The organism is Bradyrhizobium sp. SMVTL-02 (genome assembly GCF_051853005.1).
Lineage (GTDB): Bacteria > Pseudomonadota > Alphaproteobacteria > Rhizobiales > Xanthobacteraceae > Bradyrhizobium.
On record NZ_CP182469.1, the window covers coordinates 7454118 to 7907529 of the forward strand.

Sequence of the window (453412 nt, forward strand, 5' to 3'; positions counted from 1 at the left end):
CTGGTGGCCGGTGGTTTCGCAGTCTCGAGGGGGACGACGCTGTTCATGGCTGGTTGGGTCGCGCGTTGGTCCGAACTTGTCAAGATGAGGGCGGTTTCGCTAGGGTCGCACCCAAGCGGGGGGGAGGGACGATGACGCTCGCGGAATGGTGCGTGTTCGGGGCGCTGCTGCTCTATTTGTCCACGATCGTCTCGATCAAATGGATCCGGTTTCGCCGCTTCGACAATTCACGGCCGCGCGATCCCGCCTTCTATGAGGACGCCATCGCGCAGCGCGCCCTCGGCGCCCACCAGAACGGCATCGAGACCTGGCCTTTCTTCGCTTTCGCCGTGCTGCTCGCCGAATTCAGGGACTCGCCGCAGCGGCTGATCGACGAACTCGCCGCGCTGTTCCTGATCGTGCGGATCGCCTATGTGCTGACCTATCTCGGCAATCGCCCGACGCTGCGCTCGATCCTCTGGAGCATCGGCTTTGCGATCAATCTCGGGATTTTCTTCATGCCGATGCTGAAGCGGTTCCTGCCGGTGTGAGGCGGCTTCACGCCGAAAGATGGCGCTCCCGCGTGGCGATGAGATCGCGGATCCATGCCGGGATCGGCACCGGCCGATGGGTCTCCTGATTGGTGTAGACCCACACGATCTCGCCGGTGACCAGCGCATCCGCGCCACCTTTGCGGAAAATGGCGAGTTCGAACACGAGGCTCGAATTGCCGATCCGCGCCACCCGCGCGCCGACGTCGAGCTCCCAGTCGAACCGGACCGGCGCCTTGTATTCGATCAGCGACTTCACGACGTGGAAATCGATGCCGGTCGCCTTTGCATCCGCGTACTGGTCGTAGCCCAGCGCGCGGAAATATTCAGTGATGGTGGTGTCGAAATAGGTCAGGTAGTGCGCGTTGAAGACGACGCCCTGACCGTCGATCTCGGAATAGCGCACCCGGAACGGATGAAAGAACCAGAAGTTTTCGCGCGACATGGAATCCCCCGACCGAGATATTTCAGGCTCGTCATTGCGAGGAGCCCTTGCGACGGAGCAATCCAGACTGCCGCCGCCGAGACATTCTGGATTGCTTCGCTGCGCTCGCAATGACGGAGCAAGGCGCTCGGCCGTCTTGCCCATTAGCGCCGCGAAATGCAGATGCGCCCTCAAAAACACGTCGTCCGTTCGGCGGCGATGTAACCGAACAGGAGGCCGAGGCCGAACAGCAGCACGAGGGCGGCGGCGCCGAATTCGATGCCGCGCATGAACAGCGCGCCGCCGCCGTCGCGGCCGGCGCTGAGGCGGGCGGCGACGTCCTTGGCGGAGACGGCGATAACCGCGATGGCGGCGACCGTGATCGCGGTGCCGAGCCCCATCAGGAAGGTGGCGGCGATGCCGGCCCAGAACAGGCCCTGGGCGAGCGCGAACACCAGCACCAGGATCGCACCCGAGCAGGGGCGGATGCCGACGGTGAGGATCGCCGCAAGGCCGCGCCGCCAGCCGCCGGGGCCGGCGAGCTCGCTCGGGGTGGGCCCGTGGGAATGGCCGCAATGCTCGTCATGGACCTGATCGTGCCCGTGATGGTCATGGGCATGTGCATGATCATGGTGATGATGATCATGCTCATGATCATCATGCGCATCTCGATGATGGTGATGGCCGTGATCACGGTCATGCGGCACGCCCGCCATCGCCGGCACCGGCTGGGCCGCCTGCAGCGCGCGGAGGAAGGTGCGGCCCTTGACCCAGACGAGGCGCAGGCCGAACAGCGCGATCAGGGCGTAGCTAGCGATCTCGATCACCCCTTCCGCCTTGCACATGGTCCTGGCGGTCGCATTCAGGATCCAGGCCGAGATGCCGACAATGAGGATCGCCACCAGCGACTGCATCAGCGCCGAGGCAAAGGACAGCGCAATGCCGCGCCGCGCGGTCTCGCGGTTGGCGACGAGATACGAGGCGATCACCGCCTTGCCGTGGCCGGGACCGGCGGCATGGAAGATTCCATAGGCAAACGAGATGAACAGCAGCGTCCACACCGCCGAGCCGTCGGACTTCGCCGCGCGGATGGTCGACGACATCTGACGATAGAATTCCGACTGCTTTGCCAGGAGCCAGCCAATGAGGCCGCTGGCCTCGGGTTCGGCAGCCTGCGCCGGCCGCGCCGCGCCGAAGGGGTTTTGCGCGAGAAGATCGTGAAGCGCGGCATCGGCCGCGGCCATGACCAGCAGGACGCCAGCGCAGGCGATCAGCCCGCCGGTGAGCGCGAAGAGATGCTGCTTCAAGGGCAATCCACCGTGATCTTGTTGGCGAACATCATGCCGAAATTGCTGTTCTCGCCGTTCAGGAAGGTCTGCTCATTGAGCTTCTGGGCGGTGGCCGAGCCGTCGGTCGGACGGTCGAGCTTCATCTGGCAGCCCGAGGGCGCGCCGACCAGCTTGACCGGATTGTCCTTGGCCATCTGGAAGTCGATGAAGAAGGAGCGGTCGAACACTTCGAGCACCAGCTGCTTCGGCTTGACCGGGCTCTTCAGCGGCAGCGTGAAGTGCAGGGTCAGGACCGTGTCCTTGTAGTCGAGGAAATAGTCGACCGGCTCCTGGAAGCGCTCCTTCTTGCCGTCGGCCTTGGCGAAGGTGAAATAGGCGTATTCCTTCAGCGACTCGACATTGGTCTGTGCCAGCGGCCCGAGCTCCTCGCGCGTATAATCGCCCTTGGTCTTGCTCTCGAGCCCCTGCACCGCATACGCCGAGAACATGTCGTCGAAGGTCCAGGCGTGGCGCACGCCGGTGATGCTGCCGTCGGCGGCGTAGAGCAGCTCGCTGGTCGCCGTGATCCAGACGTGCGGGTGCGCATTCGCCGCACCCGCCACGAGCGTCATCGCGGCGGCGAGCAGCCATACGAACAGGGCCCGCATGCTCATCAGGCCGCCTTGGCGTCGTCGAGCAGGCCGCGGCGGCGGAGCAGCGCGTCGGGCTCCGGCGGACGGCCGCGGAAGGCCTCGTAGGCGGCCTCCGGATCGACCGATCCGCCGCTCGAGTAGATGTCGTCATGCAGGCGTTTGGCCACCGCCGGATCGAAGATGTCGCCAGCCTCCTCGAACGCGCCGAAGGCGTCGGCATCCATCACCTCGGACCACATGTAGCTGTAATAGCCGGCGGCATAGTGGTCGCCGGTGAAGATGTGACCGAACTGCGTGGGCCGGTGACGCAGCGCGATCTCCTCGGGCATGCCGATCTTCTCCAGCTCGCGTCTCTCGAATGCCCGGACATCCTGCGCGGCGGCGGCCGGCTGGGTGTGGAACTCGAGATCGATCAGCGCCGAGGAGACGAACTCGACCGTGGCGAAGCCCTGGTTGAATTTTCGCGCGGCCAGGAAGCGCTGCAGCAGGTCGTCGGGCAGCGGCTCGCCGGTCTGGTAGTGACGGGCGAACCTCTGCAGCACCTCGGGCCGCTCCTGCCAGTGCTCGTAGAGCTGGGACGGCAGCTCGACGAAGTCGGTGAACACCGAGGTTCCCGACAGCGAGGGATAGGTCACGTTGGAGAGCATGCCGTGCAGGCCGTGGCCGAACTCGTGGAACAGGGTGCGGGCGTCGTCAGGCGACAGCAGCGAGGGCTCGCCGTCGGCGCCCCTGGCGAAATTGCAGATGTTGAGAATGAGCGGCGCGACGTCGCCGTCGAGCTTCTGCTGGTCGCGCAGCGAGGTCATCCAGGCGCCCGAGCGCTTCGACGGCCGGGCGAAGTAGTCGCCGTAGAACAGCGCCTTGTGCTTGCCGTCGGACCCCTTCACCTCCCAGACCCGGACGTCGGGGTGCCAGACCGGAACGTCCTTGCGCTCCTCGAAGGTGACGCCGAACAGGCGCGTGGCGCAGTCGAAGGCGGCGGCGATCATGTGGTCGAGCGCGAGATACGGCTTGATCGCGGAATCGTCGAAATTGGCGCGCTGCAGGCGCAACTTCTCGGCATAGAAGCGCCAGTCCCAGGGAGCGAGCTTGAAATTGCCGCCCTCTTCCGTGATCAGCGCCTGCATCTCGTCGCGGTCGGCGAGCGCCCGGGCGCGGGCCGGTTTCCAGACCCGCTCCAAAAGGCTCCGCACCGCTTCCGGCGTCTTGGCCATGGAGTCCTCGAGCCGGTAGGCGGCGTAGGTCGGGTAGCCCAGGAGGTGGGCGCTCTCCTCGCGCAGCTTCAATATCTCGACGATGGTCGCGTTGTTGTCGTTGGCATTGCCGTTGTCGCCGCGGGCGATGAAGGCCTTGTAGACCTTCTCGCGCAGGTCGCGCCTGGCCGAGCTCTTCAGGAACGTCTCGACCGAGGAGCGCGACAGCGTGACGATGGCCTTGCCGGCCATGCCGCGCTCTTCCGCCGCAGCCTTGGCGGCGGCGACAAAGCTCTCGGGCAGGCCCTGGCGATCGCCCTCGCCAAGCTCCATGAACCACTCCTGCTCGTCGCCGAGCAGATGATGGCTGAAGCCGGTGCCGAGCTGGGCCAGCCTCTCGTTGATCTCGGCCATGCGGACCTTGGCCTCTTCGGAGAGGCCGGCGCCGGCGCGGTGGAAGCGGGTGTAAGTGCGCTCCAGCAGACGGAGCTGCTCGGGCGAAAGACCGAGCGAGGTGCGGTTCTCGTGCAGCTGGGCGATGCGACCAAACAGCACGGCATTCATCATGATTGGATTCCAGTGCCGCGCCATCCGCAAGGAGACCTCCTTGTCGATCTCCAGGATGGCCGGATTGGAATGCGCCGAGACGAGGTCGTAGAACACCGCCGCGACCTTGCTCAGCAGCTTGCCGGAGCGCTCCAGCGCCGTGATGGTGTTGGCGAAGTCGGGCGCGGCAGGATCGTTGGTGATCGCCGCGATCTCGGCGGCATGATCGGCGAAGGCCTGCTCGAAGGCCGGGAGGAAGTGCTCCGGCTTGATTTCGTCGAAGGGTGGGGTCGCAAACGGCGTCACCCAGGCCTTCAGCAGCGGATTGATCCCGGAGTCCGTGGTTTGGCGGGGTGCTGACATCGCAAGTCTCGATTTTTGTGGCTCGATTGTTGCGGCCAGCTATAGCACGCGATGGGGCTTTTTTGGGCCATTTGGCCTTGCTCCCGGCCAGCTTTTCGGGGAGATTGCGGCCCTCGAAGACCAGGGATCCCCGAGCTCATGAACGCGCCTGCTTCCTCGTCCCGCCAGATCGTCTGGCCCAGCGTCATCACCGTCATCAGCGCCGCCATCCTGATCGGTGCGGAAGTGTTCGGCGCGGCCTTTGCCGGCGGCTGGGCCCTCGCGATCCTGTTCGGGCTCGGCGATCAGGGCGCGCACATCCTCCAGGCCGTGCTGTTCACGCTCGGCGTGCTCGTGATGACCGCCTTCATCCGCGCCGCTCAACGCGTCGAGCCCTTCACGAAGCGCGGCTGACGCTTCATGCGCGTGAGCAACTCGCGCAGCGCAGCGAAAACTTAACGCTCGTTCATCTTCGGCGTCGCTCGCGCAACAGCGCGCAAGCAGACGTTAGGCAATTCTGCTCTCAGCCTAAAAAAATTCTTGCGAAGCAGAGTCAAAACGCTTATGTGCGGACTTGCCCAATTTCGCACGTGCCTGTGGTCGTGTGTCAGTCGGTAGGTATCCGGACAAGAGGCCGGACAGCCGCCAAGGGGTGAGGAAGCCGAGGGGCTCTTCGGAAGTGCGGAAGTCGAAGACTGAAAGGTCGAGTGACGGAGGCAAACCCGGAGTGTCCAGCATCTCTCTCAAAGAGATGCCATGTCGAAGGTGACTTCGCTCTTTGCAACCGTGACTGGCAGCCGGAGGCGAACCGGCGCACCCCGCTCTCAACGGGGGACGCGACTTAAAGCAACGACGGATCGGGCTTTTTTGGTCTCTACCGGCAGTCCAAACGCCGGCGCGGGCTACTGAAAAGGCTTGTCCTTCATTGCCAGGTGAGCGGGCGGGAAACTCTCCCAACCAATCCACGGCAGCACAGTCTGGTTTGAGTTTTTTGGCCTCAGCGCGCCTCCATCGCGCGATGCGGCTGAAGCACTCTCATCAGACGTCACGTTGATACGGATCCCGTCGCTGGGACCGCCGGAGAGTGCCATGACCGAACGTATCCAGGAATTCCTGCGCAACCGCCGCAACGAAGGCCTCGACACAGAGCCGTGCCTCGTCGTCGACCTCGAGGTCGTGCGCGACAATTACCAGAGCTTCGCCAAGGCGCTGCCCGACAGCCGCGTGTTCTATGCCGTCAAGGCAAACCCGGCGCCGGAAGTGCTGGCCCTGCTCGCGTCGATGGGCTCCTGCTTCGACACCGCGACCGTCGCCGAGATCGAGATGGCGCTGGCCGCCGGTGCGACGCCCGACCGCATCTCCTTCGGCAACACGATCAAGAAGGAGCGCGACATCGCGCGCGCCTTCGCGCTCGGCATCCGGCTGTTCGCGGTCGATTGCGCCGCCGAGGTCGAGAAGGTCGCGCGTGCCGCTCCCGGCGCGAAGGTGTTCTGCCGCATCCTCTATGACTGCGCCGGCGCCGAGTGGCCGCTGTCGCGCAAGTTCGGCTGCGACCCGGAGATGGCGGTCGAGGTGCTCGACCTCGCCAAGCGTCTGGGCCTCGAGCCCTGCGGCATCTCCTTCCACGTCGGCTCGCAGCAGCGCAAGGTGAAGGCATGGGACCGTGCGCTGGCGATGGCCTCGCAGGTGTTCCGCGACTGCGCCGAGCGCGGCATCAACCTCACCATGGTCAACATGGGCGGCGGCTTCCCGACCAAGTACCTGAAGGACGTGCCGCCGGTCATCACCTACGGCCGTTCGATCTTCCGCGCGCTGCGCAAGCACTTCGGCAACCAGATTCCGGAGACCATCATCGAGCCGGGCCGCGGCATGGTGGGCAACGCCGGCGTCATCGAATCCGAGGTCGTGCTCATCTCGAAGAAGAGCGACGAGGACGAGGTGCGCTGGGTCTACCTCGACATCGGCAAGTTCGGCGGTCTCGCCGAGACGATGGACGAGTCGATCCGTTACGCCATCCGCACCCTTCACGACGGCGCGGACATGACGCCGTGCGTGCTCGCAGGTCCGACCTGCGACAGCGCCGACGTGCTGTACGAGAAGAACCCGTATCCGCTCCCCGTCACGCTCGAGATCGGCGACAAGGTGCTGATCGAGGGCACCGGGGCCTATACGTCGACCTACTCGTCAGTGGCGTTCAACGGCATCCCGCCGCTGAAGACATATCACATCTGATCCGCCTCACTGTCTGAGGCCTGACGAACGAACCCGGGAGCCGGCTTGCCGGCTCCTCCCTGACATCTCGATTTTCTGACGACGCCTTGAGGCGGCGTGCTGAACGCACGCCGGTTCAAGCGGGGACTGACGCGCCATGACTGCTTTTCGGAAGCCACAAGTCGCCCTCACCTCGAAAGCCGCTCCGTTCGCGATCCGTGCGGAACGTGCTGTGGACGTCGCCGCCCGTGAAGCGCTGCTGGATGCCTGCTTTGGCGAGAACCGCCATGACCGCACCTGCCAGCGCCTGCGCGACGGACGCGCACCTGCCGCAGGCCTTGCCCTATCGGCCGTGCGCGAGGGGACACTCGTGGGAACCGTGCGGCTGTGGCACGTCAGCGCCGGAGGCAGGCCCGCCCTGGTCCTTGGACCGCTGGCGGTCGACCCTGCCTGCCGCGAGCTCGGGATCGGCGCCGCGCTGATGCATCAAGCGCTGGCCGCCGCCCGGGCGCGCGGGCATGAAGCCGTGATCCTGCTCGGCGATGCGCCCTACTACGCCCGCTTCGGCTTCTCGGCCGAGAAGACCGGCACCCTGGTGCTGCCCGGCCCGTTCGAGCGCGACCGCCTGCTGGCGATCGAGTTCGCCGAAGGTGCGCTCGATGGCGCCGAGGGGATGATCGTCCCGACCGGCGCGACCCTGTCCAAACGGAGGCTAGTTCGTCCCCTCCAGGCGCACGCGGCCTGAGACCTCGCCACGACGGTGACGAGCGAGGCCGCGTTGAGCGGCTTCGCCCGGTAGCGCGTGCGTCAGGCTCACTTGCTTTGGGGTTGCGCAGGCCCGCAAATTGCCCCTAAACCCCACGAAATTCTCCTTCAGTCGAGGCCCAGACCGATGTCCCGTCGCCTGATCTCCACCGGCTCCCCGCTCGAGAAGACCGTCGGCTACAGCCGCGCCGTGATCGACGGCGATTTCGCCTTCGTCGCGGGAACCACCGGTTATGACTACACCACGATGACCATGCCGGGCGATGTCACGAGCCAGTCACGCAACTGCTTCAAGACCATCGAAGGCGCCCTGAAGGAGGGCGGATTCGAGATGGCCGATATCGTCCGTGCGACCTACTACGTCACCGATGCGAGCTACATCGATGCCCACTTCGCCGTCTGCGGCGAGGTCCTGGGCGACGTCAGGCCGGCTGCGACGTTGCTGGTCGTCACCGCTCTCGCCAAGCCCGAGATGAAGGTCGAGATCGAAGTCACCGCCAAGCGCCGCAGCGTCTGACAAGCGCCGCAGCGCCTGATCCACCCTCAACAATTGTCCGCCAGCACGTTCCGGAGAAACCATCCCATGAGCCCTCCCTCGCAGATCTACGCGAAGATCACCGGCCCCATCGTCATGGTCGGCTTCGGCTCCATCGGCAAAGGCACGCTGCCGCTGATCGAGCGGCATCTCGACTACGACAAGTCGCGCATCACCGTGCTCGATCCCAAGGACGAGGGCCGCAAGGCGCTTTGCGAGAAGCACAACGTCCGCTTCATCCAGAAAGGCCTGACCAAGGACAATTATCGCGAGGTGCTGACCCCGCTGCTCACGGAAGGCGGCGGCCAGGGCTTTTGCGTCAACCTCTCGGTCGACACCGGCTCGACCGACATCATGGAGCTCTGCAACGAGCTCGGCGCGCTCTATATCGACACCGTCAACGAGCCCTGGCTGGGATTCTATTTCGATGCGTCGAAGGGCCCGGAAGCGCGCTCCAACTACGCACTGCGCGAGGTGACGCTGGCCGCCAAGCGGGCGCGTCCCGCGGGCTCGACCACGGCCGTCTCCTGCTGCGGCGCCAATCCCGGCATGGTCTCCTTCTTCGTCAAGCAGGCGCTGCTCAATGTCGCCGCCGATCTGAAGCTCAATGCCCCGCGGCCCAAGACCAAGGCGGAATGGGCGGACCTGATGCGGCAGGCCGGCGTCAAGGGCATCCACATCGCCGAACGCGACACCCAGCGCTCGAAGAAGCCGAAGGATCCGGATGTCTTCGTCAACACCTGGTCGGTGGAAGGTTTCCTGTCGGAGGGCATGCAGCCGTCCGAGCTCGGCTGGGGCACCCATGAGAAATGGATGCCCGAGAATGCGCATACCCACGAAGCCGGCTGCGGCGCGGCCATCTATCTGATGCAGCCCGGCGCCAACACGCGCGTGCGTACCTGGTGCCCGACCCGTGGTGCGCAGTACGGCTTCCTCGTCACGCACAACGAGTCGATCTCGATCTCCGATTACTTCACGGTGCGGGACCCATCGGGCAAGGCCGTCTACCGGCCGACCTGCCACTACGCCTATCACCCGGCCGACGATGCCGTGCTGTCGCTGCATGAACTGTTCGGCCGCGCCGGGAAGATGCAGGAGAAGCACCACATCCTCGAAGAGGACGAAATCGTCGACGGTATCGACGAACTCGGCGTGCTGCTGTTTGGCCACGACAACAATGCCTATTGGTACGGCTCGCAGCTCTCCATCGAAGAAACCCGAGCGCTCGCGCCCTACCAGAACGCCACTGCCCTGCAGGTGACCTCCGCCGTGCTCGGCGGCATGGTGTGGGCGCTGGAAAACCCGAACGAAGGCATCGTCGAAGCCGACGAGATGGATTTCGATCGCCTGCTGGAAATCCAGCTGCCCTATCTCGGCCCGGTCAAGGGGTTCTACACCGACTGGACGCCGCTGACGGATCGTCCGGGACTGTTCCCGGAGGATATCGATACGTCTGATCCGTGGCAGTTCAAGAACATTCTGGTGCGGTAAGGGGCGCGCGAGGCGTTCCGTCAGTCATTACCGAGTGACACCGCCCCACACTCCACTGTCATGCCCCGGCTTGCCTTCGCGGCGATGACACCGGGTGCGCGGCCAGAAGCGCGGCCGATCGCCTATTTCTTCTCAATCGGCGGCGCGATCTTCTCCGCTGGAGCCGGGGGCAGCGCCGGCTTGGTCGCCGCACCTTGCGTCTGCGGCTCGGGCCGCGCCGGCTCGGGGGCGGGCGTGGTCGGCCGATCGCCGCCGGGCTTGGCTTCCGCGGGCGTCTTACTCTGCTCGTTGGACGGCGTGCCCTGGAGCGGCTGCGTCGCCTGCGCCAGCTCCGACCGGCTTTCGGCGCGGATTTGCGCCAGCGACATCACCGACACCACGACGCCAGCTGCGAACAGCGAGGCGGCAATTGTCAGGTCGAGGTTCAATCTGCGCTTGTCATTTGGGCCGGGCATGTCGATCACCGCCTTTATCCGCGGGATCAACGAAACTGGAGCGCGCCGGTTCCGAGACCGAATGCCGGGAACCAGCCACACGCGCCCAAACGCCGCTCTCACTCCGTCGTGCTGACTTCCCAGGTGGCGTGGCGCACGCCCGGCAGATGCTGCAAATCGGTCGCCACAGCGTTCAGCTCGTTCGGATCGACCGCGGTCGCAACCAGCCTTGCGACGATCTCCAGATTGTCTTCGCCGATCTCGGCGACCTCGATATCGGCGACCGGGTATTTCGCGGTCTCCAGCTTGTCGACCAGGCGGTCGCGCATATCAGGCAGGGCGTCGGTCGCGACCGCCAGCTTGAAGAAGTAGGTCGCCTCGAGCGCCTTCACGTTCAGCGGGATGCGGTTGATGGCGTTGACCAGCGGGCGCAGCATGGTGTTGCCGGCGAGGACGAACACGGTCAGCACCGCGGCCTGGGCGACGAGGTCGGCCCCGGCGCAGGAGCCGACCGCGGCGGAGGCCCACAGCGTCGCCGCGGTGTTGAGACCGCGGACGTCCATGCCCTGCTTCATGATGACGCCGGCCCCTAAGAAGCCGATGCCGGAGACGACATAGGAGATCACCCGCACCGCGCCATCGGCGCCGGTCAGATGCATGGCGAGATCGACGAAGGCGGCCGCGCCCACCGCGACCAGCACGTTGGTGCGCAGGCCCGCGGTGCGCTGGCGATATTGCCGCTCGGCGCCGATCAGCGTGCCCAGCACAAAGGCCGTGGTCAGGCTGACCAGCGTGTCGGCGAAATCAGCAAGCTGGAAGGTCGTCAGAAACCGCATGGTCCCCTATACGGCGGGAACGTTGACAGATTAAAGCTCCAGCAGGCCGCCATCCCCATTTTCGTCAGCGAACGCCAGCAGCGTGCCCTTGGCATTCCAGGCGAGCGCGGCCACCGGCGGGGTGCCATTGCGGCGGACCAGGATCTCCGCGCCGTCTTCAAGACGCACCATCAGCACGGTGCCGTCGCTGTAACCGGCGGCGAGGATGTCGTTCTTGGGATGGCAGGCGACGACCGAGACACGCGCCTGCAGCGGCGCGAGCATCGCGGGCTCCTTGCCCATCGGGCCGTCCTTGCTGGCGAACGGCCAGATGATGACGGTGTCGGCGCCCGAGGTCGCCAGCCCCTTGCCGCCCGCGCTCCAGGACATCGAGCGGACCCGGCTGGGATAACCGGTCATGCGCATGTGCCTGTTGTCAGCGAGCCGCCAGCCATGCAGCGCCGGCTCGTGCATCGCAGTAACCAGGAATTTGTTGTCGGGGCTGAAGGTGACCGCGTGGTGCGAGCCGGCCCAGGGCAGAAATTCAGCCGAACCCTCCATGTTCGGAAACCACAGCGTCGCGCCGTTGTAATGAGCGATCGCGAGCCGCAGGCCCTTTGGCGCAAACGCGAGACCGCCGACGGTCGAGGGCACGTCGAGCGACTTCTCCTCGTTCTTGCCGCTCTTGACGGTCGCGGTCTTGCCGGCTGACCAGGCGAAGGCGCCGTCGGCGTGCAGCGCCACCGCGTCGATCCAGCGCCGCTTGGGGTCCGTGGCGAGCAGCGTCACCTCGCCCTTGGCATCGAGCGAGACCACCTTGCCGTCGTCGCCACCCATCACGACGCGCTTGCCGTCGGAAGCGGTCGAGAGAATGCCGCCGCTATGCACGGCAACCGGGGTGATCTCGCCCCCGCTATCGACGAACTTGACGTTCTCCTCGCCCCCGACGAAGGCGGCGCGAGGCCCGAGAAAATGCACGGACGTAACCGTCATGCCGAGTGCGACCGGTTTGACGCGGTCGGTGACGGAGACGATCGAGGCGGAATCGGGGGGCGGCGAAAACTCTTTCATCACGAGACGATGCAGCTCTCGAAACCCTTGCGGATCGCCTCTTCCGGCAGTTCGCGGCCGATGAAGACGAGGCGGCTCTCGCGCGGCTCGCCCTCCTTCCACTTCCGCTGGTGGTTGCCCTCCAGCATCATGTGGACGCCCTGGAAGACGTAACGGTCGTCGTCGTCGTGGAAAGCGAGGATGCCCTTGGAGCGCAGGATCTTGCCGCCCTCGACCTGCACCAGGTTCTGCAGCCAGGGCATGAACATGTTGGGATCGAGCGGCTTGTCGGTCTTCAGCGACAGCGACTGCATGTCCTCGTCGTGATAGTGCTTCAGTCCGTGACCGTGATCATGGTGGTGATGGTCGTGGCCCTGATGATGGTGATGATCATGGTCGTGATCATGATCGTCGGCCTCGAGGAAATTCGGCTCGATGTCGAGGATGCGGTCGAGGTCGAACGCGCCGCGATCGAGTACGTCGGCCAGCGCCACCGAGCAGCGCTCGGTGCGGTGGAGTTTCGCATAGGGATTGATACCGCGGATGCGGGCCTCGACCTCGGCAAGCTCGGGCTTGGTCACGAGATCGGTCTTGTTCAGGACGATGACGTCGGCAAAGGCGATCTGGTTCTTGGCCTCGGGCGCGTCCTTGAGCCGATCGGACAGCCATTTGGCGTCGGCGACGGTGACGACCGCGTCGAGGCGCGCGTTCTTCTGCACGTCCTCGTCGACGAAGAAGGTCTGGGCGACCGGCGCGGGATCGGCAAGGCCGGTGGTCTCGACGATGATGGCGTCGAACTTGCCCTTGCGCTTCATCAAGCCGTCCATGATGCGGACGAGGTCGCCGCGCACGGTGCAGCAGATGCAGCCGTTGTTCATCTCGAACACTTCCTCATCGGCGCCGATGATGAGGTCATTGTCGATGCCGATTTCGCCGAATTCGTTGACGATGACGGCGTATTTCTTGCCGTGGTTCTCCGACAGGATGCGGTTGAGCAGCGTGGTCTTGCCGGCGCCGAGATAGCCGGTCAGGACGGTCACGGGAATTTTCTGAGAGGTCGCTTCAGACATAACAACTCCAGACTTTAAGGCTTTGTCCGCGCGACGCGAGGCGGGGTGGCCCCTGCCTTAATGGTCAAGCGCGCTGGTCAGGGCCTTTATATTGTGCCTGACCATGTCAATGTAAGTGGGTGCAGGGCCCTTTTCGCCGGTCAAACCGTCCGAAATCAGGGTCCCGCCGACCTTTGCGCCGGTCTCGGCGGCAATCCGGCGGATCAGGCGGTCATCGCTGATATTCTCCAGGAACACGGCCGGGATTTTCTGGGCCTTGATCTGGCCGATGATGGCCGCAATGTCCCGCGCGCTGGGCTCGGTTTCCGTGGAGACGCCCAGGGGGGCGATGAACTGAATGCCATATTCGGCGGCGAAATAGCCGAAGGCGTCGTGGGTGGAGATCACCTTGCGCCGCTCTGCCGGGATTTTGCCGATGGTCTCGCGGACCTCGCGGTCGAGCCTGTCGAGCTTTTCCAGATAGGCCTTGGCCTGGGCGCCGAAGAAGTCCGCATCGTCGGGAGCAGCTGTGGCCAGTGCGTTGGCGATGTCGGTCACGTAGATCCTGGCATTGGGCACCGACTGCCAGGCATGGGGATCAGCCGCCGAGCCGAGTTTCAGCGGCGCAATGCCGGCACTCGCGGTGACCACCTGCGCCTTGCTGCTTGCCGACTGTACGAGGCGCGGCAGCCAGCCCTCCAGCCCGAGTCCGTTGACGATGACGAGCTTCGCTTCCGCGACCCGCTTCGCGTCGGCTGGCGCGGGCGTGTAGACGTGGACGTCGCTGTCGGCCCCGACCAGCGTCGTCAGGTTGATGCGGTCGCCACCGACATTGCGAACGAAGTCGCCGAGGATCGAGAAGCTCGCAACCACATTGAGCCGCTCCGCGGCGTGCAGCGGCGAGGCGATCAGCAGGAGCGCGCAAAGCAGGATATGCCGCATCGTCAGGCTTCCAGATGCCGGCCGGGAAACAGCTGCCGGACGATGCCGCCGACGCGGCCGAACAGCACGGAGACGACGTAGAGCACGGCCGCGACGAGAATGATCGCGGGACCCGAGGGCACCCGGGTCTGGAACGAGAGAACGAGGCCGGCATAGCCGGAGACGGCAGCGGCCACCACGGCGATGCAGATCATCGCGGTGAGATCGCGCGACCAGAACCTGGCGATGCCCGCGGGCAGGATCATCAGGCCCACCGCGAGCAGCGTGCCCAGCGCCTGAAATCCGTTGACGAGGTTGATGACGACCAGCGCCAGGAAGGCGAGATGCGCGGGGCCACCGGCCCGGCTCACGGTGCGCAGGAACAGCGGATCGACACTCTCGATCACCAGCGGGCGGTAGATCACCGCGAGCACCAGCAGCGTCACCGTGGCGTTGAAGGCGACCACCAGCAGCGTCTGGTCGTCCATCGCGAGGATGTTGCCGAACAAGACATGGAGCAGGTCGATATTGGTGCCCTTGATCGAGACGATGGTGACGCCGAGCGCGAGCGAGGCCAGATAGAAGGTCGCGAGCGAAGCATCCTCCTTCAGCCCGGTCGAGCGCGCGACCACGCCGGCGAGGATCGCCACCGCAAAGCCGGCGATCAGGCCGCCGGCCGTCATTGCGAACAGGTTGAGACCGGAGAGCAGGAAGCCGATTGCGGCGCCGGGCAGGATCGCATGCGCCATGGCGTCGCCGACGAGGCTCATCCGCCGCAGCATCAGGAACACGCCGATCGGCGCGCCCGCCAGCGACAGTGCGATCACGGCGGCCAGCGCCCGCCGCATGAACTCGAATTCGGTGAACGGGCCGATCAGCGCGTCATAGACCATCTGATATCAGGCCGCCCGCGAACTGATATGATCGGCCGCGCAGGCCGCGGCGGTATCGTCGAAGGCCTCGCACATCCGCATCGCGACCATCAGATTCTCCGGCGTCAGCACCTCCGCGGTCGGTCCCCAGGCCACGGGACCGCGCGCCAGCACCAGCGTCTGGCTGAAATGGTTGCGTACCATCTCCATGTCGTGCAGCGCGGCCAGCACCGTGCGGCCCTCGCCGTGCCAATGCTTGACCAGCGCGAGCAGGTCGGCCGTGGTCTTGCTGTCGATGGCATTGAAGGGCTCGTCGAGCACGATCAGGCTCGCATCCTGGAGCAGCACGCGCGCGAACAGCACGCGCTGCATCTGCCCGCCGGAGAGCGTGCCGATCGGGCGGTTCTCGAAGCCATTGAGGCCGACGGACGCGATCGCACGCAGGATCCTGTCCCGCGCTGCCTTGCCGATGCCGCCGAACAGGCCGGCCTCGCGCCACAGCCCGGTGCCGACGAAATCGAACACCGAGATCGGGAAGCTGCGGTCGATCTCCGCGCTCTGCGGCAGATAAGCGATGTCGCGGGCATCGAGCCCGCCGAGATGAATGCTGCCCTCGAGCGGCCTCAGGATGCCGACGATGCCGCGCAGCAGGGTCGACTTGCCGGCGCCGTTCGGGCCGATCACGGCAACCAGCGCGCCCGGGGCGACATCGCCGCTGAGATGATGCACGGCGGGATGCCGGTCATAGCCGAGCGTGACGTTGTGGAAATGCAGCGCCGACATCCTCACCTCATCGCCAGGAAGACCACGCCCCACAGCACGGCACAAACGGCGAGCGCAGCCGCGAGGCGGCCCGCCATGGTCATGCGCAGGATCGACCAGGGCGCCGCCTGGGCCGGATGCGGCGAGGCCGCATCATGGACATGGGCGTGGGTATGGTCGTGCCCATGCGCATGCGCATGGTCGTGGGAATGGCCGTGGGCATGGTCGTGCTGGTGGGCGTGGGACGCGGCGGGAACCATGCCAGAACGTTATAATATAACATTACCCCTGTCCACGCCGGGCTCAGGGCTTCCCGATCACCATGGCGATGGCGGCAGCCACGAACGGGAACGGCACCGAGACGGCGCAGCGGAACCAGACGAAGCGGGCCGGCATGAACGGGATTTCCCACAAGATCACCCGCTGGAAGGCAAACAGCGCCCAGGCGACGACATAGGCGACCACCTGGGGTACCCCGCCGCCGGACTTCAGCGCGACCGTGCCGATCGAGAAGCCGATCACGGGGCCGCCGGGGGTGGCGGCGCCGGCGACCACGGCGGTGGCAATCCCGAGCCAGCCACTGTCGGGGCCAAGCCAGCCGGTGATCACCTCCTGCGGAATGATCGCAGCGATGTAGCCGGAGCCGATCACGCCAAGCGCAATCCGCGGCACGATGTTGATGAAGTCCATCGAACCTTCGCGCAAGGAGGCCTTGAACACCGGTGGGCCACGGCGGAAGGCGATCAGCCCGACGCCGAGCACCGAACCCCACAGCAGGATGTCGATCAGAAGCGCTGCGCTCAACTCTCGTCGTCCTTCACGAGCGGCTTCGGATAGAGCCGGACATAGACGAAGCGGCCGAGGGCGCCTGCGAGCACCGGCAGCGGCAAGGAGATCAGGATCCGCCACAGCGTGAAATCGGTGCCCATGATCGGAATTTCCCAGGCGACCGCCCGGCCATAGCCGATCAGCGTCCAACTCACCACCATGGCGATGGTGGCGCCGAAATCGGCGCCCACCGCGAGCAGCGCGCTCGCCACCGGATAGGCGGTGAAGGGGCCGCCGGGCAGGATCGCGCCGAAGGCGGTGCCGATCAGAAGGCCCATCAGGCCGGATTTCGGCCCGAGCGAGCGCGAGACCTTTTCATGCGGCAGGATCTCGGAGATGAAGGCCCCGAGCAGGCAGCCGGCCAGCACACGCGGCAGGATGCCGCCGAAAAGGGACAGATCGTGGGTGAGGATGTCGAGAACACCGTCGGTGCCGTCGCGCCGCCAGACCAGCGCCGCGCTCACCGCCACCAGGGCCGCGATGATGATCGTCGACCAGCCGATCGGCTTGCGCACGCGCCCCGGCCGCGGCTCGGACTCCGCGTCCTCGGCAGGCGCCGGATTGTTCGGGGAAGGTTCTGACAACGGCTCGGTCGTATCGGGGGTGATGCCCCTCCTGATTAAGGGCGGCATCGAGGTGATGCAAACGGAACGATGACAGACCCGTGCGCGAGCCGCGCAAAGCAATTCCGCACAGCAAAAAAGGCGGCCGCGCGAGCGACCGCCCTTGTTGTCATTCCGGGCGCGCGAAGCTCCTCGCGGACTGACGTCCGATGGATTCCGGGCTCGGCGCTGATGCGCCGCCCCGGAATGACGGAGTAAAGCTTACGCCTTCTGGAACAGCGACTCGACGTATTCCCAGTTCACGAGGTTCTCGACGAACGCCTTGAGATAGTCGGGACGGCGGTTGCGGTAGTCGATGTAGTAGGAGTGCTCCCAGACGTCGCAGCCGAGGATCGGGGTGGCGCCATGCACCAGCGGATTCTCGCCGTTCGGGGTCTTGGAGATCTCCAGCTTGCCGTTCTTGACCTGGAGCCAGCACCAGCCGGAGCCGAACTGGCCGACGCCGGCGGCCTGGAAGTCGGTCTTGAACTTCTCGAAGCCGCCGAGGTCCTCGTTGATCTTCTTCTCGAGCTTGCCCGGCAGCTTGGTGCCGCCGCCATTGGGCTTCATCCAGCTCCAGAAGTGGATGTGGTTATAGTGCTGGCCGGCATTGTTGAACACCGCGGGGTTCTTGCCGAACGAGCCCTTGACGATCTCCTCAAGGGACTTGCCTTCCCATTCGGTCCCCTTGAGCGCGTTGTTGCCGTTGGTGACGTAGGCCTGATGATGCTTGTCGTGGTGATATTCCAGCGTCTCCTTCGACATGTACTGGCCAAGGGCGTCATAGGCGTAAGGGAGTGGGGGCAGCGTAAAGGTCATGGGTTCTTGTCCGCAACTGGTGGGGAACGAGTTCTAACGGTCACCCCTTATAGAAGGTTCCGCCGCCATTAAATACCTCTGAATTTGCGAAAAGGCGTGATGGGGCGGCCTCGCCCGGATGCACAAATCCGTCGCAACGGGCCGCGGTCGATCGAACCTGCGGTTCGCCATAAAATATCATTGCCTTTGAAGCGCTTAAGACAGAACAAACGCGCCACGAAGCGGAGCTGAAGGACGACGCCATGAGCATCGAGATCGACATTTTGAACGGCGACGCCTCATGGCCGATTGCGGAGCCGTTGCATCAGGCGGTCTGGGGACCGCACATGGTCGCGGGCAAGCCCTGGGCACACGTCAAGTGGGACAACGCCCATCTGCGCGTGCTGCTCGAGACGCCCGAGGACGGCCTCGTCTGCCACGTCGGTGTCTACTTCCGCACCGTCACCTGGAATGGACAGAAGGTCCACGTCGGCGGCATCGGCGGTGTCTGCACACGGGAGGACAGGCGCGGGCGCGGCTACGCGACGATCGCGATCGACGCGGCTGTGCATACCATGCGCGCCAACGAGGCGGTCCGCTTCGGGCTCCTGTTCTGCGAGCCGCACAATTTCGCGTTCTACGAGGCACGCAAATGGCAACCGTTCAAGGGTGATGTCTTTTGCGAGCAGCCGGAGGGGCGGATTCGCTTCGACTACATGGCGCCCTACGTCTTCGACATCGTACGGGCCCCGACGCGAGGCACCATCGACCTATGCGGCCTGCCCTGGTGAGCCCTGCGTGAGACGGGGGCTGGCGCAGGCCTCGCGCGCCTATAAGATGTCGCTCATCATCCAATATTCCGCACCGTGGCACATGACGATCGACGCTCCCATAGACGCCGTGCCGCCCCCAGCCCCGGTCGCCTCCCCCATCGCGAGCCTGCTGACCGCGCCGATCCTGCCGACGCTGCTGCGGCTCGCCGTCCCCAACATGATCGCGATGGTCGGCAGCACGGTGGTTGCGATTGCCGAGACCTCCTACATCGGCCGGCTCGGCACCGTTCCGCTGGCTGCGATCGCGCTGGTGTTTCCGTTCGCGATGCTGACGCAGATGATGAGCGCGGGCGCGATGGGCGGCGGCGTCTCGTCGGCGATCAGCCGGGCGCTCGGCGCCGGCAATTGCGAGGGCGCCGCGACGCTGGCGCTGCATGCCGCCATCATCGGCCTGTGCGGTGGACTGTTCTTCACGGTAACGATGCTGGTGTTCGGTCGCTCGTTCTTCATGCTGCTCGGCGGGCGAGAGCGCGTGCTCGAAGAAGCCAGCGGCTATTCACAGGTGCTGTTCTCCGGCGCGGTCGCGATCTGGCTCGTCAACACGCTGGCCTCGGTGATCCGGGGCACCGGCGACATGCGGCTGCCTTCGATGATTCTGATCGGAGCGAGCGTGCTCCAGATCGCGCTCGGCGGCACGCTGGGGCTCGGCCTGTTCGGCGCGCCGCAATTCGGCATGCCCGGCGTTGCGAGCGGCCAGTTGATCGCGTTCGGCTGCGCCATGATCTTCTTGCTCTGGTATCTCCTCTCCGGCCGCAGCCGGCTGCAATTCGACTTCCGCGCCTTCCATTTCGAGCGCGCGATGTTCCTGGACATCCTTAAAGTGGGCGCGGTCGCCTGCCTGTCGCCGCTCCAGACCGTGCTCACCATCCTGATCTTCACGAAGATCCTCGCGACTTTCGGCACCGAGATGCTGGCCGGCTACGGCATCGGCTCGCGGCTGGAGTTTCTGCTGATCCCGATCACCTTCGCCTTCGGCATCGCCTCGGTGCCGATGGTCGGCATGGCGATGGGCGCCGGACATGTCGCGCGCGCGCGGCGCGTGGCGTGGACGGCAGCGGCGGCCTCGGGGCTTGCGGTCGGCACGATCGGCCTCGTCGTCGCGTTCGATCCTGCGCTGTGGGTGTCGCTGTTCACGCGCGATCCCGGCGTCACGACGGCGGCGCACAGCTATTTCCACTGGGCAGGTCCAGCCTTCGTGTTCTTCGGCATGGGCGTATCGCTGTATTTCTCCTCTCAGGGCGCCGCACGGGTCGGTGGCCCGGTGCTGGCCTCCACCGCGCGGCTGCTGATCGTCGCGATCGGCGGTATCGGCCTCATGACGGCGCAGGCGCCGGCTTGGACGTTGTTCGCGCTGGTTGGCGGCGCCATGGCCGTGTTCGGGCTGCTGACCGCGGCCTCGGTCGCGTTCGTGCGCTGGGGCAAATGAGCGCAGGCAAATCACGCGCAGGAAAGTGATTCAATCAGGCGTTGCACTATCCGGCCGGACTGCTATGGAGGCGCCTCCATTTTTCAGGGCCGCTCCATGTTCAGCAGATTCGCCATCCTCTCCGTCATCCTGACTGCGCTGCTTGGCGCGACAGCCGCGCACGCGCAGAGCGCCGACGGGACCTGGCTCACCCAGGCCGGCGATGCCCGCGTCAGGATCAGCAAGTGCGGGGGCGGCATCTGCGGCCACATCGTCTGGCTACGCGAGCCCATGGACACCGCGACCGGCCAGCCCGCAACCGACAGCAAGAACCCCAATCCCGCGCTCGCCAAGCGCCCGATGATCGGCCTGCCGCTGTTCAGCGCCATGCAGCCCTCAGGTCCGAACAAATGGTCCGGCCAGATCTACAATGCCGATGACGGCAGCACCTATGCCAGCAGCGTCACGGTGACGGGCGCGGATTCGCTGCGGGTCGAAGGCTGCGTCGGCGCACTTTGCGGCGGCGAGACCTGGACGCGGGCGGGGCGGTAGTCCGGCCTCACGCCCTCATCGCCTTCAGCGCCGTCGCCGCCGAGGCGTAACCTCCCCGCGCGCCGTCGATGAAATGGACGTGGTCGCTGCGCAGCGCGGACGGCGTGAAGCAGGTCATCATCGCGGCATCCTGCCGATAAAGGCCGTAGCGCACGATGCCGTCGCGCGCGGCGGCCGCGAGACGATCGCTCAGCGCGCGCTCGAGCTGCGGCGTGCAGTCGAGAATCATGCGCAGGCCATCATCATATTTGCGGAAGTCAGAGTTATCGACGACCTGCCGTTTGTAGAGGCTGGGCACGAAACCGCCGATCCTGATGTCGAAGCGCATGATCAGATAGGCGAACAGCGTATAGGCCAGCACGCTGGCTCTGCGCGCGAGCAGCGGACCGCCACGTTTGGTGCGCGCCTCAAAGTCCAGCCCCTGCGGCGGCCATTTCAGCGGCGGCCCCTGCGGCGGCACCGGGCGGCCGCCCTCCGGGCTGCGCTCGACGAGATGGATGATGTCCTCGATCACCTTGCGGAAGGCATGCGGATCGGCGTCGCGCGCGGGCATCACCAGCACCGACAGGATCAGGCCGCGCGCGGACGGCATCACCTCGAACCGGCAGGAGAGACCCGAGAGATCCGGCTGCGTGCCTGAGGGCGCTTCCGTCACGGCGAACTCGCCGCGCTTCATCGCGGCATCGGCCCAGGCGAGCCCGCCGCCGGAGAACATCGCATAGGACAGGTTCGGCGACGGGCCGAAACGCGCGACGCGCACGTCGAGCCCCTGCGTCCGGATGGCGCTCACCGGCACCAGCGCGATGCGCATCTTCAGATCGAGACCCTCCCGCACCCAGGTTGCGGTCGCGGCCAGCGCCTCGCGCGCAGCATCGAGATCCGAAGGCGCGACCGCAAAGCTCGCGCCGTCGCCGCCGAATACGAACGGAAATTCCCGCCCCTCCAGCGCATTGGTCACCGCCGCGATCACGGCCGCGCCGGCCATGTTGACCGCCTTGTAGCGCTGCGCCGCGATCGCCTTTGTGGAATCGACGATGTCGGCGACACCGATGCTCCAATCGTCCGGCAGCGGCACGTAGAGCGCGGGATCCATCAGGCTGGTGAAGCCGCGGAAGACGGGAATGCCGCCGTAGAAGGATTCGCCTGATGTCATCGGGTGATGCCGGATGGTTGGGACGCGTCCGAAATCAGATACGTGGCAGGGTCGATCGGGGTTCGCTTCCCGATCATTGGCCGAAATGGAGCCGGACAACAAGCCGCTCCGCGCCGCAATGCCGCAGTTCGTCATTGATCGGCATCAAACAGCCGTCCGTAAATGACGTTTACGGTCGATCCATCTGTAACGGTCGCGCGCGGGGACGATCAGGGTGTCCGATTTCGGCAGCAAGGATCCGGTACGTCGGCGCACGGGGCTCGACGCAATCAGTGCGGTGAAAATGCCGGAGATGCTCACCGCCGCCGTCGATGCCTGGGCCGAGGCGCATCAACTGTCGCGCTCGGATGCCATCTGCAAGCTGGTCGAGCTCGGCCTTAAGATCGCGCCCGCCGCGCCGGCATCAGCACACTCGGTCGCATCGGAGGCCACCCGGATCGAGGAGCTGGCGGTGCACGAGATCGCGCGCCTGCTCGATCCGGCATTGCCCGACGACGAACGCGAGCGCCGCATCCGCCGCCTCACCGAGGGGCCGCCGGAATTCTCACACGAGCGGATTGACCTGCCAAGGCAGCATCGGACCTGAAGCGTTTAGTGCACCTTCTCGTCCTGGCGCTTGCGCAGCGTGGATGCAGGCACGTCGTGGCAACCGACCAGACGCACGAATTGCTGCGGGTACATTTCGTAGCCATGATCGCCGGAATTCTGATGCGACATCGGCGGACAGCGGATGTCATCCGGCTTCGTGCACGATGGCTCGGTCGGAGCCTGACTTGAAGCGGTCATGTTTGAAATGGCCATCGACTGCTCCCCTGCGGTTAGGGCAGATCGATTGACGTAACCCAATCGATTGCGAGGCATCTTACGACCAAATCCGGCTTGCTGTCATTGCGCCGGATCAACTCAATTATGGCAGCCCGGTTCCCATTACGCCGTGTTGCCCGCATCGATCGTGAACACGGTACCGGTGACATTGCGGCCGCCCTCGCCGAGCAGGTATTCGACCATACGCGCGACGTCGTCCGTCTGCGGCAGACGGCGCAGCGCGCTGCGGCCGGCGATGCGCTTGCGGCCTTCGTCCGACAGATTGTGTGTCAGCTCGGTGTCGATGAAACCGGGCGCGATCGCATTCACGGTGATGCCGAGCTTGCCGACCTCGCGTGCGAGCGAACGGGTGAAGCCGGTCGCGGCCGCCTTGGTCGCCCCATAGACGGAGAGGCCGTTATAGCCGGTGGTCGCGATGATCGAAGAGATATTGATGATGCGACCGGCGCCATCAGCCATCATCTGGCGCACTACATATTTGGTCAGGATGATCGGCGACAGCACGTTGAGCTGCACCAGCGCCTCGATCTCGGAATTGTGCATGGTGGCGAGCAGGCCTTCGGTGCCAAGGCCGGCATTGTTGACGAGACCGTAGATCGGACCGAATTCATCGCGCACGAGCTTTGCGAAAGCCGGGATCGCGTCGATCACGGCGAGATCGCAGGCGCGGAAATGCAGGTGGCCGTCGGATTCGGCAATCGCAGCCTTGAGCTCGTCGCTCTCGCGCCGCGCGGCCGCGATCACGTTGAAGCCGGCGCCGACCAGGCGCCTGCCGATCGCGAGCCCGATGCCGCGGCTGCCGCCGGTGACGAGAACATTATGCATCGGTGCGCGCCAGTTTTCCGGCCGGGGTGACGTCGAGCGCCTCGACGAAGCGGATCACCGCCGGCACCTTGTGGGACGCAAGCTGGGCGCGGCACTGCTCCAGGATCTGATCGCGGATCTCCTTCACCCGCGCCTGATCGGTGCCCTCAGCGAGGATCACGTCGGCGACGACGATGCCGCCGGTAATCGGGCTCTTGCGCGATTTCGCCCGGGACATCCGCACATCAGGATGACGATTGATCACCGCTTCGATCTCCTCGGGGTGGACCTTCAGTCCGCCGATATTGATGATGCCGCCGCGTCGGCCGACAAAATAATAGCGGTCGCCGCGCAGCTCGACAATGTCGCCGCTGTCGACGAACCCGTCGGAATCGGTGAGCGGGGCGGTATTGCGGCCGATGTATGCATGCGCCGTGCGGGTCGAGCGGAGGCGCAGCGAGCCGTCCACGACCTTCATCTCGACGCCATTGCGCGTGCCGAGATAATTGGCCGGAAAGCCTTCGAGCCCGTCATTGACGGCGAAGCCGACGCCGGCCTCGGTCGAAGCATAGGCGTGGCCGACGGAGGCATCCGGGAACGTAGCCTTCAAGCCGTCGAGCACGGCCTGATCCGCGATCTCGCCGGACAGACGAACGTAGCGCGGGGCAAATTGCGCAGCCGAACCGCTCATCAGGAGCTTGCGCCAATGCGACGGGGTCCCCGAGATGTGCGAGACGCCGCGCGCATTCAGCCGCGCGATATGATCGGCGAGCGCCTCATGCGGATCGGACAGCACCAAGGAGCCGCCGGAGAGGACGGCGCGGAGGAAGATTTGTAGGCCGCCATAGCGGCGGATGTCGTAGAACGTGGCCCAAACCGGCGCAGGTCTGCGCGCGGGGCCTTCGGCGACGATGGCGCCGGTCAGCGCTTCCAGCGTATGGCCCGCGATCTTCGGCACGCCTGACGTGCCGGAGGTGAGCATCAGCCATTCGGTGGCACGCTCCGTCTGCGCGGGCGTAGTGGCTTGAATCGGCAATTGTGCGGTGATGACCAGCGGCACGCTGGTCTCGGCCCAGCGATCGGGCTCGTCGGTGACGACGGCATCGATCCCGGCATCGGCGATCAGCGCTTCGAGATACGACGGATTGAGATCGGGCGGACAGAGCAGCATGCGGCTGGCAATACCGTCGAGCTCGATCATGGCAAGGCCCGACCGGAGCTGGTCGGACAGCTTGAGCAGCACGGCGCGGCCCGACAATTCGTGCAGGCGGCCGCCGAGAACCGTGTGCGACAGGATGTCGGTCAGCGACACGACATCGTGCGCATCGGAGATGGTGCGGTCCTTCAGCTCCGCGTCGAGATGGTCGCGGAGCGCGAAGATCTCACGCGGGGACATTTTCGTAGGCCCGCACGAAATCGCCCACCGTGGCGGGGAACGCTGCGTCCTCGGAAATGGTGAAAGGGTCGACGCCGATCTCGTCCTCGAGACGCGCGACCAGGATGGCGAAGGCGAGCGAGTCGAAACCCGTCTCGTGCAGGGACAGATCGTCCGAGAGCGCGGGAAGCGTGACGTGCTGCTCCTTGGCGATCTGCTGGATCGCCTCGATGACCTTGGACTTTACCGACATGGCTGGCTCGCTTTTGTTATGGCTCGTCCGTGTTGCGGCGGCTCTTGATCACCGCCTCCCCATGGCCGTCTGTTTACCCGACAGAAGTAAATGGCTTCTTGGACAATTCAGATAAAATTGGACCTATCTCCCGATTTTGGTTGCGCTACAGCCGGATTGCGCCCTCCGAGATTGCCGCATACGCCTCCCCGTCCAGCGCGACGTAGGCACCGGATTTCGGCTCGAGCATGAACAGTGGATCGGAGATCGCGCCCGGGTCGAAGCCCTCGCGGGCGAGCTCACCCTTCTTCTGCTTGAAGGTTTCGGTGGCTTCGAGCTCGCACGAGATGCGGATGAAGACCGGACGGGCGTAAGTCGGCAGGCGCTGGGCGAGATGGGCAGGCAGTGCGGCGATGTCGAAGCCCTCGTTCACGACGATCGCGCTCATGCCGGCGCGGCCGTCGGTACCGGGGACACGGACGCCGTAGGTGGTGGCATCGGCCACGCCGGTGAAATCGCGCACGGCATCGTTCACCTCCGAGGTCGCGACGTTCTCGCCCTTCCAGCGGAAGGTGTCGCCGATGCGATCGACGAAATGGAAGAAGCCCTTGTCGTCGAGCCGCATCAGATCGCCGGTGCGGAACCAGGCATCACCCTTGGCGAAGACGTCGCGCAAAATCTTCTTCTCGGTCTCACCGGCATCGGTGTAACCCTCGAAGCGGCCGCCGCCCTGATCCGCGGTGCCGATGCGGCCGATGGCTTCGCCTGCCTCGCCACGGGCGCAGGCGAGGCAGAAGCCGTCTTCATTACGCAGCGGCGCGCCGCTGTCGGGATCGAGCTTGACGAGGCTGGCCGGAAAGCGATGCGCAAGCAGCGGCGGAATGCGGCCGATCGCACCGGCCTGGCCCTCGACGTTGAACAGCGAGAAATTGCCCTCGGTCGCCGCATAGAATTCGAGGATGCGGGGAATGGCGAAACGCGCCCGAAAATCTTCCCAGATGTCGCCGCGCAGGCCGTTGCCGCAGACGAGCCGCAGCCGGTGCCGGTTCTCGTATTCCGACGGCGGCGCCTTGAGCAGATAGCGGCAGAGCTCGCCGATATACTGGAACAACGTGCAGTCGTGCCGCACGATGTCCAGCCAGAAATTCGAGGCCGAAAATTTTTCGGCGATCACCACCGAGCCGCCGGCAGCGAGCATGCTGCAGGGCGCGACGATGCCGCCGACCGAGTGAAACAGCGGCAGGCAGTCGTAGAGGCGGTCCTGCGGCGTGGCGCCGGTAAGACCGGCGAACCAGAAACCCCAATTGAGGATGCGGCGATGGCTGATGCTGGCCGCCTTGGGCAGGCCGGTGGTGCCGGAGGTGTAGATCAGCAGCGCGCGGTCATCGATGGTGACGCCGCCATGCTCCTCCGCCAGAAGCGGACCGTCGGCGAGCGCGGCAAGCGCGACATCGATGGCGCGCTCGCTGCGGGCATCGCCATGGGTCCAGATCTTCGCATTCGTCTTCAGATGCGGCTTCGCGCTCTCCAGCGTCGGCGTCAGATCGCGCGCGACGATGATGTGCAGGGGCCTTGCGACATCGAGGCAATGCGCGAGCGATTGGCCGACCAGTTTTGTATTGATCAGCGCGACCACGCCGCCAACGCGGCTGATGCCGAGCCACGCCGCGACATAGTCGATGCCGTTCGGCATGATCAGTGCGACGGTGTCGCCCTTGGCCACGCCGACGGAGCGCGTCCAGCGCGCATAGCGGTTGATCCGGTTCGACAGGCTCTCATAATCGAGGCTTGCGTCATCCGTAACCAGCGCGATGCAGTCAGGCTGACGCCGCGCCCAATCGTCGACGACATCGGCAAACAGCCGGCCCGGAAGCGTCTCGATCCGCGCCGTGAGCTCGATGGCCTTCAGCCAGATCCTGGATGCCGAGGGCGCGCGCACGGCTTTCGCTTGCTCGATGACGCCGGTGGTCATGCCATTCATTCTTTCGGAACGTGTCTGCTCGTTTGGGCAGCTTAGCTGGCGCGCCCTGCCCAGGTGTTAAGAGACAAGGTAAAAGCCGGTTAGTGCGCGATTAACTCTAGTCATCCTTTACCAAGCCGGCGAGAACGGCGTGCGAGCGCACGACCTTTGCAATATCTCATCACGTACGGAAGCTCCCTCTCCCCTTGTGGGAGAGGTGCAGCGAGAGCGGGGATGCAGATCATGATCACCAGACGACATTTCCTTCCAACCTCTGCCTTTGCCGCAGCCACGCTCGTCGCGCCGCGTGCGTTTGCGCTCGGCAACCCCTCTTATCCCTCGCGCAGCGTGAAATGGGTGGTGCCCTATGCGCCGGGCGGCGCGACGGACGTGCTGTCGCGGCTGGTCTGCCAGCGCCTGTCCGAACGGCTCGGCCAGACTTTTGTAGTCGAGAACAAGCCCGGCGCCGGCAGCAATATCGGGACGCAGGCCGTGATCGCCTCGGCCCCCGACGGGTACACGCTGCTGCTGACCTCGACCGCGAACGCGATCAATGCCTCGTTCGATCCGGCGCTGCCGTATGATTTCGCCAAGGGCATCGCGCCGGTGGCAGGCCTCGCGCGGATCCCGCTGGTGCTGGTCGTCAACAACGATCTGCCGGTGAAGAGCATTGCCGACTTCATCGCCTACGCCAAAGCCAATCCGGGCAAGATGTCGATCGCCTCCTCCGGCATCGGCACCTCGCTGCATCTGTCCGGCGAGTTGTTCAAGTCGCTCGCGGGCGTGCAGTTCACCCATGTGCCCTATCGCGGGTCGGCGCCGGGCCTGACCGACGTGATGAGCGGCCAGATCCACGGAATGTTCGACAACGTCACCTCGTCCTTCGAGCTGGTGCGCGCGGGCAAGCTGCGGGCGCTCGGCGTCACCACGCGTGAGCGCTCGGAGATCCTCCCCGACGTGCCGCCGATCGCGGACACGCTTGCCGGCTATGAGACGAGCTCGTTCTACGGCGTCGGTGCGCCCCACGACACACCGCTCGAAATCGTCGACCTTCTCAACGGCGAGATCGACACCGCCCTGTCCGACGCCGAGATCAAGGCCCGCGTCGCCGAACTCGGCGCGATCCCGCTGCACGGCAACGCCGGCGCGTTCGGCGGCATGCTGACGGCGGAGACCGAGCGCTGGCGCAAGGTGGTCGAGTTGTCGGGGATCAGGAAGGAATAATGACCCAGCCTCGCCGCGGCTAGGCGATCCCGGGCAAACGGGTTATTCTTTGCTACTCTGCGTTGTTCGAAGTTTGAAGGGAGGCGACCCGTGGCTCTCGATCCCTCGGAATTTCCCGTCCAGGCCGCGCCGTTCGAGCAGCCACTGACGAATTTCGCCGCCCGCGTGAATGGTGGGCAGGCCAGGGTGATCGCGATCGGCTCGTCGACCACGGCGGGCGAAGGCGGTATCGCTCCCTATCCGCAGCGGCTGCTTGCGGCCCTCCGGATCAAGTTTCCAAATGTCGCAATCGAGGTGATCAATCGCGGGGTCGGCGGCGAAGACGCGCCTTTGGAGTTGAAGCGGTTCAATCACGACGTCTTCGACCTGAGTCCCGATCTCGTCATCTGGCAGGTCGGCACCAATTCGGTGTGGCAAGCCGACGGTCCCTCGTTCGCGGACACCACGAGGGCCATCCGTGACGGTGTCGACCAATTGCTCGGTGCCGCGCGGATGGACGTGATCCTGATGGACCTGCAATATGTGCCTGCAGTGCTGACACCGGCCAAGCGCGAGAAGGCGGAGGCCATGGTCGAGGCGATCGGCCGGATCGCGCATGAGAAGGGCGTCAACGCCTTCCGCCGCTTCGCGCTGATGAAGGCCTGGTACGAGGTCGCGCAGATCTCGTTCGACCGCCTGGTGGACCCGGGCGATGATACCAGGCTGCACGCCAGCGACTGGACCACGGACAAGATGACCTGGCAATTGGCCGACGCGATCGCCGCCGCGACCAGCAAGGCGCCTCACGGCACCTGAAGCGCGATCCGCAAAAAGGAAGCGCTAAAGCGCGATGAGATTTGGGTGAATCGTCATCGCGCTTCAGATTATTGTTTGCCCATGATCTTTCCGGAAAACCGCTTCGCACTTTTCCGGATCATGCTTCAGCCGCTTCTCCAGCGGCGCGGACGCGGCGGCGGTGCGTTGAGCGGATAAAGCGGATTGAGATCGCAGGTGGCGGCACGGCCCGCGGCCGTGCCGCGGCACTGCGACAGCGATGCGAAGGAGCAATCGTACCATTCCCCGCCGCCGCTGTTCGCGCCTGAATAGACGTGCATGCAGACGGGAAAACGTGGGTCAAAAGTCTGCGCGTGCGACGGCGCGGCTGCGAGCACTGCACCGACGATCAAGACCTGGCCGAACGAGACACGCATGAAGAACGCTCCTGCGCTCCGGATTGCTCAGTACACCTTCTTGTGACGCCTGCGCGGAGGCGGCGGCGGTTCGTCGAAGGCGTAATAGGGATTGAGGTCGCATGTCGCGGAGCGGCCCGACGCCGTAGCGCGGCACTGCGGCAGCGAGGTGAAGGAGCAATCGAAATAATCGCCGCCGCCACCGCCGAAGCCGCCCGGCATGTAGACGTGCATGCACACCGGATAGCGCGGATCATAGGTCTGCGCGGCGGCCTCCGCCGCAGCAAACAGCGTGGCAATCGCGGTAAGGGTCAGGAGCGGCAAACGCATGGAGACATCCTCGAATCGGTGGCGTCGGCAGATCCGATGCCGGCGGCCTCCTATGGCATAACACCGCGCCGGAGGCGACTGTTCCTGGGGGCATATGCCGGCAGGGCCTCTCGCGACGCCGCCGTCATGGCCGGGCCCTGCCATGACGACCAACGAAGCCGCGCGAAGCTAGCCGAGCCCCCGCAGCACCAGCCGGTTCAGCCTCGCCGCAAACGCCGCCGGATCTTCCGGCAACTCGCCGTCCAGGATCTGCGCCTGCTCGAGCAGCAGCAGGCTGAGATCGTCGACGACTTTGGAGCCGGCCTGGGCCCTGGTGATCGCGCCCACCATCGGATGGCGCAGATTGATCTCGAGCACCGGCTTGGTGCGCATGCCGCGGTTCTGCTGCGACAGGATGCGCTCGAGCTCGCGGCTCGGGCCCTGGCTGTCCGCGACGAGGCAGGAGGCCGAGCTGGTGAGGCGCGTCGAAGCCTTGACGTCGCTGACGCGCTCGCCGAGCGCGGCCTTGATCACGGCGATGGTGGCCGCTTCATCGGCAACGGGCTCGTCCTTCTTCGCCTCGTCCTTGTCGTCGAGGCGCGGGATCAGGTCGAGATTGAGATCGCCCTGGCTCAGCGACTTCAGCGGCTTGCCCTCGAACTCGGTCGGCATCGAAGTCCAGAAGGCGTCGACGGGATCCGACAGCAGCAGCACCTCGATGCCGCGGGCGGTCGCGGCCTCGAGCCGTGGGTTGGACTTGAGGCGCTCGATGCTGTCGCCGACGAGATAATAGATCTCGGTCTGGTTCGGCTTGAAATCGGCGACGACCTGTTTCAGCGACCGCTTCTCGCCCGACGTGGTGGTGAAGCGCGACAGCGCCAGCAGCTTTTCGCGACGCTCGAAATCCTCGTAGATGCCTTCCTTCATCACCGCGCCGAAGGCGTCCCAGATCTTGGCGAAGTTCTCGGCATCCTTGTCGGCGAGGCTTTCCAGCTCGGACACGACGCGGGTCGCCACGGCTTTGCGGATCTGCGCCAGCTGCGGATTGTTCTGGAGCATCTCGCGCGAGATGTTGAGCGGCAGATCCTCGCTGTCGACGACGCCACGGATGAAGCGCAGGTACCCCGGCAAGAGATCGGCATCATCGGTGATGAAGACGCGGCGGACATAGAGCTTGACGCGGCCCTTGCGGTTCGGCTCGAACAGGTCGAACGGCTTGGTCGACGGCGCAAACAACAGCACCGCGTAGGAGTAGCGGCCCTCGGCACGGTAGTGCAGCGTCATCGCGGGATCGTCGAAGGCCGAGGCGATCTGCTGATAGGCCTTCTTGTAATCCTCCGCCGTGAGCTCGGATTTCGCGCGCTGCCACAGCGCGCTCGCCGAGTTGATCTGCCGCGGCTCGCCCTCTTCGGGGACCAGCTCGATGGGGAAGAGGATGTTGTCGGAATAGGCGCCGACGATGCGCTCGATCTCGTAGGTCTGCAGGTATTTCTTGGCGTCGTCCTTGAGGTGCAGGACGATCTCGGTGCCGCGCACGACGCGCGCGGCGTCCTCCTCGCTGGCGCGTGCGATCTCGAAGCCGGAGCCGCCGGACGACGTCCAGGTCCAGACGTCGCTCTCGCCCGCGCGGCGGCTGATGACGAGGATCCTGTCGGCGACCATGAAAGCGGAATAGAAGCCGACGCCGAACTGGCCAATCAGGCCGAGACCGTCCTTGGCCTCCTTCAGCTTCGACACGAAGGCCTTGGTGCCGGAACGGGCGATGGTGCCGAGATGGTCGATCAGCTCCTGCCGCTCCATGCCGATGCCGTTGTCGGCGATCGTGAGCGTTCCGGCCGCCTTGTTCGGGATGATGCGGATCTTGAGCGCGTCGCCCTCGCCCAGCAGCGCCGGGCTGGCGATCGCCTCGTAGCGCAGCTTGTCGCAGGCATCCGAGGCGTTGGAGACGAGCTCGCGCAGGAAGATGTCGGTCTCCGAATAGACGGAATGCACCATGAGGTGCAGAAGCTCGGAAACCTCGGCCTGGAATGGCTGCGTGTGCACAGCCGTATCTGACGTCGTCATGCGTTTACCCGGTCAATCAAAGGAAAGCCCGGATATAGCGCGATGAGAGGGCGGATCAAGAGGACGTGAAGCGGTTACCCCCGCCGGCGGCGGAAGCGACGCTGCCCATGGACGATGGGCGATCAGGTCACGCAGCGGCCGGGCTGGAGCAGCTTGGCGACCTCGGTCAGGGAGCTGACCATCGGCTCGCAGGCAATCGTCGGCTTGTTGCTGCGGCCCTGCTTCTTCTGGTCCTGGTTCAGCAACGCCGGCGGCTTGGCGTTGCCGGTCTCGATCACCGCCGGGACCCGCAGCAGCACCGAGGTATCGGCCAGGTCGTTCAGCCGCATCGACACAGTGCGGGTGGCAACCGCTGCCTGCTTGATGTCGCCGAGCCGGTCGGTCTTGCCGGCCCGATTGACGTTGTGGCTCGGCTTGTCAGACTTGTCGGCGACCGCCTGCCAGCGGTCGGCCAGATCGTGACCGGAGGCGAACTGCACGGCGCCAAGCGTTGCGGCAATCGCGGCGGCGCTCAAAAATACCTTTTGAAACTGTAACTTTTGAAACTGTGACATGGCTGTCAATCCCTCGCCCCATGGCGATCAAGGGAAGAACGCAAGCCAAGGACCGGGGGTTCTCGACGGTCACGATCACTTAACCGTGTGCGAAAAGCTCGGGGGCCCATGCAAAAAAATCCGCAATAGTCTGGAACGACTCCGGCGGTCAGGAGTCGTCTCTGCAGCCGGCTATTCCCCCCTGCCCCATAAGCCGGCGACGTAGGGCGCGACTGTGGTGATGCCAGTCGCGCCTTACTTTTTCTGCGGAAATTTCCAATTGTTTCGTCACCGCCCCACCATCCGCCCCACCAGTCGTATGTACTCTCAGGAAGTCGTGGGGTTGCCTCATTGGCTGTGCGGGGAAAAGGCGGCGAATGGACGAACCAGAATCGGATTTTCGAGGACGCCGGTATGGGGAACGGGGGTTTTCGCGCAGGAGCCGAAGGATGCTCAGCCAGCTCGGAAATTCAATCGCCAATCGTCAGTTAAGCAAGCCGAACCCATCCGAAAGGAGCGGTTTGCTAGCCATCGTCTTCAACGCGGATTCCAAGGCTCGCTCTCGAGCAGTTCGTAGAGGGACCTCACGAGCACCAATCGGCGACGTCCGACACTCCTGGTATGGAGTTGTCCTGCCCCAATCAATTCGTAAATTTTGGTGCGACCCAAGCCAGTTGCTTCGCAAGCGTCGTCTATCGTACAGGTCAAGCGCTGGGCGAAGGGTATTTTGCTTCTGTCTGAATCCTTGGACGCGGCGGGCCTCTCTTCGATTTGTTCTTCGCCATTTCTCTGTCCCTGGTCGCGTCGCATGGGTCTGGCCTATCAAATTTATGGCGATAAAAGTTGCTTGTGCTACCCAAAACCGTCAATGCGAGCACACGAGGGCGGTCGGTTGCGCTAGCGCACGCCGACGCGGACCAGAAAGCGACCGGATATCAGTTTCGGGGCGAGATTATTTGTTCTTTTTTGGCGCGCCCTCGTCAAATCGTCGAGGCTGAAATTCCTTGTATCGCTGACTCCTGAATTTCCATGGAGCTGCATGCAAAGAAGCTTTTATTGCAAGGGAGCCTTCGCTTGGCGGTATGACAAGCAGGGTCGCTAGCTGGGTCTAACCTGTGGCATTGCCAGAATGCCAGCCTCGCCGTAAGCGATCCCCGCACCGCTACTGGCCAGCCTCGCGGGAGCTATCGCCAAATTTTGGTGACGGCGGGGCTGGTCAGGCGGCGGCGGTTATGGGCTGACGGTCGGTCGACTGGCGATGACCTCGATCCCATCGTTGAATGTCACACCAAGAACGAGTTTTGGCAACTGGTTGTGGCCATCGCGACGGCACCAGCTTTTCTGTGCGCCCTCGACCAGTTTGAAGACCATGGCGAGCGCGGTGCCGTTCGACAGACAACCCTTCGATCGGATGGTGCGTGGCGCTCGGCGGCGAAGGTGCTTTCGATGGGGTTGGTAACCGGTATGAGATGTCTCGGTGCCGATGTTCCGCTGCGATATTCAAGATCGTAGCGTATGGTGCGACCATCGAGACAGAGGCACCGTGAGCACGAAGGTGCGGGCAGGCCGATGCATACGATGAGCCGCGAGCTCGAGTTAGTAGCTGGCCGCCTCTGCGACTCGCCCGGTTGCGCTGAGAGCGCGAATCCGTAGTTGTCGTGTCGCCCGTAGCTCCCGTCATGTGTGTTCTGATTGGCAGGAGGTGCGAATGCGACGGGTGATTGGCATCGACGTCCACCGAACTTACGGGGAGGTGGTGGTTTGGGAGGATGGCAGGCTCCGACATGCGGGCCGCATTGATATGACGCGGACTGCGTTGGAGGGATTTGGCAAGACCCTGCTGGCCAGTGATGAGGTGGTGGTCGAAGCGACCGCCAACAGCATGGCGGTGTCGGCGGGTTCTGACGCCGTTCGTTGCACGGGTGATTATCGCCAATCCGCTGCAGGTGAAGGCGATCGCCCAGGCTCACGTCAAGACCGACAAGATCGATGCCGACACGCTCGCCAGTCTGCAGGCGGCCGGGTACCTGCCGCAGATCTGGACGCCTGACACGGAGACGGAACGCAAGCGTGGGCTGGTGGCGCGGCGCTACCAGGTCGTGCGGCATCGCACGCGGCTCAAGAACGAGGTGCATTCGATCCTGCACGCGCACCTGATCCCGAAGTGCCCGCATGCCGATCTTTTCAACTTCCGCGGCCGGTCGTGGTTGGCCGCTCAACCGTTGCCGGACGATGAGCGCGCGGCGATCGATCGGCACGTCCGTGAGCTTGACCGGCTGGCGGAAGATCTGGCCCTGCTCGACCGCGAGATCGCGCAGGACGCCATCGACGATTCCGCGGTCAACAGATTGATGACGATCACCGGCGTCAACTTGGCGGTCGCCGCCGGCATCATGGCGGCGATCGGCGACATCAGCCGGTTCAACAGCCCGCAGAAGCTGGTGAGCTATTTCGGGCTGAACCCGCGGGTGCGGCAGTCCGGACTGGGCGCCGCCCATCACGGCCGCATCAGCAAGATCGGCCGCAGTCACGCGCGCGCCATGCTGGTCGAGGCGGCCTGGGCAGCGGCCAAGGCGCCCGGTCCGCTGCATGCGTTTTTCGTGCGCATCCGCGCCCAGCGCGGCCATCAGATCGCCGCGGTGGCGTGGCCCGGAAGCTCACCGTGCTTTGCTGGCATTTATTGACGAAGGGCGAGGATTACCTGTGGGCGCGCCCGGCACTGGTCGCCATCAAGACCGCGCGCGATGCAGCTTCAAGCCGGACATCCGCAACAGAAAGGCAGCCGGCGTGGGCCAGCGTATGCCTACAACATCAAGGCATTGCGCGACCGCGAGATGTTGATTGCCGCCCAGGCAGAGCAAAGCTACGAGCGCTTGGTGACGCAATGGAAACCACGTCGGCCAAAACTCGGCGCGCGGGCGCCTCAGCTCGGCAGGACAAAATAGGGCAGCCTGGTGGCGCTAGGAGCCGAGGCGCCACGCTTCACCACGAGGTCGCCCGCGCCCGCCGAGGATAATCCCGCGTGACGGCAAGTACCAGCCAGGAATGCAGTCCCGTTCCACGCCAGCATGCCGGCGTGCTCGGGCCGGTCAAGGCCAAACCTTGCGGTGGCCGCAAACGCGGCCAGCCTTGACCGCCCCTGCGCGCGGCGGCTGCGAGATCGGTGGCCGGGACGGAAGAATGGCATGCGGCGCAGCCGAACAAAAGAATGGACGTACGCGATTTCTGCAATCGTCATCTCGGTCATGAAAAATCGCTTGTCCATCTCATCCGTCGTCCGCAAGTGTTTCCAGTGCTCGGCCGGGAAGTCGTAGAAGGCAAGCAGCATGTCTCGATCCTTGCTCAGGCAGTCGGCCGCCTTCTCGTATTTCAGCGCGTAGCTCTCGATGAAAGCGTCGAACGCCAACTCGGCGGCGACCTTCGTTTCAGCCATCCAGATCTCCTGCAACGCGCTTGGCTTTCGGCTGCTGGCTCTTCGGCAGCTTGGTGAGCACGTTTGCAGTCTTGTGCACCCAGCAGCGCTGCTCGCGCGTTTTCGGCCAGACCTCGCCGGCGGGTTTCCAGAAGCCGAGTGCGCCATATGACGAGCCGCGGCGGCACGTCGAGCCCGCGCCGCTTCAGATCGAGCGGCAGATCGCGCCAGTCGTGCGCGCTCTCGCGGGCACCATCGTTGAAGCCGACCAGTTCCTTGCGGCCTTCCCGCGTCGCACCGATCAGCACGAGGATGCACTGCTTTTCGTCCTCGAGCCGCGCCTCCAGATGGATGCCATCGGCCCAGATGTAAACGTAGCGCTTCGCCGACAGATCGCGCTTCTGCCACGCGGAGTGCTCGTCGAGCCAGCCATCCGTCAGGCGACCGATTGCGGAGGCCGACAACCCGGCAGCATCCTTGCCGAGCAGCGCAGCCAGCGCCTCCGAGAAGTCGCCAGTCGAGACACCCTTCAGGTAAAGGATCGGCAGCAGCGTCTCGATCGACTTCGAACGGCGCATGTAGGGTGGCAGGATCGACGGAGAGAACCGGATGCGGTCGGGATCGGTGGCGTCCGCCTCGCTATCACGCACGCGTGGCTGGCGGACAGCGACCGGACCGATACCAGTCATCACCTCGCGTTCCGGCAGGTGACCGTGGCGGACGACGCGCTGGTGGCCGTCCGCGGTCTTCAAATCGGCATGCTTGCCGAGAAAGTCCTCGACCTCGGCCTCGACCGCCTGGGCCAGAAGGGCACGTGCCCCGTTGCGCAAGACTTCTGTGAGTTGATCGGCGACGTTTCCTGGCTGAATCAGCTTGATGATGTTATCTTTGGACACGGCATATCGCTCCTTCGGTGGAGAAGTGGAGACGTCAAGCACCCCCACGATATGCCGCCTTTCCGATTCCCTCCGTCACCAACTTTCGGCGATAGCTCCCTTGCGGCAGCCGACTTGAGGCGGGGCCTGTAGCTCAATGGTTAGAGCCGGCCGCTCATAACGGTCTGGTTGCAGGTTCGAGTCCTGCCGGGCCCACCAAGAACATCAATATATATTATCTTACTCGCTCTTCGTTGCCCCCAGCGCGACCACCGCACCAGAAACCGCACCAGATACGTCCACTTTTCGTTCGTGAAGGTGACTTGGCGCTCAACTTCCACGGCTACATCAGAGGCTTCGTGGGTATCGTTCACCTTTGTAAATGACGCCGCATCGCGCATGTCCGAGCGCGAGCTTCAGAGGCAAACGGCGCTCGGCCTGCGCAGATTCGACGGCTTCCTTGCCCGAATGGGCATGCCCGCACCGATCCGCGCGCAGGCCTGGGCGACGCCGCTGGAGATGATGTGTGACCTGAGGCCCCCGGAGATCGCGACCATGACACGCGAGACGGCGTTCGCCCGTATGCGGGAGGCAGGCTGCCGCGCGGGCGCCGATCCGCCTCCCAGATTTGAACCGCTCTTGCCGTCCAATGATGCCGCGCGGTCACCCTGCAATCAACGGATGCTGCTGCCCCCGATACGCCTCGGCGCGGCGCGGTACCTCGGGCGACTCGATAGCTAGCCTCACGGCCTTGCCATGCCAGAGTTACGACCAGGGAATGCGCGGCCCTCGAACAGGGACTATCCAGTGGCTGGGCTGAAGATCACTATGCCCTCGGGTCAGGCAGCCGAAGGAATGGATATTCCGGCGCAGCGTGATGTTGTTCTGCTGCATGTGATGACGTTCCATATCCCCGAAGGAATCGTCCGGGCGGTGCTTGCCCGTGCGGTAGAAGTCGGCGAAGTCTTCGAGGTGCGATGGATGCCAATCGATACCGTTTCCGCAGAAGATCAGGCAGCCCGATCCGGGCGACGCGGCCTGAACCGCTTCAAGCTTTTCCTCGAACTCCAACGTGTAGCGCATGAAGGCAGCCCGGGCTGAGAAAGACCGCCCAAAAAGCTGCGCGCCCATCCATCTTTTTTGGACGATGAGGTTCGTGCCCGGCGTAAAGTGTTCGCGGCGCTCCTCGTATTTCTCCCAGTTTTCGTCGCTGTCATCGGTCTGCGGCTGGACCGTCTTCACTTCGGCATGGGCCGCTTTCCCCATATCGAGGCCGAGGCGGAAGTCGATACGCCCTTCAAGCCCCGCCTGCCGTGGCTCGTACTCAAGCTTCACGATCGAATCGTCTTTGATGAACAGGCCCGCGACCGTCAATTCGTTGACCCGTTCGATGATGGCGAGGACCCGTTGCGGGGACGGCTTTGCCCTCCACGCGGCAACGGCGTCCTCAAACTGGCCCCACAGGCGCGAGCCGCCCTCGATCTGCGCGTCGGGCCCCGTGATGGTTTCCCGGTACGCCTCCGTGATCGCGGCAACATGGGCTTCGATTTCCGCTTCAATGGACATTGGGATATTCTGCGCCGGATGGCGGCCGATTCCAATGGGCGGCGCCGCCGCAACGTGCCGATGGACCGAGCATGCTCAAATCCATTTCATCGATACACGAGCCCGACATCCGTTTCCGCAATCTGGCGGATGCGAGCGGGACCCGCCCGATGTCGGTGGCGGATCTGCATGCGATGGTCGAGCCGATCCAGCTATCGGAATGCAGTGCCGGACGAGATACGGCGTGAGTTCGACACCGCGCGGAATGCCTTCGTCTATTCGTGGTTTGTATACGAGTTCACCGCGCTCGCTGAACTTGGCGGCTACACCGTCTTGGAATTGGCGCTTCGCCGGCGCCTTGACCCAGCGGCTCTGCCCAATGCCTCGAAGAGCCCCGGCTTAGGCCGGCTCCTGCAAGCAGCGATCGAGAAGGGGTATCTTCAGCGCGCCGACTTTGAAGTGCCCTCGCCGTCCGGAAGCGGCGCCATGGCGTGCCAGCTCGATTTCATACCCATGCTGCGCAATACCAATGTTGATCGCGGCATGTTGACGAATGATTCCAGCGTCATCATCGAACAGAACGTTGAGCTGAGGCTGGATGCCGAGTGCCTTGACCATTGCGCGCATCAGAAAGGGCAAAAAGGTAAGTCGAGCGACGTCCTGCTTCTTCTTGTTCAGAGAGGCTCGGAGCTCCTCGATTGCCGTTACGTCCACCTCTTCGACGATCGTGATATGGGGAATACGCGAATTGGAGAGCGTCATTCTTTCGGCGATCTTCCGCCGAAGCCCTACGACCTTTATCTCCTTGATTTCAGTCCGCTCCAGACGACGATCGTCATCAGAACCACGCGATGCATGTCGTTGGACGTCTTTGTAAAGGATGCGCCCGCCGGGACCTGAGCCCGAAACTAGTCCTAGATCGATGCCGAGATCGCGGGCATGCTGGCGGACCGAAGGCGCCGCCAGCGGCCGACCGTTCGCCACCACCAGCCCTGATGGACCATCGCCGACGGGAATCACACGAAGCTGCTGCAACGGCTTGGTCGGGTCTTTATGAGCTCGGTGGCTTTCAGGCGACGAATTCGTCGCCGCTATTGCGATGGTCTGAGACGCCGGTGGCATGTCTATCCCAGAAGCGAACTGCGTCTGGGTCCCCAAGCGAATGAGGTCCGAACCGACCGCAATCTTATCGCCTATGCCCGCCCCGACCCACTGAACGATACCACCGTATGGAGAGGGTATCTCGACCGTAGCCTTGTCGGTCATGACCGCGGCAAGAACATCGTCCTCGCGGACAACGTCTCCGACTTTAACATGCAATTCAACGAGCTCGGCTTCGGCAATGCCCTCACCCACGTCAGGGAGTTTGACTGTGAGCTCAGTCATCACCTCTCTCCCACCGTTGACAGGAGGGCCTCTCCCACACGTGCCGGCCCCGGAAAATACGTCCACTCGTGCGCATGAGGATAGGGCGTGTCATAACCTGTCACACGCGCTATTGGTGCTTCAAGATGGTAGAAGCAGGCCTCCTGGACGATTGAGGCAATCTCGGCTCCAAAGCCGGAGGTCAACGTTGCTTCATGAACTACCACACACCGTCCCGTTTTGCGGACAGATATTTCCACGGCTTCGAGGTCGAGAGGCATGAGCGTACGCAAGTCGAGGACCTCGGCGTCGACGCCTGTTTCCTCAGCGGCCGCGAGAGCAACATGCACCATTGTCCCGTAGGCGAGAACGGTGACTGCGGCGCCTATTCGTCGAACTGCGGCTTTGCCGAGCGGAACTGTATAGTGGCCGTCCGGCACCTCGCCGAATTCGTGTTTCGCCCAGGAGGTTACAGGTCGTTCATGATGGCCATCGAACGGGCCGTTGTAGAGCCGCTTGGGCTCGAGGAAGATCACAGGATCTGGATCTTCAATCGCCGCCATCAAGAGACCCTTGGCATCATAGGGATTGGAAGGAACAACAGTTTTAAGCCCGGCCACATGCGTGAAGAGCGCTTCCGGGCTCTGGCTGTGGGTCTGGGCTCCAAAAATTCCGCCACCCGTTGGCATGCGTATCACAAGTGGGCAGGTGAAATCGCCCGCCGAACGGTGCCGCAGTCGAGCTGCTTCAGAAACGATCTGATCATATGCAGGATACATGTAATCAGCGAATTGAATTTCTATGCATGGACGCAACCCGTACGCGGCCATGCCGACTGCCGTACCGACAATACCGAGTTCGCTGATTGGAGCGTCGAAACAGCGATTCTTGCCATATTTCTTCTGCAGCCCTTGGGTGCAACGGAAGACGCCGCCGAAATAGCCGACGTCCTCTCCGTAGACGATCACATTTTCATCTTTAGCCATCGCGAGGTCGAGACCGCTACGGATCGCCTCGATCATCGTCATCTGCGGCATACATCACACCCCGAGCTGCTGACGTTGGCGGCGCAGGTGCGGCGGCAGTTCTGCAAAGACGTCTTCGAAAATGTCTCGAGCTGATGGCTTTTCACCCGAATGCAAAGTGCCAAACTGTTCAGCTGCTTTTTGATCGGCAATGACTGTCTGAAGAATCTCGGTCTCGGCTTGCTTGTGACGCAGCTCTGACCTGTGAATGCGTGTTCTGTGGCCGCCCCCCAGAGGATCAAAATATTGATGCCGCTGTATTGGCGGCCGGTCGCGGCGCTTTTCGGCATGGCCAAGGACACGTTCGCGGCGGTGCCCCAAGGCTGCACCCATGGCACTCGGCCGGCCTCAAGTTCGCCGATGATCTTGTTGGTGATTTCATCATAAAGGCTTGCCCGGTCCTCACCGATACGCGCCCGAGGATAGTGTCTGGACATCGCGGGTCTCCGCGACGGCGCCGCGAGCCTCTCTCGCAGCCTGTAACCCGTCACGGCAGACCCATTCAGCTCTCTTACTCTCAGCCTCTTTCGCGGAAACGACGGCGCGTGACACCCCGCCGCTCGCTCGCAAGAGAGAATGCGACAATCTATGGAGCGACCGACCTCACGTCCCATTTCTTCATAGGATGTGGCCTTGACTGCCTAGGGCCGCAGGCCCCGACCAGGAGTGCGCGAACGCGCATCGCCTCGCCCCACTGAAATGGCACCCGGAGAGCGTGAGCATAGCGACCCGAAGGGGCACGCGGGTCCGAGTGCAGCGACGAGACCGGTTAACAGCGGCACCCGGGAACGGGGCAGTGATAGCGATCGCCGAAGGCGAGCCCCTTTCCCGAGTGCCCCCGGCGAGGAGCTCTGCCGTGTTGCGCGAGGGATCGAAGCCGCAGGCCGAGACGCAAAGCGGCTCGGTTCACGAGAGCCCGGTGCGGCGGAGCCGCACGCGCCCAAGCGAACAGCCGGAAAGGCCAAAGCGGGCAGTTCGCGGTCTCACCTAGATCTCTCGTCGTTGCGAATCCCAGCCTTGTGTTAGCAGGCGGAACGAATGACGGACCTAAGGATTCGTCGTATCAGGAGCTACATCAATGCTAATGACGCGTGAACGAAGGCAAGCGATACGGACGCTGCGCGGATGGGCTATCCAGGTGCTCCAGGAAGCGGGCGCCATCCGCGAGTGCGAAGAACACGGCTGGATGCAAGATCGCGCCGATCCGCACGCGCGTGAGCGGGCCTTTGATATCGCCCGTGGAGACCCGCCTGCAGGCGTCTCCCCTGATGCAGCGGCGGCCGAGGTCCACGACGTGCTGAACTCGATCGGTGATACCTGCCCGGAATGCCCCGCAGACTAGAAGGGCTGGTGCCGAGCCTCAACGCCAGCCCGGCTTTCCCAATTCAACGGCCGCCCAGCTTCTTCTCCACTCGCTTGCGCGCATTGCCGACCTTTTTGACGGCCCTTTTCACGGCTGATGCCGACTTTTTGGTCTTCTTTGCCTCGTACTGCACTTCATAGTCCTGCCCGCCGGCCACCCGCGCCCGGTCTTGGTTTCGTCCGCGCGCCGTCTTCGTCTTCTTCCTTACCGCCATGGGTGCCTCCTGTTGCGACATCCAAGCAACGCGAATGGGATTCTGAGGTTCCGGAACGATTCGAACTGTGCCAATTTGAATCGGCTGTAGCGTGGAGTTCTTCAGTGGCGTTTCAGCGTAAAAAGCCCGAGGCGATGGGCCTCAAGGCGCCCCTGCCCGGCTTCATCGAGCCCGCCCTGGCATCCTCGATCGACAAGGTGCCGTCAGGGGCTCGCTGGATTCACGAAATCAAATTCGACGGCTACCGTGTTCAGGTCCACCTGGCCAACGAAGCGGCGACGATCTTCACCCGCCGCGGCCACGATTGGACGCACCGCTTCAAGAAGGTTGCCCATGACGCCTGGCAGATCAAGGCGACCTCGGCCGTGGTGGACGGCGAAATCGTGGTACCGGCCGTCGACGGCACGACCGATTTCTCGGTCCTGCAGAACGAGCTCAAGGGCAAGTCAACAAGCATCGTGCTCGTGGCGTTCGATCTGCTCTATCTGAATGGCCGTGATATCCGGAAGCTACCGCTCTTTCAGCGCAAGGCCGAGCTCAAGAATATCCTGAACGGCACCGACATCCAGTTCAGTGAAAGTTTCGAGATCGACGGCCGCGAGATGTTCGCGCACGCCTGCAAGCTCGGCCTCGAAGGCGTCGTCTCGAAGGTGCGGGACAGTACCTATCCCAAGGGACGCACGAACGACTGGGTCAAGAAGACCTGCGTGCAGCGGGAGACGCTGACCATTGCTGGTTTCGCACTCGATGGCACGAAGTGGGATGGCCTCTATGTCGGCCGGCGCAAGGGCGACGATCTGGTCTACGCCGGCAAGGTCGACCATGGCTTCGACAAGGTCTCGGCAGCCGATCTGCAGAAGCGGCTTAAACCCCTGATCCGGAAGACGCAGCCGTACACGAAGCGGATCGCCCATAGGGGCATCTGGGTCGAACCAAAGCTGCTCGCCGAGATCGAGTATCGCGCGAAATCAGCGGAGGGAAAGGTCCGGCACCCGTTCTTCCGGGGCCTGCGGGAGGACCTGTGATGGATGCATTCGATCGCTTCTGGCAGTGGGCCGACAAGCCCCTGGATAGCCTGCTCACAATTCCCGCCGAACTGCACCGCGCCGTCATGGAGCTCGCTCCGGAGGATCGGCGCGACCGCGCCAAGCTCAACGATGCGGCGGCGGGTACGAGGTATGATTACCCGTGAAGCCCGAACACTCTAGGACGTCGTTTTCGTCGGAAAGCGGCGCCTGCTTTTCGCGACCTGGAGGGGCATCGTCCCGACTGAACTTTGCCCGCTCCAATTCCGTAGCGAGTGTTTTGAAGTGCTCCGCCAACCGGGTGAACAGCTCACGCTTCTTCGGTTCGGTCGCCAGGTCGCGGATCATTTCGCATTCCGCAGTCTGGACCTGAAGTTTTTCGAGATACTCTTGGATGTCTTTCATCGGACATCACCTCGGCGGCTGCAAGCCGGGCGACGACAGCCATTTGTCGATGCGGGAGGCCGTCTCGATTTGCTCGATCTTTTGAAGCAACTCCTGCCTGGCTGCGCCGGGCGGAAGTGTCTCCGCCCGTTTTTCGATGCGTATCTTTTCTGCTGCGAGCCGTTCTGCGAATGTGTGAGGTGTCGACCGTCGTCGCTGCATGACGCTTCTCCGCGTTCAGAGGGGCGGGAGCGCAACCGGTCTCTCGGTCACCGATAGGAGCCAAGTGTCTGGCGGTGATGTCTAAGTAGACACCCGCTTGGTTCCAGTGTCGAGTCAAATCGGAACCGCCGTAGCTTTCGAGGCGGCAATTTAACCCCGCGCGCGCCGCAGCGCAGTTTCCAATCGGGCCTTCTCCTTATCCCACCGAGCTTCTTCGGCCCGCGACCTCTTGTCGAGAGCCTCGACCTCGGCCTGGATGGCCGCGGACCGTTTCGCGTGCTCCTGCACGGCTTTGTCCAACGCAGCCTGCGCCTTGTTGACCGCCTGCTGACGGCGTTCACGCTCTTTCTCCCTGGCGGCCTCCTCCTTCGCCCGTTCAGCATCGCGGCGCGTCTGCTCCCGCTCGCAGGCCAGAGCGGCCTTCCGCTCCGCAGCCTTGTCGACCTTGCGAGCGGAAGGCTTCTTCGCCTTCGGGCCTTTCGGCTTGCGGGCGGTTTTCCTTGATGCGCCGCCTCCCAGATCGGTGGGCAGCTCAGCATGCTCCTTGAAAGACCGCTCGGTCCCAACCGGGCGCTTGAGAACAACGCCAGGTTTCGCCATGGTCACGGCGATAACATCCGGATCCTGGCTCTCCTTCGCAGCGTCTTGGTGGAAGAGATTGCTGTCTGCGCCCCACGCTTCCAGAGCCGCCTTCATAGATGGCGCGGCGATCGCCAGATCGAAGAAGCCCAGCGAAGTCTGATAGGTCTTCAGTTTTCTGGCCATCGGTCTGATCAGCCCTTCCATTCGAGAGTCAGCGTCGCGCACTCTGGGAGTTGCCGGGGCGTCTGACGGAACATGACATGGCTTTGAGCGTTCCCTCATTCTTGAAGGACGTCCATGCATTACGCAACGCGCTCTGAAGGATTGGCCCTTGAATGAGCCGGACGTCGACCCTGCCCAAGCGCTTACAGCCGATGCTCGCTACGCTCACAGACGCGCCGTTCGACGACCCCAGCTGGATTTTCGAGGATAAGTACGATGGCTTCCGGATGGTCGCGGAAATCCGGCGGGGCAAGGTTGCGCTCTACAGCCGCAACGGCAAGATCATCAGCCGCAGCTATATGGAGGTCGCCAAAGCGCTGGAGGGCCTGAAGGGCGACGCCGTGATCGACGGCGAGCTCGTCGCGATCGGAAAGGACGGCGTCTCGCATTTCCAGCTGCTTCAAAACGCGCTGCGCCATGAAGCGAAGCTCCTGTATTGCGCCTTCGATCTCATGTTTCAGGACGCAGTTGACTTGCGCAAACGGCCTCTTCTCGAGCGCAAGGAGCGGCTGAAAGCGATCCTGCCGAGCCACCGGCTGATCGCCTTCAGCCGTCACCGCAAAACAAGCGGCACGAAATTCTTCGCCGAGGCCGAGCGGAAGGGGCTGGAAGGCATCATGGCGAAGCGCGCCGACAGCGCGTATGCGTCCGGAAGCCGGACGGCGGATTGGCTGAAGATCAAGACAGCAAAGCGGCAGGAAGTGGTGATCGCGGGTTTCACAGCGCCCAGGCGCACCAGGCCGTTCTTCGGCGCCCTGGTCCTCGCCGTACGGGAAGACAACACATGGCGCTATATCGGACATGTCGGCACGGGCTTCACCCACAAGGTGCTGGGAGACCTGCACGCCAAGCTCGTAAAGCTGACGACCCCGAAATCACCCTTCCCTGCCAAAGTGAAGGACGAGGCCGCCACGACCTGGGTCAGGCCCTCGCTCGTTGCCGAGGTCAAGTTCGCGGAGTGGACGAGTAAGGGCGAACTGCGCCAGCCCGTCTACCTCGGGCTCAGGTCCGACAAGCGGGCTAAGGATGTCGTGCGCGAGCCAGAACGTCCGCGCAAATAGCGCTTCCCTCCGAGCGTAACCCGGCAAACGGAACGATTGACGCGCTCGCCTCCTCCTGAGTGAATTCCTTCCCCGATGGCACTCAGTCGCCTCCCAGGTCGTGGATTTTCGGTCGCATACCGTCAGGCGTGACTTCGATCGTCGCAAGCGTGATCGGCAGCCTGAAGCGCCGCGGTCCCGCGCTTCCGGGATTCAGGTAGAGAACGCCACCGACCGTGTCGATCTTCGGCACGTGGGAATGCCCGGAGACAATGACGTCGATGCCGGCGCCAAGATCGACCTGCAGTGTCTTTAGGTCGTGCAGAACGTAGATCGACTTTCCCGCCAGGCGCACGAGTTTCGTGTCGGGGTATTCGCGGGCCCACTCGCCACTGTCCACGTTTCCACGGATGGCCGTGACAGGCGCGATCCGGCGAAGCGCGTCTACGATCTCGGGGCGCCCGATGTCGCCGGCATTAATGATGTGATCGACACCCGCCAGGCCTCGTTCCGCCTCGGGCCTCAACAGACCATGCGTGTCCGAATGATTCCAATCCTGAAGATCATTTCCCGGCGCTCTCAACCGCGATCGCCAAAAGACGATCGAGAAGCTCTACCTGTCCGGACAGCATCTTGGTCCGCGCGAAATCGACATTGAACCATTCCGCGCGGTCGACTTCGGGAAAGCTCTGCCGTCGACCGCTTCGGGGCGGCCATTCGATATCGAAGGTATTGCTGGAAAGCGTCGCCGGGTCAAAATGGCCTTCTCCGGCGAATGCGATAACGCGCTTCCCTCCTCGCTGTCGGACCTCCCCCAGCGGCTGGAGTGGACCAATCGAAGCGCTCGCACCGAGTTCTTCGGCAAACTCGCGCCGCGCGACCTGCTCCGGAGCATCATTGGCATCGATTTCGCCCTTTGGAATGGACCAGGCGCCATCATCCTTCTTACGCCAGAACGGACCGCCGGGATGAACGAGCAGAACCTCGAGCCCGCGAGCGCCCTTGCGGTAGGCGAGAATGCCCGCGCTCAACATCGATCTCCTTGAAGTCTTTTTCAGCGCAGCCATATCGCTCCCTGCCGCGGACGACGAAGTAACGGCCGTCTGGCATCACTGGTTGCTTCGGGACACGCTAGGCTGACTTCCGCTGCGGCTTTGCCGCCGGCTTCTTCGCCGCGGCCTCTTTCGCCGGCTTCTTGCCTGCGATCGGCATCAGCATTTCCTTCTGCCCGGCCGCCGCCTTGCGTGGCTTTTTGCCTAGCTTCCTGGGTGCCTCGGTCGCGGCCGCCCCTTCACTTCCGATGCTCTTGCGTAGCGCGTCCATCAGGTCGACGACGTTCTCGCCGCGGGGACGCGCCTTCGCGGTGATGGGTTTGCCGGCGCGCTTCTGGTTGATGAGATCGATGAGAGCGGTTTCGTACTGGTCTTCGAACTTGTCCGGCTCGAAGTGGCCCGCCTTCTGATTGACGATGTGCTTGGCGAGATCAAGCATGTCCTTGGTGACTTTGACATCCTGGATATCGTCGAAATATTCCTCCGCGGAGCGGACTTCGTAGGGGTAGCGCAGCAAGGTCCCCATCAGCCCCTTGTCGAGCGGCTCCAGCGCGATGATGTGCTCGCGATTGGTCAGCACCACGCGACCGATTGCGACCTTGTTCATTTCGCGGATGGTTTCGCGGATAACGGCGAAGGCGTCGTGCCCGACTTTGCCATCCGGAGTCAGGTAGTAAGGGCGGATCAGATAGCGGGGATCAATCTCGCTGCGGTCGACGAACTCGTCGATCTCGATCGTTCGCGTCGATTCCAGCGCGACGTTCTCGAGTTCCTCCTTCGTCACCTCGATGAATGTGTCGGTGTCGACCTTATAGCCCTTGACGATGTCTTCGTTGTCGACCTCCTCACCGGTATCAGCGTCCACCTTGGCGTACTTGATGCGGTGGCCGGTCTTCCGGTTGAGCTGGTTGAAGGAGACCTTTTCGGATTCCGACGTGGCCGGATAGAGCGCTACCGGACAGGTGACGAGGGAAAGACGCAGGAAGCCTTTCCAGTTAGCGCGGGGGGCCATCGCGGGGGAACTCCATTACTAATGCCGGATTCAAGACGAACGACCTGGCTTGGTTCCGACATCGCGCTCCCTTCCAAGGGATGATTTTTTCACGAATGAGGGTCCGAGCGGACTCGACATTTGTTCTTGTTATGTTCTAATTCGGAATGACCGATCGACCCGCGAGCTGGCGTATGCCGACCCCGAAACAGATGGAAAAACTGGCCGCTGAAGCTGCCCGTAGACCGGGCCCTTCCACGGCGGCTTCGGATGCGCCACTCCCGGCGGAATATTGGGAATCGGTCCTGAAAGACCCTCGCGCCGACGGGACCGGAGCCCAGAAGCGGCAGCGACTTCTTTCCGAGATTCAACGCCATGTTCTGCGCATCTCATGCCGTCGCTGCGAGAGGACCGTGGAAATCCAGAAGGCCGATGCAGTCCGATTGTATGGCGAGAACGCGGTCTGGAAGGACGTGGCGCAGCGGTTGCTCGACAACACCTGCCAACAGCGCACCGGCAGGCATGAAGAAGACGGGTGCTGGCCGGCGTTCGAGACGCCGTAACTGCTCCGGATTGCCGATCCGATCTCTTAGCGCCTGGATATCCGGATGGCCCCGAAGTATCACCCCACGCCCCTATCGGGCGGCGATCGCAAGGCTCTGGCGAAAGAGCTCGGCAAGGCACGTGCGATGGCCAACATGCTTGCTGCCCAATCGGCGGAGATGCGGGCAAAGGGCGAGGCCATGATCCAGCAAGCTGACAGGCTGCTTTGCGAAAGCTGGAACGAGCGGATGTGGAGCGACGGCGAACCGATCGATCCATCGCCCAGCATCGACCAGGCCGTGAACGGAGGCTTCCCTTGGCTCGAGATCAGGTGCGCTCGCTGCAAGACGCCGAGCGACGTGGACCTTGCGGCTATGAAGCACCCGCCAACCACCTTCGTGCATGATCTCGCCAGCCGGCTGCGCTGCCGCAAATGCGCCAAGGCAGGCCGGCGTCCGTCTGCGACTCTGCTACAATTGGCCTGGCAGCCTCGCCACCCCAAAACCGAATCCTGACCGATGTGCTGGTGTGGACGGCCTCTCATCCCCACGGTTCTATGGCGCTGTCAGCGTCACAGCTAGATGAGAGGAAAGTCTGATGAATCTTCCTGTTCGCATCGGTATGGACACTTCCAAGTCGGTTTTCCAGCTTCATGGTGTTGATGAGAACGAGGTGGTGGTGGTCCGCCGCCAGTTCCGGCGAGCCGAGATGATCCGCTACTTCGAGCGGCTTCCACCGGTTCTCGTCGCCATCGAGTCCTGCGGCAGCTCGCATCATTGGGCGCGCCTGCTGCAGTCGTTCGGTCACCAGGTGAAGCTGATCCCACCTCAGTACGTGAAGGCTTACGTGAAGCGCGGCAAGAACGACGCGGCCGATGCCGAAGCGCTGTGCGAGGCGGTCACCCGGCCGAATATGCGGTTTGTACCGGTCAAATCAAAGGAATGCCAAGCGGCCTGCATGTTAATGACTGTGCGGGAACGCCTGGTCAGCGTGAAGTCGCAGCTTTCCAATGCTTTCAGGAGCTATGCGGCTGAGTTTGGCATCGTCGGCCCCGCCGGTCGGCAGAATGTCGCGCAACTTATCAAGTGGGTGCTCGATGATGATAGCTTACCGGAAATGGCAAAGGATCTCTTCCGACTCCAAGCAGAGGAATATGCCGCGGTCGAAGCCCGCCTGGCAAAGATCGAAGCCAAGCTGATGAGGTGGCACCGCGACGATGATGTCAGCAGGCGGATCGCGACGATTCCCGGCGTCGGTCCGATTGGGTCGTCCATGCTAAGCATGAAGGCGCCGCCGCCGGAGACGTTCAGGTCAGGCCGCGACTTTGCCGCTTGGCTCGGACTGACACCCAAGGATCATTCGACGGGCGGCCGGCAAAGATATGGCGGAATCACAAAGGCCGGAGACTCAATGCTCCGATCGACGTTGATCGTCGGCGCGACCGCGCTGCTAAGGCACATTCGAAAGGGCCGTCATAAGCCGACACCCTGGCTTGCATCGCTACTGGAGCGAAAGCCGCCGAAATTGGTGGCGGTGGCCTTGGCTAACAAGTTCGCCCGTATCGCTTGGCGATTGATGATATCGGGCGGAGTATACAACCGACCGGTAGCCGCCATGCCCGTCTGATCTGAAATCGGTACCGCGAGCGAGGTTGCTCGGCGGATAGCCCACGAACTTGCAGGACGCAGTAGATGGAAGGACCGATCGGTCGATACGCGCGAGCTTCCGTAGATTACACTGGCATCATCAAGGTCGCCTATGTGCTTGGAGCGTGCGTAGCGAACACCATCTTGGCCAGCGGACTTTGTCCGCGCAAACAGGCCGGACATCTGATAGCAAGCGATCAGGTCAAAAGTCTGCTACCATCCTGACAAGTGGGGGGCCGTCCACATCTGCAATCTTTATTCGATCACGACCAACCAAGCTGCCATCAGCGCGCTGTTCCGGGTCGTGAACCGATACGTTGGAAATCTGGCGCCGATGCCAGGGGTTTTTCCTGACTACAAGGCACCGATCGTGCGCAACGGGGTCGAGGGCCGCGAGCTCGCTACGGCGCGATGGGGAATGCCATCGTCATCAAAGGCGCTGATGGACGCCACGAAGAAACGAGCGGAAAAGCTGCAGGCCAAAGGCAAGGCAGTGGATTTCAAGGAATTGCTGCGCATGGAGCCGGACGGCGGCACAACCAACATCCGCAACGTGAAGAGCAAACACTGGACGCGATGGCTCGGAGTTGAAAATCGCTGCGTGGTGCCGTTCAACTCGTTCAGCGAATTCAACAAGGCCGAGGGCGGTGATATCTGGTTCGCGCTCGACGAGACCCGACCCCTCGCCTGCTTCGCCGGCATCTGGACCAACTGGACGTCTGTCCGGAAGGTCAAGGAAGGTGAGACCACCAACGACCTCTTTGCATTCCTCACGACGGATCCTAACGTCGAAGTCGAGGCCATTCACCCGAAGGCCATGCCGGTGATCCTGACGACGCCGGACGAAGTCGAGTCCTGGATGACGGCCCCTGCGGACGAGGCCTTGAAATTGCAAAGGCCCCTTCCGGATGGAAGCCTCCGGATCGTCGCTCGCGGCGTCAAGGAAGATCTAACGGGGCAAACGGCAGTGATAGCGACTCCGGCATACTTAATGACGGCGGGACCCTTTCCCGAATGCCCCCGGCGAGGAGCTCCTTAGCCCTCCGCGCGAGGGATCGAAGCCCAAGGCCGAGACGTGCGCGGCTCGGTTCACGACAGCCCCGTGCGGCGGTAGTAGCACGCGCAGTGGCGAGAAGCAGCAACGAGGCCAGATCCGGGATGAGTAGTTCTTCGGGTCTCTTCTTGAGGGCAGAGATCCGGATCTGAAGCATTGAAGGACGCTTCTTCGGCTTCTTCGAGATAGAGCGCGACCTCGCTAGGCGCGGGGCCGCTCCATTACATTCGACCCCAACTGAGCGGCGTCGAGAAGCATGCCGCTTTGATCGGAAGCGGAAGTGAACAGAGCGGAGAATGCGTCGCTACCGGCCATGAGCGGACATTGGGTGTGGTCCAGCGAGGTTGCAAACAGAGGCGGTCCTCGTTAGGAGCAACAAGGCGAATATGGCTGAGAGCAGAGTTGGCTCCGCGGCTATAATGCAAAGCAATGCTGCATCTTCTTCGGCCAAATTGGAGGTTTGCTTGACCCGCTCGCAGTCGAAGTTCTCAGCCGCCTTCAACGCCGCCTTCTCGTCCGGCCGCTATATGAAAGCGACCCCGCAGATCAATGGACTAAGCGTGACGTCCGTCATGCTGCAGATGTTCTTTCGGGAGCAACAGTTGGCCAAGGGAACCGGCTGGTTTTGGCGTCTGGGGAAGAGCATCGCTCTCGTAACTGCCTGGCACAATCTGTCAGGCCTGCACCATAGCGCGCGTACGCCGCTGAGCCAGCATGGCGGCGTGCCGGACCGCGTTCGCTTCCGCTACGTCACACAGAACCCTCAGACCTTCCAGGAGGGCGAGATCCCCCTCTATCTCGATGAGGATCGCACCAATCCGCGCTGGTTCGTCCATCCGGTCTGTGGGAATTATTTCGATATGGCGTTCATTGTCATCAGCATCACGAATGGCGACGTGAAGTGCATCAATGATGGTGTGCCGGTGATTGAAAATTACGGCCAGCCGGGCGGGGATGTCTTCGCCGTTGGCTTTGCTCAAGGCATTAGCGCGTTGAACGTGCTTTCAGTCTGGAAACGCGGCTCGATCGCCTCTGATCCGGATGTTCCTGTGGACGGATATCCGAAATTTCTCGTGGACATAGCCGGACGTGGCGGATTGTCGGGAGCCCCGATATTCCGCATAAGGCAAGGCACCATTATCGAGCCGACGCCCACCGGACAGACGATTGGCTTTGGTGAGAAGACGGAATTTGTCGGTCTCTACAGTGGTCGTGCTGCCGATCAATTGCCGGCGAGCTTCCGAACCGGCGAAAGTTCTGATCTGGGATTCGTCTGGCGCGCGGATGTCGTGCTGGAGATGCTCAACGCTGGCGTCCTCGACGAACAACCAGAGGTCGGTAAGGGGGTCGTCGAGATGAGGGAAATCTGGGGGCCTAGGGAAGCGGCTATCGCCTGACGTCGTGCGGGCACAGCTGCACCCGTCGCGGCCGAACGACGTCCGCATTCTTACTCTTATGCTGCTGCTTGCGGCAACGATCGTTACCCAAAGGGCGGAGACGCTTTTGCGGCTCCGCTCGCAGGCCTATGCCTGCGAGTAGAGCGTGACCGGCCATCGGCCGGTGCCGCTATGACGACCACGGCTACGATTGGTTCTCCGCGTCCTCATCGGCGACGGACTCGAATTCCTCGTGGATGTCGCGAGCCCGCCTCGGAAAAAAAGCCCTCATCTCTCCGTCTTCCAGCGGGACCTTTTTCAGATTGAAGGTCCCATGGAGCTCGCGCATTTCATAGAACCGCACGGGACGCGCCCTGTTATCCAAGGCAGCGACGACGGCATATTTCACCGCCTCCGTGCAACGCATTCCGAAGATGATTTCTTCGAGCTCGAGCGGAGAGTTTTGCAAACCGCGCTCTCCGATGAGACGCCATTCCTGCTCGTACCGCCAACTTGCCGCCTTTCGCAACAGGACTGCCTCGTCGACCTGAAGACCAGCGCCCTTATCGCCATCGAGCATCGCCAGGACCTTGCTGGCATCGACAAGCCGCTTGCCGCCGTACTTGACCCTGTGGAGATCGGGTTGCGCATCTGATGGTACCGAATAGCCAATGCAGACACCGCGATGCTGGTCGCCATAGTGGCTCCACATCAGCGGGCAGGTCACGCGTTGGGCCAGAGATACAATGCCCTTGTCATATTGCAGCAGCAATTCTTTTTCGAGCTGGCGGCCAAGCAGATATTGAAGAGGATCCGCCATCTCGTAACTTGGGTCGCCGGCGTTATAGTTGACTTCAGAAATGACTTGATCTGCCTGCGACCGGCTCAGTCGGCTGATGTGATCCAGGGTCTTAGGACCTTTATATCGGATGGTTTTGGCGGCAGCCTTCATCTCGCCGCCCACGCGCCGCTCGACGAACTTGCGCAATGCACGCTCAAGGTCTGGAGCGGGAAGATCAGTGTTAAGCGAGGGCCGGGTATCGAGCGGATCGTTGAACGTGGTTGGATCGGCATAGAACAGATTGTCGGCAATGATGATATCCAGCGTGAGATTATTGAACACGCGGTATTTGAACAGCCGCCTCGGAATGCTCGGTTTCCTTGCCATTGCTTGCTCTAGCCCAACCGTCTGGAGGTTTGTGTTACGAATCAATGACGGACTATAAGTCGCTTCTACACCGGCCCTTTGAGAAGCCTCCGCCGAAATCGACATTCATGGTCAGGGGACATCTTATTGTAGCCCTTCGGACTAGGCGGGCGCTGGCATCGGATCGCACTACTCTCCATCGTTGGCACTCACCCGTCTGAACGTCAGGGTAGGGCCAGCGCGCGTCGTTGAAGTCGCTGTCATCTTGGTTGCCAAAAACGAAGGGGAAGTTAGGATCGAGTTCAACCTGTGGGAGTGGCGATGGCCGAAGGCGACGATAAGGACTGGCCCAATTGGGCAAAAAGCATAAAGAGTTGGCTCGCGGTCGCCACGGGTTTGATTGTAGCGGTCGGCCTCCTGCTGGCTGCTCTCGGTAAAGGCAAGGAGGCCTGGTGCAGCTTGGTCAGTTGCGATCAGCCGAAACCGGGTCCAGTCGCTCCGGCACCGCCGAAAGCTAATTGCCCGGCAAGTCTACCTGCGTATGACTCGCCGGAGATGGGCGGTGGCCACAACCAAGAAGAAATCTGTGGCCCAAACCGCAAAACTTACGAACAGCAGTATCCCGGCTGTGCGGTTTCAATGGCGGTTTCTGAAAGCAGCAACAAGGACTTTCTCGGCCACGTCACTTACAAGTATCATTGCACTTATGCGATTAGACCAAAGTGACCAAGAAGAACCTCGGAACCAAATGACCATCAGCAAACTCAGGTCCTCGAAGGACTACTTCGACCAGGTCCTTAAGCCGAACTATTTAGCGTTCGCCAATTCGCCAAGTACGTTTCAGCTCGTCTACAATACCGCCGCTCCGCTTTTCCATATGCATGAATGGGTATTTAATTTGGATAAGGCCAAAGCGGAGGCCGCTCTTGGCGTCACGTTTCAGAAAAAGTCAGACGTGTGGAGTGAAGTGCGGAACGCAGTTCCGAATGCAGGCTTCATTCGGGATATTGCGAACTCCTCGAAGCATGTGGCGCTGACGCATTCTTCGACTTCGATGACCCATAGCGCCAACACCTTCATCGTAGATTCCACATTGAGCGGAGGCGCGACCCTAAGTGGAACGTTGAGATTGAGCACTCCGAACGTGGTCGCCATTGAGGGCGAGCCTGCGATATCGTTCGACGCTTGCGCAGCCGGCGTTTATAACTTTTGGGAAGGACTGGTGCGTCAGCTCTAGGCGCATTCTGTCGTGATGATGCAGCTCACTTCGGGGCGTGTAGTCCTGAAAAAACGCAGGTTCGTGACCGTTTGCTCGGGATGCATCTCCCTCACAAGGCACGCAATGAATTTTGAACGATAGAAACAACGGTATCGCCCGGCATTCGGCCGCTGGTTGGCAATCGTTCCGCTAAGGTTAGCACCGCCCGCCACACGTCGGTCCTATCCATTAAGTTGCACGCTTCTTCGGCGCGCTCTGCGAAGAGCCTTGTTGCCTCTGATCCGTTCAAGCCGATCCGTTGACAAGTCTCAATGACGTTTTGACGGTCATCGCTGCACCCCTAATCATGCCAAACCAAGCCGAAGGAAGCGCCTGTAAATTTTCCTTGTGCCGCTGCTCCGGCAGTAAGCTCCAAAAGCCGCAGGCTCGCCCACTCCAATGGATCGATGCGCATAAAAGAAAATAGCTTGCGCCAATCGTCCACCGTCCACCGGACGCCTTCCCTGATGCCTTCGCGCTCACCAAACTCCTTAAGCCCGGGCATACCAAGCGGTAGTTCGAACACGGAGCAGTGTGGAGTGCCTTCGTCCATTTCTATCCAACGGATGGCGTTTTCATTGGTGATGCCGACGCGGCCTATCGATAGAACGCGGGCAACGGCATGACCTGACTCATGGACGGCAGTAATTCTCCTTACGCTCCCATCGAAATCCATTTGCTCTCCTCCGATGACCAATCGCTGTAGCATCGCCTTTCCGCTGAAAGCAGACATGCAGTGCGCCCCCGAAATAGGGGCTAAACTCCTACGTATCGCGGCGCTTGCCGACTTGCGTAAATTCCAGCATTGCTGTATATTACAGCAATGCTGGAGATTGATGCATGACCGAGTATTCGACGAGCGATCTGTCCCGGAAATCAGGCGACATCATCGCCGAAGCCTTGCGACGGCCCGTTACTATTACCCAGCGGAACAAGCCGCGCCTGGTGCTGCTCAGCATCGAGGACTACCGCAGGCTCACGGCCAGAGCCGACACCCGGATGTCCGGCCGGCTTGAAACGATGCCTGACGAGTTGTTCGAAGACGTCAAGCGTGCGGTCGATGCCTACGAGCGGGACGGTGATGACACGTGAGCCAGGACGAGCTTCGCACCGGATGTGTCATCCGCTTTCCCTATCTCTGGGTACGTGAGGCCGAGCGCGGGGAGACCGAAGGCCGCAAGCATCGTCCGGTGGCTGTGGGTGTGCGAATTGCCCGACCGAAGGGCGAGGATGTCCTGGTGCTGTTTCCAATCACCAGCCAACCGCCCTCTTCCGATCGTTTCGCCGCCGAAATTCCAGAAATGGAAAAGCGTCGCGCAGGGCTTGATGCCACGCTGCGGCTCTGGATCATTCTTGATGAGTACAATCAGGATGTCATCGGCCAGTCGTTCTATCTTGAACCGGAGCCGCTGCTTGGCCATTTCAGCAAGGCGTTTTTTCTGCCCTTGATGAGGGAATTTATCTCCCGCCGCGCCAAAACACGGGGCGTCAACCGACAGCGTTAGATGAACGAGCCCACCAAGAGAGGCGTTCTCTCACTAGAGCAGCAAGACACGGCATCGCTGATGCGGCAAATGCTCGGCAAGGGTATCGCCGATCGCTACGTCGATTTTTGCCGCGTGGCTTCGGGCGCGATCCCGCTTCGCGTATCCGTTCCGGTAGCTGGCCACGCCATACGGGAGCTCGATTCAGTCCTGCGGCAGACGCTGGCAGGGCCAATAGGTGTCGCTCTTGAGGCGACGACCGAGGACAAAGCGCGGCTGAAGGCGGCCAGGAAGCAACTGCGCGCGCTCGGCTTCAAGGATGACGCCGTCAACCGCGCCGTTGAAAAATTGCAGCCGCGCCGCAGCCACAAGGAGGAGATTCAGGCGATCGTCACGCGTCTCGGGCTCGGCGCAGACGGCGATATTGCCCGGGCATGGATCTCGATTGCACAGGCCCATGGTGAGGCTCATCGCCGCGATTTTTATCGGTCTCTGGTCGTCGATGAAGAGTTTCGACTCGAATGGCAGCAGCCATTCGACACGGTCGTCCGCGGGCTGATGATCGCGCTGCAGGGAAGATATGCCGCTTTCATGCAACGCGTTGACCAGCTCGTCGCGATGGCAGATCGCGCAGCGGCGGTGGAGAGCTTCGTCAAAGAAATACCCAGTGCGTTGCCGCTGCTGTGGCATTTCTTCAACCAGCTCCAGACCGCGGACTGGCTCCCTCACTTGGCGGCCGAGAATCTCTTGGTGGGGCCGACATTGCCGGCCGACGACGACGCGGGTGATGGGCTGCTGCTGCGGCAGTGGCCTGCAGGCCGCTACCTAGTGCGCATGGCGGGCTCGGAAGACCCCGGGGTGCGGAGCCAGGTCGTTCAGGCGCTGCGTGATGTCAGCACCTCACAGCACGTCGATGTGCAGCAGCTGGGCGTTGAAGTGTTGGCGGCATTGCCTGCGGATGATGCGGTGCCATTGGTGGACCTAGCCGAGGCGTGGCTATCGCGCGATGCCCGGTTCGTCATGGCGCAAGCGCCACATGACCTGTTGCGACGGCTGGCGCTAGCTGGCCATGGAGCTGCGGCGCTGCGCGTCGCGCGCGTGCTGTTTCAGGTCTTCGACAACGGCGGGCACCTTGCGACGCTGTTCGGCCAGCACATGTACGAGCACTTCCTGCCGGACACGGTGAAGGCGTTGGCTCCCGCGTGCGGCGTTGAAGCCGTGGGTCTGTTGTGCAGCCTTCTAGACCAGGCGATGCGAATTAGCGGCAAGTTCAGCGAATATCCACCGTCTGACTACACCTATTACCTGTCGGGGCAGATCTCCGAGCACGGTGTCAAGCATGACGTCATTGACGCCCTAGTCGGCGGAATTATCCAGGCGGCAAAGCTTGCGATCGAGACCGCCCCTTCGTGCACGCAGCAGGTGATCCTGGAAATCACTAGCTATCCCGCGAAGATATTCGTGCGGTTGGCGCTTCGCATTCTGTCGCTTTATGCCGATCGCGCACCCGAACTGGCCGAGCGCTACCTCACCGACGCCGATTTGATCGAAGCAAGCTGGTCCAGCACAGAATATGCCGCGCTGGCACAAGCGTGGTTTCCTTCGCTGCCACCGGCGATGCAGCAGCGTGTGCTGGCATGTGTAGACAGCGTTCCGGATAAGTACATCGGAGGATGGAAGCAGCGATTTGAGGCCCAGAGCAAGAGGCCGGTCACAGCCGAAGACGAGCGGTTGTTTCGGCTTTCGGCGGTGCGTGACATTCTGTGGGGCTGGCGCTCGGTGCTGCCCGAGGACCGGCAAGCGCAAGTGACGGCGGCCGTCAAGGAGCTTGGCGATCCTGACGCGTGGCGGCGGGGATTTGACGAGCCGGAGGCGCCACCGCCGGAGGCTCCCGATTTTCAGGCAGCGCCCATCGATGAGATCATCGCCTTCCTCCAGGCATGGCGTCCGTCACCAGAAGAAAAGCGTCAGACCATGACCGCACTGGCGCAGGGGCTGCGGCTGGCTGCTGGCGAAAATCCTGCGCTCTATTCAGCAAACGCGCCGCGCTTCGCCGGGCTTCCATTGCTTTATGTTCGCAGAGTGCTGGAAGGCTTGGAGAACGCATCCAATAACCGGAAGTCCCTGGACTGGGATGGCGCAGTGTCGCTGGTCGCAAACGTCATCCAGCCAACGGAGCACGTGCCAAGCGGCATTGAAGGCGACGATGTGGATACCTCGTGGTGCGTGAAAGCCGCAGCCGCGCTCCTCGCATCGGGATTACGGCAAGGCGCAAAGGGCATCCCGTTCGCGCATGCAGAGCTGGTCACACGGCTGGTATCCGCGTTTTATCGCCAGGCGCCGCGCCTGCCGGAGACCACGTCATTCGAGGAGAGCTATCGGAGTTCGCCGTTTTTCGCAGCGCAAGGCACAGCGCGCGGCATGGCGGTCGAGCTCGTCGTCCTCGTGCTGTTCTGGCTCAGCAAGGACGATAGCGGTCCGATCGGACAGGCGCCGCGAGCAGCGCTTGAGAAACTTCCGGCATTGCGAGCGATCCTGGAAGCCGAATTGGCCGACGACACGCCGACGGGCCGCGTTCCCCGCGCTGTGATCGGACGCTATCTGAACTGGCTGTTCTTTTTTGACGAGGCCTGGGTCCGTCGACACATCACTGAACTATTGCCTGGGAGCGATCTGTCGCTGCGTGATGCGACCTGGATCTCGCATCTCGCCAACGATAGCGGCCCCATCAAGGATCTGGCTGCGGATATGCGCGATTGTTACGTCGCCGAAATCGGCCGCCTCAGCGCCGATGACGGCCCGGACGATCGCACCCATGTCGAAGAACGTTTAGCGCATTACCTCGTCGTCCTTTACATCTGGTCGGCGTTGCCAGAGGAGGTGTTCCAATTGTTCTGGGACACCGCACCGGCTGGCGCACGAAAAAGCGCGATGTGGTTTCTTGGGACACAGCTTGGACAGCCGCCGGATCAATTTCCCGAGCCATTCCGGGCGCGCGCGTATTCTTACTGGGACCGAAGACTCGCGGCCGCCAAGGCATCGTCAAACCCGGACTACTTTCGCGAGGAGATCGGGACAATCGGACAGTTCTTCGTCCATGGCAAGATCAATGGTCCGTGGCTGATGGACCAGGTGCTGGCGATGGCGGCAAGCGGGTTTGCGCCTTCGGAGCCCTATAGCGTGCTGCGGCATCTGGCGAAGCTCTCTGCCGATCATCCAGTAAATGCTGTCGAGGTCCTCGCCGCTCTTGCCAAGAACTCTCGCTTCGATCGGTGGGTCTATATGACCCAGCAGGCGGAAGTACGTCTGATCTTGCAGAACGGGATCGCGAGCGGCTCCAGCAAGGGACGTTCGTTGGCTGCGGAGACGATCAGCTACATGGCGTCCTTGGGCGATAGCAGTTATCTGGACCTGCTCCCGAAACCGGAGTGATGGGATCGTCGGAGCGAAAGCCGGCAGACCGCCAGCACTGCATGGAGCGGATGAAGAAGGCGCACGGCCGGAATCGGGCGTGCGCCGAGGCGCATCGCCTCAACGGAGGATGGCACCCGCAGGAGCGTGAGCATAGCGACGCCGAAGGCGGCACGCGGGACCGAGTGCAGCGACGAGACCGGTTAAGAGGGTACCCGGGACAGGGGCAGTGATAGCGACGCCGGCATGCTCCATGACGGCGGGACCATGCCTCGAGTACCCCCGGCGAGGAGCTCGGTATCTTTGCGCGAGGGATCGAAGCCGAAAGGCCGAGACGCTACGCGGCTCGGTTAACGAGAGCCTGCTGCGGCATCAGCCGCACGCGCACTACGTCAAGCGGCGCAAAACATACGGCACTCCCGAACGCGATTTAATGTCTCGCCATCGTCCGATGCAGTTTAACCAGCCGAAACGGCAGGTGAAGAAACGTACTGTTATCCGCGATCCAGCGCTTTTGTTTTGCGTTGAGCTTATCGCTTGATGATTTGACTTCGACGAACTCAAAGGATCGGTCACGATAAAGGAACAGATCGGGCCATCCGAGATAATGCCCCCAATAGTCGTTAACCGCGCAGAATCGTCAGAAGCACCTGCGGCCGCAACAGTTCGACAAGGCGCCGCGCCCGATCGACGTCTTTGCTGCGGTGAGCCCAAAGATATTGTCGAAAGTCTTCGCTATAGGAACGCCAGTGATCGAATAGCCACAAGAGATCTTCGGTGTCCTCAATATGATGTGCGATCTCGGCAAAATGCTTGTTGATGGCGCGCTTGCGGCGCTCAGCATAGCCTTCGCTACCGAAATCGTCGGGCAAAAACGAGTTGACAAGACCAGATTTAACTCCTGCATCAACCGCATTTTTCTCTGCAAACCCAACCATTTTCAGGAGCGGATCGTTGAAATCTTGAATGAGTGACCACATCATGACGCCAAAGAGAGCATGGAAGGGCTGGCTTTCCAGAGGCATCACCCACCAACCCATTTTTTCGAAGTGCTCAGTCGCAAAGGCCTCAGGCGACACGGCCCCGTCCGGGGTAGCAATCACCGCTCCTCTCTGCGGCGCTATTACGTAGGGCGCTTTGAGGTTTGTGACCTCCACGCGGTAGCGTTCCAGCACCTCCGCTTGGGACGGCTCGCTGAAGACATATTTCGGACTTGTTGCGTGAAGATCCTTAATGGATTGCAGGACTTCGCTTTCGATCTGGTCTCGGGCGGCTGCCCGTTCATCATCACTTGCGTCCGGATGGGCGTCATTCCAGTCTGCCTCGCGTCGCCAGGTTTCGAACCAAAGCTCACGCCAGTAGTACCGTTTGACCTTGGAAGTGCTACCATAGCCTTCGTCGTGGGGCGCTGGCTCAGCAGGTAGACCGCGGCACTCCCGACAGATGTTCGGCCGAAAACCCAATGTGACACGCATTCGCTTCTGTGTTTTGAGTTCACTTCCCCTATCAAGTTGATGCGACAGGAACCGCGTTCCGAATTCGCGGTCGCATTCGCACATCATGATCGCTTTGCAGGTAATGCAACGATATTTTCGGATCAGTTCATATGCATTGAGACATTCGACCGTCGCGTGGGTACAAGTGGCCCCTCGCGTTGCCGGCGGTGGTTTTCCTTGTCGTGGAGAATCATCCTCCTGAACGATTGTCATCCTGCTTTCCGATCTAGCTTAGCCCCGACCAAACGCCAATATCCGCGCCTTGAATGTGGTAACTAGTCAAAAAATCACCACTTGTTGGCTCGCCAAAAGAGACATTATTTGCGCAGTAGCCACGGAAAATAATCAAGGATGCGCGTTGGCGTCGTCGGAGCAGGCGGACGGCCTACCGTTCGCGCGGATGCAGGCGCGATAGCGCCAGGGCTCGACATAGCTTCCTTTCCAGATTCCGCGGCCGGCGCGCTCGGCGTCATGCTGGGCCGCGTCATATCGTCCCCTGGAGTATTGCGGCCAGTCCAATGCCAACCCGTTTCGGACGAGCCATTCGCCGAGGTCTGAGCCGCTGACCGAACAGGTCGCAACGGTGCGCCCATATTGATCCAGGTTGAGAGGAACGCAGTTGACCGGACGCCGGCCGATGTAGCTGTCGAGATCATTCGCCGCCTCCGCGCCGCAACGGTACTGCAAGCTGTCATCGCCACGGCAGAGCTGGCTGCTTTCCGGCGCGTCAACGCCCCATAGCCGAATACGCGTGCCGTGAATTTCCAGCGTGTCGCCATCGACGACGCTGGCTTGACCTAGGAAATCGTCGGCCATGGCGCCGCCCGACAGGAGAACGAAAAGCAAAAATATTCCGATGCATTCGATCATGAGGTTTGCAGTCAGCGCAGATTTCGCGGATTGAATTTGGGCCAGTTTGTGAGCGGCTTGAGCGACGGCAGATTCTCGGGCAACTCCGGAAAATGAAACTCCGTTTCTCGCAGCCAGCGTCCCTCGAAGCGTGCCCAGAACAGGATCGCATCCATCTGCCAGGTAAACTCGTGGACTCTCCAGACGCCACCATTCTCGATGACTTCACCGGTCGAGTTGAAAGGAAGGCTATTGAGCTTGCAAAGGGCGTCGATCTCGTCCCAGTGCTCCCGGATATAGCGATCCTCCAGCGCGACATGGTACGGCCGGTCGGCACGCCAACGCGGCCCGCCACCGCGCGGATAAAAGCCTTGGCGCGGCATCATGAATTTCGGGATTCGCGCGATCGCCTTGCCGATGCGGCGCGCTTCATCTGACGACAGCTTGCTGACACCGAAGCTGTAGCGCTGCGTATCGTCACGGCAATAGACCCATGCGAGGGTCACGCCATTGGCGTCCTTGACCACGTAGCATTCGGAATTCTCCCGGACGACGGTCCAGGCGGCTTGAAATGGCGGCTTGTCTCCATTGGAACAAAGTAAGAACAATGGGCCGGTCGGGTCAATCGGGAACCGCGGCCAGCCCCCCGGATGCAAGGTCCGAGATTCGCTAGGCAGGGCGACGGTATGACCTCCGATATCAGTGAACACTTCCAGGGTATTTGGCGCCGGGCCTTGAACGCGCCATCGCTCGCTACCCTGACGCCCGAGTTGATCGAGAATTGGGCTCGGGAGCGCGGACTTGTTGTAACCGGCATCGAGGAACGCGAAGTCGGAGCTTTTGCCAAGATCCCGGCAATCATACTGACCGTCGGCGACGCAAAGGCATGTTTCCTGAAAACTCCGGCGGAGGGTGATCCGAATTGGTCGTCTCGGCGCGCGCTAGCGGACGCCGATGCCGCGCTGTGGGAGAAGATGGAGTGGTTTTCGCCGCTGTGGATTTCCAAGCGCGACGTCGCCAAAATTCTTGCCACTGCAAGACATAGTTCGCGGCAGCAGGCTCTGCAGTGGTTTCACTATCACACCTCAACGTTGTACACGCTTCCGTTTCAGGCAATTTGCATCGCGCAAATTTTGCCCCAAGCCCGGAGCCTCAGTGAATTATGTCCCTTGGCGCGGGAAGCGTACCTCGCCTTTTATAATGGCTATCGTGCATCGAGCATTGCAGCACTCATTCCGGCGATCGAAGGCAGCCTAAGCCGGATCGCTTCGCCTTCGGAACAGGATGTTTCGATCCCGACGAAAGTCGACCGAGTAGTCGACCGCGCCATCGCGACAGCCGCAAAGCTTCACTTTGAGAAAATGTGGGTGCCCGCGGATTATCTCAGCAAAGACTATTTGTTTGGCCAGGACGAGCGCGTCTTTGCGTTTGAGACGTTCCGCCGCTGGCTGCACAATTCCTTTTTCAGGAAGACTGACGAATATGATGGCAGCACATGGTTGAACCGCCACATGTTCGCACACGGCACACATTCCCTTTGGCAACAGTCATCCAATTTCGAGCGCCTGGTCGTTGTCTTGGCGACCTTGGCGCTGATTGAGTCTTGGCATGACGATACGCACAATGTGTCGCTGATTTTTCCTATGATGGATGAGGACAGCAAGCTGCTTTGGCAGCAAGCCTTGGCGCGCGGGTTTGGGCAGATGGGGCTAAAGCGGCGTGAGCAGCGACGATTCCAAAAACATGGGCGCCTGGTTCCGGTGATGCCGACGGATGACGGCGGTCTTTTGCGAAGAGCGCTGCTAGCGGATGACTCCATCAACGAACTGGTTCGACCGCTGCGCGATGCCGGCTGGAGTGTTGAAGTTGGAGAACCAGACGAAAAGGCGTTGTACGTAACAGTCGTGGCCAGCGCTGGCGACGAGCGCATGACGATCGCACTTCTGTCCGGTTGCGCGACCGATAATGCTGTGTACCGGAAGTTGGCGGAAACCTGTGCTGCGATCTTGTACCGTGGCGCGCCCTACAATCAGCAGCAATTCGCTCACGGTATCGATGTTCATGTCGGGCCGGCGGCGGCGTGGCTGCCGCCCGTACCACGCAAAGGTAAGCGCCGCTTTCGATCGTATCCAATCTGGCGCCGCTTGCAGCGGCTCAGGGGGCAGGTTGCGTTTGCCGCCAGGGCGATCAAATACGATATTCGGCGCCCACGGCAGCGTTCCGCACAACAACTTTAGACTCGGGAAGAACGCGAAGGTTCACCAGTTTGTGCAACCTCTACAGCATCACCACCAATCAGGCGGCGATCGCCGCTTTGTTCAGGCGCATGAATCGCTATGTCGGCAATCTGGCGCCGATGCCTGGTGTATTTCCGGATTATCCGGCCCCGGTGATCCGGAACGCCGGCGATGCTGGCGAGATGGTGATGATGCGCTGGGGCATGCCACCCCCACCCAGGACGGGCGGCCCACCCGTCACCAACATTCGCAATACGTCGTCACCGCATTGGCGGGGGTGGCTGAAGCCGGAGAACCGCTGCCTCGTACCCGCAAATAGTTTTGCCGAGTATGCTCCCGAACCAAATCCGGAGACAAAGAAGAAAGACGTCGTGTGGTTTGCGCTCGGCGACGACCGCCCGCTTTTTTGCTTCGCCGGTATCTGGACCGAATTTAGAGGCGATCGCGGCACGAAGTCCAAACCAATTCCGGGCCCCCATCTGGTTTACGGTTTCCTGACCACATCCCCGAATGCAGTAGTCGAGCCAATCCATCCGAAGGCGATGCCCGTGATACTGACCCCCGAGGAGGAGCGCGACGTCTGGATGCGCGCATCATGGGACGAAGCAAAGGCCCTGCAGCGCCCGCTTGCCGATGACGTTTTGAAGGTGGTCATGCGTGGCGCCGACAAGGAGGACACGAAAGCGGTGTGATCAATCATGGACAGGTCTATTTACCCACTGACACACGATCGGCCCTACACATTCGGCGAGCTGCGCGCGGCCGAGACAATGCTGCTCGCGGAACGGCAAGCTGACCAGGCTCTTTCATCACGACTGAGGTTGCAGGACCGCAAACAGATCGATTGGGCAAAGACCCGGAACGAGGAATGGTCACCGTTGAAATTGCTCGCGGATGGCTTGGGTCTCGTCGACGAAGACACATTCCGTTGGACCCCGGCCGGCGCGGCCGACTTCGTGATCGCATCGGGCGCGAGAACTCTGAAGGTTCAATGCACGATGGCCTACGACGAACGCTCGGAAGGACAGTATCGAGCCGGGCATCTCTACCGGAAGGAGCAGGAATTCGGCGCGACGAACGGATTCTATTTCGGAGGCGGCCGGATTTCTGAACCTACTGTCCGGGACGTTGCGGAAGATCTTGTCACATGGCGAGCTGGCATTGTGTCGGCGGTCAAATCCAAAATGACGAATGTTTCGTACGAGGGCCAAGGACTCGATCTTCTCGTCTTCGCGAGGGGATGCGCGTTCGATCTGATCGACTTTTCTCTGGAGGAAGTTGTCAGACCAGCCCTGAAACAACTCGGACCAGAATACTGGGGTCGCATCTTCGCGAACGTCTATGTCGTCGACGATCACGCGTTCGCTCATATTGCGAAGCTTTGAAACGCAATCGATCGCTCAATGTAACGACGGAACACGTAGAGAGAACGTCAGCCCGCGAACTCCGGATCCCGCCCTGTGATAGCCGGCCGGAACCTTTAACAGGGATAAGGGATTCGTCCTGACAGGAGCGGCCCTCGATGCTGACGACCAACGAACGGCGTCCGGTCCAGACGTTGGGTGGATGGGCGATCGCAGTGCTGGAAGAGGCTGGCGCTATCCGCGAGTGCGAACATCATGGCTGGATGCAGGACCGTGCAGCCCCGCACGCGCGGCAGCGCGCATACGAAACGGCTCGCCTGGATCCACCGCCCGGCCTCTCACCTGACGACGCGGCCTCTGCCATTACCGACGTTCTGGACTCGATTGGGGATACTTGCCCCGAATGCCCGTGAGGTTTGCCGGATCCAGCTGGCTTTTCACCAACTCCTCACGACCTCCGCGCTGGACTTACTACCGAGCTTCTGCTCGGCGACGATTGCGCGTGTATCATCAATCCACACGTCGACAGCCTGAAGCAGATCGCGTTGCAGCGCTCGCGACAATTCTCCGATCGTGGCCTGTAGTGCGTTTGCGCTGGCCTGCTCAAACTCGGCGCGACCAAAGCGCTCCCGCTGCCAGTTGGAAACGTAATCGAGTACGACCGCCGTGCCCGCGCCAGCAAACCAGCCGACCAAGCTCCCGCCACCTGGTTCTATAATGGTGCCACCAATAGTGCCGTAAATTTCGAGCTGGAGACTGGCAACAACGCGGGCAGCCACCGAGGGAAAAATTTGAGCGACCGCGCGCTCGATTGACGGACCAAAGGTTTTCGCGACAAGTGTAGAAACCGCCATACCCTGGAAGGCGGTCGCGAATGCGACACTATCGGCCGAATAGCGGGGGGCTTTCCACTTTTGCGCGTCCCAGTCCACCGAGACATCCAGCTTCTTAAGCGGATCGACCACTTCGAGATGCCGGGTGTATTGGCCCAAGAACAACTGAACGCGGTCATCGATCGTGGTTAGCGTTTCGAGATAGCGAGCGTGTGCCCTGGCGAGAATCTGCGAGACCCCGGCCTCAATGACTGGATTGCGCAATTCAGGCTTGAGGACGTACTGCTCGTAATTCCGGATCAGATAAGATTCCAACGCGTTCTGGACCGATTCCGAAACAGTCTGGACATTGCTGAAGGAGAGTCCCTCCATGCCGCCCACGAGGCTTTCTTTCAGGAACACCAAGGAGCGTCCCCACTGAAAATACCAATCCGCGTAACGCGTGATACATGCTTCTCCGTCCGAAAAAGCTGTCTTTAGGAGCTCATCGACCTCGCGCTGCGTTTCGGTTTTGATCTTGTCCCGCTCAGTGTCGAGATAGATGAGCGTAGCGCTGACGAAACGATTTAGCTCGGTCTCGTCCACAAGCATCCTGTGCAGGCGACCGTTGACGTCTCGATAGACAAACTCTTTTGGCGTCGTGAAGGCTCGAAGCTGGTGCGTGTTCAGAGCGGTGCGATCCGGATGAACGGACGCACGATGCAGGATGCGCTGTCCGGCGGAATCGAGCAGCCCTAACGGCACCCAGAGCACGGCCGCGCCGACCAGAACCGCAGTCCCGACGGTGATGGGAGTTAGAATGCGAAATGAACGGCCAAGACGGCGCAGGCGCAGAAGCCTGAGCGGCGAGAGTAGCAATTGTTTCCAGCCACGACCGGATGGACTCTGGTGGGATTCCTGGATCAGATCTTTACCCGGTTGCGGTTCGGCCGCACCGGAGGACACCTGCTGTGTGGCCGCACACTGATCCATCCTCGAAATCTCCTTGATCGAGTAGAGCCAGCCATCCAAGATAAACGATACGCGATTCCCGCCGCGCAAACAATCAAAGCGAATCGTGGGGAGTTGAGAACGCGAATGGCGCGCGCGGTAGATCCGCTAAGTCTTGGGAAAGGATCGGCTTTTCGATCAGAAAGAAAATGCGCTTCGTCCGGATTGCGAGCAGCGCGTCATCCAGTTCCGCACTCGAAGCGCTTTCCCCCCGCTCGGCTTGGCAATGCGATCAGGCTGATTTGCGGTGCTGCCGCGCCGGCGATTTCTTGGCGGCTGCTTGTTTCGGTTAGCCGCGCCTAAGTAGCGTTCCGACTACTACGCCGAATCTGAAGTTACATGTTGATCTGTGCCATCGCGCGCCGTTAGGAAGACCCGCATGGACGAGACATTCGATGCAGACGGCGACGTTCCATTCTCCAGCTTCGATCCGGATGCAAAAGCGTGGTTTGCAAGCCTCCTGTTTTGGCGACCCTCGCGCTTATCCGATGAGGAGATGCAGCTTCACTTCGGTCGTTGGGATGGACGATGGAGCGACCAGACCAAACGCGCGGTGCAACGCCTTGAAGCCAAGGGCCTCGATCTGAATGAAAACTGGGCGCTGTGCGCTCAATACTGGATTTGCCCGGCGTGCCGCCGCCACAAGGACGATATCTTCCGGCTCTCAAAACGGGGAATCCTGCTTGCCAAATTGGAGCTGCACCACGACCATATGCGTGATTGCGTCTGGCCCCGCGTACGGGAGCTGTTTGGCAACGACTGGCTTGAGACGAGCCCCAAATCGTCCATCACCATTCTCGACTACATCCGTGAATTGACATCACGCTTCGGCGTGAGCCTCGTCTGTTCCGAGTGCAACTCAGCCGACGGCAAGGTTAAGACGCGCTTTCGGGATGAGATCGACTCACGCTTCAGTTTCACCGCGCAAGAAATCGGCACATTTGTTCTCCCGGCTTCCAGCAAGGATCATGAAATCGATTATAAAACGGCTTACTCCGCCTGGGAAGCGGAACGGGGGAACTTTCAGGCTCGCCTATCTCTGCTCGACAAGCTTCTTGGCCACCTCGTCCATGGTCGCTTGGCGCGTGACCAACAAGGCATGGCAGGCGCCAGACTTATGAACGGCGCCTTCGACGCCTATTCTCTTCTCATGCGGACGTTCGAACGGGCTACAAGGAACACAGAACGAGCGCAGATGATCTGGACTCTTTGTAACGAATTCCTAGCGCGCTCGACGCGCCGCGATTCCGCAACGCTTGTACCGATTGATCAGGCGGCCCGCCCGGCGGTCGCACCGACAGACGCAGAATACGCTGCCTATGTTGATCCTGTTTCATCGAAACACTGGTTGGCCATTTCATCCGACTGGACTTGCCCGATCTGCGAGCGGAGCAAACGGCAGCTCATGCGAAAGAGCAAGAGCGGAAAGTGGTCGGGGGGCGTTCGATCGCTTTACGAATGTACGCTGGAGCGCGATGATCTGATTATCGCCAACCGGCAAAGCCTGTTTCCGGACTTCCGGAACGATATCTTCGTGCGGGACATCTCACAGATTTCCGTGTGCGCAGACTGCGCGGGCATCAGCACCACGCTCATGCAGAAGGACCAATCAATTCGGGATCCCTATCTCGGTTGCGGGGACCGCCGCGCTTCCATTCTCAGAAGCCAACCCCACCGCACACACGAGATCGATTTTGAAGCGGTACGACAACGCGCGATCGCGAATGAGTCCTATGCGGCTGCGATGGGAGCTTTCCACGCCTTTCGTGCCCTTGTACGCGATTTTGCCGGCAGGTTCGAACGCGGGCGTCGTTGGGGCAACACGGAGAAAGAGCTCCTTGACGAATTTGCCGACGATCTCCGCGTCCTTCACCGCATCGAGAATGCCGCGGAATCCATGGATCTTGTCAAATGGCTTCTGGCGCAGGCTACCGGCAGCGATAGCGATGACGAGAGCACAATAGACGTCCTCGGCTAATCCAGTTCACTTTGAAGCCGCTCACGCTCATTGCCCGCTCCGCCCTCGACTTGCGGACTGGCGGCTTAAGGCCCGTTTGGCTGGATCACTTGAATTCGACGAAAGTCACGCTTATTCAATGTGTTAATAGCCTTGCCGCTGGGAACTGGTCTACAATAAGATCGACTGATGCTGCAAACGCTTTGATTGGAAGGGGTCGATGTTGCTACCGTGCCGAGCGTTGATTTATGTATTAATTCGACCCGACCAAAGGCGTTAAATGTCCGGTGCTCCTCATGCTGCCAGTATCACTGTTCGCGAAACGCTTGAACTCCTCGACGGCGCCTTCGCGGAGATGGCTTCAGGTGTCGCTGAAGATCGCTACGCATTGTGGCTGGGGTCCGGAATATCGCTGGGACGCATCCCGGGCCTGAAGCTGCTCATCCGGAATGCGCTCGAACATCTGCAAGGCCAGATCGTGGTGGCCGACGCAAACTGCCGTTTCCGGGCTGCCATCATCGAGATACTGAGCACGGCCGCCGGCCTCACCGCTGCCGAGTACGGCACAATCGACGTGCATCAACCGGTTACGAACTGGCCCAACATCGACGCGATCGTTCAACGATTGGCTTCAAATTATGCGCGCTTCCTCGAGATCGGCGTCGCGGGCGAGCCCGACGACTACATTCTCTGGACAGGCGCCGACCTTCCCAATGCCTTTGCAAATCCGGCTTCCGAGCCGGACACTGAGCACCTCTGCATCGGCCTCCTCGTCCTTGAGGGAATCGCCTCAAGGATCGCCAGCGCAAACTGGGATGGCCTTATCGAGAAAGCCGTCGGCGAACTGTCTCCCGGATCTGATGCCCTCGTGGTGTGTGTCACTGGTGCGGACCTTCGTCAGCCGCAGCGGCAAGCCTTCCTATATAAGTTTCACGGCTGTGCCATCCGTGCCCGCGACGACGAAGCAAACTTCCGTCATCGCATCATCGCGCGTTTGTCTCAGATCAATGCCTGGCGCGACGATCAAGAGAACGCTCCAATGGTGGCACGTCTTGTGGATCTTGCAGTGAGTCACGAGACGTTGATGATCGGGCTTTCTGCGCAAGATTCTAACATTCAAACGGTCTTCACGGCTGCAGAAAACCGGATGGGATGGCCTTGGCCGTCGCGTCCTCCCGCCTATGCGTTCTCCGAAGACAGGCTTGGGGTCGATCAGCGAGCGCTGCTTAAGAACGTGTACCGGGGGAGTTTTACGCCGGCCAATCGGGATGCCATCTACCAGTCCGCATTGATCCGCGCTTACGCCAAGCCGCTGCTCACCGCGCTCGTGCTTCATGTTCTCTGCGCGAAGCTCTGCCGCCTGGTCGACCTCGCTCCGGGAGCGCTTGGAATCCCGGGCAGCGTAGCGATCAAGGAAGGTTTGAAGCATTTGCGCAACGCGCTTGGATCTCATCCCGACGCCGGGGCCGTCACGTTCATTAGGATGATCGTAGCGCACGCCAATCGCCTCATGGCACTCTACCACACAGGCGAGGCTACAGCCCCTGACCTGCCCTATTTGCCGATTACGTCGAGGCCGATTCAAGCGATGGCCACCGATCCCATGATTGCCACCGCCGGACTACGCGAATTTGCGGTTGGTCTTTCACTTCTCGGTCTTGGGCAACGCGATGGCAATTGGGCTTTGCAGCCGGCGGCCCTGCCTGCCCCAGAGCAGGGCGCCTTGCGCATCATCACTCCGACGAATAATCTAAAGCTGGTCTTCGCATCGAACGCGCAGGCGGCGATACGGCTGGGTGTAAACGGTCACGTTGGCCCGGACGACGACGTGATTGTCGTACATAGCCAGCAAGTGCTTCCGGCGATGCCGCGATCTCCTCGCGCGACGCGGGGCAGGCTCGGGCGCCCTGGCCGGCGCGATGTAAGCGTGACCGAGTTACTGGATAGCGCAGCGAACGCCAACGAACTCTTCGACGGGTTCCGAAAGGCAGCGGGCATATGATAGCAGCGACGACACCTGTCGACGCGATTTCTGCCTTCTTAGAGCAGGCCGGATATCGACGCCTGCCCAGTCCGCTTGAAATCGCCGGAATGAAATTTGCGGTTACGGCTGCGCTGGTCGGAACTGGGACGCAACCCGATCTGATCATTGTTGCGGATACTGTCTCGGATCCCGAAGAGCGCACGCGGAGCAAGCTGGAAGCCATCGCGCGGGCGCTCGACACCGTCAAATCGCGACGGCCCCTGACGGCGGTATTGGCGGGACCTCGCCCGTCGGCGTCCGCGCTGGATGCCATTTCCAAGATATGCCGTGTTTTGCCTGTGGGTAGCAGCGAGCCAGCGGAAGCCGACGCTACAATAAGGAATTGGCTCGCCGTCCTGACACCCCTCAACATTCCGCAAGGTGTCGACACGATCGCCGAACCTATGCTTGAGCTCCAACGTGCGGTTGCTAACGACGACGCCCTTCTCACCGAACTCGTGGCTGCTTCCGCTGGAGGGAAAGACGCTGTCGAGGCCCTCCTGCATCAAAAGATTGCCGCGACCATCGCCGACAGCGAGGCCGCCCCATGACCAGCAGGCGGCTCACCTCGATATCGCTCACGGATTTTCGAAGCATCCGTGGAACCGTCTACACGTCCCTGGATGCCCCGGTTGTCCTGATTCACGGCCCCAACGGAGCAGGAAAAACCAGCGTGCTGTCGGGCATCGAGCTGGCTCTTACCGGCGGCATTCCGTCGTTGGCACGCGTCGAGCCGGAGTATCTGAAACACCTAGTTCACAAACAAGCCAAGCGCGCGACGGTCAAACTCGAGACAACCGGATTCGATGCCTCTCCTGTTTCGCTGGAGGTCGACGAAAAGGAAATTCGAGGAAAGCCGACCCTCGACAGCCAGCTCGCTGGCTTCTTCAGTGAGCGATGCTATCTGGCACAATCGGCTCTAGGACGATTGCTCGAGATCTATCAGCATAAGGATGCTCGAAGGTCGGACTCACCCCTTACTCAGTTTGTGAAGGATTTGCTTGGGCTCGATCGTCTGGATGGTTTGATCGATGGCTTACATACCGCCGGGAATATCAGTCGCCTCCGCGGACCTGTGCCTGAGTTTCAAGGGCTGCGAACCGATATTGAGGCCTTGGAGAAGAAACTTCACGAATTGACTTCGGAGGGGGCACAGCTACAAACCTCGCTCCGGGACGCAGGAGATACGCTCCGCAAGCGTGCCGGGGAGGTACTCCAGTCATCGATCGAGCTTGCCAATTTGGCAGAGATCATCGCTGATTTGCGAAAGGCACCGGAAGAAGCTCGCCTATCGTCGCTCGCCCGCATTCGCCGCGACATCGATGCCGCTCTTGCCGATTGGCAATCCATCGCTAACAACCCGATCACGGAAGACCGCGAGAAAAGCGAAAAGGATGCCCACAGCGCGCAAACACAATTGAACGAATGGCAAGCTGGTCCCGGCGCGACCATCGCAAACCTCATTGCGGAGGTTGCGACGATATTTCCCGAGGCCAAGCTCCCTGCATCGACGAACCCAGATCTGGCCCGGACAACGGCACTGCGGACCGCAGAAAAGGAGCTCGCTCGATGCACGAGCGTGCTGAGCGAGGATCAGAGTTCTACCGCGCGCATTGCCGTGATCGCGCAAGAGCTCGAGCGCGGTGCGGCGCGGGTTCGTTTGCTCGATCAGCAAATTCAACGCATCAGCGCGGACACCGCACAACTTGCGCAAAGCCTGGCCGAGATCCTTCCGCACATCCATAGTGACGATTGCCCCGTCTGCGGACGCGATTTTAGCGAGGTGTCCCGAGCACCGTTGAGTGACCATGTCTCAGCCCGGATCGCATCATTGACGGAGAACGCAGGCCGTCTTGAGGCGCTTTCGAAGGAGAAGGCGAGCGCTGCGGGTGCCAGCGCCCCTCTGGAGCGTGAACGGGCACAGCTCACTGCGCGTCTGATTTCTGACGATACCCGTAACGAACTCAAGAACCGGCAAGCCCGACTGGGTGAATTGGTCGCGCAGCTCACCAATATTGAAGCGGAGACCACGCGCGGTATGAATTTGCTTGCGCAAGTCAACGCGACCGCTTCGCGGCTCGATCAATTGAGGAGCCGAGATCAACGGCTCACCAACCTGCAGCAAACAGTAACGACTATCGCGAAGGACCTTGGAATAACGGTTGATCCTGCTGTTGCGATCGGCAGCGCTCTTGCAACGATGAATGATGAACGATCCAAAGAGGAAGCACGATTAATTGCGTCCCAGTCCGCTCGCAAAGCCGTGCTAGAGTTGGCGCTCGAATACCAGCGCTCACGCGACCATCTCGCCCGCTTCAACCAAGATACAGAGGAGAAGCGAAAGAGGCTCGCAAAGCTCGTCAAAGCAAAGGAAAGCGCAGAGCAAGTCATACACGGCGCGCGCGGATTGGCTCAGAAAGCTTCCGAGGTTCGAACCAATATCGTCAGGCGCGTCTTCAATGATTCCCTCAACTCGATATGGCGCGACCTCTTCGTGCGCCTTGCGCCGGAAGAAACGTTCGTGCCCGCCTTTGCGCTACCGCCGGGTCCTGGCCCAGTCGAGGCGACGCTGGAGACAGTCTACCGATCTGGTGGAAAGGGCGGCAATCCGCGGGCGATGCTCAGCGCCGGCAATCTCAATACCGCAGCACTCACGCTTTTCTTGTCCCTTCACCTGGCGGCAAAGCTTCAGTTGCCATGGCTCATTATCGATGATCCGGTCCAGAGCATGGACGAGCTTCACATCGCCCAATTCGCCGTACTCCTTCGTACTCTTTCGAAGGCACACGATCGGCAAATCATTCTAGCCGTTCATGAACGGGCTCTGTTCGATTATCTGGCACTCGAACTGAGCCCGGCTTTTCCGAATGATCGCCTCGTCACATTGGAGCTCGGGCGGAGCGCCGATGGGACCACGACTCACAAGTGGCAAACGCACATCTACGAACCCGATAATGCGATCGCAGCCTGATTTCATGACCCCGCACACAGCCAAGCGCTCCGCTTGGCGCCTACTGAAACAACCCTACTCTGCCGCACTCCGTTGCGCGGACAGTATCGGTACTTGGCGCAAGCCGTCCCAAAACGGCGGCCGCACTGTCATGGTCTGATACTGCTCGTCGGTCCGGCCGAGCCGTAATTGCGGCCGTCCGGCGCGAATGCCATGTACAGCCTTGTCGGGCAACCTTCGTGCTTGCCCCAGCCGCGAAGAGTGGCCACGTTTTCTACGGAAAGAAAACGCTTCACTTCCGCGGCCTCAGCCAAGAGGTCATGCGCCTTCCTGACCTCCTTCAACAAGAACTTCGCCATCTTTCGCTTCTCTTCCGATGGAAGCGTTGCCAGATGCTCTGCATATTTCTCACCGAAGTCGACCAATCGCAGGCGCGTCTTGCAGATGCTGAGGCGATCCTGGATTGGTTTTGCCTTGGGCTCCAGCATGATATGACCCATCACCGGACCATATACGTTGCTTTCCCGAACGACGACCTCCCGTTCCTCGCCATAGCGATCTTTTGAAACGGTACGGCGCTCGCTTTCGGTCCGCAGTCGCTGGTCTGCTCGAATATGATGCCAAAGATCGAAATCGATCACGATTGGGATGCGTCGCGCGAGGATTTCGCGTACCCGGTCGATCTCCTTTACGGCCTCCGTGTTGTGTTCGATTACCGCGATGGCTTCGCCCACTTGCCCTAAGTGAGAAAGTAGAAACGCTTGGGTTCGCCTCTCCTCTTGCTCACGACGGAATGCGGCATAGGCCGTCGAGTGGCCTTCCAGATTGAACGAAGCAAAACACTCTGGTCCGATGATCCTGATCGTTTGCTCATCCGGAAACCATGCAATCATTCCAGCCTTGTAAAACTTGGGATGGCGTGGCGAACAGATCGGGCAGGGAGACCATTTGTTACGGTTCAATTCACCGCAATGCGACGACGGCAGATGAATCTCGTCCAGGTAAACAACCGGCCCATCCTTGGGTGGCGGCGTGTGGGTGTGGCCTCTCCATAGATACGGAGTACCATAGGCTTTTACGTAAGCTTTGATTTCCGCGACGATGTCATCGCCGGGCCGCGCAGGAAAGATTGCCTTGATCTCCCAGGCCGAAGCCGGGATGTCGATCTCTTCCGACATTCGAACTCCTTTGCATTGTACGCGGTCCTCCCTGAGTGGCTTCGACTTGGTTGCCGATTTGTTCTAACGTACGTCGGCCGGACACTGAGTCGCAACCGGCGACCGAGCCTATCCCAGCTGTTCACAACTACGTTGTGCGCAGACGGGGTTTGTTTTGCCATTCGAAGCGAACCGGCCAGATTGCGCCGGCAAGTTTTCGTCGGCGAGAGCTTCTGCTCTATCAGGCCGCCGATATGGGACGAAGAATTCGTCACTCGTCCCGTGCCATTCATCAGCACGATTGAACTCGCCATGATTCCATTCGAACGATTAAGACTTTACTAAAGGTGTGTACACATCAGCGCGAGGGGCACACACGGACCGTATCGGTCTCTCGACGCATAACTTTTTGGATGCAGGCGATGAGCATTGATGACTACATGAAACAGATGTTGGCCGACAACGCAGCCCTGCAGCGCGCCGCCGGCGTTGCTGCCCCGCTGGACCAGCATCGGAGTCTTCTTGATGCAATCAACATGCAGGACCACCTTTCGGAGATTGACCGCGTAAGCCGCCAGATCGCCGGGTTGGGAGCCATTGACCGGGCACTAGTGGATGCTGCCAAAGGTGCTGCTCTCATCGACACTGCCCGGCTTATAGGAACCCCTAATCTGGATATCGCCGGAATAGGCGCTCTCGCTGCCGGTGCTGGCGACCATCTCAAGCTGCTCGCGGGCCCTCTGGACGATCTGCGCAAATTTAGCGCCGCGGGTGACCATGCATCCGTGCACGCGGATATCCTGAGTATGAAAGGCGCCTATGCCGGATATGCCGACCGTTTCCGCATGCCGTTCCATGACGAGATGGACAGGCTCACGAAGGCCGCGCTCGCAGCAGACCCCTTAGCTGCTCACCTTGCGGATGCAGCAGCAGGCGGCGATCTCGCGACCGCAATGAAGTCCATGCATTCGCCATGGCTCTTAATGATCGCGTCGCGCAGTCCGCGCGAGCATTCGCCGAGATACAGGCGATCGGTCACGGCTTGAGAACTTTCGCGCCCTTCGACACAGCGCTTTCAGATGCGCTACGTCGCTCGCTCGGCGATTGGCGTGACGTACCCACGTTCCCTCCGTCGATCTTCGACAACGCGGTAGCGCGCTCGGAATTCTATGTCGCGCGCGGCTTTAATCCGGACCTGACCGAGTTCACCGCCGAAGCTTTCGACGAAACCATCGCCCTCGCAGGCCTTGATGCTGGAGAATGTTCCAACGCCGCAGACGATGAAGAGACAGGTCTTGTTCGCACCAATCGCGCCCATGACCGACTGCAGCGCTTTGAACGACGGCTGCGCGCGTTCATTGACCGGATGATGACCGCAGAATTCGGCGTGGATTGGATCAAGCACCAAACGCCGCCGGGCATGCTTGATAGTTGGAAGAACGCAAAGCAAGCGGCCCTAGCACGGGGCGGCGAAGACGAGCCATTGATAGCTTATGCGGATTTCACGGACTACATCAAAATCATCGAACGTAACGACAACTGGAAGCGGGTCTTCGCGCCGATCTTCAATCGCCGCGAAAGCGTGCAAGAATCATTCTTCCGCTTGTTTCCCATTCGGATTTCAGTTGCCCACGCGCGCATCATTACCCTAGATGATGAAATGTACTTGAGAGTCGAATTGCATCGTATCGGCAAAGCCATCGGAGACTAACGGCAACAGCCTTCGGCGAGGGATACATTGCGCTACTACATTCATGTCAGCAACCATGGCTTCGAGCCAAACCAGGTTCTCGGGGTGTGGGAGATTGGTGACACCATGGCCAAGCGCATCGACGTTACGGACTCGGATCACAACCGATTTCCGGCCATGCTGGGTAGAACGGCCCTCGAAACCCTACGATTCAGCAATCCCGGTACCACGTTTGATGAACTCGAACTTGAACCGGGCGAATACTATCCCGGCATGGCGCGGCCGATCTTGGGCGAAAGCCAAGGACGAAACCGCGATCATAGTGTTGAGGCGCTGGGCCATCGCGCAAGCGCAAGCGGACAGCTTCACGCTCTCATCCAGCAACTCGAACAGATATGCCGCGTTGTTCACCCGAGGGGAGAGACGAACTTCAAGGCTTACGGGCACGAGATCCGGAACGTGCTCATCCTCGCCTGCACGGAATTGGAATCACAATGGAAGGCAATTCTCGGAGCCCACAATGCGCGCGCCGACAATACGACGCACTACGTCAAACTTTGCGCGGCAATGAAATTGACCGAGTATGCGGTCGAGTTTCCGTACTACCCTTGGATGCCTGAACGCCGTCCTTTTGCCGGCTGGCAACACGGAACGAAGGATCTGCCATGGTATGGCGCATATAATGACGTAAAGCACAATCGAGACAGCAATTTCCCTCAAGCCTCGCTTGATAATGCGTTCGAAGCCTTAACCGCCTTCTTTATCATGCTGTGTGCGCAGTATGGCTGGGACTTTGCGCTCACGGGCGATGCGGCAGCGCGGGCATTCTTCCGACTAAAGGCCTCCCCGCAGTGGTCGCCCTCGGAATATTACGTTCCCGCATACGGCGGGATGTTGCGGGAGCGAATATACAGTTTTCCGCCTTAGCGCCTCTGATTGAAACGCGCTTTTATTACCTGCGCGGCAGTCGAGGTCCGAGCTTGCCGCGTGCAGAGCAGCCTCGCTGAGAACTACGGCCAGGCCAGCTAGGACATGTCCGGCATGGTTTCTGGCGTGAACGGGACTTTCACGGCAAACCCGCCGTCTTCGCGGTCGCCATAAACAATGACGCCCCCCTCGACGACGATCTCGTCCGCCAGATCCCCCAGCGCCTCGAACGCACCGCGATCTGTCCACGATCCGTAATGCGCGGCGATCGCGGCACAGGCCTCTTTCAGCTTCTCAAAGTATGGGGCGAACCAATGTCCTTCGAGTGCGGCCTTGGTCTTGGGCAGATCCTCAAGCGTCAAGCCTAGCCCCACCATGTTCCCCAAATGATAAGCCGCAAACTTCATCAGCTCCCCGTAGGCGCCATACACCTCGCCCGTGATCCGGCCATGGTCCCCGTGCAAGCGATAGGCTTTGATGAGATCATTCGCGCGCTGCCGGGTCTCGTTAAGAGCGGTGATGAACGTCTCCTCATAATCTTCGGTCGGACGGCGCCCAAAGGGTGCGCAAATTTGCGTCACCGCATATTCATCCCAGCACGCCTTGATGATGTCCCAGCGGTAGCGCTCATGCACCCCGACCTTGGTTTGCAAAAGCATGCCCGGGAAGGCTGCGTTGAAACGCTCCGTTACTTCGACATGTGCGCATTCGTGTGCGAGCATATGAAGCGCTTGGCCATAGAGTTCGTGTGTCTCGTCTTCAAGCGCAAGCAGGACGCCTGCATGAAAAACCATATGGCTTTTGACGCGGCCGTCACGCATGACGGAAGGCGTCATGGCTACTCCGTACACGATACCCTCGGATGGCGTCAGTCTATGGGACGTTTCATAGCCGCGATCGAGGTCAAGCAGCGCATGGGCGTAATCGAACGCCACCGTGACCCCATCCAACGCGCTGAGATCGATGTGGCGACTAAGCTCCCGTACATAGGTCGCGAGCATATTGCCAAAGGCGCGGGCATGATCCTCGGTGTCGAACCCCCGCAAGCTTATGGAAATATTCTTGGGCGCGCTCGGCGGCGGCAGATCCGCCTCAGGCGCTCCAGGCTGCTCTTTCTCCGGCAGGATCGAATCGTTCATAAGAGCGTCATAGCGCGGTAGACTTGCGCGAGGTGGTCAGCCCTTTGAAATCCCTTAGTGGCGGTGAACTGCTTCATACCCGGATTCCGCGCCCGCGAGTTCGGTCGGCACGGCCGATTGATGTTGCGAATGTACCCGTTTCCCGGCGGCACGGTCATGCGTTCCATTGAGCGTCCTGCTCGTCATCGTCGCGCTTAGCGGACTCTACCTGCTTGCGCATTTGCGTGTGCGCGACCGTCGCCCAGCGCCGTAAAGCCCCGATCGGGTGCTCGAACAGCGACCGCAGCGGCTCTTCGTAAAGCGCAAAATAGGTGGTTAGTGATCCGGACCAGCCGAACGTGTGCATATTCTGCATGACGTAGCGCCGCACGTCGTCGCGATCACCGAATTCGTTCAGGAGTCGCATCATCAGCGGATGGAAGCTTCGTTCGGCACCTGGCGCACGCGAGTTCAGGACCGGCAACGTGCTCGCAAGGAACGCAGGTCCCCCCTCGGGATTGGCGTGCGCCCACGAGAACAGGATATCCTCGGGCACATGCAAGACCGCCGGCTGCTTGGTATCGGCGAACGAAAAGCCATCCCCGATTGCGTGTTCTATGCGCCATGCCGTGGCTCGGTCCCGGATAATCGCGTTACCGAACACCGGCCATACGATGGAGGAGAAGTTTTTGAACATGATGGGCAGCAACGGCTTGATCATCTTGGCCGCGTCCCCGTCCGGGCTAGCCGCAAGGTAGTTCGCCAGCTTCCCGGCTGCCACGCGGGCATCGGCATCGTCCCGCCCCTTCTTGAGGAGCCAGGCCACCACGTGCTCGAAGTGATGCGCGCTCATCTGCGAGCCGCGGCGCTTCGGCCGCTTACCAACATGCTCAACCGCCAGCATGATCTGGGGCCGCAATTCCTCAAGCCGGTCGCGGTTGCCGTGGACGAACATGCCCATGACGTCGAGCGCCACCGAATAGGCCACGCTGTCCATGTTCAGAAGCTGGTTGAACAATGGCGCTGCGGAGGCTGCGTCGAGCTTGGCGAACACCCCGCCCATGCCCCAATGCGACATCGCGCTCGTCGGCAGCGTGCCCGATTTCAGGCCCACGCATACCAGCCGCACATCATCTGCCGTAATGCCCAGCAACAGACACAAGAATGGCAGCGTGGGCGCGAAGATGGTCGAGGCGATAGCCTCATTCTTGTAGGCGGCGACCGCAGCGGGGTGCTGCGCTGCGAGGCCCGAATAGTACCCGGTGACCAGCCCATAGTTCCGGTTGCCTTCGGCGGTTGCGGTATAGGCCCGCTTGATCGGCTCTTCCCAAGACAGGGGGGCATCCGCAAGCTCGGCGATGGCCTTGCCAAAGGCGACCGACATGCGCTGCTCATCTCGAGACAAAGCCTCGAGCGAGGCCCGCAACGTCTCCGGTTGCCCAAGCGCCTCCTTGGCCAAGGCGCGCACGGTGTCGGCCTGGTACTTTTCCCGCTCGTGAAACTCGAGCTTCGCGTCGGCGGGATAATCCCAGGGCATCTCGGTGACGAGCAGGCGGATGCGGCTGGCGATATCTTGCGGGGAGAGATCGGCGATGAGCTTGCGGACTCGCGCCTCTTCGTCGTCCTTGAGTCCCTCCAAGTCGAACTGAAGCACATCTCCCAGCACGTTCAGGGCGGCGGGCCAGTACGGATGAACCGCTTGAACCTGGGCCACCCACTTCTCGACGTGGTCGATCAAGCCGCCGTCCACATAGGAGCGAAATTCGTGCGCGATGCCGTTGCGCGCATGCGCACCGAGAGCATCGTCGCGCAAGCCGATCGCGACCAGCCGATCGACGCAGGCAATCACGTAGTCCCAGGCGTCCTTCCAGTATTTCGGTTGCCAGGGAACCAGTTGGGGACGGCTGCCATGCGTTTCGGGACCCATGAAGCTCGCATGCGATTGCATGCTCGACGCTTCCAGCAGCGCATCGATCACAATCGGCATTTCCTGGGGGTCATCCCTTTGCAATAACTCATCCAGCAGGCGCAGGCGGGGCGCGGCCGACGCAACCGTATTGCCGCCGAATACCGGGAACAATGCCTTGAACTGACCAACGGAGTTGTTGGCCCACTGCTCGTTCTCGGCGACGGCAAGCTTGAGCAACAATAGCGCGGCACGCTCGAATGTCGTGTCGATAAAAGCGATCTTTTCAAGCGCACGAACAAGGCCGCGCCGCAGGTCGCCGCGAACACCTATGAGTTCCTTGATCGAGAGCGGGTTCAGTATGTGTTCGAGCAGCGTGACGACCGCGTCGGCATCAATCTCCGCCAAGGCGCTGACGACGTCGCCCGCTCCTTCCTGACCAAGCGCATCCAGCGAAGCAAACGGGCCCTCAAAACGCATCAGGTGGCGCGCGACCTGCGGCGCAACAGCGCCGGTGTTCAGCAGGGCAAGCTGCCATGCGGCATTCTGCCGAAGCCGCTCCGGAAGATTGCCAGCGAGGATGTTGTCCCACGTCGCCTGTCCCCATTGACGCCATTGCCGCTCGGCAAGTGCCAGTGCGAGCGGCTTGGGTTGCAGGCTGACAAGGCGCCCGTGCTGCTGCACCACCCCGCGCCGCTGCAGATCGGCGAATGCGGCACGGAGATCGTCGACAGACCGGCCACGCGTAAACCCTGCTGCCTGCGCAAGATCGTTCAACTCGCCGGCGGTGCCGAGAAGCCGGAACGCACCCAGGAGCATTCCCGCATCCTTCAGCAATGCCGGGTCGGTCGGCCTTCGGCCAAGGAGAATCCGATCGATAAGCTCGTCATCCGTGGCCGCCGCGATAGGCATGTCGCTGAGCCACGCCTGGCCGAGCAAGGTTGCCATCTGCGGAAAGCCGCGTGCAAACTTCAGGAGCCGGCGATGATCTTCACTCGGCAACTCAGGGGCAATCTGCTTGATCATCCCTTCCACGACGGCATCGCTCGCCGGCTCGACCATTAGCAACTCATCGTCACCCTGAACCGACGGGGGAACGTCGTGGTCGATGGTGATGAGCGACACGCGACTGCCAGAACGCTTCACCATGGCGACAAGATCGTGGTGGGATTCAAGCGGACAGCGATCAACGACCACGATCGCACGGAAACCGGAGTCCACAAGGCTCTGCACGATACCCTTGATCGCCACCGGTCCGGCCTCGGATTCCACCGAGTATAGAACAAGGTCCGATAGCTGAACGCCGGACGCTTCTTCCTCGTCGGTCGGTCCGAGAGCTTCATGTGTCAGTCGCGACTTGCCGACGCCGGACAGACCGACGACGCGCGCGACGCCACGCGGTTTACCGACCAACGCACGAAGCTTCTCCCGGAAAGGAGGCAACCGCGGGTCGGGGATCCAGGGCGTGCCGTCGAAGCGACCTGCCCAGTGCGTCCAGTCCTTGAACGGCCCGACCAGGCCGGGTTGCGTCTGTTCGAGCACCCAGGCCGCAACGGGCGGCAGAATGTTGACCCATGATGCGAGTTGGTCGGCATCGCGGAACTGAACCTGATCAGGCCTGACCTTGAGGCCCGCTTTTGCGAGGGCTTTGCGAATGCTTTCGGCGCGCGCCTTGACAAGCTTGTTCTCGTACGAGTGACCGCACGCCATGATGTATGTGCCGCCCTTCTCCAAGGCGTCGCGCACCATCGACTTGACCTCGCCACCCGGCGTCACCACGTCGGCGCCGGCTTCCGCCGGCGAAATCGGCCCGGCTTTCAACTGGAACTGCGAGATGCGACTCGGCAAGAACGTCGTTCGTTCGGGTCCGTTCTGCCACTCGATGCGCGCATCCTCGCCGCCGTCGGCCGCGGTGATGTTGGCGGCGACGTGGATGCCATCCATCGGCAGGTTGCCGCTCAGCGCCTCACCGTCCAGAAGTCGGCGCATCAGCAGCATGAACTTTCTTGGGCTGAGCGCCGCAATGTGCTTGCCGGTGACCTCGAACGGTCCCGTGCTGTCCGACTCCATCGGCGCGACTTTACCGTCGGACAGCGTGATGATGGCAGACGGATTGGCGTCGAGCAGGCGCAGGATATTCGCCGTTGCCGTCGTGGGCTTGATGGTGCCGGATTCGTATTTCGTGAAGGCGCGCGGGCCACCACCAAGGAGTTCGCCGGCTTCAACCTGCGACAAGCCGATTTTCTCTCGGATGCGACGGATGTCGCCCGGTGTCAGTTCGGCCGGCTTACTGTCGGTCATTCCAGCACCATAATGGTCTCTTTGATTGTAAAATGTACCATTATGGTCACTTAACGGATTAATTCGGTCAAAACAAGCTAAGCTTATAACATTTTGACATTACTCACTTTTTATGTTTCGCCCTCTGAATCGATTGTTCGAATCGATGGGCTAGCTGTCCAACCGCCCGAGATAACGAGCCGCACCGATGCGCCTCAGTGTAACGAGCCTCTGTCGATCGCATTGCGATCGCATCGGCTCGTTCGACGCTGGAAGCGGCTCTGTCCGAGACGCGCGGTCCGCTCGCGTCCGGCAGTTGGCCACCCCGCACGCGCGCAAAAGGCGTCTCTTGCGTCATGGTGCCGATCTCCGCGGGCATGAGGTCATACACTGTCTGCGGCGCCGTGGCCCACATGCGCACCCGGATCGCAACCGCATACCCATCCGCACAAGGAAACCGCCCAGCTCGAGCATCCACAAAGCGGCTCGCCAGCTAATGCGCTGTCCTTATGCGAGAGCGCTGACATACTATGGGCGATGCGCAAGACAATCGCCGATTTGACTCGCGGGATCTACGACCATGGCGCCCATGCGGATCTCGCCGATCGTGGGTATCGTCGCTACCATCCCTTTTCATTTGATTTTGACTCAACGCCCTTGAACCTCGCCGAAGCCCAGGAGCATTGGGACGAGCTGGTCAAACAAAACCATCGAGAGAACCGGGCCCAAGCCGTCAAGCGGCTCGAGCAGCGATACGGCTCGACAGACATCGAAAGCGTCGTCAAAAATGTGACGGACCTTGGCTCGAAATCGATGTCTCTGCTCGCCTATCACAATCAGTTCCACGAGCAGGCCCGCCGGTCTTTTGTCGCCGGCCTTTATTACCCGGCCTTGGTCGCCGCTTGCGCACTCGGGGAGCGCATCCTGAATCATCTCGTGCTGGATCTGCGTGACAGCTTCAAATCCTCCGAGCATTACCGCAAGGTGTATCGCAAGGAGTCTTTCGACAATTGGATGTTCGTCATCACCGTTCTGACGGACTGGAAGGTTTTGATCGATGGTGTCGGCTCGGAATTTCTGATGCTCGGCGAGCTTAGGAACCGATCCATCCATTTCGATCCGGACACTTACCATTCCTTGCGCGAAGATGCGCTTGCGGCGCTCCAACGACTGAATGCCATTATCGCTAAGCAGTTCGGTTACTTCGGCCTCCAGCCATGGTACATCGACAACACACCCGGCGCGCAGTTCGTGAAGCGAGCCTTTGAGGACGTCCCGTTCGTGCGTGCCCCGCGGGTCACTTCAAATTCCTCCGGGTATGGTCAGTCAAATTCCTCCACCCGCGAGGCAGGACATGGTGATTGTTAGTTTGCCTTTGTTTTCCGGGCAAGAGTTTCAGCGGCCTCTTTGAGCCGATAGCTGCGTCCGTCGAACTCAAGCAGATGGCAATGATGCATCAGGCGATCGAGGATCGTCGTGCTCATGGTGTTGTCCCCCAGGTATGTCCCCCAGTCCTGCACGACGCGATTGGAGGTAACGATGACGCTGCGGCGCAGTTTGTAGCGCTGATGGATCAGGGTCTGCAGCAATGCGCCGGCGTCGTCAGGGATGGCGCGTGCGAGGAACAGATCGTCCAGCACGAGGAGATCGCAGTCGATGATGGTTCGCAGCCGGACCTCGCGTTGTGCCGGGGAGTTCATGGCGTAGCGGTGGAAGAAGTCGTCGGTCTCAAGATACTGGACCTTGTGGCTTTGCAGGATCGCCTGATAGGCAATCGCCTTGGCGATGTAGGACTTCCCGGTGCCAGGTTTGCCGACAAGCAGCGCGTTTTCGCCGGCGGCAATGAACGCCAGGGTGTGGAGCTGGAAGCAAGTCTGGCGCGGCAATCTGGGATTGAAGGTCCAGTCGAACTCGGCGAGCGTCAGTTTTTCGTCGAGCCCGGATTGCTGGTATCGTCGCTCGATAAGGCGGGACTGACGACGGTCCAGTTCGTCCTGCAGGATCAGGGAGAAGGTCTCGAGGAATGGCTGGTTGGCGCCCTGCGCCTGCAGCACGCGCGTCTGCAGCGTGTCGCGAACGCCCGACAGGCGCAGCTGTCGCAGGCAACGCTCAATTTCCGGCATGGTCATCATGTGGTTTGGTCTCCAGTGTGAGGTGAGAAGCCGCGGGAGCGCTCGTGGCGCCGGAGCTGGCCGGGGTTGCGCAGGCGCCACGAGCGCGGGTTGCAGGGGTGCGGTCGCCGTGAGCCTCGGCCTGCCGGCCATTGTCGCCGGCATCGTGCCGCACGGCACGGCTGAAGAGATCGCCGTATTCGGCTGGAGCGCGGATCAGCGGATGATCCTGGGTGAGCGACGATGCCGGCTGTGGCGTCGCTCCAACCTGCGCGATCGCCTGTTCGAACAACCGCTCGACGGTCGCACGCACGTGCTTGTAGCGGTAGATGCGGTTCTCGACGGCGTGCGCGCAGGCTTGCTCGACCAGCCGTGCCGGATACTTCCGGCCCAGCCCGACAATGCCCCACATCGCGCGCTGTCCGGGGCGCCCCTCGGTGTCGAACACTTGCTGGCACAGCGCCCTGGTCTGCGGCCCGATGCGCTCGGCGCTCGCCAGCAGCACGGCGGTTTGCCGCGACGGATTGAACGGCCGTTCGCTGGTCGGCAGGACGACAGAACCGGAGTGCGTCATCCGGGGATGAACACGCAGCAGCGCATGGGTGTGGCGATCACGGATCTCGATCGTGGAGGCGTAGATCCGCACCACGACCTGACTGCCGATGGGCGCAGGCCGCGCGGCGTAATAGCTGCTATCAACACGCACGGTGGTATCGTCGCAGACGGTCCGAACGACCTCGGTGAAGATGCGGAAGGCAGCCACTGGCAACGGCCGCAGGTGTGGCTTCTCCTCCTGGAACATCGCCTCGACCTGACGACGCGTGCTGCCGTGGATGCGCTTGGAGGCCCAATTCTCCTCCCAGTGCCTCAAGAACTCGTTCTGGGCTTCCAGTGTCTCGAAGCGCCGTCCGGCCAGCGCGGTGCCCTGGGTATGTTGAATCGCACTCTCGACGCATCCTTTCCGATTGGGATCGGCCACACGCGCGGGATCGGCGACCACGGCGTAATGAGCCAGCATCGCGCTGTAAATCGGGTTGAGCTCGGGCTCGTACAAATCCGGCTTGAGGACGCCTTCCTTCAGATTGTCGAGCACGACATAGCTGGGGACCCCGCCAAAATACCGGAACGCCTCTTCGTGGAGCTGCGCCCAGACGTGTTGGCTGGACTTCCAGACCACCCGCCGGAAGCTGCGCCGCGAGTAGCGCAGCGTCATCACGAACAGGCGGGGACGGCGGTACCGGCCGCTCCTGGGATCAATCGTCAGAGCGCCCTCGCCATAGTCGACCTGGGCCTCCTCGCCGGGCAGGAACTCAAGTCGATCAAACTGCTCGGGATCGCTGTGTCGCAACGTGCGCACAAACCGCTTGACGCTCTGGTAGCTGGACGGAAAGCCAAAATGATCGACAAGGTCCTGGTAAATCGCCTGCGCATTCCGCTTCAGGCGGACCTGTTCTTCGATCCACGTCCGATGCGGTTCGCAAGCCGAACGGGCCAGGCTGCTGGTGACCGTCGCTCCTGATGCCCCAGAAGCCGGTGGTCGGGGTGGAGGAATTTGGCCGTCCACGCTCACCGGGCCGGTGGTCGCTTCCCCGGGGGAATTTGCCTCCGCACCGGCCCGCAGCGCCCGGTAACGCCGGATCGTCTTGCGATCGATCCCCGTCAGCCTGTGGATCTCGCGCTGGCTGGCGTTGCGATCGAGTAGCGTAAATACCGTGCTTTGCAGGTGTGGCTTCAAGACGTTCAACTCCCCGGCCCCTTGCTGGCTAAAGGGACCGAAAATAAACGTCCTGCCTGACCGGCTACCGCTGTTCAGCGGCGCTGACGGTGAACATCAGGTGGGGGAGTTTCAAGTGACCATACCCGGGGGATTTTGACCGACCCACGGGGGTGCGTGCTTATATCATTCCCCGGAGCGGATTTATCGGGCCTTTATACGGCATGGATCTCAGCCAGGGTGGCTGGCATCATCTTGACTATGCTGACTATGGCGACGGCGAGCTTAGCGACGAGGACTTTGCAACGCGCTATCGGGAGCGCGATCCTGAGAAAGTCGTCTCCCGCGCCATGATCGAGAAAGCGCAGCTGGAAGCCAAGCCCGAAGGCGGCGCTTGATCTCGCTGGTCTCGCTCGCCGCCTTTGGCAGATCGGTGATCTAGCTGGTTCTCGTCTCAACCCTTGGCAGCGAAGCGTGATATTCATCAACGCTGTCGAGGTCGATCATGGTCTTGCCTCCCATCTTGTAAGCCCTAATCCTATCATGGGCTATCAGCTCATAAGCCTTAGTCTTTCCGAATTTGCCATAACGACAACCGTCCTTGAACTCGACGAGACGACGTCTCTTGTTGTCATCATTGTCGACCATGGTTCCCGCATGTGCTTCGATGATCTCTGCCAAAATCCGATCAAGCCCCGCCGAGGAAGACAGACATTTCCAAGGCGCAAGCTTCATGGCGCGGGCTTGCCAGGAAGGCAGTCCTTTTGTGATCGCTGATTAGATTTCTGCTGACTCGTTTCGACGCCATCTGCGCTCAGCCCAACTACCAAGGATGCGTTGATCTATATTGCCAACAAGGTCAGCCAAAGAGTTTCCGACGCCGCCGCGGGCTGTAGCGCGCTGTAGGGTACAAATCGGACGAACCGACAGGTCGGAGTTCAGTCAGAGTTCGATTCCGGTCGTGGCGGTTGTGCAGACAGAACGGCACGGGCCGTGTCTGCTCCCGAAGGAGCTTGCTGTTTCATTTTTGCGAGCTAATGCCGCGCGTCATCTTGCTGGTATTTCCGCTGGTATCGGCAGCCATCTGCGGATAAAATGACCTTAAATTCAGATGGTTAGGGGAATAGGCGACTGCCGGCCAGGGGCACCAGCCTTCGTTGCCTCGCAGCTACGGCCGGGCGAGCCGAACTTCCGCACCATCGAAGCGAAGCGGCGAGAGCTGTCCCGCCGAAGCCTTGGCGAAGGCGGACTGTCTCAGCAAAGCTGATCTCCCCCTCCACTAGCAATCGTCACATCCGCACTGTATAAGCCGGCAGCTTCTTCTCACTCGAAGGAGCTCACATGAACGACCTGCACGCATGGCTTTCCGAACAGCACCACGGCCTGCGAACCTTCCGGAGATTCCAGCAAAAGCTCGAGACGCTCGGCCGGGACGATCCCGCCCAGCGCGGCCTCTGCGGCCTGTTGAGCAGCCTCGTCGGCAGCTATGTCGAGGCCTATGATGAGGCCCCGCTGCCGGTCGAGGTCGCCGACAGCGCCTATCATCGCCTGCTGACGCTGGTCGCGAGCATCGATCTGAATGGCGACGCCGACCGCAGGCTCGCCGACATCAACCGCGTGGCGGAGAGTCAGCTCTGGCAGTGAGACGACGCTGGCGCCGGCTTGATTACGACAGGCGCGCGTAAGTCGTGTTCATCGTGTAGTCCTTGCCTGGACCCGACGCCACATGACGAACGACGAACGTTCCATCCGGCAGGAACATGTAGACCGACCGATACTCGTCGCGCCTGCAGAGATGGCGCGCATGTCCGCTCAGCTCTCCTCCGGAGGACGCGGACAGTGAAATCTCATGAAACAGCCGCGCTGGATTTTCCTTGAAGAAGACCTTAAATCCTCCGTCGCTGTTGCTGAAGACGTATTCGCGCTCGGCCTGCAACGTGGTGCCGTTCGCGAGCTTCAGTTGTCCCTGCTCGCGATAGGCCAGCCGCTCCCCGTCGAGTGGCGTGAAGATCGCGACACCCTGCATCGTGGCCTGGCCTTCGATGACCCGCTTGAAGGACCACGAGCCAACCAGCTTTTTCGTTACTTTCGAGGCTTCACCCCAGCGATCGATCGTGGCTTCGTTCATATCCTCAGGCCCGCGCGTTAACCAACCGGTCCAGACTTGCAGGAGCCGCAGCCGGGAGTTCGACTTCAGCGAACCGATACCTATATCCTACCGCAACGGATGGTGATGCAGCGAGCAGCCTTGATGGCCAGAAGACGCACGACGGAAGCGGACGCCGACGACCTCCCCCGCTACTTCGTCTGGGTCCGGGGCCTCGAAGGCCCGGAGCCACAGAAATGGATGGCGATGGATTTCGGCATCGGCGACTGGAAGCGGCCATTGGTGCTGGCCTATTTGGAGTTGCCGGAAGGCGAACGGCATCTGCCGCTGTCGACGCTGGCGCGGCGTTATCCGCCGCCGCGGGTGGATGTTACGTAGAAAGCGCCGGTTCGGGCGGCCGGTGGTAAGGCGGACGCCGCAGCCAAATCGCCCCGCTGGCTATGGGTGTCGCGCGCCGACGCCGAGATGCCGACTACATCCGCGGCCATTCCACCACTCTGTATCATGCCGCCTCGACCTGCCGCATGGGCACCGATGATCCGGCCGTCGTCGATCCCAAGCGGGCAGCTAATCGTCGTCATCAGACCCAAACAACCTGATCTGCGGGAAGCCGCCGCGCGACCGACCCGCATAGTCGCGTGCATCAGAATCCTGGCGGATGTTGCGCGCCACGTCGTCCCAATCGGTGCGGTCGCGCATGCTGCGCGGATCGCGGGAGTCGTAGCGGTGACGTTCCGCCCAACGCTCGCGGCGATCCGTCCGGCGCCGTTCGGACGCAGCACGCCTCACGTCCGAATCCCTGGCCTTGGCATAGGCGTTGTCAGGTGAGGAGGAAGGCTCGGTGGAAGCCTGCTGCTCGACGGGTCTTGCAGCGCGCGAAGCCGGAGCCGGCTTCGGGGGCTCAACCGCAGTCGCCTGCGAAGGCTGCGGCGCTGATGGTTCAGCGTTCGCCTGAGTGGTCTGCGTGTCGGACTTTGCGGCTTCAGGCTTTGCTTCGGCCTGCGCCGGCGCAGCGATGATCGTGCCGAAGGCCTGCGACCCCGTGAGATATTGCACGCGCTCCGATGGTGCATTGGTCTGGGACGAGGTGCCGGCCGCTTCGGCGCGCTGCGCCACCCTGCTGGTGTCCGCGACCTGCTTAGGCGCGATCGGATTCATGATGTTGCCGGCAACGATGCCGCCGCCGAGACCAATGCCAATGGCTGCGATGATCGTTCCGGCACCGACGAAATAAGCTGTCGAGGCGCGCATTGATCCACTCCCTCTTTTGGAGCGGGCAACGCGTGGGGATTGCCAGATGTTCCTGATACCGGCAGGTTCCTGAAAAGGGAAACCGCCTCAGATCTGCTGCGCGACCTTCTCGAGCCCGATGAGACGGGCGAGCTTGCGCACTTCTTCCTTCTGGTCGTCGCGCAGCTGGAACAGCAGCGGCATCGCGGCCGACTTCAACTGCTGCACCTCGTCGCAATTCGGATCGATCTGCGCGCTGGGCGGCGCATTCGGATTCGACAGCTTGTTCGCCTGGATCCTGCGCGCGACGTTGCGCAGCGCGGTCTCGACCGAAGGCCAGTAATATTCCTGCGACGACGACAGCTTCAGGCGATCCTTGATGCCCGAGATCTGAACGTCGGAAAGCAGCGAATAGGATTTCTGCGGCTTGGCGACGACCTTCGGCTTGGCCGGGACCTCGACGGCGGGAACATCCGCCGCCGGCGGCGCCTCATGCGCATTGGCTTTCGGCATCGGGAAATCGGACGGCGTCGCGGCGGCAAACGCCTGACGCAGCGGCTCGGTCAGAACCGGCGCCTGCGCGAGCTTGTCGGCGGGCACCTGGACCGGCTCGATCGCGGCCGAGGCCAGAGCGAGCGTCGGAACCAGGCGATCGGCCTTGGCGGCGCGATTGGTCGTGAGCGGCTTCGACGGCAGCGCTTCGGTGATCATCTCGGCGCTGACGCTGGGCACGCTGTCCCGGCCGAGGATGGCGGTGGTGGCGGCGCCAAGCACGAGGAAACAGGTCAGCACGACGATGGTGATGGCTTTGGACAAACGTCCCTCCGCGCCCACAACTTCAAGTCCACGTGATCACTGCCCGGAAACTGGGCGATAATTAAGGCCTAACCGTGCCATCGCGGCGGCAATCGCGCGGGCTGCCGCGACATCGCCGAAAAACTCCAGGAAATCAAGCCGCTACCGCCAGATCGTAGGCGTCCTGGATGTCGGCGACGATCTCGGAAGCCTCCCACACGGCGCGCGGCTCGACCGATTGCAGCGTGACCGTCCAGTTGCCGCCGCGGCGGGTGCGGGGAACGCTGACGATGTCGAAGCGCACATTGCGGCACAGCGGGTGGCGGGCCAGGGCGTGGGCGACGCGGACGCGGATCTCGTCCAGCGATGCCGCCGTCTTGGTGTCGAGAAAATCGAAGTCCATCGCCTGTCCCTCTCGGTCCTGATTGGCGGCCTCGAGAGGGATTCTTGGCGGGGCTTGGTTAATCCACCGTTAAAAGCAGGGGTTTTGAGGATGCGGGATTAACTGTGACCGATGCGATCGCGGCCTCTCGCCGCAAGCGGCAGGGCTATCGCATTTGAAAGCTTTTCCCGCGGCCATCCTTCGAGACGCCCGCTTCAGGCGGGCTCCCCAGGATGGGGACGGAGTTGCGCGGCAGCAGTTTCAACGGGCACTGACGCTGATTAGCCTCATCCTGAGGAGGCGCACGAGCGCCGTCTCGAAGGACGAGGCGTGCGCGCAGGCCGCCGCAACGAGGCATATGCGATAGCCCTGCCGCAAGCGGGAGAGGCTAACAAGCCTACCGCCCGCCTGCCTCGCGGTATTCCGCGATCGTCCGCGCGACGAGATCATGAACCGCGAGCACATCGGTGACGCCCGACGTCGAGTGCCCGCCGCTCCAGATGTCGCGCCAGCGCTTGGGCCGGCTCTCGCGCGCAGTGACGTCAATATCCTCTGCGATGTCGATCGCGCCGCGTGCAGGCAGGTCGTCGGGGTCGAGACCCGCAGCGACGATCGACGGCTTCAGCATGCTGGTCTGAAGCCCCGTGAACGCGGTGGTGAGCAGGATGTCGTCGGCACTGCTCTCGACCAGCATTCGCTTGTGACGGTCATCCGCCATGCTCTCGCGTGTCGCGATGAATTTCGTGCCCATGTAACCGAGATCACAGCCGAGCACTTCGGCGGCATGCAGCGCGCAGCCATCGCTGATGCCGCCCGCGAGCACGACGATGCCATCATAGAATTCGCGCACCGCGCGGACGAAGGCGAGCGGGTTGAGCCAGCCGGTCTGCCCGCCCGCGCCCGCTGTGAGCAACACGAGCCCGTCTGCCCCCGCTTCCGCCGCGCGTTCGGCATGGCGGATCGAGGCGACGTCTGCGAACACCAGCGCGCCGGCGTCATGCAGCGGCGTCAAGACCGGCGACGGCGAGCCGACCGAGGTGATGACGATCTCCGGCCTGTGCCGCAGCAGCACCGCGAGATCCTGCTCCAGCCGCGCATTCGAGCGGTGCACGATCAGGTTCGGGCAGAGCGGCGCTGCCTTGCGGCCGGTCTGATCTTCGCACTGGCGCAGCCGCGCTTCGATGTCGCTCAGCCACGCGTCGAGTTGTTCCGTGTTGCGGCAATTCGCAGTCGGGAAGCTGCCGATCACCCCGCTTCGGCAGGCCGCGACCATGAGCTCGACGCCCGACACCAGAAACATCGGCGCGGCGACCAGCGGCAGAGTGAGACGATCGCCGAAACGTTGCAGTCGGTCTGACCTCACGCATGCCTCCTTACGCGGGGTTTGTCGTTTCCTCCCGCATTCCCTGTGCTAGCGTTACCGCAAACATTGGCACGTCAGAAGCCAATGACAAAGCAACGAGGAAACATATGTCCGATCCGCTCCACGCATCGTCGCCGACTTGTGCGCAGACGCTACGGGCACTCTCGCGCTATCCCGACCGCACCGCTTTCGCCTGGCCCGGGGGGTCGCTGAGCTACCGGGGCACGATCGACCTGATCGGACGCATCCAGGGCGTGTTCATGCGGCTCGGCCTGCAGCCCGGCGCGCGCGTCGCCTTCCTCACCGCGAACCGCGCCGACACCTGGTGCGCCGGCGTCGCCGCGCAATTGTCGCGGCTCTGCGTCACCTGGCTGCATCCGCTGGGATCGCCGAGTGACCAGCTCTTCCAGCTCGAGGACTCCGAAGCCGAGGTGCTGGTAGTCGATGCGGCCGCCTTCCGCGATCGCGGCGGCGAGCTCGCTGCGAGCGCGGACCGGCTCAAGGCGGTCTTCACCATGGGGCCGGCCGGCTATGGTGTTGACCTGTTGCAGGCGATCGAGATCGATGGCCATTTCAGCCCGCAATGTCTCGCCGGCCCTGACGATCTCTCCACGCTGAACTACACTGGCGGCACGACCGGCAAATCCAAGGGCGCGCTGCGCTACCATCGCGAGAATGTCGGGGCCGCCGCCGCGATCCTCGCCGACTTCGAGATCCCGGAGGGGGCGCGCTACCTCACGGTCGCGCCCATCAGCCACGTCGCCGGCACCAAGGTGCTGCCGACCCTGATGCGCGGCGGCACCGTGCACATGCTGAAGAGTTTCGATCCCGAGGCCGTGCTGGCGACGATCGCGCGCGAGCGCATCACCTTCACGCTGTTCGTGCCGACCATGATCTACGTGCTGCTCGATCATCCCGCGCTGGGCAGGACCGACCTGTCCTCACTCGAGCTCGTGCTCTACGGCGCCTCCGCTATGTCGCCGAGCCGGCTGGTCGAAGGGATCGAACGCATCGGGCCGGTGTTCTCGCAGCTCTACGGGCAGACCGAATGCTATCCGATCTCGGTGCTGCGCAAGAGGGATCACGATCGCCGGATGCCGGAGCTGTTCCTGTCCTGTGGCTTCCCGATCGCGGCCTGCGAGGTCAAGCTCCTCGACGACGACGACCAGGAGGTGAAAACGGGCGAGGCCGGCGAGATCTGCGTGCGTGCCCCGCATGCGATGGCGGAGTACTGGAAGCGGCCGGAGATCACCGCCGAGACGCTGAAGAACGGCTGGGTCCACACCGGCGACATCGCGCGCAGGGATGAGCGCGGCTACATGTTCATTCTCGACCGCAAGAAGGACATGATCGTCTCCGGCGGCTTCAACATCTTCCCGCGCGAGGTCGAGGACGTGCTGTCGCAGCATGCCGACGTCGCGATGGTCGCGGTCGTCGGTATCCCCGACGAGAAATGGGGCGAAGCCGTTACCGCTGTCGTCGTACCGCGCGAGGGCGCAAAGCCCGATCCGGACGAACTGATCAACCTCGTCAAGACGCGAAAGGGCTCGGCCCATGCGCCGAAGCAGATCCAGTTCGTCAAGCAGCTGCCGATGACCGGCGTCGGCAAGGTCGACAAGAAGGTACTGCGTGCGGGGTTCTGGAGCGGACGGGACAGGATGGTGGGGTAAATACCCCGGAGTTCTACGGTGTCGTTGTGGCTCCGGCACCACAATGCGCGACGGAGTGCGCGTGCACGGTTGCCGCGCGATTGCCGGCGAATCAACGAATCAACTAGATCGCTGAACGGGGCTGGGAAGCGGAGTATCAAATGAGAGTCGCTTCCTTGGAAAGTGCAGTCGCCGCGGTCACGTTGATCACGGCTATCATCGTGGTGCTGTGGGAGATCAAGATCTTCTACGGAATGTGAACTGGCAGGACGCTGGCGTCGAACAAGAGGCCTCCGGACAAGAAGAGGTTCGCGACCTGGGCATCCCTTCCGCGGCGGCGGAAGCTGCCGGTCAATTGGCTCCCGGCCCGAGCCCGGCGGAAGCCGTCATGCTCACCGCTTCTCGATCACCAGACTCTGCACCGCGCGGCCGAAATAGCCTTGCCTGTCTGCAAGCCGCGACATCGCAAGACCCGCGCCGTCAGGGCCGATCCATGAGTCGCCGTCGAGCAGGATCCACTCACCGACGGGCTGGCGCGCAAGGCTCACGGTGAGATCGGCGTTGATGAAGGTCCAGGCGCGGAAGTCGAGTGTCGAGGCGGTGCCGTTGGAGAAGTCGGCGGCGACCACCGCGCGCATGGCCTGGGAGATCGCCTCGCCCTCGATCAGCGGATGGTCGACCCGAAACCAGATCGCACCGGCACCGGCCTGGCCAAAGCGGCCGCGCGCCGCGCGCATCGAGACCGACCGCACGAACGGACTGGTGGCGGCGTGACCGTCTTCGACGAGCGAGTTCTCCGGCGATGGCAGCGAGACCGGCAGATCCTTGACATCGTCGGGCAGCGCCTGCGCCTGGCGCCTGATCTTGAGCACGGTGGCGCCGACCACCTGCACGCCGTCGGCGAGCAGCTTGATCTCGCAGAGCTGGATCTTGCGGCCCTCGCGCAGCACTTCGGTCGCAATCGTCAGCGGCGCCACCGGGACCGGGCGCATCAGATCGATGGTGACGCGCGCGATGTCCATCGCAACAGGCGTCGGGATGCGCTCGGCCGCCCATGTCACCAGCGATGCCGGCGCCGAGCCGTGCTGCATGCGGCGGTCCCAGGGACCGGCAGCGTCCGGGCTGGTGACGACACTGTTGCCATCGACGCGGTAGATCGGGGTCATTGCGACAGCCATCACAACGGCGGATCGACCGCTTCGTCGTATTCCTTCTTGAAGCGCGCGATCAGCTCGGCGGCGGGCACGATGCCCTCGACGCTGCCGATTCCCTGGCCCGAGCCCCAGATCTCCTTCCAGGCTTTCGGCTTGGCGCGCTCGCCGGAGGCGTCGGTGCCGAAGTTCATCTTGGAGGGATCTGACGTCGGCAGATTCTCCGGATCCATGCCGGCGGCGAGGATCGAGGGCTTCAGATAATTGCCGTGCACGCCGGTGAAGAGGTTGGAATAGACGATGTCGTCGGCGCTCGAGCCCGCGATCATCTCCTTGTACTTCTCGACCGCATTGGCCTCCTTGGTCGCGATGAAGGCCGAGCCGATATAGGCGAAGTCGGCCCCCAAGATCCGCGCGGCGCGGATCGCCTTGCCGTTGCCGATGGCGCCCGACAGCGCGATCGGGCCGTCGAACCACTTTCGCGTCTCGGCAACGAACGCCAGCGGCGAGATCGTGCCGGCATGGCCGCCGGCGCCGGCCGCGACCAGGATCAAACCGTCGGCACCCTTCTCGATCGCCTTGTGCGCGAATTTCTGGTTGATCACGTCGTGGAAGACGATGCCGCCCCAGCCGTGCACGGCCTGGTTCAGCTCCTCGCGCGCGCCGAGCGAGGAGATGATCATCGGCACCTTGTACTTGGCGCAGAGCTGCATGTCGTGATCGAGCCGGTTGTTCGATTTGTGCACGATCTGGTTGACCGCGAATGGCGCCGACGGCTTGTCGGGATGCGCGCGGTCATAGGCCGCGAGCTCTTCGGTGATCCGCGCCAGCCATTCGTCGAGCAGCTCCGGCGGCCGCGCATTCAGCGCCGGGAACGAGCCGACCACACCCGCCTTGCACTGCGCGATCACGAGATCCGGCACCGAGATGATGAAGAGCGGCGAGCCGATCACGGGGATCGACAGGCGTCCCTTGAACAAGGCAGGCATGGACATTGCGGAACGATCCTCTTCTGGCGGTCAAAATTGAAGCTGGAAGCCATACCAACAAGGCAATCTTTCCACTGTCAAGTATTGCGTCTTGTCGCCGCAGCGGATGCCGTTACCGCAATTCCAAGCAGCGGAATTCGTACCCATCCGTCTCCTCCGTGTCATTGCGAGCGCAGCGAAGCAATCTTTGCTGCGCAATTTTGTCGCGAGCTCCTCGCAATGAGAGGCGAGAGTGGTGGATAGCCAACAGCTACCCAATCAAATCCGGATTGATCAGCCGCTCGAACGAGAACATCTCGTCCCACTTCTCCTGCGTCAACAGCTTGCGCTCGACCACCACGATCTGGTGCAGCGACTTGCCGCTCTTGTAGCCCTCGCGCGCGATCTCGGCGCATTGCTTGTAGCCGAGCAGCGGCTTCAGCACCGTGACGATGCCGAGCGAGTTCAGCACCATGTTGCGGGTGTGATCCTCGTTGGCGGTGATGCCGACGACGCAGTTCTCGCGCAGGCTGTTGACCGCCCGCTCCATGGTGCGGATCGAGAAGAACAGCGCGAACGAGATCACCGGCTCCATCACGTTGAGCTGGAGCTGGCCGGCGCTTGCCGCCAGCGTCACGGTGGTGTCGAGGCCGATGACGAGGAAGCTGGTCTGGTTGACGACCTCGGGAATGACGGGATTGACCTTGCCCGGCATGATCGAGGAGCCCGGCTGAAGCTGCGGCAGGTTGATCTCGTTGAAGCCGGCGCGCGGGCCGGAGGCCAGCAGGCGGATGTCGTTGCAGATCTTGGTCAGCTTGCTCGCGGTGCGCTTCAGCACGCCCGATAGCTGAACATAGGCGCCGGTGTCCGAGGTCGCCTCGACGAGATCGCCGGCAAGGATGAAGTCGATGCCGGTGAGCGCGCTCAGATGCCGGACCGCGAGCTTGGGATAGCCGACCGCCGCGGTGACGGAGGTGCCGATCGCGGTAGCGCCGAGATTGATCTCGCGCAGCAGCGCCCGCGCCTCGGAGATGCGGTCGACCTCCTCGCCGATCGTGGTGCCCCATCCCCGGAATTCGGCGCCGAGCGACATCGGCACCGCGTCCTGGAGATGCGTGCGGCCCATCTTCAGCACGCGGTCGAACTCACGGCCCTTGGCGAAGAAGGCCTCCTGCAGCTGCCTCAGCGCCGTCATGTAGCTCTCGAGCCGCAGGATCAGCGCGAGCCGAAAGGCGGTCGGATAGGTGTCATTGGTGGACTGGCCGTAATTGACGTGATCGTTGGGGCTGACATGCTGATAATCGCCCTTGGCAAAGTCGAGCGCTTCCAGCGCGAGGTTGGCGATCACCTCGTTGGCGTTCATGTTGGTCGAGGTGCCGGCGCCGCCCTGGATGAAGTCGGTGACGAACTGGTCCATCATGTCGCCCGCGATGACGCGGTCGCAGCCCAGGATGATCGCGTCAGCCACCTTCGCGTCGATCGCACCGAGCTCGCGGTTGGCCATCGCGGCGGCCTTCTTCACGTAACCGAGCGCCTTCACGAAGTAAGGCTCCTGGTTCATGGGAATGCCGGTGATGTGGAAGTTCTCCTTCCCCCGGATGGTCTGGACGCCGTAGTAGATGTCGTCGGCGATCTCACGCTGTCCGAGGAAATCCTGCTCCGTACGGCTCATGGGCGCTCCTTGTTGCACGCGCGAGGCCATCACGTCAGTTCTGGCACAGCGCACTGGTCACGAAAGTATCGGTGCGGCAATCGTCCGGTTTGCGCTGCCTGCCCGGGATGAGAACCTTGGCCGAGCATTTCTCGGCGGAGTCGGCGTTGAGGCTCTTGCCTTCCCTGTAACCCTTGCCCTGGCAGAGCTGGTCGGCGGCCTGCTTGCAGTCGGGCCCGCCGTTCGACGAGACCGGGCAGACCACGCGCCCCGACACCATGGTCGACGGCTTGGCCAGCCGCGACAGGTCATTCATGGTTTCGCCGGGGCTTTTGACCGGCGGCAGGATCGAGGGCAGCTCGTCGAACAGCTTGCCCATTTCGTCGATCAGCCCGGGGTTTTCCTCGCGCGCCTGCAGCGCTGGTGTCGATGGCGGTGGCGCGGCCTGCGGCCCCGGCTCCTGGACGCCGAGCGACGGCGGCCCGGATTGCGGCCATCCGGCCTCGCCGGCATTGAGCAGGATCAGCGCCACTGCCGATATCAGCGTCCCAAGCCGCACGACCGGATTGCCGGATCGAACCATCATGCCGGCAACCGTAGCCGAAGCCGGCGCGCGGGCAAAGGTTAGATCAGCTTGACCGCCACGACAAAGCCGAGCACCAGCACGACGGCGCCGATCGTCACCCACAATCCGAGATGCTCCTCGAGCTTGTGCCGGATCCAGTCGCCATAGCGGTTGAGCAGGATCGCCACGATGAAGAAGCGTCCGCCGCGCGCGACGATCGAGCACAGGGTGAAGAGAATGAGATTATAGCCGGCAAAGCCCGAGGTGATGGTGACGAGCTTGTAGGGGATCGGCGTCAGCCCCTTGAGCAGGATGATCACAGCGCCCCACTCGGCATAGGAGGCACGGAAGGCTTCGACCTTGTCGCCGAGGCCGTAGACCTGGATCAGCCAGTGACCGACCGAGTCGAACAGCAGCGCGCCGATGGCGTAGCCCAGCAGGCCGCCGAGCACCGATGTGATCGTGCAGACCATCGCATAGATCCAGGCGCGCTGCGGGCGCGCCAGCGACATCGGGATCAGCATCACATCCGGCGGGACCGGAAAGAAGGAGCTTTCTGCGAAAGCCACGGCTCCCATGATCCAGAGCGCGTAGGGCTTGTGGGCGGCGTCGATGCACCAGTCGTAGATACGTTTCAGCATGGCGCCGCGATGAAGCACCATGGGACGGATTTGTCCATCGCGAGTTTTATGAAGGTTTTAGTGGCGCTTGCGCGCCGTGCGGCTCTCGAGCGCGACAATTGGCCGCCTGGCGGCCACGCGTGGTGACCTAGCTTTGGGCAGTTTCATTGTCGATTTCGGCAACTTCTCGGCAATGCCGAGCATGTCTTCCCGCCGCGTCATCTCGCGCCAGACGTCCTCGGGGCGCACGCCGGCCGAGGCCCACAGCACCGTGAGATTGTAGAGCAGGTCGGCGCTTTCCCGGATCACGGCCTCGCTGTCGCCGTTGACCGCATCGATCACGACTTCGATGGCCTCTTCGGCCAGCTTCTTCGCCATTTTGGAGGGGCCGCGCTGAAACAGCCGGGCCGTACGCGATGTTGCCGGATCAAGATCCCTGGCCGCGAGCACAGCCAGATATAGCCGCTCAAGCGAATCACTCATGGAACTCGAAACTACTCTAAACCAATGGCGAGCGCGTTAACGCCCGGCGATAAAAGCAAAAAACAGGCCGGCGCGACAAGCGCGACGGCCTGTTTTGGTCAACCTTTGGTAGCCGGGAGGCCGGCAAGCCTAGTAGCAGTTCGTGAAGTAGCCCTGGCCACAAAGTTCCGATGGCGCGGTGCCGCCGTAGCGCTGATACTGGTAGTTCGGGCCCGGGCCGTAATAGGGGCCGTAGGCCGGGGCACTGTAATAGGCGGGACCGCCGTAATAGCCGTACCCCGGACCGTAGTCATAGGCGTACGCGTCACGGGTCGCAGCGATGGCGAGACCGGTGCCGATGGCTGCGAAGGCCGCGGCGGCGGCAGCACCGCCACCACCGCCATGCCAGTGGCGGCCGCCTGCGTAAGATGCCGTCGGAGCGACCGCGGTCAGCGCCAGCACCGCAGCCGTCGCGAGGACGGCTTTACGGCACGTAAGGCTGGAAAATCTGTCGAACATGTCCTGGACCCTCCTTGGGACCTTGAATGGTGTTTCGAGACAGGCTCATGTCTGCCAAACACCAGCGTCCCATGTTGGGTTCCCCCAACCCCAACACAAGCTGAACGGGGTTGCGTGATCGTGACGCAACCGCCGCTCATCCGCCGTTCATGTTGGCGCGCGCACGGTCATCGCCGGCCGGCGCTGCGAGCGTCACACAACAATGCGGGACCGGCGCAGTTGATGTCAGGATTCAAGACGATCGTCCTTCGCGGCCTGCTGGCGCTTGCTATCTCGCTCGCCACGTTGACGGCACGCGAGGTCGCAGCGGCCGAGAGCGCCGCCCCCTCCACGGCGATCCACTTCACCTTCGACCGTCCCGTCGATGCCAGCATGGCGCCATTCTTCCTTGCCGCGAAAGACGGCAAGTTCGGCGCCGAGCATCTCAACGTGTCCTTCAACACCACGCCCGGGTCGTCGGAGGCGCTTGCGCGCGTGGCGAAGGGAGACAGTGAACTCGCGCTGGTCGACATCAACGAGCTGATCCGCTTTCGCGACAAGGACGATGCGGCGCCGATCAAGGCGGTGTTCGTGCTGTTCAACCGCGCGCCCTACGCGATCGTCGCGCGCAGCAGCCGCGGCATCCACATCCTGCCCGACCTCGACGGCAAGACCGTCGGCGTCGCCGACGGCGATCTGTCGATGCGGCTGTGGCCGGCGCTGGCGCAGCAGAACAACATCAACACCTCGCGCCTGAAATTCCACAACATCAGTGCCGCGGTGCGCGAGCCGATCCTGTCCGCAGGACAGGTCGATGCCGTCACCGGCTTCAGCCATCTGTCGGCGGTGAACCTGCGCGACCGCGGAGTGCCCGCTGGCGATCTCGTCGTGCTGCGTTATGCCGACTATGGTTGTGAAGCCTATGGCTTCGCCGTGGTGGCCAACCCCGCCTTCGCCGCGGCGAAGCCGGACGCCGTGAACGGCTTCGTCCGCGCACTGATCGCCGGCATCAACGCAACGGTCAAGGAGCCGGCACGCGCGGCGGACGAGGCTGCAAGCCGCATCGAGGATGGCGACCGCGAGCTCGAGCTGGAGCGCCTGCGTACCGTGCTCGTCGACAACATCCTGACCGACGAGGTCAGGCGCAACGGCCTCGGCGGCATCGATCCGGCGCGCCTGGAGCGCTCGATCGACCAGATCGCCCAGGACTTCAAATTCCGCAAACGGCCGGCGGCGAGCGAGATCTTCGATGACCGGTTCCTGCCGCCGGTCGAGAGCCGGCTCATCAATTGAGCAAAACGGAAAGCTTCCGCTGTATCTCGCGCGTTATCCCGGCTTAGAATAAGGGCCCATCAGCTGCTCGAGTTGTCAGTCCGCATGTCCATGCTCCGCCTCTATTCCCGCGTTCTCGAGCTGCTCGGCAAGGAGGCACGGCTGGGCTGGCTGCTGGCGGTCGCCAACCTCCTGCTTGCGGCCTCGCAATTCGCCGAGCCCGTGCTGTTCGGCCGGATCGTCGACGTGCTCTCCGGCAGAACTGTCGCCGGCTCGAACTCGGCCTGGCCGTTCCTGTCCGCCTGGGTGGCGTTCGGATTGTTCACCATCGGCTGTAGCGCGCTGGTCGCCCTTCAGGCCGACCGGCTCTCGCACCGCCAGCGCCAGGCGGTGCTGACGGACTATTTCGAGCACATCCTGCAACTGCCGCTGACCTTCCACTCCGGCACCCATTCGGGCCGGCTGATGAAGGTGATGCTCAACGGCACCGATGCGCTGTGGCGGCTGTGGCTCGGCTTCTTCCGCGAGCACTTTGCCGCGATCCTCTCGGTCGTGGTGCTGCTGCCGCTATCGCTGTACCTGAACTGGCGGCTCGCGATCCTGCTGTTCGTGCTCTGCATCGTCTTCACGGCGCTGACCACGTTCGTGGTGCGCAAGACCTTCGGCATGCAGATGGAGGTCGAGGAGCGCTACAGCGAGCTGTCCGCCCGCGCCTCCGACGCGCTCGGCAACGTCGCATTGGTGCAGAGCTTTGTGCGCGTCGAATCCGAAGTGAAGGGGCTGCGCTCAGTCGCCGACGAGCTGCTGGCCGCGCAGATGCCGGTGCTGTCCTGGTGGGCGCTCGTCACGGTGATCACGCGGGCCTCCACCACGATCACGGTGCTCGCGATCTTCACCCTCGGCATCGCCCTGCACGACCAGGGACTCACCTCGGTCGGCGAGATCGTGATGTTCGTGAGCTTCGCGACGATGCTGATCCAGAGGCTCGAGCAGGTCGTGAGCTTCATCAACAACGTCTTCATGGAAGCGCCGCGCCTGCGCGAATTCTTTGGCGTGCTCGACGCGGTGCCCGCGGTGCACGACCGGCCCGACGCGATCGATGCCGGCCGGCTGTCCGGCCTCGTCGAGTTCAACGACGTCACCTTCTCCTATGACGGCAAGCGGCCGGCGATCGAGGACCTCACCTTCACCGCACTGCCCGGCCAGACCATCGCGCTGGTCGGCCCGACCGGCGCCGGCAAATCCACCGCGATCGCGCTCTTGCACCGCGCCTTCGATCCGCAATCCGGCTTCATCAAGATCGACGGCATGGACGTCCGCGGCGTCACGTTGACCTCGCTGCGGCGGAACATCGGCGTCGTGTTCCAGGAAGCGCTGCTGTTCAACCGCTCGATCGAGGAGAACTTGCGCGTCGGCAAGCCGGACGCGACCGAGGCCGAGATGCGGAAGGCCGCCGAGCGCGCGCAGGCGCTCGACTTCATCGAGCGCAGCGGCGGCTTTACGACCAATGCCGGCGAACGCGGCCGCATGCTCTCCGGCGGCGAGCGCCAGCGCCTGTCGATCGCCCGCGCCCTGCTGAAGGACCCGCCGATCCTGATCCTGGACGAGGCGACCTCCGCGCTCGACGCCGTCACCGAGGTCAAGGTGAACGCCGCTCTCGACGAAGTGATGAAGGGCCGCACCACCTTCGTGATCGCCCATCGCCTCTCAACCATCCGCAAAGCCACGCGGATCCTGGTGTTCGAGAATGGACGCGTGATCGAAACCGGAACTTTCGATGAACTCGTGGCCAAAGGCGGCCATTTTGCGGAGATGGCCAAGGCCCAGTTCATGGTTCAGGAACATGCGCGGGCCAGCGTGACGGCCGCCGAGGCTGCCGCGACGGCTGCCAAATCCCCCTAGCAAGTCCCGAGAGGACCGTCGAAATTCGGCCTACTTCCTTGCGGAATACCCACCTGAAGCCCCTATTCTCGACGCACGAGCCGGTATAGGTTTGCGACGCCGCAAGCGGCGGCGCCGGATTTCAGAACCCGAAACTCAGATCACGAGAACCGCCCGTATCAGGCGGATCTCCAAGGACCGGAATCGGATAGTGCACGCCTTTCGCCCGCTGCTTCGCAAATCCCTGTTCAACCTGTTCGCCGCGATCCTCGGTTGCGGCGCGCTGCTCGTCCCGCATGCGGCGAGCGCCGAAGCGCTGCTGCTGATCGAGGCGGACAGCGGCAAGGTTCTGCAGGCGGACAATGCGACCATTCCCTGGTATCCGGCCTCCGTCACCAAGATCATGACAGCCTATGTGACGCTAAAGGCGGTGAAGGACGGTAGGCTCACACTCGACACGCTGCTCACGGTGTCGCCGACGGCCGCCTCGCAATCGCCGTCGAAGATGGGGTTCCGCCCCGGAACGCAGGTCACCGTCGACAACGCCCTGAAGATGATGATGGTGAAGTCGGCGAACGACATGGCCGTGGTGCTCGCCGAAGGCGTCGGCGGCTCGATCGACGGCTTCTCGGCCATGATGAACGACACCGCGCAGAAGCTCGGCATGACGCAGACGAGCTACGTCAATCCGAACGGTCTGCCCGCCGACGGGCAGATCACCTCGGCCCGCGACCTCGGCATTCTCGCCCGCTCGTTCCTGCGCGACCTGCCCGAGTACGAATACTTCGTGCACATCCCGGCGATCCGCTTCGGCAAGCGCGTCACCGGCAATTTCAACAAGCTGATCGGCCGCTATCCCGGCGCCGACGGTTTCAAGACCGGCTTCATCTGCGCCTCGGGCTATAATCTCGTGGCCTCGGCGACGCGCAACGGACGGCGCCTGATCGCGGTGGTGCTGGGTGCGAACTCCGGCACCGCGCGCGCGGTGAAGGCGGCGCAGCTGCTCGAGCGCGGCTTCAGCCAGGACGGCCTCACCTGGCTCCGCCCGTCGCTTGGCACCGTCGACAGGCTGGTGCCGGTCGATGCCTCGCCACCGAACCTGCGCGACGAGATGTGCGGCGGTCATCGCAAGCGGCCGGCGAGCGACGACGACGACGCGCTGATCGCTGCCAATGGCGGCACGTCCGGGTCGGCCTCCGCGACCGGCGGTGAAGCCCAGGTGACCTTCTTCACGGCCGGCCTCCAGCCGCCTTTGATGAAGGCCTCCGAGCTGATGGCCTCGGCGCCGGCGGCGGCCGAGCCCGTGCTGGTCTATACCGGCCCGACCCGCACCGGCCCGGCTCTGATCGCGGCGGTCGCGGCCGATGCCGACCAGCAGGCGACGCCAAAGCCGCATGGCAAGAAGTCGCGCGTCGCCAAGAAGCCCGATGCAGCAGACAAACCCGCCGACAAGCCGAAGGACGCCAAGACGGCGGCGGCAAAGCCGGATGCCAAACCGGCCGACGGCAAGAGCGCAGCCAAGCCGGCTGGGACCAAGCATGCCGCAGCAAAGCCCGATGCAGCGGCAAAGCCCGCCGCGAGCGGCGACCAGGCCGCAAAGCCCGCCAAGCCCAAGGCCGCAACCAAGCCTCCCGCCAAGCCGGCCAACAACAGTTAACGCGCCCGGCGAGGCTGAAACAGCGGCCCGCGCTTCGCACCTGCGGCAAGCGGGTTTGCGACGATTCCAGTAGCCACTCCCCGACCCTTGCCCTAAGCCTCGACGGCTTGCCACCCGTTCCGGCAGGCTCGATACTGGCGGCAATGAGGCAAGCCCGAGACACAACGGGCTCTGGTAAATCGAGGGGAGTTTTCCATGGAGCGCATCTGGCTTAAGCAATATCCGCCCGGCGTGCCCGCCGACATCGAGCCGACGCAATACGCATCGCTGGTCGACCTGCTGGAGGAGAGCTTCACCAAGTTCGCCGACCGCAAGGCGTTCATCTGCATGGACAAGTCGATCAGTTATCGCGACCTCGACCAGATGTCGGTTGCGCTCGCCGCGTACTTGCAGGGACGCGGGCTGCAGCGCGGCGCGCGCGTCGCCATCATGATGCCGAACGTGCTGCAATATCCGGTCGCCACCGCCGCGGTGCTGCGCGCAGGCTTCGCCGTCGTCAACGTCAACCCGCTCTACACCCTGCGCGAACTCGAACATCAGCTCAAGGATTCCGGCGCCGAAGCCATCATCGTGCTGGAGAATTTTGCGCACACGGTCGAGCAGGTGATTGCCAGGACGCCGGTGAAGCACGTCGTCGTCGCCAGCATGGGCGACCTGCTCGGCTTCAAGGGCGTGATCGTCAATCTCGTCGTCCGCCGCGTCAAGAAGATGGTGCCGGCCTGGTCGCTGCCCGGCTCGGTGCCGTTCAACGACGCGCTGTCATCCGGCCGCGGCATGACGTTCAACAAGCCAAAACTGTCGCCGGGCGACGTCGCCTTCCTGCAATATACCGGCGGCACCACTGGCGTCTCCAAGGGCGCGACCCTGCTCCACCGCAACATCGTCGCCAACGTGCTGCAGAACGACGCCTGGCTGCAGCCGGCGCTCGCCGCACCGCCGCATGTCGAGCAGTTGATGATCGTCTGCGCGCTGCCGCTCTATCACATCTTCGCGCTGACGGCCTGCTACCTGCTCGCGGTGCGCGCCGGCGGCTGCAATCTCCTGATCCCGAACCCGCGCGACATCGCCGGCTTCGTCAAGGAGCTGGCGAAATACCAGGTCAACAGCTTCCCGGCCGTCAACACGCTTTACAACGGCCTGATGCACCATCCCGATTTCAAGAAGCTCGACTTCTCCAAGCTGAAGATCTCCAACGGCGGCGGCATGGCGGTGCAGCGCCCTGTCGCGGAGCAGTGGAAAGCGATGACGGGCTGCTTCATCGCCGAAGGCTACGGCCTGTCGGAGACCTCGCCGACGCTGACCTGCAACCCCGCGACCACGACCGAGTTCTCGGGATCGATCGGCATCCCCGTGCCCTCGACCTGGATCTCGATCCGCGACGATGACGGCAACGAAGTGCCGCTCGGCCAGGCCGGCGAGATCTGCGCCAAGGGCCCGCAGGTGATGTCGGGCTACTGGAACAGGCCGGAAGAGACCGCCAAGGTGATGACGGCGGACGGATATTTCCGCACCGGCGACATCGGCATCATGGACGAGAAGGGCTACATCAAGATCGTCGATCGCAAGAAGGACATGATCCTGGTCTCCGGCTTCAACGTCTATCCCAACGAGGTCGAGGAGGTGATCGCGAGCCATCCGGGCGTGCTCGAATGCGCCGTGATCGGCATCCCCGATTCCAAGTCGGGCGAGGCGGTGAAGGCCTTCGTGGTGAAGAAGGACCCGAACCTCACGGCGGAAGCCGTGATCAAGTTCTGTCACGAGCAGCTCACCGGCTACAAGGTGCCCAAGCACATCGAATTCCGCAACGACCTGCCGAAGACAAACGTCGGCAAGATCCTGCGCCGGCAGCTTCGGGACGAGAAAAAGGCGGAGGCGGCGTAAGGCAGCGTTGCTCGCCGTCCCGAACGGGCGCGCACCGGCGCGCCCGTTCGTCATAGCGAGCGCAGCGAAGCAATGACCAGAAATAAGCACCACGGCCTCATCACAGCGCGGTGAAGCCGTTTCCCTCCGGCGGTAAAATGCTCTAGAACAGCCCCCAGCCCCTTTCCATGGAGAAACGACGATGGCGATCCAGACCGGCGACAAGCTGCCCGAGGCGAAATTCCGCGTAATGACGGCCGACGGCCCGCAGGTCAAGACCACCGACGATATCTTCAAGGGCAAGAAGGTGGCGCTGTTCGCCGTGCCCGGCGCCTATACCGGCACCTGCCACAAGATGCATCTGCCGAGCATCTTCCTGAACGCCTACGCCATCAAGGACAAGGGTGTCGACACCATCGCCATCGTCTCCGTCAACGACGCTTTCGTCATGAACGCCTGGAAGCGTGACACCGACCAGCGCGACGAAGCTGTCTTCCTCGCCGACGGCAACGCCGACTTCACCAAGGCGATCGGCATGGAGCTCGATGCCTCCGCCAACGGCCTCGGCATCCGCTCCAAGCGCTATTCGATGCTGGTCGAGGACGGCGTGGTGAAGAAGCTCAACCTCGAAGCCATGCCCGGCAAGGTCGAGGTCTCCGGCGGTGATACGCTGTTGGGGCAGCTGTAAGGCGGCCACCGCCTGCAGCCATTCACTCGGCCCCGTCCCGCCTGGTGCGCAATTGCGCACAAAGCCGGGATGACAACGGGGATTGGGGGCGCGCGATGACGGCACAAGCGAATGCGCCGCGCGGCCTACTCCGCCACACGGTGCTGCAACCGCGCCTTCGCGATCCCGTCGCGCGCCAGCTGATCGGCACGCTCGTTCTCGGGGTGACCGGCGTGGCCCTTGACCCAGTGCCAGCGCACCTCGTGCTGCTTCAAGGCGGCGTCGAGGCGCTGCCATAGCTCGACATTCTTCACCGGCTTCTTGTCGGCGGTGCGCCAGCCGTTGCGCTTCCAGCCGAAGATCCAGCCGGTGATGCCCTGCCGGACATACTGGCTGTCGGTGTAGAGATCGACCGTGCACGGCTTTTTCAACGCCTCGAGCGCTGAGATCGCCGCCATCAGCTCCATCTGGTTGTTGGTGGTGTGACGTTCACCGCCGTTCAGCTCTTTTTCCTTGTCGCCGAACTTCAGGATCGCGCCCCAGCCGCCGGGCCCCGGATTTCCCGAGCAGGCCCCATCCGTATAGATCGTGACGACCGGCTTTTCGCTCACGCGACCAATCCTGACGGCATCAGCCCGTAATCGCGCACGCTCGATACGCTCTGATGGAAGCGCAGCTTGCGGACATATTCCAAGGGATCCTTCGGCTTGACCAGCGCGCCGGGCGGCACGTTGAGCCAGTCCACCAGCCGCGTCAGCAGGAAGCGGATCGCAGCACCGCGCGCCAGCAGCGGCAGCGCCGTCTCTTCCGCCTCGGAGAGCTTGCGCACGCGGCCATAGGCATTGAGGAAGGCGCGCGCCTTGGTCACGTTGAAGGAGTGATCCGGCTCGAAGCACCAGGCGTTGAGGCAGATCGCGACGTCATAGGCCAGCATGTCGTTGCAGGCGAAGGTGAAGTCGATGATGCCGGAGAGCTTGTCGCCGAGGAAGAAGGCGTTGTCGTTGAAGAGGTCGGCGTGGATCACACCCTCGGGCAGGTTGGTCGGCCAGATCCCGCTCGCGAGATGATCGAGCTCGGCGGCGAGAAAGGCGCGCAGGCCGGGCTGCACCTCGTCGGCCCGGCTTGCCGCCGCGTCGAACAGCGGCCGCCAGCCCGCAACCGACAGCGCATTGGCACGCCGAACCGCGAAATTGGCGCCGGCCAGATGCATCCGCGCCAACCCATCGCCGACCCCGGCGCAATGGGTCGCGTTCGGCTTGCGCGGCCAGACGCCCTCGAGAAAGGTGATGATCGCGGCGGGCCGGCCCGACAATTCGCGCAGCGCCTCGCCGTCCCGTCCCTTCACCGGCAGCGGGCAATTGACGCCATGCTCGGCCAGATGCGTCATCAGCGCGAGGAAGAACGGCAGATCGTTCTTCGCCACGCGTTTCTCGTAGAGCGTGAGGATGAACGACCCCTGGCTGGTGTGCAGCAGGAAGTTGGAATTCTCGACGCCCTCGGCAATGCCCTTGTAGGATAGCAGTTCGCCGAGATCGTATTGCTTCAGGAAATCCGCAAGCTCGTCGGCGGCGACGTCGGTGTAGACCGCCATATGGGTCTACTCGGCGGCAGCTTCGGGGCGCACCTGACGCGGAAGCGGGAAGAACTCGTTCTCCTCCGCGGCCGAGACCGTCTCCACATGCAGGGTGTAGCGCTCGGCGAACGCGTCCATGATCTCCTCGACGATCACTTCCGGCGCGGAAGCGCCCGCGGTGATGCCGAGGCTCGTGATGTTGCCGAACTTGCCCCAGTCGATGTCGGCGGCGCGCTGCGCCAGCACCGCGATCCTGCAGCCCTCGCGCTCGGCGACCTCACGCAGGCGCTGCGAGTTCGACGAATTGGGAGCACCGACGACGATGAGCGCGTCCACCACCGGCGCCACCTTCTTCACCGCGAGCTGGCGGTTGGTGGTGGCGTAGCAGATGTCTTCCTTGTGCGGGCCGTTGATGTTCGGGAAGCGCTCCTTGAGCAGCGCGACGATCTCCGCGGTATCGTCGATCGACAGCGTGGTCTGGGTCACGAAGGCGAGGTTATCGGGGTCCTTCGGCCTGATGGTCTTGGCGTCCTCGGCGGTCTCGATCAGCGTCACGGCGCCGGGCGGAAGCTGGCCGAGCGTGCCGACCACCTCCGGATGATGGGAATGGCCGATCAGGAAGATCTCGCGGCCGCGCTTGAAGTGGATCGCGGCCTCGCGGTGCACCTTGGTCACCAGCGGGCAGGTCGCGTCCAGCGAAAACAGATTGCGGGACTGGGCGTCGGCCGGAACCGATTTCGGCACGCCATGGGCCGAGAACACCACCGGTGCGGTGGTATTCTCCGGGATTTCGGCCAGTTCCTCGACGAAGATGGCGCCCTTCTTCTTCAACCCATCGACGACGTACTTGTTGTGCACAATCTCGTGGCGAACATAGACGGGCGCGCCGTACTTATCGAGCGCCCGTTCCACGGTGTCGATCGCCCGGACCACCCCCGCACAGAAGCCGCGGGGAGAACAAAGCACGATCTTGAGGTCTGGTTTGGCTGACATTGGGCGATCTCGGGACCGAATCACCTCGCCAAATGGGGCGGGAAGCGGTCGGATGGATGAATAGGGCTTAGGTACGGGCTTACGGGACTGCAGAGGGAATTGGGCCCCCTTTCGGGCGCTGTCAAGGCACTATCTATAGCAGAACCATTGCGTGGCCAGCCCCTCCGGGCTTATATAGCGCGAATTCCCTGTCATCGCTGATGACCACCGGTTTCGCCTCCAGAGGGGTGGGCGAAGCACAAAGGAGATTTGCCATGAGCAACGCACCTCTGATGCCCAAGGCGACCGCCGTCTGGCTGCTCGATAACACCGCGCTGACCTTCGACCAGGTCGCCGATTTCACCAAGATGCACCCCCTCGAGGTGCGCGCCATCGCCGACGGCGACGCCGCCCAGGGCATCAAGGGCATGGATCCCCTCTCCAACGGCCAGCTGACCCGCGAAGAGATCGAGCGGGGTGAGAAGAACCCGGATTACCGGCTTCGCCTCCAGGAGAGCAAGGTGGTGCTGCCGCCGCAGCCCAAGCGCAAGGGCCCGCGCTACACCCCGGTCTCACGCCGCCACGAGCGTCCGAGCGCGATCCTCTGGCTGCTGCGCAGCCATCCCGAACTCAAGGACGCCCAGATCATGCGCCTGGTCGGCACCACCAAGAGCACCATCGCCAGCGTGCGCGACCGCACCCACTGGAACACCTCCCAGCTGACCCCGATCGATCCCGTCACCCTTGGCCTCTGCTCGCAGATCGAGCTCGATTTCGAAGTGCAGCGCGCGGCGAAGGAAAAGCCGATCGACGCGGCCTATGGCGGCGCCACCCTGCTGCCGGCCTCCGAGACCACCCGCAAGGACGAATACGAGCCGGCGGAAAAGTCCAGCGACGACCTCAACGTCGACGCCGTGTTCGCCAAGCTGAAGACGCTCGGCGGCAAGAAGCAGGACGAAGAAGAGTAAGGCTCCGCTCTTCGTTCGCGATCGAACAAAATCAAAATGCGGCAGGAAAACCTGCCGCATTTTTGTTTGGTCGGCAATGCATCCGGGCTACGGACCGAACTGCGCCTACGGCCGCACCGGATTGTTCAGCATGTATTCGCCGAGGTCGCGCTGACGGCGGTCGGCGCGCGCGGCGGCAGCGTTGCGCTGGACGTCGCGGTCCTTGCGGCAGGCCACGTATTCCGGCGAGCCCTGGGCGTAGCCGCGGCTCTGGCACACCGCGTCGTCATCGTCGCCGCCCATCGCCACCGGCGTCTGGTAGCGCGCCGAGCAGGCGGAGAGAGCGATGGCGAGCAGGGAGATGGCCCCGTACTGCGCGAGCTTGGCTAACATTGTCGGTCCTGTCTCATTCGTCATTGCCGGGCTTGACCCGGCAATCCATCGAAATCAAGGCAATTGATTGCTCATTGATGGATGGCTGGGTCAAGCCCGGGCATGACGATCGAAGAGCAAGACCTCACACCCTTCCCTTCAGCGCCTCGCCGATCTCGTCCAGCACCTTGGGATCCTCGATCGTCGCCGGCATGGTCCACGCCTCGCCGTCGGCGATCTTCTTGATGGTGCCGCGCAGGATCTTGCCGGAGCGCGTCTTGGGCAGTCGGCCCACGGTGATGGCGAGCTTGAAGGCGGCGACCGGACCGAGCTTGTCGCGCACCAGCGCGATGATCTCCTTCTCGATCTCGGCAGGGGCGCGCTTCACGCCGGCCTTGAGCACCAGGAAGCCGCAGGGCACCTCGCCCTTGATCGCGTCCTTGACGCCGAGCACGGCGCATTCGGCGACATCGGGATGCGAGGCCAGGATCTCCTCCATGCCGCCGGTCGACAGGCGGTGGCCGGCGACATTGATGATGTCGTCGGTGCGGCCCATGACGAAGACATAGCCGTCCTCGTCCTTGTAGCCGGCGTCGGAAGTTTTGTAGTAGCCGGGGAATTCGCTCAAATAAGCTTCCTTGAAGCGCGCGTCCTGATTCCACAGCGTCGGCAGGCAGCCCGGCGGCATCGGCAGTTTTATCACGATCGAGCCCATGGTGTTCGCAGGCACCGGCTTCGCTGCCTCATCCACCACGTCGACCTGGTAGCCCGGCATCGGCACCGTCGGCGAGCCGTGCTTCACCGACAGCATTCCGAGGCCCACCGGATTGCCGGCGATGCACCATCCGGTCTCGGTCTGCCACCAATGGTCGATGACGGGCACCTTCAGCTGCTGCTCCGCCCATTCCACCGTCGGCGGATCGGCGCGCTCGCCGGCGAGGAACAGCGTGCGGAATTTGGACAGGTCATATTGCCTGATGAACTTCCCGTCCGGATCCTCTTTCCGGATCGCCCGGAACGCGGTGGGCGCGGTGAACAAGGCGACCGCCTTGTGCTCGCTGATGACCCGCCAGAACGCGCCGGCATCGGGCGTGCCGACCGGCTTGCCCTCGTACATGATCGAGGTCGCGCCATGCAGCAGCGGGCCATAGATGATGTAGCTGTGGCCAACCACCCAGCCGATGTCGGAGCCGCACCACCAGACTTCGCCCGGCTTGACGCCATAGAGGTTGAACATCGACCATTTCACCGCAACGAGATGGCCACCATTGTCGCGCACGACGCCCTTGGGAATGCCCGTCGTGCCCGAGGTGTAGAGGATATAGAGCGGATCGGTCGCGGCCACGGGAACGCAAGGGGCCTTCTTGCCGTCGTTGATCGCCTTGCGGCGCAGGCTCGCCCAATCATAGTCGCGGCCGGGCGTGAGATCGCAGGTGAACTGCGGACGCTGCAGCACGATGCAGGCCTTCGGCTTGCTGCCGGCAAGCTTGATCGCCTCGTCGAGCAGCGGCTTGTACTGCACGATGCGGCCGGGCTCGATGCCGCAGCTCGCCGACAGGATCAGCTTGGGCTGCGCATCGTCGATGCGGGTGGCGAGCTCCTTCGCGGCAAAGCCGCCGAACACCACGGAGTGCACCGCGCCGATGCGTGCGCAGGCGAGCATGGCGACCACCGCCTCCGGCACCATCGGCATGTAGAGGATGACGCGGTCGCCCTTGGCGACGCCGAAATCCTGCATGATGGCGCCAAGCGCCTGCACCTCGCCGAGCAGCTCGGCATAGGTCAGTTTGGTGATCGAGTTCGTGAGCGGCGAATCGTGGATCAGCGCGACCTGGTCGGCGCGGTCGCGTTCGACATGGCGGTCGAGCGCGTTGTAGCAGGTGTTGACGACGCCGCCGGCGAACCAGCGGCCATAGGGTCCCTGCGAGGCATCGAAGATCTTTTTCGGCGGCTCGATCCAGTCGATCTCCCTGGCCGCCTCGCCCCAGAAGCCCTCGGGATCGGCCAGCGAGCGCGCATGGACCTCATGATAACGACTCTTTCCCTGGACGTTCATTCCCGCGCTCCCGTTCCCTTTATGGCCTGGCCCTGACCCTTGTGGCAGGACAGGCGTCCCGCCATGACCAGGATCAATCGCCGGCCTTGTTTGGGGGCTATTTTCCCGGGAACGGGCCGCGGTTCAAGCCGAAAAGGATGGTGTCCTTCCCCTCTCCCCGCTTGCGGGGAGAGGGTCGGGGTGAGGGGAAGTCTCCCCGGAGACGGCAGCAGTTGGACTCGCGGAGACTCGAACCCCGCCTCAGCTCTCGATCGCGTTCAGCTTCCGCAGCCGCTCCTGCATGACCTTCTTCAGATCGTAGCCGGGACGACGGAAGCTTGCACCGCGCGTGACGAGGAAATCGCGCTGGGACTTGCGCAGGCCCTCCGCAGAGCGCTTGCTCGCGGATTTCAGCACGCGCTCGTAGGCCTCGGCGATCTGGCGGTCGAGCACGCCGAGGTGCGGATCGGCGCAGATCACCTTCTCGACCTCGCGCTTGGCGGAGGCGCAGTCGAACGATGGGTCGCTGGCAGCGGCGTTCAGCACACGGGCCGGCTCGCCGCCGAATTTTGCGATCTCGGCGATCATCGCGCGGCGGCCGTTGAGCGCGTTCTCATTGGCGGGATCGAGCCGCAACGTCGCCTCGTAGTCGGCCAGCGCCTTCTTGCGCTCGCCCATCTTCTTGTAGAGCACGGCGCGGTTGTTGTAGGTCTTGGCAAAATCCGGATCGAGTTTCAGCGCGTCATTGTAGTCCGACAGCGCAGCACCGAGCTCGCCCTTGAACTGGTAGGAGTCGCCGCGGTTGGTCAGGAAGTTCACCCGCTGCTCGAGACGGATCGCCTGATCGTAATCGGCGATCGCCTTGTCGTACTCCTTCATGGCGGCATAGGTGAGACCGCGATTGTCGAAATACTCCGGCACCTTCGGATCGAGCCGGATCGCCTCGCTGTCGTCTGCGATCGCCTTGTCGAGCTCGCCGAGCTTCTTGTAGGCGGCGCCACGATTGGTGTAACTGCGCGCCCGGTTCGGATTGAGCCGCAGCGCCTCACTGAGGTCAGCGACGGCCTTGTCGTAGTCACCGCGCAGATAGAAAGTCGCGCCGCGGTCCGACCAGGCCTGGGCGGAGTCCGGCTTCAGCTTGATGGCCTGATCGTAGTCTGCAATGGCGCGGTCGAAGCGATGCTGGTTGGTGTAGACGACGCCGCGCAGCTCGTAGGATTCCGCATCCTGTGGATCGATCTCGATCGCCTTGGTCAGATCTGCCGCCGCCCGGTTGAGGTCACCGCCGGCCTCACGCAAGAGGTCGCCGCGCACGCGCCAGGCCCTTGCGTTCTTGCCGTCGAGCGCGATGGCGCGGTCTAGATCGCTCAGCGCCTGCGACTGGCCTCCGGAGGTTCGCGCATTGGCTTCGGCGCGAGCGACGAGGGCCATGGAGCGTTCAGACGCCGGATTTGCCGTCTGGTCGATGATGGCGCCGCACGCGGAGATCAGTTCCGCGGTAGCAGCCTTGCTGCCCGGCACGCAATCCGTGCCGGCAGAAGCCGGACCGATCAGGGTCAGGCCCATAGCCGCACCGAGGAAGAAGGCGCGGAGCCAGATATTGTCAAACGGGGGCATTTGCGCGGAAGAATGCGTGCCGCACATCGTGAAGGCTCCGTGACATCAGGTTTTCACCATTGTCGCGGCGGGTGAGGATTGGGTTCAATTCACGCCGTAAGGGGCGCACGAGCGCCTGCGCTCCCTCGTCCGCTTGCGGGGAGAGGGCTGGGGTGAGGGGGGCTCTCCCCAAACGAGGTGGCAGCTGGATTCGCGGAGACTCCCCTCACCCGGAATTCGCGCTTCGCTCGCATTCCGGCCTCTCCCCGCACGCGGGCAGAGGCGAAGATCCTCAATACCCGTCCACCCCGTTGATCTGTTGCAGCCTGTCCTGCATCGCCTTCTTCAGATCATAGCCCGGCCGGCCGTATCCGGTGTTCCTGCGCGCGATGAAATCGTCCTGCTCGCGCTGGATCTTCCGCGCCTCCGCCGGGCTCTGGGCCTCGCGGACGGCGCGCAGATGCGAGCCATAGATCTCGCGGTCGAGATCGGCGAGCTCGCGGTTGCCGCAGATCGCCTTCTCCACGGCGCGGCCTGCGCGCGCGCAGTTGAAGCTGGGCCTGCCCGCGACCGCCATCTGCGCGCCGATGCGCTCGAGCTCTCGCGCCATCGCCTTGTGATTGGCCTTGGCCTTCTCGTGGTTCGGATCGATCTTGAGCGCGGCGCCGAAGTCCTGCACCGCCCTCGGCCTGTCGCCCTTCTTCAGCCAGAGTTCGCCGCGCGCGTTGAAGATGTCGGCGAGCGTGGGGTCGAGCAGAAGAGCGCGGCTGTCGTCGGCAATCGCACGTTCGATCTGGTCGTGCCGCGCATGGAGCGCGCCGCGCGCGATCAGCGCTCTGACCAGGTCCGCCTTCGCCGCCTTCTCGTTGTCGATCACGGCGGCGCAGGCGGAATTCGCCTTGTCGATGTCGTCGGCCGCGGTGGCCGCGAGGCAAGCCGCGATATCGACCTGCGTGACAGCCGCCGGCTCGCCGCCGGTCGCGGCATGGACCGCGCCGATCGGAAGCGCCGAGAGCGCTGCGGCAGCCGACCATTGGACGAGTTTTTGAAAACGCATGCTTGTTGCAGTCGGAAGTCTTGCTTCACTCTTGCCTTGGGACTCTTGCCTTGGGGCCGCGTTATCCATCATACGGCCGGATTGGTGCTAGCTTGTGGCACCAAATCGGTCTCGGGGACTATCGTGTCGACATTCGAATGGATCATCGCCCTGCTGCTTGGCGCCGTTGCCTTATCGGCGCTGGCGCGGCGGATCAAGGTCCCCTACCCGACCTTTCTCGCCATCGGCGGCGCCCTGATCGCTTTCGTTCCGAACAGTCCGAGCTGGGCGCTGGAGCCGGACCTCGCATTGGCGCTTTTTGTCGCACCGGTCCTGCTCGATGCCGCTTTCGACACCTCGCTGCGCGACCTGCGCCACAACTGGGTTCCGGTCTCCACCCTGGTCGTCGCCGCCGTCGGCCTGACCACGGCGGGCGTCGCCTTCGTCGCGCACCGGTTGACGCCCGACATGCCATGGGCCGCCGCGGTTGCGCTCGGCGCCATCGTGGCGCCGCCGGATGCGGCTGCCGCGGTCGCGATCCTGAGCCAGGTGAAGCTGCCCCATCGCATGGTGAAGGTGCTGGAGGGCGAAAGCCTGCTCAACGATGCGAGCGCGCTCCTGATCTACCGCATCGCGGTCGGCGCGGTCGCAACCGAGCATCTGACATGGAGCCAGGTCGCGCCGACCATGGCCCTGGCGCTGGTCGGCAGCGTCATCGCCGGCCTGCTCGCAGCCCGCCTCATTGCGCCCGTCATGGAGCGCGTGACGGAAGCCCCGAGCGCGATCATCGTTCAGTTCGCCACCACCTTCATGATCTGGATCGGTGCCGAGCATCTCGGCCTGTCCGGCATCCTCACCATCGTGATCTACGCCATTTCCCTCGCGCGCACAGCGCCGGCGCGCATCCCGGCCCGCCTGCGAGTACCGTCCTATGCGGTGTGGGAGACGATGGTGTTCGTGCTCAACGTGCTGGCCTTCATGCTGATCGGCATGCAGATGCGGCCGATCTGGACACGGCTCGATGCCGACGTGCGCTGGGAATATTGCGTGGCTGCGGCCTGGATCCTGCTCACGGTGGTCCTGGTCCGGCTGTTCTGGGTGACGTTCTATCGCACGACGTTGCGCGTGCTGATGCGCACAACCTGTACCATCCCAGGGATCCGAAGCAGGTGGCCTCGCCGAAAGGCGGCCTCATCATCTCCTGGTGCGGCATGCGCGGCCTCGTCACGCTCGCCACCGCGTTCGCGCTGCCGGAGAATTTTCCCTATCGCGACTTCATCGTCTTCATCGCCTTTGCCGTTGTGCTGGGGTCGCTCATCATCCAGGGTCTGACGCTGCGGCCGCTGATCCTCACCCTCGACCTCAAGGACGACGATCCCGTCGGCATCGAGGTCGCGCGCGGTCGCGCGGTCGCCTATCGCGCGGCGCTCGATGCAATCGAGAGCGATCCGTCGGAGGAAGCGGAAATCCTGCGGCTCGAATATCGAGCCATCCTGATGCAGACCGAGACCGATCCGAACGGCGGCATCGCCAACGGCGAATTGCCCGCCGATCCCCTGCGCCGCCGCGCCATCGAGGCCGCGCGCAAATCCATCTTCGACCTTCGTGCCACCGAGGTGATCGGCGACGACGCGTTCCACCGGCTCGAGGAGGAGCTCGACCGCGCAGAACTGAGCGCTGGCGGTTAACCTCCGCTGTCGTCCCGGACAAGCGCGCCTAAAGCGCGCGCAGATCCGGGACCCATGGCCCACGAAATCATGCTTGTCGAAGACTCGGAGTTGCCAGCGAGCGATACAACTACCTCTTGCGATTATGGGTCCCGGATCTGCGCTTACGCTTGTCCGGGACGACACCGGACGGTGCACGGGGGGACTTTGAACCAAACACCGTCTCTCCAGACTCATCCCTGATGACAACCCTGATCGACGACCGTCGTGTACGCGCGCGTGATGCGTCGCCTGCACGATATTTTTATTTCCACATGGCCCTGGCCTGCGCGGCGACGGCCTTTCTCGGTTTCGCACCGACCTATTGGATGCCGCTCGTCCACCGGACATTCTCCGCAAGCCCGGTGATTCATTTCCACGGATTGTTGTTCTTCACATGGTCTCTCTATTTCGTGCTCCAGACCTGGCTCGCGGGCTCGGGCCGCGTGGTCAATCACCGCTCGGTCGGCATCGTCGGCGTGTCGATCGCGACCGCAATGACGATCTTCGGCTTCCTCGCCTCGGTGACGTCAATGAAGCACGCGGCCGCGCTCGGACAGACCGACGCGGGCATCTCGTTCTCGATCGTGCCGATGAGCGGGATTGCGTTCTTCGCAATCGTCTTCGTGCTCGCCGTCATGAACACACGCAAGCCCGAGATTCACAAGCGCCTGATGCTGCTCGCCGCAGTCTCGATCCTCGACGCCGCGATCGCGCGCTGGTTCCTCACCTTCCTCGCGCCTCCTGGACCGCCCGGCCCGCCGCCGGTGCCCGTGACGATCGCGCCGGCCGTGGTTGCGTCGCTCCTGCTCGTCGTCGCCATGGTGCGCGACTGGCGCGCGGAGGGCCGGGTTCATCCGGTCTACATTTACGGCACGCTCGCGCTGCTGGCGGTGAAGGTGCTGAACTGGCCGATCAGCGAGACAACCGCGTGGCACGCCTTTGCCGGCGGGGTTCTGGCGCTGGCGCAGTAACTCTGTAGCGGCAACGCCAAAGTGACCCCGTCACCCTGAGGTGGCCGCTTCTTCAGCAGCCCTCGAAGGGCGACGGCCCGGCTACATCGGGGCCGTTCATCCTTCGAGGCTCCCCGCGCGCGACGCTCTGCACCGCGCGCTTCGCACCTCAGGATGACGGAGTTGGTTGAAGTGCGTTATGCCCCCGCCTTGCAGGTAATCCCGCCGTCCACCACCAGCTCGATCCCCGTCACGTATTTCGACTCGTCCGACGCCAAAAACAGCGCGGCGTTGGCGACGTCGAAGGCGTCGCCCATGTGGCCCATCGGCACCTGGGCGTCGCGCGCGCGCCACATCGCTTCGACATCGCCCTTGGCGTAGCTGGCCGCAAGGCCCGCGGAGTGTTCGACCATCGGCGTCTTCATCAGGCCGGGCAGGATCGCGTTGACGCGCACATGATGGCGCGCGAACTCGATCGCCGTGGTGCGCGTCATCTGGTTCATCGCCGCCTTGGAGGTGCCGTAGGTGACGTAGGAGATGCCCATGTGGCGGATCGAGGCGATCGAGGAGATGTTGATGATTGAGCCGCCGCCCTGCTTCACCATCACGGGAATGACGTGCTTCATGGCGAAATAGGCACTCTTGAGGTTGACGCTGAAGACGCGGTCCCAGCTTTCCTCGGTGACCTCGACCACGCTGCCCATCTCGGCGATGCCGACATTGTTGTCGAGCACGTCGATGCGGCCATAGGCCTTCAGGCACGCCGCGACCATGGCCTCGATCTCGGCAGGACGCGAGACGTCGGCCGTGAACGCCGTCGCCTTGCCGCCTTCGCCGGTGATGATCTTCGCGGTCTCCTCGGCAGCAGTGCCGTCGCGGTCGACGCAAAACACCTGCGCGCCCTCGCGCGCAAAGGTCACCGCGGTCGCCTTGCCGTTGCCCCAGCCCGGTCCGATCGAGCCGGCCCCCACCACCATCGCAACCTTGCCCTTGAGCCGATCCATCGCGTGTCTCCCTTATTTCTATCGTTGTTCGCAGATGCTCATTCTGGTGACGTTAGCACCGATCGGATGCCCGACAATCTCCGACAACGTCCGGCACGCCCCCTCATGACAAAGCCGCCATTCCCCGGCCGCGCCGGAATTGCCGAGCACCACTTCCGGCATCGGCGCGCGGTTCGGTTGCCATTGAAACCAGCCATCGACCAGCCGCGCCTCGGCCGGCGGCTCCATGCCGGGGCCGGTGCCCTTGACCCGGGCCTGCACCAGTTCGAGGCCGGCGGGCGTCAGGCACCAGTCCTCCTGCCACTCGACCTTCGCGATCGAATGCGTCCATGCGAGCGTGAACGCGGACAGCGCCAGCGCCTTTACACCGCCGGCTGTTGCCAGGCAGAGGTTCACACCGCCTCGACCGGCGCCGGCGGCCGCTGCCGCCATTGCCACAGCGCGAGCGCGGCGGACAGCACGAAGCCCACGGTGTCGCTGACGGCGAAGTCGCCGAGCAGGCAGAACGCGGCGCCGAGCGCGACGAGGCGTTCGAGCAGCGTCAGCCGCGTGAACAGGAAACCGATCGCGACCATGCCGAACAGGCCGATCGCCACCAGCGCCTTGACGGTCGCGAGCGCCACCGCGCCGTAGAAGCCGAGCTTTGCCGCCATGGGATCGCCGGCTTGCAGCATCAACGCCGGCGAATAGACGAAGATGAAGGGTATGACGTAACCGGCGAGCGCGATGCGCATCGCCTCCCAGCCGATCTTGTCCGGATTCTCCTTTGCGATCGGCGCCGCCGCTAGGGCGGCGAGCGCCACCGGCGGCGAGAGGTCGGCCATGATGCCGTAGTAGAACGCGAACATGTGGCTCGCGATCAAGGGCACGCCGAGCTTGGCGAGGGCCGGCGCGGCAAGCGCGGCGGTGATGATGTAAGTCGGGATGGTCGGGATGCCGGTGCCGAGCAGGATCGACAGCAGCATGGTCATGACCAGCGCCAGGAACAGGCTCTTCTCGCCAAGCCCGATCACCCAGCTGCCGAAGATGGTGCCGACGCCGGTCTGCGACATCATGCCGATGATGACGCCGACGATGGCGCAGGCCATGCCGACGGTGATGGCGGATTTTGCGCTCTCGGCCAGCGCATCGCGGCACTCACGCAAGGCCTTGAAGCCGCCGCGGATGAAGGCGGTGATCACAATCAGGCCAACGACGACGCTCGCCACCGGCACGATCTGGAGGCCGTCACGCGACAGCGCGGCAACGACCAGCGCGAGGCCGATCCAGAAGACATATCGTACCACCATCGAGGAGGCGCCCGTCGTGATGGCGGTGCCCAGGATCAGCGTCACCGTGAGCGCGAGGCCCATGCTGCCCGCATAGAGCGGCGTGAAGCCTTCGAACAGCATGTAGACGAGCGCTGCGAGCGGCAGCACGAGATACCAGCGCGTCACCAGCGCTTTCCAGGCGCTCGGGATCTCCGAGCGCTTCATGCCGACGAGACCATGCTTGCCGGCTTCCAGATGCACCATCCAGAACGCGGAGGCGAAATAGAGGATCGCGGGAATCGCGGCGGCCTTGACGATCTCCGAATATTGGACGCCGAGCGTCTCCGCCATGATGAAGGCGACCGCGCCCATCACCGGCGGCATGATCTGGCCGCCCATCGAGGCGGTGGCTTCGACGCCGGCGGCGAAGGCGCGGCGATAGCCGAACTTGATCATCAGGGGAATGGTGAACTGGCCGACGGTGACGACGTTGGCGACACCCGAGCCGGAGATCGTGCCCATCATGCCCGAAGCGAACACCGCGACCTTGGCCGGTCCGCCGCGGGTGCGGCCGAACAGGCCGAGCGAGACGTCGGTGAAGAGCTGGATCATGCCGGCGCGCTCCAGGAACGAGCCGAACAGGATGAACAGGAAGATGTAGGTCGCCGAGACGTAGATCGGCACGCCGTAGAAGCCTTCAGTGCCGAACGACAGATGCGTGACGATTTGATCGAAATCATAGCCGCGATGGTTCAGCGGCGACGGAAGGTATTGCCCGAAGAACCAGTAGAGCAGGCAGGCGCCGCACATCAGCGGCAGCGCCGCGCCCATCAGGCGCCGCGTCCCCTCGAAGATCAGCACGGCGAGCAGCGTGCCCACCGCAAGGTCGAGCTTCGTCGGATCGCCGTCACGCGCGATCAGATCGGCGTAGAAGATCCATTGGTAGAGACCGCAGAAGAAGCCGGCGGCGCCGATCACCCATCCCAGCGCGCGGCCGAAATTGCTCTTCGCCGTGAAATTGGCGATCAGGCCGAAGGTGAGCAGAACGAGGAAGCCGACATGGACGCCGCGCACCACTTGGCTCGGCAGATAGTTGAAGGCCGCGACGTAGAGCTGGAAGGTCGCAAAGGCGATGCCGATCCAGTAGGCGAGCGTGCCCCACCAGCCCGGGCCAAAACCTTCCGGAAATCCGTGCTCGAAATTGTCGAACTCGACCTTGATGGGCTCTTGAGTGCCCTCAGCCTGCAACATCGATATGTCCCCGCGCCCTGAATACGTCATGCCCGGGCTTTACCCGGGCATCCATCGACAGACGACTCTTTGAGGATGGATGGCCGGTCAAGCCTGGCCATGACACCTTTATTGCTTGATCAGCCCTTTTTCCTTGTAATAGCGGATCGCGCCAGGATGCAGCGGAACCGGACTGCCGATGGCGGCCGTCTCGAGCTTGATCTCCTTGCCGGCCGCGTGCGCATTCTGCAGTTCCGGCAGCGACTCGTAGACCAGTTTGGTCATCTGATAGGCGAGGTCGTCGGAGACGGCGGAGCTGGTCACGAGATAATTGACCACGGCCGCGGTCGGCACGTCCTTGTCCTGCCCGGTATAGGTGTTGGCGGGAATGGTCGCAGAGATGAAGGGCGGGCCGATCTTGTCGACGGTCTCCTTCGGCACCGACACTACCGTGATCGGGCTCGAGGTCGAGAGATCCTTCAGCGAGGCGACGCCGAGGCCGGCCGATTGCAGCGTCGCACCCAGCTGGCGGTTCTTCATGAGGTCGACCGATTCGGCAAACGGAAGGTATTCGACCTTGCCGAGATCCTTGTAGCTCATGCCGGCGGCGGCCAGGATGGCGCGGGAGTTCAGCTCGGTGCCGGACTTCGGCGCGCCGACCGACAGGCTCTTGCCCTTGAGGTCCGCGAGCGTCTTGATGCCGCTCTCTGCCGTGGCGACGATCTGGATGTAGTTCGGATAGATCGCGCCGATGGTCCGGAGCTTGTCGAGCTTGGTCTTGAAGCCCGCCTCCTCCTCGCCGTCCCAGGCCGCTTTCAGCGAGTCACCGAGCGTGAACGCCAGCTCGCCGCGGCCCTGCTGCAGCAGGATCAAATTCTCGACCGACGCCTTGGTGGCCTGCACCTGGGTCTTCACGTTCGGAATCTTGTCGCCGTAGATCTTCCCGATCGCGACCCCGAGCGGATAGTAGACCCCGGAGGTGCCGCCGGTCAGCACATTGATGAAGGATTGCGCCTGCGCGCAAGGTGCCGACGCCGCCAGAGCAAGAGCCGCGGCCACGCCGAAGAACGTCCGTTTCATGATTTCCGTACTCCCCAAACCGGCGGCGAAATTGGCCGGACGTGGGATGCGGGTCAACCCATCCGAAAGGCAAAACAGGACTGCGGTAAACAGTCGTTCCGGCTGGACTTTGGGGAACCGGGCGGGTGCGGCGAGGTGGCGCAGCCGCCCGCAGCACATCCTCGAGACGCCCGCTTAACGGCGGGCCGCCCTCAGGATGAGGACGGAGTGCGTGGCAACAATTTCCACAAGCAAAGTTGCCGCCCAGCCTCCTGCCGAGGAGACCGCGGTGCGGTCGTCTCGAGGCGCACGCACAGGCCCCCGCAAGCGGAGAGGGAGTGCACCGTCAAACGGTTACTGGAACGTCATGTCCAGGCACTTGGAGATGTCGGAGCCGAGCCCGGAGGAGATGATGATGCAGCCGCGCACTTTCTGCGCGGTGACGTCGGCGGCCCAAACCGAGTAGCCGCCGGGACCGAAAAAGGAGTTGGTGTTCGGCGGCTCGGTCTCGGTGGCGTCGAAATCGTACTTGCCGTCGGTCTCGAAGATGCGCGGCTTCTTGGTGCAGCCGCCGTCGGTCTGGACGTTGATGACCTCCTTGTTGTCCCGGGTCAGCGCCAGCGAAACCTGGCAGCGGAAATATTCCGAGGTCCTGGTGTTGAAGAGATAGGTGTAGGACTTGCAGGTCGCCGTGTTGAGCTTGCCCGGAGCAAGGCCGCGGCTGCAGGAAATCCGCTGGTTGTGGCTGAGCTGGTAGTCGTCGGCCTGGGCAGGCGGCGCCAGCGCCGTCAGCGACAATGCAGCAGCCCAGCAAAGTTTGATCACATGGCGCATCCGAATCATCCCCACCAATATTTTTGTCGAATTGCGTTCTAGACGGAAAGCGGAACATAGTCGCGAGGGGACGAAGGGAAAATCACAAACCGCTGGGCGAGACGTGATGCGCCGCGGCGCTTTCGCGAATTGACCCGGAAATACCGTTCGTGATTTGTTCAAAAGGACATCCCGAGGATGGAAGCATGGCATTTTCACTGAAGACATTTGCAATCGCAGCCGCGCTCGCGGCACTCGCAGCTCCCGCATGGGCGCAATCTCAGCCGACGCCCTGGGAGCTCAAGCCCGACACGGGCTACGCCTATGACAAGGACGGCAAGACCTATTCCTACAAGATGGGCACCAGCAATGCCGGCGAGCTCTTGAAGGGCGCCAAGAAGGTGCCCAGGGGCACGCTGTTCTTCATCGGCCACAACGGCCAGCTCTACATGCGCAGCGGCCCGTATCTGGAAGGCGACGGCAAGTTCAAGTTCGGGCCGGATCAGTAGGAGCCGCCGTCACGGTGCGCTCCCTCGCCCGTTCTCTCTCCACGCATGAGATTGTCGAGGCACCTGTAACCCTCACCCGGACTGCATCTGACGATGCAATCCGGACTCTCCCCGCAAGTGGGGAGAGGTGAAGAAAGCGGCAGCGCCTAAAACGCCGCCGCCAATTCCCTGGCGCCGGGTTTGCTGCTGTTCGAGTCCATCCGATCATCGGTCACCGCAAGCAGCTTCGCCACCGTGTTGTGGCGGATTGCGACCGGGTTGCGCTCGTAGCCGCCGCGCTGGAAGAAGTTCGAGGTCGGCACCTGCTCGCGCATGGCCTGCGGCATAGTCACCATGTCGAGACCGGTGCCGTCGCCGGTGAGGTTCATCATCTCGAGCTCGGCCGCGGTGAGCGGGCGCGTGTAGCCCTTGGCGCGTGCGAACAGCACCGAGGTGAGCAGCTTGTGGGTCTGCAGCATCGGCCCGACGTCGACGTCCAGCACCATGGCGTGCATGGCCCAGCCCTGCGCGGTGTTGCCGATCTTCTCGTGCTCCGACCAGGTGTCGGGCACCGACTTGGCATGCGCCACCATCTTCTTGAGCACCGCGAGCTTGTACTCGAGCGCCTGGCGCGCAGGCCCCGACGTCCGCGCCACCTTGTCGGAGAGCGCACGGATGAATTCGTGACCCTGCTCGGCGAGCAGCTCGACACTGTTGGTGGTGAGCAGCTGGTTGTAGCCGATAGCCGTCGAGATCGCGCGCTTGCCGCCATGCTCGATGCCGGCCTGCACGTCGTAGCTGCCGGTGCCGCCGGTCTCGAATGAATAGACCCGCACCGCCTGCTCGCGCGTCAACCCGGAGGCCAGCGCATAGCGCGCATAGGCGCGCTTGAACTCGACCTCGCTGGATGGCCGCTGCGGCGTGAACTGGTAGAGATCCTGCGCCGCGCGCAGCAAGTCCGCAACGACGGGAATCGGCTTCTTGGTCGGTCGATCCGGCGTTTCCTCCGGCTCCGGGTCCACCGGACGCTTCGGCCCGGTATAAACAGGCGGATGCTCCAGCACGTAATCGTCGAGCGTGATCTGCTGCCCGCTGCGCCGCTTGGCGTTGCGGCCTTTCCGCTTCTCGGAGATCTGGCTCCAATAGGCCCCGGCCTCCTCGTCGAAGGCCGCGCGCGCGGCCTGATATTCCTGCAGCTTGCGGCGATATTCGAGCACGGCGGGCGAGGCGCCACCTTGCGCGAAGAACTGCGACAGCAGCTGGGCCCTGGCGTTGCTGATGGAAGGCGGCAGCGCGTCGGCCTCGCCACGCGCGGCGGGCGCGAGCAGAACGAGCGCGAATGGAACCGCAATCAGGCTTTTTCGAATCGATTGATGCATGCTGCCCTCTTAGCAGGCATCCGGTAACCGTCACGTTAACGTGCCGTTTACCATCGTCACTTCCAGGCGAACACCGGCTGTTCCAGCTCGGCCACGCGGGTCTGCCGCCCCGCCAGCACCTCGCGGAACTGGTAGATCAGCGCCGCCGTCGGCGCGTGGATCAGGCTCGCCTGGTGGTGGAAGCGGATCACCCGGCGGCTGCTTTCGGGGATCGCGACGAAGTCGAAGGCGTCATCGCGCTCGATCGTCGCGAGCGCGATGCGGTGTACCGAGGCGACCTCATCGGGGTTCGGTTGGATCGCAGCGCTGCCTGCGGCCCAGACCACGACCGGGGTGATCAAATAGCCGGAGCGGGTCGGATAGTCATCGAGCGTGCCGAGCACGTCAGTGCCGGTGAGGCGAAGGCCGAGCTCCTCGTCGAGCTCGCGCAGCGCCGCCTCGACCGGCGTCTCGCCGGCATCGCAGCGCCCGCCGGGCAGCGCCCATTGGCCGCGATGGGCGCGCAAGCGCGACGTGCGCAGCGTGAGCAGGAACGCGGTGTCGTCGCCCTCGCCCGCCGCGGTCAGTGCGACCGCCACCGCGGCGCGCTTCAGCGCCGGCGCCGCATCGTCTTCCGGCAACCGCGTGAAGGCCGCGCAGGCAGCCGCGATATTCCGCCGTGTGGCATCGTCGAACGGTCTCATCATGCTTGACTACACCACGTCCGGCCCCGATGAAATGAGAACGAAAGCTCGCACGGGAATGGACGACGAGATGACCAACAAGGCCGCCGCCGCAAGGCTCAAATCAGAGGGCTGGAGCATCCTGGAGACCACGGGCTTCATGCACCTGATCGGCCCGTTGTGGGAGCGCAGGGTCGACGGCCAATACGAATTCGCACTCGCCACCGAAGACAAGCACCACAACCGCCGCGGCATGGTCCAGGGCGGCGTCATGATGACCTTCGCCGACCGCACCTGCGGCATGACCGCCCGCTACACGTCCGGCAAGGAATTCATGGCGACGGTGCAGCTCGACACCCATTTCGTCGAAGCCGGCCAGATCGGCGACATCCTGATCTCCCGCCCGCGCGTGGTGCGCTCGACCCGCAGCCTGATCTTCATGAGCACCGAGGTGACGGTGGACGACCGCTGCATCGTGATGGCGAATGGCGTGTTCAAGATTCTTAAGGGGCCGAGGTAGAGAGGTTGCCACTATCGCAGCCACATACTCCCGTCATCCGGTGAAGGCCGGGACGACGCCGAGGAGATACCGCGCCGCCTCCAACCTCGTCATTGCGAGCGCCAGAAATCTCTCCGCGGATGCATCTCTGGATTGCTTCGCTGCGCTCGCAATGACGGCGGTGGCTGGCTATGCTGCCCTCCATCAAAATATCAAGGACTCGCCCATGCAATACCGCCAGCTCGGCCGCACCGGCCTGAAAGTCTCGCCGATTTGTCTCGGCACCATGATGTTCGGCGGGCCGACCGATGAAGCCGCATCGAAGCGGATCATCGACAAGGCGCGCGGCGCGGGCATCAACTTCATCGACACCGCGGACGCCTATTCGAAGGGCGCATCCGAAGAGGTCGTGGGACGCGCGATCGCCGGCAACCGTCACGCCTGGGTGCTCGCGACGAAACTTGCCAACCTTATGGGTGACGATCCCAACCGCGGCGGCCTGTCGCGGCGCTGGGTGTTGCAGGCCGCTGATGAAAGTCTCAAGCGGCTCGGCACCGACCACATCGACATCTATTATCTGCACAAGGAAGACCATGCGACGCCGCTGGAGGAGACGGTGCGCGCGATGGGCGATTTGATCCGATCAGGCAAGGTGCGTTATTTCGGCGTCTCGAACTATCGCGCCTGGCGCGTCGCCGAGATCTGCAACATCTGCGACCGGCTCGGCATCGACCAGCCCGCGGTGAGCCAGCCCTATTACAACGCCATGAACCGCATGCCCGAGGTCGAGCACTTCCCGGCCTGCGCCTATTACGGCCTCGGCATCGTGCCCTACAGCCCGCTGGCGCGCGGCGTGCTCACCGGCAAGTACAAGCCGGATGCGGCCCCGGACAAGGAGACGCGCGCCGGCCGCAACGACACCCGCATGATGCAGACGGAGTGGCGGCCGGAATCGCTGCAGCTCGCGCAGGAGATCAAGGCCCACGCCGAGACAAAAGGCATCACCGCCGGCGAGTTCGCTGTCGCCTGGGTGCTGAACTCGGCGTTCGTGACCTCCATCATCGCCGGCCCCCGCACCGAGCAGCAGTGGGACGACTATGTCCGCGCACTCGACTATCGCTTCACCGCGGAGGACGAGGCGCTGATCGACCGACTGGTCGTGCCGGGCCATCCCTCGACGCCGGGCTACAACGACCCGGCCTATCCGATCGAGGGCCGCCGCGCGCGAACGAGCTAACAGCAGGAGACGACGATGCCGCATGAAGATCGCTACGGTCTTCCGCTCTCAACCGCATCCGACGATGCGGCATCCGCTTATCGCGAGGGCATCGACCTCATGCTCTCGGGCTGGACCGGTACGGCAGAGACGCTGGAGCGCGCGATTGCGGCTGATCCGGGCTTCGCGCTGGCTCACATTGCCCCTGGCCGTGTGCACGCTTTCTACCAGCAGGGCGATCTGGCGCGGCAGAAGGCGGCGACGGCGCGCGAGCTCGTTGGCGGGCGCGGCACCGAGCGTGAGCGCTCGCGTGTGGAGACGTTGGCGCTCGCGATCGAAGGCCGACTGCCCGAGGCGATCGCGACGATGTTGAAGCATGTCGAGAGCTGGCCGCGCGATGCCGTGGTGCTGTCGCTGCCGCTCGGTGCCTTCGGCCTGTTCGCCTTCTCCGGCATGGCCGATCATGACCGCGCGCGGCATGAGCTGTGCGAGCGGGTCGCACGGCACTATGGCGAGGACTGGTGGTTCCTCACCATGTCCGGCTGGGCGATGACGGAGAACGGCGACGTCGCGCGCGGGCGCGCCGTCACCGAGCGCGGCTTCAACCTCCGCCGCGCCAACGCCCACGCCGCGCATGCGGTGCTCCATGCGATGTTCGAGGACGGTTCGATCGAGGAGGCCGATCGTCTCGTCGACGACTGGATCTCCTCTTACGACCGCGCCGGCATCCTGCACGGCCATATCCTGTGGCACCAGGCGCTTGGCGCACTCGAGCATGGCGATGCGGCACGCGCGCTCAGGATCTATGCCGACGTGCTCCAGCCTTCGGCCACGCAGGCGCCCCCGCTCAACGTCGTCACCGACGGCGCCTCGCTGCTCTGGCGCCTGTCCGCCTACGGCCACGCCGTGCCCAAGGCGCTGTGGCTCGAGGCCGACACCGCCGCGCAAAAACTGTTTCCGAAATCGAGCCTGTCGTTCGCCGACGTCCACATGGCGCTGTTCGCTGCGGCAACGCAAAACAATGAGGCGCTGGCGGCGCGGCTTGCCGTGATCGAGCAGCGGCTCGCCGACGGCAAGCTGCCCGCCGGTCCCGTGGTCCCCACGATCTGCCGCGCACTGGCCGCCTTTGCCGACGAGGACTATGCGGCCTGCGTGCAAATGCTCGCGCCCGTCCTCGGCGAGGTCGTGCGCATCGGCGGCAGCCACGCCCAGCGCGAGCTGATCGAGGATACTTTCATCGTCGCGTTGATGCGCAGCGGCGACCTCTCTCGCGCGCGCACCCTGCTCGACGCCCGCCTGCACCGCCGCCCCTCCCTGCGCGACATGCGCTGGCAGGCCGCGATGGCTTAGCTCCGCCACGAAAAAAACACCGGCCTGACCATCGTCACGGCAGACGAGGTGATCGCATCTTTCGCGCCGAAGTGATGGCAACAATGCCATCAAGGCGGATGATGCGACAATAAATCTCACGACGCGCGATCATCATGACGCGCCAGACATCGCACGCTGCGTCGTTTCGACGCCCGCACTGGCCGGAACGCAGCCGGCACCTACGTGTTGTCACACGACATTCAACTGGAGTGACGACATGAAGTATCTCATTGCCGTGATCGCCGTCGGTGCTGCGGCGCTGGCCGGCGGATCGGCGGCGAAGGCAGGCAACACCACGAGCGCGAGGCCGAACGCGCCGACCGACATCAGCGCGCAGCACCGGCACCATCATGGCTACCGCCATCATCACTGGCGCCATCACCACCACGGTTATTATCGCCCGCACTACCGGAGCTATGGCTATTACCCACGCCACCACGGCTATTATGGCGGCGGACCGTACGGCTATTACGGCGGCGGCCCAAGCGTCACGTTCGGCTTTGGCGGCAGCCGCTGGTAAATTGGCCGGCACGGACCAACGAAAGGCCCGCGAGTCCGCGGGCCTTTTTCATCCGCGCAACATGATCTCCGCCGTCGCCAGCCCGCTCGCCAGCGCGGCCTCGACCGTACCCATGTCCCGGCCGCGATAGAGCGCTTCGCCCGAGAACAGCACGGCACCATCGGCGCGCGCGAGAATCGCCTGCGCCTCGCGCGTGCGCGGCGTCGCCCAGGAATAGGCGCCGCGGGCGAAGGGATCATGCGTCCAGTTGGTCGCCGCCGCCGCAACGAGCTCGCGCGCGACCTCCTCGCGGGGCTGGCCGAAGATCGTGGCGAGTGAGTCCAGTCCAGCGTCGACCAGTCCTTGCGAATCGAGATGCGACAGCTCCGCCGTCCGCGGGCCGCCGAACCAGCCGGTGAGCACGGGATGCGCGTCCGGATAGCGCGTCCACCACACCGGAATGACCTGGTCCGACAGCAGGAAGGTCATGTCGGCGAGGTCGGGCTTGAGCTCGCGCCACCATGGCCGCGCGAAGCGCAGCAGGATTTTGATCACGCTGCCGAAGCCGATGTCTTCGGCGGCAACGGCCTTCGTCCGCGCAGCCGCGGGCAGAGCGATGTCTGGCAATAACGGCAGCGGCACGGTGACGATCACGCGATCGCAGCCGTGCGCATCGCCCCTTGGCGCAACGGACGACGAGGGCGCCGCCCTCTTCGATGATGGCCGTCACCACGCAGCCGAAGCGGATCGCGGCGCCATGCCCGCGGCACTCTTCCGCAAGGAATTCGGTCAGCGCGCCATAGCCGCCGACGATCCGCGCCTGGGTGTGGTGCCCGCCGTCCATCCATTCCTCGCGCAGCGCCAGGATGGAGGCGCGCGCCGGATCGGCCGCATCGTAACCTTCGACCATGCGCTCGATGGAATGGCGCAGCCGCTCGTATTTTGGTCCGGCAAAGTACCGCCGCAGGAAATCGGCGACGGTGAGATCATCCTTCAACGCCCCGAGCACGGCTTGCAGCTCCGCCTCGTACTGATCGTGGCGCTCCTCGCGCGAGAGCCCGATGCCGTCAAAGCTCCATTGCGTGCCCGCGATCTCCCGAAGAGCCAGCCCCGCCTCGCGCAGCAGGGCGCGCGTGACCGGCGCCTCGCCATGGATGAATTCGGCGCCGCCATCGGCGGGATAGCAAAACTCCGCTGCCGGCAGCGGATGAATGCGACCACCGCAGCGCTCGCGCGCCTCCAGAATGGTCACCCTCTTGCCGGCGCGCGCGAGTTCACGCGCCGCCATCAGGCCGGCCGCCCCCGCGCCGACGATGACAATGTGCTCTGGCATATCGGGCATGACGGCGCTTTACCCGGCCGCGCATTGCGGATCGTTCTTGATCTGATAGCGCAGCAGCAGGACGCCACCGCCAAGCTCCCGCACGCTCTCAAGCGTCATGGCGGCAAGCGGCGCGCGCTTGTCGCTGTCCGCTTCCGTCGAGTCGAAAACGAACGGTGCGCCCTTGGTGCCGTCGATCGCGGGACTGAGGATCAGATTGAATTCGTCGAGCAGGCCGGCGCGCAGGAAGGCGCCATTGGCGACGCCGCCGCCCTCCACCAGCAGCCGCTTCACCCCCAGCTCGTGATTGAGGATGTCGAGCGCCAGCGCCAGGTCAATTTCGGACTTGCCGGCGAAGATGTAGGACACGCCGTCGCCGCGCAACCCTCCGAGATGCGAATCCGGCACGCTCTCGGCCAGCACCACCACGATCGGATCGCCGCCGATGTCCGAACGGCCCCAGCCGATCTTGCCTTGCGCATCGAGTACGACGCCGTAAGTCTTCGCGTCGCGCCGCGCGAACCAGTTCTGACGCGGAAACGTCTCGCCCGACATTTCGGGATAGGGCTTGCCTTTGGCGAACTCCGAGCCCGTGACGCGGCCGATCACCCAGGCATCGCCGCCGAGTTCCTCGTGGATCTTCTCGAACCAGTCCGTGCCGGCGCCCTTCGGACGCCAGCGGCTGGGATGCGTGCGGCCGTCGAGGCTCGAATGCATCAGGCAAATGACATACGGCTTCATGCAAATCTCCGGATGAGGCTCACGCCGCCGTTCCGCCCCCGCCGTCGGCCTTGGCGCGATCGTTGACGATCACCGCGAGCGGATTGAGCTTGGGCGGCGCAACGAGCTGCAGCGTGTTGGTGTCGTGATGATTGAACGGCGCGCCGCGCACGAACAACTCGGTCTGGATCAGATAGGTCCAGCTTCCGTCGTCGTTGAAGATGATGTCGCAGCGGTAGGAATCGGTGCGGAAGGCCTGTTCCAGGAAATCGGTCGAGCAGATCCCGTAAGTGGTATCGCCGCGCTTGGCGGTGACGGAGATCTTGCGGTCATCCGGCGCTGCCTTGCCCGAGGCCAGCAGCACCTGCCCGCGCGGGATCGCCAGCGTCTGCATGATCAGACCGGTCGCAGGCTCCCACAGCCAGTAGCCGACCTGGTCGTGGAAGGTGATGTCTTCTTCCGGCGTGTTGATGTGAATGTGATAGCGCAAGCCATAGAAAAGCTGCGGGCCGTTGGCCTGCGGATCGATCGCGTCCATCCTGATGCGCTCGATGAAGGTGCGCCGCTCCGGCCCCTCCGCCTTCGGATTGATGTCGATGCCCTTGTCCGCCTGCCACGTGCCGGCAAGTCGGCGAAGCGGGCCGAGATTGGCGAGGGCGTCGGGCGAGACGTCCTCCGGCTCGGTGAAGATGTCGGCGGGAATGGGCAGCATGGGAACCTCGCGTCGTTGCGGGAGGCAGCAATAGCACAAGGCCAGCGCAAAACTACCGGGAGGGAACCGGAAGCCGTGCCGGACGTTGTCGGCCGTCGAGTCCTCGAAACCCGGGCTCGGTTGGGCAACGATGCCCATGTCACGCGTCGCGGGGAGTCCGGTGCTGTCTGAGAAAGCCGCTCGACAGTCAACTGACCTGAGCTTCCTTGCCGACGGCGGCGAGCTGGGCGCGATGATGCGCGCCCTGGACTGGTCGGACTCGCCACTCGGCCCCCCTCATCGTTGGTCCCAGGCCCTGAAGACGACGGTCGGCATGCTGCTGGCGGCGCGAGCCCAGATCGTTCTGTTCTGGGGGCCCGATTTTGTCGCGCTCTACAATGACGCCTATGCGCCGGGCATCGGCGCCAATCATCCCCGCGCCCTCGGCCGCCCGGCGATCGAGAATTGGGGAGAGCTGTGGGACGATCTCGAACCGCTGCTGGCGGGCGTCCGCCGAACGCGGACGACATTCGCCGCAAAGGACCGCCCCTTCTACGTCGAGCGTCACGGCTACGGCGAGACGAGTTACTGGGACGTCTCTTATTCGGCCATCCCGGATGACGATGGCTCGGTCGGCGGCGTCCTCTGCATCGTCTCCGAGACGACCGAGCGTGTTCTCGGCGAGACCCAGCTGCGGGCCAGCGAAGCGCGCTATAGGGAGCTGAACGCCACGCTCGAACAGCGCGTGGCCGAGCGCACCGCCGAGCGGCATTTGCTTGCCACGATCGTGGAAACCACCGACGGGCAGATTCAGGCCCTCGATCTCGACTACCGCTGGCTCGCCATCAACGCGTCCTGCGCCGATGCCTATCAGCGCATCTTCGGCAAGCGGCCGAAGGTCGGCGATTCCCTGCACGAATTCCTCGCCGACCGGCCGGAGCATCTTGCTGCGGCCACGGCGATCTGGAGCCGCGCGCTGAGCGGCGAAGCCTTCACCACGATCGAGGAATTCGGCGATCCCCGCTTCGACCGCCGCGTCTACGAGATGAAGTTCGAGGCGCTGCGCGCGCCGGACGGCACACGTATCGGAGCGTTCCTGACCGGGATGGACGTGACCGATCGCCTGGAGGAGCAGGCGCGTCTCGCACAGGCGGAGGAGGCGCTTCGTCATGCCCAGAAGATGGAGGCCATGGGCCAGCTCACCGGCGGCGTCGCGCACGACTTCAACAATCTTCTCACACCGATCGTCGGGCTGCTCGACCTGTTCCAACGCAAGGGCATCGGCGGCGAGCGCGAGCACCGCCTGATCGCCGGCGCAGCGCAGGCAGCCGAGCGTGCCAAGACGCTGGTGCAACGCCTTCTCGCCTTCGCGCGCCGGCAACCCCTTCAGGCCGTCCCGGTCAACATCAGCCGGCTCGTTGCCGAGATGGGCGACCTGATCTCGAGCACGACCGGACCGCAAATACAGGTGACGGTGGATGCGCCCGCAGGACTTCCCGAGGCGATGGCCGATCCCAACCAGATCGAGATGGCGATCCTGAACCTCAGCGTGAATGCACGGGATGCCATGCCGGACGGCGGCAAGTTGCGCATCTCGGCCAAGGCCCGCACGGTTGAGCGCGCGCACACATCGGGACTGACGCCGGGAACCTATGTCTGCATCTCGGTCGCCGATACCGGCGTCGGCATGGACGAGGAGACACTGGCTCACGCCGTCGAGCCGTTCTTCTCGACCAAGGGCGTCGGACAAGGCACCGGTCTCGGACTTTCGATGGTCCACGGCCTCGCGTCCCAGCTCGGCGGCGCGCTCACGATCAGGAGTGCCGTGGGAGCCGGGACGACGGTGGAGTTATGGCTGCCGGTGAGCCAGATAACCGCGGGCGCGATCGACAGCGTCCCTCGGCCGAAACTGCAGCCGCTCCCCGCCGGCACCGCGCTTCTCGTGGACGACGAACCGCTGGTGCGCATGAGCACCGCCGAAATGCTGAGCGAGCTCGGTTACACGGTCGTCGAGGCAAGCTCGGCGGAAGACGCCCTTCAGCGCGTGAGGAAGGGCCTTCGGCCGAACCTGCTCATCACCGACCATCTCATGCCGGGCATGAGCGGAACCGACCTCGGCCGTATCCTGCGCAACCAATATCCCGAACTCCAGCTCCTCGTCGTCTCAGGCTACGCCAACAGCGAAGGCATCGCGCCGGACCTGTCGCGGCTGACGAAGCCATTCCGCAGCGACGAGCTGGCGGCGAGCCTTGCGAACCTCACCAAGGTGGCGCAGTAGGCCGCCAGGCGCGACCAGCGCCATTGGAGATCACGAGCCAATGGCCTGCATCAGCGAAAGAGGCACGCAAGGGCCGCAATCGCGCGCCTTCAGCCCGCCTTCGTTCCCGTGACGGCCACAAGCGCCTCGACGAGACGATCGAGATCGGCCTCGTCGGTGTAGAGCGCCGGCGTCACGCGAATGCATTGGCCCTTCGCGACGCCCGCCCGGCGAACCGTCAGGACCTTATGCGTGTCCCTGAGCTTCGCACGATGGCGTCGCGCGGGCGGTCGCGGGAATGAGGGCGGTTGATCGCCGCCCTCAGACGGAGACCGCGCTCAAGCCGCTTGCGACATTGATTTCGCACGCTTCTCGAGCAGGCCGATCGTCGACACCAGATTGTCGCGTCGCGCGCGAAGATTGGCCGCGAGCAGCGGATAGGTCGGCTGCTTCACGTCGAACACCCCGGCTCTCGCTTCTTCCTCGAGAATGTCGGTGTTCAAGAGCCGAACACGCCACCACAAATCCGCGATCAATGCATCGAGCTGGAGTTCACCAGCACCAGAACGGGACACTTCCTGCATGGCTTGCCTCAACCTGAAACGGCCACCTCTGTTGGGGCCTGGATTGGTCCTGACTGAGCAAGCGGAGTGCCAGGAATGGGCGGGCCGAGATCCGGGTCAGGAGCGAGCTGCGCGATGGTCCGGTTGCCCGCATGAACCGTTGAACGCAAGCCAGGCGCAGCTCGCGGCCGTCGTTCGGCTGCGATGAGGATTGGGGAGATTCAGCGGGCAGGCTGGATGTTGCGCCAGTCAGAAAGGCTACGAACTCGTATATTGTTGAAATTGCTGCATAAATTTAAATTGCGGGGAGCATCGGCTAGCTTCGTCCTCCCAACGGGTTTCCGCCGAGTTTACGATGGACGCAGCTGCGCAACGGGCGCGCTCCGAGCTGCCCATCGCCAAAGCCACGCAGGATTCGAGACCAGACTTCGAGACTGGCGTAGGCCCCGAGGGCGGCTCGCTGGCGGACCGCACTGATTCGGATAATGATCGTTGCCGGTCGTCTTGGCTTCTTCGGCGACCACGCCCATCTCGTCAAATCCCCAATGCTTCGCAGCCTTTCTGACGCAACTGGTTTACCGCGGGTAAGCTTTGTGCAATGAACGATGTCACCGCTCGAACGAACGCCGATGCCTTGACCGAGAGACGCCTCGCTCACACAAAGACTCGAGAAAGCCCGCCACGCACCGATGTCGGGACGATCATCCTCCATTGGGCGACCGCGCTCGCGTTCGTCGTAAGCCTCGTTACCGGCATACGCATCGCAGCGGACGCGCTGCACGCCCCCTTCTCGAAATGGCTCGCTCCGGTCCTGCCGCAGGGCGAAATCTTTTCCTGGCATTTCCTCGCGGGGCTGGCCCTCTTTTTCTGCGGGGCGGCCTACGTCGCCTACCTCGCGCGCAGCGGCCTCCTCGAGCGTAACAGCCCCAGGAAGACGCGGATCCTCGCGTTGCGCGCCCCGGCTCGCCTCAAGTGGGGAGCCGTCAACGTCATCCTGCATTGGTTCGTCTATGCGCTCGTGATCTTCCTCACGGTGACGGGCGTCATGATGTATCTCGGCTATGGCGGCTGGTGGGCTTATCTCCACTCGACGGCCGCCTTCGTCGCGCTCGTCTACATCTTCGCGCATGTCGCCGCGCATTATCTCCATGGCGGCTGGCAGCAGATTTTCCGCGTGTTTCGGCCGACGCCGCTCGCGATCACGAAGGCCGTGCGGCCGAGGCCTCTTCTCGTCGCCGCTGCAATCGGGGTAGCCGTCGCGTGCGGCGTCGCCGGGCTCGACTGGGCGACGCGCGATACGCTCGTCATCGCGCGGGTAAGCGCCGCGCCCAAGCTCGACGGTGCCATGGGAGATCCCGCCTGGTCGCGCGCGCTCCCCGTCTTCATTCGCACGCAGCAAGGTGCCAATCTCGGCGGATCGGGCGAATCGCTCGTGGAGGTGCGCGCCCTGCACGACGGGCAGAAGCTCTATTTTGCCTTCCGCTGGGAGGACCCCACGCGCTCCCTCCGCCGCATTCCGATCATCAAGCAAGAGGATGGCTGGCACGCCCTCGACGAACGTGCGGGTCTGCAAGACGCCTCCGACTTCTACGAAGATAAACTGGCGGTCATTTTCTCGGATAATCCATCGCTCGGCGGCGCAGGCGCGACGGATCTCGGCGCCAACCCGCTGCCCGGCAAACCGATGCCGATCAACGGCCGGGGCTTCCACTTCACGACGGATGGCAGCTACATAGACATGTGGCAGTGGAAGGCGTCGCGCGGGGGCATGCTCCGACGCGTCGACAGCCAATATATCGGCCCGCCCTACGCCCCGACCCTGGACGAGCAGAATTACAATGCCCGCTATCAGGGCGGCTATTGGAATAAGCCTGGCCGCACCCTTTATTCGTATAACTTCAAGTTCATCCACCGGGACGACAAAGGGCCCGTCACGGTTCTGCGGCTGCCCAAGGACTTGAAGGCGCAAGTCGCAGCCCTCGGCAAGTTCGATCTCAATCCCGACAGCAGCGACGACGAGAACGGCCGCTGGTACATGTTCGACTGGGAGAGCGAACCCTACACGCCAGAGGCCGACGCGAGGATTCCCCTCGGCACGATCCTGCCTGGCGTGATCATTGCCGGCGACAACGAAGGAGAGCGAGCCAATGTCTCCGGGGTTTCAAAATGGAACAACGGACATTGGACGCTCGAGCTGACGCGCAACATGAAAAGCGATGGCAGATATGACAAAGCCTTCGTGCCAGGCAAAGATCTTTACATGTGGGTCGCTGTCTTCGACCATACACAGACGCGGCATGCGAGCCATAACCGCCCGGTGCGTGTCGTGTCGGAAAATTAGGGCTCTCGGCGACGTGCGCGACCGGAGGCCACTCCCAAAGGCCTCGCGATGAACAGGCACTGTCGGCTCGTCATCAACGGCAAGCTCGTGGAAGCCCGCGCCGGCGAAAGCCTGATCGACGCGGCGCTCGGCGGCTCGATTCTCGTTCCACACGACTGCAGATCTGGACAATGTCAGAGCTGCCGGGTGACGGTCGTTTCGGGCTCGGTCGATGACGGCGGCTCGGGCCATGGCCGCACTGTGCTCGCCTGCCAGGCAGCGGTCGCAGGCGACGCCGAGATCGAATTCGAAGAATTGCCGCTACCTGAGAAGCGGGCGGCCGCCGTCACCGAGATCAACCAGCTCTCGTCGGAGATCGCCGAAGTCGTGCTGACGACTTCGGCGCCGCTCGAGTTTCGGCCGGGCCAATATGTGCGCGTCAAGTTTTCCGGCTATCCTGCGCGCGAGTTCAGTCCGACATTCAGGCTCGATGGTTCCTTCAAGCAAGTCGAGCTTGTCTTCCACATCCGGTGCCTGCCTGACGGCACCGTGTCGGGGCAGCTCGGCAAAGCCATCAGGCCCGGCCATAAAGCGCATGTGCAAGGCCCCTTCGGACAAGCCTACCTACGACAGGGGCAGGGGCCGCTGGTGCTGGTCGCCGGCGGAGCTGGCTGGGCCCCGATCTGGGCGCTCGCCCGCTCGGCGCGCTCGACCCAGCGCAACCGCGAGATGGCGGTCGTCGCCGGCAGCCGGGATGCCGACAATCTCTATATGCTTCCCTCGTTGCAGTGGCTGATCGACGACGGAGTCCGCGACGTCATTGCGACGACGGAGGTCGGGTCTACCCTGCCGATCAGGCCCGGGCGCCCATCGCACTACCTGCCCCTGCTTGGGCTGGAGGATACGGTCTACGTCGCCGGCCCGGTCGGTCTCGTCGAGATCGTGAAGAACAAGGCGCGCTCGGCCAATGCGCAATGCTACGCCGATCCTTTCCTGCCGAGCTCTCAAACCCCGTCGCTGATGGACAAAGTCACCCGTCTATGGCGAAGCGGGGAGCAGCCTCATCGCCCCGGTCTGTGAGCCGATGCCGAGTTCGGCAGCGTGGGCGGCCGCCGAGTCTCGGCGCCTCACGGCTTGACGGGCAGACTGCCGAGGCTGGTGATGACGTCGGCTGCTTTCTGCGCATCGGCAAAGCGCAGAAAGGCCAGGGCGTCCGGATCCTGCAACGTATTTAGATAGATCAGCGCCAGCACCACGCTCGAGGGATAATCCGCGTCCGTCGGGTAGTGGCCGTCCACGCGAAGCACCGTGAGCCCCTGTTCCAACGGCCGCGAGAAAGGACCGAAGCCGATCGCGCCTTGAACTTCGCGAACCGTCTCGATCGCTTCCTGCGTGGTCGTCGCTATCTTCGATTTCTCGGTGATCTCGAGATCATGCCAGCCGGGCATGCTGGCCCGTAGCACGGTGAGAGTGCTGTCCTGGTCCTCGCGCCGCACGACGCGGATGCGCATATCGGCGCCGCCCAGCTCCTTCCAATTGGCAAGGCGGCCCGAATAGATCGCAACGAGCTGAGCGCTTGTGACGGCACTCACTCCGCAGCCGGGATGGACGATGAAAGCCGAGGGCAGGCGGGCGATCGCCTTGTAGACGATGCCGGAAGCCACCTCGGCGTCGGTCAGGCGGCGTGCGACGCGCCCCAAGATCGCCTTGCCGGACCCCACGGCCGCGATGCCTCCGCCAGAACCGATGCTCGGCGGGACCTCGATCTGTGCCGATCCCTCCTGCTGCATGAAGCTCGCGGCGATGGCGCGCAGGACATCGATGCCGTCTCCGGTCCCGACGATGTCGAGCTTGCGTGTTTCGGCGGCAGCGGCATTCACCACCGCAAGGCAAAGGCCCAATAGGGCTGCCATTATCCTCGAAAATGCCATTGCAGACCCCTTCGAACCAAGAGGTGCACAATCTGGCAAAGAAACCTAAACCTTCTGTTGTCGCAACGCCGTGCCTTTTGGAATCATCAGTGTGGCGAACAGAAAGTGAAAGCACACAATCTGATGGTTTCGAAAAACCAATTGGTAATTAACTAGCCACAAATAGACGACAAATAGACGATTTAGAGGGTGTCACTCGCCTAAGTTCGGCGCCTTGAAGACAGCTCAGTGGGGGCCTCAGTGAGCGACATTGATCGGCCCCCGCAAGTTCAGGGTGCTGACAGGTGGTGGCGACCGACACCGATATGGCGAAGACATCGAAGACGCCGTCCCGCTGGCGTCGTTGGGCTGTTCCGTCCGGAGTTCGTTTCCCCTCGTCTATCGCCATGCGCCTCGTTGCCGTCGTGCTCGCGACCGGCGTGCTCGGGCTCGGCCTCATCGGTGGCTTGACGGCGCTACGCCTGCAGCAGCAACTGGGGCATCAGGCTGCGGCACTGGGCGAACTCTCGGAAGACCAGCTTGCTCATCGCCTCGACGGCGAGGCGCAGTTGGCGCGAGCGCGAATCGAGGTCCTCGGCGCGGAAACCGCGTCGCGCCTGCGCCAGATCGCTCAGCGCGCCGATATTGCAAAGGCGGTCGCCTCGAACAACGATGTGACGATCCGCGAGTTGCTCAGCGTCGTTGCTTCGACCTCCAGCTTCGAAAGGCTGATCGCCTTCGACGAAACCGGCCGCGTGATCGGTGCCAACACGCCACTCGACCTCCTCGCTCTGAACGGGGCGATCGAGGGGACCGACCTCTCCGTCAATCTCAGGTCGATCCTCAAGCACAATAGCCGCTCGCACCCGCGAGGTGAGGAAGGCACCTATGAGCTCAAATCGGCTGAACTGTCTGCGCTTGGCCTGCCGGAGCGCCCCACTATAGCGCACACCGCAATCGAGCCCGTGTTCGACGACTTCGGCGACCTCATCGGCGCGCTCGTCGCCATCCGACCGCTCGGGCGCACGGAGCGGACTCTCGAGAACTTCACTTCGCTAGCCAATGCCGGCGTGGTCATCATCATGGGTGACGACAAGATCGTGTCTTCTGCGGGGCCTGAAGGGGTGAAATTCAGCAGCGCCAGGACGCGTTTGGGCGGACTGCAGCGCTCGGATGACGGCAACTACGTCGCGCGCTGTGTCGAATACGAGGCTACGCTCAAGGTGTGTACGTTCGCGAGCGCAACGCTCGTGACGACGACACGCGATCAGATGTTCCAGATCGGCGCCGCACATACCCGCTCGCTGATGTGGCAGTTCCTGGCATCCGCGGCGCTGGCGCTCGGTGCCTTGGTCGTCGCGCTGTTGGTTGCCGTAAGGCACTTCACGAAAGGACTTTCGGAGCTCGCCAAGACCGCCCAGGAAATCGCGGGAGGCAATCTCGACGTTCCGTTCCGCGCAACGGGCATCGGCGAGGTTCGCGGCCTCGGCCTCGCATTCGAGCGAATGCTGACGCACTTGCGCGCCAGCACGCGAAGAATTCGCCAGCTCGCTTTCTACGATACAGTGAGCCGCATTCCCAATCGGGAGAAGATGCGCATCGATGCGCCGGCGCTCATCGACGCTGAACAAGGCGGGGCGCTGTTGTTCCTCGACCTCGATGGCTTCAAATCCATCAACGACACTTTCGGGCACAAGGCTGGCGACGAGCTGCTCAAGTTGGTGGCCGAGCGCTTGAGCAATTTGCTGGCGTCCAAGGTCGCTGCCGGCAAAAGTCTGCTCGCCCGGGTCGGAGGCGACGAGTTCGTCGCCATCATCGCCGGGGTGAAGACGGTCGAGGCCGCGAGCCTCTGTGCCCGCGAGATGATCGAGACGCTGCAGGTTTCCTTCAAGCTCCAGAGCAACCATGCGACCATCGGCGCCAGCATCGGCGTTGCGATCTGGCCCACCCACGGCACCACCTATGACGATCTCCTGATCCGCGCCGACCTTGCGATGTACGTCGCGAAGAGCTCGGGACGCAACACCCACGCGTTCTTCACTCCGGATCTCGCCGAGGTCGCGCGTGCCCGGCATGCGCTCGAAACCGATCTCGCCCTCGCGATCCGCAATGAAGAGCTCGTCGTCCATTACCAGCCCAAGGTGTCCTGCGTGAATGGCCGCATCGTGGGCGTCGAGGCGCTGGCGCGCTGGCATCATCCGAAGGAGGGCAACATTCCTCCTCAGCGCTTCATCAAAATCGCGGAAGAGATCGGTCTCATCATGGAGATCGACCGCTTCGTGCTCAGGCGCGCGCTCGCCGAGATCGGGGGCTTGATCCGGGCCGGCTCAAACCTCGTGCTTGCCGTAAATGTCGCGGCGACGGAAATCGAGGACCCGCTGTTCATCAAGGATATCGTCACGACCGTTCGCGAGGCCGACTTCCCGCCGCGATACCTCGAGATCGAGGTCACGGAGTCGGTAGCGATGCGCAATCCTGATGTCGTGCGCGAGAGAATAAGCCTCCTCAGGCAATTGGGAATACGCTTCGCAATGGACGATTTCGGAGCCGGCTATTCGAATCTTTCGACCATGGCGAGGCTCCCCTTCGACGCCGTGAAGCTCGATCGCACGCTCGTCGCGGGTGTCGCGGAAGACCGCGAGAAGCAGACGATCCTTCGTCTTGCGCTCGGACTTGCGAACGAATTGGGGTTCGAAACGGTGGTCGAAGGCATCGAAACGGCCGAAGACCTTCGGTTCGCGGCCGAAAACGGCGCGACCATGGCGCAAGGTTATATTTTCTCTCCGCCGGTATCGCTCGATGAGTTCACCGTCCTGCTCCAGCCGACCCTTTTGGCTTCGACGGTCGAAGTGGCGCCCAGGCGACACGGAGCGGAGCGGCAGGCTGCCATCCGCTGAGCCGTCGGCTTTCCGGTCCTCGGCGACGCATGCGCATGAACGTTCGCGTGTCAGCCGAACTGGTAGGGAAGCAGGCGTTCGCCAAAAGCTTCGCCTCGCCAGATCAATTGCAGGCCCGTGACGATTTCCGCCGGGGAGGCCATTCGAGGGCGGGCGAACCGTCATCGTGGCAGCACCTCTGGGCCGGCTACCGCTCTTCGCGCGCGCGGGCTCGATCGTTCCGATTGAAGACGGCAGGGGGCTGAAAGCAATCGTGTTCGGCGCGCCCGATCGCGGTGGTTCCGGTCTTGTCTATGTCGACAATGGCGAGACGTCGGATTGGCGCAAGACGGGCAGGACGATCGAATTCCGCCTGCGCCGCGACGATACTGGCCCCGTGCTCGATGTCAGCTGAGCAGAGCTCTCGGCACCAATCCGCGTCCGCGGCGTCGGCGTGCCGAATCTGCGCCTTGCCGGCACAGTCGAGTGAGCCGCGTTTGGCGCACCTGTAGCGAGGTCTGAGGGACGTTGGCGGGCTCAAGGCAAGGGCTCTGTCCGCAGTTCGTGGAGTTGACCTGCCCTTATTGGCGACATCTTGAAAGAACTGAAACCGCACGGCGCAGGATCGCCCTCAAGCGCCTGCAGCAGCCGCCGACTTGGACACGGCCGGCTTTCGACCAGGCTCAATAAGGCAACCCCGAGTTCCTGGCCGCTCACCAGGTGAGTACACATTCGGGATAGGCAACTCCGGTCGATGACGTACCGAGGAGAGCTCGCTCAGCGCGACCCTGCGCTGGCTCCTCTACGTTCCTGTTATTTGCCATTCCTAGCGGGTCAGCGCGACCTGCTTGAATGCAATCACGAGAGCTTTTTCGAGTTTTCCCTGCATCCCCGAGAGAATGCCGTACGCCTCCGACCGAGGCATGGTCGGCTTGTAATGCCGGTGCTCAATCAGGGCGGCGAAGATGTCGGCAATGGTCAACATTCTCACGATATCGGCGATGCTCTCGGCAGAGAGCGCGTCCGGATATCCGCTGCCATCGAGATATTCATGATGATGCCGGACTGCATCCAGGATCTCGGCCGAAATTCCAGTCTGAGCTTTCAGAAACTCGTACCCCGCCACAGGATGCGTCTCGACAAGCGCCCGCTCCTCGGCATCCAGACGTCCGGGCTTGTCCAGGATCGCCAAGGGGATCTTCGCCTTGCCGATGTCGTGAAACATGGCGGCCGAGTACAGCCGCTCAAGATCGGTTCTCTTCAGCCCTAGGCTAAGGCCGAAGTCGATGGCTACGCCGGTAACGAGGAGGCAGTGCTGGTAAGTCCCCTCGTGATGGCGCCGCACGGCGGTGAGCCATTCAGCGAGGCCGCGCTCGGTGATCCGTTCGGCGATCCCCCTGCCAGCTTCTATGGTCGCCATCACGTCTATTGGCTCGCCGAAAGACGCCGCAGCAAACATCGATCCGATCGCAGCAGCCGCGACCTCCACCGCATTGTCTTCCTGCGTCGCGCCAGTTGGTGAAGCAGCCTCTGAGTTTCCTCGATTGGCCAATGCCGCGAAGAGTTTGGCCGGATTAATTTTTCCCGTCACGGCGAGCGTAGCTCCAAGGGCATAGGCCTGTGAGATGCAGGCGTGAGAGGGCTGCTCGATCAGGAATATGCGCTTGGAAACTTTGGCCGTCCGCGCACTTCTCCTCTTCAGAGCGGCGATGTTTTCGATCACACGCAGATCGGCCCGCACAACCAATGCGTCAGGCAACTCCGAGAGCTTCGAGTCGACATCCAGTCGCTCCCCTGCGATCTGAAATCTTCGATCGAGCAGGCTGCAAAGCTCAGACAGCTTCGCGGCATTATCAGCCAGAACATGCACAAACATGAGAGCCGCCTCCGAGACGCTGACCGGCGTCTTCACGCCCAAAACGATCCCTGATCCTCAGGCGGTTCGTTCAACCACACCAGTGCCTCGCGCAATCTCAGGAACATCACTCGCTCCTCAGAGGGAGACGATCGGCCTCCTCCGGAGAGATAGAGGATGAAGCCCTTGCTGTCGTGATGAAAGAGGGCCTCTTTGGCTTCGCAAGTTGCAAGAGACGGAACGTCGATGAAAGACACCGTTCGCGAGGAGACTAGCTGCATGGGTTGCTACCGGTCATTCAAGGCTGGATAGGATTCCACTCACCGCGCACGAGCGAGATGATCATCCTTGCTGGCCCCTTTCTTCCTCGTCTTGCCGGTGACGAAGTGGACACCGACATGTGCTCCATTGATCCAAACCAACTCGCATCGGCGAAATGCCAGCCCGGTGGAGGATAGAACGAGGAAGAACTCCTGAGCCTTGAGCGCGTCGGTAGAGCCCTCCACCTCGAGCTTGGCGCCCGTGTCCGAAATATCGAGCAGCGCGCAGCTTCGGCGCCACGTTCCATCCACGCCCATGATATTGACCAGGTGCTTATGTTCAAAGTGAACGCGGGCTGCCTTTCGATTGTTCCACCACATCGCACCCCCCGGAGTAACGGTACGTTCAAATGAGCAGTTCTCGATGGACATGCGCAGCTCGCTGCGCGCAGCCGCGATTAGCTGGCCATCCGTTCGGACTGGAGCTGCAACTGGCTCGTCGTCCGCTCGGCAATCGGCCGAGCAACAATCGGATGCAGGCGTTCGCGAGATCGGAAATGAAGATCGCTTGGCGCAGATACACTGTTGAGTGAATCTCTATTGAGATGAGCGAGGCCATGTGCGTCAGAATATTGAATGGAGAGCAGTGTGAGTGCCGTGGCCTAGCTGGGGATTGGCGAGGACGACTGAATTTCAGGACAGTAGACATATGGTTCTCAATAGGTTTGGGCTTCACGGCCAGAGGAGCAAAATGGATAACAACAAACCGACGGGACGCGCGGACTGGATCTCGCTGGTGAGCCCGGCTTCGACCAGGAGGAGTGCAGCTAAAACCGCACTGTAGAATGCCCCGTGTTCCCTGACATAATTCTCACGTAGTAGTTGTTAACGTTGTTCTAAGTCTCCTGGCAGTCCAGGGTGTTATGATACCAACTGACGCCAGAAAAATGAGATGGACGTTCGGCAGCACCGGGCCAAGCGCTACACGGCGAACACCTGGTTGGCCGCTTCGTCCACGACCGAGCTGCTCGGCGACGGGCCACTCGCGAGCAGCTGCCCAAGCGGGTGGACTACCTTTTGCGCTACACGCGAGACTTTCCGCTTGCCGTGGTCGAGGCTAAGGCCTGCTACAAATCCGCAATGGATGCCGTGCAACAGGCGCGCAGCTACGCAGAAATGCTCGATCTCAAGTACGCCTATGAAGGGTGGGACCCTGCCAACGCCCCCCTTTGGGTAGAGTTCTGCGAATAAGTGGGGACGGAGCCAGCCCTCCCTCTCCTGCGCCTGCTTTGTCAAAGTTATAAATCCCATGGACAAACAGGAACAGATAGCAACCAATCGGCGTCCCACCACCGCCATCGGTGGGACAATACCTCGATTTTATGTTGCTGTTTCAGGTGCTTGCTTTTGGAATGGTGCCCAGGGAGGGAATCATACGCAGTCACCGACAGGAGGAACCGCTCTTTGTGCTCAGTATGATGGTCTGATGCGTGGGACCATGGCAGAGGTTGGCTACTCCCGACCCGCACTGGATCGCGGGGAGCCCCGCCTGGCTGGCGATGTGCTGCGATGATCAGCCGAGAGCCTTGAAATCGTATGAGATGCGTCCAGCAGGCAGGTAGAACAGAGCGATAACCGCGCCGCCCCTGACCTCGGGATAGTGCCTGCTGCCCGGATCGGGTGCCGTCCAGCCCGGTCCCTGCCATCCCTGTAATCCCTTCAACTCCGCCCCCTTGTTCAGGGGCACGACGAGGTTGAGCTCGCCATAGGGATGGCCGTGATACTGGCCGCGCAGCACGTCGTGGTCATCTTCGTCCTTGGAGCGGCGCGGATCAGCGCTGTTCACGTAGACAGCGGTGATGCTGAACTGGAAGGTCTCAGCTGTCGGCTCCAGGATGCGACTGCGCCGGTATTGGGCCGTCCACCTCCGGGTTTGCCGCCCACCCCTCCTCGACCCCGATCTCGATCAGGCGGGCGAGATGGCGATGGAGCGCACTATCTTCCCCATATGTTGTGTTGAGCCAGCGCTCCATCTCCGCGCCGGGTGTCGTGTCCTTGACTTCCCGGAGAAACGGAATGCTACGCTGATGAGTTCTTCCCGGCTTCCCATGGTGATCTCCTCTTCGACTAAGTTTTACACTTCGAATCCCTGAAACGTGGCGAACGCATCAGTATCCGGCTCGTGGCATCAATGTTTCCCGTCCCTCGATCTTGGCCGACGGAAATGCAGTACACCAAGGAGGGATTAGTTCGGCCAAGCTGAGCCAAGGATGATCGAGCAGAAGTTCTGACGGACATAGTTCATGTCCTTCAGCGACAGGACGTCGGCCTTCACGTTTCCGAACGTCGTCAGCGGCTTCTTGATAATTCCGTTGGCGAAGTGATCGATGATGTTTTCCTTGAAATTCGGCTCGCGCGGATGATGAATGCAGACATGGTCGCGCTGTTCATGCGTGAAGTCGTGATAGGCGATGCCGAGCACGTCCATCTCCACACCAGCGGTCACCAGCGCGATGGTCGGGCGCATATGCTCGGGGATTCCGGGCGTGGTGTGGAGCGCGATGGCAGTCCAGACATCCTCGATGTCACGCTCGGGCACGCCGTAGCTTTTCATGAATTTGCGGGCGGCATTGGCGCCGTCGACCTCGAAGCGCAGATCGGGGCTCGAATATTTCTCGGTGAGGCCCATGTCGTGGAACATGGCGCCTAGGTAAAGCAGCTCCGGGTCGTATTTCAGGCCGCGGCGGTCGCCCGTGAGCGCGCCCCACAGGAAGACACGGCGACTATGGTTGTAGAGCAGGTCGTCTTCGGTATCGCGCACGAGCTGCGTGGCTGCGCGCGCGATGGCGCTGTCGGGCACGCGAATGCCGGCGATGATTTCGGACATGGAGCAATCTCCTTGGTTGGATAACGGCTGGCTGCTTGTCCGGATTAGGCAACAGAGCTCTGCTCCGGACAACAAGCGGGAGGCTACGGATCAGGACAGCCGTACGTCGTTTCCTGACAAAGGGCCGCTCGGAGCTTCAGCGCAGTAGGAGCCCGCAGTTTCGTCCTCGGATAGCTCGCGAACTATTCCGGTTCTGCTCGCCGGAAGCTGGCGCGGTATTGGACAGGGGTCACGCCGAGACGGGTGCTGAAGACAATCCTCATCCGATCTGCAGATCCGAAGCCGCAATCGAAGGCAATGGCCTTCAGCGGTCGGTCGCTTGCTTCCAGCATCATGCGCGCGGCATCAATACGGGCGCGCTCGATGAATTCGTGCGGTGTGGTCCCGGTCACCTGCCTGAAATGCCGAGCCAGGTTCCGGGGGCTCATGCCGGCCACAGCGGCAAGCGACTCCAACGTGTGGCGATCCCCAATATTGGCCATGACATGGTCCTGGATGCGTGCGATTGGCGATTCCGGATCGGCAGGTGCCGTGAGATAGGGACTGAACTGCGATTGTCCGCCCTGGCGCTGGGCAACGACAACCAGCCGCTTGGCGACCTTGAGCGCCGTTTCCGCGCCGTGCCGCTGCCCGACGAGCGCCAAGCCCAAATCTATCCCCGCAGTCACACCAGCCGCGGTGATCAACCGTCCATCGCGGACATAGATCAGATCCGGTTCGACTTTTGCCTTCGGAAACCTTGCCGCCAGCGCCTGTGCATCCTGCCAATGGGTCGTGACTCGCCGATCGTCGAGGAGGCCGGCATAGCCGAGCACAAAAGCCCCTGTGCAGATCGATCCATAGACGCTGGAGCGCCACGGCAGCTCCTTGACCCACTGAAGCAGGCAGGGTTCGGGCTCCACTTTCGGTGGCGTCGGAGTGCCGGCCACCAGAACGATGTCGAAGCCGCCCGCCGCCTCCTCGAAGGTCAGGTCGGCGACCATGCGTATGCCGTTCGACGCGCGCAGCGGATTGCGGTGAGCAGCAACCAATACCGTTTCATAGCGGTCCGCGCTGCCGAGAAACGCGTTCGCCTCACTGAACACATCCATCGGCCCAGCCACGTCTAGCGCCTGGACCCCCTCACAGACGACGATTGCGACAGCTTGTACCGGCACCTCTCTGTCTCTCCAGTCTAGCGCCCCATTATGCAACTAGTTCCGGAGACTGCAAAAGTCTTGGCACGACCAGCGAAGCAACAACGAAACGTCTACCGGTTGGCTCGTTGGCGCAGCCGCCAACCAGTAGCCCCTGCAGCTCCTCAATTGAGCATCACGGCCACAGGCGAGCTCGTCGCGCAATCTTCGTGATCACGGCCCCTTGTCTGGCGTCGTCAAGGGCCCGTTCTTGGAATCGACGACGAAGATTGCCAGTAGGCTGGCAGGCTCCTTGTCGCTGGCGTTCTCGCTGATGGTGTGATGTGAGCCGGGCATTTCGTAAAACCCTTCGCCTGCGTGATAGACCTTGGCGGGGTCATTGCCAACTTGGCTGCGGATGGCCCCGGATAACACATAGGCGTAGATAAATGCCGAGGCTGCGTGGTGATGAGCCAGCGATTTGCCTCCGGGAGGATAGTTCACCGTCACAGCAACTATTTTCTTTCCTTCGACATTCGGGAGTGCGTGCTCGAACGCGACTTTCACCTCCTCCCGCTCCTGCGCGATCGCGGGTGAAGCTCCCAAGGCGATCGCTAACGCTATCAGCGGCACGAAGGCCGCTCGCATTGCTCTCCTCACTAGTTTTGCTGTCGTATCTCGAGGGTTTGACAGCGCGCCAATCCGATAGGAAAATCCACTGATCGACATCATAGCACTCCACTTCTAACGAGCTCGCGCAAACTAGCTGGAACCAAGATGCAGGGCCGATGGCCGGCGGCGGGAAAACCGACGTGCAGGTCCCGCGCGAGGGCGGGTAAAAGCCCGGCGATCATGGACCCCTCGGTGCCGATGGCAGAAGCGCCGAGAGTTAGCCAGATGAGGGAGGCTAGCGAGCCGACGCCGGTAGCTTGCGCGCGATCGGGGTCGAGCTCCTGGAGCACAAGATAGGTTCTAGTCATGATTGTGAGCCTGGTGCTGGGAATCCGGGAAAGGAGAAGCAGCGATCAGGTCGCAGGCGTTGGGACTCTTGAACCCCGGCATGAAACGTTCGCAAACGGCGGCGTTGACGGTGCCATACGTGGTCGCTGGCTTGTGCGCAAAACCGGCGAAATACTCCTGAATGAAGCCTTCTTTGAAATTGGTGCGCGGGTACTTGGCGACGATTTCCTCGCGCAGCTCCGCGGGAAATTGCTCGAACCCCACTCCAATGACATCGAGAAGGACACCGGAATTGAGGAGCGCTACTTCAGGACCCATGTACTTCGGGATGCCGGGAGTGGTATGCAGCGCGATTGCTTCCCAGACGGTCTGCACCTGATCTTCAGCGATGTTGTGGGTGTTAAGAAACTGTCGGGCCGCATTTGCGCCATCGACCTCGAAGCGCTCGTCTGAGCTCGAGAACTTCTTGATCAGGCCGAGATCGTGAAATGCGGCAGCGACGTAAAGGAGTTCACGGTCGAAGCGCAGATTCCTCTGACGACCCTGCTCAGCCGCGAACAGGTAGACGCGGATCGAGTGATTGAAGAGCAGATCGGTGGAATGTTCGCGCAGGATGTCTGTCGCCTCTTTCGCGAGCAGGGAATCGGGAACGACGAGAGCATTGGAGAGATTTTGGGTTGTCATGGTTGCGTCCTTTCAAGAGTTACTGTGAGGCTTGGTTGTGCGTTGCGCGCGCAACTGCGAAATTGTGCTGATCAACTCGCTCCGACGTCGAGCACGATCTTTCCTTTCGGCTGAGGCCGCACGCGTTCCAGCATCAAATGAGCCTCGCGCGCATCCGCGAGGGGTAAGACTGCCCCTACCTTTGTTCGTAGTTTTCCACCATCGATGAAGCGAGCGATCTCTGTCAGGTATTGGCTCGTGACGTTGACCAGAAAGAAGGCGGCTTCAACACCGTAGCGCTTTGCAAGATCCTGATCCGGGCAGGACACTGCCGAGATCAGCTTGCCGCCGCGACGAAGGACCCGGAACGAGCGGCTTTGTGTTTCGCCGCCGACCAGATCAATCACAGCGTCCGCGTTCTGAACTTCTTCCTCGAAGCGCTGCGTCCGGTAGTCGATCACCGTGTTTGCGCCGAGGTTGCCCGCGACGGAAATATCGCCCATCGATGCGGTCGCCACGGTTTGCAAACCCGCGTGACGGGCCAGTTGAACTGCATAGGATCCGACATTGCCGGCCGCACCGTGAATGACCACCGTTTGACCCGCTTTGAGTTGGGCGTGATCAAACAACGCCTGCCATGCCGTCACGGCGACGACAGGAACGGACGCGGCTTCGAGATGGCTTAGCGAGCTTGGCTTGCTCGAGACCATTCCTGCGGAAGCCACAGCGTACTCGGCGTACGCACCGATAAACTGCGGATTCGTAACACCATAAACCTGATCTCCCACACGTAGTTCGGAAACGCCCGGCCCCATCGCGACGATTTCACCGGACAGATCCGAGCCCAAAGTGAGGGGAAGCGGTTGCGGCAAAGCGCTCTTGCCGGATCTGATCCAGCCGTCCCATGGGCCAACTCCAGCGGCCGCAACTTTGACCAGGACCTCGCCAGGACCTGGCTCGGGTCGCGGCAAGCGCTCGAACTTCATGACCTCTGGCGACCCAAACTCGTGCACGCGCCAGGCCATCATTGTTGAATGAGTTCGCTCTTCGTTTGCTTGAGGAACAATGCTGCTCGCGGTCATCACATCCTCCTTGCGCTCAGCGCGTCATGATTGCCGTCGACCGTTCGGGGCGATTGATGGGGACGGGCTTATCCGTATGTCGCAACGAGTCGTGCCCCGGACAACGAGCACGATCCCGCGGATCAGGACAGCCGTACGTCGTTTCCTGACAAGGCCCCTCCGAACGTTCCCGGAGCGGTTTCGCCGTCGGATGCGATCTAATCCGATTCCACCCAGCCGAAGCTGCCGCGATGTTGGACAAGGGTAGCGCCGGGGGGCTCACCCTCAGCTGGTCCCGATCCGAAGGCGTGATCGGAAGCTGCGGGCTTCAGCCGCCGGTCCCTTTTTCCAGCATCATACATGCGGCATCGAAGCGCGCGGCGGATCGGATGAGGGAGCCATCAATGCCGTTGGCAGTCTGCGCTGCGAAAGCATCAAGGGCGATAAGCATCTTCGGGAGGTGGTCAACCTCCCATCAAGGCGCACAACGACAGGATCGCCGAAACGTCGTATGGCCGGATGGAGAGTCAGCTGGAGCGCGACCGGATAACCGATGAGGACGATGCTTAGGGCGTCATCGCACTTTCGATTTCCGAATATCGAGTACCCTTATTCAGGAAACACTCACGATTTTTCCCATCGCGGCTTCGGATTACTGGTCAATTGCCATCGTCTTGCGTGGAGACGGCAATGCGCAGCGTGGCGCCGCGGTCCGGCCTCTCACGCAATGACCTCCCACCAAATCGTAGTTCAGCGTGGAAAAGCGTGGAAATGGTGCCCAGGGGCGGAATCGAACCACCGACACTGCGATTTTCAGTCGCATGCTCTACCAACTGAGCTACCTGGGCGTGCTCCAAGAGAGGGGCCAAAGCCCATCGAGCGGGCGGTTTATAGTGGGCCGGGAGCTGCCTGTCCACCCACGCTTCGCCTTTGGCTTCGCGGGGCATGGCCCGGCTGTGCACAAGGTGGGAGAGCCTCGCCGCGGCTGGCGCGCGGCGCCTTGGCCATTCGCCTAAATGATTGAAATCATAAGACTATTCATCATCCACTTCGTCGTCGCGGCCGGGAATGACGTAGGAGCCTTTTAGCCAGCGGTTCAGATCGACGTCGCGGCAGCGCGAGGAGCAGAACGGGCGGGTGGCCTGCGCCTGCGGCTTGCCGCAGATCGGGCAGGTTTTGAGCGGCCCGGCGGGCTTTTTGACCTGGTCGTCCATGAGATGCGCAGCTTGCACGGGGTGAGGGAGTTCAAGCGCCTGTCGGCGAGCGGGTTCCTTGGCGCAGCGGCACATGCGCCACCGCCCGGATCCGGCCGGGCCATTCTACTGTGCATGGGGTTGTTTTCGAGGTTTTTGTCGGCGCGACCCGGCGGTCAAACCGCAGTGGAGTTGAGCCAGCCGAAGCGGATCGGAAAGCCCTCGCCGCCGAGCAGCGTCGTGGTCTCGTAGAGCGGCAGGCCGACCACGTTGGTGTAGGAGCCCACCATCTTCACCACGAAGGAGCCGGCGATGCCCTGCACGGCGTAGCCGCCGGCTTTGCCGCGCCATTCGCCGGAGCCGATATAGGCTTGGATGTCGTCCTCCGACAGCCGCTTGAAGCGGACGCGGGTCTCGACCAGGCGCTGGCGGAAGGCCTCGCGCGGCGTGACGAGGCAGATCGCGGTGTAGACGCGGTGGTTGCGGCCCGACAGTAGCCGCAGGCACTGCGCGGCCTCGTCGACGAGATTGGCCTTGGGCAGGATGCGGCGGCCGACCGCCACCACCGTGTCGGCGGAGAGGATGAAGGCGCCGCGTAGCTCGTCATCGAGCTGCACCGATTTGAGCGCCGCATCGGCCTTGGCCCGCGCGAGGCGATTGGCGCAGGCGCGCGGCAGCTCGCCCCGCCTCGGCGTCTCGTCGACGTCGGCCGGCCGGAGCGCGTCCGGCTCGATGCCGGCCTGGTTGAGCAGCGACAGGCGTCGCGGCGAACCGGAGGCAAGTACGAATTTGGGGCGGCCGAGCATCAGGTGATTTGGGGGATGAGGCAGGGGATGAATTGCGCGCGGAACCTATCGGAAGGGGGCTGATTTCACAACCCGGGAACCCGGACTTTGCTGATTCGAGGTGTGTCCGACATGCGTGTGCCCTCAGTCTGTGACGCGGGTGTTACGCCCGCCGTGCGCTACCCGCTCGCCGCGCCGACCTTGGCGAACCGCCGGCGAATGCGCAGCAGGAGCTGGTCGCAGACCTCGCGGTAGGCGGCGAGCTTCTGGTCGCGGCTGCCCTCGATGGTGGTGGGATCCTGCGTCGGCCAGTATTCGACGTCGGCGGCGAGCGTGCGGGTCAGCTCCAGCGCCTTGTGGTGCGCTTCCGGCGAGAGCGTGATGATGAGGTCGAAATTCAGGCCCTCCCAATCCTCCAGCTCCTCGAAGGTCTGGGGCTTGTGGCCAGAGATGTCCTGACCGAGCTCGCCCATCACGGCGACCGCGAACGGATCGAGCTCGCCCTTCCTGGCGCCGGCGGACTTCACGTAGAGGCCCTGCGGAAACATGTGCTGCAGAAGGCTCTCGGCCATCGGCGAGCGCACGCTGTTCATCGCGCAGGCGAACAGCACCGATTGCGGATCGCGTGCGCGTGGGGGCGCAGCCATCGCTTACGCTCTTTTGTTTTTGCGCATGATCCGATCCGAAAACCGGTTCCCACTTTCCGGGATCATGCGCGCTTATCCTTTCCAATGAAGGACAGTAATGAGCGTGAACAGCCGGCGCGAGGTCTCGAAGTCGACCCGCACCTTGCCCTTCAGCCGCTCCTGCAGCGTGCGCGATCCCTCGTCATGGATGCCGCGGCGGCCCATGTCGATGGCCTCGATCTTGTCCGGGGTCGCGGTGCGGATCGCCTGGTAGTAGCTGTCGCAGATCATGAAATAGTCCTTCACGATCCGCCGGAACGGCGTCAGCGAGAGCAGATGCGCGACCACTGGCGTGCCGTCCTCGCTGCGGATGTCGAACATCAAGCGGTTGCCGGTGATGCCGATATGCAGCGTGAACGGCCCCTTCCCGTCGGCGCCATCGGGCGCGAACAGGTTCTGCTCGATCAGGTCGTAGATCGCGATCGCGCGCTCGTGCTCGATGTCCGGCCCGGAGCGGCCGATCGAGTCCTCGTCGAGGGTGACCGCGACGATGCGATTGCTGGACTCGTCCTGTTCGGGCGGCTTTGTCATGGCAGATTGAGGCGCAATCCAATCGAGCGCGAGTGGGCATCCAGCCCCTCCGCCTTGCCGAGCGTCATCGCGGCGGGTCCCAGCGCGCGGAGCTGATCCGGCCCGCATTTCAGGATCGAGGTGCGCTTCATGAAGTCGTGCACCGACAGGCCCGAGGAGAATCGCGCCGAGCGCGCCGTCGGCAGCACGTGGTTGGAGCCGCCGACATAGTCGCCGATCGCCTCCGGCGTATGTGCCCCGAGGAACACCGCGCCGGCGTTGCGGATCCTTGCGGCGAGCGCATCGGGATCGACGGTCATGATCTCGAGATGCTCGGCCGCGATCGCATCGGCGAGCGGAATGCAGTCGGCCAGATTCTTCACGATGATGATGGCGCCGAAATCGGCCCACGAGCTGCCAGCGATCGGCGCGCGCGGCAGCGTCTTCAGCTGCGCCTCGACGGCCTTTTCGACATCGGCGGCAAGCCGCGCAGAATCGGTGATCAGGATCGATTGCGCGCTGGCATCGTGCTCGGCCTGCGCCAGCAAATCGGCGGCGATCCAGTCGGCATTGCCGGTGTCGTCGGCAATCACCAGCACCTCGGAGGGACCGGCGATCATGTCGATGCCGACCTTGCCGAACACCAGCCGCTTTGCGGCGGCGACATAGGCATTACCAGGGCCGACGATCTTGGCGACCGGCGCGATCGTCGCGGTGCCGTGCGCGAGCGCGGCGACAGCCTGCGCGCCGCCGACGCGGTAGATCTCGGTGACGCCGCCGAGATGCGCGGCGGCCAGCACCAGCGGGTTGAGCTTGCCGTCGGGCGAGGGCACCACCATCACGAGGCGCGAGACGCCGGCGACCTTGGCGGGCACCGCGTTCATCAGCACCGAGGACGGATAGGCCGCGGTGCCGCCGGGCACGTAGAGGCCGGCGGATTCGATCGCGGTGTAGCGCCAGCCGAGCTCGACGCCGAGCGGATCGGTGAAGCGCTCGTTCTTCGGCAGCTGGCGGCTGTGGTAGGTCTCGATGCGGTCGCGCGCGAGCCTGAGCGCATCGAGCGTCGCGGCATCGCAAGCCTTCACCGCAGCATCGATCTCGGCGGCCGTGACACGCAGGCCGGATACATCCAGCTTCAGCCGGTCGAATTTTGCGGTGGCCTCGAGCAGGGCCGCATCGCCACGGCTCGCCACATCGTCGACGATGGCGCGCGCGGCAGCCTCCACGTCGGCCGAAACCTCGCGCTTGGCGGCGAGGAAGGCCGCGAATCGCTGGTCGAAATCGGCGCTGCTGCGGTCGAGACGGACGGGCATGTGCGGCTTGGCTTCCGGCTGGTCTTTGGGCGGATTGGCTCACCCGGGCCCCTGCTCAATGGCGCGGCGGCTCCCGGCCGTCAACCCTTGAGAGGTGTCGTCTCGGCGGCGGCCCAGACGACACCTGAGCAGGTTTGGCTGGTATACCGCAAAGCGCCACCTCACCCCTCCCCTTCGACCTCCACGCCCGTTCCCAGATCGTCCGCCCCCAGATCCGTCAGCTCGCATTCCAGGCATTCGACGTCGAGGCGGATGGCGCCGCCCTGGGCGAACAGCAGGAGGGCGCTGCCGCCGGGCTCCTCGGCGCGGCCGTCCTGGGGGTGAAACTCGATACCGACGAGATCCAGGACCTTGTCCAGCGCGCCCATGTCGATGTTGCGCGCTTTGCAGGCGAGCACGCGGTCGAAGCGGAGCGCGGCGACCAGCCGGCGCGGCTCGGTCGCGCCGTCCAGCGTTTGCTCCCAGTCCAGCCGGCTCATGCCGACCACCAGTCGCTTCTCGCCCTGCCGCCAGATGATGTCAGAGGCCTGCACGCGGGCATCCTGGACATGGGCCGAGATCACGGCGAGATCGTCGGCATCGAGCGCGATCATTTTGAGCTGGGGAGACATCGCCGGCGCTTCTCCTTCGGGGCGGACGGGGCTCAACGCGCGCAGGCGCCGAAATTTCCTCACAACTAACGGGCCGGCCGGCGAGACGTCATTGATATCCTCCATTTCCAGCACCTTCCGGGGATCCCCTTCCCGGGCAACATGGATCATGGCGCGGCCCATCTGCTCGGTCGAGGTGACGGGCTGCTTATAGGAGAAGGTGGCCCGAAGCGCCGGGTGAGCGGTTCTAGCCACGAAAACAGATGTGGATCGTCGCTCGCGGAGACAGACCACTCACCCGTCTCGCCGCTCCGCGGCGAGCCACCCTCTCACAAGGGCCCACAAGGGGAGAGGGTAAGATCAGCTCACTCCCTGAAGAACGCCAGGAGGTCGGCGTTGATGGTTTCGGCGTGCGTGGTCGGCATGCCGTGGGGGAATCCTTTGTAGGTTTTCAGGATGCCTTTCTTGAGCAGCTTGGCCGAGAGCGGCGCCGAATCGGCGTAAGGGACGATCTGGTCGTCGTCGCCATGCATCACCAGCACGGGGACGTTGATCTTCTTCAGGTCCTCGGTGAAGTCGGTCTGCGAGAACGCGACGATGCCGTCGTAATGCGCTTTCGCGCCGCCCATCATGCCCTGGCGCCACCAGTTCTCGATCACCGCTTCCAGTGGTTTTGCGCCGGGGCGGTTGTAGCCGTAGAACGGGCCCGCCGCGATGTCGCGATAAAATGCCGAGCGTCCGGCGGCGAGCTGGGTCTGGAAATCGTCGAACACGCTCTTAGGCAGGCCACCGGGATTGGCCGCGGTCTGCACCATCAGCGGCGGCACCGCCGACAGGATCGCGGCCTTCGCGACGCGGCTCTCGCCGTGGCGCGCGATGTAGTGCACGACCTCGCCGCCCCCGGTGGAATGGCCGACATGGATGGCGCTCTTGAGGTCGAGATGCGAGGTGAGCGCGGCGAGATCGTCGGCATAATGGTCCATGTCGTGACCGTCGGCGACCTGCGCCGAGCGGCCGTGACCGCGGCGGTCATGGGCGATGACGCGATAACCGCGCGTGACGAAGTACATCATCTGCGCGTCCCAGTCGTCCGACGACAGCGGCCAGCCATGGCTGAACACGATCGGCTGGCCCGAGCCCCAGTCCTTGTAGAAGATCTCGACGCCGTCCTTGGTGGTGATGGTGGGCATGAATGGCTCCTTCCGTGAGAATCAATCCGGGGCTCGAAAATTGCGAGCCGGCGAAGCGGAGATGGGTGTGCGATATCACGAGGTCGATGCCGCGCACCGACCTGAAACGTGCGTTCAAGCAAACGTCATCGGCCTGTAGCGGCGCCAGGCGCCGATCGTGAGCACGACGAAAAACACCAGCACGATGCCCTGCACCACGGCGAACACGGGGCCGGAGGGCGGCGCCGGCGGCACGGCGGGCGCGAGCGCCGCGAGCGCCGGCACCTTCAGGAACGACTGGATCACCAGCACGAAGACGTTGAAATAGAGCGAGATCATCGCGGTCACGATGTAGACCGGACGCCAGACGCCTTTGAGCTTCATGCCGTAGAGCGCGACGCAGGCGATCGCAAGCAGCACCAGCGAGATGATGCCGATGATGTGCGAGGGCAGCAGCTCTTTGAACGGAAACAGGAAGCCGGTCGCGCTGGTGAGAATCGTGAACAGCAGGAAGATCGCGGTGAGGCCTGGCATCGGCTTCGAGCCGAGCAGGCCGAACATCACAACAAGGCCCGCGACAATGCCGATCAGGCTGATGATGACATGGACTAACGTGAAGGCGGGCAGGCTCAACCCAAGGACCATGACATCTCTCCTACGCTCTGCATTGAGTTCGGGAGAATGGTATTACGCTCCTCATGAGATTGCCACCTGCGTTGACGCCACACGCATGTGCAAAGCCATGCGTCATCGTGCGAATCGACAAACGCATGGCTGAATTTTTTTGTCGCAAACGACGGCAGGCTTTCGACGAGAGTTGAACCGATCCCTCAGACGTCCTTGGTGTCGAAGATCAGCAAATCGGCGCCACCGCTGGCGAATTTCGGCACGTCGGCGCCGGTCGCCTTGCCTTCCGGACTGGCGAATGCGGCCTGAATGTCAGCCACACTGTCGAAGGTGAGAATGGCGACGAGATGGATTCCGGAAGGACCTGCGGGAGATGCGACCGGTCCCTTGCTGACGGCGTATTTCTTCAGTCCGGGAAGTTTTTTCGCGAGCGGAATGTGGGTCTCGGCATAGTACTTGTCGAAGGCGGCAGCATCCTTGGGTGTTTTGTAGAGCACGACGATTTCAGCCATTGAGTCCTCCCGTTGAATCTTTTGTTCGCTCGTTCAGCTTTCGGTCCTCATGGTGAGGAGGCGCGTTAGCGCCGTCTCGAACCATGGAAGGCCGTCTCATGGTTCCGGGCCTTCATCCTTCGAGACGCCGCTTCGCGGCTCCTCAGGATGAGGCGATAGTCTGCAGGATGTGGCGCAATGGCAAGCCGGATTCGGCTTGCCATTGCCTTGTCTTGTCCTTGACCTTTAGTTTGAGCACGATCTCAACCGCTCCACACTTTTCGCTAATGCGCCCCTTCGGGTCCGGATCGTGCTTTAAAGCGCCGGTTTTGCGGCGTCGCCGAGATAGCCGTGCAGGGAGGCCACGACCTGCGCGCCCTCGCCGATGGCGCCGCCGACGCGCTTGACCGAGCCGGAGCGGACGTCCCCGACGGCGTAGACGCCGGGCACCGAGGTCTCGAGCGGGGCCACCAGCTTACCCTGGTTCAGCTCGGACTGCGCGCCCGTCACGACAAAGCCGCCGCGATCGAGCGTCACGCCGCAGCCGTGAAGCCAGCTCGTGGCAGGATCGGCGCCGACGAATAGAAAGAGATTGCGGATATCGGCGGAGTCCTCGTCATCCGACAGCCGGCTCTTCCAGCAGATGCGCCGCAGCAGCGAGGTCTCGTCGCCTTCGAGCGCGGTGATCTCGGTGTTGAACATCAATTCGATGTTCGGCGTCGCTTCGATGCGCTCGATGAGATAGCGCGACATGCTGGCGCCCAGGCCGCCGCCGCGGATGATCATCAGCACCTTCTTTGCGTGGCCCGACAGGAACACCGCGGCCTGCCCCGCCGAGTTGCCGGCGCCGACCAGCGCCACCTCCTCACCGGCGCAGACCCGCGCCTCCACCGGCGAGGCCCAGTACCAGACGCCGCGGCCCTCGAACTTGTCGAGATTCGCGATCTCGGGCCGGCGATAGCGCGCGCCGCTCGCGACCACCACCGCGCGCGAGCGCAAGGTGTCGCCGCAATCCAGCGCCAGCGCGAAGGTGCCGTTGGCGCGTGAGCAATCCAGCGAGCTCACCGACATTGGAATCATGATGTCGGCGCCGAACTTCTGTGCCTGGGTGAAGGCGCGGCCCGCCAGCGCCTGGCCGGAGATGCCGGTCGGGAAACCCAGATAATTCTCGATGCGCGCGCTGGCGCCGGCCTGGCCGCCAAAGGCGCGGGTGTCGACCACGGCAACCGAGAGGCCTTCGGAGGCCGCGTAGACCGCCGTCGCCAGCCCCGCTGGCCCGCAGCCGACGATGGCGACGTCGTAGATGCGGTTGTCCTTGGCCCCGCCGATCATGCCGATGGCGCGGCCGAGCTCGGTCTCGCTGGGATTGCGCAGCACCGTGCCGCCGGCCGTGACGACGAGCGGCCAATCCTCCGGCTTCGGCGAATAGCGCGCGATCAGTTCGGCGGCGTCATGCTCGCTGCTGGGATCGAGCAAATGATGCGGCTGGCCGTTGCGGGTGAGGAAGCCCTGCAGGCGCACCACTCCGGCGGAGTTCGACGGGCCGATCAGCACGGGGCCGCCGATACCGCCCTGGATCAGATTGACCCGGCGCAGGATCAGCGCGCGCATGATGCGCTCGCCAAGTTCGGCTTCAGCCACCAGCAGCGCGCGCAGCCGGTCCGGCGGGACCAGCAGCACCTCGACATCGCCCTCGGCGCGGCCGTCGACCAGCGCCGGCCGGCCCGAGAGCTGGCCGAGCTCGGCCAGAAACTGCCCCGGCCCCTGATCGATCACCGGGGTGACGTGACCCAGGCCGTCGCGCTGGGTGATGGCGACGTGGCCCGCCAGCACCACGAACATGCCCGGCCCGGGCTTGCCGGTCTCGAACAGCAGCTCGCCGTCCTTATAGTGCCGAAGCTCGCCGAAATGGCGCAGGCGCTCGATCTCGACTTGCGTCAATGTCGGAAACGTCTGCTCGGGACGTGTGAACTGCGCCATCAGCGCCTCCCGGTCGGTTCGTTGCACCTCGTCCTGCGCCATCGTCATTCCCGCTCATTCCAAAATCTAGCTGCCAGTCTTCAATCGCCGGTCTTGCCGGCGGCCCCCGCATTTGGGGAACCATTGTCGTTGTGCGAGGGCTCCCCGATTGCGGCGCGTTCGCGCGCTTGCAGCTTCCGCCGCTTCAGGTTTTCGCGCAGCGCCGATTTCAGCCGGTCGTCCCGGGATCCCCGGCCCTGTTGCGTCCGGCTCGTGCTCTTGTCGTTCGTCCGATCAGTCATCGAAGGTCCATCGCCACGATCGGCCATAACATGCCCAACGAACATGGCAGCTCAAGAGGCCGGTGCGATCCGATCGTGCGAAACTCGAAATGGATCGACTCCGGGCCTTGGGCCAACTGGCCAGTTGGGCGGGCATATCGGAGCCCGAATAGGCGGAAAGTCCGTCGTTTCGAGCGAAAATGGGCATTTTGGCCACGATATCGGGCCGATTTTCTCGTTTTGACGGGTCTTGCAAGCTTGCACAGGAGGGGGGCTTGTGGCAGATATCGGCCCGCTTGGTAGGCCCTGTGGCGGCCGATTCTGATCCCAGCACATGCTGCCGTAGCTCAGTGGTAGAGCACTCCATTGGTAATGGAGAGGTCGACAGTTCAATCCTGTCTGGCAGCACCATTCTCTTCGTTCAATCAGACATGAGACAGCATTCTCGGGGCATCTCACGCCCGAGTTTTGCGGTTTTCCTTGCCCCTCTTCCTTGGAGAGCAACTGTGCTGGAAGTAGCCCGGTGACCGGCCGGCCTCAAGGCTGGCGCTGGCGCGCCCCCGCCTGCGGCGGCTGACGGCCTTGCCCCCGTCCGCTCACCGGTCTTTTGGCTTTGCAAGCGCTCGGTCGAGGACCGAGCGCGGTGGGCACGCTCGCTCAGCTCAGCGCGTAGCGGCCAGGATCCCATTTTTGGCGTCGTGCGATCATGGTGTTGAGGATGATGATCAGCTTGCGCATGCAGGCGATGATGGCAAGCTTCGGCTCTTTTCCCATGGCAATCAGGCGCTGATAGTAGGCCTTCAGGACGGGATTGTTGAGCGTGGGCTGCGCCAACACAGGGCATGTAGATGGCGTTGAGGAGCTGCAGAGTGGTGAAGGCGCGCCTAAGTTTGATTGATTTTAGGATGCGCTTGGTAAGCCAAAGCGAACATGCTGCGCCGGGATTGGTTCAGAAGGCGCATGCCCACATCTTGAAGGGGCGCAGGGAAGGCCGGATGCCGGCTGGCGCCCACGGTCCGCTGTACGGAAGCACACGCAGGAAACTGCACAGCGGCATACAGGTGAAGCCCAACACACCCTCGTGCCGCCGCCAACCGCAGATTGATCCTTACGAGGAGGAAGCCTACGGCTATGGGCGTTGAAGCGGCGGAACAGGCCGTGAGGTCTAAGCAGCCGATGTCGAACGCAAGATCATCTCAGCTACAGCGCGCTACTATGCTGAATACGAGCGACCCCGATTAGCGCATCCCGAGTAACAAGACGGGCGAGTTGTTCTTCCGTTAGATGCTCTGTCCCTTCAGGTCGCATTGGCAACACGAAATATCGCGTCTCGCCACTTGTATCCCACACGCGGATATCTGTGGCGTCGGGCAACTGGAGCCCCATCTCTGCCAGGAGAGTGCGAGCTTCTCGGACCACGCGCGCGCGATATGGCGGTGCCTTGTACCAATCTGGCGGCAACCCCAGCAACGGCCACGCCGTACAAGAACACTGTGTGCAAACAATTACGTTGTGCGTTGTGGCCGTGTTCTCGACCGCTACCATCTGCCGACCTTCTGGTCCGTCTATCCCAAGTTCTTTAGCAGCAGCGGTCGCATTGGAGAGAAGACGCTCCCGAAAATCAGGATCAACCCATGCTCTCGCCACAACCCGCGCACCGTTATCAGGTGAAAGCTCTTCCAAGGCACGATGCGCCAGCGCTTCGGCTTCGCCGGCCTCTATCAGTCCGCGATCAACGAGTGCGTCACGCAGGGCAAAAGCTCGTCGTTCAGGTGTCGCTGCAGGTTGATTTGGATGCGGTGCACTCATTGCGCCTCCAGGTAGCTCTCAAACAGTTCGACGAGTACCGTCTGTGCAGGGTCGCCCTCGTTCCAGAGATGCGTCGCCGCGAATTCAACGGCATAACTGTGCTCGCGACGTTTGACGGTCGAATGGGCCCGAAGTTCAGGATAGTAGGCGAGCGGATAAACAAGCCGGATCACGCCTTGCTTGCCGCGAACATAAGTGGGGCAACGTGTATGTCCCGGGGTTGCCTCTGCGATAACGCGCACAGCGTCGCCCGGTGAGAAGCGTGCCTCGGGTGCTTCAGAATCTTCGGTTTGCAAGACTTGAAGCGCCGCGACGGGATCGGACAACGGCACGCGACCGCCGGCACGGTGCTCAAGATCATCAAGAGAAACCGTTCCCTTCTCAACGAGCAGGGTGGTGACGCCCGTGAGCATCCGCTCGTAATACCGGGCGGCGAGATACCAAGATGGGGTCATCCTCTCGACGGCATGTCGGTAGGTATCAGGCTTGTAGGCGCGGAGCTTGGTGATCGCGAGCATGTTGAGGGCCCACGCTAACCCTTCCCAATGATGGTGAAAGGCAGGCTCGTTCGCTTCGCGCGAGACCTCGCCAAAGCCGGACTTTCCACCAAGGTCATGCGGCCCGTTCATGCGATGACATCTTCTCACGAAGCCGTAAAATCGGCAACGCAAGCTGGTGCCATGGCGAGTGCTTGTTTTGATTGGGTCAGGTCAGCTGACGGACGGCACTACGCCACATCGCTCATCTCCCCGCCTTTGTGTACCGACCCGCAAGAAATTTAGGTGAACTTGAAAAAATGCAAACATCCTCAAAGTCGGCAGTCGCGCGTCCCCCAGTCATTCACGCCCTCAAAGGACCCGCGCCCATGGCAGCGGAATATCCGTTAGCCACCGCTGTCAAACCGCGTGATGTTCGGCGCGGGCGGATTGGGATATCTCTTGAGCGTTGCCTTGTACTCATCGACAGTTTTGAGCGCCGGTCCCGATACCCAGCCAAACATTGCCGCTACATTGAGATCCTCATGTGGGTCCATTTCAATGTTGAAGATCTTCGGATATCCCGCCATCGGAGCGCTGGCGGAGAACATGCCGGGCAGCCGCTGAGGTCCAATGCCGGTCGGATGAATGTCAGTGAAATAAATGCGCCACTGCTTCCAACGCGTAGCAACAAGTTCTCCACCGATAAAGCTCAACATGCTTTCGCGATGACCTGTGGTCGTGTTGCCGAGTAAGACTTCGGTTTGATCGACGCCGTCAATCGCCCGGTCTGTTGGCATCTTGCCCCCGACGATATGGGCGAACGTCGGCAGGAAGTCCATGATCGAGAACATCGCGTATGTGGTCGTGCCCGGCTTGACCTTGCCGGGCCAACGGATGATCGCCGACGTCCGTATCGCGCCCTCTGTCACTTCGCCAAGTTCGCCGCGAAACGGACCAGAATTACCCATGTCCGGCGTCCCTTGGTTGCCGTGTTCGCGTGCCGTTTGCCCTTGCGGCCCATTGTCGGAGGCGAAGACGACGATGGTGTTATCGTCAATGCCCAGTTGCTTCAGCGTGTCGAGTATCTGGCCGACGTGATAATCTCCCTCCATTATCTTGTCGCCGTAATTTCCAATCCGCGACTTGCCCTTGAACTGCTGCGAGGGCAGGTTCGGGAAGTGCCCCATCGAGAACGGGAGGTAGAGGAGGAAGGGCTTCCCAGCGGCCCTTTGACGCCGCATGAAGTCAATTGATTTCTCCACCAACTCATGATCGATGTTAGCACGCACGTCCTCCGTAAATGGCTTCACCTTCTGCAACGGCCCGGCTGGCTTCGCCTCAACGATCTGCGGCCCAGTCTTTAGCAGTGTCTCATAAGGCTCATTGATCGAGTGCGTTAGGGCGATGGTCGTCGTATAGGTCGCCGCATCCCAGCTAATGTCCGGCGGGATACCATAAAATTCATCAAAACCGTGCGCGGTCGGCAAACTGTGAGGTGCGCTTCCAAGGTGCCATTTCCCGAAAATCGCTGTGGCATAGCCAACACTCTTGAACAAATCGCCCATGGTGAAGGCGTTAGCAGGAAACGTATAGGGACTTCCCTCGATGGCAATTAGCGACAGACCGTTGCGGATCGAGTATTGTCCGGTCATAAGCGCGGCACGGGAGGGCGTGCATGCTGGCTCCACTAAGAATTGGGTGAGACGCATTCCCTCCTGAGCCAGTGCATCGAGGCGCGGCGTCGCAGCCCCGCGCAACTCGCCGCCGCCATATGACCCAAGATCGCCATAGCCGACGTTATCGGCGAGAATAAAAACAACGTTGGGCTGATTGCTTGTTTGCGCAAAGGCAGTCGCCGAGCCCATCAAAGCAAGCAGCGTCACCGCTGAAGCGTAGCGCCTAAACGCTGTGATTTTCATGGTGATAGCTCCATAAGCTGTACCCGGCTGAAGGGTAGCCGCCGCATTTAACCCGCTCAAGCGCAAGGGACCTTGCCACGCCAAGGCGTCAGGCCACAGTAAGGCCGTACAGCGCGCCGGAGCGGCAGGGCTACAGGAGCCCGCGCCAGCGCTCAGGCGGCCACGCTGCGCGGCACGACGGGCAGCCAAGGGCGGTTAGCAATGACCCGGGGGTCGCGTAATCCGGCCGAGCGCGCACAGGGCCTATTAGGGCCCGGCGCGTACCCGGCGGACCTTTCCTTTCCCAACAATTATCGAAAGATGCCTTCATTTTCAGGGGTTTACGCCAACCTTCCCCAACCCGAAAAATCAGTAGACGCAAGGACCACACGGTTTTGCCGTACGCTGTTGCGCCGTCCGTCAGCACACCGCCAGAACCTCACGAGGTTCATCTCGCCCTGGTCCCGCCTCGTGTGCCCGACGCAAACGCGTCCACCGCACCCCGATCCACGTTCGTTACGACGTACGATCGCCCCTTTCCGGGGACCGGGATGGCGCGATAATGCCGCCAATCCGAATATCGGAAAAAGGATTGACGGATTTTTGGTCGGGGCAGGTGTTTTGCCCGACGGGCAAATTGGCCTGCATGGAGAACACAAGCCCGACGACACGTCCCAACGACCTGATGCCCAGACTCCGACCTGCAGGGCCGCGAGGTAAGGTTAATTATTCCTTTCGATTGTCGATAGAATTCTATCCATTATCGTCTTCTCATTCATGACGAACCAGAGGCTCCGATAGTGTTTGCGTTTTGCCTGATCGTGACTGGGACTGTGCTGCTTCTGTCCGGCCTGGTTGCCTTCGGCTTTCATAGAAACTCGCTGCACTCGATGGCGTTGCTCTAGCCGTTACCTGCCTCCCTGAACGTCCGGATCTCTCGGGCCGAGACGCGAGCATACGCGGCAGGATTGCCGCTGCCTTCAGGGGCTTGCAGCGAAGCCGCGAGTTGCGGCTCATCGACGCGCCTGAACTGCGGCCTACTCCTTACCGACGTTCGAACTGCCTAGCCCAAGGCCTGCCCCCGGTCGCGGGGCCATGTGGTGGCGAGCCCTTCGGGAAGATGCAGTCGCACTGTCCGATTGCCCTCCAAATTCATGGTGATAGTCTTACCTTTCGCGGTCTGTCCGGGAGGACACAATGGGATGGTTTGACGGGCTGTTTGGAAGGACGTCGGCGCCTACGACCCCACTCTTTGCGAGATTCGGGCGGAAATCACGGGCCCCGACTGATCCTGATCTTCTGAGGATTGCCAAAGACCGAAAAGGGCATGTCTCGAAGAGAGCCGTGAGAGACGAATATAATCGGCTGCTCCTGGAGAAGTACGCGCACGATAAGTCGTGACGTCCAGTTCGCAGCATGGCGGAGTGAAGCGAATCCCGTCGAGGTCTAGCCCGTGACGAAGCATGATCGCGTTCGCAAGCGCTCTACCCATCATCCTGCGCACGGTCAATGGCCGTAGCGCATCTGCTGCTCGGCGAAGCGATCGTCGGCTCGGCGCAGCCTTCGGCACAGCTCGCGATTGATGTTTTGCAGAACGATCACATAGGCGTGGATGTCGGCCTTGTAGCAGGCATAGAGCTTTCGGGCCGTCAGTTCGTACAGCACGGTCGGGCTCTCCGCGACCACCGTGGCCGAGCGATTTTGCATTTCGATCAGCGTCATCTCGCCGAAGAAATCACCAGGCTCCAGACGGGAGATCGGGACGACGCTCCCGGAGACGACGCGTTTGCTCACCGCCAGCCGACCGGACTTGACGATGAACATCGAGCGTCCCGGCTCGCCTTCGGCCACGACGGTTGCTCCGGCGTCGTAGCGGCACTCGACCAGCATCGAGATCAGCAGGTCGAGGCTTGGATCCGACAGACCGCCGAAGAACGGCGTCGCCAGCAGGAACGCTTTCAGATCGGGGCCCGTGACAGTCATCGCGCAAGGATACGCCCCCCCGCCATCTGCGGCAAGCAGAGCACCAATCCGCCATCAGTTCCGCCCGACGCGCTGCCCCGCAATGCCCTCGCCGCGGAGCGCCCGTCGCTTTCGCCACACCTGCAGATCAATCATGACTTTTGTAGTCGCCGCGAGGACGAGCGCACAGAGCGCCGCCTTCGAGATCGTCTCCATCGTCCCCTCGATCAGCAGGCAATGAGCCACGGTGCCTGCGACGATGACGACCGCGAGCGGCATGTGAAGGAAGCGCCAGGTTCGCGGCCGCAATCCCAGGCGCCGACGCAGCAAAGCCAGCAGCGCAACGATGAAGATCGCCCACATGGCGGTCACGCCAAAGGGAGAGAACGGCGTCGGCGATGTGTAGGAAAGGGCATCGATCATGTCGGGCGGGCTGGTGATCCAGAGGCCGGCGACATGGATCACGATCGCCAGGGCAAGCGCGCCGCCGATCCAGTGATGGGCGCGCCGTCCGCGATAGGCGGACAATCCCGGCAGGTAGCCGCCGATCAGCAGGGGCTGAACCAGCACGAGGCCGAGGGCGACGATGCCGGCAAATCCGGCGAGGATGTAGACCGGCCCGCGCCATGCGAGCTGCTCGCTTGCCGCAGCAAGCACGATCGGCACGCCGATGACCAAGGCGAGAGTGGCCCAGATCAGGATCGCCCGGACCGTACTCCACCTCATCGATTGCAATTCGATCAGGCCGGCTGCAGAACGAAATGCGCCTCGAGGCTGGTCTCTTTCGCGCTCCGCATCACGGGGCGCAGGAAGACGGTCTTGAACTCACCGCTGTCATAGGCGAGATGGCCATGCGGCTGGCCGAAGATCGGAATGATCTGCGGCATCTCGAGCCGGAACTTGCCATCCTTGTCGGTGAGCGTGGCGCCGTGACTCTGCGGCTCGTGCTCCTGGCCTTCGACCGTGTGCGCCCAGATCTGGATGCGCTGTCCGGCCAGCGGGGCGCCGTCGCCGGCGCGGCGGACGGTGCCGCTCATCCAGAAGCCGCCCTTGCCGATCCGGTCCACGATCGCCGCGCCCTTGCGGTAGTTGTTCGCTCCGCCCGACATCGACTCGGTCGGCGCGAGGCCGTCCGCGCGGGCCGGCAGCAGGAGCCCGGAGAGCCCGCTTGCGAAAACCCCGGTTGCAAGGACGGAGCCGCCGGCGGCGAGGAGGGTGCGGCGGCTGAAGACGACCACGGCCATGTCAGTTCCTCCTGGCGCCCGGGCAATGACTTTGCCGAGGATACAACAACAGGCGCAAAACGCCCAGCTGGGACAAAGGGCGCAACAGGTCGCAATAACAGTGTTGTGAACGGAGGGGCGAACTGCTCGGACAGCTTCGTAGGAGGGCGGAGCGAAACCCATCGAGGCCTTGCCTCGAAACATGATGGGTTTCGCAACGCTCTGCTCGTCCGCGTGCTATTCAGCCACGCTTGCCCTGTTGTCGTTCAAGGCGGAGCCTTTGTGCTCTCATGCGTTTTATCTCTTCATTGAGAGCGTCGGTTTTTTCATCGATGCGTGAATTCGCTGATTTCGGCTCGTCGCGTTGACGTATCTTTTCGAGTGCTTTCTCAACCGAGAGCTTGGTCGTATCGGCCATGATACCTCTCCAGGAAGGAATCGAAGCAAACCAATGCGGGAAGTGAAAATGAAGACCAGTTTCGAACGTTGACGTAAGTCAAGCCTGCGCTGGAGGTCCGCTGGGTCAAAAACGCCATCTGGGCGTTCGTCGGCCACCCACGACAGTTTCGAATGGCATCGTTTGCGCCGGTGTCCAATCGGCGCTGCAACGGCTAACATTTGGGCCGGACGGTATTACATGACAAGGCCCGGCGCGTTGCGCCCCTCACCGGACCTCTCGCATGATCCCCCTCTCCGTGCTCGACCTCGCTCCCATCCGTCAGGGCGGCGATGCGTCGCAGGCGTTTCGCAATTCGCTCGACCTTGCCCGGCATGCGGAGAAATGGGGCTTCAAGCGGTTCTGGCTGGCCGAGCATCACAACATGACGGGCATCGCGAGCGCGGCGACGTCGGTGGTGATCGGGCACGTCGCGGGCGGGACGAAGACGATCCGCGTCGGATCCGGCGGGATCATGCTGCCGAACCATTCGCCGCTGGTCATCGCCGAGCAGTTCGGCACGCTTGAGTCGCTCTATCCCGGACGGATCGATCTCGGGCTCGGGCGCGCGCCGGGCACGGACCAGTTCACCGCGCGGGCGCTGCGGCGCGACCTCGCCACCACGTCCGAGAATTTTCCGCATGACGTGTTGGAATTGCAGGCGTTGCTCGGCGACGTGCAGCCGAACCAGCCGATCCGCGCCGTGCCCGGCATGGGGACGAAGGTGCCGCTGTGGATCCTGGGCTCGAGCACCTTTGGGGCGCAGCTTGCGGCCATGCTCGGCCTGCCCTTCGCGTTCGCCTCGCATTTCGCGCCGCAGATGATGATGCCGGCGTTGCGCGAATATCGGGCGCGCTTCGAGCCCTCGGCGCAGCTCGACAAGCCTTATGCGATGGTCGGCGTCAACGTGTTCGCCGCCGACAGCGACGTGGAAGCGCAGCGCATGTTCTCGTCGCTGCAGCAGCAGTTCATCAACCTGCGCCGCGGCACGCCCGGTCCGCTGCCGCCGCCGGTGGACGACATGGATGCGCTGTGGTCGCCGGCCGAGAAGGCCATGGTCGGCCAGTCGCTGTCCTGCTCCGCGGTCGGCTCGCCCGGCGCCGTCGAAGAGAAACTGAAGGCGCTGATCCTCGAGACCGGCGCGGACGAATTGATGACGACGGGGCAGATCTACGACCACGCCGCGCGGCTGCGCTCGTTCGAGATCGCGGCCGCGGTGCGGGATAGGTTGGCGAAGCAGCCGGCGGGGTGAGCGGGATCGCGCTCCGAGGGAGATGTGCTCCCTCCCCGCAAGCGGGGCGAGGGAGCGCACTGGCAATGAGGCTGGAGCTCGCTTCAAACCCAGCACTGTCAATGGCTGACTTCGCACACGTTTTTATGGCACAACGGCCGCCATCATCGACCGACCAACGAGGCCACGCATGCCCGCGCCAAAGCCGCCTGCCTTCGAGACCCTGAGCCTGCATGCGGGCCAGCATCCGGATCCCACAACCGGTGCCCGCGCGGTGCCGATCTACCAGACCACGTCCTACGTGTTCCAGGATTCCGACCACGCCGCCGCGCTGTTCAACCTGGAGCGCGCCGGCCACATCTATACGCGCATCTCCAATCCGACCACCGGCGTGCTGGAGGAGCGGCTCGCGGCGCTGGAAGGCGGCGTCGGCGCGATCTGCACGGCGAGCGGCCAGGCAGCGATGCATCTGGCCATCGCGACGCTGCTCAATGCCGGCGACCACATCGTGGCGTCGAGCTCGCTCTATGGCGGCACCATCAACCTCTTGGCACACACGCTGCCGCGCTTCGGCATCACCACCACGTTCGTGAAACCGCGCGACCTCGATGCGTTTCGCCGCGCCATCAAGCCGAACACGAAGCTCGTGATCGGCGAGACCATCGGCAATCCCGGCCTCGAGGTGCTCGATATCCCGAAGGTCGCGGCGATCGCGCATGAGGCAAAGATTCCGCTGCTGATCGACAACACCTTTGCCACGCCCTATCTCAGCCGCCCGATCGAGCTTGGCGCCGACATCGTCATGCATTCGGCGACCAAATGGATCGGCGGCCACGGCATCGCGATCGGCGGCGCCATCGTCGACGGCGGGCGGTTCGACTGGCGCGACTCCGGCAAATTCGGCGTGCTGACCGAGCCCTATGGCGGTTATCACGGCATCGTCTTCGACGAGCAGTTCGGCACCGCCGCCTTCATCATGCGCGCGCGCACCGAGGGCCTGCGCGATTTCGGCGCCTGCCTGTCTCCGACCAACGCGTTCCAGCTGTTGCAGGGCGTGGAGACGCTGGGCGTGCGCATGGACCGGCACATGCAGAACACGCACCTGGTGCTGGAGGCGCTGAAGTCCAATAAAGCCGTCGACTGGGTGCTGCATCCCTCGCTCGAGGACCATGCGGACCATCAGCTCGCCCGGACGCTGCTGCCACGCGGCGCCGGCTCGATCGTGTCCTTCGGTATCAAGGGCGGCCGGCCCGCGGGACGCAAGTTCATCGAGTCCCTGCGCATGATCAGTCATCTCGCCAATGTCGGCGATGCCAAGACGCTGGTGATCCACCCCGCCTCGACCACGCATCAGCAGATGGACGCCGAGCAGCTCAAGGCCGCCGGCATCGGCGAAGAGCTGGTGCGGCTCTCGGTGGGCATCGAGACCGCCTCCGACATCATCGACGACCTCAACCAAGCGCTGCGCATCTCGCAAAAGGTTTGACACCATGAAACTCTCCGTCAACGGCGCCGAGGTATTTGCCGCAACCGGCGGCCGCGACTTCAACAAATCCCTGCCCGCGGTGGTCTTCATCCACGGCGCCGGCTTCGACCATTCGACCTGGGCGCTGCATACGCGCTGGTTCGCGCATCACGGCTTTGCCGTGCTGGCGCCCGACCTGCCCGGCCACGGCCGTTCGGCAGGACCGTCGCTCTCGACGATCCCGGAGATGGCCGACTGGACCGCAGCGCTGCTCGCTGCGGCGGGAGCTGCGAAGGCGCATCTGATCGGCCATTCCATGGGATCGCTGATCTCGCTGGAGACGGCGGCGCGGCATCCCGACAAGGTGTCAGCGCTCAGCCTGATCGGCACCGCCGCGACCATGACGGTCGGCCCGGATCTGTTGAAGGCCGCCGAAGCCAATTCGCAGGACGCCAACGACATGGTCGCGATCTGGGGCCTCGGCTTCAACGCGGAACTCGGCGGCAGCCTCGCGCCGGGCCTGTGGATGCATGGCGGCGCGCAGGCCGTGCTGAAGGCTTGCGAGCCGGGCGTGCTGTTCAGGGATTTGTCGGCCTGCAACTCCTATACGAATGCGCTCACCGCCGCGGCGAGCGTGAAGGTGCCGACGACGCTGATCCTGGGCGAGCGGGACATGATGACACCTGCCAAGGCCGGCAAGGCGCTTGCGGCCGCGATCCCGCATGCGAAGACCGTCGTGGTGCCCGGCGCCGGCCACATGATCATGGCCGAGCGCCCCGATGAGTTGCTGGCGGCCCTGAGGAACTGAGCGGATCGATCTCCTGTCTTGCGCGTTGCGGTCAGACATCCCTCTCAACCAGAAGGGGAACTCGACCATGCCAAGACAGGAAATCATCCGCAAAGCCAGGCAGCACAAGCGTGCCGGCAAGTCGGCCAGCACGCAAGCCGGCGAATTCGTCAAGGACGAGATCGACAAGATCAGGAAGGGCAAGCACGGCGCGCGCTCGACCAAGCAGGCCATCGCCATCGGCCTGTCCGAGGCACGGCGCGCCGGCGTCGATCTGCCGCCGCCGCGCAAGGGACGCGCCAAGAAGTCGACGCGCCGTGGCGCCAAATACGCTTACGAGGTCGGCCAGGGCAAACGCACGCCGAAGCGTCGGCCGAGAGTATCGCGCGCCGTCGAGAACGTCCTGAAAAAGGAGCCACGCTCGACGGCATCGCGCGGCGCGCTGTCGAAACAGGCCAAGCAGGCGGCAAGCCGTCGAACCGCAGCGTCCCGCTCAGCCGCCGCGCGGAAAGCGAGCCACACCAAGGGCGCCAGGGTCCGCTCCGCCGCCGCAAAGAAGGCGGCGCGCACCAGGGCGCGCCGCCGGAACTGATCCAACCGTCGGCCAGTTCGAGACGATCGCATCAGAGACGACCTCCCCGCGGCGCATCCTTCGAGACACCCGCCTTGGAGGGCGGGGTGCTGGCGGCAGTTCGCACGATGCGGATGCCGCGTAGCCTCGTCCTGAGGCGCGTCAGCGCCGTCTCGAAGGACGAGGCGCGCGCACAGACCGCCGGCGCGAAGTAATATGCGTTGGCACGGTTCAGGAACCCGGCGTCCACTTCCAGACGATGTCGGAGACGGTGACCGGCTTCGGGATCAGGCCGAGCTTGGCGAAACGATCAGCGACCGCCTGCTGGCTTGCGACAATCTCGGCATCCAGCGGTACGACGCGGAAGTTGGAGCGATCCACGAAACGCCTGACGGCCTCGATGTCGACGCCGGTCGCGTCCGCCTGCGCTTTGGCGACGTCCTCGTGGTGCTGGTTGGCCCAGACGCCTTCGGACGCGAAAGTCGTGTTGAGCTTCGCGACCAGCGCCGGATATTTTTCGACGAAATCCGTATTGGCGATGTAGAACGCATTCGGCTTGTGCACGTCCTTGTCGAAGGCGATGACGCGGGCGTTCTCCTTCAATTCGGCGAGCGCCAGATAGGGATCCCAGATCGACCAGGCGTCGACCGAGCCCTTGACGAAGGCCGCCGTCGCATCGGCCGGCGCCAGCGGCGCCGGCGTGATGTCCGACCAGGACAGGCCGGCCTTTTCGAGCGCAGCGACGAGCAAATTATGCGCGCTCGAGCCCTTGCCGAAGGCGACGCGCTTGCCCTTGAGATCGGCGAGCGTCTTGATGGCCGAGTCCTTCGGCACGATGATCGCCTGGGTGTTGCCTTCGGATTTCACTGCGGCGACGTAGCGGATCCTGGCGCCGCCGGCCTGCGCGAAGATCGGCGGGGAGTCCCCGACATAGCCGAAATCGACGCTGCCGACATTGATGGCTTCCAGCAGCGGCGGACCGAACTGGAAATCGACCCACTTGATCTCGATGCCCAGCGGCTTGAACGCATTTTCCAGTGTCTGGCGCTGACGGACCGCCGGAAAGAAGCCGCCCTTCTGCGTGCCGATGCGGATTTCCGCAGGCTTGTCCTCGGCGCGCGCGGGCGCGGCCAGGCTGGTCGCGAGCAGGAGCGTCGTTGCCAGAATGTGTCGTCGGGTGATCATAACGCGGTCCTTTCGGTGGGATCAGTTGGCGAAGAATTGCGAGTTCGCGCGACGGCTACGCTCGGAGAACACGGCACGGGCGGCGCGCTCGGCCTCGCGCGCCGACCGGAACTGGCGGCCTTCGAGACTGTCGAACAGTCGCTCGGAGGAAAAGAAGCGGAAGCCGCGCTCATCTCTCGTGATGATGCCGGCGGCGCGGTCCTGGATCTCGATGATGTAGGCGTTGGACTGGGTCTGGGACATGACTGCTCGTTCGCCGAGGTTCGGCGTTCCTGTCGTGGGATTTTCGGTGTTGGGAGCTGCTAGGAGACGGTCAGCAACAACAACAGGCGCCCGTTGCCGCCGAGAAACAGCGCCGCCTCATGCATGCTTGCATGTCGTTCGATTTGCGCTGGTGATCGGTTGTCATGGTGCGGCTTCAGGCTCGTCGAGCAGTTTCGATGTTGCAAATATCGAGCGATTGACACGATTGGTCAATGAAATGGCTATCCATATTTGCGACCGGCGCGCTTGAGCGCTTCTCCCGCCGCAAGTGCCGGCAGACGGATTCATCTCGCGATGAGTTCAACGCGCGCGAGCGGCAAGCATGATATGCTTCGAGCAACCAGAAGGCCGATGATTGGGGAGGTTCCAGGCATGGCGGATGCTCTGAAGGGGCGCACGGCGCTCGTGACCGGCGGATCGCGCGGAATTGGCGCGGCCGTCTGTCGTGCGCTGGCCGAAGCAGGTGCGGCCGTGGCGATCAACTGCCGTGAGACAATGGGCCAGGCCGAGCAGCTGGCCGGCGAGATCGGCAAGCAGGGTGGCCGCGCTATCGTCGTCGCCGCCGACGTCTCGCAAGCCGACGCCGTGACCGGGATGGTCGAGCGCGTCACGGCCGGACTCGGGCCGGTCGACATTCTCGTCAACAATGCCGGCATCGCCATCACGCGCGGCATCGACGATCTCACCGAGGACGATTTCGACCGCACCATCCTGGTCAATCTGAAATCCGCGTTCCTGTGCACGCAGGCGGTGCTGCCGTCCATGCGCGCGCGGACATGGGGCCGCATCGTCAACATCTCCTCGGGCGCGGCGCGCGGTGCCGGCTCGATCGGGCCGCACTACAATGCATCCAAGGCCGGCATGGAGGGCCTGACCCGCGGCTATGCAGCACGGCTGGTGAAGGAGGGCATCACCGTCAATGCGGTCGCGCCGTCGCTGATCGAGACCGACATGATGAGCGGCCAGCCCGGCCTCGTCAGCCGCATCCCGCTCGGCCGCTTCGGCACCGCGGATGAGGTGGCGAAGGCCGTGATGCTGCTGGTCGACAATGCCTACATGACCGGGCAGACCATCGCGCTGAGTGGCGGGATGGCGTTTAATTAGAGGGCGGCGCCTCACCACATCGTCACGGCGGCCCGCTCCGGCCAGATGCGATCATACTCCGCGCCGCCGACCGTGTTCTGGCTCATCTCGGCGAGGATCTGGCCGGGCGTCGGCAGGGTCTTCGGATCGACGCGTTTGTCGGGATTCCAGAGGTCGGAGCGGACGATGGCGCGGGCGCACTGGAAGTAGATTTCCTCCACGTTCATCACCATCACGCTGCGCGGCGCCTTGCCCTCGACCTTGAACGAGGCCAGCAGCTCCGGATCGATCGACAGATGCGCGCGGCCGTTGGCGCGCACGGCGTTGCCGGAGCCGGGGATCAGGAACATCAGCGACACCCGGGGATCGCGCACGATATTGCGCAGCGAATCGATTCGGTTGTTGCCGCGGCGGTCCGGCAGCATCAGCGTCTTGGGATCATGGATGCGGACGAAGCCGGGCAGATCGCCGCGTGGCGAGCAGTCGATGCCCTCGGGCCCGATGGTCGCGAGCGCGGCGAACGGCGCCTTTTCGATGAAGACGCGGTAGAGCGGCGTGACGTGGTCGGCGACTTTCACGATCGAGGCGTCAGTGGTGACGCCGTAGATGGCTTCAAGCTGTTGGACCGTTTCGATCACCGTCATTGCACTCTCCTTCCCGTGCCGGCTATTCGTGCCAGCCTTCATTCCTGATCACGCGCACCAGCTGGCGACTGTGATGGTCGGCACCACCGGCATTGAGGATGGTGACGTCGGCTTGCGCCGCCGCATCGTCCACGCTGCGCGACAGCCGCTCCGTGATGTTGCCGTCGCTGTGCCGGGCGCGCGCCGCGAGCCGCTGGGCCAACACCTCCGGCGGCGCCGTGATCGCGACCACCACGACATTGGCATAAGCCCGGCGCAGCGCGCCGATCACAGTGCGCGAGACGTTCGCGACGACCGCACGGCCGGCGCGGATGTCATCGTTGATCTCGAGCGGCAGGGCGTAGGAATGGCCGTGCGCCTCCCAGTGCACTGCGAAATCGCCGTGCTCGCGCGCGCGGCGGAATTCGTCGGGGCTCACCGCGATATTGTCTTCATCGGCCGAGGAGGCGCGCGTCACGACACGGCGCGGAAAGACGATGTCATCATCGTCGCTGCAGGCCACTTGCGCCAGCCGCAGCAAGGTATCCTTGCCGGCACCGCTGGGACCGACCACGAGCACGAGCCGGCCGGGGCCGATCGCACCCGCCTCGCCCTCGGCCATGGTCGCGGTCTCCCTCATGCGACGCGGTATCCTTCGCGCCAGACGCTGCGGACCACCGGAACGCGGCCGGCAACGTGCACGCGGATCAGATCGGCGCGCTTGCCGGTTGCGACTTCGCCGCGATCGGTGAGGCCAACCGCCTCGGCCGGTGCCTTGGTCACGGTGCGAACCGCCGCCGGAAGGCTGATCGCGGGCACGTGCTCCGGCAGTTGCAGCGCGGCCATCAGGAGGCTGGACGGGATGTAGTCCGACGACAGGATGTCGAGCAGGCCTTCGCGGGCGAGATCGACCGCGGCGATGTTGCCGGAATGCGAGCCGCCGCGAACAACGTTCGGCGCGCCCATCAGAATGTCGATGCCGGCTTGGTGCAGGCCGCGCGCGGCCTCCAGCGTGGTCGGGAACTCCGCCACCGACACGCGGTCGCGCACGGCATCCGCGACGTTCTCCTCGGTGGTGTCGTCGTGGCTCGCCAGCGGGATCCTGTACTCATGCGCCAGCGCAACGATCTCGCGCATGTTGGCGGCGGCGTAGAGCCTCTGATATTCGAAGCGCTTTGCGAACAGCTCGTCGAGCTCGGCGTCGGTCTTGCCGCCGCCCTTGCCGCGATAATAGTCGCGCAGCTTGATCTCGTCGCGGAACTGGCGCTGGCCAGGGGTGTGGTCCATCAGCGACATCAGCTTGACGTCGGGTCGGTCGACCAGTTCCTTCGCTTCCTCGACCACGCTCGGCATCGGGATCTCGCAGCGCAGGTGCAGGAAGTGGTCGGCGCGCAGCAGGCTGGCCTCGCGCGCAGTGGTGATCGCGGCGGCGAGCACGCCGGCGCGGCCATCGACCTCCTCCGCCCCGTCCTCGCGCCAGACCCGGAGCGAGTCGAACACGGTGGTGATGCCCGAGGTCGCAAGCTGGCCGTCATAGGAGATGACGGCGGCGACCGGATTCCAGAACACCTTTGGCCGCGGCACGTAATGCGCTTCGAGATGATCGGTGTGCAGCTCGATCAGGCCGGGCATGATGAGGTCGCCGCCGGCATCCTCGGCGCCCGCGGGCGCCCTGCTCTCACCGATCTCGGCGATGCGTCCGTCGGCAAGCGCGAGCCAGCCCTGCTCGATCACCCGGTCCGCCAGCACGATCCTGGCGTTGGCGATCACTGTGTCCTTTGGCTTCATTTCCATGTCCTTCAGGCGGCGGCAAAGCTGGTGACGTCGACGATGCGGTCGGCAATCAAATGACGGATTTCGTCGTCATGGACAATGGCCACCATGGCGACGCCCTGTCGTTTCTTCTCGGCGACGAGTTCGACCACCACGGCGCGGTTGGCGGCATCGAGCGATGCGGTCGGCTCATCCAGCAGCAGGATCGGCAGGTCGGAGATGAAGCCGCGCGCGATGTTCACGCGCTGCTGCTCGCCGCCGGAGAAGGTGGCGGGCGGAAGCTGCCAAAGTCTTTCGGGAATGTTGAGGCGATGCAGCAGCTCGCCGGCGCGCGCCTGCGCATCGGCTCGCGCCAAGCCATCGACGATCAGCGGCTCGGCAACGACGTCCATGGTCGCAACGCGCGGCACGGCCCGCAGGAACTGGCTGACATAGCCGATGGTGGAGCGGCGGATGTTGAGCACCTGCCGCGGCTCGGCGGTGGCGAGATCGACCACCGCGCCGCGATGGCGGATACCGATGCGGCCGCTGTCGCAGCGGTAGTTGCCAAAGATCATCTTCAGGATCGACGATTTGCCGGCACCGGAAGGTCCGGAGAGCACGACGCATTCGCCGGGATTGACCTGGAAGGTCACGCCCCTGACGACCGGCAATTCGATGCCGCCTTGCAGGTGCATCGTAAAGGTCTTGCCGGCGTCAGTGATGTCGATCATGGCGGTCATTGAAAAACTCATATTGTAAAGTTCATGGCGGCAGGATCGAGGAGACTAGGAGCTGGGTATAGGGCTCACGGGGATCGTCGAGCACCTGGTCGGTGAGACCGGTCTCGATGACGCGGCCACCCTTCATCACCATCACGCGATGTGACAAGAGGCGTGCGACCGCGAGATCGTGGGTGACGATGACGACGGCGAGGTGTAGCTCGGCAACGAGGCTGCGCAGGAGGTCGAGCAGGCGGGCCTGCACCGATACGTCAAGTCCGCCGGTCGGCTCGTCCATGAACACCAGCCGCGGCTCGGTGACGAGGTTGCGAGCGATCTGGAGGCGCTGGCGCATGCCGCCGGAATAGGTGCGCGGCGCATCGTCGATGCGCGCCGTGTCGATCTCGACGCGGGTGAGCCAGTCCGACGCGGTGTCGCGGATGCGGCCGTAGTGATTCCAGCCCACCGCCATCAGCCGCTCGCCGACATTGGCGCCGGCCGACACCGCCATGCGCAGGCCCTGCGCCGGATCCTGGTGCACAAAGCCCCAGTCGGTGCGGAACAGGAAGCGGCGCTCGGCCTCGCCGAGGGTGGCGAGATCGCGGGTGGCGCCGTCGCGCATCCGGTAGGACACATGGCCCGAGCTCGGGGCGAGCTGGCCCGACAGCATCTGCAGCAGGGTCGACTTTCCCGAGCCGGATTCGCCGACAATCGCCAGCACCTCGCCCGGATAGAGCGAGAACGACACGTCGCGGCAGGCGGCGATGCGGCCGAACGACTTGCTGAGCGACTCCGCAACCAGCAGCGGCTGGTCGTTTTCAAGCACGTCGAGATCACCCATGTGCGCCCGCCTTCTCCTTGTAGGGAGCAGCACTCAGGCTGCCGTGATGGCCGGCGGCCTGGCGGCCCTCGCAATAGTCGGTGTCCGAGCAGACGAACATGCGGCCGCCCTTGTCGTCGGTCACGATCTCGTCGAGATAGGAGTTCTCCGCGCCGCACAGCGCGCAGGGCGCGTTGAAGCGGTAGGGCTCGAACGGGTGATCCTCGAAATCGAGCGAGACCACCTGGGTGTAGGGCGGGATCGCGTAGATGCGCTTCTCGCGGCCGGCACCGAACAATTGCAAGGCCGGGCAATTGTCCATCTTGGGATTGTCGAATTTCGGCGTCGGCGACGGGTCCATCACGTAGCGCGCGTTGACCTTGACTGGATAGGCGTAGGCGGTGGCGATATGGCCGAAGCGGGCGATGTCCTCGTAGAGCTTCACGTGCATCAGGCCGTACTCGGCGAGCGCATGCAGGCGCCGCGTCTCGGTCTCGCGCGGCTCGAGGAAACGCAGGGGTTCCGGGATCGGCACCTGATAGACCAGCACCTGGTTCGCGTGCAGCGCCGTCTCCGGGATGCGGTGACGGGTCTGGATCACCGTCGCCTCGTCCGTCGCCGTCGTCGTCGCAACGCCGGCGGTCTTGGCGAAGAACTTGCGGATCGAGATCGCATTCGTGGTGTCGTCAGAACCCTGATCGATCACCTTCAGCACGTCCTGGGGTCCGAGGATCGCGGCGGTCACCTGCACGCCGCCGGTGCCCCAGCCATAGGGCATCGGCATTTCGCGGCTGGCGAACGGCACCTGATAGCCGGGGATCGCGATGGCTTTCAGGATCGCGCGGCGGATCATCCGCTTGGTCTGCTCGTCCAGATAGGCGAAGTTGTAGGCGGGCGCGTTCATTCCGCGGCCTCCTTCATGGCGTCGGGCGCATTGGCATCGGCGAACTCCTGGCGCAGCTTGCGCAGCAGGCCAAGCTCGGACTGGAAGTCGACGTAATGCGGCAGCTTCAGGTGTTCGACGAAGCCGGTCGCCTGGACGTTGTCGGAATGCGACATCACGAATTCCTCGTCTTGCGCGGGGGCGAGCGCCTCCTCGCCGAGCTCGCGAGCACGCAGCGCGCGATCGACCAGCGCCATCGACATGGTCTTGCGTTCGCTCTGGCCGAAGGCGAGGCCGTAGCCGCGGGTGAAGCACGGCGCTTCCTTCGCAGAACCCTTGAACTGGTTGACCATCTGGCACTCGGTGAGCTCGATCGCGCCGAGCGGCACGGCGAAGCCGACGTCTTCCGCGAGAAATTCGACCTCGACCTCGCCGAAGCGGATCTCGCCGACAAAGGGGTGATTGCGGCCGTAGCCGCGCTGCGTGGAATAGCCCATCGCCAGCAGAAAGCCTTCGTCGCCGCGCGCGAGGTTTTGCAGGCGCAGGTCGCGCTCGGCCGGAAAATTCAGCGGCTCGCGGGTGAGATCACCGACATTGGCGCCGTCCTCGGCTTGCGGCGAGGATTCGATCAGCCCATCGCGGCCGAGAATGTCGGTGACGCGCGGCGTCGCCGCAGCGGAAGCTTCGGCCGTCGCCGGCGTCTCCGGCACAAAACCTTCAGCGAGCGACGGGTCGAGCAGGCGGTGTGTATAGTCGAAGGTCGGACCTAAGATCTGGCCGCCGGGAATGTCCTTGAAGGTCGCCGACACGCGCCGCTGCACCCGCATCGCGCCGGTGTCGACCGGCTCGCTGGCGCCGAAACGCGGCAGCGTGGCGCGGAAGGCGCGGACCAGGAAGATCGCCTCGATCAAATCCCCGCGCGCCTGCTTGATGGCGAGCGCCGCGAGCTCGCGGTCATAGAGCGAGCCTTCGCTCGTGACGCGGTCGACTGCGAGCCCAAGCTGCTCCGAGATCTGATCGAGGGAGATTTCCGTAACGCTTTGATCGCCGCGCCGCTTATGCGCGAGCAGGCGATGGGCGTTCTCGATGGCGCGTTCGCCGCCTTTGACTGCGACATACATGCTTCAGCTTCCCTTGCTCACGACGCGCGTGGTGCGGGGGATCGCGACCACGGCGTCATCGGCGACCAGCACGACGTCGATGCCGCGCGGAAACAGTGCTTCGTTCATATGCAGGCGCTCGAACAGGTCGAAAGGCTTGATCGACGCCTGCAGCGTCGCGAAGCCATCGATGCCGGGACCGCGCAGCTCGAAGTTGCAGCCGGAATTGAGGCTGTCGACCTGAATGATCACCGTGGTCGAACGATCAGGATACTCGCCGGTGCCGAGCGCGAAGCGCTCGAGCGAGGGCAGCGCACCGCCATCGCTGATGAGCGCGAATGAAGCCACCGATGAATCCTGCACGACCGGCGCGCCGGTGTGGAATTTCAGCCACTTGGTCACGTCGGAACTCTCCGCCATCCGCGCGTCGAGCCAGAGCGGCGTATCGTGGTCGAACAGCGTCAGCGCGATCGCGGCGGTACCGCGCATCATCACGCCGGGCGCGCCCGCCATCGGCACGATGCGCTGAACGGAGCCCGGCCGCGCCATCGCATCCATGACCGAACGAAAGGTCGATTGCGCCGACAAGACCTTGTCGGCGAAGCCCGGCGGCAATTCCGCAATCGTGGTCATGACCTCACCCCTCACCGCGCACCATGGTGTAGAAATCGACCTTCGTCGCGGCGGTCTCTTCCGCCGCCCGCGTCCGCCTGACCATCAGCTGCTCGCGCAACGGCGCGATAACGTCGCGCTCGACCAGCCCGCCGAAATCGCGGGACTGCACCAGCGCATCGCACAGTGCGATCAGCCGCGCCTTCTCACCGTCGCGCCCCAGCGCGTAGCCGAAGCCGACCTCGCCGCTCGCGAGCCGCACCGCCGCGCGCGACACCGTGGCTTCGCCGAGGTTGAACGGTGCGCCGTCGCCGCCGACCCGGCCGCGCAGCATCACGAGGCCGTTCTCCGGCGCACGCAGATTCTGATGAGCCGGCAGGGCGAGATCGCGCAGGCGAGCGGCGATCTCGCCCGCCTCCGCGTGCGCCAGCACGGCCATCGCGGCCTTGCGCTGGGCTTGCTGGTTATTGTGCTGGGTCACCTGATCCATCGAACTTTTGAGAACTTGCCGAATCCAAGTTGTCTATGATAATAGACAACTTCATACGGGCGCGCCATGACTGTTTCGTGACACAGATGTGATTTTCGGGCTAGGCTCACCGACGACATGAGCATGCAGGACACAGCCTCGTCGGGCGTCGCGCTGTGGCGCCTCGTTGCCGACGGCATCGAGCGCGGCATCGCCGACGGCCGCTTCGCGGCCGGCGACAAGTTGCCGGGCGAGATGGAGATCGCCGAAACCTACCGCGTGAACCGCCACACGGTACGACGCGCGCTGGCCGCGCTTGCCGAGCGTGGGCTGGTGCGTGCCGAGCGCGGCAGCGGAACCTATGTCGAGGCGCAGAAGCTCGCCTATCCGTTGCGCTCGCGAACACGCTTCTCCGAGATCGTCGGCGCCGATGGCCGCGAACCGCATGGCCGGCTGATCGAGGCGACCGATGACGTCGCGACGCGCGAGCTGGCGCGGGAGCTGGGACTGAAGACCGGCGCGCCGCTGGTGCGGATCGAGGCGATCCGGCTTGCCGACCGCACGCCGATCTGTGTCTCCACCACCTGGCTGTCGGCGGAACTGTTTCCGGGCGCAGGCGAAGTGTTCGCCGCAACGCGCTCGATGACGAAGCTGCTCGAGCATTTTGGCGTCCGCGATTATCGCCGCGGCGCAACCCGGATCACCGCCGGCATCGTCGACGCCACCGACGCCGCGCGGCTCGACCTACCGCTGGGGCGGCCGATCCTGGTCGTCGACGCCACCGACCACGATCTCGCCGGCAAGCCGCTGGTGACGAAGCATTCGCGGTTTGCCGCGGAGCGGGTGGAGTTCCTGGTGGAGAACGGGTGAGTTGCCTGTTCTCCCTCTCCCCGTTCTTACGGGCCGCGACGAGCTTCGCTCGCGCTGAGAGGGTTGGGGTGAGGGGCCGCTTCCGCAATGACGGTGAGAGACGGACTCGCTGAGGGTCCCCCTCACCCGGAATTTGCTTCGCAAATTCCGGCCTCTCCCCGCAGGCGGGGAGAGGCGAAAACCTCAGGCCACCGCCCGCCTTCCGATGATTGCAAACCGCAGCTTGCCCGAGATGAAATCGATCGCGGCGACCGCGACCAGGATCATCAGGATCAGGAACGACACTCTCTGCCATTCCAGCACGCGGATCTGCTCGGCGAGTTGGAGGCCGATGCCGCCGGCACCGACGATACCGATGATAGTGGCCGAACGCGTGTTGGATTCGATGAAATAGAGCACCTGGCCGGCGATCACGGGCAGAACCTGCGGCAGCAGGCCGAAGCGGATCTCGTGCAGCGCGCTCCCGCCGGAGGCGCGAATGCCCTCGACCTGCTTCTGGTCGGCGCCCTCGATCGCCTCCGAGAACAGTTTTCCGAATGCGCCGAAATCCGACACGGCGATGGCGAGCACGCCGGCGAACGGGCCGAGGCCGACGACGTTGATCCACACCAGCGCCCAGATCAGCGTGTCGACGCCTCGGATCGAATCCAAAAAACGGCGAACAGGAAAGCGCAGGATCTGTGAGGGTATGACGTTGCGCGCCGCCAGCAGGCTCACCGGAAGCGCGAACACCGCCGCCAGCGTGGTGCCCAGGAGCGCGATCGAGAGCGTCTCACCCAGCGCCTTCAGATAGACCGGCAGCGAGGAGCCGGGATCCGGCGGGATCATCATCAGGCTGATCCAGCCGAGCTGGCTGAGGCCGGTGAAGAAACGCGACGGCGAGAAATCGAGATCGACGAGGCCGTAAGTGAGGATCGCGAATGCCGCAACGATCATCGCAGGTGTTGCGAGCCGCGCCGATGCCGGCCTTTCGAACACGTCGGGATAACGCGCGCGAATCTCGCGCGTATCAACCTCCTGCGGCGTCACGTCCGCGCCTCCTTGCCGAACAGGCGGCCGCGCAGCCAGCCGGTGGTGATGTCGATGATGAAGACGGTGATGATGATGGTGAGCAGGATGGCACTGACGTCCGAATAGTAGAACTTGCGGATCGCGACGACGAGCTCCTGGCCGATGCCGCCGGCACCAACAAAGCCCATGACTGAGGCTTCGCGGACATTGATCTCGAAGCGCAGCAGCGCATAGCTGGCATAACCCGCGGTCACCTGCGGCAGAATCGCAAAGCGCATGCAGGAGAGCCAGCTCGCACCGGTCGAGCGGATGCCTTCGACCGGCTTCATGTCGGCATTCTCGACGATCTCCGAGAACAGTTTTCCCAGGGCGCCCGTGGAGTGGATTGCAATCGCCAGCACGCCCGCCATTGGCCCCAGGCCGAAGGCAATCACGAAGACCAGCGCGAAGACGATTCCGGGGACGGTGCGGGCAAATTCGAGCAGGCGCCGCACCGTGAAGCGGAGCCAGGACGCGGGCGAGGTGTTTTCAGCCGCGAAGAAGTTGAGGGCGAAGGCGAAGGTCGCGCCGATCAGCGTGCCGACATAGGAGATCAGCAGCGTCTCACCCAGCATCTTCAGCCATTTGCGCCAGCCCCACAGCCATTCGCCGAGATCGGTCCAGACCCGTTGGCCGCTGTCGAGCGTGAGGATGCGGTCGAAATAGCTGACGAAGTTGCCGAAATAGGTGAACAGCGTGCGCAAATTCACTTCGGCGCCGATCGCGGCGAGAACCAGCGCTGCGGCAAAGACCGCAGCGCCCAACAGCAGACGAAGCCGCCGGCGCGAGACCGCCTGGCGATAGGCGGCATTCAGCGCGGCAAGCTGCTGCTCGGGAAGGATGGAAACCGCTACGGTCATTGGGTCATTGCGCGTGGTCGTTCACAAAGAGAAAGAGCCGGGTCCATCGACCCGGCTCAAGTGGCTCGTCCCGAAAGCTCAGGACGCCTTCTTCTTACGCAGCGCATCGACGAACTTGATCAGCTCGATCGTGCCGTCCCAATCCTTGGTGGTGGCGGGATGAAAACCCTTCTTCTGGCCATCCTGGAGGCGGTCGAAGGCCGCCTTGTCCTTGGCCGGCGCGTCGAAGAACGCCTTCGCGATCGCCGCCTTGGCCTCCTCCGGGAGGTCGGAGTTGTAGGCGTAGGGGCCGTTGATGATGGGCGCCGACTTGTGGATGATGCGGAAATCGTCCTTCTTCATCGGCGAGCCGTCGGCGTTCTTCAGCATGCCCTTGGTCAGCATCTGCGCCAGCGTCGAATCGTCGTCGCTGGTCCACTGGTTGGCGGCAACATCGACCGTGCCCTGCGCCAGCGCCAGCATCGCGTTCTCATGGCTGCCGGTGAAGACGACCTTGCCGAAATAGCTGTCGGCGTCCGCGATGCCCATCTTGTCGAGCTCGAAGCGCGGCACGTTGTTGCCGGAGGTCGAGTTCGGGTCGACCAGGCCGAGGTTCTTGCCCTTGAGCTGGTCGATGCTCTTGTAGGGGCTGTTCGCCTTGACGAAAAACACCGAGTAATAGCCGGTCGAGCCGTCGGCGTTGATGTCGTTGGCGAAGGCGTCGGTCTTGACGCCGGTCAGGCGGGCGCGCGCGAACGACGCCGAGCCGTAGCTGGCGATATGAATGTTACCGGCGCGCTGGCCCTCGATGACGGCGGCGTAGTCGTTGGCGATGCGCAGCGTGACCTTCACGCCCAGCTCCTTGGAGAGATAGTTCATGAACGGCGCCCAGCGCTCGGTCACGCCCGAGGCGTTTTCCGCCGGAATGACCGCGAAGGTCAGCTCGGGATATTTTGCTTTCCAGTCCTGGGCGGAGGCAGAAGCGGTGAAGGCAAGCGCGGCGGCGCCGGCAAGGATTAATCTGCGAGTGATCATGATACCCTCTTCATCGGTTGGGGTCGGTTGACTCAAAACTGGCAACTGAACAGGTGCGACGCGGCTCAGGCCGCCGCGGCGGTTCCCAGCGCCGGCACGCCCTCGGGCGTCGGGACCGGCATGCCACCCATGACGTCGGCGGCTTCGAGATCGTAGAGCTCACGCGCGACATGATCAGTCAGCGCGGACGGCGCGCCGTGGAACACCACGCGGCCGGCGGCCATGCCGATCAGGCGGTCACAATAGGTGCGGGCGAGATCGAGCGAATGCAGGTTGCAGAGCACGGTGATGCCGAAGTGCTTGTTGATGCGCAAAAGCGCATCCATCACGATCTTGGTGTTGCGCGGATCGAGCGAGGCGATCGGCTCGTCGGCGAGGATGATGTCGGGCTGCTGCACCAGCGCGCGCGCGATGGCGACGCGCTGCTGTTGACCTCCGGAGAGCTGATCGGCGCGCTGGGCCGCCAGCGAAGCAATGTCGAATTGTTCGAGCGCCGACATCGCCAGCGCCTTGTCCTGCTCAGGCCAGATCTGCGACAGCGAGCGCCAGGCGGGCATGGTGGCGAGACGCCCCATCAGGACGTTGGTGAGGACGTCGAGCCGACCGACCAGGTTGAACTGCTGGAAGATCATCGCCGCGCGGGCGCGCCATTGCCGCAGCTCGCTGCCGCGCAGCGCGGTGACGTCGGTGCCGTCGAACAGGATGCGCCCTTGCGTCGGCGTCACCAGGCGGTTGATGGTCCGGAGCAGCGTCGACTTGCCGGCACCGGATCGTCCGATCACACCGACGAAACCGCCGGGGGAGATTTGAAACGAAGCGTCGTCCACCGCGGCTTTTGCGCCAAAGCGGCACGTCAGACCTTCAACCACCAGCATGCAGGGGCTCCAGAGTAGCTGGAAGCCACCGCTAACGCCGGCGCTTGACACTCGTGTGACACGCGCATTGCGATGCGGCGATCCTGCACACCTCATCCCCTGTCATCGCTGCGTCATGATATTGTCATCAAGTCCCTCGAAGAGGATTGCCTACCCTCGAACGTTCGGACGCAACATGGTCGGCAAGGTGCTTTCAGTCCGACCGACCATCGATGCTTCCGCCAAGTTGTACGAGACCCGGCTCGGCGCGCGGCGGTTCTCGGAAGAGATCGCCGACCGGCTCGCAAGGCTCGCCTGGTGGGACTGGGATCACGACAAGTTGCGTGAAGCCCTGCCCCATTTCCGCAAGCTCGGCATTGAAGATTTCCTCGCCGCGTATGAAGCACGAGCAAACTCCCCTCGCAGCAGCAAGAAAAGCGCAATCGCGTGACAGACATTTTCCTTGAAGGCGGCCGGGCCCTGATCGGCACCGAGATCGTCGAAGCCTCTCTGAGCGTGTCCGGAACTGATATCGCGGAGATCGACGGCTCGCGCGGCCGGACGCGGCTCGGGATCGATGCGCGCAACCTGCTGGTGCTGCCTGGCATCGTCGATCTGCACGGCGATGCCTTCGAGCGGCAGATGATGCCGCGTGCCGGGGTCGATTTCCCGATCGACGTCGCGCTCGCCGACAGCGACCGCCAGGCGATCAGCAACGGCATCACCACCGTGTTCCACGCCACGACCTGCTCGTGGGAGCCGGGCCTGCGCAGCGCCGACAACGCGCGCGGACTGATGGAGGCGATCGAGCGGCAGCGTCCGCAATTCGCGGCCGACACCCGCTTCCATCTGCGCCACGAGACCTACAATCTCGACGCGGAGGCAGAGATCAGTCAGTGGCTCATAGAGGGTCGCGTCGACCTGTTCGCCTTCAACGACCACATGGACGGCACCGTGGCCGACTTGGCCAAGCCGCGCAAGCGCAACCGCATGGTTGAGCGCACGGGGCTGTCGAGCGAGGCGTTCGACCGGCTGGTCGAGCGCGTGGTCACACGCGCCGCCGAGGTGCCGGCTTCGGTATCGAGGCTCGCCGCCGCAGCCCGGGGAGCGGAGGTGCGCATGCTCTCGCATGACGATGCGAGCCCGGCGATGCGCCGGGAGTTTCGCGAGCTGGGCGCCGACATCGCGGAATTCCCGATCAACGAAGAGACGGCGCGCGCAGCGGCAAGCCATGGCGATGCCATCGTCTACGGCGCGCCGAACGTCGTCCGCGGCGGCAGCCACACCGGCTGGACCAAGGCATCCGACATGATCGCCAAGGGGCTCTGCTCGGTGCTGGCGTCCGACTATTACTATCCCGCGCAGCTGCTCGCAGCCTTCCGCCTCGCCGCCGATCGCGTGCTGCCGCTGACGCAGGCCTGGGATCTGGTCTCGGCCGGCCCCGCACGCGCGACCGGCCTCGCCGATCGCGGCGAGATCGCGGAGGGACGCCGCGCCGATATTCTGCTCGTCGACGACAGCGTGCCGCTACGGCCGCGGATCATCGCGGTGATATCGGGTGGAAAGCTCGTGCATCTCACCGATGCGACGCGGCTGCTCAGCGCTGCGCCGCGCGAGGCTATCGTCGCGGCCTAAATTGGTTATGCTGAGGTGATGACAGGTTTTCCCCGCTACGCGATCTATTTTGCCGCAGGCGCCGACAGCGCCCTCTCCCGGTTCGGCGCCGAATTGCTCGGCTACGACGCCCACACCGGTGACGAGCTGCCGTTTCCGCAGCAAGCACTGCATGTCGTACCGGACTGGCGGGACGTCAGCGCCGATCCCCGCAAATACGGCTTTCACGCCACGCTGAAGGCGCCGATGGCGCTGGCGTCGGGCAAGACCGAGGCCGGGCTGATGGCCGCCTGCGCCGCCTTCGCGGGCAAGGCGCGGCCCGTTCCGGTGATCCGCCCCGTCGTCGATGCCATCAGCGGGTTCATCGCCGTGATTCCGACCGAGCCGGTCGAAGCGCTCCAAGAGCTCGCCGCCGATTGCGTCCGCAATTTCGACGCCTACCGTGCGCCGCTGACGGCGGAAGAACGCGCGCGGCGCAAGCCCGAAAAGCTCAGCGAGCGGCAGCGCGAATATCTCGCTCGCTGGGGCTATCCTTACGTGATGGAAGAATTCCGCTTCCACATGACGCTGACGGGGCGGCTGGATGCGGAGCGGCGCGGGCCGATCCTGGCGATGCTGCGGGACCGGTTTGCGGCGCTGAGGCTCGATGCGCTTGAGATCAATCGCATCACGCTGTTCAGGCAGGATGGCGCCAAGGCGCGCTTTCGCATCGTCGGCGAGTGGGCTCTGGCGCGGTAGACATCAGCGCCAGCTCGCAAGATTGAACAGGAGCGCCACGGCGCCGACCAGAACCAGGCTGGCCGCCCAGACTGCATCCAGGTTGAACCAGCTCCGCGAGACGAACTTCAATCCCAGATAGCGGTAGACCAGCCACGCCAGACATCCGCCGGCACCGACCATGGCGGTCACGTGCACCAGGGACACCAGCACCGCCATCCCGAGATTTGCCTTCATCAGCGTGCCCGCGGCCTCATGGCCCGCATCGAGATCGAAAGCCTGGCAGAGCCCGAGATAGATCGGCACGAGCATCAGGGCGGCGCCGTGAGCAATGGCGACGGCAAACGACCAGAGCGCCAATTGCGTTGGCGGAATTCGTGCCAGCGCGCGCGGATGACGCCGGTCGATCAGCCGATAGACGCCGAAGCCGATGACGAGAAGGCTCGCACAGAGCTGGATCGGACGCTGCCACGCGGCCAGCACGAGCAGGAACGCGAATGGCAGCAGCACGAGAAGTGTGGCCAAGAGATGCCCGGCCCCCAGGGCCCACAACGCGCGGAAGAGCGCGCGAGGGCTCTTGTCCAGGAGTCCAGCCGAAACCGCGAGCGGCCATCCCATTCCCGGATTGACCCCGTGGTAGAGACCGCTCGCAACGAGCGCGAGCCACAGCCAGCCAAGCGCCGGGCTCGCATGCGTCCCATCTAGACCGACGGGTAGCAAAAGGAGTCGGTCGAACAATCGCCGCCCTCGAGCCTGATCTGGTGCGCACGATATCCGTCGGGGAAGCTCACGAAATAGTCCCTGTCGAGCTCGAGGCCGCCGTTGCGACCGACATTGGCCATGACCTCCACGCCCGGAACCCCGTCGGGATAGAACTGATCGTCCCAGGTGGAATAGAGCGAATTGGTCCAGTACACGCGCCGGCCGTCGCGGCTGATCTCGACCATCTGCGGCCCCGCTGCAAAGGCCTTGCCGTTCGGATGGGGCGTGCGGCGTGCGATGCCGCCAATGTGGACGGAGCCCGCAAGCTTCGGCTTTCTGGGATCGCTGACGTCGTACTGGCGCATCTCACCCGTGCCCCAACACGAGACATAGAGAAACCGGTCATCCATCGACAGGTCGATGTCCGTCACGAGCGGCGGCACGGCGCCAAATCCCTGCAGCAGCGGCGGCAGCTTCTCCTTGGGCGCGGGTTCGGGAGGGATCGTCGCCGTCTTCTCGGCATGGAATTTTCCACCCTCGCGCCACCAGGTCCAGATCGATGCTTCGAGGTTGGTGGTGTCGACCACGACGCCGACGAAGCCGTATTCGCGAACCGGATCGTGCGCGGGCCGCACCTCCAGCGCCATCTGATGGTTGGCGCCGAGGTCGATGGTCTGGACGTTGCGACGGGCGCGAAGGTCCCAGAAGTGGAGACGATGGCCGTATTTATTCGCAAGCAGATCTTCCGGGACGATCCCGTTCTCGAACTGCGGTGGCAACGCCCATTCGCTCGTCACCATGTAGTCGCGCGGCAGATTCCACCAGAAATCATAATGCAGTGTCTGCGGACCTCGGTCGATCTCCCATCGTCCAAGCACCTCGAACGTCTCGCAATCCATGATGAAGACGCCTGGAGGTCCGTTGGTGCCATCCTTGCCGCCGCCGCCCAGCGTGCTCACATAAATGCCGTCCGGCCCGCAATGGATGGTGTGTGGCCGCGAGTAACCGGTCTTCTTGAAGACCTCCTCCGGTTCGATGATCTTGTGGATCTTGGCCTTGGTCGGATCGGGCTTGGTATCGATGATGTAGATCCGCGACGAGCGCAGCCCGGGGATGATGAGATAGCGCCGCTCGATGAAGGCGTGTCCGGCGAGCGGCGACAGGGCGGAAGAGCAGGCATTCCAGCCGAAATGATGAAACTCATCGCCCCTGTTGGGCATCGTCACGGTGTGAACGATCTGGCTATAGCTCGGCGATCCCGGCTTGACGTCGATGACCGCGAGAGCATCCGGCTTCGAGAAATCCGGACTGAGCAGCAAGGTGTAGGCAAAGTTCTCCGCAGGCGCTTCCATCGCAAGCTTGGGCGATGCGTGAAAGGTGGGATCCGGCCTCATCGTCATGGCACTGCCTCCCTGTTCTGTCGGTTCGCTCCAACCCGGCTCGGGATAACGGCATAATGAAGAGGTGTTTACGCGATGTCTTGGGATGCTCCGCAGAGCCGGTTGGCGAACCTAGAATATGTCATCGCCGGCCCGGGGGAAACCGGCCGAACCGCGCTAATTCGACGCCTTCGGCCGAGAATGGGGCAGTTGCCTGCTCGCTTGCCCGGGACGACGTTGTGGGGGGAAATTGGCTCAACTGGTTCCGTGATTGCGAGCGAAGCGAAGCAATCCAGGCCTTCTCCGCAGATTCGGTCTGGATTTTGCTTCGTCGCAAGGGCTCCTCGCAATGACGGCAGAGGGGCTTACTTGCCCCACCGCAGCGCCAGTGCATCGCGCTCCTTGGCGAGCTCCAGCAGTCCCGCGCGCGTCGCCGGATGCAATGGCTGCAAGGGATGCCGCACGGCCTCGGACTTGATCACGCCGCCGGCCTGCATCATCACCTTGCAGGCGATCAGGCCGCATTGGCGATTCTCGTAGTTGATCAGCGGCAGCCAGCGCTCGTAGGCGGCTTTCGCCTTTTCGCGGTCGCCGGCGAAATAGGGATCGATGATTTGGCGGATGCCGTCCGGATAGCCGCCGCCGGTCATCGCGCCGGTGGCGCCGGCGTCGAGATCGGCGAGTAGCGTGATCGCCTCCTCGCCGTCCCAAGGGCCCTCGATGTCCTTGCCGCCGGCCTCGATCAGGTTGCGGAGCTTTGCGGCCGCGCCCGGAACCTCGATCTTGAAATAGCGGATGTTGGAGAATTCGCACGACAGCCGGGCCAGCAGCTCGACCGACAGCGGCGTGCCGGCGACCGGCGCGTCCTGGATCATGATGGGAATGTTGATCGCGCCCGAGAGCACCTTGAAGAACTCGACGATGCCCTTCTCGGGGACGCGGAAGGTCGCGCCATGATAGGGCGGCATCACCATCACCATGGCGGCGCCAGCGGCTTCGGCCTGCTTGCTGCGCGCGGCGCAGACGGCCGAGCTGAAATGGGTCGTGGTCACGATCACGGGAACCCGGCCCGCGACATGCTCCAGCACCGTATGCATCACGGTTTCGCGCTCGGCATCGGTGAGCACGAACTGCTCGGAGAAGTTGGCGAGGATGCAGATTCCATGCGAGCCGGCGTCGATCATGAAGTCGATGCAGCGACGCTGGCCTTGGAGGTCGAGCTCGCCGCGCTCGTCGAAGATGGTGGGCGCGACCGGGAACACGCCGCGATAGGGGCGCTGGGCCTTGTGTGAGGTGACCGGCATCGAACTCTCCATCCTCAGGTGTCTTGCGTCTGTCCTCGCGAAAGCGGCGCGGCGGCACAGATGTAGCCGCCGCGCGGACCGGCGGCAATGCCCGCGCGACGCTGGGATGGAGGACGAGCGAAGTTACGCGGTCTTCACCGTGCCAAGGAAGCCCTCGACCGCGACGCGGAGCCGATCGGCGTCGGCCGACATCTTCTTCACGGATGCCGAGAGCACCGTGCCGGCATTGCCGGTCTCCTGGTTGAGCCTGGCGACGCTGCCGATGGTATCGGTGACCTCGCGGGTGCCTTGCGCGGCCTGCTGGAAATTGCGCGAGATCTCGGTGGTGGCGGCGCGCTGCTGCTCGACGGCGGCGGCGATCGCCGTCATCTTCTCGTCGATGCCGCTGATGGCGCCGCCGATGGAGCGGATAGCGGTCACCGCCTGGCCGGTCGCGCCCTGGATCTCCTCGACCTGGCGGGAGATCTCTTCGGTCGCCGTTGCGGTCTGCGCCGCGAGGCTCTTGACCTCGCCGGCGACCACGGCGAAGCCGCGGCCGGCCTCGCCCGCGCGCGCGGCCTCGATGGTGGCATTCAGCGCCAGCAGGTTGGTCTGGCCGGCGATGGCGTGGATCATCTTCACGACTTCGCTGATGCGGCTCGCGGTCTGGTCGAGGATCTCGACCGTCGCGTTGGTCTGCTCGGCCTGCGCCACGGCCTCGCGGGCTTCGCGGGCGCTCGACTGCACCTGCGCGGAGATCTCGCCGACGGAGGCGGAGAGCTCCTCGGTCGCGGCCGCGATGGTCTCCAGATTGTTGGTGGCCTGCTCGGCGGCGGAGGACACCGCCGCGGTCTGGCTGCTCGATTCCGCAACGAGCGAGCGCACGCCGGTTGCGGTCGCATCGAGCTCCTTCGTCGACGCCACAACGCTGTGAATGACGGCCTGCACGGTATCGTCGAAGCTGCGGCACGCCGCATCCACCGTGCCGGAGCGGGCAAGCTGCAGTGCCTGCTGCGATTCGCGCTCCTGGCCAAGACGCTCCGCGGTCGCCGCGCTTTCGCGCAGGCTTTCGAGCGCCGCCGCCATGGTGCCGAACTCGTCGGGATATTTGGACTGCGGAACCGGTGTCGCATAATCGCGCGCGCCGATCCGCGCGATGGCGTCAAGAATGGCGCGCACCGGGCGCATCAGGCGGCTGCGCACCACATAGACGCCGGCCAGGGTCACGGCGAGCGCCAGCAGGAACGCGAGCGATTGCACCACGAGATTGGTGAGGGCCTTGGCCTGGATCGTCTCCGCGCGCGCGATCGACTGGTCAAGGGCCTTGTTAGCGATGGCGACGATGGGCGCGAACGGGGACTGGCACAGCGCATTCCATTCCGAGGCAGACATCGCGGGCTTGCCGCTGCCATCGAAATTCTTCGTGAGGTCCCCGATCTGCTTGAGCACGCCATCGGTCTTGGCCTTCGCGTCCGACGCGGCCGTCACCAATTCAGCCGTCACATCGGGCGCGGCCAGTAGCTCCGCCATGCCTGCCCAGCCGGATGTGATGGTGCCATCCCACTGCGCCAACGACCTCTTCTGGGCGTCGTCGAGCGGCTTGCTGCTGTTGACGTTGGAGCGAACCGAGGAGCAATGGATGCCATAGCGGTCGCGCACCTGCCAGGCGAAGCGGCGGACCTGGATCATGCGCGCGATGTAGGGATCGTTCATCCAGGCGCGGTTCGACACCGCCGCGGAGGCGAGGTTCGCGGTGTCGATGACCTTGGTGACGGCATCGTACCAGGAATTGGTGCGCTCGATCTTGCGCTCGGCGCGCGGACGCTTGGCTTCGTCGTAGAACAGCTGGAACTGCGGCGCGGCGTCGTTCCAGCGCTGCTTCAGCGTGCTGGCGAGCTCATCGCGGCGCGCGAAATCGACGGTCGCGAGCGCGGCGCTGATGCCGTCATAGCCGGCCTCCTCGGCCTTTTCGGCTTCGACGAGTTTTGCCTTGGGATCGTCCTCGCCAAGGATGGCACTCTGGGCGTCGCCGCGATTCTGGCGAAGCGCGAGGACGCCATGGAAGATCGCCTTGTCCGCGGCAGCGAGGCGGGCCGTCTCCAGGCTCTCGCTATAGCGGCCGAAGGCGCCGACCATCTGGATCGCGGTGCAGGTCAGCGCACCGCTAGCCAAGATGGCCATCAGCACCAGCAGGAGCGTGCTTACCGATTTCTTAAGAAGTGCCATGAGCGAGGCGGGCCTATTCGTCGATAGAGGCCACCTTGCATCGCGACATGCCAATGTTTCGTTAAGGTTATCGTCAAACACCCGCTTTCCGACCTGCCGCGCCTCCGCCCGCCAGGTTCCATTACGCGACCTTCGTGAAATCCGGCGGGCGGCGCTCGGCGAAGGCCGTGAAAGCCTCGCGTGCCTCGGCCGTGCGCAGGCGCTGCGCAAACTGCTCGCCCTCGGCCTGCATCTGTGCGACCAGTGCTTCGCCGTTCCGCATCAGCTTCTTGGTGGCGGTGAGCGCGCCGGCCGGCTGGCGGGCGAGCCGCTGCGCCAGCGCGAGCGCCTCTGCATCGAGCCTGTCGAGCGGAACCACGCGGTTGGCGAGACCCCATTCCAGCGCGGCCCTGGCCGGCACGGTCTCGCCGAGCGCGAACATCTCATAGGCGCGCGCATGGCCGATGCGCGCCGGCATCAAGAGGCTGGATGCCGCTTCCGGCACGAGGGCGAGGCTGACGAAGGGCGTCGACAATTGCGCGTTGTCGGCGAGCACAACGAGGTCGCAATGCAGCAGCATCGTGGTGCCGACGCCGACGGCGCGGCCCTGCACCGCCGCGACCAGCGGACGGGTGCAGCGCGCCAGCGACTGGATGAAGCGGACGACGTTGCGGCTTCCTTCCGACTTGCCGGATGCGACGGCCGCGAACTCGCCGACATCGTTGCCGGCAGTGAACATGTCGCCCTCGCCGCGGATCAGGATCACGCGGGCGGACGGATCGAACTCGGCCGCTTCGATGGTGTCGGCGAGCTTGCCATACATCGCATCGGTCAGCGCGTTCTTCTTGTCGGGACGCGCCAGCGTCAGGGTGAGAATTCCGCCGTTGTTCTCAACTCGCACATGCTCGGTCATTGCTCTCTCCTTATTCCTCTGGGTCTCTTGGAAACTTGTCCTGAATGCTCGTCAGCCAGCGCGCGACGATGTCGATCTCCGCGGCTGTAAATCCATCCGTCAGCGCCGCGTTGATCCTGGCCGCGTCGGTCTTCGCCTGCGCCAGCACGGCACGTCCCTTCGGCGTCAGCCACACGCGGAAGGCGCGCCCATCCTCGCGATCGGGCCGGCGCTCGACCAGCCTCGCCGCAGCGCTGCGATCGACAAGCCCGGAGATGCCGGCCGGTCCCATGTCGAGCGCCGCGCCCGCTTCGCCCATCAGCACGCCGTCCTGCTTGCCGAGGATGAACAGCAGCCCGGCCTGCGCCGGCGTGACCTCATTTTGCGGTTGCGCCGCCATCCAGCGCTGCAAACGCCGCTGTGCGACGTTGAGCAGATAGATCAGCCGGTGATGCCTTGCCTCGGGCGATTTATTTCGCATGCGAAATATATATAGCCGAGCGCCGGCCGGTTGTCAAAACCTGCCGGAGCTAACTGCCCGACGGCCCGCGACAGCCGTCGAGCAGAATTGCGGCGCATGCCTTCGCCCGCCTCTCGATCTCCTTCCGCGAGGGCAGTGTCAGCCCGGCGTAGATCGCCGCGCGCTGCGGCGCCGAGACCATCATGCCGATCATCATTCCGGCGGCTTCATCGACGTCATCAAGTGCGATGCGCTTCCTCTTGACTTGATCGCGGAGCCAGCCCGCGAGCGCCGCCGCGGTACGGGAGATGCCATCCCTGTAGAAGTTCGCGGCAAGCTCTGGAAACGTGGCTGACTGTTGCAGCACCATACGCTGCAGCGCCACGACCTCTGGATCGAGCGCGAGATCGGCACAGGCGACAAGCACGGCAGCCAGGCTGGTTTCGATGTTGGCCTGATTGTTGGCCTGAAGATTGACGTCGGAGAGCAACCGGTCGAGCCGGTCCGCGCACATCGCCTCGAACAGCGCCGCCTTGCCCGGAAAAAGCCGATAGAGAGTCTTGGTGGAGATGCCGGCGCCGCGCGCCAGCTCGTCGGTGCTGGTTGCTGCGTAGCCGTCGACGGCGAAGGCGTGCCGTGCCGCCTCGATGACGATGCGCCTCGTCTCGTCGTCGCTGCGTACCGGCGGCCGCCCGCGGGGGCGGCCTTCTGAGGACGGTTTTGCCTGAGCCATGTTTTTAGATGATGCCTGTCATTCCATTGACTCTCCCCAAGCTAGTCCTATTTTGGAAACCGTCAAGTTTCCTAATTCAGGGAGCCGGCCATGACCGTGCACACCAACCCGTCCAAGACTGAAACCATCGTGGTGCCGACCAGCCCGCCCGAAGGCATCCTGCCCGCAGCGCCGGTACCCGCCCCGCGCCGAAAGCTGAACCTTCGCAAGCTGTTGCTGGCGGGCGTGGCCGCTGCCGCCCTCGCCGGCGCGAGCTGGTACGGCTACGAGTACTGGACCGTCGGGCGTTTTCTCGTCTCCACCGATGACGCTTATGTGAAGGCCGACAACACCACCATCGCGCCGAAGGTCAGCGGTTATCTCGACCGCGTCCTGGTCGGCGATAACGAGCATGTGAAGGCCGGCCAGGTGCTGGCGCGGATCGACGATCGCGACTTCCGCGTCGCGCTCGACCAGGCCAGGGCCGACGTCGCCGCCGCGAACGCGACGGTGACGAGCAAGCAGGCCCAGCTCGAGGTTCAGGAAGCGGTGATTGCCGCCGCGAAGGCGACCATCGATGTCGACACCGCCGCGAAGACCTTCGCGCAGCAAGAGAACAAGCGCTACACGGATCTCGCCAAGACCGGCTATGGCAGCGTGCAGAATGCGCAGCAGGCGCAGGCGCGCGATGCCGGCGCCGACGCCGCGATCGCGCGCGACAACGCCAACCTCATCTCCGCACAGAAGCAGATCGACCTCCTCAAGGCCGAGATCGTGCAGGCCAGGGCCGCCGCCGCGCGCGCAGCCGCGGTCCAGCAGCAGGCGGAGCTCAATCTCGGCTACACCACGATCGTCTCGCCGATCGACGGCGTCGTCGGCAACCGCACCTTGCGCGTCGGCCAATATGTGCAGGCGGGCACGCAGCTGATGTCGATCGTGCCGGCCACGGGCACCTATGTGGTCGCCAATTTCAAGGAGACCCAGCTCACCCATGTCCGCGCCGGACAGAGCGTCGAGATCGAGGTCGACACGTTCCCGGGCCAGCGCGTGCACGGCCACGTCGATTCCATCGCGCCGGCCAGCGGCCAGGAATTCGCGCTGCTGCCGCCCGACAACGCCACCGGCAATTTCACCAAGATCGTGCAGCGCATTCCCGTGAAGATCGCGCTGGACGCCGAGACCGCGCCTGCGATCGCGCTGCGGCCCGGCATGTCCGTGATCCCGACGATCGCAACCCGCTCAGCGCCGACCGCCCAGGCGGCAGCGACCAAAGCGAAACCCGTCTCCGGAGGGTCGTACCATGTCAAACAGCCTCTCAATACCGACGCCGGCACAAGCAATTCCGGCCGCGACGCCTGAGCGCGTCGCTGCCGACTCCAATCGGGCCAGCGCCACGATCTGGATCGCCGTGTTCGCCGCGATGATCGGCGCCTTCATGGCGATCCTGAACATCCAGATCACCAACGCCTCGCTGCTCAACATCGAGGGGGGCATCGGCACCGGCGCCGACAACGGATCCTGGATCTCGACGTCCTATCTGATCGGCGAGATCATCGTCATTCCGTTGACCGACTATCTGTCGCGGGTGTTCTCGTTCCGCAACATCATCCTGAGTTTCGCGAGCCTGTTCGCGGCCTTCTCCGTCGCCTGCGCCTTCACCCACGATTTGCCGTCGATGATCGCGATGCGCGGCCTCCAGGGCTTCTTCGGCGGCGTGCTGATTCCGATGGCGTTCACGCTGGTCTTCACCAAGCTGCCGAAGGGCCAGCAGCCGATCGGCCTTGCCATGTTCTCGCTCGCCGTGACCTTCGCGCCCGCGATCGGGCCGACCATCGGCGGCTATCTCACCGAGAATTACGGCTGGCAGACCATCTTCTATGTCAACGTGATGCCCACCGCCATCATGGTGACCATCCTCTTCTTCACCCTGGAGCGCCAGCCGATGAATCTCGGTCTGCTGCGCGAAGGCGACTGGTTCGGCATCGCGACCATGGCGATTGGCCTTGCCTCGCTTCAGGCCGTGCTCGAAGAAGGCAACAAGGACGACTGGTTCGGATCGCCCTTCATCGTGCGGCTCGCGATCATCGCCGCGATCAGCCTGTCGCTGTTCATCTATATCGAGCTCGTGGTCGAGAAGCCGCTGCTGCGCCTGCGGCTGCTGACGCAGTGGAATTTTGGAGTCGGGACCATTGCCGCGGTGTTCCTGGGCTTCGCGCTGTTCGGCTCGGTCTATCTGTTGCCCGCCTATCTCGGCCAGGTGCAGGGCTACAATGCCGAGCAGATCGGCAACGTGCTGGCCTGGACCGGCCTGCCGCAACTCCTCTTGATTCCTTTGGTGCCGAAGCTGATGCAGCGTTTCGATGCCCGCTACATTGCGACGGCCGGCCTGCTGCTGTTCGCCGCGAGCTCGTTCATGAACATCATGATGTCGCTCGACTACTCAGGCGATCAGTTCTTCATCCCCAACGTCGTGCGTGCGGTGGGCCAGGCCTTGACGCTCGCGCCGCTCTCGGCGCTGAGCCTCGGCAGCGTCGCGCCGCAGGATGCGCCCGCCGCCTCCGGCATCTCCAACATGATGCGCAACCTCGGCGGCGCCATCGGCACCGCGGTGCTCGCCACCATCGTCACCAAGCGCGAGCAGTTCCACTCCAACATCATCGGCCATTCCGTCACGCTCGGCCGCGAGGAGGTCCGTGATCGCATCGCTCAGATGACGAATTACTTCATGGGCCACGGTGTCCCCGATCCCAATGCCGCACGCGAGCAGGCCATCATCGCGCTTGGCAAGACGGTGAAGCGCCAGGCGCTGGTGATGGGCTATTCCGACACCTTTGCCGTGATCGGCGTGGTGCTGGTGCTCGCCGCGATCGCCGTGATGCTGACGCGGCGGGTGAAGGGGGCGGGTGGAGGTGGTGCGCACTAACGTCCCTCCTTCAATTGTTATATGTCGCGGCCGTCCGCGCCTGGCGGCCGCGTTGTTTTACTGATTATTCAATCATAGATCGCGCGTTAGCCGTTATGAATAGCATGAGTGGCGAGAACGAGCTTGCCCAACTCGTGATTCATAGTGACGACGATACGCCGGACCTGTTTGTGAAGGATCTGCTTCGTCAGTCCTTGGCAAATCGGAGCGGGAGGCGGCCGTGCTGATCACTCAAGTCGAACAGAAGCAAAAGGCGGTTTGCGGACCTTACCCTCACTGCGCGCAGAAATAGCTCGACGTCTCCTTTACCGACCCCGCCTTGTAGTGCGGCCAGGCCGGCCAGCGGCACAGTGGCAGGGCGCGGACGACAGGAAACGCGGGCGCTTCGACCTTCTGCTCGGTCACTTCGAGGTCGCCCGGCGCCTGGTCCTTCTCGACCCAGTCGACCAGCACGCTGAGCATGTCGACATTGGCGGGCGCGCCCGACCCGACATGATCGACGCCGGGCGCGGTGTAGAGCCGCGCGAACTGCGCCGTCGTCGCCGTCCCCATCAAGCGCTCGACGTTCTCGAAATAGCGGATGCCGGCATAGGGGCTTTGCGCATAGTCGGCCATGTGCTCGAGGATGATCAGCTTGCCCTTGCGCTCGCGGAAACGGCTGAGATCGGGATCAGTCGAATCCATCAGCCTGGAGACTTCGAGCAGCCGTGCCTTGTGGTCCTCGGGTTTGTAGGTGGTGACGTCGAGCTTGGGATCGCGCGCGAACACATATTGAATGCCGCCGGCGCCGTAGATCCAGGCAATGCCGTTGTTCGGCGCGGGCGGCTGCGCCGGCGGCGCGGTGCCCAGCCACCAGGCGACCCAGCCGCCGGTCGGGCCGATTGCCGGCGTGTCCTCGCCCGAGACGCCCCACCCCGGATAGTCATCGAGGCCGTTGGCGAGCACGAAGGGGAATTTATAGGTCGCGTGCAGCGTGTTGATCGCCTTGATCTGGGGATCGGTCAGGCACTGATCGCCGCTCTTGCCGGGCTCGCAGCGCAGCGTCTCGATCTTGAACGCCGCCTTGCAGCCGACGGGATCCTGCACCAGCGCGTCGTCGGAGCCGTCGGCCTTGTCGCACGCCGCGCGCACGGCCTCGCCAACGAGCTTGACCTGCGCCGGGTTGATCCAGCCCTCTCCCATGGTCACGAGGCCCGACCGCATGCCGGCGTGCTGCAGGCCGACCCAGTTGATGACGGGGACGCGGGCGAAGATGCCGTCGAAATCGTCGGGGTAGCGCTGCGCCATGGTGAGGCCTTCGCGGCCACCCTCGGACGAGCCCATGAAATACATCTTTTCGGGCTTCCTGCCGTAGGCGCGCTCCATCAGGGTCACGGCCGCGTCGCGCACCTTCTTGTAGGCGCGGTGGGCAAAATTCTCGAAGGCTTCGTCATTCAACGCGAAGACCTGAGGCAGCTCGCCAGGCTTGGTCTCGTGACCTGAATCGGTGCCGTAGGTGGCGAAGCCGCGCGCGAGCGGCGATGGCTTGTCGAACGGATAGGCCGGCGGCAGCGCAAGGCCGGTGATCAGCATGCCGTTGAAGCCGCCGCCGCCATATTGCACCGAGCGGCCGTTCCATTCGATGGGCAGGTTGACCTGGAATTTGATCGGCGGCGCATTGGGGTCGACCGGGTCGATATGGCCGAGCACCTTGCAGAAGCCGGGATTGGCAGGGGTGACGCGCCCCGACGGCGTCGGGCCGCGCTCGGCAACGGCGAGCGGCGACGGCGACTGCAACGCCGCGGCATCGATCTTCATGGCGTCGGTGCCGCCGACCAGCCCCTTGCAGACCGTCTCGGCATCCTCCGCCAACGACAGCGCCGACGCGCCGCTCGCGCTGATTGCGGCTGCGGTGCCCACGAGCCATGCACACAACTTCGCTCTGTTTCGCGTCATCGTTTCCACCCGGCTTGTTCCGTTGGTTCGAAAGTTGGCCGCATTCAATGCAACCTTCGCCCGTCCGTCAATCGCTGATGCCTGCTTTCCGTCAGAACGAGCCCAGCGCGCTACCGAGGGCAATCACCGCCACCAGCGCCAGGAGGGACGTCACGATGCCGACCATGACGATGTCGAAATAGCTATCGCGATGTGTCAGGCCGCAGATCGCGAGCAGGCTGACCACCGCGCCGTTGTGCGGCAGGATGTCGAGTGTCCCGGCGCCGATCACCGCCACGCGATGCATCAGCGCAACGTCGATGCCGGTCCGCGCGGCCAGTTCGACATAGGTCGGGCCGAGAGCCTCGAGGGCGATGGTCAGGCCGCCCGATGCCGATCCGGTCAGCGCAGCCAGGATGTTGGTCGCGACGGCGAGCGAGACCAGCGGTCCGCCCTGGATCGCCAGCACCCAGTCGCGCACGATCGTGAACGCCGGCAGCGAGGCGACGACCGCGCCGAATCCGACGAGGCTGGCGACGCTGAACGCCGGCAGGACCGATGCATTGGCCCCGGCGTCCATGGTCCGGCGCAATGCCGGCAGACGCGCCCAGTTCAGCGCGATGGTCGTGACGATGGCCGCAGCCAGCGCAACCGCAACCGACCACACGCCCGCGACGGCCGCGAGCCTCGTGTCACCAAAGCGTTGCTCGGCGAGATAGCTGACATCGAGCCGCGGCAGCACCACGAGCGACATCAAAAGATTCACGGTGACGACGACGACGAGCGGCGCGATGGCGTTCAGCACGGGCGGTGGCCGCTCGCTGCGATGACCGTGCTGGAGTTCCGCCGGATCGAACTCGCGCGCGGTCGTCGCGCGTTCGCGCACGAGCTCGTCCGCGGCGGCGCGCTCGGCCGAATCCTCGACGTCATCGCCATAGCCCTCCCCGGCACGGCGCGCTGCAGCTTCGGCGCGATGCAGCCACCATAACCCCGTGCCGAGCATGATGAGCGAGGCAACGATGCCGAGGCCCGGCGCGGCAAAGGGCGTCGTGCCGAAGAACGGCATCGGGATCGCATTCTGGATCGACGGCGTGCCCGGCAGGGCCGACATCGTGAAGGTCGACGTTCCCAGCACGATGGCGGCCGGGATCAGGCGACGCGGGATCGAAGCCGCGCGAAACAGCGAGCGTGCCATGGGAACGATGACGAAGAACGCGACGAACAGGCTGACGCCGCCATAGGTGACCAGCGCGCCGGCGAGCACGACCGCCAGAATCACGCGGTGCTCGCCGAGCCGCTCCGCCATGAAGTCGGCAACCGACGTCACCGCGCCGCTGTCATCCATCAACTTGCCGAAGACGGCGCCAAGCAGAAAGATCGGAAAGAACTGCGCCAGAAATCCCGCCGCGTTCACCATGAAAACCTGGGTCAGGTTCGCGAGCAGCGGCTCACCGCCGAACAGCGCGGCAACGAGGGCCGCGAACGGCGCGAGCAGCAGGACGCTCCAGCCACGGAAGGCGAACAGGACGAGCAGGCCGAGCCCGACGAGGAGGCCGAGGAGACCCATGCCTCAGCACTCCGCCAGCAGGACGTCGAGATCGGCCGTCGATCGCCGCCCGATATCGGCGCCGTGCTCGGCGAGGAAGGCGTCTGCCGCCATACGCCCCTCGGCGCGCAGCATCGAGACGAACTCCCACTCCGCGTTGAGCTTCGACGAGGCGCCGAACTTCGCCAGCATGTCGCTCTTGATCCGGTGCATCCGCATCTTCGCCCAGCGCGCGCCCTCGCCGCTGCCGGGATCCGCCGCCTGTCGCAGCAGCGCGATCATGCGCAGCTCCTTCATCAGCGGCGAGTTGAACGAGATTTCATTCAGCCTGTTGAGGATTTCAGCCGCCGTCCGCGGCTGCTCCGGCCGCTCGGTCGGATTGATCTGGACGAGGATGGTGTCGTGCGCGTCGCTCTCGCGAACCAGCGGCGTGATCGTCGGGTTGCCGGCGTAACCGCCGTCCCAATAGGGCTCGCCGTCGATCTCGATGGCACGGAACATGGTCGGCAGGCAGGCCGATGCCAGCAGCACATCCGCCGTGATCTCCGCGTTGCGGAAGATCCGGCCGCGCCCGGTGCGCACCCGCGTCGCCGTGATGAACAGCTGGATCGGCGAGCGCACCAGGCGTTCGAAATCGATGCTCTCGGCGAGGACCGCGCGCAGCGGATTGTAGCCGGTCGGATTGAGATCGTAGGGCGACAGCACACGCGACATCAGGTCGGTGAGGATGTAGAAGGGCGACGTATCGAGGGTCCAGCGCCCCATCAAGCGGTCGAGCGGCGAGCGTTGCAGCAGGCTGAAGGCCGCGGCCTTCGACACACGACGCCAGTATCGGTCGAGCGCCTCACGTGCGCCCTCGGCGCCGCCCGCCGTCCAGCCGTCCGCCAGCACCGCCGCATTCATCGCGCCCGCGGAGGTTCCGGAGATCGCGGCGATGCTGAGCCAGTTTTCCTCCAGCAGGCGATCAAGCACGCCCCAGGAGAAGGCGCCGTGCGAACCGCCGCCCTGCAGCGCGAGATCAATCAGTACGGCGTCCCGTTCCATGGCGGACACTCACGCAGCTGAGGCTCAAATTGGACATGATTGGAACACGTCGAATTCGGCCACAGTGTGGGAGCAGTCGCCGCAAGATGCAACCGGAACGAGGGGATCTTTAGTGCTCGAATACCAGCCGTGCGCCGATGGTGCCTTCGAGCGCGCGGATCTGCGCCAGCAGCTCGCCCGAATCCTGGCCGCCGAGATCGGCGTCGAGCACGACGTAGCCGAGGTCGCCGGCGGTCTCCAGATACTGCGCGGCGATGTTGATGTCGCGCTGGAGGAAGACCTCGTTCAGCCGCCGCAACATGCCGGGCACGTTGCGATGGACGTGGCTGAAGCGCGCGCCGGAGGGACGCAGGTGCAGCTGCACTTCCGGGAAGTTCACCGCGCCCATGGTCGAACCCGTGATGAAATAGTCGACCAGTTTCCGCGCGACTTCCCCACCGATGCGCTCTTGCGCCTCCTCGGTCGAGCCGCCGACGTGCGGGGTGAGGATGACGTTGTTGAGGCCCTGCACCGGGCTCTTGAATCGCTCGGAATTCGAGGACGGCTCGACCGGGAATACATCGATCGCGGCGCCGGCGATGTGACCGTCGCGCAACGCAGCCGCGAGCGCGTCGAGATCGACCACGGTGCCGCGGCTGTTGTTGATCAGGAACGAGCCCGGCTTCATCGCCCGCAGCTCCTTCTCGCCGATCATGCCTGATGTCTCCGGCGTCTCCGGCACGTGCAGGCTGACGACGTCGCTCTGCGCCAAGAGCTCTTCGAGCTTCTCGACCGGCTCGGTGTTGCCGTGCCGGAGCTTGTCGGTGCGATCGTAGAAGATCACGCGCATACCCATGGCTTCAGCGAGCGTCGAGAGCTGCGAGCCGATATTGCCGTAGCCGACGATGCCGAGGGTGCGGCCGCGCACCTCGCGGCTTCCGGCCGCAGATTTGTCCCAGCCGCCTCCGTGGGCCGACACCGAGCGCGGAAAGATCTGCCGCAGCAGCATCACGATCTCGCCGATCACGAGCTCGGCAACGCTGCGGGTGTTGGAGAACGGCGCGTTGAACACGGGGATACCGCGCTTGCGCGCCGCCAGCAGATCGACCTGGTTGGTTCCGACGCTGAAGCAGCCGACCGCGAGAAGCTGATCGGCGGCCGCGAGCACGTCGTCCGTGATCTGGGTACGCGAGCGGATGCCGAGCAGCGACACGCCCTTGAGCGCCCGGCGCAGGTCCTCGCCGTCCAGCGCCTTGGTCAGCCGCTCGACATTGGTGAAACCCGCGCTCCTGAACAGGTCCACAGCGCTGTCATTGACGCCTTCGAGCAGCAGCGCCTTCGCGCTGCGCTCAGGGCTTTGGCCTGGGGCTGGCATAGTATCTCCTGAAATGGCGGCTTTGCCGCAGCTCATAGACCGCGGACGGTGCCCGGCACAATAGGGATTGGATACGGGGAGAAGATGGGGGACCAGAGATGTGCTTGGCATCCCACCAGCGCCACCTCAGAGTGACAGTGATAGACCATCGCTCTGGTGCGAGGCAGCCAGTCGCATCAAATCACATAAAACCCGTGCGTCCCATCCAGCCGGAGTTGCTCGACGAGGCCGTACTCCCAGTCGAGATAGGCCTGCATCGCGGCTTGCGCGACGTCAGTGCCCTCATAGGGGCGGCGGTAGCGGTGGGCAGGATCCGGCTTCGGCAGCACCAGTGGCGGGCCGACGTCCAGCGCGCCGTCATAGCCGCCCTCGCGCACATAGACTTCCCAGCCCATCTGCGCGAGCCAAGACGCCGTCATGTCGGCGCGCACGCTCTTGTCGTCGGTGAGCACAATACGCGCGCCCCGCACCGGCGCGGCCATGTCGGTCTCCTGGACCAGCTGGCCGCCCGGATAATGACGGAAGCCCGGGAGATGACCGGCCGCATATTCCTCGGCATCGCGCACGTCGAAGCGGAAGAGCGTGCGGTCGGACTGCGCGACAAGCGCCGCCATCTCGCCCGCACCGATGTGGCGGACGCCGGCGCGATAGGCGACGTCGCGGGCTTTGGCCGGGCCGCCCTCGAAGGACCCGATCGCGCCGCGCCTGTCAGCGCCGTGATTGAGCGCGTGCCGCGCCAGCGTCCAGCCGATCGTGCCGTTGCGCAGCGCCCGCACCTTGTTCGGCACGCCGGCATTGATCAACGACTGCGTACCGATGATCGAGCGCGTACGGCCGGCGCAATTGACGATGATGGTGGTGTCGGGATCGGGCGCGGCCTGCCCCGCCCGCAGCACCAGCTCCGCGCCGGGCACGCTGACCGAGCCCGGGATGTTCATGGTCGCATATTCGTCGAAGCGGCGGACGTCGAGGATGGCGATGTTGGCCTTCTCCGCGATCAGCTTGGCCACCTCGTCGGCGCTGAACGATGGCGTGTGACGGCGGGCCTCGACCAGCTCGCCGAATGCCTTCGAATAGGAATTGACGTCCTCGAACACCTGGTAGCCCGCCTCGCGCCAGGCCTTCAGCCCACCCTCGAGCGCGCTGATGTTGGTGTAGCCGAGCGCGGCAAGGCGTTCCGCGCCGGTCGCAACCAGTCCCTCGCCGTCATCATAGAGCACGATTGCCACGTCCTTGCGCGGCAGCCGCACCTCGGCCTCGACAGCGATCCGGTCCGCGGCCATGTTGGCGGCGAACAGCGGATGGCCGGTGGCAAAGGCGGCCTCATATCTGAGATCGAGCAGCGCAATTTCTTCACGCAGGAGCAGCGCGCGGCGGATATCGGCGGGGGTGACGGTCGGGATCGTCATCAGACATGCAGCCTTGGAAGTTTGAACGGGTCGCTTTTGGCCGATTGCAGACCGCTTGACCAGCCCGGTAAGGGCATGCCCCCCCGCCCTGCGGCGTGCGATCCCGCGGAGCTGCGGAAAGAAGCATGTTGTCCGCAGGGGCTGGGCGGGTAAAGTTCCGATTCGTGCGTTGGGGGGGCAGCATGCGAATCATGAAATTTCTGGTGGTGTTTCTGGTGCTTCCGGGTGCAGCCATCGCCGCGCTGACCAACGCGGAGCGCAAGTCCCAATTCGAGCGGGCGATGGCTTCAATCGTCGCAGCGACGACGCCGACCGTGTTCGGCTTTGTCCGGGACACGCTGATCAAGGACTATATCGCCTGCAAACCCAACAAGGGGCAGGCCGTGGAGCTCGTCGGCGCGCGCTATTTCCGGTCCTGTGAACACGAGGACGCATCGATCGCCGGCGAGCGCTCGCTGGAATCGTGCCAGTTGCGCTATGGCAAGCCATGCGCCCTGCTGGCGGTGAACGAAGAGATCGTCGTGGAAGGCGAGCTGACGGCGCGGGACATGCCGCGCCTGCACTATGCGGGCAAGTATGACCTGTCCCAGATCCCGATCATCCGGCGGGTGACGCGGCAGCGCGCCGACGTACAGAACTACGACAAGGCCATGGAGCCCAAGGCCATGGCGATACACCCCTGGGGCAAGTTGTTCATCTCGGCCGGGGATCCAACCCTGCAGGACGCACAGAGCTCCGCACTCGCAAAGTGCAATAGCGATCCCGCGCGGAACGGCAGGGATGGCGGCTGCTTTGTCTACGCCGTCAACAACGACGTCGTTATCGGTGAACGGCGCATGCAGCCGAAGTGACCTGACGACGCCGGATGACGCCAGACGATCGAGGTACCGGCCCCTCACTCGCCCGGAACGAGGCGCGCGAGCGGCGCCCGCGCCGGCCGCCGCAGCTTGCGGCGCGACAGGTAAAGCAAAATGCCGGTGACCGAGAACAGCGGCATCAAGCCCGCGGCAATCATGAACGCGAGCTTGCCCGGCCACCCCAGGATCGCGCCGCGATGGATGTCGTAGATGGCCGCGATGGTCTTCTCGCCGAAGGTCTTGTCGAGATAGCGCTCCGCGGAAACCAACTTGCCGGTGATGGCGTCGATACGAAACTCGTCGCGCGTGGCCTCGAGCGTCATGTCTTTCGCCCACGACCGGATCCGTATCACGGTGCCGGGGCTGGGCGGAAGCGTCAGCAGCGCCCGGGAGAAGCGGCCGCCCTCCTCGCGTTGGAACGTCGTCCATGCCCGGTCGAAGCTCATTTGAGCCGGCCCGGAGTTGACAGTTGCGCGCGGAGCCTTCGCGGACATCCTGGGCTGCATCTTCGCAGCGCCGACCTCGGGGCGCGACAGCAACCACACGACGCCGTCCTTGTACCAGTCGAACGAGTACCACAGGCCCGTGAGCGTCATGACAAGATAGACCGGAAGAACCCAGGTACCGATGACTGCATGCAGCGAGCGATGCAGCCCGCGCCCGCCGAGACCGAGATTGGGCTTGAGCCACATCTTCACGCTGCTCGCGCGGCGCGGCCAGCGCAATACGAGGCCCGAGAGCAGCATGACGATGAGGCCGAGCGCGACGACGCCGGTGACCTGGCGTCCCCAGCCTTTGGCGTCGCCGGGGATGAGCAGCCAGCGATGCAGCCTGCGAACGGTCGCGAAGAATTCTTCCCCGCGCGGCGCACCCAGCACGCGCGCGTCATATGGGTCGACATAGAGCGACGTCGGCCGAGCGCCCTGCTCGTCGCGGGCGAAGCGGACCCGCACGGCGGCGGCCGGATCGCTCGACAGCATCACGGCCGAGACGTGGCCGACGTCCTGCCCCGGCTTCAGCCGCCCGACAAGCTCATCCGGCATCAGTGCCGGCATCTCGCGCGGCGCGACCTGCATGATGCCGGCGTTGAGATGATCGACGATCTCGTCCTCAAAGCTCATGACCGCGCCAGTCAGCGCGATCAAGGCAAGCAGCAGCGCGAGCGCCAGGCCCGCGATGGAATGGACCTGGAGCAGAGCGGCCTTGATGGTGCGGCCCAGCCGCGCTCCCATGGCTAGAAGCTCACCGTCGCCGACAGCGAGAAGCGCCGGGCATCGGCCATAGCGACGGCTAAAGCGCTCCCGGTGGTGGACGTATAGTAGACCTTGTCGAACAGGTTCTTGACGTTGAACTGATAGGTCACAGGCAGGTTGTCGATCTCCGTGTCGTAGGTCGCAAAGACGTCAGCGACGGTATAGGCCGGCAGAAAGAATGAGTTGGCGGAATCGGCCGGCCGGTCACCGACATAGTGCGCGCCGCCGCCGAGCCGCAGTCGTCCGGGCAACCGCTCGCCGAAATCGTACACGAGATAGAGCGAGGCCGTGTTCATCGCGGCGTTGAACAGCTTGGCGTTGCCGACATCTGGATCGTTGATCAGGCGCGCATCGGTATAGCCGTAACTTCCGATCATGCTCCAATCGCCGGTCAGCTTGCCGGTCACGTCCAACTCGACTCCGCGCGACCGGGCTGCGCCGGACGTTCGCGCCGAAACCGTGCCGTTGCCGAGATCGTCCCTGACCAGCACATTCTTCTTCTGGATGTCGTAGAACGCCAAGTTACCCGACAGCCGCTTGTTGACGTCGAATTTGAAGCCGGTTTCCCACTGGGTGCCTTCCTCGGGCGGGAGATTCCCCGTGACCACGAAGCCTATGGTGGTGCCCGCGAACGGCGCAATGGTCGAGGTCGGCTTCAGCGATTGCGTGTAGCTCACGTAATACGAGAGCTGGTCGTTCAGCTTGAAGATGACGCCGCCGAGCGGCAGCACCTTGTCGCCCGCCAGATTCGTGTTCGTCATGAACTTCGGCCGGCCTTTTCCGGCGAGCTGCTCGTATTCCATCCAGCGCACGCCGCCGACCACGGACAGCCAGTTGTTCACATGGAACGTGTCCTGGGCGAAGAAGCCGCGGGTGCCGAGCTTGTCGGTCTGCTCGCTGTCGACTGCGGAAATGGTCGTGCCCGGCATGACCAGCCCGTAGATCGGGTTGTAGAAGTTGAAGCTCGGGGTGGCCTGGCGGATCAGGTCGTGGCGATCAATGGTGCGATACAGCGCCTCGCCGCCGAACAGGATCTCGTTGCGGAAGCCGCCCACCCAGACGTCACCCTGGAGATAGGAGGTGCCGTAGCTGGCGTTGCTTAGCGAATTCCGGGTGCCGTCGTTGCTGCGGGTCTCGACGCCGGTCCTGGCATTGACGTTGGTGATGCGAAGCTGATTGGCGCTGTAGGTCTCGGTGTTGTAGCTGTAGGCTGCCGTGACCTTCCAATTGTCGTCGAGCTTCTGCTCGACCGAGCCCTGTATCAGGTCGGAGGTGCCCCACATGTTGTTGAACGGCTCGTCGAGCCGGCGCGTCTTTGGAATCGCCAGCGGTGCGCCGTTGACGAAAGCCGTGCCGCGGTCGAAGGGATAGATGAATTCGCGATGCTCATAGGTCAGCTGGACCGTCGTGGCGTCGCTGTACCAGGCCAGCGACGGGTTCACCAGCATTTCCCTGTGACGGCCGACATTCCGCCAATAGTCCTCGCCGACCCCGTAGCCGATGAAGCGATAGGCAAGACCGCCGTTGCCGATCGGACCGGTGATATCGAGCGTGCCATCGGCCCCGTTGCGGTTGTTCGCGTAAGTCGAGCCGAGCAGCGTGACCGAGCCATGCTGATAGAGCTCCGGACGCTTGCTGATGGTGTTGACGATGCCGCCGGGGTCCATGATGCCGTAGAGCAGCGAGGCCGGCCCTTTCAGCACCTCGACGCTTTCGACAGCGGCATTGAGGCTGCGCCCCTGCACCAGCGGCATGCCGTTGCGCATGATCGAGCCGTCGCGATTGTCGCCGAAGCCGCGGCGAATGACGGCGTCCTGCGTGCCGGCGAGCGTGTTGGTCTGGGTGATGCCCGAGATGTTGATCAGGGCATCGTCGATGTTGCGCGGGAGCTGATCCTTCAACACCTGCTCCGGCACGATGTTGACGGACTGCGACGTGTCGAGCGGTGAAGCGCCGCTGCGCAGCGTCGTCGCGCTCGGCATCGCGCGGTACCCCAGCTTTGCGGCCTGTTGCGCCGCGGCTTCGGCGGCGGCGCGCTCCGAGCGCGTCGGCACCGCAGGCGCGGCCGTGGCGCTGCGGCTGCGCTGGCGCGCGGCGGCCGGCGTGTGGCGCGAAGCCCCCTCCGATGCGCGTGCCGTTTTCGGCCGCGACGCCGGGGCTTCCACCGTTACCGGCGGCAGAGCCGATTGCGCCTGCGCACTCGTCGTGTTGGTGGGAGTTTCGATGAGCAGCACCGCTGCACCGATGAGAAGACCTGCACGGCTCTTGCCGGCACGGGTTCGATGGCCGCTGTCGCGCTGGCCATCCACGAAGGCACGCACTTTCATTCCACTTCAAGTCAAGAACGTTGAAGTGTGCGCGTGTAACAGTTGCCGGGATCGAGGAGAACCGTAGCGGAGCTTGAATCGCTCTAGTGTTGAATCGTTCTAAGCGCAGAGCAGCGCCGAATTGCGATCTCCGATTGATGGCACGTTTGATCGCGACACGCTGCGCGAGAGTTCGCAGTGGGCAGGTCGCAATGCTGCGCGATCTCACGCGATGGCGGGAGCGACCAACTCGTCGAGCTTGCGTTTGAACGCGCTGCCGCCGGACAGGGCGCGGAGCGGCGGACGCACGCGCAGCCAGCCGGCATCACCCGTCTGCGCCGCGAGGATCGCCTTCAATGTCGGGACCAGGGACGGCGTCTTCACCACGACATCGATCGCGGCCTGCATGCGCTCTTCGACGTCCTTGCCGTCAACCATGCCCTTGACCAGCTCGGGCACGACATTGGCCATGCCGCAGATGGTGCCGGCGCCGCCCGCGGCGATCGCGCGGGTGATGTCGGCTTCGTTGCCGACCGTGATGGCGAGCTCTGGCGCGGCGGCGCGGAACGCCTGGAACTGCTTGAAGTCGCCACTGGAGTCCTTGAGGCCCGCGATCACCTTGCCGTAGCGCTTGCGCAGGCTTGCGGCGACCGTTGTCGGGATCGCGACACCCGAGACCTGCGGGATGTGATAGAGCGAAGCGCGCAGCCGATCGTCGGCGACGCCGTCGATGACCGCGGCAAAGGCATCCTCGATACCCTCGGGCGTGACGTTGCGATCGAAGTAAGGCGGCAACAGCAACACGTGGCGCAGGCCGAGGCCGAGCACGGCACGCGTCAGCGCGATGCTGTCGGTGATGGCGGGAAAGCCGCCGCCGATTCCGATGCGCTCCGCAGCGACGCCGCTCTCGAGCAGCGCCTCGATGGTCGCGATGCGTTCGGCGGCATTGAACGAAGTGCCCTCACCGGTGGTGCCGAACAGCACGACGCCCTCGACGCCTTTGCTGAAGAGTTGCTTGGCATGCGCGGCGAGCTTTGCGGAGTCCACGCTGCCGTCCGTCGCCAGCGGCGTCGCCGACGCCACCCAGAACCCGCGAATCGCCTCCGTCATCACACTACCCTCTGATTGCTGCAGCCGGCTAAGCCTATGAACGCTAACCATCTTTCTCAGCCAGACGGAGCCATGTTTTTGCTTTACTTTTTACCTTGTACCTTACATACAAGGCGGACGCAAACCCTTTCCACCATCGCGGCGCGCATGAGTCGCAGCCGAATCCTTAAGGAGGTCTCGCATGAACATGGTGACCCCTGTTGGACGACCCGATCAGTTGCTGGGCGCGTTGCGCGACAGGCTCGGCGCAGCCGCCGTGCTTGTTGGTGCGGACGTGCCGGCGCGCAATTGCAATGACTGGAGCGCGAGCCTGCCGCAGACGCCGCGCGCGGTGATCCGACCGCTCGATGCGCAGGGCGTTGCCGATGCGGTTCTGGCCTGCCGGCAGGCGCGCCTGCCGTTCGTGCCGCAGGGCGGATTGACCGGGCTGTGCCGCGGCGCCTCGCCCGAAGCCGGCTGGGTCGCGATCTCGCTGGAGCGCATGACCGGCATCGAGGAGATCGATCGCGCGACGATGACGATGACGGTGAAGGCGGGCACGCCGCTGGAGACGATCCAGAAGGCCGCCGACGAGGCCGGCTTGTTCTTTCCGCTCGATCTCGGCTCGCGCGGCTCCTGCGCCATCGGCGGCAATCTCTCCACCAATGCGGGCGGCAACCGCGTGATCCGCTACGGCATGACGCGCGAGCTGGTGCTCGGCCTCGAAGTGGTGCTGCCTGACGGCACCATCATCACCAATCTCAACAAGCTGATGAAGAACAATGCCGGTTACGATCTGAAGCATCTCTTCATCGGCTCGGAAGGCACGCTCGGCATCATCACCCGCGTCGTGCTGAAGCTGTTCCCGAAGCCGCGCTCGACCATGGCAGCGCTCTGCGCGCTGAAGGACTATGCCGCGGTGATCGCGCTGCTCGATGCCGCGCGTTCGGGTCTCGGTCCGCTGCTGTCGGCGTTCGAGGTGATGTGGCCGGATTATTGGGACGTGATCACGACCCGCGCCGGCGTAAAACCGCCGGTCGCGGCAGGCCATGGCCTCTACGTGCTGGTCGAGGCGCAAGGCACCGACGAGAGCATCGATGCGCCGCGCTTCCAGAGCTGGCTCGAGGAGCTGATGGAGCGCGGGCTGCTGCCCGATGCCGCCGTGGCGCAGTCGCTGGCACAGACGCAAGCCTTCTGGCGCGTGCGCGACATCTGCGCCGAGTTCGGCCAGGTGCTGGGCCCGCACATCTCCTACGACATCGGCCTTGCGGTGGCACGGATGGACGAATTCGTCACGCGCTGCAAGGCCGCGTTGGCTGGCGGTATCGAGGGCTGCGAGAGCGTCTATTACGGCCATATCGGCGACGGCAATCTGCATCTGGTCTCCTGGGTCAGCGGCCTCACGGTCGAGCAGCAGCCGAAAGAGGACATGGACGCGATCATCTATGGTCTCGTCCGCGAGATGGGCGGCAGCGTTTCCGCCGAGCACGGCATCGGCACCTTGAAGAAGAAGTGGCTGGGCCATGCCAGGAGCGAGGCCGAGATCGCGCTGATGCGGACGCTGAAGGCCGCGCTCGATCCCGATCATCTGCTCAATCCCGGCAAGGTGATCTGAGCGGGAAGGCGCATGCGATCGCTCAAGCTCGATACACCGAAATCGCTGTCGCAGCGCGTGATGCAGCGGCTGCGCCAGGCCATCGTCGACGGCGAGTTCGCGCTGGGTGCAGCGATCTCGGAAGAGAGGGTGGCAAATTCCTTCGGCGTTAGCCGCACGCCGGTGCGCGAGGCGATGGGCCAGTTGCAGGCGCAGGGGCTCGTGGTGATCCGCCCGCAGGTCGGCAGCTTCGTTTTCACGCCGAGCGCCGACGACATCACCGCGCTCTGCACCTTCCGCATCGCGCTGGAGCCCAAGGCGGCCGCGCTCGCCTTTCACCATGATCGGGAGGGAGCGATCGCCGCGATGAGCGACGCGATCGCGGCGATGGAGCCTGCCGTCGCGGCCAGGGACAATATCGCCTATGGCCGCGCCGATGCCGCGTTCCACGAGGCGCTGTTCGCTTATTGCGGCAACAATTACCTCGTCGAATCCTACCAGCTCGTCTCCGGCCGGGTCGCCGCGCTCCGCACCAACCTGACCTCGCCGATCGATGTCAGGACCCGCACCTCATTCGACGAGCATCGCAAGCTGCTGGAGCTGTTCGCGCGTGGCGAGTTCGCCGCTTTCGAACAGCTGATGACGACGCACATCACCAATTCGGGCGTGGTCTATGCGAAGGCCTTGAAAGTGGACGCGCTGAAGGCGGATTGAGCGCGACTACCGCGCGTCCCTCGATCCCGGCCGGTCCAGAAAGTCCAGCGCGGTGTTGATCTGCTCGAGCTGGTGCTCGATCCTGTCGCGGTCCTCGACGACCCGCGCCTTCTCGAGTTCCTCCACGAGCTTCTGCTTTCGCGCCAGCAAGTTCTCTATGACCGTGCTCACAAGCCCCCCATCGCCCCGAAGCGAGCGTCGGGGCAGAAATCCGGCCAGCGGCGCTGGCGGAATTGTCGAGGCGCGCGCGAGCGGGGGCTCGCGCGGGCGCCAAGGTCAGAATGTTCGCGCGGGCGGTTGGTTCCTGCAAGTGAACCACAATGCCGGCGGATGTGATCGTTGCGCCACTCGATGCGTCAAGACGATACCTGCAGGTTGCATCGACGCGACAAATGCAGGAGATGGCGACCGGGAAGACCGCCAGCAGCGCACATTGTGCGCCATTGGGGGAACCCTAATCAGCGAAGGGGGCATGGCGGCCGGTTGAATTCGCAGGCGTGGAGTCCTATGCGTAGGCGCCATGGACACCCCGATCATCACCGCCGAAAAGCTCCTGATGGCCAAGGCCCGCCCGCGCAAGGCCGCGCCGTTCCTCCCGATGAGCCGCGCCGAGATGGATGCGCTCGGCTGGGATGCCTGCGACATCGTGCTGGTGACCGGGGACGCCTATGTCGACCATCCCAGCTTCGGCATGGCCATCATCGGCCGCCTGCTCGAGGCGCAAGGATTCAGGGTCGGCATCATCGCGCAGCCGGACTGGCATTCGGCCGAGCCGTTTAGGGCGTTAGGCAAGCCAAAGGTGTTCTTCGGCGTCACCGGCGGCAACATGGATTCCATGGTGAACCGCTACACCGCGGACCGGCGCATCCGCAGCGACGATGCCTATACAGCGGGCGGTGAAGGCGGCAAGCGGCCGGACCGCTGCACCATCGTCTACGCCCAGCGCTGCCGCGAGGCGTTCAAGGATGTCCCGATCGTGCTCGGCGGCATCGAGGCCTCGCTGCGCCGGATCGCGCATTACGACTACTGGTCCGACAAGGTGCGCCGCTCGGTGCTGGCCGACGCCAAGGCGGACTTGCTACTCTACGGCAATGCCGAGCGCGCCGTGGTCGAGGTGGCGCAGCGGCTCGCCGCCGGCGAAGCGCCGCGCGAGCTCGACGACATCAGGGGCGTCGCGCTGTTCCGGCGCGTGCCCGAACACTACGTTGAACTCCACGCGGACGATCTCGATTCCGCCGACGAGGGCGCAACGCGCCAGAAGGGCGCGACCGTGATCCGGCTGCCAGCACTGGAGCAGGTCGAGCAGGACCGCGAGGCCTATGCCCGCGCCTCACGCGTGCTGCATCGTGAGAGCAATCCCGGCAATGCGCGGCCGCTGGTGCAGCGTCATGGCGACCGCGACCTCTGGCTCAACCCGCCGCCGATCCCGCTCACCACCGAGGAGATGGACGCGGTCTACGACCTGCCCTACGCCCGCGCGCCGCATCCCTCCTATGGCGAGGCGCGAATCCCCGCCTGGGAGATGATCAAGTTTTCGGTGACGATCATGCGCGGCTGCTTTGGCGGCTGCACCTTCTGCTCGATCACCGAGCACGAGGGCCGCATCATCCAGAACCGCTCCGAGGGCTCGATCCTGCGCGAGATCGAACGCATCCGCGACAAGACCCCGGGCTTCACCGGCGTGATCTCAGATATCGGCGGCCCCACCGCCAACATGTACCGGATGGCCTGCAAGGACCCGAAGGTCGAGGCGGCGTGCCGCCGGCCGTCCTGCGTTTTCCCGGAGATCTGCCCGAACCTCAACACCTCGCATGACGACCTGATCCGGCTCTATCGCAAGGTGCGCGAGACCCGTGGCATCAAGAAGGTGATGGTCGCCTCGGGCGTGCGCTACGACCTCGCGGTCGAGAGCCCCGAATACATCAAGGAGCTCGTCACCCATCACGTCGGCGGCTACCTCAAGATTGCACCCGAGCACACCGAGCGCGGTCCGCTCGACAAGATGATGAAGCCGGGCATCGGCGCTTACGACAAGTTCAAGCGGATGTTCGATGAAGCAGCCGAGCGGGCCGGCAAGAAATATTACCTGATCCCCTATTTCATCGCGGCGCATCCGGGCACGACGGACGAGGACATGATGAACCTCGCGCTGTGGCTGAAGAAGAACCGCTACCGCGCCGATCAGGTGCAGACCTTCCTGCCCTCGCCGATGGCGACCGCGACCGCGATGTACCACACCGGCGTCAATCCGCTGCGCGGCGTGCGCCACGGCGGCAGCGACAAGGTCGATGCGATCAAGGGCCTGCGCCAGCGCCGCCTGCACAAGGCATTTTTGCGCTATCACGACCCCGACAACTGGCCGGTGCTGCGCGAGGCCTTGATCGAGATGGGCCGCCGCGACCTGATCGGCTCGCAGCCCCACCAGCTCGTCCCCGCGCAGCAGCCGCCCGGCACCGGCAAGGCCGCCGGCACCAAGCGCCCCGTTCGGCCCGGCGGCAAGACGCAGCGGTTCACGACCAAGGGCCTCCGGGTGATGAAGTAGCGGGCCAGAGCGCGATGCTCTCGTGCCTCCCAAACAAAGATGTTCGAAAACAACCCCATGCACAGTAGCCGGCCCTAGTGGGATCAATGGTTTAGATGTCCTGCGAAGACGTTTGACCCGTCGGGCAAACAATCGTTGCGCCGTCGGGCAAAACAGGCGCAGAATGGCATGATCGGGCACGTGGGATAGAGCGAGCCCGGTCTCCGCCCGCATCGATATCCTCGAGCTTCGCACCGCGTCCCGCGCGCAGACTGTTGCGCGCCCGTTCGACCTGTTGGGGGATGCTTCCCGGCAATCCGCACCTTGCGGCCTACCCAGCGACTCCGGATGCGCCAGGGCGTGCACTCATCAATCGATCAGCCCCTGAAGCAGGCCATGGCGTTCTAGCTTCGAGACCGGACATGGCCGGTTCGTTTCTGGAAGTCAGCGACATTGCCGAGTCGAGGCTATCAAATGAACCGCGAGCGTAGGGCGGCGCCGCAGGGCGCGCGGCGCGCTGATATCTGGTAAGCTTTTCCGGCCGGTTAAGCATCGGGAGAGGGTTGTGACGCGACGCGAGTTCATCGCACTCGTCAGCAGCGCGGCGGCAATCCGACCGCTCGGCGCGCGTGCAGAGCGCCCGCCAGAACGTGTCCTCTATTTCACCTACTCGGCCGGCTATCGGCACGACGTCATACCACTTTCCGAAGCAATCCTGACGCAGCTTGGAAGGAATTCCGGTGGCTTCGAAGTCATCGCAACGGAAGACTTGTCTGAATTTTCCACCGGAAACCTCGAGCGGTACGCCGCTGTGATGTTCTACACAAGTGGCGAAATTCCGATGAGCGGCGCCCAAAAGATAGCACTTCTCAACTTTGTGCGCTCGGGACGTGGCTTTCTCGGCGTTCACTCGGCCACGGACACATTCTACACTTGGCCAGACTATCTCGATCTGATCGGCGGCTACTTCAACGGTCATCCCTGGCATCAGGGTGTGACCATCGAGGTGGCTGCAGATCCACTGGTGGCGTTTCTGGGGAATTCGTTGCAGTTGAACGATGAAATCTACCAGATCAGCGACTTCGACTATCGCGGATCACGCGTGCTCCTGCGCCTCGACCAAAGTTCGGTGGACCTCAATAAGGCCGGTGTGCATCAACGCTTCTATGGTTGGCCGCTCGCCTGGAAACGATTTTACGGCGAGGGGCGAGTGTTCTATTCGGCGCTTGGCCACGAGGCGTCGGTCTGGCAGGACCCGCGCTGCCAGAAAATCCTCACTAACGCTATCCTCTGGTCTACGAGAAGGTCGGCGTAGTGCAACCGGATTGCTCCTTTCCTACGGGCAAATATTGTGGCGGCCATCGACAATGCCGCTCGCCTTGATCGAAACTGGCTGTCGCCCGGCCTGTCGGATTCTCGGAAGTACCGACGCTGCAAAGGACTGCCCCCTCAATGCCGGTTGTCACTTCGGGTGTGGGTCAAAGGCTGCCTTGGCCAGCTTGCACGGCCCTGTTCGGGTCACTTCAGGAAGCAGACCTCGCGCCGCTCTGAGCCAGGGTCAGCCGCGGGCCAGCTTCGCACATTCCGGGAAGGCGAGAGACAACTACATCAACAAGAAATCAAGAAAATGCAAATGCTTCCGTACGAAGGCAGGACGAAGATGGGCCCCGTCGGAAAATTTCGGGTCGCGTGCTCCGAAAAAGGCTGAGCACGTTTCACCGTTCCCGCAGACGTCGGGAAAGACATCCAGGATCTTCGCTCCGGTGCGTTCCGCGACGGCACGCAATTCGGCGTCATGCTGAGCATTCACCGTTCGCAAATCGGCGACCGGGACGGAGTTCTCAACATTCGGATCGGCGCGAATGCCGGTGATACCCCGCGTGACCATACGTTGAGGGTTGAGTCCGGTAGAAGACTGCGGCGCACCCAATACGAGGTAAACTGTCGCATTCAGTTTCAGTTCGCGAACATAATCTTCGAGGTTGGCATAGAAAGCACGCCTTCCTTCCTCTCCGCCATCCAGAGGAATAGACTTACCCTCTCGTTCGACGAAGGCATTTTTCCTGGGCCAGTAATGAGGACTGAGAACGACCGTTTGGACCTTCTCTCTTTGTACCAATTCTGACAATCGGTTCGCGACTTTAGCGCAATTTGCGAATTCATCGCGAGCGATCACACCAGGCACCAGCGGGCAGGCTGGGCCTGTCACGAAATAAGCACGGACCGCCAAGCGCCCTTCGTCTGCGAGTTGCTGCAGACGAGGGCCATAGTGAAACACCATACTGTTGCCCGCCAGCGCGACCTTGCGAGCGCCTTGGCCGATTTGAGCCACCATGGAATGTCCGCGACTGTCGTACTCAAGAACGGTCATGCCGTTCGTAGGCGCGTAGATCGCCTCAAGAGTGGCGGCGTTTAGTTTTTCCAGATCGAGGCTGTTGCGAAAACGTTGCGGCACACCGCCAATGGCCCATACCGCCAAGCCACAAGCACCGACCATGGCGACGCAGGCTGCGACAATATGAGTGGGCCGCGAGCGGTTAGAACTAAGGCGAACAGGGCGTTCAATAAAACGGTACGTGGCCCAAGCCAACAGCAAGCTCGCGATCACAATTCCGAAGGCCATAAATAAGGTCGGGGGCTTCCCTCGGATAACATAAGAAAAGGCGATCAGTGGCCAGTGCCACAGGTATAGGGGATAGCTGATGAGCCCTATGGACACCGCGACGCGATTTGAAAGAATGGCTTTGTTGATAACGGCATTTGATCCGGCCAGAATGACCGCAACCGCACCCGCCACGGGCAGCAAAGCGAGCCAGCCGGGAAAGCGCATCTCCGATGCAAACAATCTCGCGGATATCAAGACGGCTGCCATGCCCGCCAATGAAATTACGTGCTTAAGGCCCCCTTTGAGGTTGATGTCCGGGCGCCAAGCCAGTGCTGCGCCGGCGAGTAGTTCCCAGAAGCGCGAGATCGGCAGGTAGAAGTCGCTCGACGTGTCAGTGAGCGAGACCGCGATATTGACCGCAAAGGAGGCCACCAGCAGCGCAACTATCAAACGCCCAATCGCGGCCTTTAGCTTGAAGGCGATCCAAAGCAGCGGTGGCCAGAGGATATAGAACTGCTCCTCGATACCCAAAGACCAAAGATGCAGTAGTGGCTTTGAAGTAGCGGCACTGTCAAAGTATCCGCTCTCCCTCCAGAGCGCGAAGTTAGACAGGAAGGCGGCCCCGAAAAAGACTTGCTTGCCGAGCTGAGCAAGTTGCGAGGGCATCAACACGACGAAACCATATGCCAACACCGCGGCGAGGCAAACAGCGAGCGCGGGAAAGATGCGCCTGATGCGGCGCCGATAAAAGCTCGCTAAGGAGAACCGGCGCTGCTCTATTTCACTGAACAGGATTCTCGAGATGAGATATCCGGAGATGACGAAAAACACGTCTACGCCAACAAAGCCGCCGGGCAGCCACGCTTCATCAGGGAACGCGTGGAAGATCACCACCGAAAGCACAGCCACCGCCCTCAATCCGTCGATATCGGGGCGATAATTGTGGGGGAGAGTAGTTGTATCGATCGGTGCAGTCATTTGGCGATTTTGCGTGGTTGATCAGGCTTAGCCAATGTTTCGGGTCAAAACCGGCTGTGCCGGCCAGTCCTGTCGTGCGTCCGCTCTGCTCGGAAGAGCAAACCTAACGGCGAGTTGCTTCGAAGGGCACCTTCGGGCCAGCAGGCGACATCGCAAAATGAAAAAGGCGCGTCACCAGGGCATCGCTTACTGCTTGATCAACGCCAGCAAGGCTCGGTTTGAGCGCTGAGCGACGCAGTTGCTGCGCGAATAAATCAAATCGTGCGATGTGTGAGCTGACTCGGATCGGGTGAGCCAAATCGCTGAGCCTCTTCGCGTGAAGATGTGCGGTCCGCCAGACATCTAGGACAGCACTATTGTCGTAATCGTGGCGCCCCAGTCACGGTTTTGAAAGAACAAAGTGGCAGCGGGGGTCTTGCCGAGTTTCCGATAGACGCTCGGTTGCTCGCGCTACACTGCGTCAAGTCAACGCAGCCGGAATGTTCGGCCAGGAAAAGAAGGCAGCAAGAAATAGGGGGCGGCGATGCAACGCCTTCGATTTGGCTCGGAATTCACGTTTCTCGACTGAAGTTTTACCTGTGTGGTGGGTCGGTCGCAGCTCTGCTCGTGCTTCCTGTTCAAATCGCTCGCGCCGATGAAGGCGGCGTCGGCTTCTGGATACCCGGGTTCTTCGGCAGCCTTGCCGCTGTCCCGGCGCAGGCGCCAGGGTGGTCGGTAAGCACGATTTATTATCACACCTCGGTTTCCGCCGGCGCCGATGTGGCGCGTGCACGCGAGATCACGATTGGTCGCATTCCCGCGAATCTGACGGCCACCGTGAGCGCGAACGTCAAGGCCAATGTGGATCTTGGCCTCGTTGCCGGGACCTACACCTTCGCGACCCCTGTGCTGGGCGCTCAGGCTTCTGCGAGCCTGCTGGGAGGCTACGGTTCCAACTCTACATCGCTGGCGGGTCGGCAGGCGCGTTGACGACACCGGCAGGCGCGATCCCCTTCTCTCGCTTCGACACCATCGATAGCTCACTCCCGGCGTTTGGCGATTTGCTGCCAATGTTCCAGCTGAAGTGGAATGCCGGGGTCGACAACTACATGACCTACATCACCGGGGACATCCCGGTCGGCGCCTATCAGTCGGACCGTCTCGCAATATAGGGCTCGGGCACTGGGCGATCGACGTCGGCGGCGGCTACACTTATTTCGACCAAAAGACCGGGCGCGAAGCTTCGACCGTGCTCGGATTCACCTACAACTTCGTCAATCCTGCGACCCACTATCAGAACGGCGTCGACATGCACCTCGACTGGGGCGCTTCGCAATTCCTGACCAAGCAGTGGCAGGTCGGTGTCGTGGGTCACCTCTATCAGCAACTCGGCTGCGACAGCGGCTCCGGCGATCGCGTCGGCTGCTTCCGGTCGCGCGTGGCCAGTGTCGGCCCGCAGCTCGGCTACATCTTCCCGATCAATGACGAACTGCAGGGCTATCTCAACCTGAAGGCTTACGGCGAATTCGCCAACGAAAATCGGCCCGCGGGTTGGAATGTCTGGCTGACGTTCAATCTTGCGCCTGCGGCGGCACCGCCCCCCGCGCCAACAAGACCAATGTTCACGAAATAAAGGCGCGACTGCCAGACCCGCGGACAGAAGCTTTCTCAATGTATTGCCCCTTGCAAAGCTTATGAAGACTGACGCGACTTAGCTCGATCACGCGGCATCCTCCTACGTCCCACCAGCGCGGTTTCCTCCCCTGGAGGCTTTCGGACGCCGGCCGCAGAATACGCGGCGCCGTCCCTCAAGCGGCCGGCATCCGAAGCCCTCCACATGCCGTGGCCCGCTCACATCGCCAGTTCAGGTCACCTACGGCAAGCAGAGCTCCAGGCGCTTTGAGCTAGGTCAGGCACGGCCAATAGCCGACATAAATCGATCCCCAAAGAGGTTCGTCACTTGGGTCCTCAGCCAATCTGTAGGTGCTGCAGCGACATATCGAGCATTCTACACGCCCGCAGATGCCGCGGATTGATGATCCGACGAGATACATGTTCCCGGGGCGCGGTCGGCCCAAGGCTACTTTTCCGAACAGCTGGAATTGTTGTCTGATCCCCTCTACACTCGACCGACACGTGGAGCGGTCATGGCGCAGGAGGGGGCATCCCGAGGACGCAGGTTGGCGGCGATCATGGTTGCCGACGTAGCCGGCTATTCGCGGCTCATGCACAATGACGAAGAGGCTACGCACGCGCGCCTGACCGCGCTTCTGACAGATGTCATCGAGCCGGCCATCGCGGAACACGGAGGCCGCATCGTCAAATACACCGGCGACGGCTTCCTCGCCGAGTTCCCGAGCGCGGTCGAAGCAGTTCGAGCAGCCGAGCATTTCCAGGCTGGCATTGGAAATCTCGCAGCCCAAGAGGCGGAAGAGGACCGTATTGTCTTCCGCGTCGGCATCAATATCGGCGACGTCATCGTCGAGGCGAACGATATCTTCGGCGACGGCGTCAACATCGCGGCCCGGCTCGAGGGGATCGCCGAGCCGGGTGGTATTTGCATTTCCGCATCAGCCCATGATCAGGTCAGCGGCAAGATCGATGTCGAATTCAACGATCTGGGCGAGCACAGCCTCAAGAACATTGCGCGGCCCGTACGCGCCTATTCCGTGAAACGCAAAGGGCCCGACTTGATCGGGCACGGCTCAGCGTCGCATCAGCCCGTCGCGCCACGCCTGTCCATCGTCGTGCTTCCTTTCACCAATTTCGGCGGCAATCCCGAGCAGGACTATTTTGTCGACGGCATCACCGAAAGCCTGACGACCGATCTGTCGCGCATCCCGGGCGCCTTCGTCATCGCACGCAATACTGCGTTCACCTTCAAGAACAAGCCGGTGGACGCTCGCGTAGTCGGCCGCGAGCTCGGCGTGCGCTATGTCATGGAAGGCAGCGTGCAGGGCAGCGGCGATCGCGTCCGCGTGAACGCTCAGCTCATCGATGCGGCGACCGGCGCGCACCTCTGGGCCGAGCGATTCGACAAGCGGCGCGCCGATGTATTCGACATGCAGGACGAGATCACCACACGGCTTGCCCGGATCGTCGGTGTCGAGCTTGTCGCGGCTGAAAGCCGGCGGGCCGAGCGCGAGCGGCCGGGGAGCATGGACGCGGTCGACCTCGCAATGAGGGGTTGGGCGATTCTCAACCAGCCCCTGTCGTTGCGCGGCCACCGTGCGGCATGCAATCTTTTTGAAGAGGCGCTCCGGCGGGACGATCGCAATGTCGAGGCTTTGATCGGCCTTGCCACCTATCATTCTGATGAAGTTCGTACGTTTGCTTCGACAAACCGTGACGAACAGCTGCGTATCGCCGAGACGGCGATCACCAAGGCGTTGAATCTCGCTCCGCGCAACGCCTCGGCACGTCTTGTCTATGGCAATGTACTGCATGTCTCAGGAGCGACGGAGCGGTCCCTGCGCGAATTCGAATTTGCCATCACGCTCGATCGTAACCTGGCCTGGGCCCACGCCAATGCGGGCTTCGCGAAGGTGTTGCTCGGGCGTGCAGAGGAGGCGGAAGCGGACCTCATGAACGCAATCCGGCTGAGCCCGCGCGATCCCGGCTTGGATCGCTGGCACGCCCTGCTCGGAATTGCAGACTTGTTTCTTGGGCGACTGCAACCGGCGCTGAACCGATTGCGCAAGTCGGTCGAAATGAACCCGAACGTCGCCTTGGTGCATTTTTTCCTGGCCGCCACGACGGGTCTGAGCGGGCTCACCGACGAGGCGAGCGCGGCGCGGGAAGCCGGCCTCCGGCTCGACCCGAACTTTACCGTGGCCCGATTTCGCAACGAGCGGCGCAGTCAGAACCCTACATTTTTGGCCCAGCGGGAGCGGATCTATGAAGGTCTGCGCTTAGCTGGCGTGCCGAACGGAGAATAAACGTCCTCCACGGCTGGTAGAATCTATGTCGGCTCCGGCCGTTTTCACACAGCCAGGGTCAAGGGCCGACCTGGGCAGCTCCACGATGCTATTCTGCTCAGCCTTCGAAAGCGGAGATTGCGAGGCGAGGAGCGCAAGTCAACTAAGCGCCAATAGCGAAGTGACCATCTAGGGAATACCGCCTCCCGTGCTGAACCTTTCCCCATTGCGAATCGACCTATCATTGTCAGATGGGATGACGTGCGGTGCGAGGTGAGCCCGTGGTCGGATCGAGATTGCCTCTGATCAGCATGTTCGTCGTGCTAGCCGCGGCCCTGTCGTTTGTCCTGAGAGCACCGGCTTGGCTTCTCCTGATCCTTGGGTCGGCGGCACTCGCGCTGCTCTATACAGTTGCAAGGCTATGCTCGCGGTACGACCGGCTCGACCCTCGTTTTGGCAGTTGTATCGCACCAATTTCCCAACCCAGAGATCACCCGTGAAACGTCGCGAGGCGATTGTTGTCTTAGCGAGTATGCTTACTGCTGGTACGGCGTTTGGGCAGAAAGCTACGAGCAAGCGCGTCATTGGCGTTTTGATGGGAGCCACAAACGACGCGGAGGCAGCAGCCCGCGGATCGATTTTTGAAGATGCACTACGTAGACTAGGATGGCGCTCCGGCGAGAACGTCACGATTGAATATCGTTTTGCGGCGGGCGATCCCAAGCTTGTGCGCTCTCATGCGATGGAGCTTGTTGGCATGAAGCCGGACGTGATCCTCGGCGATGGGACGTCCGCAACTGCGGGCCTGCGAGAAGCGACTGGCACAATTCCCATCATCTTTGTTCAGGTTACCGACCCCGTAGGGACCGGGCTTGTTGCAAGTTTGGCCGAGCCGGGTGGCAACGTCACCGGATTTAGCAATTACGAATTCAGCATGGGTGGCAAGTGGCTCGACATCATTCGGCAGATAAATCCGGGAGTGAAAAGGGTAGGCGTGCTTTACAATCCTCAGGTTGGTCCATTTGGAAAGCTGTACGTGCAAGCAATCAATGAAGCGGGAATGGCGGCAAACGTCAGAATTGAGGCAGCCCAGGCAACAGATACAAATGGCATGGAGGCATTCGTCGATTCCCTTTCTCCGGAATACGAAGCCCTGATCGTTTTGCCCGACATTTTCACCGTGACGCATCAGAAAGCGATCATCACGAAGGTCGCGCAGCGCCGCTTGTTAACCATGTATCCCTTCCCGTACTTCGTGAACGCTGGCGGCCTCGTCGCTTATGGAGTCGACCAGCGCGATTTGTTTCGTCGGTCTGCATCATATGTCGACAGGGTTCTCAGGGGAGAAAGCCCTTCTGCACTTCCAGTTCAGCGGCCTGTAACATTCAGGCTTGCCGTAAATCGAACGGCCGCAAGCGCCCAGGGAATATCGCTTCCCGCGACCTTGCTCGCTGTCGCCGACGACATCGTCGAATGAATTTTGGCTGGTCGCCAACCGCGAAACGTGGGCACATCCATTAGTCAGCAGGCAGCCAAGATTTCCGGTAAGGATCTGCATCAAACCTTTCTTGGAGCGAATGAGCCGCGCGGAGCGATGTCTCAGTTGGGTCCATCGCGTCCGTTCGCTCCGGCCAAAGGCCTCCGGCTTACCCCTCACGGCCGACATCGAGGCGTCAGGCGGAGTTCGCCCACGATGCGGACGACAAACGCGGCCCACGAGCAGAATTTCCGATTGAACAAGCCGGAGGCCTTTAACATTGCGCGCATCGGCGTTGTTGGGCGATGACACCGATCTCATCTCTGTCTGATCTGCCGCTCCAGGCGCAGCGTATGCTCGCGCAGCGAATCGTAGATCGGTGCATTGCCCAGCAGCATGGGCAGCAGCATCGCCATGAAGCAGGCGCCCAGCATCGGCAGCAGCATGGTCACGCTACCGGTCATTTCGGCCACCAGAACGATGCCGGTCACCGGCGCGCGCACGACGCCGGTGAAGAGAGCGGCCATGCCCACCAATGCAAATGCTTCCGGCTGGATCGAGAGCGCCGGGAAGGCGACGCGGCAAGCCTCTCCAAATAGCAGCCCGGACTGGGCTCCCAGCACGAGCAAGGGTGCGAACAGGCCGCCGGGCGTGCCGGCCGCGTATGAGAGAGCGCCGAGCCCGAACCGGATCAGGAATGCGACCCCCAGGATCGCCGCATTCTCATGGCCGATCAAGGCGCGCTGCGTGATCTGATCTCCGCCACCGACCAGTTCGGGCGAGAACCAGGCCAATAGGCCGACGCTTGCGCCGATCAACCCGGCGCGGAGCTCGATCGGCAGCCGTCCAAACCGGTCGCGAACTGCGATGGTCGCGAGCAGGGCGCGATTGTAGGCGACGGCCAGCAGACCCGCGATGCCACCCAGAACCAGGAACAGCGGGGCGGATTCAGCCCCGGGATAGCTCAGCGGCGCGACCTCGAAGTCGGGTGCGACCCCGAGCAGCAGCCGTGCGACCGGGATCGCCGTTGCCAGCGCTGCAAGGGCAGCGACGGCAACACGGTGCTCGAACCTCTGCACCAGTTCCTCCAGCACAAACACGAGCCCGGCAATCGGCGCATTGAAGGCCGTCGCAAGGCCCGCGCCGGCGCCAGCGGCGAGCAGCACCCGGGCATCCGCCCAACGGAGTCGGCCGAGGCGCGCGGCGAAAACCGCGATACCGGCGCCCATCTGGACGGTCGGCCCCTCACGCCCAAGCGCGAGCCCGGAGCCGATCGCCAGTATTCCGCCGAGGAATTTCACCGGCACCAGACCAAACGGAGCCGGTGGGATCTCTTCGCGCAGGACAGCTTCGACATGCGGAATGCCGCTGCCCGAAGCGTGTGGCGAGAATTGCCGCACCATCCACGCGGCAACCAGGGTTGCTACGGCGCACCCGCCGACGACGGTGAAGAACCCCCAGATTGCGTGGCCATGGGCCCAGGCGATCATCGCATCGCGCAGACCATCCGCACGCACGAGCAAAAGCCGGAAGATCGCCCCGACACATCCAGTCGCAGCTCCTACGATGAGAGCCATCGCCGCGAGCCCCAACAGGCTGCGACGTTCATCCGCGACTTGCCGCTCGTCGTCAGGGTTATGGTCCACAGCTGGTCGATGATCCCGGGGCCTTTGGAAGCACAATCTTTGCCGAAATCACCGGCGAATGTCCCGAAAAATGTTCGTGCCCAACTTTCCTCCGCCGACCTATCGCAAACATTTGCGATCATGCTTACCTTGCCCTCATGAAAAAGATCGGATTCCTCTCCTTCGGGCACTGGACGCCCTCGCCGCAATCGCAGACCCGCTCTGCGGCGGATACGCTGCTGCAATCCATCGAGCTTGCGGTCGCGGCCGAGCAGCTCGGCGCGGACGGCGCCTATTTCCGCGTGCATCATTTCGCGCGGCAGCTGGCCTCGCCCTTCCCGCTGCTCGCGGCCGTCGGTGCCAAGACGAGCAGGATCGAGATCGGCACGGCCGTGATCGACATGCGCTACGAGAATCCGCTCTACATGGTGGAGGATGCCGGCAGCGCCGACCTCATCGCCGGCGGCAGGCTGCAGCTCGGCATAAGCCGCGGCTCGCCCGAGCAGGTTATCGACGGCTGGCGCTATTTCGGCTACCGGCCGGCCGAGGGCCAGAGCGACGCCGACATGGGCCGCCGCCACGCCGAGGTCTTTCTCGACCTCTTGCGCGGCGAAGGTTTTGCCGAGCCCAATCCGCAGCCGATGTTTCCCAACCCGCCGGGCCTCTTGCGCATCGAGCCGCATGCGCCAGGCCTGCGCGAACGGATCTGGTGGGGCGCCGGCTCGAATGCCACGGCGGTGTGGGCGGCGAAGCTCGGCATGAACCTGCAAAGCTCGACGCTGAAGAACGACGAGACCGGCGAAGCCTTTCACGTGCAGCAGGCCGCGCAGATCCGTAGCTTTCGCGCCGCCTGGAAGGAGGCCGGCCACAGCCGCGAGCCCCGCGTGTCCGTCAGCCGCAGCATCTTTGCGCTGATGGACGATCGCGACCGTGCCTATTTCGGCGGGGAGCGCGGAGGCGAGGACCAGATCGGCTTCATCGACCCGCGCACGCGCGCGATCTTCGGCCGCAGCTATGCGGCCGAGCCGGATGTGCTGATCGAGCAGCTGCGGCAGGACGAGGCCATTGCCGAGGCGGATACGCTGCTGCTGACGATCCCGAACCAGCTCGGCGTCGCCTATTGCGCGCATGCGATCGAGGCGATCCTGACGCATGTCGCGCCGGCGCTGGGATGGCGATGACGCGCGGCAATCGCTGCACGACCTGAGGTGACGTCGACTTCGGCCGCCACCTTGACGATGATGGGTCGGATCAACAGCGCTTGTTACAAGGCACGATCCGCCTCGATACGTCAGGAATGGGTCAGCGTCGGCAGCGCCCTGTCCCTCACGCCGTGCCAGCCGACTTGCCCGGCAGCTTTCGTGTGCCGCCCGGTTCAGCCGCGGCTCAGGCTGTGGCTGATGCGCGTCACGATGCGGTCCCATTGCCGCTTCTCCGCCGCGGGATAGTTGATCAGCACGCAATGCACGTAGCGGCGCGAGAAGTTGCAGCGGTCATACCAGATCGCGCCGCGCTTGACGCTGGAGACCACGAAGAACCCGGGCGTGATCCGTTTATAGATGATGCCAGGCGGCGGGTTCTTCCTGGCCAGGAACTCGGCCGGCGAGAGGCCTTGATCGGGAACGGCCTGCACCGTCAGATCGGCGCGGCCGTCCGACGTGCGAAACCGCTCGCCGTAGCCATCAGGCTTCCCGGCCGGCTCGCTGAAGATCGACACTGGAATGTCGACCGCCGTTCCGGATTCCGCAATCCGGTAGGTGGTCCAGCTCTCCGCCCGGGCGACGGACGATGCCGCACAGAGTGCAACGATCACGGCAACTGCGATCTTCATGTCGGCCTCATCAATTGCGCGGCGCCAATTGCAACTCCATCAGGGCGATCCTCTGCAGGGTGGCGGGGTCACGTTCACCCGAACCCGCCGTGCGCAGGATGGACTCGGCGAGTGCATTGACATGCGCGGAATGCACGGGCTCCGGCAGGGTCGCAACCGCAGCTTCAAGCGCGGTGGTCATCGCCTCGATCACCTCGGGAGAGAATTCGGTGCCGGCAAAGTTCTTCATCGTGCGGACCCGCTCCAGGTACGAGCCGCCTGCTCAACGCCGGGAAAAAATGGAAGTTCCTTTCGGGCCGGCGTGCGATGACCCGTCTCGCATCGACGCCTTCGGGCTGCGACGAAACACTGCACCGGCCGTCCGGACCGATTCCGCAGTGTGCAGCTCGGCGACGTTCCGGTAGCTAGTGAGGCGCCACGGCCGATAAAGATGGGCACTCCGGGTTCGTGCCATGCTGCTGTTGCCGAGCAAGCGTTCCGATCGCGGTCGCGCCTGGTGAGCAGCCATGCGACGACGTCTCCCGCGCAGAAAAGGCAGGTTCTGGGGTGTCCAGTTTTGGACTGAAATGGCGCGCCATTCAGAATAAAAAGGCGAACTCATATACACTTGAAATTCCTCGTCATTTTGCAGAGCACCAAATGACGATGGTCGTCGGCACCGATCTTCCTCCCCGAACGCGCGCCTCACAACTCCCGCGCCATGACGGCTGCGGAATGCTAATATCGTCGAGGCCGCAAGACCGGAGATTCGCCGAGGCGATTGAAACGCGGTCAAGAAGATGCGCTCGAAGAGGCGCGCTCCAAGAACAATGCCCGACCGTCATTGCGGCTCGTCGGCCGGGAAATGGAGGACGCTATGGCATGGCGTGACGACAAGGCCCGGGCAACTCTGATCCGCGAGGCAGCAGGAAGCGTGCAGCCGGGCAAGGCTCCCCAAAGCTTTGCCGAGCTCCTGTTCGCCTTCACCAATGTCGAGGATCTCGCCAGTCACGATGCCTCCTCGCTTGCCTTCCTGGCGGAGCAGGCCTGGGAGCATGTGCAGCGGCGCACGGCGGGCCGTGCCGATATCCGCGTCCTCAATCCGCTGATGCCGGACGGGCGCGAGATCTCCGTACTCGAAATCCTCAACGACAACATGCCTTTCCTGTTCGATTCCACCATGGCGGAGCTCACCGAGCAGGGCATCGAAGTCAGCCTCGTCGCTCACCCCATCATCGCGGTGGAGCGCGATGACCAGGGCAGGCTCCTGCGCTTCTACGGCGAGGCACTGCCGGAAGGGGCAAAGGGCGCGCGCGAGAGCCTGATTCACCTCCACATCACCCGCCTCGACGCCGACGCGGACCGCGAGAGGCTGATTGACGGCCTCACGAGGACATTGAGCGACGTGCGTGCCTGCGTCGCGGACTGGCGCGCCATGCGCGACCGCGTCGAGGGCGCGGTCAAGACGTTCTCGTCCAGTCCGCCGCCACTGCCGATCGACGAGGTCGCCGAGGCCAACCAGTTCCTGCAATGGCTGTGCGCTGACAATTTCACCTTTCTCGGCGTGCGCGAATATCGCTTCTCGCCCGGCCGCGATGCGTCGGACGACATCACGACCGCCGAGGGCCTCGGCATCCTCCGCGATCCCGATGTGAAGGTCCTGCGCCGCGGCAGCGAAATGGTGGTGATGACGCCGGAGATTCGCGAGTTCATGCGCGAGCCGACCCTGCTCATCGTCATCAAGGCCAATGTGAGCAGCCGCGTCCATCGCCGCATCCGGATGGATTATGTCGGCATCAAGCTCTATACGCCCGACGGCCGGCTCGAGGGTGAATTGCGAGTGGTCGGCCTGTTCACCTCGGGTGCCTATACGCGCTCGGCACGACAGATCCCCTATGTTCGCCACAAGGTATCGCGGGTGCTCCAGCGCGCCGGCTTCGACCCGAACAGCCATTCCGGCAAGGCTCTCCAGCATATTCTCGAGGAATATCCGCGCGACGAACTATTCCAGATCGACGTCGATGCCCTCTTCGACTTCGTCATGGAGATCCTGATCCTCTACGAGCGCCCCCGCGTCCGGGCGCTGGCGCGGGTCGACAGGTTCGATCGCTTCGTTTCCATCCTCGTTTTCATTCCGCGCGACAAATACGACACCGACGTGCGCATGCGCGTCGGCGCCTTCCTGGCGCAGAGCTACAAGGGGACGCTGTCGGCCTCCTACGTGTCCTTCCCCGAAGGAGCATTGGCGCGCGTCCACTACATCATCGGACGCTATGGAGGTAAGACTCCCGCCGTCGAGCGCGCCACTCTGGAAGCCGGGATCAGCGCCATTGCCGCGACCTGGGCCGACAAGTTGAAGGCCGCGCTGGCTGCGTCGACCGATGGCATGCGGGCGCGCATGCTCGCAAATCGCTACGCCCAGGCCTTCAGCGGCGGCTATACCGAGGCTTCCACGGCAGAACAGGCGGTCGCCGATATCGCCACCATCGAGAAGCTCACGCCAGCCCGCCCGGTGACGATTTCGGTTCACCGCTTCGCGGAGGATGATCCCAGACGCTTCGGCCTCAGGGTGTTTTCGGATGCCGCACCGCTGTCGCTGTCCTACCGCGTGCCGGTGATCGAAAATCACGGCCTGCGCGTGGTCAACGAACGCACCTATCAGATCGTGCCCGGCAACAGGCCCGAGCCGGTCTGGCTGCACGACATGACGATCGAGACCAGCGACGGCCAGCCGATCGAGATCAGCCGGGACTTCAGCCATCGCCTGGAGGCCTCGATGATGGCGGTGATCACCGATCGCGCCGAATCCGACGGGTACAATGCCTTGATCCTGCGCACGGCCCTGGGCTGGCGCGAAATCTCGACCATCCGGGCGCTGTCGCGCTATTTGCACCAGATCCGCGCACCATTCACCCAGGACTATATGTGGGAGACCTTGCGCAAGAACGCCGCGATCACGGCCAACCTCGTCGCGCTATTCCAGGCCCGCCGCGATCCGCGCCTCGTCCTGACCGATCGGGAACGTTCGGCGCGCGAGATGACTCTCCTTGCCGAGATCGAGGAGCAGCTCAAATCCGTCGCCTCGCTCGATGAAGACCGCATTCTGCGCCGTTTCACCAATCTGGTGCAGTCGACCATCCGCACCAATCTGTGGCAGGTCGGCCCGGACGGACATCCGCGCCCGGTCATCTCGTTCAAGTTCGACGCGCGCCGGATCGACGATTTGCCGGCGCCGCGACCGCTCTACGAAATTTTCGTCTATTCACCGCGTGTCGAAGGCATTCACCTGCGCTTCGGCAAGGTCGCGCGCGGTGGCTTGCGCTGGTCCGATCGACCGCAGGATTTCCGCACCGAGATCCTCGGCCTCGTGAAAGCGCAGCAGGTCAAGAACGCCGTGATCGTGCCGGTCGGCGCCAAGGGCGGCTTCGTGCCCAAGCGACTGCCGCCGCCCTCCGATCGCGAGGCGTGGCTCGCGGAGGGCACCGAAGCCTATCGCATCTTCGTGCGCTCGCTGCTCGAACTCACCGACAATCTCGACGGCGACATCGTGGTGCCGCCCGACTTGACCGTGCGAAATGACGGCGACGACCCCTATCTGGTCGTCGCCGCCGACAAGGGCACCGCCACCTTCTCCGACGTCGCCAACGCGATCTCGGCCGAGAAGAACCATTGGCTCGGCGATGCCTTCGCATCCGGCGGCAGCCAGGGCTACGACCACAAGAAGATGGGGATCACGGCGCGCGGCGCCTGGGAGGCGGTCAAGCGCCACTTCCGCGAGCTCGGCACCGACATTCAGACCATGCCTTTCACCGTGGTCGGCGTCGGCGACATGTCCGGCGACGTCTTCGGCAACGGCATGCTGCTCTCGCCGGCCACGAAGCTCGTTGCGGCGTTCGATCACCGCGACATCTTCATCGATCCCTCCCCCGACCCAACAACCAGCTTCACCGAGCGCAAGCGCCTGTTCGACCTGCCGCGATCGAGCTGGCAGGACTACGACAAATCGCTGATCTCGCAGGGCGGCGGCGTGTTCTCGCGCGTGCTCAAGGCGATCCCGCTCTCGCCGGAGGTACGCGCCCTGCTCGATCTCGACAAGGACCAGGCCACGCCCTTCGAGGTGATGACCGCGATCCTGAAAGCGCGCACGGACCTGCTGTGGTTCGGCGGCATCGGCACCTATATCCGCTCCTCCTCGGAAAGCGACGATCAGGCCGGCGACCGCGCCAACGATCCGATCCGCATCACCGGGACCGACGTTCGCGCCAGGGTGATCGGCGAAGGCGCCAATCTCGGCGTCACCCAGCGCGGGCGCATCGAAGCGGCGCAGAAGGGCGTCAAGCTCAACACCGACGCGATCGACAATTCGGCCGGCGTGAACACGTCCGACCTCGAGGTCAACATCAAGATCGCATTGGCGCGCCCAGAGCGCGAGGGACGCCTCAGCCCGGCTGACCGCAACACCCTGCTTGCCGCGATGACCGGTGAAGTCGGTGCGCTGGTCCTGCGCAACAACTATCTGCAGACGCTGGCGCTCTCGCTCGCCGAACGCAAGGGCATGGCCGAGACCGGCTTCCTCATGCGCCTGATGCAGTCGCTCGAGCAGCGCGGCCTGCTCAGCCGCGCCGTCGAATTCCTGCCTGACGACGCCGCGATCGCCGAGCGCACGCGACGCGGCCAAGCCTTGACACGGCCCGAGCTTGCGGTGCTGCTCGCCTACGCCAAGCTGACGCTCTACAGTGACCTGCTCGAAACCGGCGTGCCTGATGATCCTTATCTCGCCCGCAGACTGTCCCTGTATTTTCCGCGCGAGATTGTCGACAAATTCCCGGCCGCGGTCGAGCTCCATCGCCTCCGACGCGAGATCATCGCGACCAGTCTCGTCAACGCCGTGATCAACCGCGGGGGCCCCGCCTGCATCGTACGCCTGACCGACGAAACCGACGCCAATATCTCGACCATCGTCATGGCCCAGGTGGCGGTGGACGCGATCTACGAGCTCAGGCGGCTCAATGACGGAATCGACGCGCTCGACACCCTCATCGACGGACAGTTGCAGCTCGGCCTCTACGCGGCGATCCAGGATCTCCTGCTCTCCCGCATGGTCTGGTATGTGCGCAATGTCGATTTCAAGGACGGTCTCAGTGCAGTGATCGCCCGGTTTGGCCCTGCCGTCCGCGAGGTCGCAGCCTCGCTCGACAGCGCCCTGCCACCGGACTTGCAGGCCGCGCGCAGCAAGCGCCGGCAGGACCTGATCGATGCCGGCGTCCCGACCGGACTGGCCGGCGACCTGGCCGACCTCGACGCCCTGGTCTCGGCCCCTGATATCGTGACGGTCGCCGAGCGCACCGGCCGCAGCATCGGTGATGCCGCCGCGACGTTCTTTGCCGCCGAGGCCAATTTCCGTCTCGACCGCATCATCGCCGCTGCGCGCAGCGTGCCGGCCAGCGATCATTTCGAGCGCCTCGCCATCGACCGCGCTGTCGACCTGATCGCGGCTGCCGAAAGACGCCTGGCCGCGGACATGCTGACCATCGGCCAATCCGGTCAGCAGGCTGCGGAGACCTGGCTTGCAGCTCATCCCGAGGCGGCGCGCATCCGCCGTACGGTCGAGGAGATTGCCGCCGGCGGCCTGACGCTCGCCAAGCTGATGGTGGCGGCGAACCTGCTGGGGGACCTGGTCAAAGCCTGAGCGCGTGCGAGGCAGCGATGCCAGACGTGCAATACTCGCGCAGGACGGAGGAAGCCAATGATCCACGCCACTTGCCATACCGCTGACAATGTCCGCTGCATCGAGTTCGATGCCACGCCGTGGTTCAGCGAGGCCGATGCTCCGAGCATCATCGATTTGGCCCAACGAGGATGGACCAGCGCGGCGATTGCAGAGTCGCTCGAGCATCGACGAGGATACGAAGGCTTGCACGACCTCGTCGAATATGCGGTGAAGCGACTGCAATCGGAATCCCTGGAGGACCCGACCTGGGAAACCTTCGAATGCGTCGTCGATGGACCCGAGGCCATCGCCTGGCTCAGGCAGAACCGGCCCAACGTCGCGGCAAGGATCCCGTAAGCCAGAGAAAGAGCAGCAAGGGCCGCCATTGACTGGCGGCGTCGCAAGCGAAGCGGAAATGGCGCGCCGGTCAGACCAAAACTGCGAACGCGTATGTGATTGAAGTGGCGATCTAAAATCTGGCTGGTTGCGCGTACGCCTAAACCACTGTTGCGCAAAAGAGGCGTCCCGGTGTCCGCTTCGCGCCCGCCAGAGGTCAACCCGACGCAACCATGCACCGCAGAGCAATTTAACTCCCAGCGGCCCCTCTTGATTTGAGAATGCAAAGATGTGGAGGACAACATGCCGAACGGGTATTGGATCGGGCGCATCGATGTGATCAAACCCGAATATACCAAAGCCTACGGCCCCGCCCTCGCGGCGGTGCTCCGCAAATACCACGCGAAATTCTTGGTGCGGGGCGGCACCTTCGAGGCGGTGGAGGGCAAGGCGCGCGACCGCAACATCGTGATCGAGTTCAAGGACTACGAAACCGCGCTCGCCTGCTACCGCTCACCTGAATACACCAAGGCGAGGGCACTGCGCGCGGGCGCCGTGGACATCGATATCATCGTGATCGAAGGCTACGACGGCCCGCAGCCCACGGATTGAGCCCCTCTTTGGCGGCGCGCACCACGCACTGAATTTGCCTCGTAGGTCGTTCGCACCGCCGAATGTCTCCTTCTAGCCCATCGCTTCAGTAAGGGCGCAGCAACTCAGTAAGGGCGCAGCAACGAGATGTCCGGAGCTGGCGGTAAACCGGCAGCGCCCGATCGCTGGTCAAACGGCGCTTGTGACCCAAACCGGAAGTTTGCTGGCTCCAAGCACCGTTGCTTATTTGACCGCTTCAAGAGGTCGGTATTCCGCACCGGACCATGCGTCGAGTGATGTAAGGCGTTTACACGTTGATCTCGCCGGCGGCCCGCACAATCGCGGCAATGGCTGCGTTGGCTGCCGGCGACGAGGTTCTCCCTCGTAAGCGCACGATGCCGGTGCTCGACGGCGGCGACAGCCAGCCCTGCACGACAAGCCGAACGAGCGCGCCGGACTCCAGTTCCTCTCGCACCGCCGCGTCCGTCGCGCCCAGAACGGTATCGGTGGTGAGCGCGACAGTCTTGAGCATGCCGTAGTTGTCGCACTCGAGCGCAATGATGGCATCCTGGCCCTCAGGCAGGCCCAGCAAAGCGGCCAGTTCGACCGTTGAGGGGCTCAGCAGCTTAGGTACCGCAAGACCGTACGCCCAGACTTCCCGCAGCGTGTGCTCGCGCCCAGCCAGCGGATGGCCTGCCCGCACATACAGGTTACCCGGTTGTCCCCCGATCTGCTGGATGTCCAGCGCGGCCTCCCTGGGCATGTCGCTCACATCGGCGGCGAAGAACTCGATGTTCTCGGTACGCAGGCTCTCCAGCAACTGCATTGAGTTGCCGACCTCCATGCGCAGTGCCAATTGCGGGTGCTGTCGGCGCAGCGCCACAAGCGCGCGCGGCATCAGGGTGGCCGTCAACAGCGGCCCTACACCGAAGGCCGCGTCGCCGAGCTGGCTACCACGGTAAAGATCCACGTCGCGCTGTAGACAACGTGCCTCGAACAGCAGCTTGCGCGCCCGCTCGATGACGAATTCGCCGGCCGGGGTGGGACGGACATCACCGACGTCGCGGTCGAAGAGGCGGATACGCAAGTCGCTCTCGATAGCCTGGATGCTGCGGCTGAAGGCGGGCTGACTCAGGTGGACGGCTTCGGCGGCGCGGGCGAAGTGCAGAGTGTCGGCAAGGGCGACGACGTGGTTCAGGCGGCGCAAATCCATTGTGTTGCATGCCATGCATCAAGACAATGAAAACTATGCATTGGACGCATTATGAGGGCAATCCTAAAGTCGCGCTCAAGAGAAAAACATCAGAGCGATAGGAGACGCCTAACGTGAGCTCGCAACTGCAATACGTCCTGATCGGCACCCTCATCCTGGGCTTTGCCGCCATGGAGTTTGTCAGCCGGCGGTATCAAACCACCGTGCAAGAAAACGCGACAGCCAACGACACGTGGCTCGAGGTGCTGATGTTCGTCAGCCTGCTCGCCATCACCCAGCCGATCGCACTGCTGGGCAGCAACGCGCTGTGCAACTGGCTGATGCCCGCGCAGCACAATGCCTGGGCCGACCTGCCGTGGTGGGCCATGGCCGGCCTGCTGCTGATCGGCGATGACCTCACGCAGTACCTCTGGCACCGCGCCTCGCACTCGCCGCTGCTATGGCCGCTGCACCGGGCGCATCACAGCGCGGCCTATATGAGCGTGCGCATTACCTTCCGCAACAACTTCTTCTACTACCTGATGATGCCGGGCCTGTGGATCAGCGGCGTTGCGGTCTACCTTGGTTTCGGCCCGGTCTACGCGGCGTATCTGGTGGTCAAGCTGGCGGTCATCCTGGGCGCGCACTGCGCCTGGGCGTGGGACGCGCCGCTGTACCGCATCCGCGTGCTACATCCGCTGATGTGGGTGCTGGAGCGCACCATCTCCACACCGGCCACGCACCAGGCGCACCACGCGCTCACCAACGCGGATGGCATCGGCCACTACAAGGGCAACTTCGGCAACCTGCTATTCTTCTGGGACGTGCTGTTCGGCACCGCGCATATCACACGCAAATATCCGGCCAAGGTCGGCCTGCAGGACGACATCCTGTTTGGCCCGGAGCGCTGGACGACGCAGATGTTCTACCCGCTGGTCCACTCCAAGCGCGAGCATTCGGCGCTGCGCTCCGGCGGCTATGGCTTCACCGAAGCCGACCTACGAACCGAAGCTAAACAGGAGACTGGGCGATGATCGTCTGTTCTTGCAATGTGTTCAGCGACCATCAGGTGCGGTCAGTGGTCGCAAAAGAGGAGCGACGGCCCCGTATGAGCGAGGTGTATGCCTGCCTCGGATGCTGCGCCCAGTGCGGCCGCTGTACTCACGCTATCAAGCGGATCATGGATGAAAGGCCCGGCCCCGTTCATGCGAACGCAAGCATGCACTAACTCGGCATTGATAAGGTCACGCGCTCGCCCTCGAAACGCGAAAAACCAAACGAAAGGGAACATCATGAACGTGCCTTTCAATTCCCGTTCGATCGACATTCCCACTGAATTTCAGTCCTGCTTTGACAAGCAGCGTGCGGCTTATCTGGCGGCGCCGGAGCCATCCCACGATCAGCGCATGGCCGACTTGAAAGCGCTGGCGCAGCTCCTGAAAGACAACAAGGATGAGCTGGTCGCAGCGATAAACGCTGACTACGGCAACCGGTCCGAATTCGAGACCCTGTTTGCCGAATACTTCGTTGTCCTCGAAACAATCGCCGACTCCGCCAAAAATTTGAAGAAGTGGATGAAGCCGCAGCGCAGACGCGTCGACTTCATGACCTATCCGCTCGCGCGAAATCGTGTCATCCCGCAGCCGCTCGGCGTTGTCGGGGTCATCGTTCCCTGGAATTTTCCGCTCAATCTCAGCTTTTGCCCGCTCGCAGCGATCCTGGCGGCCGGCAATCGAGCGATGGTCAAGATGTCGGAAAATTCAAAAGCGCTCGCCCAGGTTCTGATGCGCATTTCCCCAAAGTATTTTCCGAGAGAGAAGCTTGCCTTTTTCGACGATGGGGGCGGACGAGGTCCGGGATTCTCGTCATTGCCCTTCGACCATCTGCTTTTCACGGGATCCGGTGCCACCGGGCGCTCGGTCATGGCCAACGCGGCCCGCAACCTCACGCCTGTCACGCTGGAACTGGGCGGCAAGGCACCTGCGATTGTTGGGCCTGACTTCTCGGTCAAAACAGCGGCGGAGCGCATTCTCTGGGTGAAGATGTTCAATGCCGGTCAGATCTGTACGAATGTCGACTACATGTTTCTTCCCAAAGGAAGTGAGGACGAGTTCGTCCGCCATTGCCGCAAACTGTTTGCCGACCGCTTCCCGGACATCAATGGGCAGGACTACACGTCGATCATCGACGAACGGTCTTTCACGCGGCTGCAGGCGACGCTGGAGGATGCCCGTACAAAGGGCGCGGTCCTGGTCAATCTTGCGGAACAGCAGATTCCGGACGCGAAGCGTCGCAAATTTGCACCGCATCTCGTGCTAAATCCGACGGAAGACATGATTGTCATGCAGCGCGAGATCTTTGGCCCGATCTTGCCGATCAAGACGTATGCAGATCGGCGGGAGGTCGCCGACTATATCAATAGTCACGACCGCCCGTTGGCAATCTATCCATTCACTCACAATGCCGAGCTGCGCGACTTCTACATCTCGCGGGTCATGTCGGGTGGCGTATCGGTCAATGAAGCTCTCCTGCACGTCGGCCAGCACGACCTGCCATTCGGTGGAGTCGGGGCGAGCGGCATGGGCCATTACCACGCGCGCGAGGGGTTCAACACTTTTTCAAAATTGCGCCCGGTCTTCTACCAGGGCCCTCTCTCGCCGATTCAAATGCTATTTCAGCCGCCCTACGCCGGCCGCCCAATGAGCGTCCTGCAGACGATGATCAAGTGGAAGACGTGACGCGGTCGCTCGATCCTCCTAACCATAACGCTGCGGCCTGGATTCATTCTCATTCGCGCGGAGACCATCATGAAGGGTAAAGTCGTTGTCATCACCGGCGCGCTGGGCGCGCTTGGCAAGGTGGTCGCCGCGGAAGCACATTCGCGGGGCGCGCGCGTCGCGGGCATCGATCATGCGACGCCGCAGTTCGCGGCAACCGAGCGGATCGAACTCGGCGGCGTTGACTTGACCGACGCCGCCCAGGCGAAAAAGGCGATCGATGCCGCGGCGGCGCATTTCGGCGCAATCGATGCGCTGATCAATATTGCCGGCGGGTTTACCTTCGAGACCATTGCCGACGGCGATGCCAAAGCCTGGCAGCGCATGTACGCTCTCAATGTCGAGACGGCGCTGAACGCTACCCGCGCCGCGATCCCGCATCTTCTCAATTCGCGCGCGGCCCGCATCGTCAATATCGGCGCGATGGGCGCACTGCAGGCCGGCTCCGGCATGGGTCCTTATGCGGCGTCGAAGGCGGGCGTGCACAAGCTGGCGGAGTCACTTGCTGCCGAGTTGAAAGGCAAGATCACAGTGAACGCGGTGCTGCCCTCGATCATCGATACCGCGGCAAACCGCGCCAGCATGCCGAAGGCCGATCCCGCCAAATGGGTCGCGCCGAGGGAACTCGCCGATGTTATCCTTTTCCTGGCAAGCGATGCCGCCAGTGCCGTCACCGGCGCGCTGCTGCCGGTCAACGGACGGGTCTGACGCGCGCTTACGCCGCTACCAGACGCTCCGCTTGCCGGCCAGCGCGGTGGCTTCGCATTCCATAGGTGCCGGAAAAACCGATGCCGACCCCGAAGACCAGACATTCGCCATGGCTCAGGACCGCTGTGGCCCCTGAGACTTACAGTCTGGCGGAATGTCCGGTTTGCGCCAACAGCTGCCCTTCCCGCGAGGTCGCAGCTTGACCGGTGGCGGAAGTCGGGCTCCGCTGCATCTGATCGTCTCCCATTCCGGCCGCTCAGTCCTCGTCCACTCCGGGTCCCCTACGCGGGCGTGCGACCTATTCCTCCACCATCAGTGCCGGTTCGAGCTGCTGCTTCCGGCCGGCAAGCCCGCAATCGCGAGGCAGCGTGCCCAATGCCGGCCGGTTTCCAGCTGCGCGTTGGGTATGCGTGCAAGATATCTCTCCACTGTCAACGTCGGCTCGAGCTGTAGCACCATGGCGAGTGTTTCGCGTGCCTCGTCCAATCGCCCCTGCGAGACCAGGGCGATGGTCAGGGCTCGCCACGTCGAGAGGTGCATGCGATTGAGCGCAAGCGATGACCGTGCAAGCCTTTCGGCACTTTCATATTGATGCGCGGAAAGCGCTGCCGTTGCGCTAAGGGACTCGAAATAGTAGCGCTGCGGATCGAGTGGAGAGAGCTCCATCGCGCGCCGCGTCGCTTCTGCTGCGGCTTGCCCGTCGCCCTTGAACGCGTTGACGGTGCCAAGATAAAGCCAACCGAGGGCATGGCTCGGGTTGGTTTCCACGGCCTGGTTGCAACGCTTCAACGCGGTGTCCAGGTCTTTCAACAAATGACAATAGACAAAACCTTCAGTCGCCAGCGCGAGTGCGTCCGACGGATCGCGGTCGAGAGCGGCGTGGGTGGTGCTCAAGGCTTCGGAAGCCTCACGCGTGCGGTCCTCGGACCAACCGCGCGTTACTCGCAGGATGTACCAATTGCCGAGCCAAGCGCGGGGGGCCGCGATTCGGGCGTGGCGATTGATCAGCTCGTCAAGGATCTTGCGTGTTTGTAGAAATTCGTCCTTGCTTGAGCGGTGCATCAACTTGATGCCACCAAGCAGGAGCGAATAGCTCTCGAGCGTCGGCAGGGGTTGGGTTAGGATATGTTCGACTTCAGCGTCGAACACGGCGAAGTGCACCGCCTGGGCGATGCGGTTAGCGAATTCGCTTTCGGGCATTAGCAGATCCCCGATGTCGCCGCTCAGCCGGTCGGTCCACAATACCTGGTTGTCGCGCGCCGAAGAGAGCTCAGCAGATACCATGAGCTTGCCTGCATCAGCGACATAGGCGCCACTAAGAACATAGGCAGCACCGAGATGAGCTGAGACCTGGCTGACATCGCTGGCGCGGCCGCGAAACACCGCGGTCGACAAACGCGAAATCACCTTCAGGTTAGCAGACTTTGACAGCCGCCAAATCACGCTATCGGCGATCAGGTTGCCGACATCAAAAAACCCAGGGGCGTCGGTCCTCGCGGAGAAGGGTACCACGGCGATACTGGGCTGCATGGCACTCCGATAGTCGCGGCGCGCGGTGATATTTGGATGCGGACCTGCCGGACCGACCCTAAATGCCCGAACCGGCTTGTCAAAGTGCTTGAGGATGCAATCGCCGAGGTCTTCGCAGGACGCATCAACCCCATGTGTCAGCTCGTCGCGCGCCGCGGCACTGCCGATGGTCTCGCCAGGTCTCGCGAGACTGGCCAGGGCAGTCGCAAGTTGTTCGTGCGCTGAGGCACTCGCAATCGTCTCTCCAGGGCCGGCCAATGTCGCCAGTCGGGCCGCAAGGTTCACACCCGTCCCGTAGATATCGATACCATCGCTCCACGCCATCGCGGCGTTAACGCCGGCGCGAAGGTGAAAATGCTGATTTTCCGCTAGGCCGGTGTTTTGCGCGGTAACTGCGCGGTGCATCTCGGCGGCGGCGTTGACTGCGTCCGGCACTGTCGCGAAACGCGCCAACAAACCGTCACCCAAGCTTTTCACAAGCGTGCCGTGATGCCGCGGCAATATTTCGGAGGTAGCCATTCGGACGAAGTCTGCCCAACGACGAACGGTGAAGGCCTCGCGCTCCCGCATCAGGCGCACCGATTCAACGAGGTCGACTAAGAGCACCACCGTTTGCTGCAGGACGAGGCCCGCGCCCGCGTCCCAGAGGTTGGATCGTTCGGGACGAGCGGCCCGCTCTTCTCCCTTATCTACCGCATCGTCGATCATGTTGATCCGGCATCGCGATAACGACTGAGGCATCCTAGTTGGTGTATGAGGGCAAGCCAAGGGTTTGGGGTGGAGGACAGGCGCCATCATCCTCTCCGAGTAGATGAAGGTAATTCAAACCGATTGTTCGAATTCTTGGATTTTATGCGAGGCGGCGAGGTCGCGGGGTCCGCCATTGCGCCGCGCTCACGGGCACAGCGGACCTCATAGCGCCTTGGCTACCGCGCGGTTGTTTCCCGGAGTGGCGCAAGGGCACGCTGCGGCGCCGACAATTCCTGCGCGATCGAAGCGTGAACGTCAGGCAGCCCTCATCCACCATGTAGCAAGCGAGACGCCGACCTTGGCTGGCGGGCATGCACTTCGTCCACAAAGTCATCCCGGAGCGTTGGTGGCTCGGGAGCTTACCAAGGACCATACGGATATCCGTAATATGCAGGCGCATAGCCGCCGTACCCGGGCACAGCATAGGCGCCGCAGTTGTAATACTCCCCGTAACCGGGCTCAGGGCAGCCACGATCATAATACCATGGCGCGTACCCGTCGTAGTATCCGTAGCCAGGTCCCCACGCATATGCAGACGAAGCGAGACCACCGATCACGGCTCCCGCGATCAGTCCGCCGGCCAGAGCGGGGCCAAATCCGCCACGCCAGCCGCCGCCGTGCCAACCACCTCGTGCGAATCCACCATGGAAACCGGTGCCATGAAAACCACCACCGCCGAACCCGCCGCGTGCAGAAGTCCCCGTCGACGCGAGGGCGATGGCTGCAATGGCCACGAACAAAATAAGAGCTTTTCTGATCATCGAAACCTCCCTGAGTTCAGGGGACACTTCAATGTAAGCGCCACGAACGAGCACTTCAATCTCAAGCCTGTGACGCGCGGATTCCCACGCGTCGGGCTCGTGAGCGCTTTGGGCCCAGCTGACAATCTCAACGAAGGATGGGAAAAAGCGATTAAGTCAGCCGCACTGCACTTTCCGGCTCAGCGAAAGCACTGCCCGTTTCAGCAGGTGCGGACTTTGTCGGACGCATCACACAGTTCAGACGCATCATCACTCCCGCGACGGAGCTCGAAGTCTGGAGGGCGAGCAGCTGCTGCTCTTCTTTCGTGATCAGCTTCGAGCTTCGTGGCGCCGCGCTGATCTTCATCGGCGTGGCCTGCGGCACGCGCGGCACGGACGTTCGGCCGGGCTTTTAATCGAACAGCTTCACCACTCCGGCCGACACGGCACGTTGAGGCTCGCGATCCTGCCCTTCACGGAACGGCCGTCTTGACCCGCTGTTCACCGATGTAGCGTCTGGACGCCCATGCTCGTAACCGTCGTGCTGCTGCGCGTGTTGCGGCTTCTTGGATCGCCGGAAGGCCTCACAATTGCTCCAAATGACCTGCTTCGGTTCTTATGGTGCGCTGACCGCACAGCCTCAGGAAGTGCTTGGACGCTGTGAAGGAAGTGCCTCCGTCCAATAGCCCTGAAGCGACAAACTCCAGGCTCCCGGCAGGCCGTTCAAGGGCGTGTAACCAGCAATGGCTGCACGTTTGCACCGCCTGCCATGACGGGATTCGACGGCTCGAAATGCTCCCGCAGTTCTCGCTTCCGGACAAGCGAGCGCGCTTCGAGAAACGCATCCTTCAGACTTACGGCTTGCCGAAGCGCGACGTTAAAAAACGCGTCGCCGAAATAGGTCCACTTGGCCTTATCCTGACAGCCGAACGACGGATGATTGGCATCGGCCGCGGTGATGACCAGCACATCGGGAGTGGCGACACGTGGGATAAAGACACCGGAATAGCAAGCCGAAATGACCACTACCTTGTGTCGCACGCCCGTCTTGGCGAGCATGTCAGCGAGACGAGACGGCGTAAGCGTTTGCGTGAGCCGCCCCGCCTTGATGGCAAGGCCGTCGGGAGAGCCATGCGAAGTGAGAATCAAAAAGAGAACATCTTTCTCAGCATCCAGAGGATTGGCTGCAGCCTGCAACGATCTGGCCAGGGCTTCGATAGTTGCACTGCCGCCGTTCTTCGAATTGTACTGCACGTCGATCGCGCTAGTCTCGAAACGGCCGGCTACGACCTGAGCTGCGCCAGCGGCCTCGGCCCTAAACACGCCTTGATCCCCGAAAAGTCCAAAGGAGACCACGCCAACCTTTCGAGCATGCTCACTAGCACGTACCGGCGCAACCAACAGTCCGACGGTCAAAACTAAGGCGGCGAGCAGCGCGCAGAGCCGCCTGATCCAAGACCCGGGGGGCATCCAAAAACCTCGTTTCGAGATCGCCGCAACGGAGTTTGCGGCGCCTGCTGAATTATACTCGCAACCATTGGCTAGTGGGTGCATTGTTCCGCCATCACCGGCTGAGGCTATGCCGTAGACCCCGGTGGCTGAGAGACCAAGCGCGCTCCCGCCTGCAAGGCAAAGGGAGCTGCCAATGCCAGACCACTCCCACATTTTTCGCGTCCATAGTCACGCCGCCGAAATCGCGGAGCAAAACGCGTTTATGCGCGACCTCGTCGGAAGGGCGATGGAGATCCTTTGGCTCTCCCGCCCCCGATACTTTCCCACGCCGTAAGACGCAGGAAACCTTCCCCGCAGAAGACCCGCTGGAGCGCCCTGATATTCAGAACCTCATCCACAGCGAGCTACAGCCGCCTAAAGAGTAAGGCTCCAAAAGGCCGAAGTTGCCGGGCCAGCTAAGGCTGGTCCTGGGTGCTGTCCTAATTAGGACACCGGCAAGGGCAGATTAGGACACCAACGAAAAACCCGGCGCGGGGGCCGGGCTGATCGCAAATAAGAAGTATAAGTCGCAATGGTGGGACCTAACCAAAGGTTAACGACTTCTGTCTGTTCACATTTTGACACTCGGACACTCTGCGGTTGATGGAATCCGCCCACTTAACCTCGGTCAAGGGCAGAAGGGTGGACGAGCAAAAGAAGCCTGAGACGGAGATTGCTGCTGTCAGCCCAGTCCAACCCGCCTGAAAACCAAGTGTGGAGCTGCTCACCCGCGCCGAAGGGCGGCCACGTTCTGTGTCACAACAGTGCCGAGCTGCGGTTCAGCTGGCGCGGCAAGCCCGACAGATGACCGTGGCCCATGATGCCGGACCGGCTGGCTAGGCAATTGGGCTTCTGTCTCGGTCAAACTCACCCCTCCCCAGAGATGATTTTGATAAGCACCAAAGTAACATTTTTGCTCTTAAGGGGACGGCCTACTCAGCGGCGTCTTGAACAGTGCGAATCATCTCCGCTCGCCGAGCCAGATCATCGTAGCTCTTCGCTACTCTCCGAAGGACCTCCTTGGTCGGTCGATGCTCGGCACTGTCTGCCTTCGCTCGGAACTCTTCCGCCCGATGGTGGAAGTACTGTGGTGTGAAGATGCGCTCGATGCCCATGACGCCAATCGCCGTTTGTCGTTCATGTCGATTAATGGACCTATAGTCCAAGTGTTCCTCCGCACACCCAGTTAGAAGGCATTATCTTGCGGCGTCGCTTCGGGGAACTCTCGCAGCTCCTGGAGATGATGGCTGCCAAGCCCACGGCGGCTGGCCCCCCGGCCCGCGCAAAGTGGGTCAGGCTTAGAGTCGGCCCCTCTGCCCACGAACCCGCGGCGAGACAAGCAGCTGTCTGCTATCTCGAGCGTCATCGGCGGGGTGTGGCTTCGCCGATCGTCTATCTTGATGGTGCGACCCTGCGCTCTTCGATGGCGACTTCCACCTTGGTGGCGAGCCTCAATAGGGTCGAGGAGAGATCAGCAAACAACTCCTTCTTCGAGTGGTCGGATGCGTGGCGTCTGCTGATAAGCGCGCACTCCTCCGCTTCGGTGAGGAGTTTTTCGAGGTGGGTTTGCATGTCGTGCATGGCTGTACCCCTGCGACACTAACGTGGTGGAACGCCAGCGTGTCGCGGAACTGACGTCCCTCATCTTCAATGGGCCGCCGGGTTGGTCGTTCCTAAAGCGAATAAGGGGCTCCGCCGCGTGGGAATTCAGATCCCCTTGCCCCTCTAGAGACTCGCATTTCGGCTCTCCGCGCATAGATGCCGATTATACGCAGCTCCTTCGAATTTTGCCTGCCTACGGCAGCTAAAGCGGTGCCAGACGGCCCGGAGTGGCTCCACGAAGTCAAGATGGACGGATACCGCGTCAGGATTGATCGTGACGGCGATCGGTCCGGCTGTTCTCGCGCAATGGCTACGACTGGACCGCCCGCTTTCCATGGATCATTTCGGCAATACCGACGAATCGAAACACGCTATAACGTGCAGAGCGGCGTCACCCGCCCTGGCGTGATCGATTGGCCTGACATTCGCGTTCGGTGAGCGGTGCGGTCAATACCAGCGACGTCGCTTTATCATCGAACCAATGACCAATTCGGCCGCTTATCCCCTTGGCGAGTTGACGAGCAACGTCCAAGCCTGCCCCCACGCCAGTCCCCTTCGACCCGTTGTCCGAAACCGCACAATGAAGGAGACCCGCCTCATGCGTCAGCTCGATGCTAATCCTGCCCTCTTTCCCCACGCACCGGGCAGCCGCATTTGCCACAAGCTCGTTGACAACCAGTTCCAATAACCAGCAACGATTTGATTGAAGCAGGAAGGGATCGCCTGACGTCCCTGAGTGTACCTTTATTGCGTCCAGTCCCAAGCGTTCGGCTTCGGCGCCGAAGCTGCGCAGGTATTCCGCTGCATCGATCAATCCAATGCTGTCTGTCATCTGCTCGCACTTCGATTTGCAATACTCACTGAACGGGGGTGTCCCCCGCGCCCCTCGCAATCGGAAATACGGTCAACGAGCGGACGCCCTGCACGCCATGAACCAGCATACCTTCGATATCGGCGGTCGCAGGCGGGCCGGTACGCCATGATGCGTGGTGCCCGGACCGGAACTCGGCGCGGTGAAAGGCGTGATGAAGGTTCACAAGGATGTCGACCGGATCGAGCAGGACGAGCAAATGCGGAGCAAGACAGGCGACCGCATTCACCCGAGGATCGTCTTCGCTCAGCAGCACCGATCCGGTCTCGGCGACAGCGAACGATGCGCGCACGATTGCGATATGAACGTCCGGCAGTTCTGCGGCCGAGTTGACCTGCTCAATGTCTTGGGTCCCTGTAATCTCTGGCACGAGTGAGCACACGGCCTTTGCTCCCGCGATCTTGTTGCGCACCGGTCGAAGCACATCCCCGGTGATGGGTGCTTCCAGGAAACTTCCTCCCATCCGTTCCAGACTCTGCTTGAAGACGGCAAGCAGCGCGCAGGACCAGACTTCATCGAATATTGGAACATCAGGAAGCGGCCGATCGAGCTTTGGCCGCTCGAGTCGGATCGTGGACAAGATCTCTTCGCGGCTGCTCATTCCTTCTCTCCGGTTCGCGTGATACACCTGTGGAAGATCGGCCTGGGCGCGTGCGGTACCTGCCGACGAATGGCATCGGTAAGGCCATTCAGGGTATGTCCAACTATCCCGTAGGTGCGCTTCACGCCGGCATTTGCCACCACTTCCGCAAATTGATCTGCGACGGTTCTCATGAGAAGCTTCCTGTCGGCTCGAATGAGCTGAGCGATGGCAGTCACTTGCATCGACGGTCGCGCAACCTGAGCTTTCGCCGTTGCGACCTGAAAATCCATCGCGCTGACGTACTGATTGCTAAGCGATCGCTTAGGTTCTGGTCGACCTCGATCGGCTTGAAGTGGGTCAATACCGTCTCGCGAACATCCAGGGCTCGAACATAGGCCCGTCATCGGCGAGTACGTTGTGCTCATTGCGAGTCTGCGGCGGGTTCGAGCGCGCCGTTGCATGTTCGGGACAGCGACGAGCACATTTGCCTGTATCGGCAGAACTTGCCACGAGCAGTGCCGAATCATTTATCGGAAGGCGAGGGGTTTCGCTCGAGCCGCCGGTCGCGTTCTGCGCGCCTACACGGCCGAGCAAAGATCGGAGAAGATGACTTCTATGTCTCCTAAAGATGAGCGCGATCCGGACGTCGCCCCTCCGGCGGGGTGCCGATCATCGACAATGCCGTCGCCTGCGCGGCACGAGCACTTGACCTGCCAATAAAAGAAACTATACCGTATAGTGTCTTTTATCAGGAGCGGTGGAATGCGTTGCCTAACCGTGCGATGGCACTGGATATCCTTGTCGAGCAGCCCGATCGCCGAACCGCAATGGGCGCGCCCCGATTATCGGTCTCGTCTGTTGCCCGGAGCTGTGACATGCCCGTGAAAAGTTTGATCGCAGCCACGATATCGCTGATGTTGACCGCCTCCGCGATCGCTCAAGCTTTGCCGCCACCCCCGCCCCCGCCTGAGATGCCACCGGACGGACCGATTCTGGAGATGGTCGCGGGCATGGTTATTCAAAAATACAAATCTTCAAGCTGCGAGGACCTGAAGGCGAAGAAGGGCGAGCCGCCAGCAGAGATCGTTGGAGCAGCAGTCGCATTCTTACGGGATCACCCTTCGGTGAAAGTCAAGTTCATCAACAAGGTTGCGGCGCCGGTCGCAAATAGGATGTTCGATTGCGGCATGATTCCCTGAACGGCTCTCGTCGCAATGCTCAAAGTAGCCGAACCTTCAACCAACGCGCTGCTGCGTCATGCCGAGACAGCCAGTATGTCTTTAGAGCGGCGCGAAATCGATCAATCGTCGACGAAGGAGAATGGTTTTCGCTGTCGCTCCGCAAGCCTATCACTTGTTGTCGTGTTCGAAGAAGCTCCACTGCTCAGCGGCCGCGAAGTTAAGATCGGTCATGGCGAACCTGCGGCGCGATCGTCATTAGGCGACGGCGTTGCGGGCAATCGCTACTTGCAGCGACCAAGGCGGTGATCCAATGCGGCAATACGGGTCAGATCCCCACCTGCCGGAGCCTCAGAACTATTTGTTGCCGCCCATGAGCGTTCCCAAGGAGATTGGCTGGAAACCAGGGGAGACACCAACTCTCGCCGGAGGACTGAAAATTCAGGCGATGGCAACAGGGCTGATGCATCCGCGCATCATCTATCCTCTGCCGAGCGGCGACATCCTCGTTGTCGAAGGCAACAGCCCCGGTACCACACCTTTCCGGCCCAAGGACTTTATCCAAGGTAAGGTCAAGGCGCGGGCCGGAGCCGCCGGCAAGGGCGGCAACCGCATCACCCTGCTCCGCGATGCGCACGGCGACGGAAAGCCTGAAGAGCAAACGGTTCTCGTCGAGCATCACCACTCACCCTATGGCGTCGCTTATGTAGACGACACGCTCTATGTGGCCAACACAGACGCGATCATGGCATTCAAGTAGACGCTCGGACAGACCAAGATCACGGAGCCAGGTTCGAAGCTTTCCGACCTTCCAGCCGGACCGATCGACCACCACTGGACAAAAGCGATGGCGGCCAGTCCCGATGGATCCAAGCTCTATGTCGGCGTTGGGTCCAACAGCAACATCACCGAATACGGTCTCGACGCCGAAGAGCGTCGGGCCGCGATCTACCAGGTCGACCGACAGACCGGTGCCAAGCGCATTTTTGCGTCGGGCACGCGCAATCCGACCAATCTGGCGGTCGATCCCGAGACGGGCCGGCTGTTCGCCGTTGTGAACGAAAGGGACGAGATCGGCCCGGATCTTGTCCCGGACTATCTCACCATGGTGCAGGAAGGCGCCTTCTATGGCTGGCCTTGCAGCTACTGGGGCCAGCATGTTGACGTCCGAGTCCATCCGCAGAGTACGGGGCCGACCCGTGGGCGTAGCGCTTGACCGGACCGGGGCGCTGCTGGTTGCTGACGATACCGGCAACGCGGTGTGGCGCGTCAGCGCGGACCATTCGGCCCGTTAGTCCAGAGGTTTGTCTCCGCGGTGTACCTGTCCGACTATGCCGGCGCGTACTCCTTGCGCGCTGGAAATCGGTGCACGCCGTCGTCCCACGACCGGCAAATGGGAGTGTGGCCGGAATGGACGATCGGGTCACGTGCCGACGCTCGCAAGGGCAGGAGCCTCATCCGGCGGGCATCGAAGGTTCGATTGCCTTCGCCGCCGAGCTCAAAGGAAATACGACATGCGTAAAACAAGTCTCTGATAGTCCTCATGGCGGCGGTGCCGGCCAGCGCCTCGGTTAGCGCCGCCATCGCGCAAGGCGCGGGCGGCGCCGCAGCTGGCGGCGGCGTCTCGCATGTTGAGCGCGGCGGACAAGGCGCATCGAGCCATCCCAGCATGCGCACGACGGCATCACGGAGCGGCAACGTCCCGCGGCGCTAAAGACGTGAACGCGCGCCTCGGTCCGTTCCCTTCCAGACGTGCGCGCGCGAGCGGCCCCCGCGAGACCCGTCCTTGCGCCGGAGCCGCATGTGTTTCCACAGAATGATGTGCCGGAAATTATCGATGCCGTCGGGGGGCGTCCACCCCATGATAAACCCGGCGGCGTGATGCGACTAAAGCAATGTCTGCTTTGCGCCTATAGCTACGACTTGGTTCGCAGCGCAATATGCCGCGATTGGCCAGAAGCGGACTTGGGTATTTGGGACACGCGGCATGCCGGCTTGAGCCCCTCCGCGGTTCCTGACCTTAAGGTGATGGAGCCCGCGCCAAATCCAACGCAGCTTCCACGCCACCTTCCATGATCTGCCGCGCTTTGGCAGCGTCAGGCACTACTCGCGCAAACTGCAAGGTGCCCACCATGAGGCCGAAGATGGCCGTCGCCCGCCGGTGCTTTTTGACGGAATCTCCGCCGGGAAGCAGTGCGGCCAGGGCCATGACGTAGCTATGCAGTGCTTTCTCGTAATCTCGCCTGGTGGACAGGGGTTGACGGGCGATTTCCGGAAGCAACGCCGCGGAGGGACACCCGTCCGCGGCGCCTGCAAGGTGGGCGCGGTTCAGATATCGGCGGATCGTGCCTTCGAGATCGATGCCCTTAAGCTGATCTTGCTCAAGGCAAAGCTGCTGCTCACCCAGCGCGCTGCCCAGCGCTTCGCGAACAAGCGCGTCCTTGGACTCGAAGTGCGGAGAGAAGGCTCCTTTGGTGAGGCCGGCTTCGCCCATAATCCCCGCAATTCCCGTGGCGGAAATGCCGTCCCGGCGCATGCACTTCGATGCCACGTCGACAATATGCCGTCGTGTCTCCGCCTTGTGACCCTTCTCGAAGCGCATTTTCTCGCAACTCCACCAATACCCGGCAGCCACTATGGATCATGGCGCTAGATCGCGATTGAACCGGTACCGAAAACGCCTTCGATCTTGCGTGCAAGGGCTAGAAGCGTCCGGTCGCTACCTAGCGAAGCATCAAGCTCCAGGCCAATTGGCAGTCCGGCGCGAGAAAGGGCGACGGGAAGACTGACACCCGGCAACCCCACGCTGCTCGCCGACACGGTGTGGTTTGCCAAGGCAAGATAGCTGACCTCCTGCCCCGCGATATGGACGGTCGCTTGCTCCTCGATTAAGGGCGCGGTGCACGGCGTCGTCGGCTGCAGAATGACGTCCGCTCCATGAGCAACGAACGCCCTGTCGAGACGGCGCTGGATTTCAGGCCGGCTCACGTTGAGCGCGGTCTGATAGGCTTCTGCCGAGATCGCACCTGCACCGCCCGGTAAGGCGATGTGTCCCCACGCCTGCCGAAGTTGAGGTTTGAGCCCGTCATAGATCGCCTCGAACGTGGTCGGAATGTCATGGCGGCGAAGGAATTCCGAAATCGCGCCCATCGTCTCGTGAGCGAAGATGTCCCATGTCGCGGTTTGGATCAGGGCGTTGAAATCGTCGCCAAGGTCGACCTCGACCACTTCGGCGCCAGCGTCCTCTAGCCGCCGGACCACCTCGCGGAACCGGGTCTCGACATCCGGGTCCACCAGCTCGAGGAACTGTCGGGGCGCGAAAGCCAGTCGGGCTCCCTTGAGATCGTAGCCGCCACTGGAGGACTGGACGGCCGCTTGTTCACCCGTCATGACCTGATCGAGCAAAATGCAGTCCTCGACGCTTCGCGCGAATGCGCCCGTCGTGTCGAGCGTATGGGAGATCGGAGCAACGCCATCGCGCGGCCAACGCCCGGTCGTTGGCTTGAATCCGACGACACCACAGAACGATGCGGGCACCCGGATCGACCCAACGGTGTCACCGCCCAGCGACGCCGGAACGAGGCCGGCGGCTACCGCTGCGGCGGAGCCGCTCGACGAGCCGCCCGAGACACGATCGCGTGCGTACGGATTCTTCACCTGTCCGAAACGTGCATTATGACCGGTCAAGCCGTAGGACATCTCGACAAGGTTATTCTTCCCGAATATCAGAGCGCCCGCGCGCTTGATGGCACGGACAGCGCCTGCATCCTCTTGCGGAACGAAATGGGCGAGGCTGTCGAGGCCCAGGCTCGTAGGAAGCCCCTTGGTCAAATAGCTGTCTTTCACCCCTAACGGCACGCCCAGCAGCGGAGCTGCCGATCCGGCCGCGCGTGCCTTGTCCGCATCCCTCGCGGCCGCCAGCACTGCGTCCTCGTCGATGGTGATAAAGGCATTGAGTTCTGCAAGCGCTCGCGAACGCTGCAGAAGTCCTGCGGTGTAGGCTTCTGAGGTGATTTCGCCATTGCGAATGGCTGATGCCCCCGACGCGACCCCGAGCGAGTCATCCGTAAGTTCTTGCGCTGCAAAGCGCCGCGAAGCGGCGGTAAGGTCGTTCATAGAGTCCTCGCGAAAAGCGTGTGCGGCAGTTCGCTGTTGCCGTAGATCAGGCTCAGCTTCAGTGCCATTATGATCATAATATGCAATTACGATCGTAATTCAATGATGGCGGCGGCCTTCTCTCGACACATGAGCGTGAAGTAGGTGGAAGGATGGAGCGACCAGTCAGAAGAAGACGTCAGTTGTGGGTCATTTTTCGACGCATTTGGCAGAGATGGAGGCTCGTTGATGTCCGCTCCTGTCCGTAAGCGCCGCACCAGGAGCGGGCCAGGAGCGTTGCGTTTGGCCGGGCTGCCGTGATTCAAACTCCCGAACTGGGGGCTCGAATCATGCGCTACGAACTCGCCGACCATGAATGGACCGCCATCAAGCCGCTACCGTTCCTCGGGTGAACGACAGACGGGTCCTGAATGGCATCTTCTGGGTCCTCCGATCCGGAGCACCCTGGCGTGATGTGCCGACGGCGTTTGGCCCATACACCACTTGCTACAACCGCTTCGTTAAGTGGCGGCGCGCCGGTGTTTGGAGCCGCATCATAGAAGCGCTTGCCACTGCCCATGATGCCGCCGTCCAGATGATCGACATCTCCATTGCCGGCGTGCATCAGCATGGAGCCTGCATCACAAGGAACCAGCGCCAATTGATGGGAAGGTCCCGCGACGGCTTGACGAGCAAAATCCATGCGGTGGTCGATGGCAATGGTCTGCCGGTACGGCTGGCGCTGAGCCCCGGTGAGGCCCATGACGTTCGACTTGCCGGGAAACTGCTGTCTCGTCTGAAATCCGGGTCAATGCTGCTTGCCGACCGTGGCCATGACGCGGACTGGATCAGGGAGCTTGCCATGAAGAAGGGCGCGTGGGCAAACATCCCGCCGAAAAGCAATCGCAGCGATCCGATCTGCTTCAGCTCCTATCTCTATCGTGCTCGCAACCAGGTCGAGCGGTTCTTCAACAGGATCAAGCAATGTCGTCGGGTGGCGACGCGCTACGATAGGCTCGCCGCCAACTACCTCGCATTCGTTCAACTCGCGTCAATCAGGCTATGGCTGCGCCTTAATGAGTCCGCGTCCTAGTTTGTCTTGGCAGCTAACCGCCTGTTTGAGGTCTCTCGCCTAAGCTGCGACGGTGTTCGTCGAGCACGTCGGCGACCATCTCCTGATCGTCAACTCGTCCTCGACGAGAAAGATGGAGCCGCCCCGCGAGCGCGCATCCTGGTCATGGGATCCGGTCTCAAAGCTCTGACAAGCCAGCAACAGTTTCGACGAATGGACTGTGGCAGTCGACCAGGCGAGGAGCGAAAACAGCCGTAAGCCAGCGTCAATCAATCGTATGCCGGGCGACGCTTGTGAGCTGGGCTCTAAGCCGTTCCAAAGTAATTGGCTTCTCGAGCACGCCTAGCGGCTTTATCGCCTTGGCGCGCGCCAATGTATGCGGGTCGGTGTTTGCCGTGGCGAACACTGATTCGATTCCGTATTGTGAACGAATGGCCAGGGCTGCCGTTATGCCGTCTGCGGCTCCGGCAAGCCGAATATCCATCAGAACGATGTCAGGTCGTGTTTCGCCCGCCATTCTGATCGCCTCGTCGGCTGTTGCCGCTGTCCCGACGACGGTGTGACCGAGAGATTTGGCCTGCTCCTCAAGATCAAGCGAAATGAAGAATTCGTCTTCGACGATCAGGATCTTGAGGTTGCCTTTGTCCATAGCGCTCACTTAGCTCAGAACAACGATGGAGGTCCGCGGCTCATCGATCGTGAATATCGCCGGATAGTATATTTGGACTTGGTATGTCCTGTCGCCATCTTATACCTGAATCCGCGAACTCAAGTTGAGCCGAGCCGTTCAGAGCGCGCGGCACCAGCTCGGTGATCACCCTATAACCAAATCCCTTTTGCGATGGATCATGCGCAGCCGGCCCCCCCGTCTCGATCCACGAAAGAACTGCACCCTCACCGAGCCAGCTGCTACGGATCAAAATTTCGCCCGTTGTGACGGATAGCGCTCCGTGCTTCACAGCGTTTGTCGCGAGTTCATGCAAGGCAAAACCGAGGTTCTGCACGGCTGCTGCATTGAGAAGCAGGTTAGGGCCTTCCAGCCGAACACGATCGCTGATTCCAAAGATCTCCAGATGTGCGCGGACAAGATCGAAGAGCCATGCTCCCCGCCAGTTTTGTCGCAGCAACACGTCCTGCGATTGCGCGAGTCCCTGAATGCGTCGATCGAACTGAGCGATGAACTGGCTCACATCAGGGCTCCGACGAGCGGTCTGGACAGCCATTCCCTTCACGACGGCAAGTTGGTTCTTGGCACGATGAGCCAGTTCGCGCATCAGATAGGTGGAATGATCGGTTTGGGACCTCAGGTCAGCGGATGCTTTTACGAGTGTCGCAACAAGTATATTGGCCTCGACGAGCGATGTTGTGGCGGGCTTTATGATCTGGCTTCGAGAGATGGACTTAGCGATTCGGGTCGCCTCGTCGAGAGGTCGCGCCATGAGCAGCCCGAAATAGTAGGCGAGTGCCCAGCCAAGAACGACTGCCGTTCCTAAAGCCGCCGCGCCAATGGCGAAGCTGCGCCAACGTGGCGCTTCAACGAATGAGAGTGGCGCGCCGAGCGAGACATACCAGCCGGCGTGTTTGGATCGCGCCGTCGAACGCAAAATAGGCAGTCCTGCGACATTGAAAGCTCGATATACGTGGTCGCCCGCCTTTGCTGTTCGCTCAAAAAGTTCAGTCGGAAGCGGCGTGCCAACATACTCCTCCGGGCGATCGGAACGCGCAAGGATGATGCCGTTTTGATCCGTGACACCGGATATCCACCCCGGCGGATAATGTATCTGCTTAAGTATATCGGAGATGTATGAGGCCTGAAACGACATGATCAACACGTATTGAACTTGTCGCTCAGCATCGAACACCGGGATTTCCACATTGAAGACGTACAAGCCGTTAATGGACCCCTTGAACACGCCGGAAATCTGAGGGCGGCCGGTTTCGATGACGCGCTTTGCGGTGGCCGGGTCAGCCGTGGCTGGCAAAGGCGCGCCGTAATCGCTTAGCGTATCGACGAGTTGCCGATAGGATTTGTCGAGCAGGGCGATCGCTGCCTTCTTCGGCTTAAAGGCCGTGAGCGCCAGTTTATGAAATCCGCGCAGGTCGCCTGAGCTGAGTTCTGACGAGTTGGCGAGCGCCTCCAGAGTGACCATGGCGCGGTCGAGTTCTTTGTCAACATCAACTGCCAGATTCTTGGCGAACGCCACAAGGCGATTATCGGTTTGCGATTCCTCAGTGGAGGCCATGCGGTAAAGCCCGAACACCGAAACGCAAAGTAGCGGCAGGCTCAGCGCAAGCGCAAACAGTACCAGATACGTCCGGATCCGCTGCGGCCTCATCGCCATCCCCGGCGGCAGAGCAATGCGCCTCGTCTTGCCAAGGTCCAACCGTTGCGCGCCCGGACGCTCCATGGCGTCCGACTGGAGATCGGAAGATTCAGGTCCTCCTCGTAACGAGCCTGATTTTGGCAAATCTCGCCTCCCCGGAGCCGTACTCAACGCCCCGAAAGGTTCCCGGTTCCAAGTTACAGGAATGGCAAGCCGACTAACGCCTTAGGGCCTTTGTTCCGACCGACGTCCGCCCGTCGGGGTCTGGTTTGAGTCAACCGCGTCCGTCAAGCGACGGGGTGAGCACCCCCGCGCTGTTTGTCGGAGGATGGGCTCTGGCTCAGCGCTGGCTGTTCTGGGTAGCGCCGTTGATCGGAGGCGTGCTTGGCGGGGTGCTGTTTGCTGGCTCAGGGAGTATCCTTCGGCAGAGATCACCACCTGGCCAGAGTGAACGATAATTGTCTCGGCCCTACTTTCACGAGACCAACATGGTCTACGAGCTCGCGCGACTCCAACTATTGGGAATCAAGGTTCCGAGGCAGGCGGCCAACTCATCCTTTCGAAATGGCTTTGTCAGCCTCGGCAGGTCTGGGGCAATCCCCTCCACTTCTGAGTAACCGGATATTATCAACACTGGCACCCCAGGAGCCCGTTTGCGGATCGCACGTGCTAGATCGGCGCCGCTCATGCCGGCCATAAGGTGGTCGGTCACGATGAGGTCCAAGGAAGTTACGTCCTGGATCACCACGAGCGCTTCTTCGGCCGATTTGGCCTCAACGACGCGATAGCCGAGTTCTACAAGCATGTCCGACGTGCTTAAGCGCACAAACTCCTCATCATCCACTAACAGTGCTGTTCCCCGCCCCCGCATTGAGTCGCCATCGCGCGTGACGGGAGGCACCGCCGGTGTTGACTCCGTCTGAGGTAGCCACAGGTCGACGCGGGTGCCGAGATGCGGCTTGCTCTCGATTGTCAGGGCGCCGCCTAGCTGGGAGGCGAGGCCGTGCACCATGCTGAGGCCCAAGCCCGTGCCCTTTCCGACGCCCTTAGTTGAAAAGAATGGCTCGATGGCGCGAGAGCGCGTTGCGTCGTCCATGCCGATCCCGGTGTCAGCGACCGAGATTCGGACGTATCGTCCGGGCAGTATCTCCAGATTTTGCTCCGCCCGAACGTTTTCAGCAGCCGCGCTTATCCGAAGCGTGCCGCCATTTGGCATCGCATCGCGAGCATTCACGGCTAAATTCAGAAGCGCCATCTCAACCTGGTTCTGGTCGGCCTTGGCTGGCGGGAGATGGTCCTCGGCCTCAACAATCACGCTGATCTGCGGCCCCGCAGTGCTCGACATAAGGTCGGCGATGTTTCTCACCAAGTCGGAGATATCGACCGCGACCGGCTGGAGGGGCTGGCGCCGAGCAAAGGCGAGCAGCCGCTGGACAAGTACCTTGGCTCGTTCGGCCGATTGAACGGCGCCGGCGATCAGGCGCCGCTCCCGTTCACCCCCAAGCCCCCGGCGCTGGAGCATATCGAGCGCGCCAACGATTGGGGTAAGCAAATTGTTGAAATCATGGGCGACGCCCCCCGTGAGCTGACCCATTGCCTCCATTTTCTGGCTTTGCCGAAGCGCTTCTTGCGCGGCTGCGAGCTCCGCTTCGCGAGCTTTGGTAACGCTGAGATCTCGACCAACAGCGATGAAGTTTTGTCCGTCTAGTTCCGGCGCGACAGTCCACTCGATGTGCTTCCATCCACCTTGCACGGTCGCGATACGGTTTTCGAACCGGTTCGGCTGCCGAGTTTCAGCCATTTGAGCAATCGCCGCCAGAGTGCGCTCTCTGTCATCTGGGTGCATGAGAGTTGAATAGCCTCGTGCAATCAATTCTGGCTCGGTCCAACCTAATATGCGCGTCCAAGCAGGGCTAACAGCTGACATCCTGCCGGCGTAATCGGCCCGGGCGAGCATGTCCTGCGACAGATCCCAGAGGCGGTCTCGTTCTGCCGACCGGGCGGCGACCTGAGCTGCGAGCGTTTCGTTCAGGAGACGGAGACGCCCCTCACTCAACCTTAGTTCATGCTCCGCTCCACGCCGCGCTATTGCTGCGTGGGTACGCTCCGCAAAATCATGGATGAGGGTGATCTCCTCGACAGTCCAAATACGTGGCACAGGCGAATGGACGAACATCTGCGCGACCGTTCGTCCATTTTCACTTATGGGCAAATCGACATGGGCTCTGATTCCAAGTAACCGAAATGCATCGGTATAGTCGGCGGTGCGCGGATCCTTCTCCACGTCCACGTTGATGACCACTCGGCCTTTGCGAAGGTCGTCGATATAGGAACCGTAGTCTGAGAAATGGTGCAGTCCGGCGAGATTATCGTATCCGGGGGCGAACCAGTTCCTCTCTACAAAAGTGGTCCCGGCTTCATGGTCGATCGCGCCGTAACCGACTCGCGAGGCGCCCAATGCCTTACCCAGAAGCTCAGAGGCCACGAAGGACAAGTTAGCAGTGTCCGCCACGTTTCGGAGGCGCTCGTCGAGTTGCAAAAGCGCATCGCGACCACGCGTTGCCAAGACCTGGCTCGTCGTTTCGGCGACCGCGCAGAACATTCCGGCCACCAGACCGCTCTCGTCCCGGACTGGAGAATAAGAGAAAGTGAACCAGGTTTTCTCATCGTAGCCGTGCCGGTTCATCGTTAGAGGCAGGTTTTCACGGTAGGTGGCCTCGCCCGCCACGGCCGCATCGATTAATGGCGCAATGTCAGGCCAGATCTCGGACCAGACATCGAAGAAGCGTGCGCCCAGAGCACGTGGATGCTTGGTCCCAAGGATTTCCGCGTATGCGTCATTGTAGAGAAATCCAAGCTCTTCGCCCCAAGCCACGAACATGGGAAACTTGGAATTGAGCAAAAGGCCGACGACTGACCGCAGTGACTGCGGCCAGCTCTCGGGCCGGCCAAGGGGTGAGTTCGACCAGTTGTGAGCGCGCATGAGCGCACCGACGGTCCCGCCGCCATGGAGGAAGTTAGATTGGCCGACTAAGTTCTCTCTTCCGGGCATCCGACCAGCCATGTCTTAGCGAAAAAATATGCTGTGATTCAGAGAATGGAGATGATGCTTCTAAACCACCTAGCGGACGATTTATTGCACCAGATCGAGGCCTTCACTAGCTGCAGACGTTCATGCCAGTGCAAAGCACGAATAACTCGCTACCGCCTTGTTCCATTCACATTCGATCATCTTCATAATTCGTGAAATTCCTCGCCCACGTTGATCGTCATTCGAAGCGCAGATCGAGAAAGGGCCGAAACGATTTCGCTTCGACCTTTTTTTCCCTCGTACCGGACTGCGAAATGAATCGGGCCTTGCAGTGCTTTCAAGCCCGGGGCGAACCCTCGGATGCCCGAATGGCCTCCTCGTGGTACCAGCTCTCGCTACACACCGCTTCGCTCATTTTTGGAGCTGCCGCGGCCGATTGGATCTTCCCGTAACGTCGGCCGCCGAGAGCGGCGCGGCCGCCAGGGGGAAATTGGTAAATCTTGGCAGACCCCTCATCTGGATTTGCGCTCATGAGTTCCCTCTATGTTGATAAGCACAACTAAACTTGTTCAAGGGACATGTAAGTATTGGCGGGGCAGCCGACTTGTTTTTTCGAGCCAATTTCTTGTCCTGTCCTGCCGAGCACGCTTATCTACGGTGTGAATGTCGCCATGCGCGCGAACTAGGAAGAAGCCGCTTCACCCCCACCTCGTCCCCACAAGCTGTGGAAGGATGATCTAGTTGTCGAACATCTAGAGGGGTTGTAAGTTAGCCTAGCGTGAAGGCTACAGCTGCTTTGTAACGGTCCAAGCCTCTGTGAGACCGGGATTCACGCAGCATAGCTCGATCAAACTGCGGAGCTGGCGCGCTTCTGATCTAGACGGTTTCACGCGATGACCTAGTCTGCGAGCTGGTCGCCTAACGTGATCGTCATCCGCAGGACCCCGCGCTCTCAACGACGACGGAGACACGGAGATGAGCCCTCTGGCCAGGCAGCCCTTCAAGGCACGCACCACCGAGGAACTGATCGCACTCCTGAGCGCCGCGTCGGCTGCGATCCTGGCGGTAATCATCATATCGACGCTGTATTTCGGGCGAGACATCTTCGTACCAGTGGCGCTGGCTGTCCTTCTCAGCTTCGTATTGGCTCCGGTTGTAGGTCTCCTGCAGCGTATCCGCGTTCCGCGCGGTCTGGCCGTCGTAGGCGTCGTCATCCTCGCCTTTATCCTGATTTTCGCGCTCGGCAGTCTCTTGGCGACGCAGCTAACCCAACTCGCCGGCGATCTTCCTCGCTATCAGTCTACGATCAGCGACAAGATACAGTCGTTCCGCAATACCAAAGCCGGAACGGGTACGCTGGAACGCGCGTCCGACATGCTGAAAGACCTCGGCAAGGAACTCGACAAGCCGAAGGACACCGCGTTAGTGCATGCGCCCGGTCCGGCGTCGGGCTCGACCACTCCTGCTCCGCCAGTGCCCGTGGAGGTTCGCCAGCCCGATCCCGGCGCTCTGGAAAGCCTTCGTGCCCTGATATCTCCCCTCATCCATCCGCTCGCGACCACGGGCATCATCATCATTTTCGTTATCTTCATCCTCATTCAACGCGAGGATCTGCGTAACCGCCTCATCCGCTTGGCCGGCTCGTCCGATCTACAGCGAACGACTGCGGCACTAGACGATGCGGCGAGCCGCCTCAGCAAGCTTTTCCTCACCCAGCTCATTCTCAACGGAGCGTTCGGCGTGGTGATCGGCACGGGTCTTTGGTTCATCGGGATCCCCAGCGCAATCCTCTGGGGCATCTTGGCGGCTACGCTGCGCTTTGTGCCCTATATTGGTGCCGTGATCGCCGCCGCATTCCCGCTTGCTCTTGCGGTCGCCATCGATCCTGGCTGGTCCATGCTTCTGTGGACACTCGCTCTGTTTTTGGTCGTGGAGCCGATCGTGGGGCATGTCATCGAACCGATGGTTTACGGCCATAGCACAGGCCTGTCTCCTGTTGCCGTTCTTGCGTCGGCGACGTTCTGGACTGCATTGTGGGGACCCATCGGCCTTGTGCTCGCGACGCCGCTCACGGTCTGCCTTGTGGTGCTCGGGCGGCACGTGGAGCGGCTGGAATTCCTCGACATCATGTTCGGAGACCGGCCGGCGCTTGCTCCACCGGAAATATTTTATCAGCGCATGCTGGCGGGTGATCCGACCGAAGCAGCCGAGAAGGCCGAAGAATTTCTTAAGGAGCGATCGCTGGCCTCTTATTATGACGAAGTCGCGCTCCGGGGCTTGCAGCTAGCGCAGGCCGATGCCCAGCGAAATGCGCTTGATCAGGAACGTCTCACCAAGATCCGCGATGCGGTGAGCGAGCTCGTTAGCGACCTCGCCGATCAGGCTGAGCGGCCCCCTGCGAAAGGCGAGCCAACCATGGACGTGGAAGCATCCTCGGCGGTGGAAAGCGTTGCAGAAAACGCCGCGAACGAAGAGATGCCTTTCGTGCGCAAGGAAGATCTCCCGCCGGAGTGGCAGGGCGAGCACCCCGTGTTGTGCGTGGCCGGACGAAGCTTAGTCGATGAGGCGGCTGCAATCATGCTGGGCCAGCTCTCAACGGAGCACGGGTTGGCGGCGCGCGTAGAAGGCGCCTCCTCGCTGACATCCAGCAATGTGTTCCGCCTGGACACTACGGGGGTTATGATAGTATGCGTTGTCTATCTCGACATCAGCAGCCAGGCGCATATGCGTTACTCGGTCCGGCGGTTGAGGCGAAAATTGCCGAAGGCCACTATCATCCTGAGCTGTTTGGTCAAAGATATCGACGTTACGGCATTAGAAGCGATGCGCGAAGGTGCAAAAGCCGACCTTGCAGCCGCGAGCATTGGGGATACGGTCCGGCTTAGTATCGATGCCGGTGGTAGATCCAGCCAGACCGTGATGAAGCAGGCGACCGGCATAGCAGCGGCGTGACGTTCAGCGCCGGCCAGAGCAGTTGACTTGGCAATCTGTTGGCTCAACCCGCTGGCAAAGTGCCAAGCTAGACGTCCTGCCCTCTAAGCTCGATTTCTGAAGGCTACGAGGGCCATGTGCACCAAGTGAAGCTTTCCCTTGACCGCGGGTGAGATGTCAAACGGGTATGCTTCTGCCAGACCCAGTGAGCGATTGAGAACGTTGATAGACCGTGCGAGCGGACTCCAAAGGTCCAGCAACGCGTCGAAATCGCTCTCGAGGTACGGATCTCTCAACGTCTCCCGTGCTCGCGTCTCCAGAGACAATGGAAGCCCCGCCAGGGAATCGAGTGTCGCCACAATGTGCAGAAAGTGAGCAAATGTCTCGGCCCAATCTTCCCAGGGGTGAGACGTCGCATAAAGACTGATATGGCTTGCTGGGTCATGAGAGCGATCTTGGCGCGCATAGTAGGCGGCTAATGCGTCGTCATAGCTATTTGTTTCATCTCCAAAAACGAGTCGAAATGGCGCGTGAAGGCGTGCTTCATCGATCAATACATACCAGTAAAAGTATCCGATCTCGTGTCGAAAATGACCGAGCAAGGTTCGGTAGGTTTCGCGCATGGAGACACGTCGGCTCTCTCGCTCAACGTCATCGGCTTCCGCAAGGTTGAGCGTAATGAGACCAGCCCGATGTCCTGTCAGCACCGGCCCGTGCTCGTCAGACAAGATTTCGAAGCTCACTTGCATTCCTTGCTTTGAGCAAAGCGGAAGACGGAGCCGTCGCAAATCGTAGAGAAGGCGACGCTTCGCTTGTTCGACCCGTTTCCAAAGCCACACGTTCCGCGAATTTGCGGTGCTCGGAATGACGCGGGTAAGAGAGCACGACTCGCAATAGTATCGGTTGCTAACTCTGCACCAGTTACAACCGATGATCTGCCGGTTGGAGCACGATTCCACTTCTTCTGATCTTACCATAGCAATCCGATTGGGATCGAAGACGGCCGGCATCCGGCATCCGACGCATTCAATTTGCTCGAATGCTAATTGCGTCCGACAATATGGGCAGTTGAATTCCCGCATGACGCTTTAGCTCCGACCGGGCGCAAAGGTGGGTTCCCCACCGGACAACGTCAGGACCCTAGTGCGTGCGGGAAGCCAATAGTCAGCGCGATCACCACCCGCACCCCCCATTTTAGAACGCCAATCGGGCTAATTGGGTTCGCGATGTCGAGACCAATCGCTGCTATCGTCTGCATAGGCAGCTCCTTCGAAACGTGGGAGCGTTACACGGCGCCCACTCCGTGGCACTCTCGTGCCGGTGGAGGAGCCGCCCACAGCATCATCATCGGACTCTTGCGCCGCAGCAGACCACATCTCTACTCGATCACCGCGTCCGCCCGACTTAGGAGCGTCGGGGGAATAGTTAGGCCGATCTCGTTCGCTATTTTCAGATTGATCACCAGTTCAAATCTAGTTGGCTGCATGACCGGCAAATCCGACGCCTTTTCGCCTTTGAATATACGGCCGACATAAATGGCCGCCTGACGCCAAGTGTCTGTCTTGTCGGGGCCATAGCTAATCAATCCTCCGGCGTCCACCTCCTCGCGTCCAGTGTAGATACCCGGAATTTTGTAGTGCAGGGCTTGGCTGGCAATTCGTTCATGGCCAACAAAGCCAAAGAACGGGTCGGTGCTCACAATGAAGGCTTCGATCTTCAACTGCGCCATAGTCTCAAATGCCACATCCACGTCGCTGATGGTGCTGGTATTGAGTACGTGAAGATGTTGCTCTAGGGCCGTGGCCGCTGCCTTGCCTTCCTTAATCTGGCGCTCCGCAAGTGTGCCCTGGGGATTAACCAGCAGCGCCACCTCAGTGGCCCGCGGGACAATCTCTCTTATTATCTCCATTCGCTTAGCGAGCAACGCGGCACCTATAAAGGTGGCGCCTGTGACGTTTCCACCGGGGTGATTAAGGCTATCGACAAGGCCATCTGCGACTGGGTCTCCGCCATAAGCGAAGACGATGGGTATGGTCATGGTCGCCGCTTTGGCGAGGCGTGCCGGGACCGGTGATCCCGTCGCAAAGATGGCATCCACCTGGCTCCTGACCAGACTGTCCGCGAGCGCAGGGAGCCGGTCGAACTGGCCGTTGGCTGAGCGTTCGACGATGGTGAGATTGCGGCCTTCCTCGTAACCGACCTCCTTGAGACCGGCATGGATTGCATTCATTACCCAAGCTGGTCGCGCCAGTGCCAGCAATCCCATCACTGGCATTGCCGTCTGTGCGGCGCGTGCAGCAATCGACCAGGCGGCGGTGCCTCCTGCTAGTGCAATGAATTTCCGCCGCCTCATGCGGTACCTCATCGCGTAGGCCAGCCCTTGCTGGCGGTACGTTACATCAATCACTTGCGATTGAAATCCATTCCAAGCCACCTATGCGGCCGCTTCGGTCAGAAGCTGCCCTTGGGTAGCTCCAAGACGCTATACCGCTCAGCTCTCGAAAGCGGAAAATGCGGCGCCAAGAGCGGAAGTCACCTAAGGGCCGATTTCGTCGAAAAAAGGCGGCAGTGTTCCGTTGTAATCGTTGAGCCGAGATGAGACCGAGGTGGTCCTATGCGGGCCTTGGGATAGGCATCGCGATGAGTCGCGACTGCCGTCCCTTTTTCAACGGAATCGGCCAGACTCGGACGTCTCCAACTGGAAATCCCTACCTACCTGATAGCGGTACGCGAACGTGAAACTCTGCGCCACCGGCGGTCTTGTTCTCCGCCCAAATCTGACCATCATGGGCTTCAACGATCGCACGCGCGATGGACAATCCCATTCCCATGCCGTGGGACTTGGTCGTGAAAAATGGTTGAAACACCAGTTGGACGTTGTCGACGCCGGGGCCGTCGTCCGATACGGCGATCTCAGCGCAATTCTCGACGCGCATTGTTGTCACGACGATTTTGCGGTTGACCCGCGGCATGCCCGACGTCGCATCCATCGCATTCAAAGCGAGATTGATGATGACTTGTTGAAGCTGAGTACGGTCGCACTCGACGGGCAATTCTTCGGACAGGGTCTCGCTGCCGAGGTCCACCTCCCGTGAGGTCGCCAACCTCGACAACAGCTCGACGGTATCTCGGACAATTCCATTAAGATCGTTTTTTTTGCGCTGAAATGGAGCCTTGGCCAACAACTCCCGCACCCGGTTTAGTACGTCGCTGGCGCGCTGGTTGTCTCGCTTGATTTCGGTCAGGATTGTCTTGAGTTCCTCCAGATTCGGCGCAGACGAATCAAGCAAGACCTTGCCGGACTCGCTGTTTGTAAGAATGGCCGCGAGCGGCTGGTTCAATTCGTGTGCAATTGTCGCGGCAAGCTGGCCCGCCACGTTGAAGCGATTCATCTGAGCCAACTCTGAGGTGCGCTTTATATTTTTCAGCTCCGCAGCTTCGGCCCGTCGTCTCAACTGATCGACCTCAAGGAGACGACGGCGCAGTTCGCGCTGAGTTTCCCTGTGCACGTGAATATCAATGCAGCTACCGATGTACCCCAGGAAAGAACCGTCCCGCGCATAGCGAGGAATTCCCGTGTCATCGATCCAACGATACGCGCCATCATAACGACGCAAGCGGTATTCCATCCGGAATTCCTTTCGTGCGTCGAAATGGCTGATGTAAGTTTGCAGGCACGGATCTAAATCCTTTGGATGAACGCCCTCCGACCAGCCAGTGCCGAGCTCCCGCTGTATGTCCCGGCCCCTAAAATTCAACCAAGGCAGGTTAAACCAAACACATTGCTTATCTGTGTTGGACACCCAGATCATCACCGGGGCTACATCCATGACCTCACAGAACCTCGCATCCAGTCCACCCGGAAGCTCGAAAGGAAGATTAGTTGGGACTGAGTCACTCAAAGAGATGCGCCGCTTCATCGCTTGTTTTGCCCTCGATACTCGCGCCAGATGTTAAGCATTTTCAGGCACACGGCCAAGTGGCCGCTGGTCAATCGCGTCAGTTTAGCGCTGCCGCCATGGCTTCTGGTCAGAGGCGTTGAGCGGACATCTTCAGTGCTCATCGCAAGATCTCGGGCCAGAAGCTGACGTTCGTCTTATCGGCAAGGTGCCGCCGGCTGCCCTCACTCGGCGTCCTGTCTGGGGAACGGCTCTTGTGTCTTCCGACGACAAACGTATCGGGTATCGGCTCTCGGAGCAGTTCAAACGACTCTCGCAGGAGCTCGCGCGTCTGCTCGATCGTTTGGCGCAAATACTGTTCGTTCGAAATGGCGCAGCTAGAACGCGCACGCATCTCCCCTGATCTCACGCAGCAGCATGTTCGGCGATCCTTCGAGCAGATTGCCAAGTCCTGAGAAAGTCCGAAACGACAAAATGTCGGTCATCCGTAACCAAGCAAAAAGTAGGAGCCCTCATTGGCTCCGCCTACTGCTCTAGTCCTTGCGGATCGTCTCAGGGCCCAACCTAAGTTAAGGTCGTACATGGATAAAAAACAACTATTGATTGTGCCTGCATCGGTCTGGTGTTTTCACCGTGCCGCCGCAGCGGCGCTACTCTTTGCCTTTGATCTATCTCAAGTGGCGCGTGCGAGCCGCCCACATTCTCCCTTCACTAGGAGGCAACATGACAATGCGGCCTTGGATGTTGCATGCGCTGGCGTGGGGTGCAGCCGCCCTGGGCTTGGCAGCCATCATCTCCATGAGCATGTAGGGCCGCTCAGTGGCTCAGGCCCCCAGAGACCTCGGGCGGTGGATGGCGGCCGTTAATGATCCATGGGAAGCGGGCCGTCGAGTCGTAGCCATTGCGCGAGAACAGCCGGACGCGATCGCCGTCACGATCAATCCTGACGCGGTATCCGTCCATCTTGACTTCGTGGAGCCACTCGGGGGCCGTGTGGCACGGCTTTAGCCGCCGCAGGCAGGCAAAATTCGAAGGAGCTGCGCATAATCGGCAATCTATGCGCGAGAGCCGAAATGCGAGTCTTCAGAGCGGCAACGGGATCTGAACTCCCACGCGGCGGCCGAGTTGGGCCTCGATAAAGTCACTCAGGGCCTCCGAAACCGCGTGGCCTCCGGAACTGATATGTCGCTCCAACTCGCGGGCCACATCCTCCGATGCATCTCGGGACCAACCTTCGACCGGGTTGAAGGCGACCACGCGCAGCACCCGATCATATTGCCCGGCGAGCAGGTCGTCGATCAGTGTGGAAAGGTCGATGCCTTCGTCGGTCTCGCGGAAGGCCGCACCGTCGTGGAAGTCTTCGAGGACTATGTAGAAGTCCCTGTCGAGGCGATCGTTCGGAATGATGGACGGCGAGGCCATACGCGAGAACTCCACTCACCGGATTCCAAGATAGGCAACGGTCGGACCGAAGGCGAATCGGAACCTGCGAATTCCTCCTTTCGTTGCCGCGGTGCCAACATGGAGGAACTGGCATGGCAACGTCGAAAAAGCGGACCACGCGCGGACGCAAGGAGGACCGGGCGCACGGCGGGCGGACAGGATTACGAGGTGCGCTACGAAGCGAAGAAGACGCGCCGCTCTGCTTCCGCTGTGAAGAAGGCGGTCAAGAAGGTAGGCAGCAGCCGCAAGAAGGTTGAGCGGCGCCTGGGCCGATGAGGAGGGCCATGGCACATTAGGAACCGTCGCCCCTTCGACGAGTTCAATGATCACTCTTGCGTATCATCCTTTCGCAAGACGTGTCGCCAGACTAAGCTCCAGCTCGCTCCCCTCGGACTGGGGCACCGTTTATTTCGGAATCTATTTTTACAAAAGCATTCGGAATCCCATGTCATGTAAAGCAATAGTCTCGGCTTACGTACGCTTGAGGAACCAGCAGGCCCTCGAAGATATGAGAGATCTTCGGCACGAATTGCTCAAGTCCGCAGCCGGCTCTGCAATCAAGCACGTCAACGCTGATCTCCGATTGATCGAAGATGGGTTGGAACAGCTCCGCCGAAGTTAGCAAGCGGATAGTCATGACCTATCGCAACCGCAGAGCGACGGGGTGGAAGGGAAACGCAGTACCTGGGTCCTCAGGAACGCCCCTTCGCGCTCCAACCCCTTCACCCTTGTAGTCCTGCTTCCCTCTCACGCACCAGGCGTGCAACTCGCCGCGGGCCGTCCCACACCTCAACGGCAGCGTGGGCTTCTAAGAATTTCTCCGATCGAACTTGGGCGTCTTTGTCCGTTGGGCAATCGATTTCATAAACTGCACGGACAACGCCTCCTGCATCGACCGCGTACGCAACATATCGCATGGCAGTCCCCACATTGACGAGAACTGCTATCAAGATTCATTCGCCGCTTGATCGTTCCTGCGGCTGCGTCTCCTCATGGAGGAGGCGTGCAGATTGACGGCGCTGGAAAGAGACCCCAACTGAGGTCGGCCCTTCTTGCTGTCTCGACGGCCTGACTTCCGGGATGGGCTCGCTAAGCAGTTCTTTGGCCCTGGCGAGCAATTCGATAGATCGCTGAATTATTACCTTCTCGCGCTCGGTCTTACCGCGCATCCGCTCCAGCTTTAGTTCGATCTGTTCGGAAAGCCACCTCAAGTCGCCTGTTGCCATAAGCGCCTCCCGGTCAATCCGGGAGATTAACTCATGTTAGGTTCCCTGGTTCCGCCCTCAGTTTCCCTAGCTCACGCTCGGGCGATAGCGTTCTGCAGAGTGAGGGTGCTTCCACTCGCATTTCCTGCGACATCGATTCACATGGCGGGAATCAGTGAGGGCGGGAAAAATCGGCAACGCCGGGCTGGCGAAGGCATTTCATTTCGGAATTATTGAGCGCGGCGGCGTGAAGAGGCCGCTGTCCAACAGCAGCGGTCATTTAGCATAATTTAAGGGTGCGTCGGAACCGGCGCCATTTGCTGAGTTCTCTGCTCGCATCTGTTCCCAACACCAGATGCCCCAGCAAGGCCCCAGCCGTCTCCAACAACGGTTGGGGCCTTTCTTTTGCGCGTCGCAAGCTTGAAAATCAGCGCGGGCGCGCACGGGATGGCGCGGGGCCGAAGGGCCACCGGCGGGTGGCTTCTCCAAGAACTACGAGTTGAGGTCCCCCGTTGGGAAAGGCTGTTGCGTCTTCCTGACTAAGAAGGTCTCGTTCGCCTTCCCGTATTTGATGAGATATTCAAGCTGATCCGCGAGCACCTTGAAGTGCTCGGCCATCCTTCCGAACGTGTCCCGCTTCAGAGGATTGGTAGCAAGATCGCGGATCAATTCGCATTCGGCGATTTGGGCGCGCAATTTCTCTAAATGCGCTTGTACGTCTTTCACAGACGCCTCCCGCTGTAGTTAGGGCGGGAGCGCAATCGGTCTCTCAGTCACCGATAGTAGCCACGATCCGGGCGGTGATGCTTTCCAGATTGCATCCTCGAACTTGGCAGTCAACGGAATTAGAGTGCCGAAAGTTATATAGGCACCCCTCAAATTTAACATGGGTTAAATTGCGGGCAGCACCCGCCATACTGCGGAAGGCCGCGCGCTCTTTGAAATACAGCCCCCGCTGGAGGTGCTTTGGGGGCAGAGAGACGGCCCCGACTTCTCAGGGGTGTATCGGCCGGGGCCGCTCCGCCGGCCCGGGCGGTAAGCCAGCCGAGGACGATGAAATGTCGCTTCCCTGGTTCCTTATTTGAGCAGATCTTCGCCGGGCTTCAGCAGCTTCACATAGGTTCCGCTCTCATGCAGCTCGGGCCAGCCGCGCTCAACCGCGAACCTGATGCCGGCACCGAACTCTGCGCCGGCCGCCTTGCAGCCCTCCTTCGAAAGGAATGGCCCGTTGATCTTCGCGATGTGGATACGGCCGTCGTGGACAGGCTCGATGCCGGCGGCCAGCTCTAGCAACTTGCGCGCGGCGGCCTCTGGATCGGCAAAAGGCCGGCTCGGGGCGAAGTCACGCCGCGCCCTTACGATCGCGTGGGTTCGCTAAGTCGTTCCAGGCCAATGCGATCCGCAGCCACTTTTCGCGCTCCAGGGGGCACGTCGCTGCCAGAGCTTTTCTCATTGCAGCGAGAGCTTCTGCTTGATGGTCGGGGGGTCGAAGCATGAGGACTATCGTTCGTCGGAATTATTAAAACCAACGTAACGAGACAGCCCGGGAAACTACCGGTCAGGACGTGGGGCCATTGTCGACCGATCGGAGATCATTTGGCTGCCGGATCACATCTCGGCCTTCATGAAGGTTGCTACGCTCGAGATGCAGCAAGCCTTAATCCTCGGGCTGCACACCGGGCAACGCGAGGGTGACCTTCTGCGGATGCCATGGTCTGCTTATGACGGCGCCACCATCAGCCTCCGCCAGGGCAAGAGCCGCCGTGGCAGCAAGCTCGGCCCCTAATCCAAATCCCTGCACCACCGCTCTGCGCCGCATGCTCGACGGCACGGAGCGCATCTCGCCGCTGATCCTCACGACCAAGACGGGCTCACCGCGAAAGCCGACGAAAGGAAAAGGCGTTGCATAGCAATATGTTAAATGGCGCGCCCGGAACGATTCGAACGTCCGACCCTCAGATTCGTAGTCTGATGCTCTATCCAGCTGAGCTACGGGCGCGTTTTTCGCTGATAGTGCGGGCTTGAGCCCGCACGCAGCCTCCGGACAGCGCCGGAGGGGTGCGAAAGAGCGCTCTGACTAACCGCTCTTGCCCCGATTGGCAAGGTCCGGGATAGGGAGATTTTCGCGTATTTCCACCTTCCTGGGCGTCATTCCGGGATGGCGCGCAACATAGCTCGCGACTTCGTCGCGCCCCGGAATGACGGATAGATGGTGCGCACGGCCGCGGAAATGCCGCTCAGTCGGCCGCTGGCCGACTTACGCCCTTTGCCGCTCGTTGCGGATGGAGAGAAGTTCCACGGGACGGTCGGGAATGACGATCCGGAAGGTGGCACCGATGGTGCCTTCGACGAGGTGGATGTCGCCGCCATGGGCGCGGACGAGTTCGGCCGCGATCGCAAGGCCGAGGCCGCTGCCGCCGGGGCGGCCGGAGGTCTGGAAGGCCTCGAACAGGTGCTCCCGGGTCTTCGGGGGCACGCCGGGGCCCGTGTCGGAGACCTCCAGGATGGCGACGGCGCCCTCGCGCTTTCCGGTGATCCGGATCTGCTGCGGTCCGCCATCGCCGGAGGCGTGGCTTTCCAGCGCCTGGGCGGCGTTGCGGACGAGGTTGAGGAGCACGCGGAACAGTTGGTCGGGATCGGCATCGACCGCGAGGCCGCGCTCGATGGCGGCGACCCAGGCGATCGAGGCATCGTTGGCAAGGCCCGCGGTCTCGCGCACCTCCAGCACCACCGGCTCGATCAGGATCATGCGGCGGTCGGGCGCGGCCTCCTGGGCGCGGCCATAGGACAGCGTCGACTGGCAGAAGGCGATGGCGCGCTCGAGCGAGCGCACGAGCTTTGGCGCAAAGCGCTGCACCCGCGGGTCGGGCACGCTGGCGAGCTGGTCCGACAAAAGCTGGGCCGACGCCAGCAGGTTACGCAGATCGTGGTTGATCTTGGATACCGCGAGGCCGAGGGCGGCGAGCCGGCTCTTCTGATTCAGCATCGACATCAGGTCGCGCTGCATGTCCGACAATTCGCGCTCGGCGACGCCGATCTCGTCGCTGCGCTGGCTCGGCACGATAATTCCCGCCGAGCTTTCCGGGTTCTCGTGGAAGCCGACCAGGCTCGCGGTCAGCCGCCGCATCGGCCGCACGAAGAGATAATGAAGCGCGAGATAGACGAGGCCCGCGGTAAGCACCCCGATGATCAGCGCGACCACGACGACGTTGCGGGAGAAGCGGTACATCGACTGCCGCAGCGGCAATTCGTCGGTCACGATCTCGACGAACTGGGCGTTGCCGACGCCTGGGCCAACGATGCGGATCGGCTGGTTGCCGGTCTCCAGCATCATCTGGAAGGAGCCGGTGATCGCCTCCCACACCGTCATGTCGCGCAGGTCGACGTCATGCCCGATCGTCGCAGGCAGATTGTCGCTGGCGAGCAGCCGGCGCTGCTGCCCCATCTTGATGGCGACGGCGCGGGCATTGATGCTCTTCAGGATCTCGCGCGAGAGCGAATCGGGGACCATGCCGAGCGGCGCGGCATCGAGCACCAGCGCTGCCGTGTTGGCGGCCGCGACGCGGTCGTTGAGCCGGTTGACCCAGAAGTTGGCGATGGCGGGCACGTAGAGCAGGATCGCGGCGATCATCACGAGGGGGACGGTCAGCAGCAGCAGCTTGCCCGACAGCCCAAGCCCGGCAGGCCCGCGCGGCCGCGCCGCGCGCGGGTCCTGCTGATCCGTATCCTGGATCGGCTGGAGGTCAGTCTCTGCCACGAAATTCGCCCTCGCTGACTTGCCCGGTGAACGATCTGGCGGATGAAGGATGCGGCCCGCCCCCGGCCCGGTCAAATTACGGATCGCTAATATGCCGAGGTGGGATGTAGGTGCTGATCTGGCCAGTCGCTACCTCACGGGTTAAAAACCCCGCACAAACAGCGATATTCACCGGAATCGTGCGCTTGTGCGGCGTTGACGAAAACAAGGCGCTCCCTTATAAGCCGCGCGAATTGTCCGCGATGACCCGGTGTGACGCCGGGAGCGGCTCTCTTGGGGCCGAAAAGGGCCCGTTTTGGGCCGCATCTTCCGGACTTTACCATCAATTCTACAGGCAAATTGCCCGGTCAGCGGAGAAAAACCCGTGAAGCGGACTTATCAACCCAGCAAACTGGTGCGCAAGCGCCGTCACGGCTTCCGTGCCCGCCTCGCCACTGCCGGCGGCCGCAAGGTTCTCGCCGCCCGCCGCGCCCGCGGCCGCAAGCGTCTGAGCGCCTGAGCCGGACCCCCTTTTGGGATTTCATCATGGATCGGCTGAGGCAGCGGGCGGATTTCCTCGCCGTTGCCAATGGCGCGCGGGTGAATAGTCCCGCGTTCGTCCTGCAAAGCCGTCGCCGCGACGATCCTGGCCCGATCCGGATCGGTTTCACCGTCACCAAAAAGAACGGCAACGCCCCCGAGCGCAATCGCATCCGGCGCCGGCTTCGCGAATTGGTGAAGCGGCTCGATCCGGTGTCGATGCAGCCCCATCATGACTATGTACTGGTCGGCCGGAGGGACGCGCTCTCGCGCGACTTCGCCACCATGCTCGACGATCTGCGCATAGCGTTCACGAAGCCCGCGCGGCATACGGCCAAGGGGTCTCACAAGGGACCTGCGAAGCGGCGCGGCGAAAAGCCGGGCGCTGCTTCTGCCAGCCGCAAACCGGATTGATGACGAGACATTAGAGATGACCGACAATCGCAATACCATCCTCGCCGTCATTCTGTCGGGCCTCGTCCTGATCGCCTGGCAATATTTCTACAACGTGCCGCAGATGGAGAAGCAGCGCGCTCAGCAGCAGGCGCAGGCCGAGTTGCAGAAGACGACGCCGCAGCCGACCGCGACCGCGACGCCGGGCAGCGCACCGCAAGCCGGCAGCGCCGCGCAGCCGTCGACGCCGGGCGCGAGCCAGCAGGCCCAGCCGGTCGTTTCCCGCGATGCCGCGATCGCGGCCAGCCCGCGCGTCAAGATCGACACGCCGCGGATCGCCGGCAGCATCTCGCTGAAGGGCGGCCGCATCGACGACATCGCGCTGGTGCAATTCCGCGAAACGGTCGATCCGAAGTCGCCGCCGATCATCCTCTATTCGCCTTCCGGCACGGCGGAGCCCTATTACGCCGAGTTCGGCTGGGTGGCCGCGACGGGCGTGACGGCGAAGATGCCGGATGCCCAGACCGTCTGGCAGCAGGAGGGCAGCGGCAGCCTGACGCCGACGAGCCCGGTGGTGCTGAAATGGGACAATGGCGACGGCCTCACCTTCCGCCGCACCATCTCGGTCGACGACCACTATCTCTTCACCATCAAGGACGAGGTGAGCAATGTCGGCAACGCGCCGGTCACGCTCTATCCGTTCGCGCTGATCTCGCGCCACGGCGCGCCGCAGGTCTCGGGCTACTACATCCTGCATGAAGGCCTGATCGGCTATCTCGGCGACCAGGGCCTGCAGGAATACGCCTACAAGAAGATCGACGAAGCCAAGAAGGTGGACTTCAAGGTCACCAATGGCTGGCTCGGCATCACTGACAAGTACTGGGCCTCGGCGCTGCTGCCCGACACCAATGCGCAGCTGCAGGCGCGCTTCTCGTCGAACCCGACCGGCAATCTCCACACCTACCAGACCGACTATCTGCTCGACCCCGTCACCGTCGCGATCGGCGGCACCGCGACCGCGAACGCGCGGCTGTTCGCGGGCGCCAAGGAAGCCGGCGTTGTCGGCGTGTTCCCGTTCGCCGGCCTCGGCGGCTACAACAAGGCGCTCGGCCTCAACCATTTCGATCTGTTGATCGACTGGGGCTGGTTCTACTTCATCACCAAGCCGATGTTCCTCGGCCTCGACTTCTTCTACCGCTTCTTCGGCAATTTCGGCATCTCGATCCTGCTCGTGACCGTGATCGTGAAGCTGCTGTTCTTCCCGCTGGCGAACAAGTCCTACGCCTCGATGGCGAAGATGAAGTCGATCCAGCCGCAGCTGCAGGCGCTAAAGGAGCGCTATCCCGACGACAAGGTGAAGCAGCAGCAGGAGATGATGGAGATCTACCGCAAGGAGAAGATCAACCCGGTCGCCGGCTGTCTTCCCGTGGTGATCCAGATCCCGGTGTTCTTCTCGCTCTACAAGGTGCTGTTCGTCACCATCGAGATGCGGCACGCACCGTTCTACGGCTGGATCAAGGATCTCTCCGCGCCGGATCCGACCAACCTCTTCAACCTGTTCGGGCTGATCCCGTTCGATCCGACCACGATTCCGGTGTTCGGCCATTACCTCGCGCTCGGCATCTGGCCGATCATCATGGGCATCACGATGTGGTTCCAGATGAAGCTGAACCCGACGCCGCCGGATCCGACGCAGCAGATCATCTTCAACTGGATGCCGCTGATCTTCACGTTCATGCTGGCGGGCTTCCCGGCGGGCCTCGTGATCTACTGGGCCTGGAACAATCTGCTCTCGGTGATCCAGCAGAGCTTCATCATGCGCCGCAACGGCGTGAAGGTGGAGCTATTCGACAATCTCAAGGCGACGTTCGCGAAGAAGGCGACGTAATCGTCATTGCGAGGAGCGAAGCGACGAAGCAATCCAGACCGTTTCCGCGGAGAAAGTCTGGAGTGCTTCGCTTCCGCCTTCGCTCTTCGAGCTACGGCGGACAAGTCGCTCGCAATGACGCGGGGAAACAGCGAGCTTCGCATGACCGACGACAAAGATGCGAAGCTGATCGAGGCCGGGCGCAAGCTGTTCGCACGCGACTGGCAGTTCATCTGGGCCTCGCCGTCGATCCAGACACTGCCGCCGATGGAGGGGCTCGAGATCGCCTTTGCCGGCCGTTCCAATGTCGGCAAGTCCAGCCTGATCAACGCGCTCACGGGACGCAACGCGCTGGCGCGCACCTCGCATACGCCGGGCCGCACCCAGGAGCTGATCTTCTTCGAGGTCCCCGGCAAGAAGGACCTGCGCCTCGTCGACATGCCGGGCTATGGCTATGCCAAGGCACCGAAGAGCCAGGTCGCGTCCTGGACCGAGCTGATCCACACATTCCTGCTGGGCCGCGCCAGCCTCGCGCGCGTCTACGTGCTGATCGACGCGCGGCATGGGCTGAAGGACGTCGATCTCGAGATCCTGAAGACGCTCGACCGCTCCGCCGTCAGCTACCAGATCGTGCTCACCAAGGCCGACCAGGTGAAGGCCTCCGAGCTGCAATCGCGCATCGCCGAGACCGAGGCGGCATTGGCAAAACATCCGGCCGCGTTCCCGAACGTGCTCGCCACCTCCTCGCGTAGCTCGACCGGCATGGCCGAGCTGCGGGCCGCGATGGCGAAGCTGCTGGAAGAGCGGAGCAAGTAATGGTGGCGCACCGCCTCCTGATCGGGCTTACCGGCTTGATGGGCGCCGCCGGCGTCGCACTCGCCGCGGCCTCCGCCCATGGCGCGGACGCGAGTCGCCTCGCCTCCGCCAGCGCCATGCTGCTGTTTCATGCAACTGCCATGCTTGCGGTGATTGGTTTGCTCACGCGCGGCGTTCTGCACGGCGGAATTGGCCTCATCGCGGCGTCCGGCTTTGTGATCGGCGCCGCGCTGTTCGCCGGCGATCTCACCTTGCGGCAATATGCGGGGCACTCGCTGTTTCCCATGGCGGCGCCGACCGGCGGGACGGTGATGATTGCGAGCTGGCTGGCGGTGACGCTCGCGGCCGTGGTGGCGAGGAAGTAGGTGCCTTCTTCCTTCTCCCCTTGCGGCCCACAAGGGGAGAGGGGAAGAACATCGCTTTGCGCCCCGCCCGCCAATCGGATAGAACGCGCCGACCGATCCGCCAGCGAGACCGTGACATGACCGACATCTCCCCGCTCGACCAGGCCCGCATCCTGTCCGAAGCGCTGCCGCACATGCAGCAGTATGACGAGGAAACCATCGTCATCAAATATGGCGGCCATGCCATGGGCGACGAGGAGACCGCGAAGAACTTTGCCCGCGACATCGTGCTGCTGGAGCAGACCGCGATCAACCCCGTGGTGGTGCATGGCGGCGGACCGCAGATCGCGACCATGCTCAAGCGTCTCGGCATCGTCTCGGAGTTCGCCGCTGGCCTGCGCATCACCGACGCCGCCACCATCGAGATCGTCGAGATGGTGCTCGCCGGCTCGGTCAACAAGCAGATCGTCGGCTACATCAACGAGGCCGGCGGCAAGGCCGTCGGCTTGTCCGGCAAGGACGGCAACATGGTGAAGGCGACGAAGACGACGCGCAGCATCGTCGATCCGGGTTCGCATATCGAGAAGGCGGTCGATCTCGGCTTCGTCGGCGACCCCGAGAAGGTCGATCTCACGCTGCTCAACCAGCTGATCGGCTACGAGCTGATCCCGGTGCTGGCACCGCTCGCGACCTCCAAGGACGGCCAGACGCTGAACATCAACGCCGACACCTTTGCCGGTGCGGTTGCGGGCGCGCTGAAAGCAAAACGCCTGTTGCTGCTCACCGACGTGCCCGGCGTGCTCGACAAGTCGAAGAAGCTGATCCCGCAGCTCTCGGTCAAGGACGCGCGCAAACTGATCGCCGACGGCACCATCTCCGGCGGCATGATCCCGAAGGTCGAGACCTGCATCTACGCGCTCGAACAGGGCGTCGAGGGCGTCGTCATCATCGACGGCAAGATGCAGCACGCGGTGCTGCTCGAGCTGTTCACCAACCAGGGCACGGGGACGCTGATCCACAAGTGAGGGGCGAGAAGACGAGAGACGCCGTCATGGCCGGGCGGAGAGAGCCGAGGCATTGCCGTTCCGCCCTCAGCCGTTTCCTGATGACGCTGCCTGCGGCCGCCGTCTCGTTCTTCTTCTCCTCCGCGCCGGCGTTCGCCGACCTCAAGATCTGCAACCGCATGTCCTATGTCGTGGAGGCCGCGATCGGCATCGACGACAAGGCGGCGACCGCGACGCGCGGCTGGTTCAGGATCGATCCCGCCACCTGCCGCGTGGTGGTGCAGGGCACGCTGACCGCCGACCGCATTTTGCTCAATGCTCGCGCGCTCGGCATCTACGGCGCCTCCCCGATCCCGCAGAACGGCAACGACATGCTGTGCGTGGCGCAGGACAATTTCGTCATCGCCGCCGCGCGACAGTGCCGCAGCGGGCAGACGCAGGTTCCCTTCACCCAGGTGACGCCGACGCGAGGCGACGACGGCAATCTCGTCAGCTATCTCGCCGAGGATTCCGAATATGACGACGAGCAGGCGCGGCTCGCCGGCATCCAGCGGCTGCTGGTGATCATCGGTTACGACGTCGGCGCCATCGACGGCGTCGACGGGCCGAAGACGCAGGCAGCCCTCGCCGCATTCCTGAAGAGCCGCGGGCTGTCCTCCGACACGGTGTCGTCGCAAAATTTCTTCAAGATCATGGTCGATGCGACCCAGACGCCGTCGGCAAGCGGGCTGACCTGGTGCAACGACACGCCGCACAAGGTGATGGCGGCGATCGCCACCGACGACGGCAAGTCCGTGACCAGCCGCGGCTGGTACCGCATCGATCCCGGCAAGTGCCTGCATCCCGACGTGAGCGGCCAGCCGAAGCAGATCTTCAGCTTCGCCGAAGCGGTCGATGCCGACAACCGCACGATCAAGCAGAAGGACAGGCCGCTGAACTGGGGCGGCGACAAGCAGCTCTGCACGCGCGAGACCAAGTTCGAGACGGTTGAGCAGACCGATTGCGCCGCGCGCGGATTTGCGGCGGCGGGCTTCGGCGCGGTGGACATGTCGAGCGGCGGCAAGACGCTGCGGTTTGCGGTGCCGTGATTGATAGAGTTTTGATGACCTCCCCCCGCCCCTTCTCCCACGTCGACACCTGGGTGTTCGACCTCGACAACACGCTCTATCCGCATCACGTCAATCTGTGGCAGCAGGTCGATGCGCGGATCGGAGAATTCGTGTGCAACTGGCTGAACGTCACGCCGGCGGAAGCGCGCAACATCCAGAAGGACTATTACCGCCGCTTCGGCACCACCATGCGCGGCATGATGACCCTGCATGGCGTCCACGCCGACGACTACCTCGCTTACGTCCACAAGATCGATCACTCGCCGCTGGAGCCGAACCCGCAGCTCGGCGAGGCCATCGCAAGGCTGCCGGGCCGCAAGCTGATCCTGACCAACGGCTCGGTCGACCATGTCGATGCGGTGCTGGCGCGGCTCGGCTTCGCCGGCCATTTCGATGGCGTGTTCGACATCATCGCCGCCGAATTCGAGCCGAAGCCGGCGGAGCAGACCTACCGGAAATTCCTCGTGGACCATGCGGTCGATCCGACACGCGCCGCCATGTTCGAGGACCTCGCCCGCAACCTCACCGTTCCCCACGAGCTCGGCATGACCACCGTGCTGGTGGTGCCTGATGGCACGAAAGAGGTGGTGCGCGAGGATTGGGAGTTGGAGGGCCGGGATGCGGCCCATGTCGACCATGTCACGGACGATCTGGCGGGTTTCCTGGCGAAATTGTCGCCACGATAACAGCCGTCGGAAGGACGACGCCGTAGCCTTGACACCGCCCCTCCAAATCCCGAAAAAGCGCCCAATCCCATCAAAATTCCCGATCTGAAGAGGAAATCCCGATGTCCCTGTCCGCCCTGGAGTCCACCATCAACAGCGCCTTCGACGCCCGTGAGGGCATCTCGACCACGACCAAGGGCGAGGTGCGCGAGGCCGTGGACCAGGCGCTGGAGACCCTGGACAAGGGCGAGGCGCGCGTTGCCGAGCGCGGTGCGGACGGCACGTGGAAGGTCAATCAGTGGCTGAAGAAGGCCGTGCTGCTGTCGTTCCGCCTCAACGACATGGACGTCATTCCTGGCGGTCCCGGCAAGGCGAGCTGGTGGGACAAGGTGCCCTCGAAGTTCGAGGGCTGGGGCCCGAACCGCTTTCGCGATGCCGGTTTTCGCGCGGTGCCGGGCGCGGTGGTGCGCCGCTCGGCCTTCATCGCCAAGAACGTCGTGCTGATGCCCTCCTTCGTCAATCTCGGCGCCTATGTCGATGAGAGCACCATGGTCGACACCTGGGCCACCGTCGGCTCCTGCGCGCAAATCGGCAAGCGCGTGCACATCTCCGGCGGCGCCGGCATCGGCGGCGTGCTCGAGCCGCTGCAGGCCGAGCCCGTCATCATCGAGGACGACTGCTTCATCGGCGCGCGCTCGGAAGTCGCCGAAGGCGTGATCGTGCGCAGGGGTGCGGTGCTGGCGATGGGCGTGTTCCTGGGCGCATCGACCAAGATCGTCGACCGCGAGACCGGCGAGGTCTTCATGGGCGAGGTGCCGGAATATTCGGTGGTGGTGCCCGGAGCGCTGCCCGGCAAGCCGATGAAGAACGGCCAGATCGGCCCCAGCACCGCCTGCGCCGTGATCGTCAAGCGCGTCGACGAGCGCACGCGCTCGAAGACCAGCATCAACGAGCTGCTGCGGGATTAAGACTCTCTCCTAACCCCTCTCCCCGTTCTTACGGGGCCGCGACGAGCTTTGCTCTGAGAGGGTTGGGGTGAGGGGCCCCCCTCCGCGGAGGCGATTGCCGCGAGACCTGTACCCCCTCACCCGGATTGCTTCGCAATCCGACCTCTCCCCGCAAGCGGGGAGAGGTGAAAGAGGCTCTCGCGGCGCCTATCGAACCCTCCCTCGGTCGATCGCGACCAATTTCCGGCGGCTCCCGCCGCCCGGAGCCCCTGGCATGGACTGGATCTGGTATCTCTTCCGCTTCGACGGCCGTATCAACCGCGCACTGCTGTGGCAGGCGTTGCTGATCGTCGCGCTGCTGGCGGGCTTGCTGGAGATCGCCGGTCAGCTCATCGGAATCCTCGCTGGGCGATCCACCCTGAAGCTCGGCATCGAGCTCGATTTCGACTTCGGTCTCGACGACCTCTTCAAGCTGGTCGATCCCCGCGCCTCCCACTCGCTGTCGTCCACCGATCTTGCGACCGCGATCCTCAAGACATCCGGCATGGCGCTGTTCTTCTGGATCTATCTCGCGACGGCGATCAAGCGGCTGCACGATCGCGACAGGAGGGGCTGGTGGATCGTTCCGTTCTTCTTCCTGCCCGGCCTGTTCAGCCAGTTCGCGGACCTGCTGCCCAAGTTCAGCTGGATGCCTTCGATCAGCCTGCCCTTCTCCATCCTGTGGCTGTGGGGCTTCGTCGACATGTTCTGCCGGCCCGGCAGTTCGGGGCACAACCGGTTCGGCCCGGATCCGCTTCTCGAGATCGAGGACAGTTCGAGATCGACCGCCCCCGCTGCGACAAGCTGGGACCAGAGCCGCGAGATCGAAATTGTCCCGCCCAGTGCTAGCCCACCCGGCGGCATGCATGTTAAGCGGGGCGCATGGCCGATGCTCTCTCGATAGCCCGCGATCTCATCCGCTGCCCCTCGGTAACCCCTGAAGACGCCGGCGCGCTGGGGGTGCTTGAAAAAGCCCTCGGCGCCGCCGGCTTCACCTGCCACCGCGTGACCTTCAGCGAGGAAGGCACCGCCGACGTCGACAATCTCTATGCGCGCATCGGCACCGAGGGACCGCACATCACCTTTGCCGGCCACACCGATGTGGTACCGCCGGGCGACGAGAGCGCCTGGAGCGTCGGCGCATTCTCCGGCGAGGTGAAGGACGGCGTGCTGCACGGGCGCGGCGCGGTCGACATGAAGGGCGGCATCGCCTGCTCCGTCGCGGCGGTGCTGGAGCATCTCGCGGCGAATGGCGGCAAGCCGCGGGCAGACGGCGCGGGCTCGATCTCGTTCCTGATCACCGGCGACGAGGAAGACGTCTCCATCAACGGCACCATCAAGCTCTTGAAGTGGGCCGCGGAGCGCGGCGAGAAATTCGATCATTGCGTGCTGGGCGAGCCCTCCAATGTCGAGACGCTCGGCGACACCATCAAGGTCGGCCGCCGCGGCTCGCAATCCGGCACGCTCGTCGTCGAAGGTGTGCAGGGCCACGTCGCCTATCCGCACCGCGCCTCCAATCCGGTGCCGGATATCTCGCGCCTGATCGTGGCGATCTCCGACGAGCCGCTCGACCATGGCAGCGCGCAGTTCCAGGCCTCCAATCTCGAATTCACGTCAGTGGACGTCGGCAACAAGGCCTCCAACGTCATCCCCGGCGAGGCCCGCGCAAAGTTCAACATCCGGTACAACGACAACCACACCCAGGCATCCCTGCGCGAGCTGATCGAGGCGCGCTTCGCCAAGGCCTGCGGCAACCGCATCAAGGCCCGCATCGTCTGGGAGCCGTCGAACTCGAATGTATTCGTGACCAAGCCCGGCCCTTTCACCGATCTCGCGGTGTCCGCCATCGAGGAGGTGACGGGACGCAAGCCCGAGCTGTCGACCTCGGGCGGCACGTCGGACGCGCGCTTCATCTCGAGCTATTGCCCGGTGATCGAATTCGGCCTGGTCGGCCAGACCATGCACCAGGTCGACGAGCGGGTGCCGGTCACGGATCTGGAAAAGCTGACGAAGGTGTATCGCGGGATCCTGGCGCGCTATTTCGCGTAGGCCGCACGCGCCTTACAGAGCCGAATTCGCCCCTACTTCTTCTTGCGGCCCTTCGGCTCGGGCGTGAGCGCCTGCGGGTCGAAGCCGACGTAGAAGATGTAGGTATCGGCGACCGCAGCTGACGGCACCGGATAGACCAGATCTTCGACGACCATGGTGAAGGGCACGCTGCCGCCCTCCGACATCTCGACCGTGGTCCGGTAGGCCTTGGAGGCGATCACCTTCTCGCCAACGCCGCCCTGCACTACTGCGACGCGCAGGGGAACCTCGACCGATGACGGAGCACCCGCAGGACCGGCGATGACGCGGCCCTGGATACCGATCCGGGCCGTGATGTCGCCGCCGCTGCGGATGCACTCGCGCGCCATCTTGGTGATCGTGGCCTGGAAGCGCACGTCATTGCCGGCGGCCGGCTTGCCGCCGGCGCCGACCGCATAGGTGGAGGCTCCGGCGCGCACCGTGACCTGCGGGCAATCGACGTCGTCGTCGGCCGCGGGCTGGCCGGGCGCGGGCGCCGGCTTGGGCTGGGCCGGCTCGTCGGACTTGCCCCCGAACAGGCTCTTGAAGCGGTCGCTCAACGACTGGGCCGCCACCGGCGAGACGGAGGCGAGCGCAACCGACAACGCCAGCGCGACCGCCGTCCCCTGCCGCAACGTAGTCCGCGAAGACCGAAGCTCCTTCACCATCGACGCCCATACTCCATAAACAATGTTCGGCCGACCGGCCGGCCTTGCGGGTTATATCGCCAAAATCGGCGAACCCAAGGCGGCAAAAGGGGATTTGCGCCGCACGAATCGGGCGGCTCAGCCGCGGAAATCCTCGTGCAGCAGGCCGAACAGCAGGTGGTCCTGCCAGACCCCGTTGATGCAGAGATAGCGGCGAGCGAGGCCCTCGCGGGAGAAGCCGCACTTCTCCAGCACCCGGATCGACGGCGCGTTGGTGGGGATGCAGGCGGCCTCGACCCGATGCAGATTGAGCTCACCGAACAACGTCGGCAGCAGCACGCGCAACGCGGCCGTCATGTAGCCGCGATGGGCATGGGGCTGGCCGATCCAATAGCCAATGGTGCCGGCCTGCACGATGCCGCGCCGGACATTGGCGAGCGTGATGCCGCCAACCATGGCGCCGTCGAGCTCACGGAAGATCAGGAACGGATAGGAGCGGTCCGCCGCGATGTCCTCGGAATAGCGGCGCAGGCGGCGGCGAAAGCCGGAGCGGGTCAGATCGTCCGACGGCCAGATCGGCTCCCAGGGCGTGAGATAGTCGCGGCTGGTCTCGCGCAAATGCGCCCACTGCAGGAAGTCGGACATCTGCGGCGCGCGCAGCAACAGACCGTTGCCGCGCGGAGCGAGCGCGGCGGGTCCACTGGACGGCAGGCGAAAGAGGGCCATGGTGATGCTTCCCGGGGCGGGGGCTTCCTCGCGCGGCTCCTAATGCAGCCGCGCCTTGGCGCGCGCCCGAGTCAATCCTTCCGCAAAAGATACCGCCGTGTCCAGACCCCTGCCGCTGCCCAATGCGACAACTGCAGGGCGGCTGCGCGAAAGCAGCGCGCGCGCCGCGTCCCGTGTCGATTCGACGCTGACGTCGTCGATCCGGGCCACGAGTTCCTGCACCGTCTGCGGCCGGCCATAGGCGAGCACGTGCCGGGCGAGCTGCTCGGCGCGGGACGAGCAGCTCTCCAGTGCCATCAGGAGCCCTGCCTTCATCTGAGCCTTGGCGCGCGCGATCTCGGCCTCGGTCAGGGTCTCCACCGAATCGTTCATGATGTCGACCACGACCTCCATCATCTCCGGCGCGTCGGCCGGATCGGTACCGGTGTAGAGGCCGAAGAAGCCGGTGTCGGTATAGGGCGCGTGGAACGAGTAGATCGAATAGCAGAGGCCACGCTTCTCGCGCACCTCCTGGAACAGCCGCGACGACATTCCGCCGCCGAGGACGTTGGTGAAAACTTGAAGCGAAAAAAGCGACAAGTCGCTCTGCGGCACGCCTTCCAGCGCCAGCGTCAGGTGCGCCTGCTCGAGCTCGCGATGCACCACCTTGGCGCCGCCCTTGCCGAACTGGGCGGGTTGCGGCTTCGGGCCCGGCGTCGCCTCGAAACTCGCAAAGCGCTCCTCGACCTCGGCGACCACCTTGGCGTGATCGACCGCGCCGGCGGCCGCCACCACCATGTCGGGACCGCGATAATGCGTCGAGAGATAGCCGCGCAGCATGTCGCGGTTGAAGCTGCGCAGCGTCTTCGCCGTGCCGAGCAGCGAACGCCCCATCGGCTGGTCGGGATAGCAAAGCTCGTTGAGATGCTCGAACACGACGTCGTCGGGCGTGTCCTGCGCCGCGCCGATCTCCTGCACGATGACGTTCTTCTCGCGCTCCAGCTCGTCCGGCTCGAAGGCGGGATTGGCCAGGATGTCGGCGAGCACGTCGAGCGCGAGCGGCACGTCGGCCTTCAGCACCCGCGCATAATAGGACGTGGTCTCGGTCGAGGTGCCGGCATTGAGGTCGCCGCCGACCGCCTCGATCTCCTCGACGATCTCGCGCGAGGAGCGCCTGGTCGTGCCCTTGAACGCCATGTGCTCCAAGAGATGCGAGATGCCGTGCTCGTTGGGCTTCTCGTCGCGTCCGCCGACGCCGGCCCAGACGCCGAGCGCGGCTGTCTCCAGATGAGGCATCTTGTCGGTGACGACGGTGAGGCCGGACGCAAGCTTGGAAATCTCGACGCTCATCCGGCAACTCCCTGCTTTGCGGCGCGGCTGACCGACAGCACGAACCGCTCGACCTCGGCCTGATCGTTCTTCATCACCTTCATGTGTTCGGATTTGGTCATGAGACCGTCGAGCCAGGCCGGCAGTTGCGGCCGCTGGCCGCAGGCCGCTTCGACCGCATCGGGGAATTTGGCCGGATGGGCGGTGGAGAGCACGATGCTCGGCACCCGGGTGTCGGTGGTGTCGCGGTCGGCAACGGCGAGCGCCACCGCGGTATGGGGGTCGACCAGCTCGCCCGCCTCGCGCCAGGCGGCGCGGATCGCAGCGGCAGTCTCGGTCTCGTCGGCCCGCCCGGCGTCGAACTCCTCGCGGATCGCGGCCAGCGTCGCGTCAGGCAGCACGAAGCGCCCGGACTGCTTCAGCGCATCCATCAGGCGGCGCACGCCGGCCGCATCGCGCCGGCCGGCCTCGAACAGCAGCCGCTCGAAATTCGAGGAGATCTGGATGTCCATCGACGGCGACGCCGTGGCGTGCACCTCGCGCACCTCGTAGATGCCGGTCTTCAGCGTGCGCGCCAGGATGTCGTTGACGTTGGCGGCGATGCGCAGGGTGCGCACCGGCAGGCCCATGCGCTTGGCGACATAGCCGGCGAAGATGTCGCCGAAATTGCCGGTCGGCACCACGAAGTCCACCGCACGCGCCGGCGCACCGACGGCGACGGCGGAGGTGAAGTAGTAGACCACCTGGGCGACGATGCGTGCCCAGTTGATGGAGTTGACCCCGGAGAGCGAGGTCGCATCGCGAAAGCGATGGTTGTTGAACATGCTCTTCACGAGCGCCTGGCAGTCGTCGAAGGTACCTTCGATGGCGAGCGCATGGACGTTGGCCGCGCCCGTCGTCGTCATCATCCGCTGCTGCACCTCGGAGATGCGGCCGTACGGAAACAGCACGATGAGGTCGACGTTCTCGAGGCCGGCGAAGGCTTCGACCGCGGCGCCGCCGGTATCGCCGGAGGTGGCAACCACGATGGTGGTGCGCTGGCCGCGCTTTTCGAGCACATGGTCCATCAGCCGCGAGATGAGCTGCATCGCCACGTCCTTGAAGGCCAGCGTCGGACCGTGGAACAGCTCCAGCACGAACTGGTGCGGCGACATCTGGCGCAGCGGCACCACGGCGGGATGGCGGAAGGTGGCATAGGCCTCGTTCGCCATGCGGCCGAGCTCGGCATCGGAGATCTCGCCGGCGGCGAAGGGACGGATCACGTCGACCGCGACCTCCCAATAGGGGCGGCCGAAGAAGCCGGCGATGGTCTCGGCCGGGAGCTGGGGCCACGTCGCCGGGACATAGAGGCCGCCGTCACGCGCAAGCCCGGTCAGCATCACGTCGCAGAAGCCGAGTTCAGGGGCCTCGCCCCGGGTCGAGATATAACGAGTCAAACTGCCCTCCAAAGGCCGGCCGAGCCTGAGCCAGATCCGTAAGCCTTTGATTTTAAGAAATTACTTGCCAACAGCCAGAGGCTTCGCGCCACCATAAAGTGTTTTGCGGCATCGGCAAACCGCTTCCCGCCCGGGCCATTCAAACGAAAAGGGCTGCGGCCGTGCCGCAGCCCTCTCTTGGAAGGTCTGTCGTTGATATGTGCAGACCGGTTTGGCTCGTCCGGGACGCCTGCCCGCTAAAACTGTTGGTGCAAGCTTTCGTCGCCTGTCACGAACTCGTCAAGCGCAAAACGGCGCATCCCGGCAAATGTTCCTATTTCTCCCGGTGCGCGCCAATACCGCTACTCCCGCCGCGACCAGATCAGAAGGTATTTTGCCGGTCTTTCCTGAAGCTCCGATCCAGGCAGGAACCAACATCGCTTCGGCCCATTGTGTCGGCGGACGGCGTCAGCCGCCGGCCATGCATTGCCCGGCCGGTGGAGGCGCCGATCCGTCGGCCGAACCGCTGCATCCTGGAGCAGCCGGTTCGGTCGCCGGCGGTAGGTCAGCCCATCCCGATCTCCACGGCGATCCGGATCAGGTCGGAATGGTTCTTGGCGCCAAGCTTCTGCTTGAGCAACGAGGTGGTGTTGGCGACGGTCTTGTAGGAGATGCCGAGCGCCTCGGCGACCTCGACGATCTTGTCCCCGCGACCGAGCAGGCGGAGGATCTCCAGCTCCCGCGGCGTCATTTGCGAGGCCGGATTGGCCTTGATCGCGGCGCCCGAGAAGGTCACGGCCTCCGCGAGCTGGGGCGAGATGAAATTGTCGCCCGCGACCACCTTGCGGACCGCTTTCAGCAGGATCCGGGGATCGTCGCCCTTGGAGACATAGCCTTGGGCCCCAAGCTCGACGGCCCGCACCACGAAGGCCGGATCGTCGTTCATGCTGAACATGATGATCTTGGCCTCGGGATCGTCTTTGCGTATGCGTCGCATCAGCTCGAAGCCGGAGACATCGGGCAGGCTGATGTCGATCACGGTGACGTCGGGCCGCTTGCTGACATAGGCACGGTGCCCGGATTTGGCGTCGGTGGCCTCTTCGATCCGGATCGAATGGTCGGAGGCAAACAGGGTACGGCAGCCCGACAGCACCACCGGGTGGTCGTCGACAATGAGAATTCGGGTCGCCGGTTTGGCAATATCTTGCATCGCGCGCTCTCTCGTTTTGCGACTCATAGACCGGCGGGAACAAATGGAAAGAGCAAATCACGCCGATGCGCGTTAGAATTGACCTAATGTGGCAACGACTTTCCTTCAGGACGCAACTGTTTCTTCCGCTCGGCGCAGGTTTTCTCGCGGCGCTGGTCCTGGGCGGCATATTGCTGCAGATATTTGCAACCGGTCAACTGGCCGACGAGAACGAGCCGGCTCGACGTTCGATCAAAACGATCGCCGCCGCGCTCAACAACACCCTGCGCGCCTCGGACGATCCGCAGAAGACGCTCCAGGCCTTTGTCCAGTCCCTGGACACCTCTTCCGATATCCAATTCCGCGCAGCGGAGGCGGGCCCCATCCCGTCGGTAAAGGACGGCCTGGCCAACCTCGAGGCGGTTCCGCGGTGGTTTCTCAACCTCTTGACCGTGCCGGACCTCGACGCTGCGTCGCCGGTGGTCATTGACGGCAGGCACGTCGGCGACATCGTGTTCGTGCCGGACCTGTCGGCCGATCTGTTCGAGAAGTGGGTCGGCTTCCTCGCGCTGACCAGCCTTGTCGTCGTGCTGATGGTGCTCACCGGCACCATCGCCTATGTCTTCGCGGGATCGGTGGTGCGTCCGCTGCAATATCTCGGCGAAGGACTGACGCGAATGCGGCGCGGCGACTACGCGACGCCGATCCCGGTCGGAGGCCCGCCGGAGATCCGGCGCAGCTGCGAGGCGGCCAACGCTCTCGGCGCAACGCTCGCACAACTGAGCCAGGACAATCGCGACCTGTTGCACCGCCTGGTGTCACTCCAGGACGACGAGCGGCGCGATCTCGCCCGCGAGCTGCACGACGAGCTCGGCCCGCTGCTGTTCAGCATCCGCGCCGGCACGATCTCGCTGATGGAGACCTCCCCACCGGCAGGAAATCTCGGCAATTCGGCGGAGGAGGTGCTGCAATCGGTCGAGGCGCTGCAGCAGACCAACCGCCGCATCCTCGACCGGCTGAGCCCGCTCTACATCGAGGAACTGGGGCTGGAGACGAGCGTGCAGACGCTGCTTCGGAACTTTCGCAAGCAGGCACCGCATATCGGCCTCACGGCCAGGATCGATCCCGGCCTCAACGCCATCGACGGGCCGCTCGCCCAGACCGTCTATCGCGTGATCCAGGAGGCGCTGACCAACGTGCTGCGCCATGCCGGAGCGAGCAATGCCGATGTGCAGGCCTCTATCGTGGGCGACGGGCTCGTCATCGAGGTCTCCGACGACGGCGGCGGTTTTCCCGAGGGCAATTTGTTCGGCCGCGGCCTGACAGGCATGCATGAGCGCGTGCGCGCGCTCAGCGGCTCGTTGTCATTGTTGCGCGCGGATGAGCGAACCTATGTGCGCTGCCACTTGCCGGTGGAGAAGGCGCGAGACGCGCCCCCCTGACGCCAAAGCGCGATGAGATCGGGATGATCGACATCGCGCTTTGGTGCTCGTGCTTCAGCAAGCGCAGCCGTCGTGGGCGTTCTGTCGCGAGGGCGTGCACTGCGTGCTGTAGATCTTGCCTTCCGGGCTGAAGCGAAACGAGGCGTGAATACGCAGTGCGCCCGCGACGGAATATTCGAGATCGACGCCATGCGGCGCCGGCTCGATCTCCTCCAGTCCGAAACCCGCCGCCAGATAGGCGCTGAGCCGCGACCCCCAGTAGCTTTCGAGCTCGCGCCTGCCGCGATGATAGTGCTGCATGCCATTGCACGTGCACTCGACCAGCGCATCGTCCGCATAGAGGTCGAGCAACATCGCAAGATCGCCCTTCCTGCAGGCATCCACCCAATCGACGACAATTCCCATCTGATCGATATCGCTCACGCTGCATTCCTGTCTGCCGCGGACAAACTCGAGCGGCTTGGGATCACACTCGTGAAAATGGATTGAATAATAAAGTCCGGACGATTCCGGATCCTGTCCGGGAACCTACGGGCGCCATTAACCTTCGCGCCGGGCGCGCATCCAGACGCCGAAGGCAATCAGCACCGCGCCCGCAAGCGTGAACCAGGTGACGGCGTATTGCAGATGATCGTCCTTCAGATGCACGTCGAGCGGGCCTGGCCGCGGAATGCCGTTCTCGAGCACCGGCTGCTCGAGGTCGACATAGAACGGCGCCACCGCGCCCCAATGAAGCGCGCTTGCGATCGCGAGATGATCGCGCACGAACCACAGCCGCTTGTCGCGATTCGCCTCCGGCGTCATCCAGCCAGGTGCCTCGGGAAAGCGGAGATAGCCGGTGAGCGCGACCGGTTGCCCGGTCACGAGCTTCTTCACCGCACGGTCCTCGACGCTGCGGTCCTGCATCGTGTTCTCGACGAAGCCCGCATCGATCACGACCATCTCGCCGGTCGCAAGCCGCGCCGGCACGAAGGCCCAGGTGCCAGGACCTGAAGCGTCCTTGCGGACGGCCGACCCGGACGAATAGACCATCGCGTCGGGCAGCGGGGCATAGGTCGCGGTGAAGCTGACACGGCGGAATTCGTCGCGGGCGGGATTCAGCGCCGCCCATTGTGCAGCCGGCGGCAGCGCAACGGGCGCTGCGGCCAGCCGCTCGGTGAGCGCCGCGATCAGCTCGTGCTTGGCGGTCCGGCGCTGCAATTGCCAGACGCCGAGCGCGACGAAGGTCGCGGTCAGGACCAGCGTGAACAGTGCGAAGCCGGCCACGCGAGGCTTGCGCGCAGTCTCTCTCATTTCGCGCGGTCGATCAGCCGGCCGGGCGCCGCCTTGTGGTGGAACTGCAGTGCGATCAGCAGCGACTTCATCGAGCGCAGCGGCAGCAGCGTGGTGGCGAGGATCAGCGGCAGCCAGAGCACCGCATGCAGCCAGAACGGCGGCTGATACTTGACCTCGACGACGAGCGCGCAGCCGACGACGATGGCGCCGGCCAGCATGATGATGAAGATCGCCGGACCATCGCCGGAATCGATGAAGGCATAGTCGAGGCCACAGCGATCGCAGGCCGGGGCGAGGTTGAGGAAGCCCGCATAGAGCTTGCCCTGGCCGCAGCGCGGACATTTGCAGGCAAGCCCGCGCAACGCGCTTTGCAGGACGGTGGTTTTGGGCTCGGACGGACCGGCGGTGTCGTTCATGATGGCGTGCCTTATCACATTTTCCGCTGAATCTTGCGGCGGCCGGAAAGCGAAAGGGCGGCCCTGCGGCCGCCCTTTCCAATCAATCCATCACAGCTCAGTGCGCGCCGTGAGCCATGGTCTCGGCACCGTGTCCCCACACATAGATGCAGAGGAACAGGAACAGCCAGACCACGTCGACGAAGTGCCAGTACCAGGCGGCGAATTCGAAGCCGAGATGCTGCTTCGGCGTGAAGTGGCCGGCATAGGCGCGCGCTAGGCACACGATCAGGAAGATGGTGCCGACCAGCACGTGGAAGCCGTGGAAGCCGGTCGCCATGAAGAAGGTCGCGCCATAGACGTTGCCGGCGAAGGAGAACGCCGCGTGGCTGTACTCATAGGCCTGCACGCAGGTGAAGAGCGCGCCGAGCACGACGGTGAGGATCAGGCCGTATTTGAGGCCCTGGCGGTCGTTCTCGAGCAGCGCGTGGTGGGCCCAGGTCACGGTGGTGCCCGACGTCAGCAGGATCAGCGTGTTCAGGAGCGGCAGGTGCCAGGGATCGAAGGTCTCGATGCCGTGGGGCGGCCAGGTGCCGGGGACCGCGCAGGCGCCGGCCTGGGTGCCGAGACCGCAGCCGAACACCGCGTCGCGGGTGGCGTGGACGGCGTCGGCCGGGAACAGCGCCGCATTGAAATAGGCCCAGAACCAGGCGACGAAGAACATCACCTCGGAGGCGATGAACAGGATCATGCCGTAGCGGTGATGCAGCTGCACGACCCGGGTGTGGTCGCCCTTGTACTGGGCTTCCTTGATCACGTCGCCCCACCAGCTCGCCATGGTGTAGAGCACGCCGACGGTGCCGACGCCGAACACGATCGGGGCGGCCGCGAACATGTGGTGCATCCAGGCGATCGCGCCGACCGCCATGATGAAGGCCGAGAGCGAACCGACGGCGGGCCAGGGAGAGGGATCGACCAGGTGATAGTCGTGATGCTTGCCTTGCGCCGTAGCCATGTCCGTCTCTCTCCTCAATCCCGTGCCTATCAGGCACTTATCCCCTTGCGTCCAACCTTCCGGGCGTGAGCACGGCGGTCAGAGATTTCCCTTGCGTTTGTCGGCTTCGCCCGATGCCAGCGGCTTCACCACCGGATCCTTCGCCGGATAGAATGTGTAGGACAGTGTGATCGTGCCGAGCCCGTCGTTCTCGCGGTCGTCGGCGATCGAGGGATCGACGTAGAACACGACCGGCATCTCGCGCTTCTCGCCCGGCGCCATGGTCTGCTCGGTAAAGCAGAAGCAATTGATCTTCTGAAAGTAGGAGCCGACCGTCAGCGGCGCGACGTTGTAGGCGGCTTGCCCTGCGGTGGTGCGCGCAGCCAGGTTGGTGACCGTGTAGAAGACAGTCACGACCTGGCCGATGTTGACCTCGATCTCGTTCTGCTCGGGCTCGAACTTCCAGGGCAGGCCGGGCGCAACGTTGGAATCGAAGCGCACTGCAATTTTCCGTGCGATCGGACCGGTCGCGGGTGCGGAGGTCGCGACTTGCGTCGTGCCGTTGAAGCCGGTGGCGCGGCAGAACCAGTTGTAGAACGGCACCGCCGCGTAGGAGGCACCGACCATCAGCGCGACCACGCCGCCGCAGATGGACGCAACCACCACATCACGACCCAGCCCGCGGCCCTTGGCACGGCCCCTGGCCGGCTTGGCGCTGACGTCGCGCGATATGGTCGGCTCTTGATCCATATTTCCTACATCGGCCGGACTAGCACCGCCGGTCCCTTGACCAAGGTGACGGCGAAGAAAAGCACCACGAGGACGCCGAGCGCCAGAGCAATGGCAATGGAGCGCTGACGACGGCTTTTCTTCTGCGCCTCGGTGAGGACGATTCCATCTGGCTCGGGTTTGTCAGCCATTCCTGCCTCATGCGCCCCCGACCATCGGAGCAAGCGCCCGGAACACGACCTCGGCCAGCAGGGTCGCGAACAGCGCGAACAGATACAGGATCGAGAAAGCAAACAGTTTCCGCGTCGCACGCAGCGACTGGCTGCGCTCGCGGCGCAGATAGACGTTGATCGCGAGCACCAGCATGCCGGCGCCGAGGATCAGCGAGACCACGCCATAGACGGCGTCGAAATAGCCGAGCGCCCAGGGCGCGGCGGCAACCGCGATCAGCACGACGGTATAGAGCAGGATCTGCAGACGCGTCGCGTCGGGGCCGGCGACGTTGGGCAGCATCGGAATGCCGGCGCGCGCGTAATCGTCGGAGCGGAACAGCGCCAGGGCCCAGAAATGCGGCGGGGTCCAGAAGAAGATGATGGCGAACAGCAGCAGCGGCTCGACGTCGACCGTGCCCGTGACCGCGGCCCAGGCCACCACCGGCGGCAGGGCACCGGCGGCGCCGCCGATCACGATGTTCTGCGCGGTCCAGCGCTTCAGCCACATCGTGTAGATCACGACGTAGAAGAAGATGGTGAAGGCGAGCAGCGCGCCTGCGATCCAGTTGACGAGGATGCCGAGCGTCATCACCGAGAAGAAAGCGAGCGTGACTCCGAACGCCATCGCCTCCGGACGGGTGATGCGGCCGCGCGGAATCGGCCGGTTGGCCGTGCGCGACATCTTGGCGTCGATGTCGCCTTCGAGCGCCATGTTGAGCGCACCGGAGGCGCCGGCGCCGACGGCGATGCAGAGCAGCGAGGTGATCGCGAGCACGGGATGGAAATGCCCGGGCGCCATCGCCATTCCCACCAGCGCGGTGAAGATCACCAGCGACATCACCCGCGGCTTGAGCAGCGCGATGTAGTCGGCAACCTCCGCTTCGGAGATGCGCGGATCGATGTCGACGGCGTTGTGGTCGAGAACGGACACTTAATTCAACTCGCTTCGTTATAGAGCCGCGGCGCCCGTCACGGGCGCCGCGACAGATCGATTACTGCACGCGGGGCAGCACTTCGAACTGGTGGAACGGCGGCGGCGAGGGCAGCGTCCACTCCAGCGTGGTCGCACCCGCACCCCAGGGATTGGCGCCCGCCGGCACCTTCTTCATGAAGGCGTCGATCACGCAGTAGAGGAAGATCAGGACGCCGAAGCCGGAGATGTAGGAACCGAGCGACGAGACCAGGTTCCAGCCGGCGAACGCGTCGGGATAGTCGACGTAGCGGCGCGGCATGCCCGACAGGCCGAGGAAGTGCTGCGGGAAGAACACCAGGTTGACGCCGACGAAGGTGACCCAGAAGTGCGCCTTCGCCAGCGTCTCGTTGTACATGTAGCCCGACATCTTCGGGAACCAGTAGTACCAGCCGGCGAAGATCGCGAACACCGCGCCGAGCGACAGCACGTAGTGGAAGTGCGCGACGACGTAATAGGTCTCCTGCAGCACGCGGTCGACGCCGGCATTCGCAAGCACGACGCCGGTGACGCCGCCGACGGTGAACAGGAAGATGAAGCCCACCGCCCAGATCATGGGCGCGCGGAATTCGATCGAGCCGCCCCACATCGTCGCGATCCACGAGAAGATCTTGACGCCGGTCGGAACCGCGATGACCATCGTGGCGGCGACGAAATAGGCCTGGGTCGCCGAGGACATGCCGACCGTGTACATGTGGTGCGCCCACACCACGAAGCCGATGCCGCCGATCGCGACCATGGCGTAGGCCATGCCGAGATAGCCGAACACGGGCTTGCGCGAGAAGGTGGAGACGATCTGGCTGATCATGCCGAAGCCGGGCAGGATCAGGATGTACACTTCGGGGTGACCGAAGAACCAGAACAGGTGCTGGAACAGCACGGGGTCGCCGCCGCCGTCCGGCGCGAAGAAGGTCGTGCCGAAATTGCGGTCGGTGAGCAGCATGGTGATCGCACCGGCGAGTACGGGCAGCGACAGCAGCAGCAGGAACACCGTCACCAGGATCGACCACACGAACAACGGCATCTTGTGCAGGGTCATGCCCGGTGCGCGCATGTTGAAGATGGTGGTGATGAAGTTGATGGCCCCGAGGATCGACGAGGCGCCCGCCAGATGCAGCGACAGGATCGCGAAGTCGACGGCCGGGCCCGGATGGCCGGAGCTCGACAGCGGAACGTACATGGTCCAGCCGGCGCCGACGCCGTTGGCGCCCGGCTCGCCCTCGACGAAGGTCGACATCAAGAGCAGCGCGAAGGAGGCCGGCAGCAGCCAGAACGAAATGTTGTTCATGCGCGGAAACGCCATGTCGGGCGCGCCGATCATCAGCGGCACGAACCAGTTGCCGAAGCCGCCGATCATCGCGGGCATGACCATGAAGAAGATCATGATCAGGCCGTGGGAGGTCACGAAGACGTTGTAGGTGTGCGTCTCGTGGAAGATCTGCACGCCCGGATACATCAGCTCGGCCCGGATCGCGATCGACATCGCGGCACCGATGATGCCGGCGATGACCGCGAAGATCAGGTACATCGTGCCGATGTCCTTGTGGTTGGTCGAATAGACGTAGCGCCGCCATCCGGTCGGATGGGCGTGCTCGTGGTCATGTCCGTGGTCTTGCGCGTGATCGCCGTGTGCCGCTGCGCTCGTTGCCATTTTCAAATCCTGCCTTGCGTCCCAATCGGACCTTTGGAGGTCCCGCCCTTTTATCTCGCTTTCGGTCCTCGAGCCTCGACCCGGCGCTTACTGCGCCGGGCCGGCCGCCGAGGCGTAGGTGCTGGTGCCGCCGCTCGCGAACTTCTTCTTCGCCGTCTCGACCCAGGAGGCGAACTCCTGGTCGCTGACCACGCGGATCGCGATCGGCATGAAGGCGTGATCCTTGCCGCACAGCTCCGAGCATTGGCCGTAGAACATGCCGGTCTTGGCGGCCTTGAACCAGGTCTCGTTCAGCCGGCCCGGGATGGCGTCGATCTTGACGCCGAACGCGGGCAGCGCGAAGGCGTGGATGACGTCGGCTCCGGTCACCTGAACACGAACTACCTTGTTGACCGGCACCACCATCTCGTTGTCGACGCCGAGCAGGCGGGGCTGCTTGTCCTGGGCCATCAGCGAGTCGAACTCGAACTTGCCGTTATCAGGATAGGCATACGACCAGTACCACTGCTTGCCCGTCGCCTTCACCGTCAGGTCCGCCTTCGGAATGTCGAGCTCCAGGAAAAGGAGGCGGAACGACGGCACTGCGATGCCGACCAGGATCAGCACCGGAACCAGCGTCCACACCACCTCGATCAGCGTGTTGTGGGTGGTCCGCGACGGCACCGGATTGGCCCTCGCGTTGAACTTGACGACCACGACGATCAGCAGCGCCAGGACGAACAGCGTGATCAGGGTGATCAGCACGAACAGGAAGTTGTGGAACCAGACGATGTTGTCCATCACCGGCGAGCCGGACTGCTGGAGCGTCCACTCCCACGGCGCCGGCTGCCCAAGCTCGGCAAATGCCGCGCCGCCCGTCGCCAGCGTGAGGCCAGCAACGGCCAATCCCAGCAAATGCCGGCCTACCCGGCCCATCGACATCCTCATGCCGTTCGCGCTCCCCTTACGAAATCACCCCAAGTGCATTCCCCTGCTTCCGGGAAACGCTTATTCGATCCGTCCGTCTGACAAACCGCCGCTCAAGAATACCTCTAAGAGGAATTGGGGCCAGATCGCTAGAACGCCGAAATCAAGCCTCTCAAACCATAATTCTTGATCTATCGCAATGCAGTCTTGAGCCCCGGCTGCCAGCGATCACCCGCAAGATATTTCCTAGTAAGATCAGACAAAATACCGTTTCCCGGGATGCCGTGGCTTGACAGTGGCATTGCCCGCTGTAGGCACTTGCGGACGGCCGCACAGGAACCTGATTCGTGCCGGCGGCGGCGGCCTCGGCGGCGCAGAATTTGCTTGGGATTGCCTTCAAGACGCCGTCATTTCAGTCCACCCGCGCAAGCGACCCAAGCGAGCAGAGGGACCGACCCCGATGGGGCTTTCGAGATGCATGGCAAGACAGGCTAACGGCGGCTTCAAGGCGCTGGCAGCCCTGCTGGCTGCGGTCGTCCTCCTGGCCCTTCCGGGCCTTGCCCATGCGCAGGGCGCGGTGCGCTCCGTCCATGGCGACTGGCAGATCCGCTGCGACACCCCGCCGGGCGCCCAGGCCGAGCAATGCGCCCTGATCCAGAGCGTGGTGGCCGAGGACCGCTCCAATGCCGGCCTGACCGTGATCGTGCTCAAGACCGCCGACCAGAAGAGCCGCCTGATGCGCGTGGTCGCCCCGCTCGGCGTGCTCCTGCCCTCCGGCCTCGGCCTCAAGCTCGACAACCAGGACGTCGGCCGCGCCGGCTTCGTGCGCTGCCTGCCCAATGGCTGCGTCGCCGAGGTGGTCATGGACGACAAGCTGCTCGGCCAGCTCCGCAACGCCAAGACCGCCACCTTCATCATCTTCGAGACCCCGGAAGAAGGCATCGGCTTCCCGCTCAGCCTGAACGGGCTCGGCGAGGGCTATGACAAGCTGCCGTAGGGCCTGAAGCCCGTTACCAGTCCCGTCATCCCGAGGCGCGCATGCGATGCGAAGTCGCCGGAGAGGCGAGCACTTCCAGCGAGAACGGCTCCGCCGTTGCGGGGGGTGACGGTGATGGACCGGGGCTTCGATCTGGGCTTCGGATATGGCAATGATTTCAATCATGTCGTTTCGGTAATGTGACGGTCCGCCCTCTCGCCGAACGGCCGGGAAGCCATTATCTTGCCCGACATCTCTCCGACAATGGGTGATCGATGACCAACCCCGCCACAACCTCCCTGCTCGACCGTGCCAATCTCGACCGCGACCAGGTTCGCAACGAGGTCGGGCGCGGGCTCGCCGGCGCCGATGACGGTGAACTGTTCCTGGAATACAGCCAGACCGAAGCGCTGATGTTCGACAATGGGCGGCTGAAGCAGGCGACCTACGATACCTCGCAGGGTTTTGGGCTTCGCGCCGTCAAGGACGACGCGGTCGGTTACGCGCATTCCTCCGACGTGTCGCTGCCAGCGCTGATTCGCGCCGCCGACGCGGTCGCGGCCGTGCGCGGCGGCTATTCCGGCAGCTTTGCCGCCCCGCCGGCGCATACCAACGTGCGGCTTTATAGTGACGACAATCCGCTCGATGCCCCGGGCTTCGAGACCAAGGTCAAGCTGCTCGCCGAGATCGACGCTTATCTACGCGACAAGGATCCGCGGGTGCGGCAGGTGAGCGTCAGCCTCGGCGCGACCTGGCAGGTCGTCGAGATCCTGCGGCCCGACGGCGAGAGCTATCGCGACATCCGTCCGCTGGTGCGCGTCAACATCTCCGTCGTGGCCGGCCAGGGCGACCGCCAGGAGAGCGGCAGCAAGGGCTATGGCGGGCGCGCCGGCTATGCCGAATTCATCGAGAGCAAGAACTGGCGCGATGCCGCCGACGGCGCGCTGCGCGAGGCGCTGGTCAATCTGGAATCGATTCCGGCGCCCGCCGGCGAGATGGATGTCGTGCTGGGCGCCGGCTGGCCCGGCGTGATGCTGCATGAAGCGGTCGGCCATGGCCTCGAAGGCGACTTCAACCGCAAGAAGACTTCGGCGTTTGCGGGCCTGATGGGCCAGCAGGTCGCGGCCAAGGGCGTCACCGTGGTCGACGACGGCACCATTGCCTCGCGCCGCGGCTCGCTCTCGATCGACGACGAGGGCACGCCGACCAACCGTACCGTGCTGATCGAGGACGGCATCCTGGTCGGCTACATGCAGGACCGCCAGAACGCGCGCCTCATGAACATGAAGCCGACCGGCAACGGCCGCCGCCAGGGCTACGCTCATGTGCCGATGCCGCGCATGACCAATACCTACATGCTCGCCGGCGACCGCGATCCGGCCGAGATCCTTAGCTCAGTGAGGAACGGCGTGTTCGCCGCGAATTTCGGCGGCGGCCAGGTCGACATCACCTCGGGCAAATACGTGTTCCAGTGCACCGAGGCCTACAAGATCGAGAACGGCAAGATCGGCGCGCCGCTGAAGGGCGCCATGCTGATCGGCAACGGGCCCACCGATCTGCATCGCATCCGCATGATCGGCAACGACCTCGCGCTCGATACCGGCATCGGCACCTGCGGCAAGAACGGCCAGGGCGTGCCTGTTGGCGTCGGTCAGCCGTCGCTTCTGATGGAACGCATCACCGTGGGTGGAACAGGCGCATGAGTGTCGACAAGGTAACCGTCCCCGCCAAGCGCAAGAGCAGCGGGTGGGGTGGGCAGATCGTTCAGCTCGCCGGCATCGTTGCCGCCGTGTTCATCGCCAAGGGTGCGCTCGCCGAGCCGTTCTACGTACCGTCGGGCTCGATGGAGCCGACGCTGCTGATCGGCGACGCGCTGCTCGCCTCGAAATTCCCGTACGGCTACGGCACCTCGTCGCTGCCGATCCAGATCAACCTGCCCGAGAGCGGCCGTGTCTTCGCGGAGACGCCGAAGCAGGGCGACGTCGTGGTCTTCCGCTGGCCTGGCGATCGCTCGCAGGCCTGGGTCAAGCGCGTCGTGGGTCTGCCCGGGGACCGCATCCAGATGCGGCAGGGCCAGCTCTTCATCAACGACCGTCCGGCCGAGCTGAAGCCTGACGGCGTCGGTTCTGCCGAGGACGACAATGGCGGCAGCGAGCCGGCCTACCGCTATGTCGAGACCCTGCCGAACGGCGTCTCGCACCTGATCTTCAAGATGCGCGACAACGGCCCGCTCGACAACACGCCCGAGGTGACGGTGCCATCAGGCCATCTCTTCGTGCTCGGCGACAACCGCGACAACTCCGCCGACAGCCGCGTGCCGCTGCGCTCCGGCGGCGTCGGACTCCTGCCGGTCGACAATCTGATCGGGCGCGCCGACGCCGTGGTCGGCTCCTGGGATCTCGGCGTGCGCAGCCAGCCGGTGTGGACCTGGCTGTCCGGCTTCAGGCTCGCGCGGTTCTTCACCGCCGTGCATTGAGCGGGGATCGTAGGATGTGAGCAAAGACGAATTCCTCGCTCTCGCCCTGCGAAATCCGATCAACGCGGCAATCGTCGACGAACTTCATCGTCTCGCACTGCCCGATGCATGGCTGGTCGCAGGTTGCCTGGTGCAGACGGTGTGGAACGTGCTCACGGGCCGCGCCATCGATCACGGTATTGCCGACTACGACGTGTTCTATTTCGATCCCGATACATCATGGGAAGCGGAGGACGCGGTGATCCGCAAGCTGCAGGCGCGCCTGGCGCCTCTCGGCGCCAAGATCGAGATTCGCAACCAGGCGCGCGTGCATCTGTGGTATCCCGACAAGCACGGCCTGCCCTATCCGCCGTTAACGCGCTCAACCGACGGCATCCACCGGTTCCTCACGGAGAACACACAGTTGGGTATCCGGCCCGCTGACGAGCGTCTCGACGTCTATGCGCCGCATGGATTCGAGGACGTCGCGAGGTTGATCGTGCGGCCCAATCGGGCACTGAATTTTTCCGCGCCCAATTACGCGGCGAAGGCCGCGCGATGGAAGGCGCTATGGCCGGAGCTCACGGTGATCGCGGCGGAGTGAGCCGCCTGATCCTCCTGGTCATTGCGCTCGCAATGACGGCGAGGAGAGCTGCGTTCTACCGCACCACACCCGACGTGACCCCTGCCTTGCGGCGCGGCGGCTTGATTTCCTTTTTCAGGAAGCAACGCGCCTCGCGGCCGGTATAGCCAGGGCGGGCGTAGGTAAAGGCACGGCATTTGTTGTCGGCGGTGCAGGCGGCCTTGCAGGCCTCGACGCTTTCGCCGTCCTTGAGCTCGAAATTGCGCAAGTCGCCGCCGGGGCGATCGATCGACGTCTCCACGCCCTCGACGCGCGGCTCGATCACGCCGGCGCCGCGGACGCCGGAGATGCAGCAATTGCCGGGCACGCGCGCCGGCACGGTGTTCTTGAGCCAGCACACGGCCGCGGCGCCGTCGATGTCGGGATAGCTGAAGCTCCAGGAACGGCACTTGCGGTCGCGCTCGCACAGCAGCGCGCAATCCTCGGGGTCGCCCGAGGTGACCGGCGTGCTGAAATAGTCGCCGCCGGGCCGGTCGAACGCCGTTTGGGCGCGCGCCGGCACGCCCGTGAATACGAGCGAAAGCAGCGTGACGCATGCCACGACGCTGGCCATGACGCCCCGGGACAGGCGGCCCTTCCCCATCGGAACAGCTTTCGAGTTATTGACGACGCTCAGGTTTTTCAGCCGATCATTTGATCGCCGCAAACCTGTATGGGCGATGAACGGCCTGAATCCTGGTCGTCGCGTATGAATTAGAAGGCGTATTCCGCGTAGGCCGGTTCCACCGAGCCCTTCCAGGGGCCATTGAACTTCTCGAGCATTTCCTCGGCCGGTGTCCGGCCGGAATCGATGATGCGGTCGAGCGGCTCGAGATGCCGGGTCTCGTCGCGGCCGAGCTGATCGATCCGGCCGCGCCGGCGCAGGCCCGCATGTGCCAGAACGAGGCATTCCTTGGCGATCTCGAACAGATAGCGGTCCTTGATCCGTGCCTTGAAGCCGAAGCGCGGCACGTCGTCGCGCAGAGCCTGGCGCTCATGCGCGCCCCAGTGCTTCACCATGTCCCATGCGGCATCCAGCGACACATCGTCATAGAGCAGCCCAACCCAGAAGGCCGGCAGCGCCGGCAGCCGCCCCCACGGCCCGCCGTCGGAGCCGCGCATCTCGAGGTAGCGCTTCAGCCGCACTTCCGGGAAGATCGTCGAGAGATGGTTGGCCCAGTCCGACAGCGTCGGGCGCTCGCCGGGAAGGTTGTTGTTGCGGCCGTCGAAAAAGGCGCGGAACGAAGAGCCCGAGACGTCGATGTACTCCTCGCCGCGCTTGACGAAATACATGGGCACGTCGAGCGCGTAGTCGACATAGCGCTCGAAGCCCATGCCGTCCTCGAACGCCCACGGCATCATGCCTGCGCGGGCATTGTCGGTGTCGCGCCAGATCTCGGAGCGGAACGAGAGGAAGCCGTTCGGCCTGCCTTCGGTGAACGGCGAGTTGGCGAACAGCGCGGTTGCGACCGGCTGGAGCGCGAGCGACACGCGCAGCTTCTTGACCATGTCGGCTTCGGAGCAGAAGTCGAGATTGGTCTGCACCGTGCAGGTCCGGTACATCATGTCGAGGCCGTATTGGCCGACCTTCGGCATGTAATTGGTCATGATCTTGTAGCGGCCCTTGGGCATCACCGGAATGTCGGAGCGCGACCAGGACGGCGTCATGCCGAGACCGAGAAAGCCGATTCCGAGCGGGGTTGCGATCTCGCGCACCTGGGCGAGGTGCGCCATCAGCTCGCTCTGGGTCTGGTGCACGTTCTCCACCGGCGCGCCGGAGAGCTCGAACTGTCCGCCCGGCTCAAGCGAGATCGCGCCGCCGCCGGTGACGTCGTAGAGGCCGATGATGTTGCCCTTCTCCATGATCGGCTCCCAGCCGAGCAGGAGCTTCATGCCTTCGAGCAGCGCGCCGATACCGCGCGCGCCCTCATAGGGCACCGGACGGTGGTCTTCGAGCGTGAACGGCGTCTTCTCGTGCTCCGTGCCCATCCGGAATTCGGACGGGTCCTTGCAGCCGGCCTCGAACCACGCGACGAGCTCGTCACGCGACTGCAGCGGCGTCATATCGATCTGGTCTCGCGCCATATCAAACTCTAATCAAAGGCGCTTCGACCGAATGCGCGCGGGGTGAAGGGGATCGTCCGCGAACCCACCGGGTGCGCGGACGTGCTGGTTGCCGCGCGATCATCGCGTGGGCGTGCTTTCGTTGACGGTCGCGACGGGCGGCAGCTTCATCTCGCCGCACGAGCAGCCCAGCCGGTCGAGCAGACCGCTGAGCTTGACGGCGTCGGCATCGGACAGTTTCGAGCCGACATATTTCTCGATCGCGGCGGAATAGGCGCCCCACATGCGCTTCTGCAGTTCGCGACCGGCTTCGGTGATCTCCACGAACTGGCCGCGCTTGTCCATCTTGCATTCGCGCCGGGAGGCGAGCCCCTCGTCGACCAGGCGGTCGATCAGACGCGAGGTGGAGTATTGCGGGATCAGCATCTGACGCTCGAGTTCCACCGGCCGCAGCTCTCCGGAAGGCGCGCGCGACAGTTCGAGCAGCGCGTCATACCAGGCCAGCGGCGGGAATCCCGCCTTCTTCAGGTCCTGCTCGACGCAGTCGAGCACGCGGCTCTGCACCCGCATCAGGCGGATCCAGGCGGAGGTTGCCTCGGTCGATGGTTTGCGTTTCATGGTCCCGCTCAAGCTCGTCGCCCGTCTCTTACCCCACTCGATGCACCTGCATCAATCTTGACTATTGCATGCAGGTGCATGTAGGCGTTCCTTCGCCATAGCCAAGCGTCAAGAGGAGGAAATTCCATGAAGCTCTATTATTCGCCCGGCGCCTGCTCCCTGTCCCCCCACATCGCGCTCCTGGAAGCCGGCCTGCCCTACGAGTTGGTCAAGGTCGATATCCGGGCCAAGAAGCTCGAAAATGGTGAGGATTATCTGAAGCTGAACCCCAAGGGCCAGGTCCCTGCGCTGGGCCTCGACAGCGGCGAGATCGTGACCGAAGGCCCGGTGATTGTCCAGATGATCGCCGATCAGGCTTCCGCCAAGGCGCTGGCGCCGGCCCATGGCAGCGCCGAGCGCTACAAGTTGCTCGAATGGCTGAACTTCCTCACCTCCGAGGTGCACAAGAGTTTTGGCCCGATGTTCGCCCCCGCCCTGAACGACGAGGCCAAGGCGTTCTTCAAGGACCGTGTCATGGGCAAGCTGAAATACATCGACAGCCAGCTCGCCGATCGCGACTACCTGATGGGCAAGCAGTTCACGGTCGCCGATGGCTATCTCTTCACGATGCTGACCTGGGCCGACCGGATGAAGTTCGACTTGTCGGCAATGCCGCACCTTGCCGCCTACAAGGCCCGCGTCGCCGCCCGGCCGCAGGTGCAGGAGGCGCTGAAGAAGGAAGGGCTCGCGCAGGCGAAATAGACGCGCGCAAGAGGCGACATGCGAAAAGGCCGGATCGAGGATCCGGCCTTTTTTCATGCGAACCATTCGATCGGCAGCGGCGTCGAAGGATCATCTGCGCGAGACAGTTGCCCCCAGGAACTTGATCGTCCTCACGACCCGCCGCCGGCGCGCCGCTCGCGATGCTCGGCGTGCCATGGCGCCGGATCATCGTACCATATACTTATGAACTACTACTGTTCGCCAAATGTAAGCGGTGCTGTCTTGTCAGCACCCGGAAAGAGGACGAGCTTGGCGCATTGATTGAAGAATATTGCACTCTCACCGGAGTTGAAGTTGACGATTGCCGTCGTCCTGATCGTTGCAAGTGCGTTGGTGGGAATAGCGACCGGCCGCGTTTTCAGGATCTGGGCGCTGGTCGTGATCTCCCCGTTGATCGCGATTGTCTCGGCAATTGTTCTTCGCGTGTACGATTTCGGGATGGTGGGAGGCGTGACCGTCGTCGCCATCTGTCTTGTCGCCTCCCAGCTCGCCTACTTCGCGGCATCGTATCTGCTGCACGCTCGCGCGGTCTCACCTCGTGACGAAGTCGACGGCGAGCCAGGCGAGATAGGCCAGGAAAAAATCCGCCGCCAACAAAAGTAACACCAGCCCGGCCCAGAGCGCCGGGCCCCTGCGGCGCAGACGCGCCGGCTTCTGCTGCGATGAGATTCGGTCAGTTGCGGACGCAACAGCATATTTCACGGCATGACCGCGACCGAGCGCGGTCTTCCGCAGCACCACGGAGTTCATCAAGGGTAACTTTCTATTCGTTTTCGCTTGCCGAAGGATCGGCAAGTATCCCAACGCCATTCGTGACCCTGACCCGCAGCAAGACTAGTGCCAAGGCCGAGCAAAAGAACGGCGCCGCTTTGACGCGCCCATGGCAATTGGGCGCGCCGAGGCAGCGGGGACTCTGGCACGGTTCCTACACAGATCCTGTGAGCGGTTCCACAACCTGGAACAAATCTGATGCAACCGAGAGGACGCGCAAAAGAAAAGGCCGGATCGCTGACCCGGCCTTTCCGATTCGAATGCGCAGCCCGTCTGCCATCAGGCAGCTGCCGCCTTCTTCGGCGCGAACCGCCCGTAGAAGGTTTCACCCTTCGCGGCCATCTCCTCGAGCAGCTTCGGCGGGGTGAAGCGCGAGCCGTACTTCGCCTCCAGCTTGTGGCAGAGCTCGACGAACTTCCTCGTGCCCATGAAATCGATATAGGACAGCGTGCCGCCGGTGAACGGCGCGAAGCCGAAGCCGAGGATCGAGCCGACATCCGCCTCGCGCGGATCGGTGATGACGTTGTCCTCCACCGTGCGCGCGGCTTCCACCGCCTGCACCACCAGGAAGCGCTGCTTCAGTTCCTCGATATCGAGCGTATCGGGGTCGAGCTGCTTCGGCTGCAGCGCGGAGAGGCCCGGCCACAGGCTCTTCGAGCCCTTGCCCTTCTCGGGGTAGTCGTAGAAGCCCTTGCTGTTCTTGCGGCCGAGACGGCCCTGCTTCTCGACCATCTCCACCATCAGCCTCTTCTGATCGGGATTGATGGCGTTGGGGCCGAGATCGGCTTCCGTCGCCTTCATGATCTTGAGGCCGAGGTCGAGCGCGACTTCGTCCGAGAGCGAGAGCGGGCCGACCGGCATGCCGGCCATCTTGGCGCAGTTCTCGATCATCGCCGGCGGCACGCCTTCGAGGAACATCTCGTTGCCTTCGGCGACGTAACGGCCGACGCAGCGATTGGCAAAGAAGCCTCTGGAGTCGTTGACCACGATCGGCGTCTTGCCGATCTGGCGGACGTAGTCGAGCGCGGTCGCCAGCGCGACATCGCCGGTGTTCTTGCCGAGGATGATCTCGACCAGCATCATCTTCTCGACCGGCGAGAAGAAGTGGATGCCGACGAACTTGCCCTGGTCCTTGAAGGATTCAGCAAGAGAGGTGATCGGCAGCGTCGAGGTGTTCGAGGCGAAGATCACGTCCCGCTTCAGATATTCCTGCGCCTTGGCGAAGGTCTCGGCCTTGACCTTGCGGTCCTCGAACACGGCCTCGATGACGAGGTCGACGTCCTTCAGCGCCGCATAGTCCGCGGTCGGCGTGATACGCGCGAGCAGCTTCTCGGCATCATCAGCCTTGGCACGGCCCTTCTTGATCTGCTCTTCAATCACCTTCTGCGCATGCGCCTTGCCCTTGTCGGCGCTTTCCTGGTCGCGGTCGATCAGGACGACGTCGAGGCCGGCGCGGGCCGAGACGTAGCCGACGCTGGCGCCCATGAAGCCGGCGCCGATCACGGCGATCTTCTTCACCTTGGTTGCGGGGACGTCCTTCGGACGGCGTGCGCCCTTGTTGAGCTCCTGCATCGACAGGAACAGGCTGCGGATCATCGCGGCCGCTTCCTTCGAACGAAGCACCGAGGTGAAGTAGCGCGACTCGACGCGGAGCGCCGCGTCGATCGGCAGCTGCAGGCCCTCATAGACGCAGCTCATGATCGCGCGCGCGGCCGGATAGTTGTCGTAGGTCTCCCGGCGATAGATCGCGTTGCCCGCCGGGAACATCATCATGCCGGCCTTTGAGAACACCGGGCCGCCGGGCAGCTTGAAGCCCTTCTCGTCCCAGGGCGCGACTGCCTTGCCGCCGCCCTTGATCCACTCCTTCGCGGCCTTGATGAGGTCGGCGGCGGGAACGATGGCGTGAATCAAATTCAGCGCCTTGGCCTTCTCGACCGTGACAGGATCGCCCTTGAGCAGGATCGTCATCGCATCCTGCGGAGGCACCAGACGCGGCACGCGCTGCGTACCGCCGGCGCCGGGGAACAGGCCGACCTTGACCTCGGGCAGGCCAAGGCGGGTCTTGGGATTTTCGGCCGCGACCCGATAGTGGCAGCACAGCGTGATCTCGAAGCCGCCGCCGAGCGCGAGGCCGTTGATCGCGGCCGCCCACGGCTTGCCTGATGTTTCGATCGAGCGCAGCACCTGCGAGAAGCGGCGGCTCTGGTCGAACAGCATCTGGTTCGCCGCGGTCTCGTCCTGCTCCTTGAACACTTTTGCGTAGGCCTGGTTCATGCCTTCGAGCATGGAGAGGTCAGCGCCGGCGCAGAACGCCTCTTTCGCCGAGGTGATGACGACGCCCTTCACCGCGGCATCGGCCGTGGTCGCCTTGACGATCGCGTCGAGCTCGCTGGTCGAGGTCTCGTCGAGCACGTTCATCGAACGGCCCGGGATGTCCCAGGTAACGAGCGCGATGCCGTCGGAATCGGTCTCAACCTTGAAGTTCTTGTACGACATGGTGGTTGCTCCCTACGCTTACACCCGCTCGATGATCGTCGCGGTGCCCATGCCGCCGCCGATGCACAGCGTGACCAGGGCGGTGGACTTATTGGTGCGCTCGAGCTCGTCGAGCACGGTGCCGAGGATCATCGCGCCGGTTGCCCCGAGCGGATGGCCGAGCGCGATGGCGCCCCCATTGACGTTGATCTTGGCGTTGTCGATGTCGAAGGCCTGGATGTAGCGCAGCACCACCGAGGCGAAGGCCTCGTTGAGCTCGAACAGGTCGATATCCGACTTCTTCATGCCGGAACGCGCGAACAGCTTTTCGGTGACGTCGACCGGACCGGTCAGCATCATCGCCGGCTCCGAGCCGATATTGGCGAAGGCGCGGATTTTTGCACGCGGCTTCATGCCGTACTTGGCACCCGCCTCCTTGCTGCCGAGCAGCACGGCACATGCGCCGTCGACGATGCCCGAGGAGTTGCCGGCGTGATGCACGTAGTTGACGCGCTCGATCTCCGGGTGCGACTGCACCGCGACACTGTCGAAACCGCCCATCTGCGCCATCATCGTGAACGACGGCTGCAGCTGCGCCAGCGACTGCATCGTCGTCGAGGGACGCATGTGCTCGTCCTTGGCGAGAATGGTGAGCCCGTTGATGTCCTTCACCGGCACCACGGACTTGTTGAAGCGGCCCTCGTCCCAGGCCTTAGCCGCGCGCTGCTGGCTCTGGACGGCGTAGGCGTCGACGTCGTCGCGCGAGAAACCGTATTTGGTCGCGATCAGATCGGCCGACACGCCCTGCGGCATGAAATAGGCCGGCACCGCCATCGAGGGGTCCATCGGCCAGGCGCCGCCGGAGGCGCCGATGCCGACGCGGCTCATGGATTCGGCACCGCCGCCGATGACGAGCTCATGCTGGCCGCTCATCACCTGCGCGGCGGCAAAATTCACGGCATCGAGGCCGGAGGCACAGAAGCGGCTGATCTGCACGCCGGGCACGGCTTCGCCGAGACCTGCCTTCAGCGCCGCGAAGCGGGCAATGTCGGAGCCGGCCTCGCCGACGGGATCGACCACGCCAAGCACGACGTCGTCGACCGAGTCCTCCGGCAGGTTGTTGCGGTCCTTCAGCGCCTTCAGCGGCACGGTGGCGAGCGCAAGCGCGGTGACTTCGTGCAGCGCGCCGTCTGGCTTGCCGCGGCCGCGCGGGGTGCGGACGTGGTCGTAGATATAGGCATCTGCCATGGGAGCCTCCTGATTGCAGTTATTGGTGACGACCGCGACGCGATCGGGATTGTCGTTGACGCGAAGGAATTCTCAGAACGCCTCAGCCGGCAGTTCCATGATGGTCGCGCAGCCGGACTGGATGCGCGCGAGATTGGCCGCGGTCTCCGGCAGCATCCGCTCCATGAAGAAGCGGCCGGTGACGAGCTTGGTCGAGAGATAGGGCGTGGCTCCACTCTCGGCAATCTTGGCCTGGGTGACCTTCGCCATCTTCGCCCACATGTAGCCGAGCGCGACGAAGCCGAAGAGATGCATGTAGTCGGTCGCCGCCGCGCCGGCATTGTCCGGCTTCATCATCGCGTTCTGCATCAGCCATGTCGTGGCCTGCTGGAGATGGCCGAGCGAAGTCGAGAGCGGGGTGATGAAAGGCTTCATCGCCTCGTCGCCGCCGTTCTCCCTGGCGAAGGCCATGACCTCGCCGAAGAACGCCATGATGGCGCGGCCGCCGTCGCGCGGCAGCTTGCGGCCGACGAGGTCGAGCGCCTGGATGCCGTTGGCGCCTTCATAGATCATGGCGATGCGTGCATCGCGCACGAACTGCTCCATGCCCTGCTCGGCGATGTAGCCATGGCCGCCATACATCTGCTGCGCCTGCACCGCGTTGGCAAAACCGTAATCGGTGAGGAAGCCTTTCAGCACCGGGGTCATCAGGCCCATGTGGTCGTCGGCGGCCTGGCGGTCCTTCGGATCTTCGGAGCGGTGGGCGACGTCGCTCTTCAGCGCGGTCCACATCACGAAGGCGCGCGCGGCCTCGTTGAAGGCGCGGATCGAGAGCAGCGTGCGGCGCACGTCGGGATGCACGATGATCGGGTCGGCCGCCTTGTCCGGCGCCTTGGCGCCGGTGAGCGCGCGGCCCTGGATGCGCTCGCGGGCATAGGCGACCGCGTTCTGATAGGCGACCTCGGACTGCGCGAGGCCCTGCACGGCGACGCCGAGGCGGGCCTCGTTCATCATCACGAACATGCCCTGCATGCCCTTGTTTTCTTCGCCGATCAGCCAGCCGGTGGCGTCGTCGTAGTTCATCACGCAGGTGGAGTTGCCGTGGATGCCCATCTTGTGCTCGATCGAGCCGCAGACGACGCCGTTGCGCTGCCCGACCGAACCGTCGGCATTCACGAGGAATTTCGGTACCACGAACAGCGACACGCCCTTGATGCCGGCGGGCGCGCCCTCGATGCGGGCGAGCACGAGGTGGATGATGTTGGAGGCCAGGTCGTGCTCGCCGGCCGAGATGAAGATCTTGGTGCCGGTGATCTTGAAGCTGCCGTCGGCCTGGCGCACCGCCTTGGTGCGGAGCATGCCGAGGTCGGTGCCGCAATGCGGCTCGGTCAGGTTCATGGTGCCGGTCCACTCACCCGCGATCATCTTCGGCACATAGGTCTTCTTCTGCTCCGGCGAGCCGTGAACGAGCAGCGCGGCGGTCGCGCCCATGGTGAGGCCGCCATACATCGAGAACGCCATGTTGGCGGAGATCTGGAATTCGTTGACGGCCTGGGAGAGCGTCACCGGCAGGCCCTGGCCGCCGAACTCGGTCGGCGCCGACAGGCCGAGCCAGCCGCCTTCGGCGACCTGCTTGAACGCGTCCTTGAATCCCTTCGGCGTGGTGACGCTGCCGTCGTCCGCGCGCTTGCAGCCTTCGAGATCGCCGACGCGATTCAGCGGCTGCAGCACCTCTTCGGCGAGCTTGGCGGCTTCGCCGAGGATCGCCTCGCGCACGTCGCTCGACGCATCGGAGAAGCCGGCGAGGTTGTCGTAGCGGTCGATCTGGAAGACGTCGTTGAGCAGGAAGTTCACGTCTTCGACGGGGGCTTTGTAGATCGGCATGGCGTTCTCCCGGCAGGCCTTTTAGGGATGATGTTGGGCTTATGATTGGGTGGCGGCAAGCTGCTCCGCCATCAGGCGGTGCAGCATGTTGATCGCCTTGAGCGGGCGCACCATCACCTTGAAGTGCGTGATGCGTCCCTCGGTATCGAAGGTGATGATGTCGACACCATTGATCTCGATGCCGTCGATCGTGTTCTTGAATTCGAGCACGGCGCCATGGGCGCTCTTCCATTCGCCGACATAGGTGAAGCCGGGACCGCCGAGCACCTTCTCGGCGCTGGAAAGGTATTTGAAGGTGATGTCGCGGCCGCGCTGCGGCGAATGCACGACGGGGCTTTCGAACACGGCGTCAGGATGCAGCAGGTCCCAGAGCGCGGTGCGGTCATGAGACTTCATGTAGGCGTACCAGGAATCGAGGCCGGTCATTCTCGGGTCCTCCCTAAAGGGCTTTCCAGGAGCCTTGGCAAAAAAGCGAAAACAACCCCATGCACAGTAGCGAGCAGGTTGATTCCGCCGGGTTTTCGGGTGGGTCTTTTGCCCTCCCTCAAGCCGCCTCATATGCACATTGACGCATATGCGCCGATGCGCATAAAGTCAAGTGAGTTGGTCAAGGTCGAAGAAGGAGGCCAGTCATGGCACTGGGCGACGCAATCCTCGCATGCCTGACGGAACGGCCAATGACGGGCTACGAGCTCGCCAAGACGTTCGATTCCTCGATCGGCTTCTTCTGGAAGGCCGACCACCAGCAAATCTACCGCGAGCTCTCCAAGCTGCGCGACCGCGGCTACATCCAGGGCCGCGAGGTCGTGCAGTCAGGCAAACCCAACAAACTCATCTATACGCTCACTCCGGAAGGGCGAACAGCGCTGCGGCACTGGGCCGCGCGGCCGAGCACGCCCCCCTCCATCAAGGACGACCTGCTGGTGCGGCTGCACGCGCTCGACAGCATCGACATCGAGCCGATGCGCACCGACCTGATGGCCCGCCTGGAGCACCATCGCGACCGCCACGCCAATTACGAACGCATCCTGAAGAAGCGCTTTCCGGACGGCACCGCGGAAGGCCGGCTCGATCTCGGCAATTTGCTGCTGCTCCAGCTCGGCGCGCGGCACGAGCAGATGGTGGCCGACTTCTGCGAGGAGGCGCTCGAGGCGCTGTCGGCGATGAGCGGCAAGGGCACGGTGGTGCCGATCGAGGGTGGCAAGCGCGAAGGGAAGGGGTAGAGGGGGGCATGACAGCGGTTGTTCGGCGACCGGACGGACGCAACGTCCACCCCTCAGTTCCCCCCGCCCAACTTTAAGACACCCGCGTCCCATTCCTTAACCCGTTATTTACCGTAACAGGAAAAAGTCGGTTTTCGAGGCAGACGACCCGCGCCAAATCCGATTGTCTTTGCAACCGGCACGCGTGGGGAGGCTGGAGGCGCCGGGTGGGGCGCCGGAGTCGGAACCGGACAGAGTCATGAATTCGCGCGTATCGTGGAGTGTTGACGGCATCGATCCATCCGTAAGGGAGCGGGCCGAGGCTGCTGCGCGTCGCGCGGGCATGTCGCTCAACGATTGGCTCAACTCCACGCTCGGCGAAACTGCTCCACCGAACTTTCGCGGACCTTACGATCAGCGTCACGATCAACGTCCGCAACACATGCCGAGCCAGGAGAGCCGCGAAGTCGCTGACATCCACCAGCGGCTTGACGCGATCACCCAGCAGATCGAACGGATTTCAAAGCCCGCTCCGCGCCAGGACTCTTCTCGTGAAAGAGACGTCTCGCGCGAGCAAGGCGTCGCGCGCCAGCTCAACGACGCGATCTCGCGGCTCGACGCGCGCCTGTCGCAAATCTCCCGCCCGCAGCAGCCGCAGGCCCCGCGGCCAGCCCCTGCCCCATCGCCCGTTGAAGCGCGCCAGCGTCAGGCCGATGCGGTGGAGCGCGCGGCCGCGCAGGTCTATCGCAGCTCGCCACCCCTGAGCCCCGCCTCGTTCGACGTCGCGGTCGCCGAGATCACCGCGCGCCAGAGCGAGCTCGACGGCTTTGCGCCGAGGCAAATGCCGCCGCGCTCGGCGCCCTCGATTGCACCCGCAGCACCTTACGCGCCGCCGATGGCGCCGCACGCGCCTGCCTACGCTCCGCCGTCACCGCAGCCGGGGCCGGATTTCTCGTCGCTCGAGCGGCATCTGCTCAAGATCACGAGCCAGATCGAAGCGCTGCAGCGGCCGGACAATGCCGAGCAGGCGATCAACGCGTTCCGCAGCGAGCTTGCGGAAATTCGCACCGCCATCACCGAGGCGATGCCGCGGCGCGCGATCGAATCGATCGAGAACGAAATCCGCTCGCTGCATCGGCGCATCGACGAGACCCGCTCCAACGGCACCGACGCCCAGGTTCTGTCAGGCATCGAGCGCGCGCTGTCCGACATCAAGCAGGTGCTGCGGACGCTGACCCCGGCCGAGCAGCTCACCGGCTATGACGAGGCAATCCGCAATCTCGGCGCCAAGCTCGACCTGATCCTGCGCGCCAATGACGATCCCTCGACGGTGCGCCAGCTCGAAGGCGCCATCGCGGCGCTGCGCGGCATCGTCTCCAACGTCGCCTCCAACGAGGCGCTGGCCCGGCTGTCCGAGGACGTGCAGCTGCTGTCGTCCAAGGTCGACCAGATCACCCGCGCCTCCGGCCACGGCGACAGCTTTGCGGTGCTGGAGCAGCGCATCGCCGCCCTCACCGCCGCGCTGGAAACGCGCGAGCGGCCGCAGCCGGCCGAGAGCACCGAGCATCTGGAAGCCGCAATCCGCGCGCTGTCGGACCGCTTCGACCGCATGCAGGTCGGCAACGATTCCGCCTCGACCTTCGCGCATCTCGAACAGCGGATCTCGTATCTCCTGGAGCGGATCGAGGCCGCCGCCGATCCGCGCAACGGCAATTTGAGTCGCGTCGAGGACGGCCTGCACGACATCCTCAGGCATCTGGAGCGCCAGCAGGCGACCTATGCGGCCCTCGCCGAGAGCCGCAACTCGGCGCCATCGGTCGATTCCGGCGTGGTCGATCTCGTCAAGCGCGAGCTGTCCGACATCCGCTTCAGCCAGGCCGAGACCAACCGCAGCACCCAGGACTCGCTCGACGCCGTGCACAGCGCGCTCGGGCATGTCGTCGATCGCCTCTCCATGATCGAGGGCGATCTGCGCGCGGTGCGAACCGCGCCGCCGGCCCCGGCGCCGCAGCCGATGCCGATGGCTGCTCCCATCGAGCCCGCGCCGATGGCGCGCGACCCGCGGCCACAAGCACAGCCGCCGAAATACGATCCGAAGCCGGAGCTGCCGAACCCGGCCGCCATGCAGCAGGCGCCGCCCTCCGCCTTCGTCGCCGCGCCGCGTGAATTCCATGCCGCCGCACCGGCTGCGCCGCCGCAGATGCCGCCGCCCGTTCCGCCGCGCGCGATCAGCGAGATCCTGGAGCCGCACACGGCGCCCGCACGCGCCGCGATCGCGCCAGAACTGCCGCCGGATCATCCGCTCGAGCCGGGCACGCGGCCGGGCGGCCGCGTCGCTACCCCATCAGAGCGCATCGCCGCCTCCGAGAGCGCGATCAGCGAAATTCCCGCCGCACCGAAAGAGCCGGTGTCGTCGTCGAGCTTCATCGCGGCCGCGCGCCGCGCGGCGCAAGCTGCCGCCGCACAGCCGCCCGAGAAGCCGGCCCGTGGCGCCAAGGCCGCGATCGCCCGCGCCAAGGAGAAGGGCCAGGAAGGCGGCTCGACCATCACCTCAAAAATCCGCTCGCTGCTGGTCGGCGCGAGCGTGGTCGTGATCGTGCTCGGCACCTTCAAGATGGCGATGAACCTGCTCGAGGGCGGCAGCGCGCCGCCCGCACCGCAGGCGATGCAGAATATTCCGAGCGAGCCGGCACCGCCGCCTGCGCCACCTCCGGTCGAGACCAAGCCGGCCTCGCTCGAGCAGATCACGCCGTCGATGACCTCGCCGACGCCGATCGGGCGGCAATCGCAGAACAATGCCGCCCCGACTCCCAGTTCCGGCAACTCGGCCTCGGTCGAAATCCCGCAGGCGCCTGCCGCGGCAGTGCCGCCGCCTGCTGTGAGCAGCGACATCACCGGCGCGCTGTCGGGCACCAGCCGCGCGCGGCTCGGCCTCGTCCAGGTGCCGCCGAGCGAGAAGCTGCCTGATGCCATCGGCGGCCCGGCCTTGCGTACCGCTGCGATGAAGGGCGATGCGACCGCGGCCTACGAGATCGGCGTGCGCTTTGCGGAGGGCAAAGGCGTCGCCACCAATTACGACGAAGCGGCGAAGTGGTACGACCGCGCGGCGCAGGCCGGCGTGGTGCCCGCGACCTTCCGGCTCGGCACGCTCTATGAAAAGGGCCTGGGGGTGAACAAGGACGCCGACATCGCGCGCCGCTACTACACCCAGGCCGCCGAGCGCGGCAACGCCAAGGCGATGCACAATCTCGCGGTGCTCGATGCCGACGGCGGCGGACGCGGCGCCAACTACAAGAGCGCGGCGCAGTGGTTCCGCAAGGCTGCCGATCGCGGCGTGGCCGACAGCCAGTTCAACCTCGGCATCCTCTATGCCCGCGGCATCGGCGTCGAGCAGAACCTCGCCGAGTCCTACAAATGGTTCAGCCTCGCGGCCGCGCAGGGCGATGCGGATGCCGCCGGCAAGCGCGACGACGTCGCCAAGCGCCTCGACCCGCAGTCGCTCGCTGCCGCCAAGCTCGCGATCCAGACCTTCAGCGCCGAGCCGCAGCCCGACGATGCCGTCAACGTCCCAACGCCGAACGGTGGCTGGGACAGCGCGCCGCAGGCGAACGCGAAGCCCGCGCCGAAGCCGGTCACGGCCAGGCGCTCGGCCTCCGCGGCGCATTGAAGCGCGATGCGATAGCGCTCCGCGAACAGGGTCCCTCGCACTACGGCGGCGTTTCCCAGGCAAGCCTGTCGATCTTGCCGAGCGGCGTTGTTTGATTCGACAGGAATATGACCGCGCGCAATCCATCGGTGTAATAGGGGTCGCCTGTCAGATTTGCACGCGGCGCGGATGGTGGTGCGGCTCCGACGCCATTGACGTAACCGAAGCGCTCGCTGAATCCGGACATGATGAGATCCTGAAGAAAATAGGCCCGATCGAAATCGACGTCGGGCGCAATCTTGTGCGTGGTCAAGTTCCATGTCTGATCGGTCAGTCGGACACCAATATCCCGGCTCACATGGCCGACCCACACCCTTCGATTATCGAAGGTGTACGGCGTCAGCCAAAATCGGGCGTGAATGCGCTCATTGATGGTGGACCGGGCTTTCTGAACGACGACGTCTTCCCTGCGGCCGAACACGTAAAGCGGGCTCACGGGCGACGTCTGATACGGATCTCGAAGCAAGAAAGCGCGCGCGGTCTCGATCGCGCTTGCAAAATCGAGCTGTCTGGCAAGGTGCCATCCGCGGGCAATGAGAGGGACGATGGGGTCTTGCTTGCTTTCGATGATGACGAGATTGAGCGGATCACCATCACGTTTCCCCTCAGGCCCCTTGGTACAGCAGGCGAAGTTTGCAAATCTCTCCCGCAATGACGAAAGATCGAGTTCCTCGATCTTCGTGCCAGGATAGACTTTCTCGGCTTGAATATTGGTGCCGACAAACGGCGGCCCTGGAACCAACAGCGCGAGCTCGAAGCTCTCCACGCGGCCCTTCCCGACGATCATGATGTGCGCATATTTGATGCCGGCATCCAGAACCCCGTAGACGAAGCCCGTCGTCTTGCTGTGCGGCGGAAGGTCGCTCGGCATCTGGCGCTTGAGAAAGAATTGGTCACGGGCGCGGTTGGCGTACCATGACAGAGCGCCGTGGAATCTGTAGGAGACCTCATAGGCAGAATAATAGTCGGGATCCATCGTGACCGGGAGAAGCGCCAATGCCTCGTCGGTCTCGTTCTCGATCGACAGCCAGACGGGTTGAATGTTGTAACCGGCCAGATTTTCACCAAAGCTCCTTTCGCTCTCATCCGCTCCGAGTGCGCTCGCACTCACCTTGATTCCCGGCACGGACTTCTGCTGGGCGCGGTTGATGAAACTTGCATCTCCGCTCGGATCTGGTGAAAACCGAAATGAGTTGACGACCGCTATCGACGTCAGCACGAGAGCCAAAAACGCGACACTCAGAAACTTGTGCGCCCTGATCGTCTTGATGGGGTTGAGAAGAGCGACGGCATTCTCGTTCATCTTGTCACCCGGCCTTTTCGTCAGGACGATGCGGATCAAGCTGCGTCACGTCCCTCTACCTCGGTTATCGTCCCGGGCTGACGATGCCCGGCCGTTGATCTGCATCAACGCTTCGGACCCCTTTTGCACTGAGGCAATCGCCAGTTCAGGTGCCACAAAGGAACACAAAGATGGGCATTCTCGACTGGTCGCGCAGGCAAGACGATCGTTTTCCAGACCAGAGGACCAAGATGAAGGCGGCCGCGCTGGCCGTCCTCTGGCTGGGAATTCCGGGAACGTCCACCGAGGCTCTCGCCGCCTCGTGCTCGTCTTACTACATTTCGGAAATCACTGTTGTATCGGCGCTCGACACCGAGGCCGGTCGTGTACAGACGTTTGTTGGATTTGGAACGTCGAAGGAAGAGGCCGAGAAGAACGCCTTGGGGTCGTGCTCGCACATCCAGCAAGACCTCCAAACATGCCTGGACTCGGATCGCATGCTGGGTCGTAATGCCGCGTCGGACACGGCTAACAGCTCGCTTCATTTGAAGTACACAAAGGCGGTCCAGCGCATCACTGGCTGCGATTAGCGCGACCTTCGCCGCGCGCATCGCTGTTCAGGCGTGTATGGAGGCACGCCGTTCGCTCGAGCCGTAGCCGGGCTGGGTTATTCCCAGGCAGAGAAGCCGCAGATGCAGTGCCTTGAATTCGGCTCAGGGCACAGGTTTGTTGCGAAAAACGCGGCGCCGTGTTCAATTCGTTGTCCCGCAGCGCGGCGTTTTCGGCTATGTGAGGAACGCGGCAATCGTTCGTCCTGCGCGAGCATTCCGCGGTCTTCGATCGTCCGCCGGACCAGGCTCGATGCAGCTCTATCTCCCGATCGCCGATCTTCCGGTCAACGTCTTCCTCGTGCTGGCGATGGGCGCGGCGGTCGGCTTCGTCTCCGGCATGTTCGGCATTGGCGGCGGCTTCCTGATGACGCCGCTCCTGATCTTCATCGGCATCACGCCGGCGGTCGCGGTCGCCTCCGTGGCGAGCCACATCGCGGCCTCCTCGTTTTCCGGCGCCCTGACCTATTGGCGACGACGTGCGATCGATCCGGCACTGGCGAGCGTTCTTTTATGCGGCGGTGTGACCGGGACGGCGCTCGGGGTGTGGACCTTCACGCAGCTTCGCGCGCTCGGCCAGCTCGACCTGATGATCGCGCTGTCCTACGTCGTGCTGCTCACCACGGTCGGCAGCCTGATGTTCTCCGAGGGCCTGCGCGCCCTGATGCGGACCCGGCGCGGCGCGGTGCCGCCGCGACGCACGCACAACTGGATCCACGGCCTGCCGCTGAAGATGCGGTTCAAGCGATCGAAGATCTATCTCTCGGTCATCCCCGTGCTGATCGTCGGCACCATGATCGGCTTCATCGGCTCCATCATGGGTATCGGCGGCGGCTTCATCCTGGTGCCGATCATGATCTATCTGCTCAGGGTGCCGACCTCGACGGTGATCGGGACCTCGATGGTGCTCACCCTCGTCACCATGCTGGTCGCGACCATTCTGCACGCGGTGACCAATCACCTCGTCGATGCGGTACTGGCGCTGATCCTGATGGTCGGCGGCGTCACCGGAGCGCAGTTCGGAGCACGTGCCGGCCAGAAGATCCGCGGCGAGCAGCTGCGGCTGCTGCTGGGCCTCTTGATCCTCTCGGTCGGCGTCCGCTTCGCGATCGAGCTGGTGATCCGGCCCGAAGATCTCTTCACCATTCGTGAGCTGGGGGTGAGCACCTGATGCGCACGCTCCTCGCCCTTCTTCTCGTCCTGCTACTTGGCTCCGCCGCGCGCGCCGAGCGGCTGATCGTGTCGGTCTCCAACCATCGCGTCACGGTGACGCCGAACTATTCCGGCGAGGAGCTGGTGCTGTTCGGCTCGGTGGAGAAGGACGCCACGACGCCCGCGGACCGCACCGCCTACGATCTCGTCGTCACCGTGATGGGCCCGCGCGCCGACATGGTGACGCGGCGGAAGGAACGCACCTTCGGCATCTGGATCAACACCGACTACCGGCAGTTCCTGCAGGTGCCGAGCTATCTGGCGCTGTTCGCCAATCGTCCCTTCGACGCCATCACCTCGCCCGAGATCGCGCGGCGGCAGCAGATCGGACTCAACAACGTGCGGCTGACGCAACGGGTCAGCGGCGACTTTGCCGACGTGGTGCCGAACGACCCGTTCCGCTCGGCCTTCGTCCGCCTGCGCACCGAGCGCGGGCTCTATCGCGAAGACCCGAGCGCGGTGACGTTCCTGACGCCGACGCTGTTCCGCACCGGCATTCCGCTGCCGGCGGAGGTGCCGATCGGCACCTATGAGGTCGAGATCAAGCTGTTCGCGAACGGCGCGCTCGTGACCAAGACCGAGACCGCCTTCGAGATCGTCAAGGTCGGCTTCGAGCAGTTCGTCGCGACGACGGCAAGGCAGAACGGGTTCGTCTACGGGCTTGCCACGGTGGCGATGGCGCTGATGACGGGGTGGATGGCGTCGATCGTGTTCAGGAAGGATTAGCGTACTCCGTCATTGCGAGCGAAACGGTCGCGGTAGGGACGCTCATTGCTGGGCGCCCCCCGCACAGATCCGTACGTGCGGCTTTCCCGCATACGGCTCCCACCTCGGGTGAGTAGCGGTGAAGCGTGTTCGGGGCCAAGGATGGAGGATTTGTGGCTTGGGGAGCAAGTCGGAGGCAAGCCGCGCGACCCGCTGCCACGTGGTCCCGTCAATCTGGCTGCGGCGCCGAAGCATCCGCCTCCATTGTTCGGTGACGAAGTAGCGGAAGGCGCTGAGCGCTCGGCTGTTGGTCGGTACCGCGTGGTAGTTGAAGTACCCGGTAACGACCTGCCGCAGCCATTTGCCCTGTTCGAGCACCGACTGGTGCATACGCCGTCGCATTCCCTGCTTCACGGCTTGCAGTTTCGCCCGCATGCGGTCTTTGCGAGACTTGCGCCTGATCTGGAACTTGCCTTGCTTGGATCGGCTGCAGATGAAGGTGAAGCCGAGGAAGTTGAAGGTCTCCGGCTTGCCGAGCCCGCGCCGCCTGCGGTTGTCCTCCGCATGACGTCCGAACTCGATCAGCCGGGTTTTCTCAGGGTGCAGTGACAGCGCGAACTCCTGCAGCCGTTTGCGCAATTCTTCGAGGAAGTGCCGGGCCTCATTCTCATGCTCGAAGCCGACGATGAAGTCGTCAGCGTAGCGCACGATGATCATGTCGCCCGCGGCCTCGCGCCGTCTGAAGCGTTCGGCCCACAGATCGAGGGCATAGTGCAGGTAGATGTTGGCAAGCAGCGGCGAGATCACCGCCCCTTGTGCCGTCCCCTGTTCGCTGACCCTGACCGTTCCTTCTTCGAGAACACCCGCCTTGAGCCATTTGCGGATCAGACGGATGATACGCTGGTCGCCGGTCCGATGTTCGACGAAGCGGATGAGCCATTCCTGGTCCACCATGTCGAAGAACGAGCGGATATCGGCGTCAACAATGAAGTTCACCCGCCGGCTCTCGATTCCGACCAGCAGCGCATCCATCGCATCGTGCGCGCTGCGCCCGGGCCGGAACCCATACGAGAACCCGAGGAAGTCCTCCTCGTAGATCGCGTTGAGCACCGTAGCGGTTGCCCGCTGAACGATCTTGTCCTCGAGGGACGCAATCGCCAGCGGTCGCTGCCGCCCATCCTGCTTCGGGATATGGACCCGCCGCGACGGCTGCGGCCGGTACGCTCCCCGGTGAACACGAGCATGCAGGTCCTCAAGATTGGCCTTGAGGTCTTGCTCGTAGTCCCGCCACATCATTCCGTCCACACCCGGCGCGGCATGCTTCTTCAGCGCGAAGAACTCCGCCTCGAGCAGTTCAGGCGTGATGTGGTGAAGCAGCGCAGTGAACCTCTCCTTCTTCCAGTTCGCCGTATGCGTTCCAACGCCTGTGTCACGCTTGTCCGGCTCGGCGTCCGGGGCGTGCTTTGCTGGTCCGCATTCCCCTTGGTCGCGGCCCTTCGCTCCACCAACTCCTCCGCGGATCGCTCCGCTTCGTTCGCAGGCTTCGACGCTACTACGGCCGCCTCCGACTTCCCGCATCCGTTCGTCATCGGCTTTGGCTCCTCGCCTTCCCGATGCGGACCTTGGGGGCATGTTGCCATCGGTCAGATGCGGGACCTCCCAGGTTCCGACGCGGTCCTTTGCTGCGTGATGGGGTCTTCGACCACGGCAGAGCGTCAGCGCCTCGCATAACGGCGCCGCACATGTTGCCTTCGACGTTGCTTACCGGCTCGGCCTCTGCGAGTTTCTGTCTTTCGCGGCTCAATAGCCCACCCCACAGCATCGTTGTGTACGCTTCGCAGCCGCCGTTGCCGACGGCCACGCAACACTCACTACCGGGCGCTCGCTACCGCTTACCCGGACCGGACTTCCACCGGTTGGACCACGCCAGCTTGCCTGGCGCACAAACAATCCAGAATCGCTCCGCGGTGATGGACTGGATGGCTTCGCTGCGCTCGCAATGACGATGTGGAGATGGCGGCCCATCCGGCTACGCCGCCGCCTTCGCCGGCCGCGTCACGAGATAAATGCCGAGCGCGACCGGGATGATGCCGAGCAGGTCGCGCGCCTCGACATGCTCGCCGAGCACGACGTACGCGAACAGCATGCCGAGCGGCGGCATCAGGAAGTGATAGGCGCTGGCGGCGGTGGCGCCGCACACCTTCAGAAGATGAAACCAGAGCCAGGAGGCGAGGATCGAGCCGCCGAGCACGAGAAAGGCGAAGGCGCCGATCAGGCCCGGCGTAAAGTCGATCGCGCGGACATCGGCGAAGGTGAACGCGATCGGCGCAAGCACGATGCCCGCAGCGAGGTTCTGCACACCATTGCCGATCCACAACGAGCCCCTCGGCGCGAGCAGCTTGAACAGAATGGTGCCGGTGACGATGGAGGCGAGCGAGGCCAGCGTGAAGACGATGCCGTGCAGGCTGTCGGTGCCGACCGAGAGACGGTGCCACACGATCGCCGTCACGCCGATGATGCCGAGCAGAAGTCCGCTCGCCTTGCGCCAGGTCATGCCTTCGCCGAGCAGCAGTGCGGCGAGCGCCCCCGTGAACACCGGATTGGCCGAGACGATCAGGCCGCCGAGACCGGCGGAGACCGATTGCAGGCCGGTGTAGCCGAGCCCGAGATAGAGCGCATTGTTGGCGATGCCGAGCACGGCGAAAACAGCGGCATCGCGCCAGGACAGCGACCAGGCCTCGCCGCGGATCAGCGTGGCGCCCAGAATCAGGATCCCGGCGAGCGAGAAGCGCGCGGCGAGCAGGATCAGCGGCGGGCAATGCGTGACGCCGATCTTGCCGGCGACGAAGGCATAGCTCCAGAGCAGGCAGAACAGGCCGATGGCGAGCGGCAAGGTATTGAAGCGGGTACGGGGAACCGAAATCGAAGGCGCAAGCGACATGGGGCATTCTCCTGAGCCTTCGATCTAGGGACGCCGCTTGTCATTTGGAAATTAAATGATTAACTTACGATCAGTGGATTTTCGAATGGATGCAGCTCGATCTGGAGCTCCTCCGCAGCTTCGTTTCGGTGGTCGAGGCCGGCGGCTTCACCCGCGCCGGCGAACGCGTCCACCGCACGCAATCGACCGTGAGCCAGCAGATCAAACGGCTGGAGGAGGATGTCGGCCAGGTGCTGCTGCACCGGGACGGCAAGGATGTGCGCCCGACCGAGGCCGGCGAGCGGCTGCTGTCCTATGCGCGGCGGCTGCTCTCGCTTGCCGAGGAAGCGCGCGACGTGCTGCGCCAGCCCGGCGGCGAAGGCGCGATCCGGCTCGGCATCCCCGAGGATTTCGCGGCCTATCGGCTGACGAAGCTGCTGGGCACGTTCTCGCGCTCGCACCCCGGCCTGCGCCTCGACGTGCGCGCCGACCAGAGCAAGAACCTCGCCCGCGATCTCGAACGCGGCGAGCTCGATCTGGCGCTCTACAAGCGCGCGGCCGGCGAGAAGGGCGCGATCGCGGTGTGGCCGGAGCGGGTGCACTGGGTCACCAGCAAGAGCCATCCGGTCGACGTCGACGTGCCATCAGTGCCCCTGATCGGCTTTCCGCTCGGCTGCGTCTATCGCGCCGGCGCCATCCACGCGCTGGAAAGCGCGGGCCGCGCCTGGCACACCGCCTACACGTCATCGAGTCTTTCCGGCATTCAGGCCGCGGTGGCCGCGGGCATGGGCTTAAGCATCCTGTCGGAAATGTCGATCCAGTCCGATCACCGCGTGCTGACGGCGAAAGACGGCTTTGCGCCAATCAGCAAGACCGAAGTGGCGCTGATGGCCTCGCCAAATGCGAGCCCCGCGACGCTGCGGCTTGCGGACCGGCTCGCGGAGTTCTGCGAGAACGTGCAGGCGAAGGCGGCGTAGTCGCCACGAGGTCGGTCTGTTCCCTCCCCCCTTGTGGCAGGGCTATCGCATATGGCTCGTTGCGGCGGCCTGCGCGCACGCCTCGTCCTTCGAGGCGGCGCTCATGCGCCTCCTCAGGATGAGGCTAATCAGCGTCAGTGCCCGTTGAAACTGCTGCCGCGCACTCCGTCCTCATCCTGAGGAGCCCGCCTGAAGCGGGCGTCTCGAAGGATGGCCGCGGGAAAAGTTTTCAAATGCGATAGCCTGCTTACAAGGGGGGAGGAAGCGCGGTGGTGTGCACGGCAAACAGCGTGGGTCCAACACGGACTGCTCAATAACACCGCGACGCTGCAATCGCGTGGACGCGGCGGTCGCCCAGCAGGTGGGCGACGAAGCCGTTCTTCGGAAAGATCCTTGCGAACGCTTCATCGCGGATGCTGAGGCCGCCGGCATAGGCGCCGAAGGCGGGCATCACGGCGCGCATGCCGTCGCTGGCGAAGCAGCGGCGCTCCATCGACCTTCCGCGCGCGGAGATGCGGGCCTTCGGATGCAGATGGCCGGCGATCTCGCCATGCGCGCCGGTCGGCTCGTGGCGGAAGGTGATCGGGCCGATCGCGACTTCGTCGGCGATGGTGCCGCCGAGATCGCGCGGCAGCACCGGATCATGATTCCCCGAGATCCAGATCCAGTCGCGGCCGCTCTGGAGTGCGGCCACAGCGTCGCGATCCCGCGCGGACAGGCGCTCATGCGCGGTGCGATCGTGAAAGCTGTCGCCGAGCGCGATGACCACGTCGGGATCATGGCGGGAGATGACAGCAGCGAGCCGGCCAAGTGTCGCGATGGTATCGTAGGGTGGCAGCAACACGCCGCGCGTGGCGAAGCTCGACCCCTTTTCCAGATGCAGGTCGGAGACGACCAGCAGGCGCTGCGCCTCCCAGTACAGCGCGCCGGAGAGATCGGCCGCGAAGGTCACACCGCTGATGGTGACACTGGAAACGCGCATGTCCTCGACATCCCCTGAACCCAGCGCGCCTGCCGTCACGTCTTACCCGCTTCTATCCATCGCCTCTTTGACCAGCTCGTCGGCGGCTTCCGCCAACAGCTCGTCTGCAGCTTCGCCATAAACTGACTCGCGGCCGATTTCCAGCATCACGGGGACCGCGAGCGGGGAGACACGGTCGAGTTCCCGGTGGGTGATGCGGCCCCGGATGCGCATCAGCATGTCGCTGAGGCGGCGCAGATCGAGCAGGCCGGTGGCGGCATCGGCGCGCGCGGCGCGGAGCAGGACGTGGTCGGCCTGGTGCTTGCGCAACACGTCGTAGACGAGATCGGTCGAGAACAGCACCTGGCGGCGGCTCTTCTCCTCACCGGTATGCCGGCGGGCGATCAGGCCGGAGATGATGGCGCAGTTGCGGAACGTGCGCTTCATCAAGGCGGATTCGGCGAGCCAGGCTTCGAGATCGTCACCGAGCATGTCAGGATCGAACAGCGCGTTGAGGTCGATCCGGCCCTCGCGGATCATGAACGACAAGTCGCCGAGCCCCCAGATCGCCACCGCATATTCGTTGGCGACGAAGCCGAGCGGCCGCGCGCGGGCGCGCTCGAGGCGGCGGGTCAGCAGCATGCCGAGGGTCTGGTGCGCGAGGCGGCCCTCGAAGGGATAGCAGACGATGTAGTGCTTGTTGGCGCGCGGAAAGCTCTCGACCAGAAGCTCGCGCACCGCCGGCACGCGGGACACGTCCTTCTGCAGCGAGAGCCAGTCGCGCACCTGCTCCGGCAGGCCGCCCCAGGCGCGCCCGTCGTCCAGCAGCCGGCGCACGCGCTCGGCGAGATAGGTCGAGAGTGGAAACTTGCCGCCCATGTAGGACGGCACCTTCGGGTCCTTGTCATGCGCGCGCGAGACATAGACCTGGTCCTCGACCAGGGTTTCGTAGCGCACCACCTCGCCGCTGAACACGAAGGTGTCGCCGGGGCTGAGGCCCTCGATGAAGGCCTCCTCGATCTCGCCGAGCAGCCGGCCGCCACGCGCGATCACGCCGGTCGATCCGCCTGCTTTTCCCGCACCGCCGCCGCGCGAGCGCACCAGGCGCACCTTGAGCATGTCGTCCTCGACGATGGTGCCGACATTCATCCGATAGCTCTGCCGCACTTTGGGATTGGCGACGCGCCAGCGGCCCTCCTTGTCCTGCTTGATCCGGGCGAAGCGCTCGTAGGTCTTCAGCGCATAGCCGCCGGAGGCGACGAAATCGACGACGTCGTCGAAATCCTGCCGCGACAGGTTGGCGTAGGGCGCGGCGGTGCGGACCTCGTCGTAGAGCTCATCGCTGAAGAACGGCTCGCCGCAGGCGCAGCCGAGCACGTGCTGGGCCAGCACATCGAGTGCACCGGTGCGAAGCGGAGGCGTGTCCTGTGCATTCTCGGCGACGGCATCGATGGCGACGCGGCACTCCAGCACCTCGAAACGGTTGGCCGGCACCAGCACCGCACGCGAGGCCTCGTCGAGGCGGTGATTGGCGCGGCCGATGCGCTGCATCAGGCGCGAGGAGCCCTTGGGCGCACCGATATTGACGACGAGATCGACGTCGCCCCAGTCGACGCCGAGGTCGAGGGAGGAGGTGCAGACCACGCCGCGCAGCCTGCCCGCCGACATCGCGTCCTCGACCTTGCGGCGCTGCGCGACGTCGAGCGAGCCGTGATGCAGGGCAATCGCGAGGCCGTCGTCGTTCATGCTCCAAAGATTCTGGAACAGCATCTCGGCCTGGCTGCGGGTGTTGACGAAGACCAGCGTGGTCTTGTTCGCCTTGATCAGCTCGTAGATCTCGGGGAGCGCGTGGCGCGCGCTGTGGCCGGCCCAGGGCAGCCGCTCGCGCGTGTCCAGCATCTCGACCTCCGGCGGCGCGGCGCCCCCGGCGACGACGATATCGGCGGCGGCTTCCTTGCCCTCAAGCTGCGGCACCAGGAAGCGCGCGAGTTGCTCCGGCTCGGCCACCGTCGCCGACAGGCCGATCGTACGCATCTGCGGCGCGAAGCGCCAGAGGCGCGCAAGGCCGAGCGAGAGCAGATCGCCGCGCTTGGACGTGACCAGCGCATGCAGCTCGTCGAGCACGATGCGCTTGAGCGAGGAGAACAGGAACGGCGCATCGTCGGAGGAGAGCAGGAGCGCGAGCTGCTCCGGCGTCGTCAGCAAAATATCCGGCGGATAGCGCCGCTGCCGCTGGCGCCGCGACACCGGCGTGTCGCCGGTGCGGGTCTCGACCTTGATCGGCAGGCCCATCTCGGCAATGGGACGCTCGAGGTTGCGCGCGATGTCGACGGCGAGCGCTTTCAGCGGCGAGATGTAGAGCGTGTGCAGGCCGCCGGTGCGTCGCACGGAACGGCCGGTGGACATGAGCTTGTTGACACCTCCCCCCTTGTGGGCGAGGTCGGCAGCCGCAGGCTGCCGGGAGGGGGGTAGCCCCACGAGCGGAGCTTGTGGCCACCCCCCTCCCCGCCCCTCCCCCACAAGGGGGGAGGGAGAAGATAACTCCACCAGCGTCGGCAGAAACCCGGCCAGCGTCTTGCCGGCGCCGGTCGGCGCGATCAGGAGCGCGCTGGCGTCGTCGCGCGCCTTCTCCAGCAGCGCGAGCTGATGCTCGCGCGGCGACCAGCCGCGGGCCGCGAACCAGGCGTTGAAGCGGTCGGGCAGCAGCGTGGCCGGCTCGGCCGGGATTTTGAGGATGCGGGGCGGCACGGCATAGGAGGTAAGTCGTGGGGGTGGGTTCGTCGAGGGGTGGGAGGTTCGCCTCTCCCCCTAGGCGGGGAGAGGGGAAGAGAGAGCGGCGCCCGCCCTACTCCGACATAGGCTTGTCGGAGATGTCCCAGTCCTTGCCGGTGAAGGTGGAGATGAACAACGTCTTCATCGGCGTGTAGTCCGCGGGCGTGTAGCTGTAGGTGACGCCGTCCAGGAAGTAGGGCGAGTGGAAGCCCGCCAGCGTGGAGGCCTGCTTCAAGACGTTGGCGCGGGTGAGGTCGTCGCCGCAGCGGCGCAGGATCTCGCCCATGGTCACCGCCTGGCCATAGCCCGCAAAGGCGATGGTGTTGTCGGGGTCGATCGCCGGCGTGTACTTCTTGCGGAGCTCCTCGAACGCCATCACGTCGGGGTCCTTCTCCCATTTCGGCAGGCCGACCTCCTTGTTGTAGCGGATGGCGACGATGCCGGCGGCGTTCTCGAGACCCGCGGCGTTGAGGATCGAGCGGCCCGTGGAGCCCGCGGACAGAAGTTGCAGCGGCTTCCAGCCGAGCTCGGCCACCTTGCGGATCGACTGCGACGAGGCCTTGCCGGTCGAGATGTTGTAGAAGACGTCGGCGCCGGATTTGGACAGATTGATGAGCTGGGAATCGACGGTGGGCTCGGTGAGATCGTAGGTCTGCTCCATGATCACCTGCGCGGTGCCGCCGGCATCCGCCAGCACCTTCTTGAACGGCCCCAGGAAGTCGCGGCCGAAATCGTCGTTCTGGTAGAGGATACCGATCTTCGCATTCGGCTTCACGCTGACGACGTGTCGCGCCAGGATGCGCGCCTCGGTCGGATAGAGCGGCAGGCCCGCCATCGTCCACTTGAACTCTTTCGGGTTGTTCCACTTCGACGCGCCGGTGTTGAGCAGCAGCTGCGGCACGCCCTTGGAGTTCAGGTATTTGTGCACGGCAGTCTGCGGCGCGGTGCCGAGCGAGCCGTAGAGCGCGAGCACCTCTTCCTGCTCCACAAGGCGCCGCGTCGCCTCGACGCATTTCGGCGCGCTGTAGGCATCGTCCATGGTCAGGAACTTGATCTTGCGCCCGTTGATGCCGCCCTTCTCGTTCAGCATCTGGAAATAGGCTTCGCCAATGCGGCCGAGCACGCCGTAGAGCGAGCCGGGGCCGGAATGCGGCACGGTCTGCCCGATCTTGATCTCGGTGTCGCTGGCACCCGCATCGTATTTCTTCTCTGCGGCCCAGACGTAAGGCGCGGGCAAAGTGAATGCGGCGATGGTGGCGAGCGCGCCGGCGCTGAAATCGCGCCGCGATGGATTCTTTGTCATTATTCGTTTCTCCCTGGTGCGCGCATTGTGCTGACATCGCAGCTCGGCTCGCAAGTAGGAAGTCGTCGCTTTGCGACGCAATGACGCTCAAATCAGCGTAAATTAGCGCCTAGACTCAAGTTTTCTCGGCGACGACGACGAGGCCGCGCACCGGCTCGTTGTTCTCGTTGCGCGGCGAGGCCGGCTCGAGTGCCAGCAGCTTGAGGCCGGCTTTCGCGATCGCGCCGCGCACATATTCCGCCGAATGGGCATAGCGCAGGCCCTCGCCGAGCACGATGCCATCGCCGTCATGCGTCTCCAGCGTGAAGGCGAGCACGCCGCCCGACACGAGCACGCGCATTGCTTCGTTGAGCACCGGCGCCAGATCGGAGACGTAGACGAACGCATCGGCCGCGACGACGAGGTTCGCGCTGGCGTCGCTCTTCGTGCGCAGGCCCTCGATCATGTCGGCGACTTCGAGCTCGGCATAAAGGCCGCTGGCGCGCGCCTCCTTGATCATGCCGGGCGACAGATCGATGCCGATGAAATGATCGACCTGCTTGGCGAAGGCCGCGGCCGCGAGGCCAGTGCCGCAGCCGAGATCGATGGTGCGCTTGAAGAAGGCCGGCTTCTTGGCGGCGACGCGGGCGGCCAGCACCGCCTTGAAGATCAGCGCCGGCGCGCGATAGCCGAGATCGTTGATCAGCGCGTGCTCGAAGCGCGGCGCGTACTGATCGAACAGCGCCTGCACGTAGGCCTTGGGCATCTCGGCAACTTGCGCATCGCCGAGCCGCATCAGATGCAGGCCGGCCCCGTGCCGATCCTCAGGGTCGGAGTCGCGCGCCTTGCGGAAGGCCGCGATCGCCTTGTCGCGCTCGCCGAGCTGCTGACGGATCTCGCCGAGCGTGAACCAGGCCGAGGTGAAGTTCGGTGCAAGTTCGATCGCCTGCTCCAGCAGGTCCGCGGCGGCGGGCAGGTCGCCCTTGAGCTGCAGGTCGCGTGCGAACTCGAAACGGCGGTCGGCCATGAGATCGCCGGAGGTCAGGAACAGGCGGAGCGGCATTGAGGAACCGAAGCAAGCAAGACTCGAAGAAAACGCGGCGCAGCCTATATGACAGAAATGCGTCCGCAAGACATCCTGTTGCCAACTGCTGCCGGCCTGTGCTGCAAGCCGGGCGGCTTCCATATCGACCCCGTCCGTCCCGTGGAGCGGGCCGTGATCACCCACGGCCATTCCGACCATGCCCGTGCCGGCCACGGCGCGGTGCTGGCGACGCAGGAAACGCTCGACATGATGCGGCTGCGTTACGGCGAGAATTTTGCCGGCTCGACGCAGGCCGTCCGCTATGGCGAGGAGATCCGGCTCGGCGACGTCCGCGTGAAATTCCACCCGGCCGGGCATGTGCTCGGCTCGGCGCAGATCGCGGTGACAGCTAGGGACACCTGCATCGTCGCCTCCGGCGACTACAAGGACGCGCCGGACCCGACCTGCACGCCGTTCGAGCTGGTGCCGTGCGACGTCTTCATCACCGAAGCCACGTTCGGGCTGCCGGTGTTCCGCCATGGCGATGCGGCCGATGAGGTGAAGAAGCTGCTGGCCTCGATCGCGCTGTTTCCGGAGCGCGCGCATCTCGTCGGCGCCTACTCGCTCGGCAAGGCGCAGCGCGTGATCGCGCTGCTGCGGCGGACCGGCTATGACGCGCCGATCTATCTGCATGGCGCGATGGAGAAGATCACGTACTATTACCAGAGCCGCGGGATCGAACTCGGCGAGCTCAGGCCAGCAGCCGGCATGAAGAAGGCGGCGCTGGCCGGCACCATCACGCTCGCACCGCCGTCCGCGACGTCGGATATCTGGACTCGGCGCTTTCCCGACCCGGTCACCGCCTTCGCCTCGGGCTGGATGCGCGTGCGCGCCCGCGCGCGGCAAGGCGGCGTCGAATTGCCCCTGGTGATCTCCGACCACGCGGACTGGGATGGTCTCACGGCCACCATCAAGGCGACCGGCGCCGGCGAGATCTGGGTCACCCACGGCCAGGAAGACGCGCTGGTGCATTGGTGCCGGAGCAAGGGCCTGAAAGCGCAGCCGCTCGATCTCGTCGGCTATGGGGACGAAGAAGAGAGCGAGACGCCGATTGCCGGGGCCGAAGCATGAATCGCTTCGCTGAACTGCTCGACCGCCTCGCCTACGAGCCCGGCCGCAACAACAAGCTGCGGCTGATCACCGGCTATTTCCGCGAGGTCGGCGATCCCGATCGCGGCTATGCGCTGGCGGCACTCACCGGCGCGCTCAGCTTCAAGCACGCCAAGCCGGCGCTGATCCGGGATTTAATTGCGTCGCGCACCGATGAGGTGCTGTTCGGGTTGTCGTATGATTACGTCGGCGATCTCTCGGAGACGGTGGCGCTGATGTGGCCGAAGCGGGCGCCTCGTCATGACGAATCTTTTCCGGGCTACCCCTCCCCCCCGCCCTTCCCCGCAAAGGGGGAGGGAGCGGAGTTGCGTTCGCGGCGGCAGACGGGCTCGATCGACAAAACTGATCTAGCCAGTGATGGGCGCACGGACCTCACCGTTCCCTCCCCCCTTGCGGGGGAGGGCCAGGGAGGGGGGTCCCATGGGCGAGATGCCAGCGATTCGCTCCACCCAAGCAACCACAACAACCCGCCGCCTCCGACCCTCACCGAGGTCGTGACCACGCTGCGCTCGCTCGGCAAGACGGAGCTACCGAAGCAGCTCGAACGCTGGCTCGACGAGCTCGACGAAACCGGTCGCTGGGCCCTGCTCAAGCTCGTCACCGGTGCGCTGCGCATCGGTATTTCCGCGCGCCTCGCCAAGACCGCCGCCGCCGCGCTCGGCGACAAGGACCCACACGAGATCGAGCTGATCTGGCCGGGACTCAGCCCACCTTATCTCGATCTGTTCGCCTGGCTGGAAGGCCGCGGCGAAAAGCCGGTCAATCGCGATCCCGCACCGTTCCGGCCCGTGATGCTGGCGCATGCGATCGAGGATACGGATTTCGACGCGCTCGATCCCGCCGACTACATCGCCGAATGGAAATGGGACGGCATCCGCGTGCAGGCGGTGGCGGGGCGCGACGAGCGCGGCCACATCACGGCGCGACTCTATTCGCGCACCGGCGAGGACATCACGGGAAGCTTTCCGGACCTTGTGCCGTCGCTGCGTCTGCCCGGCGCAATCGACGGCGAGCTGCTGATCCTGCGCGAAGGTCGCGTGCAGAGCTTCAACGTCTTGCAGCAGCGCCTCAACCGTAAGGTTGTCTCGCCCAAGCTGATCAAGGAGTTTCCGATCCATTTGCGCGCCTACGATCTGCTCGGCGACGACGAAAACGATCTGCGCGAGCTGCCCTTCGCGGAGCGGCGCGAGCGGCTGGAGACATTCGTCAGGAAGCTCAGCGATCCCCGCATCGATCTGTCGCCCACCGTTCCCTTCGCAAGCTGGGAGGCGCTGACCGCCGCGCGCGCCGATCCCGCGAGCGCGGGCGCCGGCGAGGACGCCGACGCCGTCGAGGGCGTGATGCTGAAGCGGCGCGATGCGCCCTACCTGCCGGGGCGGCCGAAAGGGCAATGGTGGAAGTGGAAGCGCGATCCGCACATCATCGATGCCGTGCTGATGTATGCGCAGCGCGGCCACGGCAAGCGCTCGTCCTATTATTCCGACTACACCTTTGGCGTCTGGACCGCAGGCGAAGGCGGCGACGAGCTGGTGCCGGTCGGCAAAGCCTATTTCGGCTTCACCGACGAGGAGCTCTTGCAGATCGACCGCTTCGTTCGCCGCAACACCACGGAAAAATTCGGTCCCGTCCGCCATGTCGTGCACGAGGGCGACAAGGGCCTGGTGCTGGAGGTCGCCTTCGAGGGCCTGCAGCGCTCGCCGCGGCACAAATCAGGCATCGCCATGCGCTTTCCCCGCATCAGCCGCCTGCGCTGGGACAAGCCGCCGCGCGAGGCCGACCGGCTGGAGACGCTGGAGAGGATGCTGAAGGCGGAGCCGGCGGAGATCGAGGTGTGAGGCGCGCGCTGAGCCGAACTTTGGCGGCGCCTGAGCGCGCGCCTCGTCCTTCGAGACGACCGCTTCGCAGTCTCCTCAGGATGAGGCTAATCCGCGTCGGTGCCCGTTGAGACTGCTGCCGCGCACTCCGTCCTCATCCTCAAGGAGCCCGCTTAGAGCGGGCGTCTCGAAGGATGGCCGTTGGAAACACTCTCAATCTGGCCGGCGGAGAGATGACCGACCGCCCGAATTAAACTCCGGTAACCCGATTGACGCTCCGCCACGGGTTCCCCATGTCCCCCGCCGTGCCTTATAATGGGGGCGAACCGCCCGAGGAGTTTGCGATGGTCCAAGACGTCAGAGATTTGCCGGCCGGCCGGAGCGACGGTCTGCACCGCTTTCTCGGCGGCTCTCCGCTGGCGGTCGCGTTTCGCCTGGTCCTGCTCTCGATCCTGGTCGGCGTCGTGCTCGCCGCGATCGGCTTCGACCCCTGGAACATCATCTACAGCATCCGCCTGCTGTTCCAGCGTCTCTGGGATCTCGGCTTCGACACCATCAACTGGTTGTGGCGCTACTTCCTGCTCGGCGCGGTCATCGTGATCCCGATCTGGCTGCTCTCGCGCGTGTTCGGCGCACCGCGCGGCCGCTAAGGATTTGATTCGAGGAGTGCGCAGCCGATGCAACTGCGTTTCGTCGGCTGCGGTGACGCCTTCGGCTCCGGGGGCAGGCTCAACACCTGCTTTCATGTCTCCGGGCGCGAAGCGAACTTCCTGATCGATTGCGGCGCGTCGGCCCTGCCGGCGCTGAAGCGGCTCGAGCTCGAGCGCAATGATATCGATCTCATTCTCATCACGCATTTCCACGGTGATCATTTTGCCGGCCTGCCGTTCTTCTTGCTCGACGCGCAATTCTCGCGGCGGACGCGGCCGCTGACCATCGCGGGCCCGCAAGGCATCGAGACCCGGCTCGCTCAGGTAATGGAAGTGCTGTTCGAGCATTCCTCGCAGGCAAAACAGCGTTTCGAGCTCAACGCCGTCGAGTTCGCGCCCGAGCAGCGCCAACCCTTTGGCGCCGTGACCGTGACGCCCTATCCGGTCGTGCACGGCGACTCCGGCGGTCCGTTCCTCGCCTACCGCGTCGAGGCCGAGGGCCGTACGCTCGCCTACAGCGCCGACACCGAATGGACGGAGGCCCTCATTCCGCTGGCGCATGGCGCGGACCTTTTCATTGCCGAGGCCTATATGTACGAGAAGGTGGTCAAGAACCATCTCAGCCTGAAGACCTTGGAACAGCATCTGCCCGACATCGGCGCCAAGCGGCTCGTCCTCACCCATATGAGCGACGACATGCTGTCGCGCCTGGAAGACGTGCCGTACCTTGCCGCCGAAGACGGCATGGTGCTCGTGTTCTAGCGATGCACGCGCCCGTTTCCCTCAAGATCGGCTCCCGCCAGGTGTTCGCCATCGCCGGTCCCGCAGTCGCGAACCTCACGACGCCCCTGATCGGCGTGGTCTCGATCACCGCGATCGGCTGGCTCGACGATGCGACGCTGCTCGGCGGTGTCGCGATGGCTTCCGTCATCTTCGACTGCCTGTTCTGGCTGTTCGGCTTCCTGCGCATGAGCACGCTGGCCTTCACCGCGCAGGCGCTCGGCGCCGGCGAGACGCGCGAGCAGACCGTGATCCTGGTGCGCGGCTTCATCGTCGCCGGCCTGATCGGCGCGGTGCTGATCGCGCTGCAATTGCCGCTCTCCGCCGTACTGTTCGACCTGATGGGCGGCAGTGAGGGCGTGACGCGGGCGGCAAAGACCTATTTCATGATCCGGATCTGGTCCTCGCCCTTCGCCTTTGCCAATTACGTCGTTCTCGGCTGGCTGGTGGGACAGGCCCGCGCCAATCCGGCGCTACTGCTGCAAATCATCATCAACCTCATCAACATGGCGGCGACGATCTTGCTGGTGCTGGTTTACGACACCGGCATTGCGGGCGCGGCGATCGCCGCGCTGCTGTCGGAGACGATCGGCTTCCTGCTCGGCGTGATCGTCTGCCGCCGCCATGCCGCCGGCGGCTTCAAAGTGCCGCGCGCGATGCTGTTCGATCGCGCAAAGCTGATGCGGCTGCTGGCGGTCAACACCGACATCCTGATCCGCACCGCGGCGCTGATCGCCGTGTTCCTGTTCTTCACCGCCAAGGGCGCGCGCGCCGGCGACGTCACGCTCGCGGCGAACTCCGTGCTCAACAATTTCCTGCTGGTCAGCGCGTTCTTCCTCGACGGCCTCGCCAATGCGGCCCAGCAGCTCTGCGGCCGCACCTTTGGCGCACGCGATGCCAAAGGTTTTTCGGATTCGACCCGGCTGGTGCTGCTGTGGGGGCTCGGCTTCGCGCTGGTCGTCGCGGTGCTGTTCGCGCTGTTCGGACCTGATATCATCAACTTCATGACCGCGAGCGAGGATGTCCGCCGCGTCGCGCGCGACTTCCTGCCGTTCATCGTGCTCGCGCCCATCCCCGGCGTGTTCGCCTTCGGCTTCGACGGCATCTATGTCGGCGCCACCTGGGCGCGCGAGATGCGCAACCTGATGCTGGCCTCGCTGGCGATCTTCTTCGGCGCCTGGCTGGGGTTGCAGTCGGCAATGCCGGGCTGTGGTGTGCGCTGATCGCGTTCTATATCGCGCGCGGCGGATTGCAGGGTGCGAGATATCCGGTGCTGTATCGGCGCACGTTTTCTTCTCCCTCGCCCCGCTTGCGGGGAGAGGGTCGGGGTGAGGGGGAGTCTCCGCAAGGGCGGTGATCGTTCCAACCACCGGACTTACCATGACCGCTCAGCCGCTCAGCTTTTGCAGAACCTCCCGCACACTGCCGGGACGCAATTCTCTCCTCGTCATTGCGAAGCAATCCAGAGTCTTTCCGCGGAAGGATTCTGGATTGCTCCGCTGCGCTCGCAATGACGGTGTGGACGGAGCGTCGCGGATATCCACGGGACGGACTTGCGGAGAGTCCCCTCACCCGGAATTTGCTCTCGCAAATTCCGGCCTCTCCCCGCAAGCGGGGAGAGGCGGAGGATCACATCCCCGGCCAGTCTTCCGCGGTCAGCGTCGCCGCATCGGCGCCGACGATTTCGGAGAGCGAATCCCGGCCCGTGCGCAGCAGTGTCGAGGTGAGGTCGCGCTTGATCTCCTCGACGAGGCCGAGGCCCTTGTAGACAAGCGACGAATAGAGCTGGATCAGGCTGGCGCCGGCACGGATCTTGGTCAGCGCCGCGCCACCGGAATCGACGCCGCCGACGCCGACCAGGGGAAACGCGCCCTCGACGCGCACATAGGTCTCCGCGACCATCCGCGTCGAGAGGCGGAACAGCGGCCGGCCGGACAGGCCGCCTTGCTCCTTGGCGCGCATTTCCTCGCGCAGCGTGCTCGGGCGCGCGATCGTCGTGTTCGACACGATCATGCCGTCGACCTTGCGCGAACGCGCGACCTGCACGACGTCGTCGAGCTGGGCGAGACTGAGATCCGGCGCGATCTTGAGCAGCACCGGCGTGTCGCCCGCCTTCTGCCGCACCCGCTCGCGCGCGTCGATCACGCGCGCGAGGAGATCATCGAGCAGCGCGCCTTCCTGCAAGTTACGCAGGCCCGGCGTGTTCGGCGAGGAGACGTTGACGGTGAAATAGCTCGCGACCGGCGCAAAGGTCTCGATCAGCTTGACGTAGTCGGCGACACGGTCCGGCGAATCCTTGTTGGCGCCGACATTGACGCCGACAATGCCGCCGTGCTGCGCGCGCGCGGCGAGCCGGCGCAGCGCGACTTCGGCGCCGTCATTATTGAAGCCCATGCGGTTGATCACGGCTTCGTCGCGCTCGAGACGGAACAGGCGCGGGCGCGGATTGCCTCCCTGCGGCTTCGGCGTCACCGAGCCGATCTCGACGAAACCGAAACCGAGTCGCAGCAGCGCGTCCGGCACTTCCGCGCTCTTGTCGAAGCCGGCTGCCATGCCGACCGGATTGGGAAAATTGAGCCCGAAGGCGCGGACCGCGAGCTTGGGATCGTCAGCGCGCGGCTTGACCGGCGGCAGGAAGCGCAGGCCCTGGATCGCCAGGCGATGCGCATCCTCCGGATCGAGCCAGCGCAGCACCGGCAGCGAGAAGGCGTCGAAAGCGCGGATCACGGCGCGAGCTCCGGAACATCGTGGCTGCCGTCGGAGCGCATGTTGAGGTTCAGCACCGATATGACGGCGCCGAGATCCAGCTCGCCATAGAGGTGCGGAAACAGCTCGTCATTGCGCGAACGCTCCCAGCGCAGGTCGCTGCCCAGCGCATCGCCGTCGACCTCGACCAGGAACAGCGCCCGCTGCCCGAAGAAGTGCTTGCGCAGGGTTTCGGGAACCTGGGCGGCCGTCGAAAAATGGATGAAGCCGTCGCGCGAATCGTCCGCGCTACCCTGGTACACGCCGTGCCGTTCCGCCTCGCGCCAGGCCGAGGCCGGACAGATTTTGTAGATCTTGACCACCGCTTACGCAGCCCTGTTTGCCCTTTGAGACAGCTCTTTGAGTCTCTTGGGTTTTTTCGTCTCTTGGGGTCCCTGAAACCCCGGCGCGACCGTAAAGGCCGCTCCTTCCGAACTCAAGGCTTAGAGCCTGTTCCGTCCCGATGAAATCGGGATCGGCGGTCAGATTCCCGTTTCACGCGTTTTCCTCGCCACGCTTGTATTCCCTCCACCCGACAACCGCTTTCCCATCACCCCTTGCGCGACTAACGGAAAACCGGTTGATTTGAGGATAGTTTTCCTGAGTTGCGACGGGCTGGACCTTCCATGGTCAGACAGGCCAAAGCGCAGAGGATGCTGACTCACGACCAGATCTGGGTCGCGCTGGATCGGCTCGCGGCGCGCGCCGGCCTGTCGCCGTCCGGCCTTGCCAAGCGTGCCGGGCTCGACCCTACCACGTTCAACAGGTCCAAGCGCGTCACCCCTGATGGCCGCGAGCGCTGGCCCTCGACCGAATCGATCGCGAAGGCGCTGGCGGCGACCGGCGACTCCATCGACACCTTTGCAAGGCTGATCGACGCCGAGGCAGGCGACGGCCGTTCGGTGCCGCTGCTCGGCCTCGCGCTCGCCGGTGCGAGCGGCGCGTTCGACGAGTCCGGCCTTCCATCGGGCAAGGGCTGGACCGAAGTCGCGCTTCCCATCCCCGAGGACAGCCAGACGTTTGCGCTGGAGATCGCCGGCGATGCGCTTGCGCCCACCTATCGCAACGGCGACGTCATCCTGGTCTCACCCGGCACACCGATCCGCAAGGGCGATCGTGTCGTGGTGAAGACCACAGCGGGCGAGCTGACGATCGCAACGCTGAAGCGCCGCACGGCAAAGGCGCTGGAATTGCAGCCGCTCGATGCCTCGCAGGCCGAGCGCACGATGGCGACGGGCGAGATCGCCTGGGTCGCAAGGATCGTGTGGGCGAGCCAATGAGGCAAACTCGCTGTCGCCCGGACGACGATGGTGAGATGAGGGTCGCTACAATTGCGACCCGACGCCTCACGCGCTCCTTGCCAGCGCGCCGTCGATCATGTTGACGGCGTTCTGCACGCCGTACACCGCGACGAAGGAGCCGAAGCGCGGGCCCTTCTCCTGGCCGAGCAGGACCTGGTAGAGCATGTTGAACCAGTCGAGCGTGACGCCGGGGCGGCCGTCCTTGCCCTTCTTGACCTGGTCGAGGAACGGCTCGCGGCGGCCGATCTCGTAGACGACGTTCTGGATGTCCTCGGCCGAGGCATCCTGCGGAAGCTGCGAGAGCGCATCGCGCAGATCCTGCAACGCAGCGCGCTCCGTGTCGGTCGGCACGCGGAACTGCTTCGTCGGCGCGACGAAGTCGCGGTAGTAGTTGATGGCGTAGCCGACCATCGCATCGAGCTTGGGATGCGTCTTGGGCGTCACGCCGGGGCGGTAGCGGCCAATGAAGCCCCAGAGCGTCTCGGCGTTCTCCGCGTTCGACGACGACACCAGCGTCAGCAGCAGCTGGAAGGTGACGGGCATGTCGCCCTGCGGCGGCTTGCCGTTGTGGATATGCCAGACCGGATTGCCGAGCTGCTGCTTGCGATCCTGCTTCGGAAAGCCGTCGATGAATTGCTGATAGTCATCGACGTTGCGCGGAATGACGTCGAAATACAGCCGCTTGGCCGCCTTCGGCTCGCGGTACATGAACAGCGACAGCGATTCCGGCGAGGCGTAGCGCAGCCATTCGTCGATGGTGAGGCCGTTGCCTTTCGACTTCGAGATCTTCTGGCCCTTCTCGTCGAGGAAGAGCTCGTAATTGAAGCCTTCAGGCGGCGCGGCGCCGAGCGCCTTCGCGATGGCGCCGGACAGCTTCACGGAATCGATCAGGTCCTTGCCGGCCATCTCGTAGTCGACGCCGAGCGCGACCCAGCGCATCGCCCAGTCCGCCTTCCACTGGCATTTTACATTTCCGCCGGTCACCGGCGTCTCAACTTCCTGATTGGTGTCGGGATCGACATAGGTCACCGTGCCGGCCGCGACGTCGCGGCGGATCATCGGCACCTGCAACACGACGCCGGTGGTCTTGCTGATGGGAAGGAACGGCGAATAGGTGGCGCGGCGGTCCGGCCCCAGCGTCGGCAGGATGATCGCCATGACCTTGTCGTAGGCAGCAAGCATCTTCAGCAGCGTCGCGTCGAAGCGGCCTGATGTGTAGTAGTCGGTCGAGCTCGCGAACTCGTAGTCGAAGCCGAAATGATCGAGGAAGGCGCGCAGCCGCGCATTGTTGTGGTGGCCGAACGACGGGTACTCGTTGGAGAACGGGTCCGGCACCCGCGTCAGCGGCTTGCCGAGATGCGCGGCCAGCATCTCCTTGTTGGGGACGTTGTCCGGCACCTTGCGAAACCCGTCCATGTCATCGGAGAACGCGAGCAGGCGCGTCTTGATCTTGTCCTCGGTGAGCACGCGGAAGGCATGGCGCACCATCGAGGTGCGCGCGACCTCGCCGAACGTGCCGATATGCGGCAGGCCCGACGGGCCGTAGCCCGTCTCGAACAGCACCTCGTCCTTCGGACTTTTCTTCAGCCGCGCGACAATGGCCTTCGCCTGCTCGAACGGCCAGGCGTTGGATTGTTCGGCAAGCGTGCGCAGGTCGCTCGGGCTCATGCTGGGATCGATAACGGACATCAAGGGGCCTCCGGGCCGCGGAAAATAGCGATTTCCGGACAGAATGCAATTTTGTGGGCGGTATTGCCTCTGGCACCGTCATTGCGAGCGAAGCGAAGCCATCCAGACTGTCGCTGCGGAAACAGTCTGGATAAGGGCTCCTTGCAATGACGGCGGAGAGAGCAGCGAAGAAACTAAAACGGGCTCACCGAAAAATAGCGCAGCCACAGATCGGTGTAGCGGCCTTTTTCCCAGACGCGGAAGAGAGCCCAGTTCAGGGCCTGGCGCAGCACGTCGTTGCCCTTGCGGACGGCGATGCCGATGCCTTCACCGAAGAAGCGGCTCTCGACGAAGGGACCGCCGGAGAAGGCGCAGCAATCGCCGGAATCGGTGCCGTTGATCCAGAACGCGAGCGAGATGGCATCGCCGAAGATGAAGTCGACCTCACCCTTGCGCAGCGCGGCGCGCATCGCGTCGTCGCTCGGATAGGGATGCAGCTCGGCGTCGGTGAACATCACCTTCAGATACGCCTCATGCGCCGAGCCCGCGATGACGCCGACCTTTTTGCCCTCGAGATATTCCGGGCGGATCTCCCGCATCACCGCATCCTTGCGCGAGACGAAGCGCGCCGGCACGCGGTAATAGGGATCGGTGAAGTCGACGCGGGCGCGCAACTGCGGGCTCACCGCCATCGAGGCGATGATGGCATCGCCCCGGTTGGAGGTGAGCGCATCGACCAGCGTCTCGAAGCGGCGCATCTGCACCGTGCAGGTGACCTTGATCTCCTCGCACAGCGCGCGGGCGAGATCGACGTTGAAGCCGGCCGGGTTGCCGTCGGCCCCGGTGTAGTTGAACGGCGGATAGTCGGTCTCGGTCAGGAAGCGGATCACGGTCAGGCGCGACAGGTCCGGCCGCTCTGGGCGCCGGCGCGGGTCCCAGAACCCGGGCACGGCCTGGGGGGCCGCCTGGGGCGCCGGTTGCGGGGTGGCTTGAGGTGCCGACGGGGGCTGCTTGGCCGGGTCTTGGGCCCAGGCGCCAGGGTGGCCTGCGAGCAGGCAGAGGCCGGCTGCGAGCCCTGCCAGCAAGCCACGGACAGATTTGAACGATTTCGCCTGTTGCGAGGAAGCCATCGGCCGAAAGCAATGAATTTCGTTGGGATCAGAGGGCCTTATAGACCATCCACCCGGGAACGCGAGCGCGGAATGCGGCAAGTTCGCTCCCGCCCCGCCTGCGGGGCAGGCCGGGGAGAGGGTGCCTCCTCTGGGGGAGAGCCGTTAGTTAGGCGACAATCCTCAAGAGGACAAAACCCTCACCCGCGCCTTTCGGCGCGACCTCTCCGGCGGGCGAGGTGCCCCCTCAGAGATACCGCTTCAAATCGGCCGCCGCCTCTTCCGGCGTGCGCTTCAGGTTGAACGGCGAGACGAACCTGCCCTCGCGGTCCATCAGGTAGACCAGCGCGGTGTGGTCCATGGTGTAGTCGCCGTCCTTGGTCGGGACCTTCTTGGCATAGACCCGGTAGGATGCGATCACCTTGGCGGTTTCGGCGGGATCGCCGGACAGGCCCTCCAGATGCGGGTCGAAGCTGGACAGATAATCCTTCATCGTCGCCGGCGTGTCGCGCTCGGGATCGACCGAGATGAAGACGGCGTTGACCTTGTCGGCGTCCTTGCCCATGGCGCGAAGCACTTCCGACATTTCGAACAGCGAGGTCGGGCAGACGTCGGGGCAGTGGGTGTAGCCGAAGAAGATCAGGGTCGGCTTGCCCTTCAGGCTCTTCTCGGTGACGACCTTGCCGTTCTGGTCGGTGAGCTGGAACGGGCCGCCGATCGCCGCGGGCTGCGCCATCTTGCTGACCCCGCCCATGGCCCAGAACATGATGAGGAGCCCGAGGACGAGACTTGCGGCGAATGCGGTCGCGATCACCAGCGGACGGGCGGCGGAACTCATGGGCGGAAAACTTCCTGTCGGGTCAGAAGCAGGCGGCGAAACCGGTCCTGATCATTTCGAAGAACACCTGGCTGCCGTAGTGGAACCATAGCGCCAGCGCGCCGATCACGACCAGCCCGCCGAGGCCAGCGCCCGCCAAGACCAGCACGGACGGTGTCCCGCCGGCAGTGGACGAATTGTCCGGTAACTGATGTCCGGGGTGCAGTGGTTGAGCCATGACAACGTTGGGGGCGAAGGCCCCGGTTCCCAGGCTTTCAGATAGGCTTTAGCCCGCCGGCGGGCAAGGCGCCGCCACAAGGCGCCGCCAGCACTAAGGCGCCGCTGACGGGCTCGATGATCCCGGCACACCCGTGGTGTCAGTGAAGCAGCTGGCCCCGGGCCGTCTCGAGCTGTTCCACCTGCGGAAGGGGCCGACGTGCCGGCTTGATCGCCGAAGCCTGCGCGTCCATGTAGCAGGGCTTGTACATGGCCTGGAGCTGCCTGCCCCTCAGGAACAGCATGTGCGGGGTCAAGCCGCCGCGCTGGCTGATCCAGCGCCTCACCTGCGACGGATACATCGAATAGAGCATCTGGGTCGCTTCGGGATTAGTGACGGCGCGGCCATTGGCTCCGAAATCCCAGGCGGCATGGAAGCCGAGCGTTGCGCTCGAGGTCACACAGATACGGTCATGCGGAATGGCGCCGAGGACGATGGTGCAGGCCGAGGCGCAGAGGCCGTCGATGATCACGGTCTCGCCCGATTGCCTGAGGTCCTGGTATTTATCGACGTAGGTTCCAATCCGGCCGCCGCGGTCATCCGCGATCCGAACCACCGCGTGAGAAGCCTCCATGCCCGCGATCAAGAGAACCGCCGCAAGCAACCCCGTCAGAAACTTCATTGTCCCCCGCCCCAGTCGAATTCGAGTCTGCGTGTCAGGTGGTGATGCAGTGCTAGCGTCCGTCGTAACCAAGGTTTTGTCTAGGCAGGCCGGCTGGATCAAAACAAATTCAAGTCCAGTGTTGCGTCCGCGCTGCACCAGACCGGCCTCTATCCCGGACTGGAACAAGTTAACGAGGTCTTACGCGCCATGCCCTTGATCTCAGTTACGACCGCCGGCTTCAATCCGGGCAATTACAGGGGGGAACTCATGGAGGGGGAAGCGCATGGCTGAGGAAACGGACGTCATCGTCGTCGGCGCGGGACTTTCGGGCCTCGTCGCTGCCACCGAGATCGCAGATGCGGGCAGGCGCGTGATCGTGGTCGACCAGGAAGGCGAGCAGTCGATCGGCGGCCAGGCGTTCTGGTCCTTCGGCGGATTGTTCCTGGTCGATTCGCCGGAGCAGCGCCGGCTCGGCATCAAGGATTCGTTCGAACTCGCGATGCAGGACTGGCTCGGCACCGCCGGCTTCGACCGCGACGAGGATTTTTGGCCGCGCAAATGGGCCGAGGCCTATGTCGCGTTCGCCGCCGGCGAGAAACGCGACTGGCTGCGCGCGATGGGCCATCGCATCTTCCCCCTGGTGGGCTGGGCCGAACGTGGCGGCTACGACGCGATGGGCCACGGCAATTCGGTGCCGCGCTTCCACGTCACCTGGGGCACCGGCCCGGGCATCGTCGAGCCGTTCGAGCGCCGCGCGCGCGAGGCGATGAAGAGCGGCCGCCTCAGCTTCAAGTTCCGCCACCGCGTCGATGCGCTCTCCATCACCAACCGCACCGTGGATGGCGTCAGCGGCGCCGTGCTCGCGCCTGATGATGTCGAGCGCGGCAAGAGCTCCTCGCGCAACGTCGTCGGCGAGTTCGCGCTGAAGGCGCAGGCCGTGATCGTGGCTTCCGGGGGAATCGGCGGCAATCACGAGCTGGTGCGGGCGAACTGGCCGAAGCGGCTCGGTGAGCCGCCGAAGTTCATGATCTCCGGCGTGCCCGAGCATGTCGACGGCCGCATGATCGGCATCACGGAAAAGACCGGCGCGCGCCTGATCAACCGTGACCGCATGTGGCACTATGTCGAGGGCATCCAGAACTGGTCACCGATCTGGCCGCGCCACGGCATCCGCATCCTGCCCGGCCCTTCCTCGATGTGGTTCGACGCAACCGGCACGCGCTTGCCGGCGCCGCTGTTCCCCGGCTCCGACACGCTCGGCCAGCTCAAATACATCATGTCCACCGGTTATGATTATTCCTGGTTCATCCTGACCCAGAGCATCATCAAGAAGGAGTTTGCGCTGTCGGGCTCGGAGCAGAATCCCGACCTCACCGGCAAGAGCTGGCGCATGACCTTGCGCCGCGCCACCAACAAGAGCGCGCCCGCGCCGGTGGAGGCCTTCAAAAGCCATGGTGTCGACTTCATCGTGCGCGACAGGATCGAGGACCTTGTCGCAGAGATGAACAAGCTTGCCGGCAACGACCTGCTCAGGCTCGAGCACATCAAGATGCAGATCGAGGCGCGCGACCGCGAGCTCGACAATCCTTACGTCAAGGATGCGCAGGTGATGAACATCCACAATGCGCGCCGCTATATCGGCGACAGGCTGATCCGCACCGCTTCACCTCACCGTATCCTCGATCCCGCGCATGGGCCGCTGATCGCGGTCAAGCTCAACATCCTCACCCGCAAGACGCTCGGCGGCTTCGAGACCGATCTGGAGTCGCGCGTGTTCGGCGAGGAGGGACGGGTCATCCCCGGCCTCTATGCGGTCGGCGAAGCCGCGGGCTTCGGCGGCGGCGGCGTGCACGGCTATCGTTCGCTGGAGGGCACCTTCCTCGGCGGCTGCCTGTTCTCGGGCCGCAATGCCGGCCGCGCGGCCGCGAAAGCGGTGGGATAGATCATGATGCGATGGATGCAGGTCGGGATGTTTCTTGCGGCGTTGACCGCAGCCGCCGTCGCAGCCGCCGACACCATCGACGTCAACGGCGTGAAGCGCTCCTACACCTTGCAACTGCCGGCGAAGCGGCTTGTGCCGCTGGTGGTCGTGCTGCATGGCAAGACCCAGCGCGGCGCCGACATGATCGCGCGGACGGCCTGGCCGCAGGTCGCAAAACGCGAAGGTTTCGCCGTGGCATTTCCCGATGGCCTCAACCATGCCTGGGCCGATGCGAGAACGAAGGCGGGCCCCGCGCTCCGCGGCCCGCCCGAGGGCACCGATGACATCGCCTTCATTGCAAAGCTCGTCGAGAAGCTGGTGGCGAACGGCACCGCCGACCCGAAGCGCGTCTATATCGCCGGCATCTCCAATGGCGGCGCCATGGCGATGACGCTTCTCTGTGCGCGCGCCGATCTGTTCGCAGCCGGCGCCAGCGTGGTCATGAACCTCACCGAAGAGGCCGCCGTCACCTGCCATCCGTCGCGGCCGCTACCGATACTGCTCATGAACGGCACGGCCGACCCGCTGGTGCCCTACACGGGCGGCCGCGGATCGAGCTATTTTGCCGCAGACGGGTTCTGGTCGACCGACGAGACGCTGGCCTTCTGGCGCAAGCTCAATGGCTGCGAGGCGGACGATGCGGCCACGGTCGATCTGCCTGAGAAGAGTCCTGCGGACCAGTCAACGGTCACCCGGATCACCTCGCGCTGCCCGACCGGGCACGACGTCGTGCTCTATCGCGTCAACCACGGCGGTCATCGCATGCCCGGCTTTGCGCCGGATGCCCGCTTTCCGAGGGTTGCGAGCAGCCTGCTCGGACCGCAGAACGGCGACATCGACGGCGCCGAGACGATCTGGTCATTCTTCAGTCAATTTCCGTGAATCGGCGCATGCGTTGGCGACGACGCATGCGCAACCGGGGTGGCTGACCGCGAGGCGCTGCGCTAGACAGGGCCGCCATTCCACCAGGAGATCCCAAATGAGCATTCAGCGTTTTGAAACCGGCCCGCGCATGAGCCAGGCCGTCGTACACGGCAACACCGTCTATCTCGCCGGTGTCGTCGCCAGCAACGCGGCCGGTGAAAGCGTGACCAAGCAGACCCAGGACATCCTGAAGACGATCGACGGCCATCTCGCCAAGGCCGGCACCGACAAGTCGAAGCTGCTCTCGGCCACGATCTACATCACCGACATGAAGACCTTCGGCGAGATGAATGCGGTGTGGGACGCCTGGGTCTCGCCCGGCAACACCCCGGCCCGCGCCACCGTCGAGGCCAAGCTCGCCGCCCCGCAATACACCGTCGAGATCATGGTGACGGCGGCGAAGTAACCTTCGCCAAGCAAGACACATGCGACTGAAGCGCGATGAGGCCATCATCGCGCTTCATTTTCTTACACGTGCCGATGACCTCCGAGGTAATCGATCGGCGCGCGCAATCCTTCGATAGTGACGATCAGCCGGATACGGCGTCATCGAAGGAGAGCACCATGACCGACCACACCGCCATCGCCCACTGCTATATCGATCTCTGGAACGAGCGCACGACAAGCCGCCGCCGCGAGCTGCTGAGCGAGACCTGGACGGCAGATGCGAGCTACGTCGATCCACTGATGAAGGGCGACGGCCCCGATGACATCGACGCGCTGATCGCGGGCGTGCAGCAGCGCTTTCCCGATTTCAGATTCAAGCTGATCGGCGAGCCGAACGGCTACGGCGACCATGTGCGCTTCTCGTGGGGGCTCGGCCCTGACGGCGTCGACAGCCCGATCAAGGGAACGGATTTCGCCGTGCTGAAGGACGGGCGGATCAGGAGCGTCACCGGATTTCTGGACCAGGTGCCTGCGGGAGCGTGAGGTCGCTGCGCATTACGGCGCCCTCTCCCCTTGGGGGAGAGGGCATCACCGCTCGCAGACACAGGCTCACTGAGGGGTATCTCTCGGCACGCGAGTCTCGAGAGGTTAGTTCGCGGAGAGGACCCCTCATCCGGCGCTTCGCGCCACCTTCTCTCACAAGGGGAGAAGGAAGAAAGAAGCGCGCATCGATAGCCGTCAAGCCAACCGATACGCCGCCCTCGCATTCGTCCCAAACGCTTTCTCCCGCACCTGCGGCCCGAGCTTCGCCAGGCACTCATCGAGCGCACTCTTGATCTCGCCGTAGCTGCCTGCGAGCAGGCACACCGGCCAGTCCGAGCCGAAGATCAGGCGGTCCTCGCCGAAGCATTTTGCGGCGTGCGCGACGAACGGATGCAGTTGCTCTACATTCCAGTCGTTCCAGACCGCCTCCGTCGCCAACCCGGAGATCTTGCACCAGACATTGCCGCAAGCAGCTAACGCTGCGATGCGATCGCTCCATTCGTCGCTGCCGCCGTCGGCGATCGGCGGCTTGGCGGCGTGGTCGAGCACGAAGCGCGCCTGCGGGAAGGCCTGCGCGGTTGCGATCGCGGCCGGAAGCTCGCGGGTGCGGACGAGGAAATCGTAGGCGAGGTCGCGGGCGAACACCGCGGTGAGACCGCGCTGGACGTCTTCGCGCAGCAGCCAATCCGCATCAAGCTCATCGTGGACCTGGTGGCGGATACCGACCAGCTTCGCGCCGCCGGGCAACGCGCGCAGCCGGTCGAGCGTTTCGCCGAGCTCGCCCCCGGTCAAATCGGCCCAGCCGACGACGCCGATCACCGCGGGCGTCACATGCGCGATGCGCAAAAATTCCTCGGTCTCCTCGAGGGCAGAGCGGCATTGAACCACGATACTGGCGTCGATGCCGTTCGCCTCTAGCAGCGGCGCGAGATCGGCGGGGCCGAAGGCACGGCGGATCGGTGTGAGCTCCGGCGCCTCCATCCAGGGATAGCCGGCACGTGCGGGGTCCCAGAAATGCTGATGGGCGTCGATGATCATGGCTTACGCTCCACCGGGCAGCGGCGCGCGGGCGTCGACGAGGTTTCGCGCGCGCAGCTCCTGCCAGAACGCCGCCGGCACAGTCTTCTCCGACATCGCGATGTTATCCGCGACCTCGCCCGCGTTGCGCGCGCCCATCACCGCGACCGTCACCGCCGGATGGGCCATGCAGAACTGCAGCGCGGCGGCCTTCAGCTCGGTACCGTGCTTGCGGCAGAGCTCGCCCAGCGTGAGCGCCCGCGCGATCAGCGCGGCGTCGGCATCCTGGTAGTTGAACTTCGCGCCGGTGTGCGGATTGGCCAGGATGCCGCTGTTGTAGATGCCGCCGAGCAGGATGCCGATATTCTTCGCCTGACAGACCGGAAACAGCGCATCCAGCGCGCCCTGGTCGAGCAGCGTGTAGCGGCCGGCGAGCAGGAAGCAGTCGACCGGCACGGCCTCGGCAAAACGAACCGGCATTTCCGACTGGTTCATGCCGGCGCCGATCGCCTCGACCGTGCCGTCGGTGCGCAGGCGTTGCAGCGCGCGGAAGGCGCCGGAGACGGCCTCGTCATAGTGATCGTCGGGATCGTGCACCAGCAGGACGTCGACACGGTCGAGCCCGAGGCGGGCAAGACTCTCCTCGACCGAACGCATCACGCCGTCATAGCTGAAATCGAACACGGGCCGTTCGCGCGGCGTGCCCTTGTAGTGCTCGTCCTCCGCAGCGCCGCCATCCGGGGCGCGCAGCAGGCGGCCGACCTTGGTCGAGATGGCATAGGACTCGCGCGTCTGCTGCTGCAGGAACGCGCCAAGCCGCCGCTCCGCGAGACCGAAGCCGTAGAGCGGCGCGGTGTCGAAGAAGCGGACGCCGAGCGCCCAGGCGCTTGCGAGTGTCGCCTCCGCATCGGCATCGCTGACAGGCGCAAACAACCCGCCGAGCGGGGCGGAGCCGAGGCCGATCGAGGTGACATCGAGAGGGCCAAGCCGCGAGCGTTTCATTTCCATTGCCTTACAGTCTTCATCCAGCAGCCCAAAGATCATCTGCCCCGCTTGCGCAAACCGCAAGCGGGGAAGCTCGCAGGAGCACGGGGCTGGCGCCGCTCCTACTTCAGCATTTGCGCGACGTTGTCCTTGGTGACGAGGTCGAGGCCGGTGTAGACGATCTCCGGCACCTTCTCGCCCTTCTTGATGGCGAGCAGCGTGTCCACCGCCTTCTCGCCCATCTCGAACGGACGCTGACCGACCAGCGCATTGGCATAGCCGTCACGCAGCAGCTCGAGCTGCATCTTCAGCGTATCGGCGACCACCAGCGTGAACTTGCCGGAATCGATGTCCTTCTTGTTCCTGGAGGCGAAGGCCTTGAAGCCTTCGGGGGCGAACATCGGCCAGCCGCCGATGGGCACGATGGCGGCAAGATCCGGCGTTGCGGTGCGCATGTCCGTCATCTGCTGGACCGCGAGCGCGGGATCGTCGTTGCAGAAGGTCGGGGAGCCCGCGACCTCGGTCCACTTCGATCCCTTCAGCGCCTCGCGAACGCCATCGACGCGCTCGGCGAGATTCTTGGCGCCGGGACCGCCCGAGACCATCGCGTACTTTCCGCCGTCGGGCCGCATCTTCAGGAGTTGCTTGCCGAGCGCCAAGCCGAACTCCTTGTTGTTGGTGCCGATATAGGCGATGCGCTTGGAGCCCGGTGCATCCGCATCGAAGGTGATGACGGGAATGCCGGCGGCGGTCGCCGCCTCGATCGACTTGGTCATGGCCGCGACGTCGGCGACCGAGATGGCGAGGCCGTCGACCTTCTGAGTGACGAAGTCCTGGATGATCTGCGCCTGCGTTGCCGGCTCGTGCTCGACCGGCCCCTTGTAGATGCACTCGATGCTGCCGAGTTCCTTGGCGCGCTTGAGGCAACCGTCGCGCGCGAAGTCGAAGAACGGATTGTTCATCGCCTTGGGCACGATGACGAAGCGGTAGTTCGCGGCAAGCGCCGGCGTCGCCATCATCGCAACGGCGATACCGGCAAGAAGCAGTTTCCTCATTGTCTCCTCCACCCTTGTTTGGTGCCCATCCTCTCGAAAGTGCCCGGGAAGCGGACAGGCGGCATCTTCGTTGCCTTCCCGAGATGACGTCACGTCAGGTCATCCGCGAGCGGATGCGATCGACCAGCACGGCCAGAATGATGATCACGCCCACCAGCGTCTGCTGCCAGTAGGAGGAGACCTGCGCCAGCACGAGACCGTTGCGGATCACCTCGAGCAGCACGCAGCCGACGATGGCGCCGAGTGGGCCGCCGATGCCGCCGGCAAGGTTGGCACCGCCGATCACGCCCGCGGCGATCACGTTGAGCTCGTAGGAGGTCGCCATGTTCGCGGGGGCCGATCCGAGCCAGCCGGAGATGATGATGCCCTGGAGACCCGCGGCGAGCGCGCAGATCACGTAGACCTCGATCTTCACCCTCACCACCGGGATGCCGGTCAGCTCCGCCGCCTTCTCGTTGCCGCCGAGCGCGAAGACGTGGCGGCCGAACGAGGTGTGGTGCAGCACCACGGCCATCGTCAGCGCGAGGATCACGAGATAGATGAACGGCGCGGGCACGCCGAGCACGTCGCCCGAGGTGAGCGCATAGAAATAATCGGCCTCCGGCCCGCCCGGGAAACTGCCGCGGCCGTTGGAGACGACATAGCCGAGCCCGCGCACGATCGAGAGCATTCCGAGCGTGGTGACGAAGGGCGACAGGCCGAGCACGGCGATGCAGAAGCCGTTGACGAGGCCGACGATCAGCGCAACGCCGAGGCCGGCAACGATCGACACCAGCAGGATCAGGCCGGGCACATTGGCAAGCACGGTCTTGCCGTCGGCCGCCATGTGCACGAACAGCGAGGCGCCGAGCCCGCCGGGCGTCGACAGCTCGGTCATCACCATCGATGTGATCATGGCGGAGAAGCACATCATCGAGCCGACCGAGAGATCGATGCCGCCGATGATGATCACGAAGGTGACGCCGAGCGTGGCGATGGCGATGAACGAGAAGTTCTTCGCCACGTTCTGGATGTTGCCTTGGGTGAGGAAGTACGGGCTGGCGAAATGCATGATCACCAGCAGCACCGCGAGCGCGAGCAGCACATAGCCGGTCTGGGAGGCGAAGATGCCGCGCTGCCACCATCGGATCTTGCCGACGTTGGAGAAGGTGATCGGGGATTCCATGGGCATGGCCATCACGCCGCCTCCTTCGCGCCGGTGATGAGGGCGGTGACTTCCTCCGGCGAGGTCTCGTGGATCGGCTTGTCGGCGCGCTTCTCGCCGCGGCGCATGACGACGACGCGGTCGCACACCGCGAACACGTCGGGCATGCGGTGCGAGATCAGCATCACGGCGACGCCCTGCTCCTTCAGCCGGTGGATCAGGCCGAGCACCTGCTCGACCTGGCGGACCGAGATCGCGGCGGTCGGCTCGTCCATCATGACCAGCCGCGCATTGGACAGGCGGGTCCGCGCGATCGCAACCGCCTGGCGCTGGCCGCCCGACATCTGCTTGACGAGATCGCCGGGCCGCGTCTCCGAGCGCAGCTCGCCGAACAATTCGAGCGCGCGCGCCGCCATCGCCTTGTGGTCGAGCAAGGTCAGGGGTCCGAATTTGCGCTTGAGCTCGCGGCCGAGAAAGACGTTGGCGGCTGCGGTCAGATTGTCCGACAGCGCGAGATCCTGATAGACCACCTCGATTCCGACGGCGCGCGCATCGACGGGACGATTGAAATGCACCGCGCTGCCGGCAAAGCGCATCTCGCCGTGCGTGGGGCGGAAATTGCCGGCGATGATCTTGACCAGCGTCGACTTGCCCGCGCCGTTGTCGCCCATCAGGCCGACCACCTCGCCCGGGAAGACCTGCATGTCGACGTCATGCAGCGCGCGGATCGCGCCGAACTCCTTGCCGATGCCGGTGAGCTCGAGAACCGGTGTTGTTTCAGCGCTTGCCATCAGCGGCGTTCCTCAGACATAGCGGTTGACCAGGGCTTCCAGATATTCCTGCCGGCCCGAGCGCGGCTGCGGATCGAAGCCGGGACTCATCGCACGGTCGGCGAGATCGGCGAGCGAGCGCTGGCCGCCGAGAATGGCCCGGCCCTCGGAGCCGGCCCATCCGTCGTAGCGCGTGGCGATCGGCGTGGTGAGCGCGCCGGCATCGAGCATGTCGGCGGCGGCGAGGAAGGCGCGCGCGCACGCATCCATCGAGCCGACATGGGCGTGAATGAGATCATCGGGGTCGATCGACTGGCGGCGGATCTTGGCGTCGAAATTGAGCCCGCCCGAGGTGAAGCCGCCGCGGTTCAGGATCTCGTGGAACACCAGCGCCAGCTCACCGATATTCATCGCGAACTGGTCAGTGTCCCAGCCGAGCAAATCGTCGCCGCGGTTGATGTCGAGCGAGCCGAAAACGCCGAGCGCCTCGGCCAGCGCGACCTCGTGATGAAAGGAGTGGCCGGCGAGGATGGCGTGGTTCTGCTCGATGTTGAGCCTGACGTCCTTGAGGAGATCGTAGCGTTCGAGGAAGCCGTAGCAGGTGGCGACGTCGAAGTCGTATTGATGCTTGGTCGGCTCCTTGGGCTTGGGCTCGATCAGGATCGGGCCCTTGAAGCCTATCTTGTGCTTGTGCTCGACCACGAGCGAGACGAAGCGGCCGAGCTGATCGAGCTCGCGCTTCAAATCGGTGTTGAGCAGGGTCTCGTATCCTTCTCGGCCGCCCCACAGCACGTAGTTCTGGCCGCCGAGCCGGCGCGTCACCTCCAGCGCGGCGCGGACCTGGCCGGCGGCATAGGTGAAGATGTCGGGGTCAGGGTTGGTCGCAGCGCCCGCCATGTAACGGCGATGCGTGAACAAATTGGCGGTGCCCCAGAGCAGGCGGACTTTGCTTGATGCCATCTTCTGTTCGAACAGATCGGCGATGGCGTTGAGATTGGCGACGGACTCGCTGAGTGAGCCACCTTCCGGCGCCGCGTCGACGTCGTGGAAGGTGAAGAAGGGCACGTCCAGCAGGCGGAACAGCTCGAAGGCGACATCGGCCTTGGCGCGCGCCATCGCCATCGCATCGGTGCCGTGATGCCAGGGCCGCAAAAAGGTCTCGCCGCCGAAGGGATCGCCGCCCGGCCAGCACAGCGAATGCCAGTAGCAGACCGCAAAGCGCAAGTGATCCTCGAGTCTGCGGCCGTGGACTAGGCGGTCCTTGTCGTACCAGCGGAAGGCATGCGCGTTCGCCGCATCCTTGCCGGCGTAGGCGACAGGTGTACTTGCATCGAAGAACTTGGCTGGCGCGTTCACTTAAAGAGTCTCCTTCAATGCGGGATAAAGCGCGCGCCAGCGACGATAGGCCTCGTCATAGGCGGCGGTCACGGATGCGCGGGGCGCGAAGCTCGCGAGCCGGCGCGGACGGGTGCAGATTTTGGCCGGATCTTCGCCGGTGGCGGCGATGCGGCCGAGCCGCGCGGCGCCGAGGGCAGCCCCCACCTCGCCTTCCTCGACGCGGTGGACGGGAATGCCGAGCACGTCGGCGCAGATCTGGGCCCACAGCGGCGAGCGCGAGCCGCCACCGACGAGATCGACTTCGCTGATCGGCCCGCTCGCCGCGCTCAAGGCCGCCAGATTGTCACGCGCGGCGAAGGCGACGCCCTCGAGCACGGCCTGGACGATCTGGGAACGTCCTGTCGCGCCGCGCAGGCCAACGAAGGCGCCGCTCGCGGCCGCGTCATTGTGCGGCGTGCGCTCGCCATCGAGATAGGGCAGGAATTTTATCGGGCTCGGCCCGTCGACGCGTTCGCCGAGCGGCGCGAGCAGCGCGGCGGCCGGCGTCTCCATGACGTCGGAGAGCCAGGCGAGCGAAGCCGCGGCCGACAGCATCACGCCCATCTGGTGCCAGAGGCCGGGCAGCGCGTGGCAGAAGGCATGCACGGCCGAAGCCGGCGCCGGCGCAAACCGATCGGTGACACGGAACACCACGCCGGAGGTGCCGAGCGACAGGAACGCATCGCCCGGTGTGATGGCGCCGAGCCCGATCGCACTCGCCGCGTTGTCGCCGGCACCGCCGGCGACGACGACGTCTTTCGCCATGCCCCAGCGCCGGGCGTATTCCGGCGCGAGAGCCGCGCTGGCTGCGCTGCCCTCGACGAGGCGCGGCATGTGATGCAGATCGAGGCCGGTCGCATGCAGCAGCAGGGCCGACCAGCGCCGCTCGCCGACATCGAGCCACAACGTGCCTGATGCATCCGACATGTCCTCGACCATCTCGCCGGTCAGCTGGTAGCGGACATAGGCCTTCGGCAGCAGCACCTTGGCGACGCGCTTGAATATCTCCGGCTCGTGCCGCGCGACCCAAAGCAGCTTTGGCGCGGTGAAGCCGGGCATCGCCAGATTGCCGGCGATGGCGTGCAGCGACGGGCAGCGCCGCTCCAGCATGGCGCATTCGGGTTGCGAACGACCGTCGTTCCAGAGGATCGCCGGACGCAGCGGCCGTCCGTCCTCGCCGAGCAGCGTCGCGCCATGCATCTGGCCCGACAGGCCGATGCCGGCGACCCGCGCAACCTCACGCGGATGATGACTCGCGAGATCGTCGACCGCGCCGATCGCGCCTGCAACCCAGGCGTCGGGATCCTGCTCGGACCACAGCGGCGCCGGATGCGACAGCGCCAGCTCGCGCGCCGCCGTCGCGACCACCGCGCCGGCTTCGTTCACGAGAACCGCCTTCACACCGGACGTGCCGAGGTCCAGTCCGAGATACACACCACCCTCCCTTTTGTCTGTCGCGGTGTGCGAGCTTGACGTCGCCTTCCCCGCAACGGGCCGTTTCCAAATCCACCTGCCGCTAAGGCAGGTTGTCCCGCATCACGATGTCGATCCTGATCTTCTCCTGCTCATGCAGGATCGGCTCGCCACGGGCGAGCGCAAGCAGCACGCGCACGGCGGCCCGCGCCTCATGTCCCGGGTTCTGCGAGATCGCGGCATCCATCACCCCCTGCAGCAGCAGCCGGCGCGTCAGCGCGGTGACGTCGTGCCCGACAAAGACGACCTTATCGCGGCCGGCATCGCTCAACGCTTTGGCGACACCCTGCGTGCCGGCGCCGACGTTGTAGAGGCCGACGATGTCAGCATGCCTGTCCAGCAGCCGCGCCAGCAGCTGCTCCGAGCGCGCGTCCTCGTCGCGCCCCTCCAGCACCGGCAGCACGCTGAGGTCAGGGAATTCGCTCGCCATCACCCGGTTGAAGCCGAAGATGCGCTCGGCGTGATCGCGCAGGCCCTGCGATCCCGCGACCACGGCAACCTTGCCCGAGCGGCCGCCGGCCAGCCGTCCCACCAGCGCGCCGGCGGTGCGGCCCGCGGCAATGTTGTCGATGCCGACATAATGGTGGCGGCGGGAGGACGGCACGTCGGAGACCAGCGTCACGATCTTGGTGCCGGCGTCGACGAGGTCGTTGATGGCGGCGCGGACGGTCGGATGATCCAGCGCCACCACGGCGACGCCGTCGTAATCGCCGGACAACGCCTCCAGCGAGGCGGCCAGCACGGAGGCGTCGAACACGTCGGTGGCAATCATCTCGACACCGAGGCGGCGGGCCGAGAGCCAGCCCGACATCTCGCCGAGATAGGCCTCGATCTGCTGCATGAACGGGTTCGGCCCCGACGGCATCACGAAGGCAAAGCGGCGGGCGCGACTGCGGGCGAGCTCCGCGGCCGCGACATGCGGCTGGAAGGAATTGCGCTCGATCGCTTCCCGGACGCGCCGGACCGTGTCCGCCCGCACGCCCGGCCGGTTGTGCAGGACGCGATCGACGGTCGCAAGGCTGACGCCGGCCTCGCGGGCGATGTCCTTCAGCGTCAGCGCGGCGGTCGTGAGCGTCTCGGCCATGGCTGAAGGCTAGCAGAGGCGTTTTGAGGTACGCAACTCATTTTGAGGGGCAATACAGCATTTTCGAGCCCGGGTTGTAGCGAGAAGCGGCTAGCCGCCGGTCAGATCCAGCGTCAGGAACAGGCTGTTGGGGTCTTCGGCATAACCCTCGAACGGGCCGCAGAGCACAAAACCATGCGCCTGGTAGAGCGCATGCGCCGGCTTGAAATAATCCCACGAGCCGGTCTCGAGGCTGAGCCGCTTAAGGCCGCGCGCACGGGCCTCGGTGATGATGTGGCGGAGCATCTGGCCGCCATAGCCGCGCCGCCGCGCGGTCTGCAGCGTATGCATCGACTTCACCTCGCCGTGGCCGGCCGAGAGCGCCTTCAGCGCGCCGGTGGCGACCAGCGCCTCGTCATCCCAGCCGGTCCAGAATGCGACGTCGCTTGAGCGAAGGCCTGCGAGATCGAGCGCATGCGCGCTGCCCGGCGCGGTCTGCGCCCGTGCCGCCGTGACGTGATGGTCGAGCAGCGCGACGACGCGGGGATCGAAGGTGTCGCCGGTACGGATCTGCATGGTCACGGCCGCACTCCGCTTGCAAGCTGCTTCTGCATGAAGACGAGGTCGAGCCAGCGGCCGAACTTGCAGCCGACCTCCGGCATGCGGCCGACCTCGGCGAAGCCGAGCGAGGCGTGCGCCAGGATATCGGCGGCATCCTCGAGCGTGGCGTCTCGGACGATCACCGGCATCACATCTTCCCGTAAGAGGAGGTGCCGCGCCGGGTGATGATGACGTAGCGCGCGTCCTGCCTGGTTTCGTTCTCGAAGGTCACCGCCCGCATGACGTCGAAGTCGAGACAGTCGCCGTCGCGCAGGCGCACCGACTTGGCGTCGATATGCACACAGACCGCGCCCTCCAGCATCAGGAGCTGCTGGGTGAAGGCGTTACGGCCCCAGGGGCTGTAGGAGACGCGCGCGCCGGCCGGCAGGTCGACGACGATGATCTCGATGCCGCTCGCCGCATCCGGCGGCGAGGCATGACGCCGCCGGTAGCCGCTGTCGGGGTCGCGCCAATGCGGCTGGTCGGCGAGCCGCATCAGGCGCTCCGGCGGCTTCTCCGCGAGCGCGACGACGTCGCTGAGGGTGACGTCGAGCGCCGCACAGAGCCTGTTGAGCAGCGCCGCCGTCGCACTGCTCTGCGCCCGCTCCACCCGCCCGATCATGGCCCGGCTGACACCGGAGCGGCCTGCAAGTTCGTTCAACGTCATGCCCGCCTGCGTCCTCAACGTCTTCAAGCGACGACCGATCGCGCGGTCGAGTTTCTACTGGTCCATGGTTGCCATCCGAACATTGCCCGACACGAGGACCGCACCCATCGGGGCGGGAGAAGCTTAAGGCTGGCGAGGCGCGCGTGCCGGGGTCAAGGAGCTAATATATTAGAATCTTTGCGAAGCGCGTCTGCGGCTCACGGCTGGATCAAATGGAAATGCTGTCGGGAAACCTGGAGCGGGCGAAGGGAATCGAACCCTCGTATGCAGCTTGGGAAGCTGCCGTTCTACCATTGAACTACGCCCGCGTGTGCGCTGCTCCGCGCCCATCCTGATTAGCCGAGACGGCGCCTCCCGCCAAGCGGTTTGGCGCCTCTGCCGGACAGTTGTTAACGTCCTGGCGAGATTTCGGGGGCGCCGGATTGTGGCGGTGCTATGATCGCCCCGTCGGGGGAAAAGCGTGCACTGAGTGGGGCGTGTGCATGGTGGGGCGTGGCTACACGATGTTCGCCTCTTTGGAGGGCGCCCATCCGCTCGCCAGCCAGACGCTGTTCGAGGCGCTGCTGCCCGTTGCTCCGCCGTGCGCGCCTACCTAGATAGGGCCGCATGGATGCGACCACGCTGCTGACGACAGGATCGATCACCGTCTCCGAGTTTCGCTGCGATGCGGGACCGGACGACACGCCGTTCGCGGAATGCCGCACCGGACATTCCATCGCCTATGTCCGCTCCGGCAGTTTTGGCTGCCATTGCCGTGCCGGCTTCTTCGAGCTGGTGGCGGGCTCAATGCTGGTCGGCGCCCCCGGCGAGGAATACACCTGCACGCACGAGCACGTCAGCGGCGACCTCTGCCTCGGCTTCTTCTTCAGCGAGGACCTGGTCGACGCCCTCGGCGGGCGGCGCGAGGTCTGGCAGGTCGGCGCGACACCGCCGCTGCCCGAGCTGATGGTGCTGGGCGAGCTGGCCCAGACGGCGGCAGATGGCAACAGCGACCTGGGTCTCGACGAGATCGGGCAAGTTCTTGCGGGCCGCTTCATCGACGTCGTCTCCGGCAAGGCGCGCAAGCCGGCCACGCCGACCGCGCGAGACCGCCGCCGCGCCGTCGAAGCCGCGCTGTGGATCGACGACAATTCGCATGCCGACCTCGACCTCGAACAGGCCGCAAGGCAGGCCGGCCTCAGCCCATTCCACTTCCTGCGGCTGTTCGCGGCCGTGCTCGGCGTCACCCCGCATCAATATCTGGTCCGCTCGCGGCTGCGGCACGCCGCGCGCAGGCTTACTGAGGACGACATCGCCGTCACCGACATCGCCTATGACGTTGGGTTCGGCGACCTCTCCAATTTCGTCCGCACGTTTCATCGCGCTGCCGGCGTGTCGCCGACCAAGTTCCGGCAGGCCTCGCGCGGCCAGCGCAAGATTCTCCAAGAGCAGCTCGCCCTGAACTGACTAGGGTCGTCTCCGGCGCGCGCCAGTTGCGGCGCGCCTTGCAATGGAGACGATCATGTACGACCACATCGGATTGCGCGTTGCCGACCTCGACGCCGCCACGCGGTTCTACACCGCGGTGCTGGCTCCGCTCGGCTACGTCCTGTGCTCCAGCGGCGAGGGCTATGCCGGTTTCGGGCCGAAGGGCGAGCCGGGGCTGTGGCTGCATCTGGACAGGGGCCGGAAAGCCGACGGCGCGCATATCGCGTTTCGCGCCAAGGATCATGACGCGGTCAAGGCGTTCCACAGCGAGGGCCTGAAGAGCGGCGGCCGGGACAATGGCGGCGCCGGGCCGCGTAGGGATTACAGCCCGACCTATTATGCGGCGTTCTTGATCGACCCCGATGGCAACAATGTCGAGGCGGTTTGCCCGTGAGCTCCAGCCACTCGCTCCGTCATCGCGAGGAGCTCTAGCGACGAAGCAATCCAGACTGCTTCCGCGGGAAGATTCCTGGATTGCTTCGCTACGCTCGCAATGACGGTGTTTGTTGCAATCATCGAACATCATCAAGGACACCTTCATGGGCTCCATCCACAACGACATCCCCCTCCCCGTCCCCGCCCGCGACGTCTGGGACGCCGTGCGCGATTTCGGCGCGCTGCCGCAGCGGCTGGTGCCGGGCTTCGTCACGGCCTGCACGCTCGACGGCGACGCGCGCATCGTCACCTTCGCCAACGGCTCCGTGGCGCGCGAGGTGCTGGTCGATTGCGACGACGCGCGGCAGCGCCTCGTCTATGCAATCAACAACGAGCGGCTGAAGCATTACAGCGCCTCGGTGCAGCTTGCGACTTATGTCCAGGGCCAGACGAAGGAAGCCGTCGCCGCCATGCACCGGGCATCCCCGCCCGTTCCTCCGTGATGTTTTTCACAGAGCCGCGCCCTCGCGGGCCGTAACCATGCCCGCGTGCGTCCGGTTGGCTCCGCTCTCCCGGCGGCGCCGCGCACGCGAGGAGCATGCCATGAGGGGTGCGGACAAGGTGATCTGTCAGGCGGCCGTCGTGCTGCTGCTGTTTTCGATGTCGAGCGTGCCGGCGAAGGCGCAGTTCCTCGGCGGCGGAGGTGCCGGTGGCCAGGACATGATGACCCAGATGGCGCCGATGCTGGAGATGATGAAGGCGAAGATGGGCAAGCGCCGCTTTGCCATGCTGATGCAGACCATGGGTCCGATGATGAGCCGCATGATGGAGAACGGCGGCGGCGGCCTCGGCGGCATGATGGGGGGCGGCTACATGCCGAGCGGGCTCGGCGGCATCGGCGGCGGCGACATCATGGGCATGCTCGGCGGCTCCGGTGGCGGCGACATGATGGCGATGATCCCGCAATTGATGCGACTTGCCAATGCCGGCGGCGGTCATCGCCGTCACAGGCGTCGCTAATCCGTCGCGCCGGACAGCGCCGGCCTGATCGCGGGCTTGCCCTCGCGCGGGCCCCAACGCGTCAGCACCACGCTGGAGCATGACAGCAGGCCGAGCACGACCATCGAGCTCGCGGCCAGCCAGAAGAAGCTCTGTGCGGTGGCCTCATGCGTCAGCAGCCACCAGCCGGCGGCCGAGATGTAGATCAGCCGCGCGGTCTGCGCCAGCACCGGGCCGATCACCTTCGCCGCGCCTTGCGAGGAGAAGTACATCGTCGTTGCAAGGCCGAAGAACGCGTAGAACGGCCCGACCGTCGAGAGATATTGATGGCTCGCCGCGCGCACGGCCGCACTGTCGGTGAAGATGTTGACCCACAGATCGGGGAAGATCGCAACGAGGCATGCCGGTGCACCGACGGCCACGAAGGCGGCGGCACTGGCGATCCACGCAATGCGCCGGGCGCGCGCGATGCGGCCGGCGCCGATCGCCATCCCGACCATGGGCACGCAGGCAATGCCGAACGAGAACGCGATCGAGGTCAGCAGAAATTCCAGCCGCGCGCCGACGCCGTAGCCGGCGAGGATCGCGGTGCCGAACTTCGCCAGCATGTGGGTGAAGATCGAGATCGTCAGCACCGATTGCAGCGGGGAGAAGCAGGCGATGGCGCCGACCTTGAGAATGTCGAAGAACATCGCCCACTGGATGCGCAGGCCGCGCAGCTTCAGTGCGATCCGCGCGCGGCCGGAGAACAGGTACCAGCCCATGATGCAGATGTTCATGGTGTAGGCGATCAGCGCGCCAGCCGCGACGCCGCGCATGCCGAGCTGCGGCACCGGGCCGAGCCCGAGGCCGAGCGTGCCGCCGAGCAGGATCTGCCAGGCCGCCGAGTTGAGGATGAGGAACGACGGCAGCTTCATGTTGCCGGTGCCCCGCAAGACGCCCGCCATGGTGTTGAGCAGCCAGGGCAGCACGGCGCCGCCGAAAAATACCTGCGCGTAGGCGATCGCATGCGTCAGCACATCGCCGCGGCCGCCGAGCATTTCGAGCACCCTGGGCCCGAAGATCAGCATGCCCAGCATGAAGACGAGGCCGAAGCTGATGCCGATCAGCATCGCGTGCATGGCGAGCGTGCCGGCCCGCTCGCGGTCGCCGGCACCGAGCGCGCGTGCGATGGCGGAAGCGACCGCGCCGCCCATGGCACCGCCGGACATGGTCATGGTGAGGATCACTGTCGGAAAGACCAGCGCCATCGCGGCCAGCGCTTCGACGCCGAGCCGGCCGATATAGGAGGTCTCGGCGATCACCGTGCAGGTGCCGGCCGACAGCGCGATCACGTTCGGCCAGGCGAGGGAGAGCAGCGTGCGCAGGATCGGCCCGTCCACCAGCGCGCTCCTCACGGGGCGCGGGGGCGGCGGCAACGGGCGCTCTTGCTCATCGACCGGGATCTCGGCGATGTCGGACATGTCCTCTCCCGGACGCAGGCGCCATTTGCGGCGCAGCAATCACTCGGTGTGCCAATGACTTTGTTCGCGCGAAAGGCGCAGCGAGAGGCTTGTTAGCACGGCAATCGCCGATTCCTCCTGCGCCTGATGCAGGCGTGCCCTGCGGCAGCGCATTTCAGCGCGTGGAATTGCGGCTCCCTCTTCTCCCTCTTCTCCCTCTCCCCGTTCTTACGGGAGAGGGTTGGGGTGAGGGGCCGCTTCCGCAACGACGGTGGCAACTGGACTCGCAGAGAGTCCCCCTCACCCGGAATTTGCTGTCGCAAATTCCGGCCTCTCCCCGCACGCGGGCAGAGGCAAAGCACGGCGACACTGTCGCTTACCCGATCGTCCAGACCAATGGCGGACGGCCACCCGCGGCCGGCCGCATCTGCACGCCGATGTGTCGTCCGCAACCTGCGGCCAGCCCTTCAAACAATCCCTCCAGCACCTTTGCGCAGGCGGGGTGATAATCGGGCACGTCGTCCATCAGTTTCCAGTTCTGTTGGCGGAGTTCGAACGCGCCTTCGGACTGCGTCATCTCGGCGGCATCATCCTGCGCGGCGAACAGAGCATTGAGAAACGATGCAAACTCGCGCGCGCGACCGCGGGTCATCGACAGCGCCGCGGCGACCTCGTCGAAATATTGCATGCCGATCAGCCTGCCGGTGAGGTGGAGGAGATAGCCGGCATCTTCGGGGCCGAGCTGCTGCACCATCACCGGCGCGGCGGTGCGGACATATTCCATCGCGTAGTTGCGATAGGCCTTTTCCAGTCGTGGTTTCGGCCAGCTCGAGACCGGCAATGCCGGTGCGGTCCTGGCATCGAACAACGGCGCCTCCAGATGCCGCGCGAACACCAGGCGCTGATCGGGCTCGAGCGGATGGTCGTACTGGTGATAGTAGCCTTCGAGCCCGTCCTGGCCGTCGACGCTCTGCTTGGTGCAGACGAAGCCGAGGCGCAGATCGCCGAGCGCAACGCCATTGTTGGCGTGCCAGCCGCGCAGCATCGCGCGGCTGACCTCGCCCGGCACGCCGCAGATCGCGCTGCCCTTCCAGATCCACCGCGGCGGCGGATAGCGGATCCAGGCCTTGCGGTCGCTCTCGTACATGTATTCGACATGCACGCCGCCGATCCAGTTGGAGAGATAGTGATATTGCGCGGCGGCGACCGCCGGCGGCAGATGGCTGAGCCCGAGCTTTTGCAAGCCCGGCAGGAAGCGCTCCTGCTGCTGGCGGCGGAAGACACGGAACACGAACTCCGCCGCATCCGCAGTGCCGCGGCGCGTGACGACGGTCAGGATGAGGCCGGTGAAGTAAGCGTGGTAGAGATCGGCGACCGCGCGCCAGCGCTTCCATTCGGCTTCCTGCGCGGCGTCAGTTGCGGCGGTCATGATCGCTCCCGGCTTGTTGTTTTGCGGGAGTGTGTCATTGCGCGAGGAGTGGCGCAACCGGAGGCGCTTTCTGTCGTAGCCCGGATTACACCCGGAAATGCTTGCTCAGCTTCAGACCCTGCGCCTGGTAGTTCGAGCCGATGCGCTGGCCGTACATCGCATCGGGGCGCGCCAGCATCTTCTCGTAGACGAGGCGGCCGACGATCTGGCCGTGCTCGAGGATGAACGGCACCTCGCGCGAGCGCACTTCGAGCACGGCGCGCGATCCTAGCCCGCCCGCACCGGCATAGCCGAAGCCGGGATCGAAGAAGCCGGCATAGTGCACGCGGAATTCGCCGACCAAGGGATCGAACGGCACCATCTCCGCGGCGTAATCGGGCGGCACCTGCACGGCTTCCTTGGAGGCGAGGATGTAGAACTCGCCGGGGTCGAGGATCAGGCTGCCGTCGGGACGGGCCGAGATCGGCTCCCAGAAATCTTCCACGGCGTAGCCGGCGCGGCGATCGACGTCGACGACGCCGGTGTGGCGCTTGGCGCGATAGCCGACGAAGCCATTGCCTTTCTCGCCGGAGAGATCGACGGAGACGGCGACGCCGCCGGAGAGATCGGCATCGGCGATGTCGACGAGGCGCTCGGCGGCGTGCAAGCCATCGAGCTCGTCGGCGTTGAGGATGGCGTCCCCAGTGCGGAAGCGCACCTGGCTGAGACGCGAGCCCTCGCGCACCAGCACCGGAAACGTCTTCGGGCTGATCTCGGCATAGAGCGGGCCGTGATAGCCGGCGCCGATCATGTCGAAACGGCGGGTGCCGTCGGCGATCACGCGGGTGAAGACGTCGAGCCGGCCGGTCGAGCTCTTCGGATTTGCGGCTGCGACGATTTCCGGCGGCAGCGCGAGGCTCTCGAGCAGCGGCACGATGTAGACGCAGTTGGTCTCTAGCACCGCGCCGTCGGCGAGGCTGAACTCGTGCAGCTTCAATTCGTCGATGCGCTCGGCGACGGTGGCGCCGGGCCCGGGGAGAAAGCTGGCGCGGACGCGATAGGCGATGTCGCCGAGACGCAGATCGAGGCTCGCCGGCTGGATCTGGCTTTCGACGAAGTCGTAGGCCGGCAGGATGAGACCCGCCTCCGCCATCGCCGCGATCATGCGGTCGGGCAGGATTCCATTGGCATCGGCGGCGACCGTGAAACTCAACCGGGGGTCCTCATCTGGGGTCAGAGCATCCGGACATGCGGAAAATACGAGTCTTTCAGGGCTAGCCGATGGACGCCTTGACGGAAAGGGCATTGCGGAATATGAGCATCACTTATCCCGTGGTGATTTGAGCCGGCCGGCTTGCAGCCACGTTAAATAAATCGCTAAACAGGCCGGGGACCTCTGTGATCCCGGCCAGTGGAGATATCCAGGCCGGTTTTTTTGTGACCGTTTTCGCTCCAATGGTCACGTCGGAGGGTCCTATGTCGAAGTCGCCTGCTGCCTACCGCCCCGAAACCCGCCTGGTCCATTCCGGCACCCTGCGCTCGCAATATGGCGAGACGTCGGAGGCGCTGTTCCTGACGCAAGGCTATGTCTATGCCAGCGCCGAGGAGTGCGAGGCGCGGTTCAAGGGCGAGGACCCCGGCTTCATCTATTCGCGCTACTCCAACCCGACCATTGCGATGTTCGAGCGCCGCATGATCGAGCTCGAGGGCGCCGAAGCCGCCCGCTCCGCGGCAACCGGCATGGCCGCAGTGACGACCGCGATCCTGGCACCGCTGAAGGCCGGCGATCACGTGGTCGCCTCCCGCGCGCTGTTCGGCTCGTGCCTCTACGTCATCCAGGACCTCCTGCCGCGCTACGGCATCGAGACCACGCTGGTCGACGGCCTCGATCTCGACCAGTGGCAGCGCGCACTTCGCCCCAACACCAAGACGTTCTTCCTGGAGAGCCCGACCAACCCGACGCTCGATGTGCTCGACATTCCCGGCATCGCCGCGATCGCGCACAGCGGCGGCGCGCGCCTCGTCGTGGACAACGTGTTCGCAACGCCGATCTGGCAAAGCCCGCTCGCGCTCGGCGCCGACGTCGTCGTCTACTCCGCGACCAAGCACATCGACGGCCAGGGCCGGTGTCTCGGCGGCATCATCCTGTCCTCGGAAGCCTTCATCGCGGAGCACCTGCACAATTTCATGCGCCAGACCGGCCCGTCGATCTCGCCGTTCAACGCCTGGGTCCTGCTCAAGGGCCTGGAGACGCTGGGCGTGCGCGTGCGCGCGCAGACCGACACGGCAGCGCGCGTCGCCGAGGTGCTGGCGAGCCATCCGAAGATCTCGCGCCTGGTCTATCCCGGCCGCGCCGATCATCCGCAGGCGGCGCTGGTGAAGAAGCAGATGCGCGGCGGCTCGACGCTCGTCGGCTTCGAGGTGAAGGGCGGCAAGGCGGCAGCGTTTCGCGTGCTCAACGAGCTCAAGCTTGCGAAGATCTCGAACAACCTCGGCGACGCCAAGAGCCTCGTGACGCATCCGGCCACCACGACGCATCAGCGCCTCAAGCCGGAAGACCGCGCCGCGCTCGGCATCAGCGAGGGTTTCATCCGCTTCTCCGCGGGGCTGGAGCATGCGGACGATCTGATCGAGGATATCACCGCGGCGCTGGAGAAGGCGTGATCTTCCTTGCCCTCCCCTGGCGGGAGCAGGTAAGAGCCGTCACATCGGCCGATACGTCCTCACATCCGCCGGCACGTTCACCCCGAGCTTGATCTGCCCGACGGAGCGGATGATGTCGTCGCCGAGCAGCTGGGCGAAGCAGGCGTAGCCCCAGTCATTCATGTGCAGGCCGTCGGCGATGACGAAGCTCTCGACCGGGATCGACTGGTTCTCGTGCCAGTCGCGCATCACTTCGAAGCGCGGGAAGATGCCGACGTGGCGGAGCTCGGCGACCTTGCCGAGCAGCTTCACCATCCTGCCGGCGCTCTCCTTGCGCTGATTGACGGCCGGCGAATATTGCGGATCGACCAGCACGATGTCGGCGCCGCCGGCGGCCTGGATGCGGGAGATGCCGTCCTCGACCAGTTTTGCGGTATCGCCGGGATCGAGATTGCGCAGCACGGCGTTGGTGCCGACCTGCCAGATCACCATGTCCGGATGCAGGTCGATCACCTGCGTCTGAAGGCGCTTCATCATCTCCGGCGCATCCTCGCCGCCCACGCCGGCGTTGACGACGGTGATGTCGGCGGTCGGATAGTGCCGGCGCAGCTGTGCGGCGAGACGGTTCGGATAGTTGAAATCGGGCGAGCTCGCGCCGTAGCCGGCGGTCGACGACGAGCCGAACGCGACGATCACGACGGGCTGGCCGGCCGCGAGCTTGGCCGCGACATGAGGGAGCGAGCCCATCGTCTTCGAGCCGCCCTTCGGCGGCAGGCATGGCACGCGGTTGAAGATATCGCCGGCAGACTTGGCGGCCTGCTTGACCTTGTCGATGGCGCGCGCGGTGATGCCACGCTGCTCGGGGGACGTCACGGCGCCCGTGGTCTGGGAACGCGAGGCGGGAGCGGGATCAGCGGTTTGCGCCGGCGCTTGCGTCGTCTGCGCGGCTTGCGCCTGCGCGCGCGACTGCGACACCGGCGTCAGCAACAGCAGCGCTGCCGCCGCTGATATAGCCAGCCATGCCGTCGGGCAAAAAGGGCGGAGAGAACTCATTAACGCTAGACCTCAATTTTGCTGCTGGGCCGGCCCCAGATGGGCTGCGTCAAACACGAACTGTGCCAACGCCCGGCCAAGGCAATCATGGACCTGTTTCGCCAGCTCCGGCCCGTGGGACGGGCTGAACAGGTCGAACTGACCCTGGTCATTCCACTGCCGCATGATCGCGAAACGATCGAACAGCGGGATGTCGTGCTCCTGCGCCACCACCCGCATATTGTCGAGATAGGGCGGCACCGAGATCATGGTCTCTGTGCGCGGGCTGTACTGCAAATTCATCAACACGACGTCAGCCCCTGCATTTTGCAGCGCGGCAACCCCCTCGGTCACAGCACCGCGAAACTCATCGGGATCGATGGCTCGGATAGCATCCACGGTCCCGGTCTGCCAGATGACCAAAGTAGGCCTTTTTGCTTCCATCAGCTTAACGAAGGTGGTGGCCGCCTCCTCTGCTGTTTTCTTGCTCTGTATTTCTACGGAGACGTGCACGACCTCCGAGGGTGGCAGCTTCTCCTTCAAGATGGCCTGCATGCGCGCCGGATAGGAGGCGTCCTCGGAGGCCGGAATCGTGGTCGAGCGGCTGCCGATGACCAGGATTTCCAGCGGTTTGCCAGATTTGACGGCCTCGGCAACCTTGGGAAGCTGGCTTTCGCTGGTGAGGAGATAGGACGGCAATTCGCAGGCTGCGGGCGCGGCGGCAGCGGCAGGCGCAGCATCGTCCGCGCGCGCCTGGGGCGCGGCGAGGCCACCGCATAGCAGGATCAGGCTCAGGAGAACCTTCGCCTTCATCAGCCCCCTCCCGCCAGATCGGCGTTGCCGACGGCGTTTTTGGTTTTCGCACCGCTCTTGTCAGCCACGCGCTTGTACCACGAAATCACCCAGGCAACGCCCCACATGACCAGGATTCCGGAGAGACTAATCAGCGCATGCATGGCTGCGCCGCCGGAGACCTCGGCCAGGATGAAATGGCCGGCGAAGGCGAGGAAGACGCCGAGGCAGAAGATCTCGAGCGAATGCTGGCCGCACAGGATCAGCGGCCGCAGCCACTGCGATTTCAGGCCCGGCCAGTCGCGCGGCAGGAAGCGCACCGTGAGCGCGGCCAGCGCCAGGAAATGCGTGAAGCGCAGAACGTCGAGATCGGTCTTGTCGATCGGATACATCCATTGCTCGAGCCGCTTCGGCATCAGATGGGACAGGTGCGGCAGATACCAGGTCAGCGTCACGTAGAACGCCGCCACGATATAGGCGATCGAGATCCACATCGTTACCGGCGACGCTAAAATACGCGACATGCGCCGCGCACCTCCGAGCGCACACCATGCACCGAAGACGAAAAGCAATTGCCAGGCCAGCGGATTGAAGGCCCAGAAGCCGTTCGGATAGGCGGAGAAGTAGAGATCGTATTCCCAGGTCACCGCGTAGAGCACGACGGAAAGGCCGAGCGTGACGTCGGGCTTCCAGCGCATCGACCACAGGATCACGGGCAGCGCCAGCATCAGGACGATATACAGCGGCAGCACGTCCATGTTGACGGGACGGAAACGCAGCAGCAGCGCCTGCACGATGGTGATGTCGGGCTGCTTGAGGAAGTCCATGATCCCCATCTCTTCGGTGTAGAGCGGGTTCTCGAAACGGGTCGCCACGTAGGAGATCTCGGCGAGGAAGATCGTGAACAGGAAGACGTGCGCGACGTAGATCTGCCAGACCCGCCGCAGGATGCGGGCGGTAGCGATGACGACGCCACCCTCCAGCATCGCGCGGCCGTAGACGAAGGCGGCGGTGTAGCCGGAGATGAAGATGAAGATCTCCGTGGCGTCGCTGAAGCCGTAATTGCGGATCGTGAACCACGTCAAAAGGCTCGTCGGCAGATGGTCGATGAAGATCAGCCACAGCGCCAGCCCACGGAACAGGTCAAGGCGGAGTTCGCGCTCGCCGATGGCGGGCAGCGTGATGGCGGCTGCACGCGGCTCCGCAGGTTTGGCGGTTCCTGCGATGCTCGATCCCGTCACTTGGTCGGCAATGGTCATCGGGGCCTAAAAACCCTCACCCAAATCGCGACGTTGAAGGAGTGTACCGGTCCGGCCGTCATCTCGCAAAGCGGCCGGATCACATGGGGGTGTCTCCCCCCTGGGGATGTCATCCCTTGGGGTGTACTTCCTCGCCAATTCTGGCGGCACGATGTCGCCAAAACCGCCTCGGGGTTTGGTTCCGACGCCGGATTTCGGTATGATGGCAGCCATGTACCGCGCCGTGACCCGCCAGATCGAAGTGACCGTCGAGCCGAACTTTGTTCCGGAGCAGTCGTCGGCCGACCGCTCCCGCTATTTCTGGTCGTACACCATCGTCATCACCAATTCCGGCGACGAGACGGTGCAGCTCAAGACGCGGCACTGGATCATCACCGACGCCACCGGTCGCCAGCAGGAGGTCAGGGGCGAGGGCGTGGTCGGCGAACAGCCGACGCTCGCCCCCGGCGAGCGGTTCGAATACACTTCCGGCGTGCCGCTCACGACCGCATCCGGCTTCATGACCGGCCGCTACCAGATGGTCAGCGAAACCGGCGAGCGCTTCGAGATCGACGTGCCGACGTTCTCGCTAGACAGCCCGGATAACAAGCGGGTGTTGAATTAGCACCGTGCCGTACCTCCACATCGTCGTTGCTTCGCTGCGCTTGCAATGACGGAGGATGGACTTACGCGTCCTCGACGCCCGCCTCGTGCGGCGTGAACTGGTAGACCGACGAACAGAACTCGCAGGTCACGACGACCTTGTCGTCCTTCACCATCGCCGCGCGGTCGTCGGGCGAGAAGCTCTTCAGCATGGACGCGACCGCGTCGCGCGAGCAGGAGCACTGCGCCTTCAGCGACAGCGGCTTGAACACGCGTACGCCACGTTCGTGAAACAGGCGATAGAGCAGCCGCTCGCCGGAGAGCTCCGGATCGATCAGCTCGACGTCCTCGACGGTCTCGATCAGCGAGCGCGCCTCGACCCAGGCGTCGTCCTCGGCGACACTGTGCGCCTCGACACCTTCGGGCGCATCGCCGGGATGCAGGTCCGCCTGCCGCGCGCGCTCGGGAGCCTTCGGCAGGAATTGCATCAGCATCCCGCCGGCGCGCCAGCGATGCTTGCCGCCGTCGCTCGAGCGCCACTCCTCGCCGACGGCGAGGCGCACCTTGGTCGGGATCTGCTCGGAGCGCAGGAAATATTCGTGGGCGGCATCTTCCAGGCTGCCGCCGTCGAGCGCGACGAGGCCCTGGTAGCGGCTCATGTCGGGGCCCTGATCGATGGTCATCGCAAGATGACCGCGGCCGAGCAGCGTGCCGGAATCCTTCGCCGTGCCGAGGCGCGAGGCGTCGTAGCGGGCATAGGCCCGCAGATGATCCGGCGCCTTGTAGTCGACGACCAGGAACGACACCGGACCGTCGGTCTGGGCCTGCAGGATGAAGCGGCCCTCGAATTTCAGCGCCGAACCGAGCAGCGTCGCCAGCACGATCGCCTCGCCGAGCAGCTTGCCGACAGGCGCTGGATAATCGTGCTTGGTCAGGATGTCGTCGAGCGCAGGGCCAAGCCGCACCAGGCGACCGCGCACGTCGAGCGCGTCGACCTCGTAAGGCAGCACGGCGTCGTCGACCGGAACCGCTGATGGCGCGCGGACCGGGCCTTCAGGCCCGGTTTTCATGTCAGGGGATTGGAAAACCATGGCGCTTTATCTGGGGTCGGAGAGCCGGGAATGGAAGGGGGTGTGTTCCGGCGATCGGATCTCGTGCACGCGAGTACAAATTCCGTGTCGTCCTGACGAAAGTCAGGATGACGATCCAATATTACGCGACCGCGCCGCTACTTCACCGCGTCGAAGCACCAAGCCAGAATGCCCTTCTGCGCGTGCAGGCGGTTTTCGGCCTCGTCGAACACGACCGATTGCGGCCCGTCGATCACCTCGTCGGTGACCTCCTCGCCGCGATGGGCCGGCAGGCAGTGCATGAACAGCGCGTCGGGCTTGGCCAGCGACATCAGCTTCGCATTGACCTGATAGGGCTTGAGCACGTTGTGACGGTGCTCGCCTTCCTTGTCGCCCATCGACACCCAGGTGTCGGTGACGACGCAGTCGGCGCCCTTCACGGCGGCCTCGGGATCAGAGCCGAGCACGATCGGCGCGCCCGTCGCCTTGATCCAGTCGCGCATCGCCTTCTTCGGCGCGAGCTCCGGGGGCGTTGCCACATTGAGCTGGAATTTGAAGCGCTCGGCGGCATGCGCCCAGGAGGCCAGCACGTTGTTGTCGTCGCCGGTCCAGGCCACCGTCCGGCCCTCGATCGGGCCGCGATGCTCCTGATAGGTCATGAGGTCCGCCATGACCTGGCAGGGATGCGAGCGCCGCGTCAGGCCGTTGATGACCGGCACGGTCGCATTCGCCGCAAGCTCCAGCAGCGCCTCATGGTTGAGGATGCGGATCATGATGGCATCGACATAGCGCGACAGCACGCGCGCGGTGTCGGCGATGGTCTCGCCGCGGCCGAGCTGCATCTCGGCGCCGGTGAGCATGATGGGCTCACCGCCGAGCTGGCGCATGGCGACGTCGAACGAGACGCGGGTGCGCGTCGAGGGACGCTCGAAGATCATCGCCAGCGTCTTGCCCTCGAGCGGCTTCACCGGCTGCTGCGCCTTCTGCTTCGCCTTCATGGCGGCGGAGGCGTCGAGCATGCTCTTGAGCTCCGACAACGGCAGCTCGTTGATGTCCAGGAAGTGCTTCGGCGACTTGCTCATCAGCTTGCAGCCCGCTTGGTCTGACTGGACGAGATCGCAGCGCAGGCGCGCTCCAGCCGCGCAACGCTGTCCTCGATCTCGGCCTCGGTGACGATCAACGGCGGCAGGAAGCGCACGACATTGTCGCCGGCGCCGACCGTGAGCAGCTTTTCATTGCGCAAGGCCGCAACGAGATCGCCCGAGGGCACCACGGCCTTGATGCCGATCAAGAGGCCCTCGCCACGCACCTCGCTGACGACGTCAGGGTGACGGTCGATCACGGAGGCGAGCTTCTGCTTGAGCAGCAGCGACATCTTCTGCACGTGGTCGAAGAAGCCGGGCTTGAGCATGATGTCGAGCACGGCATTGGCAGCCGCGATCGCCAGCGGATTGCCGCCGAACGTGGAGCCGTGCGAGCCGGGCCCCATGCCGGCTGCCGCCTCCGCGGTGGCCAGCACCGCGCCGATCGGGAAGCCGCCGCCGAGCGCCTTGGCGAGCGACATCACGTCAGGTGTGACGCCGGTGCGCCGATGCGCGAACAGATCTCCGGTGCGACCCATGCCGGTCTGCACCTCGTCGAAGGCGAGCAGCAGGCCCTTCTCGTCGCAGAGCTGACGCAGCGCCTTGAGGAAGGCGGGCGTCGACGATCGCACACCGCCCTCACCCTGGATCGGCTCGACCAGGATGCCGGCGGTCTGCGGACCGATCGCCTTCTTGACGGCTTCGATGTCACCATGCGGGACCTGGTCGAAGCCGTCCATCGGCGGGCCGAACCCTTCAAGATATTTTGCAGATCCCGTCGCAGCCAGCGTCGCCAGCGTGCGGCCGTGGAAGGCGCCCTCGAAGGTGATGATGCGGTAGCGCTCCGCATGGCCCTTGGAGAAGTGATGATGGCGGACCAGCTTGATCACGCCTTCCAGCGCTTCGGCGCCGGAATTGCAGAAGAACACGAAGTCCGCGAAGCTTTCCTGGCACAGACGCGCCGCGAGTTTCTCGCCGTCCGGGCTCTGGAACAGGTTCGACATGTGCCAGAGCTTGGTCGCCTGCTCCTGCAACGCCTTGACCAGCGCGGGATGGGCATGGCCGAGCGCGTTGACGGCGACGCCCGAGGTGAAATCGAGATAGCGCTCGCCATTGGTCGCGATCAGCCAGCAGCCTTCGCCGCGCTCGAAACCGAGGTTGGCCCTGGCGAAAACGGGGAGCAAATGCGGCGCGGCGCTGTCAGTCATGACGATCACTTGATGTTGCGGACGGCCTGAAGCGCTCACGCAGCGCACCATCAACCGGCCCGGAAAACGAAACGTGCCGCCTTTTAAGGGCGGCACGTGGCACTATCTTATGCCGGGTAGAACGGGTGTCAATGCCGCCTGAAAGCCCCGGGAAACGCTGAATCCGTAGTCTTGCGGTGCCGGATTTGCGGGGTTTTTGCCACGGAACATGTGGAAGCGAGTCGGCTGACTCTTGCGCGTGAGTCACGCCATATTGTAGCGTTTGGCTTGTCAGATACGACATCTCGTGCAGCAGTTCTGATCCTCTAAGTCCTCATGTACCGGCGTAAACGTTCGGGCGTTCTGGTTATGCCCGGCGAGCCTTAAGGGATTCTGGCGGCACGGGTTTTTCGAGGCTTAGGCATTCGCCGCGAGGCGCCAGGACGGCAGCCGCACGGCGAGGGAAAGGGTGCAATGACGGTTTTGACCTGGTCCGACGATCGCGTCGAGCAGCTGAAAAAGCTCTGGGAGGCCGGATTGTCGGCCAGCCAGATCGCAGCCGAGCTCGGCAACGTGACCCGTAATGCCGTGATCGGCAAGGTGCACAGGCTCGGCCTGTCGGGCCGCGCCAAGAGCCCCTCATCGGCAGCTCCCCGGCCGCGCAAGGCGCGCCCGGCTCAGCACATGATGCGGGTCAGCCGCCCGATTGCGCGCGGCAACACCGCGCTGGCGCAGGCCTTCGAGGTCGAGGTCGAGGCAGAGCCTGTGACCTACGACAACGTGGTGCCGATGAGCCAGCGGCTGTCGCTGCTCGAGTTGAACGAGGCGACCTGCCACTGGCCGGTCGGCGATCCCTCGAGCCCGGATTTCTTCTTCTGCGGCGGCAAGGCGCTCTCCGGCCTGCCCTACTGCGCCCAGCATTCGCGCGTCGCGTATCAGCCCGCGGCCGACCGCCGTCGCGCGCCGGCAAAGCCCGGCACGCGCTGAGCACGGCTTTAAACTACCTCGTCCCGACGTGAGGCCGGGACGACAACCGAGACATAAACAAGCGCGCCACGTGGCGCGCTTTTTGTTTGGCTTGCTCGAAGCCGCTCTCAGGTCTGCTCGGCCTTCGCAAAGCGATCGTCGAGCGCGTAGCCGGCGCCGCGGACGGTGCGGATCGGGTCCTGCTCGCGGCCGAGATTGAGCAGCTTGCGCAGGCGGCCGATATGGACGTCGACGGTGCGCTCGTCGATGTAGATGTCGCGGCCCCAGACACTGTCGAGCAGCTGCTCGCGCGAGAACACGCGACCGGGATGCTCGAGGAAGAACTCGAGCAGGCGATACTCGGTCGGACCGAGATCGATCGGCCGGCCCGAGCGCGCGACGCGGCGCTTCTCGCGGTCGAGCTCGATGTCGCCATAGGCGAGCACGGTGGCGAGCCGCTCGGGGCTGGCGCGCCGCAACAGGCCCTTCACCCGCGCCAGCAGCTCGGGCACCGAGAACGGCTTGACGATGTAGTCGTCGGCGCCGGTCGCAAGCCCCCGCACCCGCTCGCTCTCCTCGCCACGCGCGGTGAGCATGATGATCGGTAGCTGCTTGGTCTCGGGACGGGTGCGCAGCCTCCGGCACAGCTCGATGCCGGAGAGCCCCGGCAGCATCCAGTCGAGCACGATCAGGTCGGGGATGTGCTCCTTGAGGCGGGTGTCGGCATCGTCGCCGCGCATCACCGTCTCGACGTCATAGCCGTCGCCTTCGAGGTTGTAGCGGAGAAGCTCGGTGAGAGCTTCCTCGTCCTCAACCACCATGATGCGTGCGCCCATCGGCTCGTCGCTCCTTGAGTCTTCAGGTATTCGGGACCGTCGTGGCGAAGGTCGTCATGTCGCCCTTCGGCCGCTTGTCGGTGATGGCCTGACCCTCGATCATGTAGAACACGGTCTCGGCGATGTTGGTGGCGTGGTCGCCGATCCGCTCGATGTTCTTGGCACAGAACATCAGATGGATGCAGAACGAGATGTTGCGCGGATCCTCCATCATGTAGGTGAGGAGTTCGCGGAACAGCGAGGTGCAGATGGCGTCGACTTCCTCGTCGCCCTTCCACACCGCCATCGCCGCCGGCAGATCGTGCGCGGCATAGGCGTCCAGCACCGACTTGACCTGCTGCTGCACGAGGTCGGTCATGTGCTCCAGGCCGCGGAACAGTTTGAGCGGATGGAAGTCGGCATCGAGCGCGGCGACGCGCTTGCCCATGTTCTTGGCGAGGTCGCCGATGCGCTCGAGGTCGGTCGCAACGCGCATGGCGCCGACGATCTCGCGCAGGTCCACCGCCATCGGCTGGCGGCGGGCGATCGTGAGCACGGCGCGCTCCTCGATCTTCTTCTGCAGCGCGTCGAGCTCGGCATCGGTGGTGACGACGCGCTGGCCGAGCGCGACGTCGCGGCGGATCAGCGCGTCGACGGAATCGACGATCATGCGCTCGGCGATACCGCCCATCTCGGCGACGAGCCGAGTGAGCTCCTGGAGGTCGGTGTCGAAGGCCTTTGCGGTATGTTCAGAACCCATGTCCCGTCTCCTCAGCCGAACCGGCCGGTGATGTAATCCTGCGTGCGCCGATCGCTCGGCGACGTGAAGATCTTGCTGGTGTCGTCGAACTCGATCAGCTCGCCGAGATACATGAAGGCGGTCTTGTCGGAGACGCGCGCCGCCTGCTGCATGTTGTGGGTAACGATCGCGATCGTGTAGTTCTCGGACAATTCCTGGATCAGCTCCTCGACCTTGGCGGTCGAGATCGGGTCGAGCGCCGAGCAGGGCTCGTCGAACAAAATCACTTCAGGGCGGACCGCGACGGTGCGGGCGATGCAGAGGCGCTGCTGCTGGCCGCCGGAGAGCGACAGGCCCGAGGCGTTGAGCTTGTCCTTGACCTCGTTCCACAGCGCGCCGCCGCGCAGCGCCTTCTCGACCCGGTCGTCCATCTCGGACTTCGAGATCTTCTCATAGAGGCGGATGCCGAAGGCGATGTTCTCGTAGATCGTCATCGGGAACGGCGTCGGCTTCTGGAACACCATGCCCACCCGGGCGCGCAGCAGGTTCAGGTCCAGCTTGGGATCGAGGATGTTGGTCTGGTCGAGCATCAGCTGACCGGTGGCGCGCTGGCCTGGATAGAGGTCGTACATCCGGTTGAAGATGCGCAGCAGGGTCGACTTGCCGCAGCCCGACGGGCCGATGAACGCCGTGACGCGGTTGGTGCCGAGCGTCAAATTGATGTTCTTCAGCGCGTGGTGGTCGCCGTAATAGAAGTTGAGGTTGCGCACCGTCACCTTGGCGGGCGCTTCCGGCATCGGCTGCGAGGCCAGATGCGCGTTGGAACTCACGGATACGGAAAGATCGGTCATTTTGCAGTCCTCTCGGCGCCGAGGATGCGCGCGCCAATGTTCAGGGCAAGCACGGTGAGCGTGATCAGCAGCGCGCCGCTCCAGGCGAGCTGCTTCCAGTAGGCGTAGGGGCTCTGCACGAAGTTGTTGATGGTGACCGGCAGGTTCGCCATCGTCTTGTTCAGGCTGAGGCTGAAGAACTGGTTCGACAGCGCGGTGAAGAGCAGCGGCGCGGTCTCGCCGGCGACGCGGGCGGTGGCGAGCAGCACGCCGGTGATGAGACCCGAGCGGGCCGCACGATAGGCGATGCGCTTGATCACCAGCGAGCGCGGCAGGCCGAGCGCACTTGCCGCCTCGCGCAGCGCGTTCGGCACCAGGAGCAGCATGTCCTCGGTCGTGCGCACCACCACCGGGATGACGATCACGGCGAGCGCGAGCGCGCCCGCAATCGCCGAGAAGCCGCGCATCGGCACCACCACCGCACCGTAGATGAACAGGCCGATGATGATCGAGGGCGCCGAGAGCAGGATGTCGTTGATGAAGCGGATCACCGAGGTCAGCTTGTCGTTGCGGCCGTACTCGGCGAGATAGGTGCCGGCGAACAGGCCCAGCGGCGCGCCGATGCCGACGCCGAGCACGGTCATGATGATCGAGCCGACGATGGCGTTGCGCAGGCCGCCTTCGGTCGAGCCCGGAGGCGGTGTGTCCGCGACGAAGATCTGCAGGTTCAGACCGGCAATACCGTTGTAGAGCAGCGTGATCAGGATCAGCGCAAGCCAGGTGACGCCGAAGGCGGCGGCGGCAATGCAGAGCCCGCGGATCACGATGTCCTTGCGGCGGCGGCGGGCGTAGATCGGGTTCATTTCACTTCCCCGCCTTCTTTTCCAGACGCAGCAGCATCAGCCGAGCGGCCGCGAGCACGAAGAACGTCAGCACGAACAGGAGCAGGCCGAGCAGTATCAGGCCGGACTGGTGCAGGCCGTCGCTCTCGGCGAATTCGGACGCGATCGCCGCCGAGATCGTCGTGCCGGGCGCGAAGATCGACGAGGAGATCCGGAACGAGTTGCCGATGATGAAGGTCACCGCCATGGTCTCGCCGAGCGCGCGGCCCAGCGCCAGCATGACGCCGCCGATGATGCCGACGCGGGTGTAGGGGATCACCACGCTGCGGACGACTTCCCAGGTGGTGCAGCCGACGCCGTAGGCGGCCTCCTTTAGCACCGGCGGCACGGTCTTGAACACGTCGACCGAGATCGAGGTGATAAAGGGCAGCACCATGATGGCGAGGATCAGCGCGGCGTTGAACAGGCTGAGATAGGACGGCGGCCCCGCGAAGATCGCACCCAGCACAGGGACGCCGTCAAAGATCCTGATCATGAAGGGCTGGAACGTGTTGGCCAGGAACGGGCCGAGCACGAAGAAGCCCCACATGCCATAGATGATCGAGGGAATGCCGGCGAGCAGCTCGACAGCCATGCCGATCGGGCGGCGCAGCCATTGCGGGCACAGCTCGGTGAGGAAAATGGCAATGCCGAGACCAACCGGAATGGCGATCAGCATCGCGATGAAGGAGGTGACCAACGTGCCGTACATCGGCCCGAGCGCGCCCAGCACGGGCGGATCGGCGGACGGCGCCCAACGCTGCGTCCACAGGAAGGAGATGCCGTACTCCTTCATCGCCGGGAAGGCGCCGACGATGAGCGAGACGATGATGCCGCCGAGAATGAGTAGCACCGAGATCGCGGACAGCCGCGTGATCCAGTAGAAGGTGACGTCACCGAGCTTGAACGCGCTCAAGGCCTTGGCGCGATCATACGGTCCGGCAGCATCAATTACGTCGCTCTCGACAGCCATCTCAGCCACGCCGATCCCCTGTAGCCGTTATTCATATACGCTTGTTGTTTGTCGGTGGCGCGCTCCGGAGGCGGCGCAAGGCCGATCCGGAGCGGAGATCTTGGAGATCATCCCGGCACCATGCCGGGACAGGAGCGCCTTAGCTCTTGATCTCGGCAGCCCAGGTCTTCTCGATCAGCTGAACGACGCTGTCGGGCATCGGGATGTAGTCGAGTTCCTCAGCCATCTTGCCGCCGTTCTTGAAGGCCCAGCGGAAGAACTTGATGGCTTCCTGCGAGGCCGCCTTGTCGGTGGCTTCCTTGTGCATGAGGATGAAGGTCGCCGCGGTGATCGGCCAGGACTTGTCGCCGGGCTGGTCGGTCAGGATGACGTAGTAGCCGGGCGCCTTGGCCCAGTCGGCATTGGAGGCGGCCGCCTGGAACGCCTCGACGGTCGGCTGCACCGGCTTGCCGGCCTTGTTGACGAGACCGGTGTAGGTCAGCTTGTTCTGCTTGGCATAGGCGTACTCGACGTAGCCGATCGAGTTCTTGGTCTGGCTGATGTTGCCCGACACGCCTTCATTGCCCTTGGCGCCGACGCCGACCGGCCACTCGACCGCGGTGCCCTCGCCGACCTTGCTCTTCCAGTCCGCGCTGGCCTTGGAGAGATAGTTGGTGAAGTTGAAGGTGGTGCCTGAGCCGTCCGAGCGGCGAACCACGGTGATGGCGTCCGACGGCAGCTTCACGTTCGGATTGAGCTTCTTGATCGCGGCGTCGTCCCACTTGGTGATCTTGCCGAGATAGATTCCGGCCAGGGTCTCGCCGTCGAACACGATCTCGCCCGGCTTCACACCCTCGATGTTGACGACGGGGACGATGGCGCCCATCACCATCGGCCACTGGACGAGGCCGTCCTTCTCGAGCTGCACGGCCTTGAGCGGCGCGTCGCTGGCGCCGAAGGTCACGGTCTTGGCCTGGATCTGCTTGATGCCGCCGCCCGAACCGATCGACTGGTAGTTCAGACCGTTGCCGGTCTGCTTCTTATAGGCATCAGCCCATTTGGAATAGATCGGGAACGGGAAGGTCGCACCGGCGCCCGTGATATCGGCGGCGGAGGCCACCGTCGTCGTTGCGGCGACCAAGCCGGCAGCGACGATCGTTTTGATGAAATTCATGCTGGTCTCCATACAGGGGAGCGAAGCGCCATCCGCGCCCGATCGCGCTCCCCGCGCCGCCCCGTTTAGGAGCGGTCGGCTGTGCTTTTACGAAGGTTTCGTGACAGTCGGATGACACCACCAAGCGATTGAAAACGCTCGGTTTCAGGCTTGCACTGGGGCCCGCGCCTGGGGAAAACAGGCGGTAAAGGTAGCCCCTTGCCGGGGCACGCTTTCGATCAAAAGCCGGCCGCGATGACGGTTAAGAATATGTTTCACCAGCGATAATCCGAGCCCGGTGCCGCCCTGCGAGCGGCTGTCGCCGACGTCGACCCGGTAGAACCGCTCGGTCAGCCGCGGCAGGTGCTCGGGCGCGATGCCGGGGCCGAAATCGCGGACCATGACCCGGATCTCCTGAGTTCCATCAGCGGCGGCGCTCGAGGTCAGCGACACGATGACGCGTCCGCCCGAGGCGCCGTATTTGAGCGCATTCTCGATCAGGTTCTCGAACAGGCGGAGCAGCTCCTCGCGGTCGCCCGCGATCATCACCGGCGGCTCCGGCAGATGGATCTCGACCTCGACCTGGCGCTCGCGCGCCAGCGGCTCCAGCCCGTCGGCGACCTGACGGATGATCGGCAGGAGGTCGACCAGGGTGTCGGGCCGGACATGGGCCGACAGCTCGACCCGCGACAACGAGAGCAGATCGTCGATCAGGCGCGCCATGCGGGTGGCCTGGTTGTGCATGATGCCGAGGAAGCGTTCCCGCGCCTTGGGATCGTCCTTGGCCTGGCCCTGCAGCGTATCGATGAAGCCCGACAGCGCGGCGAGCGGCGTCCGCAGCTCGTGGCTGGCATTGGCGACGAAGTCGGCGCGCATCTCCTCGACCCGGCGCAGCGGCGTCTGGTCGTGGAACGTCATCAGCATGCATTTGTCGGCGCCGCCGAAGGTGGTCGGCACCGGCACCGGCGTGATGATCAGCTCCATCCAGCGATCGACCGGGACGTGGTCGAGATAGGTCGCGCGCCGCGGCTCCGTGGTCGCGATCGACTCGCGCAGCGCCGTGATGATCTCCGGCGAGCGCAGCGCGAACTGGGCAAGCTCGTTACGGCGCAGCGCCGGCGCGAGCTGGGCGGCAGCTGCATTGAGATGGATGACGCGGCCGGCCCGGTCGAGCAGCACGGCCGGATCCGGCATGCCGGCGACGACCGCGGCCACCGCGGCGCTCTCGACCGGGTTGATGCGCCTGACATCGTCGCGCGAGGCGGCGGGATCGTGCAGCCGCCAGGGGATCAGCGCCGCCACGGCGATGCAGAGGAACACGGCAATGGCGTGCAGCGCCGACAATTCCCCGAGCGAGACCACGACCGACAGCGCCAGCGCCGCGGCGATCAGAATGATGGTCGAGTGCCGCAGCCGGTCGGACCAGGGCTGGGCTGCGGGAGAAGAAGGGGCGTCAATCGCCATCGGGCAGGCTTCTCCTGGAGGACGGGTCCTAACGGCCTTGTCTTGAGAGCTTGGTCAGACGCCGCCGTCGCTGCGCTTTCTCACATAGGCGGCTTCGGGCGCCGGGCCGGGGTCGAGCTTGAGCGCCGCCTGCTGCAAGCGCTTCGATCGGGCACCGATTATAACCTCGCGAAACGTCAGCAAGATTACAGATATGACGAAGGGGGATAGATAATAGAGCACGCGGAACAGGAGCATGCCACCGAGGAGCTCCTCCCGGTCCATCTGCCAGAGACCGACCAGCATGGCGGCGTCGAACACGCCGAGGCCGCCGGGCGAGTGGCTGGCAAAGCCGAGCAGGGTCGCCGACACGAAGATCACGGCGACCACGACGAAGCCGAGATTGGGCTCGTCCGGGACCAGCACGTACATCGCCAGCGCGCAGAAGCCGAGATCGATGATGCCGATCGCGATCTGGAGCAGCGTCAGCGGTCCGCCCGGCAGCACCACCGTCCAGGGCCCGCGGCCGACCACGCGCGGCTGGGTCCAGACCCAGACCACATAGGCGACCAGCGCCATGATGATCATCAGCGCCAGCGTCCGGTTCAGCCAGGGCGGAAGCTGGTCGATCGAGGCCGCCGCCTCCGGATGGTAGGAGATGCCGAGCCCGAGCACGGCGGCATTGCCGAGCCAGAAGGTCAGGCCGGCGAGGAAGCAGATCTTTGCGACATCGATCGCATTCAGCCCGTAGGCCGAATAGATGCGATACCGCACCGCACCGCCGGTGAAGACGCTGGCGCCGACATTGTGGCCGATCGAATAGCTGGTGAAGGCGGCGAGCGCGTTGATGCGGTAGGGCACGTGAGCGTGGCCGATCGCGCGCGTGGCGAACAGGTCGTAGAAGGTCAGGGTGAAATAGCCGGCAGCGACGAACAGCGCGGCCATCGCAATCTGGCTCGGCTCGGTGCTCTTGATCGCTTCGAGGACCTCGTTGACATCGATGCCGCGCAGCATGTGGTAGAGCACATAGCAAGCGATGCCGATGACCGCGACGCTGATCACAACTCCAAGCTTATGCAGGATTTGCTTCTGGCGCAGCAACGTCATCGCCCTGCGAATGGCTTCCAGCATCTAGACCTCGAACAACACTTCAGCGGCCAGGACGGCCGCCGAACAGGCAAACGACGCACAGGCGCTCGACGGCCCCCTCACCGCCGGCTCCTTCATCGCGCACCCCCCGCCTCTCCACTAGCGCGTTTTGGCGCGGAGTGGAATTCGGCAATTCGAACAAAAACACGTGCCTTCAATGTTTTAGGCAGGTTGCGAGCTCCGGATGCACGGTTTGGCGCTTTCGGCGGCAAGGCTTGACGCGAATCTCCGTGGCAATCCTGAGCAGTCGCCATGAAGTTTTGATGATTTCGGCCACACAATGTTCCTTCACGCCTTAAGCCGAAATCAATCTATGGGCCGCGCCGCCCCCCTGAAAGAGGGGGCGATCCCGGGGCCTCACGGATTTCGGATTTGCCACGCGGGGCTTGCTGGGTGCACTGCAGCGCGGCACTCCGATCCGGGAAATTAGCACGCGCCACGACGGCGGTGCGCTCTCTCTCCCGCTGCTTGCGGGAGAGGTTCAGAAGGCGGCTCTCCGTCAGGCCGCGAGTTGCGGACGCATGGCCTCGATCCCGGCGATCCAACCGGCGACGGAGCGGCCGATCGCCTCGGGGTGGTCCTCCTGGAGGAAGTGCAGGCCGGGTCCGAGAGGAACATGCGCGCAATGCTTCAGCGAGCCGGCGAACCGCTCGGCGAATTCCGGCGCGACGAGCGCACCGGGCGTGCCCGAGAACAGCAGTTTTGGATAGGACGATGCAGCGAGCGCGGCATGCGCGAATTGCAGCGTCGCATAGACGTCGGCAGGCTCGCCCGCGATCGGCAACTCGCGGGGAAAGGCGAGAACGGGCCGGCGACTCTCCGGCGTCGGGAACGGCCCGCGATACGGCGCCATTTCGTCGTCGCTGAGCTTGCGTACGATGCCGCCGGGCAGCACGCGTTCGACGAAGGCATTGGCCTCGAGGATCATGGCCTCGCCGTCGCCCGGCGCCCTGAATTTGCGGAATGCGGCCCTCGCCGCTTCGGCGTGGTCATGCTCCTCCGCGAACTCGGTGTGGTGAAAGTCCTGCCAGGTCGGCATCGGCCGGATGAACTCCATGAAGGCAAGGCCGCGCACGAAGTCCGGCCGGCGTGCGGCGAGATGAAATGCGAGCGCTGTGCCCCAGTCCTGCGCGACGAGATAGGCCGAGGTGATGCCGAGCCCGTCGATCAGCGCATCGAGATAACGGACGTGATCGAAGAAGCGGTAGGCGATGTCGGGCTTGCCGGATTGACCGAAGCCGATCAGGTCGGGCGCGATGCAACGCGCGACCGGCGACACCAGCGGCAGAATGTTGCGCCAGATGTGCGATGAGGTCGGATTGCCGTGCAAGAACAGCGCGACCGGCGCATTCTTTGCGCCCGTCTCGCGATAGGCCATGTTGCTCCCCAGGACTGGTGCATTGCGGATTGCGATCTCGGCCGGCTTGCTCATGTCATCTCCTTGAACACGGTTTTGAAGGCGATGGTCTTGAAGCGTTCGAGCGCGTTGGGATTGCGATCTACCTTCATGCGCAGGATCGCGCCCTGCCAGGACGCGAGCAGGAAGTCGGCAAGCTCCCCGGGCTCGAAATCGGATGCGATCTCGCCGCGTGTCTGTGCGTCTGCGATGCAGGCGGCGAAGGGCGCGCGCCACTCCGCAAAGATCCCGGCGAGGCGCGCGCGCAGCAACTCGCTGCTGCCTGATGCCTCCAGACTGAGATCGCCGATCAGGCAGCCGCGGCCATAGCCATCGGCTTCCAGACGGCCGGTGATGATGTCGAGGTAGCGCCGCAGCCGCGCGCGCGGCGTCAACGAGGTGTCCTCGAGCGCCTCGGCCACCAGCCCCTTTGTGACGTCAAAATAGCGGTCGAGCACCTCCGAGGCGAACGCCTCCTTGGAGCGGAAATGGTTGGTGAAGGACCCCTGCGGCGCGCCTGCGGCAGCGGTGACGTCGCGCACGCTGGTGCCGTGATAGCCGGTCCGGAACATGACCTTCAGGCCGGCGTCGAGGATGGCGTCTTTGAGTGAAGACTTTGGCATGAGGTGGATAATACGTACGTACGTATTACTGTCAACCGCAAAGTCGTGCTGCCCACATTGGTGTGCAATCAGGCTTCTATGCGATGGCGATGGACGGGCGGGCCGACGTCTCAGGCCGGCGGTGCGGTGCGCGCGACCACCCGGTCGCGCAGCCAGGCACCGATGGTGCAGCCGACCAGGTAGCAGGCGAACATGATCAGGCCGAGATCGAGCCAGTAGCCGAAGCGGCCTGGGACCACATGCGCCAACGAGGCCGCGACCAGGCCCGCGGCGAGCAAAGCGAGCCAGCGCGCGGTCACCTTCGAGGTGCCGTTGCCGCGCTGGACCACCGAAATCCACCCCATGCAGAAGCCCAGCAGCACCGAACCGATCAGCCAACCCATATGGAACGAGACGAGATAGGGCATCGTCACCTCACCAGAAATTCGATGCGGCGGTTCTGGGCCTTTCCGTCGTCGGTGTCGTTGCCGGCAACGGGCTGGGTTGCACCATAACCGACCGCGCTGAAGCGGCTGGCGGGCAGGCCGGCCTTGACCAGATAGTCGATCACCGCCTGCGCCCGCTTCTCTGAGAGCGCCTGGTTGAAAGAGTCCTCACCGTCGGCATCGGTGTGGCCCGCGACCTCGATATTGGCGTTGGGGCAGCGCAGGGCCGTCTCGATCAGATGGTCGAGGACGCCGGCGGAGTCCGGATCGATGTCGGCACGCTTGGCCGCGAAGCGGATCTTGCCCTTGCCCAGGAGCTCGGAGAACAATTGCTGGCAGACCGTGCCGTCGACCGGGCCCGCCGCCGGCTTCACCGTGATCTCCGGCTTGTATTGCCAGGTCTTTGGAAAATCCTTGCCGAGGCCGGCGCGGATGTCGTTGGCGGCCCCTTCGTAGAGCGCATCGCCCGACAGCTTCACCTCGCGGTCGGAGACCACGAGGGTGCCGGTCGACAGCCGCGACAGCGCGCCGAGCGCCGCGACCACGGCGGGGTTGAACGAGGCGGGAGCCCCGATGCTGGCCTTGAGATTGTCGACGACCTTCTCATTGAAGAATTTTCGCGACGCACTGGTGGCGATCGCGGCGTGAGCATTGTTGTCGGGGACGTAGCCGGTCAGCGTCACGGTCGCGGCGACCGGATCCTTGTAGGCCTGGAAGATGTAGGGCGGCGCCTTGATCTCGTTGGCGGCGATCGAGAACCCCTCGGGCAGATTCTTCAGCGCAGCAGCGATCGCCTCGCGGCCGCCGAGCTCACGCGCCATGCCCGACAGATTGACCTTGGTGTCCGATATCGTGATCTTGCCGTCCTTGAGCTTGCCGATCTGGTCGAGCAGCAGCATCGCGGCCGCCTCGAAGCGCGGCGGCGCGCCGCGCGCAAGCCCCATCTGATCGGCCACCTCGACGCCGCCGACCTCCTTGCGCGCCGCCTCGGTCAGCCGGGTCTTCATCGACGGCAGGGGGGCGGAACCCGACAGCGTCACCCGCACCACGTCGCGCTCGGCATTCCAGACGAAGGGTTTGGCCTCGGGAACGAGGCGGGTGCGGTCGTCGACCAGGCGCACGCCCGGGACGAGCTCGACAGCCATCACCGCGTCGCGACGTCCCTCCTCGGAAAAGGCGTCCGCGGCCAGGCTGACGTCGCGGCCTTCCACCGCGATCCGGGTCTTGTCCAGAACCGTATCCTTCAGCGCCGCCGAGCTGCGGGCGGACAAATCCGCCTCGACCGGCGCGGTATTATTCCAGGCCGCAAATCCCCACATGACGGCCAGGGGAATCAGCCCCGGCCACCATTTACTGGCCCACCTGAAAAGCTTCTGCATTCGACGACCCGAACTCTGGAACCGGAGACAAAACAAACCCTTGGCGGGCTGTCAAACCGGAAATCGTGCCCTTCCGAGGGCCCCGCATGGACAATTGGAATAACTTTTTCTTCAAGGGTCCGCCCCTAAGTTGAGGTCGGAATGCCCGGGGGCCGCCAGCCTGAAATGAGACAACTCCGCAATAACGTCATCCGCGCCGGGCTGGGGGCGCTGTACTTCAGTGGTGCGCACCATCTGCTGCGTCCGCTGCTCTCGGGCGTCGGCGCCATTTTCATGTTGCATCACGTGCGGCCGGCCCGCGAGGATGCCTTCCAGCCAAACCGGCATCTCGAAGTCACCCCCGAGTTCCTCCGCGCGACGCTGAACCATCTGCGCACGCGCAACATCGACATCGTCAGCATGGACGAGCTGCACGAGCGGCTGGCGCAGGGCCGGTTCGACCGCCGCTTCGCCGCCTTCACGCTCGACGACGGCTATCGCGACAATCTGGACTACGCGCTGCCGGTGCTGCGCGAATTTGACGCGCCTCTGGCGGTCTACGTCGCCAGCGATTTTGCCGAGGGCACAGGTCGGCTGTGGTGGACGGCGCTGGAGGCCGTGATCGCCAGGGCCGAGCAGATCGAAGTGCAGATCGGCCATTCCGCGCTGCGCCTCGATGCGACCACGCCGGCCGCGAAGCAGGCGACGTTCGACCGCCTGCACGCCTGGCTGCGCGCGGTGCCCGGCGAGCACGATCTGGCGCGCGAGATCGCGGCGCTCTGCAGCCGACATGGCGTCGACATGGAAGCGCTGTGCCGCGGCCTCTGCATGTCCTGGGACGAGATGAAGAGGTTCGCCGCCGACCCGCTGGTCACGATCGGCGCGCACACCATCAGCCATTGCAATCTCGCCAAGCAGGGGGAAGAGATCGCCGCACAGGAGATGGCCGTGAGCCGCACGCGGATCGAACAGGCGCTGCAGCGTCCCGTGCTGCATTTCGCCTATCCCTATGGCGACCGCGATGCCGCGGGCGAGCGCGAATTCACGCTGGCCGCCTCGGCCGGTTTCAAGACCGCGGTGACGACGCGGCCCGGCATGCTGTTCGCCGAGAACGCCGGCCACATGACCGCGCTGCCGCGCGTCTCGCTCAACGGCAACTACCAGGACACGCGGATTTTGCCGGTGCTGACCTCGGGCGCGGCGACGGCGATGTGGAACGGCTTTCGACGGATCGCGGCGGCGTAGCCGCTCCAATCTCCGCTGTCGTCCCGGACAAGCGCGCCCTAAGCGCGCGCCGATCCGGGACCCATACCGCGGAATCTATCGATCGCGATCGGTATCAATCGCGAACCACCAGCCTTTGCCAAGCTCCTCCCCCTGGTTATGGGTGCCGGATCTGCGCTCCGCTGCGCTTTCCGGGACGACAGCGGAAGTTGACTCCTCTCTCCTCCCCGCCCACAACGGACGCCAACCAAGGGAGGTACCATGTTCAACGATCTGTTCTCGCTCAAAGGCCGCGTCGCGCTCGTGACCGGCGGCTCGCGCGGCATCGGCAAGATGATCGCGGCTGGATTCCTCGGCGCCGGAACTGCGAAGGTCTACATCACCGCGCGCAAGGCCGGGCCGTGCGAGGCGACCGCACAAGAGCTCACCGCACAATATGGCGGCGAATGCATCGCGCTGCCGATCGACATCTCGACGGTCGACGGCTGCAACAAGCTCGCCGGTGAGATCATCAAGCTCGAGCCTAAGCTCGACATCCTCGTGAACAATGCGGGCGCCGCCTGGGGCGCGGAGTTCGACGAATTCCCCGAAAGCGGCTGGGACAAGGTGATGGACCTCAACGTCAAGTCGCTGTTCTTCCTGACCAAGGCCCTGGCAAAGCCGCTCCGCGCGGCAGCCAGCGCGGAACGTCCGGCGAAGGTGATCAACATCGCCTCGGTCGACGGCATCTTCGTCAATCCGAGCGAGACTTATTCCTACGCCGCCAGCAAGGCCGCCGTGATCCATCTGACGCGGCGGATGGCGACGAAGCTGATCAAGGACAACATCAACGTCACCGCGATCGCGCCGGGCGCGTTCAAGTCGGACATGAACCGCGCCGCGCGCGACCACGCGGACGAGGTCGCAAAGCGCATTCCGGCACGGCGGATCGGAACCGACGAGGACATGGCGGGCGTCGCAATCTATCTCGCCTCTCGCGCCGGCGACTACGTGGTCGGCAACACCATCGCCGTCGATGGCGGTGTGGTGTATGCGAATGCCGGGCTGGAGATCGCGGGGTAGATCCCGCTTCAAACCCGGCTGTATGCCCCGGCTTGAGCGGGGCATCCGGTACGCCGCGGCCTCACGGCTCTATCACAACAGTCTCCGGAATACTGGATCGCCCGGTCAAGCCGGGCGATGACAGTGTCTGTGGCGCGCTCATCGCGCCTCACGAGCAGCTCTTATGACTCGATCTTCACGTACTCGAAGTCACCCGGCTTGTTGTCGATGCCAACTTTCGGCGGCGAGATCCAGGAGGCGAACTGGCCGATTTCGGTGACGGGCTGCATCAGGGAGGTGATGAAGTCGCCGTCGCTCGCCGAAGGCAGCCATTCGTCCTTGCGCTTGTTCCAGGTGGTATCGTCGATCAAAATGCCGTCGGGCGTCGCATGCACGTCCTTGAACTCGCCGATGTGGCGGTGGAAGGCGACGTTGGGCAGGGTCAGCTTGAAGTCGTAGCCCGCGGTCGAGATCACCTTGTTCCAACGCAGCATGCCCTTGACGCAATCCTGGCTGTAATCGTCGCGCAGGCGCATGTTGAGCGCGGTCAGCGCCGGCTCATCGACCAGCTTTACCTCGCCGTTGATCAGCTTGAGCACCGGATAGGTGGAGTTCTTGAGCTGGTGATCGTCCTCGATCTGGGTCTCGTGATAGCGGCCCTTGATGCCGGCGTTGAAGGCGTTGGCCGCGTTGGTCGAGACCTCCGAGCCGAACAGGTCGAGGGACAGCGTGTAGTGCAGGTTCAGCTTCTTCTGGATGGTCGGCAGGTCGATGACGCCGAGCGCGCGCACTTTCGCGATGTCGGTGGGATCGGTGATGCCGGCGGCCTTCATCGCATCGCAGGTGCGCTGCACGACGCGGGTGATGCCCGTCTCGCCGACGAACATGTGGTGCGCCTCTTCCGTCAGCATGAAGCGGCAGGTGCGCGACAAGGGATCGAAGCCCGACTGCGCCAGCGAGTGCAGCTGCATCTTGCCGTCGCGGTCGGTGAAATAGGTGAACATGAAGAAGGACAGCCAGTCCGGCGTCGCCTCGTTGAAGGCGCCCAGCATGCGCGGCGCATCGGCATCGCCGGAGCGGCGGCGCAAGAGATCATCGGCCTCCTCGCGGCCGTCGCGGCCGAAATATTTCTGCAGCAGGTAGACCATCGCCCAGAGATGACGGCCCTCCTCGACATTGACCTGGAACAGGTTGCGCATGTCGTAGAGCGAGGGCGCGGTCTTGCCGAGATGGCGCTGCTGCTCGACCGAAGCGGGCTCGGTGTCGCCCTGGATCACGATCAGGCGGCGCAGCATGGCGCGGTGCTCGCCCGGGACTTCCTGCCAGGCCGGCTCGCCATAATGCTCGCCGAAGGGAACGACGCGATTTTCTTCCTGGGGAGCAAGGAGAATGCCCCATCGATATTCGGGCATGCGGACATAGTCGAACTTGGCCCAGCCGCGCGGATCGACGGAGTAGGCCGTGCGAAGGTAAACCAGCGACTCCTGGAAGCCTTCCGGCCCCATGTCGCTCCACCAGTCCATGTAGCCGGGATGCCAGCCTTCCAGCGCCCTGAGCACCTGGCGGTCTTCGGCGAGATTCACGTTGTTCGGAATCTTGGTCGAGTAGTCGACGTTCATGATGTTCATGTTCATGGCCGTGCTCTCCTTAAACCCGCGTCATATCGAATTTCGGCTTCTGGCCGCTGCCATAGCGGCGCAGCGCGCCTTCCTCGCCGACCGCGTTCGGGCGCTGGAAGATCCAGTTCTGCCAGGCGGTGAGGCGCGCGAAGATCTTTGATTCCATCGTTTCAGGACCGACGAAGCGCAGGCTTGCTTCCATGCCGGTGAGGCTGTCGGGCGAGAAACTGGCGCGCTCCTCGAGGAACACGCGGACCTCGTCGTCCCAGTCGATGTCGTCGAGCGCGAAGGTGACGAGACCGAGCTCTTCGGCCTGCTCGGCATCGAGCGCGGTGCCAAGCGTTGCTTCCGCGCGCTCCACGTCGGACGGATCGGCCTGGAAGCGCGACTCCAGCCGCGTCAGGCCATGGCTCATCGGATACGGACCGAAATTCATGGCCGACAATTCAATGGAGGGCGGCGGGCGGTTGTCGCCCTGGCGCGTGCCGATCAGCATGTAGGAGCGGTCGGCGGCGAAGACGAGCTCGGCGAGCGTGCCGGCGAAGCAGGAGCCGGGCTCGACCAGCGTCACCAGCGTGCGCGAGGTAACGTCGATGCGCTTGAGCACACGTTTCCAATAGTGGCGGATTTCGTTGACCAGCCAATGCGCCTTGTTGGCTTCGAGGACGGCATCGCTGGCGAGCACATGGGCGCGGTCGCCATGGCTCTTGAAGACGAGCATCGCAATCTCGAGCTCGTTGATGCGCAGGTGCAGGATTGCGTCGTCGAGCTCGCGCGCGACCTGGAGCGGCCAGAACGAAGCGCCCTGCGCCATCATGCCGTCGATGTCGGCGGCCGGCGCCGCCTCGGGAGCCTTGATCGAGATGGTGGCGATGCGCGCGGAGCGGTCGATGTCGACGCCGACGAAGCCGTAGCGGATGCTGGTATCGTCGATGATGCGCTTGAGCGGCGTCAGCGCGATACCCTTGCCGCTACCCTTGCGCTTCGAGGCCGCCGCAAACTCGCGGGCGCGCTCGGCGATCTTGCCTTCGAGTTTCGAGTTCGGCGCGATCTCGTCGACGAGACGCCATTGCACCGCGCGCTTGCCCTTCACGCCTTCCTCGATGGTGCAGAAGAAGTCGGCGTGGTCGCGGCGCACCTTGCGCTTGTCGACGACGCGGGTGAGGCCGCCGGTGCCGGGCAGCACCGCAAGCAACGGTACTTCGGGCAGCGCGACGGCAGACGCGCCGTCGTCGGCGAGGATGATGTGGTCGGTCGCAAGCGCCAGCTCATAGCCGCCCCCGGCAGCCGAGCCGTTCACCACGGTGATGAAGCGCTGGCCGGAATTCTCGGAGGAGTCTTCCATGCCGTTGCGGGTCTCGTTGGTGAATTTGCAGAAATTGACCTTGTGGGCATGGGTCGAGCCCGCGAGCATGCGGATGTTCGCGCCGGCGCAGAACACGCGGTTCTTGGCCGAGCGCATCACCACGACTTTCACCTCGGGATGCTCGAAGCGCAGGCGCTGGATCGCGTCGGCGAGCTCGATGTCGACGCCGAGATCATAGGAATTGAGCTTGAGCTGATAGCCCTCGAACAGTCCGCCATTCTCGTCGACGTCCATGGTAAGGGTCGCGACGTCGCCCTCGAACGCGAGCTTCCAGTGCTTGTAGCGGGACGGTTCGGTCTGGAAATCGATGAATGTCGCGCCGCCTGCGAGGCGCCGATCTTCCCCGGCCATGGGCCACCCTTGAGCTTGTCTTTGGTTTTACGGTTAGATGCACAATAGTGCATATTTTCTTGCGCGTCTAGCCCCGAATCTGGGCCTCACATGCACTTTGCTTCACCTGGGCGACCGCCCCGTTCGCGCGAGGATCAGGCTGCCTGAAGCCCGCGATCGTCCCGCAAGGCAGCCTTTGCAAATTGCTCCAGCGCCTCCAGCGTCGCCCCGGGGGCTTCCCGATGCGGCGAATGGCCTGCCTCCGGAAGGATTTTCAGGTCGACCGGGCAGTAACACTCCTCCCGTGCGATCTCGACTTGGCGCAGCGTCCCGTACCGGTCATTCGCACCTTGCACGATCATGACCGGAACGCGGATGTAGGCGAGATATTCCGAGATGTCCCAGTCGCGGAATTTTGGGTCGAGCCAGGCGCCGTTCCAGCCATAGAAGGCGTTGTCGACGTCCTTGTGCCAGCGTGCGAGTTTTGGCTTCAGGTCGGTCGTCTCGTAAGCCGTCTTGATCGCGGCGATGGATTTCACCGAGACGTCCTCGACGATGAAATGCGGCGCGATCAGCACGAGGCCATTCAGGCGATGATCCTGATGCGCGCCGGCATAGATCGTCGCGATCGAGGCGCCGTCGGAATGGCCGAGCAGCAGGCCGCGCTTGAACTGAATCGCGTCGAGCAGCTTCGGCAGCACATCGAGCGCCTCGCGCTGCATGTAATCGAGCGGCCGCGGCAGCGTGACCGGGCTCGACTGGCCGTAGCCGGCGCGTGAATAGGCGAAGATGCCGGCGCCGGTCGCCTGCTGGAGTTTTTCCGGGAAGTCGCCCCAGAGGCCGACCGAACCGAGGCCTTCATGCAGCATGACGATGGTGGGCGCGTCAGCGACTTGCGGCGCCAGCCATTTGTATTCGAGGCTGGCACTGCAGATGCCGAGGAAGCCGGTGGGGGTGAGATTGGTCATGGTCGAAGTCCCATTCCTGGCCAAAGCCGACATGCCCACCCTCCCCCTCCAGGCCCTCCAGGCCCTCCAGGCCCTCCAGGCCCTCCAGGGGAGGGTAAGCAAGTGCAGTTCGCAAGCTCAATTCGCGCCTTCCCGCAACTTGAACCGCTGGATCTTGCCCGTGGCCGTCTTCGGCAAGGACTCCACCACGTCGATCCAGCGCGGATATTTCCATGGGCCGATCTTCTGCTTGACATGCTCCTTGAGCGTCTCCTGCAGCTCCGTCGTCTTGGCGCCGGGGCGCAGCACGACGAAGGCCTTCGGCTTCAACAGGCCTTCCGGATCGGCCTCGGGCACGACGGCGGCTTCGAGCACCGCCGGATGCGTGATCAGCGCGCTCTCGACCTCGAACGGCGAGACCCAGATGCCCGACACCTTGAACATGTCGTCGGCGCGGCCGCAGAAGGTGTAACGGCCATCCGCGTCGCGGATGTATTTGTCGCCGGTGCGGGTCCACGGCCCCTCGAAGGTGCGGCGGCTCTTGTGCCGCTGGTTCCAGTAACCCTCGCCGGCGGAGGGCGCATCGACGAGGAGCTCGCCGACCTCACCGTCGGCGACGTCCTGGCCGGCCTCGTTGACGAGTCGCACCGCATAGCCCGGCACCGGCTTGCCGGACGAGCCGTATTTGATGTCGCCGGGCGCGTTCGACAGGAAGATGTGCAACAGCTCGGTCGAGCCGACGCCGTCGAGGATGTCGACGCCGAAGCGCGCCTTCCAACTGTTGCCGACCGATTCCGGCAGCGCCTCGCCGGCCGAGGTGCAGATGCGCAGCGCCTTCCCGCCGCGCTCGGACTTCATTGTCTCGTCGTTGAGCATGGCCGCGAACAGCGTCGGCACGCCGTAGAAGATCGAGGGGTTGTAGCGGTTCATCAGGTCGAACATGCGCGCCGGCGTCGGCCGCTCGCTGTTCAGGATCACGCTGGCCCCGACCGACATCGGAAAGGTCAGCGCATTGCCGAGGCCATAGGCGAAGAACAATTTTGCCGCCGACAGGCAGACGTCGCTCTCGCGGATGCCGAGCACCTGTTTCGCATAGGTGTCCGCGGTGGCCTGCAGATTGGCATGCAGATGACGCACGCCCTTTGGCATGCCGGTCGAGCCTGATGAATAGAGCCAGAACGCGGGCTCGTCGGGGTGCGTCGCGGCAGTGGTGAACTGGTCGCTCTCGCCCGCGATCTCCTCCGCAAGCTGCTTGTGGCCATTCTGCTTGGCGCCGGAGACCACGACATGCTCGAGATCCGGCATGCGGCCGACCACGTCCTTGATGACGGGATAGAGCGCCTCCGACACGAACAGCACGCGCGCGCGGCAATCGGCGAGGATGTAGGCGTACTGATCCGCCGTCAGCAGCGTGTTGAGCGGCACCGGCACGATGCCGGCGCGGATCGCGCCCAGGAACACGATCGGGAAGTCGACCGTATCCAGCATGATCATCGCCACGCGCTCCTCGCGGCGGACACCGAGCCGGCGCAGCATGTTGGCGGCGCGCCGGGTCTGCTGCTGGAGCTCGCCATAGGTGAGCCGCGAGACGGTGTCGTCGAAGACGAGCTTGTTGCCACGTCCCTCCTCGACGTTGCGGTCGAGCAGCCAGGTCACCGCGTTATAGGATCCCTCGCTCACGGTCGTCTCCCCAGAATTTAGAATTATAATTCATAGAAAGACACTCCGGCGGCTTGCTGTCAATGCCAGCAGGCACTATGTTTCATTAAAACGCGCCGCAGGACCTTCTGCAAAGGAGGCATCCGCAAAGAAGGCTCATGACCGACAGTCCCGACGCCGAATCCCGCTTCCTCGAACAGCTCGGCCAGCGTGTGCGCACCATGCGCGCGCTGCGCGGCATGTCGCGAAAAGTGCTCGCCAAGGTATCAGGGATTTCGGAGCGCTACATCGCGCAGCTCGAGAGCGGCAAGGGCAACGTCTCCATCGTGCTGCTGCGCCGCGTCTCCGACGCGATGGGCGCGCATCTCGAAGACCTGCTTCCGTCAGCAGACCCGACGCCGGACTGGCAGATGTTTCGCGACCTCTTGCGCAAGGCGACGCCCGCGCAGATCGCGCAGGCAAAAGATCTGCTCACTGGAGGCAGCGCATCCGCGCCGCGGCGCGCGCCGTTCTGCGGCATCGCGCTGATCGGCCTGCGCGGCGCCGGCAAGTCGACGCTCGGCCGGATGCTGGCGAAGAAGATCGGCTGGAGCTTTGTCGAGCTCAACAAGGAGGTCGAGCAGCAGAACGGGCTCTCGGTCGCCGAGATCATTGCGCTCTACGGCCAGGAAGGCTTTCGCCGCATGGAGCAGGCGGCGCTGCAGCAGCTGCTCGCGCGCAACGAGCTGATGGTGCTGGCGACCGGCGGCGGCATTGTCTCCGAGCCTTTGACGTTCGACCGGATCCTGACCTCGTTCTACACGATCTGGCTGAAGGCCGAGCCGGAGGAGCACATGGCCCGCGTGCGCCGCCAGGGCGACCTGCGCCCGATGGCGGATGATCGCTCGGCAATGGCCGAGTTGCGCAACATCCTCTTGAGCCGTGAGCCGCTGTACTCGCGCGCAACGGCGGTGGTGGATACCGCGGGATTGTCGGTCGATGCCGCAGCAGCAAGGCTGATCGATGCGGTGCGCCCGGTGCTGCAGAACGAAGCGCGCAGCTTCGGACTGCGCAGCGTGGCCCTGTAGCTGCAGCTGTATCCACATTCCCCGTTGTCGTCCCGGCGAAGGCTGAATTTGTGGGGGCGCCACGATGTCACTATATGCGAGCCCAACAGCAACCCCTTGGGACCCACGATGACCGACAGCACCGTCACCATCTCCATGTTCGAGCGGATCGGCGGCAGTGCCACCATCGATCGCCTGGTCGACCGCTTCTACGACCGCATGGACACGCTGCCGGAAGCGAAGATCATCCGCGCCATGCATGCGGGCGATCTCGGACTGATCAGGGACGTGCTGAAGCGCTATCTCACCGAATGGACCGGCGGCCCGCCGCTCTATACCCCCGAGAAGGGACATCCGCGGCTGCGACAGCGGCATATCGGCTTCGCCATTGGGGACGCCGAGCGCGACGCGTGGATGCTCTGCATGCGCGGCGCGATGGAGGAGACGATCGCCGACCTCGCTGCGCGTCAGGACCTCGACAAGGCGATCTCGGGCCTCGCCGACTGGATGCGCAACCGGACGTGAGGCGGCTCACACGGGGCCGTAGCCCGTACTTCCGACGCGGCTAGACCGACCAGTAGTTCGGATGCTGATACGGCCGCGAGCGGTCGCCCCAATCGAACTCCTCGCCATCGAACTCGCATGGACCGCTGCTCAATTGCTCCGGCGTCATTTCGACCTGGAAGGCCTGACGGGTTGGATCATATTTCAGCGCGCTCCACTGCACCGGATAATGGTGGTGAGTACCGAGCAGGCCGCCCGTCTTGAGCACGGCGTAGGCGACGGTTCCGCTCACCTTTTCGAGCATCAACCGCTCGATCGTGCCGAGCTTCGTGCCGTCACAACCATAGACGGCGACGTGCTGCACGCGATCACTGGGAACCATGGTGTGTTGCATGGCGTGCTCCCTAGCTTTGTCGGAGCGTATTATAGCCCCGTAGCCCGGATGAGCGAAGCGACATCCGGGGTCTCGCGATGGCTTCCCGGATATCGCTGCGCTCACCTGGGCTAAGCGGTTACAGCAGCTGCGATCGCACCGCCTCCGCCCCCTGCCGCAGCAGCGGCAGAAAGCGGTCGATCAGTTCCTGCGCCGGCACGCGATCGACATGGGCGCCCATGTTGATGGCGGCGACGATCACGTCGTCGTAGCGGCGGACGGGGACCGAGATGGAGCGGAAATGCGGCTCGGCTTCGCGGTCGACCAGCGCATAGCCCTGCGCGCGGTCGGCGGCAATGCGCGCGAGCAGCGCCTTCGGGTCTGTCACCGTCTGCGGCGTCAGCGCCTCCCGCTTCATCGTCTTCAGGCGCGCGGCGAGATCGGCATCGTCGAGCCGGCCGAGCATGGCGCGGCCGACCGAGGTGCAGAAGGCCGGCAGGCGATAGCCGATGTCCAGTCCGCCCGAGAACATGCGCGCCGGGCTGCTGCGGGCGATGAACACGACTTCGTCGCCGTCGAGTATCGCGAGGGAGGAGATTTCGTTTGCCGCGGTGGCGACACGATCGAGCACCGGTTGCAGCACCGTGACGAGCTGGCTGGACCGCAAGTACGACGCGGCCAGCGTCAGCACATGCGGCGTCAGCGAGAACAGTTTTCCATCGCCACTGACGAAACCACCACGCTGGAGCGTGAACAACATCCGACGTGCCGTCGCGCGCGGAAGATCGGCCGCACGGGCAAGATCGCTCAGCGTCATCGGGCCGGCGGTCGTGCCGAAGCACTGAAGCAGGCGGAGGCCGCGGTCGAGGGCCTCGACGAAATCCGTCGCCCGCTCTTCAGACTCACTCCGTTTCAGCTTGGGCATGGTTCGGGGGATAATCCTGCAAAATAAAGCTTGCTGTCGATCCAAGGCATGTCATAATTCGCCCATTCGTTCAATAGGCGAACAGACACTACTCCACAAGGGATGCCCTCGCCATGATGAGCCAGGAGCAGAACGACCTGATCACCCGCACCGGGCCGAAGGACCCCTGCGGCAGACTGATGCGGAGCTACTGGCAGCCGGCGGCGCTGGTCGATGAACTGGAAGGTGCGCGGCCGATCCGCCCCGTCGAACTCCTCGGCGAGAACCTCGTGCTGTTCCGCGACGAGAGCGGACGCTACGGCCTGATCGACCGCCACTGCGCGCATCGCGGGGCCGATCTCGCCTTCGGACGGCTCGAGCATGGCGGCCTGCGCTGCGCCTTCCATGGCTGGCTGTTCGACGCCACCGGCCAGTGCATCGAGACGCCGGCCGAGCCGAAGGACTCAAAGCTCTGCCAGAACATTCGCCAGCGCTCCTATCCCGTGGTGGAGAAGAGCGGCATCCTCTGGGCCTATCTCGGCGAAGGCGAGCCGCCCGCCTTTCCGGAGCTCGACTGCTTCGTTGCGCCAGGCACTCACACTTTCGCCTTTAAGGGCCACATGGCCTGCAACTGGCTGCAGGCGCTGGAAGTCGGCATCGATCCGGCGCACGCCTCCTATCTGCACCGCTTTTTCGAGGACGAGGACACCTCCACCGCCTACGGCAAGCAGTTCCGCGGCGCCTCGGCCGGCAGCGACCTGCCGATGACGAAGATCCTGCGCGAATACGACCGTCCGATCATCAATGTCGAGCACACCGAATACGGCCTTCGGCTGATCGCGCTGCGCGAGATCGACGAGGAGCGCACGCACGTGCGCGTCACCAACCAGCTGTTCCCGCACGGCTTCGTCATTCCCATGAGCACGGAGATGACGATCACGCAGTGGCACGTGCCCGTTGATGACGAAAACTGCTACTGGTACGCGATCTTCACCAGCTACACGAATCCGGTCGACAAGCAGAAGATGCGCGACCAGCGGCTCGAGCTCTACGAGCTGCCCGACTACAAGTCGCGCAAGAACCGCAGCAACGATTACGGCTTCGATCCGCACGAGCAGCAGACCGCGACCTATACCGGCATGGGCAACGACATCAACGTCCACGACCAGTGGGCGGTGGAATCGATGGGCGCGATCCAGGACCGCACCAAGGAGCATCTCGGACAAAGCGACAAGGCGATCATTCAGTATCGGCGCCTGTTGCGGCAGGAGATCGAGAAGGTCCAGAGCGGCGAGAGGCCGATGCTGTTCCTGGACGGGGCCAATGCGCGCAGCATCCAGGGTCCGGCGACCATGGACGGCATCGGGCCGACGCGGGGCTGGGAGACCTACTGGATGGAGGTCGACGTCAAGCGCCGCCGCGGCGCGCCGTGGACCGCACCGGTGCCGAAGGAGATCGCTGATAACGTGCATCGGCTGACGGCGGCGGAGTGAGGGTGAAACTCTCTCCACCGTCATTGCGAGCGAAGCGAAGCAATCCAGACTGCCTCCGCGGCGGGATTCTGGATTGCTTCGCTACGCTCGCAATGACCGAGTGTATGGCAGGCATCTTGCGCCGGTCGGGCATTGTGACTGAGGAGCAACCAAAGTGACTTTCGTCGCACGCCATGCGCTGTGGTCGGATGAGCAGAAGGACGCAGCCCAGCGCATGCGCCGAATCGTCGAGGACAAGAACCTCGAGGTCATCCGCCTCGCCTTCCCAGATCAGCCCGGCATCTTGCGCGGCAAGACGATCGTCGCCACCGAAGCGATCGCCTCGCTGGAGAGCGGCTGCTCCATCACCACGACCATGCTCGCCAAGGACACCTCGCACCGCACGGTGTTTCCGGTGTTCACGTCGGGCGGCGGCTTCGGCATGAAGGAGATGGAAGGCGCGGCCGATGTGCTGATGGTCGCCGATCCCACCACCTTTCGCGTGCTGCCCTGGGCGCCGACCACGGGCTGGGTGCTCTGCGACCTCTATTTCAACGACGGCCGTCCCGTGCCGTTCGCGACCCGCGGGCTCCACAGGCGCGTGCTCGATGAGCTCGGCGCGCGCGGCTACGATTTCGTCGCGGGGCTCGAGGTGGAATTCCACATCTTCAGGCTCGATGACCCGCATATGCGTGCGGAGGACGCTGGGCAGCCCGGCACGCCTCCATCGGTGAGCCTGCTCAGCCATGGCTATCAATACCTCACCGAGCAGCGCTTCGATCAGATGGAGCCGGTGCTGGAGATTCTTCGACGTGACATCGTCGCGCTGGGGCTGCCGTTGCGCTCGGTCGAGGTCGAGTTCGGACCGAGCCAGTGCGAATTCACCTTCGCGCCGCGGAAGGGCCTGGAGCCCGCCGACAACATGGTGCTGTTCCGCTCTGCCGTGAAGCAGATTGCCCGCCGCCACGGTTATCACGCCACCTTCATGTGCCGGCCGAAACTGCCGAACGTGTTCGCGAGCGGCTGGCATCTGCACCAGTCGATCGTCTCGCGCACGAGCGGCGAGAACCAGTTCATGGCGAAGGCAGGCAGCGAGCCGCTCAGCGCCTTCGGCAGGTCCTATCTCGCCGGCCTGCTCGACCACGCCCGCGCCTCAACCGTGTTCACCACGCCGACCATCAACGGCTACAAGCGCTACCGTTCCTATTCGCTGGCGCCGGACCGCGCGATCTGGGGCCGCGACAATCGCGGCGTGATGATCCGCGTGCTCGGCGGCGCCAACGATGCTTCAACGCGCCTTGAAAACCGCATCGGCGAGCCCGCCGCCAATCCCTATCTCTACATGGCCTCGCAGATTCTCTCGGGCCTCGACGGCGCCGAGCGCAAGCTCGATCCCGGCCCGTCGGCCGACACGCCCTACGAGACCAAGGCACCGCTGCTGCCGAAGAGCTTGCGCGATGCGGTCGCCGCCCTGAAGGATGACCCATTCTTCCGCGAAAAGTTCGGAGCCGAGTTCGTCGACTATTACACCCACATCAAGAACGCCGAGATCGACCGCTTCCTGGCCGAGGTCACCGACTGGGAGCATCGCAAATATTTCGAGATGTTCTGAGCACGTCCGGGCGCCGTCAGGAATGCCGCGACTCGGGCCTCACGGCGCTGTGAGGCGGACTTCGTCATCATGAGGGCTATCATGCGAAAGCTGATGCTGATCGCAGCGATGTCGCTGCTTGCAACCGGGGCTCACGCCGGCGGCGCGCGGAGCCTGAGCCTGGCGGCCAGCAGTGCGAGCCAGCAGCAGCCCGCCAACACCGCGGCGACGCCACCGACCACTCAGGTCCCGTCGGCACCGCAAAGGACGAACGTGCAGATGGCGACGACCGCGCCAACGTCGGCAGCAACGACCGCGCCAGCGACATCGACAGCAACTCCGGCCGCCACACCGACTGCCCAGCCCGCCGCGACAGCGGCGGCGACCACGACAGAAACCGCCAAGCCGAAGCGCCGGCAGCCCTCCAACGAGGCACGGGTGATCCGTGAGCTGCATCGGCATGGGATCTATTGGTGAGGGCTCACACCGATCTCTTCCGTCATTGCGAGCGCAGCGAAGCAATCCAGAATCTTTCCGCAGCGGCGGTCTGGATTGCTTCGCTGCGCTCGCAATGACCGCTAAATCCCCAAATACTTGTGCTGCAGATCCGGCTCGGCCATCAGCTCGTTTGACGTGCCGCTCCATACCGTCTTGCCGCGCTCGATGATGTAATGACGGTCGCAGATGCGGGCGAGGTGGTCGACGTTCTTGTCGACGACCAGGATGGACTGGCCGCGCCTCTTGAGCAGCGACAGGCAGTTCCAGATCTCTTCGCGGATCAGCGGCGCGAGGCCCTCGGTCGCTTCATCCAGGATCAGCAGCTTCGGATTGGTCATCAGCGCGCGCCCGATCGCGAGCATCTGCTGCTCGCCGCCGGAGAGCTGGTTGCCCATGTTGGCGGCGCGCTCGGCAAGCCGCGGGAACAGGGAATAGATCGCGGCCAGCGTCCACGGATTGGGGCTGCCGAAACGGTCAGCGGCGGCTGCGACCAGGTTCTCGCGCACGGTGAGATTCGGGAAGATCTGGCGACCCTCGGGGACCAGGCCGACGCCGAGTTTCGCAATCCTGTAGGACGGCAGCTGCCGCACTTCGGCCCCGGCGAAACGGATCGCACCAGATCGCGCCGGCGTCAGGCCCATGATGGAGCGGATCGTCGTGGTCTTGCCCATGCCGTTGCGGCCCATCAGCGACACCATCTCGCCCGAGCTGATCGACAGTGACAGGCCGAACAGCACCTGGGACAGGCCGTAGCAGGTCTCGATGCCGTCGACCTCGAGCAGCGTGTCAGCCATGGTGCGTCACCACATGCTGGTCGCCGAGATAGGCGCGCTTGACCTCTTCATTGGCGCGGATCGCGGCCGGATCGCCGGAGGCGATGACGCGACCATAGACCAAGACCGAGATGCGGTCGGCCAGCGCGAACACCGCCGGCATGTCGTGCTCGACCAGCACGATCGAGATCTCTTTGCGCAACTCCTGCAGCAGTTTCACCATGCGCTGCGATTCGGTCACGCCAAGGCCCGCCATGGGCTCGTCGAGCAGCAGCAGCTTCGGCTTGCTGGCGAGCGCGACCGCAAGCTCGAGCTCGCGCCGCTCACCATGGCTGAGCTCGTTCACCACGACGTCGGCGCGATGTCCGAGACCGACGCGGTCGAGCGCGGCATGCGCAGCATCGCGCAGGCCCTTCTCCTTGCGGGCATTGGCGAAGAAACGGAACGAAGTGCCGGCATGCGCCTGCGCCGCCAGCGCGACATTGTCGGCGGCGGTGAAGTCGAGCAGCAGCGAGGTGATCTGGAACGAGCGCGCGAGCCCCAGTGCGCAGCGGCGATAGGCGGGCAAATAGGTGATGTCGCGCCCCGCAAGCCGGACGCTGCCGGAATGCGGCTCGAGATGCCCGGTGAGCTGGCTGATCAGCGTGGTCTTGCCGGCGCCGTTCGGGCCGATGATGGCGTGCAGCTCGCCGCTGGCGACGTCGAGCGAGACGTTGTCGGTGGCGACGATGCCGCCGAAGCGGCGCACCAGCTTTTCGACGCGGAGCAGGTGTTCAGCCACGGCCAGCCCTCCCGAGCATGCCCATGATACCGCCGCGGCCGAACAGCACGATCAACAGCAGCAGGGGGCCCATGATCAGCGCCCAATATTCGGTGATCTGCGATAAAAACTCTTCCAGCAGCAGAAACACCACCGCGCCCACGACCGGGCCGAACAGCGTCCCCATGCCGCCGAGGATGACCATCACCATGAGGTCGCCGGAACGCGTCCAGTACATCACGGCCGGGCTGACGAAATCGGTGTTGTTGGCGAGCAGCGCGCCGGCGAGGCCGCACATGGTGCCTGATATGACGAAGCAGACCAGCTGGTAGCGCTTGGCCGGAAATCCGATCGCCTGCATGCGCTGCTCGTTGGAGCGCAGGCCCTGCACGACGAGGCCGAAACGCGAATTGACGATGCGCCAGATCAGGAACAGCACGGCGAACAGGCAGGCAAGGCAGAGATAGTAGAACTGCGTCCGGTCCGACAGGTTGATCAGCCCGGAGAAGTCGCTGCGCTTGTAGACGGTGAGGCCGTCATCGCCGCCATAGCGCGCCAGACCCGAGGCAACGTAATAGGCCATCTGCGCGAAGGCCAGCGTGATCATGATGAAATAGACGCCGCGGGTGCGCAAAGAGAGCGCGCCGATCACGAGCGCGTAGATCGCGGAGGCCGCGAGCGCGACCGGGAACTGGATGAAGCCGGAACCGACGCCTTCCTGCGCGAGCATGCCGACGGCATAACCGCCGATGCCGAGATAGGCGGCGTGGCCAAAGCTCATCATGCCGCCAAAGCCCATGATGAGGTTGAGGCTCGCCGCCGCCAGCGCCAGGATGACGATGCGGGTGAACAGCGTCAGGATGAAGATGTTGCCGGACAGCTGCGAATAGAGCGGCAGCAGCACGAGGCCCGCCAGCATCAGGGCCGTGACGGCCTTCCTCACGCTCAAACTCTTCATCGACGGTGGGCCGGAAACAGCCCCTCCGGCCGCACCACCAGCACGATCGCCATCAGGAGATAGATCAGCATGGAGGACAGCGCGGGCGCGGCGGTGGAGGCAGCGGCGCCGCTCAGCACCTGTCGCAGCAGATTGGGCAGGAAGGCGCGGCCGAGCGTGTCGATCATGCCGACGAAGATCGCGGCCAGGAACGCGCCGCGGATCGAGCCGATGCCGCCGATCACGATGATGACGAAGGCGAGGATCAAGATGTTCTCGCCCATGCCGATCTGCACGGTGAGGATCGGCGCCTGCATCAGGCCGGCAAGGCCCGCGAGCGCGGCGCCCAGGCCGAACACCAGCGTGTAGAGCAGCTTGATGTTGATGCCGAGCGCGCCGATCATCTCGCGGTTGGAGGCGCCGGCGCGGATCAGCATGCCGATGCGGGTGCGCATCACGCCGAGATAAAGCAGCAGCGCGACCAGCAGGGCGACCACGATGATGGCGAGCCGATAGGCCGGATAATAGATGCCGGGCAGGATCGGCACCGGCACGGTGAGCCAGGGCGGCAGAGGGAGTGCCAGGCCCGCCGGACCCCAGATCAGCCGCACCGCTTCATTGAAGAACAGGATGAGCCCGAAGGTCGCGAGGACGTGGTCGAGATGGTCACGGCCGTAGAGATGCCGCAGCGCCGTCACCTCGAGCACGATGCCGAGCACGAGCGTAGCCCCGAGCGCCATCAGCGCGCCAAGCAGGAAGCTGCCGGTCCAGGCCGCGAAGGTCGCGGCGAAATAGGCGCCCATCATGTAGAGCGAGCCGTGCGCGAGGTTGACGAGATCCATGATCCCGAACACCAGCGTCAGGCCGGCCGCGAGCAGGAACAGGAGCAGGCCGAACTGCAATCCGTTCAGGAACTGTTCGACGACGAGCAGCATCAAAACTCTTTCAGGCGCACGCAGCGTCGCGCCGATGTTCGAACACAGTCGCCATCAGTGAAAGAGCTCCCCCTGCCTCTTCAAGGCCGAAAAATGGGTAATGGCAGTATCGTTCCGAGGCAAGAGCGATTCGTCACCAAACATGCACTTTGTTGCATCCCGACACATGCGGCCGAGGTACGCCTTGCAATGCAAAAAGGCTGCCGCGCCGGATGAGGCAACCTGCCGCACCCAAACGAGATCACCCTCCCGAGATCCGGGGGAGGGTGCGAACGTCCTCGAATGAAGCAGGATGCGTCTAATGCGACGGCATCTGCTGGGGAAAATCGTCCGGCTCGGCGAGCACGCTGTTAACGGTCGAAGCCTCCAGCGCCGCCATCCGGAACAGATAAGCGAGCGTGGTCAGTCCGGAGTCGTCCGCCATCTGCGCCAGCTCCAGCGCCATGTCGGACATGTAGCCGAGGTTCTCGTCCCTGGTTTGCGCCATGATCTGGCTATCCCGCATCATGTTCGACATCTCAAGCACTCTTTCGTTGCGCGGCAGCAAGGCCGCAGAGGTTGGCGCGGGCGACGGCGTCCAGCCGCGGTCCGTCCTGATGGACGACGCTCTTCATCCCAATGCGCTCGCGCACGACATCGAGCGACCCCTGACGGACCTCGATCGTTGCGGCCATGGTCCAGGAATCATCGATCAGCGCCGGCAATCCCAGCGGCGTGACGACGAAGCCGATGTCGTGGAAGCGCGGCAGCCACCAGGTCTCCATGACGAGGCAGAGCCGCTCGATGCCCTGATCGAGACAGAACTCCTGCGCCGCCGCCATCAGTTGCAGGTTGAACGCGCCGTCGCGGCGCTCGCGCGTCACGAAGAAGCGCGACCATTCCCAAACCTGCGGATCGACCGGACACCCCCGTACTGCGGCGAGACGGGGAAAGACCTCGCTCATCATCGTCGGCCTGGTAGTCGGATACAGACGGGAGCCGCCGAGCACGCGGCGGTTCTCGAGAGCCAGCAGATAGATCGCGTCCTCGTTGTCATAGGCGTCGATCTCGCGGCTATCGGGCTTGCGCAGCCCCTCCCATTTCCGCTCCTCGACGAAAATCTCGTGGCGCACTCTGAAATGCTGCTCGAGGACATCCTCGTAGAGGTGCCGGTTAACGGCTGAAATCACATGAATCATTTATTCCCCCCATGTCTTGAAATAACGGGGGAAGCCTCATGGAAAACCGCCAAACCGACTATTGGGAAATTTCCCAGTAGGCGCGGATTTCAGGGAGTGATGATTCTCTGGCGGATTGCGATAGCAACCGCATGCGTCCTGTTGACGGCGCCAAGCTTGCGCGCAGCGGTTGCGAGATGCTCTTCCGCCGTGCGCTGCGTGATATGCAGGATCTCGCCGATCTCCCAGGCCGACTTGCCCTGCGAGGCCCAGGCAAGCACCTCGCGCTCGCGCGGGGTCAGACGCGCTGACGGATGCGGCGCCGGGGCGAGCAGGCGGCGGATGTGATCGAAGCCATACATCGCGATCAGGTGCAGCGCCGGCTTGCTGCGGGCATTGAGATCGAGATGAACGCCGCCAAGCGAGACACCGGCTTCATAACCGGTCAGGCCGTGGATCGGCACGACGAAACCGCGCGACATGCGGAAATCGGCGGCACGCCGCATCACTTCGGCGGCGCCCGGTTCGAACTCCGCATCATAGGGAGCTTCCGACCATTCGAAGGGATTCAACGTCCGCCGGCACTTGCGGACCACGGGATCGACGCGGTCGTAGCTCTTTTCGGTGTAGAGGCTGAACCACTCGGCCGGCCAGCGCTTGGCAAGCACCATCTGCGCAAAACGCTGATCGGGATTGGGCAAACCCGTCACGATGATGTGCTCGAATCCGTAGCGGCTGAACGCGGTGGAGAGCGCATCCATAGCGTCCGGAACCTTGGTATAGGCTCCCAGCCCCTCAATGAAGTCGAGTGCCTCCCGGCCATAGTCTAGGGCAGACATCGGTGCATTCCCTGACCTACACCGTCCCGTATAACACGTATTGGAGCGCTGCCTGAATTCGCTGGTCCCTTAGTTTACCGGTGGCGACGTGCTCCGAGGCTTTAGTCTACTTGTGGACGAAGTGACGTCAAGTTACACCTGAAGGCGTCGAAAGCGGGAAAATCAGATGGACGACGAGAACATCGCCCTCAACAGCGTGCTCGGCCTGGAATTGAACCGCGTGTTTTTCGCCGTGCGCGAACCGGCAAACAAGCAGAAGATCATCGAGTTCGCGCGCGAGGTGCTGCAGAGCGAGCGCGAGGACTTGGCGGACAATATTTTGCCCGAGGGCCCGGCGAGCTAGGACGCAATTGCAGCAAACGATGCCGATGGGAACAGATCGCGCGAGGACGCCCTTCCGCCGAACGCGCAGATTTTAGTCGAAAGACGCCGGCCGCGAAGTTGCTGCGCCATCATCAGCAACGAGTCGGCTGCGCACTTACCCTCCCCTGGGCAGGGCTGGGGTGGGGGTGTCTCCGCGTTGGGATTGTTGAACTGTGGAAGGTGTCTCTGCGTGGCGAGAGCCCTCACCCGCCGCGCTCTTGTGCGCGCGTCGGCCTCTCCCGCAAGCGGAAGAGGCCGAGCAAGCCCGCGGAATCCATATGCGATACCCCTCCCCTCCAGGGGAGTGTAAAGCACCGCGTTGCGTCCATTATCAGCCACTTGCCGCTGGATGACAGCGCAGCTCTCGTGAGATGATCGCCGCCACGTTTTCGGATGCCAGGGACATTTCAAGACCATGATGACGCTGCGCCAGGTTGAAGTGATCCGTGCCGTGATGGTGACGGGCACCATTGGCGGCGCGGCGAAGCTGCTCAACGTCTCGGCGCCGGGGATCAGCCGCCTCGTCAAATACACCGAGCGCTCGCTCGGCATCCGCTTCTTCCAGCGCCAGAACGGGCGCTACTTCCCGACGCCGGAAGCCGAGAACATTTTCGAGCAGATCAACGGCGTCTACAAGAAGGTCGACGACCTCTCCGAGATTATCTCCAAGATCGGGCGCGGCGGCCTGTCGGAATTGCGCATCGGCTCGGTGCCGAGCATCTCCCAGGTGATGGTGCCGCGCGCGATCGAGCGCGTTCGGCGCCGCTATCCCGATCTCGGCATCGACATCAACATCCTCAAGCTCGAGGAGGCCATCGACTATCTCCTGCTCGGCCGCGGCGAGTGCGTCGCAATGAGCTACAGGCTGGAGCATTCCGGGCTCGACTTCCTGCCGCTGGCCTCGGGCGAGCTCTATTGCATCGTGCCGCCGGGCCACGAGCTCGCCGGCCGCAAGCAGGTCTCGGCCGCCGAGATCACCCGCTATCCGCTGATCGGCATCGATCCAAACGATCCCTACGGCCGGATCATGGCCGGGATCTTTGCGCGCAACCGGCTCGACTACAACATCACCATCCGGGCCCGCTTCGGCACCACGGTGTGTGCGCTGGTGAAGGCGGGCCTCGGCATCGCCATCATCGACCAGTTCACGGTGGCCCATGGCGGCTATCCCGGCGTCGAGCTGTTGAAGATCAGCGAGCCGACGCGGTTCGACACCTATGTCGCGGTGAAGCGCGGCGCGCCGCTGTCGCTTCACGTCGAGTACTTCATCGAAGCCCTGCGTGCCGAGATGCGCGCGGTCGAGCCGTCGGGCGGCAACGGCAAGGCCGGGCCGGCACGCGGACGCAAGAAATAACATGACGTTAGGTTTGCAGGACAAAAGGGTAATTGTGTTAGGCGGGAGAAGGATTATCGTCCCCATCGGAAGCCCCTCGGAATTGCGCGGATTTCCCCGCCAATGGCCGGGACCGAACGCTCCCAGCGAGACGATAGCAAACCATGTCGAAGCGCGGATATGCCGCCAGCAAGAAGCTCCTCACCGGCCTGATCGGCGCGCCGATCGCGCATTCCGCCTCCCCCGCCATGCATGAGCGCGCCGCCGAGGCGCTGGGCCTGCGCGGCCATTATCAGCTGATCGAGGTGGCCGGCGCCGGCCCCGCCGGCCTTGCCATGCTGCTGGAAGGCGTGCGGCGGCTCGGCTTTGCCGGCGTCAACGTCACCTTCCCCTACAAGGAGGCCGTGGTGCCGCTGCTCGACGAGCTGGCGCCGGCCGCGGCGACCATGGCGGCGGTCAACACCGTCGTCGTCAGGGATAACAGGCTGATCGGCCACAACACCGACACGACCGGCTTTGCGCGCGCGGTTGCGCCGCTGCTGGCGGCTTCCGGAAATGCAGTGGCCGTGATCGGCACCGGCGGTGTCGGCAAGGCGATCGCCTTCGCGCTGGCGAGCCTGAAAGTGACGGACCTCCGAATCTTCGACAGCGAGCCGGCACGCGCCGAAAGGCTCGCCGCGCTGCTGGCCAGGCATGGCGCCGCGCGGGTGGCCGCGAGCGTAGAGGACGCGCTTGCCGGCGCAACCGGGCTCGTCAACGGCACGCCGGTCGGCATGCTGCCGAACCGCGACACCCCGGTCCCCGCCTCGCTGCTGCGCGAAAATCTGTGGGTCGCCGATGCCGTCTATTCGCCGTTGATCACACCGCTGCTGGCTGCCGCACGAGCCAAGGGCGCGAAGATCATGACCGGGCGGGAGCTCGCGATCAACCAGGCGGCCGATGCGTTCGAACTGTTTACGGGCCTTGCTCCATCGACCGAAGTCATGGGAGAGGCATTCGACGACGTGATGGCGGCACGAAGTTCGGCCTATCACGCAGCGTAACGGAAGCGGCCGGACACAAGGCCGCGGACCATATCAACGAAAATGGCCAGGGCAGCATGGCCTCGCACCTGGTCGGCCGCTCCGATGCGGGGCTGACCGGAGCCGCCAACCAGATGATCGACTTTTTCAAGCTCGACCATCTCGCCGACGAGCCGGCCGGCGGCCGGTCCTACGGCCAGCAGAAACTGCGCGATGCCGCCATGGCCTTCATGGGCGGCCCGCGCCTGGTGCTGCTCGATGAGCCCGCGGGCGTCGACCCGGCGATGCTGGCAGAGCGGCTGGTCGCGACCAACCGTGAGAAGAATGCGACCTTCGTCGTGATCGAGCACAGCATGGAGTTCGTGATGTCGCTGTGCTCGCGGGTGATGCTGATGGCGGAAGGCAAGGTGCTGGCGATGGGACGGCCGGATGAAGTCCGCAGGAATCCTGCCGTGATCGAAGCTTATCTGGAGCATTGAGGCGCGATGGAGATTGGAATGAACTGTCATCGCGCTTTAGTTTCATTGTTTGAGCATGATCTTGTCGGAAAACCGCTGCGCACTTTTCCGGATCATGCTGTAATGAGCCGATCATGAGCGATCCGATCCTCTCGGTACACAACCTCGTCGGCGGCTGCGGCGAGATGACGATCTTGAACGGCACCACATTTTCGGGGCCGCCGGCAACCATCACCAACATCATCGGCCCGAGCGGCGCCGGCAAGTCCACCGTGTTCAAGGCGATCTTCGGCCTCCTGGAGCTGCGCGACGGCAAGATCAATTTCGTCGGTCGCGACGTCACCAATCTGTGCCAGCGCGCGCTGCTCAATGCCGGCATCTGCTACGTGCCGCCGGGCCGCAACATTTTCCCGGAGCTCTCGGTCCGCAGCAACATGGAGCTTGGCGGAGTCTCGGCCGGGAACGGGGGCGCCATGGAGGAGAGTGCGGCATGAGCGCGCCAATGCGGATTGCAGTCGCCGGCGCCGGCCTGATCGGCCGCCGCCATATCGCGCTGATCGAGGCCTCAAAGGACTGCGTGCTGTCAGGCATTGCCGACCCCTCGCCTGCCGGGAAGGATTTTGCGGAGGCACGCAATGTGCCCTGGTATGCAGACCACCGCGCGCTGCTGGTGCAGGACAAGCCCGACGGCCTCGTCATCGCCTCGCCCAATACGCTGCATTTGCCGATGGCGCTCGATTGCGCGGCGGCGGGGGTGCCGGCACTGATCGAAAAGCCGGTGACGGAGACGATTGCCACCGCGCAGCGCCTCTGCGCTGCGGTCAGGCGCACCGGCGTGCCGATGCTGGTCGGCCATCATCGCCGGCACAATCCGATCATCAAAGCCGCGCGCGAGGCGGTGACGACCGGCAAGCTTGGCCAGCTCACCGCCGTGGTCGGGCTGTGGCTGCTCAAAAAGCCCGACGACTATTTCGAGGTGGCCTGGCGCCGCGAGCAGGGTGGCGGGCCGCTGCTCATCAACCTCATCCACGACATCGACAACCTCCGCTTCATCTGCGGCGAGATCACCGAGGTGCAGGCGCTGACCTCGAACAAGGTTCGCGGCTTCGCCGTCGAGGATACCGCGGCGCTGTTGCTGCGCTTTGCGAGTGGCGCGCTGGGAACGGTGACCGTGTCGGATGCGACGCCGGCGCCGTGGAGCTGGGAGCTCTCCTCGGGGGAGAACCCCGCTTATCCCAAGCAGGACCAGCCCTGCTACATCTTCTCCGGCAGCGAGGGATCGCTCTCCGTGCCGAATATGGAGCTGTGGTCGTACGCGCGAGAGCCCGGCTGGTACGCGCCGTTGTCGCGCGAGACCGCTCTGCCACCCGCATTCGATCCGCTGGTGGAGCAGCTCCGGCATTTCTGCGCGGTCATCAGAGGCCACGAACAGCCGTTGATCACGGCCGAGGATGCGACGGGAACGCTCGCCGTCGTCGAATCCGTCAGCGAGGCCGCGCGCACGGGCCAGACAATCTCTCCTAGGCGGATCATGGAGCAGGCAGCATGAACAAGCGCTCGATCGCGACCGTGTCTCTCTCAGGGGCGCTGGACGAAAAGCTCCGCGCCATCGCCGCCGCCGGTTTTAACGCCGTCGAGATCTTCGAGAACGACCTGCTGTCGTTCGGCGCAGGCCCGCGCGACATAGCAAAGCTATGCAAGGACCTCAATCTCGAGATCTGCGCGTTCCAGCCGTTCCGCGATTTCGAGGGCATGCCGGAGCCGCAGCGCACGCGCAATTTCGCGCGGGCCGAGCGGAAGTTCGATCTGATGCAGGAGCTCGGTACCGATCTCTTGCTGATCTGCTCCAATGTGTCACCCGCCTCGCTCGGCGGCATCGACCGCGCCGCAGACGATTTTCGCGAGCTCGGCGAGCGTGCCGCGAAACGTGGCCTGCGCGTCGGCTACGAGGCGCTGGCCTGGGGGCGCCACGTCAACGACTACCGCGACGCTTGGGAGATCGTGCGCCGCGCCGATCATCCCGCGATCGGGGTCATCCTCGACAGCTTTCATGCGCTGGCGCCGGGCTTTCCGACCCGCGCCATGGCCTCGATTCCCGGCGACAAGATCTTTCTGGTCCAGCTTGCCGATGCGCCGAAGCTCGAGCTCGATATTCTCTCGTGGAGCCGGCACTTCCGTTCCTTCCCCGGCCAGGGCGATCTGCCCGTCGGCGAGTTCATGGCGGCGGTCGCGGCGACCGGCTATGCCGGGCCGCTGTCGCTCGAAATCTTCAACGACCAGTTCCGCGCCGGTTCGGCCGCGCAGACCGCGGTTGACGGCCTGCGTTCGCTGATCCTGCTGGAGGACCAGCTCGCACCGGATTGGCCGAAATTTGCCGGCGAGCCGCTGGCCCCGAAGGCGAAGAGCCGCGGCACCGGCTTCATCGAGTTCGCGGTTAACGAGACCAAGGCCGGTGAGCTCGCCCGCCTGTTTTCACAGCTCGGTTTCCGCAAGAGCGGCAAGCACCGCAGCAAGGCCGTCGAGCGCTGGTCGCAGGGCAAGGTCGAGCTCGTCATCAATTGCGAGACCGACGGCTTTGCACATTCGCATTACGTGACGCATGGCCCCGGCGTTTGTGCGATCGCGCTCGACGTCGACAATGCCGGCCGCGCGATGCAGCGGGCCGAGGCGCTGAAGGCGCGCACCTTCTACCAGCCGGTCGGGCCGGGCGAGCTGGAAATTCCCGCGATCCACGGCGTCGGCGGCAGCCTGCTCTATTTCCTCGATCAGGCCGGCAAGAACTGGGACACCGATTTCGAACCTGTGCCGAGGGACGCAAGCGCGGATGCCCTGCTCGCCGTCGATCACATCGCGCAGTCGATGCCCTACGACGAGATGCTGTCATGGCTCTTGTTCTACACCGGCATCCTCGACCTCAAGCGGCTGCCGCAGATGGAGATCGCCGACCCCAGAGGCCTCGTGCAGAGCCAGGCCATCATCAATGCCGAACAGAGCCTGCGCTTCGTGCTCAACGGCTCGTCCGCCAACCGCACGCTGCCGGCGCGCTTCATCTCGGAGTTTTTTGGGTCGGGCGTGCAGCACGTGGCATTTTCGTGCAAGGACATCTTTGCGACGGTCGCCGCCATGCGCAAGCGCGGCGCCGATTTCCTGGATATCCCCGACAACTATTACGACGACATTGAAGCCAAATACGACCTCGCACCCGAGCTGATGGCGCAGCTCCGCGCCAACCACATCCTCTACGACCGCGAGGGCGACAGCGAGTTCTTCCAGGTCTACACCCACATCTTCGACGAGCGCTTCTTCTTCGAAATCGTCGAGCGCCGGAATTATCAGGGCTTTGGCGCGGCCAATGCCGGCATCAGGCTGGCGGCGCAAGCGCGCGAAGTGCGGCCGGCGAGCATGCCGAGGGTGTAGGTCTTCGCCTTTCCTCGCCCGCGGGGAGAGGCCGGCGCGCGCCGCGCGGCGGCTCAGGAGTACTCTACGCGAGTCATATGATCGCCAGGGCAACGCTCTCGCCACGTTGTCATTGCGAGCGCAGGGGTCGCGGTAGGGACGCTCATTGCTGGGCGCCCCCCGCACAGATCCGTACGTGCGGCTTTCCCGCATACGGCTCCCACCTCGGGTGAGTAGCGGTGAAGCGTGTTCGGGGCCAAGGATGGAGGATTTGTGGCTTGGGGAGCAAGTCGGAGGCAAGCCGCGCGACCCGCTGCCACGTGGTCCCGTCAATCTGGCTGCGGCGCCGAAGCATCCGCCTCCATTGTTCGGTGACGAAGTAGCGGAAGGCGCTGAGCGCTCGGCTGTTGGTCGGTACCGCGTGGTAGTTGAAGTACCCGGTAACGACCTGCCGCAGCCATTTGCCCTGTTCGAGCACCGACTGGTGCATACGCCGTCGCATTCCCTGCTTCACGGCTTGCAGTTTCGCCCGCATGCGGTCTTTGCGAGACTTGCGCCTGATCTGGAACTTGCCTTGCTTGGATCGGCTGCAGATGAAGGTGAAGCCGAGGAAGTTGAAGGTCTCCGGCTTGCCGAGCCCGCGCCGCCTGCGGTTGTCCTCCGCATGACGTCCGAACTCGATCAGCCGGGTTTTCTCAGGGTGCAGTGACAGCGCGAACTCCTGCAGCCGTTTGCGCAATTCTTCGAGGAAGTGCCGGGCCTCATTCTCATGCTCGAAGCCGACGATGAAGTCGTCAGCGTAGCGCACGATGATCATGTCACCCGCGGCCTCGCGCCGTCTGAAGCGTTCGGCCCACAGATCGAGGGCATAGTGCAGGTAGATGTTGGCAAGCAGCGGCGAGATCACCGCCCCTTGTGCCGTCCCCTGTTCGCTGACCCTGACCGTTCCTTCTTCGAGAACACCCGCCTTGAGCCATTTGCGGATCAGACGGATGATACGCTGGTCGCCGGTCCGATGTTCGACGAAGCGGATGAGCCATTCCTGGTCCACCATGTCGAAGAACGAGCGGATATCGGCGTCAACAATGAAGTTCACCCGCCGGCTCTCGATTCCGACCAGCAGCGCATCCATCGCATCGTGCGCGCTGCGCCCGGGCCGGAACCCATACGAGAACCCGAGGAAGTCCTCCTCGTAGATCGCGTTGAGCACCGTAGCGGTTGCCCGCTGAACGATCTTGTCCTCGAGGGACGCAATCGCCAGCGGTCGCTGCCGCCCATCCTGCTTCGGGATATGGACCCGCCGCGACGGCTGCGGCCGGTACGCTCCCCGGTGAACACGAGCATGCAGGTCCTCAAGATTGGCCTTGAGGTCTTGCTCGTAGTTCCGCCACATCATTCCGTCCACACCCGGCGCGGCATGCTTCTTCAGCGCGAAGAACTCCGCCTCGAGCAGTTCAGGCGTGATGTGGTGAAGCAGCGCAGTGAACCTCTCCTTCTTCCTTTCCCTTGCAGTTCGCCGTATGCGTTCCAACGCCTGTGTCACGCTTGTCCGGCTCGGCGTCCGGGGCGTGCTTTGCTGGTCCGCATTCCCCTTGGTCGCGGCCCTTCGCTCCACCAACTCCTCCGCGGATCGCTCCGCTTCGTTCGCAGGCTTCGACGCTACTACGGCCGCGTCCGACTTCCCGCATCCGTTCGTCATCGGCTTTGGCTCCTCGCCTTCCCGATGCGGACCTTGGGGGCATGTTGCCATCGGTCAGATGCGGGACCTCCCAGGTTCCGACGCGGTCCTTTGCTGCGTGATGGGGTCTTCGACCACGGCAGAGCGTCAGCGCCTCGCATAACGGCGCCGCACATGTTGCCTTCGACGTTGCTTACCGGCTCGGCCTCTGCGAGTTTCTGTCTTTCGCGGCTCAATAGCCCACCCCACAGCATCGTTGTGTACGCTTCGCAGCCGCCGTTGCCGACGGCCACGCAACACTCACTACCGGGCGCTCGCTACCGCTTACCCGGACCGGACTTCCACCGGTTGGACCACGCCAGCTTGCCTGGCGCACAAGCAATCCAGAATCCCTCCGCGGAAAGACTCTGGATTGCTTCGGTGTGCTCGCAATGACGACGTGGTGAGTCATTGCGAACTTAACGTCTACCGTCCCCGCGGAGACTCCCCTCTCCCCGACCCTCTCCCGCATCCGCCTACGCAAAAGCTTCGGCGGACAAGCGCGGGGAGAGGGGAAGAGCGAGAGCTCACTTCATCGGGCACTTGTCGTGGAAACGATCCTGGTCGTTCTCGACGATCGTCGCGACGGTCTTCAGCGCGAGCTGGCCTTCGGCGTCCTTGACCACGTCCTGGAGATAGAAGCTCTGCACCGGGATGTGGTTGTTGCCGTATTTGAACGCGCCGCGCAGCGACTTGAAGTTGGCCTTCTCCATCTCGGCCTTCATCGCGTCCTTCTTGCTGGTGTCGCCCTTCACCGCGACCACGGCGCTGTTGATGAGCTGGGCGGCGTCATAGGTCTGGGCGCCGTAGTAGGTCGGTCGCAGGCCGGGATGCTTCTTGCGATAGTCGGCGACGAAGCGCTTGTTCTGCTCGTTGGGCAGGTCGTTCACCCATTCCTGCGCGCCGGGCACGCCGAGGGCGTTCTCCTTCTGCAGCGGCAGCGACAGCTCGTCGATGGTGAAGGCGGTGTAGAGCGGCATCGTGCTCTTCAGGCCGGCCTGCGCATATTGGTTGAGGAACTGCACGCCGGCGGCACCGGGATAGAACACGAAGATCGACTCGGCGCCGGAAGCGCGGGCCTTGGAGAGCTCGGCGGAGAAGTCGAGCTGGCTCGGCCAGACCGTGTATTCCTCGCCCTTGATCTCACCCTTGAAGGTGTTCTTGAGGCCCGCGAGCATGTCCTTGCCGGCCGCATAGTTCGGCCCGATCAGGAAGACGCTCTTGACGCCCTTCTGGTTCATGTAGAGGCCCATGGCCTGCGGGGTCTGGTCGTTCTGCCACGAGGTCGAGAACACGTAAGGCGAGCACAGCTCGCCCGCGAGCTGCGACGGCCCGGCATTGGCCGAGATCAGGAAGGTCTTCGAATCCACCGCGGTCTTGAGCGAGGCCAGCAGCACGTTCGACCAGATGTAGCCGACGATGAAATCGACCTTGTCGGACTGCACCAGCTTCTCGGTCTTCTGCTTGCCGACATCCGGCTTCTGGCCATCGTCCTCGTAGATCACCTCGACCGGCTTGCCGTCCATCTTGCGGCCGAGATGGTCGAGCGCGAGCTCGAATGAGTTGCGCATGTCGTTGCCGATCACGGCGGTCGGACCGCTGAAGGTCGAGACGAAGCCGATCTTGATGGTGTCGCCGGCGACTGCCGGGCTCGCCAGCACCAGCGCCGCCGCACCCGCCAGCCAGAATGACGTCCTCATAACCACTCCCCTCCCTATTATTGGTCCCGGAAGCGGGGTGATCGCCGCCCCGGGCCTGTCTCTATTGAACGCAAAATCTGTCGAGCCGCCAATGGCTCAGCGCCTGCCCCTGCACCATATTTCGCCCCAATCGGAGATGGCAAGAATTATAATGGGACCTATATACGTGTTGACACTTGGTTAAGTGATTTGCATTTAGGCATAGATGCAACCAAATATTACGTTTTTGGGGGATGCACGCTTGCCTATCAACTTTGTGCCCGAGCGGGGCCGTATCCTTATGTGCGACTATGATATGGCTCGCGTGCCTCCCGAGATGGAGAAGGTGCGGCGTGTCGTCGTTATCTCACCCCGCTCCTATAATCATAGGCACGGCTCAAAGCCGGGGCGCTGTCTAGAGCGGTTCACGGATTTATTGAATCGGAAGGGATTGAACGAAGCCGCTGGCGCGGCATGTAGGGAGGCATAGCAAGGATTGCCTCCTGTCTGAGAGGATTGCGGGTTTTCGAAGCCCAACCCTTTAGACAGGAGGTTTTCCGATGGCTGAGATCAGCCCACTTCGCCGCCGCATGATCGAGGACATGACGGTCCGCAATCTGTCACCGGCGACGCAGCAATCCTACCTCAACGCCGTAGCGAAGTTGAGCCGATATTTCGGTCGTTCTCCTGACCGCCTCGACCTGGAGGATATCCGTGCTTTCCAGGTTCATCTGGTTGCGACGGGGATGTCCTGGCCGGCGCTGAACCAGATCGTCTGCGCACTGCGGTTTTTCTACGGTGTGACGCTGGGTCATGACACCGTTCCGGAGCGCATCGCCTATGCGCGTAAACCGCGCAAACTGCCGGTGGTGCTGAGCGCCGACGAGGTCGTGCGCTTCCTGGAAGCAATCCCAAGCCTCAAGAGCCGTACCGCGCTGACCACCGTCTATGCCGCAGGCTTGCGCGTATCGGAAGTGGTCCTCTTGAAGGTTGTCGACATTGATAGCCAGCGGATGTTGATCCGGGTCGAGCACGGCAAGGGCGGCAAGGACCGTTACGTTATGCTCTCGCCGCAGCTTTTGAGGATTCTGCGGACGTATTGGCGGCTCACTCGGCCCAAACGATGGCTATTTCCCGGCCGCGACGACGAGCGTCCGCTCGTCCCTAACGTGCTGCACGCCGCCTGCCGTTCAGCCTGTACGGCGGCCGGCTTGAGCAAGTCGGTGACAGTGCATACGCTGCGGCACACATTCGCGACCCATCTCCTGGAGAACGGGGCCGACGTGCGCATCATCCAGGTGCTGCTCGGCCATGCCAGTCTGCAGAGCACGGCGCGCTATACCCAAGTCGCCACAAAGACCATCAGCAATACGCCAAGTCCGCTTGACCGGCTCCGCCTGGAGGTCGTGCCGCCCGGCTGAGCGGACCTGATGACTCCAGTTCTGGAAGTGGCGGATATCTTCCGCCGCCACGGCGAAGCGTTTCGGCAAGCTCGTGCCGGACATCTGGGTCGCGTCGAGCGGCGCGTCATGGGCGCGATCACGGCATGCCGGACGGCTGTGCTTGGCGGCCACATCGAGCAATGCGACGACTGCGGTGCCACCCGGATCGCCTACAACTCCTGTCGCAATCGGCATTGCCCGAAGTGCCAAGGCTCGGCGCGCGCGCAATGGCTTGCCGAGCGACAATCCGAACTCCTTCCCGTGCCATACTTCCACGTCGTCTTCACCTTGCCGGCGCCGGCCAGAGAGATTGCTTTCCAGAACAAGGCGGTGGTCTATGCCATTCTGTTCCGCTGCGCGGCCGAGACGCTCACCACCATCGCGGCCGACCCCAAGCATCTCGGCGCTCAGCTCGGTCTGACCGCCGTCCTCCATACTTGGGGTCAAACCCTGCAACACCATCCGCATATCCACTGCGTCGTGCCTGGTGGTGGACCTTCACTCGACGGCACACACTGGGTCGCTTGCCGGCCCGGCTTCTTCCTGCCGGTGCGCGTCCTCTCCAGGCTGTTCCGCCGCCTGTTTCTGCAAGAGCTGCAAGCTGCCTTCGCGGCTGGCCAGTTGGGCTTCTTTGGCGATCTCGCCCGTCTCGCCGATCCCGCCGCATTCGCCGAGCGCCTCGCTCAACTTCGATGGACCGACTGGGTCGTCTATGCCAAGCCGCCATTCGGTGGGCCCGAACAGGTGCTGGCTTATCTCGGCCGCTATACGCATCGCGTCGCCATCGCCAACAGTAGGCTGATCTCGCTTGCCGACGGCAAGGTGAGCTTTGCCTGGAAGGACTATCGGCAGAATCGTAAAACCAAAGTGATGACGCTTAAGGCCGATGAGTTCATTCGTCGCTTTCTCCTGCACACCCTGCCGGACAGCTTCCACCGCATCCGCCACTATGGTTTCCTCGCCAATGGCGGACGCAACGATAAAATCGCTTTCTGCCGTCAACTCCTTGCTGTCCGCAACGCTCCGACTGATCAAGAAGCCGGCGCCGATCCCCTCACCAAATGCGAGATCCCCGTCTGCCCGCATTGTGGCGGCACCATGCGGCGCGTCGATATCGTCCCGCGAGCCTGCGCGCGCGACCAGCCGTTTCATTGTGATACGTCATGACCAGCGTCTGTACCATCCACCCCTTCCGTAATCACCTTCTTGGTGGCAACGTCCGAAGTCGCCGTGGCCGCGCTCGTCACCGAACACCCCGCCAATCGTTCGGTAGCGCATCCCAGCGCTGCAAATCGCTCGCTGGATCGCGCCCTTGGCCCGATCAATCGGGCCCCTCACATCCGATGAATGACTCGCGGACGCGCGGCGACCACAGGCGAGCGTTCCCCGCAGCCGCACCCGCTGCACTATTCCCATAGCGCCCACAACTCCGCAGCTTCGTTCAATCCGGCTTCTATGAGGTCGCACGCACCACAGAGCGCGCGGCTCGCGCCTGCCACGCGACCTCACAGAACCCTCAAGATTCCCAAATCAGTGGTTTCCTGATTCAAGCTGTTTGCCGGGATCGGAGGCCGGCGAGCATGGCGAAACCGCTGTCGATGGATCTTCGCGAACGTGTTCTCGGCTGTATTGAAGGCGGCGTTTCAGGCCGGCAGGCTGCTGCGCGATTTGGAGTGAGCCCGGCCAGCGTAAGCCGTTGGCGAACGCGCGAGCGGGAGCAAGGCGATGCCCTGCCGAAGGCCCAAGGCGGCGACCGCAAATCTCACCGGATCGATGCCCATCAGGCGACGATCATGGATCTGCTCGAGGCTTCGCCCGATATCACCATCGAGGAATTGCGGCATGGCTTGAGCAAAGGCCTATCCTTCGGCTATGGCACGATCCGCCGCTTCTTCGAGCGTCACAAGATCACGCGCAAAAAAAGACGGCTCATGCCGCAGAGCAGAAACGTCCGGACGTTTTGAAGAGCCGTGAGGCCTGGCGCGAGGGTCAGGACAAGCTCGACCGGGATCGCCTCGTCTTCATTGATGAGACCTGGGCATCGACCAACATGGCGCGAACGCACGGCCGCTGCAGGCGCGGTGAACGCCTACGGGCTAGCATCCCTCACGGTCACTGGAAAACGACAACATGCGTAGCTGCTCTCACCACACACGGCATCATCGCTCCTTGGGTGCTCGATGGACCCATCAACCGCGACGCCTTTGAGACCTATGTCGAAAAAGTGCTCGTCCCCGAGCTGCCCGAACACGCCATCGTCATCATGGGCAACCTGTCCAGCCACAAAGGGCCACGCATACGCGAGCTGAGGTTAAGCCAAGGGAAGCACTACGATCTCCGACGAGTGCCCATTCTCAGCCAGATAATCGCGAGGGTCTCACCAGTAAGTCATTGAGTTTGCTTGGCCCGTGGTGGCGCTGAACCAGCGGCCCGGTCGGTAACAGTTATGCAAGCTTAGGAATCTCTTGTTCAATCAATCGCAATAATCGGGTGTTGCGCCTCCCCGCAACCAGCTAAGCATCGGACCATACGGTGTATTTGGAAAGCCGCCCCCGTGGGCGGCTTTCCTATTTTCAGCCGTGTCGCCACCGTGTCGCCACGCCGTCGAAGCTGGTGTGCATGAGGCGAGCTGCCAAAGCGCGCCCATCCAGCCGTCTCCGTTCGCCTCGGGGAAGTTCTCGGAGGGGGCTACCTAGACAGAATCAACAGGAAAGGCTGCTGTGTTGAGGACGAGATTGGCGACGCTCATTGCGCTAAGGTTTTCACGATATAGATTAAGACAAGGGATTTCGCTGGGCAGATTGGTCAAGCGGGTTGACTCTAAAGGGTCCTTGGCCACGTCATTCGTGAATGGATGCTGCCGAGATGTGGCGCAAAAGGACGGGTGCAGGGCGGTCGCTTGTATCCGGCGAGAAGCGTTTTGGCTTTGTCTTGCTTGCCAAGTCGGCGCATCCTGCGATTCCATTGTGGGCTCGAATGAAGCGGGGCAATTCCTTCGGATCGATGTCTTCCGCAAGAGCGTATTCCAAAGCTCTGGTCCAGCGGCTCCGCATGCGCAAATCCGGTTGAATGCAGGTCGCCTCTATGATCATCCGTAAAGAATGCCAGTTTGCGCGCACCGGCGTCATCAGCATGCTGGGCGCGACCTCGATGAGATGAGGCAACAGATTGGTGGTCTCAAAATACCTGTAGGCGCGCAAAACAGCCCGCAAGTACTTGTGCGCGGCGAACCGCCCGTTGTTCTCTGACGCCTTTTCCGCTGCTTTCCTCACTTTGCGAATCTGGGCAACGACCTTCTGGGCGGACAGTCCCGACGACGCTACTGACGATTTCATGAGCACCTCCTAGATTGGCGATGCTCAAAATTAGTATCGCAAGCGATGCTTCAGGCGATGTTCGAGGCGAAAATATCTCAAGCTTCGAGAGATTTTTCGAGCTCGCTTTTTCCGAGATTTGTTGAACGAATTTGTCAGCGAGAGTGCCCGCGGAGGGCGGGCATACCGACGGCCGTCTCGGGCGTAAAAAGCACGTTACTCAAGAGCAACTGGCGTTCGAGGCCGAGCTACCTACGTCCGCGCGATGAAAAGCTGAACGCGGAATCCAAGCCTGCTGGTTATGGCTAGGATTGCTGATGCTCTCTGCTCCGCGCCCCCAGCTTCTCGCTGACGAGGGTCGGTGAAAAATTAGGAGCGAACAGCGCGCGCGCCCCTGTTCAATACTCTTCGGCAAGCATCAACGTGATCACTCGCGTCGTGACTGCTGGATCAGCAGGATTTGGTGAGTGACCGGTCATTGATGAGTCGTAATAGTCGATCTTGAAGATGACTTGAGCTCCCTCAAAATCGAACATGCCAAAGTCGTGCTCTTCGTGAGGATCGTTGGCGTGGCAAAAGTCGTCGAAAACCGAGATGGTGCGGACCAAGCGCCTGACTGCGTCTGACCCAAGCGCAGCGATGGCGGCGGTCATGACGGCGTTGCCGCCGAGCAAATGTTGACGTAGCTCGTCGTTAAGCGCACGTATCCGATCCGTGTCCAAGGACATGGTTGCTCCTATTGATGATGGATGATGGAAGGGGCGGGAGGTAATTGGAACGGCGCGAGCCGAACTCGCGCCATTCTGGCTTGCAGCGCGTAGCTTTACTTGCTGCCGCGGCTTAGCAGTGCGACCGCGCGATAGTTCCGGTAGAATTTGGGTAGCTTTGGATAGTCGCGATAGCGGAGGGTCAACAGGCCATCCTTGCGGTCGACAACAATCGCCTCGGCCCAACCATATTCGGGAGATTCCTGGGCGATGACGAGATGCCCGGTCTCGATGATTTCCCAGCTTTCGGGAGATCCCTTCTGAGGAGGCAGAGGGCCGCCGAGCTTGTCTCGGGGTACTGTGGCCGCGTCGTCCGAAATGCCCACGACGACTTCACTGTACAGGGCTTGGCGGATCTCAGGGACAGAGGTGGCACCGGTGGTTGGGAGTTTTCCAGCCGGGAGAGCGCCCGCCAAGCTGATTGAATCGGCCGATTTCAGCTCGTACAGATTGAGCGCCGTCTCCTTCGATAGTTTGATGAGTTCCTCTTCGTTGGACGTGCGGTATCGCGCGCCGCGTGGCTTTTGGTTTTCATCGAAGCCGAGGAGGATAAAGACCTTGGACCGGGACTTTGCTGCCTCCATCGCCTTCGTTGGAGGGGCCTTTGTTGCCGCGGCGGCACTTGATCTCGCCGGAAGAACGGCGGCCGCGAGCTCGTCGTACAAGCTGCGTTTGATGTAGGGCAGAAGCGCTCTGCCTTGGTCGTGAACGCGTCCGACCGGAATTTTTGCGACGATTTCGACAAGAGCTGGTCGATCGACGTTGCAAACAGCGAGCTTGAGTGAGCGCGCGGCCTTTTTGGCCGCCGCCGCCTGGCGCTCCGGAAACCGGCCGGCCTTCGGCTTGCCGGTCGCGTCGATCCCGTAAACGATGATTGCCGAGGCGGGGAGTGTCTTTTGGTTCGTAAGATTGGGCCTGGCCATTTTGCCCTCCTGAAAAGCCGAAGGGGCCCGATTTGGGTCCCTTTCTGAAACGGCGTTGTCGGTGGTCCTGCGGGATGGTCCCGGCAATGGCGGTCTTGTCATTGGACGACTCCTTTGTTGAAGACGAGAAGAGTGTTCAAACCATCTCGCCGCAAGTATAATAAAGCAGAAGCGCCAAAACTGCAATAATATCAATACTTTAAATGCATCAAAACTACGCAAAAACAGAGCGTGATTACTGTAATTTTAGCGCTTTTTTTGGCGCAATTACTGTGAACAATACACGACGACAGATCGCATGACTTGCGATCATCAATATTGTTGCCGTTGCAGACGTTCAAACCGTCAGCAGCGCAGTAACGCCAAAGAGCGTGCTGAACAAAGCGCGGAAAATCCGCCGGAAAATCACCATCAAACTGGCGCGCGTCGATCTGCGCCGAGACGCGCCGCAAGACCTCGGCGCAGCCGCCGGCTGCATAGCAACGGGGACCGTACGGATGAACCATGCCAAGTTGCTCCAAAATCCCGGTTCGGACCAGAAAGTTGTGAACCAGCCGATCCACGACGATCATGGCAATGCCCACTGCATACCAATCAGGACGGGCCTCGCGATCTGCCATCAAAACGGATGAAAGCGTCATCGTCAGAACCTTGTCCGAAACTCCAAAAACATGACGGGTCGGACCGACTAACGCCTCTTGAGCGGACCGATCGCCCAGTTCGCCCGTCGCCGCGAGCTGGTCATCGATCCACCCAAAAAGATCGGAATCGGCGACATCTCTGACAAACAGAAAGAAGCTGAACGCGGTCTGGTTGAGATGACCATTTCTCAGTGGCGCCTTGGGAACGGGGCACCGGCGGATGTAGCGGGGGTGGCTGCACGTGCGCCGAGTCTTGTCGTACCGGCAGCTCTCGTAGGTCCAATAACTGTCTAACAGGGGGCAAGCGGGATCACGCACCATTTGGCTGATCTCATGCCAGGTGATGCCGCCATGGGCGTGAAGATAAGACGCGGCCACCCTGTCCGAAATCCCCTGGAAGCTGAAGGTCTCCACCATCCAGTCAAATAGCGGCGGTGTGTTTCGAGCGCGCACGATCTGATGGAGGTCCGGATCTGGTGAGCTGACGCTGATCTGAGGCGCCAACGAGGGCAGGCCAGTGCCATTTCGGCAAATGGCGCCGATCAAGCTGGCCGCGGATCTGACCGCCGCTCCGGTCGGACGGCGGAGTTGCGCCGGCACTGCCAATGATCGGGACTTCGCTAAATCAAAGATACCAGCCTCCTCTGGGTGTCGCTGTCGCCATCAATATACCGCTCGGTCGTTTGGATCGAACGGTGGCCGGCCAGGAGCTGGACATCCCTTAGGGAGCCGCCGGCCTTGTGAACGAGCCGTGCGGCTCGCGTAATGAAGGTTCGTCGTCCGGAATGAGAGGAGCAGCCGCTGAGGCCAATCGCTTGAAACGCGCGATTGAACCAGACCACGATGCTGAGTGGCGTCATCGGTCCGCCGCGTTCAGATCGCGCGATTGGGCCGTTTCCCGGAGATAGCTTTCGTAACGCGATGAGTGCCTGTCGCAGATCCTGTTGGACCGGGATTCGGCGGCCGTGTCGCCTTTTTGCGACGCTATCCCGTACCTCGATTGTCGCGCCGATCTCGCCTTCGGCGCCTTCAACCATATCCCATGTCAGCTTGGCAATCTCGGCGGCGCGCAAGCCTGCCTTCAGCGACAAGAGGACGATAACGCGATTTCTATCCGGGTGCCGGGTCGTGCCGGCGAAGAAGAGCAAGTCTCGCGCCGCTTGATCAGAAAGGATCTTGGCTTGCTTGCCTGCCATGTCGATCAAACCGAATGCCAGATTCTAGCAATTCGACTAGTCTCGCCGCAACACAATAAATGCTTATCAGTTCGTCGAGCGACGAGCTTTCGGACGAGATCAGTGCATCCGGATGAGAGGTGCTCGGCGACTGATGAGGCTTTGAGAGTTTGCTTATGAGTGCGATCTGGATAGCTCGCGAGGCGACATGACGCGATCTTGTAAATCATTATCATAAACAAGAGAGGAGGGAGCCTTCCAAGGCACGGATCAGCTGTCGCCCGTGAGGGTCTACGCACTTGCCATCCAGATGCGGACGGCCAGTACTTAGGGTGTCAATAAACTGCGTCCCCTGGCGAGGAGGAGGAGGTTGGATCTGAAACCAATCTCGTCGAAGATGAGGTTAAGGAGCAGCGAGCATGGCTGCGCAAAATGGAACGACGTACGTGGAATTCGATAGTCGAACTGTATTTCCCCCTAAGCAACCTACGATAGGATCTTCTTCGAATTCGGCTAGTAAACACGGAAGGCAAGCTAGGCTTCAAGAAATGATGAGGCCCCTAGGTAGGGCGCGGACTCATTAAGGCGCAGCCACAACCGGATTGACGCGAGTTGAATAAATGCAAGGTAGTTGGCGGCGAGCCTATGGTAGCGCGTTGCCACCCGACGGCATTGCTTGATCCTGTTGAAGAACCGCTCAACCTTGGTCCGAATGGTTCACGTCATCAACGGAAACGTGAGCGTCGTTGTTGTGCCCGTATCGGCACTTTGCTGCTGAACGTCGCCACCGATTTGTTTGGCAAGCGATGCGATCAGCTTAAGACCCGATCCATGCTCGTTCGATTTCTGGATGCCACACCCATTGTCGGACACAGTTAGACGGGCCTCGCCGTAGCCGACGCCGCCTACCAAGTGCACCTTGATCCTGCCGCCGTTCCGGTCGAATGCATGTTTAATGCTGTTCATTGCAGTCTCATTTAGGATGAGACCGACCGGCAATGCTCGGTCGATGCTCAGTTCGAGCTCGTCGCACTCGACATCGATTTCGACTCCTTCAACCTGCTGACGGATCGCGCTGCAAAGTGCGCGTATGTAAGATGATAGGTTTACATTATGGCCATCGTGTCGAGGGGCGAGTTGATCATGCGCCAGCGAGATGGCGTTGATACGGCTAGCGACATGATCCAGCTCGCGATGAACCTCTGTGCTCTGATGCCGGCGCTTTTGGAGGGAGATAGAAGATAAAACGAGCTGAAAGTTATTCTTGACGCGATGTTGCATTTCCCGAAGTAGCACTTCTCGCCTTTGAGCTTCGGCGGCAGCAGCGATCAAGCGCGCTTCTTCATCCGGCCGCGCATAGTGGCGAAGTACGGCTCCTATCAGCGCGGCAGCGGCGGTCAGAAAATCGGTCGTGTCCTCGGTGAACTCTCTCGCCTTGGTGCTGTCCACTTCGAGCACACCCCAGGCTGCACCATCTATAAGCACAGGAACGTTGGTCAACGAGATGATGCCATGCTCCTTCAGAAGATCCGAATGAATGTATTCTTGTTGTTCACCGAGATTTTGGACGGTGACGGGTTCTGCCGTCTGAAACGAGCGCCCGGGTGGAGAGCGTAGGTCGGCCGATAAGGTCGCGGTCCCTACGACCCCATCCTTCCATCCCACACCTGCGACTAGGAGGAGATCTGAGGAGTGCGGACGATATTGGAGAATCTTTACGTGGTGTATCTCTACTGCGCGCGCGACTTGAACGACCGCTTGATTTAGAAAGCGATGCAGATCTACCTTTTCACCCCCGAGTCGCCCGATATCGACCAGAATGCGGATGTGGCGCCGGAGCCTATCCAGCGAGCCACCTTCGTTCATTCCGGGCGCCAGTTCTTTCATTTACTTCCAATGCCACGCAGTCCGAAAAGTGCCAGAGACAGTTGCTGAAGCCAATCTCTCATCGGTCCAGTTAGCTTATTGCGCTGCCGCACGAAAATGGCCGCTATAGCGGACAAGGCCTACGTCGCAGCTATGGCCCATTTCACAGTAAACAGCCTAGCATTCGCCAAGTAAGTATCGAAGCCGAGTCCGCTTACCTGGCTCGCAGCCGCACTTGAGCGCCGTTGCCTTCATTACTGCTGTAGTTCTCTGAGGATGCGGTCTCGATGCTGCAGGTGCTGCATTTGAGAGGCCTTGAAATTATCGAGCAGCTTCCGCGCCTCGCCGGCGTCATAGCCCTGACGAACCATGAACCCTATCCGTCCCTCCTGCTCAAAGATGTGGCGCTCGCCTTGAGCTATGTGCCGCTCGGCTTCTTTCAAATGTCGGAGCTGCATCGCGCGGTCCATGCCACAGCTTATCACAAGGAAGATGATCTCGGTGCCCGAAAAATCCTGCTATTCTCATTCTTCCTCGGCATTATGTCGCGGCGCGTTGCTTCCCAGGAAGGTACTCGGCGGTGGATGTTCTTTCCGAACACAGCTCTGGGGGCGTTTAATCAGCTGCTCGTCGATCGTAAGATCAATTCGATAGACAGGTTTTCGCTGCTTTTGCGGCAGCATATAGCCTCCAACGACCGCTCTATCGGTCATGCAGATGACGAGGTCATTGTTCCGATCGCGACCGGCCGGCGCAGGAAAGCGGGCGACGAAGACCAATTTCTCAAACTGCTCCGGGGCCGCGATGGGTCAAACTCGACAAAACTGAATGTGAGCATAATAGGTCTACTGCCAGGCGGATAGCTCCAAATCCCTAGGCGGGAATGCGGACATTCGCTAGCAAGATGTCGCGCACGCGCCGATCAGGGGCACGTGGCTCGGCCGGGATCCTCGCTGGCGTAACGAACCCCACGCGGCGAATCGCCAAAGCGAGCTCGGAACAGGCGATTGAAATGCGAAACATCCGAGAAGCCTACCTCGAGCGCGATATCGGAAATTAGCTGCGCGCTGACGCGCGCCTCGGTTAACAGTTTGAACGCAAGTTGGAGACGTAGCTCATTCACATGCCCGGTGAACGATGATCCTGATGACGCCATCAGGCGCTGCAGATAGCGAGGTGAAATGCCTTGGCGATGAGCGACCTCCTCGACGCTAAGCCCGGGCTTCTGAAAGTGTGCCGCGATGTAGTCGAGTACGGCGCTGTGGCGCGCGGCCACGATCGCACTCGCATCGCTCTCGCCCAAGGGGGCGCACTCGCTGACCGCGAGCGCAACAAGATCACAGGTGTGAGCTACGACCGCATCACGCAGCTTGGGGCGGGCCAGAGGCCCCTCCTTAAATGCCGACTTCAGATAGGCCATGAGGAGGCGGAGTGCTTCATTTCGCTGAGGAATCGGCCGTATTGCGAGGCTCTCGATGTCGGTCACGCGCTGCGCAAGTGCCTCGCGGGGTACCGCCAGACCAAATAGTATTCCGTCGATATAGGTGACAGTCGCGGGCTCCGAATGCAGAATCGAGGTAGCGTCGCCGGCGCAAAGCTCGATGTCCCGGCCGCGCTGCGACAAACGACTTTTGCCGGGTAAGGAGACGATAAGGCCGATCGAGTCATCGCCGTCAGCAACGCTCGCCCGCAAGCGCGCGAAGCGCATGGGCGAGCCTTTCAGTGCGAGCGTGCGTAGACCCCGGAGCGCTTGCAATGTTGCGTCGGCTTGAAACGGCACGTCCGTCAGAGGTTCAATATCGACATGAACTATTCCCCGCACAAACCTCTCGCGCCATAGTGGAAGTCGCATCCGCTCCGGATGCTCGCGCGTCGAGAATCGATGCGATACGAAATGGGCTGCGTCCAGAGACATGAGGATCTCCAGCCTTGATAAGCTATTGTGTCAAAATGCGGCAGGCCAGCTGCCGGTATCCGTAGTTTGCAATTCGCGCACCGACATCTCCTCAGGTACGCAAGATTCCAAGAAGCTACTTCATTTGTCTGCTAGTCTCATTCACCTGTGATTGATGCTGATGTGAACTGGCTCACGTGGCGACCAGAAAATTACGGCAATTTTTGATTGCAAATGTAGCGAGCTAATCTCTCCTTTAAGAGGAAATGATTGCAATAGTTCTATTTCAAATTGCTGCCGTCGGATCCAGTTTGAACATCCCTGGCTGCAAGACTTTATCGCACTGCTCATCGCAGGCGGAAGTTCTGCAGAACAACACTGTCCTCTAATCCGGTCTCCTATCGTGCCTTGATCGCCGCATCACCTTAAGGTTCGTCGGAGCCAATGACTTCCCGGCACTGTTCCTTTTTAGCTGGCGGATGAAATGGTCGAAATCTGTCCTAGGAGCTATGGCTGATTTTGGGTGACGCGGCCTGATCAGGCGGCGTGGCTTTCAGTGTTCGGAATGACTTCGATTCCGTCGATGAACTTTACACCGGCGATGACTTTCGGCAACTGGTTCGTGCTCTTCAATCGCCGCCAGGTCTTCGACGCGGCGTCGATGAGCTTGAACACCATCAGCTTCGCGGTTGGTTGCGACAGGGTAGTGCAACCAGATCGCGAGTCAAGTTATACTGGCCCCAGTGTCGTCAGAAGCGGGGGCTTTTCATGCGCGAATTTCAGACAGCAATGCTTGCGATTTTGTGGTCCGTCGCACCGGCGCAGGCACAGAACCTGGATCGAATGGAACGTCCTCCCGCGGGCTGGACTGGCAGCGTATTCGAGCCAAGCTATTCGTTTCCCCAGACCGCGCCGCTTGTCTCGGCCAAACCCTGGGACCAGATCGATTTCCGGAGTGATGCCGCCGGATACATGAGGGCCGTGCTTGCTCATGTGCTCGAAGGGCAGGATCGTTCGACATGGCGTGTGCAGGATAACGCGGTGCGAAAATGGTATCACGCGCCCTGGATGGGCCCGGGCGGGAATGGCCGCGAGTTTGTTAACGGTCTTACGCGCGAGCGCAGTTCGCGCGCTGGCGAATTGGGACCAGGCCAGTCATCATGTAGGCAGAACTGGGCCGTCAGCTTCTACAATCCGGAAGGCGGCTACACGCTCGGACGTGTTTGGCGGCCCGTTGTCGCTGGAAGCGGCGATCCGGATCTTTCCGCGCTCCCATTCCATCCGGGCACCGTTGTCGCGAAACTCCTGTTCACTGAGGCTGACCAAACGGAAGTGCCCATCCTTGCTGGCGCACCGTCTGTGCAAGCCAACATCCACGAGGACAAGAATCCAGCCGATGACCAGTGCCCTTCGGCCACTATTGGCACTCCTCCAGCGCCCGCCCCGCGCGCTGTCACGACTTTACGCCTGCTGCAGGTCGATGTCGCCGTTCGTGAACCCCGCGCCGAATCCACGACGGGGTGGGTGTTCGGGACGTTCGTCTACAACGGTACGAAGGCCGGTGCTGATCCCTGGACTAAGCTTGACCCGGTCGGATTGATGTGGGGCAACGATCCGCAACTGACCGATGAGGAAGCCGCATCAGGTAAGAAGCCCGCGGAAGGAATCGTGCTCTCTGACTTCGGGTTCACACGACATTTCGGCCGGGGAGGACGCATGAACGGACCTGTCGACAATCCGGTATCTTCATGCCTGTCCTGCCATATGACCGCGCAGTGGCCTACGCCGGCAAACATGACGCCGCGTGGGGGCACCAACTGGGCCATCGTTGGATGCTGGTTCCGCAATCTCGGACCTTCCGCTCCGTTCGGCAACGAACCGGCGTCGGGCAAGCCCTGCGGCAGCGACGCGGCGAAGCTTACTTCACTCGACTTTTCCCTTCAGCTGGCAGTGGGGCGCCGCAACTGGGAAATCAACAAGGCGTCGGGCATGTTCTCGACGGCGGTGCAGGGCGGAGTTTTCTCCGCACCGGTACCTGCGACGTCGACCTTCGTGTTCGACGAACTGACGCTAGACATTGGCGGAGTGAGAAGCCTACCCGTGCACCGCTGACAGATTTTGCCGATGACGCGCACGAGGACAAGAGCATAGAGACGTGGGGGCTGCATGGCCAAGGCGTTTCGCGAATGCTTCCTATCGTTTCGGATATCAGCGCGAGTACGTCTGGACCGAGAAGGAACTCCACCAACTCTTGCCTGGACATCGATGTCGTGCCATTTGGCGCGTGCAGCTTGTCTTTGGTCGGGCCGCCGTGACGACGAAAGGGTGTGTAGTGAGAAACTCCACCACGAGTTCGAATCTCGCGCTTCCGAGATCGGCGCGCGCTCGAATTGTTGCAACCAAGTTGAAATGTCTCTGGCTCCGCAAAGTTGGAATGTCACTCGGCGGCTTCTGACGGAGCCTGGCCCGACGCTGCGGAGACTCCCATATCGCAGCGGCGGCGGGCCAGGCGGGCGGGTTTCTGCGACTTCTCGATCTGAGCGAGGCGGTCGGCGCGGTCCTTCAGGAGACCGCCTTTCTGGCTCGATCGTCTTGGACCGACCAGATCGCCGCGAGGAGGGGGCGCTCCATCCTGCTGTTCCTTGATCCAGGCCAGGACCTCGCCGAGACGCTTGTTCTCGACGATCGCGGCATGGCTGACCCGCTGCAGCTTGTCGAACGCGGAATAGGGCAGTGGCAAGCCTTTCCAGCGCAGTTCAAGTCGGCCGTCGGGGAAGTCGTAGACATCGATCGACTTGCCCCGAGAGAGGCGGTTGTTGTATTGGGCCGTAGCATCAGCTTCATGCGGTTGTAGTTCACCACAAGCTGGCGCGAAACATGGCGCTGCTCCCGCCAACACAGAATGTCGTCGAGCCAATCGATGCCGCCCATCGGCCGGTGCAGATCACGCTCGCTCGCCGGGGCCTTGGCAAAGCGGCGATTGTAGTCGGCCATGAACGCCGGCAGGAACGTGTTGGCGGCTTCGATGCTCGATATCCCGGCCAACCGCAGCTCCTTCACCAGCCGATCCTGGAGCGTCTGATGTGCTCGCTCCACACGGCCTTTGGCTTGGCTGCTATTGGCGCACAGAATCTCGATATTGAGCTCCGACAGGGCCCGGCCAAACTGCGTCATGCCGTCGCCGCCCGCCGCATCCTCGTTGGAAACCCGAAAGATCGAATGCTTGTCGGAATAGAACGCCACGGGCTTGCCGTGCTGCAGCAGATAGCTCTTCAGCGTCTCAAAATATGCAAACGTGCTCTCGGAGGCGACGAACCGGAGTTCCATCAGGGTGCTGGTAGCGTCATCGATGAATACCAGAAGCGTGCAGGGCGGCGCACGATCCTCGAACCAGCGATGCTCCGAACCGTCGATCTGGATCAACTCGCCGAGGTGCTCGCGGCGATGGCGGGGCTGCTGAAACCGTTTGCGCTCGGCGCGTGGCAGCCAGATCCCGGCCTGCCGCATCCAGCCGCGCAGCGTCTCCCGGGACACATATAACTCGTGTCGTTCGGCCAACTTCTCAGCGGCAAGCGTCGGTCCGAAATCCGGATAATGCTCACGAACCAACGCGATCGCATGGTCGCGCACGGCATCCGGCAGACGGTTGTTTGAAGGTTGGCCGCGCCGTTGGTTGGCGATGGACGGGGCGCCGTCGTGGCGGTAGCGCTTGAGCAGCCGATAGGTCTGCCGGAGTGTGAGGCGCATCAGATCGGCTGCAGCCAAGGGCGTCAACTTGCCGCCATCCAGTCGCGCCAGCACCTCGAGGCGGTTCAGTTCTCGCTTGCTCATCAACACTAAACCCATCGGTTCCGCAGCCCCCAAACTCCGTCACAAGGAGGTCGAAGACTGACATTCCAACTTTGTTCAGTGCTGACATTTTAGCTTTGCGCCTACACGAATTGTTGCAACCAAGTTGAAATGTCTCTGGCTCCGCAAAGTTGGAATGTCACTCGGCGGCTTCTGACGGAGCCTGGCCCGACGCTGCGGAGACTCCCATATCGCAGCGGCGGCGGGCCAGGCGGGCGGGTTTCTGCGACTTCTCGATCTGAGCGAGGCGGTCGGCGCGGTCCTTCAGGAGACCGCCTTTCTGGCTCGATCGTCTTGGACCGACCAGATCGCCGCGAGGAGGGGGCGCTCCATCCTGCTGTTCCTTGATCCAGGCCAGGACCTCGCCGAGACGCTTGTTCTCGACGATCGCGGCATGGCTGACCCGCTGCAGCTTGTCGAACGCGGAATAGGGCAGTGGCAAGCCTTTCCAGCGCAGTTCAAGTCGGCCGTCGGGGAAGTCGTAGACATCGATCGACTTGCCCGCGAGAGAGGCGGTTGTTGTATTGGGCCGTAGCATCAGCTTCATGCGGTTGTAGTTCACCACAAGCTGGCGCGAAACATGGCGCTGCTCCCGCCAACACAGAATGTCGTCGAGCCAATCGATGCCGCCCATCGGCCGGTGCAGATCACGCTCGCTCGCCGGGGCCTTGGCAAAGCGGCGATTGTAGTCGGCCATGAACGCCGGCAGGAACGTGTTGGCGGCTTCGATGCTCGATATCCCGGCCAACCGCAGCTCCTTCACCAGCCGATCCTGGAGCGTCTGATGTGCTCGCTCCACACGGCCTTTGGCTTGGCTGCTATTGGCGCACAGAATCTCGATATTGAGCTCCGACAGGGCCCGGCCAAACTGCGTCATGCCGTCGCCGCCCGCCGCATCCTCGTTGGAAACCCGAAAGATCGAATGCTTGTCGGAATAGAACGCCACGGGCTTGCCGTGCTGCAGCAGATAGCTCTTCAGCGTCTCAAAATATGCAAACGTGCTCTCGGAGGCGACGAACCGGAGTTCCATCAGGGTGCTGGTAGCGTCATCGATGAATACCAGAAGCGTGCAGGGCGGCGCACGATCCTCGAACCAGCGATGCTCCGAACCGTCGATCTGGATCAACTCGCCGAGGTGCTCGCGGCGATGGCGGGGCTGCTGAAACCGTTTGCGCTCGGCGCGTGGCAGCCAGATCCCGGCCTGCCGCATCCAGCCGCGCAGCGTCTCCCGGGACACATATAACTCGTGTCGTTCGGCCAACTTCTCAGCGGCAAGCGTCGGTCCGAAATCCGGATAATGCTCACGAACCAACGCGATCGCATGGTCGCGCACGGCATCCGGCAGACGGTTGTTTGAAGGTTGGCCGCGCCGTTGGTTGGCGATGGACGGGGCGCCGTCGTGGCGGTAGCGCTTGAGCAGCCGATAGGTCTGCCGGAGTGTGAGGCGCATCAGATCGGCTGCAGCCAAGGGCGTCAACTTGCCGCCATCCAGTCGCGCCAGCACCTCGAGGCGGTTCAGTTCTCGCTTGCTCATCAACACTAAACCCATCGGTTCCGCAGCCCCCAAACTCCGTCACAAGGAGGTCGAAGACTGACATTCCAACTTTGTTCAGTGCTGACATTTTAGCTTTGCGCCTACACGAATGATTCGCATAACCTTCATTATGGAATATCCGAAGTGAAGTTTGCATCGAGATCGCGTTGCCGAAAGCCCGTCTGGTTAGAGCTAGAGGGATTCCACGTGCGGCCTTAGCACGTCAACCGTCTCGAACAGTCCCGCAGCCTCCATCACGAGCAAGAGCTCCGCCGGCGTCATTTCCGGCTTCTTGAAGCGTTCGCGCATACGCCGAATGGCTGCAACAGCGCGAGCTTCGTCGAGTGCGATAGTATCCGCGATGAAGGCGTCGGCCGATTTCGCCTCCATGTTTAGGTCGGAAAGAACTGCCGCCGGAAAGTCCTTAAGGTTTTCCGTTACGATCATTGCGGCTTGCGTCTTGGCCGCCGCAGCAACAACGTGGTGATCGTTGGGATCAGGCAGACCCGCCGCAACCGGCAAGAAGTTATCAAAATCTGTAACTATGGCGTCTTCGAAGGCGGCTTCCATGCTGGCGCGCGCCCGCTCTGCGCGCGCCGCGGCATCGGTGAAGCCCTTGCCGGTCAAAATTTCCTCGATAGCTGTTTCGGTCTCATCCAGAACGCGGCTCGACCAGCGGAGACGAAAAAACTCCGCCTCCGCCAAGGAGAGCAGCAGGTTCCTTTTGAGCGCGCTTGCAAGCGAGCACGCATCGACGAATGCGGTGAAGCGGTTTGCAAACAAGCTTACAGGTGCTCCGCGTCCTGCTCAGCGAGATTCGCAAGCGCTTTGCCGCGCTTCTCATCACGCGCGCGCTTATAGGCGAATAGGTCCTCTGCCCTAATCCTGCGATGACGCCCCACTGTCACGTGCTGAATTTCGTTCTTCTCGAGCAGCGAGACCAGAAACGGACGCGAGACATTCAGGATGTCGGCAGCTTGCTGCGTAGTCAACATCTCATGCACGGGCACAAGCGTCACCGCATCGCCGCGACCGATATGCCGCAGCAATTCCATCAAGAGACTCGACAGGGCCGGCGACAAGGTTATCTCAGCAGCCTGCTGTGCATCGTCGAGCACTCGCAGTTTGGCATCTCCCGTCGCATGCGAAGCGAGTATCTGACGAAGTTGGTTGGCTGCCGCCTTCTCGCTCGCGGAAGGCAAGCGAGTGCCTCCCAGCTCTTCAGCGTAGGCTGGCATCGTCATCGTATTTTCTCCCCTGTACGGCCTTCTATGTAGGCTATAATCGAAATAAACGCAACATACGAAATAAACGAAACGCCCCAAAGTTCCTGACCAGCGGGGGCTCCCCTCCCCCTTCTGTCCTGGCCGATCTGTGGGAACTCTGGCCCGCTCGCTAGGAATAAATTCCAAAATCTTCATTATGCGAAATAATATTGTCTAGCGCAATCAATTGCTTAAGTTTGTGGAGTCTCTCCTGCAGATATCACCCACCCCCGCAAGGCTCATAGCCACGGAAAGTAAGTGCTAACCAAGATCGGGCTTCTCTGATCGCTGAAAGAGAATGCCGCTGAATTCCCAATCGATGCCCCACAGTTGATCGGCGTAGATAGTCTGGGCCACAAAGTCGGGATCGATTTCAGGTTTGCGTTGCAGGCGTTTCGAGATATCCGTGAGCGTTAGGACGATTAGCTTCTCTCCATCGGGGCATCTTCATGGCAACAGGTCTCCAGCAGCCGATTTAGACGCCTTGCTCATGTTGCGACGTTAGGCCGACAAATCTCAGCCGTTGTCGTTGGCCGGCCGTGGTGGCCGGTAATTTTGGACGCCGATCCTCTGGCTTAGGGGGACCGGTGCGATGGCGAGTTGGCTATGGCATGAAACTCCGCAGGGTTGAGCTTCCGGTGGTCTGCATCGACGCGCGGCATGCGCACGCAGCTTTGTCGGTCCGAATGAACAAGAGCGATCAGAATGATGCGCGAGGGCTTGCCGAACTGGTGCGGGTTGGATGGTATCGAGAGGTCAAAGTCAAAAGTGCGGAAAGCCAGAAGATCCGAGCGATCCTTGTCGCCAGATCTCGGCTAGTGTCCATGCGCCGAGACATCGAGAACCAGGTTCGCAGCTTGATCAAGGAATGTGGATTGCTGTTCCCTCGCGCGATCGGCGAACAATTCCGCAACCAGGTCAGCGAACTCTTTGGGCGTCGATCATTTGCTTCTGAGCGTGATATCGCCGCTGCTCTCGATCCATGAGAACGTTTGTTAAGAGCAAGGTAAGTTCGACAACGAGGTCCGCCGGTTGGCAAAGATGGACGAGACGACGCGTCGCCTGATGACGGTCCCGGGGGTCGGTGTCGTGACGGCCCTAACGTTCCGCCACACGATCGATGACCCCTCGCCCTTCCGGTCGGCTTCGACGGTCGGCGCCTACCTCGGCCTTACGCCGAGGCGCAGACTCCGGCCGAGACTCCCGGTGATCTGGAGGCCAGGAGTCAAGCGCTTGAAGATCAACTGAAGGCGCTTCAGGGCAGCTCGGCTGAGATGCCGCAGCAGGTCTGTCGCGCGGCGATCAGGATGGAAGGGCGCGTCAATCAAGGGTTCTTCCGCATATTTGGGGCAGGGTGTGGGATTCACGGACGGTGCGAATAAGGTCATAAGGCTGGAATCGCAGTCGACGCCGTGATTCGCCTTGCACCAAGCATTCCGCTCGCTGATTTCGCCCGAGCTCTTAATTGTCCAGATACTTCCCCAAACTGACAGGGTGGTGCTCGTGGCTCGACCAAAGGCAGCGGTCTCGCTCTGTCCCTGTTGCAGTAACTCGACGTTCGGCGCGGTCAGGACGAGCGCCATTGCCATCGCCAGGCCGGCCGTCTGTGGCCGGACGCGATGAACAGAATAGATTTTGGAAGGCGATTGCCACAGGGCAGAGCAGCGAAGATGCTGCGCTTGAGGCCGGATTATCGCAACCTGTCGGAAGCAGATTGTTCCGAAAGGCAGGCGGCATGCCACCAGCGATGTTCAGATCTTCGGCCAAGCCTCTCTCCGGGCGCTACCTTTCACTGGCTGAACGCGAGGAGATCGCTCTTCTAAAGGTGCAGGGCCATTCCATACAGGAGATTTGGCGCCGCTTGGGACGGGCTGCTTCGACGGTCTCCCGTGAACTGCGGCGGAACGCCGCCACCCGCGGCGGCGGGTTGGAATATCGGGCAACAACTGCCCAATGGCATGCAGACCGATCTGCCCGCCGGCCCAAGTTGACCAAGCTTGCGCTCAACGCAACCTTGCGCACTTATGTGGCGGAGAGACTTGCCGGCGGCGTTGTAGCCCCGAGCGGAGCTTATATTCCGGGCCCCGCCGTTCGGTGGAACGGCCGCCGGCATGGCCGGCGAAAGGATCGACGATGGGCCAAAGCATGGAGCCCTGAGCAGATTGCCCGACGCTTGCCGATCGACTTCCCGGACGACAAGACGATGCGCATCAGCCACGAAGCCATCTATCAGGCTCTCTTCGTACAGGGCCGCGGTGTACTACGCAGCGAGCTGACGGCCTGCTTGCGAACCGGGCGCGTGTTGCGCGTGCCCAGGGCGCGCGTACGCAGGCGAGGCAAGAACTTCGTCTCGCCAGCGATCATGATCAGTGAGCGCCCCGCTGAAGCGGCCGATCGAGCAGTGCCGGGACATTGGGAGGGAGACCTCATTCTCGGTCTGGCAGCTCGGCGATCGGCACGTTGGTCGAGCGCACGACGCGCTTCACAATGCTACTGCACCTTCCCCGGCTGGCGGGGATGGCGAAGTTCCACGTAAGAAGAACGGACCTGCACTCGCGGGACACGGAGCGGAAGCCGTGCGTGACGCGATCTCGCGCACCATCATCACTTTGCCCGAAGAGCTACGTCGCACGCTGACTTGGGATCAAGGAGCGGAAATGGCTCAGCACGACCGCCTCAAGATCGATGCGGGTATCCACGTCTACTTCTGCGATCCTCAAAGCCCTTGGCAACGCGGCACTAACGAGAACACCAACGGCTTGCTGCGGCAGTACTTCCCGAAAGGCACAGACCTGAGCATCCACAGCGCCGACGAGATATCCGCTGTAGCAGCGGCCCTGAATGCCCGACCGAGAAAGACACTGGGCTGGAAAACGCCGGCAGAAGCGCTTGACGAATTATTATCATGAGCGAAACATTGGGTGTTGCGACGACCGTTTGAATCCGCCCAATACGTATCCATCAAGTACACCGAGCGCCTGGCTGAAGCTGGTGTCGAGCCGTCCGTCGGCAGTGTCGGAGATTCCTATGACAACGCTCTCGCCGAAACCATCAACGGTCTCTACAAAGCCGAAGTGATCCATCGGCGCGGGCCATGGCGTAGCTTCGAGGCCGTCGAGTTCGCGACCCTGGAATGGGTGGATTGGTTCAACAACCGGCGGCTGCTGGAGCCCATCGGCAACATTCCGCCGGCCGAAGCCGAGCAACGATACTACGCCATGCTGGAACAGCCGGCCAGGGCGGCATAACTAAAACCAAATGGCCTCCGGCAAACCCGGGGCGGTTCAGGATGACGCAGTTCGGCCGCGCGCTGCACGAGCTCAACATCGATATCATTTGTGCCAATGTCCCACAGGCCAAGGGGCGCGTGGAACGAGCCAACGGCACACTGCAGGACCGCCTGGTCAAGGAGATGCGGCTGGCCGGAATCTCGACCATCGAGGCCGGCAACGCGTTCCTGCCGGCGTTCATGGCGGACTATAATCGCCGTTTTGCCAAGGAGCCGTTCAACGACAAGGATCTACACCGGCCCTTGGCTGCGCACGACAACATCGACGATGCCTTTGCCTGGAAGGAAGAGCGCACGGTCTCCAACAGCCTGTCGCTGCAGTACGACAAGGTGCTGTTCCTGCTCGAGCCGAACGAGCTGACCCGTCCCCTCGCCCGCCAGCGCGTCACTGTGTTCGACTATCCGGACGGGCGCTTTGCGATCAAGCACCAGGGGCGCGAGCTGCCGTACCGCACCTTCGACAAGCTGCAGCAGGTCGACCAGGCCGCGATTGTCGAGAACAAGCGGCTGGGGCCAGTTCTTGCGTACATCGCCGAGCAACAACAGCTGCGCGATGAAGGACGCCGCAAGAAAGCACCGCGTCGCCGCGGTCAGGGCAAGAATTTATTCCGGGTCGGTTGACGGCCTCTCGTGGCCAGCACCGGTGCTAGTGCCACCGTGCTCGGCGCCGTCAAGGACGGCCCTTTGGGCCGCCGCCTCCGGCGGTCTTCGATCCTTGACCGCTCCTGCGCGCGGCGGCGCGTCGGGACGGAGGGCGTCCCGACCATCGACCGCGCCTCCGGCGGGTCGAACAAAGAGCGATCAGGCGAGCCGTCTGTCGGCTCACAAGGTGACATTTCTAATGAGCGGAACCTGCGACTTGTCTATCGGGCGCCGACAAGTATTGTCTAGCGCAATCAATTGCTTAAGTTTTTGGACAGTTCGTCCGGCACGCCGAGCCCGACGTCTCTCCTGCAGATATCACCCCACCCCGGATTACGTTATGAGGTAATACGCGCAAGGCGGCGAGCCCCAGACCCGGCAGCGCGGAGCATCGTTGTGCGTCTCAGGAGGCTCGAGCAGATCAACAGCGGCCGCATTGGTCCCGCAAACGATTTTCGCCGTCAGTTGATGAGCGTGGTCGGTCAGATCACCGTACTCGACTTCCTTTCGCCGGTACATTTGGAATGTATCCGAGCTGCTGCTCCAGAGCGGCCAGGGCCTGGCGAGCTCCCTCTAGCGCCGCAGTCGCCTCGTTGAAGAGCTGTCGCGCCTCATTTAATTGAGTGACCGCCCTTACGCCAGCATTAAAGAGCTTTTTCCTGGTTGATTGAGGTCGATCCTCGAGTACTGCGCGCTCTAGGTCTGGGAGCATGCTCATGAGCGCTCGATGTGTGCGTGCTTGCGCCTTTTCAGAATTCGCGGCGGCGGCTAGCGCGTCACGATATCGCCTTACCGCCCCGATGGTCCTCTCCTCAAGATGGAAATCGTCGCTCAATGGCTCGTTCTCGCTGCTTGCACGGTCGAAGCCGCATCGGGGGTCATGCTGCTTCGATGACAGATCGCTCCCAACTCCCTTTGATCGTACAACCTGACGCTACGTGCGCTTCAAGCCTCTTGGGAAATTATTACTTTCGCCGCCCTTCATCAGATTGCGCATTGGCGATGGCAATTCGGTCTTGACCTCGACCGTAGCGAGAACGCTGCCGGTGGAGTCCTTCTCGACGACGACGCTGACTACCGCGTCGTCCGCACGGATCAACCGTAACGCACGCGCGATCGCGATCGTGTTCGGCGCCGAGGCCATGTTCAATCCTCGTCGTCGGCCGACCTACCGTGCGCCAGGGGCTGGCTTCCGATGCCGGTGCCGAGACCGAGGGCGGTAGCGAACGCGGCGCGCTTGATCTTCGTGCCCGAGGACGCGATCTCGATGACCAGCGGCTTGTCGCCGGACCCGTCGGCCACACACTTGAACTCGCCGTTCGGCTGCTCGAGTATCTCAAGGTATTCGCGTTTGGCCCGTATGTACGGCGGATCGTCATCATCGTCTTCGACGGGCTTGCTGCTGGAAATGATCAGCGCCCCCTCGCGCGCCTGGGCCAACGCGCTACGCGCCGCCTCGTTGTCCTTTGCCTTCTCGCCCTTTTCGGACCAACTGTCGTACGACAGGCTACGCCAAGAGCAGTGGTGTGGCGCGATCAGCACGTCGTACTCGAGGCGCGAGGCTCGGTTCTTGTTGCGATCCCAAAGCCGCTCCCGAATCGCTACTCCGGCATCGCCGCCGATCAGGTACCGCGCCTTGACAACCTGCGACACCTTCAGGTCCACACGGAGGATCACGCTCGAGTCGTTCTTCGAGATGAGGGCCTCTTCTTCCTCGTCATCGGCTTTCAGCGGTGCCAGGAGCCGGGCTTCGAAAGATTCGTCAGCCGCCCCGGCGATCGTCGAGAACAGCGAATCGACCTTGACGACGATGCCACCGATATCGTCGGTCTTGCCGTCCACGTCCTCTCCCATGATCAGGATCCGGTTTCCATCGGCTTGGGTCCCCTCCTCGCGGAATTTTTTGACCCGGCGACGAGCCTCAGCCGACCAACATGGTGGACAACGCTGACGCGTTGACCACGTGCCCACAGAAACTGCAGCAGACAGAGTCTCTGGCAGCGTGATAGAAAGGGATGAGGAGCGGTCAGTTTCCAACTAACAAACCGGTTCAAGCGGTCCCGCTCCGCGGGTCCATTTCAGGGCGTCGGCCCGATCACCGTCAGCGCGATATTAGCTGAAGTGCCGGATGTTTCGCGGTTTCCGATCAGGCTGAGACTTCGCGGCATGGCTTGGCCCTGTGCCACGTCAGAACTCGAGTGGTGGCAAAGAACGGCTGGGCCGCATCACGAAGATGGGCGATCGCACTATCCGCCGGCTCCTCGTCATTGGCGCTATGTCCACGACAGGCTGGTCGCGGGGTAAGCAGAACTTCGCTCAAGGTTGGCTGGGGCGCAGTATCGCTCGCAAGCCGATCAAACTCGCTCCAGTCGCCCTGGCCAACAAAATGGCGAGGGTCATCTGGGCAGTGATGACGCGAGAGGAGACCTACCGCACGGGCCGGACCAGCCGGGTCCTGGCGGTCGTGGTGGCATCGGCGCTGAATGGGAAGGTGGCGCGACAGTGATAGACGAGATTGGGACACCCAGTAGACCTGTAGGCGCCCTAAGCGCGTCAGTTTGTTATGGACCCGATCCGCGGATCTCATCTGGGCCGGCGGCCAAACGTGCCGCCTCTTACGTAGGCCGGACACATGCAAGCCGCCAAATTTTCGCGCATTGCTCAAACAAAACCCTTGCACCGCGGGAGCCATCCACATATGCAGGTCTGGTCAGAAGTGCGGCTCATTCGGCGGCTTTATGCGTCATTGCAACCGGCCGGTGCGTGCCGCCCGGAGGAGGCGCACCGAGTCTTTGATTCAGAAGAAGACGCATCCGCGGCACGCAGACCTGCTCCGCATCATAATGATTGATCACGTGGTGGCGGGCGGCCGCGCGCAGCTCGGAGAACCTTGTTGGCTGCGCCAGCGCTTCAATAATCCGTTCAGCAAGCTCGTCCACCGCGAAAAATGGGACAAGCAAACCGTTGTCGCCGGAGCGGATGATCTCGCGCACCGGCGCCGTGTCAGAACCGATCACTAGGCATCCCGCACTCATCGCTTCCAACATCGACCAGGACAGTACGAACGGGTAGGTAAAATAGACGTGTGCGGATGATACCTGAAGGGCTGCAATGAAGGTTTCATACGCCACGCCGCCCAGGAAATGCACACGGGATAAGTCGAGGCGACCACGGACCTCAGCAAGGAAGGTTGACTTCCAGGTCGTACCCGTCGGTGGCGGCAGACCGTAGGACACGCCACTCCTGCCGATGATGATGACTTGCGCGTTCGGCCGGCATCTCAAGATCTCCGGCAGCGCTCGCATAAAGATATGGTAGCCCCTCAGCGGCTCGAGATTTCGCGCGACAAACGTCACGACCTCGTCGGAAGGGCGAAGGTACTGGCCATTCGGTAGTGTCAGGCGCGCGTGGGGGTTCGGCCGCATGCGCCCCGTGTCGATGCCCTCATGGATCACGTCGATCTTGCTTTGATAGTGTGGGGGAAAGGTCGATTTCTGCCATCTCGTTGGCGAGATCCCCATTTCGCAATCCTCGAGCGCCAGCAGAGTCGTCGCATTCTTCACGTGAAGCCCAATGTGGCCATCAAGTCCGGGCACCGGAAATTCCGGGTCAAACCCGATGTCCCGCCCCTCGGCCCCATAAAAGAATTCGCAATAAACGAGCAATCGTGCCTTTCGAAAGATGGAGCGCAACGGCAGGGTCTCGCCCCATCCGGGGTGTGCGAGGATCAGATCAGGCGAGAACCCGGACATCTGTAAGCTCGAAAGACTGTACATCACCTGCTCCGCGCGCCGACACTCTATATCGAAGCGTCGCGCAAACGGATGCGTTCCCGAGATATCAGCTTTTGGAAGTGCATATCGGACCAATTTGACGGATGGAAGCGATCTTGAAGTCGGCGCGCCGATGGCAACAAGTTCAAAGCCAGGCTCCCTGGCTAAGGCAGCCACTATGTTGCGGTACTGAGCCGGAAAATTGTTGTGAACGAACAGAATTTTCATCGGCAAGGTCTGGGCGTGATCAACGCAAATGGGTGCAATCGGCAGTTCCCGATCCTAACCTGCTGTATCACCTTCGGCCCTCCAGGGCTCGAATTGTATTTTTGCTGTCACAGATTAGGTGAACATGACAAGCGCATGACAGCTTTGGTTGTTTCCCTCCCATGTTGTGTTTGATAAGCTGCTGACATGCGCGTTGGACTGTGAGCATTCTGATTGAGTACCAAGCAATCCCACGTCAACTCTGAGTCACCGTGCCGCCGTTCCCACTTGATCGACGGCGATGACATCGCTGGCGCTATCGCGCAATTGAGGAGCGAGAATGACAGGCTTCGTCAAATAGCGGAGCTGCTCAGCGCAGAAACTGAATACCTGTGCCAATCTCTATTGCCGAATTGGTGTCTCCGCCATTCACGTGAGAAGCCCTTCCTAATGAGGCCGGTTCGTCGCAGCGACGCTCCGAATCTCAGGGGATCACGCAGGATCGTTAAGGCGAGAAGAAAAATACCTCGTTCATCTGATTGGGGGCAATAATGGCCGATGTTGAGCAGCAGAAAGTCGTAAGCCTAGATCGGGGACTTTTCTTAGTGAGCTACAAGAGTGCGGACGATCTCGCATCGCCGCCGCGCGTGACGGTTGTACCGACGCCGGGACATGAAGAGCGCATGGCGCTCATCATGCATCCCGACGCAACCGAGCCGACACTTTGGGAGCCGAATGAGGGTCTGATGGTTCGGGTCAAGACACCCGGCACGTTGCAGATTCAGGTTGAGCCGATGCGACCCGGGGGATCGCGCGCGGCCATGGTTCGTATCGAACCGATTCAGTCCGGCCGAGCGCCGCTCGCTGCGCAAGGTGAGAGCGCGGCCGTGCATGGAAATGTTGCAATGGACGGTATCAGATCCTCGGCCACGTCGCAGGTCGCGGCGATGTTGTGGTCGGCCCTAACGCATGGATTGCAGGTCCAACGGCGCCATCGCGCATCGAAGGAATTGCTCTTGAATGGCAGGAGAAGCCGGCGCATCTCGATATTCGCTATGCGGTCCAATTCCCCATTGGCCAGGCGGGGAGCGGCAAAATGGTGTCGCTCGGGACATATGCGGGCACTCGTGGACGAGCCTTACCGATTACAGGGGTCGTGCTGCAAATCAGTGGCGCCGGGGGATTCGAGTTCGTGGCGGAAGCGACGTTCTTGAACGCGCCGACCCTGCGCGCCCGCGGTAAACGCGTCGTTCTGTCGGGCCCGACCAGCCGCGAGCCTTTGGTTGGCATTCGCATCGGCGTCAACCAGTTAGCAGCCCCGGACAATGTCATCGTTCCCGCACAACCGTCACGAAAGCCGGTCGGCTCCAGCCGCGTCCGCGTCTTCCGCAGCCGGGCGCGCCAAGAGAGCTCGATCGGCTAGGGCAATTCGAAAATGGAGCCGCGTAGCGTGGGTGAGCGACCGGGTGGGCGGGACCTCAAGCGCAAGATTCTCGATGCTTCCTTCCTTATCGGGCCTCACGCGCATATTGCGCTCGAGCGCCTCGCAGCTGAGGCGTTGACCAGGCGGGAGTTCGCGACGGCGCTCAAATACGCCGATCGACGCATTCGAGTTTCGCCTCCACCAGCAGCTCACTGCTTCGTTCTCCGGGCGGAAGCTGCTTGGGGGCTCGGACTTACCGAAGCTGCGCTGTCGGATCTTGCGCGGGCGCGTCTTGTCGATCCTTTTGATGTCGGCGCCAACCGCCGGATGCTGGCGTGGGCTGCAGACGAACGGCGACTGGCCGCAGCCGCTCAACTAATATGCCGCGAAGGCAGCCCGGCCATCCTTCGAGCTGCCATCGCGGAGCTGCGGCGAGCTGGGGACGGTCATTGGGCGGCCTGCTCTGTGTTCGACAATCACGTGACGGGCTGGATCGCCTGGACCAACGCCCTTTTCGTCGAAGTGAGCCTCGCAACCGAAGACGGCACGCTGACGAGCATTCTCGAACCCAATCCGTTTCACGCGCTGGCGAGCGCAGATGTGCAGGCAACAACCTTCTTGGTTCGGCGGCCACCGTCCACTACAGCTCAAATCGTTACGCTGAGATGCGGCGAAGACGTCGTCCAGGTTCGACGCGTGGCGCCTAACCTCACTTCGACGATGAACCTCCGAGCCGCTCGCGATCCTTCCGTTGGGATAGGCCCGAACGTCGACCTGCCGACCGTTATCGTCCCCGTCTATGCAGATGCGCGGGCAACGATCGAATGCTTCGAGAGCCTCGACAAGGCAAGACGTCCACAAGGAACTGGTAAGGACGCCTTTCAGGTTCTCGCCATCGACGATGCCAGCCCGGAAGTGGAGCTGCAGCGCCATATGAGCGAGCTTGCGACGGCAGGCAAGATCCGTCTCCTCGTAAACCCGGTCAATCTCGGCTTTGTCGGCGCGATCAATCGGGCGCTGAACGAGATCCAGAGGGGCGACGTAGTACTGCTCAACTCCGACACGCTCGTTCCGCCCGGCTTCGTCGGTCGGTTAGCCGACGTGGCATATTCGGCGCCAAACATCGGAACCGTCACACCACTTTCCAACAACGGCGACATCTTTTCCTTTCCAACGCCGAACGACGTTAATCCTATGCCGCGCTATGACGAGATTGTCGCAATCGATCGCGTCGCCAGCGCAGCTAATGCGGGGAAAGCGATCGATGTGGCAAGCGGCATCGGATTCTGCGTCTTTATTACACGAGCCTGCCTTGACAGTGTGGGCGAGCTCTCGGACAATTTCGAGCGCGGTTATCTCGAGGATGTCGATCTCTGCCTCCGCGCGCGGGCCAAGGGCTTTCGCAATGTTTGCGCGCCGTCGGTCTATGTCGGACATCACGGCTCGAAGTCCTTTCAAGAGGAGAAGCGAGGCCTCGTGCTTCGCAATCTCGGCATTTTGGACCAGCGATTCCCGAACTACCGGGAGGAATGCCGCGCCTTTGAAATCGCCGATCCGTTACGGCCGGCGCGCGCCGCGCTCGAGCGTGCGCTGCCATGGCTGGCTGAGCCGTCGGTGCTGGTTCTCGCTGGCGAGCGAACCTTCCCTGCCGTAACCGACGCGCGGATACGCCATCTCCGCCTACATGGCGAGCGCACGGTCCTGCTCTTGCGGGAGGACAACGTCCTTCGTCTTCGGGCTACCGACGGAGGTTTGCCGCAGGCCATGCGTTTGAGGCTCGACACGGAGGCAAATCTCGGCAGCGCCCGCGACATCCTGGCACGGCTATCCCCATCGCGTGTCGAGATCCTCGAGCCAAACCCGCTGCCGCGGCTCATCGAGCTGATCCGGTGCCTCGATCTTCCGATCGATCGCTGGCTGATATCGGAGAGCGTTGGCGAGATTGCTTCCCTGCCCTCCGGCACGACTCCGCTTCTCGTTCCCAGCAAAGCGGCCAAGGCCTATGCACAAAACAGGTGGCCCGATCGCAAGATCGTGCTGCATGACTGGCCCATATGTTCCCTGACCCTGCCGCCGATCTCCGCCAATGATAGATCCCTCGTCATCGTTCCCTCGACGCCAACGCCCGCATCCCTGCGCATAATACAAACATTGGCCGATCGTCTGTGGCGGCGCGAACCGGCGCTGCCGATCGTCATCGCCGGGACCACCTGCGGCGATGATCGCCTGATGTCACGGCCCAACATCTTCATCACGGGCGCGGTTGCGGCGGATGAGCTGAGCGACGTCCTAACACCGCATAATCCGGGCTGGATCCTCACCGATTTTGAGCAGCCCGTCTTCGGCCATCCTCTCGTCGAGACCGCCAGACAGGCGATAAGGCCGGTCGCCTACTGCGACTGGTCCGGCGGCGCGCTGAAGCCCCGCAAAGGAGACCTTGCCATTTCTGCCATTGTGAATGCGGCAGGGCTTGCCGATCTCGTGGTCGACTGGGTCACGCGGCCCTAAGCATGTCGCGTCTCTCCCGCCACCGATCCGAACCGTCGATCAGACCAACGCTCGTCAGCCGGCTCGAGCTCGCGCGCGATGGGACACTGTCCGGCTTCGTCTACGACGCCCAGGCGCCGGAGCGCCGCTATAGCGTCGAGATTTTGCTCGACGGTCTGGTGTTCAGCACAGCCTATGCCGACGCCTTCGTTCCCGCGCTTGCTGAACAAGAGCTCCAGGCGAGTTGCGGATTCGCAATCACGATCGAGCCCGATCTGCTGCGCGCCGCACGCACCCTCGAGGCCCGCCTCGCCAATCTCGGCACGCCCGTCGGCCAACCGGTCGATTTGGAGAACGAGTACGCAAATCGCGCCGATCTGCGCAAGACGTGCGAGTTGCGCTGGCTCGGCGGACTGCATTTCCAGGGCTGGATCGATAGCGAATCCGCCCTCTTTCTGGAGGCAATCGTCGACGGAGAGGGCGTCGCCCAGGTTCACGCAACAGCCTGGACGCTTGTTGGCGACTCTGCGGCACACCGGAATGCGCGCGCCTTTGATTTCCACGTCCCGCAACGCTTTGCCGACGGGCGCGTTCACCGCGTTTCCTTGCGCAGGGAGGACCGTGAGCCAATTCCGGCGACAGCCGTCTTTGTCGCCTTTCCCGACGGCCTTGCCGGATTGATCGACGCGCTCGGCGGCTACGGTGCCGAGCGCTTGCGCGGCAAACTGTATGATCAACTGATTCCTGCCTCGCTTCCGCTCTCCGACTACGTGAATTGGTGCGATCGCTTCCCGCTGCCGGTGCCGCGAGCAAGCGGCCTTTCGCTCGCGGTCGTCATCGCCGGCGCCCCCGGCGCAGAGCAAACGCTCGCTGCACTGGAGACCCAGACCCACGAGAGCTGGACGGCAGGCGTGATCGACGGGGAGCTACTCTCCGTCGACAGCGACGCTCTGTTGGAGTTTCTGGACGGCGCCGCATCCGATTCACATCACGTCGTCATCGCGATGGCGGGTGTGGTGCTCGAGCCGAATGCCCTGGCCCGCATCGCCGCCGCATTCGAGGCCTATCCGGATGCGATCGCCTTGTATGGCGACCTCGATTTTCTTGCCGAGGATGGCCGGCTCTGGCCGCTGGCCTTTCCCGCATTCGACTACGAAAGAATGCTGGAGCAAGGCTATTGTGCGCATCTGTTTGCTGTTCGACGCGACGCCCTGCTCGCCGGCCTTGAGGCCCGCCCCGACAATCTCTACCGCCTCTTCAACTGCCTGCTCGATCACGCTGGTCCACGTGAGAACAACATCCTTCATTTACCGGGAGCACTGGCGACGCTCCCTGGACTCGATCGAACGAATGCCAGCCATCAGCTTGCCGCGGCGACCCAAATGCACCTCGACGCACGTGCCGTCAGTGCCGACGTAACCCCGCAACAAGTTAACTTCTTTCCTGCGGTTCGAATTGGTCGAGCGATTCCACGCCAGCGCGTGACAGTGATCATCCCGACCCGCGACCGTCTACCGCTCTTGCGGACCTGCCTCGACAGCATCGCGCCGGCGGTCGAGTGCTGCCGCGCAGATATTCTCGTCGTCGACAATGACAGTGTCGACCCAAAGACCATCGCCTACCTTGCAAGCATGGCGCGACGCGGCGTGCGGACTTTGAAGGTCGAAGGTCCCTTCAACTTCGCAAGGCTGAACAATCAAGCCGCAGCAACACTCGAGAGTGATGTGCTCTGTCTCCTCAACAACGACATCGAGGCGAGCTCCGATGACTGGCTTGAGGAGATGCTGACGCGGCTCGCCGAGCCTGATGTCGGCGCGGTCGGCGCGCTCCTGACCTGGCCCGGCGGCGTCGTTCAGCATGGCGGTGTCGTCCTGGGAATGAATTTCGCGGCGACCCACGCCTTTACCGACAGATTCGGTGATGATCCCGGGTTTCTCGATCAGCTCCTGGTGGCACACGAATGCAGCGCCGTGACTGCGGCCTGCCTAACAACCAGACGCAGCGACTATCTTGCCGTTGGCGGGATGGACGAATCGCGCTTTGCGGTCGCCTTCAACGATGTCGACTATTGCTTACGGCTGCGCCAGGCAGGCAAGCGCATCGTTTTCACGCCGCATGCGAAGCTGGTTCACGCCGAATCTGCCAGCCGCGGCGCGGATGACCGCGCCGACCGGCGCGGCCGGTTCGAACGCGAACTCAATCTGCTTCGGGCGCGCTGGGGTGAATGGCTCAACGAGGACCCGACCTACAATCCGCAGCTCTCGCGCGATGGGATTCCCTACAGCGGCCTCGCCTGGCCGCCTGGGCCACGCGCCCCTCGCTACAATCATCTCGAACGGGCGCGCGACGTGCCGTTGGGGTTCTGAGGCGGCGCCTTATCGTCCTTCAGGCCGCCGCGCGCCCCCTTTGCTCGATCCGCCGTTCAATCACGAATAGGCTCGCTGCTGGAGCGGGTGCGCCGGCTCGGCGCGTGCTGCTTCTTCCTGCAACGCAACGAAATCGTCGAGCTCGACCGATAACGCCTCCTGCCAATTCGGCGTAGTCACTCCAAACTGTCTCTTCAGGCGCGACAGGTCGAGCCGCGAATTGCCGGGGCGCATCGCCTTGGTCGGGAAATCGGCCGTGGCGATCGGAATGACGCTTTCCACCTCGAGCCTTAGGCCGCGCGACCTAAGACCGGCCACGATCGCGCTCGCAAAGCCATGCCAACTGGTCTCGCCGGCGCAGACAAGATTGACAACGCAGCCTTTGCGCGCAAAGAACTCATTCAAATTCGACAGATTAGGCAGCACGATATCGGTAATGGCGTTGGCAATCGTTCTCGCCGTCGTCGGCGCCCCGATCTGGTCAGCAACGATGCGCAGCTCTTTGCGCTCCGCCGCAAGTCGCGCGATCGTGCGCAGGAAGTTGGCGCCCTTGGCGGCGTAGACCCAGGAGGTACGTGCGATCAGATGCGGACCACCTGCTGCGCGAATGGCGGTGTCACCGGCGAGCTTGCTCGCGCCGTAGACCGACAACGGCCCCGTTGGACTATCCTCGCGCCATGGCGCCCTCCCGGAGCCGTCGAAGACATAGTCTGTGGAAAAATGGACCAGCGGCACGCGACGTTTCGCGGCCCATTGGGCGATCACCTCGGGTCCCCCGGCATTGATGCGGAATGCGAGCTCGCGCTCGTCCTCGGCGCGGTCCACGGCGGTATAGGCCGCAGGGTTGATGATGAGATCCGGCTGGAACGTGTCAAGCGCCCCGACGAGACTGTCAGGCTTCGACAGGTCGAACTCATTGATGTTAGGCGCGATGATTGTGCCGAGCCCAGCCAGGAGTGGTTGCAGTGCGCCTCCGACCTGCCCGCCGTTCCCCGTCAACAGTATCCGCATCAGATTTGCCCATACACTGGAAGGCTTTTCGAGTCGGCAAGCAGCGGCGCGTCCGCGTCCTTGGCCGAGAGCGACGGCTTTTCGATACCCCAGTTGATGCCGATCGTCGGGTCGTCCCAGCGGATCGAGATCTCGTTCTTCGGACTATAGAAATTATCGCATTTGTAGAAAAAGTCCGCGGTCTCTGAGAGCACCAGGAAACCATGCGCGAATCCGCGCGGAACCCATAGCTGCCGTCGGTTCTCCTCGCTCAACTCGACGGCAACGTGACGTCCGAAATTCGGGCTTCCGACGCGGATGTCGACGGCGACGTCGAGCACTTTGCCCCGCAGCACGGCGACCAATTTGCCCTGGGTGAGGGGATTTTGCAGATGCAGACCCCGCAGCACACCGTAGCGCGAGCGGGACATGTTGTCTTGCACGAAGGGCCGCGTGATACCGTATTCGATGTAGCGGGAAAATTGATAGCTCTCGACGAAGAAGCCGCGCTCGTCGCCGAAGAACTTGGGCTCGATGATGAGGACTTCGGGAAGCTCAGTCCGGATCACATTCATTTTGAAGCACATTGAATGCCGACCCGACGCCGATCTCTTGGCGTCGTCACTAACTTGTGCTCTTCACATTATATGGTATGCTTGTGATAAGTAAACTGTGAGGAGCAATGAAAGGCATCATTCTCGCAGGCGGCACCGGCTCTCGCCTCTATCCCGTGACGACCGTCGTATCGAAGCAACTTCTGCCGGTCTTCGACAAACCCATGATCTACTATCCGCTCTCGACGCTAATGCTCGGCGGAATCAGGGAAATTTTGATCATCTCGACGCCGCAGGATACGGCGCTTTTTGAGCGCCTGCTCGGCGATGGCAGCGAAATCGGCCTGCGTTTCTCCTACGCCACGCAGGAGACACCGCGGGGGCTTGCCGACGCGTTCATCGTCGGACGGGACTTTATCGGCGACGATCCGGTCGTCCTAGTGTTAGGTGATAACATTTTCTACGGGCACAGCCTGCCAGGAATGTTAACAAAGGCGTCTCTGCGCAATAAGGGCGCCACCATCTTTGGTTATGTCGTCAACTCGCCCGAGCAATATGGCGTGGTCGAGCTCGATCAGGCCGGCCGCGCGCTTTCGATCGAGGAGAAGCCGAAACAGCCGAAGTCCAACGTCGCGGTCACCGGGCTGTATTTCTACGACAACGACGTCGTCGACATCGCCGCGCGGATCAAGCCGTCGGCACGTGGCGAGATCGAGATTACTGATGTCAACAAGGCCTATATGGACCGGGGCGATCTCTATGTCGACGTGCTCGGTCGCGGCTTTGCCTGGCTCGACACCGGTACGCATTCCTCGCTGGTCGAAGCCAGCCATTTCGTCCAGATCCTCGAGCAACGCCAGGGCCTGCGCATCGCCTGCCCAGAGGAAATCGCATTGCGACAGGGCTACATCACGATTCAAGCGTTCGAGCGGGTGGCCGCTAAGACCGCGAAGAGCAGCTACGGCGAATATCTGCAGTCCGTTGCACGTGCGCACAGAGCGGCCTGATTCGCCGCACCGGAGGTGATTGATCATGCGTTTGAAGGGGGTGACCATCTTCTTGACGGGCGGGGCCGGCTTCATCGGCTCCGCGGTCGCGCGCCACCTCCTGCGCAACAGCCACGCACGCGTCGTCAACATCGACAAGCTCACCTACGCCGCGAACCTCGATTCCCTTCCTGGCGCGACCGAAAACCTCAACTACGCCTTCGAGCCGCAATGCATCTGCGACGCCCCGGGACTGCGCCGACTGTTCGAGCACTATCAGCCCGACGCGGTGTTGAATCTTGCGGCGGAGAGCCATGTCGACCGCTCGATCGATGGCCCCGGCGAATTCATCCAGACCAACATCGTCGGCACCTTCACGGTGCTCCAGGAGGCCCTACGCTACTGGAGGACGCTATCTGCGGACAAGCGGGGGCGGTTTCGTTTCCAGCATATATCTACGGATGAAGTGTTCGGCTCCCTTGGCAAGGACGGCTTCTTCACGGAGACCACGCCCTATTCGCCCAATTCACCCTATTCAGCGAGCAAAGCCTCATCAGATCACCTCGTCCGCGCGTGGCATGAGACCTACGAGCTCCCGACGCTCGTGACCAACTGCTCGAACAATTACGGCCCCTATCACTTTCCGGAGAAACTGATCCCCCACATAATCATCAAGGGCCTGGCCGATGAACAGCTTCCCGTCTACGGCGATGGGCAGAATGTCCGCGACTGGCTCTATGTCGAGGATCACGCCAGGGCCCTCACGCTGGTGCTCGAGCATGGCGTCGTCGGCGAGACCTACAACATCGGCGGCCGGAACGAGCGCACCAATCTCCATGTGGTCGAAAGCATCTGCGATCTCCTCGACGAGATCAGTCCAGGTCATGGCGGCTCCCGCCGCAATCTCATCACCTTCGTCGCCGACCGCCCCGGTCACGATCGACGCTACGCGATCGACGCCTCGAAGCTCGAACGCGACCTGGGGTGGCGCGCCGAGGAAAATTTCGAGACCGGCATTCGGAAGACCGTCCATTGGTACGTCGAGCAGCAGCGATGGTGGCGAGCGATCCTGGAGCGCGGATATCAGGCCAGGCGGGTCGGACTCACCCAGTAGGCCGGAGCGAGGCGGCCACCTGCCCCAAACAACGGCGTTCGCTCAATCGAGGAAGAGATGCACAACACCGAGATCAACAAGATATACGAGACCTATGCACCTCTTACCGACCAGGAATGGTGGTCAGACCTGGTCAGGAGCGTCAAAGAGCCTTCGATACGGGGCATCGCCTTTCCCTCATTTCCGTCAGCGGACCTGCAGCGCCATCTGCAAGGAAACTCCAACGAGATGGCGATCAGAGGCGCACTCAGTTTTCGCGAGCACTGTGTCGGCGTCTTGAACGCCAATGGCGCCTCCTTCTCCAAGGATAGCATCCTGATCGACTTTGGAACGGGCTGGGGCCGCATCGCGCGCGCTTTTATGAAGGATGTGCCTGCGGCGAATATCTATGCAGTTGAACCGTTCGACTTCATCGTCGAAGCGCGCAAGGCGAACAGCTATATCAGCTTCGTCAAGACCGACCCGTTGCCGGCGCTCCCGTTCCGCAACGGATTCGCGACCCACTTGGTTACGTGGTCGACCTTTTCGCACTTCAACCAGCACTATTTCGATCGGTGGATTTCCGAGATTGCACGCATTCTCAGACCAGGTGGCGTTTGCTTCATAACAACTCTCGGCGTTCGGTTCTTGGAGAACCTGAAGGACGCACACCGAAAGAAGATCGATGGTGAAGAGATACACTTCTGGATTGATCTCATTCTGAAGCGGCTCCCCTATAGCGCGATTGACACCGCAATAGCGGAGGTGAGGTCCGGAAAGTTCTTTTGGCTGCCCTCGGACTCAGTGGCGCGTAGCGAGTTTGCAGAATGCTTCGTTACGGACAAATATCTTTCCGATAAGTTCTCGGAACTATTCGCCGTCATCGACTATGCTGATCGCGGGCAGCTTGCCCAAGATTGCGTAGCGCTGAGACGAAAGTGAGCCGTTGTGCCGCAGCTCTCAAAAGACGTTTTCGAGGGAGACGACGGCCATCTTTTCCTAGTTGGTGGCAGCAACGACGTCGCGCGTCTTTTCTCCGAATCTGACCACAATCTCAAATTGATCTGTTCTGCATGGACGGCTCTGCTGGCCAGCAGGAAGAAAACTGCCACGGATAAAGGGGTCAAATATCTTCACTGCTTCGTTCCGGACAAGCTCTCGATACTCAGGGCGAAGGCGCTCGCCATCACCTCTCAAATGCGATTTCCCGCCGAAATCCTGGAAGAGAGCGACAACGCCGCCCTACGCGGGATCTTGGTGCCGTTAACCAAGTATCTCAGAAAG

At 63.4% G+C, this 453412-nt stretch carries 417 protein-coding genes, 5 tRNA genes, 25 pseudogenes and 1 riboswitch (2 of these 448 only partly in view); of the genes and pseudogenes, 175 read left to right on the forward strand and 272 right to left on the reverse strand.

Annotation, left to right across the window (positions count from 1 at the left end):
* Positions 1-47 carry the beginning of a ferrochelatase gene (gene hemH, locus ACNJYB_RS35690; RefSeq protein ID WP_439371324.1) on the reverse strand. Its footprint begins 994 nt before the window's first position, so only the first 47 of its 1041 coding nucleotides appear in the window; its start codon is at positions 45-47; its stop codon lies off the left edge, out of view.
* 84 nt (positions 48-131) lie between these two features.
* Between hemH and ACNJYB_RS35695 the strand changes: the two genes are divergently transcribed.
* On the forward strand, positions 132-530 hold the full coding sequence (locus ACNJYB_RS35695; RefSeq protein ID WP_439371325.1) for an MAPEG family protein: 399 nt from the start codon (positions 132-134) through the stop codon (positions 528-530).
* Positions 531-537: 7 nt separating this feature from the next.
* Here ACNJYB_RS35695 and ACNJYB_RS35700 read toward each other — a convergent pair whose 3' ends face one another.
* The 4 genes from ACNJYB_RS35700 to ACNJYB_RS35715 all read right to left on the reverse strand — a co-directional run bounded on the left by ACNJYB_RS35700 (position 538) and on the right by ACNJYB_RS35715 (position 4977).
* Positions 538-975 carry an acyl-CoA thioesterase gene (locus ACNJYB_RS35700; protein ID WP_439371326.1) on the reverse strand — a complete coding sequence of 146 codons (438 nt, stop codon included), beginning with the start codon at positions 973-975 and terminating at the stop codon, positions 538-540.
* A gap of 170 nt (positions 976-1145) precedes the next feature.
* Complete coding sequence (locus ACNJYB_RS35705) at positions 1146-2198, reverse strand: nickel/cobalt transporter (RefSeq protein WP_439375723.1); 1053 nt, start codon at positions 2196-2198, stop codon at positions 1146-1148.
* Positions 2199-2257: 59 nt separating this feature from the next.
* Positions 2258-2896 (reverse strand): DUF1007 family protein, encoded by a 639-nt coding sequence (locus tag ACNJYB_RS35710; protein ID WP_439371327.1) that lies wholly within the window; start codon positions 2894-2896, stop codon positions 2258-2260.
* On the reverse strand, positions 2896-4977 hold the full coding sequence (locus ACNJYB_RS35715; RefSeq protein ID WP_439371328.1) for a M3 family metallopeptidase: 2082 nt from the start codon (positions 4975-4977) through the stop codon (positions 2896-2898). Before ACNJYB_RS35715 ends, ACNJYB_RS35710 begins: the two co-directional genes overlap by 1 nt.
* Positions 4978-5115: 138 nt before the next feature.
* On the opposite strand from ACNJYB_RS35715, the gene ACNJYB_RS35720 reads away from it, so the two are divergent.
* The 5 genes from ACNJYB_RS35720 (at position 5116) to ACNJYB_RS35740 (ending at position 9958) form a co-directional block, all read left to right on the forward strand.
* Positions 5116-5370 carry a hypothetical protein gene (locus tag ACNJYB_RS35720; RefSeq protein ID WP_439371329.1) on the forward strand — a complete coding sequence of 85 codons (255 nt, stop codon included), beginning with the start codon at positions 5116-5118 and terminating at the stop codon, positions 5368-5370.
* Positions 5371-6045: 675 nt separating this feature from the next.
* Positions 6046-7188 (forward strand): type III PLP-dependent enzyme, encoded by a 1143-nt coding sequence (locus ACNJYB_RS35725; RefSeq protein WP_439371330.1) that lies wholly within the window; start codon positions 6046-6048, stop codon positions 7186-7188.
* A gap of 136 nt (positions 7189-7324) precedes the next feature.
* Positions 7325-7912, forward strand: a complete 588-nt coding sequence (locus ACNJYB_RS35730; protein ID WP_439371331.1) for a GNAT family N-acetyltransferase — start codon at positions 7325-7327, stop codon at positions 7910-7912.
* Positions 7913-8059: 147 nt separating this feature from the next.
* A complete protein-coding gene (locus tag ACNJYB_RS35735) occupies positions 8060-8449 on the forward strand; it encodes a RidA family protein (protein WP_439371332.1) in 390 nt (129 codons plus the stop codon).
* Between the two features lie 66 nt (positions 8450-8515).
* On the forward strand, positions 8516-9958 hold the full coding sequence (locus tag ACNJYB_RS35740; RefSeq protein ID WP_439371333.1) for a homospermidine synthase: 1443 nt from the start codon (positions 8516-8518) through the stop codon (positions 9956-9958).
* 122 nt (positions 9959-10080) lie between these two features.
* Here the strand turns inward: ACNJYB_RS35740 and ACNJYB_RS35745 are convergent, their stop codons facing one another.
* The 11 genes from ACNJYB_RS35745 to ACNJYB_RS35795 all read right to left on the reverse strand — a co-directional run bounded on the left by ACNJYB_RS35745 (position 10081) and on the right by ACNJYB_RS35795 (position 18110).
* Complete coding sequence (locus ACNJYB_RS35745) at positions 10081-10413, reverse strand: hypothetical protein (protein ID WP_439371334.1); 333 nt, start codon at positions 10411-10413, stop codon at positions 10081-10083.
* 98 nt (positions 10414-10511) lie between these two features.
* A complete protein-coding gene (locus tag ACNJYB_RS35750) occupies positions 10512-11228 on the reverse strand; it encodes an MgtC/SapB family protein (protein ID WP_439371335.1) in 717 nt (238 codons plus the stop codon).
* A gap of 30 nt (positions 11229-11258) precedes the next feature.
* On the reverse strand, positions 11259-12278 hold the full coding sequence (locus ACNJYB_RS35755; protein ID WP_439371336.1) for a WD40 repeat domain-containing protein: 1020 nt from the start codon (positions 12276-12278) through the stop codon (positions 11259-11261).
* On the reverse strand, positions 12278-13327 hold the full coding sequence (locus tag ACNJYB_RS35760) for a CobW family GTP-binding protein (RefSeq protein ID WP_439371337.1): 1050 nt from the start codon (positions 13325-13327) through the stop codon (positions 12278-12280). Before ACNJYB_RS35760 ends, ACNJYB_RS35755 begins: the two co-directional genes overlap by 1 nt.
* A 57-nt stretch (positions 13328-13384) precedes the next feature.
* Positions 13385-14248, reverse strand: coding sequence for a metal ABC transporter substrate-binding protein (locus tag ACNJYB_RS35765; RefSeq protein ID WP_439371338.1), 864 nt, complete (start codon positions 14246-14248; stop codon positions 13385-13387).
* A 2-nt stretch (positions 14249-14250) separates the two neighbouring features.
* On the reverse strand, positions 14251-15120 hold the full coding sequence (locus ACNJYB_RS35770; RefSeq protein WP_439371339.1) for a metal ABC transporter permease: 870 nt from the start codon (positions 15118-15120) through the stop codon (positions 14251-14253).
* A gap of 6 nt (positions 15121-15126) precedes the next feature.
* Entirely contained in the window at positions 15127-15882 is a 756-nt protein-coding gene (locus ACNJYB_RS35775; RefSeq protein WP_439371340.1) for a metal ABC transporter ATP-binding protein, read from the reverse strand.
* 2 nt (positions 15883-15884) lie between these two features.
* Complete coding sequence (locus ACNJYB_RS35780) at positions 15885-16121, reverse strand: hypothetical protein (protein WP_439371341.1); 237 nt, start codon at positions 16119-16121, stop codon at positions 15885-15887.
* Positions 16122-16164: 43 nt separating this feature from the next.
* Positions 16165-16665, reverse strand: a complete 501-nt coding sequence (locus ACNJYB_RS35785) for a hypothetical protein (RefSeq protein WP_439371342.1) — start codon at positions 16663-16665, stop codon at positions 16165-16167.
* Positions 16662-17273 (reverse strand): permease, encoded by a 612-nt coding sequence (locus ACNJYB_RS35790; RefSeq protein WP_439371343.1) that lies wholly within the window; start codon positions 17271-17273, stop codon positions 16662-16664. The genes ACNJYB_RS35785 and ACNJYB_RS35790 overlap by 4 nt, the downstream gene beginning before the upstream one ends.
* Before the next feature lie 240 nt (positions 17274-17513).
* Positions 17514-18110 (reverse strand): superoxide dismutase, encoded by a 597-nt coding sequence (locus ACNJYB_RS35795; RefSeq protein ID WP_439371344.1) that lies wholly within the window; start codon positions 18108-18110, stop codon positions 17514-17516.
* A gap of 242 nt (positions 18111-18352) precedes the next feature.
* On the opposite strand from ACNJYB_RS35795, the gene ACNJYB_RS35800 reads away from it, so the two are divergent.
* From ACNJYB_RS35800 to ACNJYB_RS35810, 3 genes are all read left to right on the forward strand, one after another.
* A complete protein-coding gene (locus ACNJYB_RS35800) occupies positions 18353-18880 on the forward strand; it encodes a GNAT family N-acetyltransferase (RefSeq protein ID WP_439371345.1) in 528 nt (175 codons plus the stop codon).
* An 82-nt stretch (positions 18881-18962) separates the two neighbouring features.
* Entirely contained in the window at positions 18963-20348 is a 1386-nt protein-coding gene (locus ACNJYB_RS35805; protein WP_439375724.1) for an MATE family efflux transporter, read from the forward strand.
* A 96-nt stretch (positions 20349-20444) separates the two neighbouring features.
* A complete protein-coding gene (locus ACNJYB_RS35810) occupies positions 20445-20879 on the forward strand; it encodes a DUF2147 domain-containing protein (protein WP_439371346.1) in 435 nt (144 codons plus the stop codon).
* 7 nt (positions 20880-20886) lie between these two features.
* Here the strand turns inward: ACNJYB_RS35810 and ACNJYB_RS35815 are convergent, their stop codons facing one another.
* Positions 20887-22032 carry a DUF3095 domain-containing protein gene (locus tag ACNJYB_RS35815; protein WP_439371347.1) on the reverse strand — a complete coding sequence of 382 codons (1146 nt, stop codon included), beginning with the start codon at positions 22030-22032 and terminating at the stop codon, positions 20887-20889.
* Positions 22033-22246: 214 nt separating this feature from the next.
* On the opposite strand from ACNJYB_RS35815, the gene ACNJYB_RS35820 reads away from it, so the two are divergent.
* Complete coding sequence (locus ACNJYB_RS35820) at positions 22247-22618, forward strand: hypothetical protein (RefSeq protein ID WP_439371348.1); 372 nt, start codon at positions 22247-22249, stop codon at positions 22616-22618.
* Between the two features lie 5 nt (positions 22619-22623).
* Here the strand turns inward: ACNJYB_RS35820 and ACNJYB_RS35825 are convergent, their stop codons facing one another.
* The 5 genes from ACNJYB_RS35825 to ACNJYB_RS35845 all read right to left on the reverse strand — a co-directional run bounded on the left by ACNJYB_RS35825 (position 22624) and on the right by ACNJYB_RS35845 (position 27249).
* A complete protein-coding gene (locus ACNJYB_RS35825; RefSeq protein WP_439371349.1) occupies positions 22624-22833 on the reverse strand; it encodes a hypothetical protein in 210 nt (69 codons plus the stop codon).
* 126 nt (positions 22834-22959) lie between these two features.
* Positions 22960-23682, reverse strand: coding sequence for an SDR family NAD(P)-dependent oxidoreductase (locus ACNJYB_RS35830; RefSeq protein WP_439371350.1), 723 nt, complete (start codon positions 23680-23682; stop codon positions 22960-22962).
* Entirely contained in the window at positions 23675-25057 is a 1383-nt protein-coding gene (locus tag ACNJYB_RS35835) for a class I adenylate-forming enzyme family protein (RefSeq protein ID WP_439371351.1), read from the reverse strand. The genes ACNJYB_RS35830 and ACNJYB_RS35835 overlap by 8 nt, the downstream gene beginning before the upstream one ends.
* Positions 25044-25289 (reverse strand): acyl carrier protein, encoded by a 246-nt coding sequence (locus ACNJYB_RS35840; RefSeq protein WP_439371352.1) that lies wholly within the window; start codon positions 25287-25289, stop codon positions 25044-25046. Before ACNJYB_RS35840 ends, ACNJYB_RS35835 begins: the two co-directional genes overlap by 14 nt.
* A 145-nt stretch (positions 25290-25434) precedes the next feature.
* Complete coding sequence (locus tag ACNJYB_RS35845; protein ID WP_439371353.1) at positions 25435-27249, reverse strand: long-chain-acyl-CoA synthetase; 1815 nt, start codon at positions 27247-27249, stop codon at positions 25435-25437.
* Between the two features lie 222 nt (positions 27250-27471).
* On the opposite strand from ACNJYB_RS35845, the gene ACNJYB_RS35850 reads away from it, so the two are divergent.
* Entirely contained in the window at positions 27472-28452 is a 981-nt protein-coding gene (locus ACNJYB_RS35850; protein WP_439371354.1) for a Bug family tripartite tricarboxylate transporter substrate binding protein, read from the forward strand.
* Positions 28453-28542: 90 nt separating this feature from the next.
* Positions 28543-29247 carry an SGNH/GDSL hydrolase family protein gene (locus tag ACNJYB_RS35855; protein ID WP_439371355.1) on the forward strand — a complete coding sequence of 235 codons (705 nt, stop codon included), beginning with the start codon at positions 28543-28545 and terminating at the stop codon, positions 29245-29247.
* Between the two features lie 125 nt (positions 29248-29372).
* Here ACNJYB_RS35855 and ACNJYB_RS35860 read toward each other — a convergent pair whose 3' ends face one another.
* The 6 genes and pseudogenes from ACNJYB_RS35860 to ACNJYB_RS35885 all read right to left on the reverse strand — a co-directional run.
* The gene (locus ACNJYB_RS35860) at positions 29373-29642 is read right to left on the reverse strand and encodes a DUF3551 domain-containing protein (RefSeq protein ID WP_439371356.1); all 270 of its coding nucleotides are present in this window, start codon (positions 29640-29642) and stop codon (positions 29373-29375) included.
* A 27-nt stretch (positions 29643-29669) separates the two neighbouring features.
* A complete protein-coding gene (locus ACNJYB_RS35865; protein ID WP_439371357.1) occupies positions 29670-29951 on the reverse strand; it encodes a DUF3551 domain-containing protein in 282 nt (93 codons plus the stop codon).
* Positions 29952-30119: 168 nt separating this feature from the next.
* A complete protein-coding gene (htpG, locus tag ACNJYB_RS35870) occupies positions 30120-31994 on the reverse strand; it encodes a molecular chaperone HtpG (protein ID WP_439371358.1) in 1875 nt (624 codons plus the stop codon).
* A 122-nt stretch (positions 31995-32116) separates the two neighbouring features.
* Positions 32117-32548, reverse strand: a complete 432-nt coding sequence (locus ACNJYB_RS35875; protein WP_439371359.1) for a hypothetical protein — start codon at positions 32546-32548, stop codon at positions 32117-32119.
* A gap of 516 nt (positions 32549-33064) precedes the next feature.
* A complete protein-coding gene (locus ACNJYB_RS35880; RefSeq protein WP_439371360.1) occupies positions 33065-33337 on the reverse strand; it encodes a helix-turn-helix domain-containing protein in 273 nt (90 codons plus the stop codon).
* A 406-nt stretch (positions 33338-33743) separates the two neighbouring features.
* A pseudogene (locus ACNJYB_RS35885) lies at positions 33744-33984 on the reverse strand (IS256 family transposase); the annotation flags it as partial.
* Between the two features lie 269 nt (positions 33985-34253).
* On the opposite strand from ACNJYB_RS35885, the pseudogene ACNJYB_RS35890 reads away from it, so the two are divergent.
* Positions 34254-35472: pseudogene (locus tag ACNJYB_RS35890) on the forward strand (IS110 family transposase).
* A 305-nt stretch (positions 35473-35777) separates the two neighbouring features.
* Here ACNJYB_RS35890 and ACNJYB_RS35895 read toward each other — a convergent pair.
* A pseudogene (locus tag ACNJYB_RS35895) lies at positions 35778-36835 on the reverse strand (IS256 family transposase); the annotation flags it as partial.
* Positions 36836-36957: 122 nt separating this feature from the next.
* On the opposite strand from ACNJYB_RS35895, the gene ACNJYB_RS35900 reads away from it, so the two are divergent.
* Both ACNJYB_RS35900 and ACNJYB_RS35905 read left to right on the forward strand, forming a co-directional pair.
* A tRNA-Ile gene (locus ACNJYB_RS35900) sits at positions 36958-37033 on the forward strand.
* Between the two features lie 180 nt (positions 37034-37213).
* A complete protein-coding gene (locus ACNJYB_RS35905) occupies positions 37214-37555 on the forward strand; it encodes a hypothetical protein (protein ID WP_439371361.1) in 342 nt (113 codons plus the stop codon).
* A 24-nt stretch (positions 37556-37579) separates the two neighbouring features.
* Here the strand turns inward: ACNJYB_RS35905 and ACNJYB_RS35910 are convergent, their stop codons facing one another.
* Entirely contained in the window at positions 37580-38380 is an 801-nt protein-coding gene (locus tag ACNJYB_RS35910) for a hypothetical protein (protein WP_439371362.1), read from the reverse strand.
* Positions 38381-38451: 71 nt separating this feature from the next.
* Between ACNJYB_RS35910 and ACNJYB_RS35915 the strand changes: the two genes are divergently transcribed.
* Entirely contained in the window at positions 38452-38607 is a 156-nt protein-coding gene (locus ACNJYB_RS35915; RefSeq protein ID WP_439371363.1) for a hypothetical protein, read from the forward strand.
* A gap of 151 nt (positions 38608-38758) precedes the next feature.
* Here the strand turns inward: ACNJYB_RS35915 and ACNJYB_RS35920 are convergent, their stop codons facing one another.
* The 4 genes and pseudogenes from ACNJYB_RS35920 to ACNJYB_RS35935 all read right to left on the reverse strand — a co-directional run.
* Complete coding sequence (locus tag ACNJYB_RS35920) at positions 38759-39745, reverse strand: dihydrolipoamide acetyltransferase family protein (RefSeq protein ID WP_439371364.1); 987 nt, start codon at positions 39743-39745, stop codon at positions 38759-38761.
* Entirely contained in the window at positions 39745-40761 is a 1017-nt protein-coding gene (locus tag ACNJYB_RS35925) for an alpha-ketoacid dehydrogenase subunit beta (protein ID WP_439371365.1), read from the reverse strand. Before ACNJYB_RS35925 ends, ACNJYB_RS35920 begins: the two co-directional genes overlap by 1 nt.
* A gap of 3 nt (positions 40762-40764) precedes the next feature.
* Positions 40765-40950, reverse strand: a pseudogene (locus ACNJYB_RS35930) (3-methyl-2-oxobutanoate dehydrogenase (2-methylpropanoyl-transferring) subunit alpha); the annotation flags it as partial.
* Positions 40893-41186 (reverse strand): annotated as a pseudogene (locus ACNJYB_RS35935) (ArdC-like ssDNA-binding domain-containing protein); the annotation flags it as partial. The pseudogenes ACNJYB_RS35930 and ACNJYB_RS35935, both read right to left, overlap by 58 nt.
* Positions 41187-41827: 641 nt before the next feature.
* Here ACNJYB_RS35935 and ACNJYB_RS35940 point away from each other — a divergent pair.
* Positions 41828-42091 (forward strand): hypothetical protein, encoded by a 264-nt coding sequence (locus ACNJYB_RS35940; protein ID WP_439371366.1) that lies wholly within the window; start codon positions 41828-41830, stop codon positions 42089-42091.
* Between the two features lie 43 nt (positions 42092-42134).
* Here the strand turns inward: ACNJYB_RS35940 and ACNJYB_RS35945 are convergent, their stop codons facing one another.
* The gene (locus ACNJYB_RS35945) at positions 42135-42326 is read right to left on the reverse strand and encodes a DUF3606 domain-containing protein (protein ID WP_439371367.1); all 192 of its coding nucleotides are present in this window, start codon (positions 42324-42326) and stop codon (positions 42135-42137) included.
* A gap of 104 nt (positions 42327-42430) precedes the next feature.
* Here ACNJYB_RS35945 and ligD (ACNJYB_RS35950) point away from each other — a divergent pair, with 104 nt between their 5' ends.
* Together ligD (ACNJYB_RS35950) and ACNJYB_RS35955 are read left to right on the forward strand one after the other, a co-directional pair.
* Complete coding sequence (gene ligD / locus ACNJYB_RS35950) at positions 42431-43351, forward strand: non-homologous end-joining DNA ligase (RefSeq protein WP_439371368.1); 921 nt, start codon at positions 42431-42433, stop codon at positions 43349-43351.
* Positions 43351-43518, forward strand: a complete 168-nt coding sequence (locus ACNJYB_RS35955; RefSeq protein ID WP_439371369.1) for a hypothetical protein — start codon at positions 43351-43353, stop codon at positions 43516-43518. Before ligD (ACNJYB_RS35950) ends, ACNJYB_RS35955 begins: the two co-directional genes overlap by 1 nt.
* Here the strand turns inward: ACNJYB_RS35955 and ACNJYB_RS35960 are convergent.
* Entirely contained in the window at positions 43478-43756 is a 279-nt protein-coding gene (locus ACNJYB_RS35960; protein ID WP_439371370.1) for a hypothetical protein, read from the reverse strand. The two genes, ACNJYB_RS35955 and ACNJYB_RS35960, sit on opposite strands and share 41 nt — an antisense overlap.
* 351 nt (positions 43757-44107) lie before the next feature.
* The gene (locus ACNJYB_RS35965; protein WP_439375725.1) at positions 44108-44722 is read right to left on the reverse strand and encodes a cell envelope biogenesis protein TolA; all 615 of its coding nucleotides are present in this window, start codon (positions 44720-44722) and stop codon (positions 44108-44110) included.
* Positions 44723-44874: 152 nt separating this feature from the next.
* Between ACNJYB_RS35965 and ligD (ACNJYB_RS35970) the strand changes: the two genes are divergently transcribed.
* Entirely contained in the window at positions 44875-45822 is a 948-nt protein-coding gene (ligD, locus tag ACNJYB_RS35970; RefSeq protein WP_439371371.1) for a non-homologous end-joining DNA ligase, read from the forward strand.
* Positions 45823-45904: 82 nt separating this feature from the next.
* Here ligD (ACNJYB_RS35970) and ACNJYB_RS35975 read toward each other — a convergent pair.
* The 3 genes and pseudogenes from ACNJYB_RS35975 to ACNJYB_RS35985 form a co-directional block, all read right to left on the reverse strand.
* A pseudogene (locus tag ACNJYB_RS35975) lies at positions 45905-46368 on the reverse strand (metallophosphoesterase family protein).
* On the reverse strand, positions 46365-46868 hold the full coding sequence (locus tag ACNJYB_RS35980) for an NUDIX domain-containing protein (protein ID WP_439371372.1): 504 nt from the start codon (positions 46866-46868) through the stop codon (positions 46365-46367). Before ACNJYB_RS35980 ends, ACNJYB_RS35975 begins: the two are co-directional and overlap by 4 nt.
* A 64-nt stretch (positions 46869-46932) precedes the next feature.
* Positions 46933-47865, reverse strand: coding sequence for a Ku protein (locus ACNJYB_RS35985; protein WP_439371373.1), 933 nt, complete (start codon positions 47863-47865; stop codon positions 46933-46935).
* A gap of 146 nt (positions 47866-48011) precedes the next feature.
* Here ACNJYB_RS35985 and ACNJYB_RS35990 point away from each other — a divergent pair, with 146 nt between their 5' ends.
* From ACNJYB_RS35990 to ACNJYB_RS36010, 5 genes are all read left to right on the forward strand, one after another.
* Entirely contained in the window at positions 48012-48407 is a 396-nt protein-coding gene (locus ACNJYB_RS35990; protein WP_439371374.1) for a hypothetical protein, read from the forward strand.
* A 45-nt stretch (positions 48408-48452) separates the two neighbouring features.
* Positions 48453-48902 (forward strand): hypothetical protein, encoded by a 450-nt coding sequence (locus tag ACNJYB_RS35995; RefSeq protein ID WP_439371375.1) that lies wholly within the window; start codon positions 48453-48455, stop codon positions 48900-48902.
* Between the two features lie 82 nt (positions 48903-48984).
* The gene (locus tag ACNJYB_RS36000; protein WP_439371376.1) at positions 48985-50013 is read left to right on the forward strand and encodes an IS110 family transposase; all 1029 of its coding nucleotides are present in this window, start codon (positions 48985-48987) and stop codon (positions 50011-50013) included.
* Positions 50014-50277: 264 nt separating this feature from the next.
* On the forward strand, positions 50278-51072 hold the full coding sequence (locus ACNJYB_RS36005) for an SOS response-associated peptidase (protein ID WP_439375726.1): 795 nt from the start codon (positions 50278-50280) through the stop codon (positions 51070-51072).
* Between the two features lie 479 nt (positions 51073-51551).
* Complete coding sequence (locus ACNJYB_RS36010) at positions 51552-52484, forward strand: hypothetical protein (RefSeq protein ID WP_439371377.1); 933 nt, start codon at positions 51552-51554, stop codon at positions 52482-52484.
* A gap of 184 nt (positions 52485-52668) precedes the next feature.
* Here ACNJYB_RS36010 and ACNJYB_RS36015 read toward each other — a convergent pair whose 3' ends face one another.
* Positions 52669-53631 carry a DUF2971 domain-containing protein gene (locus ACNJYB_RS36015; protein ID WP_439371378.1) on the reverse strand — a complete coding sequence of 321 codons (963 nt, stop codon included), beginning with the start codon at positions 53629-53631 and terminating at the stop codon, positions 52669-52671.
* Positions 53632-53931: 300 nt separating this feature from the next.
* On the opposite strand from ACNJYB_RS36015, the gene ACNJYB_RS36020 reads away from it, so the two are divergent.
* Both ACNJYB_RS36020 and ACNJYB_RS36025 read left to right on the forward strand, forming a co-directional pair.
* Positions 53932-54336, forward strand: a complete 405-nt coding sequence (locus ACNJYB_RS36020; protein ID WP_439371379.1) for a hypothetical protein — start codon at positions 53932-53934, stop codon at positions 54334-54336.
* Between the two features lie 22 nt (positions 54337-54358).
* Positions 54359-54847 carry a hypothetical protein gene (locus tag ACNJYB_RS36025; RefSeq protein ID WP_439371380.1) on the forward strand — a complete coding sequence of 163 codons (489 nt, stop codon included), beginning with the start codon at positions 54359-54361 and terminating at the stop codon, positions 54845-54847.
* 322 nt (positions 54848-55169) lie between these two features.
* On the opposite strand, the gene ACNJYB_RS36030 is transcribed toward ACNJYB_RS36025, so the two are convergent.
* The gene (locus ACNJYB_RS36030; protein WP_439371381.1) at positions 55170-55601 is read right to left on the reverse strand and encodes a hypothetical protein; all 432 of its coding nucleotides are present in this window, start codon (positions 55599-55601) and stop codon (positions 55170-55172) included.
* A 107-nt stretch (positions 55602-55708) separates the two neighbouring features.
* Between ACNJYB_RS36030 and ACNJYB_RS36035 the strand changes: the two genes are divergently transcribed.
* The 3 genes from ACNJYB_RS36035 to ACNJYB_RS36045 are packed head-to-tail and all read left to right on the forward strand — an operon-like array spanning position 55709 to position 59784.
* A complete protein-coding gene (locus ACNJYB_RS36035; protein WP_439371382.1) occupies positions 55709-55960 on the forward strand; it encodes a type II toxin-antitoxin system Phd/YefM family antitoxin in 252 nt (83 codons plus the stop codon).
* A complete protein-coding gene (locus ACNJYB_RS36040; RefSeq protein WP_439371383.1) occupies positions 55957-56373 on the forward strand; it encodes a hypothetical protein in 417 nt (138 codons plus the stop codon). The genes ACNJYB_RS36035 and ACNJYB_RS36040 overlap by 4 nt, the downstream gene beginning before the upstream one ends.
* On the forward strand, positions 56374-59784 hold the full coding sequence (locus tag ACNJYB_RS36045; protein WP_439371384.1) for a hypothetical protein: 3411 nt from the start codon (positions 56374-56376) through the stop codon (positions 59782-59784).
* A 409-nt stretch (positions 59785-60193) separates the two neighbouring features.
* On the opposite strand, the gene ACNJYB_RS36050 is transcribed toward ACNJYB_RS36045, so the two are convergent.
* The 4 genes from ACNJYB_RS36050 to ACNJYB_RS36065 all read right to left on the reverse strand — a co-directional run bounded on the left by ACNJYB_RS36050 (position 60194) and on the right by ACNJYB_RS36065 (position 62635).
* Entirely contained in the window at positions 60194-60352 is a 159-nt protein-coding gene (locus tag ACNJYB_RS36050) for a VRR-NUC domain-containing protein (RefSeq protein WP_439375727.1), read from the reverse strand.
* Positions 60353-60386: 34 nt separating this feature from the next.
* The gene (locus ACNJYB_RS36055; RefSeq protein ID WP_439371385.1) at positions 60387-61472 is read right to left on the reverse strand and encodes a hypothetical protein; all 1086 of its coding nucleotides are present in this window, start codon (positions 61470-61472) and stop codon (positions 60387-60389) included.
* 132 nt (positions 61473-61604) lie between these two features.
* Positions 61605-62075: a thermonuclease family protein gene (locus ACNJYB_RS36060; protein WP_439371386.1), complete on the reverse strand. Its 471-nt coding sequence runs from the start codon at positions 62073-62075 to the stop codon at positions 61605-61607.
* Between the two features lie 65 nt (positions 62076-62140).
* A complete protein-coding gene (locus tag ACNJYB_RS36065) occupies positions 62141-62635 on the reverse strand; it encodes a hypothetical protein (protein WP_439371387.1) in 495 nt (164 codons plus the stop codon).
* Between the two features lie 159 nt (positions 62636-62794).
* On the opposite strand from ACNJYB_RS36065, the gene ACNJYB_RS36070 reads away from it, so the two are divergent.
* The 4 genes from ACNJYB_RS36070 (at position 62795) to ACNJYB_RS36085 (ending at position 66122) form a co-directional block, all read left to right on the forward strand.
* A complete protein-coding gene (locus ACNJYB_RS36070) occupies positions 62795-64345 on the forward strand; it encodes a hypothetical protein (protein ID WP_439371388.1) in 1551 nt (516 codons plus the stop codon).
* Positions 64346-64374: 29 nt separating this feature from the next.
* Positions 64375-65037 (forward strand): SOS response-associated peptidase, encoded by a 663-nt coding sequence (locus ACNJYB_RS36075; RefSeq protein WP_439371389.1) that lies wholly within the window; start codon positions 64375-64377, stop codon positions 65035-65037.
* Between the two features lie 6 nt (positions 65038-65043).
* Positions 65044-65730 carry a hypothetical protein gene (locus tag ACNJYB_RS36080; RefSeq protein WP_439371390.1) on the forward strand — a complete coding sequence of 229 codons (687 nt, stop codon included), beginning with the start codon at positions 65044-65046 and terminating at the stop codon, positions 65728-65730.
* Positions 65731-65867: 137 nt separating this feature from the next.
* On the forward strand, positions 65868-66122 hold the full coding sequence (locus tag ACNJYB_RS36085; protein ID WP_439371391.1) for a hypothetical protein: 255 nt from the start codon (positions 65868-65870) through the stop codon (positions 66120-66122).
* 24 nt (positions 66123-66146) lie between these two features.
* On the opposite strand, the gene ACNJYB_RS36090 is transcribed toward ACNJYB_RS36085, so the two are convergent.
* On the reverse strand, positions 66147-67514 hold the full coding sequence (locus tag ACNJYB_RS36090; RefSeq protein WP_439371392.1) for a hypothetical protein: 1368 nt from the start codon (positions 67512-67514) through the stop codon (positions 66147-66149).
* A 397-nt stretch (positions 67515-67911) separates the two neighbouring features.
* Here ACNJYB_RS36090 and ACNJYB_RS36095 point away from each other — a divergent pair, with 397 nt between their 5' ends.
* From ACNJYB_RS36095 to ACNJYB_RS36110, 4 genes are all read left to right on the forward strand, one after another.
* The gene (locus tag ACNJYB_RS36095) at positions 67912-69510 is read left to right on the forward strand and encodes a hypothetical protein (protein ID WP_439371393.1); all 1599 of its coding nucleotides are present in this window, start codon (positions 67912-67914) and stop codon (positions 69508-69510) included.
* A 259-nt stretch (positions 69511-69769) separates the two neighbouring features.
* A complete protein-coding gene (locus ACNJYB_RS36100; RefSeq protein WP_439371394.1) occupies positions 69770-71491 on the forward strand; it encodes an SIR2 family protein in 1722 nt (573 codons plus the stop codon).
* Positions 71488-72063 carry a hypothetical protein gene (locus ACNJYB_RS36105; protein ID WP_439371395.1) on the forward strand — a complete coding sequence of 192 codons (576 nt, stop codon included), beginning with the start codon at positions 71488-71490 and terminating at the stop codon, positions 72061-72063. The genes ACNJYB_RS36100 and ACNJYB_RS36105 overlap by 4 nt, the downstream gene beginning before the upstream one ends.
* Positions 72060-74483, forward strand: coding sequence for an AAA family ATPase (locus ACNJYB_RS36110; protein WP_439371396.1), 2424 nt, complete (start codon positions 72060-72062; stop codon positions 74481-74483). The genes ACNJYB_RS36105 and ACNJYB_RS36110 overlap by 4 nt, the downstream gene beginning before the upstream one ends.
* A 128-nt stretch (positions 74484-74611) precedes the next feature.
* Here the strand turns inward: ACNJYB_RS36110 and ACNJYB_RS36115 are convergent, their stop codons facing one another.
* Positions 74612-75640, reverse strand: a complete 1029-nt coding sequence (locus ACNJYB_RS36115) for a hypothetical protein (RefSeq protein WP_439371397.1) — start codon at positions 75638-75640, stop codon at positions 74612-74614.
* 401 nt (positions 75641-76041) lie between these two features.
* On the opposite strand from ACNJYB_RS36115, the gene ACNJYB_RS36120 reads away from it, so the two are divergent.
* The 3 genes from ACNJYB_RS36120 to ACNJYB_RS36130 are packed head-to-tail and all read left to right on the forward strand — an operon-like array spanning position 76042 to position 78236.
* A complete protein-coding gene (locus ACNJYB_RS36120; protein ID WP_439371398.1) occupies positions 76042-76665 on the forward strand; it encodes a hypothetical protein in 624 nt (207 codons plus the stop codon).
* On the forward strand, positions 76593-77330 hold the full coding sequence (locus tag ACNJYB_RS36125; protein WP_439371399.1) for a Swt1 family HEPN domain-containing protein: 738 nt from the start codon (positions 76593-76595) through the stop codon (positions 77328-77330). The genes ACNJYB_RS36120 and ACNJYB_RS36125 overlap by 73 nt, the downstream gene beginning before the upstream one ends.
* A gap of 27 nt (positions 77331-77357) precedes the next feature.
* The gene (locus ACNJYB_RS36130) at positions 77358-78236 is read left to right on the forward strand and encodes a hypothetical protein (protein WP_439371400.1); all 879 of its coding nucleotides are present in this window, start codon (positions 77358-77360) and stop codon (positions 78234-78236) included.
* A gap of 98 nt (positions 78237-78334) precedes the next feature.
* Here the strand turns inward: ACNJYB_RS36130 and ACNJYB_RS36135 are convergent, their stop codons facing one another.
* Positions 78335-79375 (reverse strand): hypothetical protein, encoded by a 1041-nt coding sequence (locus ACNJYB_RS36135; protein ID WP_439371401.1) that lies wholly within the window; start codon positions 79373-79375, stop codon positions 78335-78337.
* 154 nt (positions 79376-79529) lie between these two features.
* Positions 79530-83561, reverse strand: coding sequence for a type II toxin-antitoxin system MqsA family antitoxin (locus tag ACNJYB_RS36140; RefSeq protein WP_439371402.1), 4032 nt, complete (start codon positions 83559-83561; stop codon positions 79530-79532).
* A gap of 516 nt (positions 83562-84077) precedes the next feature.
* Between ACNJYB_RS36140 and ACNJYB_RS36145 the strand changes: the two genes are divergently transcribed.
* The gene (locus tag ACNJYB_RS36145; RefSeq protein ID WP_439371403.1) at positions 84078-84908 is read left to right on the forward strand and encodes a hypothetical protein; all 831 of its coding nucleotides are present in this window, start codon (positions 84078-84080) and stop codon (positions 84906-84908) included.
* Here ACNJYB_RS36145 and istB read toward each other — a convergent pair.
* Complete coding sequence (gene istB / locus ACNJYB_RS36150; RefSeq protein ID WP_439371404.1) at positions 84905-85672, reverse strand: IS21-like element IS1631 family helper ATPase IstB; 768 nt, start codon at positions 85670-85672, stop codon at positions 84905-84907. The two genes, ACNJYB_RS36145 and istB, sit on opposite strands and share 4 nt — an antisense overlap.
* On the reverse strand, positions 85650-87431 hold the full coding sequence (gene istA, locus ACNJYB_RS36155) for an IS21 family transposase (protein WP_439375470.1): 1782 nt from the start codon (positions 87429-87431) through the stop codon (positions 85650-85652). The genes istB and istA overlap by 23 nt, the downstream gene beginning before the upstream one ends.
* A gap of 107 nt (positions 87432-87538) precedes the next feature.
* Between istA and ACNJYB_RS36160 the strand changes: the two genes are divergently transcribed.
* The gene (locus ACNJYB_RS36160; protein WP_439371405.1) at positions 87539-87763 is read left to right on the forward strand and encodes a hypothetical protein; all 225 of its coding nucleotides are present in this window, start codon (positions 87539-87541) and stop codon (positions 87761-87763) included.
* 40 nt (positions 87764-87803) lie between these two features.
* Here ACNJYB_RS36160 and ACNJYB_RS36165 read toward each other — a convergent pair whose 3' ends face one another.
* On the reverse strand, positions 87804-88100 hold the full coding sequence (locus ACNJYB_RS36165) for a hypothetical protein (RefSeq protein WP_439371406.1): 297 nt from the start codon (positions 88098-88100) through the stop codon (positions 87804-87806).
* A 606-nt stretch (positions 88101-88706) separates the two neighbouring features.
* On the opposite strand from ACNJYB_RS36165, the gene ACNJYB_RS36170 reads away from it, so the two are divergent.
* Entirely contained in the window at positions 88707-89009 is a 303-nt protein-coding gene (locus ACNJYB_RS36170; protein ID WP_439371407.1) for a hypothetical protein, read from the forward strand.
* 22 nt (positions 89010-89031) lie between these two features.
* On the opposite strand, the gene ACNJYB_RS36175 is transcribed toward ACNJYB_RS36170, so the two are convergent.
* On the reverse strand, positions 89032-89493 hold the full coding sequence (locus ACNJYB_RS36175; RefSeq protein WP_439371408.1) for a DUF6314 family protein: 462 nt from the start codon (positions 89491-89493) through the stop codon (positions 89032-89034).
* Between the two features lie 123 nt (positions 89494-89616).
* Here ACNJYB_RS36175 and ACNJYB_RS36180 point away from each other — a divergent pair, with 123 nt between their 5' ends.
* Positions 89617-89850 (forward strand): hypothetical protein, encoded by a 234-nt coding sequence (locus ACNJYB_RS36180; protein ID WP_439371409.1) that lies wholly within the window; start codon positions 89617-89619, stop codon positions 89848-89850.
* Between the two features lie 62 nt (positions 89851-89912).
* A complete protein-coding gene (locus tag ACNJYB_RS36185) occupies positions 89913-90071 on the forward strand; it encodes a GMC oxidoreductase (RefSeq protein ID WP_439371410.1) in 159 nt (52 codons plus the stop codon).
* On the opposite strand, the gene ACNJYB_RS36190 is transcribed toward ACNJYB_RS36185, so the two are convergent.
* The 4 genes from ACNJYB_RS36190 to ACNJYB_RS36205 form a co-directional block, all read right to left on the reverse strand.
* Positions 90040-90723 carry a hypothetical protein gene (locus tag ACNJYB_RS36190; protein ID WP_439371411.1) on the reverse strand — a complete coding sequence of 228 codons (684 nt, stop codon included), beginning with the start codon at positions 90721-90723 and terminating at the stop codon, positions 90040-90042. The genes ACNJYB_RS36185 and ACNJYB_RS36190 overlap by 32 nt on opposite strands.
* Positions 90724-90810: 87 nt before the next feature.
* Entirely contained in the window at positions 90811-91518 is a 708-nt protein-coding gene (locus ACNJYB_RS36195) for a hypothetical protein (RefSeq protein ID WP_439371412.1), read from the reverse strand.
* A 133-nt stretch (positions 91519-91651) separates the two neighbouring features.
* Positions 91652-91900 (reverse strand): hypothetical protein, encoded by a 249-nt coding sequence (locus tag ACNJYB_RS36200; RefSeq protein ID WP_439371413.1) that lies wholly within the window; start codon positions 91898-91900, stop codon positions 91652-91654.
* A gap of 376 nt (positions 91901-92276) precedes the next feature.
* Positions 92277-93242, reverse strand: a complete 966-nt coding sequence (locus ACNJYB_RS36205; protein WP_439371414.1) for an NAD(P)H-dependent flavin oxidoreductase — start codon at positions 93240-93242, stop codon at positions 92277-92279.
* Positions 93243-93349: 107 nt separating this feature from the next.
* On the opposite strand from ACNJYB_RS36205, the gene ACNJYB_RS36210 reads away from it, so the two are divergent.
* Positions 93350-94912, forward strand: coding sequence for an AMP-binding protein (locus tag ACNJYB_RS36210; RefSeq protein ID WP_439371415.1), 1563 nt, complete (start codon positions 93350-93352; stop codon positions 94910-94912).
* A 371-nt stretch (positions 94913-95283) separates the two neighbouring features.
* Here the strand turns inward: ACNJYB_RS36210 and ACNJYB_RS36215 are convergent, their stop codons facing one another.
* From ACNJYB_RS36215 to ACNJYB_RS36245, 7 genes are all read right to left on the reverse strand, one after another.
* Positions 95284-96057, reverse strand: coding sequence for a thioesterase family protein (locus ACNJYB_RS36215; RefSeq protein ID WP_439371416.1), 774 nt, complete (start codon positions 96055-96057; stop codon positions 95284-95286).
* 11 nt (positions 96058-96068) lie between these two features.
* Positions 96069-97037, reverse strand: coding sequence for an NAD(P)H-dependent flavin oxidoreductase (locus ACNJYB_RS36220; RefSeq protein WP_439371417.1), 969 nt, complete (start codon positions 97035-97037; stop codon positions 96069-96071).
* Between the two features lie 244 nt (positions 97038-97281).
* Positions 97282-98682, reverse strand: a complete 1401-nt coding sequence (locus ACNJYB_RS36225; RefSeq protein WP_439371418.1) for an aspartate ammonia-lyase — start codon at positions 98680-98682, stop codon at positions 97282-97284.
* A 34-nt stretch (positions 98683-98716) separates the two neighbouring features.
* Positions 98717-99247 carry a hypothetical protein gene (locus ACNJYB_RS36230; protein WP_439371419.1) on the reverse strand — a complete coding sequence of 177 codons (531 nt, stop codon included), beginning with the start codon at positions 99245-99247 and terminating at the stop codon, positions 98717-98719.
* Between the two features lie 38 nt (positions 99248-99285).
* Positions 99286-99888 (reverse strand): YqaA family protein, encoded by a 603-nt coding sequence (locus ACNJYB_RS36235; RefSeq protein WP_439371420.1) that lies wholly within the window; start codon positions 99886-99888, stop codon positions 99286-99288.
* A 36-nt stretch (positions 99889-99924) separates the two neighbouring features.
* Entirely contained in the window at positions 99925-100329 is a 405-nt protein-coding gene (hisE, locus tag ACNJYB_RS36240; RefSeq protein WP_439371421.1) for a phosphoribosyl-ATP diphosphatase, read from the reverse strand.
* A gap of 129 nt (positions 100330-100458) precedes the next feature.
* Positions 100459-100827 (reverse strand): hypothetical protein, encoded by a 369-nt coding sequence (locus ACNJYB_RS36245; RefSeq protein WP_439371422.1) that lies wholly within the window; start codon positions 100825-100827, stop codon positions 100459-100461.
* A gap of 222 nt (positions 100828-101049) precedes the next feature.
* On the opposite strand from ACNJYB_RS36245, the gene ACNJYB_RS36250 reads away from it, so the two are divergent.
* The 5 genes from ACNJYB_RS36250 to ACNJYB_RS36270 all read left to right on the forward strand — a co-directional run bounded on the left by ACNJYB_RS36250 (position 101050) and on the right by ACNJYB_RS36270 (position 108164).
* Complete coding sequence (locus tag ACNJYB_RS36250) at positions 101050-102099, forward strand: ABC transporter substrate-binding protein (RefSeq protein WP_439371423.1); 1050 nt, start codon at positions 101050-101052, stop codon at positions 102097-102099.
* An 84-nt stretch (positions 102100-102183) separates the two neighbouring features.
* On the forward strand, positions 102184-103980 hold the full coding sequence (locus ACNJYB_RS36255; protein WP_439371424.1) for a glucan ABC transporter ATP-binding protein/ permease: 1797 nt from the start codon (positions 102184-102186) through the stop codon (positions 103978-103980).
* A gap of 190 nt (positions 103981-104170) precedes the next feature.
* Complete coding sequence (locus ACNJYB_RS36260) at positions 104171-105616, forward strand: D-alanyl-D-alanine carboxypeptidase family protein (protein WP_439371425.1); 1446 nt, start codon at positions 104171-104173, stop codon at positions 105614-105616.
* Positions 105617-105811: 195 nt separating this feature from the next.
* Positions 105812-107497, forward strand: a complete 1686-nt coding sequence (locus ACNJYB_RS36265) for a long-chain fatty acid--CoA ligase (protein WP_439371426.1) — start codon at positions 105812-105814, stop codon at positions 107495-107497.
* A 181-nt stretch (positions 107498-107678) separates the two neighbouring features.
* A complete protein-coding gene (locus tag ACNJYB_RS36270; protein WP_027575420.1) occupies positions 107679-108164 on the forward strand; it encodes a peroxiredoxin in 486 nt (161 codons plus the stop codon).
* Positions 108165-108289: 125 nt separating this feature from the next.
* Here the strand turns inward: ACNJYB_RS36270 and rnhA are convergent, their stop codons facing one another.
* From rnhA to ispH, 3 genes are read right to left on the reverse strand one after another with little or no spacing between them, the layout of a single operon-like run.
* Positions 108290-108754 (reverse strand): ribonuclease HI, encoded by a 465-nt coding sequence (gene rnhA / locus ACNJYB_RS36275; protein WP_439371427.1) that lies wholly within the window; start codon positions 108752-108754, stop codon positions 108290-108292.
* Entirely contained in the window at positions 108751-109734 is a 984-nt protein-coding gene (locus ACNJYB_RS36280) for a homoserine kinase (RefSeq protein WP_439371428.1), read from the reverse strand. Before ACNJYB_RS36280 ends, rnhA begins: the two co-directional genes overlap by 4 nt.
* 6 nt (positions 109735-109740) lie before the next feature.
* Positions 109741-110709: a 4-hydroxy-3-methylbut-2-enyl diphosphate reductase gene (gene ispH, locus ACNJYB_RS36285; RefSeq protein WP_439371429.1), complete on the reverse strand. Its 969-nt coding sequence runs from the start codon at positions 110707-110709 to the stop codon at positions 109741-109743.
* 254 nt (positions 110710-110963) lie between these two features.
* On the opposite strand from ispH, the gene ACNJYB_RS36290 reads away from it, so the two are divergent.
* Entirely contained in the window at positions 110964-111656 is a 693-nt protein-coding gene (locus tag ACNJYB_RS36290) for a DUF1013 domain-containing protein (RefSeq protein WP_439371430.1), read from the forward strand.
* A gap of 105 nt (positions 111657-111761) precedes the next feature.
* On the opposite strand, the gene ACNJYB_RS36295 is transcribed toward ACNJYB_RS36290, so the two are convergent.
* From ACNJYB_RS36295 to ACNJYB_RS36310, 4 genes are all read right to left on the reverse strand, one after another.
* The gene (locus ACNJYB_RS36295) at positions 111762-112028 is read right to left on the reverse strand and encodes a hypothetical protein (protein WP_439375728.1); all 267 of its coding nucleotides are present in this window, start codon (positions 112026-112028) and stop codon (positions 111762-111764) included.
* A 124-nt stretch (positions 112029-112152) separates the two neighbouring features.
* Positions 112153-114063: a propionyl-CoA synthetase gene (locus ACNJYB_RS36300; RefSeq protein ID WP_439371431.1), complete on the reverse strand. Its 1911-nt coding sequence runs from the start codon at positions 114061-114063 to the stop codon at positions 112153-112155.
* 240 nt (positions 114064-114303) lie between these two features.
* A complete protein-coding gene (locus ACNJYB_RS36305) occupies positions 114304-115686 on the reverse strand; it encodes a tetratricopeptide repeat protein (RefSeq protein ID WP_439371432.1) in 1383 nt (460 codons plus the stop codon).
* Positions 115687-115930: 244 nt separating this feature from the next.
* Positions 115931-116695, reverse strand: coding sequence for a hypothetical protein (locus tag ACNJYB_RS36310; protein ID WP_439371433.1), 765 nt, complete (start codon positions 116693-116695; stop codon positions 115931-115933).
* Positions 116696-116818: 123 nt separating this feature from the next.
* On the opposite strand from ACNJYB_RS36310, the pseudogene ACNJYB_RS36315 reads away from it, so the two are divergent.
* Both ACNJYB_RS36315 and ACNJYB_RS36320 read left to right on the forward strand, forming a co-directional pair.
* Positions 116819-118362 (forward strand): annotated as a pseudogene (locus ACNJYB_RS36315) (cation:proton antiporter).
* 221 nt (positions 118363-118583) lie between these two features.
* Positions 118584-119354 (forward strand): hypothetical protein, encoded by a 771-nt coding sequence (locus ACNJYB_RS36320; protein WP_439371434.1) that lies wholly within the window; start codon positions 118584-118586, stop codon positions 119352-119354.
* A 176-nt stretch (positions 119355-119530) separates the two neighbouring features.
* On the opposite strand, the gene ACNJYB_RS36325 is transcribed toward ACNJYB_RS36320, so the two are convergent.
* The 5 genes from ACNJYB_RS36325 to ACNJYB_RS36345 form a co-directional block, all read right to left on the reverse strand.
* Positions 119531-120337 (reverse strand): SDR family NAD(P)-dependent oxidoreductase, encoded by an 807-nt coding sequence (locus ACNJYB_RS36325; RefSeq protein WP_439371435.1) that lies wholly within the window; start codon positions 120335-120337, stop codon positions 119531-119533.
* Positions 120338-120355: 18 nt separating this feature from the next.
* On the reverse strand, positions 120356-120769 hold the full coding sequence (locus ACNJYB_RS36330) for a DUF1850 domain-containing protein (protein WP_439371436.1): 414 nt from the start codon (positions 120767-120769) through the stop codon (positions 120356-120358).
* The gene (locus tag ACNJYB_RS36335) at positions 120730-122838 is read right to left on the reverse strand and encodes a TRAP transporter permease (protein WP_439371437.1); all 2109 of its coding nucleotides are present in this window, start codon (positions 122836-122838) and stop codon (positions 120730-120732) included. The genes ACNJYB_RS36330 and ACNJYB_RS36335 overlap by 40 nt, the downstream gene beginning before the upstream one ends.
* Before the next feature lie 108 nt (positions 122839-122946).
* Positions 122947-123897 (reverse strand): TAXI family TRAP transporter solute-binding subunit, encoded by a 951-nt coding sequence (locus ACNJYB_RS36340; protein ID WP_439371438.1) that lies wholly within the window; start codon positions 123895-123897, stop codon positions 122947-122949.
* A gap of 333 nt (positions 123898-124230) precedes the next feature.
* Positions 124231-124710 (reverse strand): hypothetical protein, encoded by a 480-nt coding sequence (locus ACNJYB_RS36345; RefSeq protein WP_439371439.1) that lies wholly within the window; start codon positions 124708-124710, stop codon positions 124231-124233.
* A 185-nt stretch (positions 124711-124895) separates the two neighbouring features.
* On the opposite strand from ACNJYB_RS36345, the gene ACNJYB_RS36350 reads away from it, so the two are divergent.
* Positions 124896-125198 carry a hypothetical protein gene (locus ACNJYB_RS36350; RefSeq protein ID WP_439371440.1) on the forward strand — a complete coding sequence of 101 codons (303 nt, stop codon included), beginning with the start codon at positions 124896-124898 and terminating at the stop codon, positions 125196-125198.
* A gap of 146 nt (positions 125199-125344) precedes the next feature.
* On the opposite strand, the gene ACNJYB_RS36355 is transcribed toward ACNJYB_RS36350, so the two are convergent.
* Both ACNJYB_RS36355 and ACNJYB_RS36360 read right to left on the reverse strand, forming a co-directional pair.
* The gene (locus tag ACNJYB_RS36355; protein WP_439371441.1) at positions 125345-126556 is read right to left on the reverse strand and encodes a hypothetical protein; all 1212 of its coding nucleotides are present in this window, start codon (positions 126554-126556) and stop codon (positions 125345-125347) included.
* A 56-nt stretch (positions 126557-126612) separates the two neighbouring features.
* Entirely contained in the window at positions 126613-127242 is a 630-nt protein-coding gene (locus ACNJYB_RS36360; protein ID WP_439371442.1) for an NUDIX hydrolase, read from the reverse strand.
* A gap of 55 nt (positions 127243-127297) precedes the next feature.
* On the opposite strand from ACNJYB_RS36360, the gene ACNJYB_RS36365 reads away from it, so the two are divergent.
* From ACNJYB_RS36365 to ACNJYB_RS36380, 4 genes are all read left to right on the forward strand, one after another.
* The gene (locus tag ACNJYB_RS36365; RefSeq protein WP_439375729.1) at positions 127298-127738 is read left to right on the forward strand and encodes a PaaI family thioesterase; all 441 of its coding nucleotides are present in this window, start codon (positions 127298-127300) and stop codon (positions 127736-127738) included.
* 205 nt (positions 127739-127943) lie between these two features.
* Complete coding sequence (locus ACNJYB_RS36370; protein ID WP_439371443.1) at positions 127944-128954, forward strand: aldo/keto reductase; 1011 nt, start codon at positions 127944-127946, stop codon at positions 128952-128954.
* A gap of 15 nt (positions 128955-128969) precedes the next feature.
* On the forward strand, positions 128970-130283 hold the full coding sequence (locus tag ACNJYB_RS36375; RefSeq protein ID WP_439371444.1) for a tetratricopeptide repeat protein: 1314 nt from the start codon (positions 128970-128972) through the stop codon (positions 130281-130283).
* Between the two features lie 238 nt (positions 130284-130521).
* A complete protein-coding gene (locus tag ACNJYB_RS36380) occupies positions 130522-130824 on the forward strand; it encodes a hypothetical protein (RefSeq protein WP_439371445.1) in 303 nt (100 codons plus the stop codon).
* Positions 130825-130872: 48 nt separating this feature from the next.
* Here the strand turns inward: ACNJYB_RS36380 and ACNJYB_RS36385 are convergent.
* From ACNJYB_RS36385 to ACNJYB_RS36395, 3 genes and pseudogenes are all read right to left on the reverse strand, one after another.
* Positions 130873-132145 (reverse strand): annotated as a pseudogene (locus tag ACNJYB_RS36385) (flavin monoamine oxidase family protein).
* Between the two features lie 9 nt (positions 132146-132154).
* The gene (locus ACNJYB_RS36390) at positions 132155-132865 is read right to left on the reverse strand and encodes a RibD family protein (RefSeq protein WP_439371446.1); all 711 of its coding nucleotides are present in this window, start codon (positions 132863-132865) and stop codon (positions 132155-132157) included.
* A 19-nt stretch (positions 132866-132884) separates the two neighbouring features.
* The gene (locus ACNJYB_RS36395) at positions 132885-133556 is read right to left on the reverse strand and encodes an FABP family protein (RefSeq protein ID WP_439371447.1); all 672 of its coding nucleotides are present in this window, start codon (positions 133554-133556) and stop codon (positions 132885-132887) included.
* Between the two features lie 136 nt (positions 133557-133692).
* Here ACNJYB_RS36395 and ACNJYB_RS36400 point away from each other — a divergent pair, with 136 nt between their 5' ends.
* Positions 133693-135813 (forward strand): ATP-binding protein, encoded by a 2121-nt coding sequence (locus ACNJYB_RS36400; protein WP_439375730.1) that lies wholly within the window; start codon positions 133693-133695, stop codon positions 135811-135813.
* Positions 135814-136130: 317 nt separating this feature from the next.
* Here ACNJYB_RS36400 and ACNJYB_RS36405 read toward each other — a convergent pair whose 3' ends face one another.
* Entirely contained in the window at positions 136131-136376 is a 246-nt protein-coding gene (locus tag ACNJYB_RS36405; protein WP_439371448.1) for a hypothetical protein, read from the reverse strand.
* A 577-nt stretch (positions 136377-136953) separates the two neighbouring features.
* On the opposite strand from ACNJYB_RS36405, the gene ACNJYB_RS36410 reads away from it, so the two are divergent.
* Complete coding sequence (locus ACNJYB_RS36410) at positions 136954-138696, forward strand: ethylbenzene dehydrogenase-related protein (protein WP_439371449.1); 1743 nt, start codon at positions 136954-136956, stop codon at positions 138694-138696.
* Between the two features lie 48 nt (positions 138697-138744).
* Entirely contained in the window at positions 138745-139755 is a 1011-nt protein-coding gene (locus tag ACNJYB_RS36415; protein WP_439371450.1) for a 2Fe-2S iron-sulfur cluster-binding protein, read from the forward strand.
* Between the two features lie 47 nt (positions 139756-139802).
* Here ACNJYB_RS36415 and ACNJYB_RS36420 read toward each other — a convergent pair whose 3' ends face one another.
* Positions 139803-140606, reverse strand: coding sequence for a substrate-binding domain-containing protein (locus ACNJYB_RS36420; protein WP_439371451.1), 804 nt, complete (start codon positions 140604-140606; stop codon positions 139803-139805).
* Between the two features lie 386 nt (positions 140607-140992).
* On the opposite strand from ACNJYB_RS36420, the gene ACNJYB_RS36425 reads away from it, so the two are divergent.
* Positions 140993-143482 (forward strand): bifunctional diguanylate cyclase/phosphodiesterase, encoded by a 2490-nt coding sequence (locus ACNJYB_RS36425; RefSeq protein ID WP_439371452.1) that lies wholly within the window; start codon positions 140993-140995, stop codon positions 143480-143482.
* Positions 143483-143648: 166 nt separating this feature from the next.
* A complete protein-coding gene (locus tag ACNJYB_RS36430; protein ID WP_439371453.1) occupies positions 143649-143876 on the forward strand; it encodes a hypothetical protein in 228 nt (75 codons plus the stop codon).
* Positions 143877-144287: 411 nt separating this feature from the next.
* On the opposite strand, the gene ACNJYB_RS36435 is transcribed toward ACNJYB_RS36430, so the two are convergent.
* Entirely contained in the window at positions 144288-145337 is a 1050-nt protein-coding gene (locus ACNJYB_RS36435) for an HD-GYP domain-containing protein (protein ID WP_439375731.1), read from the reverse strand.
* A gap of 299 nt (positions 145338-145636) precedes the next feature.
* Complete coding sequence (locus tag ACNJYB_RS36440) at positions 145637-145957, reverse strand: PilZ domain-containing protein (protein WP_439375732.1); 321 nt, start codon at positions 145955-145957, stop codon at positions 145637-145639.
* Between the two features lie 684 nt (positions 145958-146641).
* On the opposite strand from ACNJYB_RS36440, the gene ACNJYB_RS36445 reads away from it, so the two are divergent.
* A complete protein-coding gene (locus ACNJYB_RS36445) occupies positions 146642-146827 on the forward strand; it encodes a hypothetical protein (RefSeq protein ID WP_439371454.1) in 186 nt (61 codons plus the stop codon).
* 322 nt (positions 146828-147149) lie between these two features.
* Here ACNJYB_RS36445 and ACNJYB_RS36450 read toward each other — a convergent pair.
* From ACNJYB_RS36450 to ACNJYB_RS36535, 18 genes and pseudogenes are all read right to left on the reverse strand, one after another.
* A pseudogene (locus tag ACNJYB_RS36450) lies at positions 147150-147609 on the reverse strand (4-hydroxylaminobenzoate lyase).
* Positions 147610-147821: 212 nt separating this feature from the next.
* Positions 147822-148463, reverse strand: coding sequence for an HD domain-containing protein (locus ACNJYB_RS36455; RefSeq protein WP_439371455.1), 642 nt, complete (start codon positions 148461-148463; stop codon positions 147822-147824).
* Between the two features lie 182 nt (positions 148464-148645).
* On the reverse strand, positions 148646-149620 hold the full coding sequence (locus tag ACNJYB_RS36460) for a GlxA family transcriptional regulator (RefSeq protein ID WP_439371456.1): 975 nt from the start codon (positions 149618-149620) through the stop codon (positions 148646-148648).
* 192 nt (positions 149621-149812) lie between these two features.
* Complete coding sequence (locus ACNJYB_RS36465) at positions 149813-150226, reverse strand: cupin domain-containing protein (protein WP_439375733.1); 414 nt, start codon at positions 150224-150226, stop codon at positions 149813-149815.
* Between the two features lie 324 nt (positions 150227-150550).
* On the reverse strand, positions 150551-151222 hold the full coding sequence (locus ACNJYB_RS36470; protein ID WP_439371457.1) for an HD domain-containing protein: 672 nt from the start codon (positions 151220-151222) through the stop codon (positions 150551-150553).
* 71 nt (positions 151223-151293) lie between these two features.
* Positions 151294-152283: an NADP-dependent oxidoreductase gene (locus tag ACNJYB_RS36475; protein WP_439371458.1), complete on the reverse strand. Its 990-nt coding sequence runs from the start codon at positions 152281-152283 to the stop codon at positions 151294-151296.
* A gap of 751 nt (positions 152284-153034) precedes the next feature.
* Positions 153035-153110: transfer RNA gene (locus tag ACNJYB_RS36480), tRNA-Phe, on the reverse strand.
* Between the two features lie 186 nt (positions 153111-153296).
* Positions 153297-153476 (reverse strand): DNA gyrase inhibitor YacG, encoded by a 180-nt coding sequence (gene yacG, locus ACNJYB_RS36485; RefSeq protein WP_439371459.1) that lies wholly within the window; start codon positions 153474-153476, stop codon positions 153297-153299.
* Between the two features lie 155 nt (positions 153477-153631).
* Positions 153632-154261: a Maf-like protein gene (locus ACNJYB_RS36490; RefSeq protein WP_128919266.1), complete on the reverse strand. Its 630-nt coding sequence runs from the start codon at positions 154259-154261 to the stop codon at positions 153632-153634.
* Between the two features lie 158 nt (positions 154262-154419).
* Positions 154420-154887 (reverse strand): arsenate-mycothiol transferase ArsC, encoded by a 468-nt coding sequence (locus ACNJYB_RS36495; RefSeq protein ID WP_018646417.1) that lies wholly within the window; start codon positions 154885-154887, stop codon positions 154420-154422.
* Between the two features lie 72 nt (positions 154888-154959).
* On the reverse strand, positions 154960-155457 hold the full coding sequence (locus ACNJYB_RS36500; RefSeq protein ID WP_439371460.1) for a UPF0262 family protein: 498 nt from the start codon (positions 155455-155457) through the stop codon (positions 154960-154962).
* Positions 155454-156749 (reverse strand): histidinol dehydrogenase, encoded by a 1296-nt coding sequence (gene hisD, locus ACNJYB_RS36505; RefSeq protein ID WP_439371461.1) that lies wholly within the window; start codon positions 156747-156749, stop codon positions 155454-155456. Before hisD ends, ACNJYB_RS36500 begins: the two co-directional genes overlap by 4 nt.
* A 161-nt stretch (positions 156750-156910) precedes the next feature.
* The gene (locus ACNJYB_RS36510; RefSeq protein ID WP_439375734.1) at positions 156911-157360 is read right to left on the reverse strand and encodes a DUF2948 family protein; all 450 of its coding nucleotides are present in this window, start codon (positions 157358-157360) and stop codon (positions 156911-156913) included.
* Between the two features lie 344 nt (positions 157361-157704).
* On the reverse strand, positions 157705-158529 hold the full coding sequence (locus tag ACNJYB_RS36515; RefSeq protein WP_439371462.1) for an alpha/beta fold hydrolase: 825 nt from the start codon (positions 158527-158529) through the stop codon (positions 157705-157707).
* A gap of 114 nt (positions 158530-158643) precedes the next feature.
* Positions 158644-159153, reverse strand: coding sequence for a hypothetical protein (locus ACNJYB_RS36520; RefSeq protein WP_439371463.1), 510 nt, complete (start codon positions 159151-159153; stop codon positions 158644-158646).
* 185 nt (positions 159154-159338) lie between these two features.
* Positions 159339-159647: an EthD family reductase gene (locus ACNJYB_RS36525; RefSeq protein WP_035706504.1), complete on the reverse strand. Its 309-nt coding sequence runs from the start codon at positions 159645-159647 to the stop codon at positions 159339-159341.
* Between the two features lie 294 nt (positions 159648-159941).
* Positions 159942-161648, reverse strand: a complete 1707-nt coding sequence (locus tag ACNJYB_RS36530) for an FAD-dependent oxidoreductase (protein ID WP_439375735.1) — start codon at positions 161646-161648, stop codon at positions 159942-159944.
* 38 nt (positions 161649-161686) lie between these two features.
* A complete protein-coding gene (locus ACNJYB_RS36535; protein WP_439371464.1) occupies positions 161687-161887 on the reverse strand; it encodes a hypothetical protein in 201 nt (66 codons plus the stop codon).
* 315 nt (positions 161888-162202) lie between these two features.
* Here ACNJYB_RS36535 and ACNJYB_RS36540 point away from each other — a divergent pair.
* Positions 162203-162277: transfer RNA gene (locus tag ACNJYB_RS36540), tRNA-Thr, on the forward strand.
* A 246-nt stretch (positions 162278-162523) separates the two neighbouring features.
* Here ACNJYB_RS36540 and ACNJYB_RS36545 read toward each other — a convergent pair.
* The 8 genes from ACNJYB_RS36545 to ACNJYB_RS36580 form a co-directional block, all read right to left on the reverse strand.
* Complete coding sequence (locus ACNJYB_RS36545; protein ID WP_439371465.1) at positions 162524-162700, reverse strand: hypothetical protein; 177 nt, start codon at positions 162698-162700, stop codon at positions 162524-162526.
* Between the two features lie 366 nt (positions 162701-163066).
* On the reverse strand, positions 163067-163675 hold the full coding sequence (gene nthA / locus ACNJYB_RS36550; protein WP_439371466.1) for a nitrile hydratase subunit alpha: 609 nt from the start codon (positions 163673-163675) through the stop codon (positions 163067-163069).
* The gene (gene nthB, locus ACNJYB_RS36555) at positions 163672-164304 is read right to left on the reverse strand and encodes a nitrile hydratase subunit beta (RefSeq protein ID WP_439371467.1); all 633 of its coding nucleotides are present in this window, start codon (positions 164302-164304) and stop codon (positions 163672-163674) included. Before nthB ends, nthA begins: the two co-directional genes overlap by 4 nt.
* 254 nt (positions 164305-164558) lie before the next feature.
* Positions 164559-166073: an arylsulfatase gene (locus ACNJYB_RS36560; protein ID WP_439371468.1), complete on the reverse strand. Its 1515-nt coding sequence runs from the start codon at positions 166071-166073 to the stop codon at positions 164559-164561.
* Between the two features lie 1485 nt (positions 166074-167558).
* Complete coding sequence (locus tag ACNJYB_RS36565; RefSeq protein ID WP_439371469.1) at positions 167559-168035, reverse strand: Crp/Fnr family transcriptional regulator; 477 nt, start codon at positions 168033-168035, stop codon at positions 167559-167561.
* 54 nt (positions 168036-168089) lie between these two features.
* Positions 168090-168740: a ferric reductase-like transmembrane domain-containing protein gene (locus ACNJYB_RS36570; RefSeq protein ID WP_439371470.1), complete on the reverse strand. Its 651-nt coding sequence runs from the start codon at positions 168738-168740 to the stop codon at positions 168090-168092.
* 14 nt (positions 168741-168754) lie between these two features.
* Positions 168755-169258 (reverse strand): Twin-arginine translocation pathway signal, encoded by a 504-nt coding sequence (locus ACNJYB_RS36575; RefSeq protein WP_439371471.1) that lies wholly within the window; start codon positions 169256-169258, stop codon positions 168755-168757.
* Positions 169259-169478: 220 nt separating this feature from the next.
* A complete protein-coding gene (locus tag ACNJYB_RS36580; RefSeq protein WP_439371472.1) occupies positions 169479-169655 on the reverse strand; it encodes a hypothetical protein in 177 nt (58 codons plus the stop codon).
* Positions 169656-169917: 262 nt separating this feature from the next.
* Here ACNJYB_RS36580 and ACNJYB_RS36585 point away from each other — a divergent pair, with 262 nt between their 5' ends.
* From ACNJYB_RS36585 to ACNJYB_RS36600, 4 genes are all read left to right on the forward strand, one after another.
* Positions 169918-170925, forward strand: coding sequence for an LLM class flavin-dependent oxidoreductase (locus ACNJYB_RS36585; protein WP_439371473.1), 1008 nt, complete (start codon positions 169918-169920; stop codon positions 170923-170925).
* Between the two features lie 169 nt (positions 170926-171094).
* Entirely contained in the window at positions 171095-172390 is a 1296-nt protein-coding gene (locus ACNJYB_RS36590; protein ID WP_439371474.1) for an O-acetylhomoserine aminocarboxypropyltransferase, read from the forward strand.
* Positions 172391-172394: 4 nt separating this feature from the next.
* Positions 172395-173177, forward strand: a complete 783-nt coding sequence (locus tag ACNJYB_RS36595) for an alpha/beta fold hydrolase (RefSeq protein WP_439371475.1) — start codon at positions 172395-172397, stop codon at positions 173175-173177.
* 67 nt (positions 173178-173244) lie between these two features.
* The gene (locus ACNJYB_RS36600; protein WP_439371476.1) at positions 173245-173748 is read left to right on the forward strand and encodes a DUF6496 domain-containing protein; all 504 of its coding nucleotides are present in this window, start codon (positions 173245-173247) and stop codon (positions 173746-173748) included.
* A 210-nt stretch (positions 173749-173958) separates the two neighbouring features.
* Here ACNJYB_RS36600 and ACNJYB_RS36605 read toward each other — a convergent pair whose 3' ends face one another.
* Both ACNJYB_RS36605 and ACNJYB_RS36610 read right to left on the reverse strand, forming a co-directional pair.
* On the reverse strand, positions 173959-174912 hold the full coding sequence (locus ACNJYB_RS36605) for an aliphatic sulfonate ABC transporter substrate-binding protein (RefSeq protein WP_439371477.1): 954 nt from the start codon (positions 174910-174912) through the stop codon (positions 173959-173961).
* A 21-nt stretch (positions 174913-174933) separates the two neighbouring features.
* Positions 174934-175155, reverse strand: coding sequence for a hypothetical protein (locus ACNJYB_RS36610; RefSeq protein ID WP_439371478.1), 222 nt, complete (start codon positions 175153-175155; stop codon positions 174934-174936).
* A gap of 393 nt (positions 175156-175548) precedes the next feature.
* Here ACNJYB_RS36610 and ACNJYB_RS36615 point away from each other — a divergent pair, with 393 nt between their 5' ends.
* Entirely contained in the window at positions 175549-176280 is a 732-nt protein-coding gene (locus ACNJYB_RS36615) for an SDR family NAD(P)-dependent oxidoreductase (protein ID WP_439371479.1), read from the forward strand.
* A gap of 11 nt (positions 176281-176291) precedes the next feature.
* On the opposite strand, the gene ACNJYB_RS36620 is transcribed toward ACNJYB_RS36615, so the two are convergent.
* The 9 genes from ACNJYB_RS36620 to phnG are packed head-to-tail and all read right to left on the reverse strand — an operon-like array spanning position 176292 to position 183261.
* Positions 176292-176903 (reverse strand): pyridoxamine 5'-phosphate oxidase family protein, encoded by a 612-nt coding sequence (locus ACNJYB_RS36620; RefSeq protein WP_439371480.1) that lies wholly within the window; start codon positions 176901-176903, stop codon positions 176292-176294.
* 22 nt (positions 176904-176925) lie between these two features.
* Positions 176926-177522: a phosphonate metabolism protein/1,5-bisphosphokinase (PRPP-forming) PhnN gene (phnN, locus tag ACNJYB_RS36625; RefSeq protein ID WP_439371481.1), complete on the reverse strand. Its 597-nt coding sequence runs from the start codon at positions 177520-177522 to the stop codon at positions 176926-176928.
* A complete protein-coding gene (locus ACNJYB_RS36630) occupies positions 177519-178676 on the reverse strand; it encodes an alpha-D-ribose 1-methylphosphonate 5-triphosphate diphosphatase (RefSeq protein ID WP_439371482.1) in 1158 nt (385 codons plus the stop codon). The genes phnN and ACNJYB_RS36630 overlap by 4 nt, the downstream gene beginning before the upstream one ends.
* A gap of 5 nt (positions 178677-178681) precedes the next feature.
* Positions 178682-179377 carry a phosphonate C-P lyase system protein PhnL gene (gene phnL, locus ACNJYB_RS36635; protein WP_439371483.1) on the reverse strand — a complete coding sequence of 232 codons (696 nt, stop codon included), beginning with the start codon at positions 179375-179377 and terminating at the stop codon, positions 178682-178684.
* Between the two features lie 22 nt (positions 179378-179399).
* The gene (gene phnK / locus ACNJYB_RS36640) at positions 179400-180197 is read right to left on the reverse strand and encodes a phosphonate C-P lyase system protein PhnK (protein ID WP_439371484.1); all 798 of its coding nucleotides are present in this window, start codon (positions 180195-180197) and stop codon (positions 179400-179402) included.
* Positions 180190-181080 (reverse strand): alpha-D-ribose 1-methylphosphonate 5-phosphate C-P-lyase PhnJ, encoded by an 891-nt coding sequence (locus tag ACNJYB_RS36645; protein ID WP_439371485.1) that lies wholly within the window; start codon positions 181078-181080, stop codon positions 180190-180192. Before ACNJYB_RS36645 ends, phnK begins: the two co-directional genes overlap by 8 nt.
* Positions 181077-182180, reverse strand: a complete 1104-nt coding sequence (locus tag ACNJYB_RS36650) for a carbon-phosphorus lyase complex subunit PhnI (protein ID WP_439371486.1) — start codon at positions 182178-182180, stop codon at positions 181077-181079. The genes ACNJYB_RS36645 and ACNJYB_RS36650 overlap by 4 nt, the downstream gene beginning before the upstream one ends.
* 3 nt (positions 182181-182183) lie before the next feature.
* Positions 182184-182792: a phosphonate C-P lyase system protein PhnH gene (gene phnH / locus ACNJYB_RS36655; protein ID WP_439371487.1), complete on the reverse strand. Its 609-nt coding sequence runs from the start codon at positions 182790-182792 to the stop codon at positions 182184-182186.
* Between the two features lie 4 nt (positions 182793-182796).
* Positions 182797-183261, reverse strand: coding sequence for a phosphonate C-P lyase system protein PhnG (gene phnG / locus ACNJYB_RS36660; protein ID WP_439371488.1), 465 nt, complete (start codon positions 183259-183261; stop codon positions 182797-182799).
* A 117-nt stretch (positions 183262-183378) separates the two neighbouring features.
* Here phnG and phnF point away from each other — a divergent pair, with 117 nt between their 5' ends.
* Positions 183379-184110: a phosphonate metabolism transcriptional regulator PhnF gene (gene phnF, locus ACNJYB_RS36665; protein ID WP_439371489.1), complete on the forward strand. Its 732-nt coding sequence runs from the start codon at positions 183379-183381 to the stop codon at positions 184108-184110.
* 183 nt (positions 184111-184293) lie between these two features.
* On the opposite strand, the gene phnE (ACNJYB_RS36670) is transcribed toward phnF, so the two are convergent.
* The 4 genes from phnE (ACNJYB_RS36670) to phnC form a co-directional block, all read right to left on the reverse strand.
* Entirely contained in the window at positions 184294-185139 is an 846-nt protein-coding gene (gene phnE, locus ACNJYB_RS36670) for a phosphonate ABC transporter, permease protein PhnE (RefSeq protein ID WP_439371490.1), read from the reverse strand.
* Complete coding sequence (phnE, locus tag ACNJYB_RS36675) at positions 185136-186020, reverse strand: phosphonate ABC transporter, permease protein PhnE (RefSeq protein WP_439371491.1); 885 nt, start codon at positions 186018-186020, stop codon at positions 185136-185138. Before phnE (ACNJYB_RS36675) ends, phnE (ACNJYB_RS36670) begins: the two co-directional genes overlap by 4 nt.
* A 78-nt stretch (positions 186021-186098) precedes the next feature.
* On the reverse strand, positions 186099-187034 hold the full coding sequence (gene phnD / locus ACNJYB_RS36680; RefSeq protein ID WP_439371492.1) for a phosphonate ABC transporter substrate-binding protein: 936 nt from the start codon (positions 187032-187034) through the stop codon (positions 186099-186101).
* A 65-nt stretch (positions 187035-187099) separates the two neighbouring features.
* The gene (phnC, locus tag ACNJYB_RS36685) at positions 187100-187909 is read right to left on the reverse strand and encodes a phosphonate ABC transporter ATP-binding protein (RefSeq protein ID WP_439371493.1); all 810 of its coding nucleotides are present in this window, start codon (positions 187907-187909) and stop codon (positions 187100-187102) included.
* Between the two features lie 175 nt (positions 187910-188084).
* On the opposite strand from phnC, the gene ACNJYB_RS36690 reads away from it, so the two are divergent.
* The 3 genes from ACNJYB_RS36690 to ACNJYB_RS36700 are packed head-to-tail and all read left to right on the forward strand — an operon-like array spanning position 188085 to position 190240.
* Complete coding sequence (locus ACNJYB_RS36690; RefSeq protein ID WP_439371494.1) at positions 188085-188339, forward strand: hypothetical protein; 255 nt, start codon at positions 188085-188087, stop codon at positions 188337-188339.
* Positions 188336-189523: an alpha-D-ribose 1-methylphosphonate 5-triphosphate diphosphatase gene (locus tag ACNJYB_RS36695; RefSeq protein WP_439371495.1), complete on the forward strand. Its 1188-nt coding sequence runs from the start codon at positions 188336-188338 to the stop codon at positions 189521-189523. Before ACNJYB_RS36690 ends, ACNJYB_RS36695 begins: the two co-directional genes overlap by 4 nt.
* Before the next feature lie 18 nt (positions 189524-189541).
* A complete protein-coding gene (locus ACNJYB_RS36700) occupies positions 189542-190240 on the forward strand; it encodes a DUF1045 domain-containing protein (RefSeq protein ID WP_439371496.1) in 699 nt (232 codons plus the stop codon).
* Positions 190241-190243: 3 nt separating this feature from the next.
* Here ACNJYB_RS36700 and ACNJYB_RS36705 read toward each other — a convergent pair whose 3' ends face one another.
* From ACNJYB_RS36705 to ACNJYB_RS36735, 7 genes are all read right to left on the reverse strand, one after another.
* A complete protein-coding gene (locus ACNJYB_RS36705) occupies positions 190244-190837 on the reverse strand; it encodes a hypothetical protein (RefSeq protein WP_439375736.1) in 594 nt (197 codons plus the stop codon).
* Positions 190838-190920: 83 nt separating this feature from the next.
* Positions 190921-192321, reverse strand: coding sequence for a selenium-binding protein SBP56-related protein (locus ACNJYB_RS36710; RefSeq protein WP_439371497.1), 1401 nt, complete (start codon positions 192319-192321; stop codon positions 190921-190923).
* A gap of 344 nt (positions 192322-192665) precedes the next feature.
* Positions 192666-193604, reverse strand: a complete 939-nt coding sequence (locus ACNJYB_RS36715) for a dihydrodipicolinate synthase family protein (protein WP_439371498.1) — start codon at positions 193602-193604, stop codon at positions 192666-192668.
* A gap of 123 nt (positions 193605-193727) precedes the next feature.
* On the reverse strand, positions 193728-195809 hold the full coding sequence (locus ACNJYB_RS36720) for a methyl-accepting chemotaxis protein (protein WP_439371499.1): 2082 nt from the start codon (positions 195807-195809) through the stop codon (positions 193728-193730).
* A 121-nt stretch (positions 195810-195930) separates the two neighbouring features.
* Positions 195931-196701, reverse strand: a complete 771-nt coding sequence (locus ACNJYB_RS36725; protein ID WP_439371500.1) for an enoyl-CoA hydratase — start codon at positions 196699-196701, stop codon at positions 195931-195933.
* Between the two features lie 10 nt (positions 196702-196711).
* On the reverse strand, positions 196712-197161 hold the full coding sequence (locus ACNJYB_RS36730) for a MarR family winged helix-turn-helix transcriptional regulator (RefSeq protein WP_439371501.1): 450 nt from the start codon (positions 197159-197161) through the stop codon (positions 196712-196714).
* A gap of 49 nt (positions 197162-197210) precedes the next feature.
* Positions 197211-197873 carry a TetR/AcrR family transcriptional regulator gene (locus ACNJYB_RS36735; RefSeq protein WP_439371502.1) on the reverse strand — a complete coding sequence of 221 codons (663 nt, stop codon included), beginning with the start codon at positions 197871-197873 and terminating at the stop codon, positions 197211-197213.
* Positions 197874-197963: 90 nt separating this feature from the next.
* Between ACNJYB_RS36735 and ACNJYB_RS36740 the strand changes: the two genes are divergently transcribed.
* Complete coding sequence (locus ACNJYB_RS36740; protein WP_439371503.1) at positions 197964-199211, forward strand: HlyD family secretion protein; 1248 nt, start codon at positions 197964-197966, stop codon at positions 199209-199211.
* Positions 199153-200775, forward strand: coding sequence for an MDR family MFS transporter (locus tag ACNJYB_RS36745; protein WP_439371504.1), 1623 nt, complete (start codon positions 199153-199155; stop codon positions 200773-200775). The genes ACNJYB_RS36740 and ACNJYB_RS36745 overlap by 59 nt, the downstream gene beginning before the upstream one ends.
* 273 nt (positions 200776-201048) lie before the next feature.
* Here the strand turns inward: ACNJYB_RS36745 and ACNJYB_RS36750 are convergent, their stop codons facing one another.
* The 5 genes from ACNJYB_RS36750 to ACNJYB_RS36770 all read right to left on the reverse strand — a co-directional run bounded on the left by ACNJYB_RS36750 (position 201049) and on the right by ACNJYB_RS36770 (position 208042).
* Entirely contained in the window at positions 201049-202710 is a 1662-nt protein-coding gene (locus ACNJYB_RS36750; protein WP_439371505.1) for a tannase/feruloyl esterase family alpha/beta hydrolase, read from the reverse strand.
* A gap of 91 nt (positions 202711-202801) precedes the next feature.
* Positions 202802-204256, reverse strand: coding sequence for a GntP family permease (locus ACNJYB_RS36755; protein ID WP_439371506.1), 1455 nt, complete (start codon positions 204254-204256; stop codon positions 202802-202804).
* Between the two features lie 3 nt (positions 204257-204259).
* Complete coding sequence (locus ACNJYB_RS36760; protein ID WP_439371507.1) at positions 204260-205279, reverse strand: patatin-like phospholipase family protein; 1020 nt, start codon at positions 205277-205279, stop codon at positions 204260-204262.
* Between the two features lie 109 nt (positions 205280-205388).
* Positions 205389-206633: a phosphoglycerate dehydrogenase gene (serA, locus tag ACNJYB_RS36765; protein WP_439371508.1), complete on the reverse strand. Its 1245-nt coding sequence runs from the start codon at positions 206631-206633 to the stop codon at positions 205389-205391.
* A gap of 176 nt (positions 206634-206809) precedes the next feature.
* A complete protein-coding gene (locus tag ACNJYB_RS36770) occupies positions 206810-208042 on the reverse strand; it encodes a rhodanese-like domain-containing protein (protein WP_439371509.1) in 1233 nt (410 codons plus the stop codon).
* 125 nt (positions 208043-208167) lie between these two features.
* Here ACNJYB_RS36770 and ACNJYB_RS36775 point away from each other — a divergent pair, with 125 nt between their 5' ends.
* Positions 208168-208893: a hypothetical protein gene (locus ACNJYB_RS36775; protein WP_439371510.1), complete on the forward strand. Its 726-nt coding sequence runs from the start codon at positions 208168-208170 to the stop codon at positions 208891-208893.
* A gap of 44 nt (positions 208894-208937) precedes the next feature.
* Here the strand turns inward: ACNJYB_RS36775 and ACNJYB_RS36780 are convergent, their stop codons facing one another.
* The 3 genes from ACNJYB_RS36780 to ACNJYB_RS36790 all read right to left on the reverse strand — a co-directional run bounded on the left by ACNJYB_RS36780 (position 208938) and on the right by ACNJYB_RS36790 (position 213568).
* Positions 208938-210131: a PepSY-associated TM helix domain-containing protein gene (locus ACNJYB_RS36780; RefSeq protein ID WP_439371511.1), complete on the reverse strand. Its 1194-nt coding sequence runs from the start codon at positions 210129-210131 to the stop codon at positions 208938-208940.
* A gap of 2 nt (positions 210132-210133) precedes the next feature.
* Positions 210134-212479 (reverse strand): TonB-dependent siderophore receptor, encoded by a 2346-nt coding sequence (locus tag ACNJYB_RS36785; protein WP_439371512.1) that lies wholly within the window; start codon positions 212477-212479, stop codon positions 210134-210136.
* 204 nt (positions 212480-212683) lie between these two features.
* Positions 212684-213568 (reverse strand): dihydrodipicolinate synthase family protein, encoded by an 885-nt coding sequence (locus ACNJYB_RS36790; RefSeq protein ID WP_439371513.1) that lies wholly within the window; start codon positions 213566-213568, stop codon positions 212684-212686.
* 181 nt (positions 213569-213749) lie between these two features.
* Here ACNJYB_RS36790 and ACNJYB_RS36795 point away from each other — a divergent pair, with 181 nt between their 5' ends.
* Together ACNJYB_RS36795 and ACNJYB_RS36800 are read left to right on the forward strand one after the other, a co-directional pair.
* On the forward strand, positions 213750-215162 hold the full coding sequence (locus tag ACNJYB_RS36795) for an FAD-binding oxidoreductase (RefSeq protein WP_439371514.1): 1413 nt from the start codon (positions 213750-213752) through the stop codon (positions 215160-215162).
* A 12-nt stretch (positions 215163-215174) separates the two neighbouring features.
* On the forward strand, positions 215175-215855 hold the full coding sequence (locus tag ACNJYB_RS36800; protein ID WP_439371515.1) for a GntR family transcriptional regulator: 681 nt from the start codon (positions 215175-215177) through the stop codon (positions 215853-215855).
* 6 nt (positions 215856-215861) lie between these two features.
* On the opposite strand, the gene ACNJYB_RS36805 is transcribed toward ACNJYB_RS36800, so the two are convergent.
* Complete coding sequence (locus tag ACNJYB_RS36805) at positions 215862-216026, reverse strand: hypothetical protein (RefSeq protein WP_439371516.1); 165 nt, start codon at positions 216024-216026, stop codon at positions 215862-215864.
* Positions 216027-216375: 349 nt separating this feature from the next.
* Between ACNJYB_RS36805 and ACNJYB_RS36810 the strand changes: the two genes are divergently transcribed.
* Positions 216376-218397 (forward strand): YgiQ family radical SAM protein, encoded by a 2022-nt coding sequence (locus ACNJYB_RS36810; RefSeq protein WP_439371517.1) that lies wholly within the window; start codon positions 216376-216378, stop codon positions 218395-218397.
* 544 nt (positions 218398-218941) lie between these two features.
* On the forward strand, positions 218942-219691 hold the full coding sequence (locus ACNJYB_RS36815) for a ThuA domain-containing protein (RefSeq protein ID WP_439371518.1): 750 nt from the start codon (positions 218942-218944) through the stop codon (positions 219689-219691).
* 288 nt (positions 219692-219979) lie between these two features.
* Here ACNJYB_RS36815 and ACNJYB_RS36820 read toward each other — a convergent pair whose 3' ends face one another.
* Entirely contained in the window at positions 219980-221959 is a 1980-nt protein-coding gene (locus ACNJYB_RS36820) for an acyltransferase family protein (RefSeq protein ID WP_439371519.1), read from the reverse strand.
* A gap of 606 nt (positions 221960-222565) precedes the next feature.
* Here ACNJYB_RS36820 and ACNJYB_RS36825 point away from each other — a divergent pair.
* The 4 genes from ACNJYB_RS36825 (at position 222566) to ACNJYB_RS36840 (ending at position 227332) form a co-directional block, all read left to right on the forward strand.
* A complete protein-coding gene (locus ACNJYB_RS36825; RefSeq protein WP_439371520.1) occupies positions 222566-222928 on the forward strand; it encodes a hypothetical protein in 363 nt (120 codons plus the stop codon).
* Positions 222929-223127: 199 nt separating this feature from the next.
* Entirely contained in the window at positions 223128-223571 is a 444-nt protein-coding gene (locus tag ACNJYB_RS36830) for a SphA family protein (protein ID WP_439375737.1), read from the forward strand.
* Positions 223572-224118: 547 nt separating this feature from the next.
* Entirely contained in the window at positions 224119-225876 is a 1758-nt protein-coding gene (locus ACNJYB_RS36835; protein WP_439371521.1) for an adenylate/guanylate cyclase domain-containing protein, read from the forward strand.
* A 475-nt stretch (positions 225877-226351) separates the two neighbouring features.
* Positions 226352-227332, forward strand: a complete 981-nt coding sequence (locus ACNJYB_RS36840) for an ABC transporter substrate-binding protein (protein ID WP_439371522.1) — start codon at positions 226352-226354, stop codon at positions 227330-227332.
* Positions 227333-227649: 317 nt separating this feature from the next.
* Here ACNJYB_RS36840 and clcA read toward each other — a convergent pair whose 3' ends face one another.
* Positions 227650-228909, reverse strand: a complete 1260-nt coding sequence (gene clcA / locus ACNJYB_RS36845) for a H(+)/Cl(-) exchange transporter ClcA (protein WP_439375738.1) — start codon at positions 228907-228909, stop codon at positions 227650-227652.
* Positions 228910-229115: 206 nt separating this feature from the next.
* Between clcA and ACNJYB_RS36850 the strand changes: the two genes are divergently transcribed.
* Entirely contained in the window at positions 229116-230138 is a 1023-nt protein-coding gene (locus tag ACNJYB_RS36850; protein WP_439371523.1) for an LLM class flavin-dependent oxidoreductase, read from the forward strand.
* Positions 230139-230332: 194 nt separating this feature from the next.
* Here the strand turns inward: ACNJYB_RS36850 and ACNJYB_RS36855 are convergent, their stop codons facing one another.
* Positions 230333-230788: a hypothetical protein gene (locus tag ACNJYB_RS36855; RefSeq protein ID WP_439371524.1), complete on the reverse strand. Its 456-nt coding sequence runs from the start codon at positions 230786-230788 to the stop codon at positions 230333-230335.
* A 10-nt stretch (positions 230789-230798) separates the two neighbouring features.
* Positions 230799-231017, reverse strand: a complete 219-nt coding sequence (locus ACNJYB_RS36860; protein ID WP_439371525.1) for a hypothetical protein — start codon at positions 231015-231017, stop codon at positions 230799-230801.
* 615 nt (positions 231018-231632) lie between these two features.
* On the opposite strand from ACNJYB_RS36860, the gene ACNJYB_RS36865 reads away from it, so the two are divergent.
* From ACNJYB_RS36865 to ACNJYB_RS36875, 3 genes are all read left to right on the forward strand, one after another.
* Positions 231633-236456 carry an NAD-glutamate dehydrogenase gene (locus tag ACNJYB_RS36865; protein WP_439375739.1) on the forward strand — a complete coding sequence of 1608 codons (4824 nt, stop codon included), beginning with the start codon at positions 231633-231635 and terminating at the stop codon, positions 236454-236456.
* A gap of 57 nt (positions 236457-236513) precedes the next feature.
* The gene (locus tag ACNJYB_RS36870; protein ID WP_439371526.1) at positions 236514-236834 is read left to right on the forward strand and encodes a hypothetical protein; all 321 of its coding nucleotides are present in this window, start codon (positions 236514-236516) and stop codon (positions 236832-236834) included.
* 282 nt (positions 236835-237116) lie between these two features.
* On the forward strand, positions 237117-237425 hold the full coding sequence (locus ACNJYB_RS36875) for a DUF1330 domain-containing protein (protein WP_439371527.1): 309 nt from the start codon (positions 237117-237119) through the stop codon (positions 237423-237425).
* Positions 237426-237711: 286 nt separating this feature from the next.
* Here ACNJYB_RS36875 and ACNJYB_RS36880 read toward each other — a convergent pair whose 3' ends face one another.
* Positions 237712-238617: a LysR family transcriptional regulator gene (locus ACNJYB_RS36880; protein ID WP_439371528.1), complete on the reverse strand. Its 906-nt coding sequence runs from the start codon at positions 238615-238617 to the stop codon at positions 237712-237714.
* 113 nt (positions 238618-238730) lie between these two features.
* Here ACNJYB_RS36880 and ACNJYB_RS36885 point away from each other — a divergent pair, with 113 nt between their 5' ends.
* The 4 genes from ACNJYB_RS36885 (at position 238731) to fabG (ending at position 242081) form a co-directional block, all read left to right on the forward strand.
* The gene (locus ACNJYB_RS36885) at positions 238731-239630 is read left to right on the forward strand and encodes a sterol desaturase family protein (RefSeq protein WP_439371529.1); all 900 of its coding nucleotides are present in this window, start codon (positions 238731-238733) and stop codon (positions 239628-239630) included.
* Positions 239627-239824 carry a (2Fe-2S)-binding protein gene (locus tag ACNJYB_RS36890; RefSeq protein WP_439371530.1) on the forward strand — a complete coding sequence of 66 codons (198 nt, stop codon included), beginning with the start codon at positions 239627-239629 and terminating at the stop codon, positions 239822-239824. The genes ACNJYB_RS36885 and ACNJYB_RS36890 overlap by 4 nt, the downstream gene beginning before the upstream one ends.
* A 64-nt stretch (positions 239825-239888) precedes the next feature.
* Positions 239889-241334, forward strand: coding sequence for a coniferyl aldehyde dehydrogenase (locus ACNJYB_RS36895; protein WP_439371531.1), 1446 nt, complete (start codon positions 239889-239891; stop codon positions 241332-241334).
* A gap of 69 nt (positions 241335-241403) precedes the next feature.
* Positions 241404-242081, forward strand: coding sequence for a 3-oxoacyl-ACP reductase FabG (gene fabG / locus ACNJYB_RS36900; RefSeq protein ID WP_439371532.1), 678 nt, complete (start codon positions 241404-241406; stop codon positions 242079-242081).
* Between the two features lie 312 nt (positions 242082-242393).
* Here fabG and ACNJYB_RS36905 read toward each other — a convergent pair whose 3' ends face one another.
* The 7 genes from ACNJYB_RS36905 to ACNJYB_RS36935 all read right to left on the reverse strand — a co-directional run bounded on the left by ACNJYB_RS36905 (position 242394) and on the right by ACNJYB_RS36935 (position 249666).
* Positions 242394-244319, reverse strand: coding sequence for an adenylate/guanylate cyclase domain-containing protein (locus ACNJYB_RS36905; RefSeq protein WP_439371533.1), 1926 nt, complete (start codon positions 244317-244319; stop codon positions 242394-242396).
* Between the two features lie 401 nt (positions 244320-244720).
* Positions 244721-245122, reverse strand: a complete 402-nt coding sequence (locus tag ACNJYB_RS36910) for a hypothetical protein (RefSeq protein WP_439371534.1) — start codon at positions 245120-245122, stop codon at positions 244721-244723.
* A gap of 151 nt (positions 245123-245273) precedes the next feature.
* Positions 245274-245468, reverse strand: a complete 195-nt coding sequence (locus ACNJYB_RS36915; protein ID WP_439371535.1) for a hypothetical protein — start codon at positions 245466-245468, stop codon at positions 245274-245276.
* A gap of 356 nt (positions 245469-245824) precedes the next feature.
* Positions 245825-246424: a C13 family peptidase gene (locus tag ACNJYB_RS36920; protein WP_439371536.1), complete on the reverse strand. Its 600-nt coding sequence runs from the start codon at positions 246422-246424 to the stop codon at positions 245825-245827.
* A gap of 1560 nt (positions 246425-247984) precedes the next feature.
* On the reverse strand, positions 247985-248173 hold the full coding sequence (locus ACNJYB_RS36925; RefSeq protein WP_439371537.1) for a hypothetical protein: 189 nt from the start codon (positions 248171-248173) through the stop codon (positions 247985-247987).
* Between the two features lie 412 nt (positions 248174-248585).
* The gene (locus ACNJYB_RS36930) at positions 248586-249026 is read right to left on the reverse strand and encodes a hypothetical protein (RefSeq protein ID WP_439371538.1); all 441 of its coding nucleotides are present in this window, start codon (positions 249024-249026) and stop codon (positions 248586-248588) included.
* Between the two features lie 25 nt (positions 249027-249051).
* Positions 249052-249666: a LutC/YkgG family protein gene (locus tag ACNJYB_RS36935; protein WP_439371539.1), complete on the reverse strand. Its 615-nt coding sequence runs from the start codon at positions 249664-249666 to the stop codon at positions 249052-249054.
* A 644-nt stretch (positions 249667-250310) separates the two neighbouring features.
* Here ACNJYB_RS36935 and ACNJYB_RS36940 point away from each other — a divergent pair.
* The 3 genes and pseudogenes from ACNJYB_RS36940 (at position 250311) to ACNJYB_RS36950 (ending at position 252121) form a co-directional block, all read left to right on the forward strand.
* The gene (locus ACNJYB_RS36940; protein WP_439371540.1) at positions 250311-250847 is read left to right on the forward strand and encodes a hypothetical protein; all 537 of its coding nucleotides are present in this window, start codon (positions 250311-250313) and stop codon (positions 250845-250847) included.
* A gap of 15 nt (positions 250848-250862) precedes the next feature.
* On the forward strand, positions 250863-251135 hold the full coding sequence (locus ACNJYB_RS36945; RefSeq protein ID WP_439371541.1) for a hypothetical protein: 273 nt from the start codon (positions 250863-250865) through the stop codon (positions 251133-251135).
* Positions 251098-252121: pseudogene (locus tag ACNJYB_RS36950) on the forward strand (PQQ-dependent sugar dehydrogenase). Before ACNJYB_RS36945 ends, ACNJYB_RS36950 begins: the two are co-directional and overlap by 38 nt.
* 725 nt (positions 252122-252846) lie before the next feature.
* Here the strand turns inward: ACNJYB_RS36950 and ACNJYB_RS36955 are convergent.
* On the reverse strand, positions 252847-253428 hold the full coding sequence (locus ACNJYB_RS36955) for a TetR/AcrR family transcriptional regulator (protein ID WP_439371542.1): 582 nt from the start codon (positions 253426-253428) through the stop codon (positions 252847-252849).
* 47 nt (positions 253429-253475) lie between these two features.
* Positions 253476-254942, reverse strand: coding sequence for an amidase family protein (locus ACNJYB_RS36960; protein WP_439371543.1), 1467 nt, complete (start codon positions 254940-254942; stop codon positions 253476-253478).
* Positions 254943-255271: 329 nt separating this feature from the next.
* Here ACNJYB_RS36960 and ACNJYB_RS36965 point away from each other — a divergent pair.
* Positions 255272-256014, forward strand: a pseudogene (locus ACNJYB_RS36965) (IS5 family transposase).
* A gap of 244 nt (positions 256015-256258) precedes the next feature.
* On the opposite strand, the gene ACNJYB_RS36970 reads toward ACNJYB_RS36965, so the two are convergent.
* Positions 256259-256642 carry a response regulator gene (locus ACNJYB_RS36970; protein ID WP_439371544.1) on the reverse strand — a complete coding sequence of 128 codons (384 nt, stop codon included), beginning with the start codon at positions 256640-256642 and terminating at the stop codon, positions 256259-256261.
* Between the two features lie 40 nt (positions 256643-256682).
* Positions 256683-258461 carry an HWE histidine kinase domain-containing protein gene (locus tag ACNJYB_RS36975; RefSeq protein WP_439371545.1) on the reverse strand — a complete coding sequence of 593 codons (1779 nt, stop codon included), beginning with the start codon at positions 258459-258461 and terminating at the stop codon, positions 256683-256685.
* Positions 258462-258625: 164 nt separating this feature from the next.
* Here ACNJYB_RS36975 and ACNJYB_RS36980 point away from each other — a divergent pair.
* Positions 258626-258768 (forward strand): annotated as a pseudogene (locus ACNJYB_RS36980) (aquaporin Z); the annotation flags it as partial.
* Positions 258769-258810: 42 nt separating this feature from the next.
* Here ACNJYB_RS36980 and ACNJYB_RS36985 read toward each other — a convergent pair.
* Together ACNJYB_RS36985 and ACNJYB_RS36990 are read right to left on the reverse strand one after the other, a co-directional pair.
* Positions 258811-261198, reverse strand: coding sequence for an ATP-binding protein (locus ACNJYB_RS36985; protein WP_439371546.1), 2388 nt, complete (start codon positions 261196-261198; stop codon positions 258811-258813).
* A gap of 487 nt (positions 261199-261685) precedes the next feature.
* On the reverse strand, positions 261686-261880 hold the full coding sequence (locus ACNJYB_RS36990; protein WP_439371547.1) for a DUF2735 domain-containing protein: 195 nt from the start codon (positions 261878-261880) through the stop codon (positions 261686-261688).
* Between the two features lie 443 nt (positions 261881-262323).
* On the opposite strand from ACNJYB_RS36990, the gene ACNJYB_RS36995 reads away from it, so the two are divergent.
* Positions 262324-264300, forward strand: coding sequence for an AI-2E family transporter (locus ACNJYB_RS36995; protein WP_439371548.1), 1977 nt, complete (start codon positions 262324-262326; stop codon positions 264298-264300).
* Positions 264301-264383: 83 nt separating this feature from the next.
* Here the strand turns inward: ACNJYB_RS36995 and ACNJYB_RS37000 are convergent, their stop codons facing one another.
* The 5 genes from ACNJYB_RS37000 to ACNJYB_RS37020 form a co-directional block, all read right to left on the reverse strand.
* The gene (locus ACNJYB_RS37000; RefSeq protein WP_439371549.1) at positions 264384-265361 is read right to left on the reverse strand and encodes a putative zinc-binding metallopeptidase; all 978 of its coding nucleotides are present in this window, start codon (positions 265359-265361) and stop codon (positions 264384-264386) included.
* Between the two features lie 296 nt (positions 265362-265657).
* A complete protein-coding gene (locus ACNJYB_RS37005) occupies positions 265658-266713 on the reverse strand; it encodes an ABC transporter substrate-binding protein (protein ID WP_439371550.1) in 1056 nt (351 codons plus the stop codon).
* 274 nt (positions 266714-266987) lie between these two features.
* On the reverse strand, positions 266988-268199 hold the full coding sequence (locus tag ACNJYB_RS37010; protein WP_439371551.1) for a sensor histidine kinase: 1212 nt from the start codon (positions 268197-268199) through the stop codon (positions 266988-266990).
* Positions 268200-268994: 795 nt separating this feature from the next.
* Complete coding sequence (locus ACNJYB_RS37015; RefSeq protein ID WP_439371552.1) at positions 268995-269141, reverse strand: ATP-dependent DNA ligase; 147 nt, start codon at positions 269139-269141, stop codon at positions 268995-268997.
* 120 nt (positions 269142-269261) lie between these two features.
* Entirely contained in the window at positions 269262-269600 is a 339-nt protein-coding gene (locus ACNJYB_RS37020; protein ID WP_439371553.1) for a hypothetical protein, read from the reverse strand.
* A gap of 113 nt (positions 269601-269713) precedes the next feature.
* Between ACNJYB_RS37020 and ACNJYB_RS37025 the strand changes: the two are divergent.
* Positions 269714-269897: pseudogene (locus tag ACNJYB_RS37025) on the forward strand (DUF3606 domain-containing protein).
* A gap of 677 nt (positions 269898-270574) precedes the next feature.
* Here the strand turns inward: ACNJYB_RS37025 and ACNJYB_RS37030 are convergent.
* From ACNJYB_RS37030 to ACNJYB_RS37040, 3 genes are all read right to left on the reverse strand, one after another.
* Positions 270575-270847: a hypothetical protein gene (locus ACNJYB_RS37030; protein WP_439371554.1), complete on the reverse strand. Its 273-nt coding sequence runs from the start codon at positions 270845-270847 to the stop codon at positions 270575-270577.
* Between the two features lie 471 nt (positions 270848-271318).
* Positions 271319-271552, reverse strand: coding sequence for a hypothetical protein (locus ACNJYB_RS37035; RefSeq protein ID WP_439371555.1), 234 nt, complete (start codon positions 271550-271552; stop codon positions 271319-271321).
* 351 nt (positions 271553-271903) lie between these two features.
* Positions 271904-272119: a hypothetical protein gene (locus ACNJYB_RS37040; protein WP_439371556.1), complete on the reverse strand. Its 216-nt coding sequence runs from the start codon at positions 272117-272119 to the stop codon at positions 271904-271906.
* A gap of 331 nt (positions 272120-272450) precedes the next feature.
* Between ACNJYB_RS37040 and ACNJYB_RS37045 the strand changes: the two genes are divergently transcribed.
* A complete protein-coding gene (locus ACNJYB_RS37045; protein WP_439371557.1) occupies positions 272451-272612 on the forward strand; it encodes a hypothetical protein in 162 nt (53 codons plus the stop codon).
* A 136-nt stretch (positions 272613-272748) separates the two neighbouring features.
* On the opposite strand, the gene ACNJYB_RS37050 is transcribed toward ACNJYB_RS37045, so the two are convergent.
* Positions 272749-272825: transfer RNA gene (locus tag ACNJYB_RS37050), tRNA-Arg, on the reverse strand.
* 258 nt (positions 272826-273083) lie between these two features.
* On the reverse strand, positions 273084-274583 hold the full coding sequence (locus ACNJYB_RS37055) for a sensor histidine kinase (RefSeq protein ID WP_439371558.1): 1500 nt from the start codon (positions 274581-274583) through the stop codon (positions 273084-273086).
* A gap of 364 nt (positions 274584-274947) precedes the next feature.
* On the opposite strand from ACNJYB_RS37055, the gene rpmH reads away from it, so the two are divergent.
* The 11 genes from rpmH (at position 274948) to dapE (ending at position 284335) form a co-directional block, all read left to right on the forward strand.
* Positions 274948-275082, forward strand: coding sequence for a 50S ribosomal protein L34 (gene rpmH / locus ACNJYB_RS37060; RefSeq protein ID WP_008542748.1), 135 nt, complete (start codon positions 274948-274950; stop codon positions 275080-275082).
* Between the two features lie 26 nt (positions 275083-275108).
* Positions 275109-275516: a ribonuclease P protein component gene (gene rnpA, locus ACNJYB_RS37065; RefSeq protein ID WP_439371559.1), complete on the forward strand. Its 408-nt coding sequence runs from the start codon at positions 275109-275111 to the stop codon at positions 275514-275516.
* A gap of 16 nt (positions 275517-275532) precedes the next feature.
* The gene (gene yidC, locus ACNJYB_RS37070; RefSeq protein ID WP_439371560.1) at positions 275533-277383 is read left to right on the forward strand and encodes a membrane protein insertase YidC; all 1851 of its coding nucleotides are present in this window, start codon (positions 275533-275535) and stop codon (positions 277381-277383) included.
* A 141-nt stretch (positions 277384-277524) separates the two neighbouring features.
* Positions 277525-278178 carry a ribosome biogenesis GTP-binding protein YihA/YsxC gene (gene yihA / locus ACNJYB_RS37075; protein WP_211413002.1) on the forward strand — a complete coding sequence of 218 codons (654 nt, stop codon included), beginning with the start codon at positions 277525-277527 and terminating at the stop codon, positions 278176-278178.
* Complete coding sequence (locus ACNJYB_RS37080) at positions 278178-278543, forward strand: DUF423 domain-containing protein (RefSeq protein ID WP_439371561.1); 366 nt, start codon at positions 278178-278180, stop codon at positions 278541-278543. The genes yihA and ACNJYB_RS37080 overlap by 1 nt, the downstream gene beginning before the upstream one ends.
* A 116-nt stretch (positions 278544-278659) precedes the next feature.
* Positions 278660-279547 (forward strand): acetylglutamate kinase, encoded by an 888-nt coding sequence (gene argB, locus ACNJYB_RS37085; protein ID WP_439371562.1) that lies wholly within the window; start codon positions 278660-278662, stop codon positions 279545-279547.
* Between the two features lie 80 nt (positions 279548-279627).
* A complete protein-coding gene (locus tag ACNJYB_RS37090) occupies positions 279628-280614 on the forward strand; it encodes a DUF1036 domain-containing protein (protein ID WP_439375740.1) in 987 nt (328 codons plus the stop codon).
* A gap of 14 nt (positions 280615-280628) precedes the next feature.
* Positions 280629-281321 (forward strand): pyrimidine 5'-nucleotidase, encoded by a 693-nt coding sequence (locus tag ACNJYB_RS37095; RefSeq protein WP_439371563.1) that lies wholly within the window; start codon positions 280629-280631, stop codon positions 281319-281321.
* 101 nt (positions 281322-281422) lie between these two features.
* Complete coding sequence (dapD, locus tag ACNJYB_RS37100; RefSeq protein ID WP_439371564.1) at positions 281423-282268, forward strand: 2,3,4,5-tetrahydropyridine-2,6-dicarboxylate N-succinyltransferase; 846 nt, start codon at positions 281423-281425, stop codon at positions 282266-282268.
* Positions 282269-282521: 253 nt separating this feature from the next.
* Positions 282522-283190 (forward strand): DUF805 domain-containing protein, encoded by a 669-nt coding sequence (locus ACNJYB_RS37105; RefSeq protein ID WP_439371565.1) that lies wholly within the window; start codon positions 282522-282524, stop codon positions 283188-283190.
* On the forward strand, positions 283169-284335 hold the full coding sequence (dapE, locus tag ACNJYB_RS37110) for a succinyl-diaminopimelate desuccinylase (RefSeq protein ID WP_439371566.1): 1167 nt from the start codon (positions 283169-283171) through the stop codon (positions 284333-284335). Before ACNJYB_RS37105 ends, dapE begins: the two co-directional genes overlap by 22 nt.
* A gap of 32 nt (positions 284336-284367) precedes the next feature.
* On the opposite strand, the gene ACNJYB_RS37115 is transcribed toward dapE, so the two are convergent.
* The 5 genes from ACNJYB_RS37115 to ACNJYB_RS37135 all read right to left on the reverse strand — a co-directional run bounded on the left by ACNJYB_RS37115 (position 284368) and on the right by ACNJYB_RS37135 (position 289659).
* The gene (locus ACNJYB_RS37115; protein WP_439371567.1) at positions 284368-285021 is read right to left on the reverse strand and encodes a hypothetical protein; all 654 of its coding nucleotides are present in this window, start codon (positions 285019-285021) and stop codon (positions 284368-284370) included.
* Between the two features lie 117 nt (positions 285022-285138).
* Positions 285139-285726: a GNAT family N-acetyltransferase gene (locus tag ACNJYB_RS37120; RefSeq protein ID WP_100177964.1), complete on the reverse strand. Its 588-nt coding sequence runs from the start codon at positions 285724-285726 to the stop codon at positions 285139-285141.
* Positions 285727-285765: 39 nt separating this feature from the next.
* Entirely contained in the window at positions 285766-287055 is a 1290-nt protein-coding gene (locus ACNJYB_RS37125; RefSeq protein ID WP_439371568.1) for a M16 family metallopeptidase, read from the reverse strand.
* Positions 287052-288470 (reverse strand): threonine synthase, encoded by a 1419-nt coding sequence (gene thrC, locus ACNJYB_RS37130; protein WP_439371569.1) that lies wholly within the window; start codon positions 288468-288470, stop codon positions 287052-287054. The genes ACNJYB_RS37125 and thrC overlap by 4 nt, the downstream gene beginning before the upstream one ends.
* Positions 288471-289014: 544 nt before the next feature.
* Entirely contained in the window at positions 289015-289659 is a 645-nt protein-coding gene (locus tag ACNJYB_RS37135) for a response regulator transcription factor (protein ID WP_439371570.1), read from the reverse strand.
* A gap of 86 nt (positions 289660-289745) precedes the next feature.
* On the opposite strand from ACNJYB_RS37135, the gene ACNJYB_RS37140 reads away from it, so the two are divergent.
* Positions 289746-291080 (forward strand): histidine kinase, encoded by a 1335-nt coding sequence (locus ACNJYB_RS37140; protein ID WP_439371571.1) that lies wholly within the window; start codon positions 289746-289748, stop codon positions 291078-291080.
* Positions 291081-291134: 54 nt separating this feature from the next.
* Here the strand turns inward: ACNJYB_RS37140 and ACNJYB_RS37145 are convergent, their stop codons facing one another.
* The 9 genes from ACNJYB_RS37145 to coxB all read right to left on the reverse strand — a co-directional run bounded on the left by ACNJYB_RS37145 (position 291135) and on the right by coxB (position 298233).
* Positions 291135-291503: a nuclear transport factor 2 family protein gene (locus ACNJYB_RS37145; protein WP_439371572.1), complete on the reverse strand. Its 369-nt coding sequence runs from the start codon at positions 291501-291503 to the stop codon at positions 291135-291137.
* Positions 291504-291620: 117 nt separating this feature from the next.
* Positions 291621-292373, reverse strand: a complete 753-nt coding sequence (locus ACNJYB_RS37150) for an SURF1 family protein (RefSeq protein ID WP_439371573.1) — start codon at positions 292371-292373, stop codon at positions 291621-291623.
* Complete coding sequence (locus ACNJYB_RS37155; protein WP_439371574.1) at positions 292370-292771, reverse strand: DUF983 domain-containing protein; 402 nt, start codon at positions 292769-292771, stop codon at positions 292370-292372. Before ACNJYB_RS37155 ends, ACNJYB_RS37150 begins: the two co-directional genes overlap by 4 nt.
* A gap of 97 nt (positions 292772-292868) precedes the next feature.
* Positions 292869-293765 (reverse strand): cytochrome c oxidase subunit 3, encoded by an 897-nt coding sequence (locus ACNJYB_RS37160; protein ID WP_080133478.1) that lies wholly within the window; start codon positions 293763-293765, stop codon positions 292869-292871.
* Between the two features lie 78 nt (positions 293766-293843).
* On the reverse strand, positions 293844-294494 hold the full coding sequence (locus ACNJYB_RS37165; protein WP_439371575.1) for a cytochrome c oxidase assembly protein: 651 nt from the start codon (positions 294492-294494) through the stop codon (positions 293844-293846).
* 5 nt (positions 294495-294499) lie between these two features.
* Complete coding sequence (locus ACNJYB_RS37170; RefSeq protein ID WP_439371576.1) at positions 294500-294664, reverse strand: CoxF protein; 165 nt, start codon at positions 294662-294664, stop codon at positions 294500-294502.
* A gap of 7 nt (positions 294665-294671) precedes the next feature.
* Entirely contained in the window at positions 294672-295616 is a 945-nt protein-coding gene (locus ACNJYB_RS37175) for a heme o synthase (protein ID WP_439371577.1), read from the reverse strand.
* Between the two features lie 61 nt (positions 295617-295677).
* On the reverse strand, positions 295678-297306 hold the full coding sequence (gene ctaD, locus ACNJYB_RS37180) for a cytochrome c oxidase subunit I (RefSeq protein ID WP_439371578.1): 1629 nt from the start codon (positions 297304-297306) through the stop codon (positions 295678-295680).
* Between the two features lie 87 nt (positions 297307-297393).
* Complete coding sequence (gene coxB / locus ACNJYB_RS37185; RefSeq protein ID WP_439371579.1) at positions 297394-298233, reverse strand: cytochrome c oxidase subunit II; 840 nt, start codon at positions 298231-298233, stop codon at positions 297394-297396.
* 439 nt (positions 298234-298672) lie between these two features.
* On the opposite strand from coxB, the gene ACNJYB_RS37190 reads away from it, so the two are divergent.
* The 4 genes from ACNJYB_RS37190 to ACNJYB_RS37205 all read left to right on the forward strand — a co-directional run bounded on the left by ACNJYB_RS37190 (position 298673) and on the right by ACNJYB_RS37205 (position 302247).
* Complete coding sequence (locus ACNJYB_RS37190; protein ID WP_439371580.1) at positions 298673-299209, forward strand: invasion associated locus B family protein; 537 nt, start codon at positions 298673-298675, stop codon at positions 299207-299209.
* A gap of 254 nt (positions 299210-299463) precedes the next feature.
* Positions 299464-300891 carry a metalloprotease TldD gene (gene tldD / locus ACNJYB_RS37195; RefSeq protein ID WP_439371581.1) on the forward strand — a complete coding sequence of 476 codons (1428 nt, stop codon included), beginning with the start codon at positions 299464-299466 and terminating at the stop codon, positions 300889-300891.
* Positions 300888-301664: a signal peptidase I gene (gene lepB, locus ACNJYB_RS37200; RefSeq protein ID WP_439371582.1), complete on the forward strand. Its 777-nt coding sequence runs from the start codon at positions 300888-300890 to the stop codon at positions 301662-301664. The genes tldD and lepB overlap by 4 nt, the downstream gene beginning before the upstream one ends.
* Before the next feature lie 16 nt (positions 301665-301680).
* Positions 301681-302247 (forward strand): nucleotidyltransferase family protein, encoded by a 567-nt coding sequence (locus ACNJYB_RS37205; RefSeq protein WP_439371583.1) that lies wholly within the window; start codon positions 301681-301683, stop codon positions 302245-302247.
* 55 nt (positions 302248-302302) lie between these two features.
* On the opposite strand, the gene ACNJYB_RS37210 is transcribed toward ACNJYB_RS37205, so the two are convergent.
* The 3 genes from ACNJYB_RS37210 to ACNJYB_RS37220 all read right to left on the reverse strand — a co-directional run bounded on the left by ACNJYB_RS37210 (position 302303) and on the right by ACNJYB_RS37220 (position 304947).
* Positions 302303-302869: a PAN domain-containing protein gene (locus tag ACNJYB_RS37210; RefSeq protein WP_439371584.1), complete on the reverse strand. Its 567-nt coding sequence runs from the start codon at positions 302867-302869 to the stop codon at positions 302303-302305.
* Between the two features lie 110 nt (positions 302870-302979).
* Positions 302980-304350, reverse strand: a complete 1371-nt coding sequence (locus ACNJYB_RS37215) for a glutamate--cysteine ligase (RefSeq protein WP_439371585.1) — start codon at positions 304348-304350, stop codon at positions 302980-302982.
* 99 nt (positions 304351-304449) lie between these two features.
* A complete protein-coding gene (locus tag ACNJYB_RS37220; protein ID WP_439371586.1) occupies positions 304450-304947 on the reverse strand; it encodes a MarR family winged helix-turn-helix transcriptional regulator in 498 nt (165 codons plus the stop codon).
* Between the two features lie 126 nt (positions 304948-305073).
* Between ACNJYB_RS37220 and gstA the strand changes: the two genes are divergently transcribed.
* Both gstA and ACNJYB_RS37230 read left to right on the forward strand, forming a co-directional pair.
* Positions 305074-305688, forward strand: a complete 615-nt coding sequence (gstA, locus tag ACNJYB_RS37225; protein WP_439371587.1) for a glutathione transferase GstA — start codon at positions 305074-305076, stop codon at positions 305686-305688.
* A gap of 315 nt (positions 305689-306003) precedes the next feature.
* Positions 306004-306312: a hypothetical protein gene (locus ACNJYB_RS37230; RefSeq protein ID WP_439371588.1), complete on the forward strand. Its 309-nt coding sequence runs from the start codon at positions 306004-306006 to the stop codon at positions 306310-306312.
* Positions 306313-306759: 447 nt separating this feature from the next.
* Here the strand turns inward: ACNJYB_RS37230 and ACNJYB_RS37235 are convergent, their stop codons facing one another.
* From ACNJYB_RS37235 to ACNJYB_RS37250, 4 genes are all read right to left on the reverse strand, one after another.
* The gene (locus ACNJYB_RS37235) at positions 306760-308976 is read right to left on the reverse strand and encodes an FAD-dependent oxidoreductase (RefSeq protein WP_439371589.1); all 2217 of its coding nucleotides are present in this window, start codon (positions 308974-308976) and stop codon (positions 306760-306762) included.
* 18 nt (positions 308977-308994) lie between these two features.
* A complete protein-coding gene (locus ACNJYB_RS37240) occupies positions 308995-310203 on the reverse strand; it encodes an acetyl-CoA C-acetyltransferase (RefSeq protein ID WP_439371590.1) in 1209 nt (402 codons plus the stop codon).
* Positions 310204-310275: 72 nt separating this feature from the next.
* Positions 310276-312066, reverse strand: coding sequence for an acyl-CoA dehydrogenase C-terminal domain-containing protein (locus ACNJYB_RS37245; protein ID WP_439371591.1), 1791 nt, complete (start codon positions 312064-312066; stop codon positions 310276-310278).
* Between the two features lie 39 nt (positions 312067-312105).
* Positions 312106-312492, reverse strand: coding sequence for a nuclear transport factor 2 family protein (locus ACNJYB_RS37250; RefSeq protein WP_439371592.1), 387 nt, complete (start codon positions 312490-312492; stop codon positions 312106-312108).
* 206 nt (positions 312493-312698) lie between these two features.
* Between ACNJYB_RS37250 and ACNJYB_RS37255 the strand changes: the two genes are divergently transcribed.
* Both ACNJYB_RS37255 and ACNJYB_RS37260 read left to right on the forward strand, forming a co-directional pair.
* Entirely contained in the window at positions 312699-313289 is a 591-nt protein-coding gene (locus ACNJYB_RS37255) for a PadR family transcriptional regulator (protein ID WP_439371593.1), read from the forward strand.
* Between the two features lie 238 nt (positions 313290-313527).
* Positions 313528-316935, forward strand: a complete 3408-nt coding sequence (locus tag ACNJYB_RS37260; protein ID WP_439371594.1) for a hypothetical protein — start codon at positions 313528-313530, stop codon at positions 316933-316935.
* A 40-nt stretch (positions 316936-316975) separates the two neighbouring features.
* Here ACNJYB_RS37260 and ACNJYB_RS37265 read toward each other — a convergent pair whose 3' ends face one another.
* On the reverse strand, positions 316976-318316 hold the full coding sequence (locus ACNJYB_RS37265; protein WP_439371595.1) for an LssY C-terminal domain-containing protein: 1341 nt from the start codon (positions 318314-318316) through the stop codon (positions 316976-316978).
* A gap of 131 nt (positions 318317-318447) precedes the next feature.
* On the opposite strand from ACNJYB_RS37265, the gene ACNJYB_RS37270 reads away from it, so the two are divergent.
* From ACNJYB_RS37270 to ACNJYB_RS37280, 3 genes are all read left to right on the forward strand, one after another.
* The gene (locus ACNJYB_RS37270; protein ID WP_439371596.1) at positions 318448-318846 is read left to right on the forward strand and encodes a hypothetical protein; all 399 of its coding nucleotides are present in this window, start codon (positions 318448-318450) and stop codon (positions 318844-318846) included.
* A gap of 271 nt (positions 318847-319117) precedes the next feature.
* Complete coding sequence (locus ACNJYB_RS37275; RefSeq protein ID WP_439371597.1) at positions 319118-320035, forward strand: sulfite exporter TauE/SafE family protein; 918 nt, start codon at positions 319118-319120, stop codon at positions 320033-320035.
* Positions 320035-320802 (forward strand): TIGR02186 family protein, encoded by a 768-nt coding sequence (locus tag ACNJYB_RS37280; RefSeq protein ID WP_439371598.1) that lies wholly within the window; start codon positions 320035-320037, stop codon positions 320800-320802. Before ACNJYB_RS37275 ends, ACNJYB_RS37280 begins: the two co-directional genes overlap by 1 nt.
* Positions 320803-320844: 42 nt before the next feature.
* On the opposite strand, the gene ltrA (ACNJYB_RS37285) is transcribed toward ACNJYB_RS37280, so the two are convergent.
* Positions 320845-322359, reverse strand: a complete 1515-nt coding sequence (gene ltrA / locus ACNJYB_RS37285) for a group II intron reverse transcriptase/maturase (RefSeq protein WP_439371599.1) — start codon at positions 322357-322359, stop codon at positions 320845-320847.
* Positions 322360-322810: 451 nt separating this feature from the next.
* The gene (locus ACNJYB_RS37290; protein WP_439371600.1) at positions 322811-323722 is read right to left on the reverse strand and encodes a DMT family transporter; all 912 of its coding nucleotides are present in this window, start codon (positions 323720-323722) and stop codon (positions 322811-322813) included.
* 89 nt (positions 323723-323811) lie between these two features.
* On the opposite strand from ACNJYB_RS37290, the gene ACNJYB_RS37295 reads away from it, so the two are divergent.
* Positions 323812-324678, forward strand: a complete 867-nt coding sequence (locus ACNJYB_RS37295; RefSeq protein WP_439371601.1) for a LysR family transcriptional regulator — start codon at positions 323812-323814, stop codon at positions 324676-324678.
* Positions 324679-324988: 310 nt separating this feature from the next.
* On the opposite strand, the gene pdeM is transcribed toward ACNJYB_RS37295, so the two are convergent.
* The 4 genes from pdeM to ACNJYB_RS37315 form a co-directional block, all read right to left on the reverse strand.
* Complete coding sequence (gene pdeM / locus ACNJYB_RS37300; RefSeq protein WP_439371602.1) at positions 324989-325660, reverse strand: ligase-associated DNA damage response endonuclease PdeM; 672 nt, start codon at positions 325658-325660, stop codon at positions 324989-324991.
* A gap of 42 nt (positions 325661-325702) precedes the next feature.
* Positions 325703-328387 (reverse strand): ligase-associated DNA damage response DEXH box helicase, encoded by a 2685-nt coding sequence (locus ACNJYB_RS37305; protein WP_439371603.1) that lies wholly within the window; start codon positions 328385-328387, stop codon positions 325703-325705.
* 97 nt (positions 328388-328484) lie between these two features.
* The gene (locus ACNJYB_RS37310) at positions 328485-329714 is read right to left on the reverse strand and encodes an ABC transporter substrate-binding protein (RefSeq protein WP_439371604.1); all 1230 of its coding nucleotides are present in this window, start codon (positions 329712-329714) and stop codon (positions 328485-328487) included.
* A 115-nt stretch (positions 329715-329829) separates the two neighbouring features.
* Complete coding sequence (locus tag ACNJYB_RS37315; protein ID WP_439371605.1) at positions 329830-330756, reverse strand: methyltransferase domain-containing protein; 927 nt, start codon at positions 330754-330756, stop codon at positions 329830-329832.
* A gap of 57 nt (positions 330757-330813) precedes the next feature.
* Here ACNJYB_RS37315 and ACNJYB_RS37320 point away from each other — a divergent pair, with 57 nt between their 5' ends.
* From ACNJYB_RS37320 to ACNJYB_RS37340, 5 genes and pseudogenes are all read left to right on the forward strand, one after another.
* Positions 330814-331848: a ligase-associated DNA damage response exonuclease gene (locus ACNJYB_RS37320; protein ID WP_439375741.1), complete on the forward strand. Its 1035-nt coding sequence runs from the start codon at positions 330814-330816 to the stop codon at positions 331846-331848.
* Positions 331845-333722, forward strand: a complete 1878-nt coding sequence (locus ACNJYB_RS37325; RefSeq protein ID WP_439371606.1) for an ATP-dependent DNA ligase — start codon at positions 331845-331847, stop codon at positions 333720-333722. Before ACNJYB_RS37320 ends, ACNJYB_RS37325 begins: the two co-directional genes overlap by 4 nt.
* Positions 333723-334045: 323 nt before the next feature.
* Positions 334046-334351: a DUF6460 domain-containing protein gene (locus ACNJYB_RS37330; protein WP_439371607.1), complete on the forward strand. Its 306-nt coding sequence runs from the start codon at positions 334046-334048 to the stop codon at positions 334349-334351.
* A gap of 27 nt (positions 334352-334378) precedes the next feature.
* Positions 334379-335113: an MBL fold metallo-hydrolase gene (locus ACNJYB_RS37335; protein ID WP_439371608.1), complete on the forward strand. Its 735-nt coding sequence runs from the start codon at positions 334379-334381 to the stop codon at positions 335111-335113.
* A gap of 2 nt (positions 335114-335115) precedes the next feature.
* Positions 335116-336488 (forward strand): annotated as a pseudogene (locus ACNJYB_RS37340) (MATE family efflux transporter).
* Between the two features lie 272 nt (positions 336489-336760).
* On the opposite strand, the gene ACNJYB_RS37345 reads toward ACNJYB_RS37340, so the two are convergent.
* Together ACNJYB_RS37345 and ACNJYB_RS37350 are read right to left on the reverse strand one after the other, a co-directional pair.
* Complete coding sequence (locus ACNJYB_RS37345; RefSeq protein ID WP_439371609.1) at positions 336761-337858, reverse strand: quinone-dependent dihydroorotate dehydrogenase; 1098 nt, start codon at positions 337856-337858, stop codon at positions 336761-336763.
* Positions 337855-338199, reverse strand: a complete 345-nt coding sequence (locus ACNJYB_RS37350) for a DUF952 domain-containing protein (RefSeq protein ID WP_439371610.1) — start codon at positions 338197-338199, stop codon at positions 337855-337857. Before ACNJYB_RS37350 ends, ACNJYB_RS37345 begins: the two co-directional genes overlap by 4 nt.
* A 303-nt stretch (positions 338200-338502) precedes the next feature.
* On the opposite strand from ACNJYB_RS37350, the gene ACNJYB_RS37355 reads away from it, so the two are divergent.
* Complete coding sequence (locus ACNJYB_RS37355) at positions 338503-339156, forward strand: S24 family peptidase (protein ID WP_439371611.1); 654 nt, start codon at positions 338503-338505, stop codon at positions 339154-339156.
* 66 nt (positions 339157-339222) lie between these two features.
* Here ACNJYB_RS37355 and ACNJYB_RS37360 read toward each other — a convergent pair whose 3' ends face one another.
* The 5 genes from ACNJYB_RS37360 to ACNJYB_RS37380 form a co-directional block, all read right to left on the reverse strand.
* Positions 339223-340866 (reverse strand): lysine--tRNA ligase, encoded by a 1644-nt coding sequence (locus ACNJYB_RS37360; protein ID WP_439371612.1) that lies wholly within the window; start codon positions 340864-340866, stop codon positions 339223-339225.
* Positions 340867-341039: 173 nt separating this feature from the next.
* On the reverse strand, positions 341040-341975 hold the full coding sequence (locus ACNJYB_RS37365) for a transporter substrate-binding domain-containing protein (protein ID WP_439371613.1): 936 nt from the start codon (positions 341973-341975) through the stop codon (positions 341040-341042).
* Between the two features lie 226 nt (positions 341976-342201).
* Positions 342202-342792 carry an SCO family protein gene (locus tag ACNJYB_RS37370; protein WP_439371614.1) on the reverse strand — a complete coding sequence of 197 codons (591 nt, stop codon included), beginning with the start codon at positions 342790-342792 and terminating at the stop codon, positions 342202-342204.
* 22 nt (positions 342793-342814) lie between these two features.
* Complete coding sequence (locus ACNJYB_RS37375; RefSeq protein WP_439371615.1) at positions 342815-342940, reverse strand: hypothetical protein; 126 nt, start codon at positions 342938-342940, stop codon at positions 342815-342817.
* Positions 342941-343148: 208 nt separating this feature from the next.
* Positions 343149-343670 carry a hypothetical protein gene (locus ACNJYB_RS37380; RefSeq protein WP_439371616.1) on the reverse strand — a complete coding sequence of 174 codons (522 nt, stop codon included), beginning with the start codon at positions 343668-343670 and terminating at the stop codon, positions 343149-343151.
* Positions 343671-343935: 265 nt separating this feature from the next.
* Here ACNJYB_RS37380 and ACNJYB_RS37385 point away from each other — a divergent pair, with 265 nt between their 5' ends.
* From ACNJYB_RS37385 to ACNJYB_RS37400, 4 genes are all read left to right on the forward strand, one after another.
* Complete coding sequence (locus ACNJYB_RS37385) at positions 343936-345594, forward strand: FAD-binding dehydrogenase (protein ID WP_439371617.1); 1659 nt, start codon at positions 343936-343938, stop codon at positions 345592-345594.
* A 3-nt stretch (positions 345595-345597) separates the two neighbouring features.
* Complete coding sequence (locus ACNJYB_RS37390) at positions 345598-346515, forward strand: alpha/beta hydrolase family esterase (RefSeq protein WP_439371618.1); 918 nt, start codon at positions 345598-345600, stop codon at positions 346513-346515.
* Positions 346516-346612: 97 nt separating this feature from the next.
* Complete coding sequence (locus ACNJYB_RS37395; protein WP_211402612.1) at positions 346613-346963, forward strand: RidA family protein; 351 nt, start codon at positions 346613-346615, stop codon at positions 346961-346963.
* A gap of 158 nt (positions 346964-347121) precedes the next feature.
* Complete coding sequence (locus ACNJYB_RS37400; RefSeq protein ID WP_439371619.1) at positions 347122-347487, forward strand: nuclear transport factor 2 family protein; 366 nt, start codon at positions 347122-347124, stop codon at positions 347485-347487.
* 195 nt (positions 347488-347682) lie between these two features.
* Here the strand turns inward: ACNJYB_RS37400 and ACNJYB_RS37405 are convergent, their stop codons facing one another.
* The 12 genes and pseudogenes from ACNJYB_RS37405 to ACNJYB_RS37460 form a co-directional block, all read right to left on the reverse strand.
* On the reverse strand, positions 347683-348525 hold the full coding sequence (locus tag ACNJYB_RS37405) for an amidohydrolase family protein (protein WP_439371620.1): 843 nt from the start codon (positions 348523-348525) through the stop codon (positions 347683-347685).
* Between the two features lie 3 nt (positions 348526-348528).
* Positions 348529-349506, reverse strand: coding sequence for an aldo/keto reductase (locus tag ACNJYB_RS37410; protein ID WP_439375742.1), 978 nt, complete (start codon positions 349504-349506; stop codon positions 348529-348531).
* A gap of 104 nt (positions 349507-349610) precedes the next feature.
* A complete protein-coding gene (locus ACNJYB_RS37415; RefSeq protein WP_439371621.1) occupies positions 349611-350543 on the reverse strand; it encodes a sugar-binding protein in 933 nt (310 codons plus the stop codon).
* A gap of 94 nt (positions 350544-350637) precedes the next feature.
* Positions 350638-351720 (reverse strand): ABC transporter permease, encoded by a 1083-nt coding sequence (locus ACNJYB_RS37420; RefSeq protein ID WP_439371622.1) that lies wholly within the window; start codon positions 351718-351720, stop codon positions 350638-350640.
* Complete coding sequence (locus ACNJYB_RS37425) at positions 351720-352478, reverse strand: ATP-binding cassette domain-containing protein (protein ID WP_439371623.1); 759 nt, start codon at positions 352476-352478, stop codon at positions 351720-351722. Before ACNJYB_RS37425 ends, ACNJYB_RS37420 begins: the two co-directional genes overlap by 1 nt.
* Before the next feature lie 12 nt (positions 352479-352490).
* Positions 352491-353813 (reverse strand): xylose isomerase, encoded by a 1323-nt coding sequence (gene xylA, locus ACNJYB_RS37430; RefSeq protein ID WP_439371624.1) that lies wholly within the window; start codon positions 353811-353813, stop codon positions 352491-352493.
* Positions 353814-355268, reverse strand: coding sequence for a xylulokinase (xylB, locus tag ACNJYB_RS37435; RefSeq protein ID WP_439371625.1), 1455 nt, complete (start codon positions 355266-355268; stop codon positions 353814-353816). It abuts the gene before it with no gap.
* 82 nt (positions 355269-355350) lie between these two features.
* Positions 355351-356391 (reverse strand): LacI family DNA-binding transcriptional regulator, encoded by a 1041-nt coding sequence (locus ACNJYB_RS37440; protein ID WP_439371626.1) that lies wholly within the window; start codon positions 356389-356391, stop codon positions 355351-355353.
* 90 nt (positions 356392-356481) lie between these two features.
* The gene (locus ACNJYB_RS37445) at positions 356482-356946 is read right to left on the reverse strand and encodes a GNAT family N-acetyltransferase (RefSeq protein WP_439375743.1); all 465 of its coding nucleotides are present in this window, start codon (positions 356944-356946) and stop codon (positions 356482-356484) included.
* 2 nt (positions 356947-356948) lie between these two features.
* Positions 356949-357071: pseudogene (locus ACNJYB_RS37450) on the reverse strand (GNAT family N-acetyltransferase); the annotation flags it as partial.
* Between the two features lie 47 nt (positions 357072-357118).
* Positions 357119-357637, reverse strand: a complete 519-nt coding sequence (locus ACNJYB_RS37455) for a helix-turn-helix domain-containing protein (protein ID WP_439371627.1) — start codon at positions 357635-357637, stop codon at positions 357119-357121.
* A gap of 234 nt (positions 357638-357871) precedes the next feature.
* Positions 357872-357945, reverse strand: a tRNA-Gly gene (locus tag ACNJYB_RS37460).
* Between the two features lie 298 nt (positions 357946-358243).
* Here ACNJYB_RS37460 and ACNJYB_RS37465 point away from each other — a divergent pair.
* The 4 genes from ACNJYB_RS37465 to ACNJYB_RS37480 all read left to right on the forward strand — a co-directional run bounded on the left by ACNJYB_RS37465 (position 358244) and on the right by ACNJYB_RS37480 (position 360499).
* Positions 358244-359083 (forward strand): helix-turn-helix transcriptional regulator, encoded by an 840-nt coding sequence (locus ACNJYB_RS37465; RefSeq protein WP_439371628.1) that lies wholly within the window; start codon positions 358244-358246, stop codon positions 359081-359083.
* Positions 359084-359138: 55 nt separating this feature from the next.
* The gene (locus ACNJYB_RS37470) at positions 359139-359498 is read left to right on the forward strand and encodes a VOC family protein (RefSeq protein ID WP_439371629.1); all 360 of its coding nucleotides are present in this window, start codon (positions 359139-359141) and stop codon (positions 359496-359498) included.
* A 145-nt stretch (positions 359499-359643) separates the two neighbouring features.
* Positions 359644-359982, forward strand: coding sequence for an SRPBCC family protein (locus ACNJYB_RS37475; RefSeq protein WP_439375744.1), 339 nt, complete (start codon positions 359644-359646; stop codon positions 359980-359982).
* Between the two features lie 100 nt (positions 359983-360082).
* Positions 360083-360499 carry a hypothetical protein gene (locus tag ACNJYB_RS37480; protein WP_439371630.1) on the forward strand — a complete coding sequence of 139 codons (417 nt, stop codon included), beginning with the start codon at positions 360083-360085 and terminating at the stop codon, positions 360497-360499.
* Here the strand turns inward: ACNJYB_RS37480 and ACNJYB_RS37485 are convergent.
* The 3 genes from ACNJYB_RS37485 to ACNJYB_RS37495 form a co-directional block, all read right to left on the reverse strand.
* Positions 360496-361941: an MATE family efflux transporter gene (locus ACNJYB_RS37485; RefSeq protein WP_439371631.1), complete on the reverse strand. Its 1446-nt coding sequence runs from the start codon at positions 361939-361941 to the stop codon at positions 360496-360498. The genes ACNJYB_RS37480 and ACNJYB_RS37485 overlap by 4 nt on opposite strands.
* 355 nt (positions 361942-362296) lie before the next feature.
* On the reverse strand, positions 362297-363349 hold the full coding sequence (locus tag ACNJYB_RS37490) for a hypothetical protein (protein WP_439371632.1): 1053 nt from the start codon (positions 363347-363349) through the stop codon (positions 362297-362299).
* A gap of 85 nt (positions 363350-363434) precedes the next feature.
* Positions 363435-364493, reverse strand: coding sequence for a 2'-deoxycytidine 5'-triphosphate deaminase (locus tag ACNJYB_RS37495; RefSeq protein ID WP_439375745.1), 1059 nt, complete (start codon positions 364491-364493; stop codon positions 363435-363437).
* A gap of 157 nt (positions 364494-364650) precedes the next feature.
* A riboswitch (SAM riboswitch) is annotated at positions 364651-364730 on the forward strand.
* A gap of 74 nt (positions 364731-364804) precedes the next feature.
* Here ACNJYB_RS37495 and ACNJYB_RS37500 point away from each other — a divergent pair.
* Complete coding sequence (locus ACNJYB_RS37500) at positions 364805-365992, forward strand: O-succinylhomoserine sulfhydrylase (RefSeq protein WP_439371633.1); 1188 nt, start codon at positions 364805-364807, stop codon at positions 365990-365992.
* 39 nt (positions 365993-366031) lie between these two features.
* Here the strand turns inward: ACNJYB_RS37500 and ACNJYB_RS37505 are convergent, their stop codons facing one another.
* The 3 genes from ACNJYB_RS37505 to ACNJYB_RS37515 are packed head-to-tail and all read right to left on the reverse strand — an operon-like array spanning position 366032 to position 369054.
* Positions 366032-367024 (reverse strand): SGNH/GDSL hydrolase family protein, encoded by a 993-nt coding sequence (locus ACNJYB_RS37505; protein WP_439371634.1) that lies wholly within the window; start codon positions 367022-367024, stop codon positions 366032-366034.
* 12 nt (positions 367025-367036) lie between these two features.
* Complete coding sequence (locus ACNJYB_RS37510; RefSeq protein WP_439371635.1) at positions 367037-367816, reverse strand: SGNH/GDSL hydrolase family protein; 780 nt, start codon at positions 367814-367816, stop codon at positions 367037-367039.
* Positions 367816-369054: an OpgC domain-containing protein gene (locus ACNJYB_RS37515; RefSeq protein ID WP_439371636.1), complete on the reverse strand. Its 1239-nt coding sequence runs from the start codon at positions 369052-369054 to the stop codon at positions 367816-367818. The genes ACNJYB_RS37510 and ACNJYB_RS37515 overlap by 1 nt, the downstream gene beginning before the upstream one ends.
* 211 nt (positions 369055-369265) lie before the next feature.
* Between ACNJYB_RS37515 and apaG the strand changes: the two genes are divergently transcribed.
* Positions 369266-369658, forward strand: coding sequence for a Co2+/Mg2+ efflux protein ApaG (apaG, locus tag ACNJYB_RS37520; RefSeq protein ID WP_212341528.1), 393 nt, complete (start codon positions 369266-369268; stop codon positions 369656-369658).
* A 61-nt stretch (positions 369659-369719) separates the two neighbouring features.
* On the opposite strand, the gene ACNJYB_RS37525 is transcribed toward apaG, so the two are convergent.
* The 3 genes from ACNJYB_RS37525 to ACNJYB_RS37535 form a co-directional block, all read right to left on the reverse strand.
* Complete coding sequence (locus ACNJYB_RS37525) at positions 369720-370727, reverse strand: Hsp33 family molecular chaperone (protein ID WP_439371637.1); 1008 nt, start codon at positions 370725-370727, stop codon at positions 369720-369722.
* A 137-nt stretch (positions 370728-370864) separates the two neighbouring features.
* The gene (gene argF / locus ACNJYB_RS37530) at positions 370865-371788 is read right to left on the reverse strand and encodes an ornithine carbamoyltransferase (protein ID WP_439371638.1); all 924 of its coding nucleotides are present in this window, start codon (positions 371786-371788) and stop codon (positions 370865-370867) included.
* Positions 371788-372996 carry an aspartate aminotransferase family protein gene (locus tag ACNJYB_RS37535; protein WP_439371639.1) on the reverse strand — a complete coding sequence of 403 codons (1209 nt, stop codon included), beginning with the start codon at positions 372994-372996 and terminating at the stop codon, positions 371788-371790. The genes argF and ACNJYB_RS37535 overlap by 1 nt, the downstream gene beginning before the upstream one ends.
* A gap of 453 nt (positions 372997-373449) precedes the next feature.
* Here ACNJYB_RS37535 and ACNJYB_RS37540 point away from each other — a divergent pair, with 453 nt between their 5' ends.
* A complete protein-coding gene (locus ACNJYB_RS37540) occupies positions 373450-373962 on the forward strand; it encodes a GcrA family cell cycle regulator (protein ID WP_018644522.1) in 513 nt (170 codons plus the stop codon).
* A gap of 107 nt (positions 373963-374069) precedes the next feature.
* Here ACNJYB_RS37540 and phoB read toward each other — a convergent pair whose 3' ends face one another.
* The 12 genes from phoB to ACNJYB_RS37600 form a co-directional block, all read right to left on the reverse strand.
* Complete coding sequence (phoB, locus tag ACNJYB_RS37545; protein ID WP_074122952.1) at positions 374070-374777, reverse strand: phosphate regulon transcriptional regulator PhoB; 708 nt, start codon at positions 374775-374777, stop codon at positions 374070-374072.
* A gap of 22 nt (positions 374778-374799) precedes the next feature.
* Positions 374800-375516 carry a phosphate signaling complex protein PhoU gene (gene phoU / locus ACNJYB_RS37550; RefSeq protein ID WP_439371640.1) on the reverse strand — a complete coding sequence of 239 codons (717 nt, stop codon included), beginning with the start codon at positions 375514-375516 and terminating at the stop codon, positions 374800-374802.
* Positions 375517-375527: 11 nt separating this feature from the next.
* Positions 375528-376346: a phosphate ABC transporter ATP-binding protein PstB gene (pstB, locus tag ACNJYB_RS37555; protein WP_439371641.1), complete on the reverse strand. Its 819-nt coding sequence runs from the start codon at positions 376344-376346 to the stop codon at positions 375528-375530.
* Entirely contained in the window at positions 376343-377188 is an 846-nt protein-coding gene (gene pstA / locus ACNJYB_RS37560; RefSeq protein ID WP_439371642.1) for a phosphate ABC transporter permease PstA, read from the reverse strand. Before pstA ends, pstB begins: the two co-directional genes overlap by 4 nt.
* A gap of 1 nt (position 377189) precedes the next feature.
* Complete coding sequence (gene pstC / locus ACNJYB_RS37565; RefSeq protein ID WP_439375746.1) at positions 377190-378179, reverse strand: phosphate ABC transporter permease subunit PstC; 990 nt, start codon at positions 378177-378179, stop codon at positions 377190-377192.
* Between the two features lie 139 nt (positions 378180-378318).
* Positions 378319-379332 (reverse strand): phosphate ABC transporter substrate-binding protein PstS, encoded by a 1014-nt coding sequence (pstS, locus tag ACNJYB_RS37570; RefSeq protein WP_439371643.1) that lies wholly within the window; start codon positions 379330-379332, stop codon positions 378319-378321.
* Between the two features lie 144 nt (positions 379333-379476).
* Positions 379477-380775 (reverse strand): ATP-binding protein, encoded by a 1299-nt coding sequence (locus ACNJYB_RS37575; RefSeq protein WP_439371644.1) that lies wholly within the window; start codon positions 380773-380775, stop codon positions 379477-379479.
* Positions 380776-380829: 54 nt separating this feature from the next.
* Positions 380830-381885 (reverse strand): lysylphosphatidylglycerol synthase domain-containing protein, encoded by a 1056-nt coding sequence (locus ACNJYB_RS37580; RefSeq protein WP_439371645.1) that lies wholly within the window; start codon positions 381883-381885, stop codon positions 380830-380832.
* Positions 381886-382402: 517 nt separating this feature from the next.
* Positions 382403-383335 (reverse strand): haloalkane dehalogenase, encoded by a 933-nt coding sequence (locus ACNJYB_RS37585; RefSeq protein ID WP_439371646.1) that lies wholly within the window; start codon positions 383333-383335, stop codon positions 382403-382405.
* Complete coding sequence (locus ACNJYB_RS37590) at positions 383332-383922, reverse strand: TetR family transcriptional regulator C-terminal domain-containing protein (protein WP_439371647.1); 591 nt, start codon at positions 383920-383922, stop codon at positions 383332-383334. The genes ACNJYB_RS37585 and ACNJYB_RS37590 overlap by 4 nt, the downstream gene beginning before the upstream one ends.
* A 110-nt stretch (positions 383923-384032) precedes the next feature.
* A complete protein-coding gene (locus ACNJYB_RS37595; RefSeq protein WP_439371648.1) occupies positions 384033-384329 on the reverse strand; it encodes a hypothetical protein in 297 nt (98 codons plus the stop codon).
* A gap of 2 nt (positions 384330-384331) precedes the next feature.
* Positions 384332-385726: an OmpA family protein gene (locus tag ACNJYB_RS37600; RefSeq protein ID WP_439371649.1), complete on the reverse strand. Its 1395-nt coding sequence runs from the start codon at positions 385724-385726 to the stop codon at positions 384332-384334.
* 165 nt (positions 385727-385891) lie between these two features.
* On the opposite strand from ACNJYB_RS37600, the gene ACNJYB_RS37605 reads away from it, so the two are divergent.
* Positions 385892-386950, forward strand: coding sequence for a polysaccharide deacetylase family protein (locus tag ACNJYB_RS37605; RefSeq protein WP_439371650.1), 1059 nt, complete (start codon positions 385892-385894; stop codon positions 386948-386950).
* 240 nt (positions 386951-387190) lie between these two features.
* On the forward strand, positions 387191-387991 hold the full coding sequence (locus ACNJYB_RS37610) for an SDR family oxidoreductase (protein ID WP_439371651.1): 801 nt from the start codon (positions 387191-387193) through the stop codon (positions 387989-387991).
* A 161-nt stretch (positions 387992-388152) separates the two neighbouring features.
* On the opposite strand, the gene boxB is transcribed toward ACNJYB_RS37610, so the two are convergent.
* From boxB to ACNJYB_RS37630, 4 genes are all read right to left on the reverse strand, one after another.
* Positions 388153-389604, reverse strand: a complete 1452-nt coding sequence (boxB, locus tag ACNJYB_RS37615) for a benzoyl-CoA 2,3-epoxidase subunit BoxB (protein WP_439371652.1) — start codon at positions 389602-389604, stop codon at positions 388153-388155.
* 13 nt (positions 389605-389617) lie between these two features.
* The gene (gene boxC / locus ACNJYB_RS37620; protein ID WP_439371653.1) at positions 389618-391306 is read right to left on the reverse strand and encodes a 2,3-epoxybenzoyl-CoA dihydrolase; all 1689 of its coding nucleotides are present in this window, start codon (positions 391304-391306) and stop codon (positions 389618-389620) included.
* 134 nt (positions 391307-391440) lie between these two features.
* Entirely contained in the window at positions 391441-392253 is an 813-nt protein-coding gene (locus ACNJYB_RS37625) for an alpha/beta fold hydrolase (protein WP_439371654.1), read from the reverse strand.
* Between the two features lie 117 nt (positions 392254-392370).
* The gene (locus ACNJYB_RS37630; protein ID WP_439371655.1) at positions 392371-393912 is read right to left on the reverse strand and encodes a benzoate-CoA ligase family protein; all 1542 of its coding nucleotides are present in this window, start codon (positions 393910-393912) and stop codon (positions 392371-392373) included.
* Positions 393913-394049: 137 nt separating this feature from the next.
* Here ACNJYB_RS37630 and ACNJYB_RS37635 point away from each other — a divergent pair, with 137 nt between their 5' ends.
* Both ACNJYB_RS37635 and ACNJYB_RS37640 read left to right on the forward strand, forming a co-directional pair.
* Positions 394050-394958 (forward strand): helix-turn-helix transcriptional regulator, encoded by a 909-nt coding sequence (locus tag ACNJYB_RS37635; RefSeq protein WP_439371656.1) that lies wholly within the window; start codon positions 394050-394052, stop codon positions 394956-394958.
* Positions 394959-395066: 108 nt separating this feature from the next.
* The gene (locus ACNJYB_RS37640) at positions 395067-395462 is read left to right on the forward strand and encodes a group II truncated hemoglobin (RefSeq protein WP_439371657.1); all 396 of its coding nucleotides are present in this window, start codon (positions 395067-395069) and stop codon (positions 395460-395462) included.
* Between the two features lie 40 nt (positions 395463-395502).
* On the opposite strand, the gene ACNJYB_RS37645 is transcribed toward ACNJYB_RS37640, so the two are convergent.
* Both ACNJYB_RS37645 and ACNJYB_RS37650 read right to left on the reverse strand, forming a co-directional pair.
* Complete coding sequence (locus ACNJYB_RS37645; protein ID WP_439371658.1) at positions 395503-395835, reverse strand: PRC-barrel domain-containing protein; 333 nt, start codon at positions 395833-395835, stop codon at positions 395503-395505.
* Positions 395836-395953: 118 nt separating this feature from the next.
* The gene (locus ACNJYB_RS37650) at positions 395954-396739 is read right to left on the reverse strand and encodes an IclR family transcriptional regulator domain-containing protein (protein WP_439371659.1); all 786 of its coding nucleotides are present in this window, start codon (positions 396737-396739) and stop codon (positions 395954-395956) included.
* 113 nt (positions 396740-396852) lie between these two features.
* Here ACNJYB_RS37650 and ACNJYB_RS37655 point away from each other — a divergent pair, with 113 nt between their 5' ends.
* The 3 genes from ACNJYB_RS37655 (at position 396853) to ACNJYB_RS37665 (ending at position 400258) form a co-directional block, all read left to right on the forward strand.
* Positions 396853-398211, forward strand: coding sequence for an aromatic ring-hydroxylating dioxygenase subunit alpha (locus ACNJYB_RS37655; protein WP_439371660.1), 1359 nt, complete (start codon positions 396853-396855; stop codon positions 398209-398211).
* Positions 398212-398365: 154 nt separating this feature from the next.
* Positions 398366-399802 (forward strand): glutamine synthetase family protein, encoded by a 1437-nt coding sequence (locus ACNJYB_RS37660; RefSeq protein WP_439371661.1) that lies wholly within the window; start codon positions 398366-398368, stop codon positions 399800-399802.
* An 81-nt stretch (positions 399803-399883) separates the two neighbouring features.
* Positions 399884-400258, forward strand: a complete 375-nt coding sequence (locus tag ACNJYB_RS37665; RefSeq protein WP_439371662.1) for a hypothetical protein — start codon at positions 399884-399886, stop codon at positions 400256-400258.
* Positions 400259-400359: 101 nt separating this feature from the next.
* Here the strand turns inward: ACNJYB_RS37665 and ACNJYB_RS37670 are convergent, their stop codons facing one another.
* From ACNJYB_RS37670 to ACNJYB_RS37700, 7 genes are all read right to left on the reverse strand, one after another.
* Entirely contained in the window at positions 400360-401073 is a 714-nt protein-coding gene (locus ACNJYB_RS37670; protein WP_439371663.1) for an ABC transporter ATP-binding protein, read from the reverse strand.
* Positions 401066-401833, reverse strand: coding sequence for an ABC transporter ATP-binding protein (locus ACNJYB_RS37675; protein WP_439371664.1), 768 nt, complete (start codon positions 401831-401833; stop codon positions 401066-401068). Before ACNJYB_RS37675 ends, ACNJYB_RS37670 begins: the two co-directional genes overlap by 8 nt.
* Positions 401826-402770 carry a branched-chain amino acid ABC transporter permease gene (locus tag ACNJYB_RS37680; protein WP_439371665.1) on the reverse strand — a complete coding sequence of 315 codons (945 nt, stop codon included), beginning with the start codon at positions 402768-402770 and terminating at the stop codon, positions 401826-401828. Before ACNJYB_RS37680 ends, ACNJYB_RS37675 begins: the two co-directional genes overlap by 8 nt.
* Positions 402767-403684 carry a branched-chain amino acid ABC transporter permease gene (locus tag ACNJYB_RS37685; RefSeq protein WP_439371666.1) on the reverse strand — a complete coding sequence of 306 codons (918 nt, stop codon included), beginning with the start codon at positions 403682-403684 and terminating at the stop codon, positions 402767-402769. Before ACNJYB_RS37685 ends, ACNJYB_RS37680 begins: the two co-directional genes overlap by 4 nt.
* A gap of 298 nt (positions 403685-403982) precedes the next feature.
* The gene (locus ACNJYB_RS37690; RefSeq protein ID WP_439371667.1) at positions 403983-404201 is read right to left on the reverse strand and encodes a hypothetical protein; all 219 of its coding nucleotides are present in this window, start codon (positions 404199-404201) and stop codon (positions 403983-403985) included.
* A gap of 1 nt (position 404202) precedes the next feature.
* On the reverse strand, positions 404203-404862 hold the full coding sequence (locus tag ACNJYB_RS37695) for an acyl-homoserine-lactone synthase (RefSeq protein WP_439371668.1): 660 nt from the start codon (positions 404860-404862) through the stop codon (positions 404203-404205).
* Positions 404863-404951: 89 nt separating this feature from the next.
* Positions 404952-405680 carry a LuxR family transcriptional regulator gene (locus tag ACNJYB_RS37700; protein ID WP_439371669.1) on the reverse strand — a complete coding sequence of 243 codons (729 nt, stop codon included), beginning with the start codon at positions 405678-405680 and terminating at the stop codon, positions 404952-404954.
* Positions 405681-405846: 166 nt separating this feature from the next.
* Between ACNJYB_RS37700 and ACNJYB_RS37705 the strand changes: the two genes are divergently transcribed.
* From ACNJYB_RS37705 to ACNJYB_RS37735, 7 genes and pseudogenes are all read left to right on the forward strand, one after another.
* On the forward strand, positions 405847-406023 hold the full coding sequence (locus ACNJYB_RS37705) for a hypothetical protein (protein WP_439371670.1): 177 nt from the start codon (positions 405847-405849) through the stop codon (positions 406021-406023).
* 435 nt (positions 406024-406458) lie between these two features.
* Positions 406459-407397, forward strand: a complete 939-nt coding sequence (locus ACNJYB_RS37710) for a LysR family transcriptional regulator (RefSeq protein WP_439371671.1) — start codon at positions 406459-406461, stop codon at positions 407395-407397.
* Between the two features lie 143 nt (positions 407398-407540).
* Entirely contained in the window at positions 407541-408419 is an 879-nt protein-coding gene (locus ACNJYB_RS37715) for a shikimate dehydrogenase (RefSeq protein WP_439371672.1), read from the forward strand.
* A gap of 47 nt (positions 408420-408466) precedes the next feature.
* Positions 408467-408877 (forward strand): annotated as a pseudogene (locus tag ACNJYB_RS37720) (ABC transporter ATP-binding protein); the annotation flags it as partial.
* 113 nt (positions 408878-408990) lie between these two features.
* Positions 408991-409323: pseudogene (locus ACNJYB_RS37725) on the forward strand (ATP-binding cassette domain-containing protein); the annotation flags it as partial.
* 23 nt (positions 409324-409346) lie between these two features.
* Entirely contained in the window at positions 409347-410405 is a 1059-nt protein-coding gene (locus ACNJYB_RS37730) for a Gfo/Idh/MocA family protein (RefSeq protein WP_439371673.1), read from the forward strand.
* Positions 410402-412273, forward strand: a complete 1872-nt coding sequence (locus ACNJYB_RS37735) for a bifunctional sugar phosphate isomerase/epimerase/4-hydroxyphenylpyruvate dioxygenase family protein (protein ID WP_439371674.1) — start codon at positions 410402-410404, stop codon at positions 412271-412273. Before ACNJYB_RS37730 ends, ACNJYB_RS37735 begins: the two co-directional genes overlap by 4 nt.
* 142 nt (positions 412274-412415) lie before the next feature.
* On the opposite strand, the gene ltrA (ACNJYB_RS37740) is transcribed toward ACNJYB_RS37735, so the two are convergent.
* Positions 412416-413795 carry a group II intron reverse transcriptase/maturase gene (gene ltrA / locus ACNJYB_RS37740; RefSeq protein WP_439368749.1) on the reverse strand — a complete coding sequence of 460 codons (1380 nt, stop codon included), beginning with the start codon at positions 413793-413795 and terminating at the stop codon, positions 412416-412418.
* Positions 413796-414496: 701 nt separating this feature from the next.
* Positions 414497-415669 (reverse strand): ABC transporter substrate-binding protein, encoded by a 1173-nt coding sequence (locus ACNJYB_RS37745; RefSeq protein WP_439371675.1) that lies wholly within the window; start codon positions 415667-415669, stop codon positions 414497-414499.
* Positions 415670-416208: 539 nt separating this feature from the next.
* Between ACNJYB_RS37745 and ACNJYB_RS37750 the strand changes: the two genes are divergently transcribed.
* The 3 genes and pseudogenes from ACNJYB_RS37750 to ACNJYB_RS37760 form a co-directional block, all read left to right on the forward strand.
* On the forward strand, positions 416209-417069 hold the full coding sequence (locus ACNJYB_RS37750) for a tyrosine-type recombinase/integrase (RefSeq protein WP_439368084.1): 861 nt from the start codon (positions 416209-416211) through the stop codon (positions 417067-417069).
* A gap of 6 nt (positions 417070-417075) precedes the next feature.
* Positions 417076-418257, forward strand: coding sequence for an IS91 family transposase (locus ACNJYB_RS37755; RefSeq protein WP_439375460.1), 1182 nt, complete (start codon positions 417076-417078; stop codon positions 418255-418257).
* A 413-nt stretch (positions 418258-418670) separates the two neighbouring features.
* Positions 418671-419413 (forward strand): annotated as a pseudogene (locus tag ACNJYB_RS37760) (IS630 family transposase); the annotation flags it as partial.
* A 517-nt stretch (positions 419414-419930) separates the two neighbouring features.
* Here the strand turns inward: ACNJYB_RS37760 and ACNJYB_RS37765 are convergent.
* The 6 genes from ACNJYB_RS37765 to ACNJYB_RS37790 all read right to left on the reverse strand — a co-directional run bounded on the left by ACNJYB_RS37765 (position 419931) and on the right by ACNJYB_RS37790 (position 425797).
* The gene (locus tag ACNJYB_RS37765; RefSeq protein WP_439371676.1) at positions 419931-420425 is read right to left on the reverse strand and encodes a hypothetical protein; all 495 of its coding nucleotides are present in this window, start codon (positions 420423-420425) and stop codon (positions 419931-419933) included.
* 377 nt (positions 420426-420802) lie between these two features.
* Positions 420803-421132: a DUF3768 domain-containing protein gene (locus ACNJYB_RS37770; RefSeq protein ID WP_439371677.1), complete on the reverse strand. Its 330-nt coding sequence runs from the start codon at positions 421130-421132 to the stop codon at positions 420803-420805.
* Positions 421133-421227: 95 nt separating this feature from the next.
* Positions 421228-422094, reverse strand: a complete 867-nt coding sequence (locus ACNJYB_RS37775) for a hypothetical protein (protein WP_439371678.1) — start codon at positions 422092-422094, stop codon at positions 421228-421230.
* 191 nt (positions 422095-422285) lie between these two features.
* Positions 422286-423281: a hypothetical protein gene (locus tag ACNJYB_RS37780; RefSeq protein ID WP_439371679.1), complete on the reverse strand. Its 996-nt coding sequence runs from the start codon at positions 423279-423281 to the stop codon at positions 422286-422288.
* A gap of 74 nt (positions 423282-423355) precedes the next feature.
* Entirely contained in the window at positions 423356-423931 is a 576-nt protein-coding gene (locus ACNJYB_RS37785) for a tyrosine-type recombinase/integrase (protein ID WP_439375747.1), read from the reverse strand.
* A gap of 696 nt (positions 423932-424627) precedes the next feature.
* Positions 424628-425797, reverse strand: a complete 1170-nt coding sequence (locus tag ACNJYB_RS37790) for a sensor histidine kinase (RefSeq protein WP_439371680.1) — start codon at positions 425795-425797, stop codon at positions 424628-424630.
* Between the two features lie 266 nt (positions 425798-426063).
* On the opposite strand from ACNJYB_RS37790, the gene ACNJYB_RS37795 reads away from it, so the two are divergent.
* Positions 426064-426639 carry a hypothetical protein gene (locus ACNJYB_RS37795; RefSeq protein WP_439371681.1) on the forward strand — a complete coding sequence of 192 codons (576 nt, stop codon included), beginning with the start codon at positions 426064-426066 and terminating at the stop codon, positions 426637-426639.
* Positions 426640-426698: 59 nt separating this feature from the next.
* On the opposite strand, the gene ACNJYB_RS37800 is transcribed toward ACNJYB_RS37795, so the two are convergent.
* Together ACNJYB_RS37800 and ACNJYB_RS37805 are read right to left on the reverse strand one after the other, a co-directional pair.
* The gene (locus ACNJYB_RS37800) at positions 426699-427691 is read right to left on the reverse strand and encodes an AraC family transcriptional regulator (RefSeq protein WP_439371682.1); all 993 of its coding nucleotides are present in this window, start codon (positions 427689-427691) and stop codon (positions 426699-426701) included.
* A 516-nt stretch (positions 427692-428207) separates the two neighbouring features.
* Positions 428208-428372 (reverse strand): annotated as a pseudogene (locus tag ACNJYB_RS37805) (IS256 family transposase); the annotation flags it as partial.
* 66 nt (positions 428373-428438) lie between these two features.
* Between ACNJYB_RS37805 and ACNJYB_RS37810 the strand changes: the two are divergent.
* A complete protein-coding gene (locus ACNJYB_RS37810; protein ID WP_439371683.1) occupies positions 428439-429782 on the forward strand; it encodes a hypothetical protein in 1344 nt (447 codons plus the stop codon).
* A 325-nt stretch (positions 429783-430107) separates the two neighbouring features.
* On the opposite strand, the pseudogene ACNJYB_RS37815 reads toward ACNJYB_RS37810, so the two are convergent.
* From ACNJYB_RS37815 to ACNJYB_RS37830, 4 genes and pseudogenes are all read right to left on the reverse strand, one after another.
* Positions 430108-431516, reverse strand: a pseudogene (locus ACNJYB_RS37815) (ISNCY family transposase).
* 142 nt (positions 431517-431658) lie between these two features.
* Positions 431659-433068, reverse strand: a complete 1410-nt coding sequence (locus ACNJYB_RS37820) for an ISNCY family transposase (RefSeq protein WP_439368021.1) — start codon at positions 433066-433068, stop codon at positions 431659-431661.
* 177 nt (positions 433069-433245) lie between these two features.
* Complete coding sequence (locus ACNJYB_RS37825; protein ID WP_439371684.1) at positions 433246-433836, reverse strand: PIN domain-containing protein; 591 nt, start codon at positions 433834-433836, stop codon at positions 433246-433248.
* Positions 433837-433838: 2 nt separating this feature from the next.
* Positions 433839-434297: a helix-turn-helix domain-containing protein gene (locus tag ACNJYB_RS37830; RefSeq protein ID WP_061881968.1), complete on the reverse strand. Its 459-nt coding sequence runs from the start codon at positions 434295-434297 to the stop codon at positions 433839-433841.
* Positions 434298-434901: 604 nt separating this feature from the next.
* On the opposite strand from ACNJYB_RS37830, the pseudogene ACNJYB_RS37835 reads away from it, so the two are divergent.
* Positions 434902-435503, forward strand: a pseudogene (locus ACNJYB_RS37835) (IS110 family transposase); the annotation flags it as partial.
* On the opposite strand, the gene ACNJYB_RS37840 reads toward ACNJYB_RS37835, so the two are convergent.
* A complete protein-coding gene (locus ACNJYB_RS37840) occupies positions 435479-435901 on the reverse strand; it encodes a hypothetical protein (protein ID WP_439375808.1) in 423 nt (140 codons plus the stop codon). The pseudogene ACNJYB_RS37835 and the gene ACNJYB_RS37840 sit on opposite strands and share 25 nt — an antisense overlap.
* On the opposite strand from ACNJYB_RS37840, the pseudogene ACNJYB_RS37845 reads away from it, so the two are divergent.
* The 3 pseudogenes from ACNJYB_RS37845 to ACNJYB_RS37855 form a co-directional block, all read left to right on the forward strand.
* Positions 435901-437259 (forward strand): annotated as a pseudogene (locus ACNJYB_RS37845) (IS30 family transposase). The gene ACNJYB_RS37840 and the pseudogene ACNJYB_RS37845 sit on opposite strands and share 1 nt — an antisense overlap.
* 4 nt (positions 437260-437263) lie before the next feature.
* Positions 437264-437566, forward strand: a pseudogene (locus tag ACNJYB_RS37850) (integrase core domain-containing protein); the annotation flags it as partial.
* A 41-nt stretch (positions 437567-437607) separates the two neighbouring features.
* A pseudogene (locus tag ACNJYB_RS37855) lies at positions 437608-438228 on the forward strand (ISNCY family transposase); the annotation flags it as partial.
* A gap of 955 nt (positions 438229-439183) precedes the next feature.
* Here ACNJYB_RS37855 and ACNJYB_RS37860 read toward each other — a convergent pair.
* The gene (locus tag ACNJYB_RS37860) at positions 439184-439393 is read right to left on the reverse strand and encodes a hypothetical protein (RefSeq protein WP_439371685.1); all 210 of its coding nucleotides are present in this window, start codon (positions 439391-439393) and stop codon (positions 439184-439186) included.
* A gap of 2 nt (positions 439394-439395) precedes the next feature.
* Positions 439396-440091, reverse strand: coding sequence for a hypothetical protein (locus ACNJYB_RS37865; protein ID WP_439371686.1), 696 nt, complete (start codon positions 440089-440091; stop codon positions 439396-439398).
* A gap of 316 nt (positions 440092-440407) precedes the next feature.
* On the opposite strand from ACNJYB_RS37865, the pseudogene ACNJYB_RS37870 reads away from it, so the two are divergent.
* Positions 440408-440525, forward strand: a pseudogene (locus ACNJYB_RS37870) (transposase); the annotation flags it as partial.
* A 447-nt stretch (positions 440526-440972) separates the two neighbouring features.
* On the opposite strand, the gene ACNJYB_RS37875 reads toward ACNJYB_RS37870, so the two are convergent.
* On the reverse strand, positions 440973-442250 hold the full coding sequence (locus ACNJYB_RS37875; RefSeq protein WP_439371687.1) for a glycosyltransferase family 4 protein: 1278 nt from the start codon (positions 442248-442250) through the stop codon (positions 440973-440975).
* Between the two features lie 931 nt (positions 442251-443181).
* Between ACNJYB_RS37875 and ACNJYB_RS37880 the strand changes: the two genes are divergently transcribed.
* From ACNJYB_RS37880 to ACNJYB_RS37890, 3 genes are read left to right on the forward strand one after another with little or no spacing between them, the layout of a single operon-like run.
* Positions 443182-443652: a hypothetical protein gene (locus ACNJYB_RS37880; RefSeq protein WP_439371688.1), complete on the forward strand. Its 471-nt coding sequence runs from the start codon at positions 443182-443184 to the stop codon at positions 443650-443652.
* A 27-nt stretch (positions 443653-443679) separates the two neighbouring features.
* Positions 443680-446160, forward strand: a complete 2481-nt coding sequence (locus ACNJYB_RS37885; protein ID WP_439371689.1) for a glycosyltransferase — start codon at positions 443680-443682, stop codon at positions 446158-446160.
* Between the two features lie 2 nt (positions 446161-446162).
* On the forward strand, positions 446163-448505 hold the full coding sequence (locus ACNJYB_RS37890) for a glycosyltransferase family 2 protein (protein WP_439371690.1): 2343 nt from the start codon (positions 446163-446165) through the stop codon (positions 448503-448505).
* 60 nt (positions 448506-448565) lie between these two features.
* Here the strand turns inward: ACNJYB_RS37890 and rfbD are convergent, their stop codons facing one another.
* Together rfbD and rfbC are read right to left on the reverse strand one after the other, a co-directional pair.
* Positions 448566-449516, reverse strand: a complete 951-nt coding sequence (gene rfbD, locus ACNJYB_RS37895; protein WP_439371691.1) for a dTDP-4-dehydrorhamnose reductase — start codon at positions 449514-449516, stop codon at positions 448566-448568.
* Positions 449516-450070, reverse strand: coding sequence for a dTDP-4-dehydrorhamnose 3,5-epimerase (gene rfbC / locus ACNJYB_RS37900; protein ID WP_036031199.1), 555 nt, complete (start codon positions 450068-450070; stop codon positions 449516-449518). The genes rfbD and rfbC overlap by 1 nt, the downstream gene beginning before the upstream one ends.
* A 107-nt stretch (positions 450071-450177) precedes the next feature.
* Between rfbC and rfbA the strand changes: the two genes are divergently transcribed.
* The 4 genes in view from rfbA to ACNJYB_RS37920 are tightly spaced (at most 57 nt apart) and all read left to right on the forward strand, a layout consistent with a single transcriptional unit that may run on beyond the window.
* The gene (gene rfbA, locus ACNJYB_RS37905; protein WP_439371692.1) at positions 450178-451056 is read left to right on the forward strand and encodes a glucose-1-phosphate thymidylyltransferase RfbA; all 879 of its coding nucleotides are present in this window, start codon (positions 450178-450180) and stop codon (positions 451054-451056) included.
* A 25-nt stretch (positions 451057-451081) separates the two neighbouring features.
* Positions 451082-452149 carry a dTDP-glucose 4,6-dehydratase gene (gene rfbB, locus ACNJYB_RS37910; protein WP_439371693.1) on the forward strand — a complete coding sequence of 356 codons (1068 nt, stop codon included), beginning with the start codon at positions 451082-451084 and terminating at the stop codon, positions 452147-452149.
* A 57-nt stretch (positions 452150-452206) separates the two neighbouring features.
* On the forward strand, positions 452207-453070 hold the full coding sequence (locus tag ACNJYB_RS37915) for a class I SAM-dependent methyltransferase (protein WP_439371694.1): 864 nt from the start codon (positions 452207-452209) through the stop codon (positions 453068-453070).
* Positions 453071-453076: 6 nt separating this feature from the next.
* Positions 453077-453412, forward strand: the 5' portion of a protein-coding gene (locus ACNJYB_RS37920) for an alginate O-acetyltransferase AlgX-related protein (protein ID WP_439371695.1). 594 nt of this gene lie beyond the right edge of the window; only the first 336 of its 930 coding nucleotides appear in the window; the start codon lies at positions 453077-453079; its stop codon lies off the right edge, out of view.

Bases quoted from the DNA above. Each gene is read 5' to 3' on its own strand.
- ACNJYB_RS36930 (WP_439371538.1), bottom strand. From the start codon at position 249,026: ATGACAGACAGCATTGGATTGATCGATGCAGCGGAATACCTGCGCAGC.
- ACNJYB_RS36120 (WP_439371398.1), top strand. From the start codon at position 76,042: ATGAGCATTGATGACTACATGAAACAGATGTTGGCCGACAACGCAGCC.
- ACNJYB_RS35965 (WP_439375725.1), bottom strand. From the start codon at position 44,722: ATGGCCAGAAAACTGAAGACCTATCAGACTTCGCTGGGCTTCTTCGAT.
- ACNJYB_RS36600 (WP_439371476.1), top strand. From the start codon at position 173,245: ATGCCAAGACAGGAAATCATCCGCAAAGCCAGGCAGCACAAGCGTGCC.
- ACNJYB_RS35775 (WP_439371340.1), bottom strand. From the start codon at position 15,882: ATGTCGGCGCTGCATTTCCACAACGTCACGCTCGGCTATGACCGGCAT.
- ACNJYB_RS35830 (WP_439371350.1), bottom strand. From the start codon at position 23,682: ATGCATAATGTTCTCGTCACCGGCGGCAGCCGCGGCATCGGGCTCGCG.
- ACNJYB_RS36170 (WP_439371407.1), top strand. From the start codon at position 88,707: ATGAACGACCTGCACGCATGGCTTTCCGAACAGCACCACGGCCTGCGA.
- ACNJYB_RS35800 (WP_439371345.1), top strand. From the start codon at position 18,353: ATGAGCATCGAGATCGACATTTTGAACGGCGACGCCTCATGGCCGATT.
- ACNJYB_RS36100 (WP_439371394.1), top strand. From the start codon at position 69,770: ATGTCCGGTGCTCCTCATGCTGCCAGTATCACTGTTCGCGAAACGCTT.
- ACNJYB_RS36910 (WP_439371534.1), bottom strand. From the start codon at position 245,122: ATGATCAGAAAAGCTCTTATTTTGTTCGTGGCCATTGCAGCCATCGCC.
- ACNJYB_RS37275 (WP_439371597.1), top strand. From the start codon at position 319,118: ATGCAGCTCTATCTCCCGATCGCCGATCTTCCGGTCAACGTCTTCCTC.
- ACNJYB_RS37405 (WP_439371620.1), bottom strand. From the start codon at position 348,525: ATGATCATCGACGCCCATCAGCATTTCTGGGACCCCGCACGTGCCGGC.
- ACNJYB_RS36570 (WP_439371470.1), bottom strand. From the start codon at position 168,740: ATGAGGTGGAGTACGGTCCGGGCGATCCTGATCTGGGCCACTCTCGCC.
- ACNJYB_RS36210 (WP_439371415.1), top strand. From the start codon at position 93,350: ATGTCCGATCCGCTCCACGCATCGTCGCCGACTTGTGCGCAGACGCTA.
- ACNJYB_RS37645 (WP_439371658.1), bottom strand. From the start codon at position 395,835: ATGCAACACACCATGGTTCCCAGTGATCGCGTGCAGCACGTCGCCGTC.
- ACNJYB_RS36585 (WP_439371473.1), top strand. From the start codon at position 169,918: ATGATCCCCCTCTCCGTGCTCGACCTCGCTCCCATCCGTCAGGGCGGC.
- ACNJYB_RS36105 (WP_439371395.1), top strand. From the start codon at position 71,488: ATGATAGCAGCGACGACACCTGTCGACGCGATTTCTGCCTTCTTAGAG.
- ACNJYB_RS36795 (WP_439371514.1), top strand. From the start codon at position 213,750: ATGAACATGGTGACCCCTGTTGGACGACCCGATCAGTTGCTGGGCGCG.
- ACNJYB_RS35710 (WP_439371327.1), bottom strand. From the start codon at position 2,896: ATGAGCATGCGGGCCCTGTTCGTATGGCTGCTCGCCGCCGCGATGACG.
- ACNJYB_RS36650 (WP_439371486.1), bottom strand. From the start codon at position 182,180: ATGTATGTCGCAGTCAAAGGCGGCGAACGCGCCATCGAGAACGCCCAT.
- ACNJYB_RS37165 (WP_439371575.1), bottom strand. From the start codon at position 294,494: ATGGATCAAGAGCCGACCATATCGCGCGACGTCAGCGCCAAGCCGGCC.
- ACNJYB_RS35765 (WP_439371338.1), bottom strand. From the start codon at position 14,248: ATGCGGCATATCCTGCTTTGCGCGCTCCTGCTGATCGCCTCGCCGCTG.
- ACNJYB_RS37665 (WP_439371662.1), top strand. From the start codon at position 399,884: ATGCGAAAGCTGATGCTGATCGCAGCGATGTCGCTGCTTGCAACCGGG.
- ACNJYB_RS36725 (WP_439371500.1), bottom strand. From the start codon at position 196,701: ATGACCGAGCATGTGCGAGTTGAGAACAACGGCGGAATTCTCACCCTG.
- ACNJYB_RS36250 (WP_439371423.1), top strand. From the start codon at position 101,050: ATGTCAGGATTCAAGACGATCGTCCTTCGCGGCCTGCTGGCGCTTGCT.
- ACNJYB_RS35995 (WP_439371375.1), top strand. From the start codon at position 48,453: ATGGCCCCGAAGTATCACCCCACGCCCCTATCGGGCGGCGATCGCAAG.
- ACNJYB_RS35755 (WP_439371336.1), bottom strand. From the start codon at position 12,278: ATGAAAGAGTTTTCGCCGCCCCCCGATTCCGCCTCGATCGTCTCCGTC.
- ACNJYB_RS36110 (WP_439371396.1), top strand. From the start codon at position 72,060: ATGACCAGCAGGCGGCTCACCTCGATATCGCTCACGGATTTTCGAAGC.
- ACNJYB_RS36710 (WP_439371497.1), bottom strand. From the start codon at position 192,321: ATGACGATGAGGCCGGATCCCACCTTTCACGCATCGCCCAAGCTTGCG.
- ACNJYB_RS36510 (WP_439375734.1), bottom strand. From the start codon at position 157,360: ATGTCTCCCCAGCTCAAAATGATCGCGCTCGATGCCGACGATCTCGCC.
- ACNJYB_RS36180 (WP_439371409.1), top strand. From the start codon at position 89,617: ATGGCCAGAAGACGCACGACGGAAGCGGACGCCGACGACCTCCCCCGC.
- ACNJYB_RS35805 (WP_439375724.1), top strand. From the start codon at position 18,963: ATGACGATCGACGCTCCCATAGACGCCGTGCCGCCCCCAGCCCCGGTC.
- ACNJYB_RS36465 (WP_439375733.1), bottom strand. From the start codon at position 150,226: ATGCGAGCGGCCTTCGTGCCGCTGATAGCGTTAGCGATCGCCTTGGGA.
- ACNJYB_RS37890 (WP_439371690.1), top strand. From the start codon at position 446,163: ATGTCGCGTCTCTCCCGCCACCGATCCGAACCGTCGATCAGACCAACG.
- ACNJYB_RS36790 (WP_439371513.1), bottom strand. From the start codon at position 213,568: ATGACGGAGGCGATTCGCGGGTTCTGGGTGGCGTCGGCGACGCCGCTG.
- ACNJYB_RS36280 (WP_439371428.1), bottom strand. From the start codon at position 109,734: ATGGCGGTCTACACCGACGTCGCCGCCGACGAGCTTGCGGATTTCCTG.
- ACNJYB_RS37080 (WP_439371561.1), top strand. From the start codon at position 278,178: ATGGTGGCGCACCGCCTCCTGATCGGGCTTACCGGCTTGATGGGCGCC.
- ACNJYB_RS36025 (WP_439371380.1), top strand. From the start codon at position 54,359: ATGACCATCAGCAAACTCAGGTCCTCGAAGGACTACTTCGACCAGGTC.
- ACNJYB_RS36365 (WP_439375729.1), top strand. From the start codon at position 127,298: ATGGACGACGAGATGACCAACAAGGCCGCCGCCGCAAGGCTCAAATCA.
- phnN (WP_439371481.1), bottom strand. From the start codon at position 177,522: ATGAGGGAGACCGCGACCATGGCCGAGGGCGAGGCGGGTGCGATCGGC.
- ACNJYB_RS36015 (WP_439371378.1), bottom strand. From the start codon at position 53,631: ATGGCAAGGAAACCGAGCATTCCGAGGCGGCTGTTCAAATACCGCGTG.
- ACNJYB_RS36870 (WP_439371526.1), top strand. From the start codon at position 236,514: ATGATCCACGCCACTTGCCATACCGCTGACAATGTCCGCTGCATCGAG.
- ACNJYB_RS35750 (WP_439371335.1), bottom strand. From the start codon at position 11,228: ATGCGGTTTCTGACGACCTTCCAGCTTGCTGATTTCGCCGACACGCTG.
- ACNJYB_RS36380 (WP_439371445.1), top strand. From the start codon at position 130,522: ATGAAGTATCTCATTGCCGTGATCGCCGTCGGTGCTGCGGCGCTGGCC.
- ACNJYB_RS36860 (WP_439371525.1), bottom strand. From the start codon at position 231,017: ATGAAGAACTTTGCCGGCACCGAATTCTCTCCCGAGGTGATCGAGGCG.
- ACNJYB_RS35695 (WP_439371325.1), top strand. From the start codon at position 132: ATGACGCTCGCGGAATGGTGCGTGTTCGGGGCGCTGCTGCTCTATTTG.
- hisD (WP_439371461.1), bottom strand. From the start codon at position 156,749: ATGCCCGTCCGTCTCGACCGCAGCAGCGCCGATTTCGACCAGCGATTC.
- ACNJYB_RS36320 (WP_439371434.1), top strand. From the start codon at position 118,584: ATGACAACCCTGATCGACGACCGTCGTGTACGCGCGCGTGATGCGTCG.
- ACNJYB_RS37400 (WP_439371619.1), top strand. From the start codon at position 347,122: ATGACCGACCACACCGCCATCGCCCACTGCTATATCGATCTCTGGAAC.
- ACNJYB_RS37095 (WP_439371563.1), top strand. From the start codon at position 280,629: ATGACCTCCCCCCGCCCCTTCTCCCACGTCGACACCTGGGTGTTCGAC.
- phoU (WP_439371640.1), bottom strand. From the start codon at position 375,516: ATGGGTTCTGAACATACCGCAAAGGCCTTCGACACCGACCTCCAGGAG.
- ACNJYB_RS36200 (WP_439371413.1), bottom strand. From the start codon at position 91,900: ATGGACTTCGATTTTCTCGACACCAAGACGGCGGCATCGCTGGACGAG.
- ACNJYB_RS37355 (WP_439371611.1), top strand. From the start codon at position 338,503: ATGGTCAGACAGGCCAAAGCGCAGAGGATGCTGACTCACGACCAGATC.
- ACNJYB_RS36355 (WP_439371441.1), bottom strand. From the start codon at position 126,556: ATGCATCAATCGATTCGAAAAAGCCTGATTGCGGTTCCATTCGCGCTC.
- ACNJYB_RS36310 (WP_439371433.1), bottom strand. From the start codon at position 116,695: ATGCGTTTTCAAAAACTCGTCCAATGGTCGGCTGCCGCAGCGCTCTCG.
- ACNJYB_RS37470 (WP_439371629.1), top strand. From the start codon at position 359,139: ATGTACGACCACATCGGATTGCGCGTTGCCGACCTCGACGCCGCCACG.
- pstS (WP_439371643.1), bottom strand. From the start codon at position 379,332: ATGAATTTCATCAAAACGATCGTCGCTGCCGGCTTGGTCGCCGCAACG.
- ACNJYB_RS37000 (WP_439371549.1), bottom strand. From the start codon at position 265,361: ATGCGGGAATTCAACTGCCCATATTGTCGGACGCAATTAGCATTCGAG.
- ACNJYB_RS36560 (WP_439371468.1), bottom strand. From the start codon at position 166,073: ATGAAAATCACAGCGTTTAGGCGCTACGCTTCAGCGGTGACGCTGCTT.
- ACNJYB_RS35700 (WP_439371326.1), bottom strand. From the start codon at position 975: ATGTCGCGCGAAAACTTCTGGTTCTTTCATCCGTTCCGGGTGCGCTAT.
- ACNJYB_RS35955 (WP_439371369.1), top strand. From the start codon at position 43,351: ATGGATGCATTCGATCGCTTCTGGCAGTGGGCCGACAAGCCCCTGGAT.
- phnK (WP_439371484.1), bottom strand. From the start codon at position 180,197: ATGGGTGATCTCGACGTGCTTGAAAACGACCAGCCGCTGCTGGTTGCG.
- ACNJYB_RS35980 (WP_439371372.1), bottom strand. From the start codon at position 46,868: ATGGCTGCGCTGAAAAAGACTTCAAGGAGATCGATGTTGAGCGCGGGC.
- ACNJYB_RS36425 (WP_439371452.1), top strand. From the start codon at position 140,993: ATGCGCCTCGTTGCCGTCGTGCTCGCGACCGGCGTGCTCGGGCTCGGC.
- ACNJYB_RS36530 (WP_439375735.1), bottom strand. From the start codon at position 161,648: ATGGCGCAGGACGAGGTGCAACGAACCGACCGGGAGGCGCTGATGGCG.
- ACNJYB_RS36875 (WP_439371527.1), top strand. From the start codon at position 237,117: ATGCCGAACGGGTATTGGATCGGGCGCATCGATGTGATCAAACCCGAA.
- ACNJYB_RS36770 (WP_439371509.1), bottom strand. From the start codon at position 208,042: ATGACGATCCCGACCGTCACCCCCGCCGATATCCGCCGCGCGCTGCTC.
- ACNJYB_RS37395 (WP_211402612.1), top strand. From the start codon at position 346,613: ATGAGCATTCAGCGTTTTGAAACCGGCCCGCGCATGAGCCAGGCCGTC.
- ACNJYB_RS36715 (WP_439371498.1), bottom strand. From the start codon at position 193,604: ATGCCGGTCACCTCACACAAGGCCCAGCGCCCCTATCGCGGCGTGTTC.
- ACNJYB_RS37605 (WP_439371650.1), top strand. From the start codon at position 385,892: ATGAGACAACTCCGCAATAACGTCATCCGCGCCGGGCTGGGGGCGCTG.
- ACNJYB_RS36400 (WP_439375730.1), top strand. From the start codon at position 133,693: ATGTCACGCGTCGCGGGGAGTCCGGTGCTGTCTGAGAAAGCCGCTCGA.
- ACNJYB_RS36690 (WP_439371494.1), top strand. From the start codon at position 188,085: ATGGTCGGCAAGGTGCTTTCAGTCCGACCGACCATCGATGCTTCCGCC.
- ACNJYB_RS37115 (WP_439371567.1), bottom strand. From the start codon at position 285,021: ATGGTGAAGGAGCTTCGGTCTTCGCGGACTACGTTGCGGCAGGGGACG.
- ACNJYB_RS36820 (WP_439371519.1), bottom strand. From the start codon at position 221,959: ATGACTGCACCGATCGATACAACTACTCTCCCCCACAATTATCGCCCC.
- ACNJYB_RS37695 (WP_439371668.1), bottom strand. From the start codon at position 404,862: ATGATTCATGTGATTTCAGCCGTTAACCGGCACCTCTACGAGGATGTC.
- ACNJYB_RS36705 (WP_439375736.1), bottom strand. From the start codon at position 190,837: ATGGGATGGCCGCTCGCGGTTTCGGCTGGACTCCTGGACAAGAGCCCT.
- ispH (WP_439371429.1), bottom strand. From the start codon at position 110,709: ATGTCAGCCAAACCAGACCTCAAGATCGTGCTTTGTTCTCCCCGCGGC.
- ltrA (WP_439371599.1), bottom strand. From the start codon at position 322,359: ATGCGGGAAGTCGGAGGCGGCCGTAGTAGCGTCGAAGCCTGCGAACGA.
- ACNJYB_RS36115 (WP_439371397.1), bottom strand. From the start codon at position 75,640: ATGTCGGAAGAGATCGACATCCCGGCTTCGGCCTGGGAGATCAAGGCA.
- ACNJYB_RS35910 (WP_439371362.1), bottom strand. From the start codon at position 38,380: ATGTCCATTGAAGCGGAAATCGAAGCCCATGTTGCCGCGATCACGGAG.
- ACNJYB_RS36755 (WP_439371506.1), bottom strand. From the start codon at position 204,256: ATGGGTCTCCTCGGCCTCCTCGTCGGGCTCGGCCTGCTCGTCCTGTTC.
- ACNJYB_RS37515 (WP_439371636.1), bottom strand. From the start codon at position 369,054: ATGACCATTGCCGACCAAGTGACGGGATCGAGCATCGCAGGAACCGCC.
- ACNJYB_RS37320 (WP_439375741.1), top strand. From the start codon at position 330,814: ATGCGTCCGCAAGACATCCTGTTGCCAACTGCTGCCGGCCTGTGCTGC.
- coxB (WP_439371579.1), bottom strand. From the start codon at position 298,233: ATGAGGATGTCGATGGGCCGGGTAGGCCGGCATTTGCTGGGATTGGCC.
- ACNJYB_RS35745 (WP_439371334.1), bottom strand. From the start codon at position 10,413: ATGCCCGGCCCAAATGACAAGCGCAGATTGAACCTCGACCTGACAATT.
- ACNJYB_RS36970 (WP_439371544.1), bottom strand. From the start codon at position 256,642: ATGGACAAAGGCAACCTCAAGATCCTGATCGTCGAAGACGAATTCTTC.
- ACNJYB_RS37015 (WP_439371552.1), bottom strand. From the start codon at position 269,141: ATGGACGGATACCGCGTCAGGATTGATCGTGACGGCGATCGCGTCCGG.
- ACNJYB_RS36535 (WP_439371464.1), bottom strand. From the start codon at position 161,887: ATGACTGATCGGACGAACGACAAGAGCACGAGCCGGACGCAACAGGGC.
- ACNJYB_RS35735 (WP_439371332.1), top strand. From the start codon at position 8,060: ATGTCCCGTCGCCTGATCTCCACCGGCTCCCCGCTCGAGAAGACCGTC.
- ACNJYB_RS37485 (WP_439371631.1), bottom strand. From the start codon at position 361,941: ATGTCCGACATCGCCGAGATCCCGGTCGATGAGCAAGAGCGCCCGTTG.
- dapE (WP_439371566.1), top strand. From the start codon at position 283,169: ATGGCCGATGCTCTCTCGATAGCCCGCGATCTCATCCGCTGCCCCTCG.
- ACNJYB_RS37495 (WP_439375745.1), bottom strand. From the start codon at position 364,493: ATGATCGCGGCGATGGCGGAGGCGGGTCTCATCCTGCCGGCCTACGAC.
- ACNJYB_RS37595 (WP_439371648.1), bottom strand. From the start codon at position 384,329: ATGCCCTATCTCGTCTCGTTCCATATGGGTTGGCTGATCGGTTCGGTG.
- phoB (WP_074122952.1), bottom strand. From the start codon at position 374,777: ATGGGCGCACGCATCATGGTGGTTGAGGACGAGGAAGCTCTCACCGAG.
- ACNJYB_RS35810 (WP_439371346.1), top strand. From the start codon at position 20,445: ATGTTCAGCAGATTCGCCATCCTCTCCGTCATCCTGACTGCGCTGCTT.
- ACNJYB_RS36290 (WP_439371430.1), top strand. From the start codon at position 110,964: ATGAGCAACGCACCTCTGATGCCCAAGGCGACCGCCGTCTGGCTGCTC.
- ACNJYB_RS37915 (WP_439371694.1), top strand. From the start codon at position 452,207: ATGCACAACACCGAGATCAACAAGATATACGAGACCTATGCACCTCTT.
- ACNJYB_RS36515 (WP_439371462.1), bottom strand. From the start codon at position 158,529: ATGCCCACCATCACCACCAAGGACGGCGTCGAGATCTTCTACAAGGAC.
- ACNJYB_RS35860 (WP_439371356.1), bottom strand. From the start codon at position 29,642: ATGCGTGTCTCGTTCGGCCAGGTCTTGATCGTCGGTGCAGTGCTCGCA.
- ACNJYB_RS37475 (WP_439375744.1), top strand. From the start codon at position 359,644: ATGGGCTCCATCCACAACGACATCCCCCTCCCCGTCCCCGCCCGCGAC.
- ACNJYB_RS37255 (WP_439371593.1), top strand. From the start codon at position 312,699: ATGGCACTGGGCGACGCAATCCTCGCATGCCTGACGGAACGGCCAATG.
- ACNJYB_RS36960 (WP_439371543.1), bottom strand. From the start codon at position 254,942: ATGAACGACCTTACCGCCGCTTCGCGGCGCTTTGCAGCGCAAGAACTT.
- ACNJYB_RS36750 (WP_439371505.1), bottom strand. From the start codon at position 202,710: ATGACGCGAAACAGAGCGAAGTTGTGTGCATGGCTCGTGGGCACCGCA.
- phnE (WP_439371491.1), bottom strand. From the start codon at position 186,020: ATGACCGTAGCGGTTTCCATCCTTCCCGAGCAGCAGCTTGCCGCGCTG.
- ACNJYB_RS36070 (WP_439371388.1), top strand. From the start codon at position 62,795: ATGACCTCCGATATCAGTGAACACTTCCAGGGTATTTGGCGCCGGGCC.
- ACNJYB_RS36360 (WP_439371442.1), bottom strand. From the start codon at position 127,242: ATGATGAGACCGTTCGACGATGCCACACGGCGGAATATCGCGGCTGCC.
- ACNJYB_RS35920 (WP_439371364.1), bottom strand. From the start codon at position 39,745: ATGACTGAGCTCACAGTCAAACTCCCTGACGTGGGTGAGGGCATTGCC.
- phnD (WP_439371492.1), bottom strand. From the start codon at position 187,034: ATGATCACTCGCAGATTAATCCTTGCCGGCGCCGCCGCGCTTGCCTTC.
- ACNJYB_RS36760 (WP_439371507.1), bottom strand. From the start codon at position 205,279: ATGGAACGGGACGCCGTACTGATTGATCTCGCGCTGCAGGGCGGCGGT.
- ACNJYB_RS36745 (WP_439371504.1), top strand. From the start codon at position 199,153: ATGTCAAACAGCCTCTCAATACCGACGCCGGCACAAGCAATTCCGGCC.
- ACNJYB_RS36215 (WP_439371416.1), bottom strand. From the start codon at position 96,057: ATGACCCCGATCTACCGCGTCGATGGCAACAGTGTCGTCACCAGCCCG.
- ACNJYB_RS36575 (WP_439371471.1), bottom strand. From the start codon at position 169,258: ATGGCCGTGGTCGTCTTCAGCCGCCGCACCCTCCTCGCCGCCGGCGGC.
- ACNJYB_RS37770 (WP_439371677.1), bottom strand. From the start codon at position 421,132: ATGTCCTTGGACACGGATCGGATACGTGCGCTTAACGACGAGCTACGT.
- ACNJYB_RS36295 (WP_439375728.1), bottom strand. From the start codon at position 112,028: ATGTTAGCCAAGCTCGCGCAGTACGGGGCCATCTCCCTGCTCGCCATC.
- argB (WP_439371562.1), top strand. From the start codon at position 278,660: ATGACCGACATCTCCCCGCTCGACCAGGCCCGCATCCTGTCCGAAGCG.
- ACNJYB_RS36470 (WP_439371457.1), bottom strand. From the start codon at position 151,222: ATGACAACCCAAAATCTCTCCAATGCTCTCGTCGTTCCCGATTCCCTG.
- ACNJYB_RS37280 (WP_439371598.1), top strand. From the start codon at position 320,035: ATGCGCACGCTCCTCGCCCTTCTTCTCGTCCTGCTACTTGGCTCCGCC.
- ACNJYB_RS36235 (WP_439371420.1), bottom strand. From the start codon at position 99,888: ATGGTGCTTCATCGCGGCGCCATGCTGAAACGTATCTACGACTGGTGC.
- phnF (WP_439371489.1), top strand. From the start codon at position 183,379: ATGAGCATGCAGGACACAGCCTCGTCGGGCGTCGCGCTGTGGCGCCTC.
- ACNJYB_RS37800 (WP_439371682.1), bottom strand. From the start codon at position 427,691: ATGTCTCTGGACGCAGCCCATTTCGTATCGCATCGATTCTCGACGCGC.
- ACNJYB_RS37750 (WP_439368084.1), top strand. From the start codon at position 416,209: ATGGCTGAGATCAGCCCACTTCGCCGCCGCATGATCGAGGACATGACG.
- ACNJYB_RS37210 (WP_439371584.1), bottom strand. From the start codon at position 302,869: ATGGGGAAGGGCCGCCTGTCCCGGGGCGTCATGGCCAGCGTCGTGGCA.
- ACNJYB_RS37685 (WP_439371666.1), bottom strand. From the start codon at position 403,684: ATGCTGCTCGTCGTCGAACAGTTCCTGAACGGATTGCAGTTCGGCCTG.
- ACNJYB_RS37500 (WP_439371633.1), top strand. From the start codon at position 364,805: ATGTCGAAGTCGCCTGCTGCCTACCGCCCCGAAACCCGCCTGGTCCAT.
- ACNJYB_RS37370 (WP_439371614.1), bottom strand. From the start codon at position 342,792: ATGAGTTCCGCCGCCCGTCCGCTGGTGATCGCGACCGCATTCGCCGCA.
- ACNJYB_RS37420 (WP_439371622.1), bottom strand. From the start codon at position 351,720: ATGGCCATGCCCATGGAATCCCCGATCACCTTCTCCAACGTCGGCAAG.
- ACNJYB_RS36140 (WP_439371402.1), bottom strand. From the start codon at position 83,561: ATGACCGACAGTAAGCCGGCCGAACTGACACCGGGCGACATCCGTCGC.
- pdeM (WP_439371602.1), bottom strand. From the start codon at position 325,660: ATGCGCGTTTCCAGTGTCACCATCAGCGGTGTGACCTTCGCGGCCGAT.
- ACNJYB_RS35795 (WP_439371344.1), bottom strand. From the start codon at position 18,110: ATGACCTTTACGCTGCCCCCACTCCCTTACGCCTATGACGCCCTTGGC.
- ACNJYB_RS37045 (WP_439371557.1), top strand. From the start codon at position 272,451: ATGAAGGTTGCTACGCTCGAGATGCAGCAAGCCTTAATCCTCGGGCTG.
- ACNJYB_RS36730 (WP_439371501.1), bottom strand. From the start codon at position 197,161: ATGCGAAATAAATCGCCCGAGGCAAGGCATCACCGGCTGATCTATCTG.
- phnC (WP_439371493.1), bottom strand. From the start codon at position 187,909: ATGCTGGTGGTTGAAGGTCTGACGTGCCGCTTTGGCGCAAAAGCCGCG.
- ligD (WP_439371371.1), top strand. From the start codon at position 44,875: ATGAGCCGGACGTCGACCCTGCCCAAGCGCTTACAGCCGATGCTCGCT.
- ACNJYB_RS35760 (WP_439371337.1), bottom strand. From the start codon at position 13,327: ATGTCTGAAGCGACCTCTCAGAAAATTCCCGTGACCGTCCTGACCGGC.
- ACNJYB_RS36055 (WP_439371385.1), bottom strand. From the start codon at position 61,472: ATGACAATCGTTCAGGAGGATGATTCTCCACGACAAGGAAAACCACCG.
- ACNJYB_RS37680 (WP_439371665.1), bottom strand. From the start codon at position 402,770: ATGAAGAGTTTGAGCGTGAGGAAGGCCGTCACGGCCCTGATGCTGGCG.
- ACNJYB_RS37635 (WP_439371656.1), top strand. From the start codon at position 394,050: ATGACCGACAGTCCCGACGCCGAATCCCGCTTCCTCGAACAGCTCGGC.
- yihA (WP_211413002.1), top strand. From the start codon at position 277,525: ATGACCGACGACAAAGATGCGAAGCTGATCGAGGCCGGGCGCAAGCTG.
- ACNJYB_RS37490 (WP_439371632.1), bottom strand. From the start codon at position 363,349: ATGACCGCCGCAACTGACGCCGCGCAGGAAGCCGAATGGAAGCGCTGG.
- phnH (WP_439371487.1), bottom strand. From the start codon at position 182,792: ATGACCACGATTGCGGAATTGCCGCCGGGCTTCGCCGACAAGGTCTTG.
- ACNJYB_RS36030 (WP_439371381.1), bottom strand. From the start codon at position 55,601: ATGTCTGCTTTCAGCGGAAAGGCGATGCTACAGCGATTGGTCATCGGA.
- ACNJYB_RS36520 (WP_439371463.1), bottom strand. From the start codon at position 159,153: ATGGTCCTTGGGTTGAGCCTGCCCGCCTTCACGTTAGTCCATGTCATC.
- ACNJYB_RS37610 (WP_439371651.1), top strand. From the start codon at position 387,191: ATGTTCAACGATCTGTTCTCGCTCAAAGGCCGCGTCGCGCTCGTGACC.
- phnG (WP_439371488.1), bottom strand. From the start codon at position 183,261: ATGGATCAGGTGACCCAGCACAATAACCAGCAAGCCCAGCGCAAGGCC.
- ACNJYB_RS37250 (WP_439371592.1), bottom strand. From the start codon at position 312,492: ATGACCGGCCTCGATTCCTGGTACGCCTACATGAAGTCTCATGACCGC.
- ACNJYB_RS36945 (WP_439371541.1), top strand. From the start codon at position 250,863: ATGCTCAAAGTAGCCGAACCTTCAACCAACGCGCTGCTGCGTCATGCC.
- ACNJYB_RS37715 (WP_439371672.1), top strand. From the start codon at position 407,541: ATGTCGAAGCGCGGATATGCCGCCAGCAAGAAGCTCCTCACCGGCCTG.
- ACNJYB_RS36810 (WP_439371517.1), top strand. From the start codon at position 216,376: ATGGACACCCCGATCATCACCGCCGAAAAGCTCCTGATGGCCAAGGCC.
- ACNJYB_RS37600 (WP_439371649.1), bottom strand. From the start codon at position 385,726: ATGCAGAAGCTTTTCAGGTGGGCCAGTAAATGGTGGCCGGGGCTGATT.
- ACNJYB_RS36740 (WP_439371503.1), top strand. From the start codon at position 197,964: ATGACCGTGCACACCAACCCGTCCAAGACTGAAACCATCGTGGTGCCG.
- argF (WP_439371638.1), bottom strand. From the start codon at position 371,788: ATGAGCAAGTCGCCGAAGCACTTCCTGGACATCAACGAGCTGCCGTTG.
- ACNJYB_RS36145 (WP_439371403.1), top strand. From the start codon at position 84,078: ATGCGCAAGACAATCGCCGATTTGACTCGCGGGATCTACGACCATGGC.
- ACNJYB_RS36440 (WP_439375732.1), bottom strand. From the start codon at position 145,957: ATGTGGTGGAACAATCGAAAGGCAGCCCGCGTTCACTTTGAACATAAG.
- ACNJYB_RS36390 (WP_439371446.1), bottom strand. From the start codon at position 132,865: ATGAAGCCGTATGTCATTTGCCTGATGCATTCGAGCCTCGACGGCCGC.
- ACNJYB_RS37810 (WP_439371683.1), top strand. From the start codon at position 428,439: ATGCGCGAATTTCAGACAGCAATGCTTGCGATTTTGTGGTCCGTCGCA.
- ACNJYB_RS36270 (WP_027575420.1), top strand. From the start codon at position 107,679: ATGGCGATCCAGACCGGCGACAAGCTGCCCGAGGCGAAATTCCGCGTA.
- ACNJYB_RS35715 (WP_439371328.1), bottom strand. From the start codon at position 4,977: ATGTCAGCACCCCGCCAAACCACGGACTCCGGGATCAATCCGCTGCTG.
- ACNJYB_RS36000 (WP_439371376.1), top strand. From the start codon at position 48,985: ATGAATCTTCCTGTTCGCATCGGTATGGACACTTCCAAGTCGGTTTTC.
- ACNJYB_RS36455 (WP_439371455.1), bottom strand. From the start codon at position 148,463: ATGTCCGAAATCATCGCCGGCATTCGCGTGCCCGACAGCGCCATCGCG.
- ACNJYB_RS35905 (WP_439371361.1), top strand. From the start codon at position 37,214: ATGTCCGAGCGCGAGCTTCAGAGGCAAACGGCGCTCGGCCTGCGCAGA.
- rfbA (WP_439371692.1), top strand. From the start codon at position 450,178: ATGAAAGGCATCATTCTCGCAGGCGGCACCGGCTCTCGCCTCTATCCC.
- ACNJYB_RS36865 (WP_439375739.1), top strand. From the start codon at position 231,633: ATGGAGGACGCTATGGCATGGCGTGACGACAAGGCCCGGGCAACTCTG.
- ACNJYB_RS37795 (WP_439371681.1), top strand. From the start codon at position 426,064: ATGCTGCAGGTGCTGCATTTGAGAGGCCTTGAAATTATCGAGCAGCTT.
- ACNJYB_RS37160 (WP_080133478.1), bottom strand. From the start codon at position 293,765: ATGGCTACGGCGCAAGGCAAGCATCACGACTATCACCTGGTCGATCCC.
- ACNJYB_RS37440 (WP_439371626.1), bottom strand. From the start codon at position 356,391: ATGGCCGAGACGCTCACGACCGCCGCGCTGACGCTGAAGGACATCGCC.
- ACNJYB_RS37325 (WP_439371606.1), top strand. From the start codon at position 331,845: ATGAATCGCTTCGCTGAACTGCTCGACCGCCTCGCCTACGAGCCCGGC.
- ACNJYB_RS36580 (WP_439371472.1), bottom strand. From the start codon at position 169,655: ATGGCCGATACGACCAAGCTCTCGGTTGAGAAAGCACTCGAAAAGATA.
- ACNJYB_RS37245 (WP_439371591.1), bottom strand. From the start codon at position 312,066: ATGCCGATCTACAAAGCCCCCGTCGAAGACGTGAACTTCCTGCTCAAC.
- istB (WP_439371404.1), bottom strand. From the start codon at position 85,672: ATGATGACCATGCCGGAAATTGAGCGTTGCCTGCGACAGCTGCGCCTG.
- ACNJYB_RS36565 (WP_439371469.1), bottom strand. From the start codon at position 168,035: ATGACTGTCACGGGCCCCGATCTGAAAGCGTTCCTGCTGGCGACGCCG.
- ACNJYB_RS35705 (WP_439375723.1), bottom strand. From the start codon at position 2,198: ATGGCCGCGGCCGATGCCGCGCTTCACGATCTTCTCGCGCAAAACCCC.
- ACNJYB_RS37360 (WP_439371612.1), bottom strand. From the start codon at position 340,866: ATGTCCGTTATCGATCCCAGCATGAGCCCGAGCGACCTGCGCACGCTT.
- ACNJYB_RS37240 (WP_439371590.1), bottom strand. From the start codon at position 310,203: ATGGCAGATGCCTATATCTACGACCACGTCCGCACCCCGCGCGGCCGC.
- ACNJYB_RS36985 (WP_439371546.1), bottom strand. From the start codon at position 261,198: ATGTTCGTGGCTTGGGGCGAAGAGCTTGGATTTCTCTACAATGACGCA.
- ACNJYB_RS36305 (WP_439371432.1), bottom strand. From the start codon at position 115,686: ATGTGCGGCACGCATTCTTCCGCGCAAATGCCCCCGTTTGACAATATC.
- clcA (WP_439375738.1), bottom strand. From the start codon at position 228,909: ATGGCTCTCATCGTAGGAGCTGCGACTGGATGTGTCGGGGCGATCTTC.
- ACNJYB_RS35960 (WP_439371370.1), bottom strand. From the start codon at position 43,756: ATGAAAGACATCCAAGAGTATCTCGAAAAACTTCAGGTCCAGACTGCG.
- ACNJYB_RS36325 (WP_439371435.1), bottom strand. From the start codon at position 120,337: ATGGATCGGCTCAAGGGCAAGGTTGCGATGGTGGTGGGGGCCGGCTCG.
- ACNJYB_RS36890 (WP_439371530.1), top strand. From the start codon at position 239,627: ATGATCGTCTGTTCTTGCAATGTGTTCAGCGACCATCAGGTGCGGTCA.
- ACNJYB_RS36245 (WP_439371422.1), bottom strand. From the start codon at position 100,827: ATGTTCGACAGATTTTCCAGCCTTACGTGCCGTAAAGCCGTCCTCGCG.
- ACNJYB_RS36125 (WP_439371399.1), top strand. From the start codon at position 76,593: ATGGCTCTTAATGATCGCGTCGCGCAGTCCGCGCGAGCATTCGCCGAG.
- ACNJYB_RS35985 (WP_439371373.1), bottom strand. From the start codon at position 47,865: ATGGCCCCCCGCGCTAACTGGAAAGGCTTCCTGCGTCTTTCCCTCGTC.
- ACNJYB_RS36090 (WP_439371392.1), bottom strand. From the start codon at position 67,514: ATGGATCAGTGTGCGGCCACACAGCAGGTGTCCTCCGGTGCGGCCGAA.
- ACNJYB_RS36330 (WP_439371436.1), bottom strand. From the start codon at position 120,769: ATGGCGGCAGCGGCCGCCGGCGCCGGTCGAGGCGGTGTGAACCTCTGC.
- ACNJYB_RS37465 (WP_439371628.1), top strand. From the start codon at position 358,244: ATGGATGCGACCACGCTGCTGACGACAGGATCGATCACCGTCTCCGAG.
- ACNJYB_RS37315 (WP_439371605.1), bottom strand. From the start codon at position 330,756: ATGCCGCTCCGCCTGTTCCTGACCTCCGGCGATCTCATGGCCGACCGC.
- ACNJYB_RS36880 (WP_439371528.1), bottom strand. From the start codon at position 238,617: ATGGATTTGCGCCGCCTGAACCACGTCGTCGCCCTTGCCGACACTCTG.
- ACNJYB_RS37425 (WP_439371623.1), bottom strand. From the start codon at position 352,478: ATGGCAAGCGCTGAAACAACACCGGTTCTCGAGCTCACCGGCATCGGC.
- ACNJYB_RS37590 (WP_439371647.1), bottom strand. From the start codon at position 383,922: ATGCCAAAGTCTTCACTCAAAGACGCCATCCTCGACGCCGGCCTGAAG.
- ACNJYB_RS35990 (WP_439371374.1), top strand. From the start codon at position 48,012: ATGACCGATCGACCCGCGAGCTGGCGTATGCCGACCCCGAAACAGATG.
- apaG (WP_212341528.1), top strand. From the start codon at position 369,266: ATGTACCGCGCCGTGACCCGCCAGATCGAAGTGACCGTCGAGCCGAAC.
- ACNJYB_RS37135 (WP_439371570.1), bottom strand. From the start codon at position 289,659: ATGCAAGATATTGCCAAACCGGCGACCCGAATTCTCATTGTCGACGAC.
- ACNJYB_RS36035 (WP_439371382.1), top strand. From the start codon at position 55,709: ATGACCGAGTATTCGACGAGCGATCTGTCCCGGAAATCAGGCGACATC.
- pstC (WP_439375746.1), bottom strand. From the start codon at position 378,179: ATGGCTGTCGAGAGCGACGTAATTGATGCTGCCGGACCGTATGATCGC.
- rfbD (WP_439371691.1), bottom strand. From the start codon at position 449,516: ATGCGGATACTGTTGACGGGGAACGGCGGGCAGGTCGGAGGCGCACTG.
- ACNJYB_RS37525 (WP_439371637.1), bottom strand. From the start codon at position 370,727: ATGGTTTTCCAATCCCCTGACATGAAAACCGGGCCTGAAGGCCCGGTC.
- ACNJYB_RS37020 (WP_439371553.1), bottom strand. From the start codon at position 269,600: ATGGCCTCGCCGTCCATCATTCCGAACGATCGCCTCGACAGGGACTTC.
- serA (WP_439371508.1), bottom strand. From the start codon at position 206,633: ATGCCAGCCCCAGGCCAAAGCCCTGAGCGCAGCGCGAAGGCGCTGCTG.
- ACNJYB_RS36605 (WP_439371477.1), bottom strand. From the start codon at position 174,912: ATGATCACCCGACGACACATTCTGGCAACGACGCTCCTGCTCGCGACC.
- ACNJYB_RS37655 (WP_439371660.1), top strand. From the start codon at position 396,853: ATGATGAGCCAGGAGCAGAACGACCTGATCACCCGCACCGGGCCGAAG.
- gstA (WP_439371587.1), top strand. From the start codon at position 305,074: ATGAAGCTCTATTATTCGCCCGGCGCCTGCTCCCTGTCCCCCCACATC.
- ACNJYB_RS36935 (WP_439371539.1), bottom strand. From the start codon at position 249,666: ATGAGCAGCCGCGAAGAGATCTTGTCCACGATCCGACTCGAGCGGCCA.
- ACNJYB_RS35845 (WP_439371353.1), bottom strand. From the start codon at position 27,249: ATGAATGGCATGACCACCGGCGTCATCGAGCAAGCGAAAGCCGTGCGC.
- ACNJYB_RS35940 (WP_439371366.1), top strand. From the start codon at position 41,828: ATGCTAATGACGCGTGAACGAAGGCAAGCGATACGGACGCTGCGCGGA.
- ACNJYB_RS37105 (WP_439371565.1), top strand. From the start codon at position 282,522: ATGGACTGGATCTGGTATCTCTTCCGCTTCGACGGCCGTATCAACCGC.
- ACNJYB_RS37575 (WP_439371644.1), bottom strand. From the start codon at position 380,775: ATGGCGATTGACGCCCCTTCTTCTCCCGCAGCCCAGCCCTGGTCCGAC.
- pstA (WP_439371642.1), bottom strand. From the start codon at position 377,188: ATGAACCCGATCTACGCCCGCCGCCGCCGCAAGGACATCGTGATCCGC.
- tldD (WP_439371581.1), top strand. From the start codon at position 299,464: ATGACCAACCCCGCCACAACCTCCCTGCTCGACCGTGCCAATCTCGAC.
- ACNJYB_RS36895 (WP_439371531.1), top strand. From the start codon at position 239,889: ATGAACGTGCCTTTCAATTCCCGTTCGATCGACATTCCCACTGAATTT.
- ACNJYB_RS35825 (WP_439371349.1), bottom strand. From the start codon at position 22,833: ATGGCCATTTCAAACATGACCGCTTCAAGTCAGGCTCCGACCGAGCCA.
- ACNJYB_RS36220 (WP_439371417.1), bottom strand. From the start codon at position 97,037: ATGTCCATGCCTGCCTTGTTCAAGGGACGCCTGTCGATCCCCGTGATC.
- ACNJYB_RS36225 (WP_439371418.1), bottom strand. From the start codon at position 98,682: ATGAGCCGTACGGAGCAGGATTTCCTCGGACAGCGTGAGATCGCCGAC.
- ACNJYB_RS37875 (WP_439371687.1), bottom strand. From the start codon at position 442,250: ATGAAAATTCTGTTCGTTCACAACAATTTTCCGGCTCAGTACCGCAAC.
- ACNJYB_RS37840 (WP_439375808.1), bottom strand. From the start codon at position 435,901: ATGGCGCTCGTCCTGACCGCGCCGAACGTCGAGTTACTGCAACAGGGA.
- ACNJYB_RS37120 (WP_100177964.1), bottom strand. From the start codon at position 285,726: ATGGCCCTCTTTCGCCTGCCGTCCAGTGGACCCGCCGCGCTCGCTCCG.
- ACNJYB_RS36415 (WP_439371450.1), top strand. From the start codon at position 138,745: ATGAACAGGCACTGTCGGCTCGTCATCAACGGCAAGCTCGTGGAAGCC.
- ACNJYB_RS36165 (WP_439371406.1), bottom strand. From the start codon at position 88,100: ATGAAGCTTGCGCCTTGGAAATGTCTGTCTTCCTCGGCGGGGCTTGAT.
- ACNJYB_RS35780 (WP_439371341.1), bottom strand. From the start codon at position 16,121: ATGGTTCCCGCCGCGTCCCACGCCCACCAGCACGACCATGCCCACGGC.
- ACNJYB_RS36370 (WP_439371443.1), top strand. From the start codon at position 127,944: ATGCAATACCGCCAGCTCGGCCGCACCGGCCTGAAAGTCTCGCCGATT.
- ACNJYB_RS36265 (WP_439371426.1), top strand. From the start codon at position 105,812: ATGGAGCGCATCTGGCTTAAGCAATATCCGCCCGGCGTGCCCGCCGAC.
- ACNJYB_RS37480 (WP_439371630.1), top strand. From the start codon at position 360,083: ATGAGGGGTGCGGACAAGGTGATCTGTCAGGCGGCCGTCGTGCTGCTG.
- ACNJYB_RS37030 (WP_439371554.1), bottom strand. From the start codon at position 270,847: ATGGCAACAGGCGACTTGAGGTGGCTTTCCGAACAGATCGAACTAAAG.
- ACNJYB_RS36925 (WP_439371537.1), bottom strand. From the start codon at position 248,173: ATGCACGACATGCAAACCCACCTCGAAAAACTCCTCACCGAAGCGGAG.
- ACNJYB_RS37330 (WP_439371607.1), top strand. From the start codon at position 334,046: ATGGTCCAAGACGTCAGAGATTTGCCGGCCGGCCGGAGCGACGGTCTG.
- ACNJYB_RS36775 (WP_439371510.1), top strand. From the start codon at position 208,168: ATGTTGTCCGCAGGGGCTGGGCGGGTAAAGTTCCGATTCGTGCGTTGG.
- ACNJYB_RS37735 (WP_439371674.1), top strand. From the start codon at position 410,402: ATGAACAAGCGCTCGATCGCGACCGTGTCTCTCTCAGGGGCGCTGGAC.
- ACNJYB_RS36995 (WP_439371548.1), top strand. From the start codon at position 262,324: ATGAGCCCTCTGGCCAGGCAGCCCTTCAAGGCACGCACCACCGAGGAA.
- ACNJYB_RS36255 (WP_439371424.1), top strand. From the start codon at position 102,184: ATGTCCATGCTCCGCCTCTATTCCCGCGTTCTCGAGCTGCTCGGCAAG.
- ACNJYB_RS36850 (WP_439371523.1), top strand. From the start codon at position 229,116: ATGAAAAAGATCGGATTCCTCTCCTTCGGGCACTGGACGCCCTCGCCG.
- rfbC (WP_036031199.1), bottom strand. From the start codon at position 450,070: ATGAATGTGATCCGGACTGAGCTTCCCGAAGTCCTCATCATCGAGCCC.
- ACNJYB_RS36085 (WP_439371391.1), top strand. From the start codon at position 65,868: ATGCTGACGACCAACGAACGGCGTCCGGTCCAGACGTTGGGTGGATGG.
- ACNJYB_RS37190 (WP_439371580.1), top strand. From the start codon at position 298,673: ATGGGGCTTTCGAGATGCATGGCAAGACAGGCTAACGGCGGCTTCAAG.
- ACNJYB_RS37625 (WP_439371654.1), bottom strand. From the start codon at position 392,253: ATGACCAATCTCACCCCCACCGGCTTCCTCGGCATCTGCAGTGCCAGC.
- ACNJYB_RS37010 (WP_439371551.1), bottom strand. From the start codon at position 268,199: ATGAAGCGGCGCATCTCTTTGAGTGACTCAGTCCCAACTAATCTTCCT.
- ACNJYB_RS36595 (WP_439371475.1), top strand. From the start codon at position 172,395: ATGAAACTCTCCGTCAACGGCGCCGAGGTATTTGCCGCAACCGGCGGC.
- ACNJYB_RS36135 (WP_439371401.1), bottom strand. From the start codon at position 79,375: ATGAACGATTCGATCCTGCCGGAGAAAGAGCAGCCTGGAGCGCCTGAG.
- nthA (WP_439371466.1), bottom strand. From the start codon at position 163,675: ATGAGTGCACCGCATCCAAATCAACCTGCAGCGACACCTGAACGACGA.
- ACNJYB_RS36190 (WP_439371411.1), bottom strand. From the start codon at position 90,723: ATGCGCGCCTCGACAGCTTATTTCGTCGGTGCCGGAACGATCATCGCA.
- ACNJYB_RS37445 (WP_439375743.1), bottom strand. From the start codon at position 356,946: ATGCAGATCCGTACCGGCGACACCTTCGATCCCCGCGTCGTCGCGCTG.
- fabG (WP_439371532.1), top strand. From the start codon at position 241,404: ATGAAGGGTAAAGTCGTTGTCATCACCGGCGCGCTGGGCGCGCTTGGC.
- ACNJYB_RS35840 (WP_439371352.1), bottom strand. From the start codon at position 25,289: ATGTCGGTAAAGTCCAAGGTCATCGAGGCGATCCAGCAGATCGCCAAG.
- ACNJYB_RS36405 (WP_439371448.1), bottom strand. From the start codon at position 136,376: ATGCAGGAAGTGTCCCGTTCTGGTGCTGGTGAACTCCAGCTCGATGCA.
- ACNJYB_RS37775 (WP_439371678.1), bottom strand. From the start codon at position 422,094: ATGGCCAGGCCCAATCTTACGAACCAAAAGACACTCCCCGCCTCGGCA.
- ACNJYB_RS36375 (WP_439371444.1), top strand. From the start codon at position 128,970: ATGCCGCATGAAGATCGCTACGGTCTTCCGCTCTCAACCGCATCCGAC.
- ACNJYB_RS37510 (WP_439371635.1), bottom strand. From the start codon at position 367,816: ATGAAGGCGAAGGTTCTCCTGAGCCTGATCCTGCTATGCGGTGGCCTC.
- ACNJYB_RS37090 (WP_439375740.1), top strand. From the start codon at position 279,628: ATGACGCTGCCTGCGGCCGCCGTCTCGTTCTTCTTCTCCTCCGCGCCG.
- ACNJYB_RS37745 (WP_439371675.1), bottom strand. From the start codon at position 415,669: ATGAGGACGTCATTCTGGCTGGCGGGTGCGGCGGCGCTGGTGCTGGCG.
- ACNJYB_RS36060 (WP_439371386.1), bottom strand. From the start codon at position 62,075: ATGGCCGACGATTTCCTAGGTCAAGCCAGCGTCGTCGATGGCGACACG.
- ACNJYB_RS37170 (WP_439371576.1), bottom strand. From the start codon at position 294,664: ATGGCTGACAAACCCGAGCCAGATGGAATCGTCCTCACCGAGGCGCAG.
- ACNJYB_RS36230 (WP_439371419.1), bottom strand. From the start codon at position 99,247: ATGATGGTTCGATCCGGCAATCCGGTCGTGCGGCTTGGGACGCTGATA.
- ACNJYB_RS36175 (WP_439371408.1), bottom strand. From the start codon at position 89,493: ATGAACGAAGCCACGATCGATCGCTGGGGTGAAGCCTCGAAAGTAACG.
- dapD (WP_439371564.1), top strand. From the start codon at position 281,423: ATGTCCCTGTCCGCCCTGGAGTCCACCATCAACAGCGCCTTCGACGCC.
- ACNJYB_RS37235 (WP_439371589.1), bottom strand. From the start codon at position 308,976: ATGTCGTACAAGAACTTCAAGGTTGAGACCGATTCCGACGGCATCGCG.
- ACNJYB_RS37125 (WP_439371568.1), bottom strand. From the start codon at position 287,055: ATGAGCGTCGAGATTTCCAAGCTTGCGTCCGGCCTCACCGTCGTCACC.
- boxB (WP_439371652.1), bottom strand. From the start codon at position 389,604: ATGAACATGAACATCATGAACGTCGACTACTCGACCAAGATTCCGAAC.
- ACNJYB_RS37390 (WP_439371618.1), top strand. From the start codon at position 345,598: ATGATGCGATGGATGCAGGTCGGGATGTTTCTTGCGGCGTTGACCGCA.
- phnL (WP_439371483.1), bottom strand. From the start codon at position 179,377: ATGACCGCCATGATCGACATCACTGACGCCGGCAAGACCTTTACGATG.
- ACNJYB_RS36905 (WP_439371533.1), bottom strand. From the start codon at position 244,319: ATGATCGACGATGCGGTAGATAAGGGAGAAGAGCGGGCCGCTCGTCCC.
- ACNJYB_RS36300 (WP_439371431.1), bottom strand. From the start codon at position 114,063: ATGAACGTCCAGGGAAAGAGTCGTTATCATGAGGTCCATGCGCGCTCG.
- ACNJYB_RS36345 (WP_439371439.1), bottom strand. From the start codon at position 124,710: ATGCGCCATGTGATCAAACTTTGCTGGGCTGCTGCATTGTCGCTGACG.
- ACNJYB_RS36590 (WP_439371474.1), top strand. From the start codon at position 171,095: ATGCCCGCGCCAAAGCCGCCTGCCTTCGAGACCCTGAGCCTGCATGCG.
- ACNJYB_RS37140 (WP_439371571.1), top strand. From the start codon at position 289,746: ATGTGGCAACGACTTTCCTTCAGGACGCAACTGTTTCTTCCGCTCGGC.
- yacG (WP_439371459.1), bottom strand. From the start codon at position 153,476: ATGGACGACCAGGTCAAAAAGCCCGCCGGGCCGCTCAAAACCTGCCCG.
- htpG (WP_439371358.1), bottom strand. From the start codon at position 31,994: ATGACGACGTCAGATACGGCTGTGCACACGCAGCCATTCCAGGCCGAG.
- ACNJYB_RS37790 (WP_439371680.1), bottom strand. From the start codon at position 425,797: ATGAAAGAACTGGCGCCCGGAATGAACGAAGGTGGCTCGCTGGATAGG.
- ACNJYB_RS36800 (WP_439371515.1), top strand. From the start codon at position 215,175: ATGCGATCGCTCAAGCTCGATACACCGAAATCGCTGTCGCAGCGCGTG.
- ACNJYB_RS36525 (WP_035706504.1), bottom strand. From the start codon at position 159,647: ATGGCTGAAATCGTCGTGCTCTACAAAACACCCAAGGATGCTGCCGCC.
- ACNJYB_RS35880 (WP_439371360.1), bottom strand. From the start codon at position 33,337: ATGCGACGCGACCAGGGACAGAGAAATGGCGAAGAACAAATCGAAGAG.
- ACNJYB_RS37410 (WP_439375742.1), bottom strand. From the start codon at position 349,506: ATGAAACGCTCGCGGCTTGGCCCTCTCGATGTCACCTCGATCGGCCTC.
- ACNJYB_RS36185 (WP_439371410.1), top strand. From the start codon at position 89,913: ATGGGTGTCGCGCGCCGACGCCGAGATGCCGACTACATCCGCGGCCAT.
- ACNJYB_RS36340 (WP_439371438.1), bottom strand. From the start codon at position 123,897: ATGAAACGGACGTTCTTCGGCGTGGCCGCGGCTCTTGCTCTGGCGGCG.
- ACNJYB_RS35740 (WP_439371333.1), top strand. From the start codon at position 8,516: ATGAGCCCTCCCTCGCAGATCTACGCGAAGATCACCGGCCCCATCGTC.
- ACNJYB_RS37670 (WP_439371663.1), bottom strand. From the start codon at position 401,073: ATGGCTGACACGCTGCTCGAGGTCGACGGCATCGAGACCTGCTACGGC.
- ACNJYB_RS37260 (WP_439371594.1), top strand. From the start codon at position 313,528: ATGAATTCGCGCGTATCGTGGAGTGTTGACGGCATCGATCCATCCGTA.
- rnpA (WP_439371559.1), top strand. From the start codon at position 275,109: ATGGATCGGCTGAGGCAGCGGGCGGATTTCCTCGCCGTTGCCAATGGC.
- ACNJYB_RS35865 (WP_439371357.1), bottom strand. From the start codon at position 29,951: ATGCGTTTGCCGCTCCTGACCCTTACCGCGATTGCCACGCTGTTTGCT.
- ACNJYB_RS35915 (WP_439371363.1), top strand. From the start codon at position 38,452: ATGCTCAAATCCATTTCATCGATACACGAGCCCGACATCCGTTTCCGC.
- ACNJYB_RS37860 (WP_439371685.1), bottom strand. From the start codon at position 439,393: ATGGCCTCGGCGCCGAACACGATCGCGATCGCGCGTGCGTTACGGTTG.
- ACNJYB_RS36080 (WP_439371390.1), top strand. From the start codon at position 65,044: ATGGACAGGTCTATTTACCCACTGACACACGATCGGCCCTACACATTC.
- ACNJYB_RS35815 (WP_439371347.1), bottom strand. From the start codon at position 22,032: ATGACATCAGGCGAATCCTTCTACGGCGGCATTCCCGTCTTCCGCGGC.
- ACNJYB_RS37705 (WP_439371670.1), top strand. From the start codon at position 405,847: ATGGACGACGAGAACATCGCCCTCAACAGCGTGCTCGGCCTGGAATTG.
- ACNJYB_RS37270 (WP_439371596.1), top strand. From the start codon at position 318,448: ATGGGCATTCTCGACTGGTCGCGCAGGCAAGACGATCGTTTTCCAGAC.
- ACNJYB_RS37215 (WP_439371585.1), bottom strand. From the start codon at position 304,350: ATGGCGCGAGACCAGATCGATATGACGCCGCTGCAGTCGCGTGACGAG.
- ACNJYB_RS36020 (WP_439371379.1), top strand. From the start codon at position 53,932: ATGGCCGAAGGCGACGATAAGGACTGGCCCAATTGGGCAAAAAGCATA.
- ACNJYB_RS36045 (WP_439371384.1), top strand. From the start codon at position 56,374: ATGAACGAGCCCACCAAGAGAGGCGTTCTCTCACTAGAGCAGCAAGAC.
- lepB (WP_439371582.1), top strand. From the start codon at position 300,888: ATGAGTGTCGACAAGGTAACCGTCCCCGCCAAGCGCAAGAGCAGCGGG.
- ACNJYB_RS36780 (WP_439371511.1), bottom strand. From the start codon at position 210,131: ATGGGAGCGCGGCTGGGCCGCACCATCAAGGCCGCTCTGCTCCAGGTC.
- ACNJYB_RS37155 (WP_439371574.1), bottom strand. From the start codon at position 292,771: ATGAACGACACCGCCGGTCCGTCCGAGCCCAAAACCACCGTCCTGCAA.
- ACNJYB_RS36495 (WP_018646417.1), bottom strand. From the start codon at position 154,887: ATGGCTGCGCCCCCACGCGCACGCGATCCGCAATCGGTGCTGTTCGCC.
- ACNJYB_RS36435 (WP_439375731.1), bottom strand. From the start codon at position 145,337: ATGTTTGTGCATGTTCTGGCTGATAATGCCGCGAAGCTGTCTGAGCTT.
- ACNJYB_RS37830 (WP_061881968.1), bottom strand. From the start codon at position 434,297: ATGACGATGCCAGCCTACGCTGAAGAGCTGGGAGGCACTCGCTTGCCT.
- hisE (WP_439371421.1), bottom strand. From the start codon at position 100,329: ATGAGTGATTCGCTTGAGCGGCTATATCTGGCTGTGCTCGCGGCCAGG.
- ACNJYB_RS36350 (WP_439371440.1), top strand. From the start codon at position 124,896: ATGGCATTTTCACTGAAGACATTTGCAATCGCAGCCGCGCTCGCGGCA.
- ACNJYB_RS36990 (WP_439371547.1), bottom strand. From the start codon at position 261,880: ATGAGCGCAAATCCAGATGAGGGGTCTGCCAAGATTTACCAATTTCCC.
- ACNJYB_RS36915 (WP_439371535.1), bottom strand. From the start codon at position 245,468: ATGAAGATCAGCGCGGCGCCACGAAGCTCGAAGCTGATCACGAAAGAA.
- ACNJYB_RS37650 (WP_439371659.1), bottom strand. From the start codon at position 396,739: ATGCCCAAGCTGAAACGGAGTGAGTCTGAAGAGCGGGCGACGGATTTC.
- ACNJYB_RS37295 (WP_439371601.1), top strand. From the start codon at position 323,812: ATGCAGCTCGATCTGGAGCTCCTCCGCAGCTTCGTTTCGGTGGTCGAG.
- ACNJYB_RS36720 (WP_439371499.1), bottom strand. From the start codon at position 195,809: ATGGCACTTCTTAAGAAATCGGTAAGCACGCTCCTGCTGGTGCTGATG.
- ACNJYB_RS37585 (WP_439371646.1), bottom strand. From the start codon at position 383,335: ATGAGCAAGCCGGCCGAGATCGCAATCCGCAATGCACCAGTCCTGGGG.
- ACNJYB_RS36630 (WP_439371482.1), bottom strand. From the start codon at position 178,676: ATGGAAATGAAGCCAAAGGACACAGTGATCGCCAACGCCAGGATCGTG.
- ACNJYB_RS36615 (WP_439371479.1), top strand. From the start codon at position 175,549: ATGGCGGATGCTCTGAAGGGGCGCACGGCGCTCGTGACCGGCGGATCG.
- ACNJYB_RS35725 (WP_439371330.1), top strand. From the start codon at position 6,046: ATGACCGAACGTATCCAGGAATTCCTGCGCAACCGCCGCAACGAAGGC.
- ACNJYB_RS36735 (WP_439371502.1), bottom strand. From the start codon at position 197,873: ATGGCTCAGGCAAAACCGTCCTCAGAAGGCCGCCCCCGCGGGCGGCCG.
- ACNJYB_RS37700 (WP_439371669.1), bottom strand. From the start codon at position 405,680: ATGTCTGCCCTAGACTATGGCCGGGAGGCACTCGACTTCATTGAGGGG.
- ACNJYB_RS35925 (WP_439371365.1), bottom strand. From the start codon at position 40,761: ATGCCGCAGATGACGATGATCGAGGCGATCCGTAGCGGTCTCGACCTC.
- ACNJYB_RS37730 (WP_439371673.1), top strand. From the start codon at position 409,347: ATGAGCGCGCCAATGCGGATTGCAGTCGCCGGCGCCGGCCTGATCGGC.
- ACNJYB_RS37335 (WP_439371608.1), top strand. From the start codon at position 334,379: ATGCAACTGCGTTTCGTCGGCTGCGGTGACGCCTTCGGCTCCGGGGGC.
- ACNJYB_RS37710 (WP_439371671.1), top strand. From the start codon at position 406,459: ATGATGACGCTGCGCCAGGTTGAAGTGATCCGTGCCGTGATGGTGACG.
- ACNJYB_RS37455 (WP_439371627.1), bottom strand. From the start codon at position 357,637: ATGACGTTGAACGAACTTGCAGGCCGCTCCGGTGTCAGCCGGGCCATG.
- ACNJYB_RS35875 (WP_439371359.1), bottom strand. From the start codon at position 32,548: ATGTCACAGTTTCAAAAGTTACAGTTTCAAAAGGTATTTTTGAGCGCC.
- ACNJYB_RS37310 (WP_439371604.1), bottom strand. From the start codon at position 329,714: ATGACAAAGAATCCATCGCGGCGCGATTTCAGCGCCGGCGCGCTCGCC.
- boxC (WP_439371653.1), bottom strand. From the start codon at position 391,306: ATGGCCGGGGAAGATCGGCGCCTCGCAGGCGGCGCGACATTCATCGAT.
- ACNJYB_RS37535 (WP_439371639.1), bottom strand. From the start codon at position 372,996: ATGACTGACAGCGCCGCGCCGCATTTGCTCCCCGTTTTCGCCAGGGCC.
- ACNJYB_RS37290 (WP_439371600.1), bottom strand. From the start codon at position 323,722: ATGTCGCTTGCGCCTTCGATTTCGGTTCCCCGTACCCGCTTCAATACC.
- ACNJYB_RS37150 (WP_439371573.1), bottom strand. From the start codon at position 292,373: ATGAGAGAGACTGCGCGCAAGCCTCGCGTGGCCGGCTTCGCACTGTTC.
- ACNJYB_RS37220 (WP_439371586.1), bottom strand. From the start codon at position 304,947: ATGAAACGCAAACCATCGACCGAGGCAACCTCCGCCTGGATCCGCCTG.
- ACNJYB_RS36410 (WP_439371449.1), top strand. From the start codon at position 136,954: ATGAACGATGTCACCGCTCGAACGAACGCCGATGCCTTGACCGAGAGA.
- rfbB (WP_439371693.1), top strand. From the start codon at position 451,082: ATGCGTTTGAAGGGGGTGACCATCTTCTTGACGGGCGGGGCCGGCTTC.
- ACNJYB_RS36610 (WP_439371478.1), bottom strand. From the start codon at position 175,155: ATGTCCCAGACCCAGTCCAACGCCTACATCATCGAGATCCAGGACCGC.
- ACNJYB_RS37580 (WP_439371645.1), bottom strand. From the start codon at position 381,885: ATGCTGGAAGCCATTCGCAGGGCGATGACGTTGCTGCGCCAGAAGCAA.
- ACNJYB_RS37385 (WP_439371617.1), top strand. From the start codon at position 343,936: ATGGCTGAGGAAACGGACGTCATCGTCGTCGGCGCGGGACTTTCGGGC.
- ACNJYB_RS35835 (WP_439371351.1), bottom strand. From the start codon at position 25,057: ATGTCCCCGCGTGAGATCTTCGCGCTCCGCGACCATCTCGACGCGGAG.
- ACNJYB_RS35850 (WP_439371354.1), top strand. From the start codon at position 27,472: ATGATCACCAGACGACATTTCCTTCCAACCTCTGCCTTTGCCGCAGCC.
- ACNJYB_RS36420 (WP_439371451.1), bottom strand. From the start codon at position 140,606: ATGGCATTTTCGAGGATAATGGCAGCCCTATTGGGCCTTTGCCTTGCG.
- ACNJYB_RS36955 (WP_439371542.1), bottom strand. From the start codon at position 253,428: ATGCGCTTCGAGAAGGGTCACAAGGCGGAGACACGACGGCATATTGTC.
- ACNJYB_RS36620 (WP_439371480.1), bottom strand. From the start codon at position 176,903: ATGACGGTGATCGAAACGGTCCAACAGCTTGAAGCCATCTACGGCGTC.
- ACNJYB_RS36700 (WP_439371496.1), top strand. From the start codon at position 189,542: ATGACAGGTTTTCCCCGCTACGCGATCTATTTTGCCGCAGGCGCCGAC.
- ACNJYB_RS37690 (WP_439371667.1), bottom strand. From the start codon at position 404,201: ATGTCGAACATGATGCGGGATAGCCAGATCATGGCGCAAACCAGGGAC.
- ACNJYB_RS36785 (WP_439371512.1), bottom strand. From the start codon at position 212,479: ATGAAAGTGCGTGCCTTCGTGGATGGCCAGCGCGACAGCGGCCATCGA.
- ACNJYB_RS35730 (WP_439371331.1), top strand. From the start codon at position 7,325: ATGACTGCTTTTCGGAAGCCACAAGTCGCCCTCACCTCGAAAGCCGCT.
- ACNJYB_RS35770 (WP_439371339.1), bottom strand. From the start codon at position 15,120: ATGGTCTATGACGCGCTGATCGGCCCGTTCACCGAATTCGAGTTCATG.
- ACNJYB_RS36490 (WP_128919266.1), bottom strand. From the start codon at position 154,261: ATGCTCGGCCGCCCCAAATTCGTACTTGCCTCCGGTTCGCCGCGACGC.
- ACNJYB_RS37415 (WP_439371621.1), bottom strand. From the start codon at position 350,543: ATGAGGAAACTGCTTCTTGCCGGTATCGCCGTTGCGATGATGGCGACG.
- ACNJYB_RS36475 (WP_439371458.1), bottom strand. From the start codon at position 152,283: ATGACCGCGAGCAGCATTGTTCCTCAAGCAAACGAAGAGCGAACTCAT.
- yidC (WP_439371560.1), top strand. From the start codon at position 275,533: ATGACCGACAATCGCAATACCATCCTCGCCGTCATTCTGTCGGGCCTC.
- ACNJYB_RS36645 (WP_439371485.1), bottom strand. From the start codon at position 181,080: ATGAACGCGCCCGCCTACAACTTCGCCTATCTGGACGAGCAGACCAAG.
- ACNJYB_RS37640 (WP_439371657.1), top strand. From the start codon at position 395,067: ATGACCGACAGCACCGTCACCATCTCCATGTTCGAGCGGATCGGCGGC.
- ACNJYB_RS36500 (WP_439371460.1), bottom strand. From the start codon at position 155,457: ATGACAAAGCCGCCCGAACAGGACGAGTCCAGCAATCGCATCGTCGCG.
- ACNJYB_RS36395 (WP_439371447.1), bottom strand. From the start codon at position 133,556: ATGCTGCCCATTCCCGCCGACATCTTCACCGAGCCGGAGGACGTCTCG.
- ACNJYB_RS36855 (WP_439371524.1), bottom strand. From the start codon at position 230,788: ATGAAGATCGCAGTTGCCGTGATCGTTGCACTCTGTGCGGCATCGTCC.
- ACNJYB_RS37785 (WP_439375747.1), bottom strand. From the start codon at position 423,931: ATGGCAGGCAAGCAAGCCAAGATCCTTTCTGATCAAGCGGCGCGAGAC.
- ACNJYB_RS37540 (WP_018644522.1), top strand. From the start codon at position 373,450: ATGACGGTTTTGACCTGGTCCGACGATCGCGTCGAGCAGCTGAAAAAG.
- ACNJYB_RS37765 (WP_439371676.1), bottom strand. From the start codon at position 420,425: ATGAAATCGTCAGTAGCGTCGTCGGGACTGTCCGCCCAGAAGGTCGTT.
- ACNJYB_RS37380 (WP_439371616.1), bottom strand. From the start codon at position 343,670: ATGAAGTTTCTGACGGGGTTGCTTGCGGCGGTTCTCTTGATCGCGGGC.
- ACNJYB_RS37505 (WP_439371634.1), bottom strand. From the start codon at position 367,024: ATGAGTTCTCTCCGCCCTTTTTGCCCGACGGCATGGCTGGCTATATCA.
- ACNJYB_RS35720 (WP_439371329.1), top strand. From the start codon at position 5,116: ATGAACGCGCCTGCTTCCTCGTCCCGCCAGATCGTCTGGCCCAGCGTC.
- nthB (WP_439371467.1), bottom strand. From the start codon at position 164,304: ATGAACGGGCCGCATGACCTTGGTGGAAAGTCCGGCTTTGGCGAGGTC.
- ctaD (WP_439371578.1), bottom strand. From the start codon at position 297,306: ATGGCAACGAGCGCAGCGGCACACGGCGATCACGCGCAAGACCACGGA.
- ACNJYB_RS36335 (WP_439371437.1), bottom strand. From the start codon at position 122,838: ATGTTGCAGGCTGAGGGCACTCAAGAGCCCATCAAGGTCGAGTTCGAC.
- pstB (WP_439371641.1), bottom strand. From the start codon at position 376,346: ATGACCGATCTTTCCGTATCCGTGAGTTCCAACGCGCATCTGGCCTCG.
- ACNJYB_RS35945 (WP_439371367.1), bottom strand. From the start codon at position 42,326: ATGGCGGTAAGGAAGAAGACGAAGACGGCGCGCGGACGAAACCAAGAC.
- ACNJYB_RS37365 (WP_439371613.1), bottom strand. From the start codon at position 341,975: ATGGCTTCCTCGCAACAGGCGAAATCGTTCAAATCTGTCCGTGGCTTG.
- ACNJYB_RS37820 (WP_439368021.1), bottom strand. From the start codon at position 433,068: ATGGGTTTAGTGTTGATGAGCAAGCGAGAACTGAACCGCCTCGAGGTG.
- ACNJYB_RS36095 (WP_439371393.1), top strand. From the start codon at position 67,912: ATGGACGAGACATTCGATGCAGACGGCGACGTTCCATTCTCCAGCTTC.